Source organism: Pseudoalteromonas sp. A22 (genome assembly GCF_018141345.1).
Classification (GTDB): Bacteria; Pseudomonadota; Gammaproteobacteria; order Enterobacterales; family Alteromonadaceae; genus Pseudoalteromonas; species Pseudoalteromonas maricaloris.
In genome coordinates, this window is the sequence record NZ_CP047238.1 from 2,571,787 (window position 1) to 3,033,159 (window position 461,373).

At 43.2% G+C, this 461,373-nt stretch carries 430 protein-coding genes, 18 tRNA genes, 1 other RNA gene and 3 pseudogenes (2 of these 452 cut by a window edge); 178 read left to right on the forward strand and 274 right to left on the reverse strand.

All coding sequences use genetic code 11. The features are described 5' to 3' along the window. From GSF04_RS16325 to GSF04_RS16415, 19 genes are all read right to left on the reverse strand, one after another. On the reverse strand, positions 1-747 hold the 5' portion of the coding sequence (locus GSF04_RS16325; RefSeq protein ID WP_039497221.1) for a Na+/H+ antiporter NhaC family protein. It extends 636 nt beyond the left edge of the window; only the first 747 of its 1,383 coding nucleotides appear in the window; it begins with the start codon at positions 745-747; its stop codon lies beyond the left edge, outside the window. 230 nt (positions 748-977) lie between these two features. After that, positions 978-1,397, reverse strand: a complete 420-nt coding sequence (locus GSF04_RS16330) for a hypothetical protein (RefSeq protein ID WP_039497219.1) — start codon at positions 1,395-1,397, stop codon at positions 978-980. A gap of 308 nt (positions 1,398-1,705) precedes the next feature. Beyond that, complete coding sequence (locus tag GSF04_RS16335) at positions 1,706-1,981, reverse strand: GNAT family N-acetyltransferase (RefSeq protein WP_312026949.1); 276 nt, start codon at positions 1,979-1,981, stop codon at positions 1,706-1,708. Between the two features lie 139 nt (positions 1,982-2,120). Continuing rightward, a complete protein-coding gene (locus GSF04_RS16340) occupies positions 2,121-2,354 on the reverse strand; it encodes a hypothetical protein (RefSeq protein WP_249122402.1) in 234 nt (77 codons plus the stop codon). A 25-nt stretch (positions 2,355-2,379) separates the two neighbouring features. Further along, on the reverse strand, positions 2,380-2,760 hold the full coding sequence (locus tag GSF04_RS16345; protein WP_211857906.1) for a GFA family protein: 381 nt from the start codon (positions 2,758-2,760) through the stop codon (positions 2,380-2,382). A gap of 140 nt (positions 2,761-2,900) precedes the next feature. After that, on the reverse strand, positions 2,901-3,368 hold the full coding sequence (locus GSF04_RS16350; protein WP_211857907.1) for a DUF4265 domain-containing protein: 468 nt from the start codon (positions 3,366-3,368) through the stop codon (positions 2,901-2,903). A gap of 216 nt (positions 3,369-3,584) precedes the next feature. Continuing rightward, positions 3,585-5,843: a hypothetical protein gene (locus tag GSF04_RS16355; protein WP_211857908.1), complete on the reverse strand. Its 2,259-nt coding sequence runs from the start codon at positions 5,841-5,843 to the stop codon at positions 3,585-3,587. A gap of 64 nt (positions 5,844-5,907) precedes the next feature. Continuing rightward, complete coding sequence (locus tag GSF04_RS16360; RefSeq protein ID WP_017216036.1) at positions 5,908-6,228, reverse strand: multidrug efflux SMR transporter; 321 nt, start codon at positions 6,226-6,228, stop codon at positions 5,908-5,910. A gap of 771 nt (positions 6,229-6,999) precedes the next feature. Continuing rightward, positions 7,000-7,515, reverse strand: coding sequence for an adenylate kinase (locus tag GSF04_RS16365; protein ID WP_211857909.1), 516 nt, complete (start codon positions 7,513-7,515; stop codon positions 7,000-7,002). Positions 7,516-8,033: 518 nt separating this feature from the next. Next, positions 8,034-8,648, reverse strand: a complete 615-nt coding sequence (locus GSF04_RS16370; RefSeq protein WP_211857910.1) for a LysE family translocator — start codon at positions 8,646-8,648, stop codon at positions 8,034-8,036. A gap of 26 nt (positions 8,649-8,674) precedes the next feature. Then, on the reverse strand, positions 8,675-9,229 hold the full coding sequence (locus GSF04_RS16375; RefSeq protein WP_099028907.1) for a GNAT family N-acetyltransferase: 555 nt from the start codon (positions 9,227-9,229) through the stop codon (positions 8,675-8,677). 74 nt (positions 9,230-9,303) lie between these two features. Beyond that, positions 9,304-9,930: an SMI1/KNR4 family protein gene (locus GSF04_RS16380; protein ID WP_211857911.1), complete on the reverse strand. Its 627-nt coding sequence runs from the start codon at positions 9,928-9,930 to the stop codon at positions 9,304-9,306. Between the two features lie 78 nt (positions 9,931-10,008). Next, complete coding sequence (locus GSF04_RS16385; protein WP_211857912.1) at positions 10,009-10,533, reverse strand: DUF4303 domain-containing protein; 525 nt, start codon at positions 10,531-10,533, stop codon at positions 10,009-10,011. A 54-nt stretch (positions 10,534-10,587) separates the two neighbouring features. After that, on the reverse strand, positions 10,588-11,256 hold the full coding sequence (locus tag GSF04_RS16390; RefSeq protein WP_249122403.1) for a hypothetical protein: 669 nt from the start codon (positions 11,254-11,256) through the stop codon (positions 10,588-10,590). Between the two features lie 329 nt (positions 11,257-11,585). Then, positions 11,586-12,413, reverse strand: a complete 828-nt coding sequence (locus GSF04_RS16395; RefSeq protein ID WP_211857913.1) for a PD40 domain-containing protein — start codon at positions 12,411-12,413, stop codon at positions 11,586-11,588. Between the two features lie 254 nt (positions 12,414-12,667). Next, entirely contained in the window at positions 12,668-12,907 is a 240-nt protein-coding gene (locus GSF04_RS16400; RefSeq protein ID WP_010377465.1) for a hypothetical protein, read from the reverse strand. Between the two features lie 83 nt (positions 12,908-12,990). After that, positions 12,991-13,296: a hypothetical protein gene (locus GSF04_RS16405; protein ID WP_211857914.1), complete on the reverse strand. Its 306-nt coding sequence runs from the start codon at positions 13,294-13,296 to the stop codon at positions 12,991-12,993. A gap of 88 nt (positions 13,297-13,384) precedes the next feature. Then, entirely contained in the window at positions 13,385-14,728 is a 1,344-nt protein-coding gene (locus GSF04_RS16410) for a serine hydrolase domain-containing protein (RefSeq protein WP_249122404.1), read from the reverse strand. A gap of 207 nt (positions 14,729-14,935) precedes the next feature. Continuing rightward, on the reverse strand, positions 14,936-15,898 hold the full coding sequence (locus GSF04_RS16415; RefSeq protein ID WP_211857916.1) for a DUF5050 domain-containing protein: 963 nt from the start codon (positions 15,896-15,898) through the stop codon (positions 14,936-14,938). 364 nt (positions 15,899-16,262) lie between these two features. On the opposite strand from GSF04_RS16415, the gene GSF04_RS16420 reads away from it, so the two are divergent. Then, a complete protein-coding gene (locus GSF04_RS16420; protein WP_039497186.1) occupies positions 16,263-17,471 on the forward strand; it encodes a porin in 1,209 nt (402 codons plus the stop codon). 134 nt (positions 17,472-17,605) lie between these two features. Here the strand turns inward: GSF04_RS16420 and GSF04_RS16425 are convergent, their stop codons facing one another. Beyond that, on the reverse strand, positions 17,606-22,048 hold the full coding sequence (locus GSF04_RS16425; protein ID WP_211857917.1) for a di-heme oxidoredictase family protein: 4,443 nt from the start codon (positions 22,046-22,048) through the stop codon (positions 17,606-17,608). Positions 22,049-22,397: 349 nt separating this feature from the next. Continuing rightward, complete coding sequence (locus GSF04_RS16430; protein ID WP_211857918.1) at positions 22,398-22,910, reverse strand: GNAT family N-acetyltransferase; 513 nt, start codon at positions 22,908-22,910, stop codon at positions 22,398-22,400. 357 nt (positions 22,911-23,267) lie between these two features. Here GSF04_RS16430 and GSF04_RS16435 point away from each other — a divergent pair, with 357 nt between their 5' ends. Next, positions 23,268-23,426, forward strand: a complete 159-nt coding sequence (locus GSF04_RS16435) for a hypothetical protein (protein ID WP_211857920.1) — start codon at positions 23,268-23,270, stop codon at positions 23,424-23,426. Between the two features lie 304 nt (positions 23,427-23,730). On the opposite strand, the gene GSF04_RS16440 is transcribed toward GSF04_RS16435, so the two are convergent. Both GSF04_RS16440 and GSF04_RS16445 read right to left on the reverse strand, forming a co-directional pair. Then, a complete protein-coding gene (locus GSF04_RS16440; protein ID WP_069018636.1) occupies positions 23,731-24,276 on the reverse strand; it encodes a hypothetical protein in 546 nt (181 codons plus the stop codon). A gap of 174 nt (positions 24,277-24,450) precedes the next feature. Then, a complete protein-coding gene (locus GSF04_RS16445) occupies positions 24,451-25,338 on the reverse strand; it encodes a LysR family transcriptional regulator (RefSeq protein WP_130163803.1) in 888 nt (295 codons plus the stop codon). A 105-nt stretch (positions 25,339-25,443) separates the two neighbouring features. Between GSF04_RS16445 and GSF04_RS16450 the strand changes: the two genes are divergently transcribed. Next, positions 25,444-26,310 carry an MBL fold metallo-hydrolase gene (locus GSF04_RS16450; protein WP_211857922.1) on the forward strand — a complete coding sequence of 289 codons (867 nt, stop codon included), beginning with the start codon at positions 25,444-25,446 and terminating at the stop codon, positions 26,308-26,310. Further along, positions 26,304-26,927 (forward strand): DsbA family protein, encoded by a 624-nt coding sequence (locus GSF04_RS16455; protein WP_211857924.1) that lies wholly within the window; start codon positions 26,304-26,306, stop codon positions 26,925-26,927. Before GSF04_RS16450 ends, GSF04_RS16455 begins: the two co-directional genes overlap by 7 nt. 143 nt (positions 26,928-27,070) lie before the next feature. Here the strand turns inward: GSF04_RS16455 and GSF04_RS16460 are convergent, their stop codons facing one another. After that, a complete protein-coding gene (locus GSF04_RS16460; protein WP_211857926.1) occupies positions 27,071-28,546 on the reverse strand; it encodes a serine hydrolase in 1,476 nt (491 codons plus the stop codon). Between the two features lie 82 nt (positions 28,547-28,628). On the opposite strand from GSF04_RS16460, the gene GSF04_RS16465 reads away from it, so the two are divergent. Next, on the forward strand, positions 28,629-29,162 hold the full coding sequence (locus tag GSF04_RS16465) for a helix-turn-helix domain-containing protein (RefSeq protein WP_211857928.1): 534 nt from the start codon (positions 28,629-28,631) through the stop codon (positions 29,160-29,162). A 154-nt stretch (positions 29,163-29,316) separates the two neighbouring features. On the opposite strand, the gene GSF04_RS16470 is transcribed toward GSF04_RS16465, so the two are convergent. From GSF04_RS16470 to GSF04_RS16480, 3 genes are all read right to left on the reverse strand, one after another. Beyond that, a complete protein-coding gene (locus GSF04_RS16470; RefSeq protein WP_249122405.1) occupies positions 29,317-30,087 on the reverse strand; it encodes a hypothetical protein in 771 nt (256 codons plus the stop codon). 172 nt (positions 30,088-30,259) lie between these two features. Continuing rightward, positions 30,260-30,631: a hypothetical protein gene (locus GSF04_RS16475; RefSeq protein ID WP_039497169.1), complete on the reverse strand. Its 372-nt coding sequence runs from the start codon at positions 30,629-30,631 to the stop codon at positions 30,260-30,262. Between the two features lie 316 nt (positions 30,632-30,947). After that, entirely contained in the window at positions 30,948-32,627 is a 1,680-nt protein-coding gene (locus GSF04_RS16480) for a hypothetical protein (RefSeq protein WP_211857930.1), read from the reverse strand. A gap of 500 nt (positions 32,628-33,127) precedes the next feature. On the opposite strand from GSF04_RS16480, the gene GSF04_RS16485 reads away from it, so the two are divergent. Continuing rightward, positions 33,128-33,772: a hypothetical protein gene (locus tag GSF04_RS16485; protein ID WP_211857932.1), complete on the forward strand. Its 645-nt coding sequence runs from the start codon at positions 33,128-33,130 to the stop codon at positions 33,770-33,772. A 560-nt stretch (positions 33,773-34,332) separates the two neighbouring features. Here GSF04_RS16485 and GSF04_RS16490 read toward each other — a convergent pair. From GSF04_RS16490 to GSF04_RS16505, 4 genes are all read right to left on the reverse strand, one after another. Further along, the gene (locus GSF04_RS16490; protein ID WP_211857934.1) at positions 34,333-34,635 is read right to left on the reverse strand and encodes a hypothetical protein; all 303 of its coding nucleotides are present in this window, start codon (positions 34,633-34,635) and stop codon (positions 34,333-34,335) included. Between the two features lie 32 nt (positions 34,636-34,667). Then, entirely contained in the window at positions 34,668-35,294 is a 627-nt protein-coding gene (locus GSF04_RS16495) for a hypothetical protein (protein ID WP_211857935.1), read from the reverse strand. A 50-nt stretch (positions 35,295-35,344) separates the two neighbouring features. Beyond that, on the reverse strand, positions 35,345-36,241 hold the full coding sequence (locus tag GSF04_RS16500; RefSeq protein ID WP_211857936.1) for a hypothetical protein: 897 nt from the start codon (positions 36,239-36,241) through the stop codon (positions 35,345-35,347). 168 nt (positions 36,242-36,409) lie between these two features. Next, the gene (locus tag GSF04_RS16505; protein ID WP_211857937.1) at positions 36,410-37,123 is read right to left on the reverse strand and encodes a hypothetical protein; all 714 of its coding nucleotides are present in this window, start codon (positions 37,121-37,123) and stop codon (positions 36,410-36,412) included. 159 nt (positions 37,124-37,282) lie between these two features. On the opposite strand from GSF04_RS16505, the gene GSF04_RS16510 reads away from it, so the two are divergent. The 4 genes from GSF04_RS16510 (at position 37,283) to GSF04_RS16525 (ending at position 40,381) form a co-directional block, all read left to right on the forward strand. Continuing rightward, the gene (locus tag GSF04_RS16510) at positions 37,283-37,834 is read left to right on the forward strand and encodes a recombinase family protein (protein WP_211857938.1); all 552 of its coding nucleotides are present in this window, start codon (positions 37,283-37,285) and stop codon (positions 37,832-37,834) included. A 20-nt stretch (positions 37,835-37,854) separates the two neighbouring features. Continuing rightward, positions 37,855-38,736 carry an FRG domain-containing protein gene (locus GSF04_RS16515; protein ID WP_211857939.1) on the forward strand — a complete coding sequence of 294 codons (882 nt, stop codon included), beginning with the start codon at positions 37,855-37,857 and terminating at the stop codon, positions 38,734-38,736. 78 nt (positions 38,737-38,814) lie between these two features. Beyond that, a complete protein-coding gene (locus GSF04_RS16520) occupies positions 38,815-39,666 on the forward strand; it encodes a hypothetical protein (protein WP_211857940.1) in 852 nt (283 codons plus the stop codon). Positions 39,667-39,736: 70 nt separating this feature from the next. Continuing rightward, positions 39,737-40,381 carry a hypothetical protein gene (locus tag GSF04_RS16525; RefSeq protein ID WP_211857942.1) on the forward strand — a complete coding sequence of 215 codons (645 nt, stop codon included), beginning with the start codon at positions 39,737-39,739 and terminating at the stop codon, positions 40,379-40,381. A 270-nt stretch (positions 40,382-40,651) separates the two neighbouring features. On the opposite strand, the gene ffs is transcribed toward GSF04_RS16525, so the two are convergent. Both ffs and GSF04_RS16535 read right to left on the reverse strand, forming a co-directional pair. Further along, positions 40,652-40,748: signal recognition particle sRNA small type (gene ffs / locus GSF04_RS16530), an RNA gene on the reverse strand. A gap of 146 nt (positions 40,749-40,894) precedes the next feature. After that, positions 40,895-41,773: a DUF3014 domain-containing protein gene (locus tag GSF04_RS16535; RefSeq protein WP_010371393.1), complete on the reverse strand. Its 879-nt coding sequence runs from the start codon at positions 41,771-41,773 to the stop codon at positions 40,895-40,897. Between the two features lie 554 nt (positions 41,774-42,327). Between GSF04_RS16535 and GSF04_RS16540 the strand changes: the two genes are divergently transcribed. From GSF04_RS16540 to GSF04_RS16550, 3 genes are read left to right on the forward strand one after another with little or no spacing between them, the layout of a single operon-like run. Beyond that, positions 42,328-43,467 carry a patatin-like phospholipase family protein gene (locus GSF04_RS16540; protein WP_045964207.1) on the forward strand — a complete coding sequence of 380 codons (1,140 nt, stop codon included), beginning with the start codon at positions 42,328-42,330 and terminating at the stop codon, positions 43,465-43,467. 33 nt (positions 43,468-43,500) lie between these two features. Beyond that, positions 43,501-44,679: a beta-propeller fold lactonase family protein gene (locus GSF04_RS16545; RefSeq protein WP_211857943.1), complete on the forward strand. Its 1,179-nt coding sequence runs from the start codon at positions 43,501-43,503 to the stop codon at positions 44,677-44,679. A 6-nt stretch (positions 44,680-44,685) separates the two neighbouring features. Beyond that, entirely contained in the window at positions 44,686-45,267 is a 582-nt protein-coding gene (locus GSF04_RS16550; RefSeq protein ID WP_211857944.1) for a GNAT family protein, read from the forward strand. A gap of 265 nt (positions 45,268-45,532) precedes the next feature. Here the strand turns inward: GSF04_RS16550 and GSF04_RS16555 are convergent, their stop codons facing one another. Next, positions 45,533-47,503 (reverse strand): monovalent cation:proton antiporter-2 (CPA2) family protein, encoded by a 1,971-nt coding sequence (locus GSF04_RS16555; RefSeq protein WP_211857945.1) that lies wholly within the window; start codon positions 47,501-47,503, stop codon positions 45,533-45,535. 153 nt (positions 47,504-47,656) lie between these two features. Here GSF04_RS16555 and GSF04_RS16560 point away from each other — a divergent pair, with 153 nt between their 5' ends. Further along, the gene (locus GSF04_RS16560; protein ID WP_211857946.1) at positions 47,657-48,553 is read left to right on the forward strand and encodes a GGDEF domain-containing protein; all 897 of its coding nucleotides are present in this window, start codon (positions 47,657-47,659) and stop codon (positions 48,551-48,553) included. Positions 48,554-48,587: 34 nt separating this feature from the next. Here the strand turns inward: GSF04_RS16560 and GSF04_RS16565 are convergent, their stop codons facing one another. The 19 genes from GSF04_RS16565 to rpsB form a co-directional block, all read right to left on the reverse strand. Then, complete coding sequence (locus GSF04_RS16565; RefSeq protein ID WP_039497156.1) at positions 48,588-48,935, reverse strand: hypothetical protein; 348 nt, start codon at positions 48,933-48,935, stop codon at positions 48,588-48,590. After that, positions 48,928-50,235, reverse strand: coding sequence for a tRNA lysidine(34) synthetase TilS (gene tilS / locus GSF04_RS16570; protein ID WP_211857947.1), 1,308 nt, complete (start codon positions 50,233-50,235; stop codon positions 48,928-48,930). The genes GSF04_RS16565 and tilS overlap by 8 nt, the downstream gene beginning before the upstream one ends. Before the next feature lie 85 nt (positions 50,236-50,320). After that, positions 50,321-51,277: an acetyl-CoA carboxylase carboxyl transferase subunit alpha gene (accA, locus tag GSF04_RS16575; RefSeq protein ID WP_211857948.1), complete on the reverse strand. Its 957-nt coding sequence runs from the start codon at positions 51,275-51,277 to the stop codon at positions 50,321-50,323. 16 nt (positions 51,278-51,293) lie between these two features. Then, positions 51,294-54,785, reverse strand: coding sequence for a DNA polymerase III subunit alpha (gene dnaE / locus GSF04_RS16580; protein WP_102057105.1), 3,492 nt, complete (start codon positions 54,783-54,785; stop codon positions 51,294-51,296). 2 nt (positions 54,786-54,787) lie between these two features. Beyond that, positions 54,788-55,381, reverse strand: a complete 594-nt coding sequence (rnhB, locus tag GSF04_RS16585; protein ID WP_039497148.1) for a ribonuclease HII — start codon at positions 55,379-55,381, stop codon at positions 54,788-54,790. After that, on the reverse strand, positions 55,371-56,525 hold the full coding sequence (gene lpxB / locus GSF04_RS16590) for a lipid-A-disaccharide synthase (protein WP_010371362.1): 1,155 nt from the start codon (positions 56,523-56,525) through the stop codon (positions 55,371-55,373). The genes rnhB and lpxB overlap by 11 nt, the downstream gene beginning before the upstream one ends. A 72-nt stretch (positions 56,526-56,597) precedes the next feature. After that, complete coding sequence (gene lpxA, locus GSF04_RS16595) at positions 56,598-57,371, reverse strand: acyl-ACP--UDP-N-acetylglucosamine O-acyltransferase (protein WP_017216085.1); 774 nt, start codon at positions 57,369-57,371, stop codon at positions 56,598-56,600. Next, positions 57,371-57,823, reverse strand: a complete 453-nt coding sequence (gene fabZ / locus GSF04_RS16600; protein WP_010371351.1) for a 3-hydroxyacyl-ACP dehydratase FabZ — start codon at positions 57,821-57,823, stop codon at positions 57,371-57,373. Before fabZ (GSF04_RS16600) ends, lpxA begins: the two co-directional genes overlap by 1 nt. Before the next feature lie 10 nt (positions 57,824-57,833). Next, positions 57,834-58,877: a UDP-3-O-(3-hydroxymyristoyl)glucosamine N-acyltransferase gene (lpxD, locus tag GSF04_RS16605; RefSeq protein ID WP_211857950.1), complete on the reverse strand. Its 1,044-nt coding sequence runs from the start codon at positions 58,875-58,877 to the stop codon at positions 57,834-57,836. Next, positions 58,877-59,395: an OmpH family outer membrane protein gene (locus GSF04_RS16610; RefSeq protein WP_010371344.1), complete on the reverse strand. Its 519-nt coding sequence runs from the start codon at positions 59,393-59,395 to the stop codon at positions 58,877-58,879. Before GSF04_RS16610 ends, lpxD begins: the two co-directional genes overlap by 1 nt. 11 nt (positions 59,396-59,406) lie before the next feature. Further along, positions 59,407-61,878 (reverse strand): outer membrane protein assembly factor BamA, encoded by a 2,472-nt coding sequence (bamA, locus tag GSF04_RS16615; protein WP_211857952.1) that lies wholly within the window; start codon positions 61,876-61,878, stop codon positions 59,407-59,409. Positions 61,879-62,044: 166 nt separating this feature from the next. Next, positions 62,045-63,397: a sigma E protease regulator RseP gene (gene rseP / locus GSF04_RS16620; RefSeq protein WP_211857954.1), complete on the reverse strand. Its 1,353-nt coding sequence runs from the start codon at positions 63,395-63,397 to the stop codon at positions 62,045-62,047. Between the two features lie 2 nt (positions 63,398-63,399). After that, entirely contained in the window at positions 63,400-64,590 is a 1,191-nt protein-coding gene (ispC, locus tag GSF04_RS16625) for a 1-deoxy-D-xylulose-5-phosphate reductoisomerase (RefSeq protein WP_130163786.1), read from the reverse strand. Next, on the reverse strand, positions 64,587-65,453 hold the full coding sequence (locus GSF04_RS16630; RefSeq protein ID WP_017216091.1) for a phosphatidate cytidylyltransferase: 867 nt from the start codon (positions 65,451-65,453) through the stop codon (positions 64,587-64,589). The genes ispC and GSF04_RS16630 overlap by 4 nt, the downstream gene beginning before the upstream one ends. A 10-nt stretch (positions 65,454-65,463) precedes the next feature. Next, entirely contained in the window at positions 65,464-66,237 is a 774-nt protein-coding gene (locus GSF04_RS16635; RefSeq protein WP_211857956.1) for an isoprenyl transferase, read from the reverse strand. Positions 66,238-66,408: 171 nt separating this feature from the next. Beyond that, on the reverse strand, positions 66,409-66,966 hold the full coding sequence (frr, locus tag GSF04_RS16640; protein ID WP_010371327.1) for a ribosome recycling factor: 558 nt from the start codon (positions 66,964-66,966) through the stop codon (positions 66,409-66,411). A gap of 92 nt (positions 66,967-67,058) precedes the next feature. Continuing rightward, positions 67,059-67,796: a UMP kinase gene (gene pyrH / locus GSF04_RS16645; RefSeq protein WP_010371324.1), complete on the reverse strand. Its 738-nt coding sequence runs from the start codon at positions 67,794-67,796 to the stop codon at positions 67,059-67,061. 139 nt (positions 67,797-67,935) lie between these two features. After that, positions 67,936-68,787, reverse strand: coding sequence for a translation elongation factor Ts (tsf, locus tag GSF04_RS16650; protein WP_010371321.1), 852 nt, complete (start codon positions 68,785-68,787; stop codon positions 67,936-67,938). 220 nt (positions 68,788-69,007) lie between these two features. After that, positions 69,008-69,736, reverse strand: a complete 729-nt coding sequence (gene rpsB / locus GSF04_RS16655; RefSeq protein ID WP_010371318.1) for a 30S ribosomal protein S2 — start codon at positions 69,734-69,736, stop codon at positions 69,008-69,010. 279 nt (positions 69,737-70,015) lie between these two features. Between rpsB and map (GSF04_RS16660) the strand changes: the two genes are divergently transcribed. From map (GSF04_RS16660) to dapD, 3 genes are all read left to right on the forward strand, one after another. Next, positions 70,016-70,807, forward strand: a complete 792-nt coding sequence (gene map / locus GSF04_RS16660; protein ID WP_211857958.1) for a type I methionyl aminopeptidase — start codon at positions 70,016-70,018, stop codon at positions 70,805-70,807. Between the two features lie 216 nt (positions 70,808-71,023). Beyond that, the gene (gene glnD, locus GSF04_RS16665; protein ID WP_130163785.1) at positions 71,024-73,642 is read left to right on the forward strand and encodes a [protein-PII] uridylyltransferase; all 2,619 of its coding nucleotides are present in this window, start codon (positions 71,024-71,026) and stop codon (positions 73,640-73,642) included. 10 nt (positions 73,643-73,652) lie between these two features. Beyond that, entirely contained in the window at positions 73,653-74,480 is an 828-nt protein-coding gene (gene dapD, locus GSF04_RS16670; RefSeq protein WP_039497128.1) for a 2,3,4,5-tetrahydropyridine-2,6-dicarboxylate N-succinyltransferase, read from the forward strand. 49 nt (positions 74,481-74,529) lie between these two features. On the opposite strand, the gene GSF04_RS16675 is transcribed toward dapD, so the two are convergent. From GSF04_RS16675 to rpoE, 11 genes are all read right to left on the reverse strand, one after another. Continuing rightward, positions 74,530-76,584, reverse strand: coding sequence for a TonB-dependent receptor (locus tag GSF04_RS16675; protein ID WP_211857960.1), 2,055 nt, complete (start codon positions 76,582-76,584; stop codon positions 74,530-74,532). 81 nt (positions 76,585-76,665) lie between these two features. Then, complete coding sequence (pdxJ, locus tag GSF04_RS16680; protein WP_211857962.1) at positions 76,666-77,400, reverse strand: pyridoxine 5'-phosphate synthase; 735 nt, start codon at positions 77,398-77,400, stop codon at positions 76,666-76,668. A 93-nt stretch (positions 77,401-77,493) separates the two neighbouring features. Continuing rightward, the gene (gene recO / locus GSF04_RS16685; RefSeq protein ID WP_039497123.1) at positions 77,494-78,186 is read right to left on the reverse strand and encodes a DNA repair protein RecO; all 693 of its coding nucleotides are present in this window, start codon (positions 78,184-78,186) and stop codon (positions 77,494-77,496) included. Next, positions 78,187-79,086 carry a GTPase Era gene (era, locus tag GSF04_RS16690; RefSeq protein WP_045989845.1) on the reverse strand — a complete coding sequence of 300 codons (900 nt, stop codon included), beginning with the start codon at positions 79,084-79,086 and terminating at the stop codon, positions 78,187-78,189. Next, positions 79,076-79,753 (reverse strand): ribonuclease III, encoded by a 678-nt coding sequence (rnc, locus tag GSF04_RS16695; RefSeq protein ID WP_010371291.1) that lies wholly within the window; start codon positions 79,751-79,753, stop codon positions 79,076-79,078. The genes era and rnc overlap by 11 nt, the downstream gene beginning before the upstream one ends. 2 nt (positions 79,754-79,755) lie before the next feature. Further along, on the reverse strand, positions 79,756-80,691 hold the full coding sequence (lepB, locus tag GSF04_RS16700; RefSeq protein ID WP_010371286.1) for a signal peptidase I: 936 nt from the start codon (positions 80,689-80,691) through the stop codon (positions 79,756-79,758). Positions 80,692-80,703: 12 nt separating this feature from the next. Continuing rightward, positions 80,704-82,491: a translation elongation factor 4 gene (gene lepA / locus GSF04_RS16705; protein ID WP_017216097.1), complete on the reverse strand. Its 1,788-nt coding sequence runs from the start codon at positions 82,489-82,491 to the stop codon at positions 80,704-80,706. Positions 82,492-82,550: 59 nt separating this feature from the next. Beyond that, on the reverse strand, positions 82,551-83,009 hold the full coding sequence (locus GSF04_RS16710; RefSeq protein WP_211857964.1) for a SoxR reducing system RseC family protein: 459 nt from the start codon (positions 83,007-83,009) through the stop codon (positions 82,551-82,553). Further along, on the reverse strand, positions 83,006-83,956 hold the full coding sequence (locus tag GSF04_RS16715; protein ID WP_010371273.1) for a MucB/RseB C-terminal domain-containing protein: 951 nt from the start codon (positions 83,954-83,956) through the stop codon (positions 83,006-83,008). The genes GSF04_RS16710 and GSF04_RS16715 overlap by 4 nt, the downstream gene beginning before the upstream one ends. A 3-nt stretch (positions 83,957-83,959) precedes the next feature. Then, positions 83,960-84,571: an RseA family anti-sigma factor gene (locus GSF04_RS16720; RefSeq protein ID WP_211857965.1), complete on the reverse strand. Its 612-nt coding sequence runs from the start codon at positions 84,569-84,571 to the stop codon at positions 83,960-83,962. Between the two features lies 1 nt (position 84,572). Next, positions 84,573-85,154: an RNA polymerase sigma factor RpoE gene (gene rpoE, locus GSF04_RS16725; RefSeq protein WP_010371267.1), complete on the reverse strand. Its 582-nt coding sequence runs from the start codon at positions 85,152-85,154 to the stop codon at positions 84,573-84,575. Positions 85,155-85,450: 296 nt separating this feature from the next. Here rpoE and nadB point away from each other — a divergent pair, with 296 nt between their 5' ends. Continuing rightward, complete coding sequence (gene nadB, locus GSF04_RS16730; protein WP_211857967.1) at positions 85,451-87,052, forward strand: L-aspartate oxidase; 1,602 nt, start codon at positions 85,451-85,453, stop codon at positions 87,050-87,052. A 57-nt stretch (positions 87,053-87,109) separates the two neighbouring features. On the opposite strand, the gene GSF04_RS23520 is transcribed toward nadB, so the two are convergent. Together GSF04_RS23520 and GSF04_RS16740 are read right to left on the reverse strand one after the other, a co-directional pair. Then, on the reverse strand, positions 87,110-87,463 hold the full coding sequence (locus GSF04_RS23520) for a protein YgfX (protein WP_349251735.1): 354 nt from the start codon (positions 87,461-87,463) through the stop codon (positions 87,110-87,112). A gap of 40 nt (positions 87,464-87,503) precedes the next feature. Beyond that, positions 87,504-87,755, reverse strand: a complete 252-nt coding sequence (locus GSF04_RS16740; RefSeq protein ID WP_010371260.1) for a succinate dehydrogenase assembly factor 2 — start codon at positions 87,753-87,755, stop codon at positions 87,504-87,506. Positions 87,756-87,915: 160 nt separating this feature from the next. On the opposite strand from GSF04_RS16740, the gene ygfZ reads away from it, so the two are divergent. Next, the gene (ygfZ, locus tag GSF04_RS16745) at positions 87,916-88,827 is read left to right on the forward strand and encodes a tRNA-modifying protein YgfZ (RefSeq protein ID WP_211857969.1); all 912 of its coding nucleotides are present in this window, start codon (positions 87,916-87,918) and stop codon (positions 88,825-88,827) included. 11 nt (positions 88,828-88,838) lie between these two features. After that, positions 88,839-89,324 carry a peptidylprolyl isomerase gene (locus tag GSF04_RS16750; protein ID WP_010371256.1) on the forward strand — a complete coding sequence of 162 codons (486 nt, stop codon included), beginning with the start codon at positions 88,839-88,841 and terminating at the stop codon, positions 89,322-89,324. 31 nt (positions 89,325-89,355) lie between these two features. On the opposite strand, the gene GSF04_RS16755 is transcribed toward GSF04_RS16750, so the two are convergent. The 3 genes from GSF04_RS16755 to GSF04_RS16765 are packed head-to-tail and all read right to left on the reverse strand — an operon-like array spanning position 89,356 to position 90,979. Further along, a complete protein-coding gene (locus GSF04_RS16755; RefSeq protein ID WP_017216102.1) occupies positions 89,356-89,805 on the reverse strand; it encodes a hypothetical protein in 450 nt (149 codons plus the stop codon). 11 nt (positions 89,806-89,816) lie between these two features. Then, the gene (locus GSF04_RS16760) at positions 89,817-90,644 is read right to left on the reverse strand and encodes a DUF481 domain-containing protein (protein ID WP_045989853.1); all 828 of its coding nucleotides are present in this window, start codon (positions 90,642-90,644) and stop codon (positions 89,817-89,819) included. 17 nt (positions 90,645-90,661) lie between these two features. Next, positions 90,662-90,979, reverse strand: a complete 318-nt coding sequence (locus tag GSF04_RS16765) for a DUF440 family protein (RefSeq protein WP_010371248.1) — start codon at positions 90,977-90,979, stop codon at positions 90,662-90,664. Between the two features lie 192 nt (positions 90,980-91,171). Here GSF04_RS16765 and GSF04_RS16770 point away from each other — a divergent pair, with 192 nt between their 5' ends. The 4 genes from GSF04_RS16770 (at position 91,172) to GSF04_RS16785 (ending at position 93,968) form a co-directional block, all read left to right on the forward strand. Then, positions 91,172-91,969, forward strand: coding sequence for a crotonase/enoyl-CoA hydratase family protein (locus tag GSF04_RS16770; RefSeq protein WP_211857971.1), 798 nt, complete (start codon positions 91,172-91,174; stop codon positions 91,967-91,969). A gap of 109 nt (positions 91,970-92,078) precedes the next feature. Then, a complete protein-coding gene (locus tag GSF04_RS16775; RefSeq protein ID WP_010371242.1) occupies positions 92,079-92,447 on the forward strand; it encodes a CidA/LrgA family protein in 369 nt (122 codons plus the stop codon). Next, complete coding sequence (locus tag GSF04_RS16780) at positions 92,440-93,129, forward strand: LrgB family protein (protein ID WP_211857973.1); 690 nt, start codon at positions 92,440-92,442, stop codon at positions 93,127-93,129. The genes GSF04_RS16775 and GSF04_RS16780 overlap by 8 nt, the downstream gene beginning before the upstream one ends. A 17-nt stretch (positions 93,130-93,146) precedes the next feature. Continuing rightward, complete coding sequence (locus GSF04_RS16785) at positions 93,147-93,968, forward strand: mechanosensitive ion channel domain-containing protein (RefSeq protein WP_211857975.1); 822 nt, start codon at positions 93,147-93,149, stop codon at positions 93,966-93,968. Between the two features lie 42 nt (positions 93,969-94,010). Here the strand turns inward: GSF04_RS16785 and GSF04_RS16790 are convergent, their stop codons facing one another. Then, positions 94,011-94,907 carry a mechanosensitive ion channel domain-containing protein gene (locus tag GSF04_RS16790; RefSeq protein WP_010606748.1) on the reverse strand — a complete coding sequence of 299 codons (897 nt, stop codon included), beginning with the start codon at positions 94,905-94,907 and terminating at the stop codon, positions 94,011-94,013. Positions 94,908-95,087: 180 nt separating this feature from the next. On the opposite strand from GSF04_RS16790, the gene GSF04_RS16795 reads away from it, so the two are divergent. Next, complete coding sequence (locus tag GSF04_RS16795) at positions 95,088-96,611, forward strand: amidase (RefSeq protein WP_211857977.1); 1,524 nt, start codon at positions 95,088-95,090, stop codon at positions 96,609-96,611. Positions 96,612-96,703: 92 nt separating this feature from the next. Here the strand turns inward: GSF04_RS16795 and cysS are convergent, their stop codons facing one another. After that, positions 96,704-98,083 (reverse strand): cysteine--tRNA ligase, encoded by a 1,380-nt coding sequence (cysS, locus tag GSF04_RS16800; protein ID WP_039497102.1) that lies wholly within the window; start codon positions 98,081-98,083, stop codon positions 96,704-96,706. Between the two features lie 199 nt (positions 98,084-98,282). On the opposite strand from cysS, the gene GSF04_RS16805 reads away from it, so the two are divergent. Together GSF04_RS16805 and GSF04_RS16810 are read left to right on the forward strand one after the other, a co-directional pair. Then, complete coding sequence (locus tag GSF04_RS16805; protein WP_010371206.1) at positions 98,283-98,777, forward strand: peptidylprolyl isomerase; 495 nt, start codon at positions 98,283-98,285, stop codon at positions 98,775-98,777. A 58-nt stretch (positions 98,778-98,835) separates the two neighbouring features. After that, positions 98,836-99,561, forward strand: coding sequence for a UDP-2,3-diacylglucosamine diphosphatase (locus GSF04_RS16810; RefSeq protein WP_211857979.1), 726 nt, complete (start codon positions 98,836-98,838; stop codon positions 99,559-99,561). 9 nt (positions 99,562-99,570) lie between these two features. Here the strand turns inward: GSF04_RS16810 and miaE are convergent, their stop codons facing one another. Further along, positions 99,571-100,353, reverse strand: coding sequence for a tRNA isopentenyl-2-thiomethyl-A-37 hydroxylase MiaE (gene miaE, locus GSF04_RS16815; protein WP_211857981.1), 783 nt, complete (start codon positions 100,351-100,353; stop codon positions 99,571-99,573). A gap of 209 nt (positions 100,354-100,562) precedes the next feature. Here miaE and GSF04_RS16820 point away from each other — a divergent pair, with 209 nt between their 5' ends. Next, positions 100,563-101,162, forward strand: coding sequence for a Yip1 family protein (locus GSF04_RS16820; RefSeq protein ID WP_010606742.1), 600 nt, complete (start codon positions 100,563-100,565; stop codon positions 101,160-101,162). 217 nt (positions 101,163-101,379) lie between these two features. Here GSF04_RS16820 and GSF04_RS16825 read toward each other — a convergent pair whose 3' ends face one another. The 8 genes from GSF04_RS16825 to pspA form a co-directional block, all read right to left on the reverse strand. After that, positions 101,380-101,721: a 4a-hydroxytetrahydrobiopterin dehydratase gene (locus GSF04_RS16825; RefSeq protein WP_017216111.1), complete on the reverse strand. Its 342-nt coding sequence runs from the start codon at positions 101,719-101,721 to the stop codon at positions 101,380-101,382. Positions 101,722-101,731: 10 nt separating this feature from the next. Then, a complete protein-coding gene (gene phhA / locus GSF04_RS16830; RefSeq protein WP_010371198.1) occupies positions 101,732-102,529 on the reverse strand; it encodes a phenylalanine 4-monooxygenase in 798 nt (265 codons plus the stop codon). 255 nt (positions 102,530-102,784) lie between these two features. Next, on the reverse strand, positions 102,785-103,963 hold the full coding sequence (locus GSF04_RS16835) for an aminotransferase class I/II-fold pyridoxal phosphate-dependent enzyme (RefSeq protein WP_211857983.1): 1,179 nt from the start codon (positions 103,961-103,963) through the stop codon (positions 102,785-102,787). Between the two features lie 190 nt (positions 103,964-104,153). Continuing rightward, positions 104,154-105,179 (reverse strand): TIGR01620 family protein, encoded by a 1,026-nt coding sequence (locus GSF04_RS16840; RefSeq protein WP_211857984.1) that lies wholly within the window; start codon positions 105,177-105,179, stop codon positions 104,154-104,156. After that, positions 105,176-106,588 (reverse strand): YcjX family protein, encoded by a 1,413-nt coding sequence (locus tag GSF04_RS16845; protein WP_211857986.1) that lies wholly within the window; start codon positions 106,586-106,588, stop codon positions 105,176-105,178. Before GSF04_RS16845 ends, GSF04_RS16840 begins: the two co-directional genes overlap by 4 nt. A gap of 48 nt (positions 106,589-106,636) precedes the next feature. After that, entirely contained in the window at positions 106,637-107,038 is a 402-nt protein-coding gene (gene pspC / locus GSF04_RS16850; RefSeq protein ID WP_010371193.1) for an envelope stress response membrane protein PspC, read from the reverse strand. Next, on the reverse strand, positions 107,035-107,268 hold the full coding sequence (gene pspB / locus GSF04_RS16855) for an envelope stress response membrane protein PspB (protein WP_010371190.1): 234 nt from the start codon (positions 107,266-107,268) through the stop codon (positions 107,035-107,037). Before pspB ends, pspC begins: the two co-directional genes overlap by 4 nt. Before the next feature lie 77 nt (positions 107,269-107,345). Continuing rightward, positions 107,346-108,005, reverse strand: a complete 660-nt coding sequence (gene pspA / locus GSF04_RS16860; protein ID WP_010371188.1) for a phage shock protein PspA — start codon at positions 108,003-108,005, stop codon at positions 107,346-107,348. A 183-nt stretch (positions 108,006-108,188) separates the two neighbouring features. Between pspA and pspF the strand changes: the two genes are divergently transcribed. From pspF to GSF04_RS16900, 8 genes are all read left to right on the forward strand, one after another. After that, positions 108,189-109,280 carry a phage shock protein operon transcriptional activator gene (gene pspF / locus GSF04_RS16865; RefSeq protein WP_211857987.1) on the forward strand — a complete coding sequence of 364 codons (1,092 nt, stop codon included), beginning with the start codon at positions 108,189-108,191 and terminating at the stop codon, positions 109,278-109,280. A gap of 26 nt (positions 109,281-109,306) precedes the next feature. Then, positions 109,307-110,890 carry an ABC transporter substrate-binding protein gene (locus GSF04_RS16870; protein WP_249122503.1) on the forward strand — a complete coding sequence of 528 codons (1,584 nt, stop codon included), beginning with the start codon at positions 109,307-109,309 and terminating at the stop codon, positions 110,888-110,890. Position 110,891: 1 nt separating this feature from the next. Further along, entirely contained in the window at positions 110,892-111,926 is a 1,035-nt protein-coding gene (locus tag GSF04_RS16875) for an ABC transporter permease subunit (RefSeq protein ID WP_039497080.1), read from the forward strand. Next, positions 111,913-112,806: an ABC transporter permease subunit gene (locus tag GSF04_RS16880; protein WP_039497078.1), complete on the forward strand. Its 894-nt coding sequence runs from the start codon at positions 111,913-111,915 to the stop codon at positions 112,804-112,806. The genes GSF04_RS16875 and GSF04_RS16880 overlap by 14 nt, the downstream gene beginning before the upstream one ends. Further along, complete coding sequence (locus tag GSF04_RS16885) at positions 112,806-113,813, forward strand: oligopeptide/dipeptide ABC transporter ATP-binding protein (protein ID WP_010606731.1); 1,008 nt, start codon at positions 112,806-112,808, stop codon at positions 113,811-113,813. The genes GSF04_RS16880 and GSF04_RS16885 overlap by 1 nt, the downstream gene beginning before the upstream one ends. Next, positions 113,798-114,559, forward strand: a complete 762-nt coding sequence (locus GSF04_RS16890) for an ATP-binding cassette domain-containing protein (RefSeq protein WP_069018590.1) — start codon at positions 113,798-113,800, stop codon at positions 114,557-114,559. The genes GSF04_RS16885 and GSF04_RS16890 overlap by 16 nt, the downstream gene beginning before the upstream one ends. Positions 114,560-114,578: 19 nt before the next feature. Further along, positions 114,579-115,607, forward strand: a complete 1,029-nt coding sequence (locus GSF04_RS16895; protein WP_211857991.1) for an AraC family transcriptional regulator — start codon at positions 114,579-114,581, stop codon at positions 115,605-115,607. A 69-nt stretch (positions 115,608-115,676) separates the two neighbouring features. Continuing rightward, positions 115,677-116,801: a nuclear transport factor 2 family protein gene (locus tag GSF04_RS16900; protein WP_211857993.1), complete on the forward strand. Its 1,125-nt coding sequence runs from the start codon at positions 115,677-115,679 to the stop codon at positions 116,799-116,801. A gap of 103 nt (positions 116,802-116,904) precedes the next feature. Here the strand turns inward: GSF04_RS16900 and GSF04_RS16905 are convergent, their stop codons facing one another. From GSF04_RS16905 to GSF04_RS16960, 12 genes are all read right to left on the reverse strand, one after another. Beyond that, positions 116,905-118,212, reverse strand: coding sequence for a polysaccharide deacetylase family protein (locus GSF04_RS16905; RefSeq protein ID WP_211857994.1), 1,308 nt, complete (start codon positions 118,210-118,212; stop codon positions 116,905-116,907). Between the two features lie 220 nt (positions 118,213-118,432). Further along, on the reverse strand, positions 118,433-120,343 hold the full coding sequence (locus GSF04_RS16910; protein ID WP_211857995.1) for a SurA N-terminal domain-containing protein: 1,911 nt from the start codon (positions 120,341-120,343) through the stop codon (positions 118,433-118,435). 173 nt (positions 120,344-120,516) lie between these two features. Continuing rightward, positions 120,517-120,789 (reverse strand): nucleoid-associated protein HU-beta, encoded by a 273-nt coding sequence (gene hupB / locus GSF04_RS16915; protein WP_010371157.1) that lies wholly within the window; start codon positions 120,787-120,789, stop codon positions 120,517-120,519. A 216-nt stretch (positions 120,790-121,005) separates the two neighbouring features. Beyond that, positions 121,006-123,363, reverse strand: coding sequence for an endopeptidase La (gene lon, locus GSF04_RS16920; RefSeq protein ID WP_211857996.1), 2,358 nt, complete (start codon positions 123,361-123,363; stop codon positions 121,006-121,008). Positions 123,364-123,656: 293 nt separating this feature from the next. Further along, positions 123,657-124,940 (reverse strand): ATP-dependent protease ATP-binding subunit ClpX, encoded by a 1,284-nt coding sequence (gene clpX / locus GSF04_RS16925; protein WP_010606725.1) that lies wholly within the window; start codon positions 124,938-124,940, stop codon positions 123,657-123,659. Between the two features lie 122 nt (positions 124,941-125,062). After that, positions 125,063-125,680, reverse strand: coding sequence for an ATP-dependent Clp endopeptidase proteolytic subunit ClpP (clpP, locus tag GSF04_RS16930; RefSeq protein ID WP_010371147.1), 618 nt, complete (start codon positions 125,678-125,680; stop codon positions 125,063-125,065). A gap of 333 nt (positions 125,681-126,013) precedes the next feature. Next, positions 126,014-127,318 (reverse strand): trigger factor, encoded by a 1,305-nt coding sequence (gene tig, locus GSF04_RS16935; protein WP_010371144.1) that lies wholly within the window; start codon positions 127,316-127,318, stop codon positions 126,014-126,016. Between the two features lie 277 nt (positions 127,319-127,595). Next, positions 127,596-127,672: transfer RNA gene (locus tag GSF04_RS16940), tRNA-Pro, on the reverse strand. A gap of 21 nt (positions 127,673-127,693) precedes the next feature. Continuing rightward, a tRNA-Pro gene (locus GSF04_RS16945) sits at positions 127,694-127,770 on the reverse strand. A 19-nt stretch (positions 127,771-127,789) separates the two neighbouring features. Continuing rightward, positions 127,790-127,865, reverse strand: a tRNA-His gene (locus GSF04_RS16950). 24 nt (positions 127,866-127,889) lie between these two features. Further along, positions 127,890-127,966 (reverse strand) — tRNA-Arg (locus tag GSF04_RS16955). Positions 127,967-128,007: 41 nt separating this feature from the next. Then, positions 128,008-128,084, reverse strand: a tRNA-Pro gene (locus tag GSF04_RS16960). Between the two features lie 420 nt (positions 128,085-128,504). Here GSF04_RS16960 and folD point away from each other — a divergent pair. Next, positions 128,505-129,359, forward strand: a complete 855-nt coding sequence (gene folD / locus GSF04_RS16965; RefSeq protein WP_010371140.1) for a bifunctional methylenetetrahydrofolate dehydrogenase/methenyltetrahydrofolate cyclohydrolase FolD — start codon at positions 128,505-128,507, stop codon at positions 129,357-129,359. 62 nt (positions 129,360-129,421) lie between these two features. On the opposite strand, the gene GSF04_RS16970 is transcribed toward folD, so the two are convergent. From GSF04_RS16970 to prmB, 3 genes are read right to left on the reverse strand one after another with little or no spacing between them, the layout of a single operon-like run. Next, positions 129,422-129,853 carry a hypothetical protein gene (locus tag GSF04_RS16970; RefSeq protein ID WP_069018585.1) on the reverse strand — a complete coding sequence of 144 codons (432 nt, stop codon included), beginning with the start codon at positions 129,851-129,853 and terminating at the stop codon, positions 129,422-129,424. Positions 129,854-129,912: 59 nt separating this feature from the next. Then, the gene (gene aroC / locus GSF04_RS16975; protein ID WP_211857997.1) at positions 129,913-131,010 is read right to left on the reverse strand and encodes a chorismate synthase; all 1,098 of its coding nucleotides are present in this window, start codon (positions 131,008-131,010) and stop codon (positions 129,913-129,915) included. Between the two features lie 47 nt (positions 131,011-131,057). After that, entirely contained in the window at positions 131,058-131,993 is a 936-nt protein-coding gene (prmB, locus tag GSF04_RS16980; RefSeq protein ID WP_211860050.1) for a 50S ribosomal protein L3 N(5)-glutamine methyltransferase, read from the reverse strand. Positions 131,994-132,089: 96 nt separating this feature from the next. Between prmB and smrB the strand changes: the two genes are divergently transcribed. Both smrB and GSF04_RS16990 read left to right on the forward strand, forming a co-directional pair. Then, positions 132,090-132,641 (forward strand): endonuclease SmrB, encoded by a 552-nt coding sequence (gene smrB / locus GSF04_RS16985; protein ID WP_010371129.1) that lies wholly within the window; start codon positions 132,090-132,092, stop codon positions 132,639-132,641. Between the two features lie 236 nt (positions 132,642-132,877). Further along, positions 132,878-133,120, forward strand: coding sequence for a hypothetical protein (locus GSF04_RS16990; protein ID WP_045990797.1), 243 nt, complete (start codon positions 132,878-132,880; stop codon positions 133,118-133,120). Between the two features lie 256 nt (positions 133,121-133,376). Here GSF04_RS16990 and GSF04_RS16995 read toward each other — a convergent pair whose 3' ends face one another. The 5 genes and pseudogenes from GSF04_RS16995 to GSF04_RS17010 form a co-directional block, all read right to left on the reverse strand. Further along, a complete protein-coding gene (locus GSF04_RS16995) occupies positions 133,377-133,982 on the reverse strand; it encodes a peroxiredoxin C (RefSeq protein ID WP_010371125.1) in 606 nt (201 codons plus the stop codon). Positions 133,983-134,303: 321 nt separating this feature from the next. Continuing rightward, positions 134,304-135,017, reverse strand: a complete 714-nt coding sequence (gene fadR / locus GSF04_RS17000) for a fatty acid metabolism transcriptional regulator FadR (protein WP_010371123.1) — start codon at positions 135,015-135,017, stop codon at positions 134,304-134,306. Between the two features lie 168 nt (positions 135,018-135,185). Beyond that, positions 135,186-135,893, reverse strand: coding sequence for a hypothetical protein (locus GSF04_RS17005; RefSeq protein WP_249122407.1), 708 nt, complete (start codon positions 135,891-135,893; stop codon positions 135,186-135,188). 103 nt (positions 135,894-135,996) lie between these two features. Beyond that, positions 135,997-136,198 (reverse strand): annotated as a pseudogene (locus tag GSF04_RS23410) (GCN5 family acetyltransferase); the annotation flags it as partial. 91 nt (positions 136,199-136,289) lie between these two features. Further along, positions 136,290-138,047 (reverse strand): winged helix-turn-helix domain-containing protein, encoded by a 1,758-nt coding sequence (locus tag GSF04_RS17010; RefSeq protein ID WP_211857998.1) that lies wholly within the window; start codon positions 138,045-138,047, stop codon positions 136,290-136,292. 145 nt (positions 138,048-138,192) lie between these two features. Between GSF04_RS17010 and GSF04_RS17015 the strand changes: the two genes are divergently transcribed. From GSF04_RS17015 to GSF04_RS17025, 3 genes are all read left to right on the forward strand, one after another. Continuing rightward, on the forward strand, positions 138,193-139,692 hold the full coding sequence (locus GSF04_RS17015; RefSeq protein ID WP_211857999.1) for an amidohydrolase family protein: 1,500 nt from the start codon (positions 138,193-138,195) through the stop codon (positions 139,690-139,692). A 198-nt stretch (positions 139,693-139,890) separates the two neighbouring features. Continuing rightward, the gene (dsbB, locus tag GSF04_RS17020) at positions 139,891-140,400 is read left to right on the forward strand and encodes a disulfide bond formation protein DsbB (protein WP_017216139.1); all 510 of its coding nucleotides are present in this window, start codon (positions 139,891-139,893) and stop codon (positions 140,398-140,400) included. A 12-nt stretch (positions 140,401-140,412) separates the two neighbouring features. Then, complete coding sequence (locus GSF04_RS17025; RefSeq protein WP_017216140.1) at positions 140,413-140,718, forward strand: hypothetical protein; 306 nt, start codon at positions 140,413-140,415, stop codon at positions 140,716-140,718. A gap of 51 nt (positions 140,719-140,769) precedes the next feature. On the opposite strand, the gene GSF04_RS17030 is transcribed toward GSF04_RS17025, so the two are convergent. After that, a complete protein-coding gene (locus GSF04_RS17030; RefSeq protein ID WP_010371108.1) occupies positions 140,770-141,078 on the reverse strand; it encodes a helix-hairpin-helix domain-containing protein in 309 nt (102 codons plus the stop codon). A 270-nt stretch (positions 141,079-141,348) separates the two neighbouring features. Between GSF04_RS17030 and GSF04_RS17035 the strand changes: the two genes are divergently transcribed. Beyond that, a complete protein-coding gene (locus GSF04_RS17035; RefSeq protein ID WP_010606713.1) occupies positions 141,349-141,663 on the forward strand; it encodes a YebG family protein in 315 nt (104 codons plus the stop codon). Positions 141,664-141,757: 94 nt separating this feature from the next. On the opposite strand, the gene GSF04_RS17040 is transcribed toward GSF04_RS17035, so the two are convergent. From GSF04_RS17040 to GSF04_RS17055, 4 genes are all read right to left on the reverse strand, one after another. After that, the gene (locus GSF04_RS17040) at positions 141,758-142,948 is read right to left on the reverse strand and encodes an amino acid aminotransferase (protein WP_211858000.1); all 1,191 of its coding nucleotides are present in this window, start codon (positions 142,946-142,948) and stop codon (positions 141,758-141,760) included. 180 nt (positions 142,949-143,128) lie between these two features. Beyond that, the gene (locus tag GSF04_RS17045) at positions 143,129-143,794 is read right to left on the reverse strand and encodes a GAF domain-containing protein (RefSeq protein WP_211858001.1); all 666 of its coding nucleotides are present in this window, start codon (positions 143,792-143,794) and stop codon (positions 143,129-143,131) included. A 128-nt stretch (positions 143,795-143,922) separates the two neighbouring features. Then, positions 143,923-145,581 carry a fused response regulator/phosphatase gene (locus GSF04_RS17050; protein WP_211858003.1) on the reverse strand — a complete coding sequence of 553 codons (1,659 nt, stop codon included), beginning with the start codon at positions 145,579-145,581 and terminating at the stop codon, positions 143,923-143,925. A 21-nt stretch (positions 145,582-145,602) separates the two neighbouring features. Continuing rightward, entirely contained in the window at positions 145,603-145,908 is a 306-nt protein-coding gene (locus GSF04_RS17055; RefSeq protein ID WP_010371095.1) for an STAS domain-containing protein, read from the reverse strand. A 143-nt stretch (positions 145,909-146,051) separates the two neighbouring features. Between GSF04_RS17055 and GSF04_RS17060 the strand changes: the two genes are divergently transcribed. Then, entirely contained in the window at positions 146,052-146,381 is a 330-nt protein-coding gene (locus GSF04_RS17060; protein ID WP_039497034.1) for a translation initiation factor, read from the forward strand. Between the two features lie 40 nt (positions 146,382-146,421). Here GSF04_RS17060 and GSF04_RS17065 read toward each other — a convergent pair whose 3' ends face one another. Continuing rightward, complete coding sequence (locus GSF04_RS17065; protein ID WP_017216144.1) at positions 146,422-149,385, reverse strand: EAL domain-containing protein; 2,964 nt, start codon at positions 149,383-149,385, stop codon at positions 146,422-146,424. A 371-nt stretch (positions 149,386-149,756) separates the two neighbouring features. Between GSF04_RS17065 and pheA the strand changes: the two genes are divergently transcribed. After that, positions 149,757-150,911 carry a prephenate dehydratase gene (gene pheA, locus GSF04_RS17070; protein ID WP_211858005.1) on the forward strand — a complete coding sequence of 385 codons (1,155 nt, stop codon included), beginning with the start codon at positions 149,757-149,759 and terminating at the stop codon, positions 150,909-150,911. Between the two features lie 94 nt (positions 150,912-151,005). Here pheA and GSF04_RS17075 read toward each other — a convergent pair whose 3' ends face one another. Both GSF04_RS17075 and GSF04_RS17080 read right to left on the reverse strand, forming a co-directional pair. After that, positions 151,006-153,846, reverse strand: coding sequence for a discoidin domain-containing protein (locus tag GSF04_RS17075; protein ID WP_211858007.1), 2,841 nt, complete (start codon positions 153,844-153,846; stop codon positions 151,006-151,008). 144 nt (positions 153,847-153,990) lie between these two features. Then, on the reverse strand, positions 153,991-156,975 hold the full coding sequence (locus tag GSF04_RS17080) for a TonB-dependent receptor (protein WP_211858009.1): 2,985 nt from the start codon (positions 156,973-156,975) through the stop codon (positions 153,991-153,993). Between the two features lie 384 nt (positions 156,976-157,359). Here GSF04_RS17080 and GSF04_RS17085 point away from each other — a divergent pair, with 384 nt between their 5' ends. Together GSF04_RS17085 and GSF04_RS17090 are read left to right on the forward strand one after the other, a co-directional pair. Continuing rightward, positions 157,360-158,106, forward strand: a complete 747-nt coding sequence (locus tag GSF04_RS17085) for a copper homeostasis protein CutC (protein ID WP_211858011.1) — start codon at positions 157,360-157,362, stop codon at positions 158,104-158,106. Continuing rightward, on the forward strand, positions 158,103-158,963 hold the full coding sequence (locus GSF04_RS17090; RefSeq protein WP_211858013.1) for a BadF/BadG/BcrA/BcrD ATPase family protein: 861 nt from the start codon (positions 158,103-158,105) through the stop codon (positions 158,961-158,963). The genes GSF04_RS17085 and GSF04_RS17090 overlap by 4 nt, the downstream gene beginning before the upstream one ends. Here GSF04_RS17090 and GSF04_RS17095 read toward each other — a convergent pair. Further along, positions 158,943-159,677, reverse strand: coding sequence for an AraC family transcriptional regulator (locus GSF04_RS17095; RefSeq protein WP_010606702.1), 735 nt, complete (start codon positions 159,675-159,677; stop codon positions 158,943-158,945). The two genes, GSF04_RS17090 and GSF04_RS17095, sit on opposite strands and share 21 nt — an antisense overlap. Before the next feature lie 157 nt (positions 159,678-159,834). On the opposite strand from GSF04_RS17095, the gene GSF04_RS17100 reads away from it, so the two are divergent. The 7 genes from GSF04_RS17100 to GSF04_RS17130 all read left to right on the forward strand — a co-directional run bounded on the left by GSF04_RS17100 (position 159,835) and on the right by GSF04_RS17130 (position 167,396). Next, complete coding sequence (locus GSF04_RS17100) at positions 159,835-160,995, forward strand: Gfo/Idh/MocA family oxidoreductase (protein ID WP_211858015.1); 1,161 nt, start codon at positions 159,835-159,837, stop codon at positions 160,993-160,995. Positions 160,996-161,002: 7 nt separating this feature from the next. Further along, entirely contained in the window at positions 161,003-162,058 is a 1,056-nt protein-coding gene (locus GSF04_RS17105; protein ID WP_211858017.1) for a sugar phosphate isomerase/epimerase, read from the forward strand. A 14-nt stretch (positions 162,059-162,072) separates the two neighbouring features. Beyond that, entirely contained in the window at positions 162,073-163,290 is a 1,218-nt protein-coding gene (locus GSF04_RS17110; RefSeq protein WP_045964393.1) for an MFS transporter, read from the forward strand. A gap of 53 nt (positions 163,291-163,343) precedes the next feature. Next, entirely contained in the window at positions 163,344-164,039 is a 696-nt protein-coding gene (locus tag GSF04_RS17115) for a DUF1080 domain-containing protein (protein WP_211858019.1), read from the forward strand. Positions 164,040-164,041: 2 nt separating this feature from the next. Next, positions 164,042-165,721 carry a GMC family oxidoreductase gene (locus GSF04_RS17120; protein ID WP_138523822.1) on the forward strand — a complete coding sequence of 560 codons (1,680 nt, stop codon included), beginning with the start codon at positions 164,042-164,044 and terminating at the stop codon, positions 165,719-165,721. Continuing rightward, positions 165,721-166,470, forward strand: coding sequence for a gluconate 2-dehydrogenase subunit 3 family protein (locus GSF04_RS17125; protein WP_211858021.1), 750 nt, complete (start codon positions 165,721-165,723; stop codon positions 166,468-166,470). The genes GSF04_RS17120 and GSF04_RS17125 overlap by 1 nt, the downstream gene beginning before the upstream one ends. Before the next feature lie 68 nt (positions 166,471-166,538). After that, positions 166,539-167,396, forward strand: coding sequence for a TIM barrel protein (locus GSF04_RS17130; protein WP_211858023.1), 858 nt, complete (start codon positions 166,539-166,541; stop codon positions 167,394-167,396). An 891-nt stretch (positions 167,397-168,287) separates the two neighbouring features. Here GSF04_RS17130 and GSF04_RS17135 read toward each other — a convergent pair. The 12 genes from GSF04_RS17135 to ffh form a co-directional block, all read right to left on the reverse strand. Then, positions 168,288-168,557: a Txe/YoeB family addiction module toxin gene (locus GSF04_RS17135; RefSeq protein WP_211858025.1), complete on the reverse strand. Its 270-nt coding sequence runs from the start codon at positions 168,555-168,557 to the stop codon at positions 168,288-168,290. Continuing rightward, positions 168,550-168,804, reverse strand: coding sequence for a type II toxin-antitoxin system prevent-host-death family antitoxin (locus GSF04_RS17140; RefSeq protein ID WP_010371061.1), 255 nt, complete (start codon positions 168,802-168,804; stop codon positions 168,550-168,552). Before GSF04_RS17140 ends, GSF04_RS17135 begins: the two co-directional genes overlap by 8 nt. Positions 168,805-169,011: 207 nt before the next feature. Next, entirely contained in the window at positions 169,012-170,043 is a 1,032-nt protein-coding gene (locus GSF04_RS17145) for a hypothetical protein (RefSeq protein WP_211858027.1), read from the reverse strand. Between the two features lie 88 nt (positions 170,044-170,131). Then, entirely contained in the window at positions 170,132-170,608 is a 477-nt protein-coding gene (locus tag GSF04_RS17150) for a hypothetical protein (protein WP_211858029.1), read from the reverse strand. A 127-nt stretch (positions 170,609-170,735) separates the two neighbouring features. Continuing rightward, entirely contained in the window at positions 170,736-170,957 is a 222-nt protein-coding gene (locus GSF04_RS17160; protein ID WP_211858031.1) for a hypothetical protein, read from the reverse strand. A 570-nt stretch (positions 170,958-171,527) separates the two neighbouring features. Then, positions 171,528-172,676 carry a bifunctional chorismate mutase/prephenate dehydrogenase gene (gene tyrA / locus GSF04_RS17165; RefSeq protein ID WP_102057173.1) on the reverse strand — a complete coding sequence of 383 codons (1,149 nt, stop codon included), beginning with the start codon at positions 172,674-172,676 and terminating at the stop codon, positions 171,528-171,530. Positions 172,677-172,887: 211 nt separating this feature from the next. Continuing rightward, positions 172,888-173,247: a 50S ribosomal protein L19 gene (gene rplS / locus GSF04_RS17170; RefSeq protein ID WP_017216162.1), complete on the reverse strand. Its 360-nt coding sequence runs from the start codon at positions 173,245-173,247 to the stop codon at positions 172,888-172,890. 33 nt (positions 173,248-173,280) lie between these two features. Further along, complete coding sequence (trmD, locus tag GSF04_RS17175; protein WP_010371055.1) at positions 173,281-174,048, reverse strand: tRNA (guanosine(37)-N1)-methyltransferase TrmD; 768 nt, start codon at positions 174,046-174,048, stop codon at positions 173,281-173,283. Then, positions 174,048-174,581 carry a ribosome maturation factor RimM gene (rimM, locus tag GSF04_RS17180; RefSeq protein ID WP_010371053.1) on the reverse strand — a complete coding sequence of 178 codons (534 nt, stop codon included), beginning with the start codon at positions 174,579-174,581 and terminating at the stop codon, positions 174,048-174,050. The genes trmD and rimM overlap by 1 nt, the downstream gene beginning before the upstream one ends. Positions 174,582-174,598: 17 nt before the next feature. Next, entirely contained in the window at positions 174,599-174,847 is a 249-nt protein-coding gene (rpsP, locus tag GSF04_RS17185) for a 30S ribosomal protein S16 (RefSeq protein WP_010371051.1), read from the reverse strand. 187 nt (positions 174,848-175,034) lie between these two features. Further along, positions 175,035-176,258: a hypothetical protein gene (locus GSF04_RS17190; protein ID WP_211858033.1), complete on the reverse strand. Its 1,224-nt coding sequence runs from the start codon at positions 176,256-176,258 to the stop codon at positions 175,035-175,037. A 444-nt stretch (positions 176,259-176,702) separates the two neighbouring features. After that, positions 176,703-178,082 (reverse strand): signal recognition particle protein, encoded by a 1,380-nt coding sequence (ffh, locus tag GSF04_RS17195; protein ID WP_010371045.1) that lies wholly within the window; start codon positions 178,080-178,082, stop codon positions 176,703-176,705. Between the two features lie 207 nt (positions 178,083-178,289). Here ffh and ccsA point away from each other — a divergent pair, with 207 nt between their 5' ends. Both ccsA and GSF04_RS17205 read left to right on the forward strand, forming a co-directional pair. Then, positions 178,290-179,096 carry a cytochrome c biogenesis protein CcsA gene (gene ccsA / locus GSF04_RS17200; RefSeq protein WP_017216167.1) on the forward strand — a complete coding sequence of 269 codons (807 nt, stop codon included), beginning with the start codon at positions 178,290-178,292 and terminating at the stop codon, positions 179,094-179,096. Between the two features lie 68 nt (positions 179,097-179,164). Next, a complete protein-coding gene (locus GSF04_RS17205; protein ID WP_010606684.1) occupies positions 179,165-180,427 on the forward strand; it encodes an HlyC/CorC family transporter in 1,263 nt (420 codons plus the stop codon). A 411-nt stretch (positions 180,428-180,838) separates the two neighbouring features. Here the strand turns inward: GSF04_RS17205 and GSF04_RS17210 are convergent, their stop codons facing one another. The 6 genes from GSF04_RS17210 to rluD form a co-directional block, all read right to left on the reverse strand. Next, on the reverse strand, positions 180,839-181,447 hold the full coding sequence (locus GSF04_RS17210) for a transglycosylase SLT domain-containing protein (RefSeq protein ID WP_010606683.1): 609 nt from the start codon (positions 181,445-181,447) through the stop codon (positions 180,839-180,841). A gap of 130 nt (positions 181,448-181,577) precedes the next feature. Next, positions 181,578-183,155, reverse strand: a complete 1,578-nt coding sequence (gene gshA, locus GSF04_RS17215; protein ID WP_211858035.1) for a glutamate--cysteine ligase — start codon at positions 183,153-183,155, stop codon at positions 181,578-181,580. Positions 183,156-183,283: 128 nt separating this feature from the next. Beyond that, complete coding sequence (locus tag GSF04_RS17220; protein WP_211858037.1) at positions 183,284-184,219, reverse strand: NADP-dependent oxidoreductase; 936 nt, start codon at positions 184,217-184,219, stop codon at positions 183,284-183,286. A gap of 128 nt (positions 184,220-184,347) precedes the next feature. Beyond that, entirely contained in the window at positions 184,348-186,921 is a 2,574-nt protein-coding gene (gene clpB / locus GSF04_RS17225) for an ATP-dependent chaperone ClpB (RefSeq protein ID WP_211858043.1), read from the reverse strand. 90 nt (positions 186,922-187,011) lie between these two features. Next, the gene (gene pgeF, locus GSF04_RS17230) at positions 187,012-187,728 is read right to left on the reverse strand and encodes a peptidoglycan editing factor PgeF (protein ID WP_211858045.1); all 717 of its coding nucleotides are present in this window, start codon (positions 187,726-187,728) and stop codon (positions 187,012-187,014) included. Position 187,729: 1 nt separating this feature from the next. Further along, on the reverse strand, positions 187,730-188,707 hold the full coding sequence (gene rluD / locus GSF04_RS17235; RefSeq protein WP_010371027.1) for a 23S rRNA pseudouridine(1911/1915/1917) synthase RluD: 978 nt from the start codon (positions 188,705-188,707) through the stop codon (positions 187,730-187,732). 124 nt (positions 188,708-188,831) lie between these two features. Between rluD and GSF04_RS17240 the strand changes: the two genes are divergently transcribed. Then, complete coding sequence (locus tag GSF04_RS17240) at positions 188,832-189,596, forward strand: outer membrane protein assembly factor BamD (RefSeq protein WP_010371025.1); 765 nt, start codon at positions 188,832-188,834, stop codon at positions 189,594-189,596. A gap of 218 nt (positions 189,597-189,814) precedes the next feature. Here the strand turns inward: GSF04_RS17240 and glnB are convergent, their stop codons facing one another. Next, positions 189,815-190,153 carry a nitrogen regulatory protein P-II gene (gene glnB, locus GSF04_RS17245; RefSeq protein WP_010371023.1) on the reverse strand — a complete coding sequence of 113 codons (339 nt, stop codon included), beginning with the start codon at positions 190,151-190,153 and terminating at the stop codon, positions 189,815-189,817. A gap of 68 nt (positions 190,154-190,221) precedes the next feature. Here glnB and GSF04_RS17250 point away from each other — a divergent pair, with 68 nt between their 5' ends. Next, positions 190,222-190,827, forward strand: coding sequence for a GspH/FimT family pseudopilin (locus GSF04_RS17250; RefSeq protein WP_211858047.1), 606 nt, complete (start codon positions 190,222-190,224; stop codon positions 190,825-190,827). A 99-nt stretch (positions 190,828-190,926) separates the two neighbouring features. Then, positions 190,927-191,433: a GspH/FimT family pseudopilin gene (locus GSF04_RS17255; protein WP_249122408.1), complete on the forward strand. Its 507-nt coding sequence runs from the start codon at positions 190,927-190,929 to the stop codon at positions 191,431-191,433. A 312-nt stretch (positions 191,434-191,745) separates the two neighbouring features. On the opposite strand, the gene GSF04_RS17260 is transcribed toward GSF04_RS17255, so the two are convergent. The 13 genes from GSF04_RS17260 to murJ form a co-directional block, all read right to left on the reverse strand. Continuing rightward, positions 191,746-192,183, reverse strand: coding sequence for a type IV pilin protein (locus GSF04_RS17260; RefSeq protein ID WP_039496964.1), 438 nt, complete (start codon positions 192,181-192,183; stop codon positions 191,746-191,748). Further along, positions 192,170-195,304 (reverse strand): PilC/PilY family type IV pilus protein, encoded by a 3,135-nt coding sequence (locus GSF04_RS17265; RefSeq protein ID WP_211858049.1) that lies wholly within the window; start codon positions 195,302-195,304, stop codon positions 192,170-192,172. The genes GSF04_RS17260 and GSF04_RS17265 overlap by 14 nt, the downstream gene beginning before the upstream one ends. A 22-nt stretch (positions 195,305-195,326) precedes the next feature. Further along, positions 195,327-195,788 (reverse strand): type IV fimbrial biogenesis protein PilX, encoded by a 462-nt coding sequence (locus GSF04_RS17270; RefSeq protein ID WP_039496960.1) that lies wholly within the window; start codon positions 195,786-195,788, stop codon positions 195,327-195,329. Then, positions 195,776-196,783, reverse strand: coding sequence for a PilW family protein (locus GSF04_RS17275; RefSeq protein ID WP_130125991.1), 1,008 nt, complete (start codon positions 196,781-196,783; stop codon positions 195,776-195,778). Before GSF04_RS17275 ends, GSF04_RS17270 begins: the two co-directional genes overlap by 13 nt. Beyond that, the gene (gene pilV / locus GSF04_RS17280; RefSeq protein WP_045990204.1) at positions 196,780-197,334 is read right to left on the reverse strand and encodes a type IV pilus modification protein PilV; all 555 of its coding nucleotides are present in this window, start codon (positions 197,332-197,334) and stop codon (positions 196,780-196,782) included. The genes GSF04_RS17275 and pilV overlap by 4 nt, the downstream gene beginning before the upstream one ends. Positions 197,335-197,451: 117 nt before the next feature. Continuing rightward, on the reverse strand, positions 197,452-198,138 hold the full coding sequence (locus GSF04_RS17285) for a LytTR family DNA-binding domain-containing protein (RefSeq protein WP_211858051.1): 687 nt from the start codon (positions 198,136-198,138) through the stop codon (positions 197,452-197,454). Then, on the reverse strand, positions 198,135-199,139 hold the full coding sequence (locus GSF04_RS17290; RefSeq protein ID WP_211858053.1) for a histidine kinase: 1,005 nt from the start codon (positions 199,137-199,139) through the stop codon (positions 198,135-198,137). Before GSF04_RS17290 ends, GSF04_RS17285 begins: the two co-directional genes overlap by 4 nt. A gap of 13 nt (positions 199,140-199,152) precedes the next feature. Next, on the reverse strand, positions 199,153-200,082 hold the full coding sequence (ispH, locus tag GSF04_RS17295; RefSeq protein ID WP_039496951.1) for a 4-hydroxy-3-methylbut-2-enyl diphosphate reductase: 930 nt from the start codon (positions 200,080-200,082) through the stop codon (positions 199,153-199,155). Beyond that, the gene (fkpB, locus tag GSF04_RS17300; RefSeq protein ID WP_010370993.1) at positions 200,082-200,522 is read right to left on the reverse strand and encodes an FKBP-type peptidyl-prolyl cis-trans isomerase; all 441 of its coding nucleotides are present in this window, start codon (positions 200,520-200,522) and stop codon (positions 200,082-200,084) included. The genes ispH and fkpB overlap by 1 nt, the downstream gene beginning before the upstream one ends. Next, the gene (gene lspA, locus GSF04_RS17305; protein ID WP_039496949.1) at positions 200,519-201,022 is read right to left on the reverse strand and encodes a signal peptidase II; all 504 of its coding nucleotides are present in this window, start codon (positions 201,020-201,022) and stop codon (positions 200,519-200,521) included. The genes fkpB and lspA overlap by 4 nt, the downstream gene beginning before the upstream one ends. A 9-nt stretch (positions 201,023-201,031) precedes the next feature. Then, positions 201,032-203,860, reverse strand: coding sequence for an isoleucine--tRNA ligase (gene ileS, locus GSF04_RS17310; RefSeq protein ID WP_211858055.1), 2,829 nt, complete (start codon positions 203,858-203,860; stop codon positions 201,032-201,034). A gap of 21 nt (positions 203,861-203,881) precedes the next feature. Next, positions 203,882-204,808, reverse strand: a complete 927-nt coding sequence (gene ribF / locus GSF04_RS17315) for a bifunctional riboflavin kinase/FAD synthetase (protein ID WP_010370985.1) — start codon at positions 204,806-204,808, stop codon at positions 203,882-203,884. Between the two features lie 67 nt (positions 204,809-204,875). Then, positions 204,876-206,438, reverse strand: a complete 1,563-nt coding sequence (murJ, locus tag GSF04_RS17320) for a murein biosynthesis integral membrane protein MurJ (protein ID WP_130163720.1) — start codon at positions 206,436-206,438, stop codon at positions 204,876-204,878. Between the two features lie 427 nt (positions 206,439-206,865). Between murJ and rpsT the strand changes: the two genes are divergently transcribed. Beyond that, the gene (gene rpsT / locus GSF04_RS17325) at positions 206,866-207,126 is read left to right on the forward strand and encodes a 30S ribosomal protein S20 (RefSeq protein WP_010370978.1); all 261 of its coding nucleotides are present in this window, start codon (positions 206,866-206,868) and stop codon (positions 207,124-207,126) included. Positions 207,127-207,219: 93 nt separating this feature from the next. Here the strand turns inward: rpsT and GSF04_RS17330 are convergent, their stop codons facing one another. Further along, on the reverse strand, positions 207,220-207,603 hold the full coding sequence (locus GSF04_RS17330) for a response regulator (RefSeq protein WP_010370975.1): 384 nt from the start codon (positions 207,601-207,603) through the stop codon (positions 207,220-207,222). A gap of 92 nt (positions 207,604-207,695) precedes the next feature. Between GSF04_RS17330 and GSF04_RS17335 the strand changes: the two genes are divergently transcribed. After that, positions 207,696-208,166 carry a hypothetical protein gene (locus GSF04_RS17335; protein ID WP_211858057.1) on the forward strand — a complete coding sequence of 157 codons (471 nt, stop codon included), beginning with the start codon at positions 207,696-207,698 and terminating at the stop codon, positions 208,164-208,166. A gap of 55 nt (positions 208,167-208,221) precedes the next feature. On the opposite strand, the gene GSF04_RS17340 is transcribed toward GSF04_RS17335, so the two are convergent. The 4 genes from GSF04_RS17340 to imuA all read right to left on the reverse strand — a co-directional run bounded on the left by GSF04_RS17340 (position 208,222) and on the right by imuA (position 213,714). Next, positions 208,222-208,395, reverse strand: a complete 174-nt coding sequence (locus GSF04_RS17340; protein WP_175401314.1) for a hypothetical protein — start codon at positions 208,393-208,395, stop codon at positions 208,222-208,224. A 155-nt stretch (positions 208,396-208,550) separates the two neighbouring features. Next, positions 208,551-211,628 carry an error-prone DNA polymerase gene (locus tag GSF04_RS17345; RefSeq protein WP_211858059.1) on the reverse strand — a complete coding sequence of 1,026 codons (3,078 nt, stop codon included), beginning with the start codon at positions 211,626-211,628 and terminating at the stop codon, positions 208,551-208,553. After that, positions 211,628-213,025 (reverse strand): DNA polymerase Y family protein, encoded by a 1,398-nt coding sequence (locus GSF04_RS17350; protein WP_211858061.1) that lies wholly within the window; start codon positions 213,023-213,025, stop codon positions 211,628-211,630. Before GSF04_RS17350 ends, GSF04_RS17345 begins: the two co-directional genes overlap by 1 nt. 2 nt (positions 213,026-213,027) lie before the next feature. Continuing rightward, positions 213,028-213,714 carry a translesion DNA synthesis-associated protein ImuA gene (imuA, locus tag GSF04_RS17355; RefSeq protein ID WP_211858063.1) on the reverse strand — a complete coding sequence of 229 codons (687 nt, stop codon included), beginning with the start codon at positions 213,712-213,714 and terminating at the stop codon, positions 213,028-213,030. Positions 213,715-214,024: 310 nt separating this feature from the next. On the opposite strand from imuA, the pseudogene GSF04_RS23415 reads away from it, so the two are divergent. Next, positions 214,025-214,224 (forward strand): annotated as a pseudogene (locus GSF04_RS23415) (hypothetical protein). Between the two features lie 466 nt (positions 214,225-214,690). On the opposite strand, the gene GSF04_RS17360 reads toward GSF04_RS23415, so the two are convergent. The 10 genes from GSF04_RS17360 to dnaQ form a co-directional block, all read right to left on the reverse strand. Then, positions 214,691-214,767 (reverse strand) — tRNA-Asp (locus tag GSF04_RS17360). Between the two features lie 29 nt (positions 214,768-214,796). Continuing rightward, positions 214,797-214,873, reverse strand: a tRNA-Asp gene (locus GSF04_RS17365). A 41-nt stretch (positions 214,874-214,914) separates the two neighbouring features. Then, positions 214,915-214,991, reverse strand: a tRNA-Asp gene (locus GSF04_RS17370). A 49-nt stretch (positions 214,992-215,040) separates the two neighbouring features. After that, positions 215,041-215,117: transfer RNA gene (locus tag GSF04_RS17375), tRNA-Asp, on the reverse strand. A gap of 32 nt (positions 215,118-215,149) precedes the next feature. Further along, positions 215,150-215,226, reverse strand: a tRNA-Asp gene (locus tag GSF04_RS17380). Between the two features lie 32 nt (positions 215,227-215,258). Next, positions 215,259-215,335 (reverse strand) — tRNA-Asp (locus GSF04_RS17385). Between the two features lie 32 nt (positions 215,336-215,367). Further along, a tRNA-Asp gene (locus tag GSF04_RS17390) sits at positions 215,368-215,444 on the reverse strand. Positions 215,445-215,474: 30 nt separating this feature from the next. After that, a tRNA-Asp gene (locus GSF04_RS17395) sits at positions 215,475-215,551 on the reverse strand. Between the two features lie 110 nt (positions 215,552-215,661). Then, on the reverse strand, positions 215,662-217,032 hold the full coding sequence (locus tag GSF04_RS17400) for a TIGR03503 family protein (protein WP_211858065.1): 1,371 nt from the start codon (positions 217,030-217,032) through the stop codon (positions 215,662-215,664). 102 nt (positions 217,033-217,134) lie between these two features. After that, complete coding sequence (gene dnaQ, locus GSF04_RS17405) at positions 217,135-217,845, reverse strand: DNA polymerase III subunit epsilon (RefSeq protein WP_010370953.1); 711 nt, start codon at positions 217,843-217,845, stop codon at positions 217,135-217,137. A 69-nt stretch (positions 217,846-217,914) separates the two neighbouring features. Between dnaQ and rnhA the strand changes: the two genes are divergently transcribed. Next, the gene (gene rnhA / locus GSF04_RS17410) at positions 217,915-218,385 is read left to right on the forward strand and encodes a ribonuclease HI (RefSeq protein WP_211858068.1); all 471 of its coding nucleotides are present in this window, start codon (positions 217,915-217,917) and stop codon (positions 218,383-218,385) included. Between the two features lie 61 nt (positions 218,386-218,446). Here rnhA and GSF04_RS17415 read toward each other — a convergent pair whose 3' ends face one another. Then, positions 218,447-219,196 carry a methyltransferase domain-containing protein gene (locus GSF04_RS17415; RefSeq protein ID WP_211858070.1) on the reverse strand — a complete coding sequence of 250 codons (750 nt, stop codon included), beginning with the start codon at positions 219,194-219,196 and terminating at the stop codon, positions 218,447-218,449. Positions 219,197-219,248: 52 nt separating this feature from the next. Between GSF04_RS17415 and gloB the strand changes: the two genes are divergently transcribed. Further along, entirely contained in the window at positions 219,249-220,016 is a 768-nt protein-coding gene (gene gloB, locus GSF04_RS17420; protein WP_211858072.1) for a hydroxyacylglutathione hydrolase, read from the forward strand. Positions 220,017-220,243: 227 nt separating this feature from the next. Further along, positions 220,244-221,818 carry a LysM peptidoglycan-binding domain-containing protein gene (locus GSF04_RS17425; RefSeq protein WP_211858075.1) on the forward strand — a complete coding sequence of 525 codons (1,575 nt, stop codon included), beginning with the start codon at positions 220,244-220,246 and terminating at the stop codon, positions 221,816-221,818. A gap of 220 nt (positions 221,819-222,038) precedes the next feature. On the opposite strand, the gene GSF04_RS17430 is transcribed toward GSF04_RS17425, so the two are convergent. The 4 genes from GSF04_RS17430 to GSF04_RS17445 form a co-directional block, all read right to left on the reverse strand. Beyond that, a complete protein-coding gene (locus GSF04_RS17430; RefSeq protein ID WP_039496929.1) occupies positions 222,039-222,239 on the reverse strand; it encodes a hypothetical protein in 201 nt (66 codons plus the stop codon). A gap of 204 nt (positions 222,240-222,443) precedes the next feature. Further along, the gene (locus GSF04_RS17435; RefSeq protein ID WP_211858077.1) at positions 222,444-222,887 is read right to left on the reverse strand and encodes a flavodoxin; all 444 of its coding nucleotides are present in this window, start codon (positions 222,885-222,887) and stop codon (positions 222,444-222,446) included. Further along, on the reverse strand, positions 222,887-223,621 hold the full coding sequence (truC, locus tag GSF04_RS17440) for a tRNA pseudouridine(65) synthase TruC (RefSeq protein WP_211858079.1): 735 nt from the start codon (positions 223,619-223,621) through the stop codon (positions 222,887-222,889). The genes GSF04_RS17435 and truC overlap by 1 nt, the downstream gene beginning before the upstream one ends. Then, positions 223,621-223,938, reverse strand: a complete 318-nt coding sequence (locus GSF04_RS17445) for a YqcC family protein (RefSeq protein ID WP_211858081.1) — start codon at positions 223,936-223,938, stop codon at positions 223,621-223,623. The genes truC and GSF04_RS17445 overlap by 1 nt, the downstream gene beginning before the upstream one ends. A gap of 158 nt (positions 223,939-224,096) precedes the next feature. Between GSF04_RS17445 and GSF04_RS17450 the strand changes: the two genes are divergently transcribed. Together GSF04_RS17450 and GSF04_RS17455 are read left to right on the forward strand one after the other, a co-directional pair. After that, a complete protein-coding gene (locus GSF04_RS17450; protein ID WP_211858083.1) occupies positions 224,097-225,125 on the forward strand; it encodes a DUF3549 family protein in 1,029 nt (342 codons plus the stop codon). Next, positions 225,126-225,431, forward strand: a complete 306-nt coding sequence (locus GSF04_RS17455; RefSeq protein WP_039496919.1) for a DUF3301 domain-containing protein — start codon at positions 225,126-225,128, stop codon at positions 225,429-225,431. Between the two features lie 75 nt (positions 225,432-225,506). Here GSF04_RS17455 and GSF04_RS17460 read toward each other — a convergent pair whose 3' ends face one another. Together GSF04_RS17460 and GSF04_RS17465 are read right to left on the reverse strand one after the other, a co-directional pair. Next, positions 225,507-225,854 (reverse strand): DUF805 domain-containing protein, encoded by a 348-nt coding sequence (locus tag GSF04_RS17460; RefSeq protein WP_039496917.1) that lies wholly within the window; start codon positions 225,852-225,854, stop codon positions 225,507-225,509. A 912-nt stretch (positions 225,855-226,766) separates the two neighbouring features. Next, on the reverse strand, positions 226,767-227,399 hold the full coding sequence (locus tag GSF04_RS17465) for an N-acetyltransferase (RefSeq protein WP_211858085.1): 633 nt from the start codon (positions 227,397-227,399) through the stop codon (positions 226,767-226,769). Between the two features lie 276 nt (positions 227,400-227,675). On the opposite strand from GSF04_RS17465, the gene GSF04_RS17470 reads away from it, so the two are divergent. The 3 genes from GSF04_RS17470 to GSF04_RS17480 all read left to right on the forward strand — a co-directional run bounded on the left by GSF04_RS17470 (position 227,676) and on the right by GSF04_RS17480 (position 229,008). Next, entirely contained in the window at positions 227,676-227,903 is a 228-nt protein-coding gene (locus GSF04_RS17470) for a DUF2789 domain-containing protein (RefSeq protein WP_010370914.1), read from the forward strand. Positions 227,904-227,974: 71 nt separating this feature from the next. Continuing rightward, positions 227,975-228,235, forward strand: a complete 261-nt coding sequence (locus tag GSF04_RS17475) for a hypothetical protein (protein ID WP_010370912.1) — start codon at positions 227,975-227,977, stop codon at positions 228,233-228,235. Next, positions 228,235-229,008: a Zn-ribbon-containing protein gene (locus tag GSF04_RS17480; protein WP_039496912.1), complete on the forward strand. Its 774-nt coding sequence runs from the start codon at positions 228,235-228,237 to the stop codon at positions 229,006-229,008. The genes GSF04_RS17475 and GSF04_RS17480 overlap by 1 nt, the downstream gene beginning before the upstream one ends. A gap of 28 nt (positions 229,009-229,036) precedes the next feature. Here the strand turns inward: GSF04_RS17480 and syd are convergent, their stop codons facing one another. Beyond that, entirely contained in the window at positions 229,037-229,588 is a 552-nt protein-coding gene (gene syd / locus GSF04_RS17485) for a SecY-interacting protein (protein WP_211858088.1), read from the reverse strand. Between the two features lie 127 nt (positions 229,589-229,715). Between syd and queF the strand changes: the two genes are divergently transcribed. Continuing rightward, positions 229,716-230,561 (forward strand): NADPH-dependent 7-cyano-7-deazaguanine reductase QueF, encoded by an 846-nt coding sequence (queF, locus tag GSF04_RS17490; RefSeq protein WP_211858090.1) that lies wholly within the window; start codon positions 229,716-229,718, stop codon positions 230,559-230,561. A gap of 259 nt (positions 230,562-230,820) precedes the next feature. Here queF and GSF04_RS17495 read toward each other — a convergent pair whose 3' ends face one another. Genes GSF04_RS17495 through GSF04_RS17510 form a run of 4 tightly spaced genes read right to left on the reverse strand, consistent with a single transcriptional unit; the run spans position 230,821 to position 237,903 of the window. Further along, positions 230,821-231,687, reverse strand: a complete 867-nt coding sequence (locus tag GSF04_RS17495; protein ID WP_211858092.1) for a peptidylprolyl isomerase — start codon at positions 231,685-231,687, stop codon at positions 230,821-230,823. A 2-nt stretch (positions 231,688-231,689) separates the two neighbouring features. Then, positions 231,690-232,511, reverse strand: coding sequence for a transporter substrate-binding domain-containing protein (locus GSF04_RS17500; RefSeq protein ID WP_211858094.1), 822 nt, complete (start codon positions 232,509-232,511; stop codon positions 231,690-231,692). Beyond that, positions 232,508-236,167, reverse strand: coding sequence for a translocation/assembly module TamB domain-containing protein (locus GSF04_RS17505; RefSeq protein ID WP_211858096.1), 3,660 nt, complete (start codon positions 236,165-236,167; stop codon positions 232,508-232,510). The genes GSF04_RS17500 and GSF04_RS17505 overlap by 4 nt, the downstream gene beginning before the upstream one ends. After that, a complete protein-coding gene (locus GSF04_RS17510) occupies positions 236,167-237,903 on the reverse strand; it encodes an outer membrane protein assembly factor (protein ID WP_211858098.1) in 1,737 nt (578 codons plus the stop codon). The genes GSF04_RS17505 and GSF04_RS17510 overlap by 1 nt, the downstream gene beginning before the upstream one ends. Positions 237,904-238,142: 239 nt before the next feature. On the opposite strand from GSF04_RS17510, the gene GSF04_RS17515 reads away from it, so the two are divergent. After that, positions 238,143-238,475 carry a ribonuclease E inhibitor RraB gene (locus GSF04_RS17515; protein ID WP_039496902.1) on the forward strand — a complete coding sequence of 111 codons (333 nt, stop codon included), beginning with the start codon at positions 238,143-238,145 and terminating at the stop codon, positions 238,473-238,475. Between the two features lie 35 nt (positions 238,476-238,510). On the opposite strand, the gene GSF04_RS17520 is transcribed toward GSF04_RS17515, so the two are convergent. The 3 genes from GSF04_RS17520 to pyrC form a co-directional block, all read right to left on the reverse strand. Further along, positions 238,511-240,253: a DEAD/DEAH box helicase family protein gene (locus tag GSF04_RS17520; RefSeq protein ID WP_211858100.1), complete on the reverse strand. Its 1,743-nt coding sequence runs from the start codon at positions 240,251-240,253 to the stop codon at positions 238,511-238,513. A 111-nt stretch (positions 240,254-240,364) separates the two neighbouring features. Further along, on the reverse strand, positions 240,365-240,670 hold the full coding sequence (locus GSF04_RS17525) for an H-NS histone family protein (RefSeq protein ID WP_039496899.1): 306 nt from the start codon (positions 240,668-240,670) through the stop codon (positions 240,365-240,367). A 167-nt stretch (positions 240,671-240,837) separates the two neighbouring features. Beyond that, positions 240,838-241,875, reverse strand: coding sequence for a dihydroorotase (gene pyrC, locus GSF04_RS17530; RefSeq protein ID WP_130163700.1), 1,038 nt, complete (start codon positions 241,873-241,875; stop codon positions 240,838-240,840). Between the two features lie 185 nt (positions 241,876-242,060). Between pyrC and GSF04_RS17535 the strand changes: the two genes are divergently transcribed. Both GSF04_RS17535 and GSF04_RS23525 read left to right on the forward strand, forming a co-directional pair. Next, positions 242,061-244,421 carry an EAL domain-containing protein gene (locus GSF04_RS17535; protein WP_211858102.1) on the forward strand — a complete coding sequence of 787 codons (2,361 nt, stop codon included), beginning with the start codon at positions 242,061-242,063 and terminating at the stop codon, positions 244,419-244,421. A 161-nt stretch (positions 244,422-244,582) separates the two neighbouring features. Then, positions 244,583-244,783, forward strand: coding sequence for a hypothetical protein (locus tag GSF04_RS23525; RefSeq protein WP_349251736.1), 201 nt, complete (start codon positions 244,583-244,585; stop codon positions 244,781-244,783). Between the two features lies 1 nt (position 244,784). On the opposite strand, the gene metE is transcribed toward GSF04_RS23525, so the two are convergent. After that, entirely contained in the window at positions 244,785-247,061 is a 2,277-nt protein-coding gene (gene metE, locus GSF04_RS17540; protein ID WP_349251737.1) for a 5-methyltetrahydropteroyltriglutamate--homocysteine S-methyltransferase, read from the reverse strand. Between the two features lie 290 nt (positions 247,062-247,351). Between metE and GSF04_RS17545 the strand changes: the two genes are divergently transcribed. The 3 genes from GSF04_RS17545 to GSF04_RS17555 all read left to right on the forward strand — a co-directional run bounded on the left by GSF04_RS17545 (position 247,352) and on the right by GSF04_RS17555 (position 249,622). Then, on the forward strand, positions 247,352-248,239 hold the full coding sequence (locus GSF04_RS17545) for a LysR substrate-binding domain-containing protein (protein ID WP_010370874.1): 888 nt from the start codon (positions 247,352-247,354) through the stop codon (positions 248,237-248,239). A 101-nt stretch (positions 248,240-248,340) separates the two neighbouring features. Then, a complete protein-coding gene (locus GSF04_RS17550; protein ID WP_211858104.1) occupies positions 248,341-249,105 on the forward strand; it encodes an ElyC/SanA/YdcF family protein in 765 nt (254 codons plus the stop codon). A gap of 145 nt (positions 249,106-249,250) precedes the next feature. After that, complete coding sequence (locus GSF04_RS17555; protein WP_069020194.1) at positions 249,251-249,622, forward strand: hypothetical protein; 372 nt, start codon at positions 249,251-249,253, stop codon at positions 249,620-249,622. A gap of 60 nt (positions 249,623-249,682) precedes the next feature. On the opposite strand, the gene GSF04_RS17560 is transcribed toward GSF04_RS17555, so the two are convergent. Continuing rightward, positions 249,683-250,999 (reverse strand): PepSY-associated TM helix domain-containing protein, encoded by a 1,317-nt coding sequence (locus GSF04_RS17560; protein ID WP_211858106.1) that lies wholly within the window; start codon positions 250,997-250,999, stop codon positions 249,683-249,685. A gap of 353 nt (positions 251,000-251,352) precedes the next feature. Here GSF04_RS17560 and GSF04_RS17565 point away from each other — a divergent pair, with 353 nt between their 5' ends. Beyond that, the gene (locus GSF04_RS17565; protein WP_211858108.1) at positions 251,353-253,509 is read left to right on the forward strand and encodes a TonB-dependent siderophore receptor; all 2,157 of its coding nucleotides are present in this window, start codon (positions 251,353-251,355) and stop codon (positions 253,507-253,509) included. 197 nt (positions 253,510-253,706) lie between these two features. Here GSF04_RS17565 and GSF04_RS17570 read toward each other — a convergent pair whose 3' ends face one another. The 5 genes from GSF04_RS17570 to GSF04_RS17590 all read right to left on the reverse strand — a co-directional run bounded on the left by GSF04_RS17570 (position 253,707) and on the right by GSF04_RS17590 (position 257,455). Beyond that, a complete protein-coding gene (locus GSF04_RS17570) occupies positions 253,707-255,332 on the reverse strand; it encodes a methyl-accepting chemotaxis protein (RefSeq protein WP_211858109.1) in 1,626 nt (541 codons plus the stop codon). A 217-nt stretch (positions 255,333-255,549) separates the two neighbouring features. After that, positions 255,550-255,741 (reverse strand): hypothetical protein, encoded by a 192-nt coding sequence (locus GSF04_RS17575; protein WP_010378936.1) that lies wholly within the window; start codon positions 255,739-255,741, stop codon positions 255,550-255,552. 40 nt (positions 255,742-255,781) lie between these two features. Beyond that, complete coding sequence (locus GSF04_RS17580; protein ID WP_010378934.1) at positions 255,782-255,949, reverse strand: DUF1328 domain-containing protein; 168 nt, start codon at positions 255,947-255,949, stop codon at positions 255,782-255,784. A gap of 10 nt (positions 255,950-255,959) precedes the next feature. Continuing rightward, positions 255,960-256,406 carry a PA2169 family four-helix-bundle protein gene (locus GSF04_RS17585; RefSeq protein ID WP_039496879.1) on the reverse strand — a complete coding sequence of 149 codons (447 nt, stop codon included), beginning with the start codon at positions 256,404-256,406 and terminating at the stop codon, positions 255,960-255,962. A 164-nt stretch (positions 256,407-256,570) separates the two neighbouring features. Next, positions 256,571-257,455 (reverse strand): mechanosensitive ion channel family protein, encoded by an 885-nt coding sequence (locus tag GSF04_RS17590; protein WP_211858110.1) that lies wholly within the window; start codon positions 257,453-257,455, stop codon positions 256,571-256,573. Between the two features lie 235 nt (positions 257,456-257,690). Here GSF04_RS17590 and GSF04_RS17595 point away from each other — a divergent pair, with 235 nt between their 5' ends. The 5 genes from GSF04_RS17595 (at position 257,691) to GSF04_RS17615 (ending at position 260,312) form a co-directional block, all read left to right on the forward strand. Continuing rightward, on the forward strand, positions 257,691-258,254 hold the full coding sequence (locus GSF04_RS17595; protein WP_010378923.1) for a BON domain-containing protein: 564 nt from the start codon (positions 257,691-257,693) through the stop codon (positions 258,252-258,254). 60 nt (positions 258,255-258,314) lie between these two features. Then, complete coding sequence (locus tag GSF04_RS17600; RefSeq protein ID WP_211858111.1) at positions 258,315-258,890, forward strand: outer membrane beta-barrel protein; 576 nt, start codon at positions 258,315-258,317, stop codon at positions 258,888-258,890. 414 nt (positions 258,891-259,304) lie between these two features. Continuing rightward, positions 259,305-259,634, forward strand: a complete 330-nt coding sequence (locus GSF04_RS17605; protein WP_130125970.1) for a hypothetical protein — start codon at positions 259,305-259,307, stop codon at positions 259,632-259,634. A 2-nt stretch (positions 259,635-259,636) separates the two neighbouring features. Next, on the forward strand, positions 259,637-260,074 hold the full coding sequence (locus GSF04_RS17610; RefSeq protein WP_039496874.1) for a phage holin family protein: 438 nt from the start codon (positions 259,637-259,639) through the stop codon (positions 260,072-260,074). Beyond that, entirely contained in the window at positions 260,058-260,312 is a 255-nt protein-coding gene (locus tag GSF04_RS17615; protein WP_010378914.1) for a hypothetical protein, read from the forward strand. Before GSF04_RS17610 ends, GSF04_RS17615 begins: the two co-directional genes overlap by 17 nt. A gap of 27 nt (positions 260,313-260,339) precedes the next feature. On the opposite strand, the gene GSF04_RS17620 is transcribed toward GSF04_RS17615, so the two are convergent. The 6 genes from GSF04_RS17620 to GSF04_RS17645 form a co-directional block, all read right to left on the reverse strand. Beyond that, positions 260,340-262,292, reverse strand: a complete 1,953-nt coding sequence (locus GSF04_RS17620) for a response regulator (RefSeq protein WP_039496869.1) — start codon at positions 262,290-262,292, stop codon at positions 260,340-260,342. A gap of 113 nt (positions 262,293-262,405) precedes the next feature. Next, a complete protein-coding gene (locus GSF04_RS17625) occupies positions 262,406-262,855 on the reverse strand; it encodes a response regulator (RefSeq protein ID WP_010378908.1) in 450 nt (149 codons plus the stop codon). Then, positions 262,845-264,329 carry a sensor histidine kinase gene (locus GSF04_RS17630; RefSeq protein ID WP_039496867.1) on the reverse strand — a complete coding sequence of 495 codons (1,485 nt, stop codon included), beginning with the start codon at positions 264,327-264,329 and terminating at the stop codon, positions 262,845-262,847. The genes GSF04_RS17625 and GSF04_RS17630 overlap by 11 nt, the downstream gene beginning before the upstream one ends. After that, positions 264,326-264,541, reverse strand: a complete 216-nt coding sequence (locus GSF04_RS17635; RefSeq protein WP_010378905.1) for a histidine kinase — start codon at positions 264,539-264,541, stop codon at positions 264,326-264,328. The genes GSF04_RS17630 and GSF04_RS17635 overlap by 4 nt, the downstream gene beginning before the upstream one ends. A gap of 15 nt (positions 264,542-264,556) precedes the next feature. Further along, the gene (locus GSF04_RS17640) at positions 264,557-265,960 is read right to left on the reverse strand and encodes a sigma-54 dependent transcriptional regulator (RefSeq protein ID WP_211858112.1); all 1,404 of its coding nucleotides are present in this window, start codon (positions 265,958-265,960) and stop codon (positions 264,557-264,559) included. Between the two features lie 87 nt (positions 265,961-266,047). Then, on the reverse strand, positions 266,048-267,658 hold the full coding sequence (locus GSF04_RS17645; protein ID WP_211858113.1) for a diacylglycerol kinase family protein: 1,611 nt from the start codon (positions 267,656-267,658) through the stop codon (positions 266,048-266,050). Between the two features lie 360 nt (positions 267,659-268,018). On the opposite strand from GSF04_RS17645, the gene GSF04_RS17650 reads away from it, so the two are divergent. Together GSF04_RS17650 and smrA are read left to right on the forward strand one after the other, a co-directional pair. Next, positions 268,019-268,258: a hypothetical protein gene (locus GSF04_RS17650; protein WP_010378899.1), complete on the forward strand. Its 240-nt coding sequence runs from the start codon at positions 268,019-268,021 to the stop codon at positions 268,256-268,258. 77 nt (positions 268,259-268,335) lie between these two features. After that, positions 268,336-268,917 (forward strand): DNA endonuclease SmrA, encoded by a 582-nt coding sequence (smrA, locus tag GSF04_RS17655; RefSeq protein ID WP_039496860.1) that lies wholly within the window; start codon positions 268,336-268,338, stop codon positions 268,915-268,917. 27 nt (positions 268,918-268,944) lie between these two features. Here smrA and GSF04_RS23465 read toward each other — a convergent pair whose 3' ends face one another. Both GSF04_RS23465 and GSF04_RS17660 read right to left on the reverse strand, forming a co-directional pair. Beyond that, positions 268,945-269,079, reverse strand: a complete 135-nt coding sequence (locus GSF04_RS23465; RefSeq protein WP_010378895.1) for a hypothetical protein — start codon at positions 269,077-269,079, stop codon at positions 268,945-268,947. A 136-nt stretch (positions 269,080-269,215) separates the two neighbouring features. Continuing rightward, complete coding sequence (locus tag GSF04_RS17660) at positions 269,216-270,142, reverse strand: glyoxylate/hydroxypyruvate reductase A (protein ID WP_039496859.1); 927 nt, start codon at positions 270,140-270,142, stop codon at positions 269,216-269,218. 116 nt (positions 270,143-270,258) lie between these two features. Here GSF04_RS17660 and GSF04_RS17665 point away from each other — a divergent pair, with 116 nt between their 5' ends. From GSF04_RS17665 to GSF04_RS17695, 7 genes are all read left to right on the forward strand, one after another. Further along, entirely contained in the window at positions 270,259-271,980 is a 1,722-nt protein-coding gene (locus GSF04_RS17665; RefSeq protein WP_211858114.1) for a lysophospholipid acyltransferase family protein, read from the forward strand. Between the two features lie 83 nt (positions 271,981-272,063). After that, positions 272,064-272,546, forward strand: coding sequence for a TlpA disulfide reductase family protein (locus GSF04_RS17670; protein ID WP_045964327.1), 483 nt, complete (start codon positions 272,064-272,066; stop codon positions 272,544-272,546). A gap of 109 nt (positions 272,547-272,655) precedes the next feature. Beyond that, the gene (locus tag GSF04_RS17675) at positions 272,656-274,719 is read left to right on the forward strand and encodes a TonB-dependent receptor (RefSeq protein ID WP_211858116.1); all 2,064 of its coding nucleotides are present in this window, start codon (positions 272,656-272,658) and stop codon (positions 274,717-274,719) included. A 60-nt stretch (positions 274,720-274,779) separates the two neighbouring features. Beyond that, complete coding sequence (locus GSF04_RS17680) at positions 274,780-275,058, forward strand: peptidylprolyl isomerase (protein ID WP_039496854.1); 279 nt, start codon at positions 274,780-274,782, stop codon at positions 275,056-275,058. A gap of 94 nt (positions 275,059-275,152) precedes the next feature. Then, positions 275,153-275,416, forward strand: a complete 264-nt coding sequence (locus GSF04_RS17685) for a GrxA family glutaredoxin (RefSeq protein WP_010378880.1) — start codon at positions 275,153-275,155, stop codon at positions 275,414-275,416. 129 nt (positions 275,417-275,545) lie between these two features. Next, entirely contained in the window at positions 275,546-277,360 is a 1,815-nt protein-coding gene (locus tag GSF04_RS17690) for a DEAD/DEAH box helicase (RefSeq protein WP_211858117.1), read from the forward strand. 433 nt (positions 277,361-277,793) lie between these two features. Beyond that, entirely contained in the window at positions 277,794-278,129 is a 336-nt protein-coding gene (locus GSF04_RS17695; RefSeq protein ID WP_211858118.1) for a hypothetical protein, read from the forward strand. Between the two features lie 14 nt (positions 278,130-278,143). Here the strand turns inward: GSF04_RS17695 and GSF04_RS17700 are convergent, their stop codons facing one another. After that, a complete protein-coding gene (locus GSF04_RS17700; protein ID WP_211858119.1) occupies positions 278,144-278,971 on the reverse strand; it encodes a M90 family metallopeptidase in 828 nt (275 codons plus the stop codon). A 303-nt stretch (positions 278,972-279,274) separates the two neighbouring features. On the opposite strand from GSF04_RS17700, the gene GSF04_RS17705 reads away from it, so the two are divergent. Then, complete coding sequence (locus GSF04_RS17705; RefSeq protein ID WP_211858120.1) at positions 279,275-281,611, forward strand: helicase-related protein; 2,337 nt, start codon at positions 279,275-279,277, stop codon at positions 281,609-281,611. 367 nt (positions 281,612-281,978) lie between these two features. On the opposite strand, the gene GSF04_RS17710 is transcribed toward GSF04_RS17705, so the two are convergent. From GSF04_RS17710 to GSF04_RS17720, 3 genes are all read right to left on the reverse strand, one after another. After that, entirely contained in the window at positions 281,979-284,861 is a 2,883-nt protein-coding gene (locus GSF04_RS17710; RefSeq protein ID WP_211858121.1) for a TonB-dependent receptor, read from the reverse strand. Positions 284,862-285,360: 499 nt separating this feature from the next. Further along, positions 285,361-288,228, reverse strand: a complete 2,868-nt coding sequence (locus GSF04_RS17715) for a TonB-dependent receptor (RefSeq protein ID WP_211858122.1) — start codon at positions 288,226-288,228, stop codon at positions 285,361-285,363. 382 nt (positions 288,229-288,610) lie between these two features. Further along, a complete protein-coding gene (locus tag GSF04_RS17720) occupies positions 288,611-290,947 on the reverse strand; it encodes a DNA polymerase II (protein ID WP_211858123.1) in 2,337 nt (778 codons plus the stop codon). A gap of 167 nt (positions 290,948-291,114) precedes the next feature. On the opposite strand from GSF04_RS17720, the gene dinG reads away from it, so the two are divergent. The 7 genes from dinG to GSF04_RS17755 all read left to right on the forward strand — a co-directional run bounded on the left by dinG (position 291,115) and on the right by GSF04_RS17755 (position 296,820). Continuing rightward, positions 291,115-293,184 carry an ATP-dependent DNA helicase DinG gene (gene dinG / locus GSF04_RS17725; RefSeq protein WP_211858125.1) on the forward strand — a complete coding sequence of 690 codons (2,070 nt, stop codon included), beginning with the start codon at positions 291,115-291,117 and terminating at the stop codon, positions 293,182-293,184. Positions 293,185-293,186: 2 nt separating this feature from the next. After that, a complete protein-coding gene (locus GSF04_RS17730) occupies positions 293,187-293,966 on the forward strand; it encodes a TSUP family transporter (RefSeq protein ID WP_010606576.1) in 780 nt (259 codons plus the stop codon). Continuing rightward, positions 293,963-294,562: a primosomal replication protein gene (locus GSF04_RS17735; protein ID WP_039496840.1), complete on the forward strand. Its 600-nt coding sequence runs from the start codon at positions 293,963-293,965 to the stop codon at positions 294,560-294,562. The genes GSF04_RS17730 and GSF04_RS17735 overlap by 4 nt, the downstream gene beginning before the upstream one ends. Further along, complete coding sequence (locus GSF04_RS17740; RefSeq protein ID WP_211858127.1) at positions 294,562-295,467, forward strand: histone deacetylase; 906 nt, start codon at positions 294,562-294,564, stop codon at positions 295,465-295,467. The genes GSF04_RS17735 and GSF04_RS17740 overlap by 1 nt, the downstream gene beginning before the upstream one ends. A gap of 27 nt (positions 295,468-295,494) precedes the next feature. Beyond that, positions 295,495-295,767: a late competence development ComFB family protein gene (locus GSF04_RS17745; protein ID WP_039496836.1), complete on the forward strand. Its 273-nt coding sequence runs from the start codon at positions 295,495-295,497 to the stop codon at positions 295,765-295,767. Then, the gene (locus GSF04_RS17750; protein ID WP_010375809.1) at positions 295,764-295,925 is read left to right on the forward strand and encodes a DUF2496 domain-containing protein; all 162 of its coding nucleotides are present in this window, start codon (positions 295,764-295,766) and stop codon (positions 295,923-295,925) included. Before GSF04_RS17745 ends, GSF04_RS17750 begins: the two co-directional genes overlap by 4 nt. Positions 295,926-296,025: 100 nt before the next feature. After that, positions 296,026-296,820: an NPP1 family protein gene (locus GSF04_RS17755; RefSeq protein ID WP_130125961.1), complete on the forward strand. Its 795-nt coding sequence runs from the start codon at positions 296,026-296,028 to the stop codon at positions 296,818-296,820. 63 nt (positions 296,821-296,883) lie between these two features. On the opposite strand, the gene GSF04_RS17760 is transcribed toward GSF04_RS17755, so the two are convergent. Next, positions 296,884-297,348 (reverse strand): hypothetical protein, encoded by a 465-nt coding sequence (locus GSF04_RS17760; RefSeq protein ID WP_211858129.1) that lies wholly within the window; start codon positions 297,346-297,348, stop codon positions 296,884-296,886. A 285-nt stretch (positions 297,349-297,633) separates the two neighbouring features. Between GSF04_RS17760 and GSF04_RS17765 the strand changes: the two genes are divergently transcribed. Beyond that, a complete protein-coding gene (locus tag GSF04_RS17765) occupies positions 297,634-300,744 on the forward strand; it encodes an efflux RND transporter permease subunit (protein WP_211858131.1) in 3,111 nt (1,036 codons plus the stop codon). A 14-nt stretch (positions 300,745-300,758) separates the two neighbouring features. Next, the gene (locus GSF04_RS17770; protein ID WP_211858133.1) at positions 300,759-301,835 is read left to right on the forward strand and encodes an efflux RND transporter periplasmic adaptor subunit; all 1,077 of its coding nucleotides are present in this window, start codon (positions 300,759-300,761) and stop codon (positions 301,833-301,835) included. A gap of 83 nt (positions 301,836-301,918) precedes the next feature. On the opposite strand, the gene GSF04_RS17775 is transcribed toward GSF04_RS17770, so the two are convergent. After that, complete coding sequence (locus GSF04_RS17775) at positions 301,919-303,952, reverse strand: tetratricopeptide repeat protein (protein WP_211858135.1); 2,034 nt, start codon at positions 303,950-303,952, stop codon at positions 301,919-301,921. Positions 303,953-304,143: 191 nt separating this feature from the next. Here GSF04_RS17775 and GSF04_RS17780 point away from each other — a divergent pair, with 191 nt between their 5' ends. After that, complete coding sequence (locus tag GSF04_RS17780; protein ID WP_211858137.1) at positions 304,144-304,899, forward strand: Nif3-like dinuclear metal center hexameric protein; 756 nt, start codon at positions 304,144-304,146, stop codon at positions 304,897-304,899. A gap of 31 nt (positions 304,900-304,930) precedes the next feature. Next, complete coding sequence (locus GSF04_RS17785) at positions 304,931-305,734, forward strand: methyltransferase domain-containing protein (RefSeq protein ID WP_211858142.1); 804 nt, start codon at positions 304,931-304,933, stop codon at positions 305,732-305,734. Between the two features lie 12 nt (positions 305,735-305,746). On the opposite strand, the gene map (GSF04_RS17790) is transcribed toward GSF04_RS17785, so the two are convergent. The 5 genes from map (GSF04_RS17790) to GSF04_RS17810 form a co-directional block, all read right to left on the reverse strand. Next, positions 305,747-306,517: a type I methionyl aminopeptidase gene (gene map, locus GSF04_RS17790; protein ID WP_211858144.1), complete on the reverse strand. Its 771-nt coding sequence runs from the start codon at positions 306,515-306,517 to the stop codon at positions 305,747-305,749. 1 nt (position 306,518) lies between these two features. After that, on the reverse strand, positions 306,519-306,719 hold the full coding sequence (locus GSF04_RS17795; protein ID WP_010606564.1) for a ParD-like family protein: 201 nt from the start codon (positions 306,717-306,719) through the stop codon (positions 306,519-306,521). A gap of 194 nt (positions 306,720-306,913) precedes the next feature. After that, positions 306,914-309,187 (reverse strand): TonB-dependent siderophore receptor, encoded by a 2,274-nt coding sequence (locus GSF04_RS17800; RefSeq protein ID WP_211858145.1) that lies wholly within the window; start codon positions 309,185-309,187, stop codon positions 306,914-306,916. A 184-nt stretch (positions 309,188-309,371) separates the two neighbouring features. After that, the gene (locus tag GSF04_RS17805; protein ID WP_211858147.1) at positions 309,372-309,746 is read right to left on the reverse strand and encodes a rhodanese-like domain-containing protein; all 375 of its coding nucleotides are present in this window, start codon (positions 309,744-309,746) and stop codon (positions 309,372-309,374) included. Continuing rightward, entirely contained in the window at positions 309,743-310,231 is a 489-nt protein-coding gene (locus tag GSF04_RS17810; protein WP_211858149.1) for a hypothetical protein, read from the reverse strand. The genes GSF04_RS17805 and GSF04_RS17810 overlap by 4 nt, the downstream gene beginning before the upstream one ends. A 113-nt stretch (positions 310,232-310,344) precedes the next feature. On the opposite strand from GSF04_RS17810, the gene GSF04_RS17815 reads away from it, so the two are divergent. Continuing rightward, positions 310,345-310,869: a hypothetical protein gene (locus GSF04_RS17815; RefSeq protein ID WP_211858151.1), complete on the forward strand. Its 525-nt coding sequence runs from the start codon at positions 310,345-310,347 to the stop codon at positions 310,867-310,869. Positions 310,870-311,283: 414 nt separating this feature from the next. Continuing rightward, on the forward strand, positions 311,284-312,912 hold the full coding sequence (locus GSF04_RS17820; RefSeq protein ID WP_211858153.1) for a methyl-accepting chemotaxis protein: 1,629 nt from the start codon (positions 311,284-311,286) through the stop codon (positions 312,910-312,912). Between the two features lie 123 nt (positions 312,913-313,035). Here the strand turns inward: GSF04_RS17820 and GSF04_RS17825 are convergent, their stop codons facing one another. Then, positions 313,036-314,463 carry a serine hydrolase gene (locus GSF04_RS17825; RefSeq protein WP_211858155.1) on the reverse strand — a complete coding sequence of 476 codons (1,428 nt, stop codon included), beginning with the start codon at positions 314,461-314,463 and terminating at the stop codon, positions 313,036-313,038. A gap of 138 nt (positions 314,464-314,601) precedes the next feature. Between GSF04_RS17825 and GSF04_RS17830 the strand changes: the two genes are divergently transcribed. Further along, positions 314,602-316,119: a winged helix-turn-helix domain-containing protein gene (locus tag GSF04_RS17830; protein WP_211858158.1), complete on the forward strand. Its 1,518-nt coding sequence runs from the start codon at positions 314,602-314,604 to the stop codon at positions 316,117-316,119. Between the two features lie 25 nt (positions 316,120-316,144). Here the strand turns inward: GSF04_RS17830 and GSF04_RS17835 are convergent, their stop codons facing one another. Then, entirely contained in the window at positions 316,145-317,017 is an 873-nt protein-coding gene (locus GSF04_RS17835; protein ID WP_211858160.1) for a PD40 domain-containing protein, read from the reverse strand. Positions 317,018-317,368: 351 nt separating this feature from the next. Here GSF04_RS17835 and GSF04_RS17840 point away from each other — a divergent pair, with 351 nt between their 5' ends. Genes GSF04_RS17840 through GSF04_RS17885 form a run of 10 tightly spaced genes read left to right on the forward strand, consistent with a single transcriptional unit; the run spans position 317,369 to position 327,047 of the window. Next, the gene (locus GSF04_RS17840; RefSeq protein WP_211858162.1) at positions 317,369-318,781 is read left to right on the forward strand and encodes an AMP-binding protein; all 1,413 of its coding nucleotides are present in this window, start codon (positions 317,369-317,371) and stop codon (positions 318,779-318,781) included. Then, a complete protein-coding gene (locus tag GSF04_RS17845) occupies positions 318,766-319,851 on the forward strand; it encodes an acyl-protein synthetase (protein WP_039496802.1) in 1,086 nt (361 codons plus the stop codon). Before GSF04_RS17840 ends, GSF04_RS17845 begins: the two co-directional genes overlap by 16 nt. Next, entirely contained in the window at positions 319,832-321,046 is a 1,215-nt protein-coding gene (locus GSF04_RS17850) for an acyl-CoA reductase (RefSeq protein ID WP_211858165.1), read from the forward strand. Before GSF04_RS17845 ends, GSF04_RS17850 begins: the two co-directional genes overlap by 20 nt. Positions 321,047-321,072: 26 nt before the next feature. Next, positions 321,073-321,546, forward strand: a complete 474-nt coding sequence (gene fabZ / locus GSF04_RS17855; RefSeq protein ID WP_039496798.1) for a 3-hydroxyacyl-ACP dehydratase FabZ — start codon at positions 321,073-321,075, stop codon at positions 321,544-321,546. Next, positions 321,543-323,147, forward strand: coding sequence for a GMC family oxidoreductase (locus GSF04_RS17860; RefSeq protein ID WP_130125948.1), 1,605 nt, complete (start codon positions 321,543-321,545; stop codon positions 323,145-323,147). The genes fabZ (GSF04_RS17855) and GSF04_RS17860 overlap by 4 nt, the downstream gene beginning before the upstream one ends. Beyond that, positions 323,147-323,566 (forward strand): hypothetical protein, encoded by a 420-nt coding sequence (locus GSF04_RS17865; RefSeq protein ID WP_211858170.1) that lies wholly within the window; start codon positions 323,147-323,149, stop codon positions 323,564-323,566. The genes GSF04_RS17860 and GSF04_RS17865 overlap by 1 nt, the downstream gene beginning before the upstream one ends. Next, complete coding sequence (locus GSF04_RS17870) at positions 323,563-324,309, forward strand: SDR family oxidoreductase (RefSeq protein WP_211858172.1); 747 nt, start codon at positions 323,563-323,565, stop codon at positions 324,307-324,309. The genes GSF04_RS17865 and GSF04_RS17870 overlap by 4 nt, the downstream gene beginning before the upstream one ends. A gap of 11 nt (positions 324,310-324,320) precedes the next feature. Further along, a complete protein-coding gene (locus GSF04_RS17875; protein ID WP_052258354.1) occupies positions 324,321-325,166 on the forward strand; it encodes a transketolase in 846 nt (281 codons plus the stop codon). Beyond that, positions 325,150-326,118: a transketolase C-terminal domain-containing protein gene (locus GSF04_RS17880; RefSeq protein ID WP_211858173.1), complete on the forward strand. Its 969-nt coding sequence runs from the start codon at positions 325,150-325,152 to the stop codon at positions 326,116-326,118. Before GSF04_RS17875 ends, GSF04_RS17880 begins: the two co-directional genes overlap by 17 nt. A gap of 11 nt (positions 326,119-326,129) precedes the next feature. Beyond that, a complete protein-coding gene (locus GSF04_RS17885) occupies positions 326,130-327,047 on the forward strand; it encodes an AAC(3) family N-acetyltransferase (protein WP_211858174.1) in 918 nt (305 codons plus the stop codon). Between the two features lie 51 nt (positions 327,048-327,098). On the opposite strand, the gene GSF04_RS17890 is transcribed toward GSF04_RS17885, so the two are convergent. Further along, complete coding sequence (locus GSF04_RS17890) at positions 327,099-327,560, reverse strand: hypothetical protein (protein ID WP_211858176.1); 462 nt, start codon at positions 327,558-327,560, stop codon at positions 327,099-327,101. Next, positions 327,557-328,531, reverse strand: a complete 975-nt coding sequence (locus GSF04_RS17895; RefSeq protein WP_175401234.1) for a YhdH/YhfP family quinone oxidoreductase — start codon at positions 328,529-328,531, stop codon at positions 327,557-327,559. Before GSF04_RS17895 ends, GSF04_RS17890 begins: the two co-directional genes overlap by 4 nt. Positions 328,532-328,673: 142 nt before the next feature. On the opposite strand from GSF04_RS17895, the gene GSF04_RS17900 reads away from it, so the two are divergent. Next, on the forward strand, positions 328,674-328,916 hold the full coding sequence (locus tag GSF04_RS17900; protein WP_039496786.1) for an acyl carrier protein: 243 nt from the start codon (positions 328,674-328,676) through the stop codon (positions 328,914-328,916). 55 nt (positions 328,917-328,971) lie between these two features. Here the strand turns inward: GSF04_RS17900 and GSF04_RS17905 are convergent, their stop codons facing one another. Further along, the gene (locus GSF04_RS17905) at positions 328,972-330,276 is read right to left on the reverse strand and encodes a DUF4910 domain-containing protein (protein ID WP_211858178.1); all 1,305 of its coding nucleotides are present in this window, start codon (positions 330,274-330,276) and stop codon (positions 328,972-328,974) included. A 171-nt stretch (positions 330,277-330,447) separates the two neighbouring features. Further along, complete coding sequence (locus GSF04_RS17910) at positions 330,448-330,990, reverse strand: hypothetical protein (RefSeq protein WP_211858180.1); 543 nt, start codon at positions 330,988-330,990, stop codon at positions 330,448-330,450. Between the two features lie 215 nt (positions 330,991-331,205). On the opposite strand from GSF04_RS17910, the gene GSF04_RS17915 reads away from it, so the two are divergent. The 5 genes from GSF04_RS17915 to GSF04_RS17935 all read left to right on the forward strand — a co-directional run bounded on the left by GSF04_RS17915 (position 331,206) and on the right by GSF04_RS17935 (position 335,893). Continuing rightward, complete coding sequence (locus GSF04_RS17915) at positions 331,206-331,955, forward strand: SDR family oxidoreductase (RefSeq protein WP_039496779.1); 750 nt, start codon at positions 331,206-331,208, stop codon at positions 331,953-331,955. Positions 331,956-332,071: 116 nt separating this feature from the next. Continuing rightward, the gene (locus GSF04_RS17920) at positions 332,072-332,419 is read left to right on the forward strand and encodes a phasin family protein (protein WP_017216260.1); all 348 of its coding nucleotides are present in this window, start codon (positions 332,072-332,074) and stop codon (positions 332,417-332,419) included. A 62-nt stretch (positions 332,420-332,481) separates the two neighbouring features. Further along, positions 332,482-334,248, forward strand: coding sequence for a class I poly(R)-hydroxyalkanoic acid synthase (gene phaC, locus GSF04_RS17925; protein WP_211858182.1), 1,767 nt, complete (start codon positions 332,482-332,484; stop codon positions 334,246-334,248). Positions 334,249-334,608: 360 nt separating this feature from the next. Next, positions 334,609-335,289, forward strand: coding sequence for a hypothetical protein (locus GSF04_RS17930; protein WP_211858185.1), 681 nt, complete (start codon positions 334,609-334,611; stop codon positions 335,287-335,289). Positions 335,290-335,404: 115 nt separating this feature from the next. Further along, positions 335,405-335,893 (forward strand): hypothetical protein, encoded by a 489-nt coding sequence (locus GSF04_RS17935; protein WP_017216263.1) that lies wholly within the window; start codon positions 335,405-335,407, stop codon positions 335,891-335,893. Between the two features lie 3 nt (positions 335,894-335,896). On the opposite strand, the gene GSF04_RS17940 is transcribed toward GSF04_RS17935, so the two are convergent. From GSF04_RS17940 to GSF04_RS17960, 5 genes are all read right to left on the reverse strand, one after another. Then, entirely contained in the window at positions 335,897-336,364 is a 468-nt protein-coding gene (locus tag GSF04_RS17940; protein WP_211858187.1) for a DUF4920 domain-containing protein, read from the reverse strand. Between the two features lie 87 nt (positions 336,365-336,451). Then, positions 336,452-338,179: a hypothetical protein gene (locus GSF04_RS17945; protein ID WP_211858189.1), complete on the reverse strand. Its 1,728-nt coding sequence runs from the start codon at positions 338,177-338,179 to the stop codon at positions 336,452-336,454. Positions 338,180-338,435: 256 nt separating this feature from the next. Then, positions 338,436-340,400, reverse strand: coding sequence for a pre-peptidase C-terminal domain-containing protein (locus GSF04_RS17950; protein WP_211858191.1), 1,965 nt, complete (start codon positions 340,398-340,400; stop codon positions 338,436-338,438). An 11-nt stretch (positions 340,401-340,411) separates the two neighbouring features. Then, a complete protein-coding gene (locus tag GSF04_RS17955) occupies positions 340,412-341,083 on the reverse strand; it encodes a DUF1566 domain-containing protein (RefSeq protein ID WP_211858192.1) in 672 nt (223 codons plus the stop codon). Beyond that, complete coding sequence (locus GSF04_RS17960) at positions 341,080-342,582, reverse strand: ethylbenzene dehydrogenase-related protein (RefSeq protein ID WP_249122409.1); 1,503 nt, start codon at positions 342,580-342,582, stop codon at positions 341,080-341,082. The genes GSF04_RS17955 and GSF04_RS17960 overlap by 4 nt, the downstream gene beginning before the upstream one ends. Positions 342,583-342,766: 184 nt before the next feature. Between GSF04_RS17960 and GSF04_RS17965 the strand changes: the two genes are divergently transcribed. Then, positions 342,767-344,605 carry a di-heme-cytochrome C peroxidase gene (locus tag GSF04_RS17965; RefSeq protein WP_211858195.1) on the forward strand — a complete coding sequence of 613 codons (1,839 nt, stop codon included), beginning with the start codon at positions 342,767-342,769 and terminating at the stop codon, positions 344,603-344,605. Between the two features lie 66 nt (positions 344,606-344,671). On the opposite strand, the gene GSF04_RS17970 is transcribed toward GSF04_RS17965, so the two are convergent. From GSF04_RS17970 to GSF04_RS17980, 3 genes are all read right to left on the reverse strand, one after another. Continuing rightward, positions 344,672-345,781 (reverse strand): GNAT family N-acetyltransferase/peptidase C39 family protein, encoded by a 1,110-nt coding sequence (locus tag GSF04_RS17970; RefSeq protein ID WP_211858197.1) that lies wholly within the window; start codon positions 345,779-345,781, stop codon positions 344,672-344,674. After that, complete coding sequence (locus GSF04_RS17975; RefSeq protein ID WP_211858199.1) at positions 345,781-347,229, reverse strand: RimK family protein; 1,449 nt, start codon at positions 347,227-347,229, stop codon at positions 345,781-345,783. Before GSF04_RS17975 ends, GSF04_RS17970 begins: the two co-directional genes overlap by 1 nt. 388 nt (positions 347,230-347,617) lie before the next feature. Then, complete coding sequence (locus GSF04_RS17980; RefSeq protein ID WP_211858201.1) at positions 347,618-348,022, reverse strand: hypothetical protein; 405 nt, start codon at positions 348,020-348,022, stop codon at positions 347,618-347,620. 222 nt (positions 348,023-348,244) lie between these two features. Here GSF04_RS17980 and GSF04_RS23420 point away from each other — a divergent pair, with 222 nt between their 5' ends. From GSF04_RS23420 to GSF04_RS17995, 4 genes are all read left to right on the forward strand, one after another. After that, positions 348,245-348,448: a hypothetical protein gene (locus tag GSF04_RS23420; protein WP_249122410.1), complete on the forward strand. Its 204-nt coding sequence runs from the start codon at positions 348,245-348,247 to the stop codon at positions 348,446-348,448. Beyond that, a complete protein-coding gene (locus tag GSF04_RS23425; RefSeq protein ID WP_249122411.1) occupies positions 348,445-348,621 on the forward strand; it encodes a hypothetical protein in 177 nt (58 codons plus the stop codon). Before GSF04_RS23420 ends, GSF04_RS23425 begins: the two co-directional genes overlap by 4 nt. Before the next feature lie 121 nt (positions 348,622-348,742). Then, positions 348,743-349,105, forward strand: coding sequence for a hypothetical protein (locus GSF04_RS17990; RefSeq protein ID WP_211858202.1), 363 nt, complete (start codon positions 348,743-348,745; stop codon positions 349,103-349,105). Between the two features lie 61 nt (positions 349,106-349,166). Next, positions 349,167-349,355, forward strand: coding sequence for a hypothetical protein (locus tag GSF04_RS17995; RefSeq protein ID WP_211858203.1), 189 nt, complete (start codon positions 349,167-349,169; stop codon positions 349,353-349,355). 465 nt (positions 349,356-349,820) lie between these two features. Here GSF04_RS17995 and GSF04_RS18000 read toward each other — a convergent pair whose 3' ends face one another. Then, a complete protein-coding gene (locus tag GSF04_RS18000; protein WP_211858204.1) occupies positions 349,821-350,789 on the reverse strand; it encodes an AraC family transcriptional regulator ligand-binding domain-containing protein in 969 nt (322 codons plus the stop codon). A 121-nt stretch (positions 350,790-350,910) separates the two neighbouring features. On the opposite strand from GSF04_RS18000, the gene GSF04_RS18005 reads away from it, so the two are divergent. Next, on the forward strand, positions 350,911-351,759 hold the full coding sequence (locus GSF04_RS18005; RefSeq protein ID WP_211858205.1) for a sterol desaturase family protein: 849 nt from the start codon (positions 350,911-350,913) through the stop codon (positions 351,757-351,759). A 4-nt stretch (positions 351,760-351,763) separates the two neighbouring features. Here the strand turns inward: GSF04_RS18005 and GSF04_RS18010 are convergent, their stop codons facing one another. Then, a complete protein-coding gene (locus tag GSF04_RS18010) occupies positions 351,764-352,675 on the reverse strand; it encodes a LysR family transcriptional regulator (RefSeq protein ID WP_211858206.1) in 912 nt (303 codons plus the stop codon). Positions 352,676-352,769: 94 nt separating this feature from the next. Here GSF04_RS18010 and nfsB point away from each other — a divergent pair, with 94 nt between their 5' ends. The 3 genes from nfsB (at position 352,770) to GSF04_RS18025 (ending at position 356,115) form a co-directional block, all read left to right on the forward strand. Continuing rightward, entirely contained in the window at positions 352,770-353,429 is a 660-nt protein-coding gene (nfsB, locus tag GSF04_RS18015) for an oxygen-insensitive NAD(P)H nitroreductase (protein ID WP_211858208.1), read from the forward strand. Positions 353,430-353,816: 387 nt separating this feature from the next. Further along, positions 353,817-354,929 (forward strand): M35 family metallo-endopeptidase, encoded by a 1,113-nt coding sequence (locus GSF04_RS18020; protein WP_017216277.1) that lies wholly within the window; start codon positions 353,817-353,819, stop codon positions 354,927-354,929. Positions 354,930-355,053: 124 nt separating this feature from the next. Beyond that, on the forward strand, positions 355,054-356,115 hold the full coding sequence (locus tag GSF04_RS18025; RefSeq protein WP_039496761.1) for an endonuclease/exonuclease/phosphatase family protein: 1,062 nt from the start codon (positions 355,054-355,056) through the stop codon (positions 356,113-356,115). Positions 356,116-356,688: 573 nt separating this feature from the next. On the opposite strand, the gene GSF04_RS18030 is transcribed toward GSF04_RS18025, so the two are convergent. The 4 genes from GSF04_RS18030 to GSF04_RS18045 all read right to left on the reverse strand — a co-directional run bounded on the left by GSF04_RS18030 (position 356,689) and on the right by GSF04_RS18045 (position 360,704). After that, entirely contained in the window at positions 356,689-358,557 is a 1,869-nt protein-coding gene (locus tag GSF04_RS18030) for a DUF885 domain-containing protein (protein ID WP_130125932.1), read from the reverse strand. A gap of 284 nt (positions 358,558-358,841) precedes the next feature. Continuing rightward, the gene (locus GSF04_RS18035) at positions 358,842-359,528 is read right to left on the reverse strand and encodes a transposase (RefSeq protein ID WP_211858210.1); all 687 of its coding nucleotides are present in this window, start codon (positions 359,526-359,528) and stop codon (positions 358,842-358,844) included. Positions 359,529-359,936: 408 nt separating this feature from the next. Then, positions 359,937-360,110: a hypothetical protein gene (locus GSF04_RS18040; RefSeq protein ID WP_162484726.1), complete on the reverse strand. Its 174-nt coding sequence runs from the start codon at positions 360,108-360,110 to the stop codon at positions 359,937-359,939. A 129-nt stretch (positions 360,111-360,239) separates the two neighbouring features. Continuing rightward, positions 360,240-360,704, reverse strand: coding sequence for a CreA family protein (locus GSF04_RS18045; protein ID WP_211858212.1), 465 nt, complete (start codon positions 360,702-360,704; stop codon positions 360,240-360,242). A gap of 340 nt (positions 360,705-361,044) precedes the next feature. On the opposite strand from GSF04_RS18045, the gene GSF04_RS18050 reads away from it, so the two are divergent. From GSF04_RS18050 to GSF04_RS18060, 3 genes are all read left to right on the forward strand, one after another. Continuing rightward, positions 361,045-363,492: a TonB-dependent receptor gene (locus GSF04_RS18050; RefSeq protein WP_211858214.1), complete on the forward strand. Its 2,448-nt coding sequence runs from the start codon at positions 361,045-361,047 to the stop codon at positions 363,490-363,492. 54 nt (positions 363,493-363,546) lie between these two features. After that, entirely contained in the window at positions 363,547-365,031 is a 1,485-nt protein-coding gene (locus tag GSF04_RS18055) for a sulfotransferase (protein ID WP_211858216.1), read from the forward strand. A gap of 64 nt (positions 365,032-365,095) precedes the next feature. Further along, a complete protein-coding gene (locus tag GSF04_RS18060) occupies positions 365,096-366,154 on the forward strand; it encodes a hypothetical protein (protein ID WP_211858220.1) in 1,059 nt (352 codons plus the stop codon). Here GSF04_RS18060 and GSF04_RS18065 read toward each other — a convergent pair. After that, entirely contained in the window at positions 366,151-366,732 is a 582-nt protein-coding gene (locus GSF04_RS18065) for a VTT domain-containing protein (RefSeq protein WP_211858221.1), read from the reverse strand. The genes GSF04_RS18060 and GSF04_RS18065 overlap by 4 nt on opposite strands. Positions 366,733-366,886: 154 nt before the next feature. Between GSF04_RS18065 and GSF04_RS18070 the strand changes: the two genes are divergently transcribed. Next, complete coding sequence (locus GSF04_RS18070) at positions 366,887-367,483, forward strand: ACP phosphodiesterase (protein ID WP_211858222.1); 597 nt, start codon at positions 366,887-366,889, stop codon at positions 367,481-367,483. Positions 367,484-367,574: 91 nt separating this feature from the next. Then, on the forward strand, positions 367,575-369,782 hold the full coding sequence (locus tag GSF04_RS18075; RefSeq protein WP_249122412.1) for a tetratricopeptide repeat protein: 2,208 nt from the start codon (positions 367,575-367,577) through the stop codon (positions 369,780-369,782). Here the strand turns inward: GSF04_RS18075 and GSF04_RS18080 are convergent. Together GSF04_RS18080 and GSF04_RS18085 are read right to left on the reverse strand one after the other, a co-directional pair. Further along, positions 369,736-371,181 (reverse strand): serine hydrolase domain-containing protein, encoded by a 1,446-nt coding sequence (locus GSF04_RS18080; RefSeq protein ID WP_211858224.1) that lies wholly within the window; start codon positions 371,179-371,181, stop codon positions 369,736-369,738. The genes GSF04_RS18075 and GSF04_RS18080 overlap by 47 nt on opposite strands. 104 nt (positions 371,182-371,285) lie before the next feature. Continuing rightward, a complete protein-coding gene (locus tag GSF04_RS18085) occupies positions 371,286-371,669 on the reverse strand; it encodes a rhodanese-like domain-containing protein (protein ID WP_211858225.1) in 384 nt (127 codons plus the stop codon). Between the two features lie 184 nt (positions 371,670-371,853). Here GSF04_RS18085 and GSF04_RS18090 point away from each other — a divergent pair, with 184 nt between their 5' ends. Then, positions 371,854-372,717 carry a LysR family transcriptional regulator gene (locus GSF04_RS18090; protein ID WP_211858226.1) on the forward strand — a complete coding sequence of 288 codons (864 nt, stop codon included), beginning with the start codon at positions 371,854-371,856 and terminating at the stop codon, positions 372,715-372,717. Here GSF04_RS18090 and GSF04_RS18095 read toward each other — a convergent pair. The 3 genes from GSF04_RS18095 to GSF04_RS23530 form a co-directional block, all read right to left on the reverse strand. Further along, positions 372,695-373,081, reverse strand: a complete 387-nt coding sequence (locus GSF04_RS18095) for an MmcQ/YjbR family DNA-binding protein (protein WP_010606232.1) — start codon at positions 373,079-373,081, stop codon at positions 372,695-372,697. The two genes, GSF04_RS18090 and GSF04_RS18095, sit on opposite strands and share 23 nt — an antisense overlap. A gap of 132 nt (positions 373,082-373,213) precedes the next feature. Next, positions 373,214-374,224, reverse strand: coding sequence for a hypothetical protein (locus GSF04_RS18100; protein WP_211858227.1), 1,011 nt, complete (start codon positions 374,222-374,224; stop codon positions 373,214-373,216). Between the two features lie 42 nt (positions 374,225-374,266). Beyond that, positions 374,267-374,449, reverse strand: a complete 183-nt coding sequence (locus GSF04_RS23530; protein WP_312026954.1) for a hypothetical protein — start codon at positions 374,447-374,449, stop codon at positions 374,267-374,269. A 206-nt stretch (positions 374,450-374,655) separates the two neighbouring features. On the opposite strand from GSF04_RS23530, the gene GSF04_RS18105 reads away from it, so the two are divergent. The 4 genes from GSF04_RS18105 to GSF04_RS18120 all read left to right on the forward strand — a co-directional run bounded on the left by GSF04_RS18105 (position 374,656) and on the right by GSF04_RS18120 (position 377,010). Further along, positions 374,656-374,973, forward strand: coding sequence for a hypothetical protein (locus GSF04_RS18105; RefSeq protein ID WP_010375910.1), 318 nt, complete (start codon positions 374,656-374,658; stop codon positions 374,971-374,973). A 32-nt stretch (positions 374,974-375,005) separates the two neighbouring features. Continuing rightward, positions 375,006-375,740, forward strand: a complete 735-nt coding sequence (locus GSF04_RS18110; RefSeq protein ID WP_211858228.1) for a YafY family protein — start codon at positions 375,006-375,008, stop codon at positions 375,738-375,740. Positions 375,741-375,857: 117 nt separating this feature from the next. Next, positions 375,858-376,412: a hypothetical protein gene (locus GSF04_RS18115; RefSeq protein ID WP_211858229.1), complete on the forward strand. Its 555-nt coding sequence runs from the start codon at positions 375,858-375,860 to the stop codon at positions 376,410-376,412. 310 nt (positions 376,413-376,722) lie between these two features. Further along, positions 376,723-377,010 carry a hypothetical protein gene (locus tag GSF04_RS18120; protein WP_211858233.1) on the forward strand — a complete coding sequence of 96 codons (288 nt, stop codon included), beginning with the start codon at positions 376,723-376,725 and terminating at the stop codon, positions 377,008-377,010. A gap of 131 nt (positions 377,011-377,141) precedes the next feature. Here GSF04_RS18120 and GSF04_RS18125 read toward each other — a convergent pair whose 3' ends face one another. Further along, a complete protein-coding gene (locus GSF04_RS18125) occupies positions 377,142-378,095 on the reverse strand; it encodes a helix-turn-helix domain-containing protein (RefSeq protein ID WP_211858234.1) in 954 nt (317 codons plus the stop codon). 94 nt (positions 378,096-378,189) lie between these two features. On the opposite strand from GSF04_RS18125, the gene GSF04_RS18130 reads away from it, so the two are divergent. Both GSF04_RS18130 and GSF04_RS18135 read left to right on the forward strand, forming a co-directional pair. After that, complete coding sequence (locus GSF04_RS18130) at positions 378,190-378,597, forward strand: MAPEG family protein (protein WP_045989911.1); 408 nt, start codon at positions 378,190-378,192, stop codon at positions 378,595-378,597. A gap of 249 nt (positions 378,598-378,846) precedes the next feature. Then, positions 378,847-380,259 (forward strand): diguanylate cyclase, encoded by a 1,413-nt coding sequence (locus GSF04_RS18135; RefSeq protein WP_249122413.1) that lies wholly within the window; start codon positions 378,847-378,849, stop codon positions 380,257-380,259. Between the two features lie 3 nt (positions 380,260-380,262). On the opposite strand, the gene GSF04_RS18140 is transcribed toward GSF04_RS18135, so the two are convergent. Beyond that, positions 380,263-380,445, reverse strand: coding sequence for a ribosome alternative rescue factor ArfA (locus GSF04_RS18140; protein WP_010606219.1), 183 nt, complete (start codon positions 380,443-380,445; stop codon positions 380,263-380,265). A 212-nt stretch (positions 380,446-380,657) separates the two neighbouring features. Between GSF04_RS18140 and GSF04_RS18145 the strand changes: the two genes are divergently transcribed. Beyond that, positions 380,658-381,665 carry an alpha/beta hydrolase gene (locus tag GSF04_RS18145; RefSeq protein WP_211858237.1) on the forward strand — a complete coding sequence of 336 codons (1,008 nt, stop codon included), beginning with the start codon at positions 380,658-380,660 and terminating at the stop codon, positions 381,663-381,665. Positions 381,666-381,913: 248 nt separating this feature from the next. Next, positions 381,914-383,458 carry a basic secretory protein-like protein gene (locus GSF04_RS18150; protein ID WP_211858249.1) on the forward strand — a complete coding sequence of 515 codons (1,545 nt, stop codon included), beginning with the start codon at positions 381,914-381,916 and terminating at the stop codon, positions 383,456-383,458. A gap of 86 nt (positions 383,459-383,544) precedes the next feature. Here the strand turns inward: GSF04_RS18150 and GSF04_RS18155 are convergent, their stop codons facing one another. From GSF04_RS18155 to GSF04_RS18180, 6 genes and pseudogenes are all read right to left on the reverse strand, one after another. Further along, positions 383,545-383,862 (reverse strand): hypothetical protein, encoded by a 318-nt coding sequence (locus tag GSF04_RS18155; RefSeq protein ID WP_010606216.1) that lies wholly within the window; start codon positions 383,860-383,862, stop codon positions 383,545-383,547. A gap of 9 nt (positions 383,863-383,871) precedes the next feature. Then, positions 383,872-384,594, reverse strand: coding sequence for a subclass B1 metallo-beta-lactamase (gene bla, locus GSF04_RS18160; RefSeq protein WP_211858250.1), 723 nt, complete (start codon positions 384,592-384,594; stop codon positions 383,872-383,874). Between the two features lie 243 nt (positions 384,595-384,837). Further along, positions 384,838-385,014, reverse strand: coding sequence for a hypothetical protein (locus GSF04_RS18165; protein ID WP_165383791.1), 177 nt, complete (start codon positions 385,012-385,014; stop codon positions 384,838-384,840). A 233-nt stretch (positions 385,015-385,247) separates the two neighbouring features. Next, complete coding sequence (locus GSF04_RS18170) at positions 385,248-386,378, reverse strand: sodium ion-translocating decarboxylase subunit beta (protein WP_010606214.1); 1,131 nt, start codon at positions 386,376-386,378, stop codon at positions 385,248-385,250. A 10-nt stretch (positions 386,379-386,388) separates the two neighbouring features. Continuing rightward, a pseudogene (gene oadA / locus GSF04_RS18175) lies at positions 386,389-388,169 on the reverse strand (sodium-extruding oxaloacetate decarboxylase subunit alpha). 12 nt (positions 388,170-388,181) lie between these two features. Next, positions 388,182-388,430, reverse strand: a complete 249-nt coding sequence (locus GSF04_RS18180; protein ID WP_010606212.1) for an OadG family transporter subunit — start codon at positions 388,428-388,430, stop codon at positions 388,182-388,184. 458 nt (positions 388,431-388,888) lie between these two features. Here GSF04_RS18180 and GSF04_RS18185 point away from each other — a divergent pair, with 458 nt between their 5' ends. After that, the gene (locus GSF04_RS18185) at positions 388,889-389,383 is read left to right on the forward strand and encodes a YcxB family protein (protein WP_010606211.1); all 495 of its coding nucleotides are present in this window, start codon (positions 388,889-388,891) and stop codon (positions 389,381-389,383) included. Positions 389,384-389,458: 75 nt separating this feature from the next. Here GSF04_RS18185 and csrA read toward each other — a convergent pair whose 3' ends face one another. The 6 genes from csrA to ribA form a co-directional block, all read right to left on the reverse strand. Next, positions 389,459-389,644, reverse strand: coding sequence for a carbon storage regulator CsrA (gene csrA, locus GSF04_RS18190; RefSeq protein WP_010375935.1), 186 nt, complete (start codon positions 389,642-389,644; stop codon positions 389,459-389,461). Positions 389,645-389,734: 90 nt separating this feature from the next. Further along, entirely contained in the window at positions 389,735-390,958 is a 1,224-nt protein-coding gene (locus GSF04_RS18195; RefSeq protein ID WP_010606210.1) for an aspartate kinase, read from the reverse strand. A gap of 7 nt (positions 390,959-390,965) precedes the next feature. Further along, positions 390,966-393,569 (reverse strand): alanine--tRNA ligase, encoded by a 2,604-nt coding sequence (gene alaS / locus GSF04_RS18200; RefSeq protein WP_211858252.1) that lies wholly within the window; start codon positions 393,567-393,569, stop codon positions 390,966-390,968. Positions 393,570-393,573: 4 nt separating this feature from the next. Further along, a complete protein-coding gene (locus GSF04_RS18205; RefSeq protein WP_211858254.1) occupies positions 393,574-394,062 on the reverse strand; it encodes a regulatory protein RecX in 489 nt (162 codons plus the stop codon). After that, positions 394,062-394,859 carry a BPSS1780 family membrane protein gene (locus tag GSF04_RS18210; RefSeq protein WP_211858255.1) on the reverse strand — a complete coding sequence of 266 codons (798 nt, stop codon included), beginning with the start codon at positions 394,857-394,859 and terminating at the stop codon, positions 394,062-394,064. The genes GSF04_RS18205 and GSF04_RS18210 overlap by 1 nt, the downstream gene beginning before the upstream one ends. 241 nt (positions 394,860-395,100) lie before the next feature. Further along, positions 395,101-395,727 carry a GTP cyclohydrolase II gene (gene ribA / locus GSF04_RS18215; RefSeq protein WP_211858256.1) on the reverse strand — a complete coding sequence of 209 codons (627 nt, stop codon included), beginning with the start codon at positions 395,725-395,727 and terminating at the stop codon, positions 395,101-395,103. Between the two features lie 161 nt (positions 395,728-395,888). On the opposite strand from ribA, the gene GSF04_RS18220 reads away from it, so the two are divergent. The 3 genes from GSF04_RS18220 to GSF04_RS18230 are packed head-to-tail and all read left to right on the forward strand — an operon-like array spanning position 395,889 to position 399,092. Beyond that, positions 395,889-397,112, forward strand: a complete 1,224-nt coding sequence (locus tag GSF04_RS18220; RefSeq protein ID WP_211858257.1) for a hypothetical protein — start codon at positions 395,889-395,891, stop codon at positions 397,110-397,112. Next, positions 397,112-397,534 (forward strand): hypothetical protein, encoded by a 423-nt coding sequence (locus GSF04_RS18225; protein WP_211858258.1) that lies wholly within the window; start codon positions 397,112-397,114, stop codon positions 397,532-397,534. Before GSF04_RS18220 ends, GSF04_RS18225 begins: the two co-directional genes overlap by 1 nt. Then, a complete protein-coding gene (locus GSF04_RS18230; protein ID WP_211858259.1) occupies positions 397,527-399,092 on the forward strand; it encodes a sensor domain-containing diguanylate cyclase in 1,566 nt (521 codons plus the stop codon). Before GSF04_RS18225 ends, GSF04_RS18230 begins: the two co-directional genes overlap by 8 nt. A 66-nt stretch (positions 399,093-399,158) precedes the next feature. Here GSF04_RS18230 and GSF04_RS23430 read toward each other — a convergent pair whose 3' ends face one another. The 4 genes from GSF04_RS23430 to GSF04_RS18240 all read right to left on the reverse strand — a co-directional run bounded on the left by GSF04_RS23430 (position 399,159) and on the right by GSF04_RS18240 (position 401,569). Continuing rightward, the gene (locus tag GSF04_RS23430; protein WP_249122414.1) at positions 399,159-399,416 is read right to left on the reverse strand and encodes a hypothetical protein; all 258 of its coding nucleotides are present in this window, start codon (positions 399,414-399,416) and stop codon (positions 399,159-399,161) included. 48 nt (positions 399,417-399,464) lie between these two features. Further along, positions 399,465-400,307: a sulfatase-like hydrolase/transferase gene (locus tag GSF04_RS23435; protein ID WP_249122415.1), complete on the reverse strand. Its 843-nt coding sequence runs from the start codon at positions 400,305-400,307 to the stop codon at positions 399,465-399,467. A 29-nt stretch (positions 400,308-400,336) separates the two neighbouring features. Continuing rightward, positions 400,337-400,717 carry a DUF3413 domain-containing protein gene (locus tag GSF04_RS23440; RefSeq protein WP_249122416.1) on the reverse strand — a complete coding sequence of 127 codons (381 nt, stop codon included), beginning with the start codon at positions 400,715-400,717 and terminating at the stop codon, positions 400,337-400,339. Positions 400,718-401,062: 345 nt separating this feature from the next. Next, complete coding sequence (locus GSF04_RS18240; RefSeq protein WP_211858260.1) at positions 401,063-401,569, reverse strand: DUF3087 domain-containing protein; 507 nt, start codon at positions 401,567-401,569, stop codon at positions 401,063-401,065. A gap of 168 nt (positions 401,570-401,737) precedes the next feature. On the opposite strand from GSF04_RS18240, the gene GSF04_RS18245 reads away from it, so the two are divergent. From GSF04_RS18245 to GSF04_RS18255, 3 genes are all read left to right on the forward strand, one after another. After that, positions 401,738-402,373 (forward strand): energy transducer TonB, encoded by a 636-nt coding sequence (locus tag GSF04_RS18245; RefSeq protein ID WP_211858262.1) that lies wholly within the window; start codon positions 401,738-401,740, stop codon positions 402,371-402,373. A gap of 106 nt (positions 402,374-402,479) precedes the next feature. Continuing rightward, entirely contained in the window at positions 402,480-403,037 is a 558-nt protein-coding gene (locus GSF04_RS18250) for an RNA polymerase sigma factor (RefSeq protein WP_130163599.1), read from the forward strand. Further along, the gene (locus GSF04_RS18255; protein ID WP_211858264.1) at positions 403,030-403,635 is read left to right on the forward strand and encodes a hypothetical protein; all 606 of its coding nucleotides are present in this window, start codon (positions 403,030-403,032) and stop codon (positions 403,633-403,635) included. The genes GSF04_RS18250 and GSF04_RS18255 overlap by 8 nt, the downstream gene beginning before the upstream one ends. A 9-nt stretch (positions 403,636-403,644) precedes the next feature. On the opposite strand, the gene GSF04_RS18260 is transcribed toward GSF04_RS18255, so the two are convergent. After that, the gene (locus GSF04_RS18260; RefSeq protein WP_211858266.1) at positions 403,645-405,021 is read right to left on the reverse strand and encodes a Na+/H+ antiporter NhaC family protein; all 1,377 of its coding nucleotides are present in this window, start codon (positions 405,019-405,021) and stop codon (positions 403,645-403,647) included. A 212-nt stretch (positions 405,022-405,233) separates the two neighbouring features. On the opposite strand from GSF04_RS18260, the gene GSF04_RS18265 reads away from it, so the two are divergent. After that, positions 405,234-406,082: a MurR/RpiR family transcriptional regulator gene (locus GSF04_RS18265; RefSeq protein ID WP_010375966.1), complete on the forward strand. Its 849-nt coding sequence runs from the start codon at positions 405,234-405,236 to the stop codon at positions 406,080-406,082. A 54-nt stretch (positions 406,083-406,136) separates the two neighbouring features. On the opposite strand, the gene GSF04_RS18270 is transcribed toward GSF04_RS18265, so the two are convergent. The 12 genes from GSF04_RS18270 to xerD form a co-directional block, all read right to left on the reverse strand. After that, positions 406,137-407,297: a DUF1343 domain-containing protein gene (locus tag GSF04_RS18270; RefSeq protein WP_211858269.1), complete on the reverse strand. Its 1,161-nt coding sequence runs from the start codon at positions 407,295-407,297 to the stop codon at positions 406,137-406,139. Positions 407,298-408,114: 817 nt separating this feature from the next. Beyond that, positions 408,115-408,191, reverse strand: a tRNA-Arg gene (locus GSF04_RS18275). 137 nt (positions 408,192-408,328) lie between these two features. Then, positions 408,329-408,405, reverse strand: a tRNA-Arg gene (locus tag GSF04_RS18280). A 136-nt stretch (positions 408,406-408,541) separates the two neighbouring features. Beyond that, positions 408,542-408,618: transfer RNA gene (locus tag GSF04_RS18285), tRNA-Arg, on the reverse strand. 135 nt (positions 408,619-408,753) lie between these two features. Further along, positions 408,754-408,830: transfer RNA gene (locus GSF04_RS18290), tRNA-Arg, on the reverse strand. 21 nt (positions 408,831-408,851) lie between these two features. Continuing rightward, positions 408,852-408,944: transfer RNA gene (locus tag GSF04_RS18295), tRNA-Ser, on the reverse strand. 119 nt (positions 408,945-409,063) lie between these two features. Beyond that, a complete protein-coding gene (locus GSF04_RS18300; protein ID WP_010375970.1) occupies positions 409,064-409,246 on the reverse strand; it encodes a hypothetical protein in 183 nt (60 codons plus the stop codon). A 237-nt stretch (positions 409,247-409,483) separates the two neighbouring features. Then, complete coding sequence (lysS, locus tag GSF04_RS18305) at positions 409,484-411,034, reverse strand: lysine--tRNA ligase (protein WP_010375973.1); 1,551 nt, start codon at positions 411,032-411,034, stop codon at positions 409,484-409,486. A gap of 27 nt (positions 411,035-411,061) precedes the next feature. After that, a protein-coding gene (gene prfB / locus GSF04_RS18310) for a peptide chain release factor 2 (RefSeq protein WP_099030198.1) occupies positions 411,062-412,160 on the reverse strand; the annotation gives its coding sequence in 2 pieces (ribosomal slippage) (positions 411,062-412,084 and positions 412,086-412,160; 1,098 coding nt in all). Between the two features lie 173 nt (positions 412,161-412,333). After that, on the reverse strand, positions 412,334-414,064 hold the full coding sequence (gene recJ / locus GSF04_RS18315; RefSeq protein WP_193522601.1) for a single-stranded-DNA-specific exonuclease RecJ: 1,731 nt from the start codon (positions 414,062-414,064) through the stop codon (positions 412,334-412,336). A 101-nt stretch (positions 414,065-414,165) separates the two neighbouring features. Continuing rightward, positions 414,166-414,903: a bifunctional protein-disulfide isomerase/oxidoreductase DsbC gene (gene dsbC, locus GSF04_RS18320; protein ID WP_010375978.1), complete on the reverse strand. Its 738-nt coding sequence runs from the start codon at positions 414,901-414,903 to the stop codon at positions 414,166-414,168. A gap of 98 nt (positions 414,904-415,001) precedes the next feature. After that, complete coding sequence (xerD, locus tag GSF04_RS18325) at positions 415,002-415,925, reverse strand: site-specific tyrosine recombinase XerD (RefSeq protein WP_211858271.1); 924 nt, start codon at positions 415,923-415,925, stop codon at positions 415,002-415,004. Positions 415,926-416,005: 80 nt separating this feature from the next. Between xerD and fldB the strand changes: the two genes are divergently transcribed. Next, positions 416,006-416,530: a flavodoxin FldB gene (fldB, locus tag GSF04_RS18330; protein WP_211858272.1), complete on the forward strand. Its 525-nt coding sequence runs from the start codon at positions 416,006-416,008 to the stop codon at positions 416,528-416,530. A 45-nt stretch (positions 416,531-416,575) separates the two neighbouring features. Here fldB and GSF04_RS18335 read toward each other — a convergent pair whose 3' ends face one another. Both GSF04_RS18335 and GSF04_RS18340 read right to left on the reverse strand, forming a co-directional pair. After that, on the reverse strand, positions 416,576-418,174 hold the full coding sequence (locus GSF04_RS18335; protein WP_211858275.1) for a hybrid sensor histidine kinase/response regulator: 1,599 nt from the start codon (positions 418,172-418,174) through the stop codon (positions 416,576-416,578). Positions 418,175-418,303: 129 nt separating this feature from the next. Continuing rightward, positions 418,304-419,008 (reverse strand): methyltransferase, encoded by a 705-nt coding sequence (locus GSF04_RS18340; RefSeq protein WP_211858277.1) that lies wholly within the window; start codon positions 419,006-419,008, stop codon positions 418,304-418,306. 67 nt (positions 419,009-419,075) lie between these two features. On the opposite strand from GSF04_RS18340, the gene srmB reads away from it, so the two are divergent. Next, a complete protein-coding gene (gene srmB, locus GSF04_RS18345) occupies positions 419,076-420,302 on the forward strand; it encodes an ATP-dependent RNA helicase SrmB (RefSeq protein WP_010606189.1) in 1,227 nt (408 codons plus the stop codon). A 199-nt stretch (positions 420,303-420,501) separates the two neighbouring features. On the opposite strand, the gene GSF04_RS18350 is transcribed toward srmB, so the two are convergent. From GSF04_RS18350 to GSF04_RS18375, 6 genes are all read right to left on the reverse strand, one after another. After that, positions 420,502-421,335 (reverse strand): acyl-CoA thioester hydrolase/BAAT C-terminal domain-containing protein, encoded by an 834-nt coding sequence (locus tag GSF04_RS18350; RefSeq protein WP_211858279.1) that lies wholly within the window; start codon positions 421,333-421,335, stop codon positions 420,502-420,504. A 312-nt stretch (positions 421,336-421,647) separates the two neighbouring features. Next, a complete protein-coding gene (locus tag GSF04_RS18355; protein WP_211858280.1) occupies positions 421,648-421,935 on the reverse strand; it encodes a hypothetical protein in 288 nt (95 codons plus the stop codon). Positions 421,936-423,623: 1,688 nt separating this feature from the next. Next, positions 423,624-424,658, reverse strand: coding sequence for a S66 peptidase family protein (locus GSF04_RS18360; protein ID WP_211858281.1), 1,035 nt, complete (start codon positions 424,656-424,658; stop codon positions 423,624-423,626). Between the two features lie 71 nt (positions 424,659-424,729). Then, a complete protein-coding gene (locus GSF04_RS18365) occupies positions 424,730-425,935 on the reverse strand; it encodes an FAD-dependent oxidoreductase (protein ID WP_211858282.1) in 1,206 nt (401 codons plus the stop codon). Then, positions 425,922-427,328 carry an FAD/NAD(P)-binding oxidoreductase gene (locus tag GSF04_RS18370; protein ID WP_211858284.1) on the reverse strand — a complete coding sequence of 469 codons (1,407 nt, stop codon included), beginning with the start codon at positions 427,326-427,328 and terminating at the stop codon, positions 425,922-425,924. Before GSF04_RS18370 ends, GSF04_RS18365 begins: the two co-directional genes overlap by 14 nt. Before the next feature lie 4 nt (positions 427,329-427,332). Continuing rightward, positions 427,333-427,644 (reverse strand): 2Fe-2S iron-sulfur cluster-binding protein, encoded by a 312-nt coding sequence (locus tag GSF04_RS18375; protein WP_010371949.1) that lies wholly within the window; start codon positions 427,642-427,644, stop codon positions 427,333-427,335. A 392-nt stretch (positions 427,645-428,036) separates the two neighbouring features. On the opposite strand from GSF04_RS18375, the gene GSF04_RS18380 reads away from it, so the two are divergent. Both GSF04_RS18380 and GSF04_RS18385 read left to right on the forward strand, forming a co-directional pair. Then, complete coding sequence (locus tag GSF04_RS18380; RefSeq protein WP_211858286.1) at positions 428,037-428,264, forward strand: helix-turn-helix domain-containing protein; 228 nt, start codon at positions 428,037-428,039, stop codon at positions 428,262-428,264. Then, the gene (locus GSF04_RS18385) at positions 428,248-428,865 is read left to right on the forward strand and encodes a GNAT family N-acetyltransferase (RefSeq protein WP_211858288.1); all 618 of its coding nucleotides are present in this window, start codon (positions 428,248-428,250) and stop codon (positions 428,863-428,865) included. Before GSF04_RS18380 ends, GSF04_RS18385 begins: the two co-directional genes overlap by 17 nt. A gap of 9 nt (positions 428,866-428,874) precedes the next feature. On the opposite strand, the gene GSF04_RS18390 is transcribed toward GSF04_RS18385, so the two are convergent. Genes GSF04_RS18390 through GSF04_RS18405 form a run of 4 tightly spaced genes read right to left on the reverse strand, consistent with a single transcriptional unit; the run spans position 428,875 to position 431,195 of the window. Then, entirely contained in the window at positions 428,875-429,480 is a 606-nt protein-coding gene (locus tag GSF04_RS18390; RefSeq protein WP_211858290.1) for an SDR family oxidoreductase, read from the reverse strand. Then, positions 429,477-429,926, reverse strand: coding sequence for an adenylyltransferase/cytidyltransferase family protein (locus tag GSF04_RS18395; RefSeq protein WP_010371961.1), 450 nt, complete (start codon positions 429,924-429,926; stop codon positions 429,477-429,479). The genes GSF04_RS18390 and GSF04_RS18395 overlap by 4 nt, the downstream gene beginning before the upstream one ends. 6 nt (positions 429,927-429,932) lie before the next feature. Beyond that, on the reverse strand, positions 429,933-430,679 hold the full coding sequence (locus GSF04_RS18400) for an SDR family oxidoreductase (RefSeq protein WP_211858292.1): 747 nt from the start codon (positions 430,677-430,679) through the stop codon (positions 429,933-429,935). A gap of 27 nt (positions 430,680-430,706) precedes the next feature. Further along, positions 430,707-431,195: a winged helix-turn-helix transcriptional regulator gene (locus tag GSF04_RS18405; protein WP_010371968.1), complete on the reverse strand. Its 489-nt coding sequence runs from the start codon at positions 431,193-431,195 to the stop codon at positions 430,707-430,709. 406 nt (positions 431,196-431,601) lie between these two features. On the opposite strand from GSF04_RS18405, the gene putA reads away from it, so the two are divergent. After that, entirely contained in the window at positions 431,602-435,405 is a 3,804-nt protein-coding gene (gene putA, locus GSF04_RS18410) for a bifunctional proline dehydrogenase/L-glutamate gamma-semialdehyde dehydrogenase PutA (RefSeq protein WP_211858294.1), read from the forward strand. Positions 435,406-435,476: 71 nt separating this feature from the next. Here the strand turns inward: putA and GSF04_RS18415 are convergent, their stop codons facing one another. Further along, complete coding sequence (locus GSF04_RS18415; protein ID WP_010371972.1) at positions 435,477-435,731, reverse strand: helix-turn-helix transcriptional regulator; 255 nt, start codon at positions 435,729-435,731, stop codon at positions 435,477-435,479. A 227-nt stretch (positions 435,732-435,958) separates the two neighbouring features. Between GSF04_RS18415 and GSF04_RS18420 the strand changes: the two genes are divergently transcribed. Genes GSF04_RS18420 through GSF04_RS18430 form a run of 3 tightly spaced genes read left to right on the forward strand, consistent with a single transcriptional unit; the run spans position 435,959 to position 437,770 of the window. Then, entirely contained in the window at positions 435,959-436,642 is a 684-nt protein-coding gene (locus tag GSF04_RS18420) for a S24 family peptidase (RefSeq protein WP_010371973.1), read from the forward strand. 5 nt (positions 436,643-436,647) lie between these two features. Further along, positions 436,648-437,283 (forward strand): LysE family translocator, encoded by a 636-nt coding sequence (locus GSF04_RS18425; RefSeq protein WP_211858296.1) that lies wholly within the window; start codon positions 436,648-436,650, stop codon positions 437,281-437,283. Between the two features lie 28 nt (positions 437,284-437,311). Beyond that, positions 437,312-437,770, forward strand: coding sequence for a methylglyoxal synthase (locus GSF04_RS18430; protein WP_211858298.1), 459 nt, complete (start codon positions 437,312-437,314; stop codon positions 437,768-437,770). Between the two features lie 55 nt (positions 437,771-437,825). Here the strand turns inward: GSF04_RS18430 and yegD are convergent, their stop codons facing one another. Together yegD and GSF04_RS18440 are read right to left on the reverse strand one after the other, a co-directional pair. After that, complete coding sequence (gene yegD, locus GSF04_RS18435; RefSeq protein WP_211858300.1) at positions 437,826-439,184, reverse strand: molecular chaperone; 1,359 nt, start codon at positions 439,182-439,184, stop codon at positions 437,826-437,828. A gap of 587 nt (positions 439,185-439,771) precedes the next feature. Then, positions 439,772-440,713 (reverse strand): sensor domain-containing diguanylate cyclase, encoded by a 942-nt coding sequence (locus tag GSF04_RS18440; protein ID WP_226899294.1) that lies wholly within the window; start codon positions 440,711-440,713, stop codon positions 439,772-439,774. Between the two features lie 287 nt (positions 440,714-441,000). On the opposite strand from GSF04_RS18440, the gene GSF04_RS18445 reads away from it, so the two are divergent. The 9 genes from GSF04_RS18445 to GSF04_RS18485 all read left to right on the forward strand — a co-directional run bounded on the left by GSF04_RS18445 (position 441,001) and on the right by GSF04_RS18485 (position 448,180). Next, positions 441,001-441,783: a sporulation protein gene (locus GSF04_RS18445; protein WP_130125896.1), complete on the forward strand. Its 783-nt coding sequence runs from the start codon at positions 441,001-441,003 to the stop codon at positions 441,781-441,783. A 269-nt stretch (positions 441,784-442,052) separates the two neighbouring features. Further along, a complete protein-coding gene (locus GSF04_RS18450; RefSeq protein WP_211858302.1) occupies positions 442,053-442,991 on the forward strand; it encodes a CHAD domain-containing protein in 939 nt (312 codons plus the stop codon). A 23-nt stretch (positions 442,992-443,014) separates the two neighbouring features. Further along, positions 443,015-443,914: a DUF350 domain-containing protein gene (locus GSF04_RS18455; RefSeq protein WP_039493655.1), complete on the forward strand. Its 900-nt coding sequence runs from the start codon at positions 443,015-443,017 to the stop codon at positions 443,912-443,914. 87 nt (positions 443,915-444,001) lie between these two features. Then, positions 444,002-445,654: a polyamine aminopropyltransferase gene (locus tag GSF04_RS18460; protein ID WP_249122504.1), complete on the forward strand. Its 1,653-nt coding sequence runs from the start codon at positions 444,002-444,004 to the stop codon at positions 445,652-445,654. A gap of 81 nt (positions 445,655-445,735) precedes the next feature. Continuing rightward, positions 445,736-446,149, forward strand: a complete 414-nt coding sequence (locus tag GSF04_RS18465; RefSeq protein ID WP_010371994.1) for a DUF2170 family protein — start codon at positions 445,736-445,738, stop codon at positions 446,147-446,149. A 15-nt stretch (positions 446,150-446,164) separates the two neighbouring features. Further along, on the forward strand, positions 446,165-446,854 hold the full coding sequence (locus GSF04_RS18470) for a PspA/IM30 family protein (protein ID WP_010371996.1): 690 nt from the start codon (positions 446,165-446,167) through the stop codon (positions 446,852-446,854). 65 nt (positions 446,855-446,919) lie between these two features. Further along, complete coding sequence (locus GSF04_RS18475) at positions 446,920-447,558, forward strand: DUF4178 domain-containing protein (protein WP_211858304.1); 639 nt, start codon at positions 446,920-446,922, stop codon at positions 447,556-447,558. Next, positions 447,555-447,881 carry a hypothetical protein gene (locus GSF04_RS18480; RefSeq protein WP_130125892.1) on the forward strand — a complete coding sequence of 109 codons (327 nt, stop codon included), beginning with the start codon at positions 447,555-447,557 and terminating at the stop codon, positions 447,879-447,881. The genes GSF04_RS18475 and GSF04_RS18480 overlap by 4 nt, the downstream gene beginning before the upstream one ends. 68 nt (positions 447,882-447,949) lie before the next feature. After that, entirely contained in the window at positions 447,950-448,180 is a 231-nt protein-coding gene (locus GSF04_RS18485) for a hypothetical protein (protein WP_211858306.1), read from the forward strand. Positions 448,181-448,542: 362 nt separating this feature from the next. On the opposite strand, the gene GSF04_RS18490 is transcribed toward GSF04_RS18485, so the two are convergent. The 5 genes from GSF04_RS18490 to GSF04_RS18510 all read right to left on the reverse strand — a co-directional run bounded on the left by GSF04_RS18490 (position 448,543) and on the right by GSF04_RS18510 (position 455,462). Beyond that, positions 448,543-449,022 (reverse strand): FKBP-type peptidyl-prolyl cis-trans isomerase, encoded by a 480-nt coding sequence (locus GSF04_RS18490; RefSeq protein WP_211858308.1) that lies wholly within the window; start codon positions 449,020-449,022, stop codon positions 448,543-448,545. Then, a complete protein-coding gene (locus GSF04_RS18495) occupies positions 449,009-451,438 on the reverse strand; it encodes an AAA family ATPase (RefSeq protein ID WP_211858310.1) in 2,430 nt (809 codons plus the stop codon). The genes GSF04_RS18490 and GSF04_RS18495 overlap by 14 nt, the downstream gene beginning before the upstream one ends. A 71-nt stretch (positions 451,439-451,509) precedes the next feature. After that, on the reverse strand, positions 451,510-451,968 hold the full coding sequence (locus GSF04_RS18500) for a hypothetical protein (protein WP_017216346.1): 459 nt from the start codon (positions 451,966-451,968) through the stop codon (positions 451,510-451,512). A gap of 134 nt (positions 451,969-452,102) precedes the next feature. Further along, a complete protein-coding gene (locus tag GSF04_RS18505; protein WP_211858312.1) occupies positions 452,103-454,238 on the reverse strand; it encodes a TonB-dependent receptor in 2,136 nt (711 codons plus the stop codon). A gap of 180 nt (positions 454,239-454,418) precedes the next feature. Beyond that, the gene (locus tag GSF04_RS18510) at positions 454,419-455,462 is read right to left on the reverse strand and encodes a PepSY-associated TM helix domain-containing protein (protein WP_249122505.1); all 1,044 of its coding nucleotides are present in this window, start codon (positions 455,460-455,462) and stop codon (positions 454,419-454,421) included. Between the two features lie 281 nt (positions 455,463-455,743). Here GSF04_RS18510 and leuS point away from each other — a divergent pair, with 281 nt between their 5' ends. The 7 genes in view from leuS to mrdA are tightly spaced (at most 52 nt apart) and all read left to right on the forward strand, a layout consistent with a single transcriptional unit that may run on beyond the window. Continuing rightward, complete coding sequence (gene leuS / locus GSF04_RS18515; RefSeq protein ID WP_211858314.1) at positions 455,744-458,332, forward strand: leucine--tRNA ligase; 2,589 nt, start codon at positions 455,744-455,746, stop codon at positions 458,330-458,332. Then, positions 458,316-458,828, forward strand: coding sequence for an LPS assembly lipoprotein LptE (gene lptE, locus GSF04_RS18520; RefSeq protein WP_010606155.1), 513 nt, complete (start codon positions 458,316-458,318; stop codon positions 458,826-458,828). The genes leuS and lptE overlap by 17 nt, the downstream gene beginning before the upstream one ends. Next, complete coding sequence (holA, locus tag GSF04_RS18525; protein WP_211858316.1) at positions 458,828-459,871, forward strand: DNA polymerase III subunit delta; 1,044 nt, start codon at positions 458,828-458,830, stop codon at positions 459,869-459,871. Before lptE ends, holA begins: the two co-directional genes overlap by 1 nt. Beyond that, complete coding sequence (gene nadD, locus GSF04_RS18530) at positions 459,868-460,503, forward strand: nicotinate-nucleotide adenylyltransferase (RefSeq protein WP_211858318.1); 636 nt, start codon at positions 459,868-459,870, stop codon at positions 460,501-460,503. The genes holA and nadD overlap by 4 nt, the downstream gene beginning before the upstream one ends. Before the next feature lie 52 nt (positions 460,504-460,555). Beyond that, positions 460,556-460,873, forward strand: a complete 318-nt coding sequence (gene rsfS / locus GSF04_RS18535) for a ribosome silencing factor (RefSeq protein WP_010372036.1) — start codon at positions 460,556-460,558, stop codon at positions 460,871-460,873. Between the two features lies 1 nt (position 460,874). Continuing rightward, positions 460,875-461,345, forward strand: a complete 471-nt coding sequence (rlmH, locus tag GSF04_RS18540; protein WP_010372039.1) for a 23S rRNA (pseudouridine(1915)-N(3))-methyltransferase RlmH — start codon at positions 460,875-460,877, stop codon at positions 461,343-461,345. A gap of 2 nt (positions 461,346-461,347) precedes the next feature. Continuing rightward, a protein-coding gene (mrdA, locus tag GSF04_RS18545) for a penicillin-binding protein 2 (protein WP_039493678.1) crosses the window boundary here: on the forward strand, positions 461,348-461,373 show its 5' end (the start). 1,843 nt of this gene lie beyond the right edge of the window; 26 of the gene's 1,869 nt are visible here — the first part of the coding sequence; the start codon lies at positions 461,348-461,350; its stop codon lies off the right edge, out of view.

A 461,373-nucleotide genomic window follows, 5' to 3' on the forward strand; every position in this document is an offset into this window, starting at 1 on the left:
AATGGCTTTTGCAGCATAGTGATCCGGTGTATGTACTTCTTCCAAATCAACCTGCTCAAGCGCAGGCTGCCCTTGTTTAGCTGCAAGCTCTGCTTTTTTCATTGGGCCGAATAGTGGCACAACACCAAATATCACCAGTGGCACCATAATTACAGCCACCCAAGCATACAGCATGTAAGGAATGGCCTGAATATACGTGCTGATCCCCTGTCCTTCTCCCGCGACACCGTTATCAACCAACAAACCGCCAAAGAACACAGCCCAAGTCGAAAGTGGTACTAAAACACAGATAGGCGCAGCGGTTGAATCCACAACATAGGCAAGCATTTCCCTAGAAATCTTAAACTTATCGGTAACGCGGCGCATCGTCTCACCAACCGTCAGCGCATTGAGATAATCATCAATAAAAATGATCACACCTAAAAAATAGGTCATAAGCAAAGACGACTTTGGCCCTTTTGCCATTTTCAGGGCATTACGTCCAAATGCTAAGGCACCGCCCGTGTGCACCAACAGCGCTATCAAAGCACCAAACGTACCACATACCAGAATAAGCCAGCCGATGGTTTCATCGCCCATCACTTTTAGCGAAGCATCAGCAAAATTTGCCAATACGGTGGCGGGGTCTAACAATGCGAGTCCTACAAGCGCCCCTAAAACAAGGGACAAGATAGGACGACGTAAGATAATTGCAAGCGTCAATACGACGACTGGGGGAATGATGCTAATTGCACTTGGCTCAGCCATGCGAATTTCCCAAATCAAAGGAATTTGAGCAGCGGAAAAAAGGGACGCAACGTCGGCTATAAACAGCGGCTGATGCAGTCTTATCCGTTTCCCAAATTCAGAACAAAAGGTTAAAATCACAAGCACTTAATGCGTGTGAGGATCTGCCTAATATTGGGTTGACGAGTTGACTGTATGGCCCTCATTGAAACATCGCGGAGAAAATATACAGAATTTGACTTTGCGTCAATTTATTTTTTGTCTAATGCTAGTTTTGCCATGTGCTTATTTACTTGCTCTATCTCTTCAGCGGTCAATTCGGCGTAGCGTCTAGGGTAAGACCACCCGTACCCCCAACGAAATGGCGTCGGTAAATAAGGCAACCCACCAAGTCGCACACCCGCTAACATCAGGGTTGCCACTTCTTTTTGGCCTACCGCAGCAACACATTTTTGCAAGGCAATGTCGGCATTTTCGCGCTCTATAGCGGTACCACCTTTCCAGTAGGCAAGGTCGTGCGCCGTACAACAGCTCAACCACAGTTCATTTTGCGCCAAAGTACCATCAGGAAATGCACTACAGCCATCACTTGTAAATGGCTTTAACTCATCGGCACTGCCGTGACTAGCTGCAAACAGCAGCGAGAATATAATTACTATTTTTTTTATCATCGTAAATTACCGTATGGCTACTTTCATAACTTCCAAGCTTAGCTGGCGCACCTTACACTTTCATTTCCATCAGCTGCGCATCTTCACCATAACTTTTGCATACCTTAATTGGCTTTGGGACAAAGCCTAGGGCCTGTTGATCTTTCAAGTTTGTTTTTGCAGCAGTTTGATTGGTATTTATACAAGGCAGAGCCTGCGTAGCATAGTCACTCTATGTAAGTCTGGCGATAACACAGTAGAAATGCCAATCAAGCGCTGCCCTTTGGGTTCACCTGAGTGCGCTTTGTTCATTGTTGCTCAACTTTTGCCTAGATTACTAGGCGGCAAGTCGAGCGCCGCGACCAAAACACACTCAGAAGAACAAAAATCAAACAGCAAAGGTCTACAGGCCCTAGTTTCAACCAAAACCCCACGCTATTTTGTACAGCCACGAGCCGAATGCGACAGTACCCCATTTGGGTCGCCAACTCAACTAAACGTCTAATCATCAAGGCACCTATTCCCTGCCCAGATACGGCTTGTGAAACAACTAGGTCATGTAGAAACAACGACGAACTAGGCGGTTGTTCAGGAAGTAATACCAATTTGCTGAATTAAGTGCTCTATTTTGAGGCAAGAAAATCTTGTCGATAACAAGGCAAAAATTTTGCTATTTAGTTGTTCTAAATAAGAAATTTTTAACACAGTTAGCGTCAGATTAGCTCCTTCAAATTGAGCAAGTATTTAGGTAGATTGGTATAATGTAAACAGACTCGGCGGCTTTTCATCGTACCAAGGATGCGCCAGTAAATAGGCATTCACGGCTCGATGCTGTTTAAAAACAAAACAACTCTTTGGCGAGCGCATCCATTTACTTTTTAGGATATCCACAGTTTCCGGCGCAACATCATGATACGCCTGATTTTGTAGCGTTAGGATCTCAGGCCACGACGCATCTTCGATAGCGTAATAAGTCATAATTTACTCCCATACAGCACAGAGACTAATTGCATCCTATACACCACCATTTTGGCCTTCTTGAAATATAAGAATGGGATTTAGGTTCTAGGATTTTACGACTATTGGCATCAAAAACGCCGAGCACTAATGCAATGATATGCGCGTCATCTATTGCACCTAATGTGCTACCACACTCAGGGCAAAAAGCGCGCGATGAATAATCCGAAGAACGCCACACCTTAGGCGCACCGCCAGACCCATCCCAGCTTACCTCTTCACTTGCGAACTCTCCCCATGCAACGGTTAGTGCACCACTGTGTCGTTGGCACATTTTACATGAGCAGGTATGGGGGTTATGAGGTACTCCGGTTGCAGTAAAACGGATATGTCCACATAAACACCCTCCAACAAAATTGACAGCCATCCCTGTGTTTCCTTAGTATTTCGCCATTATCCTAAATTAAGTACGATAGTAAATTACCGTGCCTATTAAAGTTCCAAGTGAAACACAAAACTGAACACTAAGCCACTGAATTTGTGATGCATTAGTTAGGTATCTCGTAGTTACGCACGGTTACCATCAAAGTTATCGTGGGGCTCGCCGGCAAGTTCATACTTCAATACTCCAAGCTCCTGATAATAATGCAAGATATCGATAAAAGATTCGTATTCTCTTTGCGGTGAAACCGTCAACGCAAAGCACTCATCATCCAATTGCTCGCTCTCCACGCCAGATAGAGTAAGCTCTTGAAGTAGCTCTATGTTTTTGGCATTTTCTAACTCGTTTGTAAAGCGGATCCGCAAAGAGTGGTACTCACTTCGAGCCACAACCTCGATAACTTCTAAAGAACCTTCGCTATCTGATGCAACCAAAACGTGGTCGCCGTAGTTAACACCAAAAGCAAAAAGCGGAGCGCCTTTTATTTGATAAATATTATCGCTCACTGCCGTCGCAACAATAAATTCTTCAGCACATCCTTGGGGATGGTTTTTAAAAGTAAACCGTACTTTATCGGTGACTACATCATTCATATGGATACAAACCGCCTTTACATGGACTGATCTCGTTTTATTTAACCGACCGTAAGTCCAAAAAATAAAAGTCACCCACAATTACAATGTGTTACTTGTATATGGGCTTAGATTGCCAACATGATGCAGTAGCAAAACTGAAGAGAAAATTAAGCAATGATCTTAAAGAAGAGTGATGGCTGTTCAAATTCATAGCGAAGCGAGAGCAATAACCCCCTAGCGTTTGCCCCAAAGCACATCAATTTCTTTACCGCCTTTAACAAACTCTAGCTTCACCGTCACTTTGGTACCATTTTGTGCCTGAGGAAAAGTGCGCGTACATTGCAATACATAATGGGCAAAAAAGCGGTTATAGAATCCATGTTCGCCCATGTCATCAAAAAGATTAAATGCTTGTTCAAGCACAGAATAATCCCCTTCTTGGTGATAAGCGAAGTTAAGTTGTGCAAAGCCATCGCATAGGTTTTTAATATCCTGCAAAATCCGCGGATGTAACTCGACTATTCCTGCAAGGGTTTGGAATTTGCTCGCACCTAGCCTGCGCCAATCCCGCTCTTTACTTGCAAGTTTTCGACATCCCTTTGCTTTGAGATATTGATATGTCGCCAGAGCCACTTCGTTATGAGAGTTAAGTTGCGATTTTAACAATGCCTCAAAAATCGCATCATATAATTTCACTCGATTTTCTATAGTTGCCCGCTCAGGAAGTATTTTGTGATTGATGGGTAATGCAGCGGCAAGCGAGATGGCCAGTCTTCGACTATCAAACTGACCTAATAAAGGTAGTAACTGAACAAACACGTCATGGTCAAGATGTAAGGACTTAACGATCCGCACATTATCGGCATCTTTGAGTATCTCGCTCAATCGGTGTTTTGTATCCTCATATTCAAACTCTGGGATCATACCCCATACCGATAAATCATCGACCAAGTGGTCCAGCTCGTTACTGGTCACACTCGCCTCTTGCTGTTCATGTACGAGCGTCAGACCCAACGTAAACTCGCGTAGCTTAGGCGGCGTTGATGTTGAAAAGGCCACCATCTGAGCATCAAAGCTGAGATAGTAATGACGTTTATCGCCATTAATATCATCTTGATAACCACGCATTCCAAGCGTAGCAAGTTGCACTCTATCTAGCTTGTCTCTCGTTTCAATGGTTTTAAATGAATAGCTGTTACGGCTCATGGCCGACCAAGCTCCAAAGCCTAAATTGAACCCATAGGCTTGCTTGATTTCAGTACTGGTTTGAAAGAAGAAGCGCTCTATCTCGATTTCATCTTGGTAACTAGGCTGAGTGATAGTACCAACCCGCCCAAATAGCGCATCAAGATGCACCTGCTCTAGGCCTTTGGTAGTTAATTTCGCTTCAAGCAGCGATTGATGACTGGATAAACGCGTATATTCAAACTTAACACTTAACTCGGCTTTCAGCTTTGCAGCCGTTTCAATATTTGCTAACACCGTTTTTTTAATGGTCAGCAGCTCGCTTTGGAGTCGTTCTAAACTGTCCATTAGTGGATCAAGCTGTAAGCGATCTTTTAATCTTAAGATCAGGTCGTTTTGCGCTTCATCGGGTGATTCTGTTGCGACGAGTGAAAGGACTTCTTCAACCTTATCCAGAGGTGCATTGAATATCCCTGTCAAAATACTCGAATAAGCTTGCTTAAATCCGGCTTGGTCGGCAAATTTGGCGTTCACTCCCCCAGTGATTGTTAAAGCGGTATTCGACAATGTTGACTTTTTAATTGCGAGGAAAGTATGGTGTGGTTTATCCAAGCGTTTAGAAAAGACAACACGAAAGCCACCACGGATCTCGATATTAAGGTCCGCATTCAAAGCCGAATCAAGGTTAATATCAAGTAATTCTCCTTGATCCAACCAACGACTAAACATATCGAGATTTTGCGCGATTATATCTGACCACCTAAAATTGGCGCTCACCGTTAACGCTCCTGCCGTTTCCATCATTAATGCATTGCTAGGTGCAAGTGACTTAATATCCTCAACATCGAAAATAACCGGCATAGTTGCAACGTCGCGCCCTAAGGCAAGACCCACAGCTTCATGTGGTTGATGGCAAAGGTAGGCTGCTAGTTTATATTGTGCCTGCCCATCTGTATTGATACCAAGCAGCTCCGCTTTGGAGGCACCGGTGAGATCAAAGTCAATGTGTGTGCTGTATTTTATCCAGCACACCTCATCACTATAGGTAAGTGTTGTGGTAGGTTCGAGATCTGCATTAACCTCTTTTTGCTTACCAATAATACCGTCTTCATCGATAACAGTGCTTGCGTTGATAAGCTCTATCTTACTTTCACCGGTAACACTTGCGGTTATCCCCTCCAATGCGAAGCTACGGCTTTCTACTATTTCCCCGCGCCAAGGTAACAAATCACCATGATAGTCTTTAAGTGGTGTGAGGGTAGTCTCGACAAGCGTTTGTAAGCCCGCCATATTCAGTTCAATCGTCATCGAATTTCCTTTTCATCTGAAGTGGAATTATCTAACCTAAGCTCCGATTAACTATAGCTGTAATTTAACCCTGAGAGGATAATTTCAGACCAATAATTCCAATCACTATCAACAGCAAACTGAGTAGCTTAAGTGATGACAACGGCTCTTTAAAATAGACAAAGCCAACAATAATCGACCCTAGCATACCAATTCCAACCCAGACAGAATAAGCAACGCTAAGCGGTAAAGTTCGTAGTGCAACACTGAGAAAGTAGAAACTTGCGGCCATCGCCACTAAAGTAATAATTGAGGGAACAGGCTTCGTAAAACCGTTGGTAAATTTCAAACCAATAGCCCAAACGACTTCCAATAAACCTGCAAAAACAAGTAGCAACCAGCTCATGACAACTCCAAAATGGGGTCGTCCCCGCCAGTAAAAGAAAGCTCTGGAGGTCGTCCACCAGAGCGAAAGCAAATTAGCACGCCCGTGAAGCTAATTCAAGCTTCACGGCAGACAAATTAAGACTCAATTAAGATTGTAAAAGAGCGAGGGCCTGTTGACCTTTGCTGTTTGATTTTTGTTCTCCTGAGTGTGTTTTGGTCGCGACGCTCGACTTGTCGCCTAGTAATCTAGGCAAAAGTTGAGCAACAATGAACAAAGCGCACTCAGGTGAACCCGAAGGGCAGCGCTTGATTGGCATTTCTACTGTGTTATCGCCTGACTTACATAGAATGACTATGCTACGCAGGCTCTGCCTTGTATAAATACCAATCAAACTGCTGCAAAAACAAACTTGAAAGATCAACAGGCCCTAATACCTAAAAAATCGCAGTTAGCCGTGACAGACAGCACCTTCCAACCATCTTGCTCTATCTGCTCAATCTCTTGGTTGAGTGAGTTAACGTCTGGTCGTGGCCAAAAAAATGCTTTTTCTTATTAAATATTACAACTCTTCTCACGCGTCTCTCCATGCGCAATTATCAAACCGGCTAAGTATACAGCACAACAAAAAAGGTACAAAGGCAAATAATGGTTACGATTATATGATGATTTATCACCGTATTAGTGTGGGTAAGACCGCTACAAGTTTTATTATTCATCATGTCCAGCGCAAAAGACGTAACACCAAAGGCTGCAAATCAATACATTACTCACGTTTACCCTTAGGTGATATTATTTCGCATGTTGACGTACAAAGCTATCAAGCGCCGCAACCGACTTAATCACATAGAGTGTTTTGGTTTGCGTGCTTTGCTCTAACTGCGATAAGAATTCTTCATTCCAAAATTGCGGGCAGCGCCTTAACGTTTTAATACTGGCAATCGTCCCTTTAAACACTGAGCTACCATCTGGCCAGCCTTCAGGCTTAGTGATCATGCTTTTTAAAAGACGTTTTATCACAAACCAATAACTCACTCGATATGGTAAGTCGATGTAGACTAAGGTATCTGCTGCATCTAAGCGCTGTTTAAACGCATCTAACGGACCAAAGCCGTCAATGATCCACGCATCAGTATTTAATATGTTTTGATGTGCTTTATCAAAAGCGGCTCTGTCAACAAACTCGCCATTTGCTTGGTAGAGCATCGAGTCTAATTGATATAACGGGATGCGTATTGCCGCGGCCAGTCCTTTACTCACCGTAGACTTGCCGCTTCCCGGTTTACCAAAAACTGCTACTTTCTTCATGTAACCTCCTTGCTGTGGCCCCACAAGGCAGATACAAAAAACCCACCTTACTTTGGTGGGTTCATTAAAAAAGCACACAAAACCACCACTCCTAAGGAATGGTAATAATTCGTGTACTTGTGAGAAATAGTTCTGTATTCATAACGATACTTTCACGCAATGATTAGGGCCTGTTTATCTTTCAAGTTTGTTTTTGCAGCAGTTTGATTGGTATTTATACAAGGCAGAGCCGGCGTAGCATAGTCATTCTATGTGAGTCAGGCGATAACACAGTAGAAATGCCAATCAAGCGCTGCCCTTCGGGTTCACCTGAGTGCGCTTTGTTCATTGTTGCTCAACTTTTGCCTAGATTACTAGGCGGCAAGTCGAGCGTCGCGACCAAAACACACTCAGGAGAACAAAAGTCAAACAGCAAAGGTCAACAGGCCCTAATTATTGTCAAGCACGCGCAAGGCCAGATGAGTGAATTGAGAAACAGCATCACTTTATGGGCAAGCGAGTCACTAACTTTGGCATCGCTACTGTCTACTCAACAGTAAGTTGCCGCCAGATAGCGCCAAAAATGAAGCACATGCACGATTAAAACGTTTAACCAGTTTAGGTTTACTAAACCACTGCCTTAGATACAGCCCAATAACAGCGTACATAGCAATAGCCACCACCTCCAGAACGAGAAAAGTAGCCCCCAATAGTGAAAATTGCTCTGTCACATTTTTTGCAACGTCGACAAACTGAGGGAGAAAAGCGGTAAATATCAAAATTGCTTTTGGATTACCCGCAGCAAGGGCGAACTCTTGTTTCATCAGTCCGATAATGCTCAGATTGCGGACATCATCTGAAACTGGACTAACGTCTGAGCGCCATAAATTATAAGCAATCCATAATAAATAGAGCGCGCCACAAATCTTAATGGCTAGAAACAATATTTCCGACGTATACAGCACAACTGCAAGGCCTGACGCGGCAAGCGCTATCATCACACAAAATGCGGCGAGCCTTCCAAACCCTGCAAGTAGAGCTATACGAAAACCATAACGACGAGCGTTATTTAGCGCTAAAAGATTATTTGGCCCTGGTGCCATATTCAAGGCAAAGCACGCTGGGATAAATAAAAGTAGTGTCCAGATGTCCATAGTCTTTCCTTTTAAAAAATATTGGCTCAGCGATTAAATTCTGACTTTAATAGCCCAAAGCACGTTAGGTCGTGAAATTGTTCTTTCCAATATCCACTTTGTCGTCTAACCCCCTCAGCTTTAAAACCTAGCTTTTCTAACACAGCCTCTGACGCATGATTTCCCGGCACCGTATCTCCTTGAATTCGATTCAGTGCGCCACATGCTAGTAAACCACCAAACGCTGCGGTGATAATTTGGTGTAATGCTTCCGTGGTATAACCCTTTCCCCAAAATTTCGGCATCAAATCATAACCGATAACTGCATTTTTCATCGCTGAGTTCCATGAGTTAAAACCACATGTACCTATAAGCTGCTCAGTGTCTTTTAATCGGATAGCCCAACGGATCCCAACACCGCTATCAAATCGAGAATGAAAGAAATCTATGAGTTTTTCAGCTTGTAATCGCTCACTAAACGCCTCTAAATCGTAGTATTTCACTACCTCTCGGTTTGAAAATAGTTCAAAAATAGCATTACTGTCGCATTCGGATAGCGCCGTAAGCTTCAAGCGTGGTGTTTCAAATTCTGGAAATTGCATATTGATCTCCTTAACATTCAAAGCGCAACACAGAGATAACTTCAAACCGCGATAAATAGCATGGTGAAAGTTATTTATACTGCGCGAAATAGCACTTTGACTGCATCTAAAAAGTGGCTGGATTGCGGCTGTTTAGTATTAAAACTTCTACCACCATCGTCTTCGACCACAATACTGTAATTACCTGACTCAAGTTCAGCGGTATACCACTGCATAAACTCAGAGAACGACTTAGCAATCACAAACTTTTCGTCTTCATCACGACCAAAGTTTATCACTTGTCCAACTGTGCCATTTTCGGCCGGTTCAAAATCTAAACCAAGGTAGTTGCCTGCCCAATCATGGGCAAACGGTACCCACTTTTTATGGGCATAAACTTCTTTGATAAACCCAGGAACATGAGAAGTTGAAAACATGCTCAGCTCTTTCATTCCCTCTTCACCTTGTGAATCGATGATTTCAGCCCACGAACACCATTCTTCATAAACTCTGTTCAAAGGTAAAAAATTGAGTCCGTAAAATAAACCAGTATTGATCTCATCTTTCTGGCCGTTATGTTCGAGATACATCGCTTTCAATCGCTCAGGCAGTTCAACACCGAACTTATTCTCTAGACTTGCTATTTCACTCGCTGTCGCCGGCTGATTAAGATCACACATAAGCTCAGGCAATGTTGCCTGTACCCATTCCATCAAGTTCATTTTAATTACTTCCTTATCACTTAAATCTAAGAGTTAATTCCATTGATATCTAAAATACGCGTGTTTGCTCATCCGCCTTCAACCAAACCGAGCATGCCAATCATTGAATCGGTTCAGCAACTCTGCGCTATTTAGCTTACGATTTGCTGTGCTTTCAAGTTCCAACATATGCTCGCTTGGATCTGTACTTAGCACTGACAGAAAAACATTTTTGGCAAAGACGCCTTCTTGCCTCAACTCTAAAAGCGCCAATACAAAAGCGTTGAAAGTGGGGTTGATAATTTCTTCAAGATAATTTTCATAGAGCTTTGCATCTTCCAGTTCAAGGCGAGCTGCGAGTAAAGTAGCAACACCTTTAAAATGCACATCCCTATCGCTTAAATCCCACTCAACGGGAGAGAACTCAAACTCAGTATTATCATCTTGTGAAAGCCATTGCTGTGTCATGGCAACGTGATAGAGCGTCATTACACTGTCATCAGTACATAAGGCATAACCGAGCAGCTCACCTGGCTGGTGTATACCTTGGAGGTTTGTAAAAGTAGTTTTTACGGCATCTTTGACGAGACTTTTCAACTTATCAAAGTCAATCAAATCTGACATGGCACAACCTCCATACACTACACTCTGGATAACACACCAAACAGATCCGCAGGCTTATTTATCTGCTAATGACATCGACCCAACTATTTTGCCATTTTCGATTAAAAAGAGCCTATTTGCGATAGGTGCGTTGCCGTAACTATCATCGTTCCAAGCTTCGCTATGTAAATAAATAAACTTATCCAATAAATCGTGCGATGCGTCTCTGGATACCACCATTAATCCGGTACGTCTCGCTATTGAGACAAGTAGCTGTTCGGCATCTAGCATGTCGTGCGCTTTCAGCATTTGCGTTTGAGATAAAATCGCTTCACTACTAAAAGACTCTCCGCTGGCAGTTAATACTTGGTTGTTTAGCACTGCGGACGGGACAAAGGTTACATCTAAAGCATCAATATTTTGAAAAGCCTGTGGAACTACCACATTTAAATCGATCTCTTGACCATCTTGGTGTGTTAAAAAAACGAAGTTATCTGGCGTATCATAACCAAAACCAATCACGACTTCTGGGTCATCTTCTGGGCCAATTAATACTGAATAAACCGCACCGTATTGAATACCAGGCCAATCTCCAGCCTTAATAATGGGGTATATTGTTCTATCCTTTAAGTCCATTGCTATTTCCTTAGCTAAGTTGTTTGGTAAAGTAGTTTCTATTGGCATGTCTGCAACAACATTTCCCGAAAACGCAGCTACCAATAACAGTATTAAAAAGACCTTCATAAAAATTTAAGCCTCAGTCAAGTAAGACGTACTGCGCAATTGTCGGTTCGAATGTGTTCGTGCTTATGCTGACAGTTGTAAGGGAGATAAATAGACGCACTAGATTTTTGAATTTATTTTGCGATATCCATATCATGCTATCTAAATACCATACTATTCTCAGCAATCCCTGCAAGTATCCATGCTTTTTTATTAAATCACCTTTGTTCCTTTTTTCAAGGTAATTTTATTAGACCATTAATAAAAAATTCAGTGACGTGGAAAAAGGTATGCTTGCATGCCGTTTAGTCTAGGTTTTTAGTGGTCGTATAACCAAGAATAATTGAGTGCTACCGTGTTGGTCTCAGCGTTTCAATAACCTTCGCATCCATCCAGTATGGATTACCTTCCCAGTAACTGGAGCCGTCTTTTCTGACTTTTTTGTCACCTCGCCAAAAGAATAAATACTTTCCGTCTGGTGATACTTTAGGACGTTGCTCGTACGCAGCCGTATTAATCGCATCTCCCATGTTTATTGCGTTTGTCCATGTGCCATCTTGGTTACGAAAACTAATGTAGATATCAGGCGTGTTTTCACCTTCCTTTTCAGCATCCCACATAATGTAAGACTCATCTGGCGCGATGTAGGGATGAGCAATGTACTTTCCTTGATTAATTGCTTTACTCATTTTGTGCGGTGTTTCATATTTGCCATCAACAAGCCGTGAATAACTCAAATGCCCACTGCCGTCTTTCAAATCTAAGACATAAAAGTAGTGTGTCCCTTTTGCTGAGGTAGTATAACCTCTGATTGGAATATCTTTAAAAGGCTCGATGTTTTGTATGTGTGAAACCGGTGGGCTAAATTGCTCCTGATATGCTTTTTTATCTGCTTCAGGTATTGATTTTTCAATCCATTGATTGTTTTTATATTGCATCACAATCCATGTTGGTTTTTGATATTCTCCACCAGAGCGAGTAAAAGAAAGCTCTGACATATCTGGCAAAAACAACACTTCAGTCTCACGGTGCTCACCCGTAGAAACGACACCTGGAGCAAATAATTCGGGTGTTAATCCCGGTGGCTTTTGTCCTAAACCGTAATTGTTTTGGGCATAACTTTTATCGCAAATTATTAAACTACAAAACATAGCAATTAGAATGCTCATCTGCTTCATAAACTATCCTTTTATTAGAGCCTTTAGTTTCAAGTAATTATAATTGCACTAGGAAACAGACAAATCCAAGCACCTTTACAAAACCTGACAATGACACCAGTTTGTCTTAATACTTGCTCAATTTGAAGGAGTAAATCTGACGCTAACTGCGTTAAAGATTTCTTATTTAGAATAACTAAATAGCAAAATCTTTGTCTTGTTATCAACAAGATTTTCTCGCCTCAAAGTAGAGCACTTAATTAAGCAAATTGATGTTACACTGCAAAGCCGCGCCATTGTGGTATCAAAAGGCCTGCAATAAACCAAGGAACTTGTAGTACGAGAATACACAGTGCATACAAACGCAACTGCTCAGCAGTCCATAGCGCAGCAAACCATCCTATGATAAAGAACGACTTCCACCCTTCTATTTTTTCAGCCCCACCAAAATTTAAAATCCAAAGCCAAAATGCCGCAAGTGTGACATGAGAAAGTATCCATGCGAGTAAACTCATATCTTATCCAACTACTAACCCTAAGGCCAAAATCAGTAACTTAGCGCACAACCCACTGCGAAAGCTACCAATAGTAATTTTGGTTATTTGTTTTCTTCCTCACTCGGGATGAAAAACTCAACTTTACCACAAGCTTTACAGGCAAACATATCAAGTGCTTGTCTACTAACAAGTAATTCACCCAAGTTACCTAAAGCCCCCCATCGTGAGCCTTCATGAAACTCTTTGGAGCCCAATTTCACCATAGACGAGTCACAACGAAGGCATTGTAATGACGGACTTTTTAATTCTGGTAAGCTCTCTTTTCCTTTCTCACAACCACAGTTCCAACAAACTTCAAAACTTGTTTCTTCAATCTCAGTACTACAATTTTTGCATTTCCAACTCATGATACCTCCTAGTATATGCTTAAATCTGCAAAGGCGACGCTCAAGAAATTCAATAGGGTCTGCCATACTTTGAAACTACATTCGCTTGTCATTTTGACTGTCCAACTTGCTCATACTTTTCAACAATCGCATTGGCAATATCATTTAATTTCCCTTGCGTGTTGTTCGCTGAAACATTCGTGGCAATAAATATTCCTAACTTCTGCTTTGGATAAAGCGCAAGCCAAGTGGAAGTACCCATAGAACCTCCGCTGTGATAGAACATAGGATTAGCTGAGTGATACTCGTATGTATTCCAAAAAAATGCGTGGCCATGTTCACTGCTGGTTTCTGTTAATAAGGTGCGCGACAACAGCACTTCTTCTGCTTGGGTGCTGAGTAAATACTGCATATAATCGGCAATCGAAGCTGCAGTGGATGTCAGTCCGCCTTCAGCGAACGAGTGTGGACTGAGTAACGGTGCAATTTTGCCGTTTCTATCTACCCCTCTCGTTATTTTACTTATCTCACTGGGCTCTAAACGAAACCTTGTGTGTTCTTCACCCGATTGTTCCGTGATCAATTGCGCAACAAGTGTAGATAATGGTTGGTTATACACGTTTTCCAAAATATACCCGGTCAGGTTTGCGCCAACATTGGAGTATTGAAATGTCTCACCAGGCATTGAGGTAAGTTGGTACTGAGCTAAATCTTCAAAAAACTTCGCTTTTGAATAGTTAGAGAACAGCTCAAAAGCCTTGCCAGACTTTATATCTGCGCTTGTATATGCAAAATCTTGCGGTAACCCACTTCTGTGAGTCGCGAGGTGACGCAAAGTGATAGGTTTGCCTAGATGCTGCAGGTTTTGATAATCACCATCCTGCAAGTACACCCTAATATCTTCATCTAGTTGTACTTTTTTATCTACTACCGCCTTGGCAAGCAACAACCCGGTATAAGTTTTAGTGATGGATGCAATTTCATACACGGTGTCATGGTGTGGCTTTGTACCATCAGGAAACTCGCCAAACTGTTTTTGATAGTTAAGCTTGTCATTCACAATGGCGATGGAGGCAACTTGTGCATTTTCCTCAATCAGAAAATCTGTTAGTTTTTTCTCAACAAATGCGTCAAAGTCTAGTTTGCTATCGTTGTTGCAGGCGTTTAAAACCATCAAAAAGAGCATCAAACAAATTAGGGTTAATGATTTCACTGAACGTAGCTGCATATTTACTCTATCGCCTTGATTAATGTATGCCAATAGAAGGCTTTTATTTACTTTATTATCAACTAGCCGCACGGCTATTTTGACGTTTTGCAGCGCTTGCAAGTTATCCTCATTCGCCTCAAACGCCTTTGCTAAAGACTCATAGGCTTGCCAAGACTTAGGTTGATATTGGGTGTAACGTTCTGCGACTTCTATCGCTTCTAAGACTCGACCTAGTCTAATCAAATTCGTACTACTGAAGCCGAGCCTATTAACACTATTCCAACGCGTTGATCTTAGCAATATAGTAAAATTATAACGGTCTCTTAATTGGTCGTAGTTGTTATTAATATTTTGTAGAACATTACCAGATTTAGTCACAATATCGCGATGCTTCTTTTCCTTTTGTAGGTCGTCTCCAACAACAGCAAAAGTAAATAACTTAAGCTGCGGTCAGCGCACAGATCTACTGGCGCCCACTTTTTTCTTTAACTTTTGTAGCGTTTTTTGGTCAAGACCTGGCACAACTGTCGCTTGCGAGCTGTTTTGAAGTATTTTTTTGATAGACGTGCCATCCACATTTATAGAAAAGACATCATAAAAGCCATATACATTCTCTGAAGCGAAATACACCTTTGTGCCGTCTGGAGACCAAGATGGATCCCATTCTTGAATGTCATTACGAGTAAGCCGCTTGTTATTGGCTCCATCAATATCCATGACATAGACCTCCTGATTGCCATCTCTATTAGATAGATAGGCTATTTTTTTGCCATCTGGGGAAATTTGAGGAGACATGTTATCAGTGTCGTCTTGAGTGAGTTGAATAACCTCACTACCATCCAAATTGGCTATGCTAATTTGGCTTGGGCTGGCTTTAGATTGATATAGTAATCGCCCATCTGGCATAAATTCTGGAGCACGACCTTCAAGATTTTTAATTTGGCGCTGTTCACTACCATCTGCATTCATTAACCAAATTTCTTCTTGCCAAACGCCTTCCTTATTTTCATATTCTCTGCCAAACGCTATCGTCATTCCATCCAAAGACCAAGCAGGTGCACTATCCCACACATATTTTTTACTGGTTAATCTTTTCATATTGCGGCCAGTAATATCAACGGTATGAATTGACCATGTTTTGAAGTTATCGTATTTACCGTAAAAGGTGACTTTTTCTCCTGATGGTGAGACAGCAGGATAGCCGTCACTTGACGTGGCTTTCACGATCTTTACTGGCGATTTACCATCTTGGTCACTTAAGTAAATCGCTTTGCTATTACCGTCTTTAAAGCCATATATAACACCATATGACTCTGTTGATGGTTCGCTATATGATTGAACTTCATGAATAAAAAACAACATAATGGTGGAAAAACAAGCCAGTTTTGAGATATCAATTTTTTTAACAAGCATTACTCAATCTCCCTTTTGTAGTTGTGTATCTAATTGGAAGACTACAGAAGTCTATCTACCAAAAACATGATGTTTTATTGATTTTTCGCTGAATTACACTTTTTCGTGCTATCTTGCAGTAACAAAACGCAGATATTGCTATAAACCCTTACATTTATTGCGTAAAATCAATCAATAATCTCTGAACGCAGCCTTCCCTAACTCATTGATATTTAGACTCAATGAACAGGAAATGAATAAATTTACCAAAAACCACGTTATTTTCTTGATATTTTTTCACTTTTGCCTGTATTTTAGCTTTGATAATCTCCATTTTTTAGCTAATTTAACCCTATTTAGCAACAACATTGAAACAAGGTAATTCATGAAAAGAACACTTGCTGCCACTCTTATCGCTAGCGTGACTACTATTCCAACAGTAAACGCTATCGAGATATTCAAAGATGAAAAGAATAGTGTCACGATTGGCGGCTTTATCGATGCTCGAGTTATTAACACTCAAGGCGAGACTGAGTTGGTAAACGGCGCATCGCGTATTAACTTTGACTTTAAACGCCAATTGAAAAACAACTGGCAGGCTTTCGCACTACTTGAATGGGGTGTAAACCCTGTTGGTAGTAGTGATATTGTTTACAGCAACCGCTTCGAATCAATACAAGACGAGTTTTTATATAACCGATTAGGTTATGTTGGTATTAAGCACGATGAATACGGCCAAGTTACCCTAGGAAAACAATGGGGCGCTTGGTACGACGTGGTATACAGCACCAACTACAGCCTAGTTTGGGATGGTAATGCCGCAGGTGTTTACACCTATAACAAAGACGACGGCGCGATCAATGGTACTGGTCGTGGTGATAAAGTGCTGCAATACCGTAATCAATTTGGCAAGCTGAGCTTTGCGGTACAAGCTCAGCTAAAATCTGATGATTTTTATACTTGTGACGTCGTTGATATTTCCAGCAGCTCATGTGAAACCCTATTTAATCAAGGGGATAGTGCAGCACAAATGGTAGAGTTTAATTCAACCTACGGCGCTTCACTCACCTATGCAGCAACCGAAAACTTAACCCTCACAGCCGGTGTTAACCGCGGCGAGTTTGATATTGTGTATGCTGCTGGTCGAAATCAATCGGTTAAAGATTTAATTTATGGTGTCGGTATTACCTACGGCGATTTCTATAAGCCAGGTTGGTATGCAGCTGCAAACATCAATAAAAACGAAAACCACGATACCGATAACCTAGGCCGCTTAATCAAAGATGCCGTTGGATTAGAGTCGCTTGTTAGCTACCGTTTTGACAATGACGTGCGTACATTTATCGCTTACAACGTATTTGATGCGGGCGATGACTATGTGATCCAACCAAATTTTAATGCTGATCCTAATGATGTTTTTAAGCGTCAGTTTGCCGTGATAGGCGCACACTACTTTATGTCTGAAGACACCATTTTGTACATTGAAGCGCGTAAGGACTTTAGTGACTTCTCAAGCGCCGATGCCGCGCAAGAAGCACAAATGTCACAAACCGAAGATGACGGTATCGCCATCGGTTTCCATTACACGCTTTAAGACTAAGCACTGTAATAATAACTTCAAGTGCATCAAAGCTCATGACTTTCATGAGCTTTGATGCACTAATTGATTTCAACATTCTGCCCGTGGCTGTATCTGGCCAAAATATACGATATTGAAAACTTACAAATTTACAGTGAGTTTAAAAATGCCAACACGGCTGATTTATCATTTGCCGACAAGCTTTCGTAAGCGACCCTCGCCGCTTGTGCTTCACCATCATGCCATAAAATGGCTTCTTCAATCGTTCGCGCACGACCATCGTGCAGATAGCTTGGCTCAGCGCTACAAAACTCATTGCCTTGCCCACCTAACACATTATCAACACCACCTGTCACACAAGCAGACAATCCAATCCCCCATAATGGCGCTGTTCGCCACTCAGCACCGCTCGCGATGCCTTCACCTAAGTTATCCGCAAGACCTGGGCCCATATCATGCAGTAATAAATCGGTATACGGATGGATCGTTTGCGCACGTAACTCCGCAAATGGATGATACTCACTGGTTTCAAATGTTGCTGTATGGCAACCTTCACAGCCAATTGAGGTAAAGCGTGCCTTTCCTAATTGCACCTCAGGGTCGTCAAGCCCACGCTGCGCTCTTACACCCAATAAAGCGATATATTTGCTTAACGCAGTGAGATGTTGATCAGACACTTCTACACCGCCACCTCCGCAGCTTGATTGTGATGCCCCACAGTCAGGATTTTGAAATACCGAGTTGGTTACTCCCATATCCGTATTAAATGCACTAGCGACTTGGTGTTTAATTGATGCCGCCGCAGCTTTGTAGCCAAAGCGTCCCAATCGTGTTTGACCGGTAATAGGATCGTTCACGCGCTGCACTTTGCCCGAAATACCGTCGCCGTTACTGTCGTTTTCATCCGCCAAGGCTAACACCGCACTCTCTGGTATCGCTTCAAGTAAGCCCAAGCCCACCAGCTGAGGCGCGATACGGGCTGAGTAGCGTGCTGGAGTGGTTTTATTAAATTGGTAATTGGGTGAACGCAAACCATTATTTTCAGTCCACGAAGCAATCGTTACATCTCCCTCGCCTTGCGTCTCGGTATCTATGCCTGTGTTTTTAGGCTGTAACACATTCCCCAATAAGGGATGGGTGTTGCCATTGATATCGGCCACTTTAAACACCCATTTTGCCAATGAGCCACCAATAGCGGGTGGCGCCGCACGACCATTGCGAACATGGCAAGCTGCGCAACTGTCGTTGATATAGTGTGGGCCTGACTTTCCAACCACCGCACTAAACACGCCATTTTCTCCGTTGCGTTCATCGTGCTCACCATTAACAAAACTACTGTGGTGAACACGCCGCCCCTGAACAAATGCCTGTCCATTTTGGCTCGATAAATTGGTCGCCATTTGCATAAAGTGATTATCAGGCTCATTGGTGTAATTGTATGGCAATGTGGTTTTGCCTCCCAACCACCCCGCTTCTGCAATCGGGTAAGAATCTTCGCGTTGTGATGATGGATCAGCAAAGTCGCCAACGGTTTTCCATGGGACAAGCCCTTCACCTACCATGTATAAATACGTTGTACCATAATAATTTTCTCGTCCTTCTGGTGGCGCATCAAGAAACTGGCTAACTTCAAACTCCATGCGCTGACCAACTTCAAGAGGCAAAAAGCCTGCCGCAGGGTCCCAATTTAGCGGTCTGTAGTCATCAATGATCACTCTATAACGATATTGATCACCAGAATCACTTATCTTATTAAAGTTCGTATCATAACTGCCGTTATCAAGCTCAACGACCGCACCGCCACCAAAGTAATTACCGTGGTACTCAGCAACTGTGCCTAACCCACGATACCAAGCACGAAATTCGCGCGCACCGAGTTTCCATTCTGTAATAAAGGTCACTTCAATGCGTGAGCCGCCTTTAGCTACAAAATCAGCGATTTCAAATTGCGCAGTTCGATGCGTCCAATAATGCGATAAATAGTGATCATAGATTTGAAACTGATCTTCTTTTGCATGGCGGTCTCGGCCGCGATCAGCAAAACGCGTAATTAGCGCATCTCCACGGTCATAACTCACAGCTTGCTCTAAAGGTGTTGTTGCATCATAAAGTGGCACAATAGTGCCAAAGCTGATCTCACAACCTTGGCTGTCAACTTGGCGGCCAGTAGGTGTATTGGGACATTGATCTAGATTATCTGGTACACCATCGTTATCGCTATCATTGTTAGATGAACCAGCGATATTGAACTCAAGCCAGTTTAGATTTAACTCGCCGCCCGCCATTTCAACACGAACGGTATGCACGCCCTCATTTAACGTAATCGACGCAATATTTTGACTAATAAAGGTTTGCCAGCCACCCGTAGCAGGCACAACGGTACTGGCAACTAGATTACCATTAACAACAACATTATATGCTCCATTACCAACTTGGGAGGCAACGCGTGCAGTCAAGTTATAGCTTCCCGCGCCTAAATTAGCCTGATATTCGAGCCACTCTCCCGCCGACGTCCAACCTACGTTGTAACCACCGCCGTTGTCGCTGGTCAGCTCAATATCAACATCATCATTGCGATATTCGCCACCTGTATTGCCTGCATCATTATCAAAATAGTTGCTGTAGTCTTCCGCTTCGATACGAAGTTGTTCAGTGATTAAAATGCTACATCCATCGGAGTTTACCACATCCCCTACAGGCGTATCTGGGCACTGATCGATACCATCATTGACGCCATCACCATCGCTATCGTTACCAGCTGAGGATTCTGAAAGTATATAGGCCTGCTCTGCGGTATCTACGACCGTTCCGTCCTCCTGTAGGTAAGTAAACCAAAAACTAACCACATCCCCCACTGCTAGCCCAGATATTGTCAGCTCATTGCGACCATTAATCACTTGCATGCGGACATTTTGCTGCATACCGCCGTTGACTCGATAATGAACATCCGCCCAACCGGTAGTGTTGACATAGAAAGTTAAGGTATCCAGAGAGACCTGTTCCAATCCATCGGGTAAATTATTCAGTGGACAGCCATCCGCATCAACTTCTTCATTTGGTTGAGTATTTGGGCACTGATCGAGGCTATCCTCAACACCATCTTGATCGCTATCGACAGGCGCACTACCGCCCCCTGTCCAGGTAATATCGTCAATTGCCATTTGAAAAGAATAGTTAGGTTCTTGCCCAGCGACAGAGACAATATTGAAGTGATTTTTAATTGATTGTAATGCCACTAAGCTACCCGCTAACTCAGTGATCGGAATACGTACTTCACCCCATTGACCATCACGAACAAGGCCATACTGATTGGTGTTCGCGGGGAATGTGATCCAATTCTCATTAGTATAAGTGTCAGCGATGCCAATTCTGAAACTCACATCCGCAGGAATTTTAATCTTAAAATTTAAATAACCATCCCTAAAGTTGCTCATGTCTCGTGCTTGACGGCTTTGAATACCGGCTCCAAACCACTGCGCTGGCGAATACTGCCATGCAATCACCTCGTTGCCTTCATAGGCAGGGGTATTACCCTGAGTGAGTGAGTTTTGGTTCCACACATAAATATCCGCGTTGCTTCCCGGCACTAACTGATTATCGCTTGGCCCCTCACTAAAAACGCCAAAGGTGCCAACTTCGGGCGCAGTGACATTGCCGCTGAACACTTCACCTTGACCATCTAGCTCATAAATACGCACATAATCCACCACCATTTTCCCAGGAAGTGGCGCGCTCACCTGTTCATTGCTAAGCGCGTCCGTAAATAACCCGCCGACAGCCAAATTCATCAATAGATAAAATGGCGCGTTGAATTCATTTGACTCTTCACTAATGGCAAACGGGCTATCGAACATATCATATTCGACCCCATTATCCTCAACTGTGAAACGGATCGTTTCTTCGGTCCAATAAGTACGATAGATAACAAAGCGGTTGGTTAGGGGGGTTGAGGACAAATGTGCATTATCGGTTTTGTATGCCACACTTGCTGCACAGTTTGGATTACCTTCATTGCAGGCGGCATCTGCATAAAAAATTAAGTTTGAACCTGTATAGTTATTGCTTGGCGCACCGGGAAAGCCTGCATCATTACGAGCGGCTTGAGATTGGCCCATCTCCATGATGTCGATTTCGCCTTTTGCCGGCCAGCTAGCTGTACTCGTCCCTAGCATCCAAAGTGCAGGCCAAAGCCCCGTATCGACATCAGATACCTTCATTCTGATCTCTATCATGCCATATTGCACAGCAAGCTTATTCTTACTCTGGATCTTACCTGAGGTAAATGCCTTTCCGCCTATCGCTTGATTTTTTGCTTCAAGAACAAGGCCTTTGTTTCCCGCCTCGCCTACAATGTCGCTAATATAGACATTATTTTCACTGTACCACTGTAATTCTTGATTACCCCAACCACATATTCCTTGGTCACAACCATCCCCGACATCTATGTTCCATGTGTTGGTATCTAAATTATTAAAATTATCTTCCCAAAGTAAATTCCCCACAGCCGCGTTACTTTGCGAAGACGCACAAACAATTAGACTGATAACGCTAATGTTTGCGAGCTTTGCGATTAACTTGCTACTCGTTTTCACTTTATGTCTCCAAATGTAATGTATAAAACTGCTTTAGTGATCAACCACTAAAACACGGATCCTTTTAATCACTTCATAAACCGCAGAAATGAAAGCGCTTACATTTCAATCCATAACAACCCCGAACAATTGAAAAATATAGCGCTTTTCAAACACACAAGCTTTACTACACACCTTTCAGCGCGGTGTAATCGTATGTTGAATGTTAAACCTAACATGTAAGCGCTTACATTAACAAGAAAATAACAACAATTGTTATATTTTTTACTTTTATCAATTGATGGACTAACGACAAATCGAGCGCTGTGACCAAAGCACACTCAGGGAAATAAAAGTCAAACCGCTGAGGTCAACAGACACGATGGATCTCATATTCAAAGAAAAGTGGACTGTTTTCATCATGCACTTGCTGTGAAAACCCAAGCTTTTTGAGCAACTGAATGGACGCATGGTTGGATTGCTCCACTCCCGCAATGAGGGTACTCCAAAGCTCTACATTGGTAACTGCATGGATAAACCCTTGCAGCAATTCACTGGCGTAACCTTTGCCCCAGTGCTTTTCAGCCAATAAGTAACCGATATGCGCATCACTTTCGTTTTCAACGTAAACAAACAAAAAGCCAATTGTCTCATGCTGCCCAAGCTTAACTTGTAGTAAGCGGCTCTCTGAACACATACGCTGAAACCAGTTTTCGGCCTGTTTTGTTGAGTCAATACCATGAAAATAAGGGGGAAGGTTTTCAACTACATTAGAACTCAGGACATGGGGAATTTGCTCTATCAGCCGTTCACGATCGAGTGCTGGAAGATCGTCGTTAACCTCAATAATGTGCAACCTTAAGGTCTGAAATGATAATGCCATTAGCTTCCTACTTTTTATCAACTCGATTGTTATCCTAACTAGGATACTAGCATTGCCTCTTTTAATGTGTAAGGCGTACGCAGCTATTTGCTGCAACAATTGATTGGATATAGGTTGCACAATCAACAAGATTGACATGCACAAAAGTCTAGCGCTGTCATTTTTATTTACTTGATAAAAATTCAATATAATAAACAACTTAAAAAACAAACAACTAAAAGATCTACTGAAGTTATTTGCCATCCCCGCTTGAAATATGTTGAAAAATTAAACAGATTATTTAACAGATAAGTACTTAGAAATAGGTATTTATCTACATTACCGAATAATCAAAGATAAAAAATAACTGGATACAACATGAAACTGAAAAAAGTAAAATTAAAAAACCTTAACGCAAATAAAGCGCTAGATTCTAAACAAACGAAAGAAATAGCAGGCGGAACCGGCGCTTACAGTAAAGACTACGGCGCATGCTATACCACTCCTGAATTTTGCCCAACGGTTTATATCTGCTAAGTATGCCAAGCCCAGCAACTAGCTGGGCTTAGTTTTAAGTAAAAAGTAATTGAGAAATAGCGATAACTGAGAGTTATGGATCGGAATATTAGCTATTGTTATTCGCATATTTCCTGCTTCGAATAACTATAAAAGCCTTTAATGCCCAAGGAGCACTGATAGCGAACACAGTCATCAAAGCTGAACTCGTGAGAATAACCAGAATAATAGTTATGTTTAACTTGGATTTTTAATTTTCTGAACTAATGGGGAGCCAGTAAATATTCTAAGTTCATTCATCCGTCCCAAGCTCTTCATTTTCAGGCTACTTAGTGGTCGCTGCCTTTTTATAATACACACCAACTTCTTCGGTGAGTAAGGATAGGCTTTGTAGATTACTCTTTTCTTGATCTGTGAGAGAAGACCAAATAGGTCGGTTTGCCGGCAAGTATGGGGTCACTATCCTATTTATTGAATTTGATATTATCTTAAGGTGGTCAAACACTCTGACTTGGAATTTCTCCAGTCCATCAGTTCCTGATCTCGAATCAATCTCTAACATCACATTTTGCAGAGAAGGAAAATATAATTGATTACCGGGATGAACTGCGTTGTACTGCATCTTGAGTAATATTCCACTTAAATGACTAATGTTAATATTTTCACCTTGTTCAGCACCAAATTTAATATCTTGAAGAAGTAGATTGAGTTCAAGATTTGCTTTTCGCAGGGTCTGCTTTTGAACTTTTTCTTCAGCGGAACTTTTCTGAATCTCAGCATATTGCCAAGATACAAAACCGATCACTACAGAGGACAAAAACCAAAGTACAAAAGGCTGGTTTAATATTTCTAAAATTCTTCCTCGGCTCATTCCTAAACCTCACAATTAACACCGTGTAATGTTAATTTATCTTAGCAGAGTAATGGCAGAGCACATAAACGAAACAAATCGCTGTTTTCAGTGTAGCGCGTTATCAAATTTGAGAGAGTGCTTATTTCAACGTTAATTGCCATATAGAAGCCCGTGGTAATCCCGTACAACACTTCACCATGGCGTGCTGGCAAAATAGTGAGACAAATAGTCTATCAATGCCCTCACGGTTGGAGACATATACTTTCTCGAAGAATAGAGCACATATATATTCATATCGCTTGGCTTCCAATCAGGCAATACCTGCTTAAGCTCGCCAGATTTGATGTAGCGGTTAACCAAATAAGTGGGTTGAATTGCCAGACCAGCGCCATTTAACGCTGCGTGCAATAAGGCCGTTGCTTCGTTCGCAGTTAAACGGCAGTTTACGGCTACCGACTGTTGTGAGTTACCTTTGCGCAAATGCCAGATATGCTGCTGAAAGTTCTTATACCCGAGGCACAAGTGCTCAGCTAGATCATCTGGCTTTTTGATTTCACTTGTATTCGCAAGGTATTGCGGCGACGCCACGATAACTGAGCTACATACTGCAATTGATTTACCAATCAAAGAAGGGTCCGGTGCAGAGGCAATACGAATAGCAAGATCTATCTGACTTTCAGTGAGATCGGCCACAGAATCTTGCAAATCAATGTCAATATTTACGTCAGGATGTGCTGACATAAACTGTTGAATAGCGGGCACAAGTTGAGAAAAGCCAAAAGACATACTGGTTGCTAGTCGAACCGAACCAGACAGTTTGCCGCTGGTATTCGCCAAGCCGGTTATGGTGTCGGCTTGCCTCAGCCACTGTCTCACTTCTTCCAAGCAGGACTCCCCAGCTGTAGTTAAAGACACTCTTCTCGTGGTGCGATGTAATAAACGAATGTTTAGCCAGCTCTCCATTGCTTCAATGTATCGAGTTACCATAGGGCGAGACATATCTAGCCTGTCAGCCGTCGCGGTAAAGCTACCCGTGATTGCAACGTCGGCAAAGACCCTAGCAGCGATGAGTCTATCCATTTATTTGCTCGATTTATGAAACAATGATGTTTAGTTTGGCATGTTTTTCTGAGCCTATCAATTTCATATCATCTGCTCCGTACTAAACCTATTGAGGCAAAAGATATGAAATACCTAACGTTGATAGCAGCATCGATTTTATTAGCGAGCAATGCGATGGCAGCAAACACCGCCCCACTTACACTGGATGTTTATAACGCTGACAAAAACAGCTTCCACGTTAACTCAACACTGGTGATTGGTGAGAGTGAAGTGATGGTCGTAGATACAGGTTTTACCAAAGCGGATGCTCTACGCATAGCAGCCAAAGTACTCGACAGCGGCAAAACCCTAAAGACGATTTTTATCAGCCAAGCTGATCCGGACTATTATTTTGGCGCGGAAGTGCTACACACTTTGTTCCCAGAAGCTAATATCCTAACCACAGCGGCCGTAAAAGCGGTGATTGAAGAAAAGCTCGCGGGTAAATTAGCATTTTGGACACCAAAAATGGGCGCGAATGCTCCTGTAAAACCTTACATTCCAACGGTTGTAGAAGGTGATACACTCTTTGTAGATGGGCACAAAATAGAGATCCATGGCACGCAATCTGAGCTGGCACACCGCCCCTACTTATGGATCCCATCAAGTAAAGCGGTTCTGGGCAATGTTGCAGTCTACGGTAATGTGCACTTATGGATGGCCGATGCGCAATCCCAACGCAGTCAACAAGCGTGGAGTCGCCAATTAAAAGAGTTAAAAGCACTCAAGCCAGAGGTTGTAATACCTGGTCACATGAAAGCAGGCACCAAACTTGATGCAAGTACCATAAGCTACTCGCAGCAGTATTTAGGCGACTTTAGTAAGGCAAAAAACAGCAGTAAAAATAGCGCCGAACTGATTGATAGTATGTCTGCACGCTACCCTGATGCAGGATTACCGATGGCGTTGGGTATTGGTGCTAAGGTACATATGGGAGAGATGAAATGGTAAAAGTGCACTACTTCTTCGACCCCATGTGTGGCTGGTGTTACGGTGCGACTTCACTGTTGGATGCGATTGCAGCCAACAGTGACCTCAAGCTTGAGCTGCATCCTGGAGGTATGATTGCCAACCAATCTATAGAGAAAGCGTTCGGCAACCACATTCTCACAAGCGATGCGCGTATAGCCAGCATAACAGGCGCGCAGTTTGGCAAAGGTTACATCCAAAGGGTGAATAGTAACGAGTCGATGATCCTTGACTCATACATCACCGCTCGTGCCATCATAACCGCTGAGCAATTGGGCATAGCGCCACTTAACATGCTTAAAACTATTCAGCACGCACACTATGTAGAGGGCAAACAGGTTAACCGAGCTGAGGCTATAGAGGAGCTAGCCGTTGAGCTTGGGCTAGATAAAAACCACTGGCAACGAGCTATGCTGGCAAATCAAGGTGCTGAGCAAACAAAAATCGTGCAAAGCCGTCTATTAATGCAAAAGCTTCAAGTTACTGGCTACCCCACCCTTATCCTTGAAAAGCATGAGAAACAGATAAAGCTTCCGCATACTGCCTATTACGGTAAGCCCGATGCTTGGCGCCAGCTAATTGATGACTATATACACTAGTTCTATGACAAGCTTTTGAATTGAAATTGGATCTGCTGTTACGCTAATGCGAGCCCCAAAAGGGGCCGTCGGCATATCCGCTACACAACTTCGACGTTGTCACACCAATTTGCATTTAGATTGCAACCAACCTTGCCTCTGAATTACCTAACTTTTTGGAATTGCCAATCCTTTAATTCGATAACGGACATGCTTTTATCAGCGGTTAGTTCGTAGAACTTACCCGGTCTAAGTTCTACTATAAATTCATTATCTGCTTGTCCACTGTAAATCTTGCTCTGTAAATTCCCCCAAGCAAGATGTAAATCGCTGTCTCTCTGTTTAATGGTCAACCGTCCAACATCCGTGTTTTCGTATACACCTTCAAGTAATGACTTAAGCGAAGGTGATATGCTCCGGCGTTTTGACAAGTCTTCTCTTTTAGCGGCAATTTCTGCCTTTGCTTTCTCGACATAAACAGCAAGATCAGTCATCTCCTCTTGATGGAATTCAATAAGCTTACTCACATCTTGATTAGTTAACATTTTATAAGCGATTTCAGTTATTCTGCCATTTAACTCATTTGCAATGAGCCCACTTTCGTTATGAACAACAACGACACCAAGGTTTTTTTCGGGAGCGTAAGATACTTGAACAGAAGCGCCATCAAATCCCCCTGTGTGCATTAACACACTTTCACCAGCGACTTTTGAGTGCATCCATCCCCATCCATAGCCGGAAAAATAGCTATCGATATCACTGACTAGTAGTTGTTGAGACGCTCTTACAACCGACTTGGGAAACGCTGAGCGCTCTGCATTTATTGGTAGCAAGTGGGTTATCAACTTACCCCAATCATTTGGTCTGGCAAAGATACCCACTGAATACAAAGTCGCATTGTTTTTATTCATATAAATCTCAGATTGACCACTTCGAAATTTATATGAATATGGGCTTGGAATAGGCCAATTTTGCAATCTCGCTTGGTCAACATCTGCTGTTGAATTTTTCATTCCTGCAGGTAAAAGCACTAGCTCTTTAATCGCATTTGTCCATCCCCCTTCATAGTTCTCGTCAAACCATATTGCTAAAAGATTGTATCCAAGGTTTGTGTAACCAAACTTACCTTTTTTAATTTTCGGGTGCGGTTTTAGCGAGGAAACAAAATGAAGTCGTTGCTTTTTGTCATGGTTTCCAGTGTAAGAAAAAGTCCATGTCATCGCGTCATTTGTTAACCCGGAGCGATGAGACAATAAATCTCTGACTGAGTAGTTGTCAGGATTGATAAAAGAAAACTTAACGTTTGGAAATAACTGCCTCAAAGTAGAGTCCTTAGAAAGCAAACCTTCTTTTTCAGCCTGTAATGTCGCCAGCCCCATTATCGCTTTAGTTGTCGAGGCGAAATAGTAAACCGAATTTGTATCGACAGGGATCTGCTTTTCAACATTCGCCATACCAACGTGAACTTCGTGAGTAATTTGACCATCTTTAATCAATAAAACGGATGTGCCTGAAGCCGACTTAGTCAAGGATTTAGCTTTAACGATAAAGTTGTCTAAAGGCGTATATTCTGACGCTACACTGACAGAGCTGATGAAACAAAGTAAATAAACGAAGCAAACAAAAGTTTTACTAGGCATGTAATTCCCTTCTGAATAGATAAGTGCTGCATTGTGCGTTATAGTGTACACAATATCACTGTACGCAATAACGCACAACATAATGAAAGTTAAATCGGAAATTTCCAAAAACCTAGGTGTTAGATTAAAAGACATCAGAAAAGAGAGAGGCCTAAGCCTAGATAAATTGGCCAACATGACCGGCATCTCCAAGGCGATGTTAGGACAAATTGAAAGGTTTGAGTCTAGTCCAACAGTTGAATTATTGTGGAAGTTGGCGCAGGGTATTGGCATAGAGTACACAGTGTTACTTGATCCGAGCGACCCGCAGAATTCGAATAACTCTATCAACCAAGAAGGCTCTATATTTGCTCCTGTTTATTCATCTAACGGGTGCAAAAATACCGAGGTGTTTGTCATTTCTCTCATTCCAAATGATGAACACTTAAGAGAGCCGCTTGATAATGTTGCCGAAGAACTTGTTCATGTTCTAGAGGGTCAACTTGAAGTTTTTTATGACGGTGTTTGGCATCTCCTTAAAACTGATCAGAAAACCAAGTTTAGTGCTGCGCAAAAGCATGGTTATAGAGCTTTAGATTCTGCTACAAAGTTTATTAACGTCATAGTTTATAAGTGAATTTCATTTTAACGAATTTTTGCCGATTGACTTTAAACAAGCAGTCTCTGATATTTTAGACTCTTAAGTATTGTAGTGTGCGTCCGCTCATCACTATCTTCAACTTTTGAGCGTCATGCAAAATGTGAGACTTACCCACGCTATCAATACTCAATTACACATTTATGTTAATTCTAGGATATATTGCCTCGTTCATTTTCATTGCAAACAGCATTGGGTGGCTATTCACTTTGTCCTCAAGTGTATGATAATCCTGACCAAAGCCCGTATCATGGAATTGGTTTTCGAAGCTTTTACTTAACTCATTCAACCTAATATTGCCATAAAGGTCCTTTGCTTCGATGCCTTGCCGATCTGCACTAGAGAATCGAACAATTTGTGCAAGTCCTTCATGTACCTGTTCATAGGCATTTTTTAGCTTATTGTTTTCGTTAATTATAGACTCAAGATCCTCACGCAATTTATCGTCTACACTTCCACCAACGAGCTTTAGTGTGCCATCTTCCTCTTGCGATAAATCTAAAGAACTCAAATCAATTCCTGGATTTAAGCTACTTTGTTCTTTTTTAAATTTTTCAAACTCGCTTAAGGTGGTTGCAAACGCCTCTTGCGTCTCTGCCATCACTTTATAATTTTGTTTACTAATCTCAAACGTTTCTTGTTTTAATTTTTGGATTTCTTCTTCAGTTAATACTGGCGTATTTTCGGCTGACAATGCCGCAGCGTTCATCTCCTTCTCTGGTGCTTGAGGTTCGATGTTATGCGCCTTAGCCACCTTTTTAGCGGTTAGGTTACTGGCTAAATTGACCTGCGAATTAACTAGTGGTGAATTGGTGTTCACTGTTTCAGTCCTTGATAGTGGTAACTTAATGTAGAAAACATTAACATTTGTGCTGATTTTCTCAAGGAGAAAAGAAAACAACATTTGTAACCGCTTTTAAAAGACTAAAATATTGTATAAGACATATTGGCATAGAGAAAGTTAACTCTATGCCACTTTAATGAGGAAGTTAAGGTATAGGTCAGCAATGATATTTTCACTACACAAACCAGATTTTGGTGACAAAAAACTGCCTTACTCTTTTCAATATTAACGGCTAGACAATTAAGAAATTAATTCTTCGTAATTCGTCATCATTAGGCGAACTTCTATATCCCATTGCTGACACATCTATTTCGCTTTGGTTAGCATTTACTGCAAGGCTCTTTACACCTTCCTGAGGATCTTTAATACTCAAAATTTCCAAAGTACCGAGTACGTTACCGCTGTCTCCGCCAATAAAGTCAATATCTAACTCACCATGGTGGCCTGTTTTAGCGACCACCTTAAAGACGCCATGTTCACCTCGAGGGATTACTTTACCATCAATTGAACTGCCATCACCCTCAACCCAAGAGTCTCGAGTGACTTTCGTAGTAATTGATTGATTTGTTCTATTCTTAATTGTGACATTCGCTGGACTGGACATAAACAAACTCCTTCTTTCGAACTTGTGCTTGAAGGCCTTCCCTCAAGCTGCGCACAAAGTATAGAAACGAAAAATGAGTAAGGACATTACAGCGCATTACAAAAAGTACTGATGGGATTTGCCATATTTTTACCCAATGATAAGCGTATAACAAATTTGTACAACAATGCCACAACGCGAAATACATAAATAGGCTGACTGAAAATTGCCCGAAACAACGACCTGTTAGTCCCATTGAATGCTATATACTCTGGGCCATTGAGTTCTAAATTTACATTGGATATTAGCTAAATGATCCACGACAATGCTTTACTTGTTACAATGAATTCATCATGGTTTCAAGATTACTCCATGTAATTGAACCACTTAGACTAATTTCTCCGACACCATTCAATGAATCTATATTCATTCTTACAATTTTAGATAGTTTTTCTTTTCTATTATTAGAATCAACTAAGTCACTAAATTTTAATATTCGTGCAGCTAGTGGTGGCAACTCAAAGCCATATGGGTTAACTGGGTTAGACTTAAATACGGACTTGGCACCAGGTTTCGATGAAAATATCACAGCATTGTTTTGTTGGCGGTACTCAAATCTGCTCCCAATTTGCCGCATGACCTTCCCAATATCTGACAGCTCATTTGTGATCAGCGCACTATCACCAATATAGTAAAGTTCAGTTCCTTCCTTATCCCCTAATAGCATGCTAACCCTAGTAAGGGCATCAGCCATCTCATCATTTGGGTAACATGCATCGATCATTAGTGTGAAAGGTACGTTTGCCATTGACAGCGCATTGTATAGCTGCTCTACAAGAATAAGGCCATCTCCCGACTCACTAAGTGAAGGGCTATAGCTCTGTGCAGCTCGTTCCGCGTAGTCTTTATTTACATTACCTTGAAGTAGTACGATTTCTCCATTAGGTAAAGAAAGGGCATGCCCTGTGTAATATACCACTAGGTGCTCTACAGGATTCTCAAGAAGCTCTAGTGTCAGATCCACCGTCCAATCCAATAACTTATCATCACTGATCGGCATTTGTTTGGTGCTATTCAGTTGCTTTACAAAAACTGGGTCATAAGATTCAAAGAATTGCCGCATCAAAAAAGAAGCTTCTGTAGATTGCGGTATATCTAATGACCGAAAGTTAGCGTAATGTGCATTGGCAATTGTAACCACTCCAAATGAATTGTTCGTTTTTCGTTCTTGAACAGGGTTTTCATTACCGATCTCTGCTACTCTTCTAGAGCTCAATTCATTTAATACTAACGCACCTTTGTCAGATAAATCAGTAGCAACATAACTTGCTTCCATCACTTCATAGGCAAATACGATAGGCGACTTAATAGAAAATGATATTTCTTTTCTATCTTCAATATTATCTGAAAAGTTAAATGAGCCAAGTCTTGCTTTCTCAACTTTATATCCAGTTTTAGACATATCAACTAGCGTTTTGACACCAGATTCATTTAGCGCGCGAACCACGTACTCAACGACACCAACATACGCGCGACTTACAATAATTGGCTCTATATTATTTTCCATAGCCGCCTGCACTAAAACATTTTTTGCAATTTTCTCCTTCAATGCACCAATTGGTAATTCTGCAATAAATGCATCTTTAATATTAAGAGTTACTTCCAATTGTCCATCATTAGAAAACGCATTATTAAACAAGCTGCTTTTTCCACCAGCCTGAACATTGGACATATCGTTAACAACTGCTTCTATAGTAAATTGTTCACCTCTCAAAATAGATTCATCATCAGCATCACCCGAGCTGTAAACCATAAATGATGAATTGCTTGGGGATAGTATTGAGCCCGGAAAGCGAGCATGTTTTGGAGGGAGATTTAACAATAATTTGCTTGGTTCGACATTTACAGCAGAGGCAATTGCTTCCTTTAATGTTTTCTTTTGTATATCTCCAATAACGAAAACAGCAATGCCAACTACTGCGGTTATAAAAACAACAATTGCGAGTGATTTTTTCATGATGGTCCCATAAATTCCTATTCACCTGTTGTTGCTCCAAAGCTACTATTGAGAAGTGTTTTTGATTGCATAACAACCGTAATCAACGAGCTATTGGGCTATTATCTATCTTTAAATCGTCTTGTTTCCATCCATCTTATACCTCTACCATTTGCTCTAAATAATTACTATTACAATGTTTACATTCACTCTACAATCTTATTCTAGGACAAAAACGAGTAAGTGGGAGGAACAACAGCAATTGGCAGAAGAGACCGAGCCGTTATATGACCCAGTTTATGGATTTCAGCAAAACCCACGCTATAAAAGAAAACCGACACGGGCTTTTAGGGATATTATTGACCTAAACCCCGCACCAAAACAATACGAAACAAGGTGGTTTAGGTGTGGCTACTGTACGAATATTTGGCAACGCTCAAGTATAGATATTCCTTATTCTGTTGATGAAACACCGTGCCCATCTTGCGATCGCCTAATCAGAATAGGTTAAGGCAAACGACATGATTAACGACAAATCAAAAGCCCTACTTGAGCAAATGAGAATTGACGCTGATGAATACTTTGAAAGCTTATATAAAAGGTTTAATGATGATTACAGAGTATTTGCAGATGTTTTGGATAGCTTCAATCGCAATACAAAAACGCAGCCCGAATTCGCTTTTAGAGATTTTTGGCAGCAAAAGTACGCTTCTTACCCCATAGAATCAGAACTGTGTAATTGGGCTTTTGAGCTTTTTAACAATTTAAAACGGTTTTACTCAGGAGGTGTATTTGAGCTATTCAAAACCAAGCAAGTCGAGTGGGGAGCACCACCAATCAGAATTAAACGCGAAGACGTACCAACGAACTCAGATATTGAGCAACTTGAAGATGAAGTAACTATATACCGTGGTTTATCACCCGACGAGTTTGAAAGTAAAAATTTCGCACAGTCTTGGACTATAGACTATGAAACAGCTAGACGATTTGCTCATGAAATATATAAAGATAAGATTCAAGGCATAGTTGTTAAAGCGATTGTTCCAAGAAACAAAGTTATCTATTTTGATGCTTCTGACAATGAGCAAGAAGTGATCATTGAATATAGTTCAGTAAAAATAGCGGAGATATTTGCTCCAACAAAAGCTATCAAACCCGTTAGTTGAAGTACTAATAATCAGGTAATGGCCAACTATCTTCTTTATTAAAACTTGAGCGATCGATGAGCTTCTCTCTACGTGGTACACTTCGCGATAGCAAAAGCAACTAGTACGAATGAGTTTTAGAAGATTAGTAGAGAAAGTACCATTTGATCTAGTTAACTGAGATCTAGCATTTAGTTGGATTTATAAAGGAATTAGTATAGTTTTGGTAACTATGAATAAGACTTACACTTCACACAACAAATATTGGAGTTTGTAGTGACTTACAAATTTATAGTGGAAAGTGTACTAAATAAATAAAAAGCAATTAAAACAATAAGATATGATAGTAAAAGTTTAGTAACCCTAAAAGAAAAGTCAAAAACATAACGATTCATTTGTATTGATCAACTTGACGCGCTTCGTGCCACTACAAACAGACTTCAAGGCATGAATCTGAAACTCTGTTGGGTAACGTCTTCGGCTTAACCAACCTGCACTTTGATGTAGGTCGGTATAAGGCGCACAGCGCCGCCATCCGACAGAAATTATGCATTTACTCAGAAACAATACGACTTACCGCGTTACCCTAAACACTCTTTTATAGCTTTAGTCATTTCTAAAATTTCAGGGCCATGCAAACCCAAAGTATTACGATTAAGGTTAGCAGCCTTCATGTTTTCAATATGCCTAAGCCAAGTCTTATGGTGATGCTCATTTCTTTTTATAACACTAATTCTAGATTCTTTTGTTTTAATTTTCGTCCAGTTATCATGCTCAGAGTCGATATAGCGATGATAAAGGTAAGAAACGAGAAAGGTAGCACCGATAGTTGTAAGCTGCTCCCCCCCTTCAAACGGAAAAGTATGTCTATGAAATTTAGTCACTATCACTTTCTCCAACTCAAGAGCTTCAATTATTATTTATCCACGCTATCCATAATTCTTTTAAGTAGCTTTTCTTGCTTTCCTTCCAACACATCAATAAGCTGCTTCGAGAGTTCAGTTATATTTTTTATCATCTTTTTATCTGCTCCATAAGCTTTCCAATGAATTGGCAAAACAAATGGTTCAAATCTACTTTTACCAGCCACATCTTCTACGTAAAGGACATAGCCATTTTCAAATGGATCATCACCACTATGAGCCGCAAGGTTATGCCTCATTCTTCGTAACTCATCATGAATAACAATGTATTGCTTAGGTACAAGTTTCCTATTTAACTGAACTCCATGTCGCCCTTTTGTATCGGCGAAACACTTCCAGTAAGTCGTGAGCATTGACACAAATAAACTGTGCAGGATTGGTTTATTTTCAGGTGGTTGAACCTTTCTATCAAGCAAAGTCATAGCAATGTTTCCCCAACTCAACACACTTGCCAAATCAGCAATGATCAACTTATGGCCAATATAGCTTTGAGATAATCTATCACCTAGGACTCGGGTTTTAAGGAGTTTTCTACGGTACGTCACTTTGTGAACTAACTGCCCTTTATCAGAATCAAAGAAAGCTTTAACCTCAAAACCTCCAATTTTTTCGTAGTACACTGAAACTCTCCTTTGGTGCTTACAAATTACTCCCATAGCCCGTGCGATTATTAGTTGCCCGCACTTGCTAAAACCAGCTTATATTCGTCAAACATTTCTTTGAAATTAAATGCCGATTCAGGATGGCTCAGCATGTACACCTCATTAAGCCCTGACTTTGAGCTAAGGTGGAGTTCTCCATACTGAACAACAGGAATTTGATAGTTGTCTGTATAACGTTTATCTCTGCTGCCATCTTTATTTGACATTGCCCAAGTATGATCAACCACTTCAGCATCACTAGGTACGGATTCACTTTCTATAAAATTTGTCAGAGTAAATTCTACATCAACGTCAAGTAAATCAATCAGAGCGAAGTCATCGCCGCTATCGACAAAGAGAAACTGAGGAAAAATATGCAAATCACCACCGTTAGCATTTTCTAAATGAAGAGCTTTGTAGTCACAGTGTATTTTGCTGTTGCTTGTTCTCTTTAAACTGATCTCTTTGCGCTCAATGACATTGTTTGCAACCGTTCTTTCTGCAACACGATCTATCGACTGCGATGTTGTAATATCCCATACTTTCTTTATGTTAAGAACCTCTGAGAATCTATCATCAAGAGTACCAAAAGCGGCTTCAAGCTGGTCAGTCAGCTCAACTTCAAGCCCCAACGTGTGATTTTCATAATCTTGTTCTTTTTTCCTTAGAACCTCGCTAGTTTTTGCTATAGCTTGTTTTTTTGATTCGATCTTACTTTGAAAAAAAAGTTTTAGAGGAAACCAATTAATCCACGAAAGCTCTGACTCCTGCTTTGTAAGCTGTTCGTTCGCGGCATTGATTTCACTTTTGAGTTTACTCTTTCTACTCTCAATTTCAGTGAGAGTAGATTTGAGCTCATTCAAACTCTGTGATGACAACCTTCCTACTGCTTTGCTTTTGAAGTAAATCTTATCGAAATTATTCATACCTTTCCTATGAAATTACCTTGATGCTCACGCTAGCACTTTAGCTGTTACTAGTTCATTATTCGCGATTCCAATCTCCTTAGCACTGGCGACCCCGAAACAAAAGATTAGGTTCTCGACTTTTACTAAATTAAAAACTCGTAAATAGTTGCTAAACCTGTTGTTTCGCTATCTATTTTGAAGCCTATTCACTATCCATCTATAGCTGCATGGTTTTAGCTCAACTAAATCAGATTCACGCCTTTCTGCATTAAGCCTACCAAGTTGCTCAAGAAACAGGTCATACACCTTCTGATACCTCACCACCGTATGCGTGCGAAGGTATTCATTGATCACCTCATCAATTAGGTCATGTACTTCTCGAGGTAGTTGCTTGGTTCGATTGCCTTTGGCTTTATGTTTGGGCATTAGTGCGTTTTTATCCCAGCCGCTTTCCACAAAGGTTTTGTTCCAATGGGCTAGCGTGCGCCATGACGGTGGGCTGCTGTCGTTTATCTCCGCCGCCTTTTGAGCAATAAACGGGGTTAACCATTTCTCGGTATATGCTGGAACACTTTGCTCAATTGCGCCTTGCACATACTTGTAACGTCGCTCCATTTCTTTTTTGGATGCAACATCTTCCGCAGTTTCAGCTTTAGGCTTTTTAACGTTACTGAGTGATTTAAAGGTTAGCTTGGTTGGTAGCTCACGCCGCGCGATAGTTCTGAGCTGGCCGTTTGAAACCAGTTGCTCAAGCTTTGGCTTTGCAAAATTAAAACGTCCGCCGCTTTCAATATCCGTCAACACTACATTTGTACCCACAATGCTTTCAACCGCAAAATAAGAGCATGAAAGCTCCGATAGGCGTTTTACTAAAATCAGGTCGGGGTTTTGCAAGTCCATTGTGGTGGCATTTCCTAAAACGACGGCAAAGCATAAGTTCAAATAGCGTATACCCTAGTTGAGCATCACCAATACAGATTAAAAGTGTTCATTTAGGGTAGTTTAAGGCGTTAGTACGCACTATGTTTATTTAGTCTAGATGCTAAATGAACAATTGCCATGAGTAAGATTGGATATGCGCGAGTTTCGACAACCGATCAGTCTTTAGATTTACAAGTAGCCAAACTTGAAGAAGCGGGTTGTGACAAGGTGTTTACCGATATGGCGTCAGCGTCAAATACCAAACGCGATGGGTTTCAAGCCCTACTTGACTACCTTCGTGCTGGTGACACCTTAATTGTGACTCGAGTCGACCGTATCGCTCGTTCCGTTCTCGACTTACAAACCTTAGTAAACCACCTAAAATCCAACGATATTCAGCTACAAGCGCTAGAACAACCCATCTCAACCGATTCAGCCTCAGGCAAAGCCTTTTTAGATATGCTTGCCGTGTTCGCAGAGTTTGAACTCAATATCAGAAAAGAACGCCAGTTCGAGGGCATTGCAGCCGCTAAAAAAGCGGGTAAATACAAAGGCCGCAAGCCAATATCTGAAAACGTAAAACTTGATATCCACCGCTTGTACAAGCAAAATCAACCTATTGCAGCAATCGCTAGAGAATTAAAACTCTCTAGAAATACGGTTTATAAAATTATAAATACTGCTGACTAACGCAGTTACAAGGATTTCATATGGGAAGTGCAAGGATTTCAAGCTTAGGGGAATATGTGAATTTAGTATCTGGGCTTGAAAACGACTTATGGTTTAGAGGTGTGGCGAGCATAGACTTTAAGCTGACTCCTCAAGTACAGTGGATGAATCTAGATGCTGAAACCGAAGGCAATATAGCCTACAGATTTTTGAGGGATTATGGCAAATATGTTGAAAACGATGAAACCAACCCGTGGAAAGTCTACGCGTTAATGCAACATCACGGCCTTCCTACGAGATTACTTGATTGGTCTAGGTCGCCACTTGTTGCACTTTACTTCGCTCTCACTCAAAAAACTGATCTTAAGAACAACCCCAGAAAAGGGGTTTGGGTGCTTGACCCCCATTTAATGAATGAGTTTTATACTGGCTCCGACTTGGTCTATTGCCCGTCTCAAATGGGGTTGCGCCGAGTTTACAACCTCAATAAAGTTGAAAACCCGCCGTACAAAACAAATGGAAAAGGCAAGTTGTGGGAAAGCCAGATACCAAAGCAACACATTGAAAATAAGATACCATTCCAACCTCTAGATGAGTATCTGCCATACCCTTTGTACATTCTAGAGCCCAATAACACCTTAAAAGCCACTGAGTGGAATAGCCCATTGGCAATAGAAGCGACTTCTAATGCTGGAAGAATGGATTCTCAACATAGTGCATTTACAATCCATGATGAAACATCTCCACCACTAGAGATACTATTTAAAGAGCACAAAGGCATTCTAAGATTCATTGAAATTGCTCCTAACAAAACACAAGATATGCTGGAACATTTGCGCCGCGCTGGTATCCATCACGAAAGTATATTCCGAGACCTTGATTCTTTGTGTAAAAGGATTAAAGATGAGTTGCACTTAACCTAAGTTACGCTTGTTAATGACTACTATAGGGTGGCTATCGAGTACGCATCCACCTTTACATATTACAATCAGGCGGGAATAATGAGCAATAAACGAATAAGAAACAATCAATTAGAGAGTAAACTTAAAGCAATTAATAAGTTCTCAAGTTCATTAGAACAAGCTATCCCCCTCCCCGTTAGGGGGCTACAGCGAACACTAGACAAACTCACCCCCCCTCAAGTTCAAGAGATAAGCAATCGTTTTAATAACTTGGTTCCACCAGAGTTAGCTAAGCATAATGAGCAATTGAGTAATCTAATGGGGCCTGTGGCCGAATATATTCAACAATTTAATGTGAGGCTAAAAGAGCATAAGCAGAAATTTGAATTGTGGTTGGCTCACAATAAAATCAATTTTACGGATCTTGTATCACAGGGGTGGTACCCAACATCAATGACTTTTTATTCAAAACCTGAACACGAGTTCGATTTAGAGCATTATATGGTTCAAGCTTTGAAAGAAAACTGGAAAGAACTGTCGCGCGAAATCATAGATTCTTACCCAAACCGTTCACATATACTAGAAGTAGCTTTTGCTCTTCATGAAAAAGGGAATTATATAGCATCGATACCATTGTTATATGCGCAAGCTGATGGTATATGCTGTGAGCACTTTAAGAGCTTTTTATTTGCTGGTAACAAAGTTAGTGATTCGATAGACAATCTAGAAACTGATTCAATGCTGGAAGTGTTCCTAACTCCATACAGACTGAAAAATCATCATAATGCAGGCATTTCTTGCCATAAGTCTAATCGTATTGCACCTAACAGAAATGGAATTTTACATGGACATAGAAAACATCTAAGTTATGGCACAGAAGTCAATTCGCTCAAAGCTTTTTCTTTACTCTGTTTCGTAGTCATGTCTGTCGAGCTTCTTAAAGATAGCTAGAGTAAACATTGCGAACTTTTTTGAGTTTGATTCGATGTCCACCTTATAAAAATAGAGTAATGCAAACGATATGATTAGCGACAAATCAAAAGCCCTTCTTGAGCAAATGAGAATTGACGCTGATGAATACTTTGAAAGCTTATATAAAAGGTTTAATGATGATTACAGGGTATTTGCAGATGTTTTGGATAGCTTCAATTGCAACACAAAAACGCAGCCCGAATTCGCTTTTAGAGATTTTTGGCAGCAAAAGTACGCTTCTTACCCCATAGAATCAGAACTGTGTAATTGGGCTTTTGAGCTTTTTAACAATTTAAAACGGTTTTACTCAGGAGGTGTATTTGAGCTATTCAAAACCAAGCAAGTCGAGTGGGGAGCACCACCAATCAGAATTAAACGCGAAGACGTACCAACGAACTCAGATATTGAGCAACTTGAAGATGAAGTAACTATATACCGTGGTTTATCACCCGACGAGTTTGAAAGTAAAAATTTCGCACAGTCTTGGACTATAGACTATGAAACAGCTAGACGATTTGCTCATGAAATATATAAAGATAAGATTCAAGGCATAGTTGTTAAAGCGATTGTTCCAAGAAACAAAGTTATCTATTTTGATGCTTCTGACAATGAGCAAGAAGTGATCATTGAATATGGTTCAGTAAAAATAGCGGAGATATTTGCTCCAACAAAAGCTATCAAACCCGTTAGTTGAAGTACTAATAATCAGGTAATGGCCAACTATCTTCTTTATTAAAACTTGAGCGATCGATGAGCTTCTCTCTACGTGGTACACTTCGCGATAGCAAAAGCAACTAGTACGAATGAGTTTTAGTAGATTAGTATATGAAGTGCTATTGATCTAATGAGCTGAGATTTAGTTTTTAACTTTAAAAAGATAGGAATTAGTATGTTTTAGTATACTTTTGAATGCTATTAATAAGACTTACACTTCAAACAACAAATATGGAGGTTTGGGTGGCAGTCTTACCAGCCACATCCCGGCACACAAGTCATACGCTGTGGCTGCTTCGTTCCCGACCTGACCAGATTCACGTACTATTGTTGCGAGAGGACCAATAAGACTACCATTGAGGGCCTTGTTTGGCGCGGGTAGAATTATCTCGAAGATTGCAGGGGGATGCAAGGGAAAAGTCAAAAAGCTTGGCTAACTGGGTGATGTTTAAACAGTTTGCCAAGCTTTTATGGGTTTTATGAGACTATGCGCTTATTTGTTCAACGCTATTTTGATTTCTTCTAGACGCTTTTTCACTTTTTTCATGTTTTCAGGGCCCATTCTTAAAAACTGTTTTTGCGCCGGAGAAAGTTGCTCCCATTCTGCATAAGCATATTTATAGGTAACTGAGTCTTTTACCAAAGGCAGTGCGGTGTCTGGAATGGGTGTTGCCAACAACTCGTCGATTGCGTCAGTTAACGTGCCGTTGAATGCATCTCCTTCGTAGCCTATTTCTTCGTATGCTTCTTCAAACAATGGTTTGTATTGGTCGTATAATCTAACCACTTGCGCGGTGCTCATGGTGTCGAACATGGCGACATAAGGTGTGTAACGCTCGTAGCTGTTAGGATCGGTAATAATAATGTCGTCATCAATTACGCTAAAGCCATCTTGCGGCTTCACCACTGGTGCGTGATTTTCTGCCACTTTACCCTTTGCTAGGTTATCTACATAAACCACCGTACGGCGGATCACATCATCGTCTGCCAGCAATTTTACCGCTTGATTAGAAAGATAGTTCGATACCGCTTCTTTAATTTCTGTATCACTTTGTGAAAGCGGCGGTAGTGTTACTTCAGGTTCAACCGGTTCTACTTGCTCTGGCTCGATTTGCTCTCGTTGCGGTGGCAAGGTTACTTCAGGTTCAACCACTTGCTCAGGTGGTGTTTCTCTTGCGGTATTGACCAGTGGCGTTTCTGTTTGTTCAGGCACAACAATATCTTGCTTTACCTTTTGGTTTTCCGTCGATGGAGTGTCTTTTTGTGCTAGCACAAACACAGCCACAATAATCAACGCTAGTACAACTACCGCGGCAAATAACAACTGGCTGTTAGAAGGTCTTTTATTACCTTCTTGATGATTCTCTGACATGGGGACTCCCTCTTCGTCATTGTTGATACGCGTTAATGTAAAACTATCACCAAATACTTGACTAATAACTTAATGCGCGCTGAAACCCTAAAAAAATGCGTTGTGGTGCAAACTCTGGCTACACCTTGTTCAAACATTTGATCTTAATAAAAATACTTGAGCACCGAACTTAAGTTCAGTACATTGAAGTTAAGCTAAATTGCCACTTTATTAAATACAAAATCGCGCCAATTAGCGACTAAATTAAACCGCTAGTTTGTTAAAATTTGTTTGTGCCACCATAGCGCTTTAGTGCTTAAATTTCAAAATAATAGCCTAATATGTTGCGCGGGTATGTGCACTCAGACAACTTGGGTTTTAGCTAGGTTCAACTAGAATAAATAATACAACCTATAAGCGGCTTAAGGGCAAAGTGGCACTTTACTACTAAAAATAACGCATTTACTGGAGTTATCAACTCTTTGCACCTAAAGCATTACAACTTCAACAAAGATAAATAACGCATAAAAAGACCAAATTTAAATTAAGCAAATTTAACAGCAGGATGGCCTCTTTTGAGAAAGCATAGAACGAGTGATAAAAAAATAGCCTTACTACTGACTGGAGGTGGTGCAAGGGCCGCTTATCAAGTTGGGGTATTAAAGGCGCTTGCGCAAAGTATGCCTCGTACTTCTCCCCTCCCTTTTGAAATCATTACTGGCACCTCAGCCGGCGCAATTAACTCGGCGGGGATTGCCTGTTACGCATCTTGTTTTCACCTTGCGGTGAAAAAAGTGGAATATATTTGGAAGAACTTTAGCACCGACATGGTGTACAAAAGCTCGTTTACCGGTGCATACGGCCATTTATTTGCCAATATGATGCGCAGCTTTCAAGCGCAGTACCTTAATCAGCCACCAGCCAGCTTGTTAAATAACTCGCCGCTTCGAAAGCTGCTGGCCAATGTGCTTGATTTAAATCGCATCGATCACAATCTACACCGCCATTATCTTGATGCTATCGCGATTACGGTTTCGAGCTATTCTACTGGTAAGTCTGTGGCGTTTTATCAGGCGAACAATGCTGAGCCTTGGCAGCGCTCAAAGCGCGAAGGTGTTCCGGGCACGATTTCGCTCGACTTACTCATGGCAAGTTCGGCTATACCTATGGTGTTTCCAAGCGTGCGCGTTAAGCATCATTACTATGGTGATGGCTCTATCCACCAGCTCTCTCCGCTTAGCCCTGCCATTCATTTAGGTGCGGATAAAATCTTTGTGATCGGTGTTGAGCAGCCTAAACTGCCACAGCCGCTCGGTTATGAACCGCATTTTCCGGGAATGTCTGTGGTCGCCGGTCACCTGCTAGACAGTGTGTTTAGCGATACCCTAAATTCAGACATCGAACGCCTCGACCGCGTCAACCGTACGGTAAGCTTGCTACCGGCCAGAGAAAAGCACAAAGAGCTTAGGCGAGTAGATCATATGCTCATCAAGCCAACGGTTAATTTTAATGAAGTCGCAGATCATTATTACGAAGATATGCCGTTGGCAATCAAGCTGTTACTCAGAACCATGGGGGTTAAAAAGCATTCTCCGTCGAGTTTAACGAGTTACTTGCTGTTTGAGCGTACTTATACACAAAAACTCATTGAGCTTGGATTTGAAGACGGCATGAACCGCTTGGACGAAATGAGAGAGTTTTTGGAACTCAAGTAAGATTTACAAAAATAAAAATAGGTAGTGAAAAAGATGTATAAACCTACTATAAGCGCACTTCTGCTTATCGCACTTGGGTCAATTTCATTTAGCGCACAAAGCCAAACGTTCGACGTTGTTCAAATCATCCAAAATAACACCGCTGGGTTTAGCGGCTTAGATAATCCAAGGCAGCTGCGTTTTAATCGCCAAGGTACGCAGGCCGTTGCAGTAAGTGGCGACGATAACGCAGTGGTTACATTTACGCTTGATGCAAATAAGCAGCTAGTCCAAGATCAACTCTTTCAATCGAGCGACGCGCATCCACTTTTACTGACTGGCGCATCCGATGCGGTATTCGTAAATAGCAACCTCATTCTTAACACTAGCTTTTACGATGGTGCATTAAATGTGTTTGCAAAAGATAAAACGGGTAAGTTTAACCTTGTGCAAACATTTTCTGACGAAGTGCCTTACAAAGTGGTGTTTGATCCAACCAAAAATGCCTCAGCTCATGACACCCTTAGCTTGTTTGCACCTTGGAAAATTAGCTTAAGTGGCGACAAGCGCTATGCATTTATCCCAAGTTATAAAAGCAATACGGTCACTGCTTTTAGGATCACTCCTACAAACAGCGTGACTTGGCTCGGCCCTATTGATAGCGCTGAGCAAACTGACATGGGTGGGCCTGTGGATGTGCTAGTAAGTAAAGAGGCTAACGCGCTTATCGTTGCAGGTTATGAAGGTGATGTCATTACGCTGTGGCAACAGACAAAAGGTACTTATACTGTTAAGCAGCGCATCGTTAAAAACGACACTAACCTGCTCGCACTCAGTAAACCACAAGCCTTGGTTGCTAGCTCAGATTTCACTGTTTTTTATGTTGCAGCGGCGGGCAGTAACAGCATTTTAGCCTTTGAGCGTCAACAAAATGGTCAATATCATTTGCTCCAAACCATTGATGCAAACCAAGTTGGCAAGCCACTTAACGGTGTCTCCACCTTGTTACTTGCTGCTGATGGCAAAAGGTTGTTCGCAGCGTCTGAGAGTAGCTCTGGTATTGCAGAGTTTAGCGTTACCGCAACGGGCAAGCTCACACATATCGCAACTTTTGATGATTTGACCAATCCCTTAGCCAATATATCGGCCTTGGCTTTTGTGACAGACGCAAATCACTTAGCCGTATCTCTTGCAAAACAAGATACCATCAAAATACTCAAAATAAGGAAGTAGTAACGCATGTGGCCAACTGATAAACCACTGATAGGACACCATGTCACCCTTGAACCATTATCAACAACACATATTAATGCGCTGCAACAGGCAGTAAAAGATGGTGAAGCTTGGAAGCTTTGGTATGCCAATGTACCTAATCCAGAGGATATGGAGCACTATGTTAACACTGCGATAAGCCAAGGATCTGAAGGCAACCTTGCCTATGCGGTAAGGCTAAATAGCAGCAACGAAATCGTGGGAACCACCCGCTATTACAATGCAGATATAGCCAATCGCCGTGCCATGCTAGGCTATACATGGTACAGCGATAAAGTACGTCGAACAGCGGTTAACACGGAGTGTAAGTTTTTGCTGTTACAGCAACTTTTTGAAGATTTTGACGCCATTGCCGTTGAATTTAGAACCCACTTTTTTAATCATGCCTCTCGCAATGCCATTGAGCGGCTTGGCGCCAAGCTCGATGGTATCTTGCGCAGCCACCAGATCGGTAGAAACGGTGAGCTAAGAGACACCGTTGTGTATTCAATTATCGCCTCAGAATGGCCCACCGTTAAGCAGCATTTATTGAGCAAGCTCGACAGGTAGTAAAAGCATAAAAGATCGCAGGGTGAACCTGCTCCTACTTTGTGTGGTAGGAGACGTTTTAGGCGGCGAGCCGTAACAGCAAAAACAATACTCAAGATCGCAGGGTGAACCTGCTCCTACTTTGTGTTGTAGGAGATGCTTTACGCGGCGAGCAGTGACAAAAAAACAATACACAAGATAGCAGGGTGAACCTGCTCCTACTTTGTGTTGTAGGAGACGCTTTATGCGGCGAACTGTTAAAAAAGCATAGATTTAAGAAACGTTATTACGGCAGGCCATCGAGTAAAAACTGCTCCGCACGTTCAACGCGGCGGGGCTTCCCCTTTAACAGCAAAACATCATTAACGCGTAAAACGGTTTGCTCATCTGGTTGAGCAATTTCTTCGCCGTCGCGTCTTAACGCAGTAATATCAACGCGCTTAACCTTGAGCTCAAGCTCAGCAATTGACTTGTTAACGGCATATGCATGGTCAGGCAAAGCAATGGCATGCAGATATTCTAGTCGCTCGCCTGTGACTTCATGCAGATCACTGCTGTCTCCAGCAAAAAAACCATGTAAATACGGATAACGATTTTCTCGCTCTTTACTGACGCGACGAAAAATTCTGCGCATTGGCACGCCAGACATGTACAGCACATGAGAAACCAACATCAAACTTGCTTCTAAAGTTTCTGGCACAACTTCTGCGACGCCCATGGCTTTTAATTGCTCCATGTAGCTGTCATCTTTCATGCGTACCAAGATCTTCACTTCATGGGTACGCCGACGAATGGCGTCAACAACCACCTGCGTCTGTTCAAAGTCATCAAAGGTGATAATAACCAAGCGCGCTTTATCAATATTTACTGACTTTAACAGCGTTTTTTGTGCCGCATGACCAAATAACACGGGCTCACCCGCAATTTGTGCGTCTTGTACAATTTGCGGGTTACGCTCTACCGCAATATAAGGAATAGCCTCTGGACGTAAAAACCGTGCGATAGTTTGACCAACACGCGCATAACCAAAAATCACAACATGATTTTTTAAATCAGCCGCGTTATAACCACTCGGCGCTTCGGGTTGCCAGTCTTTTTCTATTCCCAAGATATTGAGAATATGCGCGGTTTTACTAATAAGATAAGGCGTTAACGCCATAGACAACACGCCAAGCGTGATCAAGAAGGACACTTCATTTTTGTCTAATAACTGATGTTTACTGGCAAGAGCAACTAATACAAAGCCAAATTCACCCATTTGCCAGATCAAAATACCAGCACCCCATGCGTCTTTTTTACGCTCTCCCATTAACTGCGCAACGCCAACGATTATCAACACTTTGATCACAAGCACCGCGGCAAGTGCTGCAACAATATAAATAAACTGGTCGAGCACATAAGGAATATTTAGCTGCATACCCACTGTGACAAAAAAGAGTCCCATTAAAATATCTCGAAATGGTCTAATTTCTGCTTCAAGCTGATGCCGATATTGGCTTTCCCCTAACATCATGCCCGCTAAAAATGCGCCGAGCGCCATTGAAAGCCCGAATGCATAAGTGAGCGAACCCGCGCACAAGGCAACAACCAAGGTAGATAAAACAAAGAGCTCATCTGTTCTTACTAATGCGATTTCGTTAAATATTCTAGGTAGTAACCACTTACCTATTGCCCATAAAACCAAACACACAACCGCCCCCTTAGCAAACGCAAAAAGTAGCGCTGACGCCAGCTCTGAGTTACTCGCAGAGGAAATAAGCGGAAACGCGATGAGCAGCGGCACAACGGCAATATCTTGGAATAACAACATACCAATACCGAGCTGACCATGACGTGTGTTGAGCATCCCCAGCTCTTTTAACAGCTTAACCACAACCGCCGTAGAGGAGAGTGCAATGAGGCTCGCAATCACAAATGACCCAACCCACTCATATTGCATAAAACGCAACACTAACATACCAATTATCGTGGTCATAATGACCTGCAAACTCCCTAAGCCGAATACTACGTTTCGCATTGCCATTAATTTTGGCACGGAAAATTCAAGCCCTAAACTGAACAGTAAAAATACGATCCCAAGCTCGGCCATAAAGTGAATTTCTTGGCTGTCACTCATCCATCCAATGCCGTGACTGCCCGCAATGACTCCAGTGAGCAAATAAGCCAGAATAGGCGGCAAGCCAATCCGTTTAAAGGACCAGACTAAAATCACAGCACATAACAGCAAGGCAAAAACCTGCGCGAAGATACTTTGCAATCTGCCTCCTGAGCGAAAAAATTGACGGGGAATAAAGGTGGATTTCTTTTTCTTTCTCTTAAATATAGCAAGCGTTTGTTTTTAAGCCAGTTTAAATTTTTGGCATAAAGTTCGCATATTAATCATGTATTGTTGTATTTAAGGGGAAGAAATATGGAAAATGTCCATATTTTGACACAAAGATTGCCGACCAGAGGCGATTACTTGCCGTTCAATTCTGAACAGTATAGTACGCAAGGCGGTGAACACTACGCGCGATTAGTCGATAAACTTCAGACAACACTCAACATTGAAGAGCTGTTGACTATTTACGCGGAGCATGTGGCAAGAATTTCAAAAATTTCGGGACTCCAGTTCCATTGTAGCCTTGGCGTCTTTCAGATGAAGGACAGCGATAGCCAATTCCCAGCTAGTACGTTTGATCTTGAGCTCGAAAAAGAGCACTTAGGCCAGCTGGTGTATTTCAGTGAGTTTCCATTTAGTGAAGCTATCAAGGCAAAATTGTCAAAATTACACGCCTGTTTAATTTACCCAATGCGTAACGCTTTGATGTATAACCGCGTGTTGCAATTAGCAACCAAAGACTCACTAACGGGACTTTACAATCGCAGTCAGTTTGCAGACAACTTAGAAGAAAAGCTTGAACGATGCCGTCGTCAACATCGTAATTTCAGCTTAATGCTTTTAGATTTAGACAACTTTAAGCAGGTGAATGATGTTCATGGTCATAAAGCCGGTGATGAAGTGTTGGTTGAGTTTTCACGTATTTTACAAACCTCAACACGCGCAACTGACTCGGTATTTAGGTTCGGTGGTGATGAGTTCGCCATTTTAATTGACGATCCTGCGTTTACCACCAACAAAGTGATCGCAGAAAGAATTATGGAAGCCGTAAGAAAGTCGAGTATGTTGGTTAAATACACGGTGACCACAAGCATTGGCTTTACGCTGGCATCGAGCCATGATACTGCCGACAATATATTTGCTCGTTCGGATAGCGGCTTATACCGCGCCAAAGCAGCCGGACGAAACTGCGCTCGCGCAGTATAAAAAAACCACTTCCCCTTTTGCTCAGTGTTATGCGTTAACGCTGAGCATCTTTTCCTAAGTATAGGTATGCCATCAGGGCAAGCGCCGCGCCGTTAAAAAATCCATTTATTACCCATGCCAGCGCAAGGAAATCGGGTAACTCTGAAAACATCACCGCAAGCATTGGCGCAAGTAAGCCAAGAATAAAATACATTCCGCCCTTACCATGCCAATACAATAGTAAAAACACAATACTGATAATGCCTGATGCCGAAGCAAATATTTGATTCAGCCACACCACTTCACTCGACATAAAGAGTACGATAAACACCACCGCAGTGAACACCACCGCATAAGGCGCTTTTTGCGCTAACTGTTGGCCAATCTTTTTACTTTCAGTCATCTTTTACTACCCAAATAATGCCATTATCCTCTGCGTGCTCGGCACTCACAAACAGTCCGTTCACCGCCACCGGTGTATCATTGTAATAAACAACCGCAATAGAATCACGCTCCCAGCTTGGAATGTGTAAATCTTTTAGCCAATGTTTCAAGGTATTAGAGCCAGGTTTGCCCTGTGGTTTGATTTTATCTTTAAGTCTGCCGTAACGAATGCTAACGATTTCATCCGTGAAAGGTTTGCGGACCCCCTTGCCAATTTGTAAAGCAACAGGTGTACTTTGCCCGCTGAGTTCGTTGAGATTAACGGTCTCAATGTCATGCTTTTGGCTATTTTCCGTTACCCAATAAAGTGCATCACGATAACGCCTCACTGCGCCTTGCTTAAAACGAATTTCAAGTTGACTGTCTTGGCGTGATGAAAACGCCTGTTGTACGATTTCATCCAACTGTTTTTGACTCGGCATCTCTATGCCCTGCTTTGATAACCACAGTCTGATGACATTATCTCTTCTTGCACAAGAGAGCCCTTGTAAAGCAGTGATGTTTAGCGCCATCTGACAACGACACTTTTGCAAGTCTTCTTCACTGACTTCATCAATTATGGCTTGTTGGCGCTGTAAAATATCAATACTGCGCAGTGTGTTAGCGACAAAACCATTGAATCGAGAGGTAAGTAACGGGATCACCTGATTGCGTAAAAAGTTACGGTCAAACGCATCGTCGGCGTTGGACTCATCAGTAATATGCTCAAGACCAAACTGCCGTGCAAATGCTTCAATGTCACTGCGACTAACGGCAAGTAACGGACGAATACAATAGCGCCCAGATGCCAGCTGAGTTGTCGCTCTCATCGCTCCAAGCCCGAGTAATCCTGAGCCGCGCTTTAATCTCAGTAAGAAAGTTTCTACTTGGTCATCGGCATGTTGTCCAAGCACGATTGCAAAACCTGCTTTGGCCGCGTCATCTAATGCTTGATAGCGAGCTTCGCGTGCTTGCGCTTCAAGGCTAGTGCGGGCTTTCCGAGTAATCGAAACCTGTTTTGCAACAAAGGGAACATTAAGTGTTTCACAAAGTGATTGGCAAAATTGCTGCCACTGCGATGCGTACCCAGACAAGCCATGATTAACATAAACCGCCTGGAGTGCAATGTTATGCTTATTTGCATATTCTCGACAAAGATGGAGCAACACAACCGAATCCACACCACCAGATAAGGCAATGCACAACCCTTTGGCGTCAAGGCCGGAGCTCAATAGCTTTAAACTTGACTCTACTTGTTGGTAAACCCGACTATTAATCATGTTTTCTACAATCAATAAAAAAGCCGCTCAATAGCGGCTTTTTAACTTAAATTAGCATTGATATCAATACGAGCAGAAACCCGTATTAACAATAACCAAATGACATCAGGCGCTTATAACGCTGATCTAACATCTCTTCGGTGCTTAGCGCTTCAAGATCAGCCAAGTCACGTTTAAGCTGCACTTTCAGGTTTTTCGCCATCGCATCGTAGTTACGGTGTGCGCCACCTAGCGGCTCTTCGATGATGTTATTGATAAGATCCAGCTCTTTTACGCGAGAGGCTGATACACCCATAGCTTCTGCTGCAAGTGAAGCTTTGTCTGCACTTTTCCAAAGAATAGAAGCACACCCTTCAGGTGAAATTACCGAATACGTGCTGTATTGCAGCATGTTTACTCTGTCACCTACCCCGATGGCTAATGCGCCACCAGAGCCGCCTTCACCAATTACGGTACAAATGGTTGGTACTTTGAGCGCAGCCATCACCTTAAGGTTACGTGCAATCGCTTCACTTTGACCGCGCTCTTCAGCGCCTACGCCCGGATAAGCTCCCGGTGTATCGATAAAGGTGATGATTGGCATCTTAAAGCGTTCAGCCATTTCCATTAAGCGCAATGCTTTACGATAACCTTCTGGCTTTGGCATACCAAAGTTACGTTTGATTTTTTCAGCCGTATCACGACCTTTTTGCTGACCGATAATCATTACTGGCTTGTCGTCAAGACGTGCAACACCACCAAGAATAGCCGGATCGTTAGCAAAAGTACGGTCGCCCGCAAACTCGTCAAACTCGGTAAAAATGCGTTCAATATAATCGCGAGTATATGGACGAAGCGGATGACGTGCTAATTGAGACACTTGCCAAGCGCCTAAAGCGTCGAAAATTTTCTTTGTTTGCTCAACATTTTTGTCTTTTAAGCGGCTGATCTCTTCTTCAAGGCTAAGATCTAAATCGCCAGAGCGGCTAACGTTTTGTAATTCTTTGATCTTTGCTTCCAATTCAGCGATTGGAAGTTCAAATTCAAGATAATTGAGGCTCATGCTCTAAACTACCTGTTTAGTTAAATTCTAATTCTAATTCCTGCGCCGCCAGCAGTGATAAACGAGTTAAAAGCTCATCACTTGGCGTCACACACCATTGTGTTCCTAATGTTAACTCTGCTAATGCATCAGGACGCTGATATTTAATTTTTACCGGACACGTTCCAAATTTATATGGTTCTAGCACTTTTTTGAAATTATCAAAGAAGTTCGCGTCAATTTGAGCCATATTTAGCGTCATTTTTATTGCACTAATACGCTTTTCTCGCGCCTGAGCAATGGTAGAGATTTCTCTTGCGGTCATTGTAATGCCACCAGAGAAGTTATCAAAGCTGACCTGTCCAGATATTACCAAGATTTGGTTAATTTGCAGCATTTCTTGGTACATTTCAAACTGTTCAGGAAATAAGCGTACATCAATTCGGGCACTTTTGTCATCTAAAGTGATAAGTCCCCAACGCGCTCCTTTTTTGTTTATCAAGGTACGAGCATTGATAACCAGTCCCGCCGCGGTTGCTACCGTATCACGATTACCGGGTTGTAAGTCAACTAACTTGCCAGAGGTATAATATTTTAATTCTTTGCGATATTGATTAATTGGGTGGCCTGTTAGATAAAGACCTAAGGTTTCTTTTTCCCCATTTAACCATTCTTTATCGCTGAGCGGCGTGGCTTTGATAAAGGCTTGTTCAACCTCCTCAGGCTCAACCGCTAGCAAACCAAATAAGTCGCTCTGTCCAAGTGATTCGGCTTTGTGATGCTGCTCTGCCGACTTCATGGCATCCTTTAAGCTTGCCAGTAAAGTCGCGCGCCCAGGCTGATCTCTGTCAGGACCAAGCTTATCAAGCGCTCCTGCGTAAATGAGCTTTTCAATCACGCGTTTATTTAGACGCTTTAAATCAACTCGCGCACAGAAGTCGAATAAATCTTTAAATTCTCCCCCTTGGGCTCGCGCTTCAAGGATCGCTTCAACGGGGCCTTCACCTACGCCTTTTATCGCACCTAAACCATAGACGATCTCACCTTGAAGATTTACAGCAAATTTGTAGACACCGGCATTCACGTCTGGTGGTAGCAGCGTCAACTTCATGTTTTCGCATTCATCTACCAAGGTTACGATTTTGTCGGTGTTATCCATATCCGCTGACATTACTGCCGCCATAAACTCGGCAGGGAAATGGGTCTTCATCCATAGCGTTTGGTACGACACTAACGCGTAGGCTGCGGAGTGTGATTTGTTAAAGCCGTAACCCGCGAACTTTTCTACCAAGTCGAAGATTTTCATGGCAAGTTCGCCTTCGACGCCATTATCTTTGGCACCATCTTCGAACGTTGCACGTTGCTTCGCCATTTCTTCAGGCTTTTTCTTACCCATCGCACGACGAAGTAAGTCAGCGCCACCTAGACTATAACCGGCAAGCACCTGCGCTATCTGCATTACCTGTTCTTGATATAGGATGATCCCGTAGGTTGGCTCCAGTATGGGTTGTAGACTTTCATGCTGGTATTGTGCATCTGGATACGATACTTCTTCACGACCATGCTTACGGTCGATAAAGTTATCTACCATGCCCGATTGCAAAGGACCCGGACGGAATAGCGCAACCAGTGCGATCATGTCTTCGAAACAGTCTGGCTTCAAGCGACGGATCAAGTCTTTCATACCACGAGATTCCAGCTGGAATACCGCAGTTGTTTGTGCGTCTAGTAACACTTTAAAACTTGCAGGGTCATCCAATGGGATCGCAGCGATATCAATCGGCTCACGACTTTCTCTGCCAAGGCGTTCGTTCGCCATGTCGAGCGCCCATTGCAAAATGGTTAGCGTTCTTAGACCGAGGAAGTCAAACTTAACCAGACCTGCGGTTTCTACGTCGTTCTTATCAAACTGGGTAACTGGGAACTTACCTTCTTCGTCACAATACAGTGCTGCAAAATCGGTAATGGTGGTAGGCGAGATAACAACACCACCGGCGTGTTTACCCGCGTTACGCGTACAGCCTTCAAGAATGCGACATTTATCAATCAGTTCACGAACTTCTTCATCGCTATCGTAAGCTTCAGGCAAGCGAGGTTCAACATCAAACGCTTTGGCAAGTGTCATACCGGGGTCGCCAGGTACAAGCTTGGAGATCCTATCTACGAAGCCATAAGGGTGACCAAGCACACGACCAACGTCTCGAATTACCGCTTTTGCCGCCATCGTACCAAAGGTGATGATCTGAGATACGGCGTCTCGACCATACAGTTTAGCAACGTGGTCAATTACCTCGTCTCGTCTATCCATACAGAAGTCGACGTCAAAGTCTGGCATCGAAACCCGCTCGGGGTTAAGGAATCGTTCGAATAGGAGATCGAATTCAAGTGGGTCAAGATCCGTGATCTTAAGCGCATATGCCACCAAAGAGCCGGCACCGGAACCACGACCAGGACCGACAGGGATGCCGTTATCCTTACTCCACTGAATGAACTCCATTACGATTAAGAAGTAACCAGGGAATCCCATTTGGTTGATAACGTCGAGTTCAACCTGCAGACGGTCGTCATACTCACCACGCTTTTCTTTACGATCATTTTCATCAGGGAATAAGAACTGCAACCGTTCTTCTAGACCATCTCGCGATACTTTTACCAAGAAATCTTCAATCGCCAGATCGCCCGTTGGATAATCTGGTAGGAAGTAGGTGCCAAGCTGTACCGTCACGTTACAGCGCTTAGCGATTTCTACGGTGTTTTCTAAAGCTTCTGGAATGTCACTAAAGAGCGCTTGCATTTGCTCTGAAGTCTTTAAATATTGCTCTTTAGAAAAGCGTTTTGGTCGATTTTTGTCTTCTAATGTATAACCGTCGTGAATCGCAACACGAATTTCGTGGGCATCAAAGTCTTTTTCGTGTAAAAACACCACTTCATTCGTCGCCACAACCGGTATATTACGCGCAGCCGCCACCTCCACAGCACCATGGAGATATTCTTCTTCTTGTGCACGTGCGGTGCGTTGCAGCTCAATATAAAAATGGTCGCTAAAATGCTGCTCGTAAAACGCCAGCGTTTCTTCAATTAGCTTAGGATTGCCTTTTAAGATGGCTTTACCTAAATCGCCATCTTTCGCGCCGGAGATAAGGATCAGCCCTTCTTTGTATTTTGCGAGCCATTCTTTATCAATAACAGGGCGATGGAATACATGACCGCGAAGATAGGCATCGGAGATCAACAAGGTTAGGTTTTTATACCCTTGATTGTTCTTAGCGAGAACGAGAATTCGGCTTGGTTCATCAGGAAACTGATCTGACTTGAGCCAAAAATCCGCACCAATTATTGGCTTGATCCCTGCCCCGTGTGCGCCACCATAAAAACGCACCAAACCACATAAGTTCATTTGATCGGTGATGGCAAGCGCAGGCATTGCAAGCTCTTCGGCCCTTGCCACAATTGGTTTGGTCTTCGCTAGACCATCCACCATTGAGAAGTCACTGTGTACACGCAAATGGACAAACTGCGGGGCTGGCATGCTTACTCCTTCTCGGCCAAAATTCGTTGCACAGGCTTAAAGCTTGTACGGTGATGCGGAGTAACACCATGTGCTTCGAGCGCGGCAAAGTGGGCTTTGGTTGGATAACCTTTGTGGCCTGCAAAACCAAACTCAGGATATTCCGCATCGAGTGCTAGCATCTCATTATCTCGGGTGACTTTCGCCAATATAGATGCCGCACTTATCTCTGCAACTAGGCTATCCCCTTTTACAACTGCGGTTGCCGCAACACTCAGCTTGGGTAAACGATTTCCATCAACAAATACATGATCCGGTTGAATTTCCAATCCTTCAACTGCGCGTGTCATCGCCAACATTGTTGCGTGAAGAATATTCAAATCGTCAATTTCTGCAACTGATGCTCTCGCAATGCAGTAACATAATGCCTTTTCTTTTATTTCTTCTGCCAATGCAATGCGCTTTTTCTCTGACAGTTTTTTCGAGTCGGTTAACCCTACTATTGGTTTGGTTGGATCTAAAATGACGGCAGCGGTCACAACGTCACCCACCAACGGGCCACGTCCTACCTCGTCAACGCCTGCAATATACTGCACATCAGGACGTTCAATTTGCATCTATTAACTCCATTACAGCCTGAGCCGCTTGTTTGCTGGCATTTAGGCGAATGTTCTCATGTATCTCGTAAAACTTTCTAACAAGCTTGCTATTATTGCCTTTTAACATCGGGAAAAGTGCATCAGCAAGTGCGTCAGGATTACACTCTGCCTGTAAAAACTCAGGCACAAGTGGTGCGTCAGCCAATAAATTCGGCAAGGCAAAGTATTTGATGTTAAAGGTAAAAAAGGTATTAAAAATCCAATAACTCTTAGGATTTAGCTTATACCCTACCACCATTGGCTTCTTATATAGCATTGCTTCAAGTGTGGCAGTACCCGAGGCCAGTAAAACGGTATCCGCTGCTTGCATTGCCAGTGCTGACTGGCCGTCAAGCATAATTGGGTTCAATTCCGGCGCGACTTCGTTCAAGGCTTCCAAAAATTGTGCTCTGCGCTTCTCGTTTACCAAAGGCACAACTATTTTTAAGTTAGGAATTTTATCGACTAATTTTTTTGCAGTGGCAAGATAAGTGCGGCTCAATAAGCCAACTTCAGAGCCCCTACTACCAGGTAGCAGTGCTAAAACCGTATCATCTTGACTTAAGTTCAGCTGTGCACGCGCACCTGCGGTATCTGGCTCAAGTGGAATTTCATCCGCTAGCGTATGGCCCACAAATGTACAAGGCACTTCATGTTTATCATAAAAGGCTTTTTCGAACGGCAGCAAAGACAGCACTAGGTTAGTCGCCTCGGCAATCTTATGGATGCGTTTTTGACGCCACGCCCACACACTCGGGCTTACATACTGAATGGTTTTAATTCCTGCCGCTTTCAACGGTTTTTCAACACGCAAATTAAAATCCGGCGCATCGATACCGATGAATACATCGGGTGGATTATCAATAAAGTAATTCACCAACTGCTTTTTAATTTTTAGCAAGCGAGGTAAGCGACCAAGCACTTCGACTAGTCCCATAACAGCGAGTTCATCCATGTCAAACAGGCTTTTACAACCCGCTTGTTGCATTTTAGGACCACCGATCCCGACAAAATTGGCATTGGGGTAATGAAGTTTTAGCGCGTTTATGAGGCCAGCACCGAGTATATCGCCCGATAACTCTCCTGCGACCACGCCAATGGTGATATTTTTTTCGTTAGCCATTGTTATTTTTCAGTATAAAAAAACGCCATACAAAATGTATGGCGTAAGTATAACCTGTATTGCGGTTCAAGTTTAGCGGATCAAACCACGATTAGAAGTCGCAATAAAATCAATCATTTGCTGAACTGCTGCGAACTCAGAAGCATCTTCTTTTAGCGCTTCTAACGCATCTTCTAAACGCAGCCCCTTACGGAACAACGTTTTGTATGCACGTCTTGTTGCCATGATTTCATCAGACTCAAAGCCGCGACGCTTTAAACCTTCAGTATTAATTGCAACGGGTCTCGCTGGCGTGCCGGTCGTTGTAACAAAAGGCGGCACGTCTTGGTTCACACCCGAGTACATACCAATAAAGGCATGTGAACCCACTTTACAAAATTGATGTACACCTGAATTACCCGCAAGGATAACCCAGTCACCAATATGTACATGTCCGGCTACACTTGCATTGTTAGCGAAAATCACATTGCTGCCAATGACTGCGTCGTGTGCCACATGGGTGTAAGCCATAAATAGGTTGTTGCTACCAATTCGAGTGATCCCTTCGTCTTGAATTGTGCCACGATGGATAGTCGCACACTCACGAATAACGTTGTTATCACCAATAATTAGCTTGGTTGGTTCATCCTTGTACTTTTTATCTTGGCAGGCTTCCCCTACTGACGCGAATTGGAAAATGTGATTGCCTGAACCAATCTCAGAAGGGCCTTTGATCACAACATGTGATTCAATCTTACAGTTATCACCAATGACTACGTCATTGCCAATATAACTATAAGGGCCTACAGAAACATTCTCGCCTAGACGCGCGCCTGATTCGATAATTGCGGTAGGATGAATAGCCATTAAAACTCTCTTCTAGCACACATAATTTCAGCTGAACACACAGTTTTGCCTTCTACTTTAGCTTCAGCACTGAATTTCCAGATGTTACGGCGTTCTTTTTCGAACTTAACGTGCAAATGCATCGTGTCACCCGGTAAAACAGGTTGTTTGAAACGTGCATTATCAATCGCCGCAAATAAGTATAGTTCATTCTCGCTGCGATTCTCGACCGTTTTAAAACCAAGTAAACCGGTTGCCTGAGCCATCGCTTCTAGGATCAACACACCTGGGAAAATAGGTTGCTCAGGGAAGTGACCCGTGAAAATAGGCTCATTAATCGTCACGTTTTTAATCGCGTGAAGATATTCACCAGGCTTAAAATCTACCACTTTGTCAACAAGCAACATTGGGTAGCGGTGCGGAAGAAGTTTTAAAATCTCTTGGATATCAAAGCTGTTTAATTCGTTAGCCAAAATAGCTTCCTTATTCTACATCAGTATCTTTAAGCTGTGCTGTCAGCAGCTCAAGTGCCTTCAGGCGCGACTTAAAGTCAGATAAATTGCGTAAGTGTGCAATAGACTTACGCCACTCTTTATTCGTTTGGTGAGGTAAACCAGAAGAATAGATCCCTGGCTCAGTAATTCCTTTAGTAACCATACTCATACCAGTAATGACAACCCCATCACAAATTTCGTTGTGACCATTGATTGCTGTCATGCCGCCAATTTGGCAGTACTTGCCGATTTTAACACTGCCCGCCAGTACCGTGCAGCCTGCGATGGCTGTACCGTAACCAACCTCGACGTTATGGGCAATTTGGATCTGGTTATCTAAAATGACGTTGCTATGAATAATGGTGTCTTCTAGCGCACCTCTATCAATAGAAGTACTCGCGCCAACTTCGACACGGTCGCCAATAATTACGGTGCCAACTTGAGGGATTTTAACCCACTCGCCTTTCTCGTTGGCGTAGCCAAAACCATCACTTCCTATTACGGCACCAGACTGGAATAGACATTGTTCGCCTATCTGTACTTCATGATAGACGGTTACGTTTGCCCAGAGTTTAGTCTTTGCGCCTATTTTGGCATGTTTTCCAATGAAACAGCCTGGCCCTATCTCAACATCATCACCAATCACAGCGCCATCTTCAATTACAGCATTCGCACCCACACTGACGTTTGCACCCAGTGTTGCGGTATCAGAGATAACTGCTGTACGATGAACTCCTGATGCTGCACTAGGTGTTGAGTCTAGCTTCTGTGCAAGTTTTGCATAGGCTACATAAGGATCTGCGATAATGAGTTTATTACCCGCAAAATAATCCGCGTCTTTTTCACTCAAGATCACGACCCCCGCAGTCGTGCTTTCAAGCTGACCACGGTATTTGCTGTTGGCTAAAAACGCGATTTGGTCGTCTTTTGCCTGTGCGAGAGTGGCGATATTTCGAATTGATTTATCGCCATCACCTTGCAGCTGAGCACCTAGATACTCAGCAAGTTGAGATAAGGTGTGAAGTTTTGTCATTACTTATTGCTAACCGCTTTTACCACTTCTTCAGAAAGGTCGGCTACTTTATCAGGGTTGAAGTAAATTGTCGTATCTTTTACTTTAACTTCGTCAAACTTACCTTTTTTAGCAACAGACTCAATCGCATCTACGATTAGTTTTTGTACTTTAGCAAGCTCTTGGTTTTGACGAACTTTAATTTCTTGCTCTAGTGGACGACCTTTTTCAGCAAGTGTCTTTTGCATGCCTTGGATCTTTTCACGAAGCGCTTCTTTTTGCTCTTCACTCATTGTCGTTGCTTCGCGCTTAAATTTTTCAGCTTCGAAACGAATGTCACCTTGAATTTTTTCAAGTTCTTGACGACGCTCAGCGAACTCAGCTTGTAGTGTCTGTTCAATTTTCGCCATTTGTGGAATTTGCTTATACACTTCCTGCATGTCTACGATGCCTACTTTGTGTGCAAATGCGCTACCTGAAGCACCCATCATTAGTGCTGCTGTCATGGCTAGTGTTGATGATTTAATAAATTTTTTCACAATAAAACTCCTTAGAATGTATTACTGATATTGAAGCTGATCGTCTTCGTATCGTCTTCTTCTTCTTTTTTGAGTGGGTAAGCGAAACTGATCAACATAGGTCCCATAGGCGAGATCCACTGAATCGATAAACCCGTTGATACTCTGAACCTTGATGGATCAGAGAAATCAGAAAGTAGATTGTATTGATCTTCTGGCAAGTTGTTATAACGGTCTACATCAAACTCAGTATCCCAAACGTTTGCCGCATCGACGAAGAAGCTCGTTCTTACTGAACTCGTGTTTTCTTCGTCTAGGAATGGCGTTGGTACGATAAGCTCAAGACCTGCTAGTGCTTTTGCGTTACCACCGATACGACCACCTAGATTTAGCGTATCAAATTGCTGATCGCCGCCAATACAGCTACCTGCTGTACCATCTGGTTTAGGTGTGCCCGGAATACACTTAGGCGCACGCTGTACCGCTCGAGGTAGAATCGTGTTTCGGTCAAAACCACGTAGTTCTTGCTCTGAAATACGGAAGAACTCTTGGAATGGCAACACTTGCTCAAAGCCATTGGTCTCACCATAACCATTACCATAGCCTAAACCCGCTCTCGCTGAGAATACCCAACGATGGTCATTACTGATTGGCCAGTAAAAACGTGAATCGTAATTGATCTTGAAGAAATTAAGATCTGAGTTTGGTGTAGTAATACTTAAGTTCAAGCTTTGACGAGAACCTGCAGTTGGGAACATACCACGGTTTACCGTTACACGTGACCAACCTGCACTTAACTCATATTTAGTAAAGTCATAATCGGCATTTGGATCGCTTTCGTTTAAGAAGCTCTCACGAAGTACTCGTGTTTGCTCAAAGTCCGAAATTTGCGAAAGGCTTTCTTCAATCCAACGAATACCAAAGTTAACACGGTTAATCGCATTAATTGGGAAACCAAAGTTAGTACCGAGACCATAGCTGGTCGATTTATAATCTACGATACCAAACTCACTCGCATCGAACTTACTGTAGAAGATACTGCTGCCTTGCGACACACCGTCAGGCGTGAAGTAAGGGTCAGTGTAGGACACACTATAACGTTCTGAACCACGCGAAGTGTTGATATTGAAAGCAACTTGGTTACCAGATCCTAAGAAGTTAGACTCACTGACACCAATGTTAAACTGAAGGCCCGCATAAGAACCATAAGCAACACCCGCTTGGAAACTACCTGCTGGCTGTTCTTTTACTTTAAAGTCAACATCAACCTGATCTTCAACACCAGGAATTGGCTTGACTTCAAACTCTACCGATTCCATATATGGCAAACGTTGAATTTGAAGCTTTGAACGCTCTAGGTTTTGGTTAGACAACCACGCACCTTCAAGCTGCGTCATTTCACGACGTAACACCTCGTCGGCTGTATTTTGGTTACCATTCACCACAATACGACGTACATATACACGCTTTCCAGGATCAACAGATAGTGTTAATTGTACTTCTTTGTTTTCATCATCGATTTCTGGGACGGTTCGTACTTCTGCATTGGCGTAACCAAAACGCGCCAAATAACTCTTAATGAAATCTTCCGTTGCCGTTACAACTGAGCCGTTGTAAAGCTCACCAGCACGAAGTGGCACTATGCCTTTAATTAAGTCTTCACGACCTAATAAGTCACCAATGAAATCAAACCCTTTAACGGTATATTTTTCACCTTCGGTGATGTTCGCCGTAACATAAACTGATTCACGTTCTGGGCTTACTGAAACCTGCGTTGAATCGATGTTAAAACGTAAATAACCACGGTCTAGGTAAAAACTGCGGATCTTTTCTAAATCGCCTTCAATGGTTTGTTTTTGATAACGGTCATTAGAGAGGAAGCGCCACCAAGGTAAGTCCTGCTGAGATTCAATTAGGTTAAGAAGTTCTTCGTCCGAGAACAGCTCATTACCAACGAGGTTAATTTGACGTACAGAAGCAGCATCACCCTCTTCAAACTTCAGCATCAGCTTCACACGGTTACGTGGCAATTCAACAATGCTCACCTCAACCTTAGCGTTGTATTTACCAATACTGTGGAAGAATTCCGTTAAGCCTTTTTCGATACTATCAAGTACCGTTCTGTCTAACGGCTCACCTTGGCGAATATTTTGCTGTTCTAAACTCTCGTTTAGCTGCTCGTCTTTGATGTCTTTGTTACCATCGAATTCGATTGAGCTGATAGTTGGACGTTCTTTAACCTTAAAAATAATCTGATTACCATCACGGAATACCGCAATGTTGTCAAAGTGGCCAGACTTATACAGCGCCTTGATTGTGCGTGAAATAGTAAACTGATCGACATTGTCACCAACGTTGATCGGAATATGTGTCAATGCAGCACCTAGTGCAACGCGCTGCAGCCCTTCTACTTTTAAATCTTCTACGATAAAGGAGTTTTGCCCTAAGGCAGCAAAACTAGCGCCCAGTAAACTGGTTACTGCAATGTGTTTTTTTATAGGCATTTTATTATCTTTATCCTTTACAACAATTTTGGCGCGATACGCTAAGGCCCATTACATCACAACATTCAAACGTTACAGCTTTTGTATTATGTTATCCGTTGTATGCTTGAACAAAAATGCAAACATTTAAATTGCATATAATGTGCGCTTTTTAGCACCGCACGGCTTAAAGCCGAGAAACATCATTAAATAGTGCAAAAAACGTTAAGGCAAGAAGAAGCGCCGCTCCAATCTTAAACCCAAACTCTTGTGTCTTTTCAGAGACTGGTTTTCTGCGAATTAGTTCAATTAAGTAATACATTAAATGCCCACCATCTAGGACAGGGAGCGGTAATAAGTTAAAAACTCCTAAATTCACGCTGATAAGCGCTAAGAAGCCTAAAAATGCAACTAACCCGTAACTAACACTATTTCCGGCACTAACCGCGATCCCCACAGGCCCGCTTAAGTTTTTTACCGAGACTTGGCCCGTGATTAAGTTGCCGATCATGTCGAAACTTAAGGCAATCAAGTCGTAAGTTTTACGAATGCCAAGCACCATACTATCTAGGATGCCGTATTGTCTAGTTTCAATATAACCATTTGGCCATTTTTCCATCACAGGCACAACGCCCAAATAGCCTTGTACAACACCTTCTGGTGAAGTTTTTGCCTGAGGTGTTATCGTTAGGGTTTGTGGCTGACCATCGCGCAGAATATCAATGCTTATGGCTTGATTTGCAGATTTTTGAACTCGGCTCACCAGCTGTTGCCACGATGCCAATTTGTCACCATTTATCGCAACCAGCGTGTCTTCTACTTGTAAGCCACCTTTGTCGGCAGCTGCACCTTCTTCGATATAACCGAGCTGCAGCGTCAGCGGCGGTCTATATGGTGTAATGCCAACCGAGGTCAGTGGCGCTTCATCTTGCTTTTCCAGTTTCCAATCGCTCAACCGTAGCGTACGGATCGCCAAACTACCTTTTTCATCTTGTACTTTGGCAACCAGAGATGGTTCACCTAAATGCGCCATCAATTCAAACGTGACGTCTTGCCATGAGTGCACTAACTCATCATTCAGTGCAATGATATGGTCACCTGATTGAAATCCAGCATCTGCCGCAATACTGGTTGGTGTCACAGCTCCAACGACGGGTTTTACTGATTGAACCCCTACCATATACATTGCCGCTAACGCGACAATGGCAAACAAAAAGTTTGCAATGGGGCCTGCAGCTACCACAGCGATACGAGAAAGTACTGGCTTATTATTGAAGGCAAGGTGGCGCTCCTGCTCTGGCACATCATCAACGCGTTCATCAAGCATTTTGACATAGCCGCCAAGTGGAATTGCGGCAATAACGTATTCGGTTTGATGTTTGTCATACCACTTGACTAAAGGCTTACCAAAACCAATAGAAAAACGTAAGACCTTAACGCCGGCTTTTCTGGCAACCCAAAAATGGCCATATTCATGAACGGTAACTAAAATCCCTAAAGCAAGAATAAATGAGCCTAAGTGCCAGAAAAATTCAAACATAGTTACCTCAATGTGGCGATAATTTGCTGCGCTCGGTGGCGGGCCGTTCGGTCTGTTTCCATAATAGACTCAACGGATTCTAATACGCTTAGCTCACTTTGCTCAAGCGTTAAGGCATTGACTCGATAGATATCGCAAAACCCTATCTTACCCTCTAAAAATGCCGCAACAGCGATTTCATTTGCAGCATTCACTGTTGTTGTTGCAGCCTGACCACTACGACATGCGTCAATCGCTAATTTGAGGTTGGGATAACGGTTAAAATCTGGTTTGGTAAAAGTGAAATCGACAATCTGAGAAAAATCTAATGGCTCTACACCGGCGTCAATTCTTTCAGGATAGGCAAGCCCATATGCAATCGGCGTTCGCATGTCTGGCTGCCCCATTTGTGCGAGCACCGAGCCGTCGCGATACTGCACCATTGAGTGGATCATACTTTGTGGGTGGATCACCACTTCAATATCGTCAGCCGAGCAGTTAAATAACCACTTCGCTTCAATAAACTCTAGCCCTTTATTCATCATGGTCGCAGAGTCGACAGAGATTTTTCTGCCCATAGACCAATTAGGATGCGCAACCGCTTCTTCCACCGTTACTGAAGCTAAGGTAGCCAATGAACGCTGCAAGAAAGGTCCACCAGAACCGGTTAATAAAATCTTACTAACACCGCTGTGACTTAGGTTTGAAGATTGTCCCGTTTGAATGGTCGTTGGTAGGCACTGGTAAATAGCATTATGTTCACTGTCGATAGGGAGTAAAGTCGCACCATGCGCTTTTACTTTATCCATAAACAGCTGGCCACTCATTACTAACGACTCTTTGTTCGCCAGCAGCACTTTTTTACCCGCCTCGACTGCCGCTAGTGTCGGTAACAACCCTGCTGCACCAACGATTGCGGACATCACGATATCCACATCTACGTGACGAGCCATCTCGGCCATTGCTTCAACGCCATGGAGTACTTCAGTGGTAGTGCCCGCCAAACGTTGAGAAAGTTGCTGAGCTGCGTGCTCAGAGCTCATAACCGCGTATTTAGGCTGATGACGTAAACAAAGCTCAGCCATCTTTTCCGCGTTTTGCCCTGCGACTAAGGCAAATACACGATATTGTTCTTTATTGCGGCTAACGACATCTAAGGTTGATAGTCCAATAGAGCCTGTCGCTCCTAGTACTACCAAGTTTTGCTCGCTCATAGCACAACCGTCCAAGCGTAGCAAAAAGCAAAAATGGGTGCCGCAGCCGTTAAGCTATCAATGCGATCTAGGATACCGCCGTGACCTGGCAAACAACGGCCTGAATCTTTAAGACCTACTTCGCGCTTAAACATACTTTCAAGCAAATCACCAACGGCAGAAAATAGCGCGATAATAATGGTCATTGCAGCGTAAATTGGCCACATATTGAGATCAATTGCGGCGAAGTGACAAAACACTAACACAAAAACAACTGCGGTGATCACGCCACCAACAAGACCTTCAATCGTTTTATTAGGGCTCACTTTAGGCATAAGCTTATGCTTACCTAAATTCTTTCCAGCGAAGTAAGCGCCAATGTCCGCGCTCCACACTATGCCCAATACCACCATGATAAGGACTGAGCCTATGTGCTCGCCATCTTCGTATCCGGCACTACGCATCACGTTTAACGCAAGCCACAGCGGGACTAGCGTCAGTACACCGGCGATGGAGCGCATCATGATCCCTTCATTCCAAGCACGAGCTGCTCGTGGGTATTTCACCACCAAGAAAGTAGCGACCAACCACCACGCAAAAGCGAGCGTAAATACATAATTGGCATCAGCGACTAAGCGCCCTTGCTGCCATAAATCCTGTATCGGCCAATGGGTGTTAAGCAATAGAATTAACACCGCCATAACGCCAACGAAAGTAAAACGCTGACGCTTTTGACATAGGCCCGCAAGCGCCGACCACTCCCATGCACCAAGCAAAACGATTAGTGCGGCAATCGTACTAAACATTGCCAGCGGTGTATAAAACACCAAAAGTAGAGCCAGAGGTGCAAGCACCGCTGACGTTAGAATACGTTGTTTTAACAAATTTGAACCCTTAACTTGTTGCGTCTTTCTCTGCGAGGAGCTGCTTTATCTGCTCTCCTGTGCATCCGAAGCGTCGCTCTCTAGACACGTAACAAGCAATGGCTTCAGAGAATGCTTGCTCGTCAAAATCAGGCCAAAGCGTGTCGGTAAAATAGAGTTCGGCATATGCAGCTTGCCATAGCAAGAAGTTACTGATGCGGAAGTCGCCTCCCGTTCTGATCAGCAAGTCGAGATTCGCTTGATCGGCCATCGTCATCTGCTCTGTCAAGGCATCTTCGGTTATATCACTTGGGTGCAATTCACCTGCTGCAACTTGTTTTGCGAGGTGTTGTGCTGCCTGTGTGATATCCCAACGTCCACCGTAATTTGCTGCAATGTTTAAGTTAAGCCCTGTATTGTCCTGGGTCAATGTTTGAGCTTCATGAACACGCTTTTGGAGGCTGTCAGGAAAACGAGAAAGATCGCCAATAATGGTTAGCTTTACGTTGTTCTTATGTAATTTTTTAACTTCTTTAGACAGCACATAAATAAATAATTCCATTAACGTGCTGACTTCATCTTCTGGTCTACGCCAGTTTTCACTACTAAAGGCAAATAGCGTCAGAGACTCTATACCTAACTTGGAACAGAATTGTACAGCACTACGAACCGAATCTACGCCCTTCTTGTGTCCGAAGGCGCGAGGACGCCTGCGAGCTTGAGCCCAACGACCGTTGCCATCCATTATTATCGCAACATGTTTTGGCAATGATTGCTGCGAAATAACCTCTGCTTCTAAAACCATAATTCCAATTTAAGTGAAAAAAAACGCCGCCTAGTATACCCTAGGCGGCGCTTCAAACCTAATAAATTTGTCAGTGTTCCTAGCCAAAAAAACGCTAACTGCTCAGAAACAAAGCAGAAATTTCTACAATACGTAAACAGTGCGTAAATATAAACGCTAGGATAAAGACATTTAGATTTCCATCAACTCTGCTTCTTTCGCACTTAGTTGAGTATCCATTTCTTTGATGAACTTGTCAGTCAATTTTTGGATATCATCTTCAGCTTGGCGTGCTTCGTCTTCAGAAATTTCTTTGTCTTTTAGCAATGATTTAATATCACCGTTTGCATCACGGCGAATGTTACGTACTGCAACGCGACCACCTTCAACCTCACCACGTACGATCTTGATAAGATCTTTACGACGCTCTTCAGTTAATGGAGGAAGTGGAACACGGATCACAGTACCTGCTGACATTGGGTTTAGGCCCAAGTCAGAAGACATGATTGCTTTTTCTACCGCTTGTGCAAGCGATTTGTCGAATACGCTGATAGCCAGTGTACGAGAGTCTTCCGTCGTTACGTTTGCTACTTGGTTTAACGGTGTATCTGCACCGTAGTAAGAAACAGAAATACCATCTAGTAGCGCAGGGTGTGCACGACCTGTGCGGATTTTAGAAAGCTGGCTTCCAAGTGCAGCCACACTTTTTTTCATGCGCTCTTGAGCGTCTTTTTTAATATCTTCGATCACAATACTTTCCTAGTCTGTTCTTGTTATGCCAGATTATACTCGCAATTTAGAGATTCGCTACTTAACTGCGAGTTGCTGAAATAGTCGTCAGATTATTCTGCTGCTTGAGAAGAGATAAGGGTACCTTCCTCTTCACCCATGATGACATTTTTCAATGCACCCGGTTTATTCATGTTGAATACGCTGATTGGCATATTGTGGTCACGTGCCAATGTAAATGCAGCTAAATCCATCACTTTCAATTCTTTGTCGATAACTTCGTTGTAAGTTAACGTGCGGTACAGCGTAGCATCTGGGTTTTTCACTGGATCGTCACTAAATACCCCTTCAACCTTAGTGGCTTTAATCACGGTATCCGCTTCAATCTCGATACCGCGCAAACATGCTGCTGAGTCCGTGGTAAAGAATGGGTTGCCCGTACCTGCAGAGAAAATAACAACACGGCCAGATTTTAATAGGCTAATTGCTTCCGCCCAATTGTACGCATCACACACACCATTTAGCGGGATAGCAGACATCAAACGTGCGTTTACAAAAGCACGGTGCAGCGCATCACGCATCGCAAGGCCATTCATGACGGTCGCTAGCATGCCCATGTGGTCGCCCACAACTCGGTTCATGCCCGCTTCTGCAAGTGAACCACCACGTAAGAAGTTACCGCCACCGATAACCAAACCCACTTCTACGTCGAGCTCTACTAACTCTTTGATTTCTTGTGCCATACGATCCAATACTTTTGGATCGATACCAAAGCCTTCATCTCCCATTAAAGCTTCACCACTAAGCTTTAAAAGAACGCGTCTAAAAACAGGTTTTTTATTGATAGTCATAATATCCGGGCCAATTAAAAGTGAGGTAAAAAATAACCGCGCTTATGCTAGACATAAATGCGCGGTTATTTTAGAGAATTTTCAGCAATGACGCAAAGCTAATGTCAGCTTTTACGTCATTAGGCATCACAATAAGTGATTACTGGCCTTTTGCTGCAGCGATTTGTGCTGCAACTTCTGCTGCGAAGTCTTCTTCTTTCTTCTCGATACCTTCACCTACTTCTAGGCGAACGAATGAAGAAACAGATGCATTCTTCTCTTTAAGGTAGTCACCCACTGATTTCTTAGGTTCCATGATGAAAGCTTGACCAGTAAGAGAGATCTCACCAGTGAACTTCTTCATACGACCAACAACCATCTTCTCAGCGATTTCAGCTGGCTTACCTTCGTTCATTGCGATTTCAACTTGAACCGCTTTTTCTTTTTCAACTACTTCAGCAGGTACGTCTTCTGGGTTTAGGTAGTCTGGCTTAGAAGCAGCAACGTGCATTGCAACGTGCTTAAGTGTTTCTTCGTCAGCATCACCAGCTACAACAACACCGATACGCTCGCCGTGACGGTAAGCAACTAGCTTGTCACCTTGGATGTAAGAAACACGACGGATGTTCATGTTCTCACCGATTTTAGCTACTAGTGCAACACGAGTCTCTTCAAACTTAGCTTGTAAGTCTTCGATAGTTAGTTGCTCAGCTACAGCTGCGTCAGCAATTTCGTTAGCAAATGCAAGGAAGCTTGCATCTTTTGCTACGAAGTCAGTTTGACAGTTAACTTCTACTAGTGCAGCAAAACCTTCGCCTTGCTTGATGATGATTGTACCTTCAGCAGCGATGTTGCCTGCTTTTTTAGCAGCTTTAGCAGCACCACTTTTACGCATGTTTTCGATTGCTTGATCGATATCACCGCCAGTTTCTGTCAGTGCTTTTTTACAATCCATCATGCCAGCGCCAGTGCGCTCACGAAGTTCTTTTACTAGGGCAGCAGTTACAGCCATTAGAATATCCTCAAATCTGAATTCAGTTCTTGATAAAACCAACCTTAGGTTGGCTGAATATCAAATCAAGTACAGCTCGCCTCAATTTGATAAAAATCCGTTATCTTTCAAGGTCTGCTTGGCAAACAACGGGATAAGCAGTTAATCGCTTATAAAGAATATCAAGTCTTCACCAATAATTTGATGAAGACTTGATGACAGCTAATACCTAATCAGGTAATTACTCAGCTTCAACGAAGTCGTCGTTTTCTGCTTGAGCAACGATGTTGCTTTCACGACCTTCAGTGATAGCAGTCGCTACTGCACCAGTGTATAGCTGGATTGCACGGATAGCGTCGTCGTTACCTGGGATGATGAAATCAACACCATCTGGGTTTGAGTTAGTATCAACAACAGATACTACTGGGATACCTAGGTTGTTAGCTTCACGGATAGCGATGTGCTCGTGGTCAGCGTCGATAACGAAGATAGCGTCTGGAAGACCGCCCATATCTTTGATACCGCCAAGGCCTTTTTCAAGCTTTTGCATTTCACGAGTAAGCATTAGCGCTTCTTTCTTAGTAAGCTTCTCGAAAGTACCGTCTTGGCTTTGAGTCTCAAGCTCTTTAAGACGCTTGATTGATTGACGAACTGTTTTCCAGTTAGTCAACATACCACCTAACCAACGGTGATTTACGTAGAACTGCTCACTTTGGATAGCCGCTTCTTTAACTGCTTCGCTTGCAGCGCGCTTAGTACCTACGAAAAGGATTTTGCCTTTGTTAGATGCTACGTTCTGTAAGAACTTAAGTGCATCGTTGAACATAGGAACAGTTTTTTCTAGGTTGATGATATGAACGCGGTTACGTGCACCGAAGATGAACGGCTTCATCTTAGGGTTCCAGTAACGTGCTTGGTGACCGAAGTGAACACCAGCTTGAAGCATATCGCGCATTGAAACGTTTGCCATTGTATATTTCCTCTAAAAGTTAGGGTTAGGCCTCCACATATCCCATAGCACCAACACGAAGTTTTTATAACTGCATGCACCCAAGTGTATGTGTCGATATGTGTGTGTGTTAATATTAATAAGTGTGTTGTCTTAACTACAAACATTCAATCTCATCGCGTGAGGAAGAATTATTTGTAAAAAGACGGCGCGCTTTATACCATATATAAAGAATTAACTCAATCTTATGCGTAAAATTTGTGCATAATAAATGTTCATCTAAATTGACTTGGAGTCTAAATGAGTGCTGTGATCAAAACCCCTGAAGAAATCGAAAAAATGCGTGTTGCCGGGCGTTTAGCCGCGGAAGTACTGGAAATGATCGAGCCGTTTGTTAAGCCAGGGGTGACCACCGACGAATTAAACACCATTTGTCACAACTACATTGTTGATGAGCAAGGTGCTGTTCCTGCACCGCTAAATTATCACGGCTTTCCGAAGTCTATTTGTACCTCAGTTAACCACGTTATCTGTCACGGTATCCCAAACGATAAACCGCTAAAAGAGGGCGACATTATCAATATCGACATCACTGTGATCAAAGATGGTTATCATGGTGATACGTCAAAAATGTTTTACGTCGGGACACCAACTATCCAAGGTAAGCGCTTAAGCGAAATCACGCAAGAAAGTCTATACCTTGCGATAAAAATGGTAAAACCGGGCGTGCGTTTGGGTGATATTGGCGCTGCAATTCAAAAGTATGCAGAAGGCTTTAACTACTCTATCGTGCGTGAATATTGTGGTCACGGCATTGGTAAAGAATTCCATGAAGAGCCACAAGTAATGCACTACGGCAAACCAGGTACTGGCGAAGTGCTTAAAGCTGGTATGTGTTTGACTATCGAGCCTATGGTTAACGCGGGTAAGCGCCAATGTAAGCTACTAAAAGATGAGTGGACTGTCGTTACCAAAGACCGTAGTCTTTCGGCGCAGTGGGAACACACGCTGCTTGTCACAGATAATGGCGTTGAGATCTTAACGCTACGCAATGACGAGACGATAGACCGCGTTATTACGCATTCAGCTTAATTGCAAAAACCATTTATCAAAGCCAGCCAGATTGCTGGCTTTTTTATTGCACAACTCACGCTACAGCGGTTACAACCCCTTTGTGTTTAGATATCAGTTACACGCGATGCTAGTTGCCCAATCCTTGACCCTTCACCTCCCCGTCACTCGCAATTCTTATTTATTTAGTGTAAAACAGGACTCTACTGTTTTTGCGCGCATGACACAGGATCCTAAGTGGCATTACCGAACAAAGTGAAGACGCTTCTTGACGAAGCACAAGAACTTACCGATTACCGTGATTGTCTTGCTTTTTTCTACAAATGGTTAAGCAATCAATTTGCCAAGCAACCCGTTAGAAATCTAATTAATTCTCGAGCCGAATTTATCGACCGCTTGTTGATTAAACTGTTTAATGAAACCGGACTGGCGCACCAACCAGACTTGTCGTTAATCGCCATTGGTGGTTATGGCCGTGGTGAGTTACACCCGTTCTCTGATATCGATTTTTTGGTGCTAACCAAATCCGTTCCCTGTGAAGAAGTGACCAGCTGTTTAGAGCGTTTTGTCACTTATTTATGGGATTTAGGTCTAGATATTGGTCATAGCGTAAGAACCCATGAACAAGTCCTAGAACAAAAACAAAATGACGTTCACTTTGCCACAAGCCTGCTGGAAAGCCGCCTCATTTGTGGTAACCATATTGAGTATGAACACCTCAAACGACATATCGTTGAAACCCCAATTTGGCAATCTAGTGACTTTTTTATCGCCAAGGTCAATGAGCAGAATATTCGCCATAAAAAATGCCATGGTACCGCCTATAACCTTGAGCCTAATATTAAAGAAAACCCCGGTGGCCTGCGCGACCTGCAAACCATTTTTTGGGTCGCTAAAAAGCACTTCCGCGCTGAAACTTTGGAAGAGTTAATCAATCACGGTTATTTGACCCATGAAGAATATCAAGAACTATTAGAGTGCATCGAAAACCTGTGGAACATTCGCTTTGCGCTACATTTGGCCGCGGGTCGCAGTGAGAACCGCTTATTGTTTGACCATCAACCACATGCCGCAGAGCTCCTCGGTTTTGGCTCTGAAGGTAAAGCTTCGGTTGAGCGTATGATGAAACGCTTATTTAGGATCATGAGCCGAGTGCGCGAAATGAACCAGATGCTGCTCTCCTACTTCGAACAAAGTATTCTTCCCGAGCAGTTAGAACAAGAAGCCGTGCCACTCGACAGAAACTTTGAGCGTATTGGCAATAAAATTCGCGTTAAGAACCCCTCTGTCTTTTTCCGTCGAGAGAATTTGTTTGTCCTCTTTGAACATATTGCAGACAACCCTAAAATTAATCAGATTGACCCAAGTACCATACGTACTATGCGCCAAGTCAGACGCCGTTTATTAGGCGATCTGCAAGATTACGCAGGCTGTCGTGATGCTTTTCTAAGGTTATTGAAACACCCTAATGGCATGGGACGAGCGTTTACTCTGATGCACAAACACGGGATCATCGCTGCCTATTTACCGCAGTGGCGTAATATTTTTGGTCAAATGCAGTTCGATCTGTTTCACGCCTACACGGTAGATGAGCATACCCATAAACTCATCAATAACATCTACCGCTATTTCGATAAAGAGCATATTAGTGAATTCCCGATTTGTTCTGAGATTGTTGCCCGCATGGACAAACCAGAGCTACTCTACTTAGCTGGGATCTTTCACGATATTGCCAAAGGTCGAGGTGGCGACCATTCCGAGCTTGGTGCCGTTGACGCCATGGCATTTACCAAAATGCACGGCTTTACCGCTTCCGACGCTAAATTAGTAGCTTGGCTGGTGCAAAATCACCTCCTGATGTCTGTCACAGCCCAGCGTAAAGATATTAACGATCCAGATGTTATTGCTGAATTTGCACAAAAAGTGAAAAACGAACGTCAGCTAGATTATCTCTATTGCTTAACGGTTGCCGACATTCGTGCCACCAACGACAACCTCTGGAATGACTGGAAAAACACCCTCTTACGCGAACTGTATTTGCATACTCAACGGGCATTGCGCTTGGGTCTTGAGAACCCAATGGATATGCGCGATCAGATCCGTGATAAGAAACGCCAAGCCAAGCAACGGCTGATTAATTTGGGCTACTTCGAAGAGTACATTGACCTTATTTGGTCACGCTTTAAGGCCAATTATTTTACTGCCTTTAGTGAACAGCAGATCTCTTGGCATACTGAACACTTATTACAGTCTGATGATTTAAGTCAGCCAAGCGTGATCGTCTCTGACAAGCCCATGCATGGCGGAACACAAGTATTCGTATACAGTCCTTATGAATCTGCGTTATTCGCCAAACTGGTCAGTGTAATTGGTTCTAAAAAAGCACAGATCCAGCATGCTCAGGTCATGACCACTAAAGATGGCTATGTTGTCTTTAGTTTTGTTATCCTAGAAGTGAATGGCGACCCACTCAGCACCGGCCGTGCAGCGGGGATCAGAAAAGGCTTGGAAACTTTACTAAAAGATCCAAAAAGAAAGATCCGGGTTAAGAAAAACCGCTCACAAAAGTTTAAAGACTTTAATATCAAACCGAAAATTATACTGCGCCCGCACGCACGCGACGATCGCAGCCTAATTGAAATTCAGGCCATTGATATTCCGGGATTACTGACTAAAATTGCTGAGGTATTTCAGGCCTATTCACTACATATTCATGCCGCGCGCATTACAACCGTCGGCGAACGCGCAGAAGACTTTTTCGTCGTCTCAAACAAAGATTACAAGGCTCTAGATGAAGTACAAAAAGCTGAGCTTCATCGCGCCCTACTCAAAAAATTAAATGCTGAAACAGATTAACGAGGAATTTATGTCTGATTTAAAAACGACTATTGAAACCGCGTGGGAAAACCGCGATACCATCACTCCAACCACGGTATCAGACGAAGTAAAACAAGCGATTGTCAACGCATTGGAAATGCTAGATTCAGGTGCAGCGCGTGTTGCTGAAAAAATTAGTGGTGAGTGGGTTGTACATCAATGGTTGAAAAAGGCGGTACTCCTGTCTTTTAGAATTCGTGACAACCAACCAATGAGCGATGGCGTTAACCAGTTTTACGACAAAGTACCATTAAAATTCTCAGACTATACGCCAGAGCAGTTCCAACAAGGTGGTATGCGTGTAGTACCAAACGCGGTAGCGCGTCAAGGCAGTTTTGTCGGTAAGAACGTGGTACTTATGCCATCTTACGTTAATATTGGTGCATATGTTGATGAAGGCACTATGGTAGACACTTGGGCAACTGTAGGCTCGTGTGCACAGATCGGTAAAAACGTACACCTATCTGGCGGTGTGGGCATTGGTGGCGTATTAGAGCCGTTACAAGCCAATCCAACGATTATTGAAGATAACTGTTTCATCGGCGCACGTTCTGAGATCGTCGAAGGTGTGATTGTTGAAGAAGGCGCGGTTATCTCCATGGGTGTCTATATTTCACAAAGTACTCGTATTTACGACCGTGAAACAGGCGAAACCCATTATGGTCGCGTACCAGCTGGTGCGGTGGTAGTACCAGGATCGCTACCAAGCAAAGATGGCTCTCATAGCCTATACGCAGCAATTATTGTGAAAAAGGTAGATCAGCAAACCCGCGAAAAAGTTGGGATCAATGCACTACTTCGCTCACTAGACGACTAAATATCACGATAGTTTCACAAAGGGAGCTTTCTGCTCCCTTATTCATGTATTACCAGCGGTAGTCCAGTGAAACCAGAATGTTTCTTGGTCTTCCAGGAAAGTACCTTTCACCACTAAATGAAGTATAATCGGCACGCTCAGCATAATGTTCGTCGGTTAGATTTTTCACTCTCACTGTCAACGCCAAATGCGGATTTACCTGCCACTTTCCTCGTAAACTCAGTAAATCGTGACCAGAATAACGATGAAGATTTTCGGGGTCAGTAAAATACTCTCCTACATGATGCCAAGCTAAAGACCAACTGAGGTTATCCAGTGCTTGCCAGTGTAATTGGGCGTTAATGACGTTCCTTGGTGCTGAATCTAGATCGTTGCCGTTAATATTGATGCCACCAAGAATATTATCATGTTCATAGGTATGCTTAGCACGCGTTGCGGCGAGATCTAGTTGCCAATGTGCTGTGAATGAATAACTCAGCTCCAACTCCACACCTCGGTGTCTTGAGCGACCATCGTTGATATAGAAAAAGTCACTATCTCGGAAGATTAAATTTTCTTTTTCCATGTCATAAATCGCGACCTGATAGCCAAGACTATCTGCACTCCCTTTTAGGCCAAGCTCGATATTGTCCGCCTTTTCTTCCTCTAGTGATGCTTTTAGCTGCGCTCGCTGCAATTGGTAAAGCTCAGCAGTTTGTGGTGCGCGATAGCCTTGAGACACGTTAGCATAGGCAATATGCCGCTCAGTAAACGCATAGCTTAGGCCAAATTTTGGTGAAAAATAAGCAAAGCTATTTTTGCCACTGGCTGGGCGACTATAACGGCATCCTCCCATTGCACACACCGAACCATCTTCTTTGGTACGCCCAGTAGGCAAAAAGTTGCGATAATCGTATTTCATTGACTCAAAACGACCGCCCAGTTCAACTAACCAGTTACCCTGTCGCCAACTGAGATTTGCAAAAGGCGCGAGTTGCCTTGCATCTACCTCATAGTCGTAGTGTTTTCCTGTGGGAATAGTCGAGCGTAAAAATGCAGAGCCTTCTGTCGGCGTAGGCTGATACTGCAACATCTCGCCTTGGGTATATTCTGCATCCATTCCCCAATCTAGTTGTATTGAGTCACTTAACTCAGTGTGTATAAGCGTTTGCAGCCCCACACCAGTTTGACCATTTTCTTCAAACGGCTTACCCGGCAAGAAATGCTTAACAAACTCCATCTCTTGCCAGCGTACATAAGGTTTTATCAGCACGGTGTTGCTATCATCAAAGTGCCCGGTTATTTCCGTCCAAGCTCTAAATGACTCAGCCTTTCTAAATGCTTCAGGGTTTTCGCTTTGCTTTGCCAATTGCTTATTTTTATAGCTGTCCACTCCTGTTATATAACCCGCAGTTTGCTGATCTAAGTGGGTGTATGTCATCCCAGATACGATACCAATCTTCTCGCCTTCATATTGATGTTTGACGCTCAACTTTTGTTGCTCGACGCTTTCGTCGTCACGATAACCCGTATCTTTTGTAAGGGTTAACGCTGCGCCCAAGCCAAGGGCTTTATCGCCAGCTTGTATCCGAGTTCGGCTATAACCATAGGAGCCGATATCTAATGCTACCCTAGGTGTCTTTTGAATGCTGTTTGAAGTGATCACATTAACCACTCCGTGCACCGCATTGGAGCCATACAGCACGCTATTTGGCCCTTTTAGCACTTCAACACGCTCTGCCGCTTCAAAGTGCGATTCAAAGAGTTCATTAATATTACAAAAACCTGCGGCTCTGAGTGCAATACCATCTTCAGCCATTAAAATGCCACCACATGCGCCTGCACCAGATAGCACTGGTGAGCGCAATGCAGGTAGATACTCTTGACCATTACCATGTTGTATATTTGCGCCAGCAACGAGCCTCAACGCCTTTTCGATATGTGTGACGCCTATATCATCTAATTGAGCTTCTGTGAGCAAAGAGAGGCTTACAGGGCGCTCTCCTGCGGTCTCAGCCAACCTAGATGCCGTAGTAGTGATGATTTCAAATTCGTTGTTCTCTGTCGCTTCGCTAAATTGTGATGCAAGGGCACAACTTGCAAAGACCAACACCATTTTTTTCATTTTGATACCAATTGTATTAACTCAATTACAAGGCAAAAAGAAAGGGCTGCACAGCCCTTTCTTTTTCTTTACCACTAAGCGTTATGCTTGTCTCGCCTCTAACATCAAACGCTTCATATCTCGCACTGCCTTTTCCAGTCCATCAATTGCTGCTCGAGCAACAATGGCATGACCAATGTTAAGTTCGTAGATTTCTGGCATTTGTGCAATCGGTTTAACGTTATGGTAATGCAAACCATGGCCAGCATTGACGATAAGACCTAGGCCATGAGCATACTGAACGCCCTCACGAATGCGCTCAAGCTCGGCGCTCATTTCGGTGTCGTTCTCAGCATCAGCATAAGCACCGGTGTGGATCTCAATGTAAGGGGCACCGGTTTGCTTTGCAGCATCTAGCTGCTTTTTATCCGCGTCGATGAACAAGCTTACTTTGATACCTGAATCAGCTAGGCGCTGAGTTGCCGCTGTGATCCTATCTAGATTACCCGCAACGTCTAAGCCACCTTCCGTGGTTAACTCTTCGCGTTTTTCTGGCACTAGGCAAACATATTCAGGTTTTACTTCGCAAGCGATGTCGAGCATTTCGTCAGTTACTGCGATTTCTAAATTCATACGTGTTTGGATGGTTTTTGCCATCACATAAACATCACGATCTTGAATATGGCGACGGTCTTCACGCAAGTGAATAGTAATGCCGTCGGCACCTGCGTGCTCAGCTACTGCAGCTGCATGTGCAGGATCAGGATAGCTAGTGCCACGCGCCTGACGAAGCGTTGCAATATGGTCTACGTTGACGCCGAGTAAAATATCTTTCATCGTTTATCCCTTGATAATATGACGTAGCAAGTGGATCACCCACTTATTACCGCAATACCAATTTACCGATTTATACTTTTGATTAAATTGGTATTATTTCTTTGAAATAAATAGTTCTCTACTTTTCAGCCCTTGCTTACCAACCAGCGGTGCCATTAATTTTCGTGTTAATAGCTTAGCCGCCCTTCTCACGGCAAGGTCTTGGAAATCTTGATTGGCAATGGCCAATAACATACTGCCCGGTATCGTATCAGGTTCACGACCGACTGCAATAAAACCGTACTCAGATACGTACTTATACGCGGCTTTTGGCCGCACTGGATTACCTTCTGCGTCAAATTCCAGTTCCACCCCGAAACCAAGCTCACCTAACAATTGCAATTCAAAGCTGCGTAAGATAGGTTCCACATCTTCATCTTGGGCCAAACGCATTAAATGTAGCTGATAGAGCGAAAAGATCTGCTCTAGCGGTTCGTTCGTTGGTACCACGCGTTGCGTTAGCTCATTGAGATACAAGCCGCAATATAACTGCCGCCCAACGAGTTGGATTTGATTGTCTGTGGGTTCAAAACGGTTTACGTATTTAAAATCGTATCTTCCTGCATATTGCAGTAAAAGTAATGAAAATGGCCGCAACTGGGCATTATGTTTGAGGGATTGCTTGCCCTTTACTCGGGCAAGCATTTTGAGTTGTCCAACGCCTTCGACCAGCACGTCAAGCAGTACCTGAGAATCGCTGTAAGGTCTGCGATGTAACAGATAGGCCTGTCGAAAGTCGCTATCCAATCAGTCTTCTCCGTACCCTAAGCTACGAAGAGCACGTTCGTCGTCTGCCCAACCAGATTTCACTTTAACCCAGCATTCGAGATAGACTTTGTTGTCTAGCATGTTTTCAAGATCTTTACGCGCTTCGCGACCGATAACTTTGAGCTTTTCGCCTTTGTTGCCGATCACCATGCGTTTTTGCGATTCGCGCTCAACAAGGATCAACGCGTTTATCTGCCAAACACCGTTGTCTTGCCACTTAAACTGTTCGATCTCAACCGTCACCGAGTACGGTAGCTCATCGCCCATAAAGCGCATCAGTTTTTCACGCACGATCTCTGCCGCCATAAAACGCATTGAGCGATCGGTAACGTAATCTTCAGGGAAATAGAATTCACATGCAGGTAAACGCTTGTGCACTTCTTCTCTGATCATATCAACGTTCTTACCTTGCTTCGCAGAGATAGGTACGATCCCGATAAAATCACCCTGTTCACTCAACCACTGAATATGTGGCATCAACAAGTCTTTATCTTTTACCTGATCAGTTTTATTCATCACCACCAAGATAGGACGACCGCTGTCTTTAACTTTGGTCAGTACCATTTCGTCATCAGGCGTCCAATGCGTCCCTTCAACGACAAAAATAACCAGTTCAACATCGCCGATTGAGCTTGACGCTGCTCGGTTCATTAAGCGGTTAATTGCACGCTTTTCTTCAATATGAAGTCCTGGCGTATCAACATACACCGCCTGATAGTTACCCTCTGTATGGATCCCCATGATGCGGTGACGAGTAGTTTGTGGCTTACGCGAGGTAATACTTACCTTTTGCTCAACCAATTTATTTAATAGTGTCGATTTACCTACGTTAGGCCTACCGACAATGGCAATCATGCCGCAATGTGTATCAAGCGTCATTCTTTAATATCTTAAGCGCTTTTTCGGCAGCTTTTTGCTCAGCTTTACGTCGCGAGCTGCCTACTGAAATTATACTTTCCATCCCTTCCACTATACATTCGACCGTGAATGTTTGGTTGTGAGCTTGCCCTTTGGTATCTATTACAGTGTAGCCCGGTAAAGGTAATTTTCGAGCTTGTAGATACTCCTGCAGCAGCGTCTTCGGGTCTTTTTGGTTATGACCAGGTGAAATCGCAGTTAAGCGCGATTCGTACCAACTTAGTACCAAATCTCTACACACATCGATGTCAGAGTCTAAGAAAACGGCACCAATAATGGCTTCTACTGCATCTGCGAGCGTTGACTCACGGCGAAACCCGCCGCTCTTCAGCTCACCTGGACCTAGGCGCAGATAATCACCTAGCGCGAATTCCACACCGAATTCCGCCAGCGTTTGACCACGCACTAACGTTGAGCGCATGCGGCTTAAATCACCTTCACGCGCTTTTGGAAACTTGTGATACAAAGCATTTGCAATCACAAAGCTTAAAATAGAGTCACCCAAAAATTCGAGACGCTCGTTGTGCTGGCCTTTGTGACTGCGATGCGTCAAAGCCTGCTCAAGCAGCGCCTTATCAGAGAAGTTGTACCCTATTTTATTATAAAGTTCTTCTACGTTTCTTTTCATTTTTACTGAATACTACCTAGGCGTTCAAAACGAACACCAGTTGGAACCCACCCTGGCAAAATGCTGTCTGGGCCATTATCAAAATCAAAACTTAACCAAATAAATACCGCTCTTCCAACCAAGTTTTCATCAGGTACAAAACCCCACATACGACTGTCTTGGCTGTTATTACGGTTATCACCCATCGCAAAATAACTTCCCTCTGGTACTACCCACTCATCGCGGCGAGTACCTGGTTGTTGATAGTAGCGATCTGTTAACTCTAACACTTCAGGATTAATTAAAATATCATGTTCTACGTTTGGCAAATGCTCGGTTAGACGCACTAACTGCATTGGGCCTTGCGTAAACTCGTCACGATTAACAATATCTACATCAATCTTGTTATATTCGCCACACGTCAACCCGTTTGCTTCGCTCTGCCCGTCTTCACACTTAGGTTTAATGTAAAGCTGACGATTGCGATAAACAATATGGTCGCCCGGTAAACCAACAATACGTTTGATGAAATCAATACGCTCGTCTAGCGGAAACTTGAACACCGCAATATCACCGCGCTCAGGTGTACCCGTTTCAACGATTTTGCTACGCCACACAGGGTCTTTAATCCCGTAAGCATATTTTTCCACTAGAATAAAATCGCCATCCAATAAGGTTGGCATCATTGAGCCTGATGGAATTTGAAACGGTTCAAAAATAAACGAGCGGAAAATCGTGATCGCGGCAATCATAGGAAAAATTGATTTCGCGTTTTCAACAATGGCAGGTTCAGGTGCGATTTCCGCAATGATGTCGGCATCCAACTGAGTGTCAGACGCACCTTGCGCAATAGCAAGCCTAGCTTGTCTTTTTGGTGCATACACCAAATGATCGATCAACCAAATAAGGCCTGAACCGACCGTGAGTAGCACCAATAAAATTGAAAAATAACCTGCCATTTGTATTTCCTGTTACTTACCTACTTTCAATATTGCTAAGAATGCGTCTTGTGGCACTTCAACGTTACCAAGTTGCTTCATACGCTTCTTACCTTCTTTTTGCTTTTGCAGTAGCTTTTTCTTACGGCTCACGTCACCACCATAACATTTTGCGATTACGTTTTTACGTAACTGCTTAACTGTACTACGCGCAATGACGTGATTACCAATTGCAGCTTGAATAGCAATATCAAACATTTGGCGAGGGATCAATTCTCTCAGCGCTTCAGCTAACTGACGGCCACGCGTTTGTGAACCATCGCGGTGAACAATTATTGCAAGCGCATCAACGCGGTCGCCATTGATCAGAATATCCACACGCACCATGTCTGATGCTTCAAAACGCTTGAAGTTGTAATCGAGTGATGCAAAACCACGGCTGGTAGACTTCAACTTATCAAAGAAGTCCATTACCACTTCCGACATCGGCAGTTCATAGGTTAACGCAACTTGCTTACCGTGATAGGTCATCTTGGTCTGCATACCACGCTTTTCAACACACAGCGTGATCACGTTTCCTAAATATTCTTGCGGAACGAGAATATTTGCTTCAACGATTGGTTCACGAATTTCAATAATGTCGTTTACTGGCGGTAAATCCGATGGATTATCGATTTTCACCACACCGTGCTTAGTTTCTACTTCATAGATTACCGTTGGTGCCGTGGTGATCAGATCCATGTCGTATTCACGTTCAAGGCGCTCTTGAATAATTTCCATGTGGAGCATACCAAGGAAGCCACAACGGAAACCAAAGCCTAGTGCTGTTGAGTTTTCAGGCTCGAAGAATAGTGATGCATCGTTGAGGCTCAATTTATTAAGCGCATCGCGGAAATTTTCGTAGTCATCAGATGAAATTGGGAACATTCCCGCGTATACCTGAGGCTTCACCTTTTGGAAACCAGGCAAACGGTCTGTTGCAGAATCACGAGCCATGGTAATGGTATCACCAACTGGTGCACCATGGATGTCTTTGATACCTGCGATAACAAAACCTACTTCACCCGTTCTCAACACCCCGGTATTAGTCTGCTTCGGTGTAAAGATACCAACCTTATCTACTTGGTGAGCTTGCTCTGTAGACATGATCTTGATCTTCTCGCCCGCTCTTAATTCACCGTTTTTAATACGTACCAATGACACTACGCCTTGGTACGGGTCAAACCATGAATCGATAATCAGTGCCTGTAGTGGCGCATTTGGCTCACCTTCTGGTGGCGGAATATCACGTACGATCACTTCGAGCACTTCATCAATGCCGATCCCCGTTTTCGCACTACAGCGAACCGCTTCTAATGCTTCAATACCAACGATATCTTCAATTTCTTCGGCAACGCGAAGTGGATCAGCCTGTGGTAAGTCAATTTTGTTTAGTACTGGAATAACTTCCAAGTCCATCTCAAGTGCGGTGTAACAGTTCGCTAGAGTTTGTGCTTCTACACCTTGACCCGCGTCAACAACCAATAGCGCACCTTCACAAGCGGCAAGAGAGCGCGACACTTCATAAGTGAAGTCAACGTGTCCCGGTGTGTCGATAAAGTTTAGCTGGTAGGTTTCACCATCTTTTGCTTGATAGTTAAGCGTTACACTCTGTGCTTTGATGGTAATACCGCGCTCACGTTCGATGTCCATCGAATCCAGTACCTGCTGCTGCATTTCGCGGTCTGTTAAACCTCCACAAACTTGGATTAAGCGGTCTGATAGCGTCGATTTTCCATGGTCAATGTGGGCAATAATAGAAAAGTTACGGATATGCTTCATATACTGGATTCAATACTTCTGTTAGTCACAAATAGAGATTAAGGCCTCGATTTTACATTTTATTTAGTACAATCACCATCTATTTGCGTTATTGGTAGGCTAATTGGGTAAATTTTTATCACTTTTACCTGATGTTTGAGTTTATCCCCTTGGACTCTGGCGAAAAATAAACCGAGTGCTGCACTCGTAAATGCAATAAGTATCTGCAAAGGTTCATTGAGACCAAGTACGAGGGCCGCGATAAACATGCCGGCAAAAGCAAAAAGCAATGGCATTATGTAAACATAAAACGCATGTTTCACCACATTAGAGTCGTCTAATGCCAACTTAATTTTTTGGCCAATTTCGACAGATTCCGTCAAATCTACAGGGAATTGTTTTTTGTGGGTGCTAAAGAGTTTGGCGAATACTTGGGAGCCGCATTTGCCGTTACAGCCTTCACAAGCGGGTTTTGGCTGCGCTTCTAAGTAGACAGTTGCGCCTTTTATGGCGGCAACTGTCAGAGTTTGTTCTATCATAAAGGTCTTTTCACAGACTCAGCGATTGCTTTTGCGGTCATTGCTGGAATATTTCCAACTACGGATACGTCAAACGCACCTGTGTTGTGAACGTACACCGTTGTCGCACCTGACGAAAGCGCTCCACTTGGACGCTGGCCCGGTAATGGACGTTGTACAAATACCGAAATATCAACAAGGCCGTCGGAAAACAAGTAGTAGTCTGCCAGCTCATTGTTTAAATCTAACTTATGTCTGTCAGATTTTAGCAGCTCAAAGCCCTGAGGTAACCAACCAATTTGCCAATTGTTTTTTGTGCCATTCTCAAGTGTCTTCAACAACCCAGATACGGCTTCAGGAAACTGCTTTTGTGAAAGTTCTAACAATTGTTCGGCTGGGGTTTCAGTCACGCTGATATGGGTAAGCTGAAGCTGCTCTAACAATTCGCCTTGTTGGTTTACGTAAGCGGATTTTAGCAACAGAGATGACTCGGTATCGATCCACAACCAATAGTTGTATTTAGCGTCATCCTTTGCTTCTAACCTGACAAGCTGAGCAGGTCTGTCAACGATCCGACCTTTACCCCCTAAAACAAAATCATAGCTTTCTTTGAGGCTGTCGATATTTTTGAATAAAACTTCGGGAATAGGACCTGCTATCGAATCTGTTTGGATGGTGTAAGGCTCAGACTTTGGTTCAAAATAAGTCACTTTGTCACCAATGCGGATCATTTCAAGTCCAGCACCATTGAGCAAACTTAAAAGCTCAAATTCAGTCCCATCTTGGTTACCATGAAGCCAACGGTAAGGCTCCATAGATTTTCCTTTCACCACGACAAACGATGCATCAAAGTTTCTATGATGCACCGCTTCGGCCATGTCTTTTAGCAGTTGTTTGGCTGATACGCTTTCATTTGCCCACAGCCAACTAGAGAAAAATACACTTACTACAACTAACAGTGCTCTCATTTATTACTCTTTTTCCTCTTGCTTTTCAGCGGTGTTGTTTTCACCAGATTGCTGCAGCGCATACGCCATGCGTGACTGTCTTTGATGCTCTAGCACCAATGCACCAATACGTTGCTGCTGTAACTCTCTAATGCCTTTAGCCGCTGATTCAAGCGCAGGCTCAGTTGATAAGCTCACAGGAGAAACGCCTCCAGCAAAAGGAGTAGATTGCAACTGTAACGTATCACCCGCAGGTAAAGTCGCGTCAGAGCTTAGCGTATTAACCCCAAGCACAGCAAACAATGACACACTTGCCGCGATAGCCACTTGTGCAAACGGCTTACGCCATGCACTTAGCTCAATCACATAGCTCTTTGGCGTCGTTTCTTTTTTCACTTGCTCAACGGCCGGCTCACTATACGTTTGCTCTTGTTCAAGTGCCGCTGCAAAGCTGCTGGTGATATCAATGCAAGGTGTGTCTTGCTTTTGACTACGCATTACATCACCAATCAAGGCATACCGAGCAAACTTTTGTTCGTCTAAACGAACATCAGTTTCAGCGTTGAGTGACAGATCACCGTCAAAAATTTGCGATGTCGTTAAATCTTCTGTCACTTGTTTTTCAGCTTGTGCCATATTAAGACTCACCTATTAATGGGTTCAAATTGTTATCTATCGCTTCCCTTGCGCGAAAAATTCTCGAACGAACTGTGCCTACCGGACAATCCATAATGACAGCGATTTCCTCGTAGCTCATGCCTTCGATTTCACGCAAAGTAATTGCGGTTTTTAAATCGTCAGGCAAGCGCTCGATAGTTTTGAAAATCACTGCTTTCACTTCGTCGCTTAACAATAGATTTTCCGGTGAAGCGTTCGACCTTAATTGGTCTGCACCATCATAAAACTCGGCTTCTTCCGCATCTACGTCGTTTGCTGGCGGCTTTCGACCAAGCGCCACCAAATAATTTTTTGAACAGTTAACCGCGATTCTATACAACCAAGTATAAAATGCGCTCTCGCCCCTAAAGTTAGGTAACGCTCGATAAGCTTTAATGAACGTTTCCTGTGCCACATCTGCCACATCGCCTTGATTCGCTACATAACGAGAAATCAGCGCTGCGACTTTATTTTGATACTTGGCAACTAACAGGTTGAATGCGTTTTTATCTCCCTGTTGAACGCGTTTAACTATATCTAGATCTAAATCCTGCTCGCTCATTCGAGCCGGTACTCCTCTTTTTGCTTTTCTAAATCGTATCTAGTTGCCATCATTCACAGCTACTCTGACTTAGTACTGAATAAAAAGTTCTGTTTTTTTGTATTTTTTTTTAAAATAAACGAATTCATCCATCTTTGCGTACTAGTTCTTGGCTGCTTTTTAGCATTATTCCATTAGCAGTCACACAAAATGTTCTAAATGATTCTCATTAAACGGAACAAACTCTCTGCCTTCTATGATAGCAGATGTGGTATAAATAGCAGAATTAAACGCAAAAACAGTAAAGATCTTCGAATATGAAAAATACGACTCACCACAATACTGATGTAGTCATTATTGGTAGTGGCGCTGCTGGACTCTCTCTTGCGCTCTCTTTGGCAAACCACTGTAAAGTTACCGTGATAAGCAAAGGGGCGTTAAAAGAAGGCTCCACACTTTATGCTCAAGGTGGCATTGCCGCAGTATTCGATAAGAAAAATGACAGTATTGAATCACATGTCGAAGACACGCTTGCGGCAGGCGCTGGTTTATGTGACCGCGATGCGGTGCACTACACCGCCTCAAATGCAAAAAATTGCTTGAAGTGGCTGATTGAACAAGGCGTACCATTTGATATGGAAGTGGATAGCAAAGGGAAAGAGCGCTTTCATTTAACCCGCGAAGGTGGGCATTCACATCGCCGTATATTGCACGCAGCTGATGCAACGGGTAAAGCCGTTCAAACCACATTAATTAGCCAAGTGCAGTTACACCCAAAAATTAATATACTTGAGCAATACAACGCCATCGATCTCATCAAAGATAAACATGTCGACTCAAGCGATATCAAAGGTGTTTATGTATACAACCGCAAAGCGGATAGAGTTGAGAGCATATCGGCTAAGTTTGTCGCTTTAGCAACGGGTGGCGCAAGTAAAGTTTACTTGTATACCTCAAATCCAGATGTTTCTTCGGGTGACGGCATCGCAATGGCGTGGCGTGCGGGTTGTCGTGTGGCCAACATGGAGTTTAACCAATTTCATCCAACCAGCTTATACCACCCTGAGCTACAAAACTTTTTAATAACCGAAGCCATGCGCGGTGAAGGCGCGCTGCTTAAACGTCCTGACGGCACACGCTTTATGCCTGACTTCGATGAGCGCGAAGAACTCGCTCCTCGCGATGTAGTCGCCCGTGCCATTGACTATGAGATGAAACGATTGGGCGCAAATTGCGTCTATCTGGATATCTCACATAAAGACAAAGAGTTCATCATTGAGCACTTCCCTACGATTTATGCTAAGTGCCTAAGTGTTGGTTTAGATATCACCAAAGAGCCAATCCCCGTAGTGCCAGCGGCGCATTATACCTGCGGTGGTGTTATGACTGACTTTAACGGTCGTACTGACATCGACAATTTATATGCAATCGGCGAAGTGGCTTACACAGGTCTACACGGCGCAAACCGCATGGCGAGTAACTCGTTATTAGAATGCATTGTGTTTGCCCACGCAGCCGCAAAAGATATTTTAGCTAAAATCGATAATCGTCCTGAGCCATCTAAGTTACCAGATTGGGATGAAAGCCGTGTCAGCGACTCGGATGAAGAAGTAGTGATCACCCACAACTGGCATGAACTTAGATTGTTTATGTGGGATTATGTTGGCATTGTTCGCTCTACTAAACGGTTAGAACGTGCGCTACGCCGCGTTGAGTTATTGCAGCAAGAGATCCACGATTATTACGCCAACTTTAGAGTGAGTAACAACCTGCTTGAATTACGTAACTTAGTACAAGTAGCTGAACTGATTATTCGCAGTGCGTTAGAACGTAAAGAAAGTCGTGGACTGCACTACACCATTGACTTCCCAGACATGGCTGAAAACTCCACACCGACCGTTTTGTCACCGACAAAATAATAATATTTGAATATCGAGCATGTGCTGATTTTTATCGCCATGCTCTGGTCGCTGTTTCTACTTGGCTTGCAGCGCAGTGCGACAAAGTAAACGCCAGTCCGCTTCTGGTATTGCCTGTCGAGTCAAAAATACCTGCTGCTTAGCTTGGTTCGCATCCATGATTTTTAGCGCTATTTGACTATCAAACCATATGGTCGCACCAATAAGCTGCCCTTTGAAATTTATCGTTTTTGACTGTATTTCAATGACGTTTTCCTTCGGGAGCATGAGTACAGTACCCACCTTTGGTGTACGAGATAGAACAGTTTGCCAACTGCAATAACCCGTCACGGCGAATACAATTGTGACTAACCACCACAGCGCAGGAAACAGCAGAAAAAGGATAAAAGCGAGGCAAGAAAAAAGAACCACAAAGAAGGTGTGGTTCTGAAGATTGTGTTGAAAGTCGATTCTATACGCGGATCCGATCAAGGATTAACTTAACCATGCGTTTTAGCTCTGGATCTGGACATTCTTCATGACCCATAAACCAAGCGAATAAATCTGGATCCTCACAGGTAACTAGACGCTGAAACACGTACTTACCTTCGTCGGATAGCGCGTCATAAGCCTGCTCAACAAACGGCTCTAAAATAACGTCCAGCTCTAACATGCCACGACGGCAAGCCCATTTAACTCGAGCTTTAGGCAGTAACTCAACCATAAACTGATTAACCCCTCATAAACTATTGAGAAAATTATACCCACTGTGCAGGACATATGCCATAAAACTTATAGAAATGGCACATTGAAATCGTCCGTCCCTATCTCCACTTATGATTTTACGGTAACATTACGAAAACACTTTAATAGGGATCAACATTATGTCAATTGCTCGTGCTTATGCGCTTCCGTTCAAGGTTATTCGCACTTCAGGACAAGATAAACTTAGCTATTTGCACGGTCAGGTTACTCAAGACATTAACCTTATCAAAGAAGATAATTTTATGTGGTCTGGGCATTGTAGCCCTAAAGGCAAACTTTGGTCTGTGTCGCGCTTAACTCGCTATCAAGACGACTACTTAATGCTTGCAGGTGTAGCCGAAGCTGAAGCATCACTTCGTGAGCTAAAAAAGTACGGCGTTTTTGCCAAAGTTGACATTGATTTTGCTGACTGCGAAGTCTTTGGCTTAATGACTCAGGACAGTAAAGCGCTTGCTACTGCCTTTGGCGTTGAGCTTTCGTCTGACGCAAGCGCTGTTGATGTTGCCAACGGCAAGTTGCTAAGACTCGCAGACGAGCGCTTTGTTTTCATCGCGTTCGAAGGTGCAAGTCTACCCGCGGACGTGGAACAACAAAGCAATCCAGCACCGTTTATTGCGGCCAGCATTTTAGCGGGTGAGCCAAGCCTTGATGCCGATCACGTGGACGAATTTGTACCACAAATGGTTAACCTTCAAGCCCTTAACGGGATCAGCTTTAAGAAAGGTTGCTATACTGGTCAAGAAACCGTAGCTCGAATGCGCTATCTTGGTAAAAACAAACGTGCCATGTACATAGTGACAGGCATCGCTTCAGAGCGCATCGAAGAGGCAGACATTGAACTGCAGATTGAAGACAACTGGCGTCGTGGCGGCAAGGTTATTCAACAAACCTTTGATGCTAACAGCGGCCGTTATTATGCGCTGGCTGTGATGCCAAATGACACACCACAAGACGCGGTGCTAAGAGCAAAAAATTCACCAGAGGTGAGTCTTACTATTCAACCTCTACCTTATTCTTTAGAAGACAACTAACGGGATCTTATATGATTATTGGCCCTAACTCGGTAGTGACAATCCACTACTCAGTTCAAGACAAAGACAACAACACGATTGATAGCACATTTGATGATGAGCCTGTAATAGCAATGCTTGGCTCAGGCTATCTGATCCCAGGTCTTGATGATGCCCTACAAGGCAAACAAGCTGGTGACACTTTCAGTGTGACCATCGAGCCACAAGAAGGTTATGGTGAGCGCTTTGACGAACTGACTCAAGCCGTTCCTAAATCAATGTTTGAAGACATGGAAATCGAAGTGGGTATGCAATTTAGAGCTACCACCGACGAGGGCGACCAAATCGTTGTGATTATTGGTATCGAAGACGAAGAAGTCATTGTTGACGCGAACCACCCGCTTTCTGGGATCACGCTGAACTTTGACGTTGAAGTGCTTGAAGTACGTGAAGCTACAGCTGAAGAAGTTGCCCACGGCCATGTTCATGGCGAAGGCGGTTGTGGTCACGACCACTAAGATTAGTCGAGTTACTAATAGAAAGCGCTGATCATTCAGCGCTTTTTTCTTGTTTAAGTTTACTTTCCATTGCCGTAACCAAGTTGGCTTGGTCATTTGTACCTAAGCGATATTTAGTACCGTCCTTCATCACCACTTCGAGCGCCTTGAATCCAGCAACTGTGTATACCCAACCGTCTGTGCTGATCCGCATGCCAATACCATGACGTAGAGAATTAGTCACAGGCTGAACATAATCGATATCGTCAAACTTTAAGGTCATTTTGGCGACCGACGGTCCAAACCACCAGCTTAACGTCTGTTGTTCTTGGTTCACTTGAATGGTTAAGCCATAAAAAATAAACGCAACAAGCGCGAGGATCACCAAAAAGCTAACAAAGGCAAGATTGCTACCTGTTAGGAAAATTGCCAATATGGTAAAACTGGCGATAAAGGCTAGAAACAGCCATATAACCCATGCAAACTGTGTATTTTTATACATCGATAGTCTTCTTAATCAAAGCTGTAAACTAATGTAGCACCAAGTTCAGTGTCTACCTTTTCTTTTTCATTTTCTGGCTGCGAATTATAACGGTAAATAAACGCAAACTTCAGCGCAATCCCGCCAATCACTTGTGTAACTAGCGCGGACTCAGCAAACAATCGGGAGTTTAAACCTGACAGCGATTGCTCAAAACTGACGTCTTGATTAAAGCGGGTGCGCTTTGACACGTTTCTTTCCCACTGCAATGCCATACGCAAAAGCTGGCCTTGCTCCGTTCTATCTTCTTCCGGCTCAAGCTCGATTTCGTTATCCACACGAGAGATAGACATACCGGGACCGATGTCAATATCTACCGTGTTCTTTCGTCCCTCATATACACGATTGCCATAACCTAGCGCAAATGTCGTGGTGTATTCCTTGCCATTAAACCTGTCACGCTCATAGTCGCCGTACATAAAGAACGAAGCGTTATCGTCCCCTAGCTTGTAGTTACCTTGCGCAGAGCCAAAGTAGCGCGACGCTGAGACATCTTCGACGTCTGTTTCTGTATTTTGCTCGCGGCGATAAAGGCCATTAAATTTAAATTGATTACGCCACTTGGGGAAATCTTGGTAGAGATTACTTTTTAACTTAAATGACGTGTTTTGCGTATTACCTTTGTTAACGATAAAACCAAATTCAACGTCACCGTACAGCATCTCGCCCTTGTGTTTTTGATGAATTTCGTCATCGGGCATTTTGCCATATTCGTGAAAATCTTCGAATGGATCCGTAGCTAAGCTTGGTAACGAAACCAAGCCAATTGCAAATAAAGTGAAAGTTCTAAAAAACGGCACTGATAACTACTTTCCGGTTATTGCTTCCAAATGATATGACAAAACGGTGCGTCTAAATCTCTGCTAATCAAAATTTTTGCGTACACCTGATCCGAGTCATCAAACTCGATACCAACCAAAACCTGAACGAAGTGCTCTGGCTCTGCTTCTTGTTCATACGCAGTGATGCTCGACCAACTCTCATCCGGCTCACTTTCTTCAATGAAACCTCGATCTTCGCGATGTTCGTTGAACATATTAATATCGTGTTCTTCAAGATTATCCGGGGCCAACTCAAGGAAGATATCATATGCTTGGTGAGTGGCTTCTTCGATGCTACAAAGTCTCGCTGTCATGGACGCTAGCCTGTTGTTTTAAAATTGGCGCAATGATAGCAAAATGAGGTAAAACATAAATACTTAGTCGCGATAATCAAACAGAAAATAACGCTAAATGACGAACAAATTATCGGTAAAAGTTGAATGTCACACCGCTTTTAAGTTATTACTCTAAAACTATCGCATAAAACCCGCAGGGAGCATCTCATCATGATTTCATTTTCCGAAGCGAACAACATCGCATTTGTGACCCTATCTCGACCAGAAAAACAAAACGCGCTGTCTGTTGAAATGTTTGTTGGTTTAGATAATGCAATAAAGAAAATTAGAAATAGCAAATCAATTAGAGCTGTCGTTATCCAAGGTGAAGGCGCACATTTTTGTGCCGGTCTAGATGTAAAAAGCGTGCTGAATAAACCTTTTGGGATCATCAAGCTACTTAAAAAATGGTTACCTGGTAATGCTAACTTAGCACAAAGAGTCGTACTCGGCTGGCAAGCTTTACCTGTTCCTGTTATCGCCAAGATCACAGGCAATTGTCTAGGTGGTGGCTGTCACATTGCATTAGGTGCGGACATTCGTTTAGCCGATAACAGTGCGCAGCTTGCCATTATGGAAGCCAAATGGGGACTCTGCCCTGACATGGGCGGCAGCTTACTTTTACCTGCCACAATGAACAAGGATAAGGCACTGCTGATGACAGTCCATGCACAGCGAATAGATGCCCAGCAAGCACTAAAGGACGGTCTCATTACCGAACTCTGTGATGATGTTGACGCTAGACTCTCAGAATTACTCACTCAATTTAGCGCACGCTCGCCAGATGCCATTGCAGCAATTAAGAAAGTGTATAATCGAGCCTACAACCAGCCCGCCCGTAAACTGCTATGGTTAGAAACATGGTCACAAATCAAATTGCTCGCAGCCAAAAATACCAAAATTGCGATGAAGAATGCCTCTGTAGCTGATGAGAATAAAAAGCCATTTTTGCCTCGCATGAAGTGGTAACGTCAGATTTAAAGCCCATTTGCCCAAAGTATAATGGTCATCGCAATACGAGAGCGTACAATTAGGCATCATACAGCTAGGCCATTGCAGCGCTGAGGATTTACATTTAATGGTACACAGAGCGAAGTTGATATTACGATTTGCACTAGGCTTTGCCATCATTTTGGCGTGTCTCTTCAGCGCTAAATGGATTATTCAGCTTAGTGCTTTACAGATCCCAGCCGCCCTACTTGGCATGGTGTTTCTTGTCATACTCCTTGCCACAAAAATCATTAAAGTAGAATGGTTAGCCCCCGCAGCAGAGCCCATCTTAAAATACATGGCGCTGTTTTTCATTCCAGCGGGAGTGGGCTTGGTAGAGCATCTCAGTTTGTTTCAATCCCACTGGCTTATGCTGCTGTTATTGCTAGTTGGTGTTCCAACAATAAGTCTTGTATTGTTAAGCCCTATCGTTAAGAGTATCAAGTTTCGTGATTAATATAATTATGGCGTCAGCGCTCACTGTGCTGCTATTTTTTAGTGCACGCAAACTATATCAGCGCATCTCCTTACCGATATTAAACCCTGTGCTGATCTGCATTTTGGTCATTTCGGCATTTCTACTATTCACTAAGTTCGACTACAAGGTATATCAACAAGCAACGCTACCAATTCATTACTTGTTAGAGCCAGCGGTCGTTGCACTCGCTTACCCCTTGTATAAACAATTTCACCAAATTAAACCGGTATTTTTTGCATTGTGCTTAACCAGTTGGTTGGGTGTTTCACTGTCTACGTTAAGCGCTTTTCTTATCTGCCAGTTTTTTGCAGCCGATCCGCAGCTCTCAGCTTCAATGGCGGCCCTGTCGGTTACAACACCAATCACCTTACTCATTAGTGATTATCTCGGGGGGATCCCCGCTATTGCAGCGATTATGGTGATACTAATTGGTGTATTTGGTGGCGTGTTTGGACTACATATTTTGCACTGGTGTAAAGTTGACCATATGCAAGCGAAAGGCACCGCGCTTGGTGTTGCTTGCCATGCAATAGGCACAGCCGCAGCGATAGAGCATCACCCCATGGCTGGGGCTTTTGCTTCAGCAGCGATGACAATTACCGCCATGATAACTGCACTTTGGGTGCCTTTGTTTTATCATTGGTTGGCTACTCTAATTTAATAACTCGGGATACGACTGTGATCAATCAAGAAATCGAGCAAATAGAACACTATTACAACATTATTCGAGAGTATCTGGTGACGTACAGTTTCCAATTGCTCGCTGCGATATTCATCTTCCTTCTCGGTTTGTGGTTATCAAGAAAGCTGTCTAAAGCGACTGAAAACTTGATGCTAAAACACAATATCGATCCTGCTTTAACCAACTTTATTGGCAATGTGATCAAGGTGCTTATCATTGCCATGTTTGTGATTATTTCTCTTGGCAAGGTTGGCATCAGTATCACACCATTTGTCGCCGCCATCGGTGCCGCGTCTCTAGGTGCTGGTCTTGCACTGCAAGGTATGCTGGCAAACTATGGCGCTGGGCTTGCCATCATTGCTACCCGCCCATTTGTGATTGGCGATACCATCAGCATCAAAGGGGTTAACGGCCAAGTTAAAATGATTGAGCTTGGACATACCACGCTCATCAACGAAGACAAAGTAGAGATCACTATCCCGAATAAACATGTGGTGGGAGAAATTCTCCATAACTCATTTGCAAACTCTCTGGTTAAAGGTGAAATAGGAATAGCTTATGATGCTGATTATCAAGGCGCATTAACACTTATCAATCAGGTACTCGCTGATAATGCTAAGGTCAGTCAAGACCCTAAGCCTCAGGTGGGGATTGAGGAATTTGCCGACAGTGCAGTGATATTGAGTTACCGCTACTGGGTGCCTACGACTTCACTTATCGAAACTAAATTAGAAGTGAATAAAACGGTGTTTGCCGCGATTAAAAATGCGGAAATAGAAATTCCATTCCCGCAACGAGTGGTTAAAATCATTCAGTGAGTAAACTCAATAACGGCTAGGGTGCTAGCCGTTATTCTACCCTCAGTTTTCATCAGGCTTTTCCATAGAAAAGCCACTGCGTAAATGAAGATCGCGCTGTGGAAACGGGATCTCGATTTGATATTTTCGAAAGGCATCATCGATAGCCCAGAGGTAATCAGAAACCAGCGCTGTTGGTCGCTTTACCTGCTCAGGTTGCACCCAAACTCCTAGCGTGAAATTCAAGCTACTATCACCAAACCCTGTCATCCATACCGTTGCTTCTCGCCCCGGCGTATTCAAGGTATATTGGACATTTTTGGCCGCTTCCAATGCGGCACGCTTCACCTTCTCTTTGTCGCTGCCGTAGGCCACCGAAAAAGGAATACGGAAACGACGATATTTATCCGACATTGTCCAATTGGTAATTGTATTTGACACCATTTCCGAGTTTGGAATAAGCAGGTCGACGTTGTCATTTGTACGGATCCAAGTTGAGCGCATGTGAATGGCGATGACTTCTCCCACCACCCCGTTGGTCAGCTCAACAAAGTCCCCAACTTTGACGGTTTTCTCTAGCAGTAATACCAGACCAGAGACAAAGTTATTCACTAGACCTTGTAGGCCCAAGCCAATCCCAACGCCGAGTGCACTGGCAACAAGCGCCAACTCAGTGATCTCTATTCCTAAGGCCGTCAGCGCAATAATAAGACCAATAAATAATACGATGTAGTGAATGATCCTGCCTATCACATAGGCTGAGGTATGCTGGATCACCCCTTGTCTTGACGCGAGACGATTAAATGCTAGTCGTAGGATCTTGGAGATCACCAAAGTCGCAACGATCACCGCGATAAATGAGAGTGCTTCTCCCACCTCTAATGAAAATTTACCTAATGAAAATAGCTTTTGGTCAAGCCACGGAATATCAACTTCTATATCTATTGGTGCTTTTATCATGGTTATATTTTTTGTTATCTCGTGAAGTTAAGTGTGTGTGGCTAGCAGCAAAAATACAAGTTTTAAAGACGCCTAAATCATGCTTTGTTTAGGCTACTCGCTTGACCTTTTACAGGGCTCGTGACTAAATAAAGGACAAATAAATAACAATAATACTACTGCGGATTGGTAAAATACGTCATGAAAAAATCCCTACTCGCTTTAACCACTTGTATCGCGCTTGCGTTGCCAGCTTATAGTCAATCGCTTGCGGACCTTACCACGCTCGAAGCACAAACCAAAATACAAAATCGAACTTTATCAGCAACGCAACTCACTGAGTTTTATTTAAAAAGGATTTCACAACTTGACGACAGTGGCCCTATGCTCAATGCAGTGATCACGCTCAATCCCAACGCTTTACAAGACGCTAAAAAGCTTGATGCCGAACTACGCGCGGGAAAATACCGAGGGCCACTTCATGGCCTGCCAGTTATTGTTAAAGATAATATCGACACCAGAGCGCCAATGGCAACAACTGCAGGTGCGCTCGCATTGCAACACAACGTCAAAACCCAAGCGGCACCACTTATCATCCAGTTAGAACAAGCCGGCGCTATCATCCTTGGCAAAGCCAATTTAAGTGAATGGGCAAACTTTAAATCAAGTTTCAGCTCGAGCGGCTACAGCACGCTTGGGGGTCAAACCAAAAACCCGTATGTGTTAGACAGAACACCATGTGGCTCAAGTTCAGGCTCTGCTGTTGCCGTCTCCGCAGGTCTTGCACTGCTCGCTATTGGCACGGAAACTGACGGTTCTATTGTTTGTCCTTCAGCACATAATGGTGTTGTAGGTATTAAACCGACTGTCGGTTTGATTTCAGGTGAAGGCATTGTTCCTATCAGTCATAGCCAAGATAGCGCTGGCCCTATGGCAAAATCGGTGATGGGTGCCGCTTTGTTACTCAATGCTATCGTTATCGATGCAAAACAGCCGATTGACTTTACCCAAGGCTTAAATACTGCCAGTTTCAATGGCAAACGAATTGCTATCACCAGTCATGTAGGTCAATTTCCACCTGCAGTGCAAGCGGTATTTGCAAAAGCCGTTGCGACCATGAAAGCAAATGGCGCAGAAATAATTGAAGGGTTAGACTTACCTGAGCTGGAAGCTTTAGGCTCCGCTGAATTGGATATTTTGCTCTATGACTTTAAGCATGATCTTAATGCTTACCTTGCCACGACACCAGAGCAGGTAAAAGTAAAAAACCTAAACCAGCTCATCCAATTCAACCAGCAACATCCCTCCACCATTAAATACTTTGATCAATATTTGATAGAGGAAGCTGCAAAGAAAGGCGATATCACTGAGCACCGATATCAAGAAGCCCAAGCTTTGGTTAAAGAATTTGCCCGTCAACAAGGCATTGATAAAATAATGCAAGAACATCGCCTTGACGCATTTATCGCACCAACGAATACCCCAGCTTGGAGTATCGATATCATTAACGGTGATAATTTCTCCGCCTCCTCGTCATCTCCCGCCGCGATTGCAGGATATCCAAGCATTACCGTACCGATGGGTTTTCATCACGAGCTACCGCTGGGTATTTCTTTCTTCGCTGAGGCTTATAGCGAAGCGAAATTAATCAAGCTTGCCTATGCTTTCGAACAGTTGACTAATGCACGCAAAGCGCCTGAGTTTAAGGCAACATTAACGCCATAAAAATAATAGTAACGTTATTAAATAAAAAATGCCTTCACATCGCTTGATATGAAGGCATTTTTTATTTGCGTATTTTGTTGGTACCAAGAAGGTTAAGCTTTACGCCAAGTTGTTTTGCCCGCGCTATCTTCTAACACAACGCCTAAAGCAGTTAGCGCATCACGCGCTTCATCCGCTGCAGCCCAATCTTTATTTTCACGAGCGCTGCGGCGCTTTTCAATCAATGCTTCAATTTGCGCTACTTCGTCGTCGTCTTGTTCGCCCTGTAAGAAAGATTCAGGGTCTTGCTGCGCAATACCTAAGACTTCCGCTAGTTTCACAAGAATAAACGCGTGCTCACCAGCAGCTTTTGCGTCACTATCTTTTAAGCGATTCACTTCTTTTGATAATTCAAAAATCACTGGCAGTGCTTCTGGCGTGTTGAAGTCGTCGTTCATTGCTGTCTCAAAACGTTCAACGTAAGCATTACCTTTAAGTTCGACCTCCACCAGCTCAACGCCACGTAGCGCAGTGTAAATACGCTCAAGCGACGAACGTGCTTGTTCAAGGTTTTCTTGTGAGTAGTTTAGCTGGCTACGATAATGACCATTGATCAAGAAATAGCGTACTGTTTCTCTATCAAAGGCTTTTAGCACTTCACGTACGGTAAAGAAATTGCCAAGAGACTTAGACATTTTCTCTTTGTTAACTTGTACCATGCCGGTGTGGATCCAGGTGTTCACATAACGGCCGTTATTTGCGCAGCAAGATTGGGCAATCTCGTTTTCATGGTGCGGGAATTGCAGATCTGAACCCCCACCGTGAATATCAAAAAATTCACCCAAATGCTTTGAACTCATTGCGCTACACTCAATGTGCCAACCTGGACGACCTTCGCCCCACGGAGATTGCCACGCAGGCTCACCCGCTTTGGCTTTTTTCCACAATACAAAGTCAAGTGGATCATCTTTGTCTTGCGCTACTTCAACGCGTGCACCCGCTTGTAGCATTTCTAAATCTTGCTGAGATAACTGACCATATTGCTCAAACGTTGAAACATCAAACAATACATCCCCGTCCTTCGCAACGTAAGCATGGCCTTTTTCAATCAAGCGCGCGATCATCTCGATGATTTCGTCCATATGCCCTGTTACCGTCGGCTCAATATCCGCAGGTAGCATATTCAACGCAGTAAAGTCTTCATGCATGGCTTTGGTCATGCGAACGGTTAGATCATTAATCGACTCTTTGTTTTCCGCGGCGCGTTTAATGATTTTGTCATCCACGTCAGTAATATTACGCACATACGTGACGTCATAACCTAAATAACGTAAATAACGGTTCATTACGTCAAATGAAACGTAAGTGCGTGCGTGTCCTACATGACAGAAATCATAGATAGTGATACCACACACGTACATATCAACCTTGCCTTCTTTGAGCGGTTTAAAAGGGGCTTTTTGGCGAGTGAGTGTGTTGAAAATCTGCAACATGTAGTTTTCTTCCTAAGTACGGTTCATTTTTTAACAAAAGTGCTTTTAATCATACCACCTGCATAGCAGCGCCTCTAGATTTTAATAACGAATTACGGCAGTTTTTTGATTTTTTACGCTGATTTTTAAGGAATGCTTTTTCACAAAAGCCCAGTTGATATAAAATAGGGTTTTATCATTCAACACGATGGACACTAACATGGTTGTTTTAGAAACAAATCACGGCGAAATCCGTATTAATCTTTTCGCTGACAAAGCGCCTGAAACGGTAGCTAACTTCCTAAACTACGTAAACAGCGAGTTTTATAACGGTACTATTTTCCACCGTGTAATCGACGGTTTTATGGTTCAAGGTGGCGGATTCGCATCGGGTATGGAACAAAAACCAGTTGAAGCACCGATCAAAAACGAAGCAAACAACGGTGTTGCAAACAAAGTGGGTACTCTAGCAATGGCACGTACGCCAGATCCACACTCTGCAACTGCACAATTTTTTATCAATGTTAACGACAATGACTTCCTTAACTTCTCTAGCGAAACATCGCAAGGTTGGGGTTACTGTGTATTCGGTGAAGTTGTTGAAGGCATGGACGTAGTAAATAAGATTAAAGGTGTTGCTACTGGTTCTTCTGGTTTCCACCAAGACGTACCGCTTGAAGATGTGATCATCGAAAAAGCATACGTTGCTGAGTAATATCCTACTTTTTATTCAAGGCCAGTATTTATGCTGGCCTTATTAGTTTTGAGGTCCCATGGGTAAAACCTATTTTATCGCCGACTTGCATTTAACCGAGCACCGCACTGATATCACCGACGCTTTTTTCGCTTTTCTCGACCATCACATGACCGCCGATGTCGACGCTTTATATATTCTGGGTGATTTTTTTGAAGTGTGGATTGGAGACGATGAAAAAGACCCCTACGCCCTGAGTATTGCACAAAAACTGCGAAGCTTGAGTCACCTTGGCATTCAAGTCTTTTTTATTCACGGTAACCGTGATTTTTTAATCAAACAAGCCTTTGCTGACGAATGCCAAATGACTTTGTTACCTGAACAAGCGGTGATAGATCTATACGGCACACCAACGGTGATTTTGCACGGCGATGAGATGTGTACACAAGACGAAGCCTATCAAAAGTTTCGTAAGAAGAGCCGCGGTTGGTGGTGGCCAAGATTGATGCTTGCTATGCCACTTTGGTATCGTCGCAGAGTTGCTGCAAATGCAAGGCGTAAGAGTATTGAAAACCAAAAAGGCAAGCCCCTTGAGATTCTAGATGTCACCGAAGAAGCAGTGGCTGAAATGTTCGCAAAACATGGCGTAGACAATATGATCCACGGCCACACCCACAGACCAAAAGTGCACACCTACCAAGATGGTAAGGTACGTACTGTACTTGGCGATTGGTATTCACAAAGCTCATATATCGTCGTTGATGACAGTGGCAAACAGCAGCTCCTTTGCCACCCTTTTGAATAAATTTAGTGCTTAAATAGGCGCACCTGAGTGAAACTTGAAATCGGGGTCCGGTGAGCTGATAAGCTCGTTTTCTACTTGCTGAAATAGTTGAACACGCCCAGCTACGTCACAGCGCTTAGGAGCGGTTGCGTTGGCCACTTGATGCGCTAAATCAATATAGTCTTGATAATGTCTGGCTTCTGAGCGCAATAGCGACACATAAAACTTAGCAATTTCTTGATCTAAGTGTGGCGCAAGTTTGGCGAAACGTTCACATGAACGAGCCTCAATGTAAGCACCAATGATCAGTTTATCAACCAGGGCTGCGGGTTCATAAGTGCGAATGTGTTTGATCATTCCAGACGCATAGCGAGATGCTTGTACGTACTCAACAGGAATATCACGTGCCCTTATGATTTCTAGCACCTGTTCAAAGTGATGTAGCTCTTCTTTGATAAGCCTCACCATCTTACTCAAAATATCTTGATTGTAAGCATATTCAGGTCGTGCAGTTAGCTCACCGATCAATTCATTTTTACTGCCTGAAAACTCGCCATCACCAATACTGCGATAAATAAAATCTTCGTAAGGTTGCAACCAACTTAACAATGTTTTTGCAGACGCATCATCTATTGCATATTTGCGAATTAAGAAGGCCGCACTTTGCGCCGCTTTTAACTCACAATGCATATGATCGATAAGCAATAATGGTAAGTGCTCGCTTTGCTTTGCTTTTTCAATCCAAGCTTGCGGGGTTTCACAGCCTAAAAATTGGTTAATAGGCGTAAGTAAATCTGTGTACTTTTCTAACATAACAACAAAAGACTAATGTGTTTGCGCCATTTTATCATAACTTCTCGCTGCAAGGTGCACCACAAGGCTATTCCCCAAGAAGTTTTAGACTATTCTGAAAATAGTAATATTGCTATTCAACTACATTTTCTTGACAAAAATTAACTCATCTCTCATAACTTAATTGAATTGTACAAAAATAGTACAAACCTATATTTGAGGGGCTAACTATGATCTTTAATCATCTTTGGGGCTTATATGCTCACCCGCACGAAGAGTGGCAAACAATCGATAACCGTCACGAAAGCATGTTTTACAGTTTGTCACATATTGCACTTGTTGCGCTGATCCCAAGCATTATGGGGTACTATTCTTCAGTCTACTTAGGCTGGAGTGTTGGTACTGGGGATGCTGTCTATTTAACTCATGAGTCGGCAATATTAATTGGTGTTGCAATGTACTGCGCATTAATTGCAGGCGTCTTTATTCTGGCGTATCTCGCCCACTGGATGGCCATCACTTTTGGCTCAACACCGACCTATACACAGACTCTAGAGTTATCGGCCTACACGGCAACGCCAATGTTTATGTCGGCTTTTGCGGCATTTTATCCTGAGCTTTGGTTTGTCGTATCGGTTGGGATGGTTGCACTGGCGTACTCCGTTTACCTGCTTTATACGGGCGTGCCTATTCTTATGCATATTCCTGAAGAGCGTGGGTTTATTTATGCCAGCTCGGTTGTGACTTGTGGCCTAGTGCTGTTAGTCATCATTCTTGCTGCAACCGCTATCTTGTGGACTAATGGCATAATTAGCCCTACGTTTACGTAACCTGAGGGCGAGATAAGAAATAGATTAATCTATTTCTGCTAACGCTAGTTGTATTTGGTTGGAAAATGAAAAGACAAACCTTTTCTTGGCTTTTATCCTAAATGATGAATAAAAACGGCGCTTGTTTAGCGCCGTTTTTATTTTGTAGGTCGAAATATGACATGGGGTTGTCGATATTTGTCGCTATTTACCGATATTTGTCGGCATAAATGTCGACCTACTGTGCGAATACTTCGTCGGTTTTAGCGGCACAGATAAAATCGTTTTTATGAAGACCTTTAATAGAATGGCTCCACCACGTTACCGTCACTTTACCCCATTCGGTAAGTAGACCTGGGTGATGGCCTTCTTCTTCAGCCATATCACCCACCTTGTTTGTGAACGCAATTGCTTGTTTAAAGTTTTTAAACTTGTAAACACGCTCAAGCTGCATAATACCATCGCGTACTTCAGGTACCCAATCAGGGATCTGTTTGATTAGAACCGCTAGTTCTTCATCTGATACTTTAGGCGCATCCGCACGACACGCTTCACATTTTTGTGCACTTAAATCAGACATTGATAATTCCTTAACTTGCTAGTTTTTCTTTTGGCGGAAACTTAGGTTCAAATAACCCAAGCTCTTTTGCTTGTTCAACCTGCGACATGATATCCATTTTAGAGATCTCAAATAAGTCGTTGATTGAGTTAATTGTATAGTAAACAGGTTGCATAATGTCGATGCGATAAGGTGTACGTAACACATCTAACACTTTAAGCGGATTAATTTCTGGTTTGTCGGAGTAAACATATTGAGTCTCACCTGGGCTTGATAGCACACCGCCACCGTAGATACGCAAACCTTGCTCGGTTTGCATCAAACCGAATTCGACGGTAAACCAGTATAAGCGCGCAAGGTAGACGCGATCTTTCTTTTCAGCGGCATAGCCTAGCTGACCATACTTGTGTGTAAACTCGGCGAATGCTGGATTCGTTAGCATTGCACAATGGCCAAAAATCTCATGGAAGATATCTGGTTCTTGCAAGTAATCAAACTCTTCTCTTGAGCGAATAAAGGTCGCTACAGGAAACTGTTTGTTGGCAAGTAATCGAAAGAACTCATCGAAATCAATCAATGCCGGCACTGGTGCTACCTGCCAACCCGTTTCTTTCGCTAGTGCTTCGTTTAACTCACTTAGTTGTGGAATGCGGTCTTTTGGTAAGTTAATTTTCTCAAGGCCCGCCAAATATTCATCACAGGCTTTGCCTTCGATACACGCTAGCTGACGTGCAACTAACTCTGACCAAATTTGATTCTCTTCATCTGTCCAAGCAATAACGCCATTTTCATCTGGCTGCTTAGATACATATTTACTTGCTTTAGCCATTTTACATTCTCACTTACTTCACCCCGAGTTTATGATCTTGCAATTTCAATTGCCGTCCTGTTGATGGTTCGGAGCGCTTCAACTTGTGACTTTGATACTAAGTAAAAGTGAAGGAAAGTTTAATAGTGAGCACGTTTATCACATTTCGCACAACAAGCATTTTCGTAAACCATGAAATACACGCTTGTAAAATTAAAATTACACACATAATAAAAAGGGGCTAAACCTAGCCCCTTTGTAAAAATTAACTTACAGCTATATTTTATCAAACGCCTGCTTAAGATCGTCAATAATGTCTTCTACGTCTTCAAGCCCCACTGAAATCCGAATTAGTCCATCAGAAATTCCCGCAGCTAACCTTTCCTCTTGTGTATAAGGAGAGTGTGTCATTGATGCCGGATGTTGAATGAGCGTTTCCGGATCACCTAGACTTACCGCTAACGTACACAGCTCAGTCGCATTGATAAATTGTTCACCCTGCTCTAGCGAGCCGTTGATTTCAAAAGCAATTACCCCACCAGCCCCTTTCATTTGTTCACCTAGAAATTGGTAACCAGGATGCGAAGGTAAACCAGGGTAGTAGACTTTATTCACTTTAGGGTGCGCTTCTAGGAACTCTGCTACCGTTTGTGCGCTTTGACAGTGGCGCTGTACACGCAAAGCTAAGGTTTTCAACCCTCGATTGATTAACCAAGCATCATGAGGACTGATTGTAGCGCCAATGTCTTTTAACACGGTTAATTTGATAAGTTCTATGTGCTCTTTTGAACCGCACACGAGCCCTGCTACCACATCCCCATGACCATTTAGATACTTGGTTGCGCTGTGCACAATAAGATCAGCACCATAATTCACAGGCTTTTGTAAAAGCGGCGTCATAAAGGTATTGTCAACGACAAACAAGAGCTCGTGCTGTTTAGCGATCTCCCCTAACATTTTCAGATCTAATACCGTCATGTTGGGGTTGATCGGCGTTTCGGCAAACAATAGTTTTGTATTTTCCTGTACCGCATCACGTAACGCGTGCTCATCGGTTAAGTCTACAAATGACACCTCAATACCGAATTTAGGCAACATATGCGCAAATAGTGCGAAGCTACAGCCATATAATGCGCTTGATGCAATCATATGGTCGCCTTGCTGCAAAAAGCTCAGCACCGATGCAGACACAGCCCCCATACCAGTGGCGGTCGCCGCAGCATCTTCCATTCCCTCGAGTCGAGCTACTTTTTCTTCTAGCTCTCGCGTCGTAGGGTTGCCTAAGCGAGTATAGATATAGCCGGGCTCTTCACCGGCGAACCGTGCGGCTCCTTGCGCTGCGTCTTTAAAGTGGAATGTTGAAGTTTGATACAAAGGAGCGGTTAACGCCCCATGTGGGTCATCAAAATGATTGGGTCCGTGAATACACTGACTGTCATCTCTTAATTTTTTCATACTTGCCTGCTGATTTTATTATTGCCAACCAAATAAACATGGTAGTGAATTGATTAGCGTCGTTTTTGTGTAATAACCAATATGTAGGGCAGTTTAGAAAAATAGACAAGCATGCCAGATGGGGAGACGGCTAGTTCACTTACTGTGACTAGCCAGTTTTACTTAAAGAGGTGTATAAAATTGTTGCCGTTTAATCTTTTTTGCTACGCCTTAATAGCACATCTACGACTGAGCTAATCGCATTTTTCAAAAGACTTTGTTTGTGCTCCAAACGTGGTAATGGTCGACAAAGTTCCATCGCCTTATAGCCCAAACGAGCTGTAAATATCCCAGCACTCAGGCCCTGTGCTGAACGGGTAGAAAGCTTGCCGAGTAATTCAGCCCCCACACTGGTCGCAGCAAGGTCGCTTACCAGTTCACTTGCGCCAACAAACACCATTTGCTTCAACAGCATTTTGTACAAGGTGATACGGCTGCGATACGCTAATCGAATACCATAATGTTTGCTGATCTTTTCCACCAGCACGACTCCGCGCCAAAGCACCGCCAGCATATCCACAAGTGCAAGTGGACTTAAAGCAACTAAGAGCGCCGATGTTGTCGCATGCTCTTGAATTAGCTTTTTAGCTTCAGCATCTTGGCCTCGGAGCAAGGTTTTTTCATATAAAGTGATGACTTCTTTGTCTGTATGGTGAGGCTGTAATGCCTCTTCAAATGCGGCAACCTTTTGCTCTGGATGCGCTTTTAATAGTGGTGCAAGCCAAGCTCGCGCCTCGCCAATTTGGTCACTCTGTAATAAGCGCTGGGCATCATGCTTAATTTGCTGATGTTGTTTAAGCTTGCTAAGTGCGATGACTTCTGAAAATAAGAATTTAAATAGCGCCAATAAACCAAGAGACAATACGGTGGTGTATAGACTAAACAGCAGAATATTTTGCTCATAGCTCTCTATCAAGGTCAGTGCTGCTTCCACAATGATAAGTATTAATAGCGCAAGCAAAAAGCACTGCTTAAACCCAAATCGCCAAGGCGATTCGTAAATACGTTCAATTTTCGGTAACTCGGGTTCAGGCACAGCATCAAGGCTTTCACTCACAACCAGCTCGTTGCCGAGAACTTTGCCTTCACCACCCAAATGTTGAGACTCATCTTGGCGTTCAGTATCGATGTTTAAGCGCCTACCCGAGCCTTGGTAAGATTTTGTCTGATCTGTCACCTTAATTTATCTCCAATTAAGAACTGCAAAGCATGATCAAGCCTGATATGCGATAAGTTTCCTTGCCTCGCAGGTAGCGGTTCAAACGCTAAAAACTCAAACCCACTTTGGGGCCAAGCCTGCGCTTTTGGAACGTGATCAGGCGGGGTTGGTGGTACATAGTTGATAAACTGCTGCTCGCCGACCGGCTTGCCATAGATACATTGTACATGTTGCGTCCCCTCTTTCACCGCCCTTGACTCAACACTTCTCACCGAAGAAAGAGACATCGTATCCACGGTTACCCCGTTGAAGCGAAGCTCATTGGCACTGTCCACCAGCATTTCATTTAACAACCTTGTCAAATTGGTCTGCTGCTCGTTCAAGACGCCATCACATTTGTTGGCGGCAAATAGTACCTTATCTATTTTTGGGTTAAATAAACGAGACAAAAAGCCACTTTTACCATGAGAAAACATGGCGAGGATCTGCTTTAACGCAACTTCTTGCTCCTTCAGTGTGTCATAGCCATCACTTAAGCTACCCAATAGATCAACTAACACGACTTGGCGGTCAAACTGACAAAAGTAATCTTTGTAAAAAGGTGCGACGACTTGCTTTTTGTAGGCTTCAAAACGCTCCACAAGCTGTTGATATTGTGAATGATCGGTAATGTCGTTTGGGTGAACTTGTACCGGGAAAAACAGCAATATTGGCGCTCCCTCAAGGTCACCAGGGATCAACGCTCGGCCAGGTTGCAGGTTAGATAAACGAGTATCCCGCTGCAGCTGCGCTAAAAGCGCATGGTAACTTTGTGCAAGCATTTTCAGCTTACTTTCATCCACCGCTTCCGTTCCATCAAACTGCTCGAGGAGCTGTAAAAACGTTTGTGCAAATGGCCGGTATTTAGGCTTATTTAATAATGCAAATTGCTGCTCACACCACTCGGGAAAAGTCATTTTAAGCAGTGGCAAGTCCATTAACCACTCACCTGGGTAATCATATAGTTCAAGGTATAGTGTATGGGTTTGCGCTAAGTGCTGTTTGAGTCCGCGTTCACTATGATACCTAAACGCCAGTGTTAAGGTGTTGATACGTTTGGTTGACGCAGGCCATGTTGGCGGATCTTCCAACAAACAAGTTATTGCTTGCTGATAGTCAAAAGTTGGTACCGCCAGTGCCTTCTGCGGCTCAGGACGACACGCAACAAGACGACCTTCACTCACAACATCTAAAAACGGTAAGTTGTCGGTGCTCGTTTGAGTAGTCAGATGCTTGATAAGCGCCGTGATAAATGCGGTTTTTCCGCTGCCACTAAACCCGGTTACGGCAAGCTTGATATGCTTATCAAAAGAGCGGTGGAGCGTTTTTTTTGCTTGTTGTTTTAACTTATCTAGGGAAGATGGGGTTCGAAAACGTGACGTAGTCATAAGTAGAAAAGTGCCCCTCAAGAAAATGCCAAGGCGGCCAATACCGCCTTATAGCTTGTCAATTTCTCTGCTAACCGTAAATTCAGGGGAAGTTACGTAGCGTTCCATGTTCTGAATGCGACCATCAAGTCGTGATAATCTGTCTTTTAGGTCATAAAGTGCCTGCCTTGGCGGCTCGCCTTTTTGCCACACCTTAAACTTCACCGATACTTTATCTTCATCTTTCGCATCAGGTGAACGATTTGGTGTCACTTCACGTTTATCTAAAATAAACCAACATGCCACATACACGACGATAAATAATGGACCACCTGATAATAGCACGGCCGTGATGAATAAGATCCTAACAAGCCATAACTCCATGTTGAAATAATCGCTAAGACCTGCGCATACTCCGGCTACCTTGCCGCGACTTGGGTCACGATATAGCTCTCGCTTTAGTCTACTCATAACTTGCGTCTCCATTGTGGTGACTCTTGATCAAGTAAAGCTTCTAACGTTTCAACACGATCTGCCATTTTTTCTGCCTTGCTGGCTAATTCGATAAGCTGACGATGCTCGTGTTCACTTAACCCTTGGCTTACCTGCTTTTTGCTACGGTAGTGCAAAATTAACCAAAGTGGTGCCACGATGACCATAAAAATAATCAACGGAGCCATCAAAACTTCTGCGTCAAACATAATCTTCTCCTGCCTTCAACCTGGCTGTTATTATTGTAGTTGGTTAGCACCTACCCTGACAGTAGGTGCGACTATTTTCACTTTTCAGCCATTTTCTTTTTCAGCTGTTCAAGCTCATCGTCAATCTTTTCGTTCTTTTGCAGATCAGCAATCTCATCCGCTAAAGATTTCTTACCTAGATCGTAAGATTCGATTTGTGACTCCAGGCCATCGATTTTGCTCTCATAACGCTCAAAGCGATTTAGGGCATCATCTACTTTACTGCTGTCGAGTGCCTTTTTCACCTCTAAACGAGATTCTGCTGAGCGCTGGCGTAGTACAATCGCTTTTTGGCGCGCTTTTGCGTCGGCCAATTTATCTTGTAATGTACTGACTTCTTGCTGCAGCTTTTCAATATGTGTGTCTACATGCTCTAGCTCTTTTTCTAGGGCTGCAACATCCTCCGCAGACTTTTGCTTTTCAAGTAAAGCAGCACGTGCTAAATCTTCACGTTCTTTACTTAGTGCAAGCTCTGCTTTGGTTTGCCAATCATCTACCTGTGCTTTTAGCTGATCTAGACGGCGTGTTAACTCCTTTTTCTCAGCGAGTGTTTTTGCTGAGGTCGATCTTACTTCGACTAGTGTATCTTCCATTTCTTGGATAATTAGGCGAACCATTTTTTCTGGATCTTCGGCTTTATCCAAAATAGCATTGATATTAGAATTCACTATGTCTGCAAAACGAGAAAAAATTCCCATAGTGGTTACCTCTTTGGTTAATAGCTAAATTGCTTACTGTCTATGTATCAAATAGCTTGCCAACTTTAACAAATTTAAAAACACAATAAAATCATAAGGTTATTTTATTTTTAAAAAGCCTTTAGTTATCTCTTTTTTTGAAATACACTAGTTATTAGTAAAAACCACTAAGAGTTAGGCAATATGAGCCGTTTTCGCCAACAGGATAATTTATTAGGCCAATCTGACAGCTTTTTAGCTGTGCTAGACAAGGTTTCACAGCTTGCTCCTTTAGAAAAGCCCGTGCTTATTATTGGCGAGCGTGGCACAGGTAAAGAGTTAATTGCGGCGCGTTTGCATTATCTCTCAGAGCGGTGGGATCAGGAATACGTCAAACTAAACTGCGCAGCCCTAAACGAAAACCTTTTAGAGAGTGAATTATTTGGTCACGAAAGTGGTGCCTTTACTGGTGCAAGCAAGCGTCATGAAGGTCGATTTGAACGCGCTAACAGTGGCACACTGTTTTTGGATGAGTTAGCTAATACCTCTGCAATGGTGCAAGAAAAGCTCTTGCGTGTAATTGAATACGGTGAGTTCGAGCGAGTTGGCGGCAAGCAAACCGTAAAAGTAGATACTCGACTGGTATGCGCTACCAATGAAGATCTCCCCACTCTTGCCGATGCTGGAGAGTTCAGACACGACTTATTGGACCGCCTCGCATTTGACGTCATCACCTTACCGCCATTAAGAGCAAGAAAAGAAGACATCTTATTATTGGCCGAACATTTTGCGATAAATATGGCTCGGGATTTAGGATGGGAGTTATTTAGCGGCTTTACCCGCAAAGCCATCGAGAAACTGCTTGATTACCCGTGGCCCGGTAATATCCGTGAGCTCAAAAATGTAGTTGAACGTAGTTTATATCGTCATGGCAATGACCAAATTCCGGTTCATGATATTGTGTTTGACCCCTTTGCTAGCCCATTTAGGCCGAGTCAACGGATCAAAGCGCCAAATGCCCAGCCAACAACTTCAACCACTCATAAAGTTGAGCCTTTGCCTGTGGCACAGCCGAGTAACGAACAACAGGCAGATCCTGCCCTCGAATTCGACTTCCCTTGTGATTTAAAATCGCTTTCCAACGACTATGAAATCACAATGCTGCAAAAAGCACTTGAATTTAGTCAATTTAATCAAAAGAAAACTGCACAAAACCTTGGTTTGACGTATCATCAACTAAGAGGTTATTTGAAAAAATACAACCTACTGGACCAAAACCAAAAACAAGAGGCATAGTGGTGCGTAAATTGTTTTTTGGTGTGCTGTGTACCGCTTTATTTGGCTGTACGGATCAGACGCCAAATAAAGTGAATGATAAGTCACAAGGCTTAGTATATTGTGCAGAAGCGAACCCTGTGTCATTTAATCCACAAGTGACCACAACAGGGTCTACGATTGATATTATTGCCAATCAGCTTTATGACACCTTGATCAGTATTGATCCTGAAAGCGGCGAATTCTTACCTGAGTTGGCAACGTCTTGGCAGGTCAGCAAAGACGGTAAATCTTTCACTTTTACCCTGAGGGATGATGTCCAATTTCACGATACCCTCTACTTCACACCAACAAGAAAAATGAATGCCGATGATGTGGTATTCTCATTTAACCGTTTATTTGATGTTTACAATCCGTACCACTTTGTTGGTGATGCAAATTATCCTTATTTTCAAAGTATTGGACTCGACCAACTGATCCGCCAAGTAAAAAAAGTGGATGAACATACCGTTCGCTTTGATCTGTTCAACGCGGAAAGTAGCTTTTTATCCAATATCGCCACAGACTTCGCTGTCATTCTTTCTAAAGAATATGCCGATCAGCTTATAGAGCTTGAACATAAGCAAGATTTTGATCAAAAGCCCGTAGGCACAGGTCCGTATAAGTACCGTGAATTTTTACGTGATAACCTGATCCGATATTATCGCCATGAGCATTACTGGAAACACCCGGTATACATGGAACAATTGGTCTACGATATCACCACCAATGGCACTAGCCGCATCGCAAAAATGCTAACTAAAGAATGTGATATTACGGCGCACCCCAGTGCTACCCAGCTCACCGTGCTTGAGCAAAGAAAAGACATAGAAGTTGAAAAGGCCGCAAATCTGAATATAGGCTACTGGGCATTCAACACCGAAAAGCCACCATTTGATAATCCGTTGGTCCGCAAAGCGCTGGCGCACAGCATAGATTTTGAAAAAATCATGCAAGCGGTATTTTACAACAATGGAATTTTAGCCCGCTCGATGCTTCCCCCTTCTTCATGGGCATTTGAAGCGCAGCAAAAAATGCCAACATATGACCCTGAAAAAGCCAAAGAGTATTTGAAACAGGCTGGTCTTGAGGGCGGTTTTTCCATGACCTTATGGGCCATGCCGGTGTCGCGAATTTACAATCCTAACGCGCGGAAAATGGCTGAGCTTATTCAACGTGATTTACGTGATATTGGCGTCAATGCCAGAATCGTGGAGTACGAATGGAATACCTTTATTGAACGCGTTGGCCGCCATGAGCACGATAGTGTGTTATTAGGCTGGGCAGCAGATACGCCTGATCCAGACAATTTTTTCAGCCCATTATTAAGCTGTACTGCAACATTTAGCGGCAAAAACCCTTCCAACTGGTGTAATCCGGAGTTTGACCTATTGCTCACCCAAGCGTTAGACACCAACGATATGGAAGAAAGAAAATTCTATTATCAGCAAGCACAAAAAATGGTCATTGAGCAACTGCCTCTCGTTCCTATTGCTCACGGGCTAAGGTTCCAAGCAACTAGCTCTGATATCAAGGGCGTCTCACTACGTCCATTTGGTGGTATTTCGCTCGCTGAGGCAAGGAGAGACTAACATGTTCGCAAAATATGCTTATCGACGACTGAGCTTGCTTTGCTTTATGTTGTTTACCCTAACGATATTTACTTTCGCCCTCAATTACCTGTTTCCTGGTGAGTTGATCACTAACTTCAGTGGGGAAGTCAACTCAAGTTATGCCCAAACGCAGGTGCTAGTTGAAAAATACCGTATTGAAGAAAATATCTTTGTACAATACGGCGCGTTTATGGCTCGTATGTTTGAAGGCGACTGGGGTTTATCTTTATCGTCGGGCCAGCCCGTGCTTTCTCATGTGAAACATCTATTTCCAGCAACGCTTGAGCTGTGTTTATATGCTTTGACGGTTGCAGTCATTATTGGTGTACCAAGTGGAGTAATAGCCAGCGCTTATCATAAAAAGTGGCCAGATAAGCTCATTAACTCATTAAGCTTGATGGGATTTTCCATTCCAGTTTTTTGGTTAGCCCTGCTGCTCATTATGGCATTTTGTCTGGGTCTAGGGCTTTTTCCTATGTCCGGTAGAATTGGCTTACTTTATGAAATACAGCCCGTTACTCATTTTATTCTGATTGATATTTACCTCGAAGGTTTCCCCTATGGCGGTGCCGCATTTTGGGATGCACTTCATCATTTAGCGCTACCAACCGTTGTGCTGGCTATGTACCCAACGACAGTTTTGATCCGCTTTACTCGCGATTCTATGCTCGAAGTCCTCGACCAGAACTATATTAAAACGGCTAGAGCAAAAGGCCTTAATCGCAGCCAGCTTATCATTCACCACGCGCTGAGAAATGCGCTGCTACCAGTGATAAAACAAATTGGTCTCCAATTTAGCACGCTCATCACACTTGCGATGATCACTGAGGTGATATTCTCTTGGCCTGGGATCGGTCGATGGTTAATTGAAAGCATCTATCAACGTGATTTCCCAGCTATTCAAGGGGGACTGCTCGCGGTGTCTTTCTTCGTTATCATTGCCAACATGTTGTCTGATTTTATTCACTCGATACTCGACCCGCTCGCAAGGAATCAGGCTCATGGCAAAGTTTAATCTATTTACCGAAGAGTCTAATCGCTCACCTTTATTTAGATTATGGCGTAAATTCCGCTCAAATCACGTTGCGCTTGTGGGTTTGTGGCTGTTTGTTGCCCTTACGGTATTGGCTTTAACAGCACCGTTGATCGCGCCCTATGGTGTTAACCAGCAGCATGCTGATGCCCTGTTGCTGCCACCTTCTTGGCATGATGATGGCGATGTGCGCTTTATACTCGGTACAGATGATTTAGGGCGAGACATCTTATCGCGCTTAATGAACGGAGCAACCTTTACCTTTGGTTTATCTATCATTGCGGCCTTGGTTACCACGGCACTCGGCGTCGTACTTGGTACGCTTGCTGGCGCCAGTCGAGGCTTAAAATCCAGCTTTCTTAATCACTTATTGGATATTACGCTCGCCATTCCTTCGTTACTGCTGGCCATTATCATCATTGCTATATTAGGGCCAGGTTTGATGAATACGGTGTGGGCGATCATCTTCGCGCTATTGCCACAATACATCCACTCGATTAGAAACTTAGTGGTCACTGAGCTTAGTAAAGACTATATCATTGCCTTTAAGCTTGATGGTGCAACACGCTGGAAACTGCTCGTCCGTGGCATACTGCCTAACATTTACGAGCATATCGTGGTTATCTTCACCATGGCGCTGTCGACTGCTATTTTAGATATTGCCGCACTTGGTTTCTTAAAGCTCGGTGCGCAGCCTCCATCTACCGAATGGGGTGCTATCCTCCAAGAAAACTTAAGTTTAATTTATCTCGCGCCTTGGACTGTAGGCCTCCCAGGTGTATTGCTCTTTTTGGCAGTACTGTCTACCAACTTGGTTGGTGATGGACTGCGTGAAGCGCTGAAACAACGTAAGGCAGATTAATGCAATTACTAGACATTAAGAACCTCACCATTGAACTACGTACCGAAGACGGTGTTATTCGCGCGGTTGATAAGGTCAACCTTAGCCTTAAAGAAGGCGAAGTGCATGCACTTGTCGGTGAGTCTGGCTCTGGTAAAAGTCTAATCGCCAAGGCCATTGTGGGGGTGCTCAATCAGCGTTGGACAGTAACCGCAGATCGCATGCACTGGCGTGGTGTTGACCTTATGCGTTTATCTTCAGAAAAGCGCAGAAAGCTCGTCAGCCAAGATATTGCGATGATTTACCAAGAGCCAAGTCGAAGCCTTGACCCAACCGCCACTATTTTCGACCAAGTCGCGGAGTCTATTCCCGATAGCGTCTTAAAAGGTGGCTTTTTTGGTCGTAGAAAAGCACGAAAAGAAAAGGTTCGAGCACTATTGCACAAAGCTGGGATCCGAGACGATAAAAAGATCTGCAGCAGTTACCCACATGAACTTTCTGAGGGGATGTGCCAAAAGATCATGATTGCGATGGCCATCGCCAGAAGCCCTAAATTACTTATTGCCGATGAGCCTACCACCGCACTTGAGAGTACCGCCCGCGCGCAAGTATTTCGATTGCTCAAGGCATTAAACCAGCTTAAGAACATGTCGATATTAATGATTTCGCATGAGCTGGAAGAGATCTCCGACTGGTCTCATGCAATGCATGTGCTCTACTGCGGACAGATGGTTGAAGCAGGCCCTACTCAGGCTATTTTTAAACAGCCATTGCATCCCTACACCCAGGCGCTGGTTAAGAGTTTACCTGACTTTGGTCAAGGACTCGGCCATAAAGAAGCATTTTATGCCTTGAAAGGCACTATTCCTCCATTACAGCATTTACCCATAGGATGCCGCTTGGGGCCGAGATGCCCCCAAGCGCAAAAAGAATGTGTCGTCACGCCAAGGCAAAGTCGCTCGCATGGTCATAGTTACGCTTGCCACTTTCCGTTAATTAAGGTGAAGCAAAAATGCAACCCGTCTTAAAAGTACAGTCTTTAAACAAGTCCTACACTTCTCGTCAAGGGCTGTTCAGACGCCGTTCGTTGCAGGTACTCAGAGATGTGTCGTTTGCGCTTGCTCCCGGACAAACCCTCGCAATCATAGGCGAGACTGGCTCTGGTAAAAGTACGCTCGCCAAAGTACTTGCCGGTGCCGACATGGCAGACTCTGGACAAATATTACTAAATGGTCAAATTGTAGAAGACGCTGGTATTCGCAATCATGACTGCCGTACTATTCGCCTTATTTTTCAAGACCCAACTCGCTCGCTCAACCCGGGTCTCACCATTGGGGATATGCTTGATGATTGCCTGCAATACAATACTGAACTCACCGAAGAACAGCGTTATAAGAAAATTCGCATCACACTCAGCCGAGTCGGGCTACTTGGCGAACACATAGACTATTATCCTCATATGTTTAGTGGCGGACAATTACAGCGGGTTGCCTTAGCGAGAGCCCTTATTTTAGACCCTAAAGTGCTGGTACTAGATGAAGCGCTGTCATCATTAGACCCGTCCGTACGTGCACAAACCGTAAATCTGCTGCTAGAGCTACAAGCAGCAACGGGACTTGCGTATGTGCTTATCACACATCATTTGAGTTTGGTTCGCCATATGAGTGATGAAATTTTGGTATTAAATCGCGGCAGAGTTGTCGAATATGGCGAAACGGAGTGTGTGTTCAATACGCCAAAATCTAAAACCATGCAAAAGCTGCTGTCAGCTTAATTTCGCGAGGGAATGAGAAATGGATTTTAGTGCCCATCTGTTATTTTTCTTCTCACTTGTTGGAGTATTTAACGGCTTTATTCTCAGCGCCCTACTGCTAGTAAAATTTCAGGAGGCAAAGGCACTACGCTGGGTGTCGATGCTCCTCATTTTACTTTGTATTCGAATTGGTAAATCAGTCCTTTTTTACTTTAACCCAGAGCTCGATAAAACGATCCTGCAAATAGGTTTGAGTGCCTACTTTTTGCTTGGCCCCTGCCTGCTTAATTTTGTACTTGCAAGCTACAGTAAAACCAAAAATCGTTATCTAACAATACACTTTTTGGCATTAAGCGGTTTTATTATTGGATTTGGTATATTCATGCCCTATCAGCTTCACCCTGAAATTTGGCAAACGTGGGGTTACAAAGGCACATCCTATTTTTGGCTAGGTTATTTACTGATAAGTTCTTATACTTTTTATCGTCTAGCTACGGCCAAAAGCGCCAATAACAACGCCGAGTTTCATCTATCTATGGTTGTTATCTGCGGTTGCTGGCTCATTTGGGCCGCGTATTTCTTTTCGTCATTCACTTCTTACATCACAGGAGCACTCACCTTCAGCTTTGTGCTCTATTTAAGCATCCTTTTCGCACCCAAATTACTACGAAAACCATCTGCTAATGAAAAGAAATATGCCAATACGCACATAAGCGACGAGGAGTACAATCAGCTCATAGCCAAACTGGAGTCGCTAATGTCAGAAAGCAAGCTATTTACTGAGCCGGATTTAACGCTACCCCGATTAGCCAAACGATTAGGCACGAGCCACAACAAATTATCGCAAATAGTAAATCGCCATTATCATTGTAACTTTAAACAATATCTCAATGGCTTGAGAGTTGAATATGCGAAACACTTGCTTTCGAGCACCAACATGCCGCTAGAACACCTTGCACTGGAGTGTGGTTTTAATTCTGCATCCACATTTTTTGCCGCATTTAAGAAGCTCACAGGCTACTCTCCAAATAACTTTAAGCACTCCGAAAACATACTCTCAGACTCCTAAAATATACTCTAGGTGACTGCTTTAATTAAATAAGTTTATATTTCTTCTGAATCAGAACAGGAGAAACTTATGGCCCTATCAAAACTAGTACCATTGTTATTTTTACTACTTATCCAAACCAGCATCGCCATCGCTTTTGAGGATGAGACCGCTAAAATTACCGCTACATTAAACCACTACATCAGTGGCACCGCGAACAACCAGCCTAAAGTGATAAGAAAAGCGTTTCATCCCGATGCGATACTTATTTTAGAAAAGTCAGACCAAGCGATGTGGCAAGTCCCGTTGAAAGAGTATTTGAGTTGGTATAAAGGCTCGAAAAAAGACACTGGCAGACGCACCAAAATTCTAAATATCAGCGTGAATGACCACCTTGCACAGGCCAAAATCCGTATTGATATATTGAAGTCAAACGTGCAGTACATCGATCACCTACTCCTAAAGAAAATAGCTGGCACATGGAAAATCATCAGTAAATCGGCGCAGCAAACCACGCTAACTTCCGAGCAAGTAACGAACTTAGGTCGCCGAGTGCTCGTTGTCTCATCAAGCAAAGCCTTTCATGGCGATAGCAAGCTGCCAGCTGGCACGAGCTTCGAAGAGCTATTCAGTGCCTATGACGTATTTACTCAAGCAGGACTAATTGTTGATTTCGTCAGCACACAAGGTGGCGCGTTAAACCTGAGCTATATAAATACTTCAAACGGCGAACATAAAAAGTACCTTTACCAACCTGACTATATGTATGCGCTCAGCAACACAATGCGCCCAGCTGAAGTCGACCCTAGCCAATATGCTGCAATCTATTATGTTGGCGGCAGCAATGCCATGTATGAAGTAGCGGAAAACCCTACTCTACAGCGTATTGCTATGCATATATATGAACAAAACCAAGGTGTTGTTGCCGCCGTATGCCATGGTACAGCAGGTATCGTTAATTTGCGCTTGAAAAATGGCGAGTATCTCATCAAAGGAAAGCAAATCACCGGTTACCCTACCGCATTTGAAAATCCAGATAGAGAGTATTTCAAGCATTTTCCTTTTCAAATTCAGCCTAAAGTGGAAGAGCTTGGAGGGAGTTTTGTGTATGGAGAGCGGGATGCGTCTTTTATCAAAGTAGATAGCCGCATAGTGACGGGGCAGAATTATCAGTCTTCGCAGGCCGTAGCAAGGGCCGTATTAACTCTATTTTGAATATCAGGGCGGCTATAATATTGACCGCCCTATTCAATCACCGTTTTAGTTAACCTTAGGTTTGGATAAGGAATGAACTAACTTATTGTTTTTAAAGTTCAGATTAATTAGTCGTGTTACCCTTAAAATTCATACACTCACTGGTATGACAAAACTTTAAACCTTTCGCACTTGCATAAGCCAATACCTTTTCAAGATTCTCGGGAGTGATATACCACTCATTCCCAGTTTTGCCAATGACATGCGTTGCTAAGTATAGCGTCTCACCACCTTTTAAGGTATCAATCGCATTCTGGATTTTGTCCAAGTCAAAGCGGTGTGAGTCCATAGATAATCCTGTTGTGATTGGTCTATCACTGCGTTCACCTCTATAAATAACAGAAGACCAAGAAGCAAACTTACGTACATGAGTAAAATATTTCTTGATTTCACGATCGGTTTCTTTTGTATAAGCTCCGAATGGGTACGCATAAGACGTTACTGTCAAGCCATCTCTTCTCATTGCGTCAAGTTGTGGTGTGATATCGTCTGCTATCCACTTCTGAACACCATTTTCTTCGGAGTAAATCTTCGCATGACGATGAATTACTCCATGATGACCGATTTCGTGACCTCGGTTTTCTATATCAGCCACTTTTGAATGATCAATAGTGGAGTAATGGCTAACATAATAGGTAAATGTTGCGTTATATTTATCAAATAGATCAAGGTGGTCATGGATAGAGTTTAATGCGCCACCATCGTCAAAAGAAATATTAATCTGTTTAGGCCAAACAGAGCTTTGATTATGATGGAAGTCCTCAACTGCCTCCTGAAGCGCAGCATACTCAAAGTGGCTCTCTGGTATCGCTAAAATCAGCTCGTCATATGCCCACTGATCCAGTTTACCATCTTCAAAAAATAAGCCCCGAAGCCCAACTTCCTTCAGTCTGTTCGGTGTGAGTAAAGATTTACTATCTAATTCAAAAAGCTCAACAACTTTGCATAATCGATGTTTGAGAGCCGCCAACTGTAATTCATCTTGTGTCGTATTAAAATATCCCTGAATTACAGATAGATTTGCCGCAGTTACACATCCAAATTCAGCAATTTCAAAGTCTTTTAAAGCAAGAGAGGTAGTACTATCTGCTCCTTGTGCACTCAGAATACGCTTAATTACCTCTTCCTTTGTTTCTTTTACGGGATTATTAGAATTAGCATTATCTGAATCTGAATCGTCGGTATTGGTATTATCTTTATCTGAATTATCAGTATCCGAGGAGTTATCAGTATTAGTTCCATTATTGTCAGTTGAAGTGTTATCTCCTTGACCTCCCTCTACAGGTAACTCTATAACAGTCTTACTATCACTGTTACAACCCGATACTGATAGCAATAAGGCTACAATCCATGCACTATATCTATATTTCATAAAGTTCCTATTTTATACACATTGTTCCCAAAATCGAACATACTAAATAGGGGAACAATATTTGTCAATAAAGGAACAATAAAGAATTTATTATTTGAAATTAACCAGCCATAAATTAAAAACCTTTAAATAAACAAAACTTAACAAAAAAGCACCATAATAAGAGGCCAAAAACACAAAAAAGGCGCCGTGTTGGCGCCTTTCTTCTATCTAAAAACGATTATTGCTGCTCTGTGACCTGAAGTTGTGGTCTTTTTACTTCAGACTTAGCTTCAAGCGCTGCTAGTAGCTCAAGATAGTTTTTGTTTGCGTAAGAAGCGGTGATTGACTGCTTCTGCTGCGCATCAACCTTGCCATCAACTTCAGGCGTGGTAACTGACTTCAGTACCACAAATGCCGAGTCGCCATTACCAAGCTCTACAAGTGCAGATTCTGCCTCTGCCACACCCGGCTGAGGCAATTTAAATGCTTCAGCTGCAATAGCTGGTGGTACGTCGTAGCTACGACGCTTAAGCTCAGACACGCTCTTCACTTCGATACTTTGTGCTTTGGCAATCTCAGCTAAAGTAGAACCACCTTGTAGTTGCTCAAATAGTGACTGTGCTTTCTCTGCAATTAATGTCGACGCTTTTTCATTGCTCAACTGCGTTTTGATCTGCGCGCTGACTTCCTCAAGTGGCTTAGTCGCTGCCGCTTTATGCTCAGCAACACGAACCACCACGATATGCTCTGGTGCAACTTCCAACACTTCTGAGTTTACGCGGTCTTCTAGCAGCTCTGGCGTGAAGATAGTATTGCTTATCGCTGGTGAATTCAGTGGCTCAGGAAGCGCGTTACGACTTACCAGTTCTGTTGATTTGATCTCAACACCAGCGGCTTCAGCAGCGTCTTGTAGCGAGTCAGCCATTTCAAAAGCAAGTTCAGCTACACGAGTTTGCTTTTGATAGAACGCATCAATCTTAGCTGCTCTTTCAAGCTCTGCACGAAGGTCGTCTTTTACGTCTTCAAAAGATTGTGCCTGTTGGCGCTGAATGTCTGTTAGCTTGATAATATGGAAACCAAACTCAGATTCAACCACTTCAGATACATCACCTACCGCGGCCAGCGCAAATGCTGCATCTTCAAACGCCGGATCCATCATGTCTCTTTCAATCCAATCTAGATCACCGCCAAGCTCAGCGCTCACCACGTCGTCAGATTTTTCTTCTGCAACAACGGCAAAATCAGCACCGTTATTCAATTCAGCCAGAATTTCATCTGCTTTTTGTTTAGCAGCTTCAGCATCTTCGCTTGCATCAACAAGAATGTGTGACACGCGGCGTCTTTCAGGTTCAAGATATTGGTTTTTTTGCTCTTCGTAATACGTTTTTAACGCTTCCTCAGTCACTGGCTCTGCAGGCGCTAAATCTTCAGCTTTTAGCTCGATATAGTTAACCGCCACCAATTCTGGAGCTTGGAACTGAGTTTGATTCAAATCGTAATAGTTTTGAACTTCTTCATCTGACACTGATACTTCATCTTTCACCAACTCTTTGCTTAATACCGCATAGTCGATAGCACGAGTTTGTTGCTGTAGCGCAATAGATTGCTGAAGTTCGTTTTTCAATACAAAATCAGTGCCTGCCACCGCTGAGATTAGCTGCGCACGAGTCATCTCGTCACGAAGATATTCGCGGAAGCTATCTGGCTGGAAGTTCATTTGACGGATAACTTGTAAGTAACGGTCGTTACTGAATTCTCCACCAATTTGAAAATATGGCATTTCAACAATCGCTTTTTTAACCTGCTCATCGCTTACACGAAGACCAAGCTCTTTAGCTAGTTGGGTTTGTAATTCTTGTTGTACTAATTGGTCAACAACACCTTGGCGAATTTGCGCCATATAATTAGGATCGGCTGCAATCTGTGCAAAGTATTCGCCAAACTGTTGCTCTAGTCGTGCACGTTCATTTGAGTAAGCACGAGAAAACTTAGTTTGTGAAATCTTTACTCCGTTCACTTCTGCGACAGGCTGCTCTGTGGTTTGACCTAGGTAACCACCGATCCCTGCTAACGCAAAAGATAAGATGACTAAACCTAATACGATTTTAGCCGCCGGGCCTTGCGAGCCTTCTCTGATCTTTTCAAGCATTTATTGTTTCTCTTATCTAAGTCAAAGCACCTAAGCACTTTGTGTTTGCTAGATTTGGGTTAAGCATTACACCAATCAGATTAGTGATGGTATAAAAAAAGCGTATCTTAGCAGATACGCCTTTTATCTTGAAGCAGTTCGCGATGACTCTGCACCGCCTAATTCAAATTGAATTAGTTTACTGCGTCTTTAAGCGCTTTACCCGCTTTGAAAGATGGGATGTTAGCTGCTGCGATTTGAATAGTCTCACCAGTTTGTGGGTTACGACCAGAACGTGCAGCACGCTCGCGCACTGAGAAAGTACCAAAACCTACAAGTGCAACAGAGTCACCGTCTTTTAGTGCACCCGTTACAGACTCAATGAATGAATCTAGCGCACGACCAGCAGCCGCTTTAGAAATGTCAGCATCAGCTGCGATTTGATCGATTAATTGAGATTTATTCACAATATCATCCTCTTCCATAGTTATTGTCAAAAGTTACTTCTTACTGGTAACTTTTGCTATTCATTTAGAGACATCACAGCGACTCTCTAATTCTCGAAATCTTTCTCAAGCCTAGTGATTACGGGGCTTCCGAACCAGTAGGCTTGAATACAGTGCCTAACTTAACACACCTTTTAGATTTGAAAAGCCTTTTCACTCAATTTTTTGGCTTTTTTCTTAGTTTTTTTGCGATTCCACACTAAAACTGTCTATTGGGTGCGCTAACGCCAGTGATAATACCTCATCAATCCATGACACCGCATGAATATCAAGCCCTTCAAGAACATTCTCAGGAATTTCCTTTAAGTCACGCTCGTTCTTTTTCGGTATTAAAACTCGTTTAATTCCACCACGGTGCGCTGCCAATAATTTCTCTTTCAGACCACCGATAGGCAGAACTTCACCACGCAAGGTAATTTCACCTGTCATCGCAACATCTGCACGTACTGGATTACCAGTAAGGCTTGATACTAAGCCCGTTACCATCGCAATACCGGCGCTCGGACCGTCTTTCGGTGTTGCACCTTCAGGAACGTGAACATGAATATCACGTTTCTCGTAAAAATCGTCATTTATGCGTAGTTTGTCAGCACGGTTGCGCACAACCGTCATTGCCGCCTGAATTGACTCTTGCATCACATCGCCCAGCGACCCGGTGTAAGCAAGTTTGCCTTTACCTGGTACTGCCGCACATTCGATAGTGAGTAAGTCACCCCCGACTTCTGTCCATGCAAGACCGGTAACTTGACCAACTCTATCGCCGTCTTCCGCCTTGCCGTAGTCGTGACGTTGTACACCTAAGAAGTCTTCAAGGTTTTCTTGGTTAATCACAACTTGCTTAACATTTTTATCTAGCAAGATGTTCTTAACTGCTTTTCTGCACAACTTAGATACTTCGCGCTCTAGATTACGGACACCCGCTTCACGCGTGTAGTAGCGGATAATACCAATGATCGCGCTGTCTTCTATATTGATTTCAGACTCTTTTAATCCATTGCGTTTCACTTGCTTTGGAATTAAGTGCTGCTTGGCAATATTTAGCTTTTCGTCCTCGGTGTAACCAGCAAGACGAATGACTTCCATACGGTCTAATAATGGACCTGGAATGTTAAAGCTATTAGAAGTCGCAACAAACATAACATCAGACAGATCGTAGTCCACTTCTAAATAGTGGTCTGCAAAGTTGCTATTTTGCTCTGGATCTAACACTTCTAGTAGAGCCGATGCAGGGTCGCCGCGCATATCCGATGACATCTTATCGATTTCATCCAACAAGAAAAGCGGGTTCTTTACGCCAACTTTCGACATGCTTTGGATCAATTTTCCCGGCATTGAGCCAATATAAGTTCTTCTGTGACCACGAATTTCAGCTTCGTCGCGCACGCCACCGAGCGCCATACGTACGTACTTACGGCCAGTCGAACGCGCGATAGATTGACCTAAACTGGTTTTACCAACGCCCGGAGGGCCGACTAAGCATAAGATAGGACCTTTAAGCTTATTGGTGCGCTGCTGTACCGCTAGATATTCGATAATGCGGTCTTTCACTTTCTCAAGACCATAATGATCGGCATCGAGTATCTTTTGTGCACCAGCTAGGTCTTTTTTCACCTTTGAGCGCTTTTTCCAAGGTACATTGATCATCGTCTCAATGTACGAGCGTACAACCGTCGCTTCCGCAGACATAGGTGACATCATTTTAAGTTTGTTAAGCTCTGAAAGTGCTTTTTCTGCCGCTTCTTGCGGCATATTCGCTTCGCTAATACGCTTTTTCAGGGCTTCAAATTCGTCAGGTACATCATCCAGCTCACCAAGCTCTTTCTGAATAGCTTTCATTTGCTCATTCAGATAGTACTCTCGTTGGGATTTCTCCATTTGCTTTTTAACGCGTGAGCGGATCTTTTTCTCTACTTGAAGTAGGTCAATCTCGCCTTCCATCAACGCCATCAAATATTCGAGACGCTCAGTCACGTCGTCAATTTCTAGCACCTTTTGTTTTTCAGGTACTTTAATTGGCATATGAGCAGCCATCGTATCCGCTAAGCGTGCAGCTTCATCGATACCCGATACTGAAGTTAGTACTTCTGGTGGGATCTTTTTATTTAGCTTCACATAGCCTTCGAACTGGCTAATTGCGCTGCGAACTAATATGTCTTGCTCTTGCTCATCCACATCCTGAGATGGAATGTACTGAGCTTGCGCCAAGAAATATTCGTCTGTAATTAGAAACTCATCTATTTTTGCGCGTTGAGTACCTTCAACTAGCACTTTCACTGTGCCATCAGGTAGTTTGAGTAACTGTAGTACCGTTGCAATGGTACCAGTCTGATAGACATCATCAGTGCTTGGGTCATCAACTGAGGCGTCTTTTTGCGCAACTAAAAAGATTTGCTTGTCATTGTCCATCGCAGCTTCTAGGCATTTTATTGATTTTTCTCGACCTACAAACAGCGGGATCACCATATGCGGATACACCACTACATCGCGTAGCGCTAGCACTGGAATTTCTACTCGATCCGTTCTTTCAAGCGTCATTATGTTCTCTTCGCACTTCAATTAATTTTGGGAATACTGAGCTATATGGGGATAACGCAGATAAAGTTCAATAGTTTATAGTAATCCGCATCAAGTAGAGATCAATTTAACGGATAAAAAGCTTAGTTTTGACACTCAATTTATCGTGGTGGAATGTATAAAAAATTCCCCCTAAAAACTTGCCTCACTATTGCCCTTTATTGTTATAACAATTTGACTATATTGGTTTCTATCTGATGTGGACTAAGAAATAAAAAGGAGCGCTAGGCTCCTTTTTTCAATCTCATACTGAGCTATTCAGACGCCGCTTTTTCTTTACCGTTATTTTCGTAAATCATAATAGGGTCTGATTCGCCTTTGATCACCGTTTCATCAATGACGACTTTACTCACTTCTTCTAGTGAAGGAAGCTCATACATAGTATCAAGCAATACGCCTTCGACGATCGAACGCAGACCACGGGCACCCGTTTTACGCTCCATCGCTTTATGAGCAATCGCTCGTAGCGCATCTTCACGGAATTCAAGGTCAACACCTTCCATCTTAAATAGCGCCGCGTATTGCTTAGTGAGTGCATTCTTCGGCTCATTTAGAATTTCAATTAGTGCTTCTTCGTCCAGTTCGGTCAAAGTTGCAACTACGGGCAAACGACCAATAAATTCAGGAATTAAGCCGTACTTAACTAAATCTTCAGGCTCTACGTCTTTAAACGTTTCGCTTAATGAGCGCTCAGAGTCTTTAGATTTAACTTCAGCACCAAAGCCAATTCCAGTATTTTTTGTACTGCGCTGTTCGATGACTTTATCTAAGCCTGCAAACGCACCACCACAAATAAACAAGATCTTAGAAGTATCTACTTGTAAAAACTCTTGTTGCGGGTGCTTTCTACCACCTTGTGGTGGAACAGATGCAACCGTACCTTCAATCAATTTTAGTAGTGCTTGTTGTACACCTTCACCTGACACATCACGGGTAATCGATGGATTGTCAGATTTTCTTGAAATTTTGTCGATTTCATCGATATAAACAATACCACGCTGTGCTTTCTCAACGTCGTAATCACATTTTTGCAGAAGCTTTTGAATGATGTTTTCAACATCTTCACCCACATAACCGGCTTCGGTTAATGTCGTTGCATCTGCCATTGTGAATGGAACATCAAGTAAACGTGCAAGCGTTTCTGCTAGAAGGGTTTTACCACTACCCGTTGGACCAATTAGTAGAATATTACTCTTGCCAAGTTCTACATCACCCTTGCCGCCTTGGTTACGCAGGCGCTTATAGTGATTATAAACCGCAACAGACAAGACTTTTTTAGCGTGGTCTTGACCTATCACATAATCATCTAAGTGATTTCTGATCTCTTTTGGCACAGGTAATTTATCAGACGCGTCATGCTTAGGCGCAATATCTTTGATTTCTTCCCTAATGATGTCGTTACAAAGTTCAACGCACTCGTCACATATATAGACAGATGGACCGGCAATTAACTTACGAACTTCATGCTGGCTCTTACCGCAAAATGAGCAGTAGAGTAGCTTGCTATTCTTATCGCCGTCTGTTGGAGTGTCTGACATTCAGCTACCTCATTCAATTGCTGTTATCTCTAGATAACATCGTATTTCTTTTAACTATACCAAAGAAATTTGGCTTTGGCACAGTAGAAGCCGATGAATTCAACTCATCGGCTAATTCATAATCACTTAAGCTCTCGACGAGAGTGAACTGCATCAATCAGGCCATATTCTAGCGCTTGATCTGCAGTCATAAAGTTGTCTCTATCTGTGTCATGCGCAACCACATCATAAGGCTGACCGGTGTGTTCCGCCATTAAGCGATTTAATTTCTCTTTTATCGCTAAGATTTCGCGGGCATGAATTTCAAAATCAGAAGCCTGACCTTGGAAGCCACCTAAAGGTTGGTGGATCATCACACGAGAATTAGGTAAGCAATAACGTTTACCTTTAGCACCGCCAGATAGCAAAAATGCCCCCATACTCGCAGCTTGACCAACACAAACCGTACTAACGTCAGGCTTGATAAAATTCATCGTGTCGTAGATTGACATTCCAGCGGTCACAGAACCACCTGGCGAGTTGATATACAGGAATATATCTTTGTCAGGGCTTTCTGATTCCAAGAACAGCATCTGCGCCACGATTAGATTGGCCATATGGTCTTCGACTTGACCAGTTAAGAAAATAATACGGTCTTTTAGCAGTCGTGAGTAAATATCATAAGAACGCTCGCCTTTAGCCGTTTGCTCCACGACCATAGGTACTAACGCATTGATTGGATCGATCATACCATCATTCATGTTTTCTTATTCCTTATTAGCACAGAATCTATTGCCTATTCGCAGCAACTTTATTGGACTTAGCGCGGTCCATAAAAACATTCTGTGATCGGTGTTTAGGCTAATACTTCTTTGAGCGAATTGAAACGAGTAGATATAACTGTAGCAGTAATACTCAACGAAACCTGACTCGTAAAATAAGTATAGCTAATAAAATAAGCCATGCCTCAAGATATAAGTACTTAATGCTTCAATATCAAGGCCTAAAAACAAAAATGGCCCGAATTCTCTATTAGAGTAACTCGAGCCATTTAAACTTCAGCTTAGCTGTAAGTCAATGATTTCTTCAAAGACTTATTGAGCAGCCTGTGGATTCATGATGTCGTCGAATGACTTTTCAACATCAGAAACAGATGCAGCAGCAAGTACTGCTTCAACTGCTAGCTCTTCCATCGCAACGTTGCGCATTTGCTGCATTAGTTGATCGTTTGCTTTGTAGTATGCCACTACTTCACTTGGATCTTCGTATGCAGAAGCAACTGTGTCGATTAGTTCAGCAACTTTATCTTCATCAACTTTGATGTCGTTCGCTTTGATCACTTCACCTAGTAGTAGGCCAGTTTTCACGCGAGTTACTGCTTGCTCGTGGAATAGCTCAGCTGGAAGCTCAGGCATGTTTTGTGCGTTGCCACCAAAACGTTGTGCAGCTTGTTGACGAAGTGCATCGATTTCTTGGTCGATTAGTGCTTTTGGCACTTCAACTTCGTTAGTTTCTAGAAGACCTTTGATAGCTTGATCTTTCACGTTCGCTTTAACCGCTTGGTTTAGCTCACGCTCCATGTTCTTCTTAACTTCTTCTTTAAGTGCGTCAACGCCGCCTTCAGCAACACCAAACTTAGTTGCGAACTCGTCAGTTAGTTCAGGAAGCTCTTGAACTTCAACTTTCTTCACAGTGATTGTGAATTGAGCCGCTTTACCTTTTAGGTTTTCAGCGTGGTATTCTTCAGGGAAAGTTACGTCAGAAACAACTTCCTCACCTGCTTTTTTACCAACGATACCGTCTTCAAAACCTGGGATCATACGACCTTGACCAAGCTCTAGAGGGAAGTCTTCAGCTTTACCGCCTTCGAACTCTTCACCGTCGATTGTACCAACGAAATCAACCGTTACACGGTCTTTTTCGCCAGCTGCAGCATCGCTCTCAGTCCAAGAAGCGTGTTGCTTACGAAGTGTTTCAAGCATGTTCGCTAGGTCTTCATCCGTTACAGAAACTGCAGGCTTCTCAACCGCGATTTTGTCTAGATCTTTAAGTTCAACTTCTGGGTATACTTCAAAAGTTGCATCGAATTCTAGATCTTTACCAGCTTCTAGTGACTTAGGAGCAAAAGATGGTGCGCCTGCAGGGTTGATTTTCTCAGCAATGATTGCTTCGATATAGTTACGCTGCATCAGATCGCCAGCAACTTCTTGACGTACAGCTGCGCCGTAACGCTTAGTGATGATTGACACTGGAACCTTACCAGGGCGGAAGCCATCGATACGCTGTGTTCTTGACAGTTGTTGTAGGCGTTTTTTAACTTCAGTCTCAACGTTCTCTGCAGGAACGGTGATGGTCAGACGGCGCTCAAGGCCTTGAGTCGTCTCAACAGAAACTTGCATGATTTACCTCAATCTTCATTTTTGGGCGACAAAGCGCCTTCCTTACTAACAAGACAACCATCATGCTTTTTATGGGCCTTCGGCTAAATTGCCAAACTCTCCGTTGCATGTGACGCTTGTTGCCTGCCCTACGGGCACTACGTTAATTAATAGACGCGGCATTATAACCTATTCAACGACGGAGTCGAGCAATCAGGTTAAATAAATAGGCATATTGGTGCTAATTGATTAAAAGTTAGTAAATTTGAAATAAATGACTGAGATACTAGAGAGAAAGTGGTCGGCGATGCAGGATTTGAACCTGCGACCCCTTGGACCCAAACCAAGTGCGCTACCAAGCTGCGCTAATCGCCGAACATATATATTTTGTAGAAGTGGTCGGCGATGCAGGATTTGAACCTGCGACCCCTTGGACCCAAACCAAGTGCGCTACCAAGCTGCGCTAATCGCCGACTAATTTAGGCATGTAGATGGGGCGACTGATGGGACTTGAACCCACGACAACCGGAATCACAATCCAGGGCTCTACCAACTGAGCTACAGCCGCCACTACATGTGGATTAAAATAAGATGGCGCACCCTGAAGGATTCGAACCTTCGACCGACGCCTTAGAAGGGCGTTGCTCTATCCAGCTGAGCTAAGGGCGCAAACTCGTAAACATCTTCATGCTACTTTCTTATTTTAAAAGTGGTCGGCGATGCAGGATTTGAACCTGCGACCCCTTGGACCCAAACCAAGTGCGCTACCAAGCTGCGCTAATCGCCGACTGTGACCTTGGAGAACTAAGAACCTTTTTATCGGTGAGTCCTCGTTGGCAACGGGGTGCATAATAGTGATTTGCCCGAAGTAGGTCAAATATTTTTTTTAGTTTTTGTTTCAACTGCCTAATTTTGCCACAAATTGTTGATAAAACAGCTGACTTAAACAATTTTTGAACACTTCTTGTAGAACAGATCATGAAAACCTTTGCTTTTACGCAATGCAAACTTGGCGGACTGGCTGTTTTTTGAGAAAATAGCGGGCAAATGTCCTCCTTTGTAATAACTAAAGGGACATATAAATAGAGCGACCCCATTTTTCATCTCTATTAAGCAATCATTTCATCAATATATGAAAGTGCTTGTATAGAAGAATTTAAAGGCTCTATCATCGTTCAAGTTTTTTAACCCTTAATATAGGTCAATCATGACGGCAAACATCATTGATGGCAAAGCTATCGCGAAACAAGTTCGTTCTACTGTTGCACAACGAGTTCAAGACAGACTAGCGCAAGGTCTAAGAGCGCCTGGCTTGGCTGTGGTATTAGTAGGCCAGGATCCTGCGAGCCAAGTTTATGTTGGTTCAAAGCGTAAAGCCTGTGAAGAAGTCGGATTTGTTTCTAAATCTTTCGACTTACCAGGTGATACAAGCGAAGAGCAATTACTTGCGCTTGTTGATGAGCTTAATGCAGATCCTGAAGTTGATGGGATCTTAGTACAATTGCCGCTACCTGAAGGCCTAGACGCAGAAAAAGTATTAGAGCGTATTGATCCTCATAAAGACGTCGACGGCTTTCACCCATATAACGTAGGTCGTCTTGCCCAAAGAATGCCAGCACTGAGACCTTGTACGCCAAAAGGGATCATCACCCTACTCGACTCTACCGGTGTGCGTTATAAAGGCATGCATGCTGTTGTGGTTGGTGCTTCAAACATCGTTGGTCGCCCTATGTCACTAGAGCTGCTACTTGCTGGTTGTACTACAACCGTTTGCCATAAATTTACGCAAGACCTCGAAACCCATGTGCGTCGTGCCGATCTACTGGTTGTGGCGGTCGGTAAACCTGAGTTTATTCCGGGCGACTGGGTTAAAGAAGGCGCGATTGTCATCGATGTAGGCATTAATCGCTTAGAATCAGGCAAACTAGTAGGTGACGTGCAATACGACATCGCAGAACAAAACGCGAGCTTTATTACTCCAGTGCCAGGTGGTGTGGGCCCAATGACCGTCGCAAGCTTAATCGAAAATACGCTAGAAGCGTGTGAAAAATATCACAGCTAAACACTGTTAGTTTATAGCTATAATAAAAGCCTCTGTTGAGGCTTTTATTATTTTAAGCCTCACTAACTCATTAGCGTGTCCTTGTTCGCTTTGTTTTCTTCCTGAGTTACCGCTTCTCTCATCGCTTCTTGTAAGGCGGCCATCCGCTCTTCTAATTCTTCAGGTGAAATTTTTCCCTCAGCCGCAAGCTTTTCAAGTTCTGCCATTTTCTCTTTTAATTCGTCTATTTTCTCTTTATTTGCCCCTAAGCGGCTAAACATTACCGCTTCTCTCATTTTTTCGAGAAATGACTGATTACGCTCCACCACTTCATATTTATATGGCTCGTCGGCTTTATTATCGAGTACAGGGGATGATTGGGCTGCGATGTTAGCAGCCGCGACATAGTCTTGCTCCTGCGCAGCGGTATTAGCTCGTTTAGTTTGGGCAAGGCTTTGCTGCTCTGAAACGGACTCAGTGGTACGAATTGCGGAGTGGGTTTGGTAAGTGATCATGATTGCTCTCCTTGATTTGTCCAAGAAAAGCAATCACTGTGCCAGAATTAGCTTACTGGCTAGATATGACCAGGAATTGGCTTATGCGGCAAATTGACGTCTTGGTTTTGACCACGGTGACGTAATAAGTGATCCATGAGCGTAATAGCCAACATGGCTTCTGCGATTGGAATGGCACGAATACCAACACAAGGGTCATGGCGACCCTTCGTCACAACTTCTTGTGGTTGGTTGTGGGTATCAATACTCTGCCCCGGTACCGAGATACTTGATGTCGGTTTTAGCGCAATTGATGCGATAATATCTTGCCCTGTAGAAATACCCGCTAAAACGCCGCCTGCATGATTAGAAGTAAATCCCTGTGGCGTTAGCTCATCTCTATGCTCAGAGCCCTTTTGCTCAACCACATCAAAGCCATCACCAATCTCTACACCTTTTACGGCATTAATGCTCATCAAGGAGTGCGCTATCTCAGCATCCAAACGATCAAACACTGGCTCACCTAAACCAACAGGTACATTTTTCGCCACGACTTTTACCTTCGCGCCGACTGAATCACCTTCTTTTTTCAGCGTACGCATATATTCATCTAGCGCTTCTAGCTTAGATTCATCGGGAAAGAAAAATGGATTGTTTTCAACCGCTGACCAATCATAATGCTCGGCTTTAATCGGGCCTAATTGAGAAAGACAGGCATTGATTTCGATGTCATGGACTTGCTTGAGGTATTTTTTCGCGATTGCCCCTGCTGCAACCCTAATAGCAGTTTCACGTGCCGATGACCTGCCACCACCGCGATAATCTCTATGTCCGTATTTGTGCCAATAGGTATAGTCGCCGTGACCCGGACGGAACAAGTTTTTGATGTTTGAGTAATCTTTTGAACGTTGGTCGGTATTTTCAATCAACAATCCAATGCTCGTACCTGTGGTCCTGCCTTCAAACACACCTGAGAGAATTTTTATCTCATCGCCCTCTCGGCGCTGTGTTGTGTAGCGGCTTTGACCTGGTTTACGTCTATCTAAATCGATTTGTAAATCAGCTTCAGTGATCTCAAGCCCTGGTGGTACACCATCCACCACGCCACCAAGCGCGGCGCCATGGCTTTCACCAAAGGTCGACACCTTAAATAATTGGCCAATGCTATTGCCTGCCATCGTTTTTCCTCATTCCTAAATAGACGATAGAGAGCATTAGCTCCCTATCAGTTTTTAAAGTATTCCAATAGTTGTTGTTTGGATACGACAAAGACCCCTAAACCACCATGCTCAAAGTCTAACCAAGTAAATGGCGCTTCAGGAAATTGCTGCTCCATATGTACCATAGAATTGCCAACTTCGACAAATAACAAACCATCATCATTTAGATGATCGGCCGCTTCTGCCAGTAGTGTGCGGGTCACATCAAGGCCATCTTCTCCTGACGCCAAGCCAAGCTCTGGCTCATGATGGAACTCCTCTGGCAGATCTGACATATCTTCTGCATCAACATAAGGAGGGTTCGCTACGATTAAATCGTACTTTTGACCCGGTACACCACTAAATACATCAGATTGGATAGCAAAGACTCTGTCTTGCATCATATGCTGATTGATATTGTGATCAGCCACTTCTAAGGCTTCAAAAGAAATATCTACCGCGTCTACTTGTGCGCGCTCAAATGCTTTGGCCAATGCAATCGCAATACAACCAGAGCCCGTACACATATCTAAAATACGCGTTACTTTATTTGGTGCAGCTACCCAGGGGGAAAAATGTTTTGCGATTAACTCTGCAAATGGTGAGCGTGGTACTAATACGCGCTCATCAACATAAAACGGCATACCAGCAAACCAAGCTTGATTGGTTAAGTAGGCGACGGGAATACGCTGCTCGATACGTGCTTTGATAAACTCTATCAGATGCGCTTTTTCACTTTGCGTCATACGCGCATGCATGATTTCTTTGGGGGCATCAATTGGCATATGCAGCACCGGAAGCACCAAACTGACAGCTTCGTCCCAAGGATTATCCGTACCATGACCAAAAAATACCTCGTTACTCACAAACTGGCTCGCTGTCCAGCGTACCCAGTCCTGAATGGTATGTAAGTCTTGAAAGGCTTCAACGGCCATTTCTTCGGTAATAAGTGGTTGCGACATTTCCGTCATGATGACTCTCTAAAGATCAAACTATATGGCGCTATTGTAGCGGTTTTTAAGCTAGGTTTTTATGCTTTTTTTATTTAAAATGTCATCATGAACAGAGAATCTAACACTAATGCTGACCTAAATGACGATTTCGCGATGTTTCGTGAGTCTTTGAATGGTGTGAAACCCCTCAAACAAGATCAGGTGCAGCTCAAACAAAAGAAAAAAATTCAGAGCATTGAGCTGAAGCAACAAGTCAAGCAGCAGCAATCTGAGTTTTACTTTTCTGACGAGTATATTCCTGATATTGATACCTCGGGAACCATCAATTTCGTAAAGCCCGGAGCTGATCGCTATTTAGCAAAGCAGCTAAGGCGTGGTGACTACGCGCCCGAACTCATCCTAGATTTACACGGGCTAAATAAAGAAACGGTAAAACAAGAACTAGCAGCATTAATTCATGCTTGTAAGAAGCAGCATATTGCTTGTGCGTGCGTGGTGCATGGAATTGGTGAACGTGTGCTTAAACATAAAGTACCGCAGTATCTTGTCCAGCATCCAGATATACTGGCGATGCACCAAGCACCTTTAGAATATGGCGGTAAAGGGGCTGTATTAATCTTGGTTGATTTACCTGATGACCCTAACTTTGGCCGTTAATTCGGCCCAAACATTGTTCTTCATCCTTTCTTACTTCGCTTAATCCAGCCTTAATAAATTTAACTAAATCTTAGCCATTTCACCCATCCTGCACTGGTCAAATTCACCACCCCATTAACTCCCCTATACCAAGAAAAAATTAAAATACATAAAAATCAATAATATAAAAATTAAATTCATTTTGGCACAACCTTTGTAATAGTTATTGCGACTAACAAATTACAAGGAAACTTATTATGACTACTTTAGCGAAAATCACCATGACCACTTTACTGTTTACAGCAAGCATGACAACAACAGCTGCAGAAATTGATGCTTCATTACTTCAAGAAGTAAAAACCAAAGTAACGCAAGCTATCACTGAGTCAATCAAAGCGAATCTGGAAGAAATAAAAATTGAGACCAAACAGTCTTTAGAGAAAGCGTTTCAAACAACCAATAACAACGAGCAAGAAAAAAAGGAAGAGACTAATGATTAATGAACTCGAATTTCTGAGTCTGCTCGCAACTCCCGTGATCAGTTTATTTGCCGCTTACCTGAGCATTCAACTGATAAAATCACTGGGTCAGTTTATCAACTTTAACTAGCATGGCACTTGCTAAAGTAGGCAAGGTAGCCGAGTAGTCAAAGTTTTACCCTGAGAAAGCTATTGAGGTATCAGTAGCCATTAAAAAACCCGCCAATTGGCGGGTTTCTTTTTGATATCAGCGAGATATCATAAAGTCGACACTAAATTATAGTGCGCCTTCGTTTTCAGATAGGAACTTAGCAACACCTTCAGGGCTTGCATCCATACCTGCTTTACCTTCAGTCCAACCAGCTGGACATACTTCACCGTGCTCTTCGTGGAATGCTAGTGCATCAACCATGCGAAGCATTTCGTCGATGTTACGGCCTAGTGGTAGGTCGTTAACTACTTGGTGACGTACATTACCTTCAGCATCGATTAGGAAAGAACCACGGAAAGCAACACCAGCTTCTGGGTGTTCAACGTCGTATGCTTGACAGATTTCGTGCTTAACATCAGCGATTAGATCGTATTTAACTTGACCGATACCGCCTTCGTTTACTGGAGTGTTACGCCATGCGTTGTGTGAGAATTGAGAATCGATAGAAACACCGATCACTTCAACACCACGCTTTTGGAACTCTTCGTAACGCTTGTCGAACGCGATTAGCTCTGAAGGACAAACAAACGTGAAGTCTAGTGGGTAAAAGAAAACAACCGCTTTTTTACCTTTAATACGCTCGTGCAGGTTGTAGCTATCTACGATCTCACCGTTACCTAGTACTGCTGCTGCTGTAAAGTCTGGTGCCTTGCGGCCTACTAATACACCCATTTTTATCTCCAATAGTTAGGTTTATTTCCAATCTTATCTTGGTATCTCGTGTCGAGACCAAAATATCTTGTTCATAATATTGTGGCGTGCTTATGAAAAAACAACCCTAGCTAAATTCATAACCAAAGTCTCTTTGTCATTCTCACCGCCAAAAACTGCGCCTAGTGTATTTGGCAAGCGCCATAATTAACAATCGAATTTACCGATAGCACCAATCTATAAATTCGATGAGACAAAAATGCCTCCGCTCAAAATGCCATTCGGAGATCAAAAAAGGCTTCACGAAGAAGCCTTTTTAAGATGTCTATCACTCAGTGGACATTAGTCCATGATATTTTCTGGCATATCGCCGCGGATCTGCTGCCAAATTTCACCCGATTGGTGACCATACTTACGCATCAATGAAATAGCACCATCGTGTTCTTGATTTTCTGCCAGTTTGGTTAAATCTGCATAGAACTGTCTCGCCAGTCCTCGTGTTCTTGAATCAGAAAAGTAATGGCAACCAATTTTTGAGTATAACCCTCTGAAGCCATTTAAAATAAGCACATAAATTTTGTTTTGCCCAGCACCTGCCAGCTCATGGTGAACTTGGTAGTCATAATCGGCAAACGCTTCTGCGGTGTCTTCTAGCTCTTCATGCTTAGACAAAATATCGATAACACGCTGCGGATTGAATTTTATCGCCGCACGCGTATAGATAGCACTAATATTGGTACGCGCTGACAGCAGCTGATCGGTCAGCTCAGGCATCTTGTCTTCATCGAGACGCGCTAAGGTTTCTAATATATTAAGCCCTGACGTTTCCCAAAAGTTATTTACTCGGGTTGGCTTACCGTGTTGGATAGTCAACCAGCCATCTCGAGCTAGCCTTTGTAATACTTCGCGCAGTGTTGTTCTTGTTACACCAATGAGTTCAGAAAGCTCACGCTCAGCAGGTAGAATGGATCCCGGAGGGAATTCGCCGTTCCAAATTGACTCAACAATATATTCTTCAGCAAATCCAGCTGGGCTCTTGGCTTTGAAAATTCTCATCTCACACCACTTTATTATTACATCAATGCCTTGATTGGCAGGTTGTGCTTGTTAATCCACTGATTGTACCAGATGAAGCTCAACTAACAAGCTACAAATCACCCTAGCTGAAAATAGCCATGTTTAATGCAGGTGAGATTGTTACGCGGTGTGAGGCTTCGAACTCACTTAAGGCGATATAGACTTGGCCATAACGGGATCATCTTCGCTCAACACTGAGCTGTTAATGTAAACAAATTGCTCCTCATCAGACCATCCTGCCTCTGCTTTCATTTTGTATAACTCAAATGCTTCGTAGTACGGTTCGGTATCGTATTCGTTTTCTACCATTGCCCATGCTATCCAATGCGAAACGGTATAATCGCAACCAGCCAATTGGTATAGCGGCTCACTTAAAAAGAAAAGTGCTTCGTAACCTTCTCCACCACAGTGTTTCTTGATAATTTCAGACAGTGCATCATCTAAATGTATGGTGGGTGGATCCGCATTTTTAAACACTTCACACCTTAGCGTTCCACTGCCTCGATAAACACGACATTTCTCAGTGCAAGACTTTTCTCTATTTAACTCAATAAGTGCTTGATCGCCGAATGCTTGAAGCACAATCTCTACATTTTCATTGAGTTGATTTAGCTTGCTTAAGAGTGTTTCATCATCAGTATCTGTAGATTGCGGACACACTTTTCGGACTTCTTTCACTCTTTTAAGTATTCGCTTGCCATTTGGAAATATTGAAAAGCAGGCTTCGAGCTTTTCATCATCCAGTTTCCATATGTCGAAATGAAGAGCATAATCCTCCCTGATATCAGGCATTGAGTCAGTCGACTCTCCTAATACTTTTCTCCACTTCCTTTGCCAATGTTGTTGATTGCTCATATTGTTTTATATTTATTACGCCGCAACAGCGCTAAATTGTAGTGAAGTATTTTTGTATAGAAAGGCGGAGCTAACACAAAAATGCGTAACAGCGCTTCGCACGCTACTTGCAATGTGATGCACACTGATTGCTCGTGAGAGGGGTAAGTACATGATCTTCCCATTTACCGGCAATTTTAAGGTATTCATGCGCCAACCCTTCTTTCAAAACCCAAACGGTTTAGTAATTTTTCTGACCGCAAATTATAAGGCATGTAGTTTGCCATTCTGCGATGAAGTTTTAATGTGTGAAAAGCATAATCAATAGCAGTATTGCACATATTGAAAGCACCCAGAGAAATTCGCTCCCTACTTTTAAATCACAGAGCGAGCTTTATGCCTGAGTAACCAAACGTATTAGAGCTCGTTCTGTCTGCTTTCAAGCTTATTCAGCCATGCTTGTTTAAATTCGTGGTCTGATGTCAAAGCGAGATAAAGATCCGTAGCAAAAAAACTATCATTGTAGTCGGGTAACCAGCCAGTATTGAGCAGCTGTGCCAGTGCTTGTTGTGTTTCTGCTTCTTCATTGTTAAGTGCGAACCAGTAAGGTGATAAAGCTGCATCTAGCTGATTTCCTTGATTAAGGTATTGTGCCAACAACTGTGTTACTCGCTTGAGCTTGCTTTGTTCACCTGTACGTTTCAGCATCAGTGCATAAGTAAGGTATTGCCCTACATTGCCTGCCTCTGGCAATTTAAGCGCCGCGATATCAGCAAAATGCTGTTCAAAAAGTGTTAGCGCGGGTTGTACTTTCTGCCGTGCAAGTAAAGCCAGAATATAAGGCATCACATAATGATTACCCTTTGAGTCTAGCTCGTATCGCTGCTTTAAGAGTCCTTCAGCCTTTTCTACATCACCTTGTCGCCATGCGATCCCGGCTTCAACATAGAGTCTAAATGCTGTAGAAATTGAACCTAAATTGGCGGCTTGCTGATATTGCTTCCCAGCTTCTTCTGCTCGCCCTAAACTCAATAACACTAATATGTGGCTCAATTGCTGCGCGGGGTACAATTTACTATGACTGATGTGATTGTTTTGGTACCACAGCAAATATTGGCTTGCCCTATTCTGGTTAAGCGGATAAAAGTCTAGCGCATAGAGCGGATTGTTTTTAGTGTGGGGAGCAACGGCAACGCTACGATCAAAATATTTTCGAGCGAGCACTAACTCTCTAAAATTCAAATAGGCATAGGCTAATCCTCGGATAATAACCGCATCGTTTGGTGCTAACTGATACGCTTGTTTATGCGCAGCAATTGCATCGGGTATTTTGTGTTGGTCCCGAAGAAATCGACCATACCAATGCCATAGGCGAGCATGCTTGGTTGAGAGCTCAAATCCGCGCTTAAAATAATCCTGTGCTTGCTCAATTTCACTCTCCATCACCGCAAAGCGTGCTAGAGAGGTTATCACTTCAATATTTGTATCATCTAAGATCCGTGCCTTTTCTAACAATGGCCGACACAAAGCAAGCGATTCATACTCTGACACCGCGCCATATACACTTAGCCCCATAAAGACATTGCACAAGCCACTGAGTGCCTCGACATTATCACTTTGTTTAGATAACACTTGTTGATAAATCGTTTTCGCTCGCGCTAACTCTTCCACTGCTGTACTTTGGGATAGGTGTGTGGCAAGAGTGATCTCATCAAAATATGGGTTGTTTTGTGTCTTGTGCTTTTGATCAGTTTGAATATAAAAAGCAAAAAAAGCGATTAGAGCGAGCAACGTAATGGTGACACCAAGCAGCCAAATTCGCTTTTTGCTCACTGGCATCACAGCCACTTTATGCTCTCTAAGCGCAATGTTTGGATGAATGCGGTAGCCTTGAGCTGATATTCTTTCTATATATTCTTCGTATTGCGGATCTGTGTTTAAAATCTTTCTTAACTGCGCAACAGCTTGATAGACCGAATTGTCAGACACCACCTTCGGGTGCCAAACTAACTCGACGAGGGTATCAATACTCAGAGGCTCAGGTTTCGCATCGATCAGCACCAACAGTAATTTCATCACTTTTGGGGTGACGGTATATTCACGGCCAGCCGGATACTCCACAATCTGGTTCAATCTAGGCACAACAAGCCAATTTCCCAAAAGCAAATTTTTCAACCCAAGAACACCTTATATTATTGATTATTATAGTTTTAATTAAATTAAGAAAAATTTCAGAGTTAATTTATATGAAAATTAAAACACAAAGTATCTCGCCAGTTATGCTCGAAGGCATCTAATACGACACTAACTGGTTTTCATTATGAAAAAACAAACATTAATATTTGCGGCCTGTTGCGCCCTGTCTTCTCATGCATTATTTGCAGCAGTGGACCTTCGTATCGACAATGCTACCATTTTAAATCCTATTGATAAGCACCAAGTCAATATCATTTCCAATCATTGGCTCACCATCCAAGACGGCAAAATTATACAAGTCTCTGACTCAAGTCAAAAACCGGATGCAGCAAAGGTTATTGATGCTCATGGTCAATACCTCATACCAGGGTTAACCGATAGCCATGTCCACCTAAAAACAATGCCGGGATTGCTTAACACTTCTCCTAGAGCTCGCCAAATGCAGGCAGCATTTTTACAACGGCAAGGCGCTAATTATCTTTACTATGGCGTCACGCAAGTTATTGACCCGTCAAACACTGCAACCGGCATGACCGAATTTACAGCAAATGGCCCCGCACCCGATGCCTACTTTTGTGGCGCAATGCCAGTTTACCAAGGGTACAACGCAGAAGGCCTTAGTTACTCAAAGCTACATCAACATAAACCCTACTTTGCTGCGCAACACAGCGATCCTGCTCATGAGCTAACGCCATCTCAAGCACATGCTCACCAAGGAGATCAACCCTTAACGCGAATGAAATCTGACGGTGCAACTTGTGCCAAACTGTACTTTGAAGATGGCTTCGGAGAAAACAGTGCTATACCGCTTATTAACCAAGAAACTGCCAAACAATTAGTCGAGTCCGCAAACTCATTGAAGTTACCCGTAATGGCACATGCGAATGCCATTGATATGCAACAACTTGCTGTAGATGCCAATATCAACGTTATGGCGCATGGACTTTGGAACTGGTTAGCGCCAAATACAGCCCCTAGCGAAAGCGAACTGCCAACCAATGTAAAAGCTGTGCTGGATACCATCATCGAAAAAGACATCGCCTATCAAGCCACATTAAATGTGATGAATGCTCTGGCGAAAGTGACTGACAACACCTTCACCTTTTCGTCTGAATATCGTACCGTATTACCTCCATCTCAAATTGCTTGGTATCAAAGTGAACCTGGTCGCTGGTTTTCTCGAGAAATGGGTCAAGGCTGGGGTGAAGTAAGTAATCAACAAAAGGTCGCTAAACTTGAGCAAGTTTTCTCTCAAGGGCAACGAGCACTAAATTATCTATATAAAAATGGCGCAACCTTGCTGCTTGGCTCAGATACGCCACCCGCACCAACTTATGTCTCGCAACCTGGCTTATCGACTTATCAAGAATTAACGATGATGGATCAAGCCGGAGTAGGCCTCGTTAGCTTGCTATCTGCTGCTACCATTAATAATGCGAAAGCATTTGCAATAGACAACCAGTACGGCAGTATCGCTGCTGGGAAAGTGGCAAATCTATTACTTTTAAATAGTAACCCTTTGCAGTCAGTCGCGGCTTATAACGATATTGAATATGTTATCTTACATGGCTCAGCCATTGAGCGTGCTACTTTTCATATCGATGCCCTCGAGAAAAGTGAATGAGTAAATACGTCAGAATAGAAATACTGATAATGTCGGTCTCACCTCTATTGACTTAATCAAGTGGTCTATTTTGATATTTTCGAACTTCTGCAGGTAACAAGAGTCGAAAAATCGTCGCAAAGATAGCACACACTGCGAAGTAAGGTTGCTCTAACGCGGCCAGATAAAGCATAATAAAACAAAAAGGGTTTCTCTATAATGAAGATTTCATCTTTTCATCTCTCTAGGCAATCTTGGGGATTGCTAGCACTATCCGCTGCTATTTTTGAAGCCGTTGCACTGTATTTCCAATACGGTATGGGTTTAGAGCCCTGTATTATGTGCATCTATCAGCGTTTTGCTATGTTGGGGTTATTAGCAGCTGGTTTAATCGGTATGATTTCTCCTCGCTCTTTCGCACTGCGTAGTCTGGCATTTGTTTCGTGGGGCGTAGGCAGCATTTGGGGTTATTTTATCGCCCGTGAACATATCAGCATGCAAACCACAACGGATCCATTTGCTTTTACCTGTGACTTTGTACCAAACTTTCCTGCGTTTATGCCGCTTCATGAATGGCTACCAAGCTTTTTTGCTGCGACGGGTGACTGCGGCAACATAGATTGGTCTTTTGCAGGATTATCTATGCCTGGATGGATGGAAATTATCTTTGCATTTTATAGCGTTGCATTTATTCTTTTCTTATTTTTCCACGTTACCAAAAGAAGTTGAGATATCACATTCATGCATTTTAGGTTAAGCCAAATTGAGCAACTGAGAGCGTTTAAATTACGTGACAAGCAGATGATTTTGCGTCTTGCACTTAGCCACCTTGATGCAAAAACAAAGGTTGTGTTAAGAATAGCCAAGTTGCTACTGCTCACACCGTTTTTTGCCTCATTGGTCGTATTTGAAGGCTGGTTGTTATTACCTGTCTTATTGGTAGCAGGATTAATTTATCCGCTACTGACCACACCACTGGAAATACAGTTTGGCAAACCCAAGTTAGCTCAGGCAATCGCTGAGTTTAACGCCTCGAATAAGCCCTGATCTTCAATCTACCTGTGTGCGAGCAACTAAGCTCGCACACAATAACTACGACTAGACTCTAATTTTCCCCTCCAGTTTTGCCAATATTCCTTTCCCAATTCCTTTTACTTCCAGCAACTCCGTTGTTGTTTTAAAGCGCCCCATTTTCTTACGGTACTCTACGATGGCTTCAGCTTTACGAATACCAATCCCTGGTAAACTTGAAAGCGCCGAAGCGTCAGCGGAATTAATATCGAGTACAGCACTTTGCTGCTGTGTTTGAGAGACTGACTTTGCTTGCTCCGCAGGTTTTGCGAGCACGCTTGAACAGCTTAAACCTAACGCCAATAAAATAGAAAGTATGGTGGGTTTATTGAACATATATACACTCCTTGTGCGTAAAAAGTATCCAAAGCTTACTGCATTCACCTCGGTGAGTGATTGCAGAAGCTTTTTAAATAAAGATTGGAACATTGACTTTGTCAAAAAACATTCATTCTTTCAAAAATCCAAATAAACATTAAACTTTTGTTTTTAATGAATTTAATTAATTCTGCTTCACTCAACAGCACTTGAAAAATTTTCAAAATAACTTGCTTAATCCCTCGATTCGATTTACTGTATAAAAAAACAGTGACTAGGGGAATAACCATGGCCGTTATCATCAAATATGTTGTTGAAAGAAATGGAGTCGAGCGTATGACTTTCACGTCTAAAAAAGAAGCTGATGCTTATGATAAGATGCTAGATGTAGCTGAAGCATTGGAAGACATGCTAACGAAAGTTGACGTGCCGCTGAGTGAACAACAAGTTGAATCCCTAGCGCTTGAAATTGCAAAACAAAAAGATGACTTTGTGTCTGTGTTAAAAGGTGGCAAAGTAGCACCAAAAGCCAATACCAAAAACAAATCTGAAAACGAAAAAGCGTCAGATCCAGATAAAGTGACCAAAATTAAGCAAGCCTAAATGATAATAACCACTTACTTCAGTGGGTGGTTTAGGCTGAAAATAAAAAACCGCATGTTCTGCGGTTTTTTATTTTGTGCTGTGTAGCGTGGTATTATTTAATCACGCTTGCCACTGCATCAGCAAAGTAGTCAATATTGTCTTTGCTTACGCCAGCTACGTTAACACGGCTAGAGCCTACCATATAGATAGCATATTCAGTGCGTAGTCTGTCAATTTGCTCTTTATTAATACCTAAGAAAGAGAACATACCGTGCTGACGGTCGATGAACGAGAAGTCTTGCTCAACACCTTTTTCAGCTAGGCTTTCTTTGATTAACGTACGTAGACCATTGATACGACCGCGCATTTCGTCAAGTTCGTCGTACCACATTTGCGTAAGTTCAGTACTGCTTAGAATGGTATTTACAATATCAGCACCGTGTGCTGGTGGCATTGAATAGATACTACGAACAACGCTAAGTAATACTGAGTTTGAAACATCAGCAGTTGCACTGTCTTTTGCAATGATTGAACACGCACCGATACGCTCGCGGTATAAACCAAAGTTTTTAGAGCAAGATGAACAGATGATCATTTCATCAACTGTATCCGCAACCGTTCTAAGGCCTTGTGCATCTTCTTCAAGGCTGGTACCAAAACCTTGGTATGCAATATCAATTAATGGCGTAAAGCCTTGCTCTTTCGCAAGTTCAGCAACCACTTTCCATTGCGCTTGATTTAAGTCCATACCACTTGGGTTATGACAACATGCATGAAGTAGTACTACATCACCTTTAGGTACTTGCTTCAGCGCATTGATCATCTCATCAAACAACAACCCTTTGTTTTCGTAGTCGTAGTAAGGATACTCTTTAACTGTTAGACCAGCTGCTTCAAATAGGCTGATGTGGTTTGCCCAAGTTGGAGTCGTAACCCAAACAGTTGCATTAGTGTTGCAACGTTTAATAAATTCTGCTGCAACACGTAATGCGCCAGTACCACCAGGTGCTTGCGCCGTACGTACGCGATTTGCCAATAATGTACTATGCTCTCCAAGTAACAGTGTTTCCATCTTTTGACAGAAGTCTAAGTTACCAGCCAAACCAATATAAGATTTTGTCGTTTCGTTTTCTAAACGAAACGCTTCCGCTTTTTTAACCGCTCTAAGTACCGGCGTGTTTCCCTGCTCGTCCTTATAAACACCTACACCAAGGTCAATTTTGTTTGGGTTAGTGTCCTGTTTATAAGCGGCCATCAGGCCTAAAATAGGATCTGTTGGAAGTGGTTTTAGCTCTGAGAACATGGCTTATCTCTTTTATTTTAATTAATGCAAACTCGAGCGGCTGACGCCCGATTCCAGTAGACTTGATGGTAACATAGAGACTTGCATCTCAGTTACCATATTTATCTAGAATTTTATTCATTTTTGTAAACTTGGCAGCACCACAAAGGCGTCAAGTTTACAGCCGGACTATTCCGATAATTATTCGGGTAAATAGTCAGGAATTCTCGTACATGCAGCTGCAAGCAATGCTAAAATTTCTTCGTTGAAAAATGACTCAGAAAACGCTTCTGCATCAATAATTCCAATACAATTTTGAGCATCATCGAATAATGGCATACAGGTTTCTGCTTTCACCTTTGGATCGCAAGTGTAGTACTCTCCTCCACTGGCGACATATTGAGGGATGTCATTAATCACTCGAGCTTTAGCACTCAATACCGTTTGGATATTATTTGAAGTAGCAGCAAAAGCCTCCGTTATTGGGAATAGCGGTCTACTCGGCGCGCCAGAGTACGCTAATTTGAGAAGTTGTTTCCCTTCATTTGTCGCTCTTGCTTGGTATATGCCAAACCAATCAACAGCTGTAAATTCAACTACCGCTGACACTATTGTTTGCAGCTTGGCAAGCGATTGCTCATTCACAATGTTCTTTTCAACGTAGTCACTCAATAAAAAAGGTGCTTCCTGAAGGTGACCAAACAAGCTACAAGCGCCTTCTTCCCCAAGCTCAGGGATCTGATATGACCACACAGCAGGGCTTGAATTTTTCTCAATATAAGCATCTAGTTTTTCTAATTGCAGCAAAAGCAACTCGCGGGAGATAGATAATCCGCTCAATGAAATATAATCTGACATTTTAGCCATCTAAACATCTAAAGTTAATGCAACTTTACCATGCTCTTTAAACCTTGCCAACACTAAAAAACAGGTACATAAAGCAATACCAGTAGACACTGAATCTAAAGCTGAGGTGACATACACTTGAGTGGAATTTAGACCGATTTAGAGGTGAGTGAATAAATCATTTCTACTTCATTTCCAGCACTGTTGTAGCTAACGCTTTGGGCAATCTCGTTAAGTAAGCTAACACCTCTTCCGTGGCTATGCTCTTGCTGCGCTTTATTGCGTTCGCTTGATTCAAAACCATTACCTGAATCACAAATGTTGAAGTATAACTTTAGCTCTTCAGGGCTGTAGCGCACAGAAATAATAATGAGCGCTTCTTTTAGCTCCTTCAAAACACTCTCTCGCAGACTATAGAACTCAAAAAAGCCATCTTCTTTGTTTTTAATCTCAGAATCTAACCCCAGCACACCGTGATCTAAAGAATTATTGTAGGCCTCTGAGAGTAGTAAGAAGATGTTAGAGCGATGTGCCGAAATACCGTCAACTTCACTAAGCAAATCCACCAGCTCAAGTACCGGATCTGTCGTTTTCATCTGCTTGGCATCTAAAGATAACGAAATATTAAACGGCAAACTTGAATAATGGTTAGGCGCAGAAACAATTGACTCGCTGGCAACGCAATTAATAATCGCGATGCTTAAGTCATCTTGTTGCTCCGTATTGCCAGAAAACTCGCGAACTTCAGAGATAATTTGATCCGTGGAAATATGCTGCCGGCTCGCCAGCAAGCGCTTTAACCGTCGTTCGCCATACATTTCCCCCCGCTCAGACTCAGACTCAATGATACCGTCTGTCGCCATTACGAGGCGTTGGTCGGGGCTAACTTCAAAATGCAGCAGGTTACGTTCAAACTCATCGACTTCTAGAATGCCAAGCGCCATATGTTGGCTCTCAATGGTTTTAATAAGGCTACCATTTTGGTCAATCAGATATAAATCTGGCAAACCACCAAGCCAAGCAGAAACACTTTTCCCTGAGCTGCTCAATTCAATGATAGCTGCTGCGCAAAACATGTGGCCGGGTAATAACTCATTAAGGGCGGTATTGAGCTCAACGGCTATATCACCAACCGCCATCCCCTTTTGCACCATAGTGTAGAAAATGCGCGATGCGGGAAGCGCGCCGACCGCAGCTGCTAAACCATGACCAGTAAAATCACCCAGTAAACAATAAAAGCCACCCATTGGGCTCTTGGCCATTAAAAACATATCGCCATTAAACATTGATGCGGGTGACAAGTGGTATTCACAAATCTCAGGATATTCAGATTGTTGTGCAAGCGCATTACTAAAGATGTGTTCAACAATCTCGTGCTCTCGCTCTATTTGGTTATAGTGATATTCCAGTTGTCGGCGTTGTTCGTTGCTTTGTTGGCTGAGCCTACGTGTCCTCGCATGCGCTTTGATCTTGGCTGATAAAATGACTTTATCAAACGGCTTATGAATAAAGTCATCACCTCCTACAGCGAGACACTTTTCAAAGCTACTTTGATCTTCAAGCGCAGTGATAAAGATGATGGGGAGATATACGTCGCCTGCATATTGCTTTATTTTGGGGGCAGTCTCAAAGCCATCCATTACGGGCATGACAACGTCTAGCAGCACGATGTCGATGTCCTGACTTTCAAGAATTTTTAATGCATCACGACCATTGTGCGCACAAAAAACGGTATAAAATTGTTGCTCAAGCATTGCCTTAAGCAGCTTACAGTTTAATACCTGATCGTCGACTACCAAGATATTCATGAGGGGCTAATCTATCGGCGATCAGTCAATATCAAACTTCTTATCAAAACGAGAGATCTGGAGGATTTTCTTAAGTTGTGGACGACAATTACTAATTTGAATGCTGGAAACTGAGCTTCCTAGTGTTTTTTTCATATTTAACAGCATACCCAAAGCGGAGCTGTCCATATAGTCGGTTTCACGCAGGTCAACAACAACCTTTTCGGTTTGATCATTCACCTCCGCATACGCCTGACGAAACGATTGCACCAAATTAAAGTCGAACTTGCCCCTAATTTGAATGGTTAATGTCTTACCGTCAGCAGAAGCGTTTTTACTCAAGCTCATCATTAAGCTCCTAAATTATTTTGATTTGTTTCCCCTCACCAATTTAAATATAACGCTTAAAAACCATTTAGCAAAAAATAAAAAACATCTAATCTGCTTTTTGCTATGATCTCTGCAAAGAACCCGCAAGAGGACCAGAATCAATGTCAGAATCAAGACTTGTGTACTCCACAGATGTAGGCCGTATTGACACCAAAGAGCCAAAGCAAGAAGTTCAAGGGAAAGTTTTTAAAGACGGCGCCGTTCGTATTGAAAGACAAACTAAAGGGCGCAAAGGCAAAGGCGTTATGCTTGTCGTTGGCATCGATAATGAACAGCATGATCTAAAGAAATTGGCAAAAACGCTTAAATCAAAAATGGGTCAAGGTGGTGCAGTTAAAGAAGGCGTTATTGAAATTCAAGGCGATGACAGAGAAAAGCTAAAGCAATTATTAGAAGGCCAAGGCTTCAAAGTGAAAATCGCAGGCGGTTAGGCACTTATTATTTTCAGCCCCATGCTTTGGGGCTGAGCCGCTATACCGCAGGGGCAAACCGCAAAATCTCTGCTTCACTCAACGGCGGGCTGTAGTAATAACCTTGTACAATATAGCAGTTATTTTTCGCCAAGAACGTCATCTGAGCCTCAGTTTCCACCCCTTCAGCAATAACCTGCAAATTTAATTTTTGCGCCATCGCAATGATAGCTGCGGTGATTTCCATATCATTCGGATCTTCAGGGATATCCTTCACAAAGGAGCGGTCGATTTTAAGTATATCAACTGGGAAACGCTTAATATAACTTAAAGACGAATAGCCTGTACCAAAGTCATCAATAGACAGTGAAACGCCAAGGGCTTTGATATCTCTAAGTTGTATGATTGCCGCTTCCACGTCTCCCATCAACATACTCTCGGTAAGTTCAAGGTGTAGTAGAGTCGGCTCCATTTCAGTTCTGTCAATAATATCTGACAGCGTACTGATCAATTGTGCGTCTTTAAACTGTCTCGCAGAAAGGTTGATGGACACGTTGGCAATCTTGCCCGCGGCTTTTAAACGACGAGAAAAATGGCATGCTTCTTCTAGCACCCATGCACCAAGCTCTACGATTAGGCCTGTCGCTTCAGCAATTGGAATAAACTTACTTGGCGGAATAGTTCCTTCGCTTGGGTGGAACCAGCGAATAAGTGCTTCATAGCCTACAACCTCTCCACTTTCACTGTTCACTTGTGGTTGATAATGCAAAGTAAATTGTTGCGCTTTAATTGCTATACGCAGCTCGTTTTCTATATATAGGCGCTCATTAGCGGCTTCGTCTAAATCTTGGCTATAGAAATGGTAAGTGTTCCGCCCTTTTGCTTTGGCCTGATACATTGCCAAATCTGCATGTTTAAGCAGCTGCTCCTCTTCTTTACTGTCAAACGGAGCCATCGTTATGCCAATACTTGCACTGACGATCACTTCGTTATTCCCCAGTTTTATTGGTTCTGCCAGTGTCTTTTGAATGATATTGGCAACTTCCATGGCATTTTCTCGCTCATTGATGCCACTGAGTAACACCGCAAACTCATCCCCACCCAATCTGGCAATGGTATCTTCTGCACGGAGCCGCTTTTTCAATCTCGTCGCGACTTCAAGCAATAAGCGGTCACCCGCGTCATGTCCCAAAGTATCATTGATGCGTTTAAACTCATCTAAGTCAAAGTAAAATAGAGCAAAGGCATAATGACCACGTTCGGCAAGCGCCATGGATTTACGTAACTGCATCCTGAAAAACGTTCGATTGGCGAGGCCAGTTAAGGTATCAAAGTAAGCCAATTCTTCCATTTTACGCTGGCTTTCTTTTACAAACGAAATATCTTGGGCTGAGGCGACATAACTTGAAATTGCACCGCCTTCTTCACGGATCGGTGACACACTCAAACTGACCCAAATAGGTGCCTCTCTGTTACCCGCCAACATGGTATCTCCGCGCCAATGATTGCGGCTGCGCAAGTCAATATCGATATCATCAATGAGAATTGCCATGTCTTTTGAAATAATACTCAAAAGCGGAGAGCCAATAAAATGCTGTTCATCATAGCCCGTCATTTCCTGCATTTTTGGATTGACGTACTCAATTTGAAAATGCTCATTGGTCAATACAACGCCAGTACCAGAGAAAGCCACAGCTTTTGACAAACGGTTTGCCGCCTTTTCAGCGATTTCCTTTTCTGTAATACGTTGATTTAGGCCATTTACAAGTTGTTTTATCTCAACACTCATGTCATTAAATGACGCGTTCAATTGACCTATTTCGTCATCTGTATGCGGCAAGGTTGGCGTATCCCACTGCCCTCGACCAAATCCCTTCACTGCTTTAACGAGCGCATTGATACGTTTGAGTACTAATTGATATAGAACCTGATGCAGTAATATCGCAACAAAAATGGCATACAAAATAAACAAACCGAAGAACTTAACTTTAAGCTCTTCAATGGCCGAGATAGCCGACGCCCGCTTTTTATAGATCCCAATGTACCAATCTAAATTGGCAATATGGGTCACGTGCATAATATGCCAGTTGTCTTTATATCTAAATTCATCTTGGATATTTGGCAGCTTAGTAATAAGTGCAGTTTGTACTATTTTACTCAAATCTTCCGGTAGCTTGTTGTGGTCCAATAGCTGCCCAGTCGCAGCGGTGGTTTTAAACAGGCCGGGAGCTGCCAATAATCGACCCTGTTTATCAAAAACGATGAAACCTTGCTGATGGTCAGATTTAGGTAGTTTTTCGAGTAAGGTGGTCAACTCTATATCGCTACCCGTTAACCCAAGGTATTTGTCATGTAAGTATAAAGGCACCAAAATACTGACCACCCATTTGTTCCAAACCCTATCAAAATACACGCCCGACCATACCGCTTCCCTCGTTGGGTTTTGTTCAGCATGTAAAACAGGCAAGTTATGAAGCTGATTATTTACCAGCCTAGGGTCTTTCGCTAATAGGGCATTAGGAGGCGCAACACGGACAAATCCGTCTTTTGTAGAGAGGTAAAAATTAAAGAAATCCTGTAACAGTGGGGGCGCAAGAATATTCCAAAGCAATTCAGATTCAGAAAATAACTTTTGCACTGACTGCAATTTTAAATCGCCAGTATACATAGCTGCAGAAAGGCCATTTTTGGCTGTACTCGCTAAGTTTTCGCCACGCTTGTCGACACTCGCTTGTGCGCCAGATAAATCTTGAACACCGTAAAGTAAGTGTTTGGAAACCACTGAATTGGCTTGTTCGGCCAAGTTGGCTTTAAGATCGAGGTAATTTGAGAACTGATTGTTCACCTGCGCACTAAAACGCTTAAGCTCATCATACTCTTCATAGATCAACTGCTTTTCTTCAGATTTTAGCATCAATGCTGCAGCAAAAACGCCCGCGATCAAACACACGGCCGAAATCAACATCGACAGCTTTACACTTAAAGAGCTTGCACCATATCTTGATGGGGGACGACGATTGCCCACAAGTTAACCTATTCTTTTATTTACAGTGGTGGTGTTGCCTGAATATACCAGAATATTTTTCGACTCGCCAATAAGTTACGTTTGATTAACGTACTTAACTCACTGAGATTGGGCACTTATCTACTAAATAACTTAGGTTTTTGCCAATACGTCCAAAGTAGTACTTGTTTTCTCGTTTAGTTCTATGCTAATAATGTATTCAGTTTCAAAGTAAGGTTTGAATAAATGAATTTCATCACACGCAACAGCAACACATATTTCTTTTTTAGCTTCTTTAGGTGAAGAGGCTTGACTGTTCGCGAGTGAAAAAGAATAGCTAAGCCTCCCAACTTCGGGAGGCTTTTTTTTTGGCTAAATGGGAGTGAGGACCTATGACACAAAATACATTAGATGCCCTTAGGCATGATATCAATGAGATAGATTCGGAATTACTGATTTTACTGGCAAAGCGACGTCGCATTAGTCATGGCGTGCTGGAATATAAGATTGCCAACAACAAACCTATCCGTGATGAAGCACGTGAGCAGGCACTGCTGGAGAAACTGATCCGATATGGTAAATCTCTGGGTCTTGATGCCTTTTATATAAACAGCGTTTTCCAAACTATCTTAGAAGACTCTGTATTAAACCAACAAGCCATGCTGCAAAAGAACTTAAACCCCGATGCAGTAGGTGATACACACCGCGTTGCCTACTTGGGTGGACAAGGCTCTTATAGCCAGCTTGCTTGTCATAAATACTTCAGCCGTCGTCCCGGTAAGCTTGTGGAAATGGGTTGCCAAAGCTTTGAGCAAATCACCGAGCAGGTAGAAAAAGGCCAGGCTGACTTTGGTATTTTACCTATTGAAAATACCAGTTCCGGCAGTATCAACGAGGTCTTTGATTTATTGCAACATGCGCAAGTATCTATTGTGGGCGAAGTAACGCATACCGTAGAGCATTGTCTCCTAGCTTTGCCAGACACAGAATTACAAGCGATCGACAAAATTTATGCGCACCCCCAACCTTTTGCCCAGTGCAGCCGTTTTATGCAAGGTCTTGGGGATATTCAGCATGAAACTTGCGACTCGACCTCTAGTGCATTAAAACAAGCAGCAGAACACCCAAACAGTGCCGCGATTGGCTCTGCACAAGCTGGTAAGAATATGGGTCTAGAAGTGGTGAAGTCTGGTCTTGCGAATCAGACCGAAAACCATAGCCGCTTTATTGTAGTAGCAAGAAAAGCACTTCAAGTGTCTACTCAAATCCCAACGAAAACCAGTTTAATTATGGCCACCAAACAGCAAGTAGGCTCACTTGCTGACGCGCTGATGGTATTTAAACAGCACAATATCAATATGGTTAAGTTAGAGTCACGCCCAGTACCTGGTAACCCTTGGGAAGAAGTCTTTTATGTAGATTTGCTTGCCAATATTGCAGACTCACAAGTCCAAGTAGCACTTGAAGAATTAAAAGATCATACCCAGTTTGTACGCTTACTGGGCTGCTACCAAAGCGAGTCTTTGCAAGCCGTAGATGTATTATAATAGATCATACTAAGTCACTCTCATTGAGAAAAATAAAAAGCCAGAGCGCAAGTTGCATTCTGGCTTTTTTTGGTTGAGATTTATTTAACTCAGATTATTCTCCGCTAAGGCCTAGGAGTTCGATTTCTGAGATCTGTACTAGGCCATCGTTATTCGCATTTTTGCTAATATTTAGACGATAACTGCGATAGGCAAAAGCATTGGAGAAAGTAAACGCTCTTCGTTGTAAGCGCTCATCCCAGCTCTCACCCACCCAAACCGCGACTTCTGTCCACGTATCACCGCCATCATTAGAACCCAGTAACTGGAAGTTTTCGGGATCGCGCTCTGGAGCATCATTCGCACTTGTGATTGCCAAACCACTCACAATCTGTGGCGCAGTAAAATCAGCTTGGATCCAAGATGGTGATTCCTCTGTTGGCGGGCCTTGCCACTCATTGTGATCTAGCCATTTTGTCTCGATATCATTATCAAACGCCTTTTGTTCACTTTCCGCATCTCCAATACGATTACGCGCGTTAAAGCTTGTTCCAGCCAAGTCAGACAAATCTTCAAGTGCATACTGAGGTCCAGCGAGTTCAATTTCAGCTATTTGCACTAATCCATCATTATTCGCATTTTTACTGATAGACAAGCGATAATGTGAGTAAGCCAAACCATTAGCAAACGCGAAGGCACGACGTTCAAAACGCGATTCAAACGATTCCCCTACCCAAGTATTTAATACTTGCCACACTTCCCCATCGTGAGATGCTAAGAGTTGGAAGTTTTCAGGGTCACGCTCCGGCGCATCATTGGCGCTGGTAATGTACAAAGTATTTACCGCTTGCGCTTGCGGCAAGCTAACTTGAACCCAAGCTGGATTTTCAACAGTGGGTGGCCCCTGCCAGTCGTTGTGATCGAGCCATTTAGTCTCAACATTTTTATCAAATGCTTGCGCTGCGCCCTCTGAATCACTAATGCTAAAACGCGCCGAGTAACTCGCACCTTGTACTTGTGCATGATCTAATCCAGAGATTTCTGGACCGATTAATTCAATCTCAGCAAGCTGCATCAAGCCATCATTATTTTTGTTCTTGGTTATCTCAAGACGATAGCTTTGGTATGGCAATTGATTCGCTACCACAAAGCTTTGGCGCTCCCCTCGCGCTTCAAAAGACTCACCAACCCAATTACTCAACTGCTGCCATGTAACCCCGTTATCGTTAGAGCCAAACAAAGCAAAGTTCTCAGGATCTCGCTCTGGTGCATCATTGGCGCTCGTTATCGCAAGCTGATTAACCGCCACAGCCTCATTAAAATCTACTTGGATCCATGAAGGCACTTCGACGGTAGGTGGGCCTTGCCAATCATTATGATCTAGCCACTTAGTGGTTGGGTCGTTATCAAATGCCTTATCTTGGTTTTCCTCCTCACCGATACTGTTGCTTGCCGTGACCGCAAACGTCTCAGTATCCGTATGGTCAACGCTCGGATAAACCGGCCCAACAAATTGAATTTCTCCAATTTGCAGTAAGCCATCGTTATTTTTGTTCTTTGTCACTGCAATTCGGTAGCTTGTATACTTTTGCGCATTGCCAAATACAAAGCCTTGACGTTCAAAGCGCGCTTCAAACGACGCCCCGACCACATTACCCAAATTAACCCAACTCGCGCCCTCATCGTTAGAAGCTAATAAAGAGAAGTTTTCAGGGTCTCGCTCTGGGGCATCATTAGCACTGGTAATGTAAACACCGCTAATTGCTTGTTGAGTGGGAAAATCCACCTGGATCCAAGATGGCGCTTCCTCAGTAGGTGGCCCCTGCCAATCATTGTGGTCAAGCCATTTAGTTTGTGGATCGCCATCAAACGCTTTGTCTGCACTCTCAGCATCACCAATAGCATTTCTTGCTGTGATAGCGGCACCTGATGTCACGACTTGCTGCATGGGTCCCGTGGATACCGGCTCATCAAATAATGGTAACGCTAAGTCCATAATACTATCGGCACTGAGGCCTAGCTGCGCAGTTAATGGGTGAGCTTGAAGCGCGTTGTAAATTGGCAATCGAAGCGCTTCAAGTGCAACTTCATCACCGCCAAGTGCGGCGCTAAGATTGCTAGCAGAGTTGCTTAAGACGCCCTGCAAAGAGCCTTGCTCGTCGAACTGTGCAAATGCAGCATTGAATAGAGAAAGCTTTTGCACACTTTCGGAAACATATGTCATCTCGCAACTTTGCTCACCAGTGTCAGAGGTTGTGCAAGTTTCCCCTAATTCAAAATTCGTTAATTGATCAGCGCTAACCACAGGTAACTCAAAAACATTGGTGTTCCCGGTTTGCCAGCCAAGGGCTCGAAGCAATAACGCAGACATCTCCACTTTTGCCAATGCCATTAATTCGGGAGTAGAGACATTACGCCCCTCAGCAATTTGCTGCTCCACCAGCATGGTTGCTAGTGTCGTCAAGGCGTTGATTTGTAAGGTCGCATCAGCACTGCCATCGGCATTTGAACCAAACGGTACGGCGACATGACTTAAGGTAGCCAAAGTCACACCAGCAATATACTCGCCACTTACCTGCTCCCCAATTCCTACAGAACCACAGCGACTGGCGTCGCAGCGCATCTGCGAGCCTTCGCTCGTTGTGGCGGTCACTTTAATGGTGGAATTAATGCCAAACCCGGCTTTACCCGTCAGTTCTATAAACAACTCCCCCGATTGACTGGTTGCCGAGTTCTCATCCATCATCATGCTAGAGCCATTGAGCGCCGTCACCGAAATGCGGGCTTGGCTCAACGCGCCTTTTATCACTGAACCTGATACTTCTGCCGTCGTCACAGCAGGGGTTACTGGCACTTCTTCAACTTTTGGGTCATCGCTCCCGCCGCCACATGCAGCCAATAAACTGCTAACGGCAATGAGCGGGATCGCATTTCTTATTTTATTTAACGTTTTCATATTTATCCCTTCTTACATATCAACCAACTCGTGTGACTAGGTTGATATAAACGCACCACAAGCAGGTGATAAGCCGTGATATTGTTTCTCGTTGTACTGACACGACTTCACCCTGTTTGCATTACTTTATGGTTATCGCCAAAGTTAAAATCGATAGGTGATCCCGGCATAGTAGCGCTGGCCGGTGTAGCTGCTGCTGCGCAATCTCGCTTTAGAATCTTCACCATAAAAGGTTCTCGGTTCTTCTTTGGTTAGGTTGATCACAGACGCGGTTAGGATCAGGTTTTCCATCAAGTTATAAGAAGCGTTCACATCAACTTGTTGGTATGGTTCCTGATATACCGTGAGCCCGTCCGCAAGCCCCAGAGCGGTTTCTCCTCGGCGGTTATATGACGCTCTGACACTAAAGGTGTCATTCTCGTAATAGGCGGAGAAGTTAAATTGATTATCGGCACTGCCAACAAGCGCAGACTCACCGACCTTTTCACCGTCTACGCTAATGTCTGCCTGATTGGTATCGTTTAGGGTGTAGTTAACGTTGAGACCAAAGCCATTATCGAATGCATGTTGTGCAAACAGCTCTACTCCCCGAGAAGTCGCGTTTGTACCATTGGCGGTGGTGGTAAACGGCGTGACGGTAATATCACCCGGCGGCACAATTTCAACACCGGTAAAAGGGTTATTAAAGCCCTCAAACGGCCTTACTGAGGTAATGATCAAGGGCACGATAAAGTTATCTACGTCTTTGTTGAATACCGCAATGCCAACCGCAGATCCTTCGCCATAATAATACTCCGCAGATAAATCCATCTGTACCGATTCAAATGGTTTTAGCGCTTTGTTACCACCTGAGCCGCGCCACCCTGGCTCCACAGGGTTACCTCTAAACTCTAGTCTATCGTCAGCCCATTCTTGAGAGATAAAGGTCAGCTGCTCTGGCGCCCCCATGTCGTTGAACGGAGCTCGAGACATCGTTTTGGCGATAGCACCACGTATAACAAGATTGTCGCTGGCATCCCAGACAATATTGAAGCTAGGCAAAAATTGCGAGTCGGTTACGGTACGCACGGTGGTGGCTTCAACGTCAATGAGACGTTCATCACCTAAAATATCCTCTTCGGTGACATCATCAATGTCATCTAAAAAGTAGTTAATTTTATCCGATGACATAATCTGCGTTTCAGTCTCGACATAGCGTACCCCGATGTTTCCTCTAAAATCTCCAAAAGAAAAATCGGCCTGTAGATAGGCGGCCATGATCTCTTCTTCTATGTCGAACACAAAATCAGGCTCACGGCGCGTGTGCTTAACATATTCACTGGTCACGATTTCACGGTATCGATCCCAATTGATCGTGGGCATCGCATTCACTTCAAAACCGCCAGGGATATTTTGTTCAGACGTTGCATTCAAAATATCCTCCAGTTTTGGCATACCCCCAATCCACTGATAAGACACCTCATCAATGGCGCCTTGACTAAATGGATCTAGCTCGCCACTGGCAATTCTGTCAGCCCCATCTTGAGTAATGAAGAAGGTGTTGTTGGTTTCGCGGTGTAGTGTTGCTTTACGATATTTAGCACCGACGCGCAGCGTATCAACGATGCCGTACCCGACGCGATAATCAAGGTCTAACTGAGCATAGTCCTCTTCTAAGTCACTGACGACAAAGCTTGAACCTGTCGAACCCGGATCGGGATCGCCAGCAATACCAGCCTGAAGGTTAGACAACAAAGCGGGATCAGCGTACAACGACACTCTGTCACCTAATCGCCACCCTGCAAATGAAGCGGCGTTTTCAACCTGCCCGGAATCGCTGCGACTCGCAGGTTGGCCGCTTTTATATGCCGCGCTCCAAGATTCTGAAGGGCCACCGCTGGCTTCAGTGTGACCAAATTTACCGCGCAAATCATATAAATCACCAGCATATTCAAAGGCAAAGTCGTAGGTATCCGAGGTATCTTTTTCTACCGTATAACTACCAATGATCCAGGGGAATTCAAGATTCCCTTCAGTGCCACCAGCGCCACTGGTAAAGTCCATGCCAGTCACAATCGTACCGGTTTCGTCTAGGGTAATACCGGTAAGATAATCTGGGTTGTATTTCCACTCTGGGATCCACATTTGTGACGTGGTGCGGTTTTGCCCAAGCTCAAAATGAAAATGATTGAATGTTAAAGATAAATCATCTATTGGACGCCATTGAATGGTGGCTTGTAACCCCTGACGTTCACGTTTTTCTTTGGTTACCCCAACACCTGCAACTTGCGGTGCCCAAACACCGTCATAGACGTTGCCATAAGCATCTTCTAACGCTGCAAATCGACGTGTACTATCGGCAATCACATTGCCCGCCGTGTCCGTTGCTGGCAAGTCTGAACTTGTTGCCCAACGCCAACCGCCACCGCCCGACATATCACCGCCTAAAGAGCGGTTGGTGCGGTCTTGTTTGGTATAACCAACTAGCAAGCCAAAGGTTTCTTCTTCGTTCTTCCAAGAATAAACGCCGCTAAAATTAGGCTCGTACTCTTCAGTCACATCAGCGTAGGTATATTCAACATTCAACGCCCCAGAATTTGCCTCCATATCCAGTGGTTTGCGGCTGTGAAGAATAACCGTGCCGCCAACCCCACCTTCATCTAAACGCGCCTCTGAAGACTTAAAGACTTCAACCGATTGCACCATGGTAGAAGGCAACAAAGAGTAACTAAAAGAGCGCGACGGCGAGCCCGGAGAAGAAGCGATAAAATTGCCGTTTAACTGCGTAAAAGTAAGATCAGAGGAAAGGCCACGAATACTGACGTTTTCCCCTTCCCCGCCACTACGAGAAATTACCACACCGGGTACGCGTTGCAGTGAATCCGCCACATTTTTATCGGGAAACTTGCCGATGTCTTCTGCTGTAATGGCATCCACAATCGCGTTTGATAAACGCTTAATCGCCAAGTTTTCGGCCATAGATGCGCGGATCCCACGCACCTCAATTGTTTCGATTTCCTGCGCTTCCTCTTTTTCGGTTTCTTCAGCCATTGCCCAGTTAGTAGCTGATAACATAGCGAGGACCAGTGCAGACTTGCTAAATTGCCGTGACCTTCCTGTCACATGGCGTCTGTTATTATTATTGGCCATTCCTATCTCCAAGTTTTTTATAATTTGTAAAGCCACGACGTCCCTTGCTGCTCCATGACGCATGACTTTGTGACGACCCTTTTTTGTTTCCCTATAGGGGTTAATGGTTTGTGAAACACTCGTTCAGAATAGGAGCGCTCTACAAAAAGTGATAATAGAATTTCGGTTTGCACTAAGACAAAATCGGCGTTTAGGTCAAAAAAAGATCCAATTTCAATTTCCTTGGTTTATAGTCTGATTAACATAAAAACTCATTATTAGTTTCTATATTAGGCAATTTAAAAACGTTCCAAACATGTGTAACCAAATGTTTTTATTGGACTAATTAAATATTCAAAACCAAGCATTTTAAACTTTAAAATTATTCAACTTCAAGAGTGAAATATGAATTCGGCAAACTATTCAGGTAAAAACTTGGAAATATGCCTCAGCAGCGATAATCCTCATTTGTTGCAGCGAAATGCACAAATTGCTTTTGCATCTGGGGCAACAAGGATAGAACTCTGTGGTGTACTGAGTTGCGGTGGCTTGACCCCAAACCCGACGGCGATAGCGGCAGTTGCCCAGTATTTACCAAGCTTTGGCGAATGTATTGTGATGTTACGCCAAGCACCGCATTTTTTTATTGATGACACCATGCTATATCAGTTACAAAAAGGGATAGATGGCATTGCTTGCACGGGCGCAACCGGTATTGCGCTTGGTTTTATCGACGATAACCAAGAGATAGCGACTGACCATTGTCGAGCACTCATTTCCACGGCAAAATCCTTAGGCCTTTCTGTCACCTTTCATCGCGCCTTTGACGCCGCTGCAAACTGGCAGCAGGCAGCCGAGACGCTGCTAGAGTTAGGCGTTGAGCGGGTCTTAAGCGCCGGCAATACATGGCAAAGTGGCAAAGGCGCAGCGTTTGGTACCAGTCAGCTTATTGCCTTACTGAAAAAACTCAATGCTGAAATCGAAGTTGTGATCGGTGGAGGGGTCAATACAAAAAACGCAGCGGATCTTTGGCTTTTAAGTGAATTTGGTCCACTCTCTTTACATACTCACTCTGGCGTGCATCATGGCGATGAAGTTTGCCCAAGGCTAGTTAATGCAATACTCACCGGATCAGAAAAGGCAATACAATGACAGCATCGAAGCTATTTTTAGGGATTGATGGTGGCGGGACGAAATGTAAAGTCCGCCTCGAGGATCAACATGGACAGCTCCTTGCTGAGGCCACCAGCGGCCCTGCAAACATAGCAACATCAATACATCAGGCCCAAGAGTCAATGTTGAGCGCAACAATGACAGCGCTGACAAACGCAAAAATCCCCCACCACGACATTGCCAACATCAGTGCTTTTGCAGGACTTGCCGGCGCGAACGTCACGACGGCTTGTGAGGCGATGCAGCAATGGCGTTCCCCTTTTGCCCGTTTTCAATTTTCAACCGATGCACACATTGCTTGCCTTGGTGCGCATCAACACGAAGATGGCGGTGTAATCATTCTTGGCACCGGATTTTGCGCGGGTCTGGTGACGCATGGACAATTTAGGGAGTTCGGTGGCCACGGATTATTACTCAGTGATGGTGCAAGTGGCAGTTGGATCGGTTTGAGTTTAGTGAAACATGCCATCGAGGTGCTTGATACACTGTCCCCTAGCAGTCTGATGATTGAATCATTTTTGGCTGCCATGAATTGCCACAGTACCGAACAGCTAGTCAAACTCACGCTAAACGCCACTCCCCAGTATTTTGCCCAGTTTGCTCAACATGTTTTTGCTACGCCAAACGATCCCTATGCTGAGCAAATCTTAAGTAGCGCGGCACGGTTTATTGAGCGTTATGTCCGTCATTTGCAGAGCTTAGGGGCACAGAAAGTCGCGCTAGTTGGGGGCATTGCTATGCCTATACGCCCATGGTTAGCTGCCGAGTACGCAAATGCGCTGGTGACACCAGCATTACCACCAGAAGTCGCAGCGTTAACGCTCGCTCGACGTTAACTCTTTACGTAATTGCGACGGGATTTCACCAAATAAACGACGAAACTGCTTGCTAAAATAACTTGGCTCTGAAAAGCCACACTGATAAGCGACTTGTGATACCGGTAAGCGTGTTTCGACCAGTAATTTACGGGCATTTTCCAATCTCACTTCGTTGATAAATTGATTGGGAGTTTTGGCTAAATGCTTTTTAAATCTACGCTCCAATGCGCTTACCGACAGGTGAGCAAGTTCCGCCAATTCTTCGATACAAATATGACGATGGTAATGTGCCCGAATAAATTCAACGGGCGCTTCAATGGCTCTTACGTGAGACAACGCCTTTGACGTTTTCGCTAGATGTCGCGTAACACCATAAGTGCCCATAATCGCATTTTCGCCATCAAGTAACACTTTTTTTGACGTGGAAAACCATGCCAATTCCCCATTTGCGGTTTGGTTGAGTTCTAATCTATCCGTCACGATAAAGCCTTCCATCACTCGTTTATCATCGTTAACGTATTGGAATGCCAAGTGTTGCGGTGAAAAGTCAAAATCGGTTTTCAGTAAGATTTGATCTAGGGTTTTATAGCCCTGATGTTCAACAAAGTGTTGGTTCGCATGCACTATTCTACTTTTTGTGTCTTTGACCCAAAAGAGGATGTCTGGGATCAGATCAAATGCTGCAATCAATTGATTTACGCCAGCTTTATTCAATATTGTTTGCTCTTCCATTGCCCTACTTACCGCCTTTTTATAATTATAATAATTTATTTTAAACGCCGATTTTGTTGCATTGTCAACCGAATTTTTATTATCACTTTGACGCTTCTGTTACCTATTATCAATAACATCAGATTAACTTACCTCGATAACTCGACGGAGCTAAACGATGGATAATAACAAAATCCGCATGGCCATGATCGGTGGTGGAGAAGGCGCTTTCATAGGTGCAGTGCACCGCATAGCCGCGCGTTTAGATGGTCAAATTGAACTTGTTGCAGGCGCATTTAGCGCCAAATCAAACAAAAGCCTAGCAATGGGCCAGCAACTTGGGCTTAACCCAGCACGTTGCTATGCCAGCTACCAAACACTCTTACAACAAGAGGCGGAATTACCAGAGTCGGAGCGCATCCACTTTGTTGCCATCGTTACCCCAAACCATTTGCATTTTCCGATTGCCACTGCCGCTATCGAACACGGCTTTCACGTCTTGAGTGATAAGCCTGCAACGCTCAATTTATCTGAGGCTCTACGTCTACAAGTACAGCTTCAGAAGAGCAATTGCTTGTACGGATTAACACACACCTATACCGGCTACCCGATGGTGAAAGAAGCACGCCACCGCATCGCAAACGGCGAACTTGGCAAAATACGCAAAGTCGTCGTTGAATACAGTCAAGGATGGCTTGCAAGTACTGATGACGAAAATAGCAAGCAAGCCAGCTGGCGACTAGATGCAAGCAAGTCTGGCGTGAGTTGTTGTATGGGCGATATCGGTGTACACGCAGCGAACCTTGCCGAATATGTGAGTGGCTTGGAGATAGAGGCGCTTTGTGCGGATTTAAACACGGTTGTGTCCGGCCGACAGCTCGACGATGACGGCACCGTGTTACTGCGCTTTGGCAACGGTGCAAAAGGCGTATTGATGGCAAGCCAAATAGCCCTTGGCGAAGAAAATAATCTCACCTTAAAAATCTATGGTGACAAAGCCAGTATCGAATGGTCGCAAATGGAGCCTAATAGTTTGTGGTTACGTGCGGCAAATGCTCCAGCTCAGTTGATCCGCACAGGAGTGGGCTCACTTAGCCAAGCAGCCATTAGCGCAACCCGTGTGCCAGCCGGTCACCCTGAGGGATATCTGGAAGCATTTGCAAATATCTACCTTAACTTCGCCAACCTTATTCGTGCACACCAGCAGCAAGCCAATGTGCAACACGAAGAATTTGACGTGCCAAGTATTAACGCTGCAGTCCGTGGCATGGCATTTATTGAAAACGCGGTCGCAGCTAGTGCAAAAGACACTAAGTGGCACCCCTTTACTATTGGATAAAATAAGAATGAAGCAAATTAAAGGACCCGCTATTTTTCTCGCGCAGTTTGTCTCGGACGAGGCGCCATTTGACAATTTTAATAGTATTTGCCAGTGGGCAAGTAACCTAGGTTATAAAGGTATTCAGCTACCAAGTTGGGAACAGCGACTGTTCGATCTGCAAAAAGCCGCTGAAAGCCAAGATTATTGCGACGAGATCACTGGTATTGCCGCAGAGCATGGCCTTACTATTTCAGAGCTATCAACCCATTTGCAGGGTCAATTAGTGGCGGTGCATCCAGCTTATGACCAAATGTTTGACGGCTTTGCACCAGCAAAAGTGCATGGCTCGCCTCAGGCTCGTATGGAGTGGGCAACAGAGCAGCTAATGCTAGCGGCCAGTGCCAGTGCTAAGCTTGGGCTAACCAGTCACGCCAGCTTTTCTGGCGCCTTGCTCTGGCATACTTTTTATCCGTGGCCACAACGCCCAAATGGCTTAGTGGAACAAGGATTTGAGGAGCTTGCAAAACGCTGGTTGCCTATTTTAAACCGCTTTGACGAGGTTGGCGTGGATGTGTGCTATGAGCTTCATCCTGGTGAAGATCTACACGATGGCGTGACTTTTGAACGCTTTTTAGCGGCGACGAATAATCACCCGCGAGCCAATATTCTTTACGATCCAAGTCACTTTGTTTTACAGCAATTGGACTACTTGGCATTTATCGACATCTATCATGAACGTATCAAAGCGTTCCATGTAAAAGATGCCGAATTTATCCCCAATGGCCGCTGCGGTGTTTACGGCGGATACCAAGGATGGCAACAACGGCCAGGACGGTTCCGTTCATTAGGTGACGGACAGGTCGACTTTAAGAAAATATTTAGTAAGTTAACACAGTACGGTTTTGATGGTTGGGCTGTATTGGAATGGGAATGCTGTATCAAGCACCCTGAAGATGGGGCCAAAGAAGGTGCTGAATTTATCAAACAGCACTTGATAAGACCAACCGAAAAAGCCTTCGATGATTTTGCAGGAAGTAGCACCGATACCGAACGCAATAATCAAATCCTCGGCATAAAATAAACAGGACTACGACCATGAATAATAATAATCATAATCGGACCGTGTTTCAGCTCTGTTGCCTTGCACTGGTCGTCACATCAATGACGTTCGCTATTCGCGCAGGCATTTTGGGGCAATTAGGTGAGCAGTTTGGACTCTCAGATACAGAACTTGGTTGGGTTAACGCCATGGCATTTCTGGGCTTTCCCGTCGCAACCATGTTAGGTGGCGCAATCTACAACGCCATTGGCGCTAAAAAGTTAGTTGCCCTCGCCTTTATCTGCCACTTTGCTGGGTTGGTTTTAACCATTACCGCTGACGGTTTTTGGTTACTGCTGATCTCGACGTTTTTAATCGGCTTTGCGAATGGTTCAGTGGAAGCTGGCTGTAATCCACTGATTGCCGAAATGTATCCAAAAAACACCACGACCATGCTCAACCGATTCCATGTCTGGTTTCCTGGCGGCATTGTGATTGGTGCGCTGGCATCGAATGCTATGACTGCATCAGGCTTTAATTGGCAATGGCAAGTTGCTTTGATATTAATTCCAACGCTGATTTACGGAGCGATGATGGTCAAGTCACAGTTTCCTGAATTTGACCGCACAGATCATTCTACCACCAGCAATCTCAAGCACCTGTTTTCTCCACTCTACCTATTTTTAATTTGCTGTATGACCTTAACAGCAACAACCGAACTTGGTACGCAACAGTGGATTGAACGCATACTGGGTGCGTCAGGCGCCTCACCTATGATGATCCTTGCGCTGATCACAGGCTTAATGGCATTAGGTCGCTTCTTTGCCGGTCCAATAGTCCACCGCTTTAACCCAACAGGCGTGTTACTCGGCTCTGCGGTATTAGCAACCGCTGGGATTTTCATGATGAGCCAAGCACAAGGGTCAGCAATCTACTTGGCTGCAATATTATTTGCCTTGGGTGTCACTTATTTTTGGCCAACCATGCTGGGCTGCGTTGCAGAATATACCCCAAAAACGGGCGCACTTGGTATGTCTTTAATGGGCGGTGCGGGGATGTTCGCTGTCAGCATGTGGAATCCAGTAATTGGTAGTTGGATTGATTCGGCGCGACTCGAAGCCCAAGCGGCGAACTTAACTGCGCAGCAATCAGAACTAGTTGCAGGTCAAGCGGTGCTTGAAAATATCCTGTTATTCCCAGCTATTCTCATAGCCGCTTTTATCGGCCTTTACCTTTATATCAATAAAAATAAACGCGTTGAGAAATACGCGTAATACCCTTTGTATTAAGTAGCAACAAGTAAAAAGTGAACAGACGAGGTTCCAATATGCTCAACTCTATAAAAATACTAACGCTGGCATTGGCCGTTAGTTGTGCGGCTTGCGCTAGTACAACTGACAACCAATTGAGCCCGCAAGAACAACAAGTTGGATGGCAACTGCTTTTCGATGGCAAAGATATGTCGCAATGGCGCAACTTTAAAAGTGATGGCCTAAATAGCCAGTGGCAAGTTGAGGACGGCGCGATGACACTTACCCAAGGTGGGGGCGGCGATATTCTGACCAAAAAACAGTATCAGAATTTTGAGCTCCAGCTCGATTGGAAGATTTCTAAAAAAGGTAACAGTGGGATTTTTGTATTGGCGGATGAAAAAGGCGGTGCAATTTACTCCCACGCCCCAGAAATCCAAATTCTAGATAACAAAGAACACCCAGACAATAAAATAGACTCTCATCTTGCAGGTTCTATTTATGACCTGTTCGCCGCGCCAAGTACGGCACATAAACCTGCTGAAGTTTGGAACCAAGTTCGCATTAAGCTACAAGATAGCCACCTACAAGTTTGGCAAAATGGTGTAAGCACGACGAGTATCGTGATTGGTAGCACCACTTGGAATGCTTTGGTTAAGAACAGTAAATTTGCAACATGGCAAGGGTTTGCTGAAGGTAAAAAAGGCCACATCGGCCTGCAAGATCACGGCGACAAAGTCTGGTTTAAAAACATTAAGATCAAGGAGCTGTAACTATGGCAACATTTGATCATAAAGTATTGGTCGTTGGCTCAGGTGCCGGTGGCGCAATGGCCGCTTATACACTCACCAAGCTAGGTCACAAAGTTTTATTGTTAGAAGCTGGCAGAAATTACGACCCAAAAACAGAAAGCCCAATGTTCCGCCGTAATAGCGAAGCCCCTCTCATGGGCGCTGGCAATAAGGATAAAAACTTTGGTTTTTACGACGCGACAATTGATGGCGGTTGGCAAGTACCAGATGAACCATACACACGCGCAGAAAACACCGACTTTTATTGGTGGCGTGCACGTATGCTCGGTGGCCGCACCAATCACTGGGGTCGCTACTCGCTGCGTTTTAGTGAGCACGACTTTAAGGGCAAAAGCCGCGATGGACATGGCGCTGATTGGCCGTTTGAATATCAGGACATTGCGCCTTGGTATGACAAAACAGAAGAAATAGTTGGGATCTGTGGTACTAATACCGGCTTGGATGACATGCCCCCTTCTGCACCTGGCGTGTTACAGCCACCACCAACACCAAGAGTACCCGAGTTATTGGTTGCTGCTGCCGCGAAAAAAATGGGGATCCCAGCGGTTCCAATGCACAGAGCTGTGCTGACTCGTAATAAAGACGACCGCTTAGCCTGTTTTTACGCCACACCTTGTGGCCACGGTTGCTCAATTGGTGCGGCATTCCAAACCACAACTTCGCTTATTCCGATGGCCAAAGCGACAGGAAACCTTGAAGTGATCACCGATGCCATGGTGAAGTCGGTCGCGGTGAATGAAGATGGCAAAGTAACTGGAGTGACTTACGTCGATAAAAAGTCTGCGCAAGAACATGCACTCAATGCAGATGTGGTGATTTTGGCGGCCAGCGCCTGTGAATCTGCTCGTATTCTGCTTAACTCCAAACATGCAAAGCACCCCAAGGGACTTGCAAACTCAAGTGGTCAGGTAGGTCGCAATCTAATGGACTCTACCGGCGCTTGGCTTGGTGCACAAATCCCTGCGTTAAAAGGTCGCCCGCGTTATAACGAGGACGGCCATACCGGAAACCACCTTTTTATTCCTTGGTGGGGGCACAAAGCCCATGAAAAAGGTGAGCTTAATTTCCCGCGTGGCTATCACTTTGAAATTAGCAGCGGATTTAATCAACCGGGCTCTGGCGTGTCTGGCAATAAACAAGGTTATGGCCCCAAGTTAAAGCAACAAGTGCGTGACGCTTATGGTTCCTATGTTGGATTTGCACTGCGTGGAGAAATGCTACCGAACAAAGATTCTTACATGGAAATTGACGAAAACGTCAAAGATAAATGGGGGATCCCGGTTGCTAAGTTCCATTTCAAATGGTCTGACAGAGAACTTAAGCAAATCGAGCATGGTCTCAAAACCGCTAAACAGATCCTTGAGAACATGGGTGCCGAAGTGGGCGAGCTACCGCCTGCGGAAAAAGCCATCTCAAAAGGCGGTGAGATCATTCATGAGGTCGGCACGACGAGAATGGGCAGTTCAGCAAAAGAATCTGTAACGAATCAGTGGGGCCAAACATGGGACTGTGACAACCTATTTGTGATGGATGCCGGTGTCTTTGCGTCGAACCCTCATAAAAACTGTACGTTAACTATTATGACGTTAGCAATGCGCAACTCCACCTGGTTGGCAGCACAAATTGATAAAGGAGCGCTGTGATGAATACACCTGATCGCGTTGATTCTTATAAATATATTTCAGGCATGACACGTCGCGAGTCATTAAAGTGGTTAGGCTTGCTTGCAGCTGGCTCAGCGGTAACACTCACCGCTGGTTGCAGTAAGGCTATTGAAGGTGAAACGGCTGCAGCTGGGCACTGGCCAGATATTGAAATACAGCCAGTTAGCGCTCAAGGGTATGGCACCGATCCAAACATGATCATGCCACCAGAGTCACCTTGGCCGCTCACTCTTACCGAAGCGCAGCTCACGTTAGTTGCAGTACTAGCTGATTTTATTGTGCCAAAGGAAGGAAATCATCCATCGGCTTCTGAAGTACAAGTACCGAGTGTGATCGATGAATGGGTAAGCGCACCGTATCACGGACAACAAAAAGACAGAGTGACAATACTCCATGCACTTGCTTGGATTGACGATGAGTCGACTTTGCGCTTTAAAAAGCCATTTTTACAACTTAGCGCAACGCAGCAAAGTAAAATTATGGATGATATTGCTTATTTTAATGCACAAACACCAGAGCAATTTCAGCGTATAGGTAAAGCATTCTTGCGCTTTAAAGATCTCGTTCTCGGCGCTTACTTCTGCACACCTGAGGGCTGTCAAGACATAGGTTATCTGGGCAATGTGCCAATTGCAGGTGATTATCCTGGGCCTACTGCTGAAGCCAAAGCACATCTAGATGGCGTACTCGCAGAGCTTGGACTAAGCCAGTATGCGTACCGCGACTAACCCTTGAGTCATTTTGTTATGACTAACCGAAGCAGAGTCTAGCTCTGCTTTTTCTTTAGGAGTAGATCATGTTTGTTGAAAACACCAACCGATTAAAGCAAGTAATGCTGTTCATTGCTTTAATTTTTATCTCGCCACTGTATGCACAGCCTTCCCTTCAGTCTTTGCCCGTTAGCGTTCAACTGTGGTCGGTAAAAGATGAATTGGCAAGAGACTTCGACGGCACCTTGCAAGCACTCGCTAGCATGGGATTTGATGGCGTTGAATTTGCTGGAAACTTTGGCAGCTATGCCGATAATCCAAGCAAATTAAAACAAAGACTTGCAGAGCTCGGCTTAGTTGCGAGCAGCGCACACATCGGCTTTGACGCATTAGCTGAAGAAAAACGAGCAAGCACCCTACTCTTTTACAAAACCTTAGACGTATCCACGCTCTTTATTCCTTGGGATGAAAGGGCATGGGATAAAAACCAAGTGCAAGCATTTGTAAAACAGCTTAACCAAGTACATCAAATCGCCAAACGTTATGATATGAAGATCGGATTCCATAATCATGAAAAGGAATTTAACCCATACGCTAATAGCACATTTTGGGATTATATCGCCACCAACACCCCAAGCGATTTCCCACTGCAGCTCGATGTCGGCTGGGTGAATTACGCAGGTAAATCACCCAGTGATTATGTTAAGCGATATGAAGGAAGAACCGTATCGACACATATCAAAATACGTACTCATCAAGGAGATGACAAAAGCCCAATCATTGGCGAAAACCACTACCCTTGGAAAGCGCTCATCCAGACCATGCAGCAACACGGCGGCACACAGTGGCTGGTAATCGAACAAGAAGAATACCCAAGCGGCCTAACGCCGCTAGAAAGCGTCGCCCGCTCAAAAGCGAATTTAGATAAGATACTGAGTGAGTAACAAGCGGGAATATGTTTACTTGTAATAGTTAATTATCGCTGTCAGGTTTGATCGCGGGGTTCGATCGAACTTGACTGTTGAATGATGCGAGAGTGGAAAATGGTAAACGCCCTATTATGTGACGGGTTAAGCTGACTACACTAGCGAAGAATGAGCGCTAGCCAAGCTTTAGACGTCCACTTCATAAACAGCTTGTTATTTGCCGAATACAAAATATAAGCAAAGCAAAATAGAAACTGACAGCAATAGCGATACAGGCCTTTGAAATACTGTACCTGATAGATTTTGAATACCATGTACCTTTGTTCGACTAAAAAAATTGAAAACATGTTCGGCACAAAACAATACAAATACGCCACCAAAACCTAATGCATAAAGTGGCTTTTCATATAATAAAAACCAACTAAAGCAAAACAAAAGTAGAACCCCAACAAACGGAATTAATACTATCTCTAGTAGTTTGCTGATGATGAACTTCCTTAGGAAAATAACAGCCCATTAGCGTGAATTCTTGAATATCTCTCTTATCCAAGAGTAAAGAAACAACAACTACCTAGCTAACTTTATTTAAATATTTTAATAAGTTACCTGTCAAAGTCTATAATTTCAACACACAAATCACCTGCTACACGCAAGGAGTGACTTATCCGAGCCATCGATTGGCTCGCTAAGAACAAATTACATCTAGATAACGTGTTAAAAATGCTCAATTTTATATGTTGCTGGTTATTTGTCGCCATAAATGACGACCTACGTAAGAAAGTGTGAGCAACGCTAGCACTTTATCTAACCCATTGTGTCGTAAACATTAAAGCTGCACCAAACCAAAAATGCCAAGCGTTTGTTAGTCCATCTTGAGCGTCTTGTAGATGCCAAATCGCTGAAACCGATTTAGTAGTGGTAACGACACGAAATTATCGTTATCGCTTGATCGTCGACCGCGTAAACAAGTCTATTAGTATCATCAATACGACGAGACCAAAAACCAGATAAGTTCTCTTTCAACGCCTCTGGTTTCCCGATACCCTCAAATGGAGAGCGCTTAACACCATTGATTAGTTTATTGATGCGCTTAAGTGTTTTCTTGTCTTGAGTTTGCCAATACAGGTAGTCATCCCAAGCGTCATCAGTCCACGCCAATAAACGTTGGCTACTACTCATCAATTAACTCTCGCGTTGTTGTTTTACCAGCGCGGTACTGTGCTATTGAACGGTTTAGGTGTTCAGCGTTTTGAGGAGAACGTAGTAAATGCACTGTTTCCATAAGGCTATTGTAGTAGTCTAAAGACATAACTACCGCATCCTCAGAATCACGCCGTGTTATAACTGTTGTATCAGCATCATTAACTACACCGTCTAAAACAGCTTTGAGACTATTTCTAGCTTCAGTAAAAGATACGATTTTCATAAGAATCCCCACATGTACATTTAATAGAACAAGTATAGTCTTCACTACCCTACTTGTACAGTAAGCTGAACATGTGATATTGATAAACCAATGTCCGGTTAACGGGTAAAAATTGAGGGCCAAAATTGAGCAAAGCGAAAAGCTCAATAGCGTGAATTCTTGAATATCTCACTTATATACAAGTTATTTGTCGCCATAAATGGCGACCTATGTAAGCTCTTGGCGTAAAGTTCCCGCTAATGCATTTTTATGCCGTGATGCCTCAGCTAATACAGCTGAGATAAATTGTTCGGCATTATCTACCCCGACGAATATATTTTTAACATTCCCCATGGGTTCAACAAGTTCAATTTCAACATTTGGATAGCCTGAGTAGTTATAACGTTTTATAGACCTAGCACGCTTTACAAACTCCATGTTCTTCTGAATTTTTGCTATGTTGCTTAACGGTATCGCCAATGGCTGATAAAGACCATATCGGATGAACAAATGATTTCCCACCAAAGAAATAGGCCGTTTTGCAACAGCGCGGTACTCCGCAAAGAAAAATACTAAGCTAAACGCCGTCAGCAGAGTAAAGATATTTGCCGCAAATGGGGACCAAATAAAATGCAAAAATAGATGCATAATTGGCATTTCAAACGCTATTAATAAAATAAAGCCAAGCAGATTACTTTGTGCACCATCTTTATTATGGTAAGTAAAGTGCTGCTCGCCACTAAAGCTTTCTGGCTGCACTCGCTTAGAAAAAAGCGCATAGGTCCACATACGCGTTTCAAAACTCAGTAGCTTTGCAACAGGGCCGTCACCCGCATATTTTTTAATTGGCTTCTCAATGGCATGGTCGGGATCTTCACTCTTGCCAATGGCGACTTTGATCGCAAGATACACGGTTGAAATTGCGACCAGTTCAAAAGATAGAATAACAACCAAGACAACATAACGTCCGCTCTCAAGATAATGCCAAACCAGTTTGCCTTGCTCGGGAATAATGTAACTGCCGACGAGCACCGCAAAGCACACTAAAACAACCGACTTCAACAAGGCTTCTTTTCTATCTTCAACACAGAAAAAGCAGACTATTGGCAAGACTATCAACGCATCTAACAGAAACAGCCATTCAAAATTCGCACTGCCATAATCATTAAGCGTACCGTTTGATTGGTAATAGAACCCCCACCACAACGAAATACACACAAGAAATAATAAGGGGAGTTTTGACTTAATAGAACTACTCATACATATCTCCGTGCGGTATCAGGCCTGAGCTAAAATTCGTGACGAAAGAGCAAAAACCAAGCGTTTTAGCTCCCTGTTGAGCAACAGGTTAGGTAAGCAAACAGGCTGCGTGCTTTCCCGTCAGCCACAACCTTAGTTCTTGAAGCAATTCTGCATCAATCTCAAAAGTCGCTTTCGTTTTGAAATCAAGCGTTTCAGTATTACTATAGCGCTCACTACCCGAGTGAGTCACTTCAACTGCTAGATGCCCCAATGACGATAGAGAGTAAAACCTTAGTCTTAACTCACGGTCGTCGTAGGTATCTTCGGTTGCACCACGCAATAGTAATTGCGCCTCACCAGATCTGTTGTCGTAAAGAGAACTCAGTGCATTTACGAATTGCACTATTTCGTCACCATGAGAACTAGATAAGTATGCCTTAAATTCCAGATTAGATGAAGAATGAGTACTCTGTATCTTCGAATAAACACCAACTTCCTTAACCCACTCTTCATCGTCAGCATAACCGAAAAATGACAGTTCCAGTTCAACATTAGACCTTCTATCGATTGAATGAATTTGCATAAATCTAATTGCCTCGTGCTCTGTTAAGGTGTGAGCAACGCAATACCGAAGCTCCTGCATACCACCTTAAACACTCAATGCAACGAATAGTAAAAATGCCACGCGTTGCGGATCACTCTTAAACAGATTATGTTTCAGGGTACATATCACGAATTAGATTCAGTGATAAAGTCCCTTCGTTAACAAGTGGAGAAATTGTGTCTGTCATTTTGATTTGTTGCCAAGCTTTTGCATTGGTTTTAAAATCAGCAAAATCTAAACCAATAAATCCTGCGGATACACTCTGTTCGGAATGAAAAGCTGAATTCACAGAATCATCCGGGTGTAACTGCATACGCCAATACGCCATATCTACCTTATTTTACGAAACTTGAACCTGAAACATAACAGCTCATTAGCGTGAATTCTTGAATATCTTACTTACCCGCTAGTAAAAAAATAACAATGATAAAGCTAACTTTATTTAATAATTTTAGTAACTTACCAGTCACCGATTATAATTTCAACACGTGAATTTGAAGTAGTCGCTAACACCCACCTCATGCTTGGAGCTGCATTATCAGCATTGATGCAGATAGTAACGGGTGTTATAGATACTTCGCTTACTCAGACTAGGGCTTGAAACAAATTTCTTTTATAGCAGCATCAAAGTTATTTGTCGCCATAAATGGCGACCTACGTAAGATTAAAAGAAGTCGCTGGCACCCACCTCAAATTTGGAGCTGCATTATCAGCATTGATGCAGATAGTAACGGGTGTTATAGATACTTCGCTTACTCAGACTAGGGCTTGAAACAAATTTCTTTTATAGCAGCACCTAAGCTATTTGTCGCCATAAATGGCGACCTACGTAAAATCGTGGCGTAAAGCCACTCCCGCAACACTATTTGCACTGTGATGCAGGAGACATACCTTGGCGCTAAATACTTTCCTCATAATCCAACACTTTAGCGTCATTGGCTTTGTTAAGCAGGCCTCTGCTTTGTGATAGGAAGTGTTTCGCGCTTTCTGAGAAATACTGTTTGGCTTGTGAGAAAGATTGCATTAGACCTTCTTTATCGCCTTGTTGTAGCTTGGTCAATGTCTGCTCAAAGGTATCTTGATAGCTTGCCAATAACCCTTCTACATCATTAAATTGCGCGAGCATAATATCTGAATAAAGCTCAGGGGATTGTGCAAACAGTCGCCCAACCATCATCAGCTCTAATTGGTAGATAGGCGATGAGCAGCTTCTTAGCTCTTTTAATGAATGGCACTGCTTAGATAAAAACTGACCATACACAAACGTGGTTAAGTGGCGCATCACTTGGATGATCTGCATGGATTGATCGTGTTTTTTAGCGTCCATCGGTACCAACTGGCTGCCCCAGATCTTTAGTTGCTTGATTAATCCTTCGCATTGCTTTGGCATACGTCCTTCGCACACCACGACAGTTTGCTTAACCCAGTGAGATATATCTGGACCAAACATAGGGTGTAGACCGACCACAGGGCCGTTGTGCTTGTTCATTAGTACTTTGAGCGGGGCTTGCTTCACAGAGGTAATATCTGCAAGAATACAATCATCAGGTAGCGCTGGTAACTCGTTAACGACTTGCTCTAGCGCGTTAATTGGTACGCTCACCAGCACCAATTTTGCATCACTCAGTAGCTCAGTAGCCTGTGATTGATTGTCTTTGTCTAAAATGCGTACTTCGTAGCCTGAGCGCCTAAACTGTTTCGCAAACAATTTACCCATGGCGCCTTGACCACCGACAATAACAACCGGAGACATCTTTGGTGCGGCACAGGCGAGTTCACTTTGCTGGTTTTCGTAGGCTTCTCGCATCATACGACGCAGAATATCTTCGACTAAATCAGGGTTTACCCCTTTGGCATCAGCTTCTGCGCGCCGGGCTTTGATCAACTCAGCTTCGCGCTTCGGCACGTGTAGCGGTGCGCCCTTTTGCTGTTTTATTTTTCCAACCTGTTCGGTCAATGCTTTGCGCTTTGCAAGTAGCGCGACAAGCTCGCTATCGCAATCATCTATTGCAACGCGTATTGCTTCTAAATCGTTAGCCCCATTCATGATGTAAACTTATATATACAGTAGTAAATTAAATAATACACCGAGTCTAACAAGAAGTGCGCCGCTTTAAAAGTAAGCAACCATGAAAATATCGTGACAAGACGCCTGATATGTCAGTGAGTATTCACAGAATGGAAATAATGAGAGGGATAAAACCAAAACAGGCCGCATAAAGCGGCCTGTTTTATCTGCATTTGATAAATGCGACGTATTAGTTAAGTTTCTCTTTAATACGTGCAGATTTACCAGAACGCTCACGTAGGTAGTAAAGCTTAGCGCGACGAACCGCACCACGACGCTTAACTGCTACGCTGCTGATAAGAGGGCTGTGCGTTTGGAATACACGCTCAACACCTTCACCGCTTGAAATCTTACGAACAGTGAAAGATGAGTGTAGACCACGGTTACGCTTAGCGATTACAACACCTTCAAAGGCCTGTAGACGCTCTTTGTTACCTTCTTTTACGCGTACCTGTACAACTACTGTATCACCAGCGCCGAACGCAGGTACGTCTTGCTTAAGCTGTTCAGCTTCAAGCTCTTTAATAATATTTTGGTTTACTTTTGCCATTTTATTTCTCACATTCCTAGGTGTAACTGTCTTCTAGCCACAAGCTTGGCCATTCTCTTGCTGAAATTCAGCAAGTAATGCCGCCTGCTCCTCAGTCAGAGCTAGGTTACGCAACAAGTCAGGACGACGTTGCCAAGTTCTACCCAAAGACTGCTTTAAGCGCCATTTGGCTATTTCTTGGTGGTTTCCGCTGAGTAATACAGCAGGCACCTGTTTATCATCCAATGTTTCCGGCCGGGTATAATGAGGACAATCCAACAAGCCATCCGAAAATGAATCTTGTTCAGCTGATTGGTTGTGACCTAGTACGCCAGGCACTAATCGTGCAACTGCATCGATTAATGTCATGGCAGGTAACTCACCACCGCTCAGTATAAAATCGCCGATGGACCACTCTTCGTCTATATAAGACTCGATGATCCGCTCATCAATACCTTCATAACGACCCGCTACTAAAATCAACTTTTCAGAGTGCGCCAATTCAGTCGCACCTTGTTGATCTAGCTTTCGCCCTTGAGGGGACATATAAATTACTTTAGCGCCTTCTCCTGCTGCCGCTTTGGCATCAAGAATAGCTTTTTTGAGAGGCTCAACCATCATTAACATTCCCGGGCCACCACCATAAGGGCGGTCATCCACGGTTCTATGTTTATCAGTGGCGTAGTCTCTCGGGTTCCAACAATTAAACTCAATCAAGCCGTTTTTCACAGCTCGACCCGTTACGCCTTGCTGAGTTATCGCATCAAACATGTCAGGAAAAAGTGAAACCACTCCAACCCATAGCTTTTGCTGATCGCTCATTAAAACGCTGGATCCCAATCTACCGTAATTTTTCTCTCGTCATGATTAATATCCGAAATAACAGAATCTGTTAAAAATGGAATTAATCTTTCCGATTGGCCAAATGCATCTTTTTTGTTTGCTTTCACAACCAAAACGTCATTTGAACCAGTCTCCATCAAGTCATCAACTATGCCTAAGTCGTAACCTTTATCGGTTACTACTGACATGCCGATGAGATCTCGCCAATAAAACTCCCCTTCAGGTAATTCAGGAAGCTGCTCAGCATAAACAGCGATTTCAGCATTGGTATAAGCCACTGCTTCGTCTCTGTCGTTTACCTGTGCAAATTTAGCGATATATCCCTTGTTGTGACGACGCCAGTCGCTCACTTCAAGGTTTTGCCATTTACCTTGTTGCCCTATCAACCATGGGCTGAAATCGAAGATCCCTTGGGGATCGTCAGTAAATGAATGCACCTTAAGCCAACCCTTGATGCCATAAGGAGCACCAAGCTTACCAACAACGATTGTCGAGGTTTTACTTTGACTCATGGTTACACTTACGCCTATTAAGCCGCTTTACGAGCGTCTTTAACCAGCTTCGCAACACGATCTGAAAGAGCTGCACCTTGACCTACCCAGTGATCAACACGAGATAAATCTAAACGTACTTTTTCTTCCTGACCTGCAGCGATAGGGTTAAAGAAACCTACCTTCTCGATGAAACGACCGTCACGCGAGAAACGGCTATCCGCAACCACGATTTGATAGAATGGACGCTTTTTAGCGCCGCCACGTTGCAAACGAATAGTTACCATACCGTCCTCTACATAGATTGACTGTTTTCATTAATAAGTTTGTACTTCCCATTACGGGAAGCTCGGGCATTTTACGCATTTTTCAGCGCAATGCAAGTTTGAATTAGATAAATGCCCAACAGCGACGCGATTGTCACCCTTGAGCACCTTGATAATAAACTAAAATGTGGCGTAGAAACGAATTCAGTTATTCCATTGGTTGCTGTAGCTTATCCATTTCTGCAATCAAAGTTTTTATCGCCTTCTGCTGCCCTTCAGCCGTGCTAACATCTCCTAATAAAGGTAATGTAGACGACGTTGCTTCAACCTCAAGCTTACCGTGAACTCGTTCCCCCATACTCTCTATCGTTTGCTTGAGCTGCTCTCCAATTGCGGGCTCACTGAGTAGATGCTGTAGCCCTGCTTGCTGCGCAGGTATGGGGATTTGAAAATACTCTAGATAGCTGTTTACATGTTGATATGCAGCTTGCTGTAAGAAATTCACAAAGTCAGAATTCTCTGAACTAATGATACTGGTATTGAGCTGTCCTGCAAATGGAGGGTCACTTGGTGCTAGTTGCGTGTAGTTTGTACGATTGGCAAGTTCTTTTGCAAAATCAATTAAACCATCAACAATCCGGCTTGAAATTTCACTTCCATAAATTGTCTTAATCTCCTCCAAGCTACTTTCAGCCCACGCATGAGGAACGATATCTAAACTATTTGCAAAGCGCACACTCACCGCTTTATCGTCTGATAGGCTGCCATTTGGAAGCTGCTGATTAGAATGAGCGGCAAAGACATCGTTGCCCGCTGTTGGGCCAGCCGTACCCATCGTTTTGACAGTGGCGTTACACGCAGGATCCCACAGTAGTGCTTTACCTTGCAGATCTCGCAGCATCAAGGCGACTGTGGGAGCAAGCGCACCACCTTTGCTATGCCCCGCGACCGTAATGCCACAAGGCGACTTAGCCGTATCGCGTAAAAAGTGCATTAAAGGGATACCGCTACCTGGGACATTCCCCTGCGGGATCATAACATTCAGCATCGCTAAACCTAATGCCGTAGCCGCTGAAATTTCGGCCCCTTTAACATTGGGAGCAAAAATCCAAGGGGTTGTGATGGCAACATTAAAGTCTTGGAAAATCCAATCAAATAATGATTTACCATTAGTACCTGCTATTGCTACTATATACTGATCAGTTCCACTCACCCGTGCAACGTACATCGTGTTAAATGCCTCACCATTGGGCATCATTTGAGCATGCGGTCCCCATACTATGTCGACATCAATAAATGGTATTTCTTTTAATGAGTTGGAGATGGTGTGGTACAGAGACTCATCGCTGGCGCCTGGATTTTTAGAACCAGCATTTGCGAATATCTCCACGGCAAAAACGAGTTTTTCAATATCTGTTGGTTGATTTGACATGACTTGCTCCTTGTAGTGATAGACCACAAGCGCACACATAAAACGATAGACTTTTAGAATACTCACTATCGACAATCGCTGTTGTCGTAATACGCAGTGTAAGTCAACACTACCTGCCGCCGCTGTCGGTCTGCTTCATAAATGTAGAAAGAAACTCATGGGTGGCACTACTCTACCACTGAACGCCACTCATTATAGCTCGATGGTTAACTGAGCTAAAACGACAGATTGAGGCTAGTCCAACGACTGATGAGTGTCAAAAATATTTGGTACTTAGATTAAGTATGTTAGAAAAACAAAAAGGAGGGAGTTAAACGACCTCACGGCGACTACAGCATAGGTTTACATCAGCCGTGGTCGAGAGCAAATTGAAAAGGCCAATGACAAAATCACTGGCCTCTTAAAACCGTCAACCAATTTTAGGATGGGATATTTTTGTTTGATTTAGAACTTAGGCCCACCGCCACCGAACATGCCCGGCGGCATCATGCCTTTCATATTCTTCATCATTTTCATCATGCCGCCTTTGCCTTTCATCTTCTTCATCATCTTCTGCATTTGGGTAAATTGCTTCAGCAACTTATTAATGTCTTGTACTTGCGTACCAGAACCCGCAGCGATACGCTTTTTACGCGAGCCTTTGATGATTTCAGGACGTGCACGCTCTTTTGGCGTCATTGAGCTTATGATAGCTTCCATTTGGTTAAAGGTCTTATCATTTACTTGACCTTTTACCGCATCCGGCAAGTTCGACATACCAGGCAGCTTTTCCATCATCGACATCATACCGCCCATGTTTTTCATCTGGCGCAGCTGCTCAGCAAAATCTTCCAGTGTAAAACCGTCGCCTTTAAAGACTTTCTCAGCCACTTTTTGGGCTTTGTCTTTATCGACTTTCATTTCGACTTCTTCAATAAGCGACAGTACGTCGCCCATACCTAGAATTCGAGATGCAACACGGTCAGGGTGGAATGGCTCTAAGGCATCGGTTCTTTCACCCACACCGATAAACTTAATGGGTTTACCAGTAATATGACGAATAGACAACGCCGCACCACCGCGCGCATCACCGTCCGTCTTGGTTAAGATAACACCGCTGAGTGGCAGCGCTTCATCGAATGCTTTTGCTGTATTTGCAGCATCCTGACCTGTCATTGAGTCAACGACAAATAAGGTTTCAATTGGATTAATCGCCGCGTGTAAATCTTTGATTTCGTCCATCATGTCTGCATCTACGTGCAAACGACCTGCGGTATCCACAAGTACCACATCAATGAACTTTTTCTTCGCGTGAGAAATAGCACCCGTTGCAATATCTACTGGCTTTTGTGAAATATCACTGGGGAAGAACTCAACGTCAACTTCTGCTGCTAACGTTTCAAGCTGTTTGATAGCCGCAGGACGATAAACGTCAGCACTCACCACCAACACTGATTTCTTTTTGCGCTCTTTAAGGAATTTAGCTAGCTTACCAACGCTGGTGGTTTTACCCGCACCTTGAAGACCTGCCATCATCACAACAGCTGGCGGCTGCGCGTTTAGGTTCAGCTCTTCGTTGGCCTCACCCATCGACTTTTCAAGTTCTTCACGAACAATCTTGATGAAAACCTGGCCTGGGCTCAGACTCTTTGTGACTTCTACACCAACCGCGCGTTCTTTTACTTGTTTTACAAAGTCGCGCACAACTGGCAAGGCAACGTCAGCCTCAAGCAATGCCATGCGTACTTCACGGAGTGTTTCTTTAATATTGTCTTCAGTTAGTCGACCACGGCCACTGATGTTTTTAAGCGTTTTTCCTAAACGCTCTTGGAGGTTTTCAAACATGTATCGGTTCCAAAATCTCGAAATTGTCGGGCATTATACTGATATGCGAGCCACTAATACAGTATTCAAGCCGATTGTTCTGCTTTTTACGCTTTCGTTGAACGAAAATAAGAATAAGTTAACGGATTGAAATAAAACCCTATGCAAGCGGATAGGCTTTAAATACAATAGCTAAAAAAGGAAAGCAAAAATTAGGCACTTATTTTTATGTTGATTATTAGCTTGTCATTAATCGCCTGTCTCTTTTACATCATGGCCACCAGCCATGTTTTATCGCGCTTATTTGACAAACAAGGTCCAGATCAAAAGAAAACCTTAATATTAAGCACCGTCGCCATTTTAACTCATATGCTAGTATTGGTGAATTCAGTGTTTACGCATCAAGGACAAGATCTCAGTACCGTCAACGTTGCCTTGTTAACCTGTTGGGTTATCGTTGTTTCTGTAACGACCGTATCTTTACGCTTCCCTGCAACATTATTGCTACCCGTGGTGTATGGCTTCGCGGCTATTTTGTTATTAGCAAGCCTATTTATTCCACACCACATTATTATGCATACGATAAATATAGATGTTGGCCTCGTTTTACATATTTCACTTTCTTTGTTGGCTTACTGCGTACTTATCATCGCCACGCTCTACGCCATTCAATTTATGTTTATTGATAAACGTCTAAAACAGCGGGATTTGGCGATTATGACGAGCCATCTACCGCCACTTATGCAAGTGGAAAGGCAGCTTTATCAACTGTTATTTGTAGGCACAGGTTTATTAACGCTGGCATTGGCATCCGGTTTTTACTTTTTAGACGGTATGTTCGCCAAAGAGACTATTCACAAAACCATTTTATCTATCGTTGCATGGCTTATTTATGTCGTCGTCGCCTTTGGGCATAAGCAGTTCGGCTGGCGCGGTAAGTCTGTGGTGATTTCAATCATAGCGGCTTCTGGCATCGTGACTTTAGGTTACTTTGGTAGTCGCTTTATACAAGAAGTGATTTTAGGCAGGTTTTAAACTTTAACTTGACTATCGTAACTCACTAACGCTTAATACTCTTTCGTAAGTAAAAAAGGGATCCACTGTTGGAAGACATATCGACCAGCGCCTTGTTTATCATACTCGGCGTGCTCATTTTGATGTCGGCTTATTTTTCTAGTTCAGAAACCGGTATCATGTCAATCAACCGTATTCGTCTACGCCATCTTGAAAAAGAGAATCACCGTGGTGCGAAGCGTGTAAGTAACCTCCTTAACCGTCCTGACAGACTGATTGGTCTGATCCTGATCGGAAATAACCTCGTCAATATTGCCGCTGCACAAGTTGCTACCATCATTGGATTACGCCTGTATGGCGATATGGGTATCGCAGTAGCTACTTTTGGCCTCACACTCGTGGTCCTTATCTTCGCTGAAGTTACACCTAAGACTCTCGCAGCTTTATACCCTGAGAAAGTCGCGTTCCCAAGCTCTGTTATCCTAAAAGTGTTGTTGAAGGTCTTGTTTCCTTTGGTTGTTGCGACCAACTGGATCACCAATGGTATGTTACGCTTGGTCGGGATCACACCACAAGAGATTGAGGAGCACAGCCTAAGTAAAGAAGAATTAAAAACCGTGGTAAATGAGTCAAGCGCTATGTTGCCCTCAAACCACCAAAACATGCTCACTTCTATCTTAGACCTGGATCACGTGACCGTAGAAGACATTATGATCCCACGCAGTGAAATCAATGCGATAGATATCAATGACGAGTGGAAAGATATTGCTCGCCAGCTCACGAATGCGCAGCACACCCGAGTGCTACTTTACCGTGACCAAATTGATGACGCGGTTGGTTTTATTCACGCTCGTGATGCGCTACGCCTACTGACAAAAGAGCAGTTTGATAAGCCGTCACTACTGCGTGCGGTAAGAGAGATTTACTATGTACCAGAGAATACCTCGCTCAATACACAGCTGATCAAATTCCAAGAAGCCAAAGAGCGTATTGGTCTTGTTGTTGATGAGTATGGTGACATTCAAGGTCTGGTTACGCTCGAAGATATTCTTGAAGAAGTCGTAGGTGACTTTACCACCACGCAGACGCGCGCGCCGAGCGAAGACGTAAACATGCAGCGAGATGGCTCAGTTATGGTTGACGGCAGTGTAAACGTGCGTGACTTAAATAAAGAAATGAGTTGGGACTTACCTACCGAAGGTCCTAAAACCCTGAGCGGCCTGATTGTTGAACACCTTGAAGATATTCCAGATGCGCCTCTTGGCTTAACGATTTCTGGTTATAAGATGGAAGTCATTGAGATCAAAGAAAACATGATCAAGATGGTGAAAATTTCTTCTAATACCAATTAGCTTAATTAAGTGGTCTATTTTGAGGCAAGAAAATTTTGTCGATAACAAGGCAAAAATTTTACTATTTAACCTGAGGTTTGGATAAGGAATGTTCCAACTCATTGTTGCTAAAGCACAACTTAGTTTTCTCCTTGTCTAGCCAGAGAGTTTTAGGGAAAACAAGGCGAATTTACGCACCAATAGCTTGCTATTGGAAGTGAATTCAACGCAGTTAGCGCTAAAACTGGCTGCTAGAAAGGCATTAATTATCCGCAGCTCAGGTTATTTAGTTGTTCTAAGTGAGAAATTTTTAACGCAGTTAGCGTCAGATTTGATCCTTCAAATTGAGCAAGCATTAAGTCTAATTGGTATAACTCTTAAGTAAGTAAAACTAAACTCAATTGCGGTGTTGAAAGTAACACCGCAATTTACTCAAGAAAAAATTCTCTCGAACCAGTTCTTATCTAAATCATCTTCACAGCGTTTAAGTTGAACGGCATAGCGCGCAGCACGATGCTTTACCTTATTTGCGACTTGCATTAACCATTTCTTATTTTTATAAGTACCACGACGATAACCGCCCCAGCCTTCATGATAATTGAGGTATTGTGCGTAAGCGTCCCATTTAGACACGCCGTTTACCTTGTGAGTTTTGTATACGAACCAAGCCATAAAGTCGATGGCGTCTTCAAAGTCATCGCGATCTGCACCTGAGTTTCCAGTTTCACGAATATAATCAGACCAGGTCGGAGTTTTGGCTTGAGAGTAGCCATAAGCAGAGCTCACTCTGCCAACAGGAATAAACCACAGGAAATACTCCATAGGCGGAGCCGCATCATGCCGAAAAGAACTTTCTTGATACATCATGCTCATCAGTACATGCTTTGGTGAGCCCCACTTTTCTTGAGCATCACGAGCGTCATAGTACCAATCTTCTTTTTCCTCAAAAATCTTACAAATATCATGAGGTTGTTTAGGTGGTGCAGTAGCACATCCGGATAAAACAGCGACGAGGCTAATTAAAATTAATTTTTTTTGCATTTTTTTCGAAACCTAATGAACTTTTACAATTTGCATTGGTCTGAACTTATGAATGCGGCAGTTTAGCATTGTTTCATCCCTGAAATTTATTTGCGCAGCCTTATGGCTGCGCTTTTTTATGCCTTGTGCATTATGCCCTTGAAAAATAATCGTCAAGGAAAGCCGTGAAGTCTACCGTATCCGCAGCTCTAACCACAGCCTCATCTTCGAAAGACTGACGTGCAAATGACTTCAGCGTATCTTCATCGTAATAACCGTATTTGATATCTTGATGAAGTTGCTTATATTTTTTCGCAAGTTCAATGCCCATTGAGCCTTGTTCTAAGGTACGACTCTTCAGTTGAGATAGCAACTGCCCAGAAAAAGTAAGTGCAGGTGTTTCAATTGACAACATTAATTTTTCCACTGTTGCCACATAAACTGATTTTTCGGTACTCGCATCTAACATTTTTGCGACTTTGAGTAAATCTGTAAAAATCTCTGTGCCCCACTGCTTCACACTCACAGGCTCACCCGCTTTACTCAGTTCAAGTGCTGTGCAGCGACCTTGGTTAACCACCTGATGTAAATTCTTACCAGCGAGCTTCTGCGCTTCAAACGAAAGCTCAGGGCTTGGCTTTAGCAAACAATAGGTTAAGAACACATCGAGGAAGTGGATTTGCTCAAGACTGACACCGGTATGCTCGAATGGGTTAACATCCAGCGCACGAATTTCGATATATTCGATACCACCACGTTCAAGTGCCTGAGTCGGCGTTTCACCAGACTTGGCATTGCGCTTTGGTCTAATTGGCGAGTAGAACTCATTTTCAATTTGTAAAATGTTGCGATTCAGCTGTTTTGGCTCTGCTGCTCGATAATCTGGAATTTCATGATATAAGTCGGAGCGACAACGAATGGCTTGTCGCAAGCCTGCAATATACTCATCCAGATCGTTATACATCACCTTAAGCGAGCTTTGTGCGCTATTGGTATAACCTAAATCACCCAGTCTAAGCGCCGTGCCATATTCAAGGTAGATGGAGCCATTTTCTAGTTTACTAAATGGCAAGTCGCTCTTTTTGCCTTGCAAAAATGACGGACAAAGCGCAGGAGATGCACCAAACAGGTAGCTTATCAGCCACATTTCACGTTTGAAATTACGAATTAGGCCTAAATACTGCTGGGAGATAAATGATTGTTGAGGGTTATCATCTTCAGACATCACTTGCAGACTTTGCCAAACGGACTCTGGAAACGAAATATTGAAGTGCACACCCGCAATGGCCTGCATCATGCTGCCATAACGGTTTTTTAGCCCTTCACGATATAGCGTTTTCATTTTGCCGATATTAGAGGTGCCAAACTGTGCTAGGACAATATCTTCTTCGTCCTCAATAAAGCATGGCATCGACAAAGGCCACAGTAACTCATCATCCATGTTAGCCAAAGTAAACTTCTGTAGATCAGAAAGTTGCGCTAATGTCTCTTGTGGGTCTTCACTCACAGGGGTGATAAATTCGAGTAGCGACTCAGAAAAATCAGTGGTGATATGACCATTGGTCAGTGCGTGGCCCGTCTTTTCTGGATGCGGTGTTTTCGCTATTTTTCCCGACCCTTGGATCCGCAATGCCTCACGTTCGATACCTCTTTTGATACCTTTGAAAACGCCGCGATGCGCGCCGTCAGACAATAAGTCCAGCTTAGTGTTTAAGTCTAATTGTTTCAAAAATTCTTCCTCGAACCTACAGGCCAATTTCAAGTTTATGGGGTCGAAACCAAATTATACCAAGTGTATTCATTAAATGAGTGATTTAAACCGAGCAATCAATTTAAATATGGCTACTTTTAGTACACTTAGGCCTTAATAATAACTTTGCCAACATGCTTACCACTTTCCATACAGTGATGAGCCTGCGCAATATCCGCCATAGCAAAGTAATGACTTACATTTATGCTGATTTTGCCAGCTTGGTACGCCTGATACAAATATTTAAGATCGCCTAAATTACTCGCAACCAACATCCCCTCAGCCTTTACACCCCTTGTCGTGGCTCGCTCACAGACGATTTCTTTGGTGACGCTGGGAATAGTCACTAGGTGCGAATCCGGCTTCATCGAGTCGACACACTGTAATGCAATATCGCCACCAATTAAGTCCAGTAAATCGCACTCAACTTGGTGCTGATAAAATTCGTTATAACTAATGGCCGTTACCTTGAGCTTCGACAGCAATTCGTGCTCAGGGCGGTTCGAGACAGCGATGACTTTTCGCCCTTGGAGCTGTGCTAGTTGAATTGCTAAATGCCCCACGCCACCAGTTGGTGCCAATACATAGAGTGGACGATTATGATTCGAAAATTTATCTAGCGCTTGTTTTGCCGTAAGACCCGCAAGACAAAGACCTGCAATATCTGGATTTTCTTGCAAAGAAATCTTGATGAGCTCTGACTCAAGCGCCACCACATAATCACTATAGGTTCCGGGGTTACTTGCAAACCCAATCATACCGATGACAAGGTCGCCTACTTTAAATTGATTATCTGGGCCATAAACCTCAACCACCTCACCATACAGATCATATCCGAGCGGCAAAAAGGCATCTGCGCCTTTTTGCGCTGCAACATAACCAAGGCCTTGTCTGGTTTTCACTTCAATAGGATTTATGCTGGTACTGTTTACTTTTATGCGCACTAGGCCTGAAGTAAGTGCTGGCAAAGAAATGGTGGTACTACACAGCTGATTGCTATCACCAAATTCGTAGATGCCGTAAGTGGTTGAGTTATTTATCATATGTGGCGTTCTTAGAAGACAGTTTGTTATCTTTGTAGAATACGCGAAAGGGTAAGGAGTTTGAAGAAATTTACAGTATGTGAAGGAAAAACGCTCTTACAGTATAACTGTAAGAGCGTTTAGCTACATTAGTGATTGAACACTATCTGGTCGTCGACAACCTCGACTTTAATGGTATCGCCAGTCACAAACTTACCTTGTAACAAGTCCTGCGCCAACGGGTTTTCAATGTATTGTTGCACGGCTCGTTTTAGAGGACGGGCACCATATACAGGATCAAATCCGCTTGCAGCGATTTTATCAAGCGCGGCGTCACTGAGCTCAAGCGCAAAGCCTTTTTCAGTTAAGCGTTTACTCAATCTGTCTAATTGAATACTCGCAATTTCTTTAATATGTTCATTGATAAGCGGGTGGAACACCACAGTTTCATCAATACGGTTAATAAATTCAGGTCTAAACTGACTAGCGAGCACGCCCATAACACGCTCTTTGAGTGTCGCGTAGTCGTTATTTCCTGCTTGCTCTTGAATGACATCCGACCCTAAATTCGAGGTCATGATGATCACCGCGTTTTTAAAATCAACCGTGCGACCTTGACCATCAGTCAAGCGACCATCGTCCAAGACCTGCAATAAGATGTTAAATACATCTGGATGCGCCTTTTCCACTTCATCAAGTAAAATCACAGAATAAGGACGACGCCTTACCGCTTCTGTCAAATAGCCACCTTCTTCGTAGCCGACATAACCAGGAGGTGCACCAACCAAGCGCGCAACTGAGTGTTTTTCCATAAACTCGGACATATCAATGCGCACCATGGCATCTTCCGTATCAAACATAAAGTTGGCTAACGCTTTGGTCAGCTCCGTTTTACCAACCCCTGTTGGACCTAAGAACAAGAACGAACCAATTGGGCGATTTGGGTCTGCAAGCCCAGCTCGTGAGCGACGGATAGCGTTGGCAACCGCATTAACGGCTTCGTCTTGCCCAATCACTTTTTTATGGAGCTCGTCTTCCATTTGCAGTAACTTTTCACGCTCACCTTGAAGCATTTTTGCTACCGGGATCCCAGTCCAGCGAGATAAAATTTCTGCAATTTCATCTTCACCAACCTGATTTTTTAAAAGGCTCATTTCCTGCATTTCAGCCTGAGAAGCAAGGTCTAGCTTTCGCTCAAGCTCAGGGATCCGACCGTATTGTAGTTCGGACATACGTTGCAAATCACTTGCTCGACGCGCGACTTCTAGATCTAAACGCGCTTGCTCAAGCTCAGCCTTAATCACTTGTGTGCCTTGTAGTGAGGCTTTTTCGGCATTCCACACTTCATCAAGCTCTCGATACTCAGCTTCTAATTCATTGATGAGCGTTTGCATCTCAGTACGACGCTTTTGACTCGCTTCATCTTTCTCTTTTGCCAGCGCGTTATCTTCCAATTTTAGTTGGATAATACGGCGCTCTAGTCTGTCTAATTGCTCCGGCTTTGAGTCAATTTGCAGCCGAATTGAAGACCCTGCTTCGTCTATCAAATCGATAGCTTTATCTGGAAGCTGCCGATCTGAGATATAACGATGTGATAAATTAGCCGCAGCGACAATCGCAGGATCGGTAATATCCACCGAGTGGTGCAATTCGTAACGCTCTTTTAAGCCACGTAGGATCGCGATGGTGTCCTCTACGGTTGGCTCTGCAACAAATACTTTTTGGAAACGACGCTCAAGTGCCGCGTCCTTTTCAATATACTGACGATACTCATCAAGCGTGGTCGCCCCTACACAGTGAAGCTCACCACGTGCGAGTGCGGGTTTTAGCATGTTGCCAGCATCCATTGCACCGTCGGTTTTGCCCGCCCCCACCATAGTATGGATTTCATCAATAAAGAGAATAACTTGGCCTTCTTCTTTAGCCAGCTCATTTAATACCGACTTCAGGCGCTCTTCAAACTCACCACGGTATTTGGCTCCTGCCACCAATGCTCCCATATCTAGCGATAGTACGCGCTTACTTTTCAAACCTTCAGGAACTTCACCGTTGATAATACGCTGCGCGAGCCCCTCAACAATGGCGGTTTTACCAACGCCCGGTTCACCGATAAGTACAGGGTTGTTTTTAGTACGGCGCTGTAGCACTTGAATAGTGCGGCGAATTTCGTCGTCACGGCCAATAACCGGATCAAGCTTACCTTGCTCAGCACGCTCAGTGAGATCGATGGTAAATTTCTCAAGAGCTTGGCGAGTGTCTTCGGCATTAGGGTCATCCACTTTTTGACCCCCTCGAATAGCCTTAATGGCTTGCTCGATCTTTGGCTGGGTGATGTTAAGCGCTTTGAAAATCTCGCCTAATGGGCCTTTATCTTCGCACGCAGCAAAAACAAATAACTCGCTGGAGATATATTTATCTTTACGCTTTTGTGCATATTTATCACACAGATTGATCACTGAAATAAGGTTATTTGAAAGCTGTACATCACCACCTACACCTTCTACTTTAAATAGCTTTTCAATGGCTTGTGACAACTTAGTATTAAGCTCGTCGGCGCTCACACCTGCTTGTGCTAATAATGCGCGCACACTCGAGCCGCTCTGTTGGAGCAAAGCATACATTAAATGAACAGGTTCAATAAATTGGTGATCGCGCCCAAGCGCTAATGACTGCGCATCGGAAAGCGCAGCTTGGAATTTGCTTGTAAATCTATCTAAACGCATGATTTATTTACCCATATAAAATATCGAATTACCTTATTTATGGGTATTAACTGAACGAAGATCAAGCGTAAAAGTAATAATTTACCCTGATTATTTGCGCCAAATCAAAGTTGCCATACGGCCCGTTGTTTTATCTCTACGATAGGAAAAATACTGCTCGGACATAGTTACTGTACAGTGTTTATCGCCGTAAAAATCCTTTACACCTTGCTCGCGTAATAACGATTGTGCAAGCTCGAAAATATCCGCAAGATATTTACCGTCTTTTTTAGCAACAAATGCCGTATTTCGTTGCGCCTCAAAAGCCTGTACTACGTCTTCACCCACCTCGAATGCACTAGGCCCAATCGCAGGGCCAAACCAAACACAGATCTCTTCAGGTGCACAGTTAAACTTAGCCAGTGTTTGCGAGATAATTCCAGCAGCGAGAGGCTTCCAACCACCATGGATAGCGGCCACCTCTTCACCATCTTTTGATGCAAGCAGAATGGGTAAGCAGTCTGCTGTCATGATAGCCAGTGGTGTTTGACGCAATCGAGTGTATAAGGCATCGGCGTGATGGACCTGCGCGATTTCAAACTGCTCGTCGACCACCACCACTTCTGCGCCATGCACTTGCTCAAGCCATACAATCGGGTTGGCCACATAGCCGTGTAAAATTCGGCGATTTTCGGCTACATGTTCAGCATTATCACCAACATGAAAGGCTAGGTTAAAGCTGTCATACGGCGGTGCAGAAACACCGCCCTTGCGCGTTGTTGATAATGTCCCAACGAATTGGGTTAATGGCCACTGAGCAAGTTGCATCTTATAACGTTAAATCCGGGTTTTCTTTGGTATCTTCTCTGAGCGCTGCCACCAATTTAATCATATCTTCAGGCACAGGCGCTTCCCATGTCATCTTCTCGCCAGTAATCGGGTGAGCGATACTCAGTTTTATCGCATGCAATGCCTGACGTTTAAACTCTCTTAATTGCTCGGTTAATCCTTGAGTCGCATTTCTTGGTGGACGAGGACGGCCGCCATAGAGCTGATCGCCAATTAGTGGGTGATTCAAATACGCCATGTGTACACGAATTTGGTGCGTTCTACCGGTTTCTAGGCGCAGGCGCAGGCGCGTGTGTGCTCGAAACTTTTCAGCAACACGGTAATGAGTGATAGCTGGCTTACCCATCTCATGGACTGCCATATGTGTACGCTTGGTTGCGTGACGACCGATTGGCTTTTCAATCATGCCACCTGCCGTCATCGTGCCATTACAGACAGCTTCGTATTCACGTGTGAAGTTTTCACGCGCTTGTAGATTCTTCACCAAGTGCGTTTGTGCTTGAATAGTTTTCGCCACGACCATTAGACCAGTAGTGTCTTTGTCTAGACGGTGTACGATACCAGCACGAGGCACGTTAATGATTTCTGGATGATGGTGCAGCAGAGCATTTAACACAGTGCCATCTGGGTTACCGGCACCGGGGTGAACCACCAGCCCCATCGGCTTGTTTATCACAAGAATGTCATCATCTTCGTAAACAATGTCTAACTCTATATCTTGCGCTTCGTATTCACGTTGTGCTTCTATAACCGTCTCGATAGCGACACTTTCACCACCAAGTAACTTTTCACGAGGGGTGTTGAATACTTCACCATCTACGGTGACTTTATCTTCAAGGATCCAAGTTTTTATTCTTGAACGAGAAAAATCCGGGAACAATTGCGCCAATATTTGGTCTAGACGTTTACCACCGAGTTCGACTGGAACCTCCGCTTGGAGGGAAATTTGCTCTGACATCTGAAACTTTACCTAATTTACCAGTGCAAGCCGTGCTCGACTGGGTTAGAATCGTAATTAATGCATAGTTTACTCGGTTTTGCCGAGTTGGCCTAGCCGAAGAAAACAAAGGTAGTAAAATAAAATGATTAAAAACTTAAGGACACACGCCTTTAGGCTGGCGTTAGCCGCGTCTGTTTTGGGTTTGGCAGCCTGTTCATCCGCACCAGAACAAGAAGATATTGAACGCGTACCAAACAAATCCGCCCAAGCGCTTTATGAAGATGCTAAACAAACATTAGATTCCGGTTTATATGCCCGCGCCATTGAATTATTGGGCGCGATTAATGCTCGTTACCCGTTTGGCCCTTATGCAAGACAAGTTCAAATGGACTTAGTCTATGCATATTATCAAACAGGTAACACTGACCAAGCTCTTGCCACTATTGATCGTTTTATTCGCTTAAATCCAAATCATAAAGACCTAGACTACATGTACTACATGCGAGGCCTGGTAAGTATTAAAGCTGACGAAAACGCATTCCAAGAATATTTTGGTGTCGACAGAGCCGACCGCGATGCCAATCGCACCCGCGTTGCTTTTCAGGATTTAACCACGTTAGTTAAAAACTATCCAAACAGTCCGTATGCACCAGAGGCTAAAAAACGCTTAGTATGGTTACTAAACAAAATGGCTCGTTACGAACTGAGAGTCGCTGAATATTACTTCGAGCGTGAAGCATATCTTGCCGCAGCAAACCGTGGTAAATATGTAGTAGAGCACTACTCTCAAAGTAGTTATCTGACCCAAGCTTTTGACATTATGGAAAAAAGCTACCGCAAACTCGGCCTGCCAGACCTTGCAGATAACGTGAAAAAAGCCAAATCGGTTAACGCACGTAACAAATAAATAGAGTGCTAAGTCACGATATCACCGATGTCGTGACTTCTCTCCCAGCAGTGCTCGCCTTCAAGCATTCTACAGCAGTAAAAAATACTTGTTTCCTGTACATAGACATCAGCCGTCAGCGTATTTTATTTGATTGTAGTTGTAATAAGGAAGGAATTAGGCTGCCCATAATAGAAGGTAAGCAGCCTTAAAAGGTAAGCATTTGACTTAACAGCGTATTAAATCGCTTCTTCGTCCTCTTCACCTGTACGGATCCGAACCACACGCTCAACATCGGTCACAAAGATTTTACCGTCACCAATTTTGCCCGTTTGCGCAGTTTTTAGGATAACTTCAATGGCTCTATCAACGTCTTCATCTGCGGTAACAATATCAAGCTTTACTTTAGGCAAGAAATCTACCATATATTCAGCACCGCGATATAACTCAGTATGACCTTTCTGACGACCAAAACCTTTTACTTCACATACCGTCATACCTGTGATCCCCACATCCGAAAGCGCTTCTCGGACATCATCAAGTTTAAACGGTTTAATTATTGCTTCTATTTTCTTCATGACTATCTCGATTCCTTTGGTATAGCGTCGATTTTAGACAATCCGCTTGCCCAAGGCAAACAAAGACATTGAAAGTTGAAGTGATTTCACGCAATAATATTAATCATAAATTATTACTTTTTGGTTGTGAGGCGGTAATGAAACAATCAGCAGGATTCAATCTACTAGAACTGATGATAACCATCGCTATATTGGCTATCGTATTGGCCATTTCATTTAGCTTTGATGGCAACCTGCTGCAACGCAACCGAGCAGAGTCCTTCTTACAAGAATTACAGCGCAATATCGCTTTTGCTCGTGTAAAAGCAACCGCCGCAGACGAAATTGTCATTTTATGCCCAGCTCCCCCAGCCAATATTCAAGCTAGGAGTTCATTTACTTGCCAAGATAATTGGGCAACGAACAGAATTAGCGTGTTTGTTGATAGTGATAAAAATGGCACATTTAGTAATGGTGATACTATCCATAGAACGATGGAGGTCGTAGACGATAACGACACTATGGTATTTTCTGGTGACAATCGTCTAAGGTTTGATTCAAGTGGACTCTTAAGTGGTTCAAACGCTGGCAATTTTACCTATTGTCCAGGTAGTGACGACAACAATCAGCAGTTGAGTGTTTCAACTGCTGGCACAGCATTATATCGAGGAAATACAACAGATACCTGTGGATAACCACAAAAGTACTGATGCGCAAAATATCTCAAAGTTCCAATCTTGCCTTTAATATATAAACGACTAGGCTTAAAGAAAATATAAAACGAGGCAAAGGATATGCATCGTCATATGGGTTTTTCCCTATTGGAATCTTTAGTGTGTTTGGCGATTATCACCATCGTCAGTTTATTTTCTCTTCCCAGTCTTACGACTTTATTTCAGTTTGATAAACCAAAAATAAAACTAGAAGCGTTGCGACGAGCCATTAATTTTGCTCGCATTCAGGCCGTTGCAAGTGGTGCAACCGTTACTTTATGCCCACTGAAAAACAATCGCTGCGACGACAAAGAATGGCACACTCAGTTAACGGTTTTTATCGACTACCACCCTCAAGGTGAGTTTTCAGGCGATGATTATAAATTAGCGGTTGTGGACGCAGTAGACTCAGGTGACAAGCTCACCTACCCAAGAAACGCCATTATATTTCGCCGCTTTGGCCATCTCGCGGGACTCTATAACGGTACTTTTGTCTATTGTAACGCAAGTTCTACCGTGGGGTTGTCGTTGTCAGTTAGCTATACTGGGAGAAGCACTCTAAAAGATACTGATGAGTGTCAAAAGTAAATAACCTAAGCTTCGGATAATTAATGCCTTTCTAGCAGCCAGTTTTTGCGCTAACAGCGTTGAATTCACTTCCAATAGCCCGCTATTGGTACGTAAATTCGCCTTGCCTACAGGGATGTAGGTACCTTAGCGAGAACAGGACACGGAAGCGGTGTTAATCCCAAAACTTTCTGGCTAGATAGGGAAATAATTTAATGTAATATTAAAAACAATGAATTAGCTCATTCCTTATCCAAACCTCAGGTTAAATAACCTAAGCTCGGGGATAGTTAGTATGAATACAAAGGGGAGTTAGCTACTCCCCCCCGAAAATTAACGTTCCCAGCACCTATCTATAGCGTCTTGATCCGTTGTCCCAGTAACACCACGAACCCCAAGTTCATCAATAGTTAAAGCTGGGCACTGTTCATCGCCTCGAACCGGCCCTGCTACGGCTGTTGCAACGATTCTAAAGGTATCTGCAGTAACGTTTTCAAGTGTTACATTGAAATAACCATTTTCCGTTGCCGTCGCTACACCGATTGCCGCTAGATTATCGCTGTAAACTCTATTATCAACAAAAAACTGCTCTTGCTTATTCGCGGCATCAAGTAACAAAGTCATGGCATCAGCCCTTGCCCCTCTTCTCACATACTCAGTGTAATTAGGGTACGCAATCGCAGAGAGAATACCGATGATCACCACCACTATCATTACTTCTATCAAGGTAAAACCTGATATTGCTTTGTCTAGGGTACTATTTCTTCTCATCGCTATCTTCCCTCTTATAAATGTAAAGTTGTCTTGTTCTGATACCCGAAGTTTTATTTTTAAAGATAATAACCTTGTCGTCATCTCCCACAACTGGCACTGGTTCCCCTGGTATTCCCGGCGGTACAAATGGATTGCTGCCATCAGCTATAATCCCAGGGCCTGCGATATAAGGAACTCTTTTGCCCTTTTCATCTTTGCGTACAACTAGAGTCGGCGTATCCGGTAAATCCTGTGAAGTAACATAAGTTTTACCTGTACCATAATGTAAATGGAACATGTAAAGCTGCCCTTTACCACCTGTTAATGTGCATTGTTGGGTTGTCTGATCTGCTGGTGTAAATGAAGTAAAGTATGCGACTCCTCCAATAACAGTAGCTCCAGAGAGCGACTTTTCGCCCCCTGATAACTGATACTTCCAGCCATTAAACTTAGCCAGCTCTACTTCTAGTTCAATAAAGTCGTCAATATTGTCTACAGCATTCCCAAATGGATCGTTCTTCATTTCCATTAAATCAGAAATTAATATAGGGTCTGGAATGTCATTTACAAATGACTGAGTCTTCGTATGTATGTCCCTAATCATGAAAAGGTAGTCAGTCACACTTGAATCTGTCGGCTTAGAGCGATTACCACTACCAATAACAATGGCATCAAACGGCGTATCTCTGCGCTCTTTAATCAAATTCCCGTTATATCTAGTCTCTGTTACCTTACTATAAAAAGTACGAGCAATATTTGGACGATAAAAAAAGCGTCTATCCTCATCAGCAAAGCTACTCCCCAAACGCGCCAACTCAAAATGAGTCCAAGGCTCAGTACTATCAGATGGGTTTGGACCGGGTATATCAATTCTCCAGATACTCCCTGCGGTATCCGCTAAATAAATTCTATCAATATAGCCATCGTAATCTGAGTCCGTTAACGTTGGCTCCGCAACAATACTGTGCTTACCTTTAAACGCATCTCCAGTGAGCGACCAAACGATATCAGCATTGTTTGACATGATATCAACCATGTAAATCCCTACGCCTTTATCATTATCATCGCTACGCGAAACATTGTCTTTATTGGTATTGTATCCTGCTGCAAAAACCAATACCGGTCTATCCTTTTGCTTTTCAATGAAAGTCACCACGGGCTTGGACCACGTTTGCCCCAAGTTCTTAAACTTGTTTGAATCACCGGAAATAGGCCCACCCCACAATAGTTTGGGTGAATCTGGATTGGTAATATCAAAGCCATAGTATTTATTGCCGCCGCGGCGCATTCCCACAAAGGCCCAAACCTTATCACCCGCTTCCACCTTACGATTTTTATTCACATCGTGAAAGTACACAGTAATAGGTCCATCTAAGCCATACAGTTTCGTTTCTGCTTTACGTGTTTTGACTGGATTCAGGATAGGTAATAAAGAACCTGGGATAAATGCCCAGCTTTCAGTTACGCTATTACCTTGATCTTTAAACATATGAAGCATGCCGGCGTTGGTGCCAATGAGCACGCGAATATCGCCATTGCCATAGTCGACCGTTGCAGGCTTTGAGTGTAGGGGATCGGCGAATATGTCTGGCCTTCTTTCAGATCTCAAACCGTCATCATCATCATCGTCGACGTCTTGACCTATCGCCCAATTAAAAATACTTTGTATCTCACTTTTACTTGCACCGCTTAACTCCATTGCTGTGGCAAGTTTAGTTAAATTACCATAGGCACTTTCGGCGTTATTATAGGTGAAATCAACTAAATCACCGCCACCAAAATCAGACAGTACTTTTCTAGTAACCTGATTTTCAAGCGCATAGTTAACTCCTCCTTTTTCAATATTGTTGCCATCTTTTGATTCCGCTTGCGACCAATATGTTGTGATATTGCTATCAATCGCACCTTTATCATTTATCGCTTTAGTCAGTTCCTGACCTACTATCTCTGTGCCCACAAACTTAAGCTTTTTCAGGTTGCCACGCCAGCGAGTATGTGTCTCTGGTTTAAACTGAGTGTAATAAAGTGCATCACCTGTTTGGGTTTGATCTTCAGCATTGGCGGACACCGTTGGTGAACTAAAACTTGCACTCACATTTCTGATATTGGTAATCGTGGTTTTGAGTACATCCGACAGTTCATTTGCGGTATTGGCGTGCAGGTATTGCCCCCCTCCTTCCTTAGCAGTTTCCGCAAGCAACTCTTTACCTGTATTAGACATACCGTTACCAAAGCCGATCGTAAAGACTCGCGCAAAGTCATGTTCATCTGGAGTAGAAGGATATAAGTCAACTTTAATTTGAGACGTACCGCGCATTGTTTTGGCCAAAGCTGGTAAATAGTTTTTGGTAACACCAGAGCCTTCATTAATGTCGAAATAATTAGGGTAGGCGCCGTACACTGAGTAATATTCATTAACGATACTTGTGTTAGAGTCAGTATCACTGGTAGGGTCGCCATCCGTCATTAAAATTAAGTTGATTGACGTATCACACCGCTCTTCTTCGCCACGCACGGGGGTAAATGCAGAAATATAGTTGCTCCCACGTTCAATCCCTTTATCCCTATCGTTTCCGCCATTGGTCCCCCAATATACGCCGCCACCTTTAAGATAGTTATATAACTCCCAAAGCGTTTCTGACAATGGTGTCGAGCCATTTGCAGGCAATGCGTTGATCTTATCCACAATATCGCTGCGAGTGCTGCCGATGCCGTTTAGAATATAGCCCCCACTTGCTGAATAAAGCCGAGATAAGCCAAACCTAATATCGTCATTATCATTAACTAAACTGCGCATGGCGTTTTTTGCAACTTTTAGGCGGCTATCCGCGCAGCCCTGAACCGCTTGATTATATTGGTTCGCTTGATAACAGTTACTGCCATTAAAACACTCTGTTTCTCGGTAGCCGTATCGCGTTTCATAGTACCAGCCATTCCAAACACGATATGAATAACGCTCATAACACGCCTTACCATTTTGAGAGTCCCACGCCATACTGCCTGATGTATCGAACAGCATCAGTACCCGAGGTTGCTCACGAGTAGAAACATTATGTTTAACATAAAGCTCAATGTCTTCCGCTTGAGCGGTTTGTGATAGCGCTATTAATGCAACTATCGTGTATATTAACTTATTCATATCAGTTACTCGAAAAAGGCTGTTAATTTGAAACGCTCACAATTTCCTGACCAATTCCCATCACTATGGTGACGTTGTGACGTCCCCTATCACCATATTCCACAGTGGCTTCGACTTCCGTCATGTTGCACACAAACCCCTCTGTATAGTCGTATTGACGTGGACAAAACAGCTCTAGCTCACCATTATTTAGGTTAGTCACAGTGGCTTGTAGGCCATTAGGCGTTTGTACTGTTGTGCCTTCGTCTGCTAACTGCTGCCTTGAACGCAAAAAAATATTGTCCGGACGCGGCTGCTCTTGCTGAATTAATCTTTGCATTTCACCAAAGAGTAAGCTTTCAGCTTCTTCTCGTTCCATGACGGCATGGGTCATTTTTATATCCAACGTACTGGTACTCATTAACGTTACTGCAACCGCCATTATGGCGACTACCATGACCATCGCCATGATCAGTACTACACCCCGTTGCTTTACATTTCCCATGCTGAGCCTCCCATGTTGTACATTGATATTGTGGTTGAAAATACGGTACGTCTAATGGCATCGTTATAAGTCAACGTCCTTTTATTAGGGTCATTCCCTAATACGTAAGATCGCGACTGTACCCCAAAGTCAACATCCGGTTCTAGCACCCTTACCAATACAAACAGCTGTAGGGATAAGATGCCTCTTGTAGCGCCCCAGTCAGCATCGGACATATTTGTTGTATTTCTATATCTATCCACTCGGCCGTCAAAATTGGTATCTAAACCAAAAACAAAACGAATTTGTTCAACGCCTTCGATCACTAATTCATCCTTCATACCACCGTTTACATGTAGCCTTTGCCTTCTTAGAACGGGGATAGTAATAGTACGATTATTAATTACCTGCTGCTCTTCACTCACATAATATACATGGTGACTATATGGCCAAAGTGTCGCATTCACGCTTGGCATGTTGCCAACATTGCCACCTGCAATAAATTCGGCTTGCTCTTGCTGTGCAATAAAATAATACCTAGTTGATTGGATAGCACCTGCGTCTGGCACAAGACCTGTTACCTCTACAGGACTCCCTTCCAGAAACTTCACCTGTAACACTTCTGATTGTGGTCGAGCTTTAGTTATGCATCCCATTGCCGTTGCATTTGTTGTGAATGTTGCCCAAATAGGCCTGAAATTAGCAGGCTCATTGTTCGGAAAACTACCATTGTTTATCCCACCAGAGCAGTCACTTCCTGGGTTAGCTGGAGCGGCTTGATTATCATCCGTGAAACCTTGATCGTAAAAAGTCCCCCAAAAGCCAACTTGCTCGATATCCCGCCGCATAATGGAAAGCGCTAAACGTCCTTTCTCTTGTAGCTCTCCAATACTCATGGTGTCGTTGGTCGTCGCTTTCATACCGACATAAGTAGCAATGACGCCGCCTAACAACAATACGCCGATAAACATGGCGATCATGAGTTCTAACAATGTAAAACCTCGGATTTTGTTCACGGCTGACTCCTTAACAAGACAAAAGTTTCCATTACAACTGCACGCCGTCTATCGTCTTCAACACCACACCCGGCTGCTGGATTATTTTCCAAAGCGGTCATTGCCTGACGCCCTCGCCAAGTGACAATAACCTGCACATTTACCCCAGATGGAGTGGCACCTGCGGTTGGATTAATACACACAATCGCGTTATCCAACGAACCCGTATTTTCCCTTGCTCTTATCGCTTGACGCCAATTAGCAATATCTGTTTTCGCAAGCGTTTCTGCATTACAGCGCTGTGTATAACACGTGGTGTTTGCCTGTACATCTTCGGTGCTATTAAAGTCAACATCGTAAAGTGTGGTTATATTTGCCGCATCATTTGTTCTTATTCTGTGCATGATGTCACTGGCAAGCTCTACCGCAGCGGCTCGCTGCATAGAATCAAAACTTGCTTGTTTAGCTTTTGCTTGTAATGCCACAGCACCAAGCAGTCCAAAGCTTAAAATCATAAACGCAATAAGCACTTCTAACAGTGTGAAGCCATGTTGCTTTAGCGAAATATGCATATCTCAACCAGAATTCAATTGTCCTAGCCTCAGTGTAAGCCGTCGTCTTTGAAACTCAATATGGGATAGTATGAAAGGTCTATTGAGGCGATAAACGGTTTATTCACCGCTTAACACTCAAAATAATGTTTTTAGTTGGGTGTAAGCTCTACGGCTAACTTCATAGCGATTGGGCAGCGACTTGAGGCAAACGTAGTGCTTTTGTTCATGTAGTTCTAAAGCAGAAATTTCTGTTCGCTTAACTAATGTACTGCGATGGATTTGAATAAAATGTGTTGGAAACTTATCTAACAGTGACTTGAGTGATATGTCAATTAGTGCTTGTAGGCCGGAATTCAAGGTTACTCGCGTATATTTTTCATCCGCCTCGGCAACAATAACATCCGAAACCTGAACGTAACGCAACTCACTGCCAACGTAATAGCCTAGCGTCTCCATACTCGGAAAGATAGTAGTTAATAAAGCATCTAGCTTATCACTATCTAGTGGCTTCACTAGATAACCATTGGCGTGCAGTTCAAATGCTTCTAACGCATATTCCGGATGCGCTGTTAGAAACACGATTTTCATCCTCGGAAATTGCAGGCGTAATTGGCTCGCAAGCTCAACACCTGACTGACCCGGCATCGAAATATCAAGAAAAATTAGCTGCACAGACTCCTGCTTTAGTAGCGCTTCCACACCGTCAGCGCAGTCAACTTCACCGATACAACGAAAGCCTACGTGCTTTTGCATTAATCGCTTAACGCGAGCTCTTGCCAACGGCTCATCATCCACAATAAGGTAAGATATTACTGTTTTCATAGCGGTAGCGAAAAACTGACGGTATAGCTATCTTGACTGGCTTCAGTTTTAAAATCAATGGGCTGATTGTAGTGTAAAGCCAAGCGGCGTCTGATGTTACTTATCCCAATGCCATGTCCTTGGTGCGTCGGCTTTAATTTTGCGTCATAGCTGTTAAAAATTACCACCGCTAAGGTGCGTTTACTACAGTGAATATAAATACGAATATCCGCTCCATTTGGGTTTGGCTCTACCCCATGGCTAACCGCGTTCTCCACCAATGGCTGTAATATCAACGCAGGGATCAAAACATCTCCCAAGACATTGTCTAACTCCCACTCTACCCTCAAACGCTCTGCAAAGCGCCACTGCTCAAGTGCTAAATACGCTTTGCATAAAGATATTTCACTTTCCAGCGGAACAATATTTTGTGTGGACATCGCAGCGCGAGATAAATCGGCAAGGGCTAATGCTGACTTTTCTGCTGCATTTGGATCGATATGAGTCAATTCGGCCACGGTATTGAGTGAGTTATATAAAAAGTGCGGCCGAATTCTCGCATGTAACGCTTCAAGCTCCGCTTGAGATAGCGCTTTCACCTTACGAATATTATCGGTAAAGATAGCTAAGAAATGCGCGAAAAGTGTGATAATGCAAAGACATATTGCGATGTTACGCCATAAGCTCAATTCAATTTTTGCCTCATCAATCCAACCGAGCAGTGTAAAACCATAGGGAAAAGCCGTACTAGTGACAACAGTACAAAGCACGAAGACAGAAATGAGAATACCTGCTTCAACTAGATCTGAGCGCTTCTCAACAGCGTGGCGCACAATCGCTATCACGGCAAGTGATAAAAAGGCAGTGAAATGAATAAATAAGCTGCTTAATCCAAGGGATTGCCAAAACGCAGTCGCGGAAATCAGCGTATATAAAAAGGCTAGGATTTGCGAGGCAACTAGCAATGCTAGCACACCTCGCTCACTCAATAGTGCAGACAACAACCTGATACGCGGTGTCATCGTGCTAACTCTCTTATCTGAGTTCTACTGGTACGGCAAACACGACATTTTCTTCTTGTCCAGGGTTCTCAACTACCGTTTCCCCACCAAGTTCTTTAAGTCGAGTGATAACCTGTTGAACCAACACTTCAGGTGCAGATGCGCCGGCAGTTACACCTACCTTTGCAACCCCATCGAACCAAGTTTCTTCGATGGAAGAGGCATCATCGATAAGAAATGCCTTAGTGCCCATTTTATCCGCAAGTTCTCTTAAGCGGTTAGAGTTAGAACTATTTTTCGCACCCACCACAAGCAATAAATCAACTTTGTCCGCTAAGTCGCGAACTGCATCTTGGCGGTTTTGCGTAGCATAACAAATATCATCTTTTCGAGGACCACTGATGTTCGGAAACTTGCTACGCAGTGCGTCAATTACATCCGCAGTGTCATCTACCGATAATGTTGTTTGACTGCAATAGAACACATTGTCAGCATCTTTCACTTCGAGTGCTGCTACATCCTCTGGTTTTTCAACGAGATAAATACCACCATTCGGATTGTCATACTGACCCATAGTACCCTCAACTTCAGGGTGCCCATGGTGCCCAATCAAAATACACTCAGTACCTCTGCGGCTAGCACGCGTCACTTCCATATGCACCTTTGTCACTAACGGACAAGTTGCATCAAAGACTTTTAACTCTCGGCGCTTCGCTTCATTGCGTACTTGCTGAGAAACACCATGCGCGCTGAAAATAACAATACTGTCGTCTGGCACTTCATTTAGCTCTTCAACGAATACCGCACCACGAGACTTCAGGCCATCAACAACGTATTTGTTATGAACAACTTCATGGCGAACGTAAATAGGCGCTTCGAAAATATCGAGTGCACGCTCAACAATGCTGATCGCTCTATCTACACCTGCACAGAATCCTCTCGGGTTTGCCAGCAAGATATCCATTAGTTATTTACCTCAAGAATTTCAACTTCAAACGTTACTTTTTGGCCTGCAAGCGGGTGATTGAAATCGACAGTTACCGAGTCGCCGGCTACTTCTCGGATCAATCCAGGTAAGTCAGTACCATCAGGTTGCGTAAATGCAATGATGCTACCTACTTGAGCGGGGGTTTCTGCACCAAACTTGCTTCTATCAACATAATAGATGTTATCAGGGTTTGGTTGTCCAAACGCGTCTTCTGGCTCTAGCTCAAAAGATTTTTCATCGCCTGCTTTTAACCCAAGCAAACACTTTTCAAAATTTTCCGTCAGGCTGCCATCACCCATAAATAGCTTAGCGGGTTTATTATGAACTTTGGTAGAATCTGCTGCTGAACCGTCTGATAACTTGATTGAAAAATGGAACAAGACTTCAGACTTTGCTCCAATTAGTTGCTCACTCACGCATTTTTCTCCTGTGGTTTATCGCCACTGGTAAAGGCATCGAAAATTAATAGTGCAGCACCGCCGACAATCGCCATGTCTGCCACATTAAACGCTGGATAATGCCAATCCTGATAATAGAAATGTAGGAAGTCAATCACGTAACCATGAATGATACGGTCGTATAAATTTCCTACAGCACCACCTAATACCATTGCATAGGCCAATCCCAACTTCCAATTTGATGCCGGCAATTTACGTAGCCAAAAAATCAGTAAAGTGCTAATCGCCACGGCGATACCACTTAAAAAGTAACGCTGCCAGCCACCTGCTTCACTTAGGAAGCTAAAAGCCGCACCATAGTTATGCATATAGGTGAGATTGAAAATAGGCAAAATATCAATGGACTCATAGAGTTCCATTTCAGCCATAACCAGTGCTTTGGTGAAGTAGTCTACTGCAAAAAGCAGTAGACTAAGCCACAACCACACCAGACCACTTTTCTGTGTAGTTTGTGTCACGTTTTACTCCTAGGCGAATTGACGTTGCTCGCCGTCACCTTCAACGTTACTAATACAACGGCCACAGATGTCTGCATGTTGCTCATCCGTACCTACGTCGTCGGTATAGTGCCAACAACGATCACACTTTTTAGCCGATGTTGCCGCTACACTAATGTATAAACCATCAATTTCTGATGAAATGGCATTTTCTGGTTTGCTGTTGACTACTTCTACCGTTGCTTTTGAAGTCAGTAAAACGAAGCGCAATTCGTCGCCAATGGCATTGAGCTGCTCAGCTAAGTCACCGCCAGTATATAGCGTTACTTCAGCCTGTAGCGTCGCACCGATCACTTCTTCTTTACGTGCATTCTCGAGTACACGGTTTACTTCATCACGCACTGCCAGTAGGTTTTGCCAGTATTCGTTATTCAACGAACCTTCTGTCGCCCCTTCAATTGCATCATACCAAGTATCCGTGAATACAAACTGGCCGCGCTCACCTGGTAATACTTCCCAGATTTCTTGTGCAGTAAAGCTCATGATTGGCGCCATCCAACGTGTCATCGCTTCAGCGATATGATAAAGCGCTGATTGACAAGAACGACGGGCATGGCTATCACTTTTCGCGGTGTACTGACGGTCTTTGATAACGTCTAGATAGAACGAGCCCAATTCACCAGTACAGAAGTTCATCAGCTTTTGTGTTACTTGAAGCATTTGGTACTTGTCGTACGCTGTTTTGATCTCAGATTGTAGCTGCGCAGCACGCGCAACAATCCAGCGATCTAGCTCAACCATATCTTCAATTGCTACTAAATCCGTTTTTGGATCGAAGCCGCTTAGGTTCGCAAGTAGGTAACGACTTGTGTTACGAATACGACGATAACGGTCAGCTGAGCGCTTAAAGATTTCATCTGACACGGTCATTTCAGCCGAATAATCAGTAGAAGCTACCCATAAACGTAAAATATCTGCGCCTAGCTTGTTCATAATGTCTTGCGGCGAGATCACGTTGCCTAATGACTTAGACATCTTATGGCCTTTTTCATCGACCGTGAAGCCGTGCGTTAACACTTGCTTATATGGTGCATGGCCGTTGATAGCAACTGAAGTCATCATTGATGACATAAACCAACCACGGTGCTGATCCGAGCCTTCAAGGTAAAGATCTGCAGGACCTGTTAAATCTTCGCGTGCATCAACAACACAAGCATGTGTTACACCTGAGTCAAACCATACGTCTAGTGTATCTTGTACTTTTACGTACTGTTGAGCATCTGCTTCACTTAACAGCACGCTAGGCTCTAAGTCGTACCACGCCTGAATACCCTTTTCTTCCACTAATTTAGCAACGGCTTCAATAAGGGCTTCCGTTTCAGGATGTAGGCTGCCAGTGTCTTTATCGACAAATAACGCGATTGGTACACCCCAAGTACGCTGACGTGAAATACACCAGTCAGGGCGACCTTCAACCATGTTTGCGATGCGGCTTTCACCCCACTCTGGTAACCATTCTGTCTTTTTGATTTCATTCAGTGAATCAGCACGTAGGTTAGCCTGATCCATGCTGACGAACCATTGTGGCGTCGCACGGAAAATAATAGGAGTTTTGTGACGCCAGCAATGCGGATAACTATGCGTTAATGCCTTATGGCGGAACAACACACCTTTCTCAGTTAATAACTCAATGATGCTGTCATTTGCTTTAAATACGTGCTGACCTGCAAAAATCGGCGTATCTGGTAGATAAACACCATTTGCACCAACCGGGTTTGCAACTTCTAGACCGTAAGCCTGACCCGCTGCAAAGTCTTCTTGACCGTGACCAGGTGCTGTGTGAACGATACCAGTACCTGAGTCTGTTGTTACGTGCTCACCTAAAATAACAGGCACATCGAAATCTAAGAATGGGTGTGCAACGCGCAGATTCTCAAGCGCAGCGCCTTTCGCGTAACCTAGTACGTGGAAGTGCTTGAATCCAAAACGATCAACAGCGTCTTTGACTAATTCAGAACCAAGCACAATACGCTGCTCTTGACCTTCATCTTCAATTTGTACCAGTGCATACTCTAGCGCACCGTGTACTGCCACGGCGCGGTTTGCAGGCAATGTCCAAGGCGTTGTAGTCCAAATTGCGGTACTTACTTCGCCTTTGCCTTCATGGCCTTCGGCCAAGCCAAACGCACTAATGATTGCCGCTTGATCAGCAAACACAAACTTTACGTCGATTGCTGGCGATTGTTTGTCTTGGTATTCAACTTCTGCTTCTGCAAGTGCTGAACCACAATCCGTACACCAGTGAACTGGCTTTGCACCTTTGTGCAGGTGACCATTTTTGATAATACGACCAAGCACACGAATAGCATTGGCTTCAAAATCAAAGTTCATGGTTAAGTATGGCTTATCCCAGTCACCTAACACACCAAGGCGTTTGAAATCTGTTTTTTGGCCATCAACTTGCTTTTTAGCATAGTCGCGGCACTTTTCACGGAATTCAGCAGCCGATACTTTCTTACCTGGTTTGCCTACTTTCTTTTCCACTTGTAGCTCAATTGGAAGACCATGACAGTCCCAACCAGGTACATAAGGCGCATCAAAATCAGAAAGCGTTTTTGACTTAATAATAATATCTTTTAGGATTTTGTTTACTGAGTGACCTAGGTGAATATCACCATTTGCATACGGAGGACCGTCATGCAAAATAAATGGCTTTTTACCTTTTTTCGCAATGCGAATTTGACCGTATAGGTCTTCTTCATACCATTTTTTCAGCATCTTTGGTTCGCGTTGCGCCAAATTACCACGCATCGGAAACTCAGTTTCCGGTAGATTTAAAGTATGTTTGTAGTCGCTCATTTATCCTACTTTCCGTATCGGCTACGTTAAAGAAAAACACTGTTTTGCATTGCTAACATCACGACTGATTTGTTCTGTTAACTGCGACAATGTTTCGAATTTTTGCTCATCGCGAAGCTTTTCAATTAGCTCCACTTTCATAAACTGACCGTAGATGGTCTCATTAAAATTAAACAGATGCACCTCTAAAAGGGCTTTCGTTCCGTTTAGGGTTGGCTTAGTGCCAACATTTGCTACACCATAATGTGTTTTGTGATTCACAGTCGCTTTGACCGCATACACACCGCGCACAGGGCTCACTTGGCGTTTTAAGGCAATATTTGCAGTATGGAAACCAAGCTCTCTGCCTTTCTTCCAACCGTGAATAACACGGCCTGAAATGGCATAGGTATGGCCCAACATATCATGTGCTTGACGCAAATCACCAGCCGCAAGTGCCGTGCGGATCAATGTGCTACTTACACGACAATCTTGCTTGCGAAAACTTGCCGTGTCTTTTACTTGCATACCTAGCGGTTCGCCCACTCGTTTTAGCATTGCAAAATCACCAGCACGTTCACGGCCAAAACGAAAGTCATCGCCGACCGTGAGCGCCTTGGTTCCAAGCTTTGTCACTAGGACTTCTTTGATAAATTGCTCTGCATCTTGCGAGGCAAACTTGCGATTAAAGTTGACGCAAATGACTCGCTCTATACCAAGCTCTTGCAACAGGACTAGTTTATCACGTAATCGCGTCAGCCTAGCCGGTGCTTTATCTTTGGCAAAAAACTCCAAGGGCTGCGGTTCAAATAACATCACTGTACTTGGAAGTTGATAGTGTTTTGCGTCGCTAATCAGCCCCTTCAAAACCTCTACATGTCCAAGATGAACCCCGTCAAAGTTTCCAATCGTCAACACACAACCAAAATGATGTGGTCGAATATTATGGATCCCTCGGATTAGTTGCATAGTGCCGTGCCTTTGTGCAGCAAATATCAAAGAGCCCGATTATACCCAAGTTGCTTAAAAATGCGAATCAAGCATCTCGGATTGTGCTCAATCTTACCCCTAGTATAAATAGTAAACTAAAATAGCTCACCATCGCAGTTACTAATAATCCGCAAAGTAATAGCACCTGCTCCATCAGTCCCCACTCTAGCCATTCAAAGCGTGCGCCGAGAAAGTATACACATACAGCCATCACGACCGCTGCAACAAAGCATTTGGCAGTAAAACCAAGAGAAAATGCGCTTAGCTGATACACACCTTGATGTGACAGCTGACGATAAAGTAAAAACGCATTACAAGACGCTGATAATGAAGTTGCCAATGCAAGGCCTAGATAACCAATAAAAGGCGCTAAGATGAGATTGAAAACCATATTGAGTGCCATAGTAATAATACCAATTCGAACAGGCGTTTTAGTATCTTGTCTCGCGTAAAAGCCCGGTGCCAGTACTTTAATCAACATAAAGCTTAATAAGCCAACGGAATATGCGGCTACCCCTAAGCTTACCTTGTTTATATTGTCTGCATTTTGAGAAACAAACTCACCATGGCCAAATAATACTGAAATGATAAGTGGGCTTGTCACCATCAGCCCTAGCATCGCTGGTAATCCCAAGAAGATGACAAAACGGACACCCCAATCTAGAGTTTTCTGAAAATCTTCACTTTTTTCTCCTGCGTGTAATTTAGAAAGTGCAGGCAGTATCACGGTCGCAATACCGATACCAAATAGACCGAGTGGAAATTCAATTAATCTGTCTGAATAATAAAGCCAAGCAATCGATCCCGTCACGAGAAAAGAGGCAATGACGGTGTCCAGTAGTAAGTTAATTTGGCTAACAGAAACACCAAATAATGCAGGGATCATTAATGTTCTGACTTTGGTTATTTCAGGGCTTCGCCATGCAAATTGAGGGCGACTCAAGACTTTTAAGCGCAGCAAGAATGGGATCTGGAATAATAGTTGAACAATACCACCAATAAATACACCGAGTGCTAGAGCGTACGCACCTTGTGCAAACTTATCATGGAGAAAAATAGCGCAGCCAATAATCGACACGTTGAGTAAAACTGGCGTAAAGGCCGCTGCGGCAAAGCGATTATAAACATTCAGTACCGCACCGCTAAGTGCAACTAATGAAACAAAAAATAAGTAAGGAAAAGTGAGCTTTAATAGTGCGCTTGCAAGCACAAATTTTTCGGCATCTGCACCACCTTGCCACCAGTCGAGAAACCAGCTTGTGCCAAATAATGCGGCGATCACAGGCGAGCCTATCACCCCTAAAATAGTAACAATAAGTAATACGGTCCCGAGTGTCCCAGCGGCTTGTGCAACGAATAATCTTACTCTATCGTCTCCATGCTTTTCTTTAATTTCTGAAAGTACAGGAACAAACGCCTGAGCAAACGCGCCTTCTGCAAATAACCTACGTAAAAAATTAGGGATCCGGTTGGCGAATAAAAAGACATCGGCGGCCAATCCTGCGCCTAATAGGTTTGCCACGACGGCATCTCGAACTAGCCCCAGAACCCGCGAAATCATAGTCATGGCACTGACAATCATACCCGATTTAAATAACCCTTTTGCCACCTTAACTCCTAAATTCAGTGAATCGCGGCAGATTATGCCACAGTCGTTGTGCATTTAGCACTAGGCGTGCCCTTTCAGCTTTGATACAATACGCGCCATTAACCTTGGTAGGCCTGTTTCACCTTGTGAAATTTGACTGTTTACTTTGGTTCAGACCTGAGATTTTCAAGGCACTTTGTGAAGCCACGCTTTGCAAATTATTAGTGCAACTTGGGATATTACGGGTTTACTTGCCTGCTATAAAAGTAAAAATGTCGCATAGCAACGTTTTGATTTGTACAGGTTAAGAATTGAGAATAGCCCAAGTCGAGTCTTGGGTGTTGAACATTAGGCCGCGCTTGTTAATTTATATTGACTTTTGCGATTAAAACAGGCATATTCCTCGGCCTTTAAATTAAGCTTATTTTAAGATTGTTAGGAGCAAACCTTGGCTAACATCAAGTCTGCAAAAAAACGCGCTATCACTAGCGAAAAGCGTCGTAAGCACAACGCAAGCCGTCGTTCAATGATGCGTACATACTTCAAAAAAGTAATCGCTGCAATTGAAGCTGGTGATAAAGAAGCTGCAACTCAAGCATTCGCTGTTGCTGCACCTATCCTAGACCGTTACGCAACTAAAGGTCTAATCCACAAAAACAAAGCTGCTCGTCATAAGAGCCGTTTAGTTGCTAAGATCAAAGCACTTTAATTTGTTGCTGGATTGAAAAAACCGACATTATGTCGGTTTTTTTATGTCTGTAATTTATATACTTTGGTATCAAAAGATAAAATCAGTGCCGTTTTAAACCAATTCTAAATCTGGGTAAAACTTCTTCAGCATAGCCGCGATTTTCTTCGGCGAAAATGGCTTAACAACAAAACCTTTAGCACCACGCTCAATAGCATCTTTAACATTGTCTACCGTTGAGTGTGCCGACACCATAACGACATTAATATTCGGGTTTATTTCATTTAGGGTTGCAATTAACTCTTTACCATCACCATCGGGCAGCTCAATATCTAAAAAGACAATATCAAAATGTTGCTCTTCACATGACTTTACACACTGCGTTGCAGTGGAGGCTTCTCTTACATGATCAATGCCTAAGTGCATTAAGGTTTGATGTAAAAAGCTGCGAACTGTCCCTACATCATCGACGATTAAAATAGAGATATTTTGATCCATAGTCCTTTCCCGTAGGCTGTAGTGTAAAAATAAGCTATTATACTTAGCATAGAAGCATTATAGAGACCTGCAACTAAAAGGCTACTTAAAGCATGGCAAAACCATCAAAAAAACAATCGCTTTTAGGTCAAGTACAGTCCAACCAAAAGAAACGCACTAGTACAACAAAAAACCGTCGACCATCACCACAACAAATTGCAGCGATGAAGGCTCAGCAAACCGCACAAGCACAGCAAGCACAAATTGCTACAGATAATGATAGACCTAAGGGAAAAAGTAAGTGGATAACTCTTGCAGTCATTGGAATACTATTTGTTGTCTTGCCAAAACCACAACTGATTACTTATGAGAAATTAGGACTTGTGGCTAGTAGTGTATATTGGCCGGGTCTTCCTGGTATTGATCCTGTGCTATTTGACTCAAATTTACATCCAAAGCCAGCGCTTGAGCGCAATACACTATACCTATGCCACGATTTGAAAAACCCAGACACCTGTCAAAAGTACCAAATAATCAAGCAAGAAGGCTTTATAGCGGCCATGATGGAGTTAATAAGCGGTTAGAACTTCACTAAAAATGCCTCATTATTGAGGCATTTTACTTTGTTAGGCAGATTAGTTAATTACAGCCACGCCAGCTACATGCTGAAGTACAAATTTTAGTACAGTTATCTGTAATCGGATCCTTTACCACACCTGTTCCACCTCCAATGTGAGGCGTTTGTGCTTTTGGAATTTGCTTATCAGTCGATAGGTTTTTTAATTTTGCAACTTTAAGTGATAATTTTTTCACAATAATATCCTTTTACGTTTCCCTTAGCCAACCTAAGGCCCCATTAAAGTAACAGAACAAACAAAAAGTTAAAACCCTTAGTTAACCATTAAAAATAATCTAGAGCTACACAATATCACCGTGAATCAACGAACTTCGGCTCTGTCGTAGTATAATTAATGAAAAGCGCGAGCCTTAATTATCATCGCTTCTAACAACTCACTTCTATCGATTAACCTACCAGCAATAACATGTACCACTTCACCCTCTTTCTCTACTATACCCTTTATTTCTAATAGCTGTGAGCCCATATAGGCTTGTTTTTGTGCTCGAGCAGTACCAGACCACACAATCACATTGATGTTGCCTGTTTCGTCTTCCAAAGTAAAAAAAGTCACGCCTTTTGCGGTACCCGGGGCTTGCTTTCCTGTCACCAATCCTATCACTGTTACTAACGATTTATGCGGTCGATAAAGCAGTTCATCAGCCTTAACGGTTCGGACTATAAGCTTGGCTTGCTCAAGTTGCTTGATTGGGTGAGTGCGTAAAGAGACCTTAGTGCTATTATAATCTTCCTGTAAGTTTTCAAACTCTGTGGCGCTGAAGTGACTATATTGCGACTCTTTCTCTTCAATATCACTGAATAGTGGCAAGGTTTTACTGTGATCTGCAAGCGACCACCTAGCAGCATAACGGCTATCCACAAAGTGATGTAAAGCATCCGCGGAAATCAACTTTTCAATAGTACTGTTGGTAATACCAGCTTGTTGTAACTGCACGATTTTACCAAACCCCTCTTGAGGTCTGCATTGTAATAATTGCAGTGCTTCTTCTTCACTTAATCCTTTTATAAGCCGAAGTCCTAAGCGGATCGCAAACGTTGCTTGTCTTGGCTCTTTTACGACTTGATGTTCGTAGTCGGACTGGTTAACACAGATAGGTAAAATGCTAACCTTATGCCTTGATGCATCTTGCAACAGCTGTGAAGCCGAATAAAATCCCATCGGTAAACTATTAAGTAAAGCGGTATAAAACATTGCGGGGTAGTAGTATTTCAACCACGCAGAGGCATAAGCCAGCACAGCAAAAGAAGCTGAGTGGCTTTCAGGAAAACCATATTCACCAAAGCCACAGATCTGCTCAAAAATCCGCTCAGCAAATTGTGCATCATAGCCCCGAGCCAGCATACCTCGAATAAGCTTTTCTCTAAACTGCATCAGCTCTCCGGTTTTCTTCCATGATGCCATGGCTCGGCGTAGGCTATCTGCTTCTCCTCCAGTGAACCCAGCTGCAACCATAGCCAGTTTTATTACTTGTTCTTGGAAAATGGGAACCCCCATGGTCCTCTCTAATACCGATTTAACCGCTTCGGATGGATAAGTCACTTGCTCTTCACCATCCCGTCGCTTTAAAAATGGATGCACCATATCCCCTTGAATAGGGCCTGGACGTACGATTGCTATTTGGATCACTAAGTCGTAGTAATTCGCGGGTTTCAGCCTTGGCAACATACTCATTTGTGCGCGAGACTCTACTTGAAACACGCCAACACTATCCCCTTTTTGCAACATCTTATAGACCAAAGGGTCGTCTTGCATACGAGTCAACTGGGCAAGATCCAGGTTTCGCTTCGTATGCGCTGCAATATAACCAAAGCACTTACGGATAGCGCTTAGCATACCCAAAGCCAAGATATCGACTTTGAGTAACTTAAGGGTTTCAAGGTCATCTTTATCCCATTGAATAATTGTGCGCTCTGGCATAGCTGCATTTTCTATGGGCACTAATTCATGTAATGGACTTTCTGAGATAACAAAACCACCAACATGCTGCGATAAATGCCTTGGAAACCCCATAATGTCATTAACCAACTGAATAAAGTGCTGACCTTTCAATGAGTTTGGCTCTAACCCTAGCTCCACTAATTGGGCCTGCCAGTTAAGTCCTTTATCACGGCGGTTGAGATGTTTAATAAAGTACTCTATTTGCGCCATTTCAATGCCCAAGGCTTTGCCAACATCACGCATGGCACTTTTTAAACGATACGTGATCACCGTTGCTGCTAATGCTGCGCGTTTACGGCCATATTTCTTGTAGATATATTGGATCACCTCTTCACGACGTTGGTGTTCAAAGTCTACATCTATATCGGGTGGCTCATTACGTTCTTTACTAATAAAACGCTCGAACAATACGCCCACTTGCCGAGGGTCAACCGCGGTTATCTCTAAGCAGTAGCAGACCACAGAGTTAGCGGCTGAACCTCGCCCTTGATATAAGATTTGATGCTGCTTTGCATACATCACAATGTCATGAATAGTGATAAAGAAAAACGGATAATCAAGCGCTTCAATAAGCGCTAGCTCTTTATCAATAATGGCTTCTACATCTGGCGGCACGCCATCAGAAAAGCGAACTTGTTTACCCTTTTCGACCAACGCGCGTAAATAAGCCATTGGAGTAAAGCCTTTAGGCACTAACTCCTGAGGATATTGATAATGCAATGCGTCTAAATTAAATACACATCGCTTCGCGATATTGGCACTTTCTTCAAGAAAGGTAGGTGAAAACAACTTATTAAGCTTAGAGATAGATCTAAGTGCCGACTCGCTATTGCTAATCATTTTCTCAGGGATCTCGCTTATCACACGATTCTGTCGAATGGCTGTCAGTGTGTGCTGTAGCGCAAGCCTAGATGAACAGTGCATAAGCACTCCACCAACAGCGCAAATAGGTATTTGGTACGCTTTTGACAGTTTTACACAATGGATAAAGTAATGTACATCTTCTGCACTCAAGTTACGTCGATAGCCAATCCATATTCTATTTTGGTGGTATTTACACAGCCATTGCAATGATTGAACATCTTGACTGTTCCCCTTTGGCAACCACAACAATAAGACATGCTTAAGCGACATAATATCCCACTCACTAAGCTGATATTGTCCCTTCTCCGTTCGCTGGCGAGCATTACTGATCACTCGACATAACTCTGTATAAGCGAGCTGGCAAGGACAAAGAGCAACCAATTCAATATTGTTGTACTTCAGCAAACTCCCAACTATGAGTTTTATCTTTAGCTTATGATCACGAATATAAGCATGAGCACGGACAATGCCAGCCAAAGAGCATTCGTCAGTAATGGCTATTGCGCTATAACCTAAAAAATCTGCTTGTTTGACCAACTCTTCTGGTCGCGATGCGCCAGTCAAAAATGAAAAATTGCTCTGGCAAAAAAGCTCGGCATAAGACATTAGCTAAATACTCCATGAATATACCAATGGTTATTTTGCTCTCGAAATACCCATAACCGCTGCGCTTGTTCATTTTGTACAATAAAATAGTCTCGCTGGACCGGCTCACCGTCCCACCACCCTGAAGCGATACGCTCTGGACCAGAAATAATATTGACTCTTTCACATAAAGGCTGTGGCTTCGGAAATAGAATGGTAGGTCTTAATTTACTCTTGAGTGTCGTGAAATGTGGCTCGTGGCTATAAGTGCTGGCCTTTTCAGGACGAGGATCGCCTGTAAGTTGTAGATATTGCACAGCCTGCTCACCGAGCTTAGCAGATAGAATAGCTCGCAGTCCTTGCGCAGACATCGCACTTTGCTGCGTTGAGAAGAGATCTTTTATTGTGACATGCTGTGTTTCTAGTGCATCAGCTTTGAGTGAAACACTTTGTACGGGTGCATCTAAGGTTATGGATTCTAGCTTGAGGTTTAACAGGCGCTGCCAATTTTCTGCCTTATATTCAGGCTCCGCGCTGTTTAATGTGATCTCTAAAGCCTCTTTATCTCGAAGTGCTAAGGTAAAATAAAGCGTTCGAGTTACTAAGTTACGTTGCTGTAGGAATAATGCTAAACGCGATAGCAAATGCTCGATTGGCTTTTCTAACCAAGCCATTACTTCGACTTCGTAAAGTAAAGGTGCAGTAAGCTCAAAGGTTTCTGCAGGTTGGTAATAGTTAAGGGTTTCCTTTAGTTTTCCAAACAAGCAGCCGACATAATGTACGAGTTCAGTATCAAAACGTTTAGCCAGCTCACTGAGTGCAAACAGCTCTAACTGCGCCACGTTTTTAACTCCGGTGCGAGCAAGCAGCTCAACCACCCGACTGTCTAGACTTGTACGTGTTAGTCCTATTTTCCCCAAGTAATAACGCTTTTGGCACGGCGTTAACACAAGCACATTGCAATACTCTCGCGCCAAGAGTTTAGCCATTATTGTGGACTCACCCATGCCGTAATAATAACTCTTGCCAAGCTGCGCTAATTGTCCAGATATTACTTGCCAGTAACTTGGCAAATCATGATAGAGCGACAGCATAGAATCGACTTTAAGCACAAGGCCATTAGGTTCATCGATTACAATATCTGCACTTACTTGATAAAGCATATTGGCAATTTCTAATAGCTGCTGTCTTTCTAGCAAGTCGTCGTAGGGCAAAACATGAAGCTGTGTACACAATGCACAAGCAGTCCCAAGGCCCATTCCTATTTTTATACCTCGCTGCTGCGCTGCATCATTTAACTGCACTATCTGGTTTTTGCGGCCATCAATAATAACAACGGGTGTAACAAAATCACCGGAAACCGTTTGCTTTGTCATTCCCTCTAGTTGCAGCATAGGAAAATAGAGATATAACCACATAACTAGCTCGTTAAACGCCGCTCATAGCCCGAAAATGCAACTATATTATCGCTAACATGAGGTAGATTCGGCTTTTCAAGCTCTGGCCAATAGTGGGGATTCTCTAGTTTAAGACTGCGATGTGCAAAGTGCCCCTTGTGCTTCTTTACTATCACATCCAAGCCGCTGTGCTGTGCTTGTAAAACCACTGAAAGTGTAAATGGTAAAGTCTGGGCGTACTGCCCTTGGTACAAAGCAAATAACCTACAACCTCCCGCCTGTGCACCTAACTGCAAACGCTTTACAGCAGCAATAGAAAGCGCTTCGTGCCAAAGTACAAGCGCACTACACGCACCACTTTTTACACATTGTTCCGCAGCCCACAGTGCTTCTTTTTCACTTGGTGGCTGCAATATCATAAATTCACTCAGATCTAACGATAAATAATGCAATGCCGCGGCATGTATTTGCCCTGGAGGATTAATTAATACCTTCAAACGGTTATCATCCAAAAAATGTGGCAATATCAACCTTAACTCTCCTATTCCCATTGCAGTTTTAACACCAATCACACCTTGTTGCGGCCAACCACCGCACAGTAAATCGTCAAGTGCAGCAAAGCGAGTACTGACGACATCATGCTGCACGGCCTGTCCACGTCCACGCCAAAGCAGGTTTTTACGTTCAAGAAGATCTATATAATTCGCCATACATCACCAAATACTGTTTATACATACAGTATATTTAAATAAAGGCAGATCGCAAGTAGATCGCTAGAAAAGAGGCGAGTTAAAAATAACCATAGTTTGCGCTTTAAGTTAATCGTGTTTTGCTTAGGAGAAATGAGATCTACAACTAGGGCCTGTTGATCTTTCAAGTTTGTTTTTGCAGCAGTTTGATTGGTATTTATACAAGACAGAGCCAGCGTAGCATAGTCATTCTATGTAAGTCTGGCGATAAAGACTTTGTGCTCCTGCAAAGTCACCTTACCCCAAATCCTTGTGGGGCAACACAGAAGAAATGCTAATCAAGCGCTGCCCTTTGGGTTCATCTGAGTGCGCTTTGTTCATTGTTGCTCAACTTTTGGCAAGTCGAGCGTCGCGACCAAAACACACTCAGAAGAACAAAAATCAAACAGCAAAGGTCAACAGGCCCTAGTCTATTTGTATAAAAGGCGACAAGAACTGAGACGTAAAACAATGAGTGTGGCGCGTAGATAACCGTCTTTTGACCTAGCAGAATGCTACCCACTTAGGTAACAGCTAACCAACTGAACTACCACTTTGCTGCAACGGGCAAAGTTATGACGACATTATTATAAGCTTATGCTGAAAAATAAGTTACTTGATTGTGATGACAAAAGGAAGACTAACGTAAATGAGCTTTTTTATTTTTCTAAAGGAAGACTGCTAAGAAGAGAAAATGAAAACTGGCCCAGTAGTCGGGACTCGAATCGAAGCGTCGAACCGCCGCAACCCCCGGCGTGACAGACCGCTTTCTCTTAGTCAACAGCTAACCAACTGAACTACCACTTCGCTGCAACTGGCAAAGTTATAACGACATTATTATAAGCTGATGTTGAAAAATAAGTTACTTGATAGTGATGACAAAGGGAAGACTAACGTAAATGAGCTTTTTGGTATTTTGATTTTTGTAAAGAAAGCTTGCTTAGAAGAAAATGCAAACTGGCGGAGTGGACGGGACTCGAACCCGCGACCCCCGGCGTGACAGGCCGGTATTCTAACCAACTGAACTACCACTCCGCAGTGATAGATTTGCAAGATATCTTAAATGGCGGAGTGGACGGGACTCGAACCCGCGACCCCCGGCGTGACAGGCCGGTATTCTAACCAACTGAACTACCACTCCGCAGAGATATCTTAATGACATTATTTTACTCGTTTTAGTGTTGGCGGAGTGGACGGGACTCGAACCCGCGACCCCCGGCGTGACAGGCCGGTATTCTAACCAACTGAACTACCACTCCAGCGAGTAAACAAGCTGTCATAAAGCTTGAATATAGTTATGCGATACATTGGCGGAGTGGACGGGACTCGAACCCGCGACCCCCGGCGTGACAGGCCGGTATTCTAACCAACTGAACTACCACTCCACTGAGTATTCGCATTTTTTGCTTCGAAGTGTTGGCGGAGTGGACGGGACTCGAACCCGCGACCCCCGGCGTGACAGGCCGGTATTCTAACCAACTGAACTACCACTCCACTGAGTATTCGCATTTTTTGCTTCGAAGTGTTGGCGGAGTGGACGGGACTCGAACCCGCGACCCCCGGCGTGACAGGCCGGTATTCTAACCAACTGAACTACCACTCCATAAGAAGCAAATGCACGTTTGTAATAAGTATTGGCGGAGTGGACGGGACTCGAACCCGCGACCCCCGGCGTGACAGGCCGGTATTCTAACCAACTGAACTACCACTCCAGCGCGACTTATTGATACTACGAAGAAATTTGGCGGAGTGGACGGGACTCGAACCCGCGACCCCCGGCGTGACAGGCCGGTATTCTAACCAACTGAACTACCACTCCGCGTCATATTCTTGCAGTGTTTGCTGTAAGGTGTGCACCCTGACAGCGGCGTGAATAATACGAATGACCCCCTCATGAGTCAACCGTTTTTTGAAAAAAAACCGTGTTTTTTAGTTATCTTTCATTGAAAGGTTCAAAATATCACCTGATTTGTCATTTTTTGAACCATTCCCTGCTGCGTTATTTTCAGATGGTCCTAAATCATCAAGATCAATGACTTCTTCGGTTTTCTTAAATGGATTCTTTGGCATTGGTACTTTTAGTCTAATTGGCTTTTTTTGCACCAGAATACGAATGGCTAACCAACCGAGCAATAATACAACTAAGTTACCAGCAACAATAATACTGACTAATAGCGCTGTGCTTATTGTCGGCTCTGGTTCTGGCTCAGGTTGTTTCACTGCTGGTAACGCAGCGGCTTCCAATTCAGGCACTTTTTCAATGGGTCTTTCAATTTCAAAATTGTAATTTGGCAGCGTTGCCATAAACTCACGGCCATTGATATTTTCACCAAATGCGGAGATTTCTACACTATAACGCCCCCAATCATAATTCTTGATTGGCAGCTGACGATAAAGCCGCTCTTCTGCATCTAAGGTAAACATCTGCTCTTCACCATTAGGGTAGAAAATTTTGCCCTGTAGCAATATGGTCTCAGGTTTCACAACCGTGTCGTCTATCGTAATAGTAAGGCCATGTTCAAGCTCGTTTTCACCCGCTAGCATCAATTCAAAGTTGAATGGCGGCTCAGCGATAACAATAGGTGATTTGATCACTCTCCTTTTTAGAATGGGCGTTTCAATGAAGAATTCAGGCTGCCACTCTCCCGCTGGAAAGTTTAATTTAAACTCACCAGTAAAAATTCCATCCAAGGGTCTTTCATCAAACTCTCGGCCATCATCTTTAAAGTCGGTCACGCTTTGCGTACCTGCACCAAAGTTGGCATATTCATCGTTATTGGTACTAGAGAACTCCACATACAAAGTCACAACATCCCGGAAGTAACCCACATCTATCTGTTTGCCATCATTAGTCACGCGCCCTGTTACCTTCAACACTTCACCACGGAATAATAGCGGGGGCAAAGCTTCAACTTCGAGCTCAATGTCACCAAGCACCATTATGCGGCTATTTTTTTGGATCTGTCCGATGACTTGCCAAGGGCCTGGCGTTGGGTTCTTTAGAATGATCAAGTCATAACTGACTTCGTCGTACCATTGCAGTGCATCATTATCCAGCGAACTGGTCGCATAATATTTACTACCATCAGGCTTCACAAGTACCACGGCGGGAGCGCCAGGAGCGCGAAAAAACAGTAAAGTGATCTCTTCAATATTATAATCAATGCGAAAACGGTTATCTAAAAGAGGGATTTCATTTACCTTACCGTCCCGCTGCAACATCGTTATCTGTGGTGTTTGAGCGCCAACAACCGTACTTACTAGCAGTACAAACCCCAAGATAAGCTGTTTTAGATTCATGCATTAACCCTACACATTGCGTTGATGGCCTGAGTGATCTTTTTTTGGGATAAAGCCCCTAGTTAAGCGTCTATTCCACCCCAACGATACCGATTATATTCATTATTGCTGCCACAGACTTTGTCCACAAGCTTTGTTTACAAGCTCTAAACGTTCTGTATGTGCTTGTTCTTCATCGGCAGAAGCACGTAAAACTTTAAGTGCAGGACGATTACTGTCTAAACGAATAATGCCACCGGCTGAGTTAGCCTGATCACCTTTATTTTGATTCGCCAAATTCAGCTTTTTTTGGCCTCCCGTCATCGACAGGTAAACATCAGCAAGGATCTCAGAATCCAGTAAAGCGCCGTGCAGCGTACGCTTTGAGTTATCGATATCGTAGCGACGGCAAAGCGCATCTAGGCTGTTCTTCTGGCCCGGATGAAGATCCCTTGCCATCACCAAAGTATCTAGCACTTGGCAATAGTCATGGGTCGCCGGAAAGCCTTGGTTTAACTTAGCAAACTCATGGTCCATAAAGCCGACGTCGAACGGCGCGTTATGAATGACAAGCTCAGCTCCTTTAATGTAGTCAAAAAACTCTTGCGCAATTTGATGGAAAAAAGGTTTATCACGTAAAAATTCGTTGGTGATACCATGAACATCAATGGCTTCTTCTTCAATGTCGCGCTGAGGGTTAATATATACGTGGAAGTTATTCCCCGTTAGTCTGCGATTGACCAGCTCAACACAACCAATTTCAATAATCCTGTGCCCTGCTTTAGGATCAATACCTGTGGTTTCTGTATCCAGTACTATTTGCCGTGTGTGCATATCGTTGCCCGCTTAACTTTGCTATTATTTTGCCCTATTCGCACATTTTACATAAAAATAGGCAATTCAGTGCAAAAAACCGTAGAGATTTATACCGATGGCTCGTGTTTAGGCAATCCAGGTCCAGGTGGTTATGGTGTTTACCTCTCCTATCAAGGACATGAAAAAGAAATGAGTGCAGGGTATAAACTCACAACCAATAACAGAATGGAAATGCTTGCAGCCATTGTTGCACTCGAAACATTAAAGCGTCCCTGCGATATTATTCTGTATACCGACAGCCAATATGTTAAACAAGGCATTGAGTCTTGGCTTGAAAATTGGAAAAAGCGCAATTGGAAAACCGCAGCCAAACAACCGGTAAAAAATGTCGATTTATGGCAAAGACTGGACGCTGCCACCAGCCGACATACGATCCAATGGCGCTGGGTAAAAGGCCACGCTGGAAATAAATACAATGAGCTTGTTGATGACTTAGCGCGTGAAGCGGCTTCAGGTTCAAATCTACTTGTAGATGAAGGTTACAAAGCCAGTATTTAATACGCCTCTAGGAACAGCGTTCCTGTACCTACTCCATCAATGGTTACCTTAAGTCACAAAGCTAATCTTTATCTTGACAGGTTTGCCTGAGTCCAGCCCCTTTAACAGCGGGTGTCCACTTAGGCTTTACATGCCACTTGGGTTTGATTGGAGTGAGCGGCATCACCCGCTTTCTTGCCACCAACATATACACGCTTCCCATCGGCTTTAAGTAATGACGACAAAAGCGGCGCCATGGCGCAAAACGAGAAAGCCTCGAGCCTCGCGCTAAAGACGCATAGATAAAGCGCTCGTCACCAACAATCTCAAACCCGAGTAAATCTAGCCAATCCTTCACCCGCGATGGAGTAAAGAAGCGCCCTGACCAAGGTAGTTTTTCTTTACTAAAGGGAAGCATTTGCGCCACACCACATAAACTAAAGGGATTAAAACCTGAGATCACAATATAACCACCGGGAATAAGTGTGCGATGGGCTTCGCGTAGAATATGATGCGGATCAGAATGATATTCTAAACACTGGCTTAAAATACAAGCATCGACTGAGCTTTCGTAAAAAGGTAGCTCGTCAATTTCAGCAAATACCCCGACATGTTTACCTTGTGGGGCAACACAAACTTGATGCTTAATCGGGCTGGCAGAGGTATTCATTTGACCGCTCAAACAGCCGAGTTTTAGCATGTGGTAACCAAACATTCTTGGTAGCCATTCATCCAGTCGTTTTTGGATCCCCACTTTTAAATATTCACCGTGAGGAAAGTCTTGCCACTCATCGGGTTTGGGTCCTTGTAAAAAACTTAACGCTGGTTTCATTTACTAAGCTCGTTATACTGGTGTTATTAATCACTTTATAGAGCATTGCGTTATGGTGCAAGTCGATGCAATCAAAGCATTTGATGACAATTATATCTGGGTGATAAAAGACCCTCTAAGTTCAAACTGTTGGGTAGTTGACCCAGGTGACGAACAACCTGTTTTAGATTACCTCGCCAAATTTGATTTAACACTCCAAGGCATATTAGTTACCCATCACCATTGGGATCATACTGATGGCATTGCCCCGCTTTTATTACATTTTCCTAGCTTAACAGTCTACGGGCCTAAAAATGGTAAATATAAAGGCATTACTCATGGCCTTAGTGAACACGATAAGATCACACTTTTTGATACCACGCTGAACATTATCGCCACCCCAGGACACACGTTAGACCATATCTGTTATGTAAATGATGAGCTGGCTTTTACGGGGGATACCTTATTCAATGCAGGCTGCGGCAGGCTTTTTGAGGGAACACCAAGTCAAATGTGGCGCTCCTTTGAAAAGCTACTCACCCTACCTGACACATGTAAAGTGTATTGCACACACGAGTACACGCTCGCGAATCTTGCTTTTGCTGAGGCTGTAGAGCCCACCAACCAAGCACTAACCCAGTATCACCAACAAGCAAAATCATTACGTGCCAATAACGAGCGCACAGTACCTACAACTATTGAGCAACAAAAAGCAATCAATCCGTTTGTGCGAGCCGCAAATGAAGCCATTCTCACCCAAGTACCAACGCAATTTATCGCGCCAGAAAATACACCAGAAGCTCGCTTTAGTGCACTGAGAAAATGGAAGGATAACTTCTAAAATATTCAATAGTGACCTAATGTAACGCAAAAATGACGCTTTTTTGCCGTACTTGCATGGGAAGTATTGAATAAATTATCCATTTTCTTTGCGACACAGCCAAAGATAAGCATATCTAACGATTTTTAGGAAGTCGAAATAAAATAATAAAGAAGCTTTAAATGCTGATACAAACTCGGTAATATTGCCGAGTTTTTGTCCGAACCCCCAAGCAAAAGAACGCATTTATGAAAAAGCTCGCCTTTATTGTTGCATCATCAGCAATATTAAGTGGTTGTGAAATCACGCAAGAAACACCATTGGAAACTGCAACTGAACAAGTGAAACAGGCCAACTTAGATCACGCGAGCCCTTATGATATCTCTCAAACACTCAGTACCTCATGGCAAGACGAAGATGAAGATGCTGTGCCTGTATTTGATGATGTATGGGAGCGGATCCGTTATCAGTTATCTATCGAAGTACCACAAAATAGACCGGTTGTCGCCGAACGTAATTACTATCAACGTCACCAAGCCTATTTAGACCGTATCGCAAAACGTGCAGAGCCTTACCTCTACTATATTGTTGAAGAAGTAGAGAAGCGCAATATGCCTGTTGAAATCGCATTGTTACCTATCGTGGAAAGTGCATTCGATCCATTTGGCTATTCACACCGTACCGCTTCCGGTATTTGGCAGTTTATGCCACAAACCGGTGAACGCTTTAACCTTAAACAAAATTGGTGGTATGACGGTCGTCGCGATATTATCGCTTCAACGCAAGCGGCACTTGATTATCTCACCTATCTCCATAAAACCCTGGAAGGCGATTGGTTAAACGCAATTGCAGCTTACAACTCAGGTGAAGGCAGGTTGCTCAATGCAATCCGCAAAAATCGTAAAAAGCATTTGCCTACCGATTTTTGGTCTCTCGATTTACCTCGCGAAACCACCGCGTATGTGCCTAAATTACTTGCCTTATCCGACCTCTTAAAACGATCAGATGAGTTTAGGGTCGCGTGGCAGCCTATCATCAATGCCCAAGTTGTTGATACCGTTGAAGTAGGGTCACAAATTGATTTAGCGCTTGCCGCTGAAATGGCTGATATATCCTTAACTGAACTCTATCGCCTAAATCCAGGATTTAACCGTTGGGCCACCGATCCAGATGGTCCACACCAGTTATTATTACCCATGGAAAAGGTTGACGCTTTTCAAGAGAAATTAGCTAAAACTGAAGTAAAAGATAGGCTTCGTTGGCAATATTATACGGTGCAAAAAGGAGATAGCCTGTCGGTCGTTGCGACAAAGTTTAATACCAGCGTAGGTGCTATTCGCTCACTCAATAGTATTGATGGCAATATGATCCGTGTTGGTCAGAAGTTACTGGTACCACTCAGTGATGGCGAATTGCAAAGTGAACACTTACCACCAGAAGTGCGCCTTGCCGCCAACAAAGTAACTAAGAAAAAGCTCAACCACACAGTAAAATCAGGTGATACATTGTGGGATATCAGCCGCGAATACGATGTGACGGTTAAGCAATTAGCTAGCTGGAATAAGTTAAAAACCAACGCCGTTTTGCGCCTTGGACAAAAGCTTACCGTCTTTAAAGCTGAAAAGGCAGCGACTCAAACCGTCCTCGTCAACACCGAGCGCACAATCACATATAAAGTGCGTAAAGGCGATTCACTAGCACGTATCGCCACTAAATTTAACGTTAGCGTGAATGAAATAGTCAAATGGAACAACCTGACTGGACAGAAGTACCTGCAGCCTGGTCAGAAGTTAAAACTGAAAGTTCAGACTAAACGTGTTTAGCGCTAAGAAATAAAGTTTAAAAATAAAAACCCAATATCAGTGATGATATTGGGTTTTTACATATTAAAGCAGCACTTTTTACTCACTTTTCCTTAAAAATTACGACAGTACTATCGTTTAAATACACAGTGTTTCAACGTCGCTTACAGCTGATTTAAACCCAAAAATTTGGTTAGACTTCAGTACTAATTAAAGGAAATTTCATAAAGAACTGATATCGTTAATACATTATTGGCGTACCACCAATTCTCCTGCAAATTCTCGATGCGTTATCCGCGTCTCGATAATCAGTAAAAGAGTCAGCCCATAACAACTCACCATTTTTGTAACATTCAAGGTAAATTTCTTCGAATGCGGTAGCATTAGACGACATCGCGGTGGCAAAAATAGCAGATACAGCAAATAGAATCGGTTTAATCATTATTTTTTCCTTTTCATTATTTTGAACTTTATAATATTGGTCAATTTTCATACAACCAAGACTAATGTCACACAACGTAACCGGAATGTAAATATTTATGTTTTTTGGTTACTATGACTATGCCGATGAGTTTGCTATTTAAGCAGGTAACGCGACCTATTAAGCCGCGTAAATTGAAAGGTAATGCTGAACAGAAGATAAAACCTAAAGGTTTTTTGCCAATGCTTGAAGCCAAGGCTCAGCAGGCTCCCAAGGCTCAAAATATTCACATGCATCGATGTCTAAGCGCGGTTGTGCTCGAGTGGCGTTCAACTCTTCAATCAGGGCATCAATTTGCTTTCCAGCACCACAATAGGTATCACCATAACTAGAATCCCCCAATGCGATGACCGCTACTTTCTTGCCCGTTAGCATCGGAAATTCGCTTTGCATTTGCAAAAATAAAGGCAACAAGTTATCGGGAATATCACCAGAGCCGGTGGTAGAAGAAATAAATAAGATGTTTTCAGCTTGCGCTACATCAGCGATGGAAGCTGGTTCAATAACACTTGCCTCATGACCCGATTTGTTCAAAAACTCAGCACTGTCGTTTGCCAAGTTTTCAGCATTGCCGTACATACTTCCCACAAAAATGGAAACTTTTGCCATTATTTATAATCCTTCTCGTTGTCTGACCAGCCGAGCTGAGCGAAGACAGCCAGTGCTTCCTCCCCCAAATCCGCGGTAATTGAAATCGTCGTGTTGGTATAAGGATGTACAAATTCCAATTTAGTTGCAAATAACATCAATCGACGTAAGCCAAAATGATCGACAAAAAAGTGGTTGTGTTTGTTATCACCGTGATTGACATCACCAATAATCGGATGTGCTAAATAGTTGAGATGGCGCCTGATTTGGTGTTTTCTACCCGTTTTAGGAAAGCACTCCACCAACGAGTAGCGGATACTTGGATACTTACCAAAATGAATTGGCAAGCTACCCTGCAATAAACAATTTATCTGTGTTTGCGCTTCCTGCGGAGCTTTATCCTGACAGGCAAACTTATCAGCAATTTTATCAAGTTCTTCTTTGAGTGGTCTGTCGACGAATCTAGATTCAGGAGCAAATCCGCGAACAAGCGCTAAATAGCGTTTTTGAATATTACCGCTAATAAAGACTTCATTCATGTCTCGTGCGGCCTCAGAGCTTAGCGCAAACAGCAGCACGCCTGATGTTGGTCTATCTAAACGGTGAACTGGGAAAACATGTTGACCAAGTTGATCACGCAGCATTTGCATCGCAAATTGTGTTTCTCGCTTATCCAAAAATGAGCGATGAACCAATAACCCTGACGGCTTATTTATCGCTACATAATGCGCATCTTGATATAAGATCTCAAGCATTACGCGCTCTTTGCAATTGTATTATCAAGGTTTTTTAAGCACTGATGCACCGCATTAAAATAAAGGTGTTCACTCAGCACCATTTCAGCCATTGGCGCAATCGCCATATTTTCCGGTAATGCTTCACCACTTTCTACCATTGCTCGCATTTTGCCCAAGAATACAAATTGCAACCACTGCGCGAAGGTCATCGTATCGCAACAAAATGGCTCTGTTGAGGTAAGTGCCTTAGCCGAAAGTGGCTCGTCTTGCCAAAGACCCGTTGCTTTTAAACAAGCCTCTAGTTCGTCTAACTGAATCAATAATTCCGAGTTCATCGGTTCCGTCTCTTTCTCAATTTTTTACATTATAGCAATTTGCATTATTTAGGAGCTAGCCAATTCTCTCAAGTGCACCTTTTTCATAGGCTTATCAGCGCACCCAAAAGTAGCTATAATTGCCGCTATTGAAAATATAAGTAACATATAGAGCATTCATGACAGCGCAAATTTCAACTTTAGGTGAATTACTAACAAACGCCGGTACGCAGTGGCGAGTCTATGATCTGGGTCGACGTATCACAAAAATAGATAAGAAGCAGTTTGCGCAAATCGAGAATACTCAAGTCCCTTATCCTTATCCGCTTGGTGGTCATGCCATCATGGCAATTCAATTTTGGGATAATGAGGCGACAGTTGATCCTTATGTTTGGTTTTTAAAATTTCCACTGGATGAGCAAAGCAAGCTCATTATCGCCAGCCGTGATCACTTTGCCTCCATGGTACTCGAAGCATTAGGTACACAACTCACGGGTGAAGCTGCTCAAGGGAAACTTGATAACAACCCTTATGTCTTCACGCCAAATGCGAACAAACTCGCTGCGTTCAATGCGCTATTAAAGCGTGAGCTTAATCGTCCGGCTTCTCAATATTACGAGCACGCCGAACTCTACTTTTCGGGCAAGCTTGGGTTCGAGCGCTGGCAAGAAATAGCACTACAAGGTATTGCTGACTTTGCCCTACGTCTAGACCACGGTCATAACGCGAGCAACCTGCAACTGGCCTGGTCTGTTTTGCCAGCAGAAGTTAAGACACCATTAGCCGCAATGCTTGAACACGTTACCATCTCAACATCTCAAACCGAAGACTTTTTAGCCGCTTTAACCCATGCATGCCAACAGCAAGATAAGGACGCCGTCGTCACTAATTTACGTGCAATGTCGGGAAGTCACGCGCTTGGTCTCATCGCACATGCCGTAGACGCCATTTTAGCATCCGAGTTGGGATCAGATGCAGATTGCTTACTCACGATTGCCGGGCGAGCTTGGGAGACACTAACCGACCAGCAAAGGCTCTTTACCTATATGGAAAAAGCCGCTGAGAATAATCAAATCGATGGACTTTTCAGCAGTATTTTCGCAGACTTAGTTGCAATACCTATGTTACGCCCACATGTTTTAGGGATTATTAGAGCAGAAAATCGCAGTGAAACTCTGTCTCGTGCAATTGGAAGGTTATTTTCTTAAATGACAACGCTTTGGCTTTTTATCATCGTTTCATCTGTTATCGCGCTATTTTGGTATAGCCGCCAGATCGCAGAAGCGGCAAATAGGCATGCACAGCATCAAGCTGAAAGTTTGCAAGTGCAACTGTTAAGTGTTGCCTGTATTAAGCGCCGCTTTGGGGTATTAAAAGACGGTAAACTTGGAATAAAAAGCCAATTTATGTTTGAGTTTAGTTCAGATGGCGAGTCAGCCTATCAAGGTAAGCTTTACTTAGAAAATGAACGATTAGTCAAAAAAGAATTGCCCGCCTATAAAATCGCAAGTTAATTCGGTGAGTGCGAAAGTAGGCACTTAAATTCATATGAATACAAGTGCCTACTCTGAATTTATAGTACGACTATTTTAAACATATCCTTTAACGCTTGGTCCGTAGTCGTTTTCACCAACCTCACTATCCATAGTGGTAAAATATATCATCACTAATAAACCGACAATAGGCACGAAGCTCACTAGCAGCCACCAGCCCGAGCGGCCAGTATCGTGAAGACGACGAATAGATACGGCAACCGTCGGTACTAAAACCGTCAAATAATAGATACCTGTCAAAAACAGGGTTCCAAAAAGCCCGTCGACAATCCCAATTGCAAAGCCTATCAACGCATTTATCAAGATAAACATCCAATATTCTTTGCGTCTTGAACGTCCACTAAAATCGGAATATCTTTTTAATACTGTTAGATACCATTCCATTTCTTTTTCCTTAGCTATTGCGCCAACATCGTGCACTAAAAAATAAGACTAAAATGAGAGTGGAATAATCTAGCAATGAGATCGAAAGGTAATAATGAAACTGCAAGCGGAAAGTTTTGAAAGCTTCAACTAAGTTAATAGGAAAATAAATATCAAATTTACACACGCCACAAAAAACTAAGGCGCTAGCCTATCTGCTGCGCCTCAATCCTGACGATTATCCCAAGAGGTATCCAATCCCTCTGCTTTACAACCCAAAAGCAATCCGCCAATTCTTCTTCCCCTGAACGGGTATGTACTCCGACTTACCCGGCTCTCATCCTTGTGTCATCCATTAGCACTTCCAGTGCATCTCCATTTTAGCCCCCTTGGCCTCCACTTCGCTTCCCGCACTCCTACGCCATCTTGGCTCCGCTTCACATATTCCCTATGTGCTCCCTATACATTGTTACGTCCAGTGTAACCCATCCACTTCGCAACCATCCAGATTGCGCTCCTTCATCCTAGAGCCTTGCTCATCCCTATTTACTCTTCCTTGCTCCACTACGCTTCCCGCGCTCCTTGACACTCCATGTGTCTCCTTATCCCTAGTGAAGCTCCGCTTCACACTCGCTTCCTCGAGTTCCTGCTCTTCCTTGCCTTATGCAATACATCCTTCTCTTGTTGTCAAATTCCTTATCCTTTGACGCTGAGCTCCTGCTCTTGTGTTTCCTTACATTGTTAAGTTTACGGGGATTGAGCATTTTTGTTAGATAGCTAGGAACAATCTTTTTGCTGTCATTTAAAAGAAAAGTAAAACAATTCATTTAAAAACAACAAGATAAGCAAAAATAACACTACAAATTCGGTACTACAAAGCGCCTTAACCCACATTCTCGTAGGAGATATCTCACAGGGTAATTTCCATTGTTGCTATTTGCTCTTAAATAACAATGTGCCTTCTACTGAGCTAAACGCCATCTTTTGTAAAACTTGATAACCGTGACCCGAAAAAAACTGCGCGTGTTCTGGCTTAGTAATAAATACTGCCATCCCTTTCGTTTCTTCACTTTGTGCAATTAAATCATCCAGCGCGGTGAGTAAATAGTGACCATAGCCAAGCCCTTGAACATGTGGGTCAACGGCAATTAGGGATAAAAAGTGACACGGCTCTTGCGTTTGCAACGCTTGTCTAATCGACTTTTCTTTATCGATAAGCTGCTGCGTTTGCAAATATCCCGCACTCATCATGAGTCGTAATCGCCAATGCCATTGCCGATTTGCGTCCAATTCATCGCCATTTGCAATAACGCATGCTACCGCGACCAATCTATCTTGATGATATAACCCCACCATAGGCTGACCCGTTTGGCCAAATGCCGACAACTCTTCTCGTATTAAGGCTCTGAGTTTTTTTTCAAAAATTGCTTCTTGTTTTGCCTCCAATACCTGTTTGAGTAGCGGATCATCGTGGTAAGCCTGATACAACACACTCGCGGCTACATTGATATCTTCTGGATTTAAATATCTAACTATTAATTCATGTTGAGAAGTTTCTACTGACATCACGGTTCCTTATTGTTATTGCCCCAAGCTTCTGATAATCATGCCGAAATACTACTTAATATCAAAACCTCAGAATTTTTTCTGTGTACTTTAATAATGTACGGCTACTCGCTTGTGATAGATATTGATACAAGTCACAATTTATTCAGTCGTGGACAGGTATATTTATCATCGCATTAGTCATTATGGTTTTTATCGATGATGACTTGCTAAAGGTTTTACAACCACCTTTACTATAGTTAGTGAGTAAAATTCAAGCAAACGAGGGAGAACGAAATGGATACTAGTCGCCACACTATGAGTACTTTATTTGCCCAACTTGGACTCGACAACAATCCCAAGGCGATTGAAGGGTTTGTCAAACAACACCGCCTTCCTGACGATATGCTGTTAAGCCAAGCACCATTTTGGAATGAAGGACAGCGTCACTTTATTGAAGAATCACTGAAAGAGGACGCCGATTGGAGTGAAATCATTGACGAACTAGATGCGATGTTAAGATAGCTAAAGCAATCGCTCCTTGCGTAACTTGGTGCTATGATCCACTCCTATGATTTAGGCGTTTAGGAACCTCTATGCACCCTGCTGTTGCCAGAGCTATCAAAAAATTAGTCGATAGTGGAAAGACTCCAACCGTCGCGCTAACAAAAAGCAAATTAACTCAAAGCGTCGCAATGCCAGACGTCATCTCAGGCATTGCTGCGTACAAACAAGACCCTACCTGTATTGATCACTTTCAAGAGGTTGAAGAGGTCGTCAAAGCAAGTTCACAAAGCCAATTAGATAGAATTGAAGCTAAGCTTGATAAGCTCATTGCCTTATTGGAGAAGTCGTAGTGTTTGTTGTCGACTTAACTTTTGATTGCTATGAGGAAACCACCTTAGATGCTGCCGAGCAGGCCATTAACCGTGTGGTCAACGCGCTTCGCTTTAATGGTCAAATCATTGGTGACGAATTTCCAACTGTACTTAAAGATGGCTATTTCGTCACTCGTGTGATGTGTCCAGAAGAAGACGCTTTACATCCATTAAACCATAGTCCTTTTGTGAAGTTTGCGATTGACCAGCTACAGCAATCAGGCTTGCTTGCACCTAAGGTCAAAGTTTTTGGGCAAGATATACATGCCAACAGCGCTGATGCCTGTCATGAACCGTCAAGCTACATTCTCTACACCACATACGTACACACTTGTAGTCCACTGTATTGTGGCGACGACTTTTTACCAGTGCCTTTATATAAAATCCCAGCTATTGCCAACGGTGATTATAAAGCACTGATCAAATGGAAAGAAGATTGGCAAGCCTGCGATCAAATACAGATCAATGGCGCGACTCGCTGCGAATTTGCTGCATTGGAAGAAATTTCCAGTACGAGTAGCGATTTGTTTAGACGTGGCATGGATTTGAGCAAACGTATTCGCTTTCTCACAAAAAAACCGGTTTACTATTATCTGTATCGTGTTGGCGGCGAAAACCTCGCCGCAGAAAAAGCAAGAAAATGCCCAAGCTGCCAGGGAGACTGGTTACTTGAAGAGCCTTGGTTCGGCCTTTTCGACTTTCGCTGCGAAACTTGCCAATTGGTCTCGAATATTTCGTGGGACTTTCAATAAGGAGCGCAAGCTCCTTTATATCAATTAGCTATATTGGGTAGTTGACTGTCAGTTTTTCCACAAACTCTGCGATAGAATCAGCCAAAACATGATGCTGCTTCTTACCGACAAACTCTAACCCAACTTGACCCGTAGCGATATCGACCGACACCAATAAGTCATCTGCTTCTGTTAAGCCAATAAACACGGTTTCAGGTTGTTTGAGCCTGCGCTTCATTAAAATATGGCCGGTGATATTTTGCTGCAAGCGCTCGAAGTCATCTTCGTTCCATACTTGCAATAGCTCAATTTGCTTACCCTCTATGAATGCCACGATATTACCAGCGAAGAAGTCACCATACAGTCCGTTCAATCCGTCAGGAAATTGCGTTTCCAACGCTCTGGCTAAATCATTTAAATGTCCCGCTGGCGAGCGCTCTACCGCTAGCCATTTTATCTCGTTAAGCTTGTTCGGCTCACCCTGCTCACATGGGCTCGGCCAACTTTCATCGTGCTCGGTGCTCGGTAAATTTTTAAAGGTCTGTTGATGATAATCTACATAGGCTTGATGCAAGCGCGCCATATTTACGGGCTGAGTCATATATAAAGCTCTCTTTATTTTTCTCACTGCGGGCTGAATACTTGTTTCGTGTAATTAAGCAAATTGCTATTAATCCCGAGGTGAACATTCGTTATAATGACCGCATTGTAACGAGATTTGAATTAACATGACAGACTACAGTAACTCGCCAGAGCTGCAATCTTCTGTGCTTGGTAAAACCACAGAATACGCCAGTGTTTATACTCCAAGCCTGCTGCACCCCATTGCACGTAAACTCAATCGTGACCAAATCAATGTTGATGAGTCCGCTTTACCATTCAAAGGTGAAGATACCTGGACAGGCTACGAATTGTCTTGGCTCAATAACAAAGGTAAACCTCAAGTTGCGGTTGCCACTTTTGTGTTTCCTTGCCAAAGCTCACATATCATTGAGTCGAAATCGTTCAAACTTTACTTGAATAGCTTTAACCAAAGTCGCTTTGATACGATGGAAACCGTACGCCAAACGCTAGCTGCGGATCTTTCCACGGCATCAAATAGCCAAGTTAGCGTGACATTATTTGGCGCAGACGAATTCGATTGTATTCCTTTCTCGCGCCTCCCTGGTGAGTGTATCGACGAGCTGGATATTGAAGTTGATAGCTACACACCAAACAGTGACTTACTACAACTTGCCTCTGAGGATGTGGTTGACGAGACGCTTCACAGCCACTTACTCAAGTCAAATTGCTTGATCACCTCACAGCCAGACTGGGCAAGCGTGGTGATAAGTTACCGTGGTAAGCAAATCGACCGAGAATCGCTGCTTAAGTACCTGATCTCATTCCGTGACCACAACGAGTTCCATGAGCAATGTGTTGAGCGTATTTACTGTGAGCTTTGGCGCACCTTTAGCCCTGAAAAATTATCGGTTTATGCGCGCTATACTCGCCGTGGCGGGTTAGATATCAACCCATATCGTTCGAGTGAACAAGATCAAACTCCGTATACGGTAAGAACTAACCGACAGTAAAACGTAAAAAGCCATGTTCTCACATGGCTTGGCTTTTTATCACATCTAAGTATTGCTATTTAACCTGAGGTTTGAATAAGGAATGTTCCAACTCATTGTTGCTAAAGCAAAACTTAGTTTCTTCCTTGTCTAGCCAGAGAGTTTTAGGGAAAACAAGGCGAATTTACGCACCAATAGCTGGCTATTGGAAGTGAATTCAACGCAGTTAGCGCTAAAACTAGCTGCTAGAAAGGCATTAATTATCCGCAGCTCAGGTTATTTATTCCCCTGTCACGTCTTCCATTTCAACTGGGACGGGGACCGAACATATGTCGGTGTGATTTGGCGTATCAACAAACCAATCTCCCGCTCTATTTTTACGCGCAGCAATTAGCGACTCAAAAATCGGCGTATTTGTCTTTAGCCTTTTAAACGAAGGCGCACCTTTTACATCAGCAAGTACCGTAATGCCTTTGATAACATTGAACGCTTGTCCAGCAACAGGTTTACGATCTAGGTGCTGAACATGCTCCATTCCCGATAACAACTGTCCAAATACGGTGGTGTTTTTGTCTAGGTATCGCTGCGGCGTCAACGTGATGTAAAACTCAGTACCACCACTGTTAGTATCGTTAGTTCTAGCCATGGCAAACGAACCAACGCAGTGTGTCATCCAGGTTTTGGTTCCAGCTTCATTTTGTCCTACGGCAAAACCATTTAAAAACCCGGTACGTGGCGCGTAGCCGTCCACAGCATCTAGCGACGTGATCTTCAAGGTTGAATCCGTGTGATGAAAAAACTCGGCGGCAATCGCTTTTTTTCCTTTTTGTGGCATTTTCTTGTCCGACATATCGCCGCCTTGGGCCACAAAGTTTTCCACAAACCGATACATACTCAAATTAGTGTAAAATCCTTCTCGCGCTAACGCTTTAATATTTGCCACATGATTGGGCGCAAGTTCAGGGTTAAGCGCGATATAGACCGGCCCTGTTTGTAGTTCTATTTTAAGAATATTTTCAGGGTCCAACTGCTGCCAGTCGCTGCTTTTGGCCTCAGCAACGACTTCCGATGGTGACTTTGTATAAGGTTTTGCTAAGACAGGGGATGTACTTATGGCAAGCGCAATAAGTAGTAAGGTTTTTTTCATTCTTATTTTCCTTGTTTATACCAGTAAAATGGCACCTCCAACGGCGCACTGGGTGGCAGGTTTGGATTGTCTAATTCTATGACTGTTTTGTTTTTAAGATCTAGCTTTTCAAGACGAGCGGAAAAGTGTTTTAAGAATAACGCCTCAAATCGGCCATCTTGCAGTGCGCTTTTGAGGCCTTTCTCAATTTGGCTATGGAGCAACGGGTTGTCGTGAGAAACAAAAAAGTATACCGCCGAAGGGTAGTAAAACACCACGTGCTGATCTGCGACCAAGTCCGTGTCACTCAGTGCAGCTTCAATACTCACTAAATCGCTTGGTAGCACATCAAAACGTTTTTTCAACAGCATGTCGTAACCACTGTCTTCTTGTGAGAAAGAAGTCACACTGAGGCCATTACGCTCAAAAACCTGATGGTCAGGCCAATCTCTGCGTAAACCAAAAGTAACTCGGCGCAAGTCGCCAATGTAGCGCACTCCACTCAGTAAGGCTTGATTATGTTTGTGCACTAAAGGAATGCGATAACCCAAAATCCCTTTCACTAGGGGAATGCGAATTGCGCTCGCGGCCTTTTCGCGCTGTGAGTTAGTCACTAACCAACTGACATCCAGTCCCCCTTTTTCTCCAAGTAGGCGCACCGCTCTGTCTTGCGAAGGAATACTTCTCACTGATACGAGCCTCGCTGACTCTATCTGGTAAGACAGAGCTAAAGTAAGCAACTCTATAATGTACGGATCGGCACCTGCGCTAATTCTAATTTCCGTCGTTTCTTGTGCTTTGAGAGGAAATATCACAAAACCTAGAGCGAGCCAGAGCAGTTTCATTTGTCATCCCAATCAAACTTGTATAAGAAGTCTATACTGTTGTACAAACCGCTCGTGGCTTCAACATAAAACTTCGAAAAAACACGATAACGCAGCGCAATTTCATTAATAGACTCAAATACCCCAACACGATAACTGACCTGAACATTGGGAGTGATATAGCCTGACACCTCAACTTGTGTATCGTCACCACTGCCTTTTGCTGATAGGTTAACATCCGAAAGTCCAAGCGATTCCCCCGCCTTACTAAAAAATCCTTCACTGCGGTCAATTCCCTGTGAGAGTAAAAACTGTGTGAGTAGCGCGTTGTTAGAGGTTTCTGATTCCCCTAAAGGCTGACCGTTAAGTAGGTATGACAACGCCTTGGCTTGGTCCATTGCAGGCTCTGAAAACACAGTCAAACGCGGCTTAGCAATATTGCCCGTGAGCTCAACACCCGCTATTACATCATTGGCGGTTGTCGCTGGATTTCGAATAGCTCGAATGTTCAAATAAGGTTTATCTAATGCGCCATTGAAGCCAATTTGTCCTGTGCGGATCAACAAGTCTTGGCCAAATGCACGGTATTTCCCCTCTCTCAATTGCAACTCACCCGTTGCTAACATTGGCGACTCAACTTGCTTGTCAATTTCGATTGCACCGGTAACAAAGCTATCTAGCCCAAGCGCCTTCACCCTAAAATTATCTTTAACGGTCAGTTTTAAGTCTATTTCATGTTGAATTGGCACCGACATCTGCTTTTGCACCTTGGCATCAACAATGACCTCATCATCGCTTGGTGAGGTGACTCCCTCAGGCAGAGATTCAATGTTTACTCGGCCAAACGGCACCACAATTTCTCCAAGTACTCGCGCAATCTTATCTTTATAGGCAAGTGTTAAATCCGGGCTTGCGGTTAGTTCAATCTGTGAGTCTGGTTGCACATAAATATTTTCGCCCTTTATTTTGACTTCAGCAGAGAGCTCGGGCGACCAATAGGCTTCGCCAGTGAGTGCCACCTTGCCGCCTTTTGCTGCAGTTAACTCAGCCTCTAGTTGAGCGGAAGTGGTATTAAAATCAAGATTGATGTGACCTTTATCGATTTCCACAGGCAAAGAGTCCGAAGACATAAATAAGCGCTGAGCGGTTAGTTTACCGTTCACTTCAGGGGCTGCGAGGCTGCCTGAGATATTTATATCCCCTAACACTTCCCCTTGCAGGTCAAAACTTTGTTCCGTTACTCGGTTTAGTAGCGCTGACAACTTAGCCAGCTCAATTGACTCTATTTTTACATTACCAGCTAATTGTGGGGATTGTTTATCTAGCGGCACGCGTGTATCACCACTGAACTTACCTAAGGTATCGGAGGTCATGCGCCAATCAGCGTGGATTTGCTTGTTATTGGTTTTTAGTAACGCTTTAAATTCAGAAATTGAAAATGTTTGCCCATGAGTCGTAACGCCGGCATCAACAATGTTCAGCTCGCCATCGGCTCGCGTTACTTGGCCATTTTGCCACGCAAGTTTAGCCACGGCCTGAGTTTCACCTGTTATTTTGAGCTCTGCTGGCAACCAAGTTTGTAGTTTAGCCAGTGCCAATTTCTCCAGTTTAACATCGGCCTGCCCTTGTGTGCCTTGTTGCTCGGCTGCAAAACACAAATCGGTATCACCCATCTGCCAACACTGCTTTGCAATGCGCTGACTGACATCACTGATCACGATTGCGGCAGGACTTTGCAATGCAATTGTTTGCCCTTGAGAAGTTACCTCACCAGACGATAATTCTCCCTGCCAGGTTGACTGTTGCATCTTGCCATTGACTTCAAAGCTTGCAACCACTCGTTTATCACGAATATCCAATGTCGCGTTATGTTGCTGCTGGTTGCCTTTCATAGCTAAACGAATGTCTTCAACCATTTCAGAGTCAACAATCAAACGGTCTAGTGCCAGTTTAATTTGCCCAGTCACTTCATTGGCAATATCAACCGTGCCTTTCGTCGTTAAGCCATGTAGTGCAATATTTTGGTAGCGCACCGAGTCAAACTTAATATCGGTCTGAATCCTCGGCTTAAGGTGGTCGCCCTGAATAAAGATTTCACCACTGCCTTTTAAGTCAGCTGGAATAAGCGTATTTGCCGCTTGCTCAAACTGAAAGTCAATATCGAGATCTAACTGCTGACCAAGCTCACCGCTTACCGTCAGGCTATTTTTGCCATAATTCAGGCGTGCGTGGCTAAACTCACCTAGTAGGCTCTCATCCACAACGACCTTAACGTCCGCATTAAGCGGGGCACCTGCTACTTTACCATCGAGCTTAAAGCGCTCAACATTAACCTGCCACTGCTCACCTTGACTCACAAAATCAAGCGCGAACTGCCCTGCCAGCATATCGTTTTCCGTCAGGCCAGCATCGTATTGCACTAGCCCTAGCAATCTATCGACTGGTAGCTGAGAAAAGTCCCCGTCCACTTTACCCTTCACCCCTTGCGACCAGTTCACTTGTCCTGCTATTTGCGCTTGCGCCTTTTCTAGCTGAAGCTTTGCTTTAGCGAGTGTAAACGCTTGTAGTCCACCTTGCCCTTCAAGTGTCGCGGTAACATCACCAAATTGCACAGTATTAACAGCGATTGAGCCTGACAAATGGTATTTTGAGACATCCCCGCTCAAGCCGAGTGTGGCACCTTTTAAAGTCGTGGGCTCTGAAGGAATAACTAATTTATCTATTTGACCCTGTAACTCAAAAGGCCAGTTTGTCGCTGTCAAATCCGCATGGGCTTGCAGTTTTGCAAACGCCATTCCCTCACTATTCAAAGTAAGCGTAAGATCGTGAGGGCGACCCGCCAGTGTTAAACTGGCTAACCCCTGTGGCGCACTCAAGGTTGACCTCAGATCAATAGCCCAGTCGTTAAGCAAGACTTCTGCCGCTGCTGATATAAACCATTCTTGATAGTTAAGCTGAACCTGCTCCACGTCCACATTTTCAGCCACTACAACTTGAGAAAGCTTGATATTCTCAAGCGTCTGCTCATCTATCGCGAGGTTGTTAATCTTTAACTCGCCGAGCTCAGCGGTTAGCGGCAGGTCTATCTTAGGTAGTTGGAGTGGCGCTAATGCATTAAGTGGTGCTGGTGATTTTGCAGGCACGGGCTGATCGGTTGCCTTTGTGGTCAACTTCACACTGTCTAACAGCAAAAAAGGGACATTAAAATGTGAGCCAGAACCTGAAAGCTGCGTGTCTAAGCCTTGCAATTGCACAGTAATATCCGGCGTTTTCAACGAAAATTGCTGAACTTGCGCACGTTTTATTGCAATTGGCAGTGGTAACTCAACTTGGCCACTTTCCGTAGTTTCCGCTTCGCTGACACTTTTCTGCTTTTGTACAATCGCTATCGTTTTTGCGTCTAGCGCAATGCAAACGCTAGCACAGGTCAACCACTCAACAGTAACTTTGGTGTCTCTAAGGCGAATATCGATATCGTCATTGTGATAACGCAACGTAAGATTGGCGCCAGATAATAAGCGCTTGTCTAAGCCATCGATTTCTAACCCTGAAACCGTTTTATTCGCTACCCAAACCAGTAACTTTTGCCCCGGCAAGGTAAAACATAAACAAACCAACAGTAAAAATAGGCTAATAATGGCAGTAATGATTTTGATTCTTAAGCTTCTGAACTGCATTAGATTTCAGGTCCTATAACAATACTAAGACGGGTGCTTTTACTTTCTTTAGTCAGCCCCCAAGCATGATCGAGCCGGATTGGACCAACGGGGGTTAAATAACGAAAACCAAACCCAGCTCCAACTTCCCAAGCGTCCGAGAAATCGTTCGTTGCAGTACCTGCATCAACAAACAAAGCGGCTCGCCAACTTGGGTGGAATTGATAGTTATATTCCACTGTGCCTGTGGCTAAATATCTGCCGCCAAGTATGCGCCCTTCGTCATCGCGAGGACCGATGGATTCATAGGCAAAACCACGGATGCTTTGATCTCCTCCAGCAAGGAAACGGTGGGTAAACGGAATTTGGTCAATATCCTTTGTCACGATCGCCCCTAAGTCTAAGCGACCAAAAAATAAATGCTTGGTTTCAAAGCTTCTTAGCCATTCATTGTTCCATCTCACTTTCAACATATTTGCAGACGATAGTACAGAATCTGCTGCAGCTTCAATGGAGATCAGGCGCTCGTTCCCCCAATAAGGTAACGCGCCACCTTTACTTTCTTTCTTTAAGTAGCTAATACCTGGGATCAACATTTCCGTGCGCTGCTTTTCGCCTAGCTGTTCCGTAGTTTCGTGTTCACGTTTCAAAAACGCCGTTCTCACCCACTCGTCATCCGTTAGCCATTGTCGCTGTACCTGTACGTTCCAAATCCGACTGTTGATCCCTTCCGTTACTTCATCCTGCACCTTATAACCGCCTAACACACGCCACAAATCGTCGTTAGGATTGTCTACGGGAATGGTATAACTGGCAGTGATATCTTGTTGCTTTTGCGACAACCTCAGATTGGACTCAAAGGAATGACCATCCTCGGTGATCCAAGGTTTAGTCCACTTAAAACGGGTTTTTGCACCCACATCATCACTGTAGCCAGCACCCACTTCAAAGCTATTTGCGGGTTTGTCTTCAACACTCACCCGAACTGGGATCTGATCGCTCGTCCGGTCCTTTAACAGCGGATAAACCTTTATCGCACTAAAATAAGGAGTGGCATTTAAAGACAGATTAAAATCGGACAAGAGGCTCGCTTCAAACGGCTGCCCTTTCGAAAATGGGCTTAGCGAACGTATATAGTTAGCCGCTTTGGTGTTTCCCTCAATAGCAAGGTCACCAAATTGATAACGTTTACCAGTGTTGAGCAGCAGTCGCACGCCAGCATAGCGATTCGCTTTGTGAACAAGCAATTTGGACTCTTGCCATTGATAATCAAAATATCCAAGTTCTAGTAGCTCGCTTTCAAAGCGACTTTTCGTTGCCTGATAATCACTATGATTGACTTGCTTGCCAACTTGGATCGGTACATCTTTGATAAGCGAAACTAAATCCGCATTGTCCCTACCCGCACCCACAAGCTCAATATTAATATCTTTCCATTTCAGAGGTGCTTCAAGTTTGACTTCGGCTATGACGTTTTGCCCTTCTCCACTGAGTTGAATATCAAAATGATAATAACCTAAAGCATGCAAAGCGCGACGTATGTCCGCACGCACCTCTTTCATCACCCGAGGGACTTTTGGCTTACCTTTGTAAGATTTTAAAAAACCAGTGATGTTGTCTTCTACATCGCCGTTTTCGACTTTGACTTCAATGTTGGAGATTGTTACTGATGCAGGACGAGACTCAGCACCTGCGTTAAACGAGGAAAAGCAGCACAAAAAAAGCGCTAGTGTTAAACAAGAGAAATACGGCTTCATTAAAATAAAACGACCTAAATATCGCGACTTATGGGCATCGATAACGCCATTGTGCTTGTGAAAATGGATACTGTAAAACGACTTTTCAGAGAAAGTGCAATTTTACTGAGCTTAAGCTGAACATAGGGTGTATTTTGTTGTAACGCAGTGGGTTTTATCGCACATTTATTTACATTCATCCTTTTTATTTTCTTGAAGATGACGGACAATAGCAGCAATTGAACCTGCAGAGTGAAATTATGCAATTCCCAAATGATGATAACGGTGAGCTTCTAGCTGAGATTGCCGCTGCTGGCGTTGATCTGACGCAAATGCAGAATATCGATTTTTATATTCTTTTCGAGCAAGCTGATGATGCTAAGCGCTTCATTGGTGCGATTGAGAAAGACGAATTAGCACCGAAAACCCAGTTACAACAATGTCCTGACACTGGTGTTTGGGAAGTGATCACCACGGTGACTATGGTCCCGATGCACGAGCTACTGAGTCAGACGGAGCAATACCTTGAAAGCATAGCCAATGGTTATGAAGGATATGGTGACGGCTGGGGCTTAATGGCCTCGGAAGAATAAACTGCCACAGAAAATCCGATTTTTATACAGAAAGGCTAACTTTTGTCAGCCTTTCTGTAGCTACCTTGATAATCAAACAACTTTTCAGAAACCTGCCAACCAAACTTCTTGTGTAATTTAGCAATCACGAAATCCGGTGCAATCAAATCTGTATCTATCACTTCTTCAGCTGACTGCCAGTTTGCAGGTGCCGACGTAGATTTTCGCCGCTTTGCAAATTGCTGGTGGAATATAAATAGACTCTTTTGATTAGAAAAGTCATAGACTTCACTACAACTTGCCCCATCCTCATCAAAGTAAGTAATTTTTAATTTATTGCCACTGAGCACTTCGCCACATAGTCCGCTGCAGCGCAGCACCATTGCATGTTTTAAATTCAGTGCTGCACGCAACTTATCATCTGGGTCTGCCATTATTCCGCCGCATTGATGGCATTGCCTTGCAGCAATATCATTTTCTGCACCGCATTGCTCACACTCTTTAAACTTAAAACGATAATCACATTGCTGCGAGTGACCTTCATCGTCTTCAAGCAATCCTTGACAGCGCCTGCCAAAATGCTCTATTAGCTTGCCTTGCTCGTCTACCTTGCCCCAGAAAATATTGGCAAAGCCACAACCTGGACACAGCACCTGTACGGGCTCATTGTCTGAATTTGGCTTTTTACTGCCCACTTCAGGTGCAAATAAGTCAAAGTCGTTGCCTGCATAATCAATGACAAAACAGTCTTCTTTGTTTTCGTCTAACCTAAGTCCTCTGCCTACAATCTGCTGATAGAGGCTCACGGACTCCGTGGGTCTCAAGATAGCGATAACATCAACATGGGGCGCGTCAAACCCGGTAGTCAGCACAGAAACATTCACTAAATACTTAATTTCTCTATTTTTGAACTGGACGATAAGTGCATCTCTCTCGGCAGATTTGGTTTCACCCGTGATAAGCGCACTATATTGCGTGGGTAAATAGCCAAGAATTTCTTTTGCATGCATAACCGTCGCGGCAAAAATCATTACTCCCGCCCTATTTTCACTGAGCGCCAATAAATGAGTGATAATGCTCTTTGTTGCACGGGTCTGTGCTTGTAATAATGTATTCATATCAGATTCTGAATAACGTCCAAATGAATCTGTACTTAAACTAGAAAAATCATAATTCTCAACGGCAGGATCAATTTTATTAGGCGGCGTCAGATACGAATTTTTTATCATATATCTAAGTGGTAATTCGTAAATACACTGCTTAAATGGTGATTCAGCTTTTCCTCTAACAAAACCGTGATAATGCTTATGATATATCCACCCCATCCCCAATCGATAAGGCGTTGCTGTTAAGCCCAGTAACTTTAGTTCAGGATTAAACTGAGCCAGTTGGTTTAAAATTTGCTGATACTGACTATTATCTTCCCCACTCACTCGGTGACATTCGTCAATGATAACTAATGAATAAAATTGATTGAGTTGTGATAAGTTTCGAGACAATGACTGCACACTGGCAAAAGTCACCTGGTGCTGTAACGACTTTTCTTTTAATCCAGCAGAAAATATACTCGCTTGTAATCCATAGCTTTTATATTTTTGTGCATTTTGCTCTACGAGCTCTTTAACATGAGTCAATACTAATATTTTGTGCTTCGCAAGTCGTGCAAGCTCAGCAATCACGAGACTCTTTCCGGCGCCTGTAGGTAACACAATGACAGCTGACTCGCTTGATTTGCGAAAGTGATTCAGCGTATTTTGTACCGCTTCTTGTTGGTAAGGTCTTAAAACGTAAATAAGCACCTCAGGATATAAATAATTAAGTCAAAAAAGGCGTATCCATAAGATACGCCTTTTATTTAGGCTATTTTAAAAAGCTGTTCAATACCGAACAACCTTCATAATAAAGTATTGTTAGATTAGATAATCATCTAGGTTAACACCTTGGAATACTTTAGGTGTTTTACCACGGCCAGTCCACTCAATTACTTCACCGTCTTTTTCAATACGGTATTTTGCTTTTACTTTAGAACGACGGTCAGCTGGCGTAGAGCCTACTAAATCATCAAGCGTAAGTCCTTTTTCTTTCAGCATAGCCAATACTTCTTCTTTAGCCTGCTGTTGTTCCTTTTGCTCGTCCAGTGCTTTTTGAATAAGCTCTAATGCTTTTTCCAAATCACCGTAGCTTGCATTTTTAATAAAAGACTTGATCTCACGCATTGATACTCTCTCAATTAAGCTTAGTTTTAATATTTATATTGAATACTATATTAAAATTAATAAAAAACAAATTGTATTCTATGAATTTTAATTTTGTTACTAAAAAAGCGCCATAATGGCGCTTTTTAGTTAGAATTAAGAAGATTTAATTACATTTTGTTTAAATCTTATTCAACTTTCCAATCAATTGTCGACCCAGCTTTAATTGGTACGACCGTCCCTTCACCTAATTTATATGTATCAGGCACTTGCCATGGAGACTTAGTCAGCGTAATGGTATCCGTATTGCGCGGTAAGTCATAAAAGTCCGGACCAAAGTGACTCGCAAAACCTTCTAACTTATCAAGCGCATTCGCATCTTCAAATGCCTCTGCATATAGCTCAATTGCGGCATGTGCAGTGTATGCACCGGCACAGCCACATGCAGCTTCTTTTTTATCTTTCGCATGAGGGGCTGAGTCTGTGCCCAAGAAGAATTTTTTACTTCCGCTTGTCGCCGCTTCAATTAATGCCTGTTGATGCGTATTACGCTTTAAGATAGGCAAGCAATAATAGTGAGGACGAATGCCACCAGCCAACATATGATTGCGGTTATAAAGCAAATGATGAGCTGTGATAGTTGCAGCAACGTTGTCAGGCGCTTGATTAACAAAATCAACTGCGTCTTTTGTTGTGATATGTTCGAGTACAATTTTTAACGTCGGGAAGTTATCAACGACTTTGGCTAGTTTCGTCTCAAGGAATACTTTTTCTCTATCAAAAATATCAATAGAAGAGTCCGTCACTTCACCGTGCACGAGTAGTAACATGCCAACTTCTTGCATCGCTTCGAGCGCTGGATATACATTTTCAATATCCGTTACACCCGATGCTGAGTTTGTCGTTGCACCGGCTGGATACAACTTAGCAGCAACAATATGACCAGTTGCTTTCGCTTTTTTGATTTCTTCAGGAGTCGTGTTATCCGTAAGATATAACACCATTAGAGGCTGAAAGTTACCTTGAGGATTAGCGGCCATAATGCGGTCACGATAAGCCAAAGCAGTCTCTGTGCAAGTTGCTGGTGGTACAAGGTTTGGCATGATAATCGCGCGGCCCATGTAGCGACTAATATCTCTTACCGTGTCGACCAAGACATCACCATCACGTAGGTGTACATGCCAATCATCTGGTCGTGTAATCGTTAGCGTTTGTTTGCTCGTCATTGCTCTCTTCCACTGCTGAATTTGCCCGATCATAGGCTGCACATGGGTGTTAGTAAAGTTTTTCAGGCCAACCGCAGATTATTTCATTTTGTAAGTTTACTTTTAGCTCGTTTTCATTTTTCACAATATTGGTAAATATGTACAATTTAAGTTAACTTAGTAGCATCTTTTCATGAGAAATATGTATGCTATCTGAGAACCAAAAATTAGAATCAAAAACTGAGCAGCTTAGCATCATTAACCAGTTTTCTTCCTCGCTGCTGCATCTAACCAAACTTGACGAATTATTTGAATACGTTACAACACAGGTCGTTAATCGACTGGGGTTTGTAGATTGTGTTATCTATCTCGCTGATCCTTATCAAGAGTATCTAGAAGTCGCTGCGAGTATGGGCGTTTCCCATGCTAATGGGGATTATCGTGTTGAACAAACTAAGATAAAAATTGGTTCAGGTATTACCGGGCAAGTCGCAACGACTAGAGAGCCGTTTATTTCTGGAAACGTCGCCGCTCATCCTATGTATATTGCAGATTTACGTCCAGCGATGTCAGAGCTTTGTGTACCACTTGAGTATGACGACCACTTAATCGGTGTGATTGACTGTGAGCATCCAGAGGCTGATTATTTTACCTCCGCGCATTTACAAATATTATCGACGGTCGCACATCTGCTCAGTGCCAAAATCCATCAGTTACGCACCTTAGAAAACCTCCAAACCACGATTGCCCAGTTACACCAAGCACAGAATTTAGAAAAGTCCCTGCTTAAAATTGCGAATATTACTTACCGCTTTGAGAACCTTGAAGCTTTTTATGATGACTTATATAAAATCATTGCCTCTCAGCTTTGCGCCGAGAATTTCTTTATCGGCCTTTATGATACTCAACAGGATATTTTAGAAATCGATTATTTGATTGAGGGAGGCGAAAAATGTAATGCACACCAAAAAGTATCAAAAGATCAGATTAAGCATACTGCATCCTACTATATTCTGAAGAATCAACGACCACTGCTGTGTGATAACGATCAATTTAGAATGCATATCACGCGGGGGGACTTTAAAATGGTGGGTCGCTCGCCACGCTCTTGGTTAGGCGTACCATTTTTGGTTAATGATCAATATCAGGGCGTGATTGTGCTGCAAAGCTACAATAACGACCAAGCTTTCGTGAATCATGATTTATCTATTTTGACTTATATAAGTCGTCAAGTCAGCATGGCCATAGACCGGCAGCTTTCAAGGCAGGCGCTAGAACATCGAGCCTTGCACGACGATTTAACGGGCCTTGCCAATCGTTATTTATTATTAGAGCGGATCAAACATGCCATTTTGAGACTAGCGCGAATGGAGTCCTCTAATTTGCACTGCCTGATCTATCTCGATTTAGACAGATTTAAAAGCATTAATGACTCACTTGGCCACGATGTTGGCGACCATTTCTTGATTGCTATTGTCGAGATGATAAATGGCTGTATTCGCAAAACCGATACCTTTGCACGGCTCGGGGGTGATGAGTTTGCGATTTTTATGGAAAATGTCCAAGACAGGCAACAAGTCACTCTGCTGCTTGATAGGATCACCACGGCTATAACCAAGCCCCTTCATATAGATGGTCATGTTCTGCAAGCGTCTGGCAGTATTGGCGTTGCGTTCACTGATAACGAGTCCGATAGCGCAATTCATTTACTGCAGCAAGCAGATGCCGCCATGTACGAAGCAAAATCTTCGGGTCGGGGTCAAGTCTGCTATTTTAATAATGCCATGCGCAAGCGCCTGAAACAGCAAGCCGATATTGAAAATGATCTGCAACATGGCATAAAAAACAATGAATTTGCGCTGTATTATCAACCGATATTTTCTCTCACGACTGGCGCTATTGTGAGCTTTGAAGCCCTTGTCCGTTGGTTTCACCCCAAAAACGGGCTCGTTTCTCCAGATGCTTTTATTCCAATTGCAGAGCAAACCGGACAGATCATTGAGCTTGACTTACATTTGTTGGAATTAGCAGCCAAACAACTCAAACGCTGGAAAGCGCAAAAGCTGCCGAAGACTCGTGTTACGGTAAATGTTTCGTCGCGACATTTCGCAAGCTTAGAGTTCGTTGATACGATCCAGCAACTTTATCATCATTATGAGCTTGCACCTGGCTCTTTATGTTTGGAAATCACAGAATCTGGATTGATAGCAAACCTCGCCCTCGCAACCAAAATTATTCAAGGATTAGAATCCCTTGGAGTGAAGCTTTATCTTGACGACTTTGGTACTGGTTACTCTGCTTTAGGTTATTTGCACCAGCTCCCCATTCATGTGCTTAAAATTGATAAGAGCTTTATTGACCAACTAACTGAAAGAGAAAACCCGCTAGTTGATGCGATTTTGAAACTTGCACAATCACTTAACCTAACCGTTGTCGCTGAAGGTATCGAGCTCGAAACCCAGTGGCAGCTATTAAAGCAAAAAGGCTGTCAGTTTGGTCAAGGCTATATTGTTTCTAAACCATTAGCCGCAGATCAAGCGATGGCATTTTTACTGAGTAGAAACTAGGGCCTGTTGATCTTTCAAGTTTGTTTTTGCAGCAGTTTGATTGGTATTTATACAAGGCAGAGCCAGCTTAGCATAGTCATTCTATGTAAGTCTGGCGATAAAGACTTTGTGCTCCTGCAAAGTCCCCTTACCCCACATCCTTGTGGGGCAACACAGAAGAAATGCTAATCAAGCGCTGCCCTTTGGGTTCATCTGAGTGCGCTTTGTTCATTGTTGCTCAACTTTTGCCTAGATTACTAGGCGGCAAGTCGAGCGTCGCGACCAAAACACACTCAGAAGAACAAAAATCAAACAGCAAAGGTCAACAGGCCCTAGCAAATACCTCATTGTTTATAAACAATGAGGTATTTAGACTGGTTTAGATTAACTTTCCCCTAATTCGCTTCTAAGCTCCTTGGTGGCTGTCACCATATTCTCAAGTGCAGCTCGGGTTTCTGGCCATGCTCGGGTTTTTAGCCCACAATCTGGATTCACCCATAATCTTTCTACCGGGATTTTCTTCGCTGCTTTGTGAATTAAATCTTTTATCCATGCCACCTCAGGGACGTTTGGCGTGTGAATATCATAAACACCAGGTCCGATGTCATTGGGGTAGTCAAAATCTTCAAAGGCGTCAAGTAAGGTCATATTTGAACGTGACGTTTCAATTGTGATCACGTCCGCATCCATATCCGCTATGGCGGCGATAATATCGTTAAACTCCGAATAACACATATGCGTATGGATCTGTGTTTCGTCATTCACACCACTTGCAGATACCCTAAACGCATACGCCGCCCACGCTAAGTAGGTTTGCCACTGACTGGCTTTGAGTGGCATCCCCTCTCTAAATGCAGGTTCATCGATTTGGATCACCTTAATCCCTGCATTTTGCAAATCTACCACTTCATCTCTCAGTGCTAATGCGATTTGATTCGCGATGCTCGGCTTGTCTAAGTCATCTCTGACAAACGACCAAAATAAAATAGTCACAGGCCCTGTTAGCATGCCCTTCATCGGTTTTTTGGTTAAGCTCTGTGCATAACTCGTCCAATTAACTGTCATTGGTGCCGCACGCGAGACATCACCCCAGATCACAGGGGGCTTAACACAGCGCGAACCATAACTTTGCACCCAACCAAACTGAGTAAAGGCAAAACCTTCGAGTAATTCACCAAAGTACTCAACCATATCATTGCGCTCTGCTTCGCCATGAACCAGCACATCTAAGTTAAGCGCTTCTTGTTCTTCAACGGCATAACGGATCTCCGCTTCCATCTGGCTTTGATAAACATCAACACTCAACGTACCCGCTTTATAATCACGTCGTGCCTTACGGATCGCTTGGGTTTGTGGGAAAGAGCCTATCGTTGTGGTTGGCAATAAGGGTAAATTTAGCGACTGTGCTTGTTTTTTAATTCTGGTTGCGAATTCACTATTGCGTTGACCGTCTTTTGCTGTAAGCGTTGAAACACGCTGCTGCACCTCATTATTATTCACCCGAGTAGAGGTCAAACGCGCTTTTACAGGCTTAGAATATTCGACCAACTGGGTAATATCACGCTGCTCCAATGCATTTTTCAATAATGCCAGCTCTTGCCCTTTTTGTTTGGCAAATGCGAGCCAAGACTTTAACTCACTGTCAAGCTTTTGCTCTTGATCTAAGTCGACTGGCGTATGTAATAATGAGCATGAAGGAGCAAGCCAGAGATTATTACCACGACGTTCATGAACCAGAGCAAGTTGCTGATATACACCTTCAAGATCCGAGCGCCAAATGTTACGACCATTCACAACCCCGAGAGACAGTACGCTATCCTTCCCAACTACTTTCTCTAACGCAGCCAAGTCGTAGTTTGCCGTTACGCAGTCAAAATGTACGCCTTCTACAGGGTAAGACCGGATATCTTCAACATGCGCTTGTACGGAGTCAAAATAACTGGCCAACAACACTTTTACTCCTTGGCCGCTCAACGCATCAAAACTCCGGCGCAGCGCGTTGCGATAAGCATCATCGATTTCCAATGCTAAAATAGGTTCATCAATTTGTACCCACTCAACGCCTTGCTCAGCAAGCTTGCCGAGTACCTGCTGATATACAATCAATAACTTATCTAATAAAGCCAATTTATCGAACTCTTGACCAACGCATTTAGCTAAGTAGAGATAGGTTACCGGGCCGATCAATACGGGCTTTGCTTGGTAGCCAAGTAATTGTGCTTCTTCTACTTGAGTAAACAACTCCGTCCAAGTTAGGGAAAATTCCTGCGTTTGAGTTAACTCGGGGACGATGTAATGATAATTGGTGTTGAACCATTTCGTCATTTCACTTGCAGCACACGCACAGCCGCTAGGTGCTCGCCCTCTGCCAATCCGAAACAAAGTATCGAGATTTACCGACTCATCATTTTTATGACGACTAGGAATAGCGCCGACAAGCAATGAAATATTCAACACGTGATCATACCAAGCAAAATCGCCTACAGGGAGAAGGTCAACACCAGCGTCAGCTTGCAATGCCCAGTTTTCTGCACGAATGCGTTTTCCTTCCGCGATTAATTCGACTTGTGTTAAGTCGCCTGACCAATAGCGTTCTACTGCAAATTTAAGTTCACGCTTTTTGCCTACGCGTGGAAAACCCAAGTTATGTGTTAATGCCATGATTTTAATTCCGTCTAGATGTATGGATGTCCAAAATATAATTCTCATGATCAAAAACAACAATTGATGCTTTCTCAGATTTCATATGAATAAAATTAAATTGTAATTTTTTGCAAAATTTTTACAGAAGTAGTGACAACGCTGTCATTTTTAGTGTTATAGTGGATTTGTGAATTTTTGAACAATTCACCGTAGGTATTTAGACGTCTAGACATTGATAATAACTAAATAGAATCGTAATATTGAGTAATGCTGAGATTTGCTCACTTCAAATATGAGAATTGTTGATAATGATTGATATAAAGCACCTAAAGACTATCTCCACCTTGAAAGAAACTGGTTCTCTTGTGAATACAGCACGAGAGCTATTCCTGACTCAATCAGCTTTATCACATCAGATCAAAGATCTTGAGAGCAAACTTGACTGCCAACTCTTTGAGCGCAAAACGCAGCCGGTACGTTTTACCCCTCAAGGGATGTTATTATTGGAACTTGCCAACGATGTTTTACCTAAAGTTGAAGCAACAAAGTGTCGTTTGAAGGAAAGCCTTAATCAGCCTATCTCGCAACTCAGATTAAGCGTGGAATGTCATGCCTGTTTTCACTGGTTGCTGCCAACAATTAAAGAATTCAATACCTTTTGGCCTGACATTAAAGTCGATTACGAACGTGGCTTTAGCTACGACGCAATTCCTGACCTTATTGAAGATGAGCTGGACTTAGTACTTACCTCAGACATTCGCGAACCAGAGCAACTGGAATACGCACACCTATTTGACTTTAAGTTAAAGTTAATCGTTGCACCAGATCACGAATTGGCCAAGAAGGCCTATGTCACAGCACTCGACCTAAAAGATGAAACCATCATTTCTTACCCTATTCCTCGCGAGCGTCAAGACATATTTAAGCATTTTATTCAAAATGCACGCTTTGACGGTACGCTAAAAACCGTCGATCAAGGTTTATTAATCTTCCAACTGGTAAGTGCAGGCATGGGGGTTGCGGCATTACCAGACTGGTTAGTGACACCTTATGAGAGCCAAGGGCTAATTAAATCGATTCCTCTAGGCGCACTTGGGCTAAATCGTCCAATGTATTTAGCAATGAAGAAAAGCATGAAAGATAACCCTGTTTATCGTCATTTCCTCAATACTTGCCGAAAAACCACTGCAAGATAGATGACTGGGCTCTTTTTTGAGCCCTAACTGTTAGACATTTCTACAACTCCCATCTCATGCTAGCATTGCGTTAGGCTTATCTTAATCTAGGGCATGTTTAAATGTTTGAAGTCAAAAAGGTTATCGGTCAACTTATGATGCCGTTACCATTATCTTTAGTGGTGCTTGTGGGACTTATGCTTTTTATCGCCAAAACGCGTAAAGGGCCTTACATCGCAAGCTGGTTTGTCTTACTCACGACATGGGCGTTATCGACTCCTTATGTCGCACAACATATTATTGAGTGGGATACAGGCACTCTCGGTGCATTCAATCCAAGTAAGCACAACAACATAGATAAAATCGTGGTACTTGGCTGTGATTTATACCCAGATAAATCTCTCCCCAGCAACGCCCAACTTGGCAGCTGCGGTCTAGCCAGATTAGTAGAAAGCGTAAGACTTGCTAATATTTACCCAAAGGCCCAGCTGTATGTCTCTGGTTACGGCTATGGCCATGCAACAAGCGCGGGACTCATGGCAAGAACCGCACAGAGCCTAGGTATTTCCGCTACACGTATTAAGCAAAACCCCAATGCCAAAGACACCGCGGACGAAGCAAAAATGCTAGCACCTTTACTAGTCGATTATGACGTCGCATTGGTCACATCGGCTTCGCACATACAGCGAGCAAAAAACCTATTTGAAGCACAAGGCATAGAAGTGTTCGCTGCACCGACGGAATTTTATAACTTCAAGCAATACCCACTGAGCAGACAATTTATTCCGAACCATAAGGCCTTAGAAGTAGTCACTCGGATTTGGCATGAACAGCTTGGAAGTATGTGGATCACGATCCGTCGTGTTATTGACCCTGAGGCACTTTAAGCGCCGAAAAAGACACCAAAATCAGGCTAAAGTTCGATAAATTAGCGCTGAAAAACGTAAAAAATTGAAAATTTGCGCAAATATGGGTATAAATAGAGTTTAATCTTAACCCGCGTATCCGCGTACAACACGACTAGGATCTACGATGAGTAAACTAGATAAAACTGAAGTACTAAGCGCTTTCGAAGCTGCGTACGAAGCTGCACATGGCAAAAAGCCTGAGATCACTGCAAAGCCAGGTTGGTATAGCATCGATGGTGGCAAAAACATGCGTCTTGCTGAGGTAGCCGAATTAACCGAAGAGCTAACTTCAGGGTCAGCTGTAGCAAGTGATAAAACGCAGGCGCCTGCCAAAAAAGCGAAAACGACTAAGAAAGCGCCTAAGGCTGCAGCTGTAAAATCAGCGAGCTTTACTATCGTTACAGAAAACGAAGAAGGCTTCAAAGCGGAAGAACAGTGGATTGCTGAACTAGCAGCAAAAGATCACGACTGTCGCTTACCTCGTGGTGTTGTTTAATCACAGTTTCATGAGTGAAGAAACCTCGCAGCTGCGAGGTTTTTTTTTGGTCTGCAGCAATCACGACCCCCCCCGATGCTTCAGGCATAAATTGAGCAGAGCGGCGCTCCAAAACAAGATAATCAAGCAAGTGAGTGACACCCAGCTTACTAAAAAAGTAAATGAAGCAGTCGGTAACTCCGGCCACTTTCCTGCCATACCATAACCCGCAATAGTGTGTTGCGCGTAAAAGCAAATACATAAGAGCAATCCGAAACCCAACACTAGTGATACCACGACACCTCGGCATTCATCTTTGCGACGCAATTTAAATTGCCGCTTAATATACATGTAAGTACCACTGAGAACCAAAAATGAAAGTACAATCCCAAATATAAACCACAGTATTTTCCCCCATATCCCTACAAAGTTGCCAAAATGTAGGGGGTCCGCGGTATCGGATAAGCGCCAATACAGCCCTTGGCTCGATGCCGTTTGGCTATAAACAACTTCCCCCGTGTAAGGGTTAACATAGATCTTGTTTGCCCTATCCCGAACTATCCAATCCTGCGATTGCCCTTCAGCATAAAAATAACCTCCAGAATAGCGAATGGCTTTCACCTCAAGGTCAGGCCTCGCCGCTTTTACTATTGCGAATAATTCCACAACCGACAATTGTGGTTTATCCTGTCGCGGCAGTTCGGCCAAAGGATTAACGGCAAAATCCCCAACATCAGTAAAAGCTGTTTTACCATCGACCATATCCATGCGAACAAACTCAAATAGATACCAGATACTCGTGAGCGAAATAACAACCGCAAGCCATAAGCCCCACGCCCCACTTATTTTATGCACACTTGCCATCTTGGCACGTGCATCCCCGCTAAACGTAAATGCAAATAACTTTTTCCACCAGCCGCGATATACATAATGCGCACTCACGGTCGAAATACACAACGGAACTGCAAAGATAAGCACAAGATAGTATGAAATGATGCTGTCAAATACGCCGAAAAAATGCATATGGAAATCACGAAAAAAACGCTGAATATTAAAAAAACTACTTTCACCTAGGATAATTCCTGAATACGGATCGACATAAACATGTTGCCATGGACTATCAGGCATTCGCATCACGATGTCATGCGCAAAATAAGTATCAGGACCTGTAAAGACAATCCCTATTCGGGCGTCAGGATACGCCTTTTGTACCATCTCATAAGCTGCTGCTAAGCTTATGTTTGATTGGCCCTCTACTGCCCTCACCTGGTCGTTGAATAGCCAATCTAGTTCGTGGGCAATACTCGCAAACGCGCCAGTCCAACATATTATGAACAGCAACACCCCAAACCACACGCCACTCAAACTATGCCAGTTGAACCATTGTTTTGCCGTCATGGACCACCTAATAGCGAAGACATAAAACGACTTCACTTCCTTGCCTTGTATTAATATTCAAACATAGATAAGCCCTGTGACAGCGCTATCCAACCTAATTGACACCCAATCTAACAATCAGAACCTAACAAATCTGAGATTCGAGTAAGCCATTATTTTGGCAATAATTCATTTTTTGCATTACCCCTTATGGTAACAAAAAGAATTATCATTTAGAATTGAAAATAATTTCTGTTTTCAGTTAGAACTATTCAAGAGCTTGGTTCAATCTCAGAAAAATAGCTCCTACATTTCATAGGAACTTTCATCTTTATCTCTTGTGAAGAAAAAACAATTTAGGAAAGGAAACACCCATGCAAACCAAAGCGCATCAATCTACAGCACTAGCTCTGATGTTATCACTCCTTTATTTTTCTCCAAATGCGGCAGCAAAAGCCGAGCGCGACAATATTGAACGGATCAGTGTTGTAGGCAAGCCAATCAAGCGTAACTCGGGTCCCACAGGACTTGACCTTACCATTAAAGAAACCCCCCAGTCTGTTACCGTGTTAAGCCACGATTACATAGAAGACTTCGAACTGAATGATCTTGAGGACATCATGGTACAGGCAACAGGCATCTCAAGATACAAATTTGGAGCGGGTGATAATACTGAGTTTACTTCTCGTGGGTATCTCGTCAATGCATTGGTTAAAGATGGCTTACCGACCTCAATTGCTGGACCACAAGAGAGTCGCTTAGACACTATTGTCTATGACAGAGTAGAGGTTCTTCGGGGCGCTGCGGGGTTAATGGCGGGTGCAGGACAACCATCGGCAACATTAAATGTCATCACAAAACAACCAGACCGAGGTGGATTTGTTGAAGTTGGTGCCGAGATTGGCTCTTGGAATAAAGTGCGTACACACATAGATGCAACAGGCTCCCTAACGAAAGATGAAGCATTGGCCGGACGAGTTATTCTTGCCTATGAGGAAAGAGATAGCTTTGTCGACAAAGAAAATAGTAATAAGATCGTTGCATACACCCAATTGCATCATTATTTCTCCGAAGATACCGAAGCCTCGTTTAGTGTTCATTACCAAGACAATGAACTGAAACTATCACCCTGGGGATTACCAATTTTTTACTCTGATGGTAGTTCCGTTGAAATAGACAAGAAAACAAATTTATCTTCACCAGACAGTTACAACGGCAATACCCACCAAAGTTACCATTTAAAATTATCTCACCAAATCAATTTAGATTGGGAGCTTAACTTTGGCGCACAATACAGCAAAACAGAAGCTGACATTACTTTAACCTACTTTAGTGGAAACCCAGACAAAGAAACAGGCCTTGGCCTTCAAGGCGGTGACAGACGCTGGATTGAAACAGTTGATGGGACTAATTTCATTTTGGGACTGGTTGGTCGGTTTGAATTATTTGACCGCGCACATCAGGTAAATATCACCTATTTAAATGCAGATTTTGAGTCCACTGACGATCGCTTCGAAGAACTCGATGAAAACGCGAGAACAATATTTTATCCGCTTCAATCGATTAATAACCTTCATCCGGCCGCTCATTTAACCGCGACAGATAAGCAATTCATTGGCTATTGGGACAAAACGACGAAAGAACAGAGCATTGCCCTTAGCAGTAAGTTAACGTTAACGGATGCCCTTCACGCCATTCTTGGTGTCAAATTTTTTGATTATGAACGTACCAATGAGCGTGACTTTGCTTGGAGCGGGTTCTCAAGCGATAAAGGTGAAGAAACCGGTGAGAGCTTATACTTGGGACTGGTTTATGATCTCAATGACCAGATCAGCACGTATGCAAGTTATACCGATGCTTATGAGCCGCAACTGGATAAAGTGGATGCCAATTTAAATCAATTAGCACCAATCACCGCCCAGAACTTAGAAGTCGGCATCAAAACCACACTTTGGGATGACAAACTACGTCTAAACGTCGCTTACTTTGATAGTTTAAAAGAGGACTTCGGTGTTGTTATTCCCGAATATGCAGACGAAAGACCTGCTAGGTATCGACCTGTTGATGGTGCTGAAGCCGATGGATTTGAAGTTGAATTAGAAGCAAAGCTGACAGATGATTGGCAAGTAAACCTTGGGTACAGTGATTTTGATGTTGTCGATGAGCATGGCGAAGATATTAATTTGTATGCGCCAAGACAAACGCTCAATGCAAGCACCAGGTATACTTATGGGGCTTGGCGTTTAGGCCTAAATGCAACTTGGGATACGGACAGAAAAGTCGATATTTTAAACGTCCCAGGAGTTGACCTTGGACTTCCAGCAGGTGGTCGTCGGGGCGCAGTGCGCGCAGAGCAAGATAGCCAGCTTTTGCTAAATGCGCACGTCAAATATCAATTCTCTAGCCAGCTGAGCGTTAAACTGAATATCAGTAATCTCACAGATGAAAGCTATTACGATACATACGGTTTCGTGCCGAAAAAGTACAGCGAGCCTAGAGCATACAATTTAAGTATGGAATATCTGTTTTAACGTAAAGCACTATGCAAATGCTGTGGCGTGATAGGGTTAACAATTCCTTTAAAACTTAGCCGCCACAGAAAAATGCCTAAAATATAGTGCGGGCTTCTGACTAGAAACCCGCTCTTTCCTATCCCATATCAAGCAGCTTAACCGTGTTTTCTAGCTTTAGAGCAGAACATCTCAAGTTAATTACCAAATGGGTACCATTAAACTTTAAACACTAGCACTTGGCTATTTAGCTGCTCGGCCAACGCTTCTAAGTCGTTACTTACATCGGCATTACTTTGCGCATTTCGGGTAATTTCAGAAATGCTGCTACTGAAATCATTAATATTTTCACTGATTTCCGCAACCACCGTTGTTTGTTCTTCTGTCGCCGTTGAAACCTGAATATTCATACCAACGATTTCATCCACCGCCTTATCAATATCGGTCATTATTTGAGCTGACTCATTGGCCCTATCTACCCCCGCAGCAGCACTTGATTGCGCGTTCTCCATCGACGATACTGCGTTTTGTGCCATGCCCTGTAACTTACTGATCATATCTCGGATAGATTCCGTGGCTTTTTGCGTATTATGTGCCAATTGCCTGACTTCGTCGGCAACAACCGCAAAACCTCGGCCTGATTCCCCAGCTCTCGCAGCTTCTATTGCAGCGTTTAACGCCAAAAGGTTTGTTTGCTCAGCCACACCTTGGATCATTAACACCACTTGGTTGATTTCATTAGACTGATCGTTCAACGCTTTAATTAGCTGCGCATTATCTCCTACTTCACTAGCAAGGCGCTCAATGGCCTGAATATTTTGCGAAATAACATCCATTCCTTGTTTCGCAAGCTTACCGGACATCTCAGCTTTGTTCGCGGTATTCATCGCATTATGTGCCACTTCTTGTATCGCACTGCTCATTTCTGTTGCTGCAGTTGCAATCATCACTGTTTGCTGCTCTTGCTCTTGTGAAGTACCCGCAATCGATTGACTGATACCATTCAACTCGTTAGAGGTCGAAGAAAGGCTATTCACGATTGTGACTAGATTGGTAACTAGCTCATGTAAGCTAGACACCATGGTATTGAAGTCATTCCCTATCTGGCTTAACTCATCTTGCCCCTCAACAACTACTCGTTGTGTTAAATCTGCATCCCTTGCAATATTACCAATACGCATACGTAAGCGGCTGAGCGGTTCATTAATTGACCTAAATATCAACATGCCAATTAGTACCATTACGATCACAATAACAACAGAAGAGATAATCATCGCCGTTTTTGTCGCACTGGCTTCTGAGCGACCTTTATCTCTCAGAGAGCTTGCTTCGGCAAGCTGTAATTCAATCAACGCAGAATAACTTTCACTTAATGGGTCAAATACGGAGTAAAGGTCATGGACAAATTTATCGTAGGGAATTTCCTCAAATGTATTGGCATTTACTCTGCTGGTGTAATTAGCCAACAACTGTTTAACGGTAAGCTCTGCAGCCTCAACCTGTTTGACAAGTTCCCGTTCTTCATTTGTCAAATCGGTCGATAAATATTGTCGCCATTCTTTTTCCGCAATTTTCTTAGCTTCGTCGATTTGCTTTAACGCAGCACCATTGGATAGTTGATGGCCTCGTAACTTGTGAAACGTATCCACAATAACCACCGCATAGTTATCTGACACCACTTTTATTTGTCTAAGCGGTACAACTCTGTCGTCATAAATACGGTCAATGTAATTGATAAGGTTTGATAATGTTCCGATTGTGAAGATGGTTGCAAGAATAAAAAACACCGCAGGTATGCCCGAAAGCGACAACAATCTGCTTTTAACTGAAACCCTATTTAGCATAATCTGATTTTTATTGAGTAAACATAGAAATAAAGTATTACTCAAAGTTCGTAGATTACAATATTAATTGCAGATTAAGCAGCGTGGTCTTGATGTGCATCATATTTCTTTACTATGTCTCACCTTTTTAGAGTATTGATTTTTAAACCTATTACAAAAAAGAGGAGAAGCTTTTATCAGCTTCTCCTCTTACATTCCACGTCGAAATTGTTTCTACTTAACACTCTTCGTTTTCAGCGTTCAGGTTCTCTTTTACATCTTCACAGGCATCTTCTACACTGTTTTCCACTTCCTGAACCGTTTCATCGAAACGCTCACCCGCATCTTCCGCTGGGCCTTCACTACAGCCAAAAAGTGCTAAAATTGAAACAAAACCAAATGCTTTCGCTAATGTAATTGCTGATTTCATAATCTATCTCCTAAAACCGTTTTAGTACGTTAAATCCCTTTTACCTGGGAGCTCGTGCTTTGCCAAAAATAAACGAAATAATCATAAAGGCGATAAACACAAAGAATAGAATTTTCGCCATACCTGCCGCAGCGCCCGCGATTCCGGTGAAACCTAACACGGCTGCGACAAGTGCTAGGAATAAAAACATTACAGCCCAACTCAACATAACATTCTCCTTAGGCAGTTAGCTCTTGCAACTGCTTCATTTGATCGTGACAAGCTTGCATTCTGGTTTGGATTTGCAGTAATACACTCTTGCATTTAGGTGGAAGATCTTTGCTTAGCGCTTTATCAAGCTTGCTCAACACTTTGTCTTCCACTTCTTCTAGCTGAGAAATATAGGTGTGCTCTTTGTCGGTGCTCACCATACTAACCAACTTGGTGTACGATTCACGAATGTCGATGCTAAGTGCTGAATCAGTCTCTATTTCACCCTCGTCGATAAGAACAAATGGTTGTAGATCCGAGATTGCTTGCGCTTTATCTACAATCATTTGGTCAAATACGCGGTTTAATTCGATATTATCTAGCTTCTTCTTAGCTTCGGTGTAAAAATCTACACCACCATTTAATACTTTAATGAGCTCTTTTACCGGCTCCATGTCGTAATTTGAATCTGCCATAAATAACTCCTTTCGCTTAAATATTTAATAAGTGCATTTTGCAAAAATTATTTCTGTCCTTTTCGTTAATGCAGATTAAATGCCAAATTATAAACCATTATTTTACAAGGATTTTTAATATAAGAACTTTCAGAGCGGTGAAAATATTACAAACTAGATGTAAATTATTCCTGTGATAATTGCGCACTTAAGGTCGTACTGCCTTTTGCATTGAAATCCATCGTCCTAATAGGGAAAGGAATTAAGATATCGTTATCAGCTAAAACACGGCTAATTGTACAAATTGCTTGGTGCCTGACCACCATAAAGCCGGGATCCGCTGGGTAGTCTATCCAAAACCACACTAATAGATTGATAGAACTATCACCAAAAGACTCAGCATAGACATCCGTTTCTTTTTGGTTTACTACGAAATCAAGCTTATTAATGGCCTCAACAATCACCTCGCGGGCTTGTTCTGGGTCATCCGCATATGAGATACCAACTGGTACTTCTATTCTTCGCTTACCAAGCTTGGTGTAGTTTTGTAACTCATTCTTAAAGAGAATTTTGTTGGGAATATAAGACAGCTGGCCATAAAAATTTTCCACCAAAGTATTTCTCAAATTGATTTTGCTTACCGTGCCAAAGCAATCCTTGGTTCTGATAATGTCACCGACCATAAAGGGCTTTCTGACTCCCATCACAAATCCAGCGATGAGGTTCTCAGTCATGTCTTGGAATGCAAAGCCAATAGCAAGGCCAATGATCCCCGCCCCAGCCAACAATGACATTACGGCACCTGATAGTTTTACTATATCTAAAGCGAAGAAAATCCCAATGGCAATAATAGAGACTTTAAATATGGAACTAATAAGAGAAGCAACTTGTTCTGTCTTTATTGCTTTTTTAATCGCTTTAGAAAACCAAATAGATGATATTTTAGCCAGCGCTGTAAAGAATATTAGTATCATTAAGGCTAGGATCATATTCGGTAGTAACTGCACACCGGATTCAAGCCAAGAGATTAACTTATCATTAATTAACGTCCAAAACTTTTCTAAATTCATAATTACTAACTCCTATATAAGTACGCAACAACGATCGAATGCAGTAATCATTCCTACTGATATTAATTAGCCATTCATGAAAAAGGTAATTATTACAAAGTAATGTAAACATTTTCTCGGTAAATTCTTCCTTAAAACTTACCAATAAAATAAAAACATATAAAATTCAGCAACTTACAACATGGCACAACAGCTGCAATAGGTAATTCGACTACGAAATTAAAGGAGTTTAATTATGAAAAAGACATTAATTGCAACTGTACTTGTATCTTCACTTACTACTGCTTCAGCTTTTGCTGCTGATAATTCTTGGGAAAAAGAAGCAAGCGATGCTTGGATAGACGGTAAAGCAGAAGCGACGCTACTTTTCAACGGTGAGCTGAACAACTTTGACATTAACACAGATGTGAAAAATGGCGTTGTAGTGCTAACTGGTAAAGTTGAACACTCAGTAGACAAAAAGCTAGCTGAAGAACTGGTACTAGGTATCGATGGCGTAAAAGAAGTGAAAAACGACCTGACTATCGTTGATATGTCAGATGAACGCAAAAAAGAGCGTAACTACGAAAGCGATAGCGGCTTTACTGACGCAAAAATCGCAACAGTAATTAAGTCTCGCTACCTGTTTGACACAGATGTAGATGGTACTGACATCGATGTTGATGTGGAAGGTTTAGTCGTAACACTAAACGGCCATGTTGGTAGCGAAGCTGAGCGCAAACTTGCTGTGCAAATCGCGAAAAACGCCAATGACGTTAAAGATGTAAAAGATAACCTTCGCGTTACTAAAAAATCATAAGCAATTTTGATTTGAGGGGGCACTCCCCCTCCCATATTTATATTGATTTAAGGAGTAAAGATGAAACAATTAACTATTGCCGCTGCGCTACTAGCTTCTCTAGGTCTTGCATCTACCGCTGCTCACGCGGAGTCTGATTTTGGACTAGAAGATTATAAAATTTATACAGGTATCGGTTACGGCCAATACTCTTTTCAGTGGGAAGATCGTGAGAACGACACCTCGTTCGACGATGACTCGTCTATGTTAAAAGCGTATGTAGGTACAAAAATCAATCCATATTGGAGCTTTGAACTTGCCTATGAAAACTTCGACGAAGCAAGTGACATTGACAACTCTGCTGAAATCGACGGTGTTTCTTTATCTACACGTCTCTCAGCCCCATTAAACGAATACTTTTCAGTTTACGCAAAAGGTGGTTGGCTTGAATGGGATGCAGATATCTATGCTGATATTCCAGCTGTAGGTCGTGTTTCATCTAACCTTGAAGGCGGCGACTGGCTTTATGGTGCCGGTGTAGAGTTCCACCTAAACGAAAACATTAACATGCGTTTAGAATATACGCGCTACGAACTTGAGGACGATATCGACCCAGATATGGACGTAGCAGCAGTCTCAATCGAGTATCAATTTTAAGCAGTAGTTTTGGCTCTATAGCCTCCCAATTATTTCCCCTTTGACTCAGTCCTGGCTCTTTCACAAGAGTCTGGTTTTGGCGCTACCACTTGGTAGCGCCTTTTTTGTTTTCAGCGTATGGCTCCCATATTGAATAATGTGAGTGCATTCTCGCTATTCCTTTATTTGTAGAAAACAGAACTTAAAGATAGAAAACCTCTAGATGTAATATTTGCCATTCACTACTAGAAATGAAATCTGTCACTATTGCAAACTCCACACCCTGTAGGTTCTGCTATGTAACATTTACACTCTTCGTATCGCATCTACCGACACAAAACATGAGACAAAGGTAATAGACTGATATTACTAAACTTTTAAGTTGGCAAAGGGTTTGCAACGAATACAGTGAACTAAACGAATAAGGAGTAGTTTATGAGTAACCAAGCAAACCAAACACAGACAAGTAACACAGCAAAACCACAGTCAAATGGCCATGATTCTAGTCACCCAGTTACGGATCAAATTGCAGATACATTACATGCGTCAGTAGATTCACTGCACGCTTCAGCATCTCGCACTGAAACCTCGCTGCGTGAAAAAGGTCATAACTCAAGCGAAGCCATTGGTGCCAAGCGTAAAGAGTGGGAACGTGCGTGGAATACATCTGGTGTGAAAAAGTATGCAACGGAAAACCCAGTAAAAACGGCTGGTATCGCATTTTCACTCGGTATGTTGGCAACTATGCTGTTAAGGAATAAGTAATCATGCAAGACCAAGCTCAAGTAAGAGACCGTCAAGCAGCAGCTCACGAGCGCACGCCTGCGCTCGCTGAGCTTAAAGATTCTGTGTCTCTATTATTCGACAGTTATCAGCAAATCGCTGAAGCACAAATTAACCTATTAGGTGCGAAGTTCAGAGCTAATTTAAAAACTTTATGTATCGCGCTCGGGTTAATTCTGTTTTCTTTAATTTTAACGGCAATGGTATGGGGCAGCTTGCACGTGTTATTTGCTTACGCCTTAACCTACGCAGGCCTGAGCTGGTTTATTTCTGCCGGTATTGTACTTACTATCAATATCGCAATGATTTATTACCTGATCGTCACCGGGCTAAAGCTCTTTAACAACAGCATAAATGACCTGACGTCTGGGTTTTATACTTCAGTTGCGAAGCAGGAGGCCAGTAATGACGAAGCTCGCTGAATTCATCACTGATAAGTTGCACCAAGAAGTGGTGATAGAGAAGAAAAAGCTCATTACCGCTAGACATTTTAATCACCTTACCCAAGTGAAAGCCAAAAAAGTATTTACCGGCGCGATTAGCTCTCCTCAAGGGTTGGGCTTCATGTTTATGTTTGGCGCACTCAGCGCTAAATATGGCAAGTTTGGTGCACTAAGAAAAATCGTACTTCTACAAAGAATAGCGCAAGGTATCATTTAATTCCGTGCGCTATTCTTTGGTTCTTATCTAAACCAGCTTTTCTTTAATTTCTTTCAGATCCACCAGTGTTATAGGCTTTAACAACACGTCATCTACTTGTGACTCGGCCAATTTTTCCGGCTCTGGATCAAAACCACTTGCAATCACGATATGCTGATTAGGATCTTGTGCTTTAATCTCTCGCGCAAGCGTAAGCCCAGACTTATCGGGCAGACCTATATCCAGTAAAATCGTGTCAAAGCGCTCAGGACCAACAAAATGCTGCCAACAAGTTTGCGCGCACTCTGCCGTAACCACATTCACTTGCAGTGAATTAAGTAACAGCTTAAGCAGGTTGCGTGTATCTGCGTCGTCTTCTACCACTAAAAACCGCAAAGTACCGGTAGTTTGCGCCACATCATCGCTAGATGTTGCCAACTCGTCACTCAAGTAGTGAGCTAAATATTCTCCTAACTCAGAGACATTAACAGGCTTGCTCATCATATCGCTAAAGCCAAGCGCCATTAATTCTTCTTTTGTGCCTTTTTGAGCGGCCGCTGTTAGTGCGACAACAGGTAAGTCAATACCACGCTCTCTGAGCGCAACAATAGTGTCTCGACCATCCATTCTTGGCATGTGCAAGTCCATAAAGACTAAGTCATACTTATCTGGATCATCCTTAAGCATCGCAAGCGCTTCAATGCCATCGCCCGCAATTTCAGCGGTTGCGCCGGTTTGACCAATCAGGGTGCGCAACAACATCTGGATCTCACTAATGTCTTCAACGATAAGGATATGCCCTTGCAAATCAGATGGAAGCGAGTTATCGGTCGCATTTTGGGTTTTATCTAGCATCAATGGCGCCAGAGTCATTTCATCGATAGCACCAAGATCAATACTAAAACCAAACTCACTCCCCTCTCCCAAGGTTGACTCAACCGCAAGCTCGCCTCCCATCAGTTTAATGAGTGCAGAGCTAATAGCTAAACCAAGACCAGCACCTTCATCCGTGCGCGTTGTGACGTTTTGTACTTGTTCAAAAGGTTTAAATATACGTTTAAGCTTCTCGCAAGGAATACCAATACCTGTATCAATCACCTTGAACTCAAGTTTTGCATCAGCTTGTAACGTGATCTCAACCTTCACGAAACCGGAGCTTGTGAACTTAATTGCATTATAAATAATGTTGATAAGTACCTGTTTTAGTCGTGTTTTATCAACCTTTACATCTTGAGGAAGTGGTGTTTTAGCTTCAATGCTAAAACTCAAGCCTTTCTTGGCTGCGGCCATTTTAAACAGACTATATAAATCACTTAGAAAGCTATTCAAACACGTGCTTTGTTTATTTAGCTGTAACCGATTTTCATTTAGCTTGGATAGGTCGAGTACATCATTTAATAAGTTAAGTAAGTGCTCGCTATTGTTATTGATTATAGAAAGCTCGGGCTTAACATTCTGCAACTCTTCCCGAGATAAGAGGAGATTGGTGTAACCTAGAATAGACGTTAACGGCGTTCTCAACTCATGGCTTAAATGTGCCAAAAAGCGGTCTTTTGCTCGACTGTCAGACTCGACTCGCAATCGCTCCAGGCGTTCACGTTCAAGTTCTTTGCGTGCCAAAGCATAGCGAATGGAACGAATAAATCGAGCGCTGCTTATTTCTGACTTAAGCACGAAGTCTTCAGCACCCGCTTTTAGGGCTTCGTTATCTAACACTTCATCTGATTGCCCCGTCAGCATGATTATCGGCGTATGAACCTGTCTTGCTCTGGCTTCTTTTAACACGCTCAAACCGGTTTGTGGGCCTAATTGATAATCCAATAAGCAGAGATCGAAGCCATTACTCTCCAGTGCTTCTAGCGCTTGATGGTATTGGCTTTGCCAAACGAGATTAAATTTAAAGTTAGGAATAGACTGTAAATAATCTAAGGTTAAAATATAATCGTCTTCGTCATCTTCAATGAGCAGCACATTGACTTCACTGACCGACTCCTTTGTCATACTAGCCTCCACAAATGAAGTGATATTAATTCGTTTGGGTCGTCACGTTATGTTGAAACAAGTATAGGACGACTTGCGGTGAGGTAGCGCTTGTTTGCACAAGCGCTATGGGATTAATTTGGCAGCTCTACTATTTCAATCCAGTACTTGCCTAAATGTTTCATCAAATCAACTAAACCATCAAAATCCACGGGCTTAGTAATATAAGATGCAGCGCCTGAGTCATACCCTCTCAGTTTGTCTTCTTCCTCTTTGGAAGTAGTTAAGATAACCACGGGTATAGAACGTAGTATTGGATCTTTTTTGATTTCTTGTAACGCTTCTCTACCATCCATTCTTGGCATATTCAGGTCAAGTAAAATGAGGTTCGGTCTTGGATATCGTTGTTTATCAGTAAACTCTCCCTCATTTCTCAAATATTCCAAAAGCTCAACCCCGTCCTTAACAAACTGAAATGCATTGAGTACTCGGCTTTCTTCTAAAGCGTCTTGAGCCAACAAGCGATCATCTTCGTCATCATCCGCCATCAAAATATGGATTGGCTGAGTTTTTTTATAGTTCATTCTTCAGTTCCTGAATAATTGGTGTTGGTTCAGCGAGTAATGTGATCGTGAATTTAGCACCCTTACCATCTTCACTGGTCGCTGAAATCGTTCCGCCGTGTCGCTCAACAATACGTCTACACACGGTTAAACCAATGCCAGTACCAGCATATTTTTTTCTGTCATGTAGTCGTTGAAAAGGCGAGAATATTTTCTCAGCATATTCAGCATCAAAGCCAACGCCATTATCTTCTACCACAAAAGTATAAGCATCTTGACTCATCAATTGGCTGCTTTCAACCGCGATTGTAATAATCGGATCGCGCCCTTCTACTCTGAATTTAATAGCATTGGAAAGTAGATTTAAAAACAGCTGGTGTATTTGACTAGCATCACATTTTATTGTCGGTAACACGTCCGAGTTTACGCTCGCACTACTGTCATGAACTGCAATTTCTAAATCGTCCAACACAAACTGTAAAACTTGGTTGAGATCCTGTTCTTCAAAAGGCTTTGCTCTGGTGGTAACTCGGGATAACTCAAGCAAGTCAGTGATAAGCGTTGACATCCGCTGTGCGGCACTCGTCATTCGAGCCAAATAATCCTTGCCCTTGTCATCAAGGTGCTCGCCATAATTCTTTTCGATGCGATCACCAAAAGCGCGGATCTTTCTTAGTGGTTCTTGCAGGTCGTGAGAGGCAACAAACGCAAAGTCTTCGAGCTCCCGGTTACTACGGTTTAGCTCTTCAGCGTAATGTTCTAGTGCTTCGGTACGCGCTTGCACCTTTTCTTCTAAATGATCGTTTGCTTTTTCTAACTCGCTCTTTGCTTTCTTTGCGCTGCGTAGATTGACGACCAAAAGTAGCAAAATAGCAAAAATCATCACGGCGCTCAGCAAAGTAAATACAACGATATTAACTTGCGCTTCTTTGCGGACACGTTTTAACTGATTCAGCTGAATAGTCCGGATGTCCACTTCTGCGGCCATGATCTGAGTGAACTCTTCTCGTAGATCCCCTCCAGAGTCCGCAGCTCGGTCAAGTAATAAAGCTTCATTACCTGTATCGGTATTACGTGCAACAATCACCGTACTTTGCAAAGTTTTAAATCGCGCTTTTACCCCTTCGATATAACGATTAATTTTTTGCTGCTGTACATCGCTTTCAGAGTGATTCTGACCAACTTTAGCTATGCTCTCATCAAGGTTTTGCAATGCTTTTATAAAAGGTGCTAAATCGCTTTCTTTATTTGAGATTAAAAATGCTCGTTGTCCTGCCTCCGCATTTAACATCGCAATATGCAGCTGATCCAGAGACATCATTACTTCGCTGGTGTTTCGGATACTCTCTTGAACTTGGTTTAATTCTTTAACATTGTTAAAACCGATTAGGGCATTGGACGCTACAAGGCCAACACTCACAACAACCGCAAACCAGATAAAGTTAAGTTTATTACTTAAGTTCATAAAATAACTAAACTTGGACTCATTGTTCACTCATCATTTCCTTGCTCCACCAGCGTCTGTAACAGCTCGCTACACTCTTTGGTTGCTTTAATAATCGTATTTGCTATCTCGATTATCTGTTGTTGAGAATCAGGTTGTTCAGCGATAAGTTTAATCAACTCTGAATTCATTGAAATTTGATTCAAAGGCTTGCGTGCGTCATGCACTAACTTCGCGAGCGTACCTTGATCATGTTGTGTCATTGTTCCTCCCCGAAATTATGATAGTGTTTCTCCCTCATAGGCGTTTAAACGGTTGTAGAGCGTTTTTGTACTGATCCCAAGCATTCGCGCGGCCAGCGTCTTATTTCCTTCTACTGATTCTAACGTTTGATAGATCAATTCTCTTTCTACTTCTTCAATCGTTTTACCTGGCTTCATTTCAGGCGTTGGTACTTGAATCGCATTTGCTCTGCTTGACGTGCCCACCTGTGGTGGAATTGAAGCGCGATTTAACTGCGCATGCTCCACCATGCGTTTCGCCTGTGCGAATGGTGAGGCGAAGTTCGCATCAAATACTAAGCTATGGTCATCGTGATCCGCCATAATATAGGCACGATGGATTGTGTGTTTGAGTTCACGTACATTACCGGGCCAATCATATTCAACCAAGCGGCTCATATCTGCCGCCTTAATTACATACTGACTATTACCTTTTTTATTCAAACCCTGGAGAAAATGCTCGGCGAGTAATGGAATGTCTTCTTTTCTCTCTCTGAGCGGTGGAATATGGATTGGAAATACCGCCAAACGGAAATAAATATCTTCTCGAAGTACGTCATTGGTAGCAATATCTTCGACGCTACGGTTAGTAGCCGATATTACCCGACAATTAACTTTTATCGGCTTTGTGCCACCGACTCGTGTCACCGTATGTGTTTCGAGTACACGTAGCAAGTTTGGCTGTTGCTCGATGGGCATTTCGGTTAATTCATCCAAAAACAAAGTGCCATTCTCTGCTTGTTCAAATACTCCGACCTTTTGAGCATTTGCTCCCGTAAACGCGCCTTTTTCGTGACCAAATAGTTCGCTACCGATCAAGTCTTTCGGGATTGCACCACAGTTTACGTTAACCAAATCCCCTGTCACTGTGCTGGCATTGTGAATTGCGCGGGCAAACATTTCTTTACCTACACCGCTTTCCCCCATCAACATCACATTAGCATCAGTACCCGCAACGCGCTCTATCATCTTATATAGATGCTTCATTTTGGCAGACTCGCCCAGCAACACACCAAAATGTGCTTGACTCTCGGTTCGCTTGGCTTTGTTCTTAGAAGGGCTTAATGCGTTTCTAAAATCGTCTGCATCAACTGGTTTAGTGAGATAATTTAACCCATCATGACAAAGCTGCGACAATGCTGACTTTACTGATGGATGTCCCGTAACCATAGTTATTGGTGTACGGATCCCTGCGGCTCTGATTTCATCAACTAGATGTAAACCACTGCCATCTGGCAGCATAAAATCAAGAAAGATATGATCAAAACTTTGCGTTTCTAGCCATTGTCTGGCCGACGCCAAGTCATTCGCTAAACACGCGTCATGGCCTAAGTATTCGATAATGCGACAGGCCAGCTCTGCAAAATCATGATCATCATCTACTAATAAAACGGTTTTCAATTGAGTCCCTCTCTCAACGCTCCAATAGTGTTTCCACTTTTGATTTTTATCTCACACACTACACACTAATGAATGACCGAGAAATACCTAATTCGGAACCATTACGTTCAGTGCGTGTTTCTGGATCACTATTTCAATACTTTTTGCACTAAGCACTTCACCATCTAGTGCAAAGTGTTGTTCTTGCTCAAATTCTATGTTTATCTTTTCGCACTGCTCGGTGCGAATATTAGAAGGTTTGCCGTCTAATTTAGGTAAAATAAGTTCGGCTACCGTAAGATTCTGCGCACCATCCGGCTCAACCGGTAAAATCGTAATATCTAGTTTGCCATCGTCATAGATTGGCTCTCCATGACCTTGAGCAAGAATTGTGGTTTTTGGTGCTGCATTCGCTACAACCAGACTAACACATTCTATTTGAGATTGCTCAGCGCCATCAAAGCTCACTCTAAAATTAAGGGGCTTATTCTCACTTACCGCCTGCCAAAGGCCTCGAATATAGGCTAATTGCCCCGAGTTATTCTTTTCTTCACGCCCAGCCTTTTCTATCATTTCCTGACCAAAGCCAACGGCTGCCGCTAAAAGCGCGGTGCGGCCATTACAGTTCATTATATCAATAGGCTTAGTTTTACCCGCTAAAATTGCTTCACAGGCACGGTTAATGGGATCTATTTTTGACAATGAACCGAGTAACACGGTCGCTAAGGAATTTGCAGTACCTAAAGGCAATATACCAAACAGTACATCGTGTTGATGAACACCATGAGCAACACTTGCTAATGTGCCATCACCGCCCCCTGCGATGATGATATTTGGCTGTTTATCAGACATGATCTGTTTAGCCAAAGCTGCAACATCTGTCTCTTTCTCTGTAAAGTGAATCGATAAGTTATATTTTTCCGTCAGCATACCCACAATGTCATTTTCATAGGTAAACCATTTACCTGATCCTGATACAGGGTTAATAACTAACGCCGCCTGCTCACTACGGGTAAAGTTTTGACTGTGATGTAGCTTTGTCAGCCCTTTTAGCTGATGCTTGTTTAACCTTGCCGTTTCACGGCGGTTTTGAATTTTTTCGAGTGCTTCTCGGACGGTATAATCGGGGTTGGTCGCGAGTAAATAAGCAGTACAAAAGAACACTGAGCGTCCTCGACCTAACGCACAATGCACCACAACCTTTCGCTTTAGCTCGTGCTGCGCCGCTATCCATGCCATACCATGCGCTAGTTGCTCTGAGGTAGGCGCTTGATGATCTAACACTGGAATATTGAGGTAATGTAAACCTTGTTGTTCTGCAGACCAGTTTAACCCATCAAACTCCGCAGTTACGTCTAAAATAGCTTCAATCCCTTCCGCCTTAAGCATATCCACATCGCTTGGAAATAACCGACAAGCAACAAATAAATTATCTGTAAGCGGCTGAAATGCATCAACAACATCTCTACCTCTTTCAATTGCATTGTATAAATGTACACAGCCTAAGTAAGGCCAAAATAGCCAGGTTATATACCAAGGAATTTTGCCTGTACCGTGCTTTCTAAATATGTGCGGATAGTTGGTTGCATAAGCAAAAGTAACTAAAGAAATAGAGACGGTAAACCACGCAAGCGGCAACATTAGCCAAGATCCAATACTGTGGATCGTAAGTGCGGCTAAACAGAGACTTGCAAACAGGTAGTACTTGAGCATTTTCATTGCCTTTCCTTAATTATTTTTGTCGCCTACGGCTTTTTATTATCGCCTTATGCGGAACTCTCTTAGGTTTGTACATATGTAACTAAGTATAGGTATGCATTTCTTAATCTGCGCTGATTCATCAACTTGTTTATGATAATCATGAAGATACTTAACTATAGCTGAGACTATTCGCAAAGAAATAAAAAGTGCGTCTGGGTATTTGTAACGACTTATGCAAGCGCTGCTACATAAGTATTCAGCCACCATTAATCCATTAAAATTTCTAATGTGAAAATCATAAAATTTATCAGTTGAATGAAGCATAAATGATCACCATAATGGCGATCCTTTAAACGCATTTGGAGAACCAAACAGACAATGGCAAACGAGCTCGACTGGCTACTTAACTTAATATTACTTACTTTAGGTTTTGGTGCCTTTTTTATTAATCATAAAACGCTACTAAGAGTAGCTGCTGTGTGCGCATGTGGCGTACTTTTTATCTCGTTTAGCCTTGATCTGATGAACACCAGTGTAATTTCTAACCTTAGCTTGATTTTGATAAATACTTTTTATCTATTCAAAGTCTATACCTTTGGTCAGCTGGAAGTTCACTAGTTCGCAGCGACTAGTTCCCTATTTCACTTCGGTGCGCTAAAATCATGGCCATCATTGCTTGTTAATGGAGAAGCAGTATGGCCATGACTGATGAAGAGCTATTTTTAGCTTCAATGGGCGACGTCACTCCGCTCGCCCAAGACAAAAAAGCAGAATTACGCCGTCACAAAAACGAACCTACTATTTCGCAACTCGCAAAACGCGAGGCCGCCGAGCAAGAACTTGAGTTTGATCCTAATTACTTATCTACAGAGTACGTTGATCTATTAGATCCACACGATCTACTCGCCTATAAAAAAAGCGGCGTCCAAGATGGTGTATACAAAAATCTCAGATTAGGTAAATATCAAGTTGATGCTACCTTAGACTTACATGGCAAACCATTTCATGATGCCCGTAAAGCCTTATTTGACTTTGTTACAGATTGCCATGCAAAAAGCATCCGAGTGTTGTTATTAAGGCATGGTATCGGTTTAAACAGTAAACCCTTTCCCGCTGTACTGAAAAGCTATACAAATAAATGGCTGCAAGAAATGCCGCAAGTGTTGGCATTTCACTCTGCACTAAAATGCCATGGTGGTAGCGGCTCTACTTACGTACTACTAAGAAAGAGCGAAGAGAAAAAACATGAAAATAGAGAGCGTCACGCTAAACGTTAAAAAACAAAAAGCCGAGTAACACTCGGCTTATTTGCTATTTGCGGTGGGTGTCGTCCCCTGAAGTTCACTTGCACTAGCTTGATTAAACCAAGCCGATACACCTAACAAAATAACCGAAACCACAACAAGTGATAATTTCGCGCCACCTTGACTTTGCTTCATGGGTTAGACCTTTTTATTATTGTTTTTTTGTTAAATTAATGCATCATTCATAAACACTCAAGATGTTTTTTTATACAGTAGTTTACACTATTCTCTTTACACCTTGCTCTGTGGTTAATTACAACCATGTAATCAATTAGTAACCCTGCTTTTTCTGAACTAAATGAACAAGTGTTTTGCCCTCCTGCATGGCTAAATAGTTGTTAGCAATTTGCTCAGCAGCCGTATTTAAACTGGTTAATGCAGCAACATGGGGAGTAATACTAATGTTTGGCTGCTGCCAAAAGGCATGTGATGTAGGGAGCGGCTCAGTGTCAAATACGTCTAAAATAGCTCCGCCAAACGTCTCAGCCGCTAGCGCATTGAGTAAATCCGTCTCGTTAAGATGACCACCTCTTGCAACATTAATGAGTACGCAATGATCTGGCGCGAGTGCAAACAGCTTGGCGTTCAATATCCCCTTGGTATGTTCAGTCAATGGTAGCAGGCACACAAGATAATCAATACCTGAAAGAAAAGCAGCTAGCTCATCTTGCCCACTGAAGTGCTCAATATTGTCGAGTTGTTTTGCAGAGCCGGACCAACCTTTGATGTTAAATCCATTTACGTGTAGCTTATGCGCGACCGCAAGGCCAAGTTGCCCCATCCCCATAATACCAACCGTGCGACCTGCTCTTGCGCGCCTTGGCTTCCATATTTGCTGAGATTGGTTATCCCCGTACTCTCTAACTCTAAGCTTATGGCTTAATAGTTGGCCTAATACATATTCAGCCATATCATCCGCTAAATTTGGGTCAACTATACGCGCAACTTCTACATGTGGTGGTAATAGCTGCATCGGAATGCTATCAACACCGGCACCGTAGGAATGCACTACTTTTAAATTAGGAAGCTGTGACCATAACGTCTCTGGCGCATTCCATGCCAGCACAAACTCGACCTCCTTTAATAAGCTAACATCATCAACGGGCCATTCAAGCAAGGTTTGCTGCGGCAACAGTGCTGCTAACTTAGCAACTAACTTGTCATTATTACGACCAGTAACACAAATAAGTAAAGCCATATTGTTCCTTTATTCTCGCTACACGCTATCACTGCAAAATAAATGACATACCAATGCAACATGCTTGTCATTAATAGTTTTTACTCTTGCAAAAAAGCGCCAACAGGTGATGAAAAATGATCAGTGTAGATAAAGTCATTGAAGCAAATCTTCCACAACTTGAAAACTCCCCAAAGGTAAAAGGTTTAGTAAAAAAAGGGCTTGGTTATCTCTTGCATGAGCAAGAGTTTGTCGCGTTTGCTGACACCTACCCCCATTTGCAGGGGCTCGAGTTTGTTGAACAAGTGCTCGATGAGTTAGATTTTGACGCTCGCTTTAAACCAAAGCAAATAGAGCATATCCCAAGCGAAGGTCCGGTGGTGATCGTCGCAAACCACCCTATTGGCTCTTTAGATGCACTGGCACTAATCAAAGTGCTGGCGCAAGTACGGCCTGACTTAAAGGTTGTTGCTAACCGGATGTTGATGTCGGTTACGCCAATGCATCCACTATTACTGCCTGTTGATAACCTCTCAGGAACCAGTAAAAAGCAAGAGCTGGCAAACATTCACAAGCATTTAAAATCGGAAGGGGCGCTACTTATCTTCCCAGCTGGTGAAGTTTCTCGCTTAAGCCCAACCGGTATTAAAGACTGCAAATGGAACTCCGGTTTTTTAAGAATGGCTAAAAAAGCCAATTGCCCCATTCTACCCATTTTTATCAAAGCGAAAAACAGTCCGCTCTTTTACGGCACCAGTATGATTTATAAGCCTTTAGCCAGTTTATTATTGGTCAAAGAGATGTTTAAACAAAGGCAAAAATCGCTAGAATTTGAAATAGGCGCCAGCATTCCTCCAGAGTCTTATCTTATTGATAACCTAAAAGACAAAGAGATAGTAGCACTTATTCGCAAGCAACTTTATCGCCTTGCCAGTAAAAAGCCACTGCCACTCAAAACGCAAACCCCTATTGCAGTTCCAGAAAATCGCAAAGAACTTAAAAAGGCAGTGGAAGCGTGCGAGTGTATCGGTGAAACACCCGATGGCATGCAAATATACGTTTACCAATACACCGGCAGCTCAGTGATATTTAGAGAGCTTGGACGCCTTAGAGAAATTGCCTTTAGGGCCGTGGGAGAAGGGAGTGGTAACCGTCGTGATATCGATAAGTACGATATGCACTACCACCACTTATTGTTATGGGACACGAAACAACTTGAGCTGGTGGGTGCCTATCGCCTTGCAAGTGCCAAGCAAGTGATAGAAGAACACGGGCAAGCCGGGCTTTATACCGACAGCTTGTTTTCGTACAGTGAAGCCATGACCCCATACTTTGAAAAAGGCCTCGAACTTGGTCGCAGCTTTGTGCAGCCCAAGTACTGGGGTCGCAAGAGCCTAGATTACCTATGGTATGGGATCGGTGCATTCGTAAAGCGCTACCCAGAACACCGTTATATGTTTGGTGCAGTCAGCCTTTCAAACGCGTTACCGGATGAAGCAAAAGCCATGTTGGTGTATCACTACCAACATTACTTTTCAAACCTTGCAGGTATCGCCACGCCGAACAACGAAATGAAGCTAAGTAATGATCAGCTTAACCGTTATCAACACATGTTTAGTGGCAATGACATCAAAGAAGATTTCGCAGAGCTCAAACATATTCTTGCTAATATGGGTGCGCAAGTCCCTACATTATTTAAGCAATATACGGAGCTTTGCGAAGAGCAAGGCGTGAACTTTCTGAGCTTTAGTATAGATCCCGACTTTAATAACTGTATCGATGGTCTGGTACTCGTTGACTTAGCGAAATTAAAAGAGCAAAAAGCGAAACGCTACCTAGGCGACAACCCCTACGGTTAAGCTCAAATACATTGATCCGCTGCAATAAAGATCGCTACACTGCGGTCTTTATTGTTGCTTACTGTTATCACGGGATCATTTGTATGCTCAAGCTACTTGGCCAAGCTGTCATCATTGTGCTGGTGTTTTTCGCCGTCTCAGCCTATCAAGAAAGAAACATGCTTGCCGACTCGGGAGAGCAAACGGCGCCGCCATTTCACCTACCCATTTTACAATCCAAGCAAACTTATTCGTCTATTCAGCTTAAAGGTCAACAAAGTATCGTGTATTTTTTTGCGCCTTGGTGCGGCGTATGTCGAGTGAGCATGCCGAATATTGATAAACTACATCAGCAAGGCAAAGTCAAAGCAGTGGCGATTGCGTTGGATTATCGTTCCACTGAAGAAGTAACAAAATTTGTCAGCGATCTACAATTAGACATGCCCGTATTACTCGGCAATCAGACCACGGCACAAGCGTATAAAGTGCAGGCTTACCCTACATATTATGTACTTGATGAAGACTTCAAAATAACTGAGCGCTCTGTTGGTTACTCATCCGAGATAGGGATCAGAGCGAGATTGTAAGAAACCTCAGTAAACCGCTTACAGTTAATAACGACTCTCTGAAATTAATCAACAATTATTTCGTTTAGGCTAACGCACATCTTAACAAAGGATGAATAGGAAGCCGACCATGCGCCACGCCCCACACTTTACGCTCAGTAAAATTTCACTCCTCGTGCTCTGCACTACCCTTGCCAATCATGCATTAGCCGACGAGGAGAAAATTGAACACATCGAAGTTATCTATAAACGCAGCTCAGTTATTTCAGAAATTACCGAAGATGCACAAAAACTTGTAGACATGCCAGGAGCCATGGGCGACCCACTTAGGGCTGCTTTTGCTCTGCCTGGCGTTGTTGCCGCGGGTGGTTCTATGGGCGCACCTGCCGTGCGAGGTTCCTCTCCTGACGACAATATCTTTGAAGTGGACTTTATGCCCGCAGGATATATCTTTCACGATTTCGGCAGCTCTATTTTCAACCGCAATACAATTCAAGATTTTCAGCTGAATTCTGCTGGATTTGGTACCAGTTACGGCAATGCCACTGGTGCCGTGTTTGACGTCACGCTGCGTAATCCAAAATACCAAGATATTGCCACCACGCTAGATTTAACCATGTTTAACGCGGGTATTTTTGTTGAAGGTAAAGCAACTGAAAATTCTGCATTCTATGTGTCAGCAAGAAAAAGCACCCTACCGCTGTTTTTCAGTGATGGCGAGGAGCTTGAGGACGATGATGGCAAGCCAACAGGGATCACCATTAACGATCCACCGGATGATCACGACTATCAAGCCAAGTGGCTTTGGGATATCAATGCAAATAATACCTTAACGGTAAATATCAATGGCGCGGAGGATTCGGTTGCAGCTGGGTTTTCAGGCGCGTCAGACCTTGCCCTTAAAACCCCAGAATATCAGGGCGATGCTCGCTATATTCGTAAATTTAATAGTCAGAACATATTGTGGGATCACTACGCCAAAGACTTACATATTCGCGCTGGCGTCGGTTATCTCAATCACCAAGCCACTATGCGCTATGGTCAACGCGCGACTTTATCTGATGGCTACTTTGAAAATTTTGAAGAAGAACAACTCAGTTATAAAGTACGAGCCAGTTATAAGCTAAATAAAGAGCAACGTGTCATTGCAGATGCCGGCTACTACGACAAAAAATCTACCTACCGCTACGACGCTTTTAATTATGTTTGCACCGAGTTTGACCCTGACTGTGACCTAAATAAAGGTGAGAGGATTAAGGGCACATCGAGTGCAGGAACAGATTCTGCCTTTATTGGGGTTAATCACGTTTGGCAATTTTCACCAAACTGGCAAAGTGAACTAGGGATAGTGGGTGAATATTATGATTACAGTGATGAAACGATTGTCCATCCACGCCTTGCGCTCAATTACTTCTATAGCGATGACACAGTGATCTCAGCCAAGGCAGGCACTTACAGCCGCATTCAAGACCTTGAATACATTTTACCTGTTGTTGGTAACCCGGAACTTGAAGCACAGCGTTCAACTCACTATACCTTAGGCTTTAAACAGGAGTTAGCAAATGAGTGGTCATATTCCGTCGAGACCTATTATAAAACCATGGATGATCTGCCAAAAAGCGCCCCCTTATCTCAAGTAAACTATATTAATGGGACTTCCGGTACAGCCTACGGTGTTGATTTTATTGTTAACAAAAACAAAACCGATGACTGGTATGGTTGGATTGCTGTAAGCCTTGCAAAAAGTGAGCGTGAGGATGAGCTAACTGGCATTAAGCGTGACTATTATGCCGATACTCCTTTTATTCTGAATGCCGTGTTCCACTATGACTTTGGTGAAAAGTGGTCTGGAGGCTTTAACTTTACCGCTCGCAGCGGTCAAGCCTATACCCCAATTGTGGGTGTAAAAGAGAATCCTGAATTTGCGAACCGCTACTTGCCTGTGTATGGCGACCCATTCTCAGAGCGTTTTGACACTTATCACCGCCTAGATATTCGTTTTGAACGCAAAACAGAATTATTTGGTCTCGATGGCAAGCTAATTTTGGAGCTAATGAATGCATATGGCCAAGACAATACTGCCTATGTTGACCTTGACTACGATAGGGTCAAATCAATCAATGATTTATATATAGAAGAGGAAAGCGATGACTTTGAAATGCGTCCTTCTATTGGCTTCAGCGTAACATTTTAACTTGCCATAGGCGCGCAAGCTCTGCATGATCGCATTTATTTTTATAATGAGAGTCCCTTCATGCCTAAAGCGTGCGCCTATCATATTTTAGTAAAAACCGAAAAAGAGTGTTTAGACATCAAAGCCAAACTAGCCAAAGGTGCTGACTTTGGCAAATTGGCTAAACAATATTCCCTTTGTCCTTCAAAAAAGCGCGGTGGCGACCTTGGTGAGTTCAATAAAGGGGATATGGTGAAGGCCTTTGACGATGTGGTATTCAAAAAGCCGTTATTTGAAGTGCACGGCCCTGTGAAAACTAAGTTCGGCTTCCACTTGATCAAAACCGTCTATCGGAGTTAATCGCTTTTTTGGATTAATCTCATCATTTTAATTCAATTTACCTTCATGATTAATCCTCTATACTGAAGCTAACCGTTTAGAGGAGAAAAAGAATATGTTTACTGTTATTTTTGGTCGTGAAGGTTGCCCGTTTTGTGTTCGTGCAAAAGAAGTGGCTGAGCGTTTAACGCAAGAGCGCGATGACTTCAATTTTCGCTATGTTGACATTATCAAGGAAGGCGTAAGCAAAGCCGATCTTGAAAAGTCAGCGGGTAAACCTTGCCCTACCGTACCACAGATTTTTATCGACCAAGATCACATTGGCGGCTTTACTGAATTTGAAGCCTATGCAAAAGCAAATTTAGGCCTTTACCAGTAAATTAGCAAAATCACATAGATTAAATTTTAACCAATATCAGACACATATAAAATAGTGTGATTTTATGCAAGCTTTTATTTTATCTTTCCTGTACAATGCGCGCCTCTTTAAAATAGTTGAGGCGCATTAATGTCAGAACCAGTTACGTTTGAATCTTTAGACCTTTCTCCTGCAATCTTAAAAGCAGTCGAAGAGCTGGGATATAAAACACCTTCTGAGATCCAAGCTCAATGTATACCGTTATTGCTAGAAAGAAAAGACGTACTGGGACTAGCGCAGACGGGTACAGGTAAAACGGCAGCATTTGCACTGCCATTGTTAAACCAAGTAGACGCATCCGTTAAACAACCGCAAATTCTTGTGCTTACGCCAACGCGTGAGCTAGCTATTCAAGTTGCTGAAGCATTTCAGCAATATGCTAAATTTACTAAAGGCGTTGAAGTACTAGCGCTTTATGGTGGTCAAAGCTACGGCATTCAGCTAAGTGCTCTACGCCGTGGTGCCCAAATTATTGTGGCAACACCAGGTCGTTTGATTGACCACATCAATCGCAAGACGATTGACCTTTCTGGTCTAAACGCACTTGTACTTGATGAAGCAGATGAAATGCTACGCATGGGCTTTATCGATGATGTTGAAAGCATCATGGAGAAAACACCGGAAGAGAAGCAAACTTGTTTGTTCTCTGCGACTATGCCAAAGCAGATCCAATCAATCTGTAATAAATATTTAGATAACGCTGAACAAGTTAAGATCACTCCGCGTAACTCTACAGTATCTACGATCGAGCAAGTTTACTGGCGTGCAACTGCACACAAAAACAAAGCGATCGTACGTTTCTTAGAAGCGGAAGATTACGACGGTGCTATCGTGTTCGTACGTACACGTAATGACACTGTTCAGCTTGCAGAGCTACTAGAGCGTGAAGGCTTCTCAGCTGCGCCGCTCAACGGCGACATGAACCAACAGGCACGTGAGCGCACAGTAGACCGTCTAAAGAGCGGTTTACTAGATATCGTTATCGCAACTGACGTTGCGGCACGTGGTCTTGACGTAGAGCGTCTAAGCCTTGTTGTTAACTACGATATCCCACAAGACTGTGAAGCTTATGTTCACCGTATCGGTCGTACAGGCCGTGCTGGTCGTCAAGGTAAAGCAATCTTGTTCGTTAAGAACAACGAGCGTTATTTACTTAAGAACATCATGCGCCATACGCGCTCTGATATTGCACAGGTTGAATTACCAAGTGCGAAAGTCGTTGAAGAAAAGCGTATTGGTGCATTAGAGACCAAGATCTCTACAGCGCTTGAGCACAAAGACATTGAGTTCTTCTCAAAAGTGGCATCAGGCCTTGCACAAAAGCTAGAGCTGAGCCAAGAAGACTTAGCAGCAGCGCTATTGTGTCTTGCACAGCAGCAAACGCCGCTGAAAGTTGAAGATATTCAAATTCAACAGCGTGAGCGTAGAGAACGTGACGACCGTCGTGGCGAGCGTCGCGAAAGAGATGGTAGCCGTGGCGAGCGTGGTGAACGCAAATCTCGTAGCCGTGACCGTGCATCAGGTCCAATGGATACTTACCGTATCGAAGTGGGTCGTGACCATGGTGTTCAAGTTAAGAACATCGTTGGTGCTATCGCAAACGAAGCGGATATCTCAAGCAAGTTCATCGGTGAAATCCGTCTGTTCAATGAACACAGCACGGTTCAATTGCCGCAGAATATGCCAAGTGATGTACTTAGCCACTTCAAGAGTGTTCACATCTGTCAACGCCCTATGAACATGACTAAGAGCACTCACCCAGCTGACCAAGGTCAGGGCAGAGGCGAAGAGCAAAGAGACCGTAAGCGTAGCTTTAAAGACCCACGTAGTGGCGGTGGCGATAAACGCCGTCCTGAAGGTCAAAGAAGAGAAAAACGCGAAAGAAAAGAAATTAGCTTTTCTTAAGTAGGTCAACTCTTCAATTGTCAAAATTCATTTGAATGACAAGCCTTAAATTAAACGCTCGGATCCCATATCCGGGCGTTTTTGTAGGTATATCAATTCTTAATGGTAATAAGAAAAAGTAATTTTTCCGAAGCCACCGCTTTATTGTTGTCGTATTTTCTTCCCTTTATACAGCACCAAAGGTACTGACTTCCTAATTAACTTGAGGTTGATAAGGAATGAGATAATTCATCGTTTTAATCCCAATCGAAATGTTTCCCTCGCCTAGACAGCAAGTTTTATAGATAAAAGCGAATATCAATTTTGTCTTGCCAATGCAACAAACTGTGACATTATAAAAGCCAATACACTGGATTTAGCTAAAAACTCGAAAGTATAGTGTGGAAATGAGCTACACCCGAGCATTTAGTAGCTAAGCGCAAAAGGAGATGATATGTACAAACTATCTTATATATTGGTTTTATTAATCGCGCTAATATTAACTACTACGTTTATTTGCTTTAATTACTTACAATCTATTGAAATAGCCAAAGCAGAACAAAGAGCTTATTTTACCAAGTTAATCGGTGAATCGAGCAAAAATGATCAACTGCTACAAGCGGCAATCTCTGGCTTGCATGTTGATAAATGTGGCTTCCTCACAGACAGCAAATCTTGGTGGTTCAAATACACTCTTGCAGAGGAAATGAACCACACTATTGTTGAATATGAAAAACTGGTAGAGCAATATCGCCCACGCCTAGATCTCAGTACTTTAACTTGTTCTTAACTGTGGATGGGTGTTTAGCGCACCCACTCTTCAGGATTAAACTGATAGTAATCTTTCAACAAATTGTATAGCTCTGGATTTTCCTGTCTGAGCTCATAGGGCTTTTCAATAAAGGTTTCTGTTACCACAGCAAAAAACTCCGCTTCGTTTGTCGCACCATATGAATGAATAGCATGGGGCATATTGTAGGACAGCTGCATTTTTAAATGCTGGTAAGCCTTTGATAGCACCTTACCCCAGTCTTGGTAACTCATTCCTACAGGTAACGCAGGCGTCCCATTCGTCGCACCAGTTTGTTGGTCAAGTTGATGGGCGAATTCATGAAACACCAAATTGTGACCATCCTCAGGCAATCGATTTCCCTCAAGTACATCGTGCCAACTCAGTACTAAAGTACCTCCAGGCCAAGACTCTCCTTGACGAACTGTTTGGTGAAAACTAACCAAACCGGCACCATCTCTAGCAGTTTGTGGCGCGTAATAGCTACTGGGATAGAGTAATATTTCTTTGACGTTGGGATAGAGTGGCCAAGCTTGCTTAAGAACCAGTAAACAGGCATCTGCGGCAATAATTAAAGTCATCGGTCGTGACACCGTTAACCCATCTCTACCCAGTACCCGCTTCTCGCCAAGAAACCAGACAATATGTTTTTCCAACTGTGCGCGATCAGCATCTGTCATCTTACGATAGATAGGCATGTATTTTAGCAATACTTGCTTATCTGACGCACTCAGCGTTTGATCTTGGTATTTCCTTTGCCACTTCAGTCTTTGAATTTTTTCCCAGTTCCAATACAGAGAAACAAATAGAATAAGGCCGATAATAAGCACTATTTCTATCATGGCTTTTGGCCTTTATAAAATAACCTAAACTAGGAATAATAACTTGTTCTCTAGCAGTTGTTATTCCTTACTACTGCGTTAAATTTGTTTGCAATAGGCTAGCTATTGACGCTCAAATTTGCCTTGTATTAAGAAAGAACATCTGGCTAGAGTTGAATAATGTTAGAAGTCGTATTTTATATCAGTTCCCTAACTTCTTATTCCGAGTTCAGGTTGAATAATCCATCAAATATTAATTGGTACTGACTCCGACTTTTTCAAGCAAACTTTGTTACTATGGCGAAAAAATGCAAATGAACTGCTATGTCTTTACCCATTGAATCTTTACAGCCTCAGTTTACTCAAACACTAAGCGAACAAAATGCGATTGTTGTATGTGCCACAACAGGTTCTGGCAAATCAACCCAACTTCCGCTTTGGGCCTCACAACATGGCAGAGTATTAGTCATAGAGCCTCGGCGTATTGCTTGTACCTCTTTAGCTGAATATGTCGCGGCTCAAAGTGGCTCACCGCTTGGTGATAAGGTGGGCTTTGCTATTCGGTTTGAGGGGAAGTTTTCACTAGACACTCAGGTAGTTTATGCAACGCCTGGTGTAGCATTAAGGTGGTTTTTTGAGAGCAAACTTGCAGAATTCAGCGTCGTAATGTTGGATGAGTTTCATGAAAGACGCTGGGACATGGACTTATTATTAGCGCTCTTAAAGCAAGCTCAATCACACAAACTCATTGTTACCTCAGCAACGTTAAACAGCCAAAAATTAGCCTCTTATTTAGACGCCCCTATCTTAGAGTCAGAAGGATTCATTTACCCCGTTGAAGAGTATTTTCACGCGCCCGATCCAAGAACTATGCCCCAAAAAGAGCAACTCGATACTCGAGTTTTTGCAGCTTGCCAATACGCATTGGAACATTGCCAGGGCGATATTTTGGTCTTTTTACCTGGCAAGGCCGAGATCCAAGCAAGCTTAGCTAAAGTGAAAGCGCTGCCAGCGACTACCGTTGGTTTATATAGTGGCTGCAGCCCAGAAGCTCAGCGCATTGCATTAACCGCACAAAGTACACGTCGAATTATTCTCGCAACCAATGTTGCCGAAACCTCGCTCACTATTCCCAATGTCACTTGCGTGATTGACTCAGGGCTTGAGCGTCGTACTCATTTACGCCTTGGAAAAACCGTATTAGGCTTAGATGCGATTGCAAGAGATTCAGCAAAGCAACGTCTAGGACGCGCAGGACGTACGCAACCGGGACTATGTATGCGATTATATGGCCAATATGCGCCTTTGATAGACAGCACCCCGCCTGAGATCCAAAGAGAGTCATTGGCAGAGCTTGTACTTGCGGCGGGCTGCGCAACAACAGGTGTCTCGTCTATTGACTTTATCGACCCACTTCCTGAAAGCTCACTAAATAAAGCTAAACAACAGCTAATTACATTAGAAGCCATTGATGAACAAAATATCGCAACTCCGCTTGGCAAGCTGCTTTACCCACTACCCGTCGATTTTGAGTTTGGTTATGTGATCCATAAATTGACCTCAAATACCTTACGCCAAGCGGCTATTGACCTTATTTCGCTTCTATCCGTACCAGCCCGAGTTTACCAGCTACCTAATGATGTAGAGCGCTTAACAAGATTAAATAGCCGATTTACTCGAGGCTCAGATATAGAAATCGCTATCGCTGTGGTGAGAGGACAAACTGAAGAATTAATTGATATTACGCCTGAGGCGCTCACAGAAGCACAGCAATTTAGCACGCAATTGCGTGAAGCATTTGCACTACCGCCTTTGGATAAGGCAGCCAGTTTTGACCATGACAAACTTGTCATTGAGTTAGCTAAGCTAATGCCACATTGGGTTTATATTAATAAGCAAAACCGTCGTAATGGTTTTAATAATGGCTTCGCTGAAGTCATGCCTTCAAACCATACTCGCGTACCGGAACAGGCAGAAGCACTACTGGTATTAAATACTTTTTCACTCGCAGGAAAAGGTACCAAGCAAGCTAAGACACTCGCGATGTGTAATGCGCTACTAACGAAAAAGCAATTACTTGAAATGGGCCTTGGCAGTCAAACACTGCGCTCAGCTTATATTGATAATGATGAGCTTTGGGGTGAGTTTATTACACATTACGGTGACGAGGTTTTAGGCCAACAAGCTAAGTGCCTTGATAACCCCAGAGACATTGTTTCTGCCTTAGTATTTCTTATCCAAAATAATACGCTGTTTTCAGGTTTGGCCAAGCAGATAGAAGCCAATATTGAGCAGACTGCATTGTTCTACCAATTTCATGAACGCGATGAACTTATGCCCACACTCAACTCATTTTTAAGTGACAAGCTAACGGCACTTGGTATAGAAAGCTATGACGATATAGAACTAATCAGCGAACAAGATTTGTTATTCAATGAAGTTGAAGTGTGGGAATTAACACCATTTGTTGAAAAGTTTCCGCTAACATGGTCGATTCCAGCGCTGACAATGGCAGTAAGTTATAATTTTAAAGGAAAAAGAATCGAACTTACTTATATCAACGGTACAAGGAAAGACGCACCAAAAAGGTGGGAACTGCCAGCCTGGAGTGGCTTCAAAATACGCTATCGTAAAGCCAGTAAGGTCGTCGATGTAAGTTAGCAGACATGACTTTTGGATAACGAATAACTTATATAACCTGAGGTTTGGATAAGAAATGTTCCAACTCATTGTTGCTAAAGCACAACTTAGTTTTCTCCTTGTCTAGCCAGAGAGTTTTAGGGAAAACAAGGCGAATTTACGCACCAATAGCTGGCTATTGGAAGTGAATTCAACGCAGTTAGCGCTAAAACTGGCTGCTAGAAAGGCATTAATTATCCGCAGCTCAGGTTATATAGTTAAGCACAGGTAGATCTTTATCCAATAGCCCATTAAACCAACTCAATTATTTAAATTATCTATTTTTGGACTGGAAAGTTTTCAAAAACAAAAAAGCCGCTCAATGAGCGGCTTTTTATCACTATAAAAATTATAGCTTGATGTTCACACCAACAGTAGCGCGACGACCGATTGGATCGTACCAGCTAGTGTCTTCAAACGCTAGAGGATGTCTAGGTGGTGTTCTGTCGAACATATTTTGAATACCGAAACGTAGATCTACGTTTTCAAGTACTCGATAGTTCATTGATAAGTCGAACGTTGTATAAGAAGGAATATCGTTATAGTTATGTTGCTCGATGTTCCAACCATTGCGCTCGTCTACAGTACTATGACGGTAGTTTGCAACTAATACAGCTCTGAAATCTCCGTACTCATAGCTAGTATTCAAGCGACCACGCCATCTCATGTGATCTTGCTCACCCGTTTTAACTAACAGGTCAATAGGGTTACCTGTTTGGTTAATTTCGTAGTTTTCAACATAAGTCGCTGTCAGCTTGACACCGAACTCACCAATACTAGTTTCGAAGTCGTATACAGACTCGATATCAACACCGCTCTTCTTCTCTTCAGCTGCGTTCAGAGAAGTTTGGAAGAAGCTAGTAACTTCGTTGTTTGCACCACGAGTAATAAAGCCACAGAATGGGTTGTCTAGACTATCAGCACGGTAGCAGTTTCTTTGTAACTCGCCATAGTCATAGTTCTCGATTGCATTTTCAATCTCAAAGCTCCAGTAATCTACAGTGATATCAAAGCCTTCAATAGAAGTTGGTGTATACACAAAACCAAACACAACATCGCTTGAAACTTCGTTGTCTAGCTGGTTGTTACCGCCAAGCTTACCTTCAATACTACCGCTATCTAACCACTGCTGAGACGGCATCCATCCATCTGGAATACCTGCCGCCGCACAGTTTTTGACTACATTATCACGATACTTGTCATCTGTATTCGCAATTTCGTCCGCAGCACATTGATCAAAGCGCCCATATGACCAGTACTGGGTTCCAGCAGCTGAATACAGCTCATTAACGTTTGGCGCACGTACCGACTCTGCTTTAGTTGCACGGAAACGAATGTCATCATTAAGCTGATAAGTCAGACCTACTTTATACGCAGAATCACCACCTGTAGATGAATAATCCATGTAACGATACGCAAGCTCAAGGTTTAATTCTTGTGCCCATTCATGATCGGCAATTAGCGGAATAATAACTTCTGTTGCGTATTCTTTCACATTTACTGCGCCAGAATATGCTAAACCAGAGTTACCAAACACTAGACCTTTACGGATACCGGTTCCCGGCGTTTCGTATGCTGAATCTCTACGCCACTCGAAACTGAATGCAGTACCAATTGGACCTGCTGGTAGTTCATAAACATCACCTGTTATTGTGGCTCCAAAGCTTGTTTGGGTAGCACCATGTTCCGCAGTCGCTACTGTAGAGATGTAATCAATAGTCTCTTGTGAGTGACCTGGCGCACCTAATACATTGATTGGTGAACAACCAAAAATCGACCCAACAACATTACCGTCATCATCACGTTGCGCACAAACAATTTCACCATTGCGTACAACTGCGTCAAGCGCGTTTTGGAAGTTATCGATTAACACTTCGCCTTGCCAAGACGTATCTTGTTGTAAGCGGCTGTGCTGGAAGTATGTAGAGTACGACCAATTATCATCAATGTAGCCATCAAGTCCAATTGACGTTCGGAAAGTAGTACGATCTTGATTGTATTTTCTTGAACCGAAGTCATCACCTAAACGGCGTAAAGAAATTGATTCTGCATTATTTTCTTCCATCAGCTGACGTAGATCGTCTTTGATGAAAGCGTTATCTTTGCGAATAACAATATCGCCTGTACGCCAAAATACAGGTGAGCCCTGGCCGAAAGCTTCGCTGATAGAATAGATAGTATCGAAGGTCAACTTGTGATTTTCGTTTATCTCGTAGTTACCAGCAAGGTTAAATGTATGACGCGTTAAAGGCGTACGGAAGAACTCATCAAGACCTTCTTCGATACCATCTTTATATTCACCAGGATAATAGCGATAAGTGCCAGCTGTCGGGTCGCTTGGTAAATAACCGCTACCAATATCGAACTCTCGTAGATTTTTATTTTCATCGAATGTCCAGCGCTTGCCGCCTAAAACAAACTCACTCGACTCATCATAAAGACCGTAATGCTTTCTGCCTTCATATTTAATTTCGGCAGGAACGCCGTCTTCACCGCTTCTGTTATCCGGGTTAGGTACAAAAGAGACTGGATTATCATACCACCATGATTTATCTTTTTTAGCCATTTGCTTTTGATCAGCAAAGTCATAGTTAAAGATGAACCCGCCGCCATCAAACTCTTTACCAAAAACAAGAGAGCCAAACGTTTGTTCGCCTCCACCTTCAAATGGACGAGTCGTTGCAGCATCAATTTCAATGCCATCGAATGATTTACGCGTGATAATATTCACTACACCAGCTACGGCATCAGCACCGTAAACCGCAGATGCACCACCAGTTGAAATTTCAATACGCTCGATCATTGAAGTCGCTATGTTGTTCAAATCTACAGTGTTATCACCTGCAGAACCACCGATAAAGCGACGACCGTTCACTAAAACAAGAGTACGGCTAGAACCTAAACCACGCAGGTCGGTTGTATTTAGACCGTTGGCATAGATATAGTTATTAGAGTTTTCAGGACTTAGACCAACTTCTGCAGCTGGCATTTCAGATAGGAAATCATTGACGTTGCTGACACCTGCATTTTCAAGCTCAACACGACCAATAACAACGACAGGCGTCGGCGCAGTAGCAGCGATACGCTTAATTTTTGAACCTGTAATTTGAATACGTTCCACTTCTTCAGTGTTTTCTTCAGCTGAAACAGCAGTACTCGCTAACACAGCAGACGATGCTGCACCGAAGGCAATAGCTAAACGAACAGCTTTACTTATTTTATTATTCAACATGATTGATGATCCCTGATTTTTATTTTAATGAACAAAAACTCAATAAAAACAACAGATTAAAAGAATTTAAATCTAGTACCTAAAATCGCTTGAGTTATCGTGTCGAGAGCTATACTACTTTTAGTACCAACATAGGGTCAACAATCATTTCATAAAACAAACCAAAAAACGCTTTATTTTAACATGAAAATAGTTTTTTTCTTTTGTTTTTCATGATGTTATAAAAGTAAAAATAAGTTCATTTTTTTTATCACTTTTGTAATTCATCGCAAAAAATCACTCTTTACGCAACAATAAAGGTACAAACACTACATTTACACACACCAAGGAACAACATTCAATAAACATTGAGAATTCATATCTGCAATAAAAAAACAACTACCGAAGCACTTGTTACAAATTGGATGGGTTTAGTACTGAAGGAGGCAAACTAGAATGGGGAATTTAAAAAAATCGACCTCAACAGAGGCCGATTTGGGTCAAAATTGCTAAATTTCGGTTAGAACTTCTGAGTTACACCTAAGAAGAACTGACGTCCGAATAGCTTGAAGTTACTTTCGTCAGTGTTCGCGTTGAACGCTGTTTCGATATAAGGAGGTAGTTCGTCTGTTAGGTTGCGAATACCAGCTTGCACCGTTGTGTTTGTATCAAATGAGTATTGTGCGGTTAAATCGTGGTACACATATGAATCAACTTTAGCAACTAAACCTGCTAATGAATCATAATTATCACGCTTAATGTAAGTTAGGTCACCGTACTCAAGACCAGACTGATAGTTCGCAGCCCACACAACACGTAGATTGTCTAGGTCATAACGTAGATTGAATAAGATTTTGTCTTCAAAGTAAGACGTATCATCTTCAAATCTGCCAACTAGATCTTCAACGATAAATGTACCTGTTTCACCATCAAAGTTTTCTTCGCCACGCTCTAAGAAGTGAGTCCATGATACGCTAGCTACAAATGCACCGAAGTTTGTGTCAAATGAATAGTTCACATCAAGATCGATACCACGAGCAGTCATGCTTTGTAAGTTTGTTGTACGACTGTCTACACGATCAACCGAGCCATCAAAGCCACGTGAGATTTTTGCACACATATCTTCTATAAGGCCGGCATAACAACCCTGCAGAATATCATCAGTTGCTAGAGAACCAATTTTACCGTCAATGTTGATATCCCAGTAATCAATAGTAATACCTAAGTTTTCAACAAAGTCAGGAGCCCACACAAAACCAATAGTGAATGTTTCACCTTCTTCAGATTGGACACCTGTGTTGCCGCCTAAACGTGTACGAACTTGCGCATCGGCACTGTTGTGGCCGCCAGCTGGAGCACCCATTTCAAGACATTTAGCCTGACCTGCTGCAGATAAGCCACCAATGTTTGCCGCAGAACACGGATCTGAAGCGCTTTCAAATGAATCAAGCTCTGGCGAATACAAATCGCTTAGTGTTGGTTCACGATATACTTCTGAATAGTTTGCACGGAACTTTAAGCCATCAAAAATATTTGACTCAATTTTAGCCATCCAAGAGAAGTTTGAACCTGTTGTGCTAAAGTCGTCATAGCGTGCACCTAGCGTCAAATCTGCAGATTCAACACCTAAATCACGTACTAATGGGATTAAGAACTCTGCCGACGCAGCTGTGTAGTTCTTAGATAGACCTGTTAGTGGCTTGCTGGTGTTACCAGTCACTGAATCAAAGAACTTACCAGAATCATTTACTTGTTCAAACTCAGTGGTGTAATACTCAAGGCCAAATGCACTTGAAACATAACCTGCTGGAACTTCAAATAGCTCACCAAATACGTCTACACGAACTTGGTGGAATGAATCATTGTAGTGATCGCCTAGTGGTGCAGTAATGTAATCAAGCATCTCTTGAGTCACAGTACCTGGGCCACCAAATACATTTAGCGATACACAGTCAGAAATAGGTGCGTCAGGCGTACCACATACCACATTGCCAGCGTCATCTTTGAATGATGGGCCTAAAGCTTTTGCTAGGTGTGGGCCGTAAAGCTGACCAAAGTCAGTATCTTGAAGGCTATTTGCACCATAGTTGTAGTAAGCATCGAACTGCCAGTTATCGTTAATTGCGCCCTTTAGACCTGCAACTTGTTGGAAACGAACATAATCTTGTTCGAAGTAACGACCACCTTCAAGCATACGACGACGAGAGCGATACACATCTTCACCGAATGGGTTGTAGTAGTTATCAGCTGATACACCGTTAGCCGTCGAACCATTTGAAAGTGTAACTACATAGCCTGGATCATAGGCTGTGTCGAAAGGTACAGCCGCAAGTTCCTGTTTTGAAGTACGCTTATTGATGCGTGTTTCTGTATATACGACAAGGTCATCGTTTAACTCAAATGAAGTATCAACAAAGAAGTTAATCACTTCAAAAGGTGTTTGCATTAAGTTTACTGGGTTGTAGTTGTAAGTATCGTTTACTTCACCACCGCCGACAAATGGGCGCATGTCACTTAGAGAAGGCTTACCGTCGCCACCACTTGGGCATTTATCATTAGTAAAGTTACCTTTACCTTCAACGTAGAAATTACCACAAGGAGTAGAACCCGAACCTAAAATGAATACGTTCGCATTGTCACCATCTGGGATTAAACCGTTCTCGTAAAAACTCTTAGCACCTTCTTCTGAAAGCACCTGCCAAGGATATTGGAAGAAGTTAACGTCTTTCACATCACCCTGATAGATTGGATCCTGCTTGGTATAATCGAAACCTACTGTGATATGGCCTGTATCGAACTCTTTACCACCAACTAGTTGGAAGCTTTGCTCTTTACCACCGCTAAACATATCGTACCAAGACGTTGTTGCTTTAACTTCAACACCTGTAAGTTCTTTTTTAGTGATGATGTTTACAACACCAGCCATTGCTGACGAACCATATGCAACCGAAGCACCATCTTTTAGAATTTCGATACGGTCGATCATTGCAGCAGGAATATTCTGGAAGTCTGAGCTTACAGGCTTACGACCATTGATAAGTACAAGCGTACGTTCTGAACCTAGACCACGTAGTTCTACAAATACGCCACCGCTACCGCCGTTGTTACGCGTTGTTGTTGCTGGCGATCCAGACATAACTGGGTTTGATTGAACAAATTCACCAACGTTGCTGATACCCATATCGCCAAGCGCTTCGCCGCCGATAACAGTGATTGGAGCAGTAGATTCAAGGTCAGTGCGCTTTAAGCGAGAACCTGTAACTTCAATGCGCTCAACGCTTTTCGCGCCTTCTTCTTCAGCAACTGCATTGGTTGCAAATACGGCAGCGCTAGCGCCACCAAACGCGATCGCTAAGCGAACCGCCTTAGTTAACTTATTGTTTAGCATGTGAATCACCCTGGATTGTTTTATTGTAAACAGCTTGTATTAATTATTATTTTGTTGCCTTGTTAATTTCTAAAATAGCAACATTAGGGGCAAGATATTAAACAAACACCAGACCAATGATCAAGGTTAATTATGCTGTTTTTTGCAATTACCAATTTAAGGCACAATAAAAACCAACCACAACCAATTGAATAAAAAAGAATAAAAAATTATTTTGGTTAAAATTAAAACCGATGAATCCTTAAAAACAAAACAATAGAACAATAAATGAGCAAAAGAAGGGTTTTTAAGTTAACAAAAAAGGAACTTTATTTTAGTGTATTTAACTGACTAATTAATTTTAAAACTGGAAGATGCTGGCAGTTTGATTGTACGATCTCGATTAAAGCAAATCGAAACTTTGCTGCCCATCTGAACGAATCGATAGCTTAGAAGCATTGGGAAGCATCTGATATATCGGCAGAATTTGCTTTTCAACATATTGATAATAATCAATATCTACGAGCTTGCCTTGCTGCGCGAACTTAGGTCCATCGGTACTTAAGTAGTACGGTATTTGTGCCCCCTTTTTGGCGGTTTGCAACAACCCATCCTCGATAGCTTGTTTCGCCGCTTTTACTTGGGGAGGAATATTTTTTGTATATAGTTCAACAGACTTACCAAGCTTCTTTTTATAAATGAGTTTTTCGTCTACTTTTCCAGCGAAAATCTCATTTATGTATTGGTGGGTGATCTCAACGGTGTCGAGCCCATCAAACAGCGCGCGAATAATTGCTTGTTGGTACTCCTTTGCAATTTCCGTCCAATCGCTACGCACGGTCTCCATTCCTTTAAAAACCAGCTTTTGCTTGCCAAGCTCTGTGATCTGCCCAACATATCGCTTTTTAGAGCCGACTTCCTGGCCACGAATGGTAGGCATAAAGAAAGGGCTATAATGTGTTTCAAACTCTATTTCTAAATGACTGTGGAGGCCAAAGCTTTCCATCAGCAGTGCTCGCCAGCGCTCGTTAATTTCAGCCATCAGCTGCTTGCCTATTGCTTGGCACGCTTCGCTACGCAAAGACTCGGGTAAACAGACAAAAGTTGAGTCGGTATCGCCGTAGATCACTTCATATCCAAGCTGTTCAATCCAAGTTCGCGTTTGCTGCATAATCTGATGACCGCGCATCGTTATTGAACTTGCAAGACGAGGATCGTAAAACCGACACCCCTTAGACCCAAGTACGCCGTACAAACTATTCATGATGATTTTAATCGCCTGCGAGAGCATCATGTCTTTGTCTAATTTAGCTTGTTCACGTGCGCTGGAGAGCGCAGCGACTAAACCCGGTAAATGATGTTTTGTGCGGCTAAATTTACCTTTATTAAAGCCCTCTATGGCATGTTCAGGATGCTGTAATCCTTCTATTAACCCCATAGGGTCAATACAAAAAGTGCGGATAATTGAGGGGTAAAGGCTTTTGAAATCGAGTACCAAAATATTTTGATAGAGGCCTGGCTTTGAGTCCATGACATAACCGCCGGGACTGTCAAAGTTAATGCCATGCTCAGATAAATTTGGTGCAATGTAACCGCTACGGTGCAGTAACGGTAAATACAAGTTGGTAAACGCGGCGACTGAGCCGCCCATTTTCTCGAGCTCCAAACCCGTCAACAGAGTTCGAGCGAGGGCAAATTCAAGTAAGTTAAGTTTACTAAAAATGTCGAGCACCAATTGACAATCTTGTAAGTTATACGCTGCGAGCGCCGGTTTATCATGATGGAACTGCCTGATGATTTCCTCAAGCCTGTCGTCCTGTGCGATAAGCTTGGTAGTACCCAAAATCTTCTCAGCCACAAAGCTCAGTTTAAATGTTTCAAAGTGATAGGTCGCATTTTTCATCATATCAATGCCATCTAGCATCACTCTCCCCGGAATAAACACCCGGGTATAGTTACCTTTGAAAGTCGACATCACTCCGCCATCTCGCCCTATCGCAAGTGCGACGCCGTTAGCCTGCGCGCGTTCCACAAGTATTGCGGCATCGAATTCAATCACGTTCCACCCGATTAACACATCAGGGTCTAAACGATTTACTTGCTTGACCAGCTCTTCTAATAACGCAATTTCATCTTCAACCCAAACTACATTGACGGCAGCATGTTGCGCCTCACCTATCATGATCACCAGCTTTTTTGTATCGGTCACTAAACCCACCGAAAATAAGACCCCCTCGCCGTTACATTCAATATCGATAGAAAGCATTTCAAGGTGTGGTCTATAATCATCGCAAGCCTTAAATTGCGCCTGAGTAATTTCGATATAGCCCGGTTTTTGCGTAGCTTTTCCTTTGACCCAAGCGGCTCCGCGAATAAAGCGCTCCATTAAATAGCGGTCGGCATGGCGAATATCTTCTTCATATAATGCGACTTTATTTTCAAGTAGCTGTTTTGCCTCATAGAAGTGATTCAAGGTGCGAAATTTCACAACGCAAACAGGGGCTTGATCGAAGTGCTTTAATTGACTTGGCGAGATACTAAACTGCAACTGAGCGCGACTTAGCAGCAGCTCTACTTCCGTTTTTTTATCTTGTTTAATGAAAAAAAGTGGCTGCTCATCCTCTACCCACACCTTGAGTAACTGATGTTGCGATTTGAGCCAATAACACAAGCGCAGTTGGCCATTTACCTGCATCTGCTGTCTCGATAAAACAAAGCCCTGATATATCGCTTGTGCCAACTCCAATACCACCCTAAAATAGACGAATCACTGTAATTATATCCACCTGTTTATTGAACATAAAGTCACAAACAGAATAAAACCTATCCATTAACGCAGTGATTAACTAAAAATCGAGACTCAAGTGGTAGGCTTGCTTCATATCAGAACTCTAGGCTAAATAGATTATGCTCTCAGACAAACTAAAAAAAACCATCCGCCAAGCACATCAAAATGTCGCCTCCGCTTTAGATGGCTTTCGTCCTCGTCCGAGTCAAAATTATCTGGTCGCCGAAATAGCAAAAACACTCTCTGGTGATTATCACCGCACTCAACGTATTTGCGTGATTGAAGCAGGAACAGGCACCGGAAAATCTTTAGCCTATCTACTCGGCGCGCTTCCTGTCGCACTCTCAAGTAAAAAGAAACTCGTCATTTCAACTGCAACCGTCGCTTTACAAGAACAACTGATCAACAAAGAGTTGCCATTTTTAAAAGAACATTCAGGTATAGACTTTAAATTTGACCTTGTAAAAGGCCGTCAACGCTACATCTGCGTACAAAAACTGATGGCTGCCGTCAGCGATGATGAGATGCAAATGTCGATGATGCCGACAACCAGCAGCCCGCTTTCTCAAATGGAGCAAAAGTGCTTGAGAGAGTTAGCACTTGCTTACCAAGAAAAGCGCTGGCAAGGTGACAGGGATAGCTGGGAAGACACAATTCCAGATAAAGTTTGGAATGTTATCGCTTGTGATAAACACGCCTGCCAACGGCAATTAAAATCTCATCACTTATGCCCTTTTCATTTAGCTCGACAAAAGATTGCACAAATGGATGTGCTAGTGATTAATCACGCTTTGTTACTGGCAGACTTAGAACTAGGTGGCGGGACGATATTACCGGAACCAGAAGAAACATTTTACGTAATTGATGAAGCGCACCACCTGCCTCATATTACCAGAGATTTTTCTTCTGCAGCGGCAACGATTAAAGGCACTATCGAGTGGCTTGAAAAGCTACTTAAGTTTAGCGGAAAGATGGCAAACACTGTGGTTTCGCAAAAAGCCATTGGGCAGAATTTCAAACTGAACGATGCCGCCAATGACGCGGCGAAATATCTCAGAGCGGTAAGGGATATACTCGATCAGAGCGACTTTACCTATAACGATGACGATACCTACCGCTTTAGTCATGGCGAAGTACCTGAAGCGCTCACCGTAAAAGCAAAAGACATCGCAGATGCCACGCAAGATGCATTGCGTTGTCTTACCAAGATGCATGATGCTCTGTCGGGCGATGTTTCAGACGGCGATGTGCAAGCATTTTTAGCCGATCCGTTATTGGTTGAAAGCGGTCAATATATCAACCGGCTTGAACAACTCAACAAACTCTGGTTTAGCTATGCTCGAAAAGGCGACAACGTGCCACATGCAAGGTGGATAAAACGCTTAGAATACAAACACCATCACGACCATTTACTTTGCGATTGTCCGATCGAAGTCGGCTATTATTTGAAGGATAACCTCTGGCGTGAGTGTGCAGGCGCGGTGCTCTGCTCCGCAACCCTCAGTGCTTTAGGCACATTTGATCATTTCGCCCACGAAAGTGGACTGGCAAAAGAGCCTGGTGTTAAATATATCAAGGCTGATTCTCCGTTTGATTACCCCAATCAAGCGACATTGCATTTGCCAAAAACCCAAACAGATCCAACGGATAAAGCCTTTAGCGATTATTTAGCGGATGCCCTGCCAACTTATTTAGACACCAATAAAGCCAACCTTGTACTGTTTGCTTCTTATTGGCAAATGAACCATGTGGTAGAAAAATTAAGAGGTAAACATCTCAATATTTTGGTGCAGGGTGAGCTTTCCCGTGACGCCCTACTCACTCGTCACAAAGCAAATATCGACTTAGGTCGCGGCAGTATCTTATTTGGTACACAAAGCTTATCCGAGGGGCTAGACTTACCCGGAAAATACCTAGAGAATCTCGTGGTAACTAAGATCCCTTTCGCCGTGCCAACATCCCCCATTGAGGAAGCCCAAGCGGAATTTGTGCAAAGTAAAGGTGGGAATCCATTTTTATCTATCACTGTACCCGATGCTGCAAAGAAATTAGTACAAAGCTGTGGTAGACTGCTGCGTAAAGAATCAGACTCCGGCCGTATCACCATCTTAGATAGACGTTTAGTTACAAAACGTTATGGCAAAGCCATGCTTGATACTCTGCCACCATACAAAAGGCAAATTGATTAATAATGTTTGAACTCGCTTTAGATCCCACTACTTGGGGGTTACTTTGCTTAGTCGCACTGGCTGCTGGATTTATTGATGCAATTGCAGGTGGTGGTGGGCTGCTAACCGTGCCAGCTTTGCTTACTGCTGGCCTTCCTCCGCATTTAACCTTAGGTACCAACAAGCTTGCCGCGAGTTTTGGTTCTTTAACTGCCAGCTTTACCTACTACAAAAAGCAGTTATTCAAACCTAGCTTTTGGATTGGCTCTATTATTGCCACTGCGATAGGTGCCGTATTGGGCACATTACTTGTCGACTTTCTAAGTATCGAGTTTTTAAATAAACTTATTCCCGTTATTATCATCGCTGTCGCAATTTATAGCTTAGTCGGTAGACTAAGCCCAACAGATTCCCATACTTTGCCAGAAGCGAATCGAGCACTCAAAATCAAGCAATGGGCGCAAGGTTTATCGTTGGGATTTTTTGATGGTATGGCTGGACCTGGTACTGGCACGTTTTGGACTGCGTCTAACAGTATGCTCTATAAAATGAGCTTACTTTTAAACTGTGGTCTTGCTCGTTCAATGAACTTTGTTTCCAACTTTATTTCGCTTATCACCTTTGTAGCCTTGGGTCATGTTAACTTTATGCTGGGTATCACCATGGGCGCCTTTTTAATGTTTGGTGCTTGGCTTGGTGCGCATTCTGCAATTAAGTTTGGCAACAAACTGATCAAACCACTCTTTAACACTGTGGTTATTGTACTTGCTGGCAAGCTCATTTTTGAGGCTTATTTCTCGTGAGTACAGGACTTATCAAGCTTGAGCAACAAGTCAGCCGCTTAAAGCAACAAGCCGCGCAATTTGACTCCGCGAAATGGTTTGATAAGAATCGTTATATGCAGGCACAGCCCAGCTTATTTGATGCCCGTGTATTTCGAACTAAAAGCTTAAAGCTCAGCGACTATGTTGAAGAAATAGCAGAAGCAATGTCTCACCTGCCGCCAAGTGAGCAGCGCCACGCCTTTACATTTGCCATCGAGCGGATAGGCTCGCAAATGGAAGCCGTGTTGAAGGTGTTAAAATCAACCCCGGTCTGGGCGAAAGAAAACAAACTGAATACACCCAAAAAAGCCAAAGTGTATAAGAAGGCAGTGCAGAAGATTATGCAGTCGTCCCATGAGTTATATCAGGAGCTGTCGCAAAATCATGAATTTGAGCGTCGACTGCAAGAAATGATTGATCTCAGAAGACTACAGATGGACAAAGCAGATCCCACTCAGGCTGCCAAACTCAATGCCGAAATATTAGCCCTTCATGCCCGCCTTGGCCGCTGCAGAAAGGCCATTTCCGCCACCGAGCAAAAAATTCAAGAAGTTGAGAAAAGCCAGAGCCGTTAATGCTTTACTACCACCCTATTTATAGCGAGCTAAATCTACCTGAAAAGCACCGCTTCCCTATCAGCAAGTATAAAAAATTATACCAACGAATAAACGCCAGTAAATTTGCTCAATTTATCAAAGAGTCCGAGCAAAAAATCACAGCTGATGCACTGCAACTTTGCCACGACAGTAATTACGTTGATGCCTTTCTAAACGGCACGTTGAGCGAAAAAGCCATTAAGAAAATGGGCTTCCCTTGGAGTGAACAACTAGTTGAACGCACTTTGATTTCTCTAGGTGGCGGTTTAGCGGCAGCAAAGTATGCGCTCGAATATGGATTTGGAGCAAACTTAAGCGGCGGCTATCATCACGCTCATCGCGATTTTGGCAGCGGCTTTTGCATATTTAATGATTGGGCAGTGGTCGCGGCAATGCTCATTGCCCATCAACGGGTTGAGCGCGTGCTTATCTTTGATTGTGACGTGCATCAAGGCGATGGCACTGCAACGATCGTTGCAGATAGAGACGATATCATTACCTGCTCCATCCACTGTGAAAGTAACTTTCCTCGCATTAAACCGCAATCCGATTTGGACTTTGCCTTGCCTGTGAATACACAGGACGCGCAATATGTGGCAACCGTCCGCGAAGCCTTACAACTGGCGGTTCGATTATACCAGCCAGACATCATCCTTTATAACGCCGGCGCAGATGTGTATCAAGGCGATGAGCTCGGACACTTTAGTGTTTCAAAGCAAGGTGTTAGGGCCCGAGATTCGATTGTTTTTGAGTATGCTCATCACCTCAATATTCCATTAGCTTTTGCTCTAGGTGGGGGCTATCAGCGCGACGTTGATCATCTTGTAGATATACATCAACAAACCTTTTTGGCTTTGTTCGATAACCCCGCTATTATGATATAAACTTAAAAGGAATATGCAGGAGGCTGTATGAAGTTACATGATGATATTCATAATTATTATGAAAAGCTGGTAGTCGAACATATCGTCCGTCGTAAGTTAGATAAAATCTATGATGAAGACGTAATGGCCGACTTTTGTTGTACTGTTTTGAACCAACTTCCATCGCGTTATATTCGCTACGATGTCGACATGGAGTTTTACCTGCCTCAGCCCGAGCGTGTAAAAATGGAACAAGCGGTAGAAAGTGCGATTGACTTTGCCATTGCACAAATCGCTAAAAAGGAACAATTTCAAGTATGAGCACCCCTCTAGAACAAGCGCCAACTCATGTAAAACTTGCCGTAGACCTTATTATGTTGTTAGAAGAGCATGATCTTCCTGCAGAAGAAGTCATGGCTGCACTTGAAATTGTCAGATCTGACTTTCAAAAAAAGCTAAACAACCAACAAAAAACTTAACATTAAATATACATTTAAGTCATACTTCTTTTTTAATCTTAGATTCTAATCGATAGCGGTTGTGCAAAACGGCACAACTGCATTTATTAAGGAAAGCAGTATGACAACAACACAACTCCCTTTATTGTCCCTCGCAATTGTTGCAGCGTGTACACAATACGCTTACGCCAATGACTTTGCGGCATTAGACGAAGCCCTACCAGCCCCCTACATTATCAATGGTACTGAACCTGTGTTCGATTTTGACGGTGATGGTTGCCTGCCTAGCGCAGGGATCAGTAGAACTGGCGTGCAAAATTCAGGGCTAAAAACATCGGGGCGCATCACAGGTGATTGCCGAGATAATCAATTTTTAAATACTTCTAATACTGTGCACCGCTACGCTTGTAAAACAACGACTAGCGGCGAGTATTGTGGACACTTCTATGCACTTTACTTCAAAAAAGATCAAGTGTTTGATTACTTTGGTGGTGGTCACCGCCATGATTGGGAGTATGCAGCGATATGGACTCGAGATGGGATAGTTACACACGGTAGTTATAGCGCACATGGCGACTTATTCACTAAACCTGCTAATGAGCTACCATTCGAGAATGGCCACTTAAAAATTGTCTATCATAAAGACGGCATTTTGACCCATGCACTGCGCTTCGCCAAATCAAACGAAATCGCTGAAAACCACTATTACCGCTTTGTCACACCCGCTATCATCAGTTGGTACAAAATGGCTGGAGATGGAATTTCGAACACGGAGTTACGAGAAAAGCTCAATCAATATGATTATGGCTCTGCCACCTTGCCCGTTAAAGACAGTCGCTTCCTCAATAACCTTAATCGCTTTAAACCCAGTGACTACCCAGTGTACTCACAAAGTGATGTAGATAACGCTCAGTAATTGCTATAACAAACTCACCTCACCCGTCGGTGAGGTGAGTCGATATGCTTATACCAATAGGTATTAACCTGCATCTTGCTTTTGCCTCAGCAGCCTTGCTCGCTCTAATTTATATTGTGCAAAGAAAATACTATCCATTTCACTTGTTTGCGGATCGATAAAATAGGCAATATCGTTTCTATATGGCTCAGGTGAGAAGTGTTTGCCATCTTCCCAATAGAGCACAGCGTGTTTTACTAATTCACTCAGATAGGTGTGATCCCACGCATAGTGACAAAAACCATGGTGCTCCCCCAAGTTGGGTGAGTATTTTTTTTCAATATGCGCCATTTGCCCAGTATTTTTGTAATCCGCAAATTGTTTAGCATCTTGCTCAGCAGATTGGGGATCGGTGAAATAGGCAATATCACGCCGAGGGGGTAAGGCTTGCGGTAACCCAAATTTGTCCGTTACGCCACTGCATTTTACAACGATCCACTGAACAAAATGTGCTCCAATAATATGGTCCCATTTTAACGCAACGTACATATAACCTCCTTATGAACATCATTTATCAATTATTGCTAAGAACTGATCATGCTCAGCTAAGTTTAGCCACTTCTATTGATCTTACTAGTACAAGTTCAGTTGCCCTTAATTCAGATCAAAAAGTTTTTCAAACTATAAAAAAGCGTTACAAGGTATTACAGAAATGCTCTTTATCGCTTATTTTCGCCGATTTAGCGCTAACTTTAGCAAACGTGAATTTCACCTTACTGGCACTTTTTTTACATCCCACTACAATGCAGAAAAAGCAAGATTGGAATATACCAAATGAACGTGACACGCAGTTCGCTAAAAAATCCAGCGAGTGTAATTGTCATCTTGGTGTTGATTATTTTATTTGGGCTGTTAAGTATATTTAAACTGCCCATTCAGTTGACGCCAGATATTGAGCAACCACAGATCACGATTTTCTCGGGATGGCGCCAAGCCGCTCCAGAAGAAATAGAATCGGTGATCATCGAACCGCTAGAAAATGCGGTAAAAAACACACCTGGCGCACTTGAAGTTAATACCAACATCAATCGTGGTAATGGCTCTATTACGCTAACATTTGCGGTGGGTGCGAATATGCAACAAGCGATGCTAGATGTGCTAACAAGCTTAAATCAGGCTCCGCCGTTGCCACTTGATGCCCTAGACCCAGTCGTATTCGCCGGCGGTAATAACGGTGAAGCAGCAGCCACTTTGCTGGTCACGCCCAAAGACTATCAATCAAATAGTCTCGACTTTGATATGGCGCAGTTTCAAAAGCAAATCGATGAGTTTATTGAACCAAGACTTGCACGTATTCCCGGCGTGGCACGTGTCGATCTAGCGAGCGAGCGGCCAAAAGAGCTGCGTATTACTTTCGATCCGCACAAAGCCGCCGCGCTTGGTATTAGTTTAGATCAAATCAGTAATGTACTTGCGAGCTCTCGCGATACCTCTGGAGGTCTCGCCAACGTTGGACGTCGTCAGTATACCGTGCGATTCACCGGCCAATACGACCTTTCCAGTATGGCCCAAATGCGTATCGGCTATTCAGGAGACAGGCCAATCTACTTAGGTGATATCGCGAGTGTGGAACGCACCTTCTCAGACCGTTTAGGCATGAGTGGCCGCAATGGTAAACCAGCCTACTATATTCGGATCTCACGGGCCAACGAGGCAAATACCGTTGCCTTACTTGATGAAATCAACCTTGCAATTGATGAATTAAACCAAGGGCCGCTGGCTGAGAATGGCTTGTCGATTGAGCTCAGCTTTGATGCCTCCGTCCACATTCGTAATGCACTTTCTTTAGTAAAAAGTAATTTAGGCCTTGGGGTACTCTTATCTTGTCTAATTCTGTGGCTATTTTTTAGAGGCTTAAAAGCAACTTTGGTGATTGCAGCTACAATCCCCATTTCATTGATGGTCGCCTTTCTCGCACTGAATATCTTTGACCGCAGTCTGAATGTGATCTCGTTGGCGGGGTTAGCATTTGCAGTAGGCCTTGTACTAGACGCCGCTATCATAGTTCAGGAGAATATCTCACGCTTAAGAGCAGAAGGATTCGATAACAAAAAAGCCGCCTTAAAAGGAGCGGCCCAAGTGACCGGAGCATTATTTGCTTCGACAACCACCAGCGTCGCCATCTTTTTACCTATTCTCTTTATGGCGGGTATTGAGGGACAGCTATTCTCAGATTTAGCACTGACACTCTCGATTGCCGTTATTGCGTCAATGTTGTGTGCTATTACCCTTATTCCACTGGCAAACCATTTGTGGCCAGACTCTGAACTAAAACCAGATCCTTATCATCAATACTGGCAAAAACTCACCAATTTCATCATGAAGTTGACCAATAACAGAGTAAAGCAACTTACTTGGATTGGCGTATTACTGGGTGGCTCGGTGGTTGCAACCATGACCATGCTGCCAAAAACTGACTTTATGCCAAGAGCCCCCACCGATGGCTTTTTCTTTAACCTAGTGACACCACCTGGTGGCAATGTGCAGTTTATGGAAGAAGAATTGCTGCTGCGCGTGAAAAAACGCTTAATGCCCTATTACCAAGGCGAAAAAGAACCAGGTATTAAAGACTTTAATTTCTATGCGTTTGGCTCTAATGCTGGCGGCTTTATCTATTCAGCCGACCCTCAACGTGTTGAAGAACTGATGAAAGTGGCCAGAGAAGAAATCTTCGTTGACCTTCCCGATACTCAAGTGTTTTTCTTTCGCGGCTCGATGATCCAAGTCGCCAATGGCGGCGATGGTCGCGATATCAATATTGACCTCACAGGTCCCAATATGGACGACTTAATCTCAGCAGCTCAAGTGGCTTTGCAGGCAGTACAAACCGCGCTACCAGAGGCAACTGCCAGACCTCAGCCGCGATTGGATATGGCAGAGCCAGAGCTTAGATTAACGCCTAACGATCGCAGGATCACCCAAGCGGGATTCACGCGTCGAGATGTGTCTCAAGCGGTACAAGCTTATACCGGTGGATTATTCGTCAATGAGTATTTTGATGGTAACGAGCGCATGAATGTTATCCTTCGTGGTATCCCTTGGCAAAGCCCTGAGGAACTAAAAGCCTTGCCCATCGTAACACCTCAGTCAGGAATTCAAACTCTCGGCGAGTTGGCAAATATAGAACGTACAGTTGGCCCGACGCAACTGCGGCGTGTGAACGGTCGCCGTACGGTCAGCATTGTTGTCACGCCTCCGGTTGATATGAGCCTGCAGCAAGTGCAAACCATCTTGAGTGAACAGGTAATGCCAAAAGTGCGCGCAAGCCTGCCGGCCAGTGCTGGTGCTATTTTGGCGGGGAATGCGCAAAAGATGAATTCCGCAATGGAAGAAATGGCGTTGAATTTTGTCCTCGCATTGTTCATTTTATTTTTGTTAATGACCGCGCTGTTCAAGTCCGCCAAAGACAGCGCCTTGGTATTGTTAGTGATGCCACTGGCTATCGCAGGTGGCGTGCTGGCTCTGTATATCTTAAACCTCTTTACCTTCCAGTCCTTGGATTTACTGACCATGATAGGTTTTATCATCTTGCTTGGACTGGTCGTAAATAACGCCATTTTGCTGGTGGATCAGACTCGCGTTGCGATGGCATCAGGCATGAGCCGTGAAGAATCGGTCAGACAAGCGGTGTTACTAAGAGCAAGACCCGTTTACTTGAGCACCTTAACCAGTCTGTTTGGCATGCTGCCACTCATGCTCATGCCAGGCGTCGGCTCAGAAATCTACCGCGGCCTTGCGACCGTCATCGTCGGTGGCATGGCTATCAGTGCATTATTTACCTTAGTGTTGATGCCAAGTTTATTGCAACTGGGGCGGCAAACTCCGCCATCCGAAACAAACAAATCAACGGCCAAAGCCCCGCTCAGCCTAGTTGCCAATCAGTAAGTAGTGAGAACAGAATGAAAAACCCGATAAAACAGACACTTCAGGCCCTAGCACTTTGTGCTGGGATCGTTGCGCCACAAGCCTTCGCCGTCGTGCCAGTCACCGTCGCTGAAGTGACAAAAGCCCCTCTCACGAGCGAAATTGAAGTTAGTGGCACACTTTATGGGAAAGACGATGTGACGCTGACCGCTGGGGTTAGTGGCCGTTTGTTGTACGTAGCCGAACCCGGTACCAGCGTCGCAAAAGACGAAATCTTAGTACGTATGGATACACTCCCGCTGGAACTCGATAAGGCCCGCCAAGCCGAATTATTAAATCGAGCCAAGATCAATTTACGCTTATATCAACAAGAATTGACTCGATTAAAGAAGCTCGCAAAAACCAGTAGTGCGGCAGAGAGTCAAGTCGATGAAATGCAAAATAAACATGACCTAGCGCTGTCGGATATCGCCTTAGCGGAAGTCGAACTTAGGGTTATTGACGATAAGTTATCTCGCGCAACGGTCCGTGCACCATTTGATGGCGTTATCAGTGAACGTTTTAAGCGCGCGGGACGAGAAATAAACCGCGCCGATGAACTGCTTACTATATTAGATATCCATCATCTTGAGGTTCGCTTATATGTGCCCGTTAAATACTTAAAGTTTTTGCAAAAAGGCATAGCGCTGCCAATCCGTTCTGGTGACTTATCGCAGCCAGATAATACGTCAGCAAAAGTCACAGCGGTGATCCCCTCAACCGATCCGCGCTCACAAACCGTTGAAGTGCGTGCAACACTTGCAGCAGATCAAACCCATACGTGGGCAATTGGTCAATTAGTTGATGTGGCAGTGCCGCTCACCAGCAAACAAGCCGTATTGCTAGTTGACCGGGACTCCTTAATATTACGTAAGCAAGGCACCCATATCGTCAAAATAGATGAGCAAAATAAAGCCGAACAAATTCCTGTCACCGTCGGCAATGGCAAAGGCCAATGGGTTGAAATTACTCCCCGCACCAGCGATATCTTACATCCCGGTGATAAAGTCGCGGTTCGCGGCGCAGAGCGTCTACAAACAGGACAAGACGTCGAGGTGACAAACCCTGAATAACAAACCCGTTACTAGCCCAATGAGCTCACTCATGGACGAGCGGCTCATTTTTAAAAGCATCACAGCTTCCGAAAGTGGTTGAATTAATTTTTCACAGCTTTGCGCCTACCATTTTTTAGCTGCTTGGGTAAGGTCAACAAAAACTCCACCCCTTTATCATCTGAATATGCCTTAATACTGCCCTGAAGCACATGGCTCACACTGTTAAATACAATGGTTAAGCCAAGTCCTAATTGCGCCGCTAGATTTGTACTAAAAAAGGGATTAAACACTTGCTCTGTATTATGATCAGGCAGGCCTCGGCCATTATCTTTATAGCTTAGCTGCCATGCATCATCGTATTCATTCACACGGATGGTAATAAGAGGTTGGTCTTCTATATGATTGTCGATAAATCCGTGTTGCACTGAGTTGTGCATAAACTCCTTCAATACCTCAAGCAAGATATTGGGATAGGTTTGTACCTCAAGGCTATCATTATCCAACATTAACTTAGCGTTTGGCGCTGTGCGGATCAGCATCTCACGAATGTGTAAATTTAAAAAGTCTGATAATTCTATCGTTTTAAGTTCTGCACTACCAATTGAGGTATTAATTGCTTTAAATCGCTCGACTGTGGCATTGAGGCGATTGGCACTACGGTCAACAATATCTGATGCCACTAAAGCATCTCCTATAAAGTGGTTAAGTTGACTAGGCGACAGGGTTTTTTGTTCAAATTTATCTTGAACGTCGCGTAGCGAGCCATTAAGGGAAGAGTTTGCGGTGATCACTAAGCCTATAGGTGTATTGAGATGATGCGCCATCCCTGAAACCAATCCAGCTAGTGACGACATTTTCTCCGCTTCAACGAGCATTTCTTGCGTATTGGTTAACTCTTTTAGTGTGGTCCGTAGCTTGCCATTTCGACGTCGAATTATTTGGATCACTACGATAGTTGATATGGCATAAATCAACATGAAGATGATAATACTCAACAGCCACTTTTGTTGTGCGCTTGCCTCTGCTGCATGAACCGCATGCACTCGTTTAAGCGACTCAATCTCTAATTCTTTCTCAACCATCTCAAGTTCGTAAGAAGCACGAGATAAGGTAATATTGCGCTGCTGAGCATAGATATCTCTTTCCACTCGGCTTAATTCCTGCGTTAAAGCCAATGCATATTTACTGTCCCCTTGTAACTCGGCTATTTTCGCTAGCACCGACAAAGCGCTTGCCTGTTTATTTTTACTGTTTGTTTGCACTGTCGAATCCAAGACTTCTTCTGCCAACTTTTTAGCTTCCGAGATATCTCCTTGTTTGATATCCAAGGTAATTAAATCGAGCTTAACATCATTGACTTCGCGAATATTCCCTAGCCGTTGAAAAGTCATGATAGCTTTCCTGAAATAGGCCGATGCAGCACCTAGTTGCCCTCTAGCAAGCGCGACTTTTCCTCGGAACTGTGACGAATACGCTAGATGGTAGTCAGACTTACTACTCTTTTGAATTTGCTGTGCTTTATCAATAAATTTTGTAGCATTATCATATTCACTTTTAGCTATGTAGACTTTAGCAATATTGTTGTAAAGCAATGATAATGACAGCTCATCTTTGTTTGAATTCAGAAAGTGCAAATACTCATTATAATAATCTAACGCGACATCATATTGGCCGAGCAAAAAATAAACGTCAGCAATATTACTTTTTGTTTGGTATACCATGTCGTCGCCTCGTTGCTCCGCAACAATCAATGCATCCTTGTACTGCACCAAAGCAAGCTCATACAGTCCTAGTTTAGAATAAACTCCCCCCGACAAATTATAGTAAGCATAAATCAGTGATTTATCTTGAGCGCCACTTATCAGTCGTTTGATTTCATTTGTCGTGCGCATAGCAGCCGAAAATTGATTCAGCTCCATTTGAAACCAAGCTTTGTAATTCAGGATTTTGATTTTTTGGTCTGCACTCAAACGGCTAGTATTTAAGGCTTGCTCAGTGAGCTGAAGCGCAACTTTAGGGTCAACGGTATATTGTTCTCTAATTTGCAGCCGAAGAGACTCAAAACCCTCTTCATTCAGTTCTGCTTGAACGTAAAACGTACACAAAAGCAGCAGAAACACTGCATACTTAAACATATATTTACCTTTACTAATAATAAAGAACTAAAGATATACAGTAATTTATTTTTATTTCGAATAAAAGAACAATCAGATCCGAGCTGTTTGCCTTTATTCCTTCATATTGCACGCATCTATCGGTGTAATCTCCCTTTTTGATCTATCGTAAAACCAGTTAAACTAGCGCTATCTGAGAGTTAGGGGGTGTTATGAAACGAACCAAATTAGTGAATCAATTAACGGAATTACTGAAGCCATTTCAAATTAACGATTACTGTCCAAATGGTCTGCAAGTAGAAGGAAAAGACGAAATCCAAAAAATCGTCACGGGTGTTACCGCAAGCCAAGCTTTAATTGATGCCGCTATTGAACGCGGTGCAGATGCCATTTTGGTTCACCACGGCTATTTTTGGAAAGGGGAAGATCAGTGTGTCACTGGCATGAAAAAGCGCCGACTACAAGCCCTGCTTGCCAATGACATCAACTTAATCTCATACCACCTCCCACTGGATGTTCACCCTGAACTCGGGAATAACGCACAGCTCGGTAAGCTACTTGGGCTTGAATATGAAAGACCGCTTGAACCTTGGAATAAAAATAGCGTAGCGGTAAAAGGTAAATTAACGACGCCAATGACTGCTGTTGATTTTGCCGCTTTAGTTGCAGAGAAACTCGGTAGAAAGCCGCTCTTAAATGTTGCAGGCGATCACCCGATCAGCACCATCGCTTGGTGTACAGGTGGTGGGCAAAGCTTTATCGATCTCGCGGCAAGCCAAGGCATTGATGCCTACTTAACGGGTGAAGCATCAGAGCAAACCATTCATTCATCTAACGAGCAACAGATCCACTTTATCGCAGCGGGACATCATGCCACAGAGCGTTACGGCGCGAAGGCACTTGGTGAATATTTGGCTGCGCAATATGGTTTGGATGTTGAATTTATTGATATCGACAACCCGGTTTAATAGCACTTTGCTTAATTAAGTGATCTTGCATATGGCTAGAAAAAAGCAGCAACAAAAACCGGCACCGACAGATAGAAACTTTGCTGAACTAACTCACAAGTTTAAAAACAATATCTATGGCACCAATAAAGGTAAAATCAGAGAAGCGGTGCTCAAGCGCGACTTAAGCGCACAAGTTGACTGGTTAACGCAATCACGTGGCAAACGCATATTAGATGTTGGCGGCGGACAAGGGCAATTGGCGCTCTTTCTAGCATCGCTTGGCCACCATGTCACTGTGATTGATATTTCAGAAGAGATGCTTGAACTTGCCAAAACGCGCGCGCATGAAGCCGGACTGAGTGACCAGCTTCATTTTATCCACGCGCCCCTGCAAGCGCTCGATACGCTGAACTTGGGACAATTCGACTTAGTATTGTGCCATGCGGTGCTTGAATGGCTGGTTGAGCAACAAAGTGCGCTTATGCTGCTAAAGTCGCAACTAAGCGAAACTGGCTTGCTTTCGCTAATGTATTTCAACCATGAGGCGCATCTGATGGCCAATATGGTGTACGGTAACTTCGACTATGTGCAAAAAGGCCTTAAGGTAAAGCAAAAAGTAGGTCTCAGTCCCAATAAACCAATTAGCCAAACTGATATGGCAACTTGGCTTGATGAGGCAAAACTCAGCGTTATGCAAAAAACCGGTGTTCGCTGTTTTCATGACTATTTGAGGGAGTTGAGTAAGGCGGATGAAGATTTTGATGCTTTGCTCGCCTTAGAGCTTAAATACAATCGCCAAGAGCCCTATGCGTCTCTAGGTCGTTATACCCACTTGATGTTAAAAAAAGCGTAAGTACAGCACTGCTTACGCTTCTTCCGCTCTTAGGGTTAACACCTCAACACCGTCATCTGTTACCAGCACCGTATGCTCCCACTGCGCAGATAGCTTTTTATCTCGGGTTACCACAGTCCAGCCATCTTTTTTGGTTTTAATTTTTGCGCTTCCCTGATTGATCATCGGCTCAATGGTAAAGGTCATCCCAGGTTTTAGCGTCATCCCGGTATTTGCATTGCCATAGTGCAATACATTTGGCGCTTCATGCATTTCTCTACCTATCCCATGACCACAATACTCACGTACCACAGTGTAACCGGCTTTTTCCGCCACTTGTTGTACAGCCGCACCGATATCCCCAAGCTTTGCTCCAGGTTTAACTATTTTTATTCCAGCCCACATCGCTTGATAAGTCGTTGCCACTAACTTTTTGGCTGGGAGTAATGCGTCAGGCATCACGTACATTTTGCTGGAGTCGCTGATAAAGCCATTTTTCTCAAGCGTAATATCGATGTTTACAATATCTGAAGACTTTAAGATTTGTGATTTACTCGGCACACCATGGCACACAACCTCGTTTACAGAGCTATTGAGGACGAACTGATAACCATATTGACCAAGGCTGGCAGGACGCGCTTTAAGCTCATCAACAATAAAGTTGTGCACTTTATCATTAATCTCTAGCGTAGAAATTCCGGGTTCAATCCAACTATCAATGTAGTCAAACACCTGCGTAAGCAATCGCCCACTTTCGCGCATCAATTGGATCTCATCAGCGGTTTTGAAGGTAACCTCTTGCATCTCAATTTCCTTTTGGCTGTTGTGACTTCACTCGCGTCATCTCTGCCGTAATGATCTCTGTAAACGTAAGCGTTGGATTGCGCTCGGCAAGTCGCCCAATTTTAATCCAGAACTCAGCCTGTGAATTGATTGAGCGCGACATCACAGTGCTTGCTTCACGGATCTCATCGTGTAGTTCATCTGAAATTTTTACGATACCCATTTATATAAACCATATACATATCATATATGCTTTATATAATAACGAAGTTGCGGAACAATGCAAAATCTAATGCCAATTTGCTTATTATTTTGAGGCAAAAGATTTGAAGCAAAGAATTTGAGGCAAAAAAATGCACCGCTTCGGCGGTGCATTCCGTATTTCAAGCTTACGTCACCCAAGCTTAGGTTGACTCACTAAAAGCTATAGCGCATCCCTAATTGCCAATTGAACGGTTCGCCGTGCATTACGTAGCCGTCCCAAGATGAAATACTGTTGTAGTAACTTTCATCCAGTAGATTGTTGAAGTTAAGCGACACACTAAGTTGTTCACTCACTTCATATCTTGCCATTAAATTAAGTAACGCACCGGAAGATTGTGTGATCTTATACGCCTCGCTACCGCCGCCCGGCAATGGCTTTTGTGGTATTGCATAAAAGCTACCTTGCCAATTAATTCCAAGCCCCGCAGTAAAGCCGTCAACAAACTCGCTAAAGTCATAGGTGGTATACAGGTTGATCAGCTCTTTGGGCTGATCCGTTAACAGCTCTTTGCCATCTTTTGATTCAGTTTTGTGTTTTGACAGCCCTAAGCTGATATTCCACTGCTCATTGATAGAGCCCGTAAATTCAACTTCAAAGCCTTCTGTCGTATCGCCTTCACCGCGCTGAATATATGGCCTATTGCCCTGCGGAGTTAGATAGCTGTCTGGGTAATTTGGATCGGCAATCGCAAGTCCATTTTCAACATTGCGATACACCGCCGCCGTAAAGTTCAAGGTGTCATCAAGTAACTCACCTTTTACCCCTAGCTCATAGCTTTCGCCTGTGCTTGGGTCGAGCATTTTATCATTGATATCAAAATAGGCTTGCGGCTGAAATGCTTCTGTGTAGCTTGCATAAACACTATATTGTTCATTAATATCAACCACGACTCCGGCATAAGGCGTAACTTCTGTATCCACCTTTTCATGATAGCGGTTACGAAGAAACTTACCGTTGTTAGGATCATAAAGGTCAATATCGTACTCCCAATTGGTGATCCTAGCACCAACAATAAGTTTAACATCATCATGCGGGTTAACACGCACGGCCACAAATCCACCATTAGAGTCTGTTACCGTCAAACTATCACGACCTAAATCTTTAAACGGATAGCGCGGCACGTCACCAGTCCAATCGTGAAAATTTAATCCTCCTAATGAAATCGTGGTTTGGTCTGCTTCATTACCAAATGACGTACGCTCTCGCTTGAATTGGTTGTAGCTGAAAATAACATCGTGCGTACGACCAAATAGCTCTACTGGGCCTTGGAGTGACAAGTCTATTGTCTTTTGTTCATCTTCGGAGCTACTTATTACAGCACTGTAACCGAATCCATTATCGCTGCTACCATCTGGGTTGATAGGCCCATCAGGATAGACGAAAAACAGCTGCCCACCTTGCATCTCAATGGTATTGTAAGTCGCGATGGCATGAAGTTGCCAATCGTTTTCAAACGCGTGATCAAGCCCAACAAAATAGGTGTATTCTTCAATTGGCCAGCTACTCCATTTTGCCGTCATCCCGGTGTCACCACGGCGTCCCTGATAGCGACTGCCATCAGCGTAAAAGTAAGGCTGAGAGTGGCTATTTATCGCCCCTTTTGAAGCGGTATCAGCATATTCCACACCGAGTCGTAATAAGGTGTAGTCGGTCAGATCTGCCTCAATAGTAGAGTAGATTGACGTCTTCTCTTGGCTATAACGCTCAATATAAGAATCTCTTTCATAATGTGCAGCAACAAAGCGGCCGCGAATACTGCCTTCTTGGTTTAACCCGCTCGCCACATCCACCTCTGCGCGGTAATTATCCCAACTACCGGCCGAAACCGCCACACTGCCCTTAAATTCATCGCTTGTTGCACGTTTTCTTACTAAGTTTACGGTCGCAGTTGGGTCACCAACGCCAGTTAATAAACCATTTGCACCACGTACAATCTCCACGCGCTCGTAAGCAACCGCATCCCCATTTACATTTGGTCTTCGGCCACCAGGAAACTGTTGCACACCGTCTATTTGGATTAAATTGACATCACCGCCACGTACAGAAAAACGTGTCCTATCGAGACTGGCTCCACGCTTTGCATAAAAGCCCGTTGCATGTTCCAAGATCTCATCAATGTTAACCGTTTGCCAATCTTGCATCATTTGATTTGTGATAACGGTTACCGCTTGAGGCGTTTCACGCTGTGATAAAATCATTTTTAATGCTGCTTTGTTCGCAGACTCTGTGTAATTTTTTACACTCGTGCCAGTCACATAAATATGCTCTAGTTCTTGAGCCCTGCCGTCACCCGCAGCATCGGCTGCTAGCGTATCATCGGCAACTTCAGCGGCATGTGCATTGCCGTGTACTGAGAGCAGCACAAAAGTGGCGCAAAGAGAGAGTTTTAAATAATGGTGTAGTGTACGTGGAGATGAAGAGCGCATCGTTTTTCCCTAAATTAACTTCATTTTGAAAACGATAGTGATTATCATTTATATTAACACTTCTTTCAAGTCCCTTTTTTAGTTATATGAAGATATTTTAAGTGCTATTCAAACGTGCCAGCGACCAGACCCTATTGAGTTTTGCCTTTTACCCTCTGCTATTTACTCAAAAAGTAGGGAGCCCCTACTTTTTCACCACAGGTAAAGACTCTGCAAGCCACTTATTCATATCACCTTCTAGGTGTTTTAAGGTGTAGCCTTTTGGCGCCAGTGCCTCAATAAATATGCCTGCCCTACGCCCTGAGCGGCAGTACACAACGAGTGGTGTATCAGTCAATCTAGTCAGTTCTTCCTGATGCGTCTCAATCTCGTTAAAGGGAATGTTTATTGCCCCTTTGATATGTCCTGCGGCAAACTCTTCAGGGCTTCGTACGTCCACTATAGTGTAAGCATCTGCAGACATCTGATTTACCATCAGCGCTTGCTGTGTGATCGTTTCCGACTGTGCGTAGCAAATACTGCTAACAAACCACATAAAGCTAATAATCAGTTTTCTCATTTTTCAGTCTCCTTTTTGTACAATCCATCAAATACTATTTGCCACTTTTCGGCCCCTTGCTTACTCTGCCAAACTTGACGTACCGTACCATCTGGATTCGCAGTCCATGTTATCTTATCCGTCACCTTAATACCTGCTGCATTTATCCTATCTCCTTGTAATACCATTTTCCCTTCATGAAACTCACCATCCAACTGTAACAACAGCCCACTATTATCCACCCAAGTTTGATGCCAACGATGAGTGGATGCATCATAAATATTTATACTCTCACCACGATACCCAAGTTCCGTGGTATAACTTTCTTTAATGACACAGCCATCATACTCGCGGGTAATGCGATTATGTCCAGACTCAAGGCCTCCTACGCTAGTTACCGACCAATCTCCAAGCCAAAAATCAAACTGTCTAAATACTTGCTCTTCACATTTAGCTAAGCTGTTGCTGCTAAAAAACAAAATACTAATAACCAACCATACCTTCATTTCACTGGCTCCTTATATCCAACCTTGTTAGCTTAGCGGGGATTAACCAAACAGCTAAAGAAATCAGAAAATACTCCGATACAGTTAGAAATAGAGATAACAAGGATAACGTTATGGAAATTCAAATGAAGCCACATCACTTTGCCGACGCACTAAACGCAAACAACGAAACATCCACTGCCACAAGTAACTCCACAGAGAAAACGGAAGCAAAACCTGAACCTGAACCTGAAACCATACTGACTGAGTTTATGGATAAAAAGGCAAAGAAATACAAAGGTAACAACCCTAATTTTAAGCAACAATATGAAATGTTAGAACAGTCAGAAGCCCTAATGAAAGAGCAAATCCAACATTTACAACAGCTTATTAGCGAGTTAAAAAAAACACCTCTACAACGGGCCATAAAAGTATCCACGGTAAGTGATGCTGATATCCCAACAACACAAGAAGATATCCTGAGATATGAGCATACCGGCGCAAAACAGTATCGCGATAATGAAACAGAAAAAGAAATTGAGATTTTAACCCAACAACTTGACGAACTTAAATCACAGCATGCTGATATAAAACAACAGATGATCCAAATGGTACTTGATGAAATGACTAGGCAACGAGATAAAAGGTATGAAGTCTAAATAGTCCTAGCGCTTCTATTACTTCATAACACCTGAACTAAATCAATATTATGCAAATTTCTACAACTAAAATTTTGGTGAATTTTAATTCACCTAGCCTACACACCCCAATCTCATCGTTCAACGCCATCTATAAAGCCACATAAAACAAAGATTTTAAACAAAAAAGTAAGTGATGTGGCAAAGTTAAAAACCGGACATTTTTTAGAAAATAAAACCACATAAAAAGGATAAAAAACCACACTTACTTTCAGCTAAAAAATCACAAATCTAAAACACAAAATATAATCAACAAATAATACAAACTGCAAACATTAGCAAAAAACATTTAATTATTAATATCACCTGTTTTTCAAATACAATACCGCCCCTTTAAATATCAATCATCATCCATGGATTCATTGAGCTTCAATAATGCAGTTAAAAAAACTATCTATTTCTAACCAAATAACGTTAAGTTTCACCTTACTTTTTGTCATTTTCATTGGAGTTGGCTTGATGAGCTACCAAGGAATGAAAGAAGTGAACGCCAATCTGAACGACATCGTCAGAACCAGCATTCCATCGATGGAAACCATCAAAGACATTAAAATTGACTTAGCAACGATACGTAAAGATGAGTTTAGTACTGCGTTAAACCCTGAAGACTCAGAGGTACGAAACTGGCTCGCTATATTAAGAGATCTGAAGAAGTCATTGAATGACAAGATAGCATTTTATCAATCATTACCGGTCAGCAAAGAAGAAAAGGCACTGTTCAATGCGTTTATTACCGCTTGGCAGCGATACGTCAATGCCACGTACCGTTATGAGAGCCTCATCATCAATGGTGATGCCAAAGAAGCGAATCGAATCATTTTAGATAGCTATCCTCTGTTTGCCAACGCCATGTCTGAGCTTAGTGAACTGGAAGCACTAAATGATAGCAGTGTTGAAAATTCTGAGCGCTCGGCTATATCAGCAGTTAATAGCACCTTATTTACTTTAGCGATTTCTGGATTACTCGTTGCAATAACCATAGTCATTATCTGTATGCTGTTGAGTAAAGCGATTAAGACACCGCTTGCTTTATCCGTGGTTCTTGCGAGTAAAATCTCCCGTGGTGAGCTAAATCATGCGATTACACTTGAAGATACAGGCAAGAACGAGCTAGGTTTATTGACCCAATCTTTAGAAAAAATGCGTTCACAGTTACACGCCTTAATCACCATGATCAATGACTCTGCCATTCAATTAACTGCAGCAGTAGAAGAAGTAAATGCCATTTCTTACCAAAATGCCCAAGGTATGAATGTACAACAAAATGAGCTGCAATCCGTCGCATCCGCGATGACACAAATGCAAGCAGCGATTAGTGAAGTAGCAAAAAGTACAGAAATGGGCGCTGAGTCAGCAAATCAGGCAAGTGAAAAAGCCAGAGAAGGCAGCGACGCACTTAAATCAAATATTAATCATATTTCAGACGTAGCACAAACAGTCACCGCTGCAGGCGAGCTTGCTAATAATCTCGAGAAAAACTCACACAACATTAATGTCGTTGTTGACGTAATTAGAGAAATCGCGGAGCAAACGAATCTATTGGCATTAAATGCCGCCATTGAAGCCGCTCGTGCAGGCGCGCAAGGTCGTGGTTTTGCCGTTGTTGCAGATGAAGTTCGCTCACTGGCCCAACGCACCCAAGATTCAACCACGCAAATTGTCGAAATCGTCAACGATCTACAAACCAAGTCGAAGGAAACTGGCGTGGCAACCAAGAGCTGTGAACAAGGTATTGCACTTTGTGTTGAGCAATCGGAAGTTGCTGGCAATATGATCCATCAAATTGAATCTCAAATTGATAGTATCGCAGCGATGAGTACGCAGATCGCGTCAGCTTGTCATCAGCAATCAGTGGTTTCAGAGGAGCTGAACAAGAATATCGAGACTATCAATTATTCGGCCGTTGAAATGACCGAAGGTGCCAACCAAACCGCGACGGCGTGTAATGAAATGAGTAAACTTGCCCACGACTTAAAGTCACAAGTCGACAAGTTTACGCTCTAAAATACCGCCATAATGGATAAATAGCGCCTAAGCCTACGTACGGCTAGGCGCTATATAATTGAGGCACTCTATCATCAGAAAACTATGCTCGGTAACAGACATAGCAAAAGTTGATTGCAGCGCTCACTTCAAGGTTGACTCTACAAACCTCTTAGCCGCTTCATGGTTACTATCTAATTGCAATAACTGCCGATAAGTAACACGTGCGTTGGTTTTATCCCCTTTAATAAGATAGGCCTCGGCAAGACTGTCATAGGTATTCACGCTTTTTGGGTGTGCCGCAACATTCAATTTGAAAAATTCAATTGCTGCGTCGTAATAACCGACTTCCAATAATTGATACCCAAAGCGATTTAGTTGGCGCTCACTCAGTCCCTTCCCTTTGCGAACCTGTTGTTGATAGTTTTTAATCGCAACTTCAACGCCGTCAGATAAAATCGTTGCAACAAGCAGCCGATATGGACTTAACTTAGGCGCTGCTACAGCCCTACCAGCAAGGATTTCAAGTATGCCATCAACCATCTGTGTCAATGGCGCGCCACCTGTATTATCCAGCAAAATAATAACCGTTTTGTCCTCCAATACTCTTGCTATCTTAGCCCCAAACCCTGGGATGCCACCACCATGGTGAACCAGCGTTTTAATTTGGCTGGTATCTTCTTTGTCGGTGACTTCCCACCCAAACCCGTAATTTCTATGTTTAGAGGGGGTAAATAACAATGTCTTGGTCTCAGGCGTTAATAGCTTATCTGTGTATAATGCCCGGTCCCACTTATACATATCTTGCACCGTTGAATACATTGCGCCTGCGGAAAAAGGCACTGTCATGTCAATAAAATCAGCATGTTTGAACCCCTTCAACGTGGTGTCGTAACCATTCGCTAGGCCTTTGATTACCTGCTTATGATCGGCAAATCCAGTTTCTTTCATATCTAACGGTACTAATATTTGCTTTTCAAGTAGTTGCCAGTAACTTTTTCCGCTCACAAGCTCAAGGATACGCCCAAGTATCGTGTAGCCGGCATTGCTGTAACGAAACGCAGAGCCCGGCTCAAACAACAAGTCTCCTGAGCAGAAATGGTCGATAAACTCATCGCGGTTATAAGGGTTGTGGCTTTGCACTTGGCGAAATTCAGGGTGTTTAAACACATCAGGTAGGCCTGACGTGTGATTAAGTAATTGCCTTATGGTAATTTGGTTTCCCGTATCCTTTCGGTATTTAGGTAAATAACTGGAAATATTAGCATCAAGTTCAATCTTTCCTTTCTCAACCTGTTGTAATACCAAAAGCGCGGTAAACTGTTTGGTCACTGATGCTAGCTTAAATTTAGTATTGGGCTGATTTGCTATTTGCCACTCTACGTTGGCAAACCCATAACCTTGTTGAAGTAACACCTCAGATCCTCGAGCAACCAAAGCGGCACCATCAAACTCTTTAATTTGGTGATACTGCGCGATATAGTCATCTAGTTGCTTTTGCAGTTGAGTCGTCGCCTGAGCAGGCATAGAAAACAAGCATAAAAATAACAGTAAATGGGGTAATGCTTTCATGTAAATCCTTGTTTATTGTTATGACGAGTCTTACTCTACGTATTTAATGTTGGCTTGCCAGTGTGCTTTGGTGACATTGCGTGACAGAACAATTAAAAGCATTTAAATCAATAAAATAAAAAATACAGGATTTATAACTTGCAGTATCAGTTGAATCAAAAATGGGATTTTGATGTATCTTCTCGCACCATCAGTCATCGCGATGTATCTCATGTACTGACACCGCTCGCGCATAGATTGTTGCTGAACCTGATTGAGCATGCACCTCACCTTGTGAGCCACCAGCAATTAGAACAACAAGTTTGGCTTGGTCGAGTCGTGACTCATGATGCGATTAAAAAACAAATAGCAAGGCTACGAAAGCTCCTTGAAGATGATGCCAATAAACCAGAATATATCGTGTCTGAACGCAGCGTCGGATACCGCTTTAGCGCAACCGTTAATAAGATAAATCATAAACCGCAAGCGCCAGCAGTAAAGCGATTTACTACTCTAGCCGGCGGAAGTATCGGCCTAGCTCTGGCGTGTATTATTGGTATATATCACTCCCCTTTTACCTCACCATTTTCTTCAACAAGCTCTGACGCAACACTGAGCATCGCCCAGCAACACTTTACCCAACAAACTTTAGAAGATAATTTACGGGCGATAGCGCTGTATCAGCAAAGCATCACAACATCACAAGACGTAGATGAGAGTTATAAGGGCTTGAGTCGAGCTTTATTGAGCGACTATAACTTATATAATCAGGTTGCAGACGCGCTGACGAAAAGCCGGATCAATACAGAAAAAGCGCTGGATTTAACACCCGATAGTCCATCAGTAAAACTGCTTTTGGCTCAAGTCCATACTCTTCAAGGGCATTACCATCAAGCACAACAACTTCTAAATGACACCATAGCAAATACGCCGAATTGGCCTCTGTTAAAGTCACACCTAGCCGAGACCTATCTCTTGCAAGGCAACACCATTGATGCATACCCACTAGCACGCCAAGCTTATGAGGCTTCTCCCAGCGAGCCTAAGGTAGTTGCTAGCTACCTCCACTGCCTGCGCAAAATGTATATGGCCAACTGGTTTAACAAGGTACTTATCAACGCCAGCCCTGAAGTAAAAGGATCTCCTTGGATACAACTAGAACACGTCCAGTTTTTACAGCAACAAATGCAGCATAAAAAAGCCATCCAACACCTTAACTTATTAGCCAAAGCCGCGCCAAATGCCCAGACATTAAACTGGTTCACAGCCCTTTCTTATCTAAGTAACAATCATCATGATAAAGCGACCAATGTTTTAGCGCTGACTGTTGAAAAGCACGGTAGATATGCATTATTCAGTCAATTATACTTGTCATTTCTCACTGCTAAGCATCAATCAATAAGTAGATATACCGATGATATTGCCAACCAGATAAAGGCCGGCAACCAAGATCCTGAATTGGTCTTTAGCCTCGGCCTCATCAGCCTTTACCATCAGCAAAATGACAAGGCTCAGGACTATTTCAAACAGGCTATTCAACAGGGATTTAGTGACGAGTTTAGGTTTAAAGCATTACCCTTCAACATCACGGCAGATCAAGCTCACTTTTTAGATAACATTGTTGAGCAGCTTACTCTGACTAACTTAAAGAAAAGAATAAAGCGCACACCGAAGTAATCACTGTGCGCTGTATGCCAATAAGTTAATTGGCAGGTCTTAGCGTTTCGATGACCTGAGCATCAACCCAAAAAATATCAGCATCTCTTGAAGGTGTGGTACGGTTAAAAAACAGATATTTACCATCGGGCGTTACACTCGCTGACGCCTCCCGCGCACTCGTGTTTACTTTGTCTCCCAAATTAATCGCTTCGCCCCAACTACCGTCTTTCAAACGAAAACTGATATAAAGATCTGAGTTACCAAACCCTGAATCTCGAACCCCGTCCCAAATAATGTAAGAATCATCGGGCGCGATAAATGGATGCGCATTATATAGACCAGTGTTAATTTCAGGACCTAATTTAACCGGTCTTTGGCGTTGACCGTTTTTCACCTCAGAGATCCTAATAACATCGCCACTTTTATAATCGTCAAACACATACGTACCACTCGCAGATGCACTTAACCGCATGATCCCCCAACTTTCTTTATCAAACATAGGGCCTAGACTTTTGGCTTCAGACCAGCTCCCCTCTCGACGCGTCATAACATATTTCCCCATATGCATGGTCACACCATCTGGTGCTAGTAATGGCCTTCCAACTCTTGGACCAACAGTCGTTTCATGCCACTGTTCACCTCGCTGCTCGTATGCAATTAAACTCCAACGGTTCACGTTCAGATCCTTTCTCGTAAAATAAAAAGTTTTCATATCGGGAGAGAAAAACGCATTGTGATCCCTGTGCGCTGTTGACACCGTGCCAAGCGCAAATACTTGAGGTGTGCCCCCAGGAGGTGTTTGGCCAAGATAAGGACCTATTAAAGATACTTCTGCGTCTTGAGCAAGGCTTTTGCTGACCAGTACTAAAGTTACGAACAGTATCAACCATTCAGACGTCAATAATTTGTTATCCATTTTTAGCTCCCTATTACTAATTAAACTTTTGAAATCAATTACAAAGGGTGTTCAAGCTAGCAAGTAGTGAGAGTGATGCCATGAAATTTGGATGAATTTTCGCTGATTTTAACGTTATGCTTTTCTATCTTCTTCTTATAAGTTAATGTTTTTATTTGTTTAAGCTAACATTACAGGTGCTGTAAGCGCTATTCATTGAGTTCATATCAGTTTTAAACGTACCGCTATATTTTATTTATATGTTCACGTTGAGCATGTGATACTCATCTGATATCGGCGCGATTTTTGCAGGATTTTTATTGTAGAATAAGCGTAATGCCATTAGCAGTTTTAACGTCAAAAGTTTAGCCCATGACCAAGATTCAAAGTGTAATCAACAAGCAGTATCCAGAACACATTGCCGTGATCACTGAAAACGGCGAATTCTATACTTATCGAGCGCTGCTTGATGATGTTGCAAATGCAGCAAAACCCTTACAGCAAAAGGCATTACTTTTTATCATCGGAAATAATGATTACCCATGCCTTGTTCATTACCTAGCAGCAATTGAGGCTGAAGTCGTAGTACTGTTTTTAAGTGCAAATATGGCAACTGAGCAGCTCGAAACGCTAGTGTGCACATACCGACCTGACTATGTTTTAACCAAAGCAGAGAAAGCAAGTATTTTCTCTAAGTACACAGTTTTAAGCTCACAGGATCAATATCAATTACTATGTGACCCCTTAAATAAACCTCACGCTTTACACCCCCAATTGGCATTTTTGGCTTCAACCTCGGGATCAACCGGCTCACCAAAACTCGTTAGATTTTCTAGACAAAACCTATTGAGTAACGCGCAAGCTATCAAAGAATATTTATCTATCACCCCATTAGAGCGCGCTATTGTACATTTGCCTATTAGCTATTCTTATGGATTATCTATTGTAAACAGCCATTTACTTGCGGGTGCCTCAATTTATCTGACAAATGAAACGATAATGGACAAGTCATTTTGGGAAAATATGACGGCTCACGAAATTACCAGTTTCTCAGGAGTACCATTTCATTATGAATCACTACTGAGAATGAAGCTTGATACCATGAAATTGCCCCATCTTAGAACGATGACACAAGCAGGTGGTAAATTAGCAGAGCGATATTTGTCAAAGATACAAACATTGACGAACAAAATGGGTATTAATTTTTGGGTGATGTACGGTCAAACGGAGGCTTCACCGAGGATATCTTATATGCAGCCTAGTGATTTGAATACGCACCTTGGCAGTATCGGTAAGGCAATTCCGAGAGGAAAACTATGGCTCCAAGATGAACAAGGTAACGACATCACAGAGTCAGGCGACATAGGCGAGCTAGTCTATGAGGGAGATAATGTATGCTTAGGTTACGCTGAAACTATTTTCGACTTATCTAAAGGTGATGAAAACCAAGGCATTTTGAAAACAGGCGATTTAGCAAGCTGCAAACAGGGCTATTTCTACATAGAGGGCCGTTTAAAGCGCTTTATCAAAGTGTTTGGAAATCGTATATCTCTGAGTCATGTTGAAGCAACGTTGCAAGAATTAGGGTATGAAAGTGTCGCTTTTGGCACTGATGATAAGCTAAATATTGCCATTGTAAATGGCGAAGAAATTGATCTACGAACACTTAAAAAAACGTTCGCAGAACTATTTTCCATTAATTATACAGCCATCAAAATTCAAACTGTTTCACACATTCCTCGATTAGAAAGTGGCAAGGTAGATTATCAATGTCTTATGAAGTAGATGAAGTAATATTATCTGATTGGCCACCATACGCATGGCCTAAGCAGCAAAAGCAATCGGTATTAATATCAAAGTTGGCTGAACTAGATCAACTTCATTTATCTCAATGTCCGCCATTTGCAAAGCTTAAGCAGTCTATGCCTAATATTGACTTAAATAGCCACCCATTTAGTCCGTTTTTTCCTCTGCCAGTCAGACTATTTAAATCTCAAGAATTAAAAAGTGTACCACAAGAAAGTGTTATTAAGACGATGATGTCTTCGGGAACCTCTGGACAATCCGTTTCCAAAATTTATCTCGATAAAAGAACATCAGCGCTGCAAGTAAAAATACTCTCTAAACTAGTTACTCACTTAATTGGTAAACAGCGCCTTCCAATGCTAGTTATCGACTGTCCGTCTACCGTCAAAAATAGAACAAAGTTTTCGGCTCGTACTGCGGGTATCTTAGGGTTTTCAATGTATGGGCGAGACATCACTTACGCATTGAATGATGATATGACAATAAACTTTGATGCTCTCAACGCATTCATAGACAAATATCAAGGACAGAAAAAGTTTATCTTTGGCTTTACTTATATAGTTTGGCTTCATTTTGTTGAAGCCTTAGAGCAATTGAGCAAAAAAATTGATTTATCCGAAAGCATTTTGCTTCATGGTGGTGGCTGGAAGAAAATAGAAGCAAATAAGGTAACCAAGTCACATTTTAAGTCTAGATTAGCTAACGTTACTGCAATCCAGAGTGTACACAATTACTACGGTATGATTGAGCAAACAGGGTCTATCTTTATGGAGTGTAAACAGGGCCACTTCCACTGCTCATCATGGTCTGAAGTAATAATTAGAGATTTTAAAACATTACAACCAGTTAAAGATGGTAATTTGGGGCTTATTCAATTAATTTCTGCACTCCCTCATAGCTACCCTGGACATAGTATCTTAAGTGAAGATATCGGTGTAAAGCTTGGAGAAGATGACTGCCAGTGCGGCTGGAAAGGTACCTATTTTGATGTACTGGGTAGAGTAAAACAAGCGGAAGTGAGAGGGTGCAGTGATACTTATTCCAAATAACATTCAAGCTCACTTTACAACCTTAGTTGGCTCAGCATCCGATTTTCATATTCAGCCAACAAGGGTTTGGGAAGAGCAGACCATATCGTTTTTAAATACACTTTCAGCAAGGCTACGACGACATCCAGAGGCAAATACGCTTCCAGATCTAATGGCGCTCGCGTTTTGGCTAAGAAAAGCCAACCTTTTATCAATGAAAACAAGCCCCTACTCAAACAGGCTATCTGTAGGGCTGGGTTTAACCTTTCATATTTGCCCAGCAAACGTACCGATAAACTTTGCTTATTCACTCGCATTTGCGCTACTTGCAGGTAATAGCTGTGTTTTGCGCTTGTCATCTAAATCAAACCGCAGCACAGATATTGCGTTACAAACTCTCTCGAAATTATTATTAGAGTCTGAGTACCAACCAATCGCCCAACGAGTTTTTCTTATTCGCTATGCTCATAATGATGATGTCACTGCATTTTGGCTCAGCCAAGCAGCAGGAAGAGTGATTTGGGGCGGTGATCATACCATTAATAAAATGCGCCAATTTGCCACGCCTCCTCGCTCTAGAGAAATAGCGTTTGCAGATCGCTACTCTCTATGTTTGCTTGATGCTACCTACATTAGCTGTTGTTCTGACGACCTTATCAATACCCACTGCCACCATTTTTATAATGATATATATCAGCTAGATCAAGCGGGCTGCTCGTCACCTCAGTTGTGTGTCTGGCTTGGTGATGACTCTTCGGTTATAGAAGCAAAAAGTCGACTTTGGCAATGCTTAGCTGACATTGCGGCAGATAAATACGCGATTGAAGACATTCAGGTACTAAATAAGTTTGTGGATACTTGTAATGCAGCTATTGACCATGAGGATATCGCCAATATTGAAATTGCTTCACCTGAACTTACTAGGATTGAAGTAAAATCCATCAATATTTCTCAACAAAGCTTCCGTGGTACGAGTGGATTAATCTACGAAACCAGAATTAAATCGATAGCGCAGCTTGCCCCGCTAATCAACGAGAAAGTGCAAACTTTGAGCTATTTAGGCGTTGAGAAAAGTACTATTGCTGAGTTTATCTATAGCAATGGCTGTAGTGGAATTGATCGTATAGTCCCCATAGGTAACGCACTGAATATGCACAATTTATGGGATGGATACGATATAATAACGACATTATCCCGAATCGTAACTATCGACTAAGATATTTAAACAAGGCTTTGTAAAAAATGGAAAAATTCAGTTTAAACTGTGTTGAACTACAAGAATATCAACCTAACCGCTACCCTTTTCTCATGATTGACCATGTTGAGGAAGTTATTCCCGGGAAATATGCCAAAGGCTATAAAAATCTAACCATGAATGAGTGGTACTTCCCTGTACACTTTCCTGATGGTCCAAATATGCCTGGCGCCCTGCAACTCGAAGCGTTAGCGCAAATGCTAACGGTCGCGATTACTACTCTTCCCGGCTTAAAGGGTAAAGTAACACATGCCTTGCAACACACCGTGCGCTATAAAAGAGAAGTAAAACCAGGTGAAAAGTTTGAAATTGAAACCGAAGTACTGTCTTGGAAAAGAGGTATTTGTAAAGGCAGGGGCGTGGCAAAGGTTAATGGCGAAATAGCCTGTGAGGCCGATATGATGATTACCATTCCGGAAATCCTCGAGCAATATCTGCCAAAAAAGAAAACTGAGTTATGACCGCTAAAGTAGATATTATTATTGTTGGCTCTGGTGCAAGTGGAGCAGCCGCTGCTTGGCGTCTCAGCCAGGATAGCAACCTATCTATAGTTTGTATTGAGCAAGGTCGCGAATCTAACCCAGCCCAATACCCTACGACCAAAGCGGATTGGGAGCGAGATAAGCAACGGTCAGCGAGTTTTGACCCGAATGTTAGAGCCAACAAGGCTGATTACCCAATTGATAACAGTAATTCCGCTATATCTCTTGCCAATTTTAATGGCTTTGGTGGTAGTACCATCTTATATTCAGGGCACTTTCCGCGCTTTCACCCTTCTGACTTTGCCACATATAAGCTTGATAAGGTTGCAGAGGATTGGCCATTTGACTACCAGACGCTCACTCCTTACTTTAATCAAAATGAAGAGATGATGGGCGTTGCAGGGTTAGTTGGAGATACTGCATACCCTGAATATGAAAACTTATTGCCGCCAGTAGCGATGGGGCGAGGTGCGAAAAAATTGGCTCAAGCTTTTAATCGGCTTGGCTGGCATTGGTGGCCGTCATACAGTGCTATCAATACTAAAAACCACCAAAACCGACCTCCTTGCATAAATTTGGGCCCGTGTAATACCGGGTGTAGTCAAGGTGCCAAAGGCAGCGTTGATATTACTTACTGGCCGCAAGCAAAGTTACAAGGCGTTCAAGTAATGACTGAATGCCGTGTTTTTGATATTCCAGTTGATAAAGAACAAAAAGCAACAGGAGTAAAATATTATGACAAACATGGAGATGAGCAATTTTTAGCCGCATCCCTTGTCATTCTCGCTTGTAGCGGGATAGGTACACCTAGATTACTACTAAATAGTAAATCCGAACTTTTCCCTAATGGGCTATTAAACAACTATGACCTTGTTGGTCGCAATTTGATGCTACATCCACTCGCATATGTCGAAGGTGTATTTGATGAACCACTAGATACAAGCATCGGTCCACAGGGCTGTAGTATTTATTCTCAACAATTTTATGAAACGCAAGAAGATAGAGGCTTTAAACGCGGCTACACATTGCACGTATTAAGGGGCTCTTCAGCAGTAGATAGCGCGTGCTCCGGATACATAACGAGAAGAATACCTCTTGGAAAAAACCATCATCAGGCCTTTTCGCAATATTTTAACCATAATATGGGCATTGCCGTCATTTCTGAGGATTTACCAGATCCTGAAAACCGTATAGAGCTTGATTATTCGAAAACGGATAGTTTTGGTATGCCCGGTATCAAAGTGCACTATTCTCTACATGAAAATACAAAAAAAATGCTCGAGCATGGTATCGAACAAACTAAAAAGTTATTCGCCGAAGCCGGAGCGAAAATATCAGCAGCTCATTATCCTGTGAAACATGCGGGTTGGCACCTAATGGGAACAACCAAAATGGGAGCAGATAAAACAAATTCAGTGGTCAATGAGCATGGGCAAGCACATGAAGTAAGCAACCTTTTCATCGTCGACAGCAGCGTTTTTATCACATCAGGAGCTGTCAACCCAGTCGCTACCGCCCAAGCTTTAACTCTAAAATTTTGTGACCACATCAGTAAAAATATAAAGAGTTGGGTAGTATAATGAGTTTATCGCAGTTTCTAGATGTTATTTTACCCTCAGATACAAGCCTTAATATGCCCTCTGCGACGGATCTGCATATAGATAAGGCTGTAGCAAACCTTTTAGAACCACAGCAAATTGAAGAGTTTTTATTCATTTTAAATAATGTTGCGCAAGAAAAGTTTTCGAACTCATTGTCCTCCCTTGATGAAAAAAGCTACTTACTTTGCATTGAAAAAGCTAAGCGAGTGGATGTTTATTTAGTCAATTATATCGTCCAACAATGTCTTACTGCCTACTACACTCACCCTAGCGTGTTAACCAAAATTGGTTCCGGCGCAGTGCCTCCTTTTCCTGACGGGAACTCTTTGGAAAGTGATGACTGGCTGCTGCTTGAGGATGTGTACGAACGTGGGCCTATTTACAGGAAAGTCATATGATACCTTACATTGCAGGGCAACTTGCTAAAAATAAAGTGGCCGTTGTAACTGGCGCAAACAGGGGGATCGGCAAAGCGATTAGCGAGACCTTGTTGGCACATGGTTGCACGGTAATCGCTGCTGTCAGAGACATTGAAACCGCAAAGGCAAGTTTGACACATCAAGATAATCTGCACTTTGTGAAATTAGATCTAAACCATGAAGATAGTGTCAAATCCTCGATAAAAGATATTAGAGCAATTTCTAAAACGGTCGATATATTGATAAATAATGCTGGAGTTGCAATGGGTGGATTGTTTCAAATGACTTCAATGCATGATGTTAAACAGCTATTTGAAGTGAATTTGTTCAATCAGTTATTGCTAACTCAGCAGATTTCAAGACTAATGCAGCGACAAAAACAAGGGTGTGTAATCAATATTCTTTCAAGTGCAACGCATCAAATTGATCGCGGTACACTAGCGTACGGAAGTGTCAAATCTGCGTTTGGGCGCGCGAGTCTAAGTATGGCAGTAGAACTTGCAGATAGCGGTATTAGGGTGAATGCTATTGCGCCAGGTGTCACTAACACCGATATGGCTGAAGAGATGGATGAACAAGCAAGAATAGACTTAGTCGCTAAAAGTTTACTGAAAAAGGCTGCGATACCTCAAGACATTGCAAATACAGCTTTGTTCTTATGTAGTGATTTAGCGACGCACATCACAGGCCAAGTGCTCAACGTTGATGGCGGTTTAATTTAAAGAGGAATGTAATGAGTTATCCAGAATTAACTGAGTTTGCACGTACCATGAGGCAAAAGATACTCGATATTAGCTATCACAGTGGCACATCTACTCATATTGGTGGTGCTCTGTCTATGACTGATGTCATGGCGGTACTCTATGGAAAAGTACTTAATTTTGACGCCCAAGATCCTCGCTGGCCAGAACGAGACCGTTTCATCTTAAGTAAGGGCCACGGTGTACTTGGATTTTATCCTGCACTGCTTGGCGCAGGCATCATTTCTCAAGAAGTTTTTGATACCTTTCAACAAAATGGCAGTGATCTAATCGCCCACCCCGTGATGAATCTTGATTTAGGGATTGAGTCCTCTAATGGTAGTTTGGGTCACGGCATATCAATGGCGGTGGGAATCGCTTTCGCGGCTAAAAAACAAGCAAAGCCTTTTCATACCTATACATTAGTTGGTGATGGTGAAACCAATGAAGGCTCCGTATGGGAAGCTGCTATGTTGGCATCCCACCTGAAGCTGGACAACCTAACCGCTATCATAGACTACAACAAACAACAAAATGATGGCTTTGGAAAAGATGTACTTCGCATCGACAATATGGCAGAACGATTTCGTGCTTTTGGCTGGCATGTTATTGAAGTTGACGGTCATGATATTGATGCCATTGTTGAAGCTTTTGAAGAAGCTCCTCTAAATAAGCCTAAAGCCATCGTCGCTAATACGATTAAAGGAAAAGGTGTTTCTTTTATGGAAGGCGATAACGCATGGCATCACAATCGTCTAACTAAAACTAATTACGAAGCAGCTGTCGCTGCCCTCAATAATTCAAATAACGAAAGGAGCGACAATGGAAATAACGTCTAAAAGTGCACGTCAGTGGGCAAGACTCGGTCCGAGAGGGGTGTATGGTCAAGCTATTCTTGCCATAGCAGATAAGCACGATGACCTTATGGTAATGTCAGCTGATTTGGCGAGTTCATCTGGGTTAGAACGTTTTCGCACGACCTACCCAGATAAGTTTCTTAATGCTGGTATTGCAGAGCAAAACATGATTGGCGTAGCTGCAGGACTTGCAAAGGAGGGGTACAATGTTTTTGCCTCTTCCTTTTCACCCTTTATCGCCATGCGGGCAAGCGAACAAATTCGAATGAATTTGGGTTACATGGAGCTAAATGTCAAAGCTGTCGCAATCGGTGGTGGGATAAGCATGGGCTTTTTGGGGAACTCTCACTTCGGAATCGAAGATATGGCGGTCATGCGTGCTATCCCAAATTTAACCGTTGTATCCCCTGCAGACTGTGTTGAAGTCGTGAAGTTAGTAGACTCCGCTGCCAGTTTCAAAGGCCCCATGTATATACGCCTCACAGGCACAGCAAACTGTCCAATCGTCTACACAGATGATTATGAATTTGAAATAGGAAAATCAATTCTGCTTAGGGAAGGGGTTGATGTAACTCTTATCGCTTGTGGCTCAATGGTTTACCAGTCTTTGCAGGCCGCCGAATTACTCGCTGAACAAGGAATATCGGCATCCGTCATTAATATGCATACTATCAAACCTTTGGATGAAGCTAGACTGCAAGAAATCATCGCAAAAGGCAGACCTATTATCACCGTCGAGGAACACTCTAAAATTGGAGGCCTTGGTAGCGCCATTGCTGAATATTTATCGCCTCTGGGTAGTGGTATTCGTCACCTTTCTGTTGCCCTACCCGATGCATACATAAAAACAGGTGATTACGATTATATGCTTGGCGAGCAAGGGTTGGACGCAAAATCAATAGCTCAAAAAGCAGTAACATTTCTCACTAAGTAATTGGATTAAAGATGCAATTTGAACATAATCATCATTCTGTCATTCAAGCGCTTGATAATATCGTATCAGCGGTACAATTGAGCTTTAATCAATGTCAAAGTGATGTATATTGGTTGTCAGTTGATTTTCGCATGCTGATTGCTGCAACAGGTGTAAAACACACAGAAGCGCACAAAGCGGCAGTATATATTGTTGATTCATTGGTAGAACAACTCAAACCTAATGAATCTTTACTTATTTCTTCGTTTTACTTTAGTTTTCCTCACAGTAAAGCGTTTTCTCCCTACAAGAGTGAAGTACAAACCGGTGTTTTTGGTGCAATGTTGTTAGCCCAATATCCGCAACATAGAGTTCAACAACCATTTTATTCCTTTTTAGTTTTTGGTCACGCCTACCCCTCTCTCACACAAAATTATATCGCTAAAAGTACTGGACCCGATTCCATTTTTGAGTGGGTGATAAATAACAACACTCAGCTAATCTGCGTTGGGCATCACTATGTAAAATCACTCTCAAGCATTCACCATGCAGAGCATTGTGCCGATGTTGATTATCGCTACGTCAAAACATTTTCAGGTTCACTGCTCTTACAAAACAGCAAAGAGCAGCACATTGAAACTCAGTTTTATGTTCGAGACTTAGATACCTGTGACTTTTCTTCTTTAACCAATACTGGAGATAGAGCCTTTAGAGAAGCAGCAGTTATTGAATCCCAACTCCTATCCACACTAAAAAGACCTCTTCTCATTCACAGCATCAACCTACTCTGTGCACATGAAATGATGTTGCAAGATCTAAATAGTGGAAATAACCGATATGTTGATTACTATGGACCGATGAAACAAGAGCATGAAGTGATAACCGGCAAGGTAGCAGATAAGCTGTATACCAAAGAGTTAAACGCGCTAATTAATACCCAAAGCTGCTGATAATTAATGCCCTTTTACGACCAACAGTTATTTCAGGCTATTGGTCGTAAATCATTCAGCTGACTTAGGGACTGCCATTAAGTGTGGAGAGGCATAACTAAATGTGCCTACGCAAATTTTTGTACCGTCACACAAAGCAATTACTTCGCCCTTACATATCCCCCTTCTCATAGAAAGTATGGTTGCTTCATAGCGCAATTCCGAGCAAGTGGCCACTGTGACTGCTTTCATCAGTTTAACGTTAATATTGTTTACATAAGCCCGATGTTCTCCGTGCTCAAATGAGTCGTAAATCAGTAGCACCAACGTTTGTAACATACCTTCTATCTGCAATGTGCCCGGCATGACTCCAGATCTTGGTAAATGACATTCAAAAAACCAATCATCAACGGAGATAGACTTTGTCGCAATAGCCGTTTTCCCTTTCTCAATCAACTCGTAATTATCGATCATTAAAAAAGGGGCGGTTATATCCAAAGCGGTAGATATTTGTTCCGCAGTTTTCATCATCATTTAGCCTCCATATCCACTACAACTCTGCCATATATATTCTGCTCCTTAAAGTTTTCAATAGCACAACTGACCCCTGCTAATTTCACTTTTGTGTAGACATCGCAAAGCGCAGAACTTCGCCAAATTGAGGCCAGTTTTATCAGTAGACTTTTTCTACTTTCGACCGAGGTTCCTTCCGCGTTGATACCTATTAGACTGATCCCACGAAGAATAAAAGGTAATACATTTGTCTCAAAATGCGTCCCCGCAACAAGCCCTGTGCTCACAACAATGCCATTCTCTGATACCTGCTTTAAAATACAAGCGAGCACATCTCCACCAGCCACATCAATGACTGCCTGCCACCTTGAAGGCAATAAGTTTTGTGTCGTCTTCACATCTGACGCATTTAAATCAACAATAGCGGTGACCCCTAAATTCTCAAGGAAAACTTTACCGTTTTCCCGAGTTACACTCACTTCAACGTCATAACCAAGATGCTTAAGAAGTAATACTGCGATACTGCCAAGACCACCACTAGCTCCAGTTACCAGCACCTTACTAGCTGACTTGTCGATACCATGCTTTTCGATTGCTTCAACGGCAAGTGCTGCTGTATACCCTGCGGTTCCATATACCATTACTTCCTCTAGGCACATATTTTCTGGCAATCGGATGAGCCACTCAGCAGGTACACATATATACTCTGCAAGACCGCCCTGATAATTCATCCCCAATGGCGTACAAAACACAGCTACTCTATCGCCTTTTTTAAAAAGAGCTGAATTTGATTGCTCAACTACCCCACTTGCATCAAGCCCCGGAGTATGAGGGAAGCGGCGAGTCACTGCAGGATTGCCCTGACAGGATAAAATATCTTTATAATTTAAAGAAGAATAGTGCACTTTTACGAGTACTTCAGAACTAGGTAGATGTGTCACTGGCAAGCTTTTAACTCGATATTCAAATTCTCTTGGAGATTTTTTTTCCACTACGAGTGCATTATAGTATTCTGTCATGGCAAGTGTGTTTTAATATATCAAGATACTGACATTCTTTTATAGATGCTATTGATAGTCAACGAATATTCTTTCACAATAATAGTTATTGCTCGTCGTCAAATAGGAACAATAAATGAGTAACTTAGAAAAGTACAATCAGGCCTTTATTACAGCTTTTGACATCACTGAAGCACAGCTCACCGATGACTTCGGCTATCAAGCAATTCCTGAGTGGGACTCAGTCGGTCACATGGGACTAGTTGCAGAATTAGAAGATGCATTTGATATCATGTTAGAAATGGAAGATATCATAGACTTTAGTTCATACGGCGAAGGGAAAAACATACTTAAAAAGTATGATGTTGAAGTTGTATAATAACTAGTTTTAAAAAATGATAGCACAAGCTTAAAGCTTGGCTATCATTCCGTTTCTAAAGCATTTCAAGAACGCTTTGTTGCTCTAATTTACTGATCGCACTTTCCATATCTACTACGCTACAACCCGATAAGGTCGCAATATCTATCGTGTCATGCTTTCCATCACTATAATTGAGTAACATCCTGATATGATTCAACTCTTCTAATTGGCCAACTCTTTCTTTGCTGAAAAAGCTCAATGTCGGGTACAGCCCTCGCTTGCCTAAATTTGGTTCACCATAAGGAAACTTGTTCTCGAACGTTGCTGTCTGCTCCAACGCAATGAGAATCTTCTCAAGTTTGTCGATACTATCCAATATCGGTTTAATCCCCATATTTTCTTTATCGTCTAATGAAGTATGATACTCACTGTAACCTGCATGAAAACATCGACTCACGCAACATACTGGAAATTGAAAACCTGGTGAATTGTATTGACGCTCATCTGAACCACTTAATGGGCTGAACGGAATGTTTTGGTGGTGAAAGCCATGTTCATTAAGGTGATATAGCAGTTTATCTAACAATCCATTATCGTTACGACTATGCTTGAATACTAATTCTTCAGGCTCACCACCCATACAGTTGATTACAAGACCTGAAACTAAATTTTCCTTTAAGTAATCGCCCTCTAAATGAAGCAACCCTAAACTACCAATTGTTTCAGGATGCAAAGCAAAGCGATACGAATAACGTCGCTGTGGCCAGCGCTTAATTCGGTGATATAAACCGAGCAGCACCAAAGGCCCACTGATTTCATTATTTGCCATTGATGGATGACATAAATAAGAACTTAGCAGGATTTCCTTTTTTGACTCTCCCTCAAGGACAGTCTGTGCAATATCCAAATGACCATTAACAAATTCACTGTCAATGACCGCTTTATATGTGCCGGGTTTTAACTTATCCCGAGTATTCTGAGATACACAAAACCCCCACCTTTTTTTGTAATAACTGGTCACATATGGAATGGCATTCGGTAACTCAGGAAGACTGTAAAGGTGGTTTTGTAATTCTTCGAGCTCAATCTCACTATTTACAGGCTCAGAGTAATTTACCACTTCTAGATTTAAACGTTTCATATCGGCGACTTTTTGCCCATCCGGATCTAGAAGGTATGCATCATTACAGTGCCACTCTTGTGGAACTGTCCAATCAAACACCGAGGTACCTGTCGGGATAGACTGAACTGTCAAGGGCATATAACGAGAGAAAATATCATAACTCTGACGCAAGCCTGGCCCCGTGATTGAACGTAGTATGGGGAAAAGCTCATCAAAAAGGTCACTATAAAACAACTCTGACTCTTGATATTGCACGTTCTAAACTCCTTATTTCCCGAATATGATACACTTTATTTTTCTAGTGCGTTTATTGTTCTAAATGGATATCGTTGGCACGCCACACATTATTTCCAAAAGATTATCCAATAAAATATAACTCTCAAAAATTACTTATACAACATACTGTTACCTTTTAGTGGTAAAAAGTTACCGTTTTCCTTTGCGTTTAAGCTCTTCCAACCGTTCTCGCTCCGCCAAAATCATCTTTAACATCTGAATGCGAAGCTCCGCTTCTTGCTGTTTAAATTCAGAGAGCTGCTCTTCAAGCACTTCCACTTCATCTACTTTTGTTTGGTCACGGTACTTTTTACTGCCTACGTGTTCGATTAAAGCTTGCTGCCCATCATTAATCGCGTCTGGGTGCTGTTCGACTTTTAAAAAGCGCTGCTCTTGGGATTGCATCAGCTTATTAATTCTTTCTTGAAGTTTACGAATTTGCGCTTGAATAAGGTCCATTGCCTTTTCTAAGTTTTCATAATCCTCTTTAAATACAGGGTTATCTTCCTTATAACCAGCGGCTTCATCATCAAGTTCTTTGGAAAGCATCGCGGGTACCTCTTGCTTTTCTTCCGCATCGCTTGGTGATTTCGTCTTTATCTGGTCGGAAACAACTTGAGCCGAGCCTTGTGATTTCAATTCAGTCTGTTGCTTTAGCGGTGATAAGCTATCTTGATGTATTTGAATATCCATTTTCACTCCTTGGGATAGACACTGTTTGCTATACATATCGGAAAAACTAGATAAAACTTAATTAAATTTATGTTGTGCGTTCCTAATTTCGTTTCCGCTGTCTTCAAACTGACATCAACTCGCGACCAATTTGTCATAAATACCAGCAAAAATACTCGATAAGCTAACTCGGCTAGGAAGTATGTTGGTATAGCCTCTTTTTTCGCGGGAGCGTTATGGAAAACAAGCAAATTGCGGTGGTAACTGGTGCCTTTGGTGGGATTGGTTCTGCTATTACGAAAACACTCATTGAAAAAGATTTTTTTGTTGTCGCGATAGCAAGCGAAAGGCGTAATGAGGCCGACTTTGATCTCTGGCTTAACACGCTACAAATCAATCCAGCGGCAGTAAAACCTCTATTCTTGGATGTGACTAATGCTGAGCAATGCCACACAGCGATGACTCAGGTCCTACAAGAATTTGGGAATATCGATCTACTCGTAAACAACGCCGGGATCACACGCGACTCAGCGTTTAAAAAAATGACCCACGCGCAATGGAGCGAGGTGATCAACACCAATCTAAATTCTCTCTTTAATATGACCAACCCAGTCTTTGCGGCAATGTGCGCAAATAAGCAAGGTCGTATCGTTAATATCTCCAGCGTTAATGGCCTAAAAGGTCAATTTGGGCAGGCTAATTATTCCGCCGCAAAAGCAGGCATGATTGGTTTTACCAAAGCGCTGGCCTATGAAGGTGCAAGAAGCGGTGTCACCGTCAATGCAGTAGCACCAGGCTACACAGAAACGCCTATGGTAAGCGCCATGCGTGAAGACGTATTAAATAGCATAAAAGCACAAGTACCGATGCAGCGTTTAGCCACGCCTGACGAAGTTGCAGCTGCGGTTGCTTACTTAGCATCAAAAGCAGCCGGTTACATTACTGGCGAAACCCTGTCGCTCAATGGCGGCCTATATATGCAATAACCTAAATAACCTCAGGTTAAATACCACCGAGGGAGCGAGCTGTACCTGATGTTCGGTGGTGCTAACTGATCACTATCATCCATTGTGTTAATTTAATCGATAACAAGGAAAAGACCATGTACAGCGATTTATTCAAAACATTCAACGAACAAACTGAGCAATTCTTTGCACCAGCGGTACAGTTTAACCAAATCGTGGCAAAAAACATCGAAGCACTATCTAAAATTCAGCTGCACTCGGCTGAACAGATCACTAAAACATCCATTGAGCAGCTAAAGCAAGCGACTGAAATCAAAGATGCAAAATCTATGATGGATTTTAACGCAAGTCAGTTGAACGCGTTAAACGCCCTAAGCCAACAGATGATCCAAGATGGTCAAAAGCTTTCTCAATTAGGTCAAGAATTTAAAGACAGCTTAGAATCTCTTGGTAAAGAAACGCTAAAAACAGCGAAAGCGCAATAACCTGCAATTTTGGGCGACTTAGGTCGCCTTACCCGTTCAAACAACACAAAGGATCTACCTGTATGGGCACTCAAGCAAATATTGAGCAAGGGTTAACTGCGTGGTGGCAATATAACCAAGAATTGTGGCAGCTCGCAGCGACAAATTTTGGTAAAGAGAATCCATTACAAAATGCATTAAATGAGCAAAACCAAGCCGACTTACAAAGCTGGCTCAGTGCACTCAATCAGCAACCGGAAACCTTTATTAAACAGCAAAATGCGTGGTGGCAAACTCAGTTTGCTATTTTTCAAAACAGTTTTATGCCGCAAACTACCGATGAGAAAGAAGACATTATTAGCCCTGAGCGTGGAGACAAACGCTTTGTAGACCCAGATTGGCAAGAGAACCCTTGGTTTAACTACCTAAAACAAAGCTATCTTTGGTTTGGACAATCACTACAAAACACCATTGAAAATACTCCAGGTCTCGACCCAAAACTTAAAGAGCGATTAGCGTTTTTTGCAAGACAGTCCGTTAATTCAGTATCACCGAGCAACTTTGTTTCAACCAACCCAGAATTACTCAAGCTGACGCTAGAAAGTAACGGGCAGAATCTATTCGATGGACTGGCGTGCTTAAAAAAAGATTTAGCCAAAAGCACTGAAATGCTCCGAGTCAGCATGACCAATGAAAATGCGTATACACTTGGAGAAGACCTGGCTTGTACACCGGGTAGAGTGGTATTCCAAAACCACTTGTTTGAATTGATCCAATATCATCCGACTACGGAGCAAGTGCACAAGACTCCCCTGCTTATCGTGCCGCCATTTGTTAATAAATACTATATTTTGGACTTGAGAGCAGATAACTCGATGGTTAAATGGGCACTTGAACAAGGGTATACCGTGCTAATGATGTCATGGAAAAACCCAGATCCAAGCATGGCAAATATTGCGTTTGACGACTATGTCGTCGACGGTGTGTTATGTGCTTTAGAGCAAACAGAAAAACAAACAGGCGAAACGCAAATCCATACTGTGGGTTATTGTATCGGCGGTACTCTACTCACCACATGTATGGCCTATATTGCTGCTAAACGCATCAAACAAAGAGTAAAAAGTGCAACCTTGCTGACCACAATTTTAGATTTCTCGCAGCCAGGTGAACTTGGCGCATTTATCAATGAGCCCACCATTAATGCGCTAGAACAGTATAATAATCAAAATGGCGTGATGTCAGGGCATCTGCTCGGTACTTCTTTTAGTATGCTGAGAGAAAACAGCTTGTATTGGAATTACTTCGTTAATAACTACCTCAAAGGCAAAGCGCCTGCCGACTTAGATTTACTCTACTGGAATAGTGATAGTACAAATCTAACAGCGGCCTGCCACAACTTTATTTTGCGAGACTTATATCTCAATAATCAGCTTATTGAAGACAAGTCTGTCAGTATTCGTGGCACTAAAATTGACCTCAGTAAAGTAAAGCAACCTGTCTACTTTCTCTCTACCCGTGACGATCATATTGCGCTGTGGCAAGGCACTTTTGAGGGGGCTAAAAAGCTCAGCAGCCCGCTCACCTTTGTGCTTGGTGAGTCTGGCCATATTGCCGGAGTGGTCAACCCGCCAAGTGCAAACAAATATGGTTATTGGTTTGATGGACAAGACCAAGAAAACCCCGCTGAGTGGCTTGCTTCGGCAAAGCATGAAAGCGGGTCATGGTGGTCGCATTGGGCGCAGTGGCTACATCAAATAAACCCAGAGCAAGTCCCAGCTCGTGCCGCACAAAGTGATGAACAACCGGGGATTTATGATGCCCCCGGAGAATACGTCAAACAGAGTATTTAACCTGAGCTGCGGATAATTAATGCCTTTCTAGCAGCCAGTTTTAGCGCTAACTGCGTTGAATTCACTTCCAATAGCCAGCTATTGGTGCGTAAATTCGCCTTGCCTACAGGATGTAGGTACCTTAGCGAGAGCAGGACGCGGAAGCGGTGTTTTCCCTAAAACTCTCTGGCTAGACAAGGAAAAAAACAAGTTATTCTTTAGAAGCAATGAGTTGGAACATTCCTTATCCAAACCTCAGGTTATTTAAGAAACTTACAATCAAATCAATTAGAGGCAAGCAATCTTGCTTCTAATATTTCCCGTTATTGACACATTCTATACATTCGGTCAGTCTAGGACACAAAAATATAGGGAAATAACATGATTGGATTTCTTATACTTGTTGCTGCGTTCTTAGCCTTTGTTGGCGTATTACAATATCAAAAAGTAAAAACGACGGCACGTAGACGTAGTTTTATTCAAGATTACGACCTCACACATTTAAGACCCAAACTTAGCCGCCATTATCCAGAGCTTACTAATGAGCAACTGACACAAGTTGAGTTAGGTCTTAAGCAGTTTTTTCAAGCGAACTTATTGCTCGAAGATCAATCCTTAGCTATGCCCTCTCGGGTTGTCGATGCGCTGTGGCATGAATTTATTTTACACACCCAAGAGTATCACTCCTTTTGCTACGAGGCCTTTGACCGTTTCTTACATCATTGTCCATCTGAGGCAATGAAAGGGAAAAACAAAGCTCAACTCAGCCTACGTAAGACATGGCTAGCCTGCTGTAGCATCGAGCGCATATCCCCGCGAAGACCAGCTGCTTTACCTATATTATTCGCACTGGATGCCTTACTTAATATCCCAAATGGCTATTACTACTCGGCAACCGATTTTCGAGAGCCCATTACCAAAGGCGATTCCAGCACTACAACCTATGCTGGACACATCGGGTGTACGTCAATGGACAGTGGCGACAGCAGCACCTCTTCCTCAAGCTCTTCAAACTCAAGTTGTAGTAGTGGCTCAAGTTGCGGTAGCGGCTGTAGTAGTTAAACACAAAGTATTTCTAGGATGCGGCCTTTTACATTCGTTAACGTTAAGGCCTTATATTGGCGCTAAAGATTAGCTACTATTTGTACCGGTTTAACTAGTTTCTTTTGGTGATCCGGTGCCTATTTTCAACAAACATTACAGCCTGCTATTTTCAGCCTTACTGATGTCGGGATGCCACCAGCTGGGCGAAGGTCAATCTTTGTGGAGAATCGCCTCAGAAGGCATCATTTTTGATGGGCAGCTGCAAACGCACCTATCAGCTCCCTCAATTCAATGTGAACAGTGTGAAATCAAACGTCAGACCGATATGCGCCCTTCCGGTCCTGCGGATTACACATTAGTGTCGGAAAACCACAAACTCAAAGCGATTTGGGGTAAAAGTAGCAATGCCGCTTTATATATTCCAAATAACGCCGGAAGAACCTTAATAAACTTGGCTCCGGATACGGAAACTGGTGTCTGGATCATGGACTTAGATAGTACACCAAAGCCACTTAAAGTCGGCAAAGTAAATTATGTGATGCTTGGCGCTGACACTTACCAAGTAGTGATCAGTCCAAATTCACAGCGCACAAACTTCGAGTACGCTGTACTTGTGAAATAGCTTTTATTGTGCTTCTAAAATCGTTACTGCATCCGGTTTGAGCCTAACTAGATTCATTCCCTCAGTGACTTTGCTTGCATCAAACACTTCACCGTTTTCATGTGCTCTATGAGCCAAATAACGCTTCGTTTTCTCAATGTCTAACTCGAACTGCTCGAGTACTCCAGTCGCATAGGCTTGCTTTCCAATGGCGGACATTGGAAAAACCATATCGCCATCCCGTACCTTTACGTTTATTTCCTCGCCGTTATCTACTTTCAGTGTCATCCAACAACCGCGTTTTTTACACACCTTGACCACTTCACCCGACAGCGTGATCTGACTCCCCACAAACTGCTCAGTATTTTTCAATACGTCTTTGCCCGCAACGAGCTTACTCATGTCTGCACCACCACCAAACCGGGTATCACTTGCATAAGATATAGTGCTAAGCAATGCCAACATCAGCAGCAACCTATTTTGTAATTTCATAAAACCTCCTTCTCAAAAATTACAGCCAGTATAAACAAAAATGCCGACTTAAAGTCGGCATTTTTAACATCATTTGCTCTTTGTTCGTTATAGTTTTTTCAGCTTCATATCAGTGCCAAATACAAGGCCATGATCTGCAACATCCATACTAAACTCAAACACCATATTTTGCTGTAAAAACGCATCAATACCTTCCGGCATTGGTTGACCTGTCGCTTTTGCCGCTTCTAACATTGGTGCTAAAAACGCTTGCATATCCATGCTGAAATGCGTCATGCCATTAGTTTCTAGCGCTTGGTTTGCCATTTTCTCAGCAATAACCGTCGCCTTTTCACCCGTAAACAACACTAAGTGATCGCCTTTAACCGCTAGCTTGATATCCATACCTAATGGCTGTGGAGATGGAATATACTGGTTAATTGAAACCGGTGTCCCGTCTTCTGGGATTTGAATTTGACCCAGCATAGGTGCAAGCCCTTTCACCGTATTAACAAGTACTAAAGGATCTTCGGCAGACAATGTGACTAGAGCATCAAACGTTTTAGGTTCCGGCATGCCTTGGTCGTTTGGCTCCATAACAAGATCAAAAACGGATGCACTCACGCCTTTAACCGAGTTCGCCATGCCTGTCATCATCGCAATAGCCATTGGACTATTTTGTTTCGCTTGCTGCTGTAGTGCAACGAGTTCAGAACACTTGAATTCAGCTTTAGTAAAACGGCCCCACAGGGTGTTTACAAGCGGCGCAACTTTTGCAACATCAACACCATAGCCAAACCCGAGTACTTTCTCTTCGCCGTTGGTGACATGCGCAGGAATAAAGCCACGGATCGACCCAAGTGCTTTCATCAGTTCAGCATCTTTACCCACCACCACAGTATCAACTTCAAAGTCGATTGCAGAATTAGTAAATTGGATATTCTTGGTACCCAATACCGTTGCAGGCCACAGGTTGGCGATTTCACTGTAGTCCGCCTGACACTCAGGCGCACGTACCGCTGCTAATTTCTCAGTCCCACCACCTAGCTGCAATAGATTATTTAACATACGAGTCAAATCAGACTGCTTGTTTGCAGTAATACCATCGACGATAGCCACATGGTTCAGAAACGCAATTGACGAACCATCAAAACCAAACTGCGTATTGTATTGCTCTAGTTTGCCAGATTGCGCCAGTGACTGGGCTGGTTTGGCAATACCCAAAGCAACTTTTAAATCCGCTTCGGTGTTAATAGGCGTGTTAATTGTCGTCGTTACCCATTGACCCTGCACGGATGTGATAAGCTCAATTTTAGCTTCTGGCGCGAACTCAAGCTGATAACGCGTTAATGCGGCACCATCAAGCGTATCTTCTTGGTATGTGATTTCGGCATCTTTTGCAGCCATTTTTATTGTGCGCTGAAAAGCTTCGGGATCTGCAAGCTCATAACGCAGTGTCGGTAACAAACCAACGGTGTAGAATACACTTCTAACTGTCTCACCCATACCTAAGATAGCTTTCATTTGCTCAGGGGATGTCATCGCTAGATTGTACTGTTCTAATAGCGTTGCCAGAAAATTCAGATGTTTGTCATTTTCTTTTCTAAGCAGCCCAGTTACTTCTTCAAGATCTTGTACTTTTCTAAGCGCTTCAGGCATAAAAGATAAATATTTTTGCTGCTCAAAAGGCGTTAATTGCCCCCAAAATACAGCGGTATCAGCCGGAACGTATTCCAGTTGCTCCATCGCAATGCTTGAAGAAGATGATTGAGTGGTTACATAAGCACCAACGGCAATAGCCACAGCACCTAAGCCAACGAGAAGTTTTGTATTCATAATTGATTCCTTGTTATCACCACGGTACATAGCCAAACACGTGGTAAATTTATTCTTCCCTACGAACCGCAACGATTGCGCGCGTCAGAGGTCGTTGCATAAAGACAATTGCATGTCCAAAAATGCAGCGGTATTGTACCTCGATTATTGTCTCAATTCCATTAATTGTGAATGGTCAAGCTACTCTCAATATTCGGTCAGTTTTAAAATGAGCTTGATGGTTACACCAATAACCACCAAGCTCTCATTTACAGGGTTATTGACTTTCTGCTTGTAGAGTCAATCCTGAAAAAGCAGCGTAACCATAGAGTCCAATATGCCAAGTTCCCGCATTTGGATTGGTGATTGTGCACGTTTCATTATTGCCATTTTCATAAGGCCGACATTCATAGGTATTACTATTTGGTTGTTGACCAAAACGCAGATATAAATCAGCATCTCCAGTACCACCCGATGCCTTTACTTGCAGGCTCTGTGTTCCCTGTGCCACGTCAAAAGTATAATACTGCCACTGACCTTTACTGGCAGATTGATCCAACCATTGCTGGCTATTGCCTTGATCTGGAGGAGTGTCAGTATAAACCGTAGCCGTTAGCGCAACGCCTGAATAACTTTCATAGCCATCAAGCATGACATAGTAACGACCTGTTTGTACTGGAGTAATTGTACAGGCTTCACTATTACCTGATTTATAGGGTCGACAATCGTAGTTTTGTGTCGTTGGTTCCGCATTAAAGCGCACATACATATCTACATCCCCACTGCCGCCCGCTGTTTCAACTTTTAGCTGCGTTGCTCCTGCTAGCACATCAATGTAATAAAGTGTCTGAGAAGACTTAGCACCAGTGACATTCGCTTGTGTTTGACCACTGATAAGTTCAATTGCAGCTGGCGGCTCAATAATGGGAGTTTCTATCACAGATAGATTATTGCTTGCTTTGATCAGATTTAGTTCATCACCAATTTCGGCGGCATACCACCATGTCATATTCATAGGTAGCACAAGCGGATCGGCATCTCGCTGCGCCTTAGATAAGGCAGTTGCATTGCTTGAAAACTCAGCAGTTCGAACAGTAAGCTTATCGTTTGTCACACTCAACACTTTAAACTGTTGAATACTCGCAAGGTCGATAGTCCAGCTTTTTGGATCATTGGCGCTTCTTGCCGGTGCTCCCCAGCTTCCCTCACCCACATAAACGGTGCCGCCTTGGGTCGTTGCAGTAAAACCATTGCTGGTAGGCGTTAGTGCATAAGTCAGTTTATTGATATGAGTATCGGACTCTACTACTAAGTTCATCGCATTATTATAGAAGTCTTGTGCCCACCAAGTGTGTAATATGGTGTTGTCTGACTTACCTGAATAGTGAGGATACATCGGCTTGTGATACTGAGCGATACGCCACGTTGCGCTGTTGCCCTGAGACTGTAAGTCGCTTTTCAGCCAATTGTTCATCGCTGTGGCATAGCTCGACCAGCCACTATTTTTAAATTGGCTATTTAAGGTATAAACCCTTAAAAGCCCTGCCACGCTAAAAGCACCATAGGTATCTTTTGCTGTACACGCACCATCTTGGTCATAATCGACGCCAAATACTTGGCATAGCGTTTTGTAGTTATCGTCTTCGTGATTGCCATGTGTTGCTACGAATGGATAAATTCGTTTGTATGCAAGACCATCAATCAAATCATCCGAAAAGGTTAATTGCCAATCTTTTAAGTATTCACGCATTTCAGAAACGGAGTTTGCATTGGTGTAGTCGCCACCATGCATAATAAATAGCGGTCGAATTTTAGCGATCAACTCATTACCTTTACGGCGCGTTGTCCAACCTGTGCGCGTATCACCACCAGCTACAGCAGTGATCCCTGATGCCGTTTGCGGCGCAGTTCTAAACCACAAACGCTGACCGCAACCTTGTGAATCACAAACACGATAATAAACCGCACTATCTGGGGCTAAGCCGGTTAATTTCACAAATGAACTTGAGAGGCCCCCGTCAAAGGTATGCGTTGCGCTGACCGCAGCACTTTGCCAGCTTTGCTCATCCGTTGTGCTGCCATATTTAACAATATGATTAGTGCCTGACGTGGGTGTAAATCCTATTGTTGCTGAAGTGCTTGGACTGGTGTCCCACACAAGACGATGGTAGTCACTCGCAGCAAAACTGCTACAAGATAGACCAGCTGCAACCACAAAAGTTGCCATTTGAGTATATTTCATTTCCTTGGTTCCTAGTTTAGAGTAACAGGCTCAACACGACTTTGAGCCAATGAGAGTGATGTTGACGGCGTAGCCACCAACATCACAAATGCGGCGTTTGCATAAGGGAGCGAAAGCGTCTCTGTCGATTGAAAATTCACGGCCGTTGCCCCTAACTTTTCACGCTTAAACGACTTGGGTAACGGCACGCTGGCCTCACTACTCCAATAGTCACCATTTTTAATGTGTGGGAAAAAATCACTTGCGATATGGGGTTGTCCAGGACTATTTGGTGTTTGAATTAAAGAGCGCAGCTCATCAGGTGTAGGTAAGCGCCACTCGGCACTACCACATAAAGAAGCTTGGTTAGTTTTACGGATCAGATCTTGGCTATCGCAGTGGGATGCTTCGAAATAACAATCACCTTGATCAGCATGACCAAATTGACCGTCATACCAAGAGTAACTCCAATAGCCATCGTGAATAGACTCATCATCTCGTTTTACTTCCCAAAGCAGATTAAGCTTTTTGTCATAGACACAATGCCAAGGGCCCTGCCATACAGACAAAAATTGCATGTCATTGGTGACTTTAATAAAGCGTGCATGAGTTGGAATTTCTCGCTCAGGAGCGCTGAATAACAAGTAGCTAATCGCCACAGTGGCAATCGCTAAACTAAGTATTAAACGTGAGGCAACGGTCATAGCATATACCTCAATTGAATCGCTCTGTGGTGACGAGTATGCGCGATTTGTGCGTGATCAAATGCGGAGACCCACATGCAAACACCAGAGCGCAGTTCAACATCAAGGGGAGAATGCGTTTGGTGTTTACGTACCAGCTCTAGCGTCCAATAACCATCGTGCCACTCTCCCCTAGCCCTAACATCGGCTCTATCTCCCTCAAAACGATTTGAACGGTACAACACGGACGGGAGCTGTTCGCCAATTTTCGCCATATCTTGTTGTGGGTTGTAGGTTTCGCTGGCAAACCAATCAAGGACTTTGCGCTCAGTGATATCCGGCGATGGAATTGGCATTCGCTTTGGCGTAACCTCAGTCGGTGAGTACCAGCGCCAGTTCATCACATAAGCACCGCTTTCTTTGCCATCAGGTTGATACCCTGCGGTGTAGCGTCTTTGCCCAAGTGCAACGCTTTGAGGCGGCCCAAAAAAATTATCATCGGCCAAGTACATGTCATTGGTTCTCAGCGCTTTCCAGTGCCATAAATCTCGCGTGCGGCCGTCCGTACTTGCATGATAGCCCTTGCCATGCCAGTTACGGGGCTTGCCTGCAAGCGGCGCATCGCCATATTGAACGGTGCCATCACCTCCTAGTTCACAGGTTGTCGATAGCATGATGGCAAACTTATCTTCGTAATAAGTGCGCTCGTCAAAGCGATAAAAGCCATTTTCTTGTACTTGCCAACCGTCTGAGGTTTTTTCCAGCGGCAGATGCTCTAGGCTTTCGGTCGGATCTTGCCAGCGGATCAGAAAGAAGGTTTCATCATGGTTGCTCAACGCTTTTATTTCGACCTCACTACTCCCATCCAAGAAGTTTGCACCACCAAATGTAGTTAATTTAATAGGCTTAGCACGCAACCATTGTGGCTCGTCTCCTTTACCGTCTATTTCAACGTGGCTTTGCCTTGATAGCGGCGCAACTTCTAACCGTAAATGCTGATCTGCAACAATAAGCTGTATGCCAAGGCCGCAAAAATACACCAGAGCAATACTGCAACTGAGTAAAATAAGCGCATTTCGGGGCAATAACACGCTCAGTACTTGCTTGCCCTTAAACACCGTGTGCTTTATGCCATGTAACACCAAATACAAAAAAATGGCTGTCGCTGATAACCCATGAATCACTAAACTTAGACTCTCTGGATTGAGCCAAAGTAACCATCCTGTGACTATACTCAGCACGATAACCAGATACCCAAAGTAGTTAACGGCTTTATCAAACTTACTTGGTGCGCCACGAAACGGTGCGCGAATGGTTGCCACAGTAAAAACAATCGCAATCAAGGTGAGTAAGCAACCAAATAACACATGCATTGACAGCAACGCGCCTTGTGGAAGCAAAGGCGAAAAAAACGCCAGAAAATCATGATTGATAATGCCCAAGCGAGGGCCAGTCAGTAACCCAACCAAGATAACTATTACCGCCATAACATGAAAAATGGCAAAACTACTTCGACGCACAACCGCTCCCAAATAAATAAAGTAAATTTAGTGTAAACAAATAAATTTACATAAATATTTCATATTTGGAAAGATGAGACTTTCTCATCTTGTGAATTAGCGACACGTGTAATTCCGTGTAACTTGATTGTTAATTAGTTTGTACTAAGGTAGTTGATACTTCCACCGTCACGGACAGTTCAACATGAACAATAGACTAGTAATAAAATATGTAAGTGCGGCAGTGGCTTGCACACTGTTTCTCGCAAGTTGTAGCTCACCAAGTAAAAAACCTTCAGTGCCCAAAGAAACGCTCGACCCGGTTGCAGAATCTGGTCAAGTGCCTGAGCGAGTTTGGCTCAATCAAGGATGGTCAGATAAACTTCGGCAAGACTTTTGGTTTACAGGCCAAGGGTCACAAATCATTCCCTATACTTGGTTTACTTGGTTAGAGCAGCCCAACAGTAAAAAGCTCTTTCGCGATAGCGAACATATGGAAATGCTGCGCTACCTGCCCAGTAAAACCGCCGCCAATAACCCTTCAGGCTTGCCCATCGGTTTTGCCGTGCATAACAATCAAACTACGGGACAAGCTTGGGTCGGGATGACCTGTGCCGCTTGCCACACTAACCAAATTGACTATAACGGCACAAAAATATTGGTAGAAGGTGCGCCCACCCTCGCCAACTTTGTACTCTTCTTTAGCCGCCTAAATGCCGCGTTAGAAGCGACCCTTAACGATAATCAAAAGTTTAGTCGTTTCGCGATGCGCGTATTAAAAGAAGGGGCATCGCAAGAATTGATTGATGATCTACGAGACGATCTCAAGCATGTGGCGCTTGCAACCGCCGAGCGACAAACCGTTAATGACTTGCCCGAAGACTATCCAGACGACTTTACTAGCTATGCTCGACTTGATGCGTTTGGCAATATACAAAACGCCGGCACGGCATTTGCGCTTGACGACCTTAACAATAAAAATGCGCCCACCGCGCCCGTCTCCTATCCATTTTTATGGGGGACGCACCAGTCAAATGTTGTGCAGTGGAATGCTTCCGCCCCCAATATTCCTGTGGTCGGCCCATTAGTACGCAACATTGGGGAAGTTGTCGGTGTGTTTGGTTCGTTATCCATTGAAGAAGCACCGGTTTGGCAGCGCGTTTGGGGGAAACATGCCCGATATAGCTCAACGGTAGACTTACATGCGTTAGGGCAACTAGAAGCGTGGGTAAAAACACTTCTGCCACCAGCTTGGCCTGAGCAATACCTTCCAGGGATTGACACCAATAAGGCGGCACAAGGAAAAATGCTATTCCAAGCAAATTGCGCCAACTGCCACCAACTCATTGATAGCAAAAACTTACTCAAGGATTACGAAGCAGTAAAAGTACCGGTAAAAGAGATAGGCACCGACCCGACTATGTCTAATAACGCAAGCTGCCACATGGCAAAAACATTGTTCTTGGAAGGCACAAAAACCGACATTATCGCGGGAGACAAATTCCAAGCCGTGGATAGCGCTATCGATATCCCAGTAAATGGCGTGGTGGGTCTAGTGCTAAAAGATCCCATCAAAGCAATCGAAGCGGGCTTAATAGCAGAACGCACCGGGCCAGATGGTAAGAAAACCACCGTGAAAAAATCCATTGAAGAGCGCCTCAAAGTCTATTTGGCAAATAGACAACAGTTAACCCCCAATACTAACGAAGATTGTGTGGATGGTTTTTACGACGCGGGTGTCTACAAAGCAAGGCCGTTGAATGGAATTTGGGCAACCGCGCCTTATTTACATAATGGCTCTGTGCCAAATCTATGGTCACTACTACAATCACCAGAGTCGCGCCCAGATACCTTCTGGGTTGGCAGTCGCGAATTCGACCCTATCAATGTTGGTTATATTACTCATCAAGGCATGAACGAGTTCAAAGTGAACAAAGCCAGCGGTGAGGTGATGCCGGGCAATGATAACAGCGGTCACGTTTACGGCACTACCTTGAGTGACAATGAAAAGTGGCAAATCGTTGAGTTTTTGAAAACGCTATAAACGCCATGTAGCGCTAAAAACAAAGGGCCGAATACAGGCCCTTTGACTTATAACCGAAAACGTTATTTAAAATGACTCGTGCAACACCACTAGTGCACTTAATTTGCTTGCGCCAAACGTCATCATTTTTTCAAAATCCGACCTTGCGATGGGTACTTGCTGGCAGTCGATAGGGTTTTGGTCGTCCTCGACATCAGGATCATTAAGATATAAACACAACTCATCTAAGCCCGTAATAAGCACCCAATGCGGCGCTTTTTTACCGTTTAGCCGATAAGTGCTGATCAAAGCCAATACCGCACTGCTCTGTAACAACCATTGTTCAACCTGTTCAAGCTTTACATCGGCTTGATGAATAGCAATATCACGATATTCACACTCTTGACGGAATTGCTCATGAACTAAGGTCATCACCTGTTTTTTCTGCGCGCTTCTCACGCCATCTAAAAATAGCGGGCCCGCCGTATTCACCATCACCTCTGCCGCAAAACCACGGCGCTCCGCAGCCAATGCCAATCCAAATGGGTGACAGCCGCCGTGACCTGCGGTCATAAAGATGGTGGTCGCTTCACGCCATATCTCAAGCTCTAAGGCCTGATCGCCCATACAGCCTGGATCTATGCTTGCCATTGCCATCATCAGTGACGCCGGTCCGCAGGTAAAGTCTGTCGTTTGCTGATACCAAGGAGCCTGATGCAACACCGCCTTTTGCGACAGCTTACGCACGCATTTTTGCATTCTTAGCGCGTCATCATGATCCGCGTAATAGTTTTGATACTCGCCAAATACACGATAACCCATGCGTTTATATAAGCCGATGGCCGCGTCATTGCGTTTAGCCACTTCTAAACGCATATATAACCAGCCCATTTCACCCGCTCTGACTTCAAGCTCAGACATCAGTTGGCGTGCGATCCCTTTACCTTGATGATGAGGCGATACCGCCAATGAATAAAGCCTTGCTAGCCGCGTTCCTTGGTGCAACCAAAGCAACCCATAGCCCACAAGTTCCCCGGCCAACTTTGCAGTGAGCAGCAGGCTATGTTCAAAACTGATGTAATGCTTGAGTTGGCGACGACTCAGTCTATCTGCACTAAAGCAGCTTTGCTCCAGCGCATTCAGTGAGTTCAAATCCTGCAGTGTCGCCTTTTCAAGCACCAACGCGGCTTGCAACATTACTTTTTACCTCTCGCTTCAAGGCGTCTTGAAAATTCAGACATCACTTGCATGTACAGCTCGTCACCGAGATATTTGTCTTCAACCCCTTGGTCAATATTCGGGTTGTCGTTTACTTCAAGCACGTAGGCTTTACCGTTGTGCTCTTTAATATCAATACCATACAAACCATTACCCACAACTGCCGCCGCTTTTAACGCTGCACGTAACACCGCTTTTGGCACTTCAAACGTTGGTAGCGTGTCAAACCCACCCGAGAAATTACGTTTTGACTCATGGTTATAGATTTGCCAATGGTTACGTGCCATATGGTAACGGCATGCATAGATCGCACGTCCATTTAACACCCCAATACGCCAGTCGTAATCTGTGTATAAGTAAGCTTGTGCCAACACAATCGCAGAGACGCTCATCAGCTCTTGTAAACGCTCGCCAAGCTCTTCTTTGGTTTTTACTTTAAATACGCCTTTTGAGAACGAACTCTCAGGCATTTTAAGCACCATAGGTAGCGATAACTCAGCAATGAGTTTATCGATTACTTGTTCATTACACTGACTCACAAATCGCGTTTCTAAACTTGGCACCTTCTTGTAATTAAAGGCATCATGTAAAAACACCTTATTACAACAGCGTAGGATCGAGCTTGGGTCATCAATTACCACTAAATCTTTTTGCTCTGCTTCTTGCGCAAGGCGATAAGTATGGTGATCAATCGCTGTGGTTTCACGAATAAATAGCCCATCGTATTGGCCTAAGTTGTATAACTCAGCCGCTTCTAATGGATGAACTTTAATGCCAAGCTTTTCACCCGCTTTAACAAAGCGGCTGATCGCCCCTTTATTACTTGGCGGCAACTTTTCATCGTGGTCCACCAACATCGCGATATCCCAACGATACTTTTTGTGACTCTTACGCTTGTTCCACTGAGTGGCATGCACATGACCTAATACTTGAGTACAAAACTCAAGCTGCGCCACCTGCAGAGTCGAAAAGTCGCGTCGCTGCACCTGCACACGCACGCCTTTATCTTGCTGCTGTAGTGTCACTTTTAGTAAAGGCGCAGGAAATTGCTGAAATAAATACGCCGCCAACTTACCAAACTCAGGCTGTTGGGTTTCGCCCATACAAATGATCAGCTCAGCGTCATCGGTAATCGCGATCCCACGCTTATCAAACCAAGCTTGCGATAAAAACAACGCATTATCGCCATCACGTAAACCGTTAATAACTTTTAGACTCGGAAGCACTTGGTGATTACGCGCTTCAGCAAGTAAAGAGCAGTAATAACCTTGGCTTAAATAACGGTCACAGTCACATAAATTAATCACTCGAAGTTTTGATTCACCGAGCTTTGGGTACTCTTGCAAATACGTTTCAAACGTCACTACGTTATTTGCCAAAGGCAGTACATCTGCATTTTGATCAACAACGAATAGAGTAGATAGCATCTAAATAATCCTTAGGTGGCGATGCGTTAGCACATCAGTACATGATGGTTTAGGCACCCCACGATTTAACATAGGGTTAGTGGGCAAATTCAAGGCCCACATTAAAGTGGAGTAGTTGTAATCTTAAATATAGCACTTAGCAATTGAGTAATTTTGATTCTCAAGATAAATCTTTCTTGCTGTCGACAGCTGGAATAAAAGACTTAAGTTTCAAACAGTTAAAAACCATAAAAGCTTATACAATTAGATTTGATTGAAACGATTAAGATTTCTCGTATTTACAAACAGATATCAAGGATGAAATAGCAAGCGGTAGGCATGCTTAGGAGCACCACGAGCAGTGAGTGCTTTGGTTGAGGTGGGTGTCAGCGATTTATATTCTTTGCGTTTAAGCGGTTACACTGATTTTCTTAGGTAAAATATAACCTTGATAACTTTTGAGGGCTGCTAAGGTTTCTTCATAGCCTTTGGTTGGTTGGCCTATACTGCGGTTATACTCAATTCTACGTTCTAAGGCGCCCAAATAGTCTTTATTTTCTACACCGACAAGAGTATCACCTTTAAACTCAAATTCTTCAAAAGGGATGTACTGCCATACACGATCATCTCCAGTGACTTTAGCTAACGTTTTTATGTCTTCTTGAGATACGTTCCGCATATCAAGACCATTGGTATTCGACTCCCTATTTTCAGAATTTAAAGAAAGTGAGTTTTGATTGGCTAAATTTTGCTTTTTTACGACTTCGACAGCGTTGTAGTTACCATAAGTAGCTTGGGTATTTGATATATTCATAATAGAACTCCTTTCGTTTCGACCTAAATTCACATGCAATAGTCACGCCTTTTTATTTACCGACGCGCTGCGTTTGTTGGCTTCCAACGACTAACAAACGACTACGGAAACAAGCGGAAACAAGTGACACCCATCACTATTTGTACTCCAACAAGCGATTGTTAACACAAACTACGTGTCTCATAAGTACTATAACGTTAGGCTACAAAAAGTACCTACAATATGGACAAAAATATGGCAAACCTGAATACCATAGAAATAAAGTCTTTTGTTCCAGCTAAAGACTTTGAATGCGCTAAACGCTTTTATCAGCTAATTGGCTTTGAAATGGCTTTTGAATCTGGAGATATCGCATATTTTAAATCTGGCTCTTGTTCTTTTTGCTCCAAGATTTCTATGAGCCATTGCACAGCAACAACTTTATGATGCACCTTTTAGTCGAAGATGCCCTAAGCTGGTATGAACATGTTTTAAAACTCGATCTGGACAATGCGTTTGGCGTAAAGGTAACTGAACTTGTCGAGCAGCCATGGGGAATGCTCGAATTTTGTATTACTGATCCAAGTGGCGTACTGTGGCGCTCCGCCGAGAATCAGTAATCGAACAAAAAGATTGTGGGGTCAATAACTGGTTTATGTTTTACCGATTAAGCGTTTTATTTAGTTGGTGTGATATTTGCTCATCTTTCATAGAGTTTACAAATAGCAAGGAGCCTACGCTATGCAACTACCACGTAATATGATGGATATGTATTTTGGTTACAACTTCCGGGTTGGTGATGCAAAAGGGACCAAGGAGAGTATTGTTGAGTTTGAGCAAATTGCCCAAAACGCTTCGTCCGCCGAAGAGAAAGAACGCTATGCTCAGGCGGCAAAACAGCTAAGAACAAAAGTTCTGCCTCAGATGGAAAAAGAGATGGAACAGCTGGGCAAGCAGCTTGGACTCAAAGCTGGTCAAATAGGCACCGAAGTAGAACTAACTGGTGATTCCCTATCAAATTTAGCTATCAAAAAGGACCGGTATGGGGAGCTTTCTGCTGTAACTCCCTATGAAACAGGGAGTTTTTATCACAATAAAATATAAATAATTAATTTATATTTAAAAAGGTTTGCAGGTTTCAGCACTGGTCTTAAGTAGCTCAGCGATGGCAAACATCTGTATCACTGTCGAAAATGATGCGAGCGGCTACGACGTTAAGCTGATTAGCAAAGATGCAGAGTCTTCTCGATACATTCCTGCACCACTGGCAACATTTTCCTGCAAACCTCAAGATCGTTTCGGTGTTCTGAGCAACTATCCAAGCGTTGCTCGCATCGTTGGGCTTGAGTATTAGCTTGCCGATAGCAGCATTGTGCCTCGTTGTCATTTCAGCAATTTGAGGTGGGTGTCAGCGATTTACATTTCTTCAAAAACCTGAAATGCCTCAAATGTGAGGCATTAATTATTTAAAAATTCAAACCACAGACTAACACCCTCGCCAACTACAAGCAGAACTACAAATGTCTGAGCAGTGGGAGGTAATGGGGTCCTTAGGTACATCAGTTCCACCAGCTATATAAGGCGTTACCTCTTGTTTAAGTGGCTCTTTTTTTGAGAGGCTTTTTAGCTTTACGACTTTAAGTGATAAATTTTTCATCATAATATCCTTTTAATTATACCTTATAAAGTTTAAGGCACCTTTAACTTAGCAAAGATTGTTCCCGACCTCAACTTAGCTAGAATCGATGATACCCACTACATATTTGCACCGAAGCTGGGAATTTGACGAACAAACCAAACCTTACCTACCTTCGGTTCTTCACTTTAGCTTTGACGGTGGTTTCCCATACCATTTTAAACAAACTTTATTGAGCGCACTTTGTTCTGTAAAACCGAGTGCGTCTACAATATCGAGCAATCTGGTGTTGCCGATAAGTTGTTCAAATCTATGTTTTCGCTCTTGGTCGAGTAAGATTCTAAAGCTGGTGTGTTGTATTTTTAGCTTACGCTGCATCGAACGCACACTCATGTTTAATGCCTTAGCAATACTTGCTTGGTTGACTCCAGCCAGTGAGTGCTTTGCCGCTAGTAAATTGGCAACACGCGTTTTTAAGTCATGATTATCGCAGAGCGCTGATACGCTTTTTGCAACCGCTTGCTCAATATGTTCGTGCATTAGGCAGTCGACGGTAGCGACTGGCATGGTAAGAAAGTCTAACGGAAACAACAGTGCATTGTCAGAGCAGTTTTGTGAAACGGGGCAGCCAAACCACGTTTGCAAACGCTGCAATTCTGGGTCACACACGCTAAAGCTAAGCTGGAGTTGGTTAGGCGATAAAGTCGATCGCAAAAGCTGCCGTGCAGCGCTCACCCAAGCGGTCATATTGCGCAAAATGGCTTGCTTACCCAGTGAGGTTTTTGGTTGCCAAGTTAACTTGGCATTGTCGCTATCACTTGTGAATACAGCGAGGCCAATATCGGCAACAATGGCGTCGTAATGCAATAAGGAGGTAATAGCCTGCTGCAAGTCTTTACTGGTTTCGACCAAATAACCAAGCGCCCCATAGTCATGCAACTGAATGGCTTTACCCAGTTCAAAGCCAATCAAGGGATCGCCGCTTAACTCCAACCCTACCTCAAGCAACCGCTCATACTCAACGAGTGTTACACGTTCAGGCCGTGACGCTACCAGCTCAGCAAACTCGCCTTGCAGTCTCTTGTCATCGGTAAAATGGTCATGGAGATATACCCATGCACTGTAAAAATATACAAACGAAGTGGAGTGCATTGCAGTTCCTTTTGTCGTATTTGGACAAATTGTTGGCGCAGTTTGGCAGGATTGTCAATGGCTAACTCGCTACGCTTGTGCATATAAAGTACCAAAGCTTTGGCTAAAGAAGGAGCTGTATATGGTTGATGTATCGCTAATTTTACTGGCACTCAGTCCCGTCTTTTTACTTTGTGTTGCTTGGGAGTATATTAAGCACCACGAACACTATGATTGGCGAGACTCCATACTCAATGCCTTACTCGCCTTGCTCCACCAAGGCAGCGACGCGCTGGCTTTGCTTGTGCTGATGCCGCTCTTTTACTGGCTTCATCAATTTGCCTTATTCACAATCGAATTAAATCTCTTCACTTTGCTCTTTGGGTTTATCTTGCAAGATTTTTTGTATTACTGGTTTCACCGCGCATCACATTGTATTCACTGGCTTTGGAGTGCACACGTGGTCCATCACAGTTCGAACAACATGAACTTTACCACCGCATTTCGCCAAAGCTTGCTATACCCTATTGTCGGTATGTGGCTGTTCTGGCTGCCTATGATACTGCTTGGATTTACCCCAACCTTGGTATTTGCCATCGTCGCAATCAACTTGGCTTTTCAATTTTTTGTCCATACACAAACGGTTAATAGGTTAGGAGTGGTAGAGCGAATTTTTAATACGCCTTCCCACCACAGAGTCCATCACGCCAGTAATCCTGACTATACAGATAAAAACTTTGCCGGGGTGCTGATCATTTGGGATAAGCTTTTTGGCACCTTTGTTGAGGAGCGTGAGGACATCACAATTTGTTATGGAATAAGAGGTGCGTCCCCAAAGCAGACTCCTTTAGAGGTTAACTTTGCTCAGTGGCGTCATATGTTCTACTGCTTTTCACAAGCAAACACCTTAAAGAGCAAATGGTTGGCGCTGTTTGGTTATCCAACCCACTTACCCGACAAACCTAAGAATACAGCTTCAGTCAAGCCCTAGCGCGTTACTTATATCGCTCGGCCTTTTCTACAAGCGCTTGGCAGTACTTTCTTAGTTTATCGCGCAGCACTCTCACGCTTGGGTTGATCATTTGCTTTGACGGACAGATCAACCACAGCGGCTTACATTCAACGCGATAGTCATTTAATATACTTTGCACCACGCCTTGCTCTAGTTGGTCTGCAACATCTATCGCGGAGCGCAATGAAATACCCGCTCCTTGCGCACACCAGCGCTTTACCACATCCGCATCATTACTGGTTCTACGCCCTTTAAGCACCACTTTGTAAGTTTGTTCATTTTTCGTCAGTTTCCACGTATCAAACTTACTGCCTCTGATCAAAAAGAATAGCCCTTGATGCTCGCTTAATTCCTCATGATCCTTTGGCGTGCCCTGTTTTTCTAAGTACTCCGTAGAGGCACAAAGCAGCAGTGGCACATCACAAATTTTAAAGCCGTAGAAGCTACTGTCTTCAGGCGCGCCATAGCGCAGCGCGATATCAACACCGTCCCGATAAAAGTCGAGATTGTGATCATTAAGAATAAGCTTCAGGGCAAGTTTGGGGTATTCATCCAGTAATTCGTCTAGCCAAGGAAGGAGGATATTACGGCCAAAATCTGACGGTGCGGTTAACCTTAGCTCACCGTCAATTTCGTTGTCGTTATCAAGCACCTGTTTTTTGCCATTATCCAAAAGTGCCAGTGCCTGCTCGCAAATTGGCAAGTAAGTTTCACCTTGCTTTGATAGCCTTAAGCTGCGCGTAGAGCGCACAAAGAGTTGAAAGCCAAGTTGTTTTTCCACCCGCTTTATCGCGGCGCTCGCCGTGGCAACCTGCATATCTAACTGCGCAGCCGCCGCACTAATATTGCCAAGTTTAGCCGTTTTCATCACGACGATTAAATCTTGTGTATTCATTTTCAAAAAATTTTTGAAACTATTTAACTCATTATCATCTTTTTATTGATTATGTAAATCCATATTATGTCTTTAAAGCAATTAGGAGTTTGATATGTACACGTTACGCGATGCAATCCACAATCGTTATTCTACAAAAGCCTTTGATCCTAGTAAAAAAATTAGTGATTCAGATATTGACCTACTCAAGCAGGCGCTAAGACTAAGCCCCTCTAGTACCAACGTTCAGCCATGGCATTTTGTCATCGCAAGTACTGAGGCTGGCAAAACTCAAGTGGCTAAAAGCACACAAGAGAATTACAAATTTAATGAAGCAAAAGTACTAAATGCATCTCATGTTGTTGTATTTGCTGCAAAACAAAATATAGATGATGCACATTTAAATAAAGTGCTTGCCAAAGAAAGTGCTGATGGCCGATTTGAAAAAGGCTCTGAGGTAGAAGCACAAATGAATAATGGCCGTCGCTATTTTGTCGGCTTAAATCAAACCAGCGATGAAGCAATCAAAGCATGGACTGGCAAACAAGTTTACTTAAATCTTGGGCAATTTTTGCTAAGCACAGCACTACTCGGTATAGATTCTGTGCCCATTGAGGGTTTTGACGCTGAAATTCTCAGCAATGAGCTTGGGTTAACTGAGCAAGGCTTTGACGCTCTTGCTATTGTCGCATTGGGCTATCGAGACGAAGGTGATTTTAATGCTAAATTACCTAAATCTCGCCTTGCTATCGACGATATCATTACCGAAATCTAATACCCAGTTTGGCACTGATAATGGCTAGCTAGATAACATCAGTGCCACTTCTGCTCCGGTTGGAATACCATTTCAAACACTACAATGTAAACCAATGTGAATGAAACAATAAATTCACAACTACACTCTCCCCAGTTTTGTATTAAATTTATCCATACTTTTCAATAACATTACAGTTATTTGAAATTATTGGTAATTTTTTAATGTGAATTTTTTAGCTCTGTTGTAAAAATTCTGCTTGAAACATTGAATATATTATTGTTAATTAAAAGTGAAGAGTGAATTCACCTTTAAAAATAACGAAATGACAACAAGTAAACTCAGTCCTCGCCACTGGTTTTGTACCTGCCAGCCGAGAGACTGTAGCAACCTCAACAGGAAGAAATAATGAAGCTACTATCACGCACACTATCTACAGGGTTACTCGCGGCAGCCGTAACCGCATCACTGAATGCTCAAGCAATGAATAAAGACCTAGCGGTAAGCGTTGATGTCGACACAAAAAGCAATGGCGATGTTATTGCGACGCTAAACATCACCAATCAGGGTAAAGGCAATCAGAAAATCTTAAGTTGGTATACAGACCTTGAAGAAGAGCATATTTTCAAAATTACGCGTGATGGTAAAGAAGTTAATTTCTTTGGTCCTCACTACAAACGCCCAGCTCCCACTGAAGCTGACTTTATCAAGTTAAAGTCTGGCGAAACGCTCACTAAATCATTTGAGCTTTCAGGCCTTTATGATCTTAGCCAGCCAGGTAACTACGAAATTAGTTATGATGTTGAATCATTTGATCTTTTCGGTAAAAAAGAAATCCCAAGCATGACTACAAGAACGATGGGTCAGCAATCAATGATGCGTGCCGATGTAGCAGAACTCAGCTCAAATTCGGTCAATCTATGGCTTGAAGGCGTTGCGATGACGAAGGGCAATGTTCAAGTCAATGCAAAACCAGCTGCAGGCGCGGCTGATTGTACTGATGGCACTTGTTTTACAGGTCGTTGTAGTAACAGTGAAAAAACCAGTATTTTGTCAGCACTAAATGCTGCAGACCAGATCACTAACGACTCCGTTGCTTACCTAAATAGCCACTCAGCAAGCAACCCATCTACGCGTTATCAAACTTGGTTTGGCGCAGCGACAAGCAGCCGTTATGCAACCGTGAAATCTAACTTCAATGCAATCAATGATGCAATCGACAACCAAGATCTCACTTTTGACTGTAGTTGTAACAAATCATACTTTGCTTATGTATACCCAAATCAACCATACAAAGTCTATCTATGTCGCGCATTTTGGAGCGCAAATGAGCTAGGTACAGATTCACGTGCGGGCACGATTGTTCATGAGCTAAGTCACTTTAATGCCGTTGCTGGTACAGATGACATCGTTTATGGCCAATCTGGTGCGAAAAACTTAGCAAACTCAAACCCAAGTCAAGCGATTCAAAATGCTGACAGCCATGAATATTTTGCGGAAAACACTCCGTACCAAAACTAATCTCGACTAGTTATCCCTGAACGAGTATCGGGTTTAGGCAACCGTCTAAACCCGATACTATTCACAGCGATTTCAGCTAACATGAAATATACTTCTTAAATTCATCTATTTGCTGAGGAATTTCATGACTTGGGTTATCGTCGCGCTGTGTGGTTTTATCCTACTTGCTACGTTATTGCCACTTGCTAAGCATCCGCATTGGAGTGTTAGAGCAATGGAGTTCCCACGGCTTCAACTCACTGTTATTACTGCATTTACACTACTGCTATCCATTTTCTACCTTGATCTTCAAAGCGTAGCCGCGCTTGCTGTCATTGCTCTATTAGGTTGTTTAAGTTTTCAACTGTGGTGGATTTTACCCTACACCCCGCTTTGGCCAGTCGAGGTAAAAAAAGCGACAACCGATGCTGACACAATCAGTTTGATCACCGCCAATGTCCTGCAAACCAATCGACAATTTAATCTACTATTGGAGCAAGTCCGGACACATCAACCTGATCTTTTAGTCACGTTAGAAAGTGATGAGCTATGGGAGCAACAATTAGACTCGTTGTTAGATATACTGCCCTACAGCGTTAAATGTCCACAATCCAATTTGTATGGCATGCACGTTTATTCTCGCTACCCGCTAGACGAGGCAAAATGTGAATATATCGTTGAGGAAGGTGTGCCTTCGATACATGCAAAACTCAAGCTCGCTCCCCATATCATGATCCAAACCCATTTCTTGCACCCGGCACCGCCGAGCCCCACCGAAAACGAAACGGCCATTGAGCGAGATGCAGAACTGGTGGTTGTTGCCAAACGCGTCATAAATGAGCCTTTGCCCACCATAGTCACTGGCGATCTCAATGATGTTGCTTGGTCACCAACCACGAGGTTATTTAGGAAAATAAGTGGGCTTCTTGATCCGCGAGTTGGCCGAGGCATGTTTAACACTTTTCATGCACAGTACCCGTTTGCACGGTGGCCGCTAGATCATTTGTTTGCGAGTCACCATTTTACAGTGATCGATATTAAAAGGCTCAACAACATAGGGTCTGATCACTTTGCGCTTTATGCAAAACTCGCTTATCAACCGGTCAAAAATGAAGATGAGGCAGGACTTGAGCTGAAAAAGAAAGATATACATCGCAGCAAAGAAATTATTGAAAATGCCGTGGCAAAGCCGAATTGCAAATTATGATAACCTGAGGTTTGGATAAGGAATGAGCTAGCTCATTGTTTTTTAATCACCTTAAACTATCTTCTTATCTAGCCAGAGAGTTTTGGGGATAACTAGGCGAATTTACGCACCAATAGCTGGCTATTGGAAGTGAATTCAACGCAGTTAGCGCTAAAACTGGCTGCTAGAAAGGCATTAATTATCTGAAGCTCAGGTTATGATAGTGAATTTAAGTACGGTAAGTGTGAACGAGTGCTAGGGCCTGTTGATCTTTCAAGTTTGTTTTTGCAGCAGTTTGATTGGTATTTATACAAGGCAGAGCCAGCGTAGCATAGTCATTCTATGTAAGTCTGGCGATAACACAGTAGAAATGCTAATCAAGCGCTGCCCTTTGGGTTCATCTGAGTGCGCTTTGTTCATTGTTGCTCAACTTTTGCCTAGATTACTAGGCGGCAAGTCGAGCGTCGCGACCAAAACACACTCAGAAGAACAAAAATCAAACAGCAAAGGTCAACAGGCCCTAGAAATAGAGGTTTTTAAATAACATCAGCTTGAAGCCAGCATCTTTCACTGACTTCAAGCCGAAAAGTATATTTACGACTTCAGAGAATTAATCCAAGTCTTGATATCTTCTTCAACAAGCGCCATTGGCCTTGCGCCTTTTAGCAACACCACGTCGTGGAATGCTTTAATATCAAACTTATCACCTAGCTGTTGCTTAGCGTGCTCTCTGAGCTCAACCAACTTAAGCATACCTAACTTATAACCAAGCGCTTGACCTGGCCAAGCGATATAACGGTCGATAGCCGATACCACATCACTCATCGCCGTACCGGTTGCATCAGCAAAATAGGTGATCGCTTGGTCACGTGTCCACTTTTTATAATGCAGGCCCGTATCAACCACCAGTCGAGCAGCACGATATGCCTCAGCTTGCAGACGCCCTAAGTCTCCAAATGGGTCGTCCTTATACATCCCCATTTCGTAAGCCAATAGCTCTGAATACAGCGCCCAGCCCTCAACATAGCCATTAAATGAGGCATTTTGACGCATCAAACCGATTTCTGTTTGCAACATATTAAGCGCAATTTGGAAGTGGTGACCAGGAACCGCCTCGTGATACGTTAAGGTTTTCATACCAAAGCTTGGTACTGCTTTCATGTCTTTTAGGTTGATTGAAAATACCCCTGGGCGACTTCCATCAAGCGATGGACCGTTGTAGTAACCACCCGGTGCACCCGCTTCCACGGCTTTTGGTATACGTTTAACTTCAACAGGTTGCGGTGGAATAGTAGAAAAATAATCTGGCGCTTTTTGTAAAATTGTCCCTATTTCACCACGCAAGAACGATAATAACGCTTCACGACCTTCGTCAGAATCCGCATATAAGAATCTCGACTCTTCATTAAGCTGCTTCATCCGGTCACCAACAGTACCTTGTGAATAGCCATTTTGCTTGAGGATTTCGTCCATACGCTTTGAAATACGCTCCACCTCAGCAAGGCCAATTTGGTGGATCTCTTCCGCGCTCATATCAGAATCTGCCAAATAGGTGATCTCATGCTGGTAGAAAGCTTCGCCATTTGGTTGGGCCCAAATGCCAACATTTTCAGGCGCTTTGCTCTCTAGAGCGTGCATAATCGCAGACACATTTTTAAATTCAGGATAAAGCTTTTGCTCAACAATTTGTGTTGCCTGTGCAACATATTCAGCGGCGGCTTTATCCGTAATACCATCAATATTCGCAAGTTTATCTTTAAACGACGCAACCAAAGGATGTTCTGCACCACTTGGCGCCGTGAAGTTATCTAAATAACCTAGCGTGTTTGGAAATAATACTTTTGGTAAAATTACGCCTTTATTGGCATCCGCTTTTACCTTACTTGCAACTTGCTTCGTGACTTCAACAAAGGCATTTAGGCGCGCAACATAGTCTTTTGCATCTTGCTCGCTCTCTATTCCATGTTGGTCTTTAAGTACATTCGGAATATCCAGCAATGGGCCAGACAATTGATTGACAATATATGGCAGATGCCCGCCCCAAGTATCAATATAACCCGCTGAGAAGCCTTTATCGCCAGCATAATAACGTGCAATAACTTCATTTACTTTAAGGTGCAACAAGTCGTCAGAGTTCGCCACGCCCGATTGTAATTGTTTTAATTTATCTGCGGCTGCGTTCATATCCACCTGGAGCGCCTGCATTCCGACAACCGAGTAATCCGGCAGTCTATTAGCATAGTGACCATATTCATTACTTGATAATTTGAGCGAAGTGGCAAGTGCGGGTTCGTGGTTAATAAACTGCTTGGTGTACTGTTCTACGACTTTGTCGATTTCTGCACGAGAGAGAGTTGATTCAGTGGTTTTAGCAACAGATGTAGTTTCCGTTACCGGCTTGTCTTGAGCACATCCGCTCAAACCTAGCACGACAGAGAGTGCTACCAAGCTTATTTTATTCATTATTACGCCGCTCCATTAGGGTTGTTGTCAAAGCTAAAAATACCAGTGCAGATCAGACTGGTGATAGAATAGTCATACCAATTTTACTGAACACTTGTTCAATTTGATATAAGCACTTCATTCATTGAGAAATCAGAATGCAATAAAGTGCTCACGCTATTCTCATAGATGCAACTACAAGTAACATATTTGCGCTTTTGTTACAGCTATAAAAGATAGAATCCTGCAAAATAAGTTACTTTCTCTACACCTGAACTAAAGTACATAACCTTAGATCCGAGTGCTTAGTCTTCAAGCAGCAGAGGTTCAGGTATTGCGTTGTGGCCAAATGCAGAGTCAGCAATAATCTGCTGCACGCGACCAGATGACTTGTCAAACACAAAGCAAGCATGTGGCCTTTGCTCCAACTGTAAGCTGATGGTGATACTCAAACTTTTAGGTAAAGCCTGCGCTATCACATCTCTCGACGCTTCTGTAAAGAGTACAGATTCAGGGGTAAATTGATAAAACTGCCCAAACTGTAAATCACAATGCTCGCCTTGCTGTAAGTCCTTCCTATATTCATATTGATACAGCTTGCTGCCACAACCGGGGCCAAAATAATTGGTTGTCAATGCCGTAAAATTGTAGTCCCGCACTTGCGGAATAAAACAGCGCTGAGTCCCCCGCTTTGGCATTGGATGCCAAATCTGCGCATATACTTTAAAAAATGGTCGTTTATTTTCATAAAGTACATATAGATCATCATTGTCCAACATCCCTCGGCCATGATGTTGGTAATTACTGCTGCCCGCAACTTGAGCCGCGAGAAATTGCTTGTTTTGCGATAACCGATACAACATCTCAGCAAGCAGTCTTAATGTACTGTCATCCAAGCAGTCTGGACCAGTATATAAGCTAGAAACACAATTAATAAAATCACTAAAATTAATTGCCCCATGACTATAAAAGTTATCGAATTGGCGTGCCATATTTCTTCCTTGTGTGTGAGCGTTTTAGTCAGACGAATAAAGGGTACGTCAGCTAAAATTCGTATTTTTTAAAACAGAAACTTGCATATATCCGATTGCAAACTGCGCTGCTTTTTTTTTAGTCCCTAATTAAAGCTAATGCAGACTGGGGAGAACGCAACAAATTAATTACAAATTTGGTGACAGCCTAGTTAAGACTATTAATGAGATGAGTCAGAGATGGTAGTTTAGAGTTTATACGCTATACAGAGCGTAAGTGAAGCATGAGTATATGTCATAAAAACTTCATGCAAATTTATGCACTTAATCCCACGCGCAACAGAGACTGAGCCGAGCGCAATATTTATATTATATTTTCATCGTTTCAAATGGCACTAATCAGTAAAACAAGATAAATCACAGCCAAACTTACTTCGATTTGGACTCGGTAATCACCTCGTCTTGGCTAAACACCTCAACCTGAGTTGCTTGAGATGAGATGCTATGAGCATCAGTTGTTAACGTTAAGATAACAAACAATACAGTCATCACTGCAAATGCAATATTGACCGTTTTCCCTAAAAAGCGTGTTTTTAACATCACGATTTCTCCTAAACTTATCACTACTAAGCTTAGTCGAAATCGTGAGCAAAAAGGTTTAATTCAAACAAAAATAATTTACTAAGTGCAATTATCAAAACGTGTTGGTTTATGTGCTAGCCAACATTCGAATTAATTGGTTTTAACACCTTGATAAGCCTTAGTTCCCCATAATGGCACTGTTGATAAACTATGCTTAAAGCTACCAGAGGTTTCCTTAGTGGTATAGGCTAAGTACATCAAGGTTTGATTTTTTGCATCAAAGATCCTTCTCACCTTCATTGCTTTAAAAAACACACTTTTTGATTTTTTAAATACCACTTCGCCTGAATCACTTTTATCTATATTCGCCAGCATTGCCGGTGTTATTTCACTCGTTTGACGGCAAGAAATAGAGCTATCGCTTGGGTCCGAAAAGCTCAAATCATCTTCAACACTCGCCACATGACAGGTCACACCCGTTACAACGGGATCAACCATAGAGTCTAATTTTATATCTTTGAGCGTAAATAGACCGAGTGACACATCACCAACTTCACTGTCAGAGCAACCAAGTAACGTACAAGATGCCAACAATGCAAACATCAGCTTTTTCATTGTTTTTCCTTAAGATAATCGACGTACAAAAGAAACATACGGAGTTAATACTCTAAGCTATTTGAAAATTTTCGCAAATCACCTTATTTAAAAAAGAGATAACCATTCAAAAAATCAAAATAATTATTCACAAAATACGAATAGGCATGTTAGCATGCGCCGCAGTTTCAGGGTGGTTAAATTTACCTAAACCATGAACAAAACATGGCTAGTTAATTCACCACCGGTTGTATGAAATTCTCTCTAAACTCGGGACAGAAATGCACCACCTGCATAGTTACCCATTTCTAAAGATTGAAATTTCGTCACGTTTAATTCTTAATTTGAGGTTCCACCATCCATGAGTAAGCTCCATCCAAGCTTAGTCGCACTAGCTGTTAGTTCGAGTTTTTTTGTTGTTAATCAATCACAAGCTGAAGAAAGTAAGATTCAAGAAAAGTCAATTGAGCGAATTCAAGTAACAGCCACTCGACGCGCAGGCACAGTTCAAGAAGCGCCATTAAACATTACTGCCGTCGACAGCGATGTTATGAGCGACCAAAATATTGGCGACCTTGAAGATGTAGCAAGATGGGTTCCTGGTTTGACAATCACAGAACAAGGTGGCCGTGAGGGCTCACCTATTATTGTTCGTGGCTTGAATACTAATTCGTCGGAACGTGCTTCTGACTCAGGGACAGTGGCAACTTACCTAGGCGAAATCCCAATCAATGTGGATTTGCGACTAACCGATATCGAACGTGTTGAAGTCTTGATCGGCCCACAAGGTACGCTTTACGGTGCAGGCACGCTAGGTGGTGCGATTAGAACCATGCTTAAAGCGCCAGTGCTTGACGTTATTGAAGGTAAACTAAGTGGTGACTTATTCAGTATCAATGAAAGTGACAGTCATGGTCATGAAGTGGGTGCTGTCTTCAATATGCCTGTAGTGATGGATGAATTAGCCGTTCGTGCGAGCATTAACCGCTATCACAACCCCGGCTTTATGGATTACAGTTATGTGGTTAAGCAAACTGGCGTTTCAAACCCAGATCCTGATTGGTCCAATGCTGAGGATGTAAAAGCAAACATCAACGCAGTTGCGGATGCAAATGATGAGACCATAACAACCACACGGGTTTCTCTACGTTGGTTGGTGAGTGAGAATATCGATACAACACTAAACTATTTTCATCAGAAGCAAGAAAATGGCGCTAACTCAATTTCACAATATCAAAGTCTTGCAGCACAGCACCCGCTTGCCGATTCTATTAAACCATACGAGTCAGCCTACCGTGTGCTTGAACCTAACGAACAAGAAGACGACCTGCTTAGCCTTGAAATCAACGCCGATTTAGAGTTTGCTGATTTAGTTTCGGCATCCGGTTGGTCAAGCAAAGAACAACAAGGCCAACGAGATCAAACCGATCTACTTTATGATATTTGGCCGGGTTATGCGGATTTTCCTAGTTTTACCGCGTTGACTAAAGACACCACAGATCAAGACACTTTTACCCAAGAGATCCGTTTAGTCTCTAAAGGGGATAACGCGCTAAATTGGATTGCAGGGGTATATTACAGCAAACAAGAAATTAGTTCGGACGATAGAGAGTACACGCCAGGACTCACGGAGTTTTGGGGCGATGAAATCGACAATATTGAGCAAGATCTTGAGTATATTGCACTGACCAATGCCACCAGCAAAGAGTCAGCATTGTTTGGCGAAATTGGCTATGCATTTTCAGACGATTTTAATATCACAGTGGGCGCTCGTTTCTATCGCTATGATGTTAAAACTGAGTCAGCGGCTGAAACCCCGCTCTATTCTGGTGGCCTGCCAAGCCTTGAGCAAATTTCATTTGAACAAGTCAGTGCCAAAGACAATGGTAGTTTGTTTAAGTTTAATGCCAATTACACTTGGCAAGATGGACTGCTGACGTACTTCACGGTCAGTGAAGGATTTAGATTAGGCGGTGGTAACGGTTTGGAGTCGTGCCCAGAAACACTACCAGAGCAACAGATCATCTGTGCACTGCCGCATGAGCTTAGCTATAAACCAGATACCACCACTAACTATGAGCTGGGATTAAAATCTACATGGCTGAATAACAAGCTGCATTTTAATGCCGCATTATTCAGTGTTGATTGGGAAGATGCACAGATCTCATCCGTGACGGTAAACGGCCAAGAGATCATTACCTCCAATGCTGGATCTGCGAACTCTAGTGGGATTGAGCTATCAACCCGGGCTATGTTGAACGATCAGTGGACGGTGTATGCAAACTATTCTTATGCAAAAGCACAGCTAACTGATGATGCACCAGCCCTGTTTGCGGTATTCAAAGAAGGTGACTATAGCGCTGAAGAAATCGCGCTTTACCAGCCGTACTATGACGGTACAGATGGTGACCGCCTACCTGGCGCGCCAAAACAGCAGTTCTCATTCGGTTTAAGCTACGAGCAGGAAGTGTTCGACGACAAAATGCTTAACGTTAATTATGGAGTAACCGCACAGAGTGACGTATACACGAAAGTCGGACTCAAAGCTGACGGAGAGGTATTACCAGGCTTTGCCTTGTCTAACCTCAGTGCGAAGCTTTCAAGCGAGCAATGGGCCGTCACTTTTTATGTCGACAACCTGTTTGACAAATTTGCTTTCACCTCGGTAAGACGCGACAAGTCTTGGGCTGGTGAAGCTAAATTCGCGGCGTTAAACAAAGCCTTGCCTGAGCAGCAGCGAGTGTACGGACACTATGTCACAACACCTCGTACCGTTGGGGTCAAGCTTAACTACCAGTTTGAGTTATAATCAGCAAAAAACTAAAATAGAGAGTGAAGTTACCTTCACTCTCTTTACGTTGCGATGACATCATACAATCAGATCCAAAGCTATATTCAACAGCGTCAATTTCAAACGGCGCATCACGCATTAGTCGCTCGCATTAATATCAATGCCAACGATCACTACGCGTACGCCTTATTGGCCGAATTGAATATCGCACTCGGTAACCTCAGTAAAGCGCAAAAAATTTACGACAAGTGCCTAAGTTTATTTCCCTGCGCACTTTACTCATTGAGCGCTGCCAAACTTGCGCTTTTTACCCAAGCACCATTAGTGGCAAAGCGTTATATTCTGCATTTGCTAGGTAACACACAGTTGTCGGGATCTGAGCACGATACCCTCGCAAATATATTACTGAGATTAAACCAATATACTGACGCTGGTTGGCATTTTAGCCATGCCTATACACGCTCACCATACTGTCCTGAAATTGCGCTCAACTATGCAATGCATTTAAAGATGTCTGGTGAATTAGCACAAGCGCTGACGCTGCTTGCCTCTTTAGTGCAAGCAAACCCTAGTAATGCAAAGTGCCAGTTAGCCTACTCAGAGCTTACTCCTGTAGAATTAGCATCAACTCGCATCGCTCAGTTAGCAACTGAAATAACAGCGCAAACTGCACCACTTACATTACAACGGCTTTACCATGCGCAGGCACTCGAATACGAAAAGCAGGAAAATTATCCCAAGGCATGGCAAAGCCTTATTGCCAGTAAACAAGCGATAAGTGCCGAAATTTCCTATTCATCTAAACAAATGACAGGCTATTTTCAAGCACTTGGCAAGCTTCTAGACAAGCCTATTGATTTTGCTCCAGAGCAAACGCTTGCACCAGTATTTATCATTGGGCTACCACGCTCAGGCACCAGTTTAATGGAGCAGATCTTAGCGCAATTGTCACTACAACCGCTGGGAGAGACCAATATAATGCCCCAAGCACTTAGATTTTCTCATGACTACAACAGCAATATTCAACATATCAGCCACGCCTATGAAGAAGCTAACGCCATTGAGCAATACCGTCTCTTCACCGCGCAGTCCGTTGCTGGTGCTCAACGTTTTATAGACAAACAACCATTTCATTTTTTCTTTATCGATTTACTCGCAAAGGCGTTTCCACGCGCAAAATTTGTCGTGATGAAGCGAGACAGAACAGATACTTGTATCGCAAACTTCCGTCAGCTATATCAAACGAATAGCCCCTTCCATGGCTACTCATACCGGATGCAAGATATTCAAGCTATGTATGATGATACTTATGCATTTATGCGAGATGCTGCACAAAAACACCCGACTCAAATTAAGTTTGTGAATTATGAATCGCTGGTAGAAATGCCTCAGGCAGTGATGAAGGAAGTCTGTCAATTTCTCGAGTTGGATTGGCAAGACAATGCACTTCACTTTTATAAGCAAGGTTATTACTCAGCGACAGCCAGCAAAATGCAGATCAGACAGCCATTGAACAATACAAGTGTGGGCAAATATCGAAATATATACCCAATATAGGAATATTGCCCCATTGCAGTGATGATGCTAACGTTAGACAAAAGGAATACAAAACAATAACGATATGAAGCAACTACTCTCTATTATATTTCTAACTGCATTAGCGGCCTGCACGCCATCAGAAATTACCAAGATAGAGCAAGAATTAACCCTTGCTCAACAGCAACGAAATTTAGATGCCCAACTTAACGCGCTCAAGTCGCTCAATGAATATGATAATAATAAGTGGCAAGCGTTATACCTAGAAACATTGAATGCCTCCACTTTGCTATCCGATGCGCAACGCGCCTATGACAACGGCAACATTGTTACAGCCCAGATAGGAGCTGGACAATCCAAAGATATTAATAACTCATTGCAAGCGGATACATTGCTGCGTGCGTTATCTATCGATTACCCACTGACTGAATTGATTGATGAATTAGTCCAATTGCACACGACAGCAAGTAAAAATGAAATATCGTTCACCTCTTTTTTTAACCACTCTCCTAGCAAGTGGAATACTATCGAGATCAATCAAAAGCTGCTTGCCATAAATACTAAGATAAAAACAATTACTGAGCAGATTGAAACACTGCAAAATACTCAAAGACAATCTCAGAGTTACCAAGCGGTATTAGTAGAAGCAAAGCGGCAACGAGATTTACTAGCTGAACAGGAAGCTATTTTTTTACGCCACTTGCAACAACAGTTCAGTGTCTTACATCAAGCTCAATTTGCAAAGATTTATCAAACAGTGGCCGAACAACTTAATAACTTTGACGAACGAGTAGTAGCCTCAATGATCCGCCAAGATCAAAACAAGTTGATTGAGACGATGCAGCATCAAAGCGAGCTGTTGTACAATATTGATCTCATGCTAAAGCAGGCAGGTTCTGAAAGACATGCTGAATTTGAGCCTTTTTATCTTGCCTATATTCAATTACTGAATAAACCCAAAGATTACAGAGAGTATGTACGCAAGGGAGAAGCAGCGCTCACTTTATTTGAGCACGCCGGAGCCCCTCATAATTTTTATCAACAGTATCAAACATTAGTGTCAGAGCCACTAATACTGAGCGATGATTTACTCGCTTTTGCACGCTCACAAAATGAATCAAAGTTTTTGTATAGAAAATACTAGCGACTAGCTATCCACCATGCGAGCAGCACAATGGCCGTTGTGAGAATAACGGCTTTTATTTTATGTTTTTTAATTAGCTTTTCGGCCTGATCACCAGCAAAGTAAACGACCGCCGCCAAGCCAAAATAACGTAGTGAACGGGCAATACAGGTTGCAATTAGAAATTGTAATAGTGAAAATTTTGTGGCGCCTGCTGCTAACATGGCAATCTGAAAAGGTACTGGCGCAATACCTAAGGTCAACACAAACCAAAACCCCTGACTTTGCATCTGCGCTTTCACTTGATCAAACTGAGACTGACTCGACAGCAGCTCAATAACGGAATCCCCCACGGCATCAAATAAATAGTAACCCAACGCATAACCAAATAAAGCACCAATCACACATCCAACCGTCGCCATTAACGCAATTAGCCATAGCTTTTCTCGCCTTGCTTGCATAAGCGGCACCATCACGGCTTCAAGCGGAATAGGCACGATGGTTGACTCTAAAAAAGAGGCAACCGTGATCCCTTTGAGCATATTTTTTGATTCTATTAATCGCTTGGTCTTCTGCTTCAATTCAGCCGTTAACGCCATCACACTTCCCCTGATTTTTTCAGTAACGGAGACAAGCATAGCCTAAGCTAAGTTTCTCCTTCCTGAATTAAGCAGTGCTTTATATATGCGGGTATTTGTATGTGCGGACAAATGCGATACCCTGTTTTAGAGTGAATTATTGGGGGATGTTTCTGTGAATTATTTGGCGCATTTGTACTTTGCCAAACCGACTGCCGCATCGCACTTTGGCAACTTGCTCGGTGACTTTCAAAAAGGCGTGAATATACAAGCACTGCCTAAACCTGTGCAACTTGGTCTACAAACACATAGAAAAGTCGATAAATTTACCGATAGCCACTCGATTACAAAATCTGCTAAACAACTTTTTTCGCCCGCGCGTCGCCGCTTTGCAGGCATTGCACTGGATGTGTTATATGACCACTTTTTGATTAAACACTGGCAGCAATATCACAGCACCTCACTTGACGACTTTAAACATCAGAGCTTTTCCTTGCTGCACGATAACTTACACATCATGCCTGCGCACATGCAACGAGTCGTTAGCGCAATGACACAAAATGATTGGTTTGCCACCTATGAATCAGTAGCTGGTGTGGGCCATGCACTCGATAACATCGCTAAACGTATTCGTTTTCAAAACCAATTTGCTGGCAGTGAAAGGGATATTACAAAGCACTATCAACAACTAGAGTCAGGATTTAATGTCTTTTTTCCACAATTAATTGCCCACATGCAACAACAACTCATAGAGCCTGAAAATTTAGAGTAAATACTCCTCTATATTTGCTCCATGGTTATCAACTATAATGCAGATATATTTGTTGGTAATGGGTTTTTTTGCAGTGTTAAACAGAGTTAGGTTGCTTTTTGTCCAAGCACTATTTACGCTATTTTTACTTTTAACTCCGTTTTCCACCCATGCCAGTGCACTATTACCCACGCTTGAAACGTTGAAGCTGCTGTTAACCGATAACCCATCTGTTGCGCTTGAAGAAATTGACACACTCCTAAACAAAAACACGACTCCAACTTATCTTTCAGCAGCTTGGTTTAAACTCAGCCTAATGAAGATTGAAGCTCACTCTTTGCTTGGCCATTATGAAACTGCTTATCAGGCGATAGATGAGCTCAATCAGGTGTTAGATAAAGTGGCAGATCCTGATGCCAAGAGTAAATTGCTATTGAGTCACGCCACGGTGCTACTTAGTCAAAATCGTGCAACAGAGGCAGAAGAAAAGCTTGAGCTGGCACTCAACACCACCTCTCAAGCCGATGAGCGGTTAATTGCAGATATTCATGATCGCCTTGCTCATATTAACCGCTTTCGGGCAAACTACCGTAGCGCGCTAAATCATGCTGAGCAGGCCATCCAAATTGCAAAACGCATTAATGATGTTCCGCGACTCGCAAGTTTCTATAACCAAATTGGCATTGTTTACGATTACATGGGCCAAATTGAGCAAGCTATCAGCTTCCATGAACAATCTCTTATGCTTCAGCGCAAACGCAATAACCAGCAAGGGATCTCCAACTCACTGTACAACATCGGCGAACTCTACCGTGATTTAGAAGAATTTCCTCTTGCACTATCACATTTTGAGCAGGCGCTCAGGGTTGATAAGCTATTAGGTAATCCGCGTCATATCGCCAACAGTTACGGTAAGATTGGCCAAGTTTTATATCAACAGGGAGAGTATAAACAAGCTCAGGTGTTTATTCTAAACGGCCTTGCCCTAACAAAAAAAATGGAGGCTGACAGCGACACGGCTTGGCAATTAAGTAATTTAGTCAATGTCCAACTAGCTCAAGGTGATGTGAATGAAGCCTTAAATAGTGCAAATGAAGCGCTTACGCTTGCGATAAAATCCGGTGCCAACCGAACAGAGCGCACCGTTAGGCTGGCACTTGCTAATGTCTATTTGGCTCAAGATAAGAGTGAAGACGCCAAAGAACAGCTTGAACTATTACTAAAGCAACCTCAGCTTGGCACTCAAACGCAAAGTGATATTCACAAACAGCTGGCCGCAATTTATCAACAAGCTGGCGCATTTGAAGCCGCGCTTGCTCAATTAAAACAATATCAGCAAGCACAAACTGAACTAAAGAAGGTTAGCGATAAAAACAAAGCGTACAAAATGGCATTAAACATAGAGCTTGTGAAAAAGGAACAAGCACTTAGCCTGTTACAAAAAGAGCAGTCGCTGCAACAAGCAAATTTAGAAAACCTGAAGTTGCAGCGAGGCTTGGCCATCGCCTCCGTGCTGTTGCTGCTCGCTGGGCTTGCTATATACTTTTTAAGACAACGCCAGAAACAAAAACTAGAAGTCTTAGAACAGCACATGGCCGCGCGGGCTTTAGAGCAAAAAAACCAATTGCTCGCCGATATTTCTCACGAGTTGCGTACCCCGTTAACCGGACTAAAACTGACAATTGAGGCGATGCAATTTAATATCGAACCTGATATTGATGTCGCCTATAAAAAAGTGAACAGTAAAATCAACCAACTAGATACCTTAATCTCGGACATTTATCAGTCCGCTCGGTTTGACAATAATGTGATGTCGTTAGAGCTCAGGCTGCTTGATATTAATACCATTGTCAAGGATTGCTGCTCTGAACTCACGCCTGTTTTTGCGAAAAAGCAGCAATCTCTGCGCTGTAATTTAAGTGAGCAAGTCTTGCTGGTAGAAGGCGACCCACAGCGTCTAAAACAGGTCATCCTGAACCTTTTACGGAACAGCCATTTTTACACCGATGCAGCGGGAACCAGTCTAATACATACACGCTTAGTCGACTCATATGCCATTATCACACTGGAAGATTCAAGCCCAGGAGTAGCAACCTCGGAGCTAGATAAAATTTTTGAACGACTTTATCGCTGTGAACACTCCAGAAGTCGGGATCTTGGCGGCTCGGGGCTTGGACTTGCGATTAGCAAACATATTGTGTTGGCGCATCATGGTACTATCCGCGCCAACCACAGCCCGCTTGGCGGGCTACACGTTGAAGTGAAGCTTCCGATTAAATCCGCTCAAAACGATATAGGCCACGCCAAATCACCGCAGTGATGTCACCTTTGTCATTCGTTTCAATGGTGACATCTGCGCCCCCTTCAAGCTCAATCAGGGTGTCTTCCTCTGTGGCAACGAATGCCATCAGGTTATCGCGAGCCATATCTAAGACGTTAAATCGCGTACCATCTCGGGTGATTTTCATTTTAAACTGATGATCTTTCTCATAAGTATACAGGCCTTCCAATTGCTTTGCGCGTGCCTCAGATAATGTAATCGCTGTTATTTTTTTACTACGTAGAAAATCCCAGCCGTAATGTTCGCTGATGGCAATGCGAAGCTCACCAAATACGGTACTCGCTGAGTCGCCATTGGACATCAACACCATCCCCTCGCCTTTTTCTACATATGCTTCAAAACGGTTGCTAAAGCCTTTATTTTTACCACCATGGGTGAAGATAAGTCCTTGCTCACGCTGTTCAAGCTCTGGTCCCAAACCCCATACGTCATGATGAACTTCAAGCATTTGCTTCGCCAGCTCTGGTGTGATGGGCCCCACGGTATTGCCTGCATACGCTTGTTGTACGGCCATAATATATTTAGCGAGATCCACCGGAGTGGTCCAAAGACCAGCAGCGGCTTGTTCTGGATAAACATGCCAGTCCCCCTCGACTTGCTCGCCTTTATCGTCAAACGCAGCACTGGCTTTTGACCATAACGTTTTCGGTAGTGGTTGCGCATAGGTACTGTTGTGCATACCTAACGGAGTTAAAATTGCCTGTTGGACATACTCTTCAAATGGCATTTTTGTCACATCTGCCACGAGCAATTCCATTACGGTGTAACCACCGCCAGAATAGCGCCAAGCTTTACCTGGCAAAGTGTCAACCGTCACTAAGTCGGTATTGCCTTTGCCCATTAAGACTTCAACATCGGTTGGAATTTTACTACCACGCACGTAGCCCGGAAAACCATGTTGAGTAAGCCCCGAAGTGTGGGTCATTAACTGTCTCAAAGTAATAGGATTGGCTTTGGTAAATTCGTTCGTTGGTACTTTCCAAGAGGTGAGATATTGATTAACGTCAGCATCTAAATCGACTTTACCGTCTTGTGCTAACTTTAATACCGCAAGCGCTGCAACGGGCTTACTAATTGACCCTGCCTGAAACAGTGTTTCAGTGGTCACTTTTCGATTTTGCTTTTTATCTGCAATGCCAAACCCCTCAGCCCACACCACTTTACCATCTTTGATCACGGCAAGGCTTAAGCCCGGCAAATGCGTTTCTTGAAGACGCGTCTGCAAATCTACAGGTTTATATTTTTGGCCTTCTAACTGCACTTTAGGTAAGAGGTTATGAGCAACTTGTTCAACTTGATGTTGAGCCGAGTCAGTGGCGAAGGATGTCTGACTTAGCAAAGACGAGCAAAATATGGCGCAGTACAATAGTTTCGACATGATATTTCCCTTGTTATTATCGTTATTCACTCACTTTACACACTGATAAATGTGCCGTGAATGAATAACAGTATAATCATGAGATGAATAAAAATGCACCTACATCAACTTTGTGCCTGAGACACTCGGCGATTAACGGGGTAACGCTCGAAATCCTCCCAGTAATGAATTCCACCTATCATCTCTTTTACTTGATAGCCCATTTTTGCAAGCTTATACGCGGCCTTTGTTGCGCCATTACACCCAGGACCCCAACAATAAACCACGATTGGCGTAACCTTGTCATACTTAGTCATCGTCAGTTCGCTTATGTCTGCGCTTGGCATATTGACTGCGCCTTGAGCATGACTTTTGGCAAAGGCTTCATTCGACCTGACATCAAATAGCACAAAATCCTGCTGCCCCGTTAACATCGCCTGATAAACATCAGCACAATCCGTTTCGTAAGCCAGCTTCATTGCAAAATACTGTGATACTTCTACTTTCATCTTTTAACTCCTATTTAAATAACCTGAGATCTATATAACCTCACCCGAGGTCAACTACGTTACGCACTCGACCGGCGTTAATGAATTCATATTTTTTGAAGGCGATGTTCATCATTTCAGAATAGGCAATCGCAGCAAGCTCATTTAAACTGGTGGTATTCAATACGTAATTGAGTTTAGTGCAATGGAGTTTTACCATTTAAGGTCGTTTGTTGCGGTTGCAGAAGCCCAAAATCTAACAGCAGCAGCGAAACGACTGTACACCACACCACCTGCTATCAGCGCCCATATCAAAGCGCTTGAGGAAGAACTCAATACCGTATTGTTTCATCGTTCTAGCAAAGGGATGCAGCTCACAGAACAAGGTAAGATCTTGCTAGACAAAGCTAAGTTAACGCTTGCAAGTGCAAATGATTTAATGCATACCGCAGCACAAGCCAAAACACTGCTCACAGGCGAGTTCAGACTTGGCTTGAACCACCCTATCGGCACCTCGAGCGAACTTGGCGCACTGATAAAAACACTCAACCAGCACTTTCCAAGTCTTTCTTTTTCGCTGGAATTACTCTCAAGTGGTGTCATCGTCGACAAACTCAGTGATGGGCTACTTGATGGTGGGGTTATTTATGGCGAAGTACCTGCACATTTTAGCGCGGTACCGCTCACAGAAGTTGCAGTTACCACCGCTTATCCTGCATCTTGGCCTGTGCCATCACATAAAGCCGAATTAGCACAGATGACGTGGATACGTATGGGAAAAGGCTGCCCTTTTGATAAGCAACTTGATCAACAGCTAAGCGAAGTAAACTCGGTAAATATTAATGCTGCGGATGAGCGCTCCCGCTTGGCTTTAGTTAAGGCAGGGCTCGGCGTGAGTTTTATTGAAACCAACGCCATTGCAGATCAAGGAGCAGAAGTTGCCTTGTCGAGTTTGCTAGACTTTTCGCTCCCGGTACATTTTGTTGTGGCAAATCAAGCGCTCACAGAGCCTAAAGTGAACGCCGTGTACCAAGTCGCTTGTGCGTCTATTGATGCTGCGCAAGGATAATCCCCTGCTGCTTTTTCGGCATTTTTTCGACTACAAGGCGAAATGAGTTATCCATCATCCGCTCAAGTTCTCCAGTAGGAATGGAGCCATCGAGCACCACCGTGTTCCAGAGCTTTTTATTCATGTGGTAACCCGGTAACACCGCACTAAAAATATCTCGCAGCGCTTGCGCTTCATCAGGATCGCATTTGAGATTTACGCGCCAATGGGGATGCTCGTCATCTTCTTTGCCCATTTTACCAAGCGCCAACGTCGCGAACATTTTGTCTTTCACTTTATATACATCAACGCCTTCACCAAAAGGTTGACTTACGCTGGTATAGGGTTTTGCAAGCAAGTAGTCGTGTACTTGTTGATGATCCATCTTATTCTTCTGCCTTTAGGTTAATCGTTGCCGCTTAGTAGTAAAGCATAATACCAAGCGGCGTAGTAGCATAAATTACTCAACCTGAGGTTTGAATAAGAAATACGCTAACTCATTGTTTTGAAGCTCAGGTCACTCAGGTTGTGGCGCCTGTCCTTGCCAACTCCAACTTGGAAATAGTTCGCCATTCACGACGGCATTATTACCAGAAAACAGTGAGTGCGGCCTTTCTTGCGTTACCCAATTTGTCGCAGAGGAGTGCTCCAACTCAAAAACCACGTTCCCAAAGAAGCTGTAAGGCCCTGACAAGGTCGAGTTTCTATAAGCAGCAAACAAGGTTTGGCCGCCCATCATCAGTTCACCAACACTACTTTGCTGGTCGATTTCGGCGGCGCCTTTACTCCAGATCATTAATAGGTTTATATGCGACTGCCCATCTGCTAAAAAGTAGCCATTTCCAGCAACTTGTACTGCGTCGAACTGGTTCCCTTGGGTACTTCTAGCATTGGCGGTGTCAAACACATATGCTGTCATCGCCTGATTGCCGGCTACAAATTCAGCAAAAGCGCCCCCTGCTATTTTCACTTTAGCTTGGTTAAGATTACTTAAGTAAAGATTACTATTATCTGTCACGATATAGTGGTATTCAGGCTCAGTGCCTTGCACTTGAGTCGCGACATTATCCAATCTTGCCATTCCCTGCGCCGTCACCGTTACGCTACTTTGCTGAGCGGTGCTGACAAGCCCTAAGTTATTGAGCTTAACCGAACCAGACTCCACTAATACGGTCGGCTGCACGCCGCTTAACGCCGCAGAGATAACATCTTGAGTATTATCAGACCCCGAAATGGTGATACCAGGTCTCGTGATCTTAATTGGGCCCTGACATTGTCCTTGAATAGCAAAGGTAATTTCATCGACAGGCCAACTTACTTGCTCAACGGCACGTTTCAGTAAGCTGGGGTTAGTATGACAGTTGATAGCAAAAGTATACGACCCACTGATACTTTGTGATGCGACTTGCTTTGCCAAGACATGCAGCCTTTTGACATCGCTGTCATTTGTGTCCTTTGCAAAAACATGGGAAGCGCAGATAGCGGATGCAACCAAACTGGTTGCAAATATGCTTGTACTTAATTTCATTTCCTTATCCTTTACACGGTTAATCCTGCCAATTGCAGTACCCTAAATCCTAATACAGATCCTTTGTTTTGCCAGGGCCTGTTGATCTTTGCTGTTTGACTTTTGTTCTCCTGAGTGTGTTTTGGTCGCGACGCTCGACTTGCCGCCTAGTAATCTAGGCAAAAGTTGAGCAACAATGAACAAAGCGCACTCAGGTGAACCCAAAGGGCAGTGCTTGATTTGCATTTCTACTGTGTTATCGCCTGACTTACATAGAACAACTATGCTACGCAGACTCTGCCTTGTATAAATACCAATCAAGCTGCTGCAAAAACAAACTTGAAAGATAAACAGGCCCTCGATATAAAATGCACTGTATATTTAAACACTACTGACACTCCCTGACACAACATCGTGGTTTACTCTTTTTGAACTCAAAAAGGAGAAAGACCATGCAACAAAATGTCGTAGAGATTGTAAAATTTAAATTGGCTCTTGGTGCTACAGAGAGTGACATTATGGGTGTAAACCCAGCTTTTACCGAGTGGGTTGAACAGCAACCTGGGTTACTATATCGTTCGTTGACTAAAGACAGTCAGACTGGCGAGTATTTAGATATTATTTATTGGCAATCGATGGAGCATGCAAAAGCGGTGTCGGCACAATTCCCAACAACCGAAGTATGCCAAAGATTAACGCAATACATAGACAGCGAGAGTGTCACCATTAGTCACAGTAATGTGCTCTCTCAAACGCCATGTAGCGGTTAATTAATCTGAGATTTGAATAACAAGGAAAACTCGTGCATAAATCAGAACGTCTCTTTCAGTTAGTGGATCTGCTCAAGGGTCGACGATTAGCGGTTACCGCCAAGTCATTGGCCGATCACTTTACGGTATCTGAGCGTACGATTTATCGCGATATTCAGGACTTACAAAGTTCTGGCGTGCCAATTGAGGGGGAAGCAGGTGTCGGCTATATTATTGGTGACTACCCACTGCCCCCGATGATGTTTAGCTATGATGAACTCACCGCATTGTTACTTGGTAGTAAAATGGTTGGAGCATGGACGGATCCCGAACTTAGCGCGCATGCAAAAGCGGCCATTGCCAAAATCGAGGCCGTGCTACCCGCTCACCTCAAACAACAGCATGACCACTCCCCTTATTTGGTCTCAAGTTTTAAGCACGGACCGCAACAACAATCCTTTAGCGCTACACTTAGGCTCGCCATTGCGGCTAAGCGGTGTGTACAACTTGAATATCAAGACGTTGCAAAGCAACAAACCCAGCGTATCATCGAGCCACTCGGATTGGTTTATTGGGGTGGAAAGTGGACGCTGGTCGCATTTTGTCAGCTCCGCAGTGATTACCGTGAATTTCGCTTGGACCGTATCACCGCGATACATAAAAGTGAGCGGACCTTTACCGTACGTCCTGATAAAAACCTCAACCATTACGTTGAACTAGTTAAAGCCAAATACGCCGAAGAAATTGCACAGCACCAATGCCAAGCGCCTGATAAAAGTAGCAACTAATTCTAAGCTCACTGCCCGATTCATATTTTGTTACTAATACTTGCGCATCTAAAACCAACCTTTTCAAACTACACCGCGACTAATTTTGTAAATCAGACTTACTCCTTCGAGGTGCTTATGAAAACCACAAAATCAATACTAATAATTTCGGTAACACTGGCTGTGAGTGCCTGCGTTGGCTACTCCAATGCAAATCCAACCGAGCCGCAAACGCAAGGCAGCTACCAGCTTATCGCTTACCAAGACTGTAACCCAATAATCAAACACACCATGGACGCCGAACAGGTGGCTGCATACAAAGCACTCAAAGCGGCAGAGCTTGATATGTCAGCTTCTGAGTTACCAATGAAAGATATTGAAGACAAGCTCGCACTGCTCAGCAAAGAAATGGAAGCCATTAGTAAAGAGGCGATACAAGAAGACGACGATCGACTTGTGATCAATAAAGCGCTACTGGCAAAACAAGAAGAAAAGGCCAAGCAGATTGAGGCAGTAATTGAAAGTCACGCCGCTAATTTTGATGCCATTGACGACTATGCCGAAAAAATCGAAGCGGCAGCAAATCGTTTTGATAAAGCTTTGAAACCCATAATCGGTGACTTAAAAGAGGTCAATATTAATATCATCGAACCCGGTGAAACCCCGAGTGTCCGTTGCCTCGCGTCAAGCTAAGCAAGTTGAACTGATTGAATGGAGGAAAATATTCCTCCAACTGTATTTGCTCATCACTTGCCTTACCATGTAGACAAATTAGTATGGACTTTAGCTGACAGGCGGTTTTGAGCAGAATATGACTACTTAATTAAGTGCTTTATGCGTATTAGTTCACATACAAAGTATGTTATGTTTGTTCATGCTAGCCTCAGCTGTTTAGTTATTTAACAAATTAATTATGGCTCTGCTTTATATAAAGCGAACCCACGAAAAAGAGAAAGCTAGCACGGTGTGGGAGTCATTATATCTATATTTCGGAAGATCGGCAGTGAATGATATTGAAAGGAATAAGTTAATCAAAACTAGCTGGGATTTGCATAGTTTGGTAGAAAGTAGCTACCTTGGCAATCCCGCTACCAAAGGCGATGAAGAATGGCTAGAAAAACAGCGTATTCTATTAGCTGATATGGCCATTCATTTATTACAAACGGCTATTAAGCCAGGTAACATAGAGCTTGATAAATTAAAAAATAATCTGTACTCGATTCTAACAATCACAGATCAATTTTTACCCCACTCAGGACTTAAAGAAGCAGCAGAGAAACTTTACGAGTAAACATATAACACATGTTCAAGTTAGTATTGCCGTAGTTTGGTTTCCTGTAGTACTCATATTTTGCAGTTGACTATAGCGATAACAGCCGGTGTTATTGATTGAAAAAATAGAAAGGTTAACACCCACTATGACTACCCTCTCACTCGATTAAGCGATTGGTTATAGTGCTTTTTGTATTGCTTCGCTAAAGCCTGACTGTCTTGATAGCCAACCTGATTGGCTATCTGCTCCACGCTCAAGTTTGTGCTATGCAATAGCTGTTTGGTGCGAACGAGCCGCGCAAGTCGCACATACTCAAACGGCGTCATACTCGTGTGCTGTTTAAAGCGTCGAATTAACGTACGCTCTGACATACAAGCTTGTTTCGCAAGGCTCTGTAAGCTATGTGAAACATCGAGATTATCGCTAATATGATGCTGTGCCTTAAGCAATTGCGCATCTCTATGTTGTAAAAAGCCACTGAGCTGCACAAACTCATTTTGACTCGCTTGCTCGTTTGGTATCGCCAGCCATGCGGCGATTGCTTTTGCCACTTCAGAGCCCAGCACGTCGGTAATAAACCGCAGCATCAAGTGCAAGTAACTATGAGCTGCGCCCGCGGTATACACCATATCGCTTTGCTCTGTTACCTTTTGGCTGTTGGGCTTTAAAACTGGAAAGTATCGTGTAAAAAAAGGCGTGAGCCACCAGCTACAAGTAAATTGTTTTTTATCCAACAATCCTGCTGTGGCTAAAAATGCGGTACCGCAACATCCGGCAAGTTGATAAGTCGCGGGATGAAATTCAATACCATGCTTGTTTAATTGTGCTTTGATTTGTTGGCATTGTTGCCACAACAAAGGCTCTGATGAAAAGTGACTGCCGAGCCAGATAACGACATCAGCATCAGCCAATGCGCTAAATTCAGCATGACAAACAAATTCTAAACCCTGACTACTCATCACCGACTTTTGCCCTGAAAGCGCAACCGTCTGCCAGCAAAACACCGCCTTACCAGCGACTTTGTTTGCCACGTTCAAAATATCAATCACACCTGTTAATGCGCTCGCAAACACATGTTCAGGACATAGCAAAACCACCTTCATGGCAATATCAAACCAAAACTAGTCATTATTGACACGATAAGTTAGCAATCAATCTAGTTAAAGTAAAACCTCTTTCAAACTCAGGAGCTTTACTATGTGGATCCATATTCCGATTTTATTTTTGCTTAGCCTAACGCTGCTATTATTTCTTCTGACCGCAACGAGTAGAATTCGCGCAGTCAAAAATGGTGATATTGCACTTCAAGATATTCGCTATGTTGAAAAACACGCCTTCCCCGAGCGCATAAGATTATTAGGTAATAGCTATGACAGCCAGTTTCAGCAACCAGTTTTATTTATTGCACTACTGATACTTTTGCATACTGAGCAAATGACGGGACAATTTTGGTTTGTGCTCAGCACCGTGTTTGTCGCAGCAAGATATTGGCACAGCTACGAGCACATACTGGGCAGTAACTTACGGTTACGAACCCTAGCATTTGGATTAAGTAGCTTTTGCTTGTTTTTTGCCTGGTTTAGCTTCTTGTTCGATAGGATGTAAAAAGTCTCTGGTTAAAGGGATTTTACACTGGCTAAGTTACGTACAAGTTTGTTACATTAACTACAACAATAACCTTAGGTTTTGGTTGTGCTGCAGTCTAGGTTGAATGGCGTCAAAATACACAGCAACTTTAGTGGGAAGCTTACGCTCCTACTCGCTTTTATTTACGGCGCCGTATTTTTGTTTAGCCCCTCAATTTTTGCGCTTGATGACAATTGCTCGCTCACGACCACTCACGGCGACTCAATTTTGCTTACTATAAATACGACGTCTTATAGCAAAATTGAACGCGGCAACAATACCGTCTCGATAGCCTGTAATTTACATGAAGACAGCGTTTTTTCATTTGTAGATGTTGGCCTTAATCACTATCAGTGGCGAGTCAACGCCCCTTTGCCCGTTAAGTTCTCACAGCCCGCATTTATCATTCCAAAAGGTAAGTACACAGCAACCTTAAGCTTAGATTCTATGCAAATTCATACGCCAAGATTTAGGCTGATGAGCACGGGGAAATTTATTTGGGAAAGTCAAAAAAGCAGCCTAGTCATGGGCGCATTTTATGGACTTTGCTTTACCTTAATTTGCTATGTATTGATCATGGGTAGTCGCCTCAATGATCCTATATTTAGACTCTACGGCGCTTATATCTTCTGCCTTTGTGGATTTGTATTATTCCAAGAAGGGCAATTAAATCTTTTTGTTTCATCTCAGTATAAACCATTACTCAAACACGCATATCTACTTAGTATTGGTCTCACTGTGGTTTCAGCAACTTGGTTTATGTTGAGTATCCTACTTGTTGACAAACAGTGGCCAAAACTCGTGTTGCTACTGAAAAGTGCCGCGGGTATCGTGATGCTCCTGAGCATACTTAAAATTCCCACTCAACAAGCACAATTGTCCTACTTATTAAGCCAAATTATGGCCTATATAACCCTCGTTATTGTCGCTACTATCTTTGTGCTATCAGCTCTTCAAACCAAGCGCAAAATTGGCGAAGCAAGTTTGGTTTTTGCGGCACTGAGCCTAGTATTAGTCGGTATGGTATTTCGCGTGCTGTTAGTGGGATATAGCCCATTTATGCAGCGCTATGCACTTATTTTTGCGTTTGCCATTGAGTCTTTACTGCTTGCCGTTGCGGTATCTAAACGCATTGGACGACTCAGACAGCAAAAACAACAAGCTGAAAATGAAGCAAATTATGATCAATTGTGCGGCATTTTTAACCGTCGAGGCTGGTACAAACAAGCCAACGTGCTAGTCGAGCAATTTAATAAACGTGGTGGTGTTTTGGCATTATTTTACATTGACTTAGATAAATTTAAGTTGATTAATGACCAATTTGGTCACGATGCTGGAGATAAGGCGCTTGCCCATGTTGCGACGTTTTTGTCATCAAGTATCAGAAAACAAGATATTGTAGGACGCCTAGGTGGCGATGAGTTTGCAGCGCTCTGCTTATTTGACGACACACAATCTGCAGAAGAAAAAGCACAACAGCTGCAACAACAACTCAATACCTTGCAATTTAGTCATGGGAAACAAAAAGTAGCAATTCAAGGTAGTGTCGGGCGAGCATTTTCCCAACACCCGATAACAGATATCAGCGATTTAATCGCACAAGCTGACAAGCAAATGTATCAGCAAAAAACCTTATCTTAAAGCTTAGGCTGCCTTAAGGTAAGGCTCTTGGCCTTTGTGCTTTACGCTACGTTGATAACTACCTTTGCCTTTTTTGCTCTTTTCAACTTTCGCCTTAAACAACGGGCTGGTTACTAACGCTTTTAGTGCGTTGTCTTTAATTTCACCACGCTGATGAGCATGCTGAAGTTTGCTTTTTTTAGTCATGACTTACTCCAAATAAGAATCGTATAAATTGATAGCGTTGATGCATAATTTCCGACCATCAACAAGCGCGAATATTAACCTAAATGTTTTAAAGCGCAATGGCTTTTAGCAATAAATTTTCGTCTTTTTTGACTGCTATTTTAAAGTTAAGTTCATACCCACGCTCTATACTTAAATGCAGCCCTTTCAAGTCAAGCTAAACGTTCGCGACAATGACCGATATCAAGATTGCAACCGGGATCAGCATACATTATCAGGACGAGGGAGCGCCTCACGCCCCCGTAATTATTTTGATAATGGGTCTTGGGGCACAAATGACAATTTGGCCAGATGAATTGTACTTTGGGCTAGTCAATAAAGGTTTTCGGGTGATCCGTTTTGATAATCGCGACACGGGATTATCGAGCCACTTGGACCATTTAGGTTCACCGAGTGTGATAAAAACCATGCTGAGTAAAAAGCTTCCCATCCGCGCTTCTGTTCCCTATACCTTAGAAGATATGGCCGGAGATGTTGTCGCTTTGATGGCAGGACTTAAGATTAAACGCGCCCACCTTGTTGGTGCTTCTATGGGCGGGATGATTGCACAAATCGTTGCAGCTAAGCATAAAAAGAAAGTGGTAAGTTTGACCTCAATTATGTCAACCTCAGCGTATCCCAAGTTTACCGCAGCAAATGTAAAAGTCATGCTGCAACTGGCAAAAGCACGGCCAAAGTCAGACTGCCACCAATCTGCCATTCAATACAATATAAAACTCAACCAGCTGATCGGCAGTCCCGCCTACCCTCAAGACGAAGGGACGCTACATCAACAAGCCAAACACAGTATTGAACGCGCACATAACCCGCAAGGATTTAAGCGCCAGCTTGCGGCGATTGTCGCAAGCCAATGTCGCAAGCACACGCTGGCAAAGATCAAAACGCCTACACTTGTTATCCATGGTACCGACGACCCTATTTTTCCCGCGGCCGCTGGCCAGCAAACCGCCGCTACTATTCGAAAATCCAAACTAAAACTGGTCAATGGGATGGGTCATGACTTCCCTCCAATGCTCATGCAAAAGATTGCTAAATGGGTGGCAAAACACGTAACTAAAGCAGAGCGAAAGCGATTAAAAAAGAAACAACACAAACAAATTGCAACTCAAGAGACTGCGAATAAAAAAGTCCCGAAAAATCAATCAAACACGCCCCAACAAAACACAGTTCACAATAAATAACATCCCTAGCATTACGCCCTGTAAAGCCTGATAGTGCTAGCCTTCGCATCGTAATTCAACCTAACTCAGGAACACCAATTCTGCCCTTATCGTTAAATTAAAGTAAATTTCCATTTGACAAACGTACATAAAAGCAACAACAATTAAACCGTTCCAAACTTATTTGGACGCCAAAATAAAAATAGCCATGGATACAACATCAACAGGTATCTGCCCACAAAAAATGGAACGATACAAAAGAGGTCAACATGAACATCATTATAGCTAAAACGCGATTCCAACGTTCTTTTATAGCAGCCGCTTTAGTGAGCCTGGGCTTAAGCTCGGCGCACGCAAACAGCGATCTGACAACTGCCAATGCCGCTGCTATCAGCGTTTCAGGAGAAAACCAACCCTATGAGGGCAAAGTCAACGCATTTGATAATAACCACTACAGCAAGTGGCTTACTTTTTCAGCTTCCGGTTGGATAAGTTATGCGTTTAGCGAAGCGGTGAATTTAACAGCTTACACCCTCACTTCTGCGAACGATGCGCCACAAAGAGATCCCAAAAATTGGACGCTTCAAGGCTCTCAAGACGGTCAAGTGTGGTTTACTATAGATTCGCAAAACAATCAAAGTTTTGCTTCGAGACATCAAACTAAGCAGTTCAATGTCAGTACCAATCAAGCGTACCGCTTTGTGCGCTTAAATGTCACCGCAACGCAAGGTGCCAATTTATTACAGCTTGCAGAAATCGAATTTATCGGTGCTCCGGCAAACGGTGGTACAACCTTGCCATTTAACCAAAATGGCAGCGTTACCCCTGGCCAATGGGCACATTTTGGGCCATTTACAAGCTCAGCTCCTATCACAGCAACCTTGACTGGTAGCGGTGATGCAGATCTATACCTAAAAGCAAATAGCCAACCGACCACCGCAAGTTATGACTGCCAAAGTATCAATGATGCCAGCTCCAACGAGCGCTGCGATATAAGCTCAAATGCGCCGGTTTATGTTTCTGTATACGGTTTCCAAAGCGCCAATTATGAATTAGCCGTCAGTAGCGATAGCACACCACCAAACGACACATGGCAACGTCCGGAAGTAAACTTTGTTGATGTAAACCCTGAAACACAAGGCTCGGCATTATTTAAACGGATCATACCAAACCCAGCTGCACACATGGCCGAACGCTGTGTGGATGTAGCAAAAGTGCTATACCGCGACGCCAGTGAATCCCAGCGTTTTAGAAAATTGCAGTTTGAGTTGAGAGCCAAAGATCATTGGGGTAAGGATTTCGTTGCCTATAAGATGGGGCAAGACGGTTCGGGTGAGATGACTATCGTCGTTAGCACCGCGCACTTAGAACGTATTTATCGCGATAATAATAACAACGATGCCGTGATCCGTGATGAAATCGACGGCATTTTATTCCACGAAGTCACCCATGGTTACAATAACTCGCCGCTGACTCATGACAGCTATGGTGATGGCAAGGCAAACTGGGCATACACCGAAGGTCTAGCTGATGCCGTGCGGATCGGTGCTGGTTTTCATAAGTCACGCTCACCAGATATCATCAACGCTAAACGCTGGCTTAGTGGCTACACCACAACTGGGTTTTTCTTACATTACGTCAAACAACAGCACGACTCTGAGTTTATCTACAAGTTTAATAAAGCGGCGAAAGATATGGGCAATTATACTTGGTCATTTGATGCAGCATTTCAACATATCTTGGGCCGAAGTGTTGAAGATGTTTGGAACGAATATGTCGCCTTTATCCAAAATGGCGGACAGCTGGAGTATTAATTTTTAAATAGTAGCTCTGCCGCGTAAAAGGGTCTAAGAAATTTCTCTGAGAAACTCCTCTATGAGACTCCTTTACGTGGTATTCGTTATTTTTGTAACGCCTGCTCATGGGACATTGTTTTCAGTTTAATCGCGAGGCCACAGGAGAAGTAGATCTTCACCACTCCAACAATGATCAAATGAAAGTTTGGGTGGGAAAGCAAATCTAAGTCATAGATATAGGCTGCTTTTATTGGCGCGTCGCCATTCTCTATCATGGCGATTAGCCAATGATAGATTGCAATCCCCTCTTTGATAACCCCAAGCACTATCAAGGCTACGCCCGTTAAAAACAACAAGCGACAATACCACAGCGCAGTTTCTAAACCCGGACAGCGTAAATTACGAAACGGAATAAATTTCATGTCAGTCCTTTATTTACCTTTTGATTGCTCGATTTTGATTAGCTTAACGGTATGGTGCAACAAAGATAAATCCCCTTCTTTACCATGCCCTGGAATAACCATGTTTGCTTCCGGATATCGGCTCAATACCTTGTGTATAGACGCTTGCCACTCATCAACCGAAGCATCCTCCAAGTTACCTAAATTTTTACTCACCACACTTTTCACAAAGCATCCTGCGAATAAAATCTTAGATTGTGGCAGCCACACGACAATATTATCTTTCGAGTGTCCTGCACCTGGGTAATAGGTTTCAACGACACCTGACTTTATCGCTGCTGAGGCTTGCGGCAAATTATGTGACGCGATAGCGCTGTGTTTTTGGGCTAATAGATGGTTAGTTTGGGCTGATGCATAGGTTGGGATCTGATGTTTATTTAATACCGCTAGGCCACCGCTTGCATCTTGATGATAATGCGTGACCACCGCCCCTTTAATATTGAGCTTGCGGTCCTCGGCCCACAATAGCAGTGCTTCTGTGTCTTGCTCGGTCCAAGGTGTATCAACAATGTAAGCATCTTGACCGTCGACCACAATCAGCCCAGAGCCTGCCACTAACCCCCAAGGTTCAACGTGTAGCGAAGATTCATGTTTATAAACATGCTCTGCTATCGGCGTTACCACTAAAGTCGATGTTTCCATTGCAACTGTCACACAGGGTAACAAAAATAAGAAAGGAGCTAAAAACTTCATCTGAAGTTGTTCATGTTAATTAAAAGTGACGAAAGACTATCAAGTTTAAGAATATAAAGTCCAGCGAAATGAAACGTCAAACGGCTAAATAACAGAAATCGATTTTTTGGTGTTAAACACGTGTGGGAGAGTGAATTGTTATGTTTTCTATAGCTTAGTCATTAGTTGTATATACGCCTAACATAGTTTCACATCAGGCGTAATAGAATTGTAATCTGAATGAGTTCAGATGAGCCGTAGCTCTTAAACCATATCTTTTGGAGGGATGCAGTAATGCTTACCTGTTGGAGCTGGATTACATGCCATTAGTCCTGTTAAAGTATCAGTCCCTCTTGCGCCTGCAACATCTTTAGTTTGAGCCGCTGCGATCTCTTTACCTAATAAGCTTTTTAAATTTGTTTTTTTAATAGTTAGTTTCATGTTACTTCCTTATTTTCATTGTTATATTCAAGTAACACAATACACAAGAAAAACAAAAGAACAACCCCCTAATAGAAACAAAAAAGACTTTTTTTAAACAATTTGATACCAAAAAGCATCAAAGTGACAACAAAACTTACTACCGTCTTATTTCCCCAATTGAGCTTGTATTATAGGTCTAAAAAATGCGCGGCAACCTAAAATCGCCACGCAAATGGTTGGAGAAGTGTAAATTAGCCTACCAATGCAAGCAAAATACCAGCAGCAACCGCACTGCCTAATACACCCGCGACATTGGGGCCCATCGCATGCATCAGCAAGAAATTATGCGGATTGCTTTCAAGGCCAACCTTATTGACCACACGCGCCGCCATCGGGACTGCGGATACCCCAGCAGCGCCAACTAACGGATTAATGGGGGTATCACTAAATCTATTCATGGTTTTAGCCATTAATACACCTGCTGCGGTACCAATTCCAAATGCCACGGCACCTAGTGCTAAAATCCCCAACGTCTCAACCGTTAAGAATTGATCAGCTGCCAACTTTGAGCCCACCGCCAAACCGAGGAAAATGGTGGTGATATTAATCAACTCGTTTTGCGCCGTTTTACTCAAGCGGTCTACTACACCACACTCTTTCATCAAGTTACCCAAGCAGAACATACCAACCAAAGGTGTTGCAGCAGGTAAAAACAGTATCGTTAGACCCAGTACCGCCAGAGGAAAGAGGATTTTCTCGGTTTTTGATACATGGCGCAGCTGTGGCATCGCAATCTGGCGCTCTTCTTGCGTCGTGAGTGCTTTCATGATTGGTGGTTGAATAATTGGCACCAACGCCATATACGAATAGGCTGCCACCGCAATTGCCCCTAGTAACTCTGGTGCAAGCTTAGACGCGAGGAAGATCGCAGTTGGACCATCTGCACCGCCAATAATGGCGATTGCAGAGGCGTCTTGCAGGGTAAATTCAAAGCCCGGAATATAGTTCAGCAATATAGCCCCAAACAAGGTGGCAAAGATCCCAAATTGAGCTGCGGCACCAAGCAACAGCATCTTGGGGTTAGCTATCAAAGCACTAAAGTCCGTCATCGCCCCCACCCCCATAAAGATCAGTAAGGGGAATACTCCGCTGTCTATACCTATGTAATACACGTAGTATAAAAGCCCACCAGGATCGGCAAGCCCAGCGACAGGAATATTCGTGAGTATGGCACCAAAGCCAATAGGCACCAATAGCAACGGCTCAAAGCCTTTGGCGATCGCAAGATACAAAAGTCCGCAGCCCACAGCCATCATACAAAGTGCAGGCACGGTGAAGTTGGCAAGTCCTGTTGCTTGCCATAAATTAAGTAACCCTTCCATCACGACATCCTTATGCTAAAGACATGATGGCATCGCCAGCACTGACGGAGTCGCCTTCAGAGACGAGTAGCTCCGCGACTTGCCCACTGTGTGTTGCGCGCACCTCGGTTTCCATTTTCATGGCTTCCATGATGAGTACCACATCGCCTTCTTGCACCTCATCTCCTGCGCGCACCATAAGCTTAAAGATGTTGCCAGCAAGTGGCGCATTCAAAGTTTCACTGGAGCTTACCGAGGTTGACTGAGGAATAAGCTCACTGTCTTTGACTTGTACTTCTTGTAACTCTCCACCCGGCGCAACCACCACATCGTATACTTTGCCATCCACTTTTACGCTGTAACGCTCACTAGTTGATGACTTGGCTTTAGCAGGCGTCGCTGCAGCTTTTTGCTCTTTGCTTTCAACAAGCGTCGGTTTTGGCTCAAACGCATCTGGATTATTGCGATTTTTCAGGAATTTAAGGCCAATCTGCGGGAATAATGCATAGGTAAGCACATCATCAATAACCTCGTCGGCTAAGGTAATTTGCTCCTCTTTTGAAGTGGCGACTAACTCGCTTTGTAAACTATCCAGCTCAGGTTCAATTAAGTCTGCAGGACGGCAGGTAATAGGCTCTGCGCCTTCAAGCACGCGTTGTTGCAAAGCTTGGTCGACTTGCGCTGGTGTCGCTCCATATTCGCCTTTCAGCACGCCAGCAGTTTCTTTGGTTATAGACTTGTAACGCTCACCGGTAAGTACGTTTAATACCGCTTGCGTCCCGACAATCTGTGAGGTTGGTGTTACCAGCGGTAAGTAGCCAAGTTCTTTACGCACACTTGGAATTTCTTTTAGTACTGCGTCAAGCTTGTCACCTGCACCTTGCTCTCGCAGTTGATTTTCCATATTTGTTAACATGCCACCAGGCACTTGTGCAGATAGAATACGACCATCTACTCCTTTTAAGCTACCCTCAAAAGCTGCATATTTCTTTCTCACCTCACGGAAATAGGCTGCGATCTCTTCTAGCTCCAGTAAATCAAGCCCTGTATCACGTTCTGTACCTTCCACAATCGCCGCGATAGTTTCTGTTGCACTATGGCCATAGGTCATACTCATAGAAGATATCGCCGTATCGAGCATATCGATACCCGCATCTATGGCTTTTTGATAAGTTGCAGTACTGAGCCCTGTGGTTGCATGGCACTGCATTGCGATAGGAATAGAGACGGACGCTTTAAGCCCAGAGATTAACTTTTCGGCATCATAGGGTTTCAGTAATCCAGCCATGTCCTTGATACAAATGGAATGACAGCCTAAGTCTTCGAGCTGCTTGGCCTGCATGAGCCACATTTCCAGCGTATGAACAGGGCTTACGGTGTACGAAATCGTGCCCTGCGCATGCGCGCCCACTTTGATGGCCGCTTTAATAGCCGTTTCTAAGTTGCGCACGTCGTTCATTGCATCGAATATTCTAAATACATCTACCCCGTTATGGTGGGCACGTTCAACAAACTTTTCGACAACATCATCAGCATAATGACGATAGCCCAATAGATTCTGACCACGCAGTAGCATTTGCTGTTTGGTTTTTGGCATTGCAGCTTTCAGTGCACGGATCCGCTCCCATGGATCTTCGCCTAAATAGCGAATACACGAGTCGAAGGTTGCTCCCCCCATGATTCAACAGACCAGTAGCCCATATTGTCGAGCTTCTCAGCGATAGGAAGCATATCTTCCAAGCGCATTCTGGTGGCGAGTAATGACTGATGCGCATCGCGCAGCACTAATTCGGTTAGCTTTAACTGTGACATGCAAAACCCCTATTAATTGTTTTTTCTGTAGGCTGCAACGGCAGCGCTAATGGCTGCAATATGTGCCTGCGGCACACCCTGTGACGATGTTGCTCTGGTTGTTTTTGATCTTGTGGTACTTGGCTCTACTTCTTTAAATTGAGCAGCAAAGTTGGCCAACAGTCGCATCGCAAAAATCAAAATGGACAGAAAAACAAAAACACCAACCATACCGGTCAGCATAAGATTTCCTGCTTGCAGTAGCTGCGCTCCAATATCCATTTTTACCCCTTACTTGCTGTTTGGTTTTCCTGTTCGATGTTAACGAACTGGTATAAACCTTCACTTTTTGTAGATATTTATTCACCTTATAACAAAAAATGTTCCACTGTAAAGCCTGCTGTAAATTGGTATTACCAAAACACTTAACTTACAAATAATCAGTGAGTTAGCTAGAAAAGCACTAATAAATATGGAAAACCAACGTAATAAATATGAAAAATATTCAAAATAGCGCCAACTAATACTGAGTTCCTAATGAATATAGAAAGGATTTTTGATTACGCAAGATAAATTGTAAATTGGACTGACCAAGAATTAACGTTTACGTAAACGTCATACTGTATGGCGCGTATTTCGCTGGATATAGCAAAAAGGAACTGCAAACAATTTATTCGCGTTACAGCTTTTTCAATATAGATGGGTATAATAATGGGAAATTTTTACCACAACGAACGTCTATGCCCTCCCTTGAACAAAATGAAAATTTATCTTTTCAAAGCCAATTTAAGTTAGATAAAGCCTATTATCGAGAGTGTTTTGAAGAATCTGAAGCCAATGGACTTGCTGTTAAGCCGAAATATGGCTTGCTTGTACTGCTAATTGCATTGGGGCTGTTTGCTATTTACGGGTTGCAGGAGCACTACGTCGGGAACTTTCTTATTCTATTGGCTGTGGTTGAATGCGTCGCTTTCTACTATCGTAAAGCTTGGTGGGTGATAAGACAGTCGTATTCTCGCGCTGCTGGCAATGTCGTCAAAGTTTCAATCACTAAAACTGGTATTAGCACCAAAGCGACACATGCCGAATTTTCTTACCCATTTGACGACTTAGATAAACTCGTTGAAACGAGTAGAGGTTTTTTGGTATTTCACCAAAACAAACCGAGCTATATCAGTAAATCTGGACTTAACGAAGAAGCGATTGCTTTTTTGTCTGGGCAGAGCCAGAAATAAGAAACCCCGCAGTGGCGGGGTTTTTTATGCCAGTCAAACTATGTTAACTAACATCGTAATTCAATATTTGGTCAATTACATATTGCCCGGGCTAGATTTCTCAGCCTGAATTCGCATGTAAATTTCTTCACGGTGAACTGAAACATCTTTAGGCGCATTTACACCAATACGTACTTGGTTACCTTTAACACCTAGTACTGTTACAGTCACTTCATCACCAATCATCAGGGTTTCACCTACTCGACGAGTTAGTATTAGCATTCTCTTGCTCCTGTTATTCCAAAATTTAAAAGATTCCGCGTCAAATCCATTTTAAATAAAAGTTCCTAGAAAAGTAAGCAAAAACTTCTTTTACTCAGTACTTTCCAATTCGAATTTGGCATGTAAAGCCCGTACAGCTAGCTCTAAATATTTTTCTTCTACCAGTGCCGAGATTTTTATCTCTGATGTAGATACTAATAGAGTGTGAATATTTTCTTCGGCCAATGCCATAAAAAAGAGACCAGCAACACCTGAATGAGATTTCATCCCGATGCCAACCGCTGAGATTTTTGCCACGTTAGCATTAACCTCTACCGTTGCGCCACCTAAATTTTGTGCATGTTGCGCTAAAACTTCTTCCGCCAGAATACAATCATTTGTGTGCACAGTAAAAGCATAGTCTATTTTTTTCTCACTGTGGTTCAAATGGTTAATCATATCGACTTCGATATTATGCTCACCAAGAAGAGAAAGTATATTGGCAAGATTACTAGGTTTTGCATCTACATTGTTAACTAAGATAAGCGCTTCGTCTTTGACACTCGCTACCCCAGAGACCACTTTAGTGTTTTTCATCTTACCTTCCTCATAGCTAATTAAGGTGCCGTTATCAGGAGAAAACGAAGAAAGTACGCGCAGTGGTACATTATATCGACCGGCCGCTTCAACCGAACGGATCTGCAAAACTTTAGCACCCACACTAGCCAGCTCCAACATCTCAGGAAAAGTAATATGTGATAAACGCCTTGCATTTGGCTCTATGCGTGGATCGGTAGTGTACACACCGTCGACATCAGTATATATCTGACATTCGTCTGCTTGCAAAGCCCCTGCGATTTCAACTGCTGAGGTATCTGTACCACCACGCCCCAACGTGGTGATATTGCCTTCTTCATCGCGTCCTTGAAATCCGGCAATAATGGTTATTCGGTTATGCTCAAGCTCTTGCTTTAAGCGGGTCGTGTCTATTTCTGTGATCCGCGCTTTAGAGAACATGTTATCGGTTTTAATACCAACCTGATCGGCAAGTAAGCTCACGGCAGAATGCCCACGCTTAATGATGGCCATCGCCAATAACGCGATAGAAACTTGTTCGCCGGTGGTGATCAACACATCTAGCTCACGAGAACTCGGACGTGCATCGATTTGTTGGGCAAGGGAAATGAGACGGTTTGTCTCGCCTGACATTGCAGACAACACGACCACCACTTGGTGGCCTTGTTGTTGTGTTTTGATAACGTGTTCGGCAACCGCCTCAATACGCTCTACCGAACCTACCGAGGTGCCACCAAACTTTTGTACAATCAGCGCCACTTGCTGATTACTGCGTTACTTCATTTAACCAAGTTGGAACACTGTTTAGTGCTGCGTCTAGGTTTTCTGGTTGTGAACCACCAGCTTGCGCCATATCAGGACGACCGCCACCTTTACCACCGACTTGAGAAGCCATGTGATTAACTAGCTCACCTGCTTTTACCTGACCAACTAAGTCTTTCGTTACGCCAGCGATTAGGCTTACTTTATCGCCATTTGCTACACCTAGCGCAATGACACCTGAGCCAATCTTGTTCTTCAGATCATCGACCATGCCACGCAGTGCTTTAGACTCAGTTCCTGCAACGTTCGCTACGAGTAATTTAATCCCATTCACTTCCGTTACAGAGTCAAGTAGCGTTGCACCCGCGGCACTTGCTAGTTTGTCATTTAGTTGAGCAACTTGCTTTTCAAGGCCTTTTGACTTTTCAAGTAGCGCAGATACTTTTTCTAGCACTGATGAGGTATCACCCTTAACCAAAGCTGCAATTTCAGAAAGCACTTGCTCTTGCTCATTAACATAAGCGATAGCATCAGCACCTGTTACTGCTTCGATACGACGAACACCCGCTGCGATACCGCCTTCTGATACAATCTTGAAGAGACCAATATCACCAGCGCGCTTCACGTGTGTACCACCACAAAGCTCGATTGAGTATCCACCGATTGAAACGACTCGAACTTCATCATCGTACTTTTCGCCAAAGAGCGCCATCGCACCTTTGTCTTTGGCAGCATCGATATCCATTAACTCAGTTTGCAGAGCAAAGTTACGGCGGATCTCTGCGTTCACTGCATCTTCTACTTGCTGCAACTGTGCTTTAGTGACGCCTTCAAAATGCGAGAAGTCGAAACGCAAACGATCTGGCAGTACCAATGAACCTTTTTGAGTAACATGATCACCCAACAAATCGCGCAGTGCTTTGTGTACTAAGTGCGTTGCAGTATGGTTTTTCTTCACTCGCTCGCGGCGCTCAGCATCAATACGTGCATCGGCTTTATCGTTAACACCAATGCGGCCAACCACATGACCATGGTGTGCAAATGCATTACCTAGCTTTTGCGTGTCAGTAACCACAAACTCGCCGTTAGCTACTTTTAGTACACCCGTATCACCAACTTGGCCGCCTGACTCAGCGTAGAAAGGCGTGCGGTCAAGGATAACCACACCTTGTTCACCATCTTCTAACGTATTGGTGTGTTGACCTTCTTTAAAGATTTCAACCACAGTGCCGGTATAGTGCTCAGCATCATAGCCTTTAAAGTCAGTGTTTTTATCAGACTTCAAGCGCTCGTTGTAATCTGCACCGAACTTGCCAGCTGCTTGCGCTTTTTTACGCTGCTCTTCCATGCATGCTTGGAAGCCACGCTCGTCGATCGTCATAAAACGCTCACGCGCTACATCTGCTGTTAAGTCCGCAGGGAAACCGTAAGTGTCATACAGTTTGAACACTAAATCGCCTGGAATAACGTCGCCTTCAATGCCAGCTAGACTCTCTTCTAGAATAGTTAAACCACGGTCTAAGGTTTTACCAAACTGATCTTCTTCAATACGCAATACTTTTTCGATAATTGCTTGTTGCTTCACTAATTCAGGGTAAGCTTCACCCATTTGCTCAGCGAGTGCAGCAACTAACTTAAAGAAGAATGCCCCTTTTGCACCGAGTTTATTACCGTGGCGAACTGCACGACGAATGATGCGACGTAGCACGTAACCACGACCTTCATTCGATGGCATGACGCCGTCAGCAATAAGGAACGCACACGAACGAATGTGGTCAGCAACTACACGTAGTGATTTATCTTCTAAATCTTGAGCATCTGTTACTTTTGCAGCGGCTTTAATCAGCGCTTGGAACAGGTCAATCTCATAGTTTGAGTGCACACCTTGCATAATTGCAGAGATACGCTCAAGGCCCATTCCGGTATCAACCGACTGCATTGGCAGCGGTTCCATTGTGCCGTCCGCATGACGGTTGTACTGCATGAATACTAAGTTCCAGATCTCAATGAAGCGATCACCGTCTTCTTCTGGTGAGCCCGGAGGTCCACCCCAAATGTGTTCGCCGTGGTCATAAAAGATTTCAGAGCAAGGGCCACAAGGACCCGTGTCGCCCATTGACCAAAAGTTATCCGCCGTCGCAATACGGATGATCCTGTCTTCAGGAACACCAACTTGTTTTGACCAGATCTCAAATGCTTCGTCGTCTTCATGGTAAACCGTGACTAGTAGCTTTTCTTTTGGCAGCTTGATCACATCCGTAAGGAAACCCCAAGCAAACTTAATTGCGTCGGTTTTAAAATAGTCACCGAAGCTAAAGTTACCTAGCATTTCGAAGAAAGTATGGTGCCTTGCGGTATAACCTACGTTTTCAAGGTCGTTATGTTTACCACCAGCACGAACACAGCGCTGTGAACTGGTTGCTCGCGTATAAGGGCGTTTTTCCGCACCCAAGAAGGCATCTTTAAACTGCACCATACCAGCGTTGGTGAACAGTAAGGTGGCATCATTACCCGGAATTAACGAGCTTGAAGGCACCACTTGGTGCTGTTGTTTAGCAAAGAAATCTAAGAAGCTTTGCCTGATTTGTGCGGTAGTCATATGCTGCATGTGATCATTCACCCTTTATTTCTTCTTGCTCTGCTGCAGTCATTGCAGCTTCAATTGCAAAATCTATTTCATCAAAACTAAAGCCACGATAACTCATGTAACGTACGCGCTTAGTTTTTTCTTTATATTCTATCGGTTGTGCGCAAAGACCGTACTTTTTTTCATAGGTTTTTGCGGCTTGCATGTACCAATCAATTTCACGCTCAGCGATTAGCGTATGCAAAGTATCTCGGCTCACACCCTTTTGCCCTGCATCCATTAATACACGCTTTTCTCCAAGTCCTTTTGCAATCTGGCGGTTTAAAAAGCTCTCTGCATAGCGGTCGTCATTAACGTAATCAAGCGACTTTAGCCAAGATACCAATTGCTCCGCGACTGCCGCTGTAGCCCCTTTTTGCAGTAGCTTTTGCGTCAATCCTGACTCAGAGTACTCTTGTCTCGACAATAACCAAACCGCATAATTTTTTAGCTTTTTAACTTCTTGTTCATCCATCAGGCGTCAAAGCGTCCTGAGTCAGACTGAGAGATGTTAGCATTTTCATCATTTTCCTTCTTTTCAACGATAATTGGCATAAACATCGCCTGAAAAGAAACAAAAAAGCCTATCATGGCGACCGGCATGATAATAATCGCCGGGATCATCGACAGCGGTATAGACGCGATGATAAGCGCTGCGACGACTAAGCCGTAAATACTCAGCGCAGCCATATTATGATAAAAAGCGGCAAGCGAGCACTTCATCGCGTGAAAAATACGTTTTTCACCTTGGAAAAAGACCTGCGGCACAACAAAAGCAAAGGCCATCATAATGACCGATTGTGCAATCACAAATACTGCAACTTCGGCAAAACTAATATTACTCGCGATAAGTCCGATAAGTTCATTCGGATCGGTGTTTGGGCCAACACTCTCGAGCGCAGTCGCCACATCACTAAATAGCACACCGGCAACCATAGTCAGCAACAGTGCACCTGCCATTTGATAAATACCAACTCGGAACAAGTGTAATCGGCGGCCTTTTGCTGCAAAAGGCTCAAAAATGTCAGCCAACTTTATTGGTTTATTGATCTGTTTATTGATAACGGCAAGATAGAAGCCCGCGCTTAAAAAAGGACCAGACAAGGCTGCGATAATATGAAAAATAGGTGCGAACAGGGGTAATAGGCTTACTACCGCCATGAAAATGTACATCAGCATGAAAGTCATAGGCTGGGTTTTGAAAATTGCCCACCCGGCTTTTAGCCACTGCACGCCTATGCTTGCTTTGAATGTTCTAATTGGTGTCGACATAGTCCACTTAATTTAAGCTATAACGTCTTTGATTATACTGATTACCGCGTCGAGTGAAAAGGCATGAAAGGCGGATTTGTCAGCGCTTTTTAGCATATTTTAAACAAATACTGATGGTAGACCTAACCTACTTGGACATCTTAAGTTTTAAGGGATTGGAAAGAGAATAGAATGTTTGATATGACAAGCCAACCGAAGCACTTACCTAGTCGGCTTGTTGTGATAAGCATATACGCTTAGGCTAATCCGCTTTTGATATCTTTTTGATATCCAGCATGTGGGCACCGTGTTGGATCTTCGTTTTTAGATACTGTTCATTACCAGAAACCCCAGCCTTAACATGCGCCTGAGTGCCAACTACTTCATCGACGGTAATACCCGCATTTCTCAACGCCTTTAGCTTTCTTGGATTATTCGTCATTAACTTAACATGGTTTAACCCGAGCGCCTGAAGCATCAACACGGCATCAGAAAAATCTCTTAAGTCATCTTCAAAGCCGAGGTGGTTGTTTGCCTCGTAGGTGTTCATCCCTTGTGATTGCAATACATAAGCATCGATTTTATTGTACAGGCCAATGCCACGACCTTCTTGGCGCAAATATAACAAAATGCCGCCTTGTGTATGCATCGCCTCAATGCATTCATTTAACTGTTCGCCACAATCACAACGAGAAGAATGAAAGACATCGCCGGTTAAGCACTCAGAGTGCATACGAATTAGGGGAATTTGCTGCTGACTGTCTGCGCTATTAAATACCAGCGCAACATGTTCTTGGCCATCTTTTAGCCCAGAAAAAGAAACTATTTCTGCAGGGATATTACTATGCTGCCCTACATTCAGCCCGACTCTCGCTCTTACTTCTGCCACGTCTTAATCTTGCCTAATGTGATAATATAACAATATGCTACCATACATGGGATATGGTGTCTCTAAATTCATTATACAAGGGCTGGGCGGACATCGCATTGGTAAATGTCAAAATTCGAACTAGGCTATATAAAAAAGGAAAGCGAGAACGTTTATAACTCATGCGCTCTGTTTTTATCTGCCTACTATTTTTAACCACATTCAGCTACGGCTCTGGCATCGATTTCAGTGGCTTTGCTACGCTCAAGGCGGTTAAAACAGACTCCCATACTGCCAAAATCAGAGAGTCCATTTCACAACCACACGGTGTAGAAAGAGATGAACTTGACTTTTCATTTTCATCTTTGGGCCTACAAGCCGAATGGCATGCTAGTGATAATTTGGAGCTTGTTGGACAGCTACTGTTAAAAGAACAACATGATGACCGAGTGAAAAACGCTATTAAACTGGCATTTTTACGTTACCACTTAAACTCAAACTGGCAATTCCGGGCAGGACGTACCGGGTTAGATCTATTCTTAATGACTGAGTATCGAGATATCGGCTACTCGATGGATATGGAACACCCTCCCGTTGAATTTTACTCTATTATCCCACATCAGAACTTGGATGGCGTTGACATTCAGTACCGCACGCCGCTTGATCAGGGCATCGCCAGTATCAAGGCATATTGGGGGCGCTCCGAGTCACCAATCTACAGCGATTATGAGTTTTTTTGGAATGTAGAACTCAAATCTATCTTGGGTGTAGCGGTACAGTACGAAACGTTAAATTGGCTGTTTAGAGCCAACTATACAACAACACAAGCAGCCAATGAACACGAGCAGCAAAAGCAGTTACGTGATGCACTCACGCAAGTTCCCCTACAAGTTTGGCCAACCAAAAATGAGCTGATCGATTCTCTTTATATCATCGACAAGCGCTTTACCTACAGCGCAGTCAGTATGAGATATGATGACTCAAATTGGTTACTACAGAGTGAAATATCGCTGACGGATTCAAATTCCAGCGTGCTCAACCACTTAAAAGCAGGCTACATCACTCTGGGCAAGCGCTTTGATTTAAATACCTTGTCTTTCACCTACTCAGTTGCCAAGTCCGATAATGAGCCAAGTGTAGAGCCTGGTCCGCTCGTCCCATTACCTGAATTAATGCAAATTTACGAGGCTGCTTCCATGCACTCTGGTTTTTATCAACTGGATCAGCATAGCACTTCCCTAACGTGGCGACGTGAATTGAGCCCGACATTAGCGCTAAAGTTCAATTGGAAACATACCTCTGCTGACCATTTGCCCAGCGCTTTCTACCTTCACAATACAGAGCAATTTAGTGATCCTGACCTTTCCTTCAACACCTTTACGCTTAGTTTTAATTGGGTGTTCTGATGAATAGGTTACTTATTGCTGTTTTCTTCCTTGTTTCTTACCCAATTTCAGCAACAGCCGATATTGCCGTCATCGTTAACAAAGACAACCCCACCGAGTCGATATCGCAGCGCCAACTAATAGACATGTACATGGGAAAATACGTTGCTTTTCCCAATGGCGATATGGCCGTGACCTATGACTACGAAAAATCGCACCCTTTAAGAGGCCCTTTTTTTCTGGCACTGACAGGACGTAATGAAAGCCAAATCAACGCCTATTGGTCAAGAATAAAATTCAGCGGCAAAGTTTCTCCCCCTCAGTCATTTTCCTCACCGTCGACTATACTTGAAAATATCAGAAATACGCCAAATGCAATCGGCTATGTTCCAGCAGACTTTGTGACGGGTGATGTGAAGGTAATTTACCAAATCGATGACTAAATATGGGCTGATCGTGCGACTTGCACTCGTGCTTGTTGTCTCGACTTTTATTTTTTCAATGCTTTACGCTAAGTTATATCACGACCATATCGTTGAGCGTGAACTTCGGCGCTCTAATACTATTATCGGGCAAATTGGCCAAACCGTGTCATCTTCTTCCTCTATTGCAACTTATCTCAATGACAAAGACCTTGCTGTAGAAGTTATTAATGGCCTAGTCAGTAACGACGTTATCTCTTCTGCCGCAATCAAAAGTGAAGAAAAGTGGCTCGCTCAAAGCGTAGGATTTAAGCCGCAAAATGCGACCATTATTAAGCTTAATCATCCGTTTTTATTGAGTGAAATTGTTGGTGAGATCTATATTCAACCCAATTCCGTTTTTATCGAGCAAAGTGCTAGAGATATCGCTCGTTCAAGCGTTCAAACTTTGTTGGTCGTCATCATCCCGATCTTAATCATCTTTACCGTTGTGACACACTTTATAGTGACGAAACCCCTGAGTAACTTGAGTAGTCAAATTGCTAGGGTTATTCCTGGCGCCCCCTTGAATTTAGTCGTGCCTAAAGGACATGAATCAAGTGAAATCGGTGATATTGCAAGCAATACCAATCAACTTATTGCAAAAACCGCTTCTATGTTCGAGCAAGAACGGCAACTGCGAGCAGATATAGAAGTGCTTGAGAAGCGCTTTAGACTGATGTTTGAACGGTCATCCTCTCCCACACTATTGGTAAAAGACAAAGGCGAAGTGATCTTAGCTAATGATGCCGCTTGTGATTTGCTGGCTGGTATGGCAATTGACCTTGATGAATATTTTCCCGAGAGTTTTGGTCGCTACTGCAAAACTCCGGATATTCTTTATACCTTTACGGAGCATACTTTGGAGCTTAACCAGCCAACTCAGTCAGAGTTTGAGTTTATCAACCCCTTGACCGAACAACCTGTTTGGCTGAGTGTCATCATGCTGAGAGTGGAAAGTAGCGGACATTTCTATTTACAGGTATTTTTATCAGATATCACGCTGAGAAAAACCGTGTTTCAAGAACTCAATAAAAAAGCTAACCGCGATAAGCTAACTGGCCTCTACAATCGCCATGGGACTGAAATCAAAATCAACGAGTGGTTAGATAACGAAACGCCGTTTAGCTTATTTATTATTGATTTAGATGAGTTTAAACCAATCAATGATATTTATGGCCATAACGCCGGCGACGCTATGTTAAAACATATCGCCACTCAAATTAGTACTCAGGTTAGAGAGCAAGATGTGGTTTGTCGCTGGGGAGGTGATGAGTTTTTGATTGCTTTGCACTGCGCTAAAAATGAAAAGCTGCAACGGATAGCTGAAAACCTGCTAGAGGCGATAAACACCGAGATGATTTGGCAAACGCCAGAAGGTAAATCACTGCCACTGCGAGTTGGCGCGAGCATAGGTATTGCAAGCTACCCAAGAGACGCGGTTGAGCTAAGCCAATTAATTGAGTGTGCTGATGTCGCTATGTATACGGTAAAAAAAGACAAGAAAAACGCCTTTCAATTTTACTCTCTAAGCGCTTAGTTATACCGCTCAAGTTAGTGTGTACCGATGTACGACAGTCCACCAGCACACCTAACTTGCCTTTATCTACTGAAAGTGACTTATCTGCTGCATTGCCTCTTGAATATATTCAAAGTTTGGCTCTTGCTCTGATGGCCTGTTAGTTTCATCGAGCGTCTCGTAGATTCCCATGGGCGAGACTTCAATAATTTGCTGCTTACTCACAACCGCATATTTGTTGTAGCTACTAAGTAGTAACCAATTTCTCTCTTTAACGGGCCCGGTTAGGTTATAACCCGTACTATACTCTTCAGGCGTGTTTTTAATCCCTAAATACTCATTCATCAACGTTGGAGCCAGGTCTAAGTGACTGGTTATCACATTTGAGGCTTGCTAATGCTGCCACTTTTCGCTTTTTGGTCCAACAACAATAAATGGCACCTTTATCTGCGGCTCAGTAAAATTACTATTATGTCCCCAGTAATTAAGCTTGTTGTCATTCAGCTCTTCACCATGATCTGACGTGATAATCACCAGTGTATTCTCTATATCAAGCTGCGCTAATACCGATGCAGCAAGACTATCTACAAAGTGTGTACTGGTAAGATAACGATTTAAAATTGGTTCTCTATCATAATCGTTGTCCAATAACATATGGTTAATGGGACCGTGCATTGGCTCAAACCCGGCATGGTAACCCTCAGGAACTGCGTAGCCATGGATTGCATCATAAAAGAGAAAACTGAAAGACGGCTGGTTTGGATCTTTATTAGCATACCATTTAGCCCAATTTTTGGTGATCTGCTCATCCCTAGCTAAAACGTCATCACCTTCAGTATGTGTTTTCAAGCCTATAATGTTGGCAAAGACTGTTTCATTGAACTCAGGGCGAACAAGCTGAGCAGAAGAGAATATTCCAAGTTGATAGTTCAACTCCCGCATTCTGTCCATCAATAACGGTGTAACACGATTGTTGTAAATGTCCTGCCAAGCGGTGCCAGGCAAGCCATAAAATAACCCGGTTATCCCTGTACGTGTAGAATTTCCAGTAGAGAAGTGTTGATTGAAGACCACTCCCTGTTGTGAGAATCGCCAAATATTGGGAGTCACTTGCGCTGTAAAAGCATCATACCGCCATGAATCCAGCACCACAAAAACAATATCAAGAGGCTTCTTAACTGGCTCTACTTCAATAGGTTGTAAAGGATAGTTAAATTGTCCTTGTGTTAAAGACATAGATTTCTGCTGCGCCAATGCAGCTTCATCTAGCAAATCATATCTACGCAAAAAGGAGTTTGCTGTTGCGGACTTTCAGAGAGGTAAGTACTTACTGACCCCGTAATCGGTTGATATACCGTCGCACTTGCCCAAGCATGAATAAGCGCAATAATGGTTACGCTGGTAAACTTTCGACCAAAGCGCAGCTGCATTACGGCTCGGGGCTTACTTAACCACGTTAACAGGTAAAACTGGAAAACAAATATCATAATAAAAATGGCTACCGCTTGAGCCCATGCAATTGGCGAGAACTCAATAACTTGGCCTGCAAGCAGCATATCGACAATAACACCGTTAATATGAAACTTGTAAAGCTCAAAGCACAAGCTATTTGCAATAAGTGCTACGAAAAACAATGCATAAAGCAAAGCATACGGATCTCACTTTATTTGACTGTAACCATACTAAAGGCATAGCGACAATACTCACTAACGCTGTGAGTATAGCCATATGGCTCCACGTTGATACGGAAACGTAAAATAATGTCAGTCCTAGATAATCGGCAGGGTTGGTATTTACAACGTTTATGGTAATTAAGATTGAGCAAAGAGAGTTGATAAGAACCGAACTGGTGAACTGGTGAACTGATGACGCAATAGCACAGTTCAATTTGTTCCTTTAATAGAAAGCTTAACTCTCATCTTACCGTTCTGACATAGTTAGTGTCACATTAAAAATTGTGAAAAAGTTTAACGCCGAAACAAGCCGCTTTGTTAGTACTGTTTCAATATCGTTTCTTTATAGTTTTCTGCTTTTATTTCAACTTGATACTTGCTAGCCAGTGAATCCAGCTCTGCTTGCCACATCGCCAAATCATCCATCGTTATGGTATTGTCATCCAATTGCCATAGCTGACGAGATCCCGCATAGCTATACTGAATCGCCGTCATCGCATCTACATCCCCCTGCTGCGCTGCCTGTTTTAACTTCGCCATTTTACGGGTGATTTTGTTCAGTGATTGCTTTAAGTCCCACACATAACTTACTTCGGTCATAAAGGGATGCGCCTTATGCTTTTTGAGCACAAACCCAATGACGATGCAGGTCACGACTACACCAGTTAAATTCCAATGAAAATGGCTACCATCAACATCAGGAAATAATTGGATCAATAACTGAGCAATCCCTAAACTACCGATTGTTAGCGCTGTAACGCAAGCAATGATAACTTGATTTAGATGTTTGCGATAACGCGCCTTGCTGATCTCAACTAACTTCATAACAACCTATGATCACGAAAAATTAAATAATGTACTCTGCTCCTCGTGCATTGTAATCCAAGGCCTGTGGCCAAACCAAGATACATATCAAAAAAATCTAAAAACTTTCACCCCGTTTCCGTTACCCAAACGTTCTATTTACGAAAACAACATAACGGGGATAAAATCATGACGACATTAGCCACTCTTCAACAGCCTAATTCAGCAATTCCAAAACTCGCACTATCGCTTGTTGGCGCAGTTATTATTACTTTTGCCACCTTTGGCTTTATGCAAAACTTGGTCTCTCAAGAGCTCACTCGCCCCATTATCGACAGAGAAGTATTTGATCTTACTATTGCAGCGGATAGAGAGGACTCTCCAGTCGAAGAAAAAAGGGTAATGCCAGAACCACCAAAACCAATAACGGCCCCGATTAGACCTACTGAAAATATCGTTGATACAGGAGATAATCTACAAATTAGTAGCGAGACACCTCGCTTAGATTTAGGTAAGTTTGCTAACACAATGACGCTGCAATTCTCCACCGATGGGCAAGCGACTCCACTTGTTAGAAGCAACCCTAACTATCCGCCCGCGGCTGCTAGAGATGGAGTGGAAGGCTGGGTAGAAATGGAGTTTGCCATTTCTCCACAAGGCGAAGTGATTGATGTTAAAGTGACGAAAGCGGAGCCTAAAAGAGTATTTGATCAGGCTGCTGTCAGAGCACTAAGGAAATGGAAATATAGACCACTTATTGTTGATGGAAAACCGCAGCCGCAATACGCTCAGCGCGTTGTATTAGAGTTTACACTGGAACAATAACAGCCATTGATACGTAATCAATTTGAGCCGCTGAGTCACGAAGTAAACTTCTTAATTTAGCTTATTGATATTAGGGTCTGTTGACCCTTGAGACTTAGGATTGCCTATGCTGAGTAGCTTGAAAATGTGGCGTGCTCGCGCCACCAGCAACGTAGAAGATCCGCTTTATGAATATGCGACGACGGGTAAAGTAAAATACCTAGAGCAAGTCATTGAGCGCTATCAAAGTGATTTATTTCACTTTCTAAAAACACAAACACAGGCGGCGTCGGCAGAAGATATATGTCAAAAAACATGGTTAAAAGTCATCGAAAAGAAAAGCGCTTATCGACAGCAGGGTCACCCCAAGGCTTACTTGTTTCACATTGCACGTAACTTGCTAATCGATTCAATCAGGGCCTCAGGTAAACTCTCTGAGTTGACAGATAGTAAAGTAGGTATGACCAACTCCAATGAGTTTACAAAAACATCGGAGGAACAGTGGCTATACCAGCAAATTGCTGCACTTCCTTTATTACAAAAAGAGGCGCTAAGCTTACAGTTAGAGGGCTTCAGCTTAGCTGAAATAGCGCAAATTGTAGGGGCCACACAAGAGACTGTAAAAACTCGAATTAGATACGCAAAAGAGACACTAAAGTCTCAAGTGGGTGAAAATCATGAGTAATTTAGACAAATTTGACGCCAAGTTAAAAGCGGCTTACCAAGCTAGCAAGCAGGACAAACCGTTAACTTTGGCTACTCGCATCAAGGTGCGACTAGTTAGCTTTGCCCATCATTATTTGGGTTGTATAGAAACTTGGCAGTGGAGCGCGGTTACTTGTTCAGTCGCTTTACTTTTCACCTTATGGTATCAAAATCAACATGTTGATATTGATAAAGAATATAACTCAAGTGCTCATTTAGTCAGTTATGGAGATTTTCAACACATCGAAACGCATGAGCTAGAGCAGGGCCAGTATCTTGCCCGCATAGACGAACAGAAAAAAGTGCTGGATGCTAGATTTGAGGCTGCGCAACAACAAGTTCAAGAACAGCGTTACGGTCGACTCGTTGCGATTAACGATGATGCTTGGTTAATTGAAGAGTGTAATACCCATACTCTCATCGAGTTAAAACAGAGCTTACTTAGCGCCATGCCGCAACCAAAAACCAGTGTTATTAATTTTAATACGCCAGTTATGCTAGCACTGTCGACCGCCAACCAAGGGCAAATTATTGCAATTGAAAGTATAGGGCAAAACCAAGTTTTGGCTTGCCCCTAACAGGCGCTCTTAAATCATAATAAGGCTGGCAATAAAGAAGCAGATAATAGCTAATACGCCCCCCACCAGTGCATAGGGTAATTGGGTTTTAACATGAGTCAGTAGGTCACACCCTGATGCCAGTGCCGATACCGCGCTGGTATCAGAGATAGGCGAGCAGTGATCGCCAAATATACCACCGCTTAAAATAGCACCAAGCACAAGCGATGGTGGCAAGCCAAGCGCTTGAATCAGTGGCACACCAATCGGTATTAATATAGCGAAGGTGCCCCATGATGTGCCTGTTGTAAATGACATGATTGCACCAGTAATAAAGAGTACAGGTACTATCAAGTAAATAGGCAGATAATCACCAACTAAAGACGCAACAAAAGTGCCTGTTCCCAACTCTTTTAGACTTGCGCCTAAAGTCAAAGAAAGTAACACAATGCTTACTAATGGCAGCAGCTCCCCCATCCCCTTAAAGCCAACATCCATTAGCTCATGATGACTAAACCTCTTACCAGTTAAAAGCAGCAGGTACGCAACGGTTGAAGCTAAAATTGTGGCATAAAGTACTGACTTAGAGCCACTACCATTTGCCAATACACCATCGCCTGTCCAAAACATAAATCCAATCATACTTACAATCAGCGTTAATAAAGGGATCAGCATATAACGCGATTTGGTGGCACTTGGCCCACTACTTATTTCAGCTGTATGGTGCTTTAACTCTTGCTCTGCGGCCCTCATCGGTCCATGAACTTTATCAAAGACAATCGTATAGAGAACAATTAACAGTGCAATAATCGCATAAAAATTAAACGCGACACTACCCCATAAAATACTCACTGCCGACTGCTCAAGTTCGTAGTTACTCAGCAATCCAAGCACATAAGCACCCCAACCATTAAGCAAAATCAAAATACATACAGGAGCGCTAGTACTATCGATGATATAAGCCAAACGAGCCCGACTCATTTTGAACTTATCAAATAGTCCCCTCGCAACAATACCAGAGGTTAGTACACTCATATTTGATTCGATGAACACTGCAGTGCCAGTAAACATGGTTAGTAAGCCAACCTGACGTTTACTTTTAGCGACGCCTCGATTAAGCAGCATATTCACCGTTGCAGCAACTCCACCTGACTCTCTAATGTAGGCGAGCAATGCACCGATCACTATACTAAAAATCAAGATCCGGCTGTTACCTGCCGATGTCGCAACCTCAATAACACGTTCAATACTGCCTACGAATGTGCCGGCAACTAGTGACTGCTGACCATGTAGAGCCAATAAAAATTCGGAAGAAACTAGCGCTAAAATCAATGCGATAATCACTTCTTTACGCCAAAACACGACTGCAATTGCAATCAAAGGTGGCAAAATCGAGTACCAAGCCATATAGTTTAATCTATAAATTCAAAACACTTAGCTTAAGTTAAGCGGTTTAAAACACCAAGTCTTTGCGACTAAATTAAATTTAAGTCAACATTTAACCCCAATACTGGTACAATGAGTGTGTTTTGTGCAATGATATTCCTTTTTGGTCTATCGTAACGTTCCAATTGAACCTATAATATGGACAGATTAATTTAGTTCGGATTGAGTATCGCATGTCTACATTTGTCAAAATAAAAGCACTTCGTCCATCACTATCAAATAGTGAAGCAAAGCTTGCTGACTTTACCTTGAACTCGGGCGATAAAATCCGTGCGCTTTCCTCCGTTGAGCTGGCACGCGAAGCCGGTGTCAGCCAATCTAGCGTCGTAAAATTTGCCCAAAAGCTGGGTTATAAAGGATTTCCAGCATTTAAACTTGCCGTTGTTGATGCGCTCAACGAGCAAACGGATACCAGCGCACCAATTGATGAGTTAATTTCCAGTAATGACTCCATCGAGTTAATCGCAGATAAATTACAACTAAAACAGCAAAATGTTATTTCCGAAACTCGAAAACTTAACTCAGCAAAACAGTTTGAGAACGCAATTCAGTTGGTGAAGAACGCACGAAAAGTCATTGTGTGTGCACTTGGTAGTACTTTCACTATGGCCCAAGATTTAACTTGGAAACTCCAAAAGCTTGGTATTCCGGCAATTGCTCAGGTTGATGAAATCAGCGCATCTAGCTTTATTGCAACGATGGGGAAGGACGATCTTTTTATTGTGATCAGCAATACAGGAACCAGTAAGAGCTTGCTAACCTTGACTAATCAAGCATTGGACAATGGTTGTAAATGTCTTGCCATTTCTCGTTATGGTAGCCACTCACTTGCGGAAATGGCAGATGCGATACTGTATTGCATCAATGAAGGAGAGCCACTTAAACATTCAGGCATGCTGTCTCGTACTTCTCAAGCCTACCTTATTGATGTTTTATTCACTGCACTTGCACAATCAAACCTGCATTGGCAAAAACGCGTGGATAAGGCCAATGAAAACATGCAAGTATTGCGTAGCGAGTAAGACTTAAGCTGCTCACGGCAGACTCGTGCTGCCGTTTACCTCTAGCAAAAACCCTTACAGTCTCGGGTATAATAAATACTTTTTCCGCTGCTTTAAAAAATCTTGTACATCCTGCTGCCACAGTTTTCTCAACTCTGATGCCGATTGGCCAGACTCAATGGCTTTGCGGATTTTGTCCGTGCCTGCAAGCTTATCGAGAAAATCGGGGGACTGAAAAAACGCTTTATTCTCGTGCTTGAACTGTGCGTATGCAGCAACAAACCAAGTTAGATCAAAACCTCGTACATTGCTGTTTCTTAAGTCCAAGCCAAACGCAGTCACACCATTTAATTTAGGATTGGAAGCCGCACCTAGTACTGGTCGGGGAGTGAACTGAAACTCGCCCAATTTAGGATCTGGATAGCCAAAAACTTGAAATGGAAAATCCGTTCCACGACCAACAGAAATAGGTGTCGCTTCAAAAAAGCACAAAGATGGATACAAGTAGATTGCTTGTTGGTTTGGTAGGTTAGGACTTGGTGGTATCGGCAATCTGTATTCAGTGTTACCGCTATAGTTTCGCATTGGAAATACACGTAACTGTAGCGCTGTAAGCGAGGTTAACCAACCTTCTCCTTTAATCATAGTCGCCAGTTCGCCAACGGTCATGCCATGCAATACAGGAATGGGATGCATACCAACAAAAGATTGAAATGGTTTTTCTAATAATGGGCCATCAACATATGCGATATTTGGATTTGGCCTATCAAAAACCCAAAATTCAATATTTGCATCGGCTGCGGCTTCCATCGCGAGGTGCATAGTGCTGATGTATGTATAAAAGCGCAACCCCACATCTTGAATATCAAAAATAAGCACATCGATATCTTTGAGCTGCTCAGGCCTTGGCTTTTTATTACTGCCATAAAGCGAAATGATTGGTAGCCCAGTTTTCACATCTTTTACATCATCTACTTTAGCGCCCGCATCATAATTACCACGAAAACCATGTTCCGGTGCAAAGACCTTTTTAACATCCACTTCTTTATTAAGTAAGTAATCAACTAGATGTTGGTCGTCAACGCGGGATGTTTGGTTTACGATTAATCCGACGCGCTTACCTTTTAACACAGGTAAATACTCTTCTGCGCGCTCAGCACCTAATGTAAGCGCTTCAACAGTTAAAGGAACACAACAAAAAACAAGTAGTAAACAAATTCTGAGTGATTGAAACATATAACGCTTTCTCTAAATAAATACGCGATTAGGGTATCAGTCAGAAAAAAAATGAAAAGTGTTTCGAGAGTTTAATCATGCAGTAGTGAATCTCTGAGCGTCGTCGTATTCAACTTGCGTAATAGATCGCAGGGTGAACCTGCTCCTACACGAAATATTATAGGGGATGTTGGACGTATATTGTGGAGGGTGAAGCTCCGAGCGCCATCATATTCAACTTTCGTAACAGATCGCAGGGTAAACCTCCTACATGGATATTAGACACAAAAAAACCGACTTTCGTCGGCTTGTTTATCTCTTTATTTTACCACTTGAGATAAGTAGCGGATGCAGGACGTGTATTGAGGAGAGTGAACCTCCGACCGCCTGTTTTTACCTTCATTCTTTAACCACTTGAGATAAGTAGTGGATGCAGGACGTGTATTGTGGAGAGTGAACCTCCGAACGTCGTCGTCTTCAACTTTCGTAGAAGATCGCAGGGTAAACCTGCTCCTACATGGATATTAGACACAAAAAAACCGACTTTCGTCGGCTTGTTTATCTCTTTATTTTACCACTTGAGGAGAAGTGGCGGATGCAGGACGTGTATTGTGGAGAGTGAACCTCCGACCGCCTGTTTTTACCTTCATTCTTTAACCACTTAAGAGAAAGTGGCGGACGCAGGACGTATGTTGTGGAGAGTGAACCTCCGAGCGTCGTCGTCTTCAACTTTCGTAAAAGATCGCAGGGTAAACCTGCACCTACATGGATATTAGACACAAAAAAACCGACTTTCGTCGGCTTGTTTCTCTCTTTGTTTTTACCACTTGAGAGAAAGTGGCGGACGCAGGAGGATTCGAACCTCCGACCGCCTGGTTCGTAGCCAGGTACTCTATCCAGCTGAGCTATGCGTCCGTTATGAATGTATAGTTTTTCAACTTTCTCTATATTTAACCACCTAAAGAAAAGTGGCGGATACAGGACGTATTTTGTGAAGGTTAACCTCCGACTTCCTGTTTCCTACCTTTATTATTTAACCACTTAAGGAGAAGTGGCGGACGCAGGAGGATTCGAACCTCCGACCGCCTGGTTCGTAGCCAGGTACTCTATCCAGCTGAGCTATGCGTCCGTTATAAATGTATAGTTTTCCAACTTCTTTATATTTAAACACCTAAAGAAAAGTGGCGGAATCAGGACGTATTTTTTGAAGGTGAACCTCCGACTTCCTGTTTCCTACCTTTATTATTTAACCACTCAAGGAGAAGTGGCGGACGCAGGAGGATTCGAACCTCCGACCGCCTGGTTCGTAGCCAGGTACTCTATCCAGCTGAGCTATGCGTCCGTTATGAATGTATAGTTTTCCAACTTCTTTATATTTAACCACCGAAAGAAAAGTGCCGGACGCAGGACGTGTTTTTTGAAGGTGAACCTCCAACGCCTGTTTCCTATCTTTATCATTTAACCACTTAAGGAAAAGTGGCGGACGCAGGAGGATTCGAACCTCCGACCGCCTGGTTCGTAGCCAGGTACTCTATCCAGCTGAGCTATGCGTCCGTACAAGACAACCATTAAAAATGGCGGAGAGGGAGGGATTCGAACCCTCGATAGGGCTACAAACCCTATACTCCCTTAGCAGGGGAGCGCCTTCGGCCACTCGGCCACCTCTCCGTCTTGTGGGGCGTATAATATAGGTTAGAAAAAATATGTCAAATACTTTTCTTGTAAAAAAGCACTGAATGGTGATAGATTGTGCAGTCTGCTTAGTTACTCGGCACTAACGCCAATTTTTACTCATTTTGTAGGGGGTTAGGATCGCTGTAGGTATTTCTTAATGCACGTTGTTGACGCAAAACTTCGTCTAAAAATGCTTCTTGATAACCAAGCTGCTGAAACTCAGCGATGCAAGCCCGATAATATAAAATTCTCGCTTGCTCGTGCTCATCAACATTTTCAAACTCATTATTGCTCATCTTATTGGATTCCCTATTTGTTATTTTTAACGCAGCATTAGAACTTGAAAAAGACTAGTTAGGAAATTGGGATAATCTAGTTTCAAAAGAGAAACAACTTTTATTATGAATAGGAGTTGGCAATAACTACATAATAAAACTATGTATTTAAAAATACTGTGAGATTTATCTTACGAAAATAACAGAAAAGCGCCATAAGGCGCTTTTCTAAATGTACTTTCAGATTACGTAAAATACTTACTGTTCAGCTTGCACTTCAGGACGCATGTGTGGGAACAAGATAACGTCTTTAATAGTCGGTGAGTCTGTGAATAACATCACAAGGCGATCGATACCAATCCCCTCACCTGCTGTTGGTGGTAAACCATGCTCTAGCGCACGAATATAATCCGCATCGTAGTGCATTGCTTCATCGTCACCTGCATCTTTTTCTTCCACTTGGCGAGCAAAGCGCGCAGCTTGGTCTTCAGCGTCATTAAGCTCAGAGAAACCATTTGCAAGCTCACGGCCACCCACGAAGAACTCGAAGCGGTCTGTGATAAATGGATTTTCATCGTTACGACGCGCCAGCGGAGACACTTCCCAAGGATATTCAGTGATGAATGTTGGTTGGATAAGTCTGTGCTCAGCGACTTCTTCGAAGATTTCACATAGGAACTTACCTGGGCCCCATACACAGTTTTCAGGGATCTTAACGTGAACTTTCTTAGCGTAGGCTTTTAGTGCTTCAAAGTGGTTTTCTGGATCTTTAAAGATTTCAGCTTGTGCTTCAGCATCTGGGCCGTATTGTAAAATAGCATCAGCCATAGACAAACGCTGGAACGCACTGCCAAAGTCATACTCAATCGTCTCTGTCACTTCGCCTTCAGCATTCTTCACAGTATTAACAACCGTAGTAGTGCCTAACACGTCTTGTGCCACGGTGCGCAACATGTCTTCGGTCAAGTTCATCAAATCATTGTAATCCGCGTATGCTTGATAGAACTCAATCATAGTGAATTCTGGATTATGACGCGTAGATAAACCTTCGTTACGGAAGTTACGGTTGATTTCGAACACACGATCAAAACCACCAACCACTAGACGCTTAAGATATAGCTCAGGCGCGATACGTAGATACATATCAATATCTAGCGCATTGTGATGCGTTACAAATGGACGTGCAGACGCACCGCCTGGAATAACCTGTAGCATCGGCGTTTCCACTTCCATAAAATCACGCTCAGCTAAGAAACGGCGAATACCTTCAATCACTTTTGAACGAATACGGAATGTTTCGCGCGTATCCATGTTAGTGATCAAATCAACATAACGCTGACGGTATTTTGCTTCTTGGTCAGTCAGACCGTGGAACTTTTCAGGTAGTGGACGTAGCGACTTAGTCAGTAGTTCATACTCAACCATGTCGACGTATAAATCGCCTTTACCAGATTTATGAAGCGGACCTTTAACACCAACGATATCGCCGATATCTAATTGACCATACTTCTCTTTTAGGTCTTTTTGTACGTCTTTTGAAGCATAAGCCTGAATACGACCTTTCATGTCTTGCAACACTAAGAAAGGACCACGTTTCGCAAGCAAACGACCCGCAACAGAAACATGATGATCAAGTTCTACTAGCTCTTCCTTCGATTTATCACCAAACTTAGCTTGTAGATCTTGTGTGTAGTCTTCGCGGCGGAATGAGTTCGGGTGGCCATTCGCAGGGCAATTTTCCCGGATCGCATCTAGCTTGCCACGACGCTCAGCAATAAGTTTATTTTCGTCTTGATTGTGATCTGTCATTGTTTAGCTCTTAGTTTAGCTTGTGGATTAAAGGCCTGATTTCAGGCTTGCTTCGATAAATTTGTCTAAATCGCCGTCTAGTACGGCTTGGGTATTGCGATTTTCAATACCTGTACGCAAATCTTTAATACGTGAATCATCTAGCACGTATGAACGGATTTGGCTGCCCCAGCCGATGTCAGATTTTGCATCTTCTTGGGCTTGCTTTTCAGCGTTTTGCTTTTGCAGTTCAAGTTCAAACAATTTCGCCTTTAACTGCTTCATCGCTTGATCTTTGTTCTTGTGCTGCGAACGGTCATTCTGACACTGCACTACCGTATTGGTTGGTAAGTGCGTAATACGTACCGCTGATTCTGTACGGTTAACGTGCTGACCACCTGCGCCCGATGCACGATATACATCGATACGAAGATCTGCAGGATTAATATCGATTTCGATATTGTCGTCAATTTCTGGGTAAACGAATACAGAAGCAAACGAAGTATGACGACGGCCGCCTGAATCAAAAGGACTCTTACGTACTAAGCGGTGTACGCCCGTTTCTGTACGAAGCCAACCATAAGCATATTCGCCCGTGACTTTAACTGTTGCGCCCTTAATACCAGCAACATCGCCATCGGTCGCTTCAACGATTTCGGCTTTAAAGCCTTTCGCCTCAGCCCAGCGCAAATACATACGCAGCAACATATTACACCAGTCTTGGGCTTCAGTACCGCCAGAACCTGACTGTAAGTCGATGTACGCATCGTTGGCATCTTGCTCGCCTGAGAACATACGACGAAACTCTAGCTTTTCCAGCTGCTCAACAAGGCCGTTGACCTCTTGCTCTGCTTCAGTGAAGGTTTCTTCATCTTCGGCTTCTACGGCAAGCTCAACCAGACCTTCTGCATCATCGGCACCAGACACGAGATTATCGATGGTTTCAACAATCACTTCTAAATTCGATTTTTCTTTGCCCAGTGCTTGGGCTCTTTCCGGCTCATTCCATACAGCGGGATCTTCTAATTCGGCATTAACTTCTTCTAAACGCTCTTGCTTTAGAGCGTAGTCAAAGATACCCCCTAAGAAGCTCTGTACGTTCGCGAATTTCCTTGATTTGGTTAATCACAGGATTCACTTCAAACATTTACCATTACTCCAGAACTAAATTTGTCGGTTTGTGAATTCACACAAACAGGTCTGACAACGGGTCAGACCATAGATTTAAGCGACCAATAGTATCAAATAATAACCGCGCTTAGCATCCCTTAAAGTGAGAATTTTGGGAGTTTTTTAACAAACTCAGTACGCACATCTCTATTAATTCGGTTGCGCCTGAAGTTCACGCACAATGAGCTGCAAATTATATTTACCACGAAACTCATTAATATCTAATTGATAAGCAAATAAAGCATGGGTTGCCTGGAGATTTGGCCAAGCCCGAACGTCAACGTTAAATGCTATCGCATCAACCAATCGGCCCGAGCGATGCTTAAGCACAAGTTTTAGATGTTTGTCGCCAACAATACGTTGCTGCACCAACTCAAATACATCCTGAAATACCGGCTCACTAAATTGCTGCCCCCACGGACCTGCCTGCTGTAGTTCAAAAGCAAAATCCATGGTAAAGCAATCGCCCGGCAGCTCACCATCCGTCAACAGAATGCTTTGCTTTGCTTCTTCACTCAGCGTCGCACTGACGTTTTGTTCAAATACCTGTTTAAACCGCGCAAATTCAGACTCTAAAATGGTCAATCCTGCTGCCATCGCATGACCACCGAATTTTACAATTAACTCTGGATGCTGGGTATTGATTGACTCCAGCAGGTCGCGCATGTGTAGACCTTCAATAGAACGACATGAGCCCTTTATCTCGCCGTTGTCGCCTTGTGCAAAAATAATACACGGGCGGTGATACTTTTCTTTTAAGCGTCCCGCCAGAATACCTATCACACCTTGATGCCAATCATCTTGATACAAACACAAGGCATCTGGTACTTCTTGGCTTTTAAGTACCAAACGCTCCAATACCGCTTGCGCCTCTTGCTGCATACTTTGCTCAATCTCGCGTCGTTCTATATTTAGACTATCAAGCTCAGACGCAATACGGCGGGCTTGGTTAATGTCTTTCGATAACAAGCAAGCAATACCTAAACTCATATCGTCAAGACGCCCCGCGGCATTGAGTCTTGGCGCTAACGCAAAGCCAAAATCACTGGCACTTAATCTTGCATTATTACGGTTAGAAACCTCGATAAGCGCTTGGATCCCTGGTCGCGTTTGACCACTGCGGATCCGGGCGAGCCCTTGGTGTACCAAAGTGCGGTTATTCGCGTCCAGAGCCACAACGTCAGCCACGGTTCCTAGGGCAACAATATCTAATAATGTCGCCAAATTTGGCATCGCGACATTTTGTTCCACAAAATAGTTTTGCGTCCGTAAGTAATGCCGCAGCGCTATCAGCAGATAAAAGGCAACCCCAACGCCCGCGATAGATTTTGAAGGAAAGTCGCAGTCAAGACGATTTGGATTAACAATGGCATCGGCAATCGGCAACTCATCACCTTGTAAATGGTGATCGGTAACAATCACTTTAATACCCGCCTGCTTCACGATTTCGACACCGCGAATACAGGAAATACCGTTATCTACGGTGATCACCAAATCAGGTTTTATAGCAACGATTTGCTCGGCCAATGCTGGGCTTAAGCCGTATCCTAAGCTAAACCTATCCGGCACGAGGTAATCCACACGCTGAAAACCAAACTGAGGCAACCCCTCCATCAATACGGCGGTGCTCGTTGCGCCATCGGCGTCAAAGTCACCAACAATCAACACTTGTTGTTGCAAAGAAAGTGCTTCAGCCAGAATTTGGCTTGCAAGCTCGATGTCTTTAAATAATTTAAAATCGTGTAAGGTTGCGGCGCTATTGTCGAGTTCGACAACCGACTTAACCCCTCTGGCAGCATAAAGCTGTTTGATCACGGGATGTAGTGAAGCCGGTAAATGGCTGTCATCAACCCGCTCTCTTGGTTTAATTTCTGTATGCATACTTTTTCACAAAACAAAAAAGGCCAAAATGGCCTTTTATATTCTTTATCTTGCTATCTTATCGAGTTCTCAACGCGAACTCCATCGCTAAGCGTGAGTCATTATGACTTAGGGCTATTTGCGTCTAGCATTTGTGCGATAGCTGCTGCAGGTTGATAACCTGGGATCATTGAACCATCTTCAAGAATGATCGCTGGTGTTCCTGAAATACCAAAGCTTTGCCCTAGTTGATAGTGCTCGGCTACTGGCGCTTGGCAGTTTTCAACTGGTTTCACTTCACCACCAGCTTTCGCCTCAGTAAGTGCCGCCGCAGCATCTTTTGCACACCATACATTTTTTAAGTCTTCATAGCCTGAACCACGCAAACCACCACGTGGGAAAGCTAGGTATTTCACGGTAATACCAGCTGCCAAGTAATCTTCTAGTTCACGGTGAAGTTTGCGGCAGTAGCCACAAGTAATGTCTGTGAATACCGTGATTTGATGCTTTTCATTTTCCGCTTTGTAGACGATCATTGAGTCTTCGTATTCAGCAATACCTTTTTGGCGCACATCACTCAACGCGTCTTCGGTGATATTACGGCGGTTATCAAGATCAATCATAGTGCCCTGAATTAGGTATTTACCATCGGCACTTGAATACAGTACCCCTTTATCTGTGATCACTGTTTTTAAGCCCGCAAGCGGACTATCTTTGATTTGCTTAACCGTTATACCTAATCCGCTAAATTGCGTTGTAATTGGGTCTACTTGTGCTGTTGGTGCGACAGGACCCTCAACTTGCTCAGCGAAAGCGCCAAAGCTCAATGCCAGTGAAGCGGCAACTATTAGTTTTTTCATTATGTTCTCTCTAAACCTGTTATTTGAGGGGTTCACGCGCCCCTTTGTGCTACTCACTAAGACCGGAGTAACCATAAATAATTCCCAAGCAACAAAAATTAAGCTCTTGGGTGATGCTGCTGGTGCAATGTTTTTAAACGTTCACTGGCAACATGTGTATAAATTTGAGTCGTCGACAAGTCGCTATGGCCAAGCATCATTTGCACAACTCGCAAGTCAGCGCCATGATTCAATAAATGTGTTGCAAAAGCATGACGTAGCGTATGTGGCGATAACGGCGACTTAACGTCTGCCAAAATAGCATAGTGTTTTATGCGATGCCAAAAAGTTTGTCGCGTCATACCTATACCGCGCTTAGATGGAAAGACAAAATCGGTAGCATGCTTGATCATTAAGCCCCGCCCTTTTTTGAGAAATTGTTCAATCCAATGCAATGCTTCTTCACCCATAGGCACTAAGCGTTCTTTGCCTCCCTTACCCCGCACAAGTACAACAGCTTGTCTCATGTTGACTTGCTCCATTCTTAGCCCGACTAACTCAGTCACGCGCAACCCCGTGGCATACAAGAGTTCGAGCATTGCCTTATCTCTCAGTCCCATCGGGTCGTCACAATCAGGAGCATTTAACAAGGCCTCAACTTCTTGCTCTGACAAGGTTTTTGGCAGCGACGATGTTGTTTTAGGTTGCGCAATAGTATCCAGTGGAGACTGCGCGATTTGTTTTTCTCGCAACCAATATAAATAAAATCTCTTTAATGCACTGATGGCTCGCGCGTTACTCTTTGCTTTTAAGCCCTTGTCTATTCTGTGTGCCAAATAAGCCTCGACGTCCTGACTTGTGATTGCCAGTAAAGAAGACACCGAGGTTTCAGCTTTTATAAATAAGAGAAACTTTTCAAGGTCGCTGCGATAGGCTGCTATGGTATTTTCACTGAGCCCTTGCTCCAAAAATAGCGCATCTAAAAAGGCTTCTATATATTGCGGATCGGACAGTGTATGGGAAGTTGCTTGGTGTTCGCTCACAGAGTACCTGTATTAATTATTAACGTCATGATGTAGACTTGCCACCTATAATACCAGTCAAATTGAAAGTGATAAATACAATGCAAATTGGGTTATTTTACGGCTCGACAACATGTTACACAGAAATGGCCGCAGAAAAGATTCAAGAAATCATCGGCAAAGACACAATTACCTTATTTAATATTAAGGACGAGCCGCTAAAACAAGCTGAGCATTTTGACTTCCTCATTTTTGGTATCTCCACATGGGACTTCGGCGAACTTCAGGAAGACTGGGAGTCTCACTGGGACGATATCGACAGCGTTGATCTGAGCAACAAAGTGATAGCGCTATTCGGCATGGGTGACCAACAAGGTTATGGTGAATGGTTTCAAGATGCGCTCGGCATGCTACACGAAAAAATTGCCCCTCAAGGCGCCACTTTTTTAGGCTACTGGCCAAATTCAGACGACTATGAATTTGAAGCGTCAAAAGCACTGACCGAAGATAAAAGTCAGTTTGTTGGTCTGGCATTAGATGAAGACAGTCAATACGACAAAAGCGACGAGCGTATCGCGACTTGGATAGAGCAAATCATGACGGAATACGCCGAATTAGATATTTAGCGTAGTAAGCGTTAATACTAATTAATGTAATTCAAGGCCGTGTTATTACTTATAAAACTGGCTCAATGCGGCCTCAATTTGAGATAGCTTGTACGGCTTATGGATCACATTATCAAAAACTTCATTTTGAGCTTGAGTTAAGAAAATATCAGCGGTTATCGCCAAGATCGGTAACCTTGAATTTTCTTGTTTGATTAAATGTGCGGCCTCTGTACCACTCATACCCGGAAGATTCACATCCATAAAAATGATGTCAAAGTGTTTTTCTTTTGCCACTTCAAAATAGGCTTCAGCAGATTCGAAAATATCAAAACTACAATTCAGTTTGTCGAGTATCGCAGTGATCAGTAGCTGATTAAGCGGATTGTCTTCTATTACACCAATTTGATGATAGAAAATGGCGATATGCTCTGTTTTTGGTGGCGAAGCGACTTTTACTCCACTTTCACTTCGGCACGGAATAATAAACACTACCTCAGTTCCTTCGCCCTCTTGACTGGAGACACTGATCCGCCCCCCCATAATATCAATAAGTGCTTTAGTTACACATAGGCTTAACCCAACCCCTAAGTTTCCTCTGCCCTCAAACATACTAAAACGGTCAAACAGATTACTTTGCTCAAGCGCTGAAAGGCCTTTACCACTATCTTTTACAATAAACTGTATTTCATTACCAATGACATATGCTCTGAGTACCACTTCTTGCCCAGCCTCGCTGCTCTGAATTGCAGTGTCGAGTAAAGTCTCTATAACGCGCGACACTTTATCCTTATCGAGCATCAAAGCCTCGCCTTTGTAGACGCCAGCAATAGAGTGCGTAATAGTAATATCGTGTTGTTTTGCCTCAGTGGCAAAGCGAGCAACTGACTGTTTGAGTAAATCGGGTAATGAACAAAGAATAGGTTCAAATTGAACTTTTTCACCTTCAATGAGCTCAAGCTCTAAAACGGAATCAATGACAGTAAGCAGTTTACTTCCCCCTGTTTCTATATTTTGCAAGTAGCTTGTCGTAGATTCAGAAAACCCTTCAGCTTCAGCTGAGTTGAGTACCACATCATTAAAACCAATGATGGCATTAAGTTGGGTGTGCAGTTCATGGCTGATATCAGATAAGAAATTGTCTTTGGAATCATTGAGCAGTTTAAGTACGTTTACTTCTCTGCGCAGTTCAAGTTGCCGAATTACCTGACGACCCAAGGTGGCGAGTGTTTTCCTTTGCAAATCGGTGAGTTTTTTGGGCTTATCACTGATAGCGCAAATAGTGCCTACCTTATAGCCGCCTGAGCTAATCAGCGGTGCACCGGAGTAATGGCGGATTTTCGGGCCACCAGTAACCAGTGGATTGTCAAAAAAGCGCTCATCTTCTAGGGCGTCTTGCACCTCAAATACATCTTCTTGCAAAATTGCATGAGAACAAAAGGAGATATCTCGATGGGTTTCATCCACCTCCAGCCCCACTTTAGACTTAAACCATTGGCGATTTGTGTCTATCAAGCTAATAAGCGCGATAGGCGTTTCACAGATCTCTGACACCAGCTGCGTAATTTCATCAAGATTTGCTTCTGCAGCAGTATCCAATACCTTATATTCGCGCAGCGCTTTGAGACGATTTTCTTCGTTATTTGGGATCTCGGCTTTTTTCATGAACACCTACACAAGCGAATTAAACCAGCTAAGTACACGTAAATCAGACTGCACTTTTGACACGATGATTCTGACTATTTCTCAGCTAAAGTGTAGAAGATAAATCACGATACGAGCAAAAAATATCCATCACATTTTTAGGTAAAACTCATGACATAAAGAAACAAAATCATTCGTATATTGGTTATCTAAATCGTATATCACCAACGATTGCTCATGACTTGGTTGTGCTATGCTTTGTTTGCCTATCAGTAGCAATCTGCGAGAGTAAGATTTACTCGGGGTAGTTTTAATCGCACAGCTTGAAACAAGAAACCAATTTCGCGCTTTGGCAAGCTGACAAAAGAGCAAACTCTCTTGATAGGGTAAAATTACCGCAAGTTGCCCAGCATCCGATGTGAACTTTTCGAAGGCATCAAGCAGCGCATCAAAACTTAGGCTGTCCGTGTGTCTAGCTCTATTTCTCGCTTGATTTTCTCCTTTCAAACTCGCGTTGAAGTAAGGTGGGTTTGATACCATGAGGTCAAAGCGCAGCTCGCTATCAAACTCTTGTATTGCACAGCGATGTAGCTCAATATCAGGCCACGGGCTGTGCTTGATATTAAACTCTGCATCCTTTAACGCATCGTCATCAAGCTCAACCGCATGGACTGTGCTCATTGGACTTCGCTGTTTACACATCAATGCGATAAGCCCAGTTCCCGTTCCGACATCAACAACTCGGTTGGCTTCAGCGAGTGGAACCCATGCGCCAAGCAAAATACCATCCGTCGAAACCTTCATTGCTGCATGATGCTGAGTCACCGAAAACTGTTTAAATGCAAACTGAGACATCCTATACCTTTGAGAAAATGCAATAGCAACGTATAATTCCGCTATTGTCCTTTATTTGTGATGCAATATGCAATTTACTGAATTTGATTTAGACAGCAAGCTGATTAGTGCGATTAAAAAAATGGGTTTCGATACTCCCACCAGCATTCAACAGATGGCTATTCCTGAAGCGCTAATTGGCCGAGATATTCTCGCCAGCGCACCAACCGGTACGGGTAAAACCGCTGCATTCTTGATCCCTGCGATTCAGTATTTGCTTGATTTTCCTCGCAAAGAGCCAGGCTTTGCCCGCGTACTTATCATGACGCCAACGCGTGAACTTGCCTATCAAATACACGAGCAATGTGAACTCCTTGCCGCAGGTGTTAACCTTAAAATAGGCGTGGTAACTGGCGGTATTAATTACGGTAGTCACAAAGAAATCTTCGAAAAGAACAATGATATCCTCATCGCAACCCCTGGTCGTTTGATGGAATATCTTGAAACTGAGAACTTCCACGCAGAAAACGTTGAGCTACTGATCTTAGATGAAGCCGACCGCATGCTAGACATGGGCTTTCGAAAAGAAATGCTACGTATTTGCTCTGAAGCGGTTAACCGTCGCCAATGCTTTTTGTTCTCAGCAACCCTTGAGGGCGAAAGTGTTGAGAAGTTTGCTGAACGTATATTACAAGACCCAGCACTACTTGAAGCCACTCCATCACGTAAAGAAAAAGGTAAAATCCATCAGTGGGTTCATCTTGCAGATAACTACGAGCACAAAGTCAATTTGCTCGCACAACTGCTTGATGACGAAGAAGTAACCAAAGCGGTTATCTTCGTAAAAACACGTGAACGCCTAGAAACACTCGTTGGTGAGCTATTTGCTAAAGGCATTAAAACCACTTGGCTACGTGGTGAAATGCCACAAGACAAACGCATGGCTGCGATGGCAAGTTTTCACAGTGGTAAGACGAATATCTTAGTGGCAACAGATGTTGCAGCCCGTGGTATCGACGTTGCGGATATCAGCCACGTATTTAACTTTGATATGCCACGCACCGCAGATATTTATGTACACCGCATTGGTCGTACAGGCCGCGCTGGTAAAAAAGGCACCGCGGTTTCCTTGGTTGAAGCCCACGATGTTGAGATTTTAGGTAAGGTTGAGCGTTACACCGACCAAAAACTTAAGCGCCGTGTAATTAAAGGCTTAGAACCTAAACATAAAGAAGCAAAAGCACCGAAGAAGAAAAAAGATCCGGTGAAAATCAAGGCGAAAAAGAAAGCCGCCAAGGTTAAAAAGAAAAAGTAACCCAAAAAACCAGCGTCAGTACGCTGGTTTTTTTATGTTAATTTGAGCAAGTGCTAATCTGGATAAATGCGATTGCTCGATTTTAAAACGCGTTGCCGCCGTTAATTATAATTGGTGCAGAACTTCGGAAGAGCTCTCTATTTCTAATTTAAACCTCACTCCCCAACCTAAAAATTAACTACGGATTTCCACGTTATTTCTATAACGTACGCAAAAAATGATTAATTATTGACTGTTTAATTTCAGGTGCCGTCTCTTGACTAAAGCCATGACCAGTCGGATATGCGTTGTGTATGATAGAGTGTTTGAACTTATGTTTTTTAAGGTATTCCTCTATCTCGTTCGACATTTGAAATGAGGGCCAAACTTGATCGTTTATTGCTGAAATCAATAATATTGGACCATTTATCTTTTCGAAAGAAAATAGTGATTTTGCTACATTTTCTTTATTTTCCAATGCAGCTTCAAATCGACTAAGTAAAGGAGCATTTTCATCGAGTTCCAACTTTAAAGCAGGAATATCTTTTCCGTTAAATGTCCACGCTGACTTTGCTGTGGTCATTCCATACCATGCTACTTTGCTTGGAGTTGTTGCCACAACAGATTTGATACGTGGCTCCTTCGATGCTAATAAAAGCGCTAATTCAGCTCCCCTCGAACCACCAACAAAGCCAATTTTTGAAGAATCTATTGAGGGAACAGTTTCAAGGTAATCAATTGCACTTAAAAAATATTCTAAGGGTATTTGATCAAGAGTCTGAGCAATCCCTTTTTCTTTAAAATAGGCCAACCCTAGTACAGCGATCCCATGCGGTGCAATCATTTTACCATTAGCATCACCTGTACTGATCCCTCCTTCAGAACCACCTATTGCAATAACCACAGGAACTTTTTTTTCAGATTTAGGTAAATACAAGTTTGCAACTAAGTTTTTATATTCGACTTTATTGATCTCATACTCATGATTTTCAGCTTTCAGTGAAAAAGAAGCTAATGTAAAAATTAGAAATAAAAAAGGTATAGATTTATGCACGATATCTCCTAGTAGTGCTAAACATAATGACTCCCCACGAGGCTGCCTCCATCATCGTGGGTTAATTTAAAAAGCCAGAGCCATAATTAGTCTGTTCAATACTAAAAACTGGACGCTAGCTGAATAACCATAGCATAACTTTTATTGGATTAGATACTCATAAATAATTTACACAAGCTGCTGTTTTAAAAGGTGAAAGAATGTTAGCTTAGACAGCCAACATAACGCCGTTGTAACCGGCTAAAAATTGCTGGCTAAAAAGTGAAGCGAAGCGTAACAGCCAACAGTTTTTTGTCCGCGTTGACGACTTTGTTATGCTTCTTTTAACCGCCACTTTGCGGCCGTTAACTCGTCAGACGTAAACAACACTTTAAATTCTGGCAAACACATTAGGCTCTCAATTGTAAGATCTAACCTGTTAAGTCTTTTTAATTCTCTAACACCTGTTTGAATTTCACCAGATAAAACTAAAGTCTTCGCTACCTCTACTGGATGCCTTTCTTGAATCATAGATTCAAACCTAATTGGTGAATAACCTATTTCATAAGACTCTCGAATAGAGTATTGAATTCTTGCTTTAAATTTATCGCGAATATCCATGATTTCTCCTTGGAGCATAACACTTTAGTATTTATGCCACACGCAGTTTGTGTTGCACAATCGCTTGTTGGACTGAGCCGCTACCTGCTCGATGTGTCAGAGTTGGTGTTATTTATGCTATGGCTTACTTAGAAAAAATAGGCTTTTTGGAGGCTTTCACTTTCCTAGCTAGTGTAATCAGTTTAGCTAGTGTTATGTAAGCTTTCCCTGCATTGCTCAGCGCTTATTATGTATTCATTACACCTAAACTTGGCTTAATAAACAATTATATTTTTTACGCATACAGAGGCCGCTAGCCTGAGCAATTAGGCAGGTTAACTACTTGATTTTACAAAGCAGCCATAATCAAACATCCCCTCCTTGGCTGATATCAAAGCGCATCCATGCGCTTCTCGTTCATTCTTTTGAAACGACGCGATCGAGCGAACCAAGAAAACGTAGCCCCAACATCACACTCAATCCTCAAACCCTAAGCCGATATATAATACCAATAGCACTAAGTCTTCAATCAATTTGAAGGGTGAAATACCATATTAGCGTAGTTAAAAATTTCTCATTTAGAACAACTAAATAGCAAAATTTTTGCCTTGCCTATATGGATATAGGTACCTTGGCGGTAGCAGGACGCGAGAGCGGAGCTACTAAAGCTATTTCTCCGCTTCAAATTGCTCATTTACCTAATACAATTGGTATCGCAACCGCCTTGTAAGGCACATCCCTATGCCAGACAAGACTTGCCAGACATCCTGTCGGCACATTGCATATCAGCTTATGTTTTTCGGGTGTGATGGAGGGGGGATTGGCTTTGACTGCGAGCTCTAGTTTTTCTCTCAAAGCAGCAAATTTGCCTGCAAGCACCAAACAAAACTATCAGAACAGTTTTCCTCCCTCATCACACCCGAAAGTAAATTGCCAATGAGTCATTTCAACGCATGGACGCGTGAAAAGCGGTGACGTTCATATTGGCAATTTACTTGAGGAGTCAGTGTGATGTTGGGAGTGCCTTTTCTTTTGCATACTTTTCTTTTGCATACTTTTCTTTGGGCATCAAAGAAAAGTAAGTCGTAGCCCATGGATGGGCGTCGAAACCTGTCAGGAGGACAAGCTGACTTTACGATAAATTTCGAGCTATCAGCTATCAGCTATCAGCTATCAGCTATCAGCTATCAGCTATCAGCTGTTAGCAAAATAAACCTCCATGTTTAATATCAAACCGCATCCATGCGCTTCTCGTTCATTCTTGTTAAACGACGAAAAAGAACAAACCAAGAAAACGTCGCCCCAGCATCACACTTAATCCTCAAACCCTAAACAGATATAGTGCAACCGCCTTGTAAGGCACATCCCTTTGCCAGACAAGACTTGGCCGACATCCTGTCGGCACATTGCGTATCAGCTTATGCTTTTCGGGTGTGATGGAGGGGGAATAAGTTGCTTGTGAGATCTTCTACAATTTTTATGATTAAGCTGCTTGCAAGCATTGCAAAAACTATCAGCGTAGCCTCCTACCTTACAGTCTAAATAGTTTTGTGGGAGGTGGTTTACCCGCCGATAAGTTATGTTTTTCGGGTGTGGTAAAGGGGGATTAGTATTGACTGTGAGTTCTAGTTTTTCTCTCAAAAGCAGCAAATTTGCCTGCAAGCACAAAAAAAAAACTACCAGCACGGTTTTCCTCCCTCATCACACCACTACAACAAATCAAATACCGGCTCTTTCGCATTTAGACTGAAGTTATCCAAATCCAAGCGATGCTGTATTCCTAGCGGCAAAATCCACTGCGGATCGGTATGGCCAAAGTCAAGCCGAGTTATTACGGGTAAACTGTCACAGCCAAACTCATCACGTACAACCGATAAAATCACCTCATCAAGCGCAGCCATCTCGCGCTCGCTGTAATCCCGAGCACGGCCAATCATTAAGCCGGATATTTTTTCAAACACTCCCATCACCCCATAGTTACGTAACCAAAAGCGAATATAGTCTTGACTGGGTTTATCCTCAGAGGTTTCTAAAAATAGCAATTTGTCTTGCCAAAATGACGGCGATGGCCAGTATTCAGTGCCTTTTAGCATCTCCATCACTTCAAAACAGCCGCCAAATAGCCGCCCTTCCACTTGCCCTGTACCTTGCAGTACTTTTGGACCATTTGTCGCGATAGCGGGATGCAGCTTACCGACGTTTTCTGGTATTGCCCACTCCGGATATCCATGAGAATAAGCTTTGAATATTGGATAATGGACTTCACCTAGCAGCGCCTGCGCTAAATAGGCTTGATACTCAACACTAGCGTTGTGGTACTGGGAGAAACCGGCCATGACCGATGGGCCGTTAAAGGTGACTAATCCCCATTGGTTCAGCAATGTGGTGAGCGTGGAAAAGTCAGAATATCCCATCATAAACTTAGGGTTATTCAAGATAACGGATTTATCTAAATAAGGTAGGATCCGCGCGGAGTCTGAACCACCAATAGAAGAAATTATCCCGGCTATATTCGGATCGGCAAAGGCATCATTAATATCTTTTGCACGTAATTGTGGCTGTGAAAAGAGCACATCCGCAGCCGTTCGAGCCGACGACATTTCAACGATATTAAAACCAAGCGAACGCAGGTTTGCTAACCCTTGCTCAAAAATATGGGGAAATGTACCTGGGCCACCCCAGCTAGGTGATACAATCGCAAGGGTATCACCTCGGTTTAGTTTTTTAGGCTTGCGTAATTGCACCGTCTATCTTGCCTTAATGGAATATTCATCAGCAACTAGATATATCCCATTAAGACAACAGAATCAAATGCTTATTCGAACCTTTCAACGCAAAACGGAGCCAAATCAACAGAGGTAGGTTTGCCTGTCATGAGTTCAGTAATAAGCGTGCCAGTAATGGCCGACATTAAAATCCCCGTCCTAAAGTGCCCACACGCATTAATGTAACCTTCCACTCCATCAACGGGGCCCAAAATTGGCAGCTCATCCGGTGTACCGGGTCTAAGCCCTGCCCAACAACGTTTAATACTCGACTCTTTAAGAATGGGTAGACACTTCATAGCACCTTGTGACAACTCAGTGATTTTATCTAGACTATTGGTGGTATCGAAGCCTTTTTCCTCCGTTGAAGAGCCAATTAAAATCTCGCCGTTGTCCTTTTGTGCAATGTAGCAATCACTGGTACTGATACAACCATTTAATACTTTAGGCATGCGCTCAGACAGCACTATTTGACCCTTAACCGGGTAAACTGGCATGTGTTTACCTGTCGCCTGATGGTAAATGTCATCCGCCCAGGCACCAGCGGCATTAATTAGAGTGTCGCAATGTAGGCTTTGATCTTGCGTCCTCACACCTATCACTTTATTGCCTTCACGCAGTACCTCTAGCACTTCGGTATTCAGAAATAACTCAACACCATTTTGGCGTGCACCTTCGGTATACGCATCAACTAACCGGTATGGGTTTACCTGATGGTCGCAAATAAAATCTATCGCACCAATTGCATCTGGGGTGATATAAGGCTCCTCTGCACGTAATTGCTGTTGGTCTAACCAACGGATCTGCGAGGACAAATTAGGGATCCCAGACACTATGCTATCTGCATATATTTCATCATCGCGATTGTACATAATGAATTTAAGACCGGTACGTTCAAACTTAAAGTCGACATCATGTCTGGCCAGCATTTCTTCATGCAGTGCTGGATATAACTCGTTTGACTTGAGCGCAAGTTCAAAAAAGCATTCTGGTAATTGATGCGGCCGCAATGTTTCTGCAGCTTCGGTATCGCCTTCGCTTTGGAGCTTAGACAAGGTTTTGAAGAAGATCACACCACAGCCAAGACCAACCGACTCACCAATTGCCCATAATCCACCCGCAGAGGCACGAGACGCGTTACCCGGCTTTTTTAAATCCACTAACGCGATTTTTAGGTTGGTATCGCGGCTTAAAAAATAGGCACAGGCAGCACCAATTACACCGCCACCTGCGATAATGACATCATACTGCTTCATGGTTTTTCTCCAGTAGAGTAAATGGAATTGGGTCAAGTGGGAATCTTGGCCTTATCACGCCCAATGTATCTAAGTGCCCTGCCGCGTGCAGTCGGTCTAGTGCATAGCTAGAGCACATTTTCCCTTGGCAGTCTCCCATGCCAATACGGGTTCTCATTTTCACGCTAGATAAATCTTTTGCACCTTGTTGCAATGCTAAATCGAGTTGCTGGCGCTTTACTTGTTCGCAGCGACACACCACAGTATCTGGCTGGGTTAACGCTAGCAGCCCCTCTCGTCGCGCCGAGAAGCGGTCAAATCCTGCTCTAAACTTCTGTGCTTGCTTACGCTTAGTCTTGAGCTTGCGCATTCGCGTGTGGAAGGCCGTTTCGCTTAAACAGGCTTGCTCATAGGCAAGCATGGTTGCGGCCATTTTTCCTTCAATGATAGCCGCTTCTGCGCCTAGCAAACCATTGGTATCACCACAGACAAAAATTGAATTTAAGCTACTGCGTAAATTGTCATCTAATAAAGGCACATAACCATTCGTGGTGGTGTACTGATGAGAAACCCCAAGTAGCATGGCAAGCTGGGTGCGGGCAACAAAACCATAGCCAACTCCCAAACTATCCACGGCTAAATGCTGTGCTTTTGACAAGTCCGCATGCCAATGCTCATCGTAAGGCGCTACGGTAACACTGGAGAGTTTTTCTTGGCCTTCTGCTTTCACAATGCCATAGCCATACTTGAATGGAATATTATGCTTTTTGAGATACGCCAACATACTCAATCCCGAAAGCGTAAGCTTAGGTTTATTAAGCAGCGCCACAGTCTCTTTCGCCAGTTCACTAAAGCGACTCGCTTCATATACGCCAACCACTTGTGCACCGGATTTATGTAACTGGCAAGCAACCAATGGTAATAATGGTCCTGTTCCGACTAAAGCCACTTTTTTCCCTGGTCGAACTAACCCACTTTTAAGCTGAAGTTGCATCCCGCCCATTAACATCACACCAGGTAACTGCCATCCTTCAAATGGCACACTGCGCTCGTGACAACCAGTTGCCAGAACCAACTTGGTGTAATCTATTTGCGTTAACTGATTTTGTGTTTGCACCAGCAAACCGCTTTCGCCTTCAGGCCCAAGCACTTTGGTTTGTAGTTGTAGTGTTATATCTTGTTTATGATGTTCGTAGCGTACCTTTAGTGCAGCCATCGAACGTTTAAGATTTTCATCTAAATGAGGAAGCTTACTTGCTTGTCGAAGTGGCCCGCGATAGATCACCCCACCAATTTTTGGTGCTTCATCAACTAAGGTGCTAGTAATGCCATATTTAGCCAGCTCAGCTGCACAGCTAACGCCTGCAGGTCCTGCACCAACAATAACGATTTTTTCTTTTTGACAACTAGACATCACACTATACTCCAACCTGCTTGAAACGATTTTGTTTAGTTTCAACCTGCATATTGGGTTGTACTAAGGTTTGGCAAGCCTTTTGTTTATGTTGTTTGTTTATTGTTACCTGGCAACAATGACAAACGCCCATACCACAATAAGCACCGGATACGGCTTCTCGATCGCTTTCCATGATTTGCTTGTAGTTCGCCGCAAGCAATACAGACAACACGGTTTCACCATCGCATGCGTTAACCGCAATGTCGTCAATTTGAATTTGGAACTGTAACCCCTCAGGGTCTGTAATATCTTGGGTTCTGGATAATTCAGACATGAAAAAATGCTCCTTCAATAAAGTCGCACAAAGCCTACTATCCAAATATTAAAAATAAACATTTTATTTACTTTATTCACTTTAATTTGATCCAAATTAACTTTTAAGCACTCTCGCGCTAATTCTGTTCAATTCGGTGCAAATGCTGCACTCACCTCACTAAAGCAGTGCAATGTGAACATATTTACAGACCAACAAAAACCACATCTTATTGATATTAAATAATTTTAATTTATGGCACAGTTTTTCCTTATCAACTAACACGACAAAGAAAGGAGCGTAATTATGTACACTTTATATCAAACGATGTACTTACTTTGGCATTTGGATGTGAGTATCTGGCCTGTGCACGATACAGCAACAAACCCAGTAGATGTTAAGGAGAAAGCACAATGACACTTGGCAAACTAGACACTGCGGTCCACGCAGTAATGAACGATATGCTCACCCCATCACAAGCAGCAAAAGCCTATCATGTGCCGCAGCGAGCACTTTACGAAGCACTGCGACGCTCCAAAGAGAAACAGCAAACTCGATGGCAAAAATTAATGCATGAAAAGGCAAGGCTTGAACAAAGTCTGGCACGGATAAATAAGGAACTGCATGAACAATTTGTCTAATAGCGCTATGCAGCTTCGCATTATTCAGGCGCCTAGCTTGAAATACAATCGCTTAGATTGTCAGCTTTGGGTAAAACAGCTCAGCGCACTGACGCAAGCCTGTATTAATCTTGGCGCCTCTATCGGCTTTTTGCCCTCATCCTCTAGCAGAGCAATACAAAACTACTGGTGGCAGGTATTCGATGCTGTGATCAAGTCGCAAAAGACGCTTATTATCGCTGAACTTAATGGCGTAATGGCAGGTTGTGTGCAACTCTCACCAGCAACAAAAGATAATGCTCAGCACCGGGCAGAAGTGGAAAAACTATTGGTGCATCCAAACAGCCGACGAAAAGGCGTGGCAACAAAGCTGATGCAAGCCATAGAGCAAGAATCTACACGGCAGCAGATATCGTTACTCGTCCTTGATACACAATCGGATTCGGACGCAGAAATCCTATATCAGAGTTTGGGCTTTAAAGTTGCTGGGCAAATCCCTCATTTTGTCAGTGATGCGCGCGGTGACTTCCATGCCACCACATACTATTACAAACTGCTTGCACCGACCTTGCGCAATCGTATTGAGAACCTAGCTCAAGCGCATTATGCCAATGAATATTAGCAAACCAGTTTAATCAAGCGACTCGCTACGACTTTCATTCAGGCGATAAAAAAGCAGCTTACCGATGTGCTGTGGTGTAGTTACAGCCTCTAAGATTGGCGCAGCGCCTTGTGGTATGCTCATCACATTGGGATTATTGATAGTAAGACCATCGCGCAGCTTAGTATCTATTGCCCCAGGACACAGTACCGTTATTTTGTAGCCATCTTTGTGAAGACCTTTAGATAAGGTCACCACGCCCGCTTTCGCCGCACAATAAGACGTCCAATCTTTGTAACTGTTAAATGCCGCCGTCGACGCCACATTGATCAAATGCACCGCTTTGTTTGCTTTAATTGCAGCACGAGAAATTAAATAAGTGCCGATTAGGTTTACTTCGATGTCACGGATCCAAAGATTTGGGTCTGAGTCTGCCACTAAACTTGAGTAAAGCGTTCCTGCCGCATTGATTACACAGTCATAAGATTTGTCGTCAAAAAAACGCTCAACTCCAGCTGGTTTAGAGACATCAAGCTGCGCGCGTGATGGTGCTTCTACTTCGTGTCCTAAGCGCTTCAATTCATCGCTTAAATAAGCGGCAAGACCCCCCTGTCCGCCCGTTATTAACACTTTCATTTCTGTGGCTCTGGGATTGGATGATTGTCGCTTTGCTCTATTAGCTTTTTATACTGATCGTAGATTTTTTGCTTTAAGTTACTAGAGCTAACGCCAGCACCATAAGGAAAGTAAAATACCTGAACTCCAAGCTCTTTCAGATAATCATATTTTCCCTTCCAATCATCGCCAATCACGAACACATCAATATTTAGATTTTTCACCGTTTCACGATGATCTAAAGTACGTTGTGGAATAGCAAGATCTGGATCTCTTAACCCTTCGATAATCGCTAAACGCTCTTCAAATGGCACTGCCGGTGGCTTTTTATAAGAACAAACAAGTTCATCGGTACTTACACCAACGATCAACGTGTCCCCTAAACCTCGGCCATAACTAATCATTTTTAAATGATTACTGTGAAATAGATCAAATGTTCCTGAGACATAAACAATTTTATTTTTCATAAATTGCTATTTCCCTCCAGCTAAATCAATAAAAGTTCCTGTAACAAAGCTTGCTTCGTTACTTAAAAGCCAAGCGATGGCATTGGCAACCTCAATCGCGGTTCCACCTCGCTTCAGCGGTAAAAAATCGGCTAGGCGATCAACTCGGTTTGGTTCGCCACCGTCGCCGTGGATATCGGTATAAATGCAGCCCGGTCTCACGCAGTTCACGCGGATCTGCTCAGCGGCTAATTCCAGAGATAAGCCTCTAGTGAAGCTGTCTATTGCACCTTTTGCAGCCGCATAGTCAACATACTCATTAGCCCCACCTAAATAAGAAGCTGCCGACGATACGTTTACCATGGCGCACTGTGCTGGATTGGCACTTAAACGCATGTGTTTAATTGCTTCGCGAGCACAAATGAAATACGGCGTAACATTATTAGTAAGCATATTGTTGATACGCGCTGCGGTCATGTGTTCAACTCGAGTCTGCGTGTTCAGCACCCCCGCGTTATTAACCAGATGCGTAACTATGCCAATATCGGTCTTTATCTTGTCAAACATTGCCTCTACAGATTTTTCATCTGTGACATCTGCTTGTAACAAATGCGCTTTACCATTATTACTTAGGATGGTATCAGCAACCGTTTCTGCGGCTTGCACATTCTGCTTGTAATTTATAACAACTGTAAACCCTTGTTGTCCCAGCAGTTGAGCCGTTGCCGCACCAATCCCACGGCTCGCACCGGTGATAAGTACCACTTTTTGCATCTATTATTCCTTAAATTGGGCCAACAGTTACTGATAGTTCAGTACTTCTACACCCATGTCTTCTTTGACGTGTTCTATCACCATATAGGTATGGTTTGTACCAACTCCAGGTATTTCAACAATTTGACCTAATACCTCACGATATTGACGCATATCCTGGACTCGGATCTTAACTAAATAATCAAAGCCGCCAGCTACCATATCACAAGAAACGACGTTGGGGATTTTTACAATATGCTGTTTAAACACCTCAAATACCGCTTCGGTCGAGCTTTTTAAGGTGATTTCCACATGCGCAACCAAATGCTGGCCAAGTTTTGCGGCATTTAATCTTGCCGTATATCCTTCGATATACCCCTCCGACTCGAGTTTTTTTACTCGATCGAGACAAGGACTCGGACTCAAGTTTACCTCTTTCGCCAAGTTTACATTAGAGATCCGACCATTGCGCTGGAGCGCGTCTAAGATTGCTAAATCGATGCGATCTAATACCCGAGTTTTAATGGAAGTCGTCATATCAGCATAAAATTTTGTGAGGGTTTGAGATTACCCGCAAATTTACCGTATTCCTTAAAAATAAAACAGCATATTCTGCTGTCTTTTCGATAGAATGCCCGCGAAATTAACGATAAAGGGCAAAGCGGCTTATTTCAGTCTTTAACGCGGCTTTGTTCGAACATTTAGATAATGCATTCTGGCTAAAATTTGAACCCCCAAATGGGTGTGTTATGGTTAGCAATGTGACTGCATCATTTTGTCGTAATTGAGGCTTCCTATACAAATTAAACTACACTTTCAACCTTTGGTTGCTTAGTTTGGCATCAGTTCAGATGTAGTTTTGTAATCTGCACATTAAGGTGTGTGATTCCATAGGCAGGCGCGAATTACATGTATTTTTGACTCCAATTTTTGAGGGTTGCTTATGCTTTATAACGGCGATTTGACAACTAACTGTCCTATCCGACAAAAGATCCGTGATTTTTACCGCATCGATGAGAACGCAGTAATTGATCATATTTTACCTTTAGCTGAGGTAGGCGTTACAGCTCGAAGCCGAGCATGGGAACGTGCACGTCAAATGGTATTAAACATTCGTAGAGATCAAGATGGTCAAAACGGTGTAGACGCGCTTTTAAATGAATTCTCTCTTTCTACCGAAGAAGGCGTGGTACTGATGTGTTTGGCCGAAGCTTTACTTCGTGTACCAGACAAAGCAACACAAGAAAGCCTGATCCGCGATAAGCTCGCAAAAGGCGACTGGAGTTCACACTTAGGCAGCAGCGACTCGTTATTTGTTAACGCTTCAAGCTGGGGTCTACTCGTTACCGGTAAAATGGTTAACTATTCAGACAAGAATAAAGAAGAACAATTTGGCGTACTAAAGCGTACAATTGGTCGTCTTGGTGAGCCAGTTATCCGTAAATCCGTTAACTATGCAATGAAGATCATGGGTAAGCAGTTTGTAATGGGTGAAACCATTCAAGATGCTATCGATCGCGCCGCTGATAAAGAACAAAAAGGTTATGTATATTCGTACGACATGCTAGGTGAAGGCGCGCGTACGATGAAAGATGCAGATCGTTACTTCCAAAGCTATATGACTGCTATCCACGCGATTGGTAAAGCTGCGAAAGGCCGTGGCCCAATTAAGAGCCCAGGTATTTCAGTGAAGCTTTCTGCTATCCACCCGCGCTACGAATTCACACATCGTGACCGCGTGATGGACGAGCTTGTACCTAAGCTAAAAGAACTTGCGATTGCTGCGAAAGAATACGATATCGGTTTCACGGTTGATGCGGAAGAAGCGGATCGTTTAGATATCTCACTAGATGTCATCGAAGCGGTATTCTCAGACGACGCACTTGGCGACTGGAATGGTTTTGGTCTTGCAGTACAAGCATATCAAAAACGTGCCATTTTCGTTGTGGAATGGGTAGCTGAACTTGCTCGCCGCGTAGGCCGTAAACTGATGGTGCGTCTAGTTAAAGGTGCTTACTGGGATACAGAAATCAAAACCACTCAACAAGATGGTCTTGAGCACTTCCCTGTGTTCACTCGTAAAGCAACGACTGACGTTTCTTATAAAGCGTGTGCTATTAAGCTCCTTGAAGCACGCGATGTACTATTCCCGCAATTTGCGACGCATAATGCTTACACCGCAGCAACCATTCTAGAAGTGGCCAAAGGCGATAACAAAGGGTTCGAGTTCCAACGCCTACACGGTATGGGTGAGTCACTTTACGACCAAATCGTTGAAAACGAAGGAATTCAGTGTCGTGTGTATGCTCCAGTTGGTCAGCACGAAGACCTACTTGCTTATCTGGTACGCCGTCTACTTGAAAATGGTGCAAACTCATCATTCGTAAACGCAATTGTTGATACCACTAAGCCTGTTGAGTCACTACTTCCAGATCCTGTAGAAACACTGCAAGGCCTACGTAACCGTTACAATACGCAGATTAAACTACCTATCGAGCTTTATGGCGATGAGCGTCCAAACTCAAAAGGTAAAGACCTTACGGACATCAACGATTTAACACCGTTTAAAGAAAGCCTAGACAACTGGTTTAACGAACACCTAATCGATGAAAGCCAAGTACCAGAAGGTCACCTTGCTGTTCGTAACCCTGCGAACCACAAACAAGTGATTGGATCTGTGCCTTTACACGATGAAGCACACATGCAAAGCGTGCTTGCCAATGCTGATGCGGCTTTTGAAAGTTGGTCTCAAACCTCAGTTGAAGAGCGTGCAAACTTACTACGCCGCACTGCTGACATCCTTGAGCGTCACCATGATGAACTTGTTGCTATCTGTATTAAAGAAGCAGGTAAAGTAACCCAAGACAGCATCGATGAAGTACGTGAAGCCGTTGACTTCTGTCGCTACTATGCAGCGCGTGCAGAAGAGCTTTCTAAAGATGAGCGTTTTGAAGCTCGTGGCGTGATTTTATGTATCAGCCCGTGGAACTTCCCGCTTGCGATCTTCTTAGGTCAGGTAGCTGCTGCTATCGTGACGGGTAATACCGTTATTGCAAAGCCTGCTGAACAAACCAGCATGATTGCCCTGCGTTGTATCGAATTAATGCATACTGTTGGTTTACCAGAGCACGTAGTACAACCGGTTATCGCACGCGGTAGCGAAGTGGGTAAACACATCGTGCCTGACGAGCGTATCCAAGCGGTTATGTTCACAGGTTCAACAGAGACAGGTACGCTTATCTCGCAAATTCTTGCTGAGCGTAACGATATTCAAGTTCCTCTGATCGCAGAAACTGGTGGTCAAAACTGTATGATCGTTGACTCAACAGCATTACCAGAGCAAGTGGTTGACGATGTTATTTCATCAGGTTTCCAAAGTGCCGGTCAACGCTGTTCAGCACTTCGTGTGTTGTTCTTACAAGAAGATGTTGCTGACGGTATCATTGAAATGATCCAAGGTGCGCTTAAAGAGCTACATATCGGCGACCCATCGCTACTATCTACAGACGTAGGCCCGGTAATCGACGAAAAAGCGCTGACCACTTTGACTAAGCATGTTGATTACATGAAGTCGAACGGTAAGCTCCTATTCGAAGCAAAGATCCCTGATAACAGCGAGAACGGCGCTTACTTCTTCGCGCCTCGTCTATATGAGATTTCTGATCTATCCGTGCTTAAGCGTGAAGTATTCGGTCCGGTAGTCCACGTTGTACGCTTCAAAGCAGATCAACTTGATAATGTGATCGATCAAATCAATGGTACAGGCTACGGTCTAACAATGGGCGTTCATTCACGCATTGAAGAGCGCTGCGAATACCTAGCTAAGATGTCTCGCGCGGGTAACGTATACGTGAACCGTAACATGATTGGTGCAATCGTTGGTGTGCAACCATTTGGTGGGCGTGGTCTTTCTGGTACAGGTCCTAAAGCAGGTGGTCCAAACTACTTAGTTCGCCTTGTGAAAGAAAAAGCGTCACCAGACAACGTACAAATGACAGATCTGACGCCTGATGAGCTAGAGATCCACCACTTCCCTGGTGCCGTTGAGCAAGTTGAAAAACTGATGCAAAACTCTAAGCGTGATGAGAAGATCTGGCGTCGTACTGCGCTTAATGACCGTGTTTCGGCAGTGCGTCAGCTACTTGCAAAAGTGGCAACAGTAGACATCATTGATGAGCTGGCGGATGATTTGTCATTAACGCTTTCTGATGCACGTGCTCAGCTAAACCGCTTAGAAAAGCGTATGCGTACTTACACAACGCTACCGGGACCTACTGGTGAATCGAACACGCTGCACTTAGAAGCTCGTGGTTGTGTAGTGGTATATGCCGATAAGAGTACGTCGTTCAACTTCTGGGCGATTTCAATTATCACAGCACTTGCTGCCGGTAACACAGTGATCACAGTAGCCTCTGACTTGTTCTATGAAGAAGCATTGGCATTTAGAGATAAGTTCATCTCAACTGGCGTTGCTGAAGGCGTATTCCAAGTAGCGAAGCAAAACCAGCTACAAGCGATTTTGGCACACCCTCACCTTGCAGGTGCTGTTGTGGCTGCGCGCTCTTCACGCCTTGGTTACTTCTCACAGCAACTTGCAGAGCGCAAAGGTGCTATCCTGCCGGTGATCAGTGCAGAGTACTACGATACGCTTATCAATCGTCTAGTGACTGAGAAAACCATCAGTATCGATACCACAGCTTCTGGTGGTAACACTTCACTGATGACGCTTGTTGAAGACGAAGAGTAAAAGAATATAAGTCGCTATGTTAGCCATAGCGATTTTATCGACCAAAGCCAGCGCAAGCTGGCTTTAATTTTTTACGCAGCGCTTGATGTCCTTAATCCCACAATAACATTAACAATGTCCATTAAATAAACATCTTCAACCAAAGCAATTACATCATTCCATTTAGGGTTGTATTCGTTATTCTCCCAGCGCCTTAATGTTCGCTCCTCTATACCATAGCTTGCGGCTGATTCAGCTTGAGTAAAACCGCGACTTTTACGTGCAAATCTAAGTATGGCAGCACCAAGCGGCGCGCGTTCAGAAATTAAAGGTTGGCTCATTAACATCACACTCATTCCTTAAAAAATTGCGCAAATATATGACATTTAGAAAAATCACTTATTTACGCACCCACTGACTAAATGCATTCAATGCGTAATTTAATGAAGATAATAGACCCGTTTTTTACGCATTTCAACGAAAAAATGGATCTTTTTTGCGTCAAAAATGATTTTACTTCGCAAAAAATAGCCCATATAATGACGCACACGTATCATTACTTAAGAGGCAACGCATGGAACAAAGTCTCATGAGCCTAGCGGAGCGCGTAGAATATGCGATCAAGCCAGACAGTATTAGAGCTTTTGCGTTAAAAATTGATGTATCTGAAGGGACGCTGCGCAGAATATTAAAAGGGGAAGACCCAAAACTCAGTGTCATTGAACGCATTGCTAAACAAGCCAACGTAGATTTGATGTGGCTCGTTACCGGGATCCCACTTGATTGCAAAACCGAATCACCAATCATCCAGCAAAGTATTACCTTGGAAGACTTCAATGAGGACTTTGTTGTTGTGCCTGGCTACCATGTCTCTGTCAGTACGGGTTATGGTGCATTTAACCAAAGTGCCGAGGTTGCACGTTATCTTGCATTTAGAAAAAAGTGGATTGAATTTAAAAATCTAGATAAGTCACAACTGGTCGTGGTGTTTGCCAAAGGCGACTCAATGGAACCCACTATTCACAATAACAATACAATTTTAGTGGATTTATCGGATAAAAAATTAAGCGAAGGCTTGATCTATGTTGTCCGCCTTGGTGAAGAGCTTTATGCCAAGCGCTTACAACAAAACTTTGATGGCTCAGTACGCTTGATTAGCGATAATAAAGAATACCGTGAACAAGTGGTGATGCCGAATGAATTGGAGCAGCTGGAAATTCTCGGTAAAGTGGTATGGATTGGTAAAGATCTAATTTAATAACGATGCTAAATCTTGAATACTTATTCTCATTTTTAATCGCCAGCACGTTAATTGCCGTGGCACCGGGCCCATCCAATGCGTTTTTAATGGCGCAGACCTTTACTAATGGCCGCGTAGCTGGCATGCAAAGCGCATTAGGCTTTGCGCTAGGAGGAGTGACCCACACACTCTTTGCCGTTGTTGGCTTATCGGCACTCCTAAAAGCCTCAGAGACCGCCTATACCACAGTGCAATACCTCGGCGCAGCTTACTTAGCTTATCTAGGTGTAATGACTATCAAAGAGACGCTTGAGAAGGGGCAGATAGCTTGCGAGGAAAAACCGCACGTGAGCACTAAAAAGCCTAAAAACGTGATGTTCCAAGCAATGATGACGGAAGTCTTAAATCCCAAAGTCGCCCTGTTTTTTATTGCATTTATTCCTCAGTTTGTCGATAGTAGCTTGGCGACTTCGACAGCGATGCAACTGGCCATGTTTGGCTTACTGTATCCTATTTTAGCTTTTCCCATCGACTGCATGTATATCTACGGTGGTGATAAAATCGCTGGCTATTTTAGGCAGCATCCCGCAGCGCCGGTGTGGATTGATCGTATTTCAGGCTTAATTTTTATCGCATTGGCAGTCAACTTATTACTCTAAACAGTTACGCAAAATAGGAGCAGTACACATGCAAAAACGCTCACAGCCACTGCCAGCTAAAAAGCACATTGCTTTGGTTGCACACGATGGCATGAAACCAGTCCTACTTGAGTGGTGTCAGACCCACTTAGATAGCCTAAAACAGCACAAGCTTTACGCTACAGGCACAACGGGTAACCTAATAGAAAAGAATACGGGTTTAGAAGTAACAAAGCTATTTAGTGGCCCAATGGGTGGCGACCAGCAAATTGGTGCCAAGATTGCGGAGCAGGATGTTCATGTCTTGATTTTCTTTTGGGATCCGCTTGCGTCACAGCCTCACGATCCGGATGTAAAAGCACTGTTGAGACTCGCTGCTGTCTGGAATATTCCCGTTGCCTGTAATGAAGCAACGGCAGATTTACTGATGGCGTGCGATAAAATGAGCCAGCCAATCGCAAGACATTTACCTGATTATGAGCAGTACCTTGCTAGTCGCTTAGATTGATAAAATAGATGAGTATGGAAGCGGTTTGTGACCGCTTCTCTGATTTTGACTTCGATTACTTAAATATTTTATCAGCCCACTTAGTCAAGCCTGCAGTAACACTACCAAAGTTATCCCCGTTCACCATTTCAATATCACCAATTTGCTGTGCAAGCGTTGCCTTGAGTAACGGTGATTGCGCGCTACCGCCAGTCAGATAAATTACATCGGGCTTTGACCCCGCTTGATGAATGGCTTCTTTTGCAAGCATGCCCATCTGCTCTAAGTTCGACATGATGGACTCGGCAAAATCTTGCTGCGTAAACTCAGAGGTTAACTGTGGCTCAATAAAACCAAGATTGGCATTAAACTTTGCTTGCTCAGAGAGTGCTATCTTACCAAGCTCACCTTCACGAACCACTTGATGGGTAAGTTTGTTCTGTTGAATATGAAGTAAACGCGCCAGCTTTTGCGGCTCGGCGACATCTCGCAACATGCTTTGTAATTCTCGCGCTAATTTATCACTGTAGAAGTCTAGTTGAGACTGAATATCATTGATTTTACATGCCTGCCAATACAGTTGACTAGGCATCGGCAAACCTGAACTCATGTTAGAACCTAGACCACACAACGGCATTAATTGGTGATAAGCAAGTGCAATATCTAAATCGTTACCACCGATACGTTTACCCGTATGCGCTAAAAAGTCTTGCTGGCGCCGTGTGTTATTGCGATAGCTCGGCCCCATTCTGACAAACGAACAATCGCTAGTACCACCGCCAATATCAACCACCAGCACAAGTTTATCTTGCTGAAGACAGCTTTCGTACTCAATCCCCGCTGCGAGCGGTTCGAAGAGAAAATCCACTTCCTTAAACCCTGCTCTTTTTGCAGCGGTAGTAAGAATATTAACCGCTTGTTGATTACTTTCCTCTCCGCCAACGGACTGAAAATTAACAGGTCGACCAATCACCGTGTCGGTAATGGACTGTTGCAGCTGCGACTCGGCACGGCGCTTAATCTCCACCATCATCGCCGCAGCAATATCTTCAAAGAAGGCGATTTGTTGAGGTTTAAGCCCAACCGCCCCAAAGAAGGACTTGGGTGATTTAACAAAAAAACCTTCTTCGGGAAATTCAACATACTCAGAAATTGCCGCTTGACCAAAAAAAACGCCTGTTTCATGTGTTTCTAAATCGAGATCGCGCTTAGCTTGCTGCGCCACCGTTAGCAGCCCTTGGCGAGACTGTGTGTAGACAGGATCTGGTTCATTGAGATGACGATTAACAAATGCAGGAATTAACGCATTGTGCATCGCATACATAGTTGAAGGCAGGTAATATTTATCTTGCTCGAGACGCAGTAAGTCCACTTCACCATTTTGCATGACACCCATCGCACAATTAGAACTTCCGTAATCAAACCCGACTTTCATTCTCTACCTCAAACTGCTGAAAAGTCGCGAAGTGTATCATGGTTGTCGTTATTGTCAGATGAATTTATCTCGGTTCCCACATCCTTTATAGGCTTGTCGTGGAATGAAACCATTTTGCATAACACACTCGGCATAGCACAATGAGAGCTTCCGTAATCAAACCCGACTTTCATTCTCTACCTCAAACTGCTGAAAAGTCGCGAAGTGTATTATGGTTGTCGTTATTGTCAGATGAATTTATCTCGGTTCCCACATCCTTTATAGGCTTGTCGTGGAATGAAACCATTTTGCATAACACACTAGACATAGCACAATGAGAACTTAGGTAATAAAACCCGACTTTCATTATCCACCTCAAACTGCTGAAAAGTCGCGAAGTGTATTATGGTTGTTGTTATTGCCAGATAAATTTATCTCGGTTCCCACATCCTTTATAGGCTTGTCGTGGAATGAAACCATTTTGCATAACACACTAGACATAGCACAATGAGAACTTAGGTAATAAAACCCGACTTTCATTATCCACCTCAAACTGCTGAAAAGTCGCGAAGTGTATTATGGTTGTTGTTATTGCCAGATAAATTTATCTAGGTTCCCACATCCTTAATTGGTTTGTTGTAGAAAGCATAGCGCACACTGTCAGATTGCTTGGCTTGATACATAGCGGAATCAGCCTGTTGGATCCCAGTCTCGATATCGAGGTTATTAAATAGACTGACGCCGATACTAATCCGACAACTTAGCTTATTGCCTTCAAAGAGATATGGTTTATCTACCTTGTTGATTATTTGCTGGCAGATCCCAACCACATGAGATTCGGCTTGAGGCTGTTGTGGAGATAAATGAGTGATTAAAATCACAAACTCATCACCTCCCCAACGGATCACCACATCATCTTGGCGTACGCTAGCACACAAACGCTGGGCAACCGCCTTAAGTAGCTGGTCCCCCACATGGTGGCCATGCAAGTCATTTACTTTTTTAAAATCGTCAAGGTCCAAAAACAAGATTGCGCTGTAACTACCAAGCTGTTGACCTACACGGAGTTGCTCCGTCAATCCATGCTGGAGAACATGACGATTCGGTAATTCGGTTAACTGGTCATGATACGCCAACTTTTCGGCTTCTAGATACTCCAACTTACGATCATTGATATCCCGAGATAACACGATAAAACGTGTTTCAGCATGATGATCGCTTGCAGTCATAACCTTACGGGCAATAGAGACCTCAAACCAACGCTCACCAACCGGTGTAGACAAGTGAATATGGCTACCATGTGAATAGCCGTTAACTTTTGCTTCCTGTAATGCCTGCATCACTATTTTAGCGGCTTGCTCTGGCATCACTTCAGTCACCGTATGGCCAATCAATTGTTCTGCAGGCGCGACTAACAACTCAGGGCGAAGTATTCTGGCGTCCCAGTGCCGCCCCTCTTCATCCAGTTCAAACATCAAATCCGGCATCGCACTTAATGTCGACGCCAATTCCTCATAGCTCGGTTGCGCCAAAGCTTGAGTGCGGGCCATACGTCGGTCCTTAACCATGAGGCGTTGCAACATCCTGTTCCATAATTCTATAAACTTGAACTTTGCAATTTGAAACATGCCAACGAACACTGCTCATCTACGGCTATCGTTATAAAAATAATATACCAATTTTATGAATAATGACTAATTACCGACTGCATCATAAAAAATATTTTCAAGCCATTGGCTTCGAAGGAGAAAAGCAATTGACGAATTGATAATAATTCCTATAATCGACACGGCAGCGCTTTCCATGATGGAAGGTCACAAGATATATAAGGATGACTATGTCTTTTTTCAAAAAAGCCCTTGGCGCAGTCGGTATCGGTGCAGCAAAAGTAGATACCATCTTAGAAACCCATCACGCCTCCCCTGGCGAAGAAATTTCTGGAACGGTTAAAATCATCGGTGGCAAAGTTGCTCAAGAGATCAACAAAATAGATCTTAACGTAATGTGCAACTACACAGTTGAAAGAGAAGACAGTGAAGGTGAAACAACGACCATCACTAAAAACCACACCCTTGCTAAATTTCAAATCAACGAACGATTTACTATCGAACCCGGTGATGAAAAGCACATTCCATTCGCGCTTGACCTCGCTGAAGAAACCCCGCTTACTGTAGGACAATCCAAAACTTGGATTGCTACCAACCTTGATATTGATATGGCGCTCGACAAGTCAGATAGAGACTATTTACATATCGTACCTACCGAGCTACAACAAGCCGCCATCGATGCGATGGAAGCGCTTGGCTTTAAACTTTATGAATCAGACTGTGAAGGTATTGATGAAGTATCATTCTCACGCCTGCCATTCGTACAAGAGCTAGAGTTTAAAACGATCACAGGTGACTTCCATGGTCGCTTTGATGAGGTAGAAGTGGTTTTCTTTAATCGTGGAGAGCAACTCGAAATCATCTTTGAGATTGATCGCAAAGCGCGAGGCTTTAAAGGTTTCTTTGCGGAGGCGCTAGACCTTGATGAGTCAAAAGCCAGATTGTTGATAGATGAAGCAGATTTAGAAGACCTAGAAGATGCTATCTATGACATTCTAGAGGCGAATTGCTAGGAAACTGCAATCGTTTTACGCTTTAGTGATTGTTGCATTCATACGAATGCAACTTTTATATGAACAAACTCTATTATTATCCCAGTCCACCTAACGCTATGGTTTATGTTAATACAAATGTTAGGGTGTATAGGTAATAACTTTCTAGACTGATTTATTGTTACAATTTAAGCCCCTTTAACATGCCGATCACGGCACGTTTGAGTTGACTTAAACTCAATAAAACAGCACATTAAAACGAATGGTCAAGGTAGATTAGGTGACAATGAATGTCCAACTTTAAAATTTGGAAACTGGTTAGCCTACTGTGTGTTTTGAGCCTAATGCTGGGCTGCGAATCGAAAGAAGAACGTATCCAGCAAACCATTACACATACACTTCAAGAAGCTTCAACAGCGATAAATACGCTGGGATCCGCCCTTGATAAAAAGCAGGTGAGAAATGCCAACCTTTTGACTGAGTATGGCAAAGTACTTGGTCAGCAAAAACCTCAGCTCAGTGAAATTGCGCAAATTATTTCCCAAGACGCAACAAGCAGTGGAACCTTATATCAGAGTTTATTGACTCGTTATCAGTCCCTCAAGTCCCCCGCTCCAAGTATGAACAACGATGATATTATCAACCAAGCGCTCTTGTTAAAAGAAGCCGCTTCAATCAGTTTGTTCAATGATGCGCTGACAGATCCAATCAATGTTTTAGCCGATATGTCAGATGGAAAGCTAGCGCGAGTTGGCGCAATCAGTCAGCAAGCGGAACAAACGGCAAACGGTCAGACCGGTGTCGGCAATCAGCTTGTTGGTAATGCCAACTATGGCGAATGGCAGACCAACTCAAACGGCACTAGCTTTTGGATGTGGTACGGCATGTATCGCATGCTTGGCGATATTGTTGGTGATGTTGAATATGGTCGCTGGAGTAAACACCGTAAATACAGTTACTACAGTGACTATGGTCGTCATAGATACACCAGTTATAAAAGCTACAAACGCCAAACTGAACTCGCCAAGCGTACTCAACAATCGTATCAACGCCAAGGCAAACAGTTTACCAGTCCCTATGCCAAGAAAAAGTCTGGCGCATCAGGGTTAAGTCGAAGTAGCAATACCCCATCAGCAGTAACTCGAAGCAGCTACTCTCGAACCTCAAGCTACGGCTCAGTTCGCAATAGCTCAAGTAGAACCTCCCGTGGCGTAAGCCGGGGCAAATAGCGCATATATAGCGGAGTTAACACATGTACCAATTTAACGGATTAACAGCTTGGACTTTTCAAGCATTGCTAATAGATATGGCGGTGATCGTCGCGTTGTTTGTTAGCTTAAAATACATCAAAGGTTGGGTATCTAACCTTCACGCAAACGATGAAATCACAGAAAAAGACAACTTTGCATTTGGCCTCAGTTTTGCTGGTGGTTTAGCAGGTTTGGCCATCGTAATTTCAGGTATTTCAAGTGGTGCTTTTGCCAGTTCTTTGGCTCAAGAAGCGCTACAAATGGCGGGCTATGGTATCGTTGGTATCATTCTTATCAAACTCGGCCACTTTTTCCAAGACAAAGTCGCGCTACGCAAGGTGAACCTTCATGACGAAATCGTTAAAGGTAATGTCACCTCAGCACTGATTGATTTTGGCCATGTGGTGAGCGTTGCTATTGTGATCCGCTCAGCTTTGCTTTGGGTACTCACAGAGGGCTGGTACGGTTTACCGATTGTGGTTGCTGCCTTCATTATTGGTAATATTTGTATGTTGCTTGTGAGCCAATACCGAGTACAACTATTTAAGCGCACTAACAAAAGTGGCGACTGTTTACAGCAAGCAATCAAAGATAACAATATCGCTGTCGGGATCCGCTACGCGGGCTTTTTAATCGGCTCAGCACTAGCACTGACTGCAGCGTCCGGTTTAGCGCCGTATGTAGCGGACAACATTAACTCAAGCCTACTGTACTGGAGTATTGCGGCACTGGGTAGCATTGTGCTTTTCATCGTCTTACATCTCGTCATGATAAAAATTATTCTTGCGGGTAAAGATATTTCCGATGAAGTGAACAGACAAAAGAATGTTGGTGTTGCTGCAATCTCAGCCGCGCTTTCTTTTGCGATTGGTACGACTATGGCTAGTTTGTTAGGTGCATAACCCTTGAGCGCATCTGCACCACAAACTTCAGCAAGAGTGACCGGCAACTGGTCGTTGTTCGGTCACGACACCTTACTTATTGGCGTCATGGCTATTTTGGCCGGTTGCGGCCTAATCTACGAATATTTACTCTCTCATTATGCTGGTCGCGTTTTAGGCTCTGTAGAAAGCGCGATTTATGCCATGATTGGCACTATGATCGTGGCCATGGGCATTGGCGCATTTTTAGCACGCTGGTTCAAAGATCCTTTTACCGCGTTTGCATGGCTTGAAAGCCTAATCGCGCTACTCGGCATGAGCAGTATTTTGGTGATCGCCAGTGTTATTGCACTTACCTATACCCTGCCCCATACACTTTCTAGCCTTTACAGCCTGCCTCCCGATAGTGTCTTAGATGGCATGCCATTTGCGCAATTACAAGCATTTGCCCGATTTTTACCTTATGTTTTCGGCCTCATTCTAGGCATTTTAATTGGCATGGAAATTCCGCTGATCGCTAGGATCCGTCAACAAGTGTATGGCCGCTTCCTTGAAAATAACGCAGGTACCATTTACGGTGCAGATTATATCGGTGCTGGTGTTGGTGCTGCCATTTGGGTCACGATTATGCTTGCGCTGCCAATAATGCAAGCAGCCGCGTGGACTGCGCTATTTAATATCATTGCAGGACTTATCTTCCTATGGCGTTACCATGCTCATGTCCGCTTCGCTAAGCTGCTGTTTGCTTGCCACTTTGTTCTACTTGGTATCTTTTTTGTCATCCTGAGCCATGGCTCTCTTTGGATGAAAGACCTCAGCAATGTGCTATACAAAGACAAGGTGATCTATTCAGAGTCAACGAAGTATCAACATGTTGTCATCACTGAGCGATTGAGCCGCGCACAACCGATGCCAATTAACGATTTATTCTTAAATGGTCGATTACAGTTTTCATCTGTGGATGAACAGATCTATCACACTATGCTCGTTTATCCTGCGATGCTGGCATCCAACCGTCGTAAAAAGGTATTAATCATTGGCGGCGGAGATGGTCTAGCACTTCGAGATGTACTGGAGTGGCCTGTCGAAAATGCAACCTTAATTGATTTGGATGGACAACTACTTTCATTATTTGGACTACAAGGGCAGCCTTACCCTGCTAGACCACATATCACCAGTCAATTAACTCATTTAAATGGCGACGCCTTAAATGACCCAAGAGCAACGGTTATCGTTGCAGATGCATTTTTAGAAGTAGAAAAAATGCTTGACCAAGGTAGGCAATTTGACACTATCATTATCGACTTACCCGACCCTAATCACCCTGATTTGAATAAGCTATATAGCGACTACTTTTATAATCATGTGCGTCAATTACTGGCACCCGATGGTGCACTCGCTATTCAGTCAACGTCTCCCTATCACGCCAAAAAAGCGTTTATTAGTATAGCCAAAACGGTAAAACATGCCGGGTTTACGCATGTTGAGCAATACCAACAGAATATTCCCTCATTTGGCCAGTGGGGATGGACAATCGCAACGAGAACAGGACAACCAGCAAGTGCTAGGATCCGGGCAGTCGAGTCTTTACCAGTCCCAAGTAACTGGATAAACAAAGAGTATTTACTCGCGACTTTCGCCTTCCCAAATCGCTTTTTTGATGGAGCAAAAGATATTGAAGTCAACCAGTTAGGAACAGGGAGACTATACGATTATTATCGCCAAGCATGGCAAACAGAAGATGAGTTGTATAAAAATTAGCGCACGGCCATTGACATATTATGTCTTACGTGCAACTCTTAACTCAGACATAATATGTCAAAACAAAAAAGGTAAATGAAGATGGAATTAAATGAACTATCAATCAAATTAGCATCATTTGAAACAGAAGGTGCTAACTTCGAATCTTTCTTAATCGCCAATGAAGGCGAGCAAGATGTATTGCAAGTGATTGTTGACGGAAATGACGAATTACCAATTTTTGTGACTCAGACTGAAGAACAACTTGTATGCATTAGTTACCTATTTAAAGAGAATGAGGTAAAGCCTGAGTTGCTAAACGAGTTAAATGAAGCACTATTAAAACTGAATGTGCCGATCCCGCTGAGTGCGTTTGCTAAAATTGATGAGCAGTATGCGATATTTGGTGCTCTAGCCGTTTCCTCCTCAATTGATGAGATCACGCACGAACTGGTCACCCTAGCGGACAATGCAATCGAAGCATTAGATGCAGTGACTGTGTATTTGAATGAATAATATTGGAGTTGTGAAATGAGTATTTTAAAGAAATTATTTACTGCTGTTCGTGGTGGCGCTAGAGAAGTTGGAGAGTCAATTGTTGATGCAAATGGCATTCGTATTTTTGAGCAAGAAATTGCTGACGCACAAAACGCATTAGCTAAAGCCAAAAAGAGCTTAACAGAAGTAATGGCGAAAGAGATGCAGACAAAACGCAAATTAGCTGCACTTGACGAAAGCATTATCGAGCATGAAAACTATGCTGGACAAGCGCTCGAAAAAGGTAACGAAGCTTTAGCGGTAGAAATCGCAGAGAAAATCGGTGAATTTGAAGTTGAGCGCGCAGAGCATCAGCAAGTGCTAGACGGCTTTAGTAAACATGTGATCCTGTTAAAACAGCAGATCAAAGAAGCTGAAAAAACGATTAAAGAAAACCAACGCCAGCTGACAATGGTAAAAACCACAGACAGCGTTCAAAAAGCAACCATGGCAGTAAACAGTACGCTAAATACCAATGCGTCATCTATGGTAAATGCACGTCAGTCGCTTGAGCGTATCAAGCAACGCCAGCAAGATAGGCAAGATCAACTGGCTGCGGCAAAAGAGCTTGAAGCTGCTGCAACGGGTGCAGATCTAAAAGCCAAAATGGCAGAAGCGGGAATTGGCTCTACGCAAAAGAGTAATGATATTCTTGAACGTATTAGAGCTAAACAAAGCAACTAATATTTGCTGATTAGAAAAAGGAGGCCTCGCCTCCTTTTTACCCTTTTTGATTATGTAGGTGCATTATGTTTGGCTTTTTTAAATCAAAAAAAACTCCTGAGCGACAACTTACTCATGCAAAAGATCTGAAAGTTGGGGACATGCTCACCATCATCGATTCATTCGCTTACCCTAGCTGGCTCAAGGGACAAACCCTAAACGTGGTTGGCGTACAAACTTACCAATTTGAACGCAGCGCTGCATATGAATTTGTTCTCGAAAGTGATTCAGGTAACATTACTTTTTTGCAAATTGAACAAAGTGACGGTGAGGAATACGCGAATTTCTCTATCAAAATCCAAAGAGAAGACGTCGACGCTATTTTTACGCTTGATGAATTTGCGCGTATTTTCGATGAAGAAGCACTGACCCACATCGACACCCACGCTACTCCAGAGATTTTCGAGCGATTTTTAGGTAAAAGCTATCAACAAAGTGAAGCGCCCTACGTTTGCTATTTTTACGATAGCGATTATCGCGGCCGCGCTTTGCCACGCTATCAAGATGAAAGTGGCGAAGTATGTGAAGTTATCGAGTTACTTAGTCCTGACGAAAAGTTCGCTATCAATATCGAGATCTGGGATGGAGGAGAAACCGACGTGTCACTAACCATGTGTCGCCCACTGAGCGATATTGTCGACCTATTTCCTGGAGCGAACTCGTGACCACAAGAGAAGACAAGTGGAAACGTCAAGAAGTGGCATTGAGGGCCACACAAATGGCCTTCGATTTAACCACGGAAGTACAAAAAAGTATTAAAAAACAGGCAATAGACGAAGAGCTAACGCCATCCGATATGATCAGAAAGATCCTTGATTTAGAAGTTAAATCGAAGAAAACTCGGCAACGCTTATCCTTCAATCTAACCGATGAAGAAATCGCACTACTGGCGGAACGTTTTGGCGTTGACCCCCACGACAAACGGGCCGTAAAGCAACAGGTCGCCAATATGCTACTCAGTCGCTACTCAGATAAAAGAAACAAGTAAGCAGTAATACCAATCCATTAATTCTCCAACTATTTTAAATAGTTAAAGCTACAACCTAAGAGGGAACGATGACAGAGGAAGAGATTAAGAAAAGTATTGATAAACATAGTGTGAAACCACTTATTTTCGTAGTCATCATGATGTTACTAATAGCATTATTGAATAACTATTTATTGGAAGATGACCCACTAACTCCAAACCTACTCATTTTCGGAGCATTAGCTGCTGGCATACACATCTTCAAAAATGTTCTCTGTGACGTCCTTGTCACAAAATCAGCACAGGATGGTTCTAAATAACCTGAGCTGCGGATAATTAATGCCTTTCTAGCAGCTAGTTTTAGCGCTAACTGCGTTGAATTCACTTCCAATAGCCAGCTATTGGTGCGTAAATTCGCCTTGCCTACAGGATGTAGGTACCTTAGCGAGAGCAGGACGCGGAAGCGGTGTTTTCCCTAAAACTCTCTGGCTAGACAAGGAAAAAACCAAGTTGTGCTTTAGCAACAATGAGTTGGAACATTCCTTATCCAAACCTCAGGTTAAATAACCTGAGCTTAAATAACATCATTCCTCTCTAGCAGCCCACTTTAACAATTGTAGCGATGGTTAATCACGCTTGGGCAAATAAAGATAGCTGCTAGAGCCTCATCGCTTTGAGAACATCACTCTACCGCGAGCAGCTCAACTTCAAACACTAATAACGAACCCGGTTCGATTTTACCTGCTGCGCGGTCACCATAGCCTAAGTCCGGACCAATCCAAAAGCGGTATTTATCCCCTTCGCTCATCAACTGCACGCCTTCGGTCCAACCTGGGATCACTTGATTAAGTCCAAAGCTGATGGGTTGGTCACGCAGTACCGAACTGTCGAATACGGAGCCATCAAGTAAAGTGCCATGATAATGCACTTTAACTTTGCTCGTTGCATTTGGCTGTTTGCCACCGTCAGTTTGAGTGATTATTTCGTACTGAAGACCTGAGTCAGTTTTATGAACCTCTGTGCGCTTTTCGTTTTCTTTCAAAAAGTCAGCCGCTTGAATTCTATTAAACTGCGCAAGCTGTTTTTGTTTCTGACCACCTCGAAAAAACACCATCGCAATCACCAGCGCAACAATAACGAGGATAATATTAGTTGTCGTCATGGTTTTCTTCTCCTTTGTCATCATCGCCGTTTACTACTTTTGCAATACGCTCAAGCTTCGCCATTGCTACTGCATTGATACTGTTTTCGGGATAGCCTTCGTCACCGAGCTCTCCTGCTGGTCTATCCATTAACAAGCTAAGCGCTTCATCTACTGTGGCAACGGCATAGACATGGAATAAGCCTTTTTCAACAGCTGCAATCACTTCATCATCTAACACTAAGTTGACCTTGTTAGATTCAGGGACGATCACCCCTTGCTTACCTGTGAGGCCTCGCATTTTGCAGAGTTTAAAGAAACCTTCGATTTTTTCGTTTACACCACCAATGGCTTGTACTTCACCGTGTTGGTTAATTGAGCCGGTGAGCGCTAATGATTGATCCACGGGGAGTTGCGTCACCGCCGATAGCAGCGCACAAAGTTCTGCAAGTGATGCGCTATCACCGTCAATAAAACCATAATTTTGTTCAATGGCGATATTTGCGCTAAGCGTCAGGCTAAAGTCTTGCGCATACTTGTTACCTAGGTAACCCGTAAGCAGCATCACGCCTTTTGAGTGAATTGACTTACCTAAATCTACCTCACGTTCAACGTCAATCACCCCGTCAGCACCCGCGTATACCGTAGAGGTAATACGCGCAGGCGTACCAAATGCAGTGTCACCAATATGCAGTACGGTCAGGCCGTTTACCTTACCAATTGCGGTGCCTTCAGTTGCAATCAAGGTATGCCCTTCTTGAATATCGCTGAGCATGTTTTCACTTAACTGTCCTGTTCGATATTCTTTTCCAGCTATCGCTTCATCGATGTGATTAGCAGCAATTTGGTTTACGCCATCTTGCTTGGCATAAAAACTGGCTTCTGCTACCAACTCTAAAACATCAGCAAAACGCGCCGAAAGCTTGCTGTGATGCTCCGCTTGGCGATAGCTAAATTTAAGCATACGTGCCAGCGCCGCTGAGCTAAGCTCAATCTTCAAGGTATCATTACAGTATTCCATCACCTTGGTGATAAATTGGTACTGCATTTTGTCCGAGCTTGGTAAATAGTAATCAAAATCGGCCAGCACTCTAAATAGCTCTGCAAACTCTTCATCGTATTCACCAATGGTGTAATACAGGTCTCGCGAACCCAAAAGAATAATTTTGACATCCAACGGAATTAGCTGCGGCTTTAAGGTAAAGCTGCTGCCCACCGAATTGTCTTGATACGGTAGGTCATTTTTAATTTGGTGGGTTTTTAACGACAGTTTAAGGCCATCCCACACCTGCGCGTTAGCCATGACCTTTTCAGCATCCATGATCAGATAGCCGCCATTGGCGCGGTGCAATGCACCGGCTTGAATAGAGCGATAGCTGGTGATCAAATTACCTTGAGAGGTTGCATACTCCACCTTACCAAAAATATTACCAAAGGTCGGATTTGGCTCATACACCACAGGCGCTGGGTCGTCCTCTTTAAACTCAACCAGAATATTGGGCGCAAAAAAGTCCGTGAGCATTCCCTTTGAGTCAAAGTCATCTTTGTTTTCGTCGCTGTTGCTACTATCGTCGTCTAGCCAATCTAATACCGCATCGACAATTTCAACCTTCAGATCTTTAAGATAACGCAGCACGCCAATGTGTGCGGCATACTTATGCTCAAGCGCTTTTAATAGCGGTTTGGTCGCCACTTCGATAGTGGTTTTTTTAAGATTACGCAAGCGCTCAGAAGATTCACGCTTCCACCTGGGCAGCTCAATAAGCGACTCGATTAGGGCATCTTCTAATGTTTCAATTGCGGTTAAAAAGTGTGCCTGAACATGCTCGTCCAGTGCCGAAAACTCCGTATCACTGAGCTGCTTACCATCGACCACAGGAGCAAAGCCAACTGTCCCCGTATCTTCTATCAGTGCAACACTCATATTCATAGCTTGTTGCTCAACAGCGGTGATCGCAGCATCGTATTTTTGTTCGAATTCTTTATCTAGCGATTTTTTCTTGCGTTGATAACCCGGGTTGTCAAAAGCTGCAGGAAAAGTATCTAAGATCTCATCAATAAAGGCGTCAATATCGGCCTCAAGCTGCTTACTTTCACCCGCCTGCATAAATAACGCGATAGGCTCGCGGTGGTCGTCGTAGTTGTTGACGTACAGCCATTCTTTAGGCGTTGGCTTAGTTTTACTATGGGCCTCAAGCTTGTCTTTTACCATGGTAAAACGACCCAGCGCCGCTTCTCCCATGACATACACATTATAACCGGGAAGCTCCATTCCCAAGGCAAAGTCTAGCGCGGTCTGAGCGCGCTGCTGGCCAATAAATGGCAGCGCTTCTGGGTAAGGGTTTTGGATACAATTTTCTATGTGAGTCAACGAAACTGATGGCGCGAGCTGGCTCGCAGGCAGTGCTTTTTCAGACGACAATTTAGATTTGGTCATTCTAACTTCTTTGTATTATTCGCATACGTTAGTCTACTCAGCTTGGTGCTTCCAAGCTGAGCGCCCACACTTTAGGGCGCTAATGCTTTTCTAGTATATTCCCCATGCCCGCACTCGCTGCAAGCTGGGATCTTGATGGCATAATAAACATCTAATTTATAGCCACAATTCTTACACACTAATTGTCCCAAAGCTATCCATTCACCTTCTTTATAAATGCCTTGGTGTTCAAAATCTTTTAAAAGTGCGGACCACTCAAGTTGAGTTCTATCTTCTAATTGGGATATTTCAAATAAGATATTGGCTTTGAGCTCACTCCAAGCCGCTTCATCATAGAAGGATTTGTTTTCGAGAAGATGTTCCAAGTCACGTTTTAGATAGTAACTATAATCATCATAGGTTTGTTTGGTGTAGTCTTTCAGTGCGCTCTGCGCTTCCCAGAATCGCTTAGATAAATCGTCAATTTCATGTTCTTTGACGTCTTTGAGCCAATCGGAAAATTGATCCAGCCATTTTTGATAATCCGCCATTGCTACACTCCTGTTTAGCCAATAGATTAAGTGTAGACCAGATATACCATTCATTGTATTAGGGTTTGCTGAACTTGGTGCTCAGCAAACCCATTTGGCTTCAGATTATGAAGCCAAAAGTCATTGCTATTAGCTTAAAAACGATACTTCACGCCAACGGTTGCTGTTGTACCAAGGCCTTTAATGTTATAGCCACCGTACGTATAGGCTTGTGCGCGAGCTGGGAAGTAGTCTGAGTTAAATAGGTTCTCAATACCAACAAACGCTTGCCAACTTTGGTCGAATTGATATTGACCACTAAAGTTAACCACATTATAGCTGTCAATTGGACCCTGATCTCCAACATAGTTGCCTTTATCGTTCCGCTCGAAACGTTTACGGTCGCCGACATGTAACCAGCTTAATGTCATCGATAACGCATCAACTGGCTGCCAGTTTAGGTTTGCCGTAAGCTTTGGTGGACTAATTTGTCTAGAGCCAAGATAAGTATCGGCTTCAGTATCTTTACCCTCTACATAGCTATATGTGGCAATGAGCTTTAGCGTGTCGTTGATTTTGTAATCGACAAGTGCCTCATAACCCCATATTTTTTGTGGTGCTCGAACAGGCTCATAAACTCCAGTTACTTCATTGAATTTATTCGTTGTACCAAACTCAGACGTACTTCTATATGCCGCAAATTCAAATCGTAACGTCTCAAATTGAGAGTTAAAGCCGATTTCGTAGTTATCAACAATCGATGCTTCTGTTTGAATTTGACCAATGTCTTCTACCGTTGCACTGCGCAGCAGACGGCCAATATCCGAGATATCAGAGCCCTGCGAGTAACTGGCGAATGGGCTAAACTTTTCATTTGCGTTATATTTAATACCCACATTGTACGTTGTGGCGTCATAGTCAATGGTGTCGCCTTTCACGTTAAGTGGCACAGAGCACTGGTCCGCTGAACGGCAAAGTTTTAGTGTTTGGTAATCAGCTACCGCAAGATCAATACTTTCTTGTCTCACTCCCGCTTTTAACACTAGGTCATCGGCAACAATCCACTTGGTCTGTAGGTAACCTGCTATGCTTTCCATGTCCATTTCTGGCACCCAAATACGACCATCAACAAGTGGCTGTGAGGTCACATCATTCAACGCATCAATACCATAAATGAAGGTAGCTTGGACATTGTCAAAATCAACCAAGGTATTAAATGTCGCACGCGCGCCCTTTTTTTCAGAACGGATAATAGATTGACCGCCAGTGTATCCTTCATCAGGGTTTGCTAAGCTTGGAGAGAAGAAGAACACGTTCTCAATGTCTTGCATATACGCATCAAGCGTCATTTGTGTATTAGCAAAAACTTCTATATCGGTGTATTTCAACGTAATGTTTTCATTACCTTCTGGCCCTTGTGGCTTACCTTGTTTCTGCTGAGCTGGTGGCACGTGAATAGCGTAAGATTTTTCACCTAAATTGATGTTGCCAAACACATCACCTAGGTCCGTTTTTTGCTGTGAACTGTAGAAGTTATAGCTAAATTGCAGTTGCTTGTCTTCATCAAAGTCATAGCCAAGCTTAGTAAAGTAGTTTTCTGTCACAGTATCCGACAGACCATACTGTAAACCCAGAATATCGCCTTCAGCATCACGCTGAACACCATTTTCTTCATAACTTGCCGTGACTAAATAACTAAATTGGTCAACGCGGCCATTAATCGCGCCCGCAATTCGAGCACCAGCACTCTCTGCAAGCTTTACTGCGCTAAAGCGGCTAGATAGGCTAATTTCACCTTCTGGTTTGCCATCGCTTTTGGCCTGCTTAGTGATGTAGTTAATGATCCCACCTGAAGCACCATTACCATAAATTGAGGTTGCCCCTTTGATCACTTCTATGCGCGCGATGGCACTTGGATCGAGTGTTTTTACACCCAAAGAACCATTTCGCAGTGGCGTAGACTGAGGTACACCGTCAATCATCACCAGAGGCGCACGTCCACGCAATGATTGCCCTGTATTACTTGAACTACCCGTATCCGGAGCAAGACCAGGAACGATTTGAGATAACAAACTTTGTAGTTCTGGATTTACTTTTAAATGATCTTCAATTTGTTTTTGATTAATTATCGTAATGGAGGCAGGCACTTCATCAATGCTTTCAAACACACGACTGCCCGAGACCACGATATGCTCCATATCTGCTGCTTGAAGATCTTTAACATTGGTATCGTCTGCAATGGCTGCTGCGCTAACAGCCAACGCTACCATACTGAGAGTAGTTTTTAACATGGTTATCCTTGCTGGATTTAGAATAATAATGATGTAAAAAGCGGCAATATAATATTGGCAAACCTCAGTAAAAACAAGGCAAATGTGAATAATTTGCATTACCCTTTACTAAAAAATTATTCTACTCTACGCCACTTTTTGCAATTATATCTACATAACAGTAACTTAGAGTGAAGTTAATTACCTCTTCTTGCGATGACGTTGTAGCCAAAAATACAGGCCGGATATCGTGAGAAAGGTCGGAGCTAAGGCAAGTATTAACCAAACAAATTGCACGATGGGACCAGCAAAATCACCAATATGAAACTTGTACTTAAAGTTCCAAACTTGCGTAGCGATCCCCGCTTGTGACGCATCATATTGCGCTACCACCTCACTGTTATAAGGATTTACCCAAACCCAGCTGTAGGCATGACTTTCGCCTGGGTTTTGAACTCTGTAAGCGATGCTGTCGGACGCTTTGTCAGGCATATAGATACGGAACAGCTGACTGTCTGGGAAGATAGATTTCGCGCGTGTTGTAGCGCTATTTAAATCATAGGGTAAGCCGTGAAAATTAACCGCAATAGTGGGCGGTTTTGGTCTTGCTTCGACCTCGTCAAAGCTCAACCACTCAACCACAGCCTTAGTTTGCGGCTGCCAGTTAAACGCCATACCACTGAAGGCAATGAGCAGTATAGGTAAAAGCAAATATACCCCCAATACGGTGTGTAACTGATAAAGCAGGATCCTTAGCTTAGCTTTTGGTTTTATCACTAGCCGTTTCAAGCGATTTTTAGGCTTTACCCAAAGATAAAAGCCCAACACTAACTCAATAATGAGTACAAGTGCACAAATAGATACCCAGTCTCTAAGCGGCTTTTTGTTGTCAGCATCTTCAAACAACAGCCAACGGTGTAGCGCCATCGTAAAACCGTATAGCGTAGAGTAATACTGGTAGCGATGAAGGATCTTGCCACTGTAGGGGTTAACGCTAACATAATCACCGCTAGACAACTTCAGTTGCCATGCCAAATCCGGTTGCTGCTCAGGCATAAACAGTGAAACTTTTTCAGCGGTTGTAGATTCAACTGAGGTGACTATTTGCTCTACCCCAAGAGGCTCAGACTGTGGCTCAACTCGCCACAACTGAGGCTGAGTAAGATATTGAATATCTTTGGCATATATAAGCAGTGCCCCAGTTAAGCTTAAGCAAATAATAAACGCACCAGATACTAGCGCCATTACTAGGTGAGCACGGCGTAACCACAATTTTATCAAGGGAATTCTCAAACTTCTTTCGATATTTAGCAATAGTAAGTGATAATAACTCTTACTTGCAACAGCACAAAATTTCCCCTTTTACCGCTGCTGGTCTTCGCGTCGTTTATCTCCACTTCGACACCACCTTTAGTCCGTGGCAATCGACTAAAATAATTCCACTTTAGGTGCTGTGATTGCTGGCCAATTTCGGGTATGCTATCGAGCAATTTTCTATTAATTTTGCCAGATGTTTGGAAACCTAGATGCAAGAGCAATATAACCCGCAAGATATCGAAGCCAAAGTACAGTCGTACTGGGAAGAAAACAATACCTTCAAAGTTGTCGAAGACGAAAGTAAAGAGAAGTACTACTGTCTCTCAATGTTCCCATATCCAAGTGGTCGCCTCCACATGGGTCACGTACGTAACTACACCATTGGTGATGTGGTTTCTCGTTTCCAACGCCTACAAGGCAAAAACGTTATGCAACCTATGGGTTGGGATGCGTTTGGTCTTCCAGCTGAAAACGCGGCAATTAAAAATAATACCGCACCGGCGAAATGGACCTACGAAAATATCGACTACATGCGCAACCAGCTTAAATTACTTGGTTTTGGTTACGACTGGGATCGTGAAATCGCGACTTGTCACCCTGAATATTATAAGTGGGAACAGTGGTTCTTCACTAAGCTTTACGAAAAAGGCTTAGTATACAAAAAGATGTCAACGGTAAACTGGGATCCAGTTGACCAAACGGTACTTGCAAATGAGCAAGTTATTGACGGCCGAGGTTGGCGCTCTGGTGCCATTGTCGAGCAAAAAGAAATTCCACAATGGTTTATTAAGATCACCGATTATGCACAAGAGTTACTGGATGACTTAGACAAGCTTGACCACTGGCCTGAGCAAGTTAAAACCATGCAGCGTAACTGGATTGGTCGCTCAGAAGGCGTTGAAATCGACTTTAAACGTGCCGACAACGACGAAAGCTTCACCGTATACACCACCCGTCCTGATACCTTTATGGGCGTGACTTATGTGGCAGTTGCGGCAGGTCACCCAATCGCTCAAGAAGCGGCGAAAAACAGCGATGCGATCTCTCGTTTTGTTGAAGAGTGCAAGAACACCAAAGTTGCCGAAGCGGATATGGCAACAATGGAGAAAAAAGGTATCGCAACTGGCTTTACGGCTATCCACCCACTCACAGGGCAAGAAGTGCCAATTTGGGTAGCTAACTTTGTACTGATGGATTACGGCTCAGGTGCCGTGATGGCAGTACCGGGTCACGACCAACGTGATTATGAGTTTGCAACCGCTTATGGTCTTGAGATCAAACAAGTTATTCAGCCTCTAGCCGGCGCAGAAGTAGAAGCCAATCTGGCCGAAGCAGCGTTTACCGAAAAAGGCACGCTTATCAACTCTGGCGAGTTCGATGGCCTAGACTTTGAAGGCGCATTTAACGCCATCGCGACTAAACTAGAAGCACTTGGCGTGGGTAAACGTAAAGTAAACTTCCGTCTTCGCGATTGGGGTGTGAGCCGCCAGCGTTACTGGGGTTCGCCAATCCCAATGTTGAACAAAGAAGATGGTTCTGAGCTTGCGGCACCTGAAGACATGCTTCCTGTTCGTCTACCTGAAGACGTAGTCATGAATGGGGTAACTTCACCGATTAAAGCAGATCCTGAGTGGGCAAAAGCAACAATAAACGGTGAAGCGGTATTCCACGAAACCGATACATTCGACACCTTTATGGAATCATCTTGGTACTATGCACGTTACTGTAGCCCACGCTACGATGAAGGTATGCTTGAACCAGGTGCTGCAAACTACTGGCTACCAGTAAACCAATATATTGGTGGTATTGAGCACGCTATCTTGCACTTGTTGTACTCGCGCTTCTTCCACAAGTTGCTGCGTGATTTCGGTTTAGTGAATTCTGATGAGCCATTTGAGCGTCTACTATGTCAAGGCATGGTACTTGCGGACACTTACTACCGCAAAGACGAGAAAGGCGGCGACATTTGGATCGCACCAACTGACGTATTAACTGAGACTGACGACAAAGGCCGCATCACTAAAGCGTGGCATAAAGAAGACGGCGAGCCGGTATTCTCTGCAGGCATGAGCAAAATGTCTAAGTCGAAGAACAATGGTATTGACCCGCAAACGGTTATTAAGCAATACGGCGCTGACACAGTTCGCTTATTCATGATGTTTACGGCTCCACCAGAACAAACGCTTGAATGGTCTGACTCAGGCGTTGAAGGTGCGCACCGTTTCCTTCGTCGTATTTGGAAATACGCGGTTGACGTAAAGCAAGCAGGTACTGCCGAGCTTGATTTAAGCAAACTAAATGCAGCGCAAAAGACGCTACGTCGCGACATCCACAAAGCCATTGCAAAGGTGACAGACGATATCGAACGTCGCCAAACGTTCAACACGGCAATTGCGGCGGTGATGGAGCTTTCAAATAAGCTTATCAAAGCGCCACTGAGCGATGAGCAGGACATTGCACTAGCCAACGAAGCACTAGAAGCTATGGTGATCATGCTTGCGCCTATCACACCGCACATGTGTCACGAGCTATGGGCTGAGCTTGGCAAGGCTGGTGATATCTTGGATGCGGCATGGCCTATTGTCGACCAAAGCGCACTAGTTGAAGATGAAAAGCTTATCGTTGTACAAGTCAACGGCAAGCTGCGCTCTAAAATCACCGTGGCGGCAGATGCAACGCAAGAACAAGTTGAAGCGATTGCATTTAGCGAAGAAAACGTCACTAAGTTTACTGACGGCAAGACCATCCGTAAGGTGATCTATGTTCCTGGTAAGCTACTTAATGTGGTTGCAAACTAAGATGCGTAGCCTATTTTGGCACACCAGCAAGCTAGCAGTTTTGCTAGCTTGCTTCTTCGTGGCGAGCTGCGGTTTTCACCTCAAGCAAGCCTCTTACCTTCCTGACGATCTAAAAGAAATCACCTTAAGCGGTGACGACAAGCGCTCAGCCTTGTTTGAACAGCTACAGTCCGATCTTCAGCGCGCTCAGGTATCCCTTACACCAAAAAATACCAAACAGGCTGCTGAGTTGTACTTGTACAATGACTCACTTGAACGTCAAACACTCAGTTTGTTCAAAAATGGTCAGGTTGCTCAGTATGAACTGGCGTATCGCGTGTCGTACCGATTGAGTCGTCCGGGCCAAGAACCCGTTAAACAAATGTTCGAGCTGTATCGTAACTATCAGGACGACCCAGACAATGCGCTAGCAAAGGCAAAAGAGCTTGAGCTGATCCTAACCGAGATGCGCCGTCTTGCAAGCCAACGTATTATTCGAGAGTTGTCGCAACTGTAATGCGCTGTTATGCCAATCAACTCTCCAATTACCTAAGTAAAGGGCTTGCCCCTTTTTATCTGGTCTTTGGTGAAGAACCCTTTCAGCAAGGCGAATGTGCACTTGCCATACGAACCGCAGCCAAGCAGCAAGGTTTTGACGAAGTCATTAAATTTGCTCTACTTCCGGGATTTGACTGGCAAGAGCTCAGTGCGCAGTACAACAGCATGTCTTTGTTCAGTGCACGTACGCTCATCGAGTTCGACTTTAACGAGCAAAAAGTTCCTACCCAAGGTGTTACGGTTTTAAAGTCTTTGGCCGAACAGGTCAATCCAGATGTCGTTGTTATTTTTAAAGGGCTGGGCGCAGGTCAAGACATTCAACGCACCGCTTGGTTCAAAGCATTAGAGCCTAAAGGCCTGTTTGTCCCTTGCTATGCATTAACGGGCCGTCATCTTGAACGCTGGTTTGATGATGAATGTAAGCGGCTGAAGCTGTCTATGTCACCACAAGGCAAGCGTGCCCTGCTCGTCGCCACAGAAGGCAACTTGCTTGCAACGCATCAGGAGCTCGAAAAACTTTCCTTACTATTTGGTAAAAACCCGGTTGATGAACAGCAATTGCTGAGCGGCTTATTAAATCAATCTAAGTTCGATATCTTTGATTTAAATACCGGATTGCTAAGTGGCAACCCTAAACAAATCATCAAAGTATTGAATAAGCTCGCCAGTGATAATGTAGAGCCCGCGAGTATTCTCTGGACCTTGCAAAACCAAGCACGCACCCTGCTAGGTGTTAAAACCTTGTGGCAAACCGGCACTACGCTTGCGGATGCCTATAAAAAGCATAATGTCTGGAAAAATCAGCAAACCATCACGCAGCAAGCGTTAGACAGATTAACGCTAGAGCAGATGAAACAGTTGCTCTGTATGATGGCAGACTTTGATACCGCATATAAAGAAGCAAGACTCACTGCGCCATATCAAGCTCTAGCACACATCGCACTGGCCTTTGCTACACCTATAGCAATGCCGTTACCAATTAGCCAGAGTGAGCATGTATGATTGCTTTGTTTGGTGGTACTTTCGATCCTCCGCATTTGGGCCATTTAAATATGGCGATGCGCTGCGTCGACGAGCTAAGTCTGGCTGAGTTAAAATTTTTACCTTGTGCCATACCGGTTCATAAACAAAAGCCCAGCATCAGTGACGAGCATCGCCTAGCGATGCTTGCTAATTTGTTATCAGGGCAACAAAAACTGGTTATTGATAGACGTGAGCTTGACCGACAAGGACCCTCTTACAGCCTGCTAACACTGCAAGAGCTACGTAACGAATATCAGGACCAACCGATTTTATTTTTAATGGGTATGGACTCGTTTAATAGCCTGCACACTTGGTATCAATGGCAAGAAATCACAAAGTTGTGTCATCTGGTGGTGTATCAACGCCCAAATGAACATTGCTCACCAGATGCTAAAGTCTCGGCTTACTTGGTCAAAGCACGCACAAATAACTTAAATAAGCTCCAAACCAGCAATGCTGGACACTGCTATTTCCTTCACGGTGAGCAAAAAGACATTGCATCGAGTACAATAAGAGCTGCAATTGCACAGCATGACAAAGAATATTTGGAACATTGGCTGCCCGCTTCTGTCATAGATTATATAAATAGCCATGGCTTGTATGCTGATTAACCCCATAAAGCATGTTAAAATCGCCGATTATTTGAAATACAGAGACAAAAACTTGGATTCACAACAGTTATTAGATTTCGCGCTAGACAAAGTAGATGATATGAAAGCGCGTGATATTGTTAAGCTCGACGTTCGCGAAACTTCTTCAATCACCGATTACTTAGTGATCTGTACAGGCACTTCAAAACGCCATGTACAATCGATTGCCGATCATGTCGCAAAAGAAGCACGTCATGCTGGAGAAACACCAATTGGCCAAGAAGGTCAAGACGTTGGTGAGTGGGTATTGGTTGATTTGGGTGACGTTGTTGTTCACGTAATGCAAGACCAAACCCGTGATTTTTATGACCTAGAAAAGCTGTGGGGCTAATGTGAAGATCCAACTCATTGCAGTAGGTACCAAAATGCCGAAGTGGGTTGAAACTGGCTTCACCGAATATCAAAGACGCTTTCCCAAAGATATGCCACTGGAGTTAATTGAAATTAGCGCTGGCAAACGGGGGAAAAACGCAGATATTAAACGCATTTTGCAACAAGAAGGTGAAAAAACCTTAGCCGCTATTCCAAAAGGCAATCGGATCGTAACCTTAGAAGTGACTGGCAAGCCATGGGATACACACCAACTTGCGAGCAATATGGAAAAGTGGCAGTTGGACGGTCGCGATGTTAGCTTACTGATTGGCGGCCCTGAAGGGCTTGCTCCAGAATGTATTGCTGCAGCTGAACAAAAATGGTCATTATCAAACTTAACTCTACCCCACCCTTTGGTGCGTATAGTGGTTGCCGAGAGCTTGTATCGCGGCTGGAGTTTAAATAACAATCATCCTTACCACAGAGAATAATAATGATAAAAAAACGGCCGACGATTAG

Coding starts and splice junctions, on each gene's coding strand:
- GSF04_RS17995 (WP_211858203.1), top strand. CDS start 349,167: ATGGCAAACATCTGTATCACTGTCGAAAATGATGCGAGCGGCTACGAC.
- GSF04_RS17870 (WP_211858172.1), top strand. CDS start 323,563: ATGATACCTTACATTGCAGGGCAACTTGCTAAAAATAAAGTGGCCGTT.
- GSF04_RS17980 (WP_211858201.1), bottom strand. CDS start 348,022: ATGAATATATCAAATACCCAAGCTACTTATGGTAACTACAACGCTGTC.
- GSF04_RS17820 (WP_211858153.1), top strand. CDS start 311,284: ATGCAGTTAAAAAAACTATCTATTTCTAACCAAATAACGTTAAGTTTC.
- GSF04_RS18055 (WP_211858216.1), top strand. CDS start 363,547: ATGACATCATACAATCAGATCCAAAGCTATATTCAACAGCGTCAATTT.
- GSF04_RS18025 (WP_039496761.1), top strand. CDS start 355,054: ATGACTTGGGTTATCGTCGCGCTGTGTGGTTTTATCCTACTTGCTACG.
- GSF04_RS16835 (WP_211857983.1), bottom strand. CDS start 103,963: ATGAAAAAATTAAGAGATGACAGTCAGTGTATTCACGGACCCAATCAT.
- cysS (WP_039497102.1), bottom strand. CDS start 98,083: ATGTTGCAGATTTTCAACACACTCACTCGCCAAAAAGCCCCTTTTAAA.
- syd (WP_211858088.1), bottom strand. CDS start 229,588: ATGACTCAGCCCGTAAATATGGCGCGCTTGCATCAAGCCTATGTAGAT.
- GSF04_RS17130 (WP_211858023.1), top strand. CDS start 166,539: ATGTTTGTTGAAAACACCAACCGATTAAAGCAAGTAATGCTGTTCATT.
- GSF04_RS18185 (WP_010606211.1), top strand. CDS start 388,889: ATGCCCTCCCTTGAACAAAATGAAAATTTATCTTTTCAAAGCCAATTT.
- GSF04_RS17050 (WP_211858003.1), bottom strand. CDS start 145,581: ATGAATATCTTGGTAGTCGACGATCAGGTATTAAACTGTAAGCTGCTT.
- GSF04_RS18100 (WP_211858227.1), bottom strand. CDS start 374,224: ATGAAATTAAGTACAAGCATATTTGCAACCAGTTTGGTTGCATCCGCT.
- GSF04_RS17100 (WP_211858015.1), top strand. CDS start 159,835: ATGGATAATAACAAAATCCGCATGGCCATGATCGGTGGTGGAGAAGGC.
- GSF04_RS17885 (WP_211858174.1), top strand. CDS start 326,130: ATGCAATTTGAACATAATCATCATTCTGTCATTCAAGCGCTTGATAAT.
- GSF04_RS17780 (WP_211858137.1), top strand. CDS start 304,144: ATGAAACGAACCAAATTAGTGAATCAATTAACGGAATTACTGAAGCCA.
- GSF04_RS17095 (WP_010606702.1), bottom strand. CDS start 159,677: ATGGAAGAGCAAACAATATTGAATAAAGCTGGCGTAAATCAATTGATT.
- GSF04_RS17845 (WP_039496802.1), top strand. CDS start 318,766: ATGTCTTATGAAGTAGATGAAGTAATATTATCTGATTGGCCACCATAC.
- metE (WP_349251737.1), bottom strand. CDS start 247,061: ATGGCATTAACACATAACTTGGGTTTTCCACGCGTAGGCAAAAAGCGT.
- GSF04_RS18395 (WP_010371961.1), bottom strand. CDS start 429,926: ATGAAAAATAAAATTGTTTATGTCTCAGGAACATTTGATCTATTTCAC.
- GSF04_RS18370 (WP_211858284.1), bottom strand. CDS start 427,328: ATGTCTAGTTGTCAAAAAGAAAAAATCGTTATTGTTGGTGCAGGACCT.
- GSF04_RS16395 (WP_211857913.1), bottom strand. CDS start 12,413: ATGAAGCAGATGAGCATTCTAATTGCTATGTTTTGTAGTTTAATAATT.
- GSF04_RS17115 (WP_211858019.1), top strand. CDS start 163,344: ATGCTCAACTCTATAAAAATACTAACGCTGGCATTGGCCGTTAGTTGT.
- GSF04_RS17090 (WP_211858013.1), top strand. CDS start 158,103: ATGACAGCATCGAAGCTATTTTTAGGGATTGATGGTGGCGGGACGAAA.
- recJ (WP_193522601.1), bottom strand. CDS start 414,064: ATGCATACAGAAATTAAACCAAGAGAGCGGGTTGATGACAGCCATTTA.
- GSF04_RS16905 (WP_211857994.1), bottom strand. CDS start 118,212: ATGAAATATAGATATAGTGCATGGATTGTAGCCTTATTGCTATCAGTA.
- GSF04_RS18415 (WP_010371972.1), bottom strand. CDS start 435,731: ATGTTAATGAGCCAACCTTTAATTTCTGAACGCGCGCCGCTTGGTGCT.
- GSF04_RS16455 (WP_211857924.1), top strand. CDS start 26,304: ATGGTAAAAGTGCACTACTTCTTCGACCCCATGTGTGGCTGGTGTTAC.
- GSF04_RS17345 (WP_211858059.1), bottom strand. CDS start 211,628: ATGTCTTATGCCGAGCTTTTTTGCCAGAGCAATTTTTCATTTTTGACT.
- GSF04_RS18170 (WP_010606214.1), bottom strand. CDS start 386,378: ATGGAAGGGTTACTTAATTTATGGCAAGCAACAGGACTTGCCAACTTC.
- GSF04_RS16805 (WP_010371206.1), top strand. CDS start 98,283: ATGGTTGTTTTAGAAACAAATCACGGCGAAATCCGTATTAATCTTTTC.
- GSF04_RS17775 (WP_211858135.1), bottom strand. CDS start 303,952: ATGTTTAAGTATGCAGTGTTTCTGCTGCTTTTGTGTACGTTTTACGTT.
- GSF04_RS17860 (WP_130125948.1), top strand. CDS start 321,543: ATGACCGCTAAAGTAGATATTATTATTGTTGGCTCTGGTGCAAGTGGA.
- GSF04_RS16370 (WP_211857910.1), bottom strand. CDS start 8,648: ATGGACATCTGGACACTACTTTTATTTATCCCAGCGTGCTTTGCCTTG.
- GSF04_RS16340 (WP_249122402.1), bottom strand. CDS start 2,354: ATGACTTATTACGCTATCGAAGATGCGTCGTGGCCTGAGATCCTAACG.
- GSF04_RS16720 (WP_211857965.1), bottom strand. CDS start 84,571: ATGGCACAAGCTGAAAAACAAGTGACAGAAGATTTAACGACATCGCAA.
- GSF04_RS17700 (WP_211858119.1), bottom strand. CDS start 278,971: ATGATAGAAATAGTGCTTATTATCGGCCTTATTCTATTTGTTTCTCTG.
- pspA (WP_010371188.1), bottom strand. CDS start 108,005: ATGGGAATTTTTTCTCGTTTTGCAGACATAGTGAATTCTAATATCAAT.
- smrB (WP_010371129.1), top strand. CDS start 132,090: ATGAACAGAGAATCTAACACTAATGCTGACCTAAATGACGATTTCGCG.
- GSF04_RS16795 (WP_211857977.1), top strand. CDS start 95,088: ATGAAAAAATCCCTACTCGCTTTAACCACTTGTATCGCGCTTGCGTTG.
- GSF04_RS17450 (WP_211858083.1), top strand. CDS start 224,097: ATGACAGCGCAAATTTCAACTTTAGGTGAATTACTAACAAACGCCGGT.
- GSF04_RS16895 (WP_211857991.1), top strand. CDS start 114,579: ATGGATTTTAGTGCCCATCTGTTATTTTTCTTCTCACTTGTTGGAGTA.
- GSF04_RS17005 (WP_249122407.1), bottom strand. CDS start 135,893: ATGAGCAATCAACAACATTGGCAAAGGAAGTGGAGAAAAGTATTAGGA.
- GSF04_RS17810 (WP_211858149.1), bottom strand. CDS start 310,231: ATGAAGGTATGGTTGGTTATTAGTATTTTGTTTTTTAGCAGCAACAGC.
- GSF04_RS17400 (WP_211858065.1), bottom strand. CDS start 217,032: ATGAATCTAAAACAGCTTATCTTGGGGTTTGTACTGCTAGTAAGTACG.
- GSF04_RS18300 (WP_010375970.1), bottom strand. CDS start 409,246: ATGAGCAATAATGAGTTTGAAAATGTTGATGAGCACGAGCAAGCGAGA.
- trmD (WP_010371055.1), bottom strand. CDS start 174,048: ATGAGCGATCAGCAAAAGCTATGGGTTGGAGTGGTTTCACTTTTTCCT.
- GSF04_RS16345 (WP_211857906.1), bottom strand. CDS start 2,760: ATGGCTGTCAATTTTGTTGGAGGGTGTTTATGTGGACATATCCGTTTT.
- GSF04_RS18505 (WP_211858312.1), bottom strand. CDS start 454,238: ATGTTAAAAACTACTCTCAGTATGGTAGCGTTGGCTGTTAGCGCAGCA.
- tsf (WP_010371321.1), bottom strand. CDS start 68,787: ATGGCTGTAACTGCTGCCCTAGTAAAAGAACTTCGTGAGCGCACTGGC.
- GSF04_RS16360 (WP_017216036.1), bottom strand. CDS start 6,228: ATGAGCTGGTTGCTACTTGTTTTTGCAGGTTTATTGGAAGTCGTTTGG.
- tyrA (WP_102057173.1), bottom strand. CDS start 172,676: ATGAATGGGGCTAACGATTTAGAAGCAATACGCGTTGCAATAGATGAT.
- GSF04_RS18495 (WP_211858310.1), bottom strand. CDS start 451,438: ATGACCAAATCTAAATTGTCGTCTGAAAAAGCACTGCCTGCGAGCCAG.
- GSF04_RS16390 (WP_249122403.1), bottom strand. CDS start 11,256: ATGAAGGTCTTTTTAATACTGTTATTGGTAGCTGCGTTTTCGGGAAAT.
- GSF04_RS17770 (WP_211858133.1), top strand. CDS start 300,759: ATGAAAAACCCGATAAAACAGACACTTCAGGCCCTAGCACTTTGTGCT.
- GSF04_RS17900 (WP_039496786.1), top strand. CDS start 328,674: ATGAGTAACTTAGAAAAGTACAATCAGGCCTTTATTACAGCTTTTGAC.
- GSF04_RS18475 (WP_211858304.1), top strand. CDS start 446,920: ATGTTTGGCTTTTTTAAATCAAAAAAAACTCCTGAGCGACAACTTACT.
- GSF04_RS18030 (WP_130125932.1), bottom strand. CDS start 358,557: ATGAATAAAATAAGCTTGGTAGCACTCTCTGTCGTGCTAGGTTTGAGC.
- GSF04_RS17550 (WP_211858104.1), top strand. CDS start 248,341: ATGTTTGAAGTCAAAAAGGTTATCGGTCAACTTATGATGCCGTTACCA.
- GSF04_RS16875 (WP_039497080.1), top strand. CDS start 110,892: ATGTTCGCAAAATATGCTTATCGACGACTGAGCTTGCTTTGCTTTATG.
- clpB (WP_211858043.1), bottom strand. CDS start 186,921: ATGCGTTTAGATAGATTTACAAGCAAATTCCAAGCTGCGCTTTCCGAT.
- pilV (WP_045990204.1), bottom strand. CDS start 197,334: ATGCATATTTCGCTAAAGCAACATGGCTTCACACTGTTAGAAGTGCTT.
- GSF04_RS18205 (WP_211858254.1), bottom strand. CDS start 394,062: ATGGATGAACAAGAAGTTAAAAAGCTAAAAAATTATGCGGTTTGGTTA.
- GSF04_RS17505 (WP_211858096.1), bottom strand. CDS start 236,167: ATGCAGTTCAGAAGCTTAAGAATCAAAATCATTACTGCCATTATTAGC.
- GSF04_RS18155 (WP_010606216.1), bottom strand. CDS start 383,862: ATGAAATTTATTCCGTTTCGTAATTTACGCTGTCCGGGTTTAGAAACT.
- GSF04_RS16900 (WP_211857993.1), top strand. CDS start 115,677: ATGGCCCTATCAAAACTAGTACCATTGTTATTTTTACTACTTATCCAA.
- GSF04_RS18460 (WP_249122504.1), top strand. CDS start 444,002: ATGGCTATTTTGGCCGGTTGCGGCCTAATCTACGAATATTTACTCTCT.
- GSF04_RS17030 (WP_010371108.1), bottom strand. CDS start 141,078: ATGTTCAATAAACCCACCATACTTTCTATTTTATTGGCGTTAGGTTTA.
- tilS (WP_211857947.1), bottom strand. CDS start 50,235: ATGATTAATAGTCGGGTTTACCAACAAGTAGAGTCAAGTTTAAAGCTA.
- pyrH (WP_010371324.1), bottom strand. CDS start 67,796: ATGACTATCAATAAAAAACCTGTTTTTAGACGCGTTCTTTTAAAGCTT.
- GSF04_RS16750 (WP_010371256.1), top strand. CDS start 88,839: ATGATTATTGGCCCTAACTCGGTAGTGACAATCCACTACTCAGTTCAA.
- GSF04_RS17660 (WP_039496859.1), bottom strand. CDS start 270,142: ATGGCTTTACTTATTTGTGTTACTGGTCGTAATAATGACAAGTTAGTT.
- GSF04_RS18430 (WP_211858298.1), top strand. CDS start 437,312: ATGCAAAAACGCTCACAGCCACTGCCAGCTAAAAAGCACATTGCTTTG.
- GSF04_RS16505 (WP_211857937.1), bottom strand. CDS start 37,123: ATGGACTTGCAAAACCCCGACCTGATTTTAGTAAAACGCCTATCGGAG.
- GSF04_RS17595 (WP_010378923.1), top strand. CDS start 257,691: ATGAAAAAGACATTAATTGCAACTGTACTTGTATCTTCACTTACTACT.
- GSF04_RS18465 (WP_010371994.1), top strand. CDS start 445,736: ATGGAATTAAATGAACTATCAATCAAATTAGCATCATTTGAAACAGAA.
- GSF04_RS17825 (WP_211858155.1), bottom strand. CDS start 314,463: ATGAAAGCATTACCCCATTTACTGTTATTTTTATGCTTGTTTTCTATG.
- GSF04_RS16420 (WP_039497186.1), top strand. CDS start 16,263: ATGAAAAGAACACTTGCTGCCACTCTTATCGCTAGCGTGACTACTATT.
- GSF04_RS17755 (WP_130125961.1), top strand. CDS start 296,026: ATGACAACAACACAACTCCCTTTATTGTCCCTCGCAATTGTTGCAGCG.
- GSF04_RS16515 (WP_211857939.1), top strand. CDS start 37,855: ATGGGAAGTGCAAGGATTTCAAGCTTAGGGGAATATGTGAATTTAGTA.
- GSF04_RS18005 (WP_211858205.1), top strand. CDS start 350,911: ATGGTTGATGTATCGCTAATTTTACTGGCACTCAGTCCCGTCTTTTTA.
- GSF04_RS17675 (WP_211858116.1), top strand. CDS start 272,656: ATGCGCCACGCCCCACACTTTACGCTCAGTAAAATTTCACTCCTCGTG.
- GSF04_RS18090 (WP_211858226.1), top strand. CDS start 371,854: ATGGAGTTTTACCATTTAAGGTCGTTTGTTGCGGTTGCAGAAGCCCAA.
- GSF04_RS18060 (WP_211858220.1), top strand. CDS start 365,096: ATGAAGCAACTACTCTCTATTATATTTCTAACTGCATTAGCGGCCTGC.
- GSF04_RS17330 (WP_010370975.1), bottom strand. CDS start 207,603: ATGGATCAAAATATCTCTATTTTAATCGTCGATGATGTAGGGACAGTT.
- pdxJ (WP_211857962.1), bottom strand. CDS start 77,400: ATGAAAGATATTTTACTCGGCGTCAACGTAGACCATATTGCAACGCTT.
- GSF04_RS18125 (WP_211858234.1), bottom strand. CDS start 378,095: ATGAAGGTGGTTTTGCTATGTCCTGAACATGTGTTTGCGAGCGCATTA.
- GSF04_RS16885 (WP_010606731.1), top strand. CDS start 112,806: ATGCAATTACTAGACATTAAGAACCTCACCATTGAACTACGTACCGAA.
- GSF04_RS18080 (WP_211858224.1), bottom strand. CDS start 371,181: ATGTCGAAACTATTGTACTGCGCCATATTTTGCTCGTCTTTGCTAAGT.
- GSF04_RS17495 (WP_211858092.1), bottom strand. CDS start 231,687: ATGAAAAAAACCTTACTACTTATTGCGCTTGCCATAAGTACATCCCCT.
- GSF04_RS16465 (WP_211857928.1), top strand. CDS start 28,629: ATGAAAGTTAAATCGGAAATTTCCAAAAACCTAGGTGTTAGATTAAAA.
- GSF04_RS17605 (WP_130125970.1), top strand. CDS start 259,305: ATGAGTAACCAAGCAAACCAAACACAGACAAGTAACACAGCAAAACCA.
- GSF04_RS16995 (WP_010371125.1), bottom strand. CDS start 133,982: ATGGGTGTATTAGTAGGCCGCAAGGCACCAGACTTTACAGCAGCAGCA.
- era (WP_045989845.1), bottom strand. CDS start 79,086: ATGACGCTTGATACACATTGCGGCATGATTGCCATTGTCGGTAGGCCT.
- GSF04_RS16790 (WP_010606748.1), bottom strand. CDS start 94,907: ATGATAAAAGCACCAATAGATATAGAAGTTGATATTCCGTGGCTTGAC.
- GSF04_RS17260 (WP_039496964.1), bottom strand. CDS start 192,183: ATGAGAAGAAATAGTACCCTAGACAAAGCAATATCAGGTTTTACCTTG.
- phaC (WP_211858182.1), top strand. CDS start 332,482: ATGGGCACTCAAGCAAATATTGAGCAAGGGTTAACTGCGTGGTGGCAA.
- GSF04_RS16880 (WP_039497078.1), top strand. CDS start 111,913: ATGGCAAAGTTTAATCTATTTACCGAAGAGTCTAATCGCTCACCTTTA.
- GSF04_RS23435 (WP_249122415.1), bottom strand. CDS start 400,307: ATGTCTTTAACACAAGGACAATTTAACTATCCTTTACAACCTATTGAA.
- GSF04_RS17445 (WP_211858081.1), bottom strand. CDS start 223,938: ATGAACTCGGAATTATTGATTCAGTTAGACGAACTAGAGGCTTGTTTA.
- GSF04_RS17055 (WP_010371095.1), bottom strand. CDS start 145,908: ATGAGCTTGAGTAAAAACGCTTCTGCTGACGGTAAGACATTAACCATT.
- GSF04_RS18335 (WP_211858275.1), bottom strand. CDS start 418,174: ATGAAAAAAGCCGAGATCCCAAATAACGAAGAAAATCGTCTCAAAGCG.
- GSF04_RS18365 (WP_211858282.1), bottom strand. CDS start 425,935: ATGAAGCAGTATGATGTCATTATCGCAGGTGGCGGTGTAATTGGTGCT.
- GSF04_RS16380 (WP_211857911.1), bottom strand. CDS start 9,930: ATGAACTTGATGGAATGGGTACAGGCAACATTGCCTGAGCTTATGTGT.
- GSF04_RS17510 (WP_211858098.1), bottom strand. CDS start 237,903: ATGAAGCCGTATTTCTCTTGTTTAACACTAGCGCTTTTTTTGTGCTGC.
- GSF04_RS18085 (WP_211858225.1), bottom strand. CDS start 371,669: ATGAAAGTAGAAGTATCACAGTATTTTGCAATGAAGCTGGCTTACGAA.
- GSF04_RS18270 (WP_211858269.1), bottom strand. CDS start 407,297: ATGTTTCAATCACTCAGAATTTGTTTACTACTTGTTTTTTGTTGTGTT.
- accA (WP_211857948.1), bottom strand. CDS start 51,277: ATGAGCCTCAATTATCTTGAATTTGAACTTCCAATCGCTGAATTGGAA.
- tig (WP_010371144.1), bottom strand. CDS start 127,318: ATGCAAGTTTCTGTTGAGACGACTCAAGGCCTTGAGCGCCGTCTGACC.
- rpsB (WP_010371318.1), bottom strand. CDS start 69,736: ATGGCAAACGTTTCAATGCGCGATATGCTTCAAGCTGGTGTTCACTTC.
- GSF04_RS17910 (WP_211858180.1), bottom strand. CDS start 330,990: ATGGATATTCAAATACATCAAGATAGCTTATCACCGCTAAAGCAACAG.
- GSF04_RS17015 (WP_211857999.1), top strand. CDS start 138,193: ATGAAAAAACAAACATTAATATTTGCGGCCTGTTGCGCCCTGTCTTCT.
- yegD (WP_211858300.1), bottom strand. CDS start 439,184: ATGAAAGTCGGGTTTGATTACGGAAGTTCTAATTGTGCGATGGGTGTC.
- GSF04_RS16755 (WP_017216102.1), bottom strand. CDS start 89,805: ATGTATAAAAATACACAGTTTGCATGGGTTATATGGCTGTTTCTAGCC.
- GSF04_RS17140 (WP_010371061.1), bottom strand. CDS start 168,804: ATGAAAATCGTATCTTTTACTGAAGCTAGAAATAGTCTCAAAGCTGTT.
- bla (WP_211858250.1), bottom strand. CDS start 384,594: ATGAAGTTTTTAGCTCCTTTCTTATTTTTGTTACCCTGTGTGACAGTT.
- GSF04_RS16430 (WP_211857918.1), bottom strand. CDS start 22,910: ATGGCATTATCATTTCAGACCTTAAGGTTGCACATTATTGAGGTTAAC.
- rseP (WP_211857954.1), bottom strand. CDS start 63,397: ATGTTTGAATTTTTCTGGCACTTAGGCTCATTTATTCTTGCTTTAGGG.
- GSF04_RS18510 (WP_249122505.1), bottom strand. CDS start 455,462: ATGGCGCTAGTATCTGGTGCGTTTATTATTTGCTTAAGCTTAACTGGG.
- GSF04_RS18380 (WP_211858286.1), top strand. CDS start 428,037: ATGACACTTGGCAAACTAGACACTGCGGTCCACGCAGTAATGAACGAT.
- GSF04_RS18400 (WP_211858292.1), bottom strand. CDS start 430,679: ATGCAAAAAGTGGTACTTATCACCGGTGCGAGCCGTGGGATTGGTGCG.
- GSF04_RS18355 (WP_211858280.1), bottom strand. CDS start 421,935: ATGGATATTCGCGATAAATTTAAAGCAAGAATTCAATACTCTATTCGA.
- GSF04_RS18050 (WP_211858214.1), top strand. CDS start 361,045: ATGAGTAAGCTCCATCCAAGCTTAGTCGCACTAGCTGTTAGTTCGAGT.
- GSF04_RS18255 (WP_211858264.1), top strand. CDS start 403,030: ATGAGTAATTTAGACAAATTTGACGCCAAGTTAAAAGCGGCTTACCAA.
- GSF04_RS16405 (WP_211857914.1), bottom strand. CDS start 13,296: ATGAGTTGGAAATGCAAAAATTGTAGTACTGAGATTGAAGAAACAAGT.
- GSF04_RS17920 (WP_017216260.1), top strand. CDS start 332,072: ATGTACAGCGATTTATTCAAAACATTCAACGAACAAACTGAGCAATTC.
- GSF04_RS17220 (WP_211858037.1), bottom strand. CDS start 184,219: ATGATAAATAACTCAACCACTTACGGCATCTACGAATTTGGTGATAGC.
- GSF04_RS18260 (WP_211858266.1), bottom strand. CDS start 405,021: ATGGCTTGGTACTCGATTTTGCCACCTTTGATTGCAATTGCAGTCGTG.
- GSF04_RS16450 (WP_211857922.1), top strand. CDS start 25,444: ATGAAATACCTAACGTTGATAGCAGCATCGATTTTATTAGCGAGCAAT.
- GSF04_RS17190 (WP_211858033.1), bottom strand. CDS start 176,258: ATGTCAAATCAACCAACAGATATTGAAAAACTCGTTTTTGCCGTGGAG.
- GSF04_RS17565 (WP_211858108.1), top strand. CDS start 251,353: ATGCAAACCAAAGCGCATCAATCTACAGCACTAGCTCTGATGTTATCA.
- clpX (WP_010606725.1), bottom strand. CDS start 124,940: ATGTCAGACACTCCAACAGACGGCGATAAGAATAGCAAGCTACTCTAC.
- GSF04_RS16480 (WP_211857930.1), bottom strand. CDS start 32,627: ATGAAAAAATCACTCGCAATTGTTGTTTTTATAACCGCAGTAGTTGGC.
- GSF04_RS16500 (WP_211857936.1), bottom strand. CDS start 36,241: ATGAATAATTTCGATAAGATTTACTTCAAAAGCAAAGCAGTAGGAAGG.
- GSF04_RS17270 (WP_039496960.1), bottom strand. CDS start 195,788: ATGGGAAATGTAAAGCAACGGGGTGTAGTACTGATCATGGCGATGGTC.
- dnaE (WP_102057105.1), bottom strand. CDS start 54,785: ATGCCAGCCCCGCAGTTTGTCCATTTGCGTGTACACAGTGACTTCTCA.
- GSF04_RS17430 (WP_039496929.1), bottom strand. CDS start 222,239: ATGATTAAACCGATTCTATTTGCTGTATCTGCTATTTTTGCCACCGCG.
- GSF04_RS16470 (WP_249122405.1), bottom strand. CDS start 30,087: ATGTTGTTTTCTTTTCTCCTTGAGAAAATCAGCACAAATGTTAATGTT.
- GSF04_RS17970 (WP_211858197.1), bottom strand. CDS start 345,781: ATGTTGCAAGCCGCGTTGGTGCTTGAAAAGGCGACACTGCAGGATTTG.
- dinG (WP_211858125.1), top strand. CDS start 291,115: ATGCTCTCAGACAAACTAAAAAAAACCATCCGCCAAGCACATCAAAAT.
- GSF04_RS18210 (WP_211858255.1), bottom strand. CDS start 394,859: ATGTCGACACCAATTAGAACATTCAAAGCAAGCATAGGCGTGCAGTGG.
- GSF04_RS17680 (WP_039496854.1), top strand. CDS start 274,780: ATGCCTAAAGCGTGCGCCTATCATATTTTAGTAAAAACCGAAAAAGAG.
- GSF04_RS16400 (WP_010377465.1), bottom strand. CDS start 12,907: ATGAGTTTACTCGCATGGATACTTTCTCATGTCACACTTGCGGCATTT.
- GSF04_RS17615 (WP_010378914.1), top strand. CDS start 260,058: ATGACGAAGCTCGCTGAATTCATCACTGATAAGTTGCACCAAGAAGTG.
- GSF04_RS17580 (WP_010378934.1), bottom strand. CDS start 255,949: ATGTTGAGTTGGGCTGTAATGTTTTTATTCCTAGCACTTGTCGCAGCC.
- GSF04_RS17560 (WP_211858106.1), bottom strand. CDS start 250,999: ATGACGGCAAAACAATGGTTCAACTGGCATAGTTTGAGTGGCGTGTGG.
- GSF04_RS17525 (WP_039496899.1), bottom strand. CDS start 240,670: ATGCGTGAGATCAAGTCTTTTATTAAAAATGCAAGCTACGGTGATTTG.
- nadD (WP_211858318.1), top strand. CDS start 459,868: ATGATTGCTTTGTTTGGTGGTACTTTCGATCCTCCGCATTTGGGCCAT.
- GSF04_RS17670 (WP_045964327.1), top strand. CDS start 272,064: ATGCTCAAGCTACTTGGCCAAGCTGTCATCATTGTGCTGGTGTTTTTC.
- GSF04_RS17210 (WP_010606683.1), bottom strand. CDS start 181,447: ATGCAAAAAAAATTAATTTTAATTAGCCTCGTCGCTGTTTTATCCGGA.
- GSF04_RS17730 (WP_010606576.1), top strand. CDS start 293,187: ATGTTTGAACTCGCTTTAGATCCCACTACTTGGGGGTTACTTTGCTTA.
- GSF04_RS16520 (WP_211857940.1), top strand. CDS start 38,815: ATGAGCAATAAACGAATAAGAAACAATCAATTAGAGAGTAAACTTAAA.
- dapD (WP_039497128.1), top strand. CDS start 73,653: ATGTCTGATTTAAAAACGACTATTGAAACCGCGTGGGAAAACCGCGAT.
- GSF04_RS17840 (WP_211858162.1), top strand. CDS start 317,369: ATGACCAAGATTCAAAGTGTAATCAACAAGCAGTATCCAGAACACATT.
- aroC (WP_211857997.1), bottom strand. CDS start 131,010: ATGGCAGGCAATAGCATTGGCCAATTATTTAAGGTGTCGACCTTTGGT.
- GSF04_RS17240 (WP_010371025.1), top strand. CDS start 188,832: ATGATTAAAAACTTAAGGACACACGCCTTTAGGCTGGCGTTAGCCGCG.
- GSF04_RS17765 (WP_211858131.1), top strand. CDS start 297,634: ATGAACGTGACACGCAGTTCGCTAAAAAATCCAGCGAGTGTAATTGTC.
- GSF04_RS23425 (WP_249122411.1), top strand. CDS start 348,445: ATGATGCACCTTTTAGTCGAAGATGCCCTAAGCTGGTATGAACATGTT.
- GSF04_RS16525 (WP_211857942.1), top strand. CDS start 39,737: ATGATTAGCGACAAATCAAAAGCCCTTCTTGAGCAAATGAGAATTGAC.
- GSF04_RS16415 (WP_211857916.1), bottom strand. CDS start 15,898: ATGCTTGTTAAAAAAATTGATATCTCAAAACTGGCTTGTTTTTCCACC.
- pspB (WP_010371190.1), bottom strand. CDS start 107,268: ATGTTTGACGCAGAAGTTTTGATGGCTCCGTTGATTATTTTTATGGTC.
- GSF04_RS17975 (WP_211858199.1), bottom strand. CDS start 347,229: ATGCTATCTACTCTATTCGTTGTTGATCAAAATGCAGATGTACTGCCT.
- GSF04_RS18390 (WP_211858290.1), bottom strand. CDS start 429,480: ATGAAAGTGTTAATAACGGGCGGACAGGGGGGTCTTGCCGCTTATTTA.
- bamA (WP_211857952.1), bottom strand. CDS start 61,878: ATGCCTATAAAAAAACACATTGCAGTAACCAGTTTACTGGGCGCTAGT.
- GSF04_RS18500 (WP_017216346.1), bottom strand. CDS start 451,968: ATGGCGGATTATCAAAAATGGCTGGATCAATTTTCCGATTGGCTCAAA.
- GSF04_RS16910 (WP_211857995.1), bottom strand. CDS start 120,343: ATGCTTGAAAAGATCAGAGAAGGCTCGCAAGGCCCGGCGGCTAAAATC.
- GSF04_RS17695 (WP_211858118.1), top strand. CDS start 277,794: ATGTACAAACTATCTTATATATTGGTTTTATTAATCGCGCTAATATTA.
- ileS (WP_211858055.1), bottom strand. CDS start 203,860: ATGAGCGACTACAAACATACTTTAAATCTACCGGAAACTGAGTTTCCG.
- ffh (WP_010371045.1), bottom strand. CDS start 178,082: ATGTTTGAAAACCTCCAAGAGCGTTTAGGAAAAACGCTTAAAAACATC.
- GSF04_RS16440 (WP_069018636.1), bottom strand. CDS start 24,276: ATGAGCCGAGGAAGAATTTTAGAAATATTAAACCAGCCTTTTGTACTT.
- lptE (WP_010606155.1), top strand. CDS start 458,316: ATGTGGTTGCAAACTAAGATGCGTAGCCTATTTTGGCACACCAGCAAG.
- GSF04_RS17745 (WP_039496836.1), top strand. CDS start 295,495: ATGAAGTTACATGATGATATTCATAATTATTATGAAAAGCTGGTAGTC.
- GSF04_RS16550 (WP_211857944.1), top strand. CDS start 44,686: ATGTGGCCAACTGATAAACCACTGATAGGACACCATGTCACCCTTGAA.
- GSF04_RS17710 (WP_211858121.1), bottom strand. CDS start 284,861: ATGTTGAATAATAAAATAAGTAAAGCTGTTCGTTTAGCTATTGCCTTC.
- GSF04_RS16565 (WP_039497156.1), bottom strand. CDS start 48,935: ATGACTGAAAGTAAAAAGATTGGCCAACAGTTAGCGCAAAAAGCGCCT.
- rpoE (WP_010371267.1), bottom strand. CDS start 85,154: ATGAGCGAGCAGGATTTAGATCTAGATATAGTTAAACGCGTTCAACAG.
- smrA (WP_039496860.1), top strand. CDS start 268,336: ATGGCCATGACTGATGAAGAGCTATTTTTAGCTTCAATGGGCGACGTC.
- GSF04_RS18065 (WP_211858221.1), bottom strand. CDS start 366,732: ATGGCGTTAACGGCTGAATTGAAGCAGAAGACCAAGCGATTAATAGAA.
- GSF04_RS17125 (WP_211858021.1), top strand. CDS start 165,721: ATGAATACACCTGATCGCGTTGATTCTTATAAATATATTTCAGGCATG.
- GSF04_RS16350 (WP_211857907.1), bottom strand. CDS start 3,368: ATGAATGATGTAGTCACCGATAAAGTACGGTTTACTTTTAAAAACCAT.
- pheA (WP_211858005.1), top strand. CDS start 149,757: ATGACACAAAATACATTAGATGCCCTTAGGCATGATATCAATGAGATA.
- folD (WP_010371140.1), top strand. CDS start 128,505: ATGACGGCAAACATCATTGATGGCAAAGCTATCGCGAAACAAGTTCGT.
- GSF04_RS18250 (WP_130163599.1), top strand. CDS start 402,480: ATGCTGAGTAGCTTGAAAATGTGGCGTGCTCGCGCCACCAGCAACGTA.
- ispC (WP_130163786.1), bottom strand. CDS start 64,590: ATGAGCGAGCAAAACTTGGTAGTACTAGGAGCGACAGGCTCTATTGGA.
- rimM (WP_010371053.1), bottom strand. CDS start 174,581: ATGAGTCAAAGTAAAACCTCGACAATCGTTGTTGGTAAGCTTGGTGCT.
- GSF04_RS18145 (WP_211858237.1), top strand. CDS start 380,658: ATGACCGATATCAAGATTGCAACCGGGATCAGCATACATTATCAGGAC.
- alaS (WP_211858252.1), bottom strand. CDS start 393,569: ATGCAGCATATGACTACCGCACAAATCAGGCAAAGCTTCTTAGATTTC.
- GSF04_RS17945 (WP_211858189.1), bottom strand. CDS start 338,179: ATGAATACAAAACTTCTCGTTGGCTTAGGTGCTGTGGCTATTGCCGTT.
- GSF04_RS18230 (WP_211858259.1), top strand. CDS start 397,527: ATGACTAAATATGGGCTGATCGTGCGACTTGCACTCGTGCTTGTTGTC.
- GSF04_RS17880 (WP_211858173.1), top strand. CDS start 325,150: ATGGAAATAACGTCTAAAAGTGCACGTCAGTGGGCAAGACTCGGTCCG.
- fadR (WP_010371123.1), bottom strand. CDS start 135,017: ATGAGAATTTTCAAAGCCAAGAGCCCAGCTGGATTTGCTGAAGAATAT.
- GSF04_RS23465 (WP_010378895.1), bottom strand. CDS start 269,079: ATGAAGCAAAGTCAAGGTGGCGCGAAATTATCACTTGTTGTGGTTTCG.
- GSF04_RS18220 (WP_211858257.1), top strand. CDS start 395,889: ATGCGCTCTGTTTTTATCTGCCTACTATTTTTAACCACATTCAGCTAC.
- GSF04_RS17690 (WP_211858117.1), top strand. CDS start 275,546: ATGTCAGAACCAGTTACGTTTGAATCTTTAGACCTTTCTCCTGCAATC.
- GSF04_RS16385 (WP_211857912.1), bottom strand. CDS start 10,533: ATGTCAGATTTGATTGACTTTGATAAGTTGAAAAGTCTCGTCAAAGAT.
- lpxD (WP_211857950.1), bottom strand. CDS start 58,877: ATGACAAAACTTCACACCTTATCTCAACTTGCTGAGTATCTAGGTGCT.
- holA (WP_211858316.1), top strand. CDS start 458,828: ATGCGCTGTTATGCCAATCAACTCTCCAATTACCTAAGTAAAGGGCTT.
- GSF04_RS16445 (WP_130163803.1), bottom strand. CDS start 25,338: ATGGATAGACTCATCGCTGCTAGGGTCTTTGCCGACGTTGCAATCACG.
- glnB (WP_010371023.1), bottom strand. CDS start 190,153: ATGAAGAAAATAGAAGCAATAATTAAACCGTTTAAACTTGATGATGTC.
- GSF04_RS18385 (WP_211858288.1), top strand. CDS start 428,248: ATGAACAATTTGTCTAATAGCGCTATGCAGCTTCGCATTATTCAGGCG.
- GSF04_RS16825 (WP_017216111.1), bottom strand. CDS start 101,721: ATGTCTGATTTAAGTGCACAAAAATGTGAAGCGTGTCGTGCGGATGCG.
- GSF04_RS18130 (WP_045989911.1), top strand. CDS start 378,190: ATGTGGATCCATATTCCGATTTTATTTTTGCTTAGCCTAACGCTGCTA.
- GSF04_RS17795 (WP_010606564.1), bottom strand. CDS start 306,719: ATGGGTATCGTAAAAATTTCAGATGAACTACACGATGAGATCCGTGAA.
- GSF04_RS17955 (WP_211858192.1), bottom strand. CDS start 341,083: ATGACCGTTGCCTCACGTTTAATACTTAGTTTAGCGATTGCCACTGTG.
- GSF04_RS18150 (WP_211858249.1), top strand. CDS start 381,914: ATGAACATCATTATAGCTAAAACGCGATTCCAACGTTCTTTTATAGCA.
- GSF04_RS17750 (WP_010375809.1), top strand. CDS start 295,764: ATGAGCACCCCTCTAGAACAAGCGCCAACTCATGTAAAACTTGCCGTA.
- GSF04_RS17625 (WP_010378908.1), bottom strand. CDS start 262,855: ATGAACTATAAAAAAACTCAGCCAATCCATATTTTGATGGCGGATGAT.
- GSF04_RS17135 (WP_211858025.1), bottom strand. CDS start 168,557: ATGAGTAGTAGCCAACGTTTATTGGCGTGGACTGATGACGCTTGGGAT.
- rnhB (WP_039497148.1), bottom strand. CDS start 55,381: ATGCAAATTGAACGTCCTGATGTGCAGTATATTGCAGGCGTTGACGAG.
- GSF04_RS17555 (WP_069020194.1), top strand. CDS start 249,251: ATGAGTAAACTAGATAAAACTGAAGTACTAAGCGCTTTCGAAGCTGCG.
- GSF04_RS17515 (WP_039496902.1), top strand. CDS start 238,143: ATGCAATTCCCAAATGATGATAACGGTGAGCTTCTAGCTGAGATTGCC.
- GSF04_RS18095 (WP_010606232.1), bottom strand. CDS start 373,081: ATGGATCATCAACAAGTACACGACTACTTGCTTGCAAAACCCTATACC.
- GSF04_RS18455 (WP_039493655.1), top strand. CDS start 443,015: ATGTACCAATTTAACGGATTAACAGCTTGGACTTTTCAAGCATTGCTA.
- GSF04_RS17110 (WP_045964393.1), top strand. CDS start 162,073: ATGAATAATAATAATCATAATCGGACCGTGTTTCAGCTCTGTTGCCTT.
- putA (WP_211858294.1), top strand. CDS start 431,602: ATGCTTTATAACGGCGATTTGACAACTAACTGTCCTATCCGACAAAAG.
- GSF04_RS18105 (WP_010375910.1), top strand. CDS start 374,656: ATGCAACAAAATGTCGTAGAGATTGTAAAATTTAAATTGGCTCTTGGT.
- GSF04_RS17965 (WP_211858195.1), top strand. CDS start 342,767: ATGAACAATAGACTAGTAATAAAATATGTAAGTGCGGCAGTGGCTTGC.
- GSF04_RS18450 (WP_211858302.1), top strand. CDS start 442,053: ATGTCCAACTTTAAAATTTGGAAACTGGTTAGCCTACTGTGTGTTTTG.
- GSF04_RS17460 (WP_039496917.1), bottom strand. CDS start 225,854: ATGGAATGGTATCTAACAGTATTAAAAAGATATTCCGATTTTAGTGGA.
- GSF04_RS16365 (WP_211857909.1), bottom strand. CDS start 7,515: ATGAAGAAAGTAGCAGTTTTTGGTAAACCGGGAAGCGGCAAGTCTACG.
- GSF04_RS17455 (WP_039496919.1), top strand. CDS start 225,126: ATGACAACGCTTTGGCTTTTTATCATCGTTTCATCTGTTATCGCGCTA.
- GSF04_RS18165 (WP_165383791.1), bottom strand. CDS start 385,014: ATGAAACTAACTATTAAAAAAACAAATTTAAAAAGCTTATTAGGTAAA.
- dsbC (WP_010375978.1), bottom strand. CDS start 414,903: ATGAAAAAACTAATAGTTGCCGCTTCACTGGCATTGAGCTTTGGCGCT.
- GSF04_RS17290 (WP_211858053.1), bottom strand. CDS start 199,139: ATGACACCGCGTATCAGGTTGTTGTCTGCACTATTGAGTGAGCGAGGT.
- dnaQ (WP_010370953.1), bottom strand. CDS start 217,845: ATGCACACACGGCAAATAGTACTGGATACAGAAACCACAGGTATTGAT.
- GSF04_RS18010 (WP_211858206.1), bottom strand. CDS start 352,675: ATGAATACACAAGATTTAATCGTCGTGATGAAAACGGCTAAACTTGGC.
- leuS (WP_211858314.1), top strand. CDS start 455,744: ATGCAAGAGCAATATAACCCGCAAGATATCGAAGCCAAAGTACAGTCG.
- GSF04_RS16535 (WP_010371393.1), bottom strand. CDS start 41,773: ATGTCAGAGAATCATCAAGAAGGTAATAAAAGACCTTCTAACAGCCAG.
- prmB (WP_211860050.1), bottom strand. CDS start 131,993: ATGTCGCAACCACTTATTACCGAAGAAATGGCCGTTGAAGCCTTTCAA.
- GSF04_RS18000 (WP_211858204.1), bottom strand. CDS start 350,789: ATGCACTCCACTTCGTTTGTATATTTTTACAGTGCATGGGTATATCTC.
- GSF04_RS18140 (WP_010606219.1), bottom strand. CDS start 380,445: ATGACTAAAAAAAGCAAACTTCAGCATGCTCATCAGCGTGGTGAAATT.
- pyrC (WP_130163700.1), bottom strand. CDS start 241,875: ATGACGAGCAAACAAACGCTAACGATTACACGACCAGATGATTGGCAT.
- GSF04_RS17160 (WP_211858031.1), bottom strand. CDS start 170,957: ATGGCGTATTGGCGTATGCAGTTACACCCGGATGATTCTGTGAATTCA.
- GSF04_RS16710 (WP_211857964.1), bottom strand. CDS start 83,009: ATGATAGAACAAACTCTGACAGTTGCCGCCATAAAAGGCGCAACTGTC.
- GSF04_RS17875 (WP_052258354.1), top strand. CDS start 324,321: ATGAGTTATCCAGAATTAACTGAGTTTGCACGTACCATGAGGCAAAAG.
- GSF04_RS16460 (WP_211857926.1), bottom strand. CDS start 28,546: ATGCCTAGTAAAACTTTTGTTTGCTTCGTTTATTTACTTTGTTTCATC.
- srmB (WP_010606189.1), top strand. CDS start 419,076: ATGCAATTTACTGAATTTGATTTAGACAGCAAGCTGATTAGTGCGATT.
- lon (WP_211857996.1), bottom strand. CDS start 123,363: ATGACGCTTGAAAGAACGGATCGAGTAGAAATTCCAGTGCTAGCGCTA.
- GSF04_RS17025 (WP_017216140.1), top strand. CDS start 140,413: ATGCATTTTAGGTTAAGCCAAATTGAGCAACTGAGAGCGTTTAAATTA.
- GSF04_RS17545 (WP_010370874.1), top strand. CDS start 247,352: ATGATTGATATAAAGCACCTAAAGACTATCTCCACCTTGAAAGAAACT.
- GSF04_RS18440 (WP_226899294.1), bottom strand. CDS start 440,713: ATGGCCCGCACTCAAGCTTTGGCGCAACCGAGCTATGAGGAATTGGCG.
- GSF04_RS17465 (WP_211858085.1), bottom strand. CDS start 227,399: ATGTCAGTAGAAACTTCTCAACATGAATTAATAGTTAGATATTTAAAT.
- GSF04_RS16990 (WP_045990797.1), top strand. CDS start 132,878: ATGACTACTTTAGCGAAAATCACCATGACCACTTTACTGTTTACAGCA.
- GSF04_RS17265 (WP_211858049.1), bottom strand. CDS start 195,304: ATGAATAAGTTAATATACACGATAGTTGCATTAATAGCGCTATCACAA.
- pspC (WP_010371193.1), bottom strand. CDS start 107,038: ATGAGTAGACTAAAGCGAGAGCTATATCGTGACCCAAGTCGCGGCAAG.
- GSF04_RS16775 (WP_010371242.1), top strand. CDS start 92,079: ATGGTACACAGAGCGAAGTTGATATTACGATTTGCACTAGGCTTTGCC.
- ribF (WP_010370985.1), bottom strand. CDS start 204,808: ATGCAACTAATCCGAGGGATCCATAATATTCGACCACATCATTTTGGT.
- rnc (WP_010371291.1), bottom strand. CDS start 79,753: ATGAAAAGAAACGTAGAAGAACTTTATAATAAAATAGGGTACAACTTC.
- GSF04_RS17865 (WP_211858170.1), top strand. CDS start 323,147: ATGAGTTTATCGCAGTTTCTAGATGTTATTTTACCCTCAGATACAAGC.
- GSF04_RS17470 (WP_010370914.1), top strand. CDS start 227,676: ATGGATACTAGTCGCCACACTATGAGTACTTTATTTGCCCAACTTGGA.
- GSF04_RS16820 (WP_010606742.1), top strand. CDS start 100,563: ATGATCTTTAATCATCTTTGGGGCTTATATGCTCACCCGCACGAAGAG.
- fldB (WP_211858272.1), top strand. CDS start 416,006: ATGCAAATTGGGTTATTTTACGGCTCGACAACATGTTACACAGAAATG.
- GSF04_RS17150 (WP_211858029.1), bottom strand. CDS start 170,608: ATGCAAATTCATTCAATCGATAGAAGGTCTAATGTTGAACTGGAACTG.
- GSF04_RS17760 (WP_211858129.1), bottom strand. CDS start 297,348: ATGTACGTTGCGTTAAAATGGGACCATATTATTGGAGCACATTTTGTT.
- imuA (WP_211858063.1), bottom strand. CDS start 213,714: ATGGCGAATTATATAGATCTTCTTGAACGTAAAAACCTGCTTTGGCGT.
- GSF04_RS16715 (WP_010371273.1), bottom strand. CDS start 83,956: ATGAGAGCACTGTTAGTTGTAGTAAGTGTATTTTTCTCTAGTTGGCTG.
- GSF04_RS18115 (WP_211858229.1), top strand. CDS start 375,858: ATGAAAACCACAAAATCAATACTAATAATTTCGGTAACACTGGCTGTG.
- GSF04_RS18375 (WP_010371949.1), bottom strand. CDS start 427,644: ATGTCTGAATTATCCAGAACCCAAGATATTACAGACCCTGAGGGGTTA.
- GSF04_RS17120 (WP_138523822.1), top strand. CDS start 164,042: ATGGCAACATTTGATCATAAAGTATTGGTCGTTGGCTCAGGTGCCGGT.
- GSF04_RS17075 (WP_211858007.1), bottom strand. CDS start 153,846: ATGAAAACGTTAAATAAAATAAGAAATGCGATCCCGCTCATTGCCGTT.
- GSF04_RS17915 (WP_039496779.1), top strand. CDS start 331,206: ATGGAAAACAAGCAAATTGCGGTGGTAACTGGTGCCTTTGGTGGGATT.
- GSF04_RS17805 (WP_211858147.1), bottom strand. CDS start 309,746: ATGAGAAAACTGATTATTAGCTTTATGTGGTTTGTTAGCAGTATTTGC.
- GSF04_RS16435 (WP_211857920.1), top strand. CDS start 23,268: ATGAAACTGAAAAAAGTAAAATTAAAAAACCTTAACGCAAATAAAGCG.
- rpsP (WP_010371051.1), bottom strand. CDS start 174,847: ATGGTAACTATTCGTTTGCAACGTGGCGGCGCTAAAAAGCGTCCATTC.
- GSF04_RS17685 (WP_010378880.1), top strand. CDS start 275,153: ATGTTTACTGTTATTTTTGGTCGTGAAGGTTGCCCGTTTTGTGTTCGT.
- clpP (WP_010371147.1), bottom strand. CDS start 125,680: ATGAATGATGGTATGATCGATCCAATCAATGCGTTAGTACCTATGGTC.
- GSF04_RS17045 (WP_211858001.1), bottom strand. CDS start 143,794: ATGGCTAAAATGTCAGATTATATTTCATTGAGCGGATTATCTATCTCC.
- csrA (WP_010375935.1), bottom strand. CDS start 389,644: ATGCTAATACTAACTCGTCGAGTAGGTGAAACCCTGATGATTGGTGAT.
- GSF04_RS17740 (WP_211858127.1), top strand. CDS start 294,562: ATGCTTTACTACCACCCTATTTATAGCGAGCTAAATCTACCTGAAAAG.
- GSF04_RS17285 (WP_211858051.1), bottom strand. CDS start 198,138: ATGAAAACAGTAATATCTTACCTTATTGTGGATGATGAGCCGTTGGCA.
- GSF04_RS17535 (WP_211858102.1), top strand. CDS start 242,061: ATGCTATCTGAGAACCAAAAATTAGAATCAAAAACTGAGCAGCTTAGC.
- GSF04_RS17415 (WP_211858070.1), bottom strand. CDS start 219,196: ATGAAACCAGCGTTAAGTTTTTTACAAGGACCCAAACCCGATGAGTGG.
- GSF04_RS16330 (WP_039497219.1), bottom strand. CDS start 1,397: ATGATAAAAAAAATAGTAATTATATTCTCGCTGCTGTTTGCAGCTAGT.
- GSF04_RS17335 (WP_211858057.1), top strand. CDS start 207,696: ATGGCAAAACCATCAAAAAAACAATCGCTTTTAGGTCAAGTACAGTCC.
- queF (WP_211858090.1), top strand. CDS start 229,716: ATGACAGACTACAGTAACTCGCCAGAGCTGCAATCTTCTGTGCTTGGT.
- GSF04_RS17650 (WP_010378899.1), top strand. CDS start 268,019: ATGGCAAACGAGCTCGACTGGCTACTTAACTTAATATTACTTACTTTA.
- GSF04_RS18445 (WP_130125896.1), top strand. CDS start 441,001: ATGTCTTTTTTCAAAAAAGCCCTTGGCGCAGTCGGTATCGGTGCAGCA.
- phhA (WP_010371198.1), bottom strand. CDS start 102,529: ATGGCTAAAGCAAGTAAATATGTATCTAAGCAGCCAGATGAAAATGGC.
- GSF04_RS23525 (WP_349251736.1), top strand. CDS start 244,583: ATGCTAATCAAGCGCTGCCCTTTGGGTTCATCTGAGTGCGCTTTGTTC.
- GSF04_RS17620 (WP_039496869.1), bottom strand. CDS start 262,292: ATGACAAAGGAGTCGGTCAGTGAAGTCAATGTGCTGCTCATTGAAGAT.
- GSF04_RS17435 (WP_211858077.1), bottom strand. CDS start 222,887: ATGGCAAAAGTTTCCATTTTTGTGGGAAGTATGTACGGCAATGCTGAA.
- GSF04_RS17645 (WP_211858113.1), bottom strand. CDS start 267,658: ATGAAAATGCTCAAGTACTACCTGTTTGCAAGTCTCTGTTTAGCCGCA.
- GSF04_RS17585 (WP_039496879.1), bottom strand. CDS start 256,406: ATGGCAGATTCAAATTACGACATGGAGCCGGTAAAAGAGCTCATTAAA.
- GSF04_RS16675 (WP_211857960.1), bottom strand. CDS start 76,584: ATGAAAAAAATGGTGTTGGTCTTTGCAAGTTGTGCCCTTGCATCACAA.
- GSF04_RS18020 (WP_017216277.1), top strand. CDS start 353,817: ATGAAGCTACTATCACGCACACTATCTACAGGGTTACTCGCGGCAGCC.
- GSF04_RS18045 (WP_211858212.1), bottom strand. CDS start 360,704: ATGAAAAAGCTGATGTTTGCATTGTTGGCATCTTGTACGTTACTTGGT.
- GSF04_RS16810 (WP_211857979.1), top strand. CDS start 98,836: ATGGGTAAAACCTATTTTATCGCCGACTTGCATTTAACCGAGCACCGC.
- nfsB (WP_211858208.1), top strand. CDS start 352,770: ATGTACACGTTACGCGATGCAATCCACAATCGTTATTCTACAAAAGCC.
- GSF04_RS16355 (WP_211857908.1), bottom strand. CDS start 5,843: ATGACGATTGAACTGAATATGGCGGGCTTACAAACGCTTGTCGAGACT.
- GSF04_RS16485 (WP_211857932.1), top strand. CDS start 33,128: ATGATTAACGACAAATCAAAAGCCCTACTTGAGCAAATGAGAATTGAC.
- GSF04_RS17610 (WP_039496874.1), top strand. CDS start 259,637: ATGCAAGACCAAGCTCAAGTAAGAGACCGTCAAGCAGCAGCTCACGAG.
- GSF04_RS17665 (WP_211858114.1), top strand. CDS start 270,259: ATGATCAGTGTAGATAAAGTCATTGAAGCAAATCTTCCACAACTTGAA.
- GSF04_RS17635 (WP_010378905.1), bottom strand. CDS start 264,541: ATGACACAACATGATCAAGGTACGCTCGCGAAGTTAGTGCATGACGCA.
- GSF04_RS16545 (WP_211857943.1), top strand. CDS start 43,501: ATGTATAAACCTACTATAAGCGCACTTCTGCTTATCGCACTTGGGTCA.
- GSF04_RS17570 (WP_211858109.1), bottom strand. CDS start 255,332: ATGCTAAATAGGGTTTCAGTTAAAAGCAGATTGTTGTCGCTTTCGGGC.
- GSF04_RS18240 (WP_211858260.1), bottom strand. CDS start 401,569: ATGAAGTTAGTTGAGATCAGCAAGGCGCGTTATCGCAAACATCTAAAT.
- GSF04_RS17255 (WP_249122408.1), top strand. CDS start 190,927: ATGCATCGTCATATGGGTTTTTCCCTATTGGAATCTTTAGTGTGTTTG.
- GSF04_RS18470 (WP_010371996.1), top strand. CDS start 446,165: ATGAGTATTTTAAAGAAATTATTTACTGCTGTTCGTGGTGGCGCTAGA.
- GSF04_RS18035 (WP_211858210.1), bottom strand. CDS start 359,528: ATGGCACGCCAATTCGATAACTTTTATAGTCATGGGGCAATTAATTTT.
- GSF04_RS18420 (WP_010371973.1), top strand. CDS start 435,959: ATGGAACAAAGTCTCATGAGCCTAGCGGAGCGCGTAGAATATGCGATC.
- GSF04_RS17800 (WP_211858145.1), bottom strand. CDS start 309,187: ATGCGCTCTTCATCTCCACGTACACTACACCATTATTTAAAACTCTCT.
- fabZ (WP_039496798.1), top strand. CDS start 321,073: ATGGAAAAATTCAGTTTAAACTGTGTTGAACTACAAGAATATCAACCT.
- GSF04_RS17785 (WP_211858142.1), top strand. CDS start 304,931: ATGGCTAGAAAAAAGCAGCAACAAAAACCGGCACCGACAGATAGAAAC.
- GSF04_RS17835 (WP_211858160.1), bottom strand. CDS start 317,017: ATGGATAACAAATTATTGACGTCTGAATGGTTGATACTGTTCGTAACT.
- GSF04_RS17350 (WP_211858061.1), bottom strand. CDS start 213,025: ATGTGGTTATATCTCTATTTTCCTATGCTGCAACTAGAGGGAATGACA.
- GSF04_RS18485 (WP_211858306.1), top strand. CDS start 447,950: ATGACAGAGGAAGAGATTAAGAAAAGTATTGATAAACATAGTGTGAAA.
- ispH (WP_039496951.1), bottom strand. CDS start 200,082: ATGGATATCTTGCTGGCAAACCCGAGAGGATTCTGTGCAGGTGTAGAT.
- GSF04_RS17060 (WP_039497034.1), top strand. CDS start 146,052: ATGTCAGAATCAAGACTTGTGTACTCCACAGATGTAGGCCGTATTGAC.
- pspF (WP_211857987.1), top strand. CDS start 108,189: ATGAGCCGTTTTCGCCAACAGGATAATTTATTAGGCCAATCTGACAGC.
- GSF04_RS17575 (WP_010378936.1), bottom strand. CDS start 255,741: ATGAAATCAGCAATTACATTAGCGAAAGCATTTGGTTTTGTTTCAATT.
- GSF04_RS16560 (WP_211857946.1), top strand. CDS start 47,657: ATGGAAAATGTCCATATTTTGACACAAAGATTGCCGACCAGAGGCGAT.
- map (WP_211857958.1), top strand. CDS start 70,016: ATGAGTGCTGTGATCAAAACCCCTGAAGAAATCGAAAAAATGCGTGTT.
- lpxA (WP_017216085.1), bottom strand. CDS start 57,371: ATGGCTATTCATCCTACCGCAATTATCGAATCAGGCGCGCGTCTAGGC.
- GSF04_RS23420 (WP_249122410.1), top strand. CDS start 348,245: ATGGACAAAAATATGGCAAACCTGAATACCATAGAAATAAAGTCTTTT.
- miaE (WP_211857981.1), bottom strand. CDS start 100,353: ATGTTAGAAAAGTACACAGATTTACTTACGCCTATTAACCAATTTTTA.
- lpxB (WP_010371362.1), bottom strand. CDS start 56,525: ATGGCTAACGAAAAAAATATCACCATTGGCGTGGTCGCAGGAGAGTTA.
- ygfZ (WP_211857969.1), top strand. CDS start 87,916: ATGTCAATTGCTCGTGCTTATGCGCTTCCGTTCAAGGTTATTCGCACT.
- GSF04_RS17475 (WP_010370912.1), top strand. CDS start 227,975: ATGCACCCTGCTGTTGCCAGAGCTATCAAAAAATTAGTCGATAGTGGA.
- truC (WP_211858079.1), bottom strand. CDS start 223,621: ATGCTTGAGATCTTATATCAAGATGCGCATTATGTAGCGATAAATAAG.
- rplS (WP_017216162.1), bottom strand. CDS start 173,247: ATGGCAAAAGTAAACCAAAATATTATTAAAGAGCTTGAAGCTGAACAG.
- GSF04_RS18425 (WP_211858296.1), top strand. CDS start 436,648: ATGCTAAATCTTGAATACTTATTCTCATTTTTAATCGCCAGCACGTTA.
- nadB (WP_211857967.1), top strand. CDS start 85,451: ATGAAAAATACGACTCACCACAATACTGATGTAGTCATTATTGGTAGT.
- GSF04_RS17590 (WP_211858110.1), bottom strand. CDS start 257,455: ATGAATTTAGAAAAGTTTTGGACGTTAATTAATGATAAGTTAATCTCT.
- gloB (WP_211858072.1), top strand. CDS start 219,249: ATGGTGCAAGTCGATGCAATCAAAGCATTTGATGACAATTATATCTGG.
- GSF04_RS17815 (WP_211858151.1), top strand. CDS start 310,345: ATGGAAATTCAAATGAAGCCACATCACTTTGCCGACGCACTAAACGCA.
- pgeF (WP_211858045.1), bottom strand. CDS start 187,728: ATGCAACTTGCTCAGTGGCCATTAACCCAATTCGTTGGGACATTATCA.
- GSF04_RS18180 (WP_010606212.1), bottom strand. CDS start 388,430: ATGGATATTGGAGCGCAGCTACTGCAAGCAGGAAATCTTATGCTGACC.
- GSF04_RS16970 (WP_069018585.1), bottom strand. CDS start 129,853: ATGATCACTTACCAAACCCACTCCGCAATTCGTACCACTGAGTCCGTT.
- GSF04_RS17890 (WP_211858176.1), bottom strand. CDS start 327,560: ATGATGATGAAAACTGCGGAACAAATATCTACCGCTTTGGATATAACC.
- GSF04_RS17080 (WP_211858009.1), bottom strand. CDS start 156,975: ATGGCCAATAATAATAACAGACGCCATGTGACAGGAAGGTCACGGCAA.
- GSF04_RS16765 (WP_010371248.1), bottom strand. CDS start 90,979: ATGACAGCGAGACTTTGTAGCATCGAAGAAGCCACTCACCAAGCATAT.
- GSF04_RS16375 (WP_099028907.1), bottom strand. CDS start 9,229: ATGCAATTTCCAGAATTTGAAACACCACGCTTGAAGCTTACGGCGCTA.
- GSF04_RS16475 (WP_039497169.1), bottom strand. CDS start 30,631: ATGTCCAGTCCAGCGAATGTCACAATTAAGAATAGAACAAATCAATCA.
- lepA (WP_017216097.1), bottom strand. CDS start 82,491: ATGAAGCATATCCGTAACTTTTCTATTATTGCCCACATTGACCATGGA.
- GSF04_RS17930 (WP_211858185.1), top strand. CDS start 334,609: ATGATTGGATTTCTTATACTTGTTGCTGCGTTCTTAGCCTTTGTTGGC.
- GSF04_RS17600 (WP_211858111.1), top strand. CDS start 258,315: ATGAAACAATTAACTATTGCCGCTGCGCTACTAGCTTCTCTAGGTCTT.
- GSF04_RS16770 (WP_211857971.1), top strand. CDS start 91,172: ATGATTTCATTTTCCGAAGCGAACAACATCGCATTTGTGACCCTATCT.
- GSF04_RS16510 (WP_211857938.1), top strand. CDS start 37,283: ATGAGTAAGATTGGATATGCGCGAGTTTCGACAACCGATCAGTCTTTA.
- GSF04_RS23430 (WP_249122414.1), bottom strand. CDS start 399,416: ATGAATGAGTATTTAGGGATTAAAAACACGCCTGAAGAGTATAGTACG.
- GSF04_RS18245 (WP_211858262.1), top strand. CDS start 401,738: ATGACGACATTAGCCACTCTTCAACAGCCTAATTCAGCAATTCCAAAA.
- GSF04_RS18405 (WP_010371968.1), bottom strand. CDS start 431,195: ATGACGACTTCCATTAAAACTCGGGTATTAGATCGCATCGATTTAGCA.
- GSF04_RS17950 (WP_211858191.1), bottom strand. CDS start 340,400: ATGAAATATACTCAAATGGCAACTTTTGTGGTTGCAGCTGGTCTATCT.
- GSF04_RS18225 (WP_211858258.1), top strand. CDS start 397,112: ATGAATAGGTTACTTATTGCTGTTTTCTTCCTTGTTTCTTACCCAATT.
- GSF04_RS17105 (WP_211858017.1), top strand. CDS start 161,003: ATGAAGCAAATTAAAGGACCCGCTATTTTTCTCGCGCAGTTTGTCTCG.
- lysS (WP_010375973.1), bottom strand. CDS start 411,034: ATGACAGATCACAATCAAGACGAAAATAAACTTATTGCTGAGCGTCGT.
- GSF04_RS18340 (WP_211858277.1), bottom strand. CDS start 419,008: ATGTCTCAGTTTGCATTTAAACAGTTTTCGGTGACTCAGCATCATGCA.
- ccsA (WP_017216167.1), top strand. CDS start 178,290: ATGTTGATTATTAGCTTGTCATTAATCGCCTGTCTCTTTTACATCATG.
- GSF04_RS23530 (WP_312026954.1), bottom strand. CDS start 374,449: ATGCAAATCAAGCACTGCCCTTTGGGTTCACCTGAGTGCGCTTTGTTC.
- GSF04_RS17145 (WP_211858027.1), bottom strand. CDS start 170,043: ATGAGTAGTTCTATTAAGTCAAAACTCCCCTTATTATTTCTTGTGTGT.
- GSF04_RS17940 (WP_211858187.1), bottom strand. CDS start 336,364: ATGAAATTACAAAATAGGTTGCTGCTGATGTTGGCATTGCTTAGCACT.
- GSF04_RS17715 (WP_211858122.1), bottom strand. CDS start 288,228: ATGCTAAACAATAAGTTAACTAAGGCGGTTCGCTTAGCGATCGCGTTT.
- GSF04_RS17425 (WP_211858075.1), top strand. CDS start 220,244: ATGAAAAAGCTCGCCTTTATTGTTGCATCATCAGCAATATTAAGTGGT.
- rluD (WP_010371027.1), bottom strand. CDS start 188,707: ATGTCAGAGCAAATTTCCCTCCAAGCGGAGGTTCCAGTCGAACTCGGT.
- GSF04_RS16635 (WP_211857956.1), bottom strand. CDS start 66,237: ATGGTTTTAGAAGCAGAGGTTATTTCGCAGCAATCATTGCCAAAACAT.
- dsbB (WP_017216139.1), top strand. CDS start 139,891: ATGAAGATTTCATCTTTTCATCTCTCTAGGCAATCTTGGGGATTGCTA.
- GSF04_RS17705 (WP_211858120.1), top strand. CDS start 279,275: ATGTCTTTACCCATTGAATCTTTACAGCCTCAGTTTACTCAAACACTA.
- GSF04_RS17990 (WP_211858202.1), top strand. CDS start 348,743: ATGCAACTACCACGTAATATGATGGATATGTATTTTGGTTACAACTTC.
- GSF04_RS16740 (WP_010371260.1), bottom strand. CDS start 87,755: ATGGTTGAGTTACTGCCTAAAGCTCGAGTTAAATGGGCTTGCCGTCGT.
- map (WP_211858144.1), bottom strand. CDS start 306,517: ATGCAAGAGGTTACCTTCAAAACCGCTGATGAGATCCAATTGATGCGC.
- GSF04_RS17035 (WP_010606713.1), top strand. CDS start 141,349: ATGGCCGTTATCATCAAATATGTTGTTGAAAGAAATGGAGTCGAGCGT.
- lepB (WP_010371286.1), bottom strand. CDS start 80,691: ATGGCAGGTTATTTTTCAATTTTATTGGTGCTACTCACGGTCGGTTCA.
- GSF04_RS17040 (WP_211858000.1), bottom strand. CDS start 142,948: ATGTTCTCAGAGCTAAAACCACTTCCAACAGATCCTATTTTAGGCCTG.
- GSF04_RS16845 (WP_211857986.1), bottom strand. CDS start 106,588: ATGACTACGTCACGTTTTCGAACCCCATCTTCCCTAGATAAGTTAAAA.
- GSF04_RS17085 (WP_211858011.1), top strand. CDS start 157,360: ATGAATTCGGCAAACTATTCAGGTAAAAACTTGGAAATATGCCTCAGC.
- GSF04_RS16890 (WP_069018590.1), top strand. CDS start 113,798: ATGCAACCCGTCTTAAAAGTACAGTCTTTAAACAAGTCCTACACTTCT.
- GSF04_RS17500 (WP_211858094.1), bottom strand. CDS start 232,511: ATGAAACTGCTCTGGCTCGCTCTAGGTTTTGTGATATTTCCTCTCAAA.
- GSF04_RS18265 (WP_010375966.1), top strand. CDS start 405,234: ATGTCTACATTTGTCAAAATAAAAGCACTTCGTCCATCACTATCAAAT.
- GSF04_RS18490 (WP_211858308.1), bottom strand. CDS start 449,022: ATGACGACAACTAATATTATCCTCGTTATTGTTGCGCTGGTGATTGCG.